Source organism: Leifsonia sp. 466MF, assembly GCF_900100265.1.
Classification (GTDB): Bacteria; Actinomycetota; Actinomycetes; order Actinomycetales; family Microbacteriaceae; genus Leifsonia.
Genome location: NZ_LT629696.1, coordinates 335922 through 791232, shown reverse-complemented (window position 1 = coordinate 791232; position 455311 = coordinate 335922). Strand labels below are relative to the sequence as shown.

Below are 455311 nucleotides of genomic sequence, written 5' to 3'. Positions count from 1 at the left end.
GTGATGAGACCGACCACCCACAGCGCACCATAGTCGCAATCGGTTGCTGGTCCGCAGGCTGCGACGCCCATATCGAGTACTGCGATGGCAGCGGTGAGTACGCCTCCTATGAAGACAGCGAGGACGCTCAGAACGATCGCCATCGCGGCACCCGCGCTGCTCGGGCGCGTTGTCTTCTGCACCTGACCGCTCCTATTCATTCGACGTGATCTTCTGGTAGATGAATCCCCACGCTTCCGCCATCGCGCTCGACTTCCAGTAATTGCGGTGAATCGTCATGCCATTGGGAAACGCGGATTGACAGAATGCGTCGCCTTCAAAACACCATTCGCGCGCAATCGGCTGTTGCGTCCGGGCCGTGTTATTCGAGTTCCCGGCGAGGGCCGTCCACGCGCTGAGCTTGCCAGCATCAGCGGGAAAGAGTCCGGCAGTGGTCCGCGCCTGGTTGGGTGCGTTCCAACTCTGACCCGGCCGAAACGACGGGCTCGCGAGCAAGACGACCGCTTTGATGTGGGCCCTGGCGCCGGGCGACAAGGACACAGTGGTGAAGGCCGGCGGATTGGATCCGGACAACATGTTGCTGATGACGTGCGCCCCCTGTGAGTAGCCGACCAGGAGATTATTCGTGCTCGGGCAGGTAGACGCGAGGTTCTCCACCTCGGCGGCAAGGCGCGCCACACCGACATTGACGCTGTTGATGTAGGTGGTGAATGGAGCCTGGTAGGCCGTCGCCGGGTAGTTCAGAGCCTCGACGTAGATGGGAAGGTTCTTGTCTGATCGGGCATAGTTCGCGATGGAGTCGACTGCGTCGCCGAGGCCTCCTGATGCGTAGGTACGGCCACCATTGGCGCTTCCCGAGCCAGCGGGTTCATCTGTGCCACGCACGCCGATCAACGTCGAGAATGCGCACCTCGAAGCAGGCACTCATGCCGAGGCGGAGGTGGCGGACAGGCTAGCCATGAGACCAGGGCTGGCGATAGCGGCGATGACAATTCGAGTGATCTGAGCAGCTCCGCTCATGGCGTCTCGCTTCCGGATACGAGGCGTCCGTCGTATCGGAACACCTGCTTATCCCTTGAGACGCGAATCCCAGGGTCGCTATGACGCTGAGATTGCTGTTATTGCCGCAGGGCCAGCGTCAACCGGGTCGGGGTCGCGGGCATGAGACGGTGCAACCGGGTCAGGAACCCTGCACCGGGATGGTGAGCTCGATGATCGTGCCGAGGCCCTCGACCGAGCGCACCTCCGCCCGGCCGGACACCGCCTCCACCCGGTCGCGGAGGCCCTCGAGGCCACCGCCCGGCTCGATGCGCGCGCCGCCCTGGCCGTCATCCTTCACGATGACCGTGACCGTCGCGTCCGCTCGCGAGACCATGACGGTGCACGTGCGTGCCCGCGCGTGCTTGGCGGCGTTGGCGAGGGCTTCCGAGACGCAGTAGTAGATGGTCTCCTCGACCACCTCGGGAAGCCGCTCGGCGATGTCGACGCGGACCTCGACGGGCACGTGGCTCCGCAGTCCCAGCTCCTCGATCGCCGAACGGAGGTCGCCGTCCGTCAGCACGGTGGGGTGGATGCCGCGGGCGAGCTCCCGGAGCTCGCGGAGGGCGTCCGCGAGCTGCTCGGAGGCGCGCTGCAGGTCGCCCGCGAGCTCCTCGTCACCGTGCGCCTCGGCCTTGGACGTCGCGATGCGGAGGCTGATGGCCAACGACACGAGTTGCTGCTGGCTGCCGTCGTGCAGGTCGCGTTCCAGCTTCCGGCGGGCGAGGTAGCCCTCCTCGACGATGCGCAAGCGCGACTCCCGCAGCTCCTGGATGGTGCGCTCCAGCCTCCCGCGCAGCCGGTCGTTGTCGACCGAGAGCAGCAGGGCCGAGGAGACGGCGTCGAGCAGGCGGTCATCCTGGCTGAGCGCTACATCGTGCTCGATCAGGGCGATCGGTCCCTGGTCGGAGTCGATCGCGAGCACCGAGCGTCCCGGCCGGTCGGTCAGGCCGGCGTCCGGCACCGGCTTGCCGTCGCTGGTCTGGTAGCTCTGCAGCGGCTCATCCCACCAGAACACGCGCAGGGATCCGTCGTGCAGCATCCGCGCGAGGCTCGACTCCCACAGACCGCGGTCGACCTTGTCGCGCGCGACGATGACGAGGTCCGCCATCCGCGAGCGCAGTCCCCTCGCGTAGAGCACACCGCCGACGAACGCCGGAGGGATGAGCGCGATCGCGACCGGCGGGATGAACTGCAACCAGCCGCTGTCCCAGCCGAACGCGAAGCTCAGCGAGTCCTGCACCGTGCCGTAGCACCAGAGCAGGATGGCGAGCGGCATCACGAAGGCCACCCGGCGGGCGGGGAGGGAGCTGGTGAACCAGCGGGCGATCAGGCGGGCCGCCACGGTCAGCATGAGGGCGAGGCCGACGAACCGCCACGCAAGCCCCAGCCAGTAGTCGGCCGTGTCGCTGGGGAGCACGGCGTACGGGTTCATCACGCAGCCGCACTCGGACGGCTCCGGCGACGAGAACAGCAGGGTGCCGCCGAGACGCACCGCGAAGGCGATCGAGATGGCCAGCAGGATGGCGCGGTCGAAACGCGCGACCAGCCTCCCCGTGGGGTAGCAGAGCACGAGCAGCCCGACCAGCACCGCCCACAAGTCCGTCACGCCCTGCACCCATGGCCACACCCAGCCCCACTGCCGGACCAGCGGGTACCAGGCGCCCGCCGACCAGAAGAAGGCGGCTCCGACCATGAGCCAGCCGGGGATGGGGCTCCGCACGATCCGCCAGGCGATCACCGCGCAGACGACGTAGACGACCGCGACGGAGATGAAGACGATGGCCCAGCCGACGCCGGAGGGACGCGGCCCGTAGTCGCCGGTGATCGCGCTGAGCACCTGGGCCGTGACGTTCGACGCGATGGTGACGGTCACGGCGAGCGCGCGGAGGATCAGCCGGCCCGCGCCCGGTCGTGCCGGGGCGACGCCCACGTCGCCGGTGCGCGCGACCTCCGGATGCGCCGGGAGCGCGGCATCCATGGGGTCAGGCGTCCCGGCCGAGGAAGCGCAGCACCGCGAGCACCCGCCGGTGGCCTTCGGCGGAATCCTCCACGCCCAGCTTCGCCATGATGTGCCCGATGTGGGATTCGACGGTGCGGAGGCTCAGGTGCAGCTCGGTGGCGATGCCCACGTTCGACTTGCCCTCCGCCATCAGCCGTAGAACATCGCGTTCCCGGGAGGAGAGCGACTCGACCGTCGCCTCCGATGACCGTGCGGTGACGAGCAACTGCACGACTTCGGGGTCGACCACCGAGCCGCCGCGTGCCACGGTGCGGACGGCGGTGACCAGGGTGTCGGCGTCGGCGACGCGGTCCTTGAGCAGGTAGCCGGTGCCGCTGCCGGCGCTCATCGCCCGTATCGCGTACGACGCGGTGGTGTACATGGAGAGAAGCAGGATGCCGGCGCGCGAACCGCTCGCACGCAGACGCTCCAGAGCGCGCAGCCCCTCATCGGTGTGGGTGGGCGGCATCTTGATGTCGAGCACGATCGCGTCCACATCCCCGTCGGCCGCGACGGCGCGCAGAAGTTCCTCGGCGGTGTCCACCGAGGCGACGACCTCCATACCGCCCGCGCGCAGGATCTGTCCGATCCCCTCGCGCAGCAGCACTGCATCGTCGGCGACGGCCACTCTGAGCGCGCGAGACTCTACAGTCTGTCCCCCGCTCACGCGCTTACCTTAGCAGGGTGCGGATCGCCTCACCGGTCAGCTCGTCTTTGTTGATGAAACCCTCCGCGCCGCTGTCGGCGACGCGTCTTCCGTAGTCGGTCGCCGACCGGCTCGACGTGAGCACGACGGCGGCGCCCGTCGCCCGCATCGCGGGCACGATGTCGAAGCCGCTGGCGTCGGGCAGACCGACGTCGAGCAGCACGACGTCCGGGGCCAGCCGACGGCTCAGCTCGATGCCGCCGGCGGCGGTCGCACTGTCGCCGACCACCATGAAGCTCTCCAGGCGGAGCAGCTCCGCCGCCTGTTCGCGGAACCGCTCGTGGTCGTCGACGATCACAACGCGGAGGTACATGGCACCATCATCTCCGCACGCACCCCGAGGGTCATCCGTGCCTCCACGCAAACGGAATGAGGTGACCCCCCGGATGTGGGCCATCTGGGCCGGGGCCAGGATGTGAGACAACCTCAACGACCCGAACGTCGAGGTTCCCGCCGCTGGGCGGGACGAAGGTCCACCCGAGGAGATGGCGATGTCCACCGCGACCCGAACCGCCGACCCGACCGGCGCCGCAGCCGTCCGAACGGACGCGGCGACCGGGGCGGGCGCGGTGGACGGCCGTCACTCCGGGCGAGGCCGACGTGGTGAAGACGAGCTGCCCGTCGTCGTGATGGACCTTTCCCGCGCCGCTCACCGCTTCCGCGACCTGCGTGCCGCCTTTCCCTGGGTGGACGTGCACTTCGACGTGAGCGCTCTCGCACATCCGGCTCTGCTCGCCACCATCTCCGCCGAGGGCGCCGGCTTCACCGTGACCCACGACGCCGCCCTCCCTGCGCTGCGCCGCGTGGAAGCAGACCTCGGCCGGGTGCTGCACGCCGCGCCCGGTGCGCGCTGGCTGCAGCGGCGTTCCGCCTGGGAGGCGGGGGTGCGCCGGTTCGTCGTCGACGACCCGGACGATCTCGACACCTTCGTCTCCGCACCCGCCGGTACGACCGTGCTGCTCCGGATCGACCCAGCGATCGCCGTTGCGGTCGCGCGGTACGCAGCGGCTCTCGGCGTCCGTGTCGCCGGCCTCTCCCTCCCCGTCGCTCCTGAGGCATCCGCCTCCGACCTGGTCACGTTGCTGCAGCGCGCCGTGCACGCGAGCGCGGAGGTGTCTGTAGCGACCGGCCACCGTCTCGAGCTGCTCGACCTCGGCGACACGTTCTCCGACGGCACGGCCATCCGTCCGGCGGAGTGGCCGGCGCTCGCCCGCACAATCCGCTCGCTCGTCGCCCCGGCGACCTCCCGCACCACTGTGCTGGCGACGGCCGGCCGCGCGCTCGTCGCCGACTGCATCACCGTCTCCGCCGGCGCGGCGGCACGGTTTGCCGACGGCCCGACGGCGAGCGCCTACATCGACGCGGGCTGCGAGGTGGTCGTGCTCCGCGACGGGATGCGCGACAGCCTGCTGTCCCGCCTGCCCCTTTTCCGCACGGCGCTGGCGCGCGAGGCACCCTCCGTGCGCCGCACCCCGCACGCTCGCGCGGGCGGACACCGCACGCTGCGCCCGTCGCGGGCGCGCTCGACCTGGTCCCCGGCCGGCTGACTCAACCCCTGACCGCCCGGCGACCGGCGGCGGGGATCACGGGAGGTTTCCTGTGGTCCCCGCCGGAATCGCCCGCGAGGTCGAGGCTTGCCCCGACCAGGGCTAGCCGCCCATGTGCCTGAAGACCACTCTCGTGCCGGCCGAGTCCGGGTCGCCGGTGTACAAGGCCAGAACGGTCGAGAACATCGAGTTCTCCGCGTAAATGGACTGGGTGGAGGTTCCGCCGACCGACACGTGGGGATCGCGCGTATCCGGGAAGAACTTCCACTGGGTCACACCGCTCACCGAAGGATGCTCGTATTCAGGCGCCTGAGGGAGGGGCGCACCGGAAATCGTCACGACACCATCCTTCGTGAAATCCAGGGTCGTCGGATGCGGACCATCGCTCACCCAGGTCCCGTACAGATCTCGCTCCGTGAACTCGACCGGACGCTGCAACCAGAACCAGGAACCGACCTCCCACGCGATGAACAGAAACGTGAGACCCAGAATCAACCACAGCAACCAGACGGGATTTCCCCGGCTCGACCCCCTCAATGTCGACATCATGGCAGTCTCACCGTTTCGGTCCACGTAATGTCCTGCCGGATCGTCTGATAGCCACCGAGGACGTCCTGGACGAATTTCATGGATGCGTACGGCCCAAGGTAGTAGGGGCCACCGGGCGCTTTGCTGGTTCCGGGGATACGGGTCGCTGATTCGACGTCGGTGTAGTTCCAGGCGTGAATGGTGACGGTTGCAGTGCCGTCACCATTCACCGTTGTCACGTCGTAGTCGTATGCGAATGACCCCATGAAAGCCTCCGGCAGGTTGCCTTTGCCCCCGAGACTTGTGATCGTCTCCAGGTCGCGCGGGAGATCTTCGCCTTGCGCGTCATAACGCCCCGTGTCGCGATAGTTTCCGTTAAGGATCTGTTCTTGAATGCTCGCCTTGACCTTGGCCACGCTGTCGCTCCGCACGAAGAGCTGCGTGAACGGATCACTCTCATCCCAGGCGAAGGTGCGCGGCCCCTTCCCGCTCACCCACGCCGCGACCATCCTCCACACCGATTCGTTCGCCTGGTCGATCAGGTTGCGGATGGATCCGAGGTCCGCCTCATTCGGCCCCTGCGTTCGACGTGGCGGCCCGCTCGGACTCGGATTGTCGATCGCACGCACTTTGACGTTGATGCCGCCGTCTTCCTCAGTGAGGTACGCGATCGCACTCCGAAAGGCGTCTCGCGCCTCGACGCGGTCCTCGTAGAGCGCCGTGAGACGTTCGAGCGCCTCGGCTTCCTCGACGACGGCTGCCGCTTTGCTCCGGGCCGCGATTTCGATCAGCTCCGCCATGCCCGGAGCATTTTTCGGGCCTTTGATCATCTCTGACGCTGCATTGATGGTCTGCCGTGCCGCTTCGAGTTGGTTCACCCAGACGCGTGCCTGATCCTTCACCGTCTCGTGCGCGTCACGATAGTCCCGGCAGGCGGTGAATGCGCCCCCGATCAGGGAATGCTTGGCAGCGATGTTGCTCTTCAACGCCTCGTGCGTTGCAGCCGCCGCCTCCCCGGCCTTTCCCTTCCAATGCTGCTTCACCGCCCACGCCGAATCGTTGATGACGGTGTGGGCGTTCTCCAGCTGTACCTGATCCCGCAGCAGTTGCTCCATCAGTTCGTCGATGCCCTCCGGGTTGCCGCAGCCCGGGTCCTCTTTTGTGAATTCCGCCATGATCGCTTACCTCACCCGGAAGGGAGCCATTGGATCCCCGGCATTGTTCATATCCGCCGCCGCCCGGCGATCCAGGGCAGCTTGTGCGTTCGCCGCCGCCGTCACGAGCTGATGCAGTGCGTCGACGTCGTCTGCCATCCCCGCGCTCATCGTCGTCCACCAGTCGCTCAGGGCAACCCGCGCGGTATCCACTGTGGGGTCGCCCACCCCGAGCACCGCCGGCAACAACCCGCTCGGCAGCGAACCGCGCACACCGGGGAGCGGCGACGCCCCATGCAGCACCGCATCCAGATCCAGACTGACTTCCATAGAGCACTCCATCCCGTCGCAGTGCAGGACCAGAGCGGTCCCCGCGACATGACGGACCTTAGCGGCCACCGCGCCATGGCCCGCTGATAGCGGTCAATCGCCGTATCCCACGGGGCACCGAGACAGCGGCGGGGACCACGGAGGTCTCCCCGTGGTCCCCGGCGGACGAGCGGCCGCACGCGCGACCGCGACCGCTACACCAGCGAGTCGCGCCAGGCCGCGTGCAGCTGGGCGAACCGGCCGGTGCCCGCGATGAGGTCGTCGGGCGTGCCGTCCTCGACCACGCGGCCGTGCTCCATGACGAGCACCCGGTCGGCGATCGCGACCGTGGACAGGCGGTGCGCGATGATCACGGCCGTGCGATCGGCGAGCAGCGTCTGCAGCGCCTCCTGCACCAGGCGCTCGCTCGGGATGTCGAGCGAGCTCGTCGCCTCGTCCAGGATGAGCACGGCCGGGTCCGCGAGGAACGCCCGCGCGAACGAGATCAGCTGCCGCTGTCCCGCGGAGACGCGGCCGCCGCGCTTGTTCACGTCGGTGTCGTAGCCGTTCGGCAGACCCTCGATGAACTCGTGCGCGCCGACGGCCTCCGCCGCCCGCACGATCTCGTCGCGCGTCGCATCCGGCTTGCCCAGGGCGATGTTGTCGGCGACCGAGCCGCTGAACAGGTAGGCCTCCTGGGTGACCATCACGATCGCCCGGCGCAGATCCTTCGGGTGCAGATCCCGCAGGTCGACGCCGTCCAGCTTCACCGAACCCGCGGTGGGGTCGTAGAAGCGCGAGATCAGCTTCGCCAGCGTCGACTTGCCCGCACCGGTCGAACCGACCAGCGCGACCGTCTGCCCGGCCGGGATGTCGAGCGTGAACTCCGGCAGGATGACGCGGTCCTTCTTGTAGGCGAACGAGACCTCGTCGAAGCTCACATGCCCCTGCGCCGACCACAGGTCGACAGGCTGCACCGGATCCGGAACGCTGGGCTCCTCCTCCAGGACGCCGGAGATCTTCTCCAGCGCCGCGGCGGCCGACTGGTAGGAGTTGTAGAACATCGCCATCTCCTCCATCGGGTCGAAGAAGCGACGCGTGTACAGCAGCACCGCGAGCAGCACGCCGATCGCCAGCTGCCCGTCGGCGACCCGGAAGCCGCCGACCAGCAGCACGACACCGACCGTCACGTTGCCGATCATCACGAGGCCCGGGTCGAAGATCCCGAACAGCTGGATGACGCGGGCGTTCACATCCCGGTACTCCTCGACCAGGCCGCCGAAGTCCTTCTCGTTGCGCTTCTCCTTGCGGAACGCCTTGACCGCGCGGATGCCGGTCATGGTCTCCACGAAGTGCACGATCAGCTTCGCCGACGCGACCCGCGAGATGCGGAACAGCACCTGCGAGCGCTTCTGGAACCACCGCGTCAGCAGGTACAGCGGCACGAGCGACACCAGCAGCACGACACCGCTGATCCAGTCGATCGAGAACAGCGCGATCGCGATGAACAGCATGTACAGGAAGCCCTGGACCAACTGGTTGATGCCCGAGTCGAGCAGCTCCCGGATGGAGTCCAGGTCGCTCGTCTGGCGCGAGATGATCCGGCCGGACGTGTACGACTCGTGGAACTCGAGCGACAGCTTCTGCGTGTGCAGGAACACCCGCTTGCGCAGGTCGAGCAGGATGGCCTGGCTGATCCGCGCGCTCAGCACCGTGTACCAGGCGATGAGCACCGCGCCGATCACACCGGTGATCAGGTAGGCGAGACCGGCGGCCGCCAGCGGGAACCAGTCCTGCTTCAGCAGGGCCGGCAGGCCGTTATCGATGCCGAACGCGATGATCGCGGGGCCCGCCACCTGGGCGGCCGTGCTCACGACGACCACAACGGCCGTCAGCGCCAGCCGCATCCGCAGCGGGTGCAGCAGCGAACCCAGCAGGTGCAGCGAACGGCGCCGCACCTGCCGGCTCTCCTCCTTGCTGAGGTCGTTGCGCTCTTCGCCTTCGACGCCCAGGACGGTCGTGGTGCTCACAGGTTCACCTCCTCGAGGATCTCTTCGTTCTGCTCGTCCTCCAGGCTGGAGATGACGAAGCGGTAGTGCTCGCTGCTGGCGAGCAGGTCGTGGTGGGTGCCCACCGCGGTGACGCGGCCGTCCTCCAGCAGGGCCACCCGGTCGGCGAGCATCACGGTGGACGGGCGGTGCGCGACGATCAGGGCCGTGGTCGAGGCGAGCACCCGGCGCAGCGCGGCCTCGACGAGCGCCTCGGTGTCGACGTCGAGCGCCGACAGCGGGTCGTCGAGCACCAGGATGCTGGGGTTCGCGGCGACGGCGCGCGCGAGCGCGAGCCGCTGTCGCTGACCGCCGGACAGGCTGAGCCCCTCCTCGCCGACCTTCGTCTCGACGCCCTCGGGGAGGTCGTAGACGAAGCCCGCCTGCGCCACCTCGAGGGCCTCGGTGAGCACGCGCTCGGCCTCCGCCGAGGCGGGATCGAGGTCGTCACGGCCGAGCAGGACGTTGTCGCGCACGGACGCCGAGAACAGGGTCGCATCCTCGAACGCCATGGCGATCGCCTTGCGCAGGTCGTAGCGGGTGAGGTCGCGCACATCCACGCCGTCCACCTTCACCGCGCCGCTCGTCACGTCGTACAGCCGTGTCGTCAGGGCGGTCAGGGTCGACTTGCCGGAGCCGGTCAGGCCGACCAGGGCCATCGTCTCCCCCGGGTGGACCGTCAGGCGGATGCCGTCGAGCAGGTCCGGGAAGCGCTCCGGCGAGTCCTGGTACCGGAAGTGCACGTCGTCGAAGACGAGCTCTCCCCGCGGCTCGGCGATGCGCTTGGGCTGGGCGGGGTCGGTGATCGTGTTGACCTCGTCCATCACCTCGAAGTAGCGGTCCGCCGCCGTGCGGGTGTCGAAGGTCATCGACAGCAGGAAGCCGATCGACTCCACGGGGAACCGCAGGACGGTCGCCGTGGCGAAGAACGCGACGAGCTCGCCGACCGACAGCTGGCCCTGCGCCGACAGCCAGACGCCGACGACGAGGCAGATGCCGAACGCGACGTCCGGGACCAGCAGCAGCCAGAGCCAGATGCCGGCGATGGCCTTCGCCTTCTCGATCTCGGTGCCGCGCAGCTCCTCCGCGCGCGACTCGAAGGTCTTCAGCGCGTGCTTGCCGCGCCCGAACGCCTTCAGCACACGGATGCCGTGCACCGACTCCTCGACCGCTGTCGCGAGGTCGCCCGCCTGGTCCTGGCTGCGCCGCGCGATGACCGAGTACTTGTTCTCGAACACGAACCCGTAGATCCACAGCGGGATGGAGCACACCAGGAAGATGAGCCCCAGGACCCAGTTCCACCCGATCAGGATCGCGAACCCGACCACGATCGTGACGACATTGACCACCAGCAGCACGATGCCGAACGACAGCCACCGACGGATCATGCTGAGGTCGCTGACCGCACGCGACAGCAGCTGACCGCTCGGCCAGCGGTCGTGGAACGCGACCGGGAGATCCTGCAGCTGCGCGTACAGCGCGTTGCGCATCTTCGCCTCGACGTGAGTTCCAGGGGTCAGCACGAACCAGCGCCGCAGCGAGATGAACACCGCTTCGGCAGCGCCCAGCCCGACCACGAGCAACGCAGCGGGCCACACGGCCGACGGGTCACCCGTCGACAGCGGGCCGTCGACCAGCCAGCGCAGCACCTGCGGGATGCTCAGCGCGACGAGGCTGGCCAGCAGCGCGGCCACCATGCCCAGGATGATGCGGGGCGCGGCGGACTTGGCGAACGGGAGGATGCGCAGCAGGATGCGCGCGGTGCTCTTCCGCTTCGCGGTGGTCTTCGGAGTCTGAGTGTTCGGAGTCTGGGCGACAGACATGGATGATCCGTTTTCTGTGAGTGTCCGACGTCATGGAGCCGGCGGCGAGCACGCGGAGGAGTCGCCGAAGACACGCCGACGATGGCGGGTCTTGTGGTGGGGATGCGAGGAGCGTCCGCGGACGCTCCCGGTGTCGTGCGCGGCGGCGCGCGGCGAGGGGCGGGGAGCTACCGCCCGGACGGTCGGGCGTCGGCCGCGAGGGCGGCGACGAACCCGGGCACGGTGGTCTTTCGTGCGGTCTCGATCGTCGTCATGGCGTCCTCCCAGCCTCGATGTACACGTCCGTTTTGCCGCGACAAGGCAGCCCTACAGCATATTGCCAGGTTCTCGACGAACGCAAGAGTTTTTCTCACATCCCAGTGGAGGGTCGGCCTGTCGGAGGCGCCGGGTACGGTGGCCGCATGCGCAGAGGGGCCGTTTTCGTGCTGTGCCTGGTGCAGTTCGTCGACGTCCTCGGCGTGACCAGTGCGACCACGGCGATTCCTGCCATCCTGAGCGGTCTGGGCGCGCCGGAATCCGCGGCCGGACCCCTGGCGACGGTCTACGCCATGTTCTTCGGCGGCCTCCTCATCCTGGGCGCGCGGCTGGGCGATCGTTTCGGACATCGACGCATTCTGCTTGTGGGCATCGGTATGTTCGGCGCTGTCTCCGTGTTGGGCGGTACAGCTGCCGTCTGGCATCAGGGAGCCCTGGCCGTGGTCCTCGTCGCCCGGGCGCTGCAGGGTGCCGCGGCCGCGTTGTCCGTCCCTTCGGCGCTGCGGCTGCTGCTCTCGGCGACGCCAGAGACGCCGCGGCGCAGGGGCGCCCTCGCGGCGTGGAGCGCCACAGGAGCGGCGGCCGGCGCATCCGGCTTCCTGGTCGGCGGCCTGCTGGTGCAAGCGTTCGGGTGGCCGGCCGTCTTCTGGGTCAACCTTCCGCTCGCCGTCGCCCTGACGATCGGCACCCTCGCCACGGTGACGGGTGTGCGCGAGCCCACCGAGGAGGAGCCGGTCGATGCCCTGGGCGCCGCGCTGCTCATCCTCACGGTCATGGCCGTCATCGCCGGCGCGGCCTGGATCGAGCAACCCGCGACCCGGGTGATCGGCGTCGCGGCGGTCGGCGCCGGCGTCGTCCTCGCCGTGCTCCTCGGCATCCGGCTGCGCACCGCCCGCGCACCCCTCATCCCCGCAGCCGCCTTCCGATCGCGTCCGCTGCGGCAGGGCACCCTGCTGTCGTTCGTCAACACCGCGACCACCAGCTCGACGGCCGTTCTGGCCACGTTGTTCTTGCAGGAACGGCTCGGAATCGACCCGATCGCCGCCGGACTGACACTGATGGCGCTGAGTGTCGCCGTTATCCTCACATCGACGAGCACGCGCTCGTTGCTGAAACGGCTGAGTGCTTACGCCGTATGCGGGATGGGCATCGCGGCGATCGCCCTCGGCTGCCTGCTGATGGCGCTGACCGTCGGCACGTGGTGGGGCGTCTTCGTCGGCGTGGCGCTGGCAGGCGCAGGGCTGGGCCTGTCGTCGGTCGCCGCGACGACGATCGGCACCACGGTGCCCGACGATCTCGCCGGCAGCGCAAGCGGCATCCTCAACACCGGAGCCCAACTCGGAACCGCACTCGGCACCTCCGCGCTGGTGCTCGTGGCCTCGGTTGCGGGGGTCGGTGCGGGATGGGCGGCCGCGGCCCTCCTCGCTGCGGCGACCGCGGCGTGGTGCGCCCTGCCGGCTCCACTCGGAGCGCGCCGGGAGTCGCTGGAGGGAGTCAGCGGATCCGGATCGACAGGCAGGTGACGCATCCCTCGAGCTTCTCGAACTCGGAGATGTCGACCTGGATGACGGTGTAGCCGAGGTCCTCGACGAGCGCCACCGACTGCGGGGCGGACGACGACATCAGCACGGTGTCGTCCGAGAGCACGACGACCGCGGTGCCGTGGGCCTCCGGCACCGGGAGGAAACGCTCGAAGACGCGTGGTTCGTCCACGATCGGCTCGTAGCCGATGACCGTGCCGTCGGGCAGGGCGGTCACGGCCGTCTTCAGGTGCAGCGCCTTGGTGATCGGGACGGCGACGACGGTGTATCCGAGCGGCGCCACGAGAGCGCGCAGCTGACGGATGCCCTCGGCGTTGGTCCGCCCTCCGCGGCCGACGTAGACCGTCGAGCCGACCTTGAGGACGTCGCCGCCGTCGAGCGTCCCCGGCGCCTCGATGCGCTCGAGGTGCAGCCCCTGCGCACGGAGCGCGGCCTCGGTGCCGACGACCTCCGCACGGCGCGACTCGGCGCCGGGCAGCGTGATCACGGCGGTGTCGCCGAAGACGACGGCGGTGTCCTCCACGAAGACCGAGTCGGCCAGGGTGTCAGCACTCGTGACCTCGACGGTCTGCCACCCGGCCTCGGAGAGAGCTGCGACGTAGGCGTCCCACTGCGCGTCCGCGCGCTCCGCATCCACCGGCTCACGGTCGATGTGGGTCACCAGACCCTCGGCCAGGTTGCCGGCGGGGATGCGGACCAGCGCGACCTTGCGGTCCGTCTCGAACCGGCTGCGGGTGCCCTCGACGACACGGAACAGCCAGCGGCCGAACGTCGGGGTGAGCGCGGTGATGGCGACGGCGTAGAGCAGGTTGATCCCCAGCAGGGTGCCGAGCACCGCGACGATCAGGTCGCCGCTGAACGGCGAGCCGCCCGAGGTCGCGGTCAGGATGGTGCCGACCGCAGGCGCCAGCACAGCGGCCAGCACACCCGCGATCAACGCGGTCCACCACCGGTCGAACGCGCCGACGAAGCCGGCGACCCAGAGCAGGACGAAGGCGATGACGCTGGTCAGCGAGAAGTAGTTGCTGACGGCGACGATCAACGCCCCCGACGGGGTCGACGACCCGGCGAGGCTCCCCACGTAGAACGCGGCGATCATCGCCGCGTGAACGACGAGGACCACCACGAGGGCAGCGACAAGGGATGCGATGAGCCGGCGGCCCCAGGAAGACGTCATGGGTTCCAACCTAGCGGAGCGCTGCTATGCGTTCGCTGGCTCCCGGAGGCGGTCGAGCGCGAGCTCCTCCGCGGCCTGCAGCGTGGTGACACCGCGCTGGTCGGCGCCCTGGAAGATCTCCGCGACCGTGTCGCCGATCCGCTCGACCCTCTCCTGCGTGGCCTCGGCGGTCACGCCGGGCTCGCCGGCCATCGACAGGAAGATCACCCCGCCCGCGTTGACGACGAAGTCCGGCGCCCAGAGGATGCCGCGTGCGGCCAGACGCTCCGCTCCGGAGCGGTGCGCGAGCTGGTTGTTCGCGGGGCCGACAACCGCGGCGACCCGGAGCTCGTCGATCACCCGGTCGGTCAGCACTCCTCCGACACCGGCGGGGACGAAGACATCGCCCTGGACGCGGTGGGCGTCATCCGGCTCCACCCAGGTGGCGCCGAGCGCGTCGGCGAGGGCGCGCTTCGCGGGGTTCACGTCCGTGACGGTCAGCACGGCGCCCTCGCTGGCGAGGCGCATCGCGATGAGCGATCCCACGTGGCCGAGGCCGAGCACGATCACGTGGCGGCCGCTGACATCCCGGCTGCCGAACGCCCGCTCCATGGTGGCCTGCAGACCGGCGTACACACCGGCGGCGGTCGCGTCGCTGGGCTCACCGACGCCGCCCTCCGACGGCGGGAGGCCGCAGACGTGGGCGGTGCGCGACGCGACGACGGACATGTCCTCGGCGCTCGTGCCGACATCCTCCGCGGTCATGTAGCTGCCGCCGAGCGTCTCGACGGCGTCGCCGAGGTCGAGCATGACCTCGTAGCGCTCGGTCGGCGTGAGCACCGTGCCGCGCGGCAGGTAGACGACGGCCTTGCCACCGCCGCGGTGGAGACCTGCCGCGGCGTTCTTGAGGGTCATCCCCTCGGCCAGCCGCAGCGAGTCGGCAACCGCCTCCTGCCAGGAGTCGTACGTCCAGACCCGGCATCCGCCGAGGGCCGGCCCGAGGACGGTGGAGTGGACCGCGATGCTGATGGTGAGGCCGCTCCGCCTCCCCCTTACCACGTGCAGTGTTTCGTGCGGCAGGTCTGCGGGCAGGACGGACATCGGTGTCTCCTCGTGGGATCGCGGTGAAAATGTGTGACGGTCTTGTGGACCGCCGTCCATTCTCCCGCGACCGGGCCCCGGAGGCAACGTCGCCGCGCGTTCTCCTAGTGGAAGAAGTGCCGCTCGCCGGTGAAGTACATGGTGACTCCTGCTGCCTTCGCCGCCGCGATCACATCCTCGTCGCGGATGCTGCCGCCCGGCTGCACGATCGCACGGACGCCCGCGTCGATGAGGATCTGCGGGCCGTCGGCGAACGGGAAGAACGCGTCCGATGCGGCCACGGATCCGGCCGACCGCTCCCCCGCACGGCTGACCGCCAGGGTGCACGAGTCGACGCGGTTGACCTGACCCATCCCGACCCCGACGGATGCGCCGTCGTGGGCAAGCAGGATGGCGTTCGACTTCACGGCGCGGCACGCCTTCCAGGCGAACTCGAGGTCCGCACGGGTCGCCGCGTCGGCCTCCTCGCCGGCGACCAGGGTCCATCCGTCGGAAGAGAACTCGTCGAAGCGGTCGGAGTCCTGCACGAGCACGCCACCCGAGATCTGGCGGAATTCGGTCAGCGCGCGGGCGTACCCCTCGGGCAGCTGCAGGATGCGGAGGTTCTTCTTCGTCTGCAGGAGCTCCAGGGCCTCCGGTTCGTAGCCCGGAGCGATCAGCACCTCGGTGAAGATGCCCTTCACCGTCTCCGCCATGGCGAGGGTGACCGTGCGGTTGGCCGCGATCACGCCGCCGTACGCCGACACCGGGTCGCACTCGTGCGCCTTGCGGTGCGCCTCGGCGATGTCGTCCGCGACGGCGATTCCGCAGGGGTTCGCGTGCTTGATGATGGCGACGGCCGGCTCGCGGAAGTCGTAGGCGCTGCGCAGGGCGGCGTCCGCATCCACGTAGTTGTTGTACGACATCTCCTTGCCGCCGAGCTGGGTCGCTTGGGCGATGCCGGTGCCCTTCGGGTCGGCGTAGAGGGCGGCCGCCTGGTGCGAGTTCTCGCCGTAGCGGAGGGTCTGCTTGAGCTCAGCCCGCGCCTCCCAGCGCTCGGGGAAGTCGTCGGTCGACGGCGCCTCCCCCGCGAACCAGGCGGCGACGGCGCCGTCGTAGGCGGCCGTGTGCGCGAACGCCTTCGATGCGAGCTCCCGGCGCTGGTCGAAGGTCGTGCCACCGGCGGCGACGGCCTCCACGATGCCGTCATAGTCGGAGGGCGACACCACGATCGCCACGTTCGCGTGGTTCTTCGCGGCGGCGCGCACCATGGCCGGGCCGCCGATGTCGATCTGCTCGACGACGTCGTTGCCGACCGCGCCGGATGCCACCGTCTCGACGAACGGGTAGAGGTTGACGACGACGAGCTCGAACGGCTCGATGCCGAGGTCCTTGAGCTGCTCCTCGTGCGACGCCAGCCGGAGGTCGGCGAGGAGTCCCGAGTGGATGGCCGGGTGCAGCGTCTTCACACGCCCGTCGAGCGACTCCGGGAACCCGGTGACGCTGGCGACATCGGTCACTGCGTGACCGGCGTCGCGGATCGTCTGCGCCGTCGAGCCGGTCGAGACGATCTCCACGCCGGCCGCGGCGAGCGCGGACGCGAGGTCGAGCAGTCCGGTCTTGTCGCTGACCGAGATCAGGGCGCGGCGGATCGGGACGAGATCCCGCTCGCGGTACAGGCTGGCGTCGTGACGGGGTCCGCTCATGCTCGGGCAAGCTCCTCGAGGTCGATGTGTCCGTTGGCGATGTCGAGCACGGCGTCGATGAGCAGCCGTCGCTCCACAGGTTTGATGCGCTCGTGGAGGGCGGCCTCGGTGTCGCCCGGCTCCACCTCCACGCGCTCCTGGCTGATGATGGGGCCGGCGTCCACTCCGTTGTCGACGACGATCAGGCTCGCCCCGGTCTGCGTCACGCCGGCGGCGAGAGCGTCGCGGACCGCATGCGCGCCCGGGAACTCGGGCAGGTACGCGGGGTGCGTGTTGATGAGCCGCGGCGACAGCGCCTCGACCACCCGGGGCGGCACCAGGCGCATGAAGCCGGACAGGATGGTCAAGTCGGGCTCCCACTGCCGGATCTGCTCGAGCAGCGCGTCGCCCCACTCCTCCCGGCTCGGATACGACGTGAAGGGCACCGTGAAGGTCGGGATGCCGAAGCGCTCCGCGTGCTCGAAGCCGTCCGCATCGCGGTCGGCGCCGACGGCGACGACGCGGGCGGGGAACTCGGCGTCCTCCGAGGCCTCCAGCAGGGCACGCAGGTTGGAGCCGCCACCGGAGATCAGCACCACGATCGAGAGCACGCCACCAGCCTAGCGGCGTGAGACGACCGGCTCCGTCACCGGCGGCCGCGGCCGGCTGCGGCCAGCCCGATCGCCGCGGCGACGGCGACCTCCGCGGCAGCCAGCGCGCCCACCATCCACGGATTCGGTCCGACGTCGTGCAGGCGCCCCGGGCCGAGGGCGCCGGACGACCACCACGCGAGGAGCCCCAGCTCGATCCCGGCGATCGCACCGATCCCGAGCGCGGTCAGCAGCAGGGCCTGCAGGCCGTCGAGCCCGCGAACCGCCGTCCGCGAGCGGACGAGGACACCGGAGACGAAGCCCGCGAGGATCGGGACGACGACGCCGACCAGCCCGAAGCTCCAGCCACCGGCCGGGATGATGCCGAAGAGCGGCAACCCCGGCAACGGCCCCAGCGCGGTACTGATCGGGCTCACCGACGACCCGGTGCCGAGGGCAAAGCCGGGGCCGACCAGCCACGACGCCATCCACACCACGACGTTCGGGATGACGGCGAGCTGCCCGATGGTCAGGGCCGCTCCCCCGGCGACACCCGTCTGCAGCTGCTCGTAGAGACTGATGATCGTCCCGTAATTGCCGAAGATCAGCAGCGCGACCACCAGAGCGGCTACGCCGATCACGATGGCGGTCGCCGCCGTCCCGGCGCGCAGTGCGGCGCCCGCGCCGGTGCGCAGGGCGCCGGGGATCGGCACGGTCGCGGTCTGCAGAACGGAGAGGACGGCCGGCGCGGCCGTCCTCTCCGACGAGGAGCCGCCGATGTCGCCGTCGAGCGCGCCCGTCGCATCCCGATCCGGCGACGCGGTCGCGGCAGCCGTCTCGGCGGGCGCCCCGCCACGCAGCGCGGCGAAGCCGAATCCGGCGGCGATCCCGACCCCGTAGACGAAGGGCGGCAGGATGACGCCCTGCCAGATGGACGGCTGCGCGACCGGCGAACCCGCGGTCAGGACCACCAGTGTCGAGATGACCGCGAAGGTCGCCAAGGCGGTCAGCGCGCCGACGAGACGCTGATCCGTCTCCGCTGCGCGCATCCCGGTCCGAACGCCCAGTCCAGCGGTCAGAGCGGCGAACCCGAGCAGCGCGATCGTCACCTGGAACGGCACGGCCGCACCCGGCAAGCCGAGCTGCGCGACCGTCTGCGGGTCGAGCGCGATGGTCAGGTTGACGCCGTGACCGACCAGCCAGATGTCCGCGGCGGACCGCCACACCACCGTGAAGTCGGCGCCGAGCTGGTACTGCGCCGCCCAGAGGATCGTGATCGGGACGAGGCAGATCCCGATGCCGATGGCGGCGACGATGAGCGCCTCCAGCGCGGCGAGCAGGGCGACGGTTGTGCGACTCATGACCGAACGGAGCCTACCGGCGCGCACGCGGCGCGGAGGGCCGACACTTCGGCGCTCAGGAGACCGTGACCACCGGCGTCTCGTCGTCGGCCTGCTCCGGCACGGTGATGACCGGCCGCTGCACCAGTTCGAGGATCGCGACGACCAGCGCCGCGAGCACCAGCGTCCAGATGATCAGAGCCGGTGTGAGCGGGCGGACGAACAGCACGACGGCGGCGGCGATCACCGCTACGGCCGCGCGGAGCAGCGTGCGCTGGGCGTACATCCACTCGCCCGCCCGGCCGGTCGTGATGCCATGACGCTCCGCCGACTGGCGTACCCAGGCGACACCGTCGCCGAAGAAACCGCGCAGCCTCCGGGGAACGGCGAACGGACCGGAGAACCACCCGACCACGGCGACAGCGATCGCGAGGACGAGGACGGCGACCGCGGTCGCGATCATCGCGTCCGTCACCGTCGAGAACAGCGTCTGCGCCAATCCCGAGGGCACCAACGACGGAGAGACCGAGGAGACGAAGACGAGCCGGCCGATGCCGATCGCGGCCAGCGTGATGCCCATGGCGAGACCCAGCGCGACTGCAGCCCAGATCAGAGCGAGGGCACGACGGCGGGCGACGACGACACCGAGCGCCAGCAGTCCGATCGCGACCCACGGCAGCCACGCCCCGGCAGCCACCGCCAGGCCGTAGAAGAGCTGCAGCGTCGGGATGGAGGAGTTCTGTGCGACGGTGATGGTCCGATCCACCGAGGGGATCTGCGCCGCGAACGTGACCCCCTGATCCAGCAGGAGCTGTTTCACCCGGTCGATGATCGGGGCGAGCTGGATGCCGACGGAGCCGTCGGACCCCACGGTGACGGCCGCCTTCGGGTCGTTCTGCATCGTCGCGATCAACTGGTCGTGACTCGTCCGGAGCGCCTGCTGCCAGACCTGCGCGAACGCGTCGGAGGCGACGAAGCGCTGGACGGTCGAGCGCAGCAGCGACTCGACGCCCTGCGCAAGCGGGCCCTTCAGCGACTCCAGTGCCTTGGTGGCGACCGGACCGGTGCCCAGGTCGGTGATGCCGTCGATCACCTGAGACGTGAGCTGATCGATGTCCACGTTGTCCTGCACGGCCTTCACGGCCTCGTCGGTCACGAACGCCTGGACGCCCGGGTCGTGCGCGAGTGGCGCATACGTCGCGACGAACGAGTCGGTGTCGGTCAGCTGGACCTTCGCCCAGGACGCGACCACCGCGACGGGCGCGAGGATGGCACCGAGGACGATCAGGACGGTCGCCAGCAGGGTCCAGGCCCAGCTGCGCGGGCGCTTCGTCGGCGGCAACGGTGCGATCGGCACCGTGTCGATCGAGGGGTCGCCGCTCTGCATCCGGAGCGCGGCGTTCTCCTCCTCCAGAGCTGCGATGCGCTGCAGCAGCTCGGTGTTCGTCGGACGAGCCATCAGCGTCTCCTTCCGGCACGGTGCGCTCACTGTAGCGCCGCGGTCGCCGTGTGCGGCAGGGAGTACCTGAACGGGATGATGCAGGCCGGAAACAGAGAAGGCCGGGACCTCCCGGTCCCGGCCTTCGCGGTGGTGCGTCTCGCGATTACAGCGCGGCGTAGACCTCGCGCAGCAGCTCCGCCGTCTCGGACGGCGTCTTGCCGACCTTGACGCCCGCAGCCTCAAGCGCCTCCTTCTTGGCCTGGGCGGTGCCCGCCGAGCCCGACACGATGGCGCCGGCGTGGCCCATGGTCTTGCCCTCGGGAGCCGTGAAGCCCGCGACGTAGCCGACGACCGGCTTGGTCACGTTCGCCTTGATGAAGTCCGCGGCGCGCTCCTCGGCGTCGCCGCCGATCTCGCCGATCATCACGATGGCCTTCGTCTCCGGGTCGGCCTCGAACGCGGCGAGCGCGTCGATGTGCGTGGTGCCGATGACGGGGTCTCCGCCGATGCCGATGGCGGTCGAGAAGCCGAGGTCGCGCAGCTCGTACATCATCTGGTAGGTCAGCGTGCCCGACTTCGAGACGAGGCCGATCGGGCCCTTGCCGGTGATGGTCGCCGGGGTGATCCCCACCAGCGACTCGCCGGGCGTGATGATTCCGGGGCAGTTCGGGCCGATGATCCGGGTCTTGTTTCCCTTCTCCTTGGCGTAGGCCCACGCCTCTGCGGAGTCCTGCACCGGGATGCCCTCGGTGATCACGACGAGCAGCGGGATCTCGGCGTCGATGGCCTCCACCATCGCGTCCTTCGCGAACGCCGGCGGCACGAAGATGATCGACACATCTGCGCCGGTCTTCTCGATGGCCTCGACGACCGTGCCGAACACTGGGAGCTCGACATCGCCGTGGGTGACGGTCGTGCCGGCCTTACGGGCGTTGACACCGCCGACCACCTGGGTGCCGGCCTTCAGCATGAGGGCGGTGTGCTTGGTGCCCTCACCGCCGGTGATGCCCTGGACGATGACCTTGGAGTCCTTGTTGAGGAAGATAGACATTCTCGTTCGTCCTTCGCTTACTTCGCGGCCAGCTCGGCGGCCTTGTCGGCGCCCTCGTCCATGGTGAGTGCGAGGGTGACCAGCGGGTGGTTCGCCTCGGTCAGGATGCGGCGCCCCTCGTCGACGTTGTTGCCGTCGAGGCGCACGACCAGCGGCTTGTTCGCCTCGTCGCCGAGGATCTCCAGAGCCTTCACGATGCCGTTGGCGACCGCGTCGCACGCGGTGATCCCGCCGAAGACGTTCACGAACACGCTCTTCACCTGCGGGTCGTTGAGGATGACGTCGAGACCCGCCGCCATCACCTCGGCGGATGCGCCGCCGCCGATGTCGAGGAAGTTGGCCGGCTTGACGCCCTGGTGCTTCTCGCCGGCGTAGGCGACGACATCCAGGGTCGACATGACGAGTCCGGCGCCGTTGCCGATGATGCCCACCTGGCCGTCGAGCTTGACGTAGTTGAGGTTCGCCGCCTTGGCCTTGGCCTCCAGCGGGTCGGCCGCGTCCTTGTCCTCGAGGGCCTCGTGGTCGGGGTGACGGAAGTCCGCGTTCTCGTCCAGGGAGACCTTGCCGTCGAGCGCGATGACGTCGCCCTCCTCGGTGAGGACGAGCGGGTTCACCTCGACGAGGGTCGCGTCCTCGCCGGTGTAGACCTCGTAGAGCTTCACGAAGACATCGGCGACCTTCTCGACCAGGTCCTCCGGGAATCCGGCGGCCCGTGCGATCTCGACGGCCTTCGCGTGGTCGATGCCGCCGCGCGGGTCGACCTCGACGCGGGCGAGCGCCTCCGGCTTCTCCACGGCGAGCTGCTCGATCTCCATTCCGCCCTCAACGCTGGTCAGCGAGAGGTAGGAGCGGTTGGCGCGGTCGAGGAGCACCGAGAAGTAGAACTCGCGGGCGATGCGGGCGCCGCCGGCGACCATGACACGACGGACGACGTGGCCCTTGATGTCGAGTCCGAGGATGGCCCGGGCGGCTGCCTCCGCCTCATCGGCGTTCTTCGCGACCTTGACACCGCCGGCCTTTCCGCGACCACCGGTCTTGACCTGCGCCTTGACGACGGTCACGCCGCCCAGCTTCTCGGCAGCCGCACGCACCTCCTCGGGGGTGTCGGCGACGATGCCCGGAAGCACCGGGACCCCGTACTTCTCAAACAGGTCTCTGGCCTGGTACTCGTATAGATCCACGGTTATCCAATCCGCTGGTGTTCCGGTGCGCTCGTGGCTGCCGGCTGATTTCTCCTGACGGTCCGGCGCGAGAATAGCTCGACGCCGAGATAAATTCGCCAGGAAGAACTTTAGACCCTTCCCCTGAACGGGCCGAAACCGGCCGAGGTGTTCACAGGTCCTCGGCGAACGCCGTTGTCCACCGATCCGCCGACGGCGGCCCCGCGGAGCCGACGTCGCCGCGACGGTGGAGGCATGACTCATCGACCTTTCACCCTGATCTCCGCTGTGTGCCTCGCGGGGCTTGCCGTCTTCCTCGGCGTCCTCCATGGAGCGCTCACCTCCGCTGCCGGGCCGGCCCGCGCCCTCGTGGGCGACGGCCACGGTCCCGGCTACCAGTCCCCCGACGGCTGGTGGCTGGGCGCCTACCATTTCGACGACGGCGCACTCGGCTTCTGCCTGAATCCCGGCAAGGTGGCACCGGTCGGCCTCCACTACAGCTACGCGGACCCCGCCGGAATGGGCTGGTGGACGCCGGAGCAGTCGGCGATGTTCGCCTACTTCGCCCGCACCTGGGCGGGAAGCAGCGACCGCCTCACCGCAGCCTCAGGGCAGCTGGCGACGTGGATGTACGCCGGGATGTCCGAACCAGAGGCCCGAGAGCACGCGGCACGGGCGGGCGCCGACAGCGACCGCGTCTACGCGCGGGCGGTCGAGATGCTGGCCGAGGCCCGAAGCCGCGCCTCGACGGGGGTGCGCGCCGCCGTGGTCGTCGAACTCGCCGAGACGGGAGCCGGCCGCGTACGCGTCGAGCTGACCGTGGACCGCATCGCCGGCCCGGAGCTGCTCCCCAGCGGCGCTCATCCCGTCTCGGTGGCCCTCACGGGTGCCACCTTCGACGACGGCGGGAGCACCGGCACCATTCGGTCGGGGACCGATGTCGCCATCCGGCCGACCGGAGCGGAGGCCAGCGTCGCCGTGAGCGCCACGGCGAAGACGGGCGAACTCCCTTACGGCAACCGGATCACCGTCGCTCTGCCGACGACGGACGCACAGGCCGTGCTGATCGCGGAACCGTCCACGGCGAATGCGCAGGCCGAGGCGCACGCGACCGGCCCGTCACCGCTGCCGTTCCAGCCGCAGGTGGGTACACGCACGTCCCTGGCCGAGGCGCATCCGGGTGCCGCGATCGCCGACCACCTCACCGTGAGCGTCGCCGAGGGCGATGGCCTGCTTCCGACCTGGGGCGTTCGCGCCAGCGATGACGGTTTCACCGCCATCACAGCGGTCGTCGAGAGCACGCTGCACGGGCCGTTCGCCGAACCGATCTCCCACGCTCCCGCGCCGCCGCCGGACTCGCCCACGGTCTGCACGGTCGAGACGGTGATCGACGGCGTCGGCGAATACACCACGCCGAGTTGCACGCTCCCGGCCGACGGCTACTACGTCTGGACCGAACGTATCGACCCGGCGCGCACCGATCCCGATGCGGGCGGAGCACGGGTGCACCCGTGGACGTCCGGGTTCGGCATCGCCACCGAGATCACCCGGGCGCAGACTCCCGTCGTCCCCGTACCGGACATCGAGCCCGCCCTGACTCAGACGAGATTGGCCGACACGGGCACGGACACGCTGGTGCCGGCACTCTGGGGCTCCGGGACCGGCGTCGCAGGTGTGCTTCTGCTGATCGCCGGGCGACTGCGTAACCGCGGAGTTCGTCGGCCACGAGGGAGACTCGTGGCTCTCGAGGGAGCGGTCCTCGACCCCGAGGCGGTCGCCCGCCCCGGTCGACCGCCGCGCGTCACCGGCCGACGAAACCTGCGGCCGCGGCGCGCCCGCTCCACCTGGGTAGCACCGTGAGCAGCACGCAACCCTCACACTCTCCGGTCACTCGCAGGAGCCGACGACAGGATGTCCGGGTGCGCAGAAACCCCCGCAATCGGCCCGTCGAGGTCGAGGACATCGTCTCCGAGGCGCTGACCTTGGCGGGCGGGGGCCGCGCTCTTCTGTTGCAGATCGCGCATCCCTCGGTCGGCCGCGGCGTCGTCGAGCACAGCGACTTCGCCGAGCGGCTCATGGACCGGTTCGACGGCACGATGCTCTATCTCACGGCGACGATGTTCGGCTCGGAGGCGGAGCTCGCGGCCATGCGGAGGATCGTGAACCGAGCGCATGCGCCCGTCCGCGGGGAGGACTCGGCGGACGGATCGGCCTACAACGCGTTCGATCCGGAGCTCCAGCTCTGGGTGGCCGCCACGCTCTACCAGACGGTGATGGACCTGCACCGGCGGGTCTTCGGCCCGCTCACTCCCGCGCAGGCGGACCGAGCATACGACGAGCTCTCGCGAGCGCTGTCCAACCTGCAGCTCAGCCACGACCGGTGGCCGGCCCGGCGCGCGGACTTCGACGCCTACTGGGACGGGATGATCCTGGCGCTCCGGGTGGACGACGACGTACGAGTGGTCTCACGGCAGATCCTGTACCCGCGTCGGGTGCCGTGGTGGCTCCGCCCGACACTGCCTCTGGTTCGGCTCGTCACGGCCGGCCTTCTGCCCGACGCGGTGCGACGTCAGTTCGGTCTCGCCTGGAACGAGCAGCGCCAGCGCCGGTTCGACCGCGCGATCCGGTGGACGGCGGCGGTCTACCCCCGGCTGCCGCTCCCCCTGCGCCATCTCCCGCGCGAGCGCTACCGGGCGAAGCTCCGACGTGCGGTGCGCAGAGCGCGTCCAGCCGCCGCCGGCGACCGTGCCGCGATGAAGCCGACCGCGCCGCGCTAGGCGGCGAGACCGCGCCGACGCTCGACGACGCGGGCGAGCAGCACCAGCGCGATACCGACGCCCGCACCGAGAACCGTCTCCAGAACGCGGTCGACGACCAGGACGTTCAACGGTGTCGGACTCGCCAGGTGCGAGACCGACAGAGCCAGCGGAGTGATGAACACCAGAGCCGCGCCGTAGTGCCTCGCGACGAGGATCTCGGCGAAGAACTGGCACACCACGATCACGCAGATCACCACGATCGCGGGAGGCGACCAGACCAGGAGCACAGCCGTGACGGCGACACCGACGATCGTGCCCACGATCCGGTGCAGGGAACGCGAGATGGAGTGGGCCGCCCGCGCAGGAGGGATCACGGCCACGACGCTCACCACGGCCCAATAGGCGTGACCCAGTCCGAACGCGAGGGCGACGCCGCCGGCGATCAACACACCGGCGACGTTCTGGGCGACTGTGAGCCAGACCCGAGGATCCCGCACGGCCGCGAGGTCGATGCCGGGCCGCCGACGCAGGTCGGGCACGAACCCGGAGCGCCCCAACGCACTGCGCGAGACGCCCGGGATGCGACGCACGGCCCAACCGGACATCGTCAGCAACCACGCGAACGCCGCCGCCGCTGCGGCGAGGCCGATGCGCGGGAGCGCGTCCGCCGCCGGAGTCGGCACGGCGGCACAGACCAGCAGGGCGAAGACGAAGAACAGCGCCTGCGGCGGCATCATCTGGAAAACCGTGACGAACAGGGTTCCACCGCCGACGACCAGCACCAGTGCGACGGCCACGAGCGCGAGCGGTTCACCGAGCACGGCGAGACCCACGCCGGCGGAGATGCTGAGAAGCAGCGCGAGGGCGGCGACGGTGAGGGTCCGCACCCGCACCCGATACGGCTCGTTCCTTCCATAGAGCGCCGTGAAGGCGCCGAAGGTGGCGTAGGCCGTCAGGTCGAGACGGCCGACCGCGAAGAGGATGAACAACGGCACCGCGACAGCGACAGCCGCCCGCAGACCCACCTCGAGGTTGCGCGGCGCTCCGCCCTTCCGCTCTGCCGGGGCAGCCGCCGTCACAGCTTGTCGATCGGGGCGATCTTGATGAGGAGCTTCTTCGCGCCCACCTTGTCGAACTGGACATGCGCGACGCGCTTGGCGCCCTGCCCGGTCACCTGGGTGACCCGGCCCTCGCCGAAGTCGGCGTGGCGGATGCGGTCGCCGGGCGCCAACTCCAGGTCGCCGTTGTCGCGGACCTTGCCCGTGACGCGGTTCGGCCACTCCGCCTTCGGTCGCTCCTGGCGGAACGTCGACGACGAGAGCGGGTCGTTCCACCCGGTCCCGCCGGAACCGGCGCCCAGACCCGGACGCCGAGCGTTGAGCGCGCGGGACTGCGTGCCGCCGCGGCCGTTCGCCGAACCCGGCGACTGCCGCCAATCGATCAGATCGGCGGGGATCTCTTGCAGATAGCGACTCGGCATAGCGACCGCGGTCTCGCCGAACTGCGCCCGCGTCATCGCCAGCGACAGGAACAGGCGCTTCTTCGCACGCGTGATGCCCACGTAGAACAGGCGACGCTCCTCCGCCGGGCCGCCGGGCTCGTTCGCCGACATCCGGTGCGGGAGGAGGTCCTCCTCGATGCCGGTCAGGAACACGGCGTCGTACTCCAAGCCCTTCGCCGTGTGCAACGTCATCAGCGACACCGAGCCGCTCGAGTCGTCGATCTCATCCGCGGCAGCGACCAGCGATACCTCGGTGAGGAAGTCGACCAGCGTCCCGTCCGGGTTGTTGCGCGCGAACTCGCGTGTCACAGCCACGAGCTCGTCCACGTTCTCGGCGCGCGCCTCATCCTGCGGGTCGCGGCTGTTGCGCAGCACGTCCAGGTAGCCGCTGCCGTCCAGCAGGAAGGTCAGGATGTCTGCGACCGGCGAGACTCCGGCCGGATTCGACGGGTCGATCTTGGCGGCCGCCTCGTCCAGAAGATTCGACAGCTGCAGGATCGCGTTCGTCACCTTCGGGCCGAGACCCAAGGAGCCGGCGTCGCGCATGGCCGCACGGAACGTGAGTCCGTTGTCCTCCGCGTAGCTCGCCAGCTGCGTCTCCGTCGCCGGTCCGATGCCGCGCTTCGGCGTGTTCAGGATGCGGCGGAGCGCCAGCATGTCGCTCGGGTTCGCGACCGTGATCAGATACGCCATGGCGTCCTTGATCTCGGCCCGCTCGTAGAACTTCGTGCCGCCCATCACCTTGTACGGCAACGCCGAACGGATGAAGATCTCCTCCAGCGCACGCGTCTGGGCGTTGGTGCGGTAGAAGACGGCGATGTCTTTGTAGTCCATCCCCGCGCTGTGCAGCTTCTCGATCTCGTCGGCCACGAACTGTGCCTCGTCGTGGCCCGAGTACCCGGTGTAGCCGATGATCTTCTCGCCGTCGCCGACAGCGGTCCACAGCTTCTTGTCCTTGCGGTCGAAGTTGTTGGAGATGACCGCGTTGGCAGCGCTCAGGATGTTCTGCGTCGAGCGGTAGTTCTGCTCCAGCAGCACCACCTTCGCGCCGGGGAAGTCGCGCTCGAACTCGACGATGTTGCGGATGTCTGCGCCACGGAACGCATAGATCGACTGGTCCGAGTCGCCGACCACCGTGAGGGAGGCGCTCGGGATGACGCCCGCAGCATCGCGCAGCGGGCCGACGTTGCGGCCGTGGGCCTCCAGATCGTCGGCGATGTCCGGAGCGACCGGCATGGTGAGCTCGCGGATCAGCGAGTACTGCGCGTGGTTGGTGTCCTGGTACTCGTCGACCAGAATGTGCCGGAACCGGCTCTGGTACAGCGCAGCCACCCGCGGGAAGGCGCGGAAGAGGAACACCGTCTCGGCGATCAGGTCGTCGAAGTCGAAAGCGTTCGCGCGTCGGAGCTCCCGCGTGTACTGGCGGAAGATCTCGAGGAACATGACCTCCTGCGGGTCACTGAGGTTGGCCGAGCGTGCGTGGGTCTCCAGATCGGTCAGCTCGTTCTTGAGCTTCGAGATGCGGTTCGCCGCGCTGCCGACGGTGAATCCGAGAGTGTCGGCGTCGAGCTCCTTGATGATGCGCTTCAGCAGGGCACGAGAGTCCCCCGAGTCGTAAATGGTGAAGCTCGGAGTCTTGCCGATCGTCTCGGCCTCGCGCCGGAGGATGCGCACGCAGGCCGAGTGGAACGTCGAGATCCACATTCCCTGCGCCTTGCCGCCGAGCAGCTGCTCGACGCGCTCGCGCATCTCGTTGGCCGCCTTGTTGGTGAAGGTGATGGCCAGGATCTCGCTCGGCCACGCCTCGCGGCTCTCGATGAGCCCGGCGATGCGCCGGGTCAGGACGCTGGTCTTGCCGGAGCCGGCGCCCGCCACGATCAGCAGCGCCTGGCCGCGATACTCGGCCGCTTCACGCTGCTGCGGGTTGAGGCCCTCGAACAGGCGCTCGCTCGGCCCGCGCCAGTGGCCGGAGCCGCCTGGCCCTCCCGTTCCGCGCGAGCCCCGCCCGCTGCCCGTTCCCGGGCCGGAGCCCGCGGTCGCGTCGACGTCGGTGCCGTCGCCCTGCCACCCGTCCAGGATGATCGGGACGGAGGAAGGGGTGGTCTGCGGGGCGTCGGGAAGGCTCGTCATGTCTGCAGTCGATTTTAGTCGCTGCCACCGTCATTCGGCCGCGAGCGTGGTCAGCGACCGTCGCGCACGGCCACCGCCAGGTCAGGATGGTCGGCGAACACGCCGTCCACTCCCGAGTGCAGCAGGATCGAGAAGTGGCGTCGCCAATCCCCCCAGGCCGCCTCCGCGCCCTCGGTCCGGAACTCGGCGGGGAGCATCCCGTTCTCCGGACGCAGCGTCCAGCAGAACACGGCGAGACCCGCGGAATGCGCGAGATCGACCAGATCGGACGTGACCGCGCCGACGTCCGCCCCGTCGTCCTCCCCGAACAGCGCCATCGACACCGAGCCGGAGGACAGCACCAGCGACGTCTCGACGCTGATTCCGTCGACCCGATCGGCTGCCGACGGGGCCGCCGAGCCCAGCGCGTACAGACCGCGCAGGCTGAGATCGGCGTCGTACCCGGGTGCCGACGATCCGAGGGCGGCGACACGGTCCGCCGGAGCGCCGGAATCCTCCAGCAGATACACGCGGCGACCTCGGAAGCCGCGGTCGTGCAGCTTCACCAGGACGGTGCGCTCGAAGCTCTCGACCACCACCCCGGCTCGATCCGTCCAGCCCGCGTCCGCGAGATCCCGCAACAGCAGTTCGTCCAGCGGGTACCCCGCCGCCTCGAAGTACGTCGCGTGCTTCAGCTCGGCCACGAGACCCGGCGGCCGCCCAGAGCCCTCGCCCGTGCGATCGATCAGCTCGAGCAGGTCACGCAGGCGGAGGATCGGGTAGTGCCCGTCGAAGGTCGAGCTGTGCTGCCGCAGAGCCGGGATGCGCTCCCGCGCCCGCAGCGTCGACAGTTCGTCCCAGGTGAAGTCCTCGGTGAACCAGCCGGTCAGCGCGACCCCGTCGACCTCCTTGGTCGTCCGGCGATCGGCGAACTCCGTGTGGTCCGCGACATCCGTCGTTCCCGAGATCTCGTTCTCATGCCGGAGGACGAGCACTCCGTCCTTCGTCGCCACGATGTCGGGCTCGACGGCGTCGGCACCGAGCTGGAACGCCAGCTCGTACGAGCCCTGCGTGTGCTCCGGCCGATACCCCGGAGCCCCGCGGTGGCCGATGACAACCGGAGCCGTTCGCGCGCGCATGGCCCGATCCTAGCTCGGAGCACGCATGCCACCCCGGGCACCGACATGCCGGGTCGTCGACGCGTGAGGAGTGCCAGAATCGACGGGTGTCCGCCGATCCCAACACGGCCCCCGCGCCCCGCGACCCCGCCCGGCCGGACACCGGCACGCCTGCACGCGGCGGCTGGAGGGAGCCCGCGTCTCTGCTCCCGCTCCGCTGGGGCGCCTACCGCCCCCGCCTGATCGTCGGACTCGCGATGCTCGTCGTCGGAACCGCGTGCGTGCTCGGGACCACGACGTACAGCCTCACGCTCCTCCTCATCGGATCGCTCATGCAGCCGGCCGGCTGGGCCGTGCTCCCGTCGACGATCGGCCGGCGCGTCGCCGTCCCCCTTCCCGTCCTGGGTTTCACCTGGCTCATGCTGGGCGGCTCCGGCTTCGCCTGGTGCTACGCGGTCGTCCTCGCGGCCTGGCTGCTCGTCCGGCTCCGCCCGCTCCCCTCGTTCGCCGTTCTCGTCCTCCCGGTCGCGTGGAGCGTCCTCCTCCCGCTGTTCGTGCACGACTACGAGCACGGCTGGATCACCATCGCCACGAGCACGGCGGTCATCGTCGGGGGCGCGTGGCTCGCGAAATGGATCGCCATCCGATTCGATTCATGGCAATCTGTCAGAACTCTCAGAAAAGAACCCCGTAGATTTGACTGAAGACGACCGTTAACCGGTCCACCCATAGAACGAGGAGCTCATGGCACTCAACAACCCGGCCTTCTCTACGAACCCGGCGTTCTCCACCAACGGTCAGGCGGCGACCGTCTCCGCCGAGAAACTGGAGCAGATGTACCAGTCGCCGTCGGCGACGGCCGTGGACACCGACCGGATGACGGTCGAAGACACCATCACCAAGACGGCGATCTGCTTCGTTCTCCTGCTCGCGGGCGCCGGCGTCGGCTGGTTCGTCCCTGTTCTCGCCATCCCCGCCGCGATCGTCGGCTTCGTGCTGGCGCTCGTCAACATCTTCAAGCGCAAGCCGTCCCCCGGCCTGATCCTCGGATACTCGGCCGCGCAGGGCATCTTCCTCGGCGCCATCTCGATGTTCTTCGAGTCGCAGTGGTCGGGCATCGTCATCCAGGCGGTCATCGCGACGTTCGCCGTCGTGGGCGTGACTCTGGCGCTCTTCGCCTCAGGCAAGATCCGCGCCTCCGCGAAGGCGACGAAGATCTTCCTCATCGCGATGTTCGGCTACCTCGCCTACTCGCTGGTCAACCTGGTCCTGATGTGGACGGGCGTGACCGGCGGAAGCTTCGGCCTGAACAGCGTCGAGCTCGGCAACACCGGCATCAAGCTGGGCCTGATCATCGGCCTCCTGGTCGTCCTGCTCGGCGCCTACTCGCTGGTGCTCGACTTCGATGCGATCAAGCAGGGTGTCGCGAACCGCGCCCCGCGCATCTACGGCTGGTCGGGTGCCTTCGGCATCATGGTCACGGTCATCTGGCTGTACCTCGAGATCCTCCGCATGCTGGCGATCTCGCGCGACTGACACCCACGTTTCACGACGAAGGCCCGGGATGCTGGTTCAGCATCCCGGGCCTTCGTCGTCAGTGCGGGATCACTCCCACTCGATGGTCCCCGGCGGCTTCGACGTGACGTCGAGCACGACCCGGTTCACGCCATCCACCTCGTTGGTGATGCGGTTCGAGATCTTCGCCAGCAGGTCGTACGGCAGGCGGGTCCAGTCGGCCGTCATGGCGTCCTCGCTGGAGACCGGGCGCAGCACGATGGGGTGCCCGTAGGTGCGGCCGTCGCCCTGCACGCCGACCGAGCGCACGTCCGCGAGCAGCACAACGGGGCACTGCCAGATCTCGGCGTCGAGGCCTGCGGCCGTGAGCTCCGCGCGCACGATGGCGTCGGCGTCGCGCAGCAGATCGAGACGCTCCTGGGTGACCTCTCCGACGATGCGGATGCCGAGGCCCGGTCCGGGGAACGGCTGGCGGGAGACGATCTCCTCCGGCAGTCCGAGCTCGCGTCCGATGGCGCGCACCTCGTCCTTGAACAGCGTGCGGAGTGGCTCGACCAGTTCGAACTGGAGGTCCTCGGGCAGGCCGCCGACGTTGTGGTGACTCTTGATGTTGGCCGTGCCCGTGCCGCCGCCCGACTCCACGACGTCCGGGTACAGGGTGCCCTGGACGAGGAAGCGGATGGGGTCGCCCTCGCTGGCCGCCTCGGCGATCAGGTCGGCCTGAGCCTTCTCGAAGACGCGGATGAACTCGCGGCCGATGATCTTGCGCTTCGTCTCCGGGTCGCTGACGCCGGAGAGCGCGTCGAGGAACTGCTTCTGCGCATCGACGGTCACGAGCCGGACGCCCGTCGCCTTGACGTAGTCCTCTTCGACCTGGCGCGCCTCATCCTTGCGGAGAAGGCCGTGGTCGACGAACACGCAGACCAGCTGGTCGCCGACGGCCTCGTGGACCAGCGCAGCGGCGACGGCGGAGTCGACCCCGCCCGAGAGCGCGCAGATCACACGGCCCGAACCGACCTGGGCACGGATTGCCGCCACCTGGTCTGCGATCACGTTGCCGCTGTTCCAGTCGGCCGGGATGCCGGCGGCCCGGTGGAGGAAGTTCTCGAGAACGGCCTGGCCGTAGGTGGAGTGCTTGACCTCGGGATGCCACTGGACGCCATACAGCTTGCGCTCGTCGTTCGCGAAGGCGGCGACGGGCGTTCCGTCGGTCGACGCGAGGACGTCGAACCCTTCTGGCGCGCGGGCGACCGAGTCGCCGTGGCTCATCCAGGCCGTCTGCTCCTCCGGCTGGCCGTCGAGCAGGATGCCGGAGTCGCTGATCCGCACGGCGGTCGAGCCGTACTCGCGCTGGCCGGTCTTCGCGACCTCGCCGCCGAGCGCGGTCGCCATGACCTGGAAGCCGTAGCAGATGCCGAGCACGGGGACGCCGAGGTCGAGGATGGCCTCGTCGAGCCGCGGTGCGCCCTCCTCGTACACCGAGGACGGTCCGCCCGAGAGCACGATCCCGGAGGGGCGCTTGGCAGCGACCTCGGACGCGGTCACCGTGTGCGGGACGATCTCCGAGTACACGTTCGCCTCGCGTACGCGCCGGGCGATCAGCTGCGCGTACTGCGCGCCGAAGTCGACGACCAGGACGGGCCCGGACGGGTTGGCGGAGTCGGCTCCGCCCAGAAGATCGGTGAACGCCGCATCCGTGCTCATCGGGTCAGGGCTCCTTGTCTCGCCGCTAATGTGTCGCCTCCACGAGGTCGGCTGCCTCGGCCTCGCGGCCGGCCAGGTAGGACTTCACCTGCTTGGTGATGCGCGCCTCCACGAAGAACGAGAGGAACGGGACGACGCCGCCGAGGGCGATCATCACGAACTTCGTGAACGGCCAGCGCATCAGGCTCCACAGGCGGAAGTCGGAGATCAGGTACACGACGTACAGCCAGCCGTGTGCGATGAGGATGCCCGTGCTCAGGTCCACCCCGGTCGGAGCGACGGCGGTCTCGACGGGGACGAAGGTCAGCGCGCCGTAGTTGCTGAATGCGAAGAGCTCGTAGCCGAGCCCGTACTTGACGACCATCTCGGCGCACAGGAGCAGCAGCATGATGCCCGTGACGTACGCGAACACCTGGTAGAACCGGAGCGCCCCGCGGATCTTCGGGAAGTCTTCGAGCTTGGGAGCGAGGGGCATGGGCCTATTCTAAAGGCTCGGACTGGGGGTTCTTCCCGGCCATCGCATCCTGCTTCTCACGCTTCTCACGTTCGAGCAGCTGCTCCTCGCGCAGCTCGTCCTCCCGCTGCTTCGCGTCCTTCACGAGGCGGTACCAGAGGAAGACCGCGAACCCGGCGAAGATGATCCACTCGGCCGCGTAGAAGATGTTGAGCCAGTTCAGCTCGGTCTGGGCGATCGGCGGGGGCGAGTAGATCTGGACCAGCCCGGCGGGCGCCCCACGCTCGACGACGTAGGCCGCATAGACGGGCATGCCGTCGACCCCGGTCCACAAGTTGTAGAGGGCGCCGACGCCGAGCGTGCGCATCGCCGTCGGATCCTTCTTGTCGGTCGGCACCTCGGGCTGCTCGTCGGGCAGGATGCGACCGACGATGCGCTGCGGATCCGTGTCCGCCTGCCGCGACAGCCGCTCGACCGCCGCCTGCGCGGACGCCTTGTCGGGAGCCCACCCCCGTGCGACGGCGAGCGCGACCGGACGGCCGTCGCGCTCGAGGTTCACGTGACCGACGACCCACCAGCCGCTGCGTCCCTTGTTGAGCCGGTCGTGAAGCAGCTGGTAGTCCTCGGGCACGAACGTCCCGGTGAACTCGACCAGCTGCCCGACGGCCACATCGCGGAGGGGCGACGACGGACCGGCGACATCCGCGAGCGGGAGCACGGTCTCACTGGGAGCCTCGACGGCCTTTCCCGATTCGACGGCCCGCTCGAGCTGCCACTGACCGAGCCAGGCGAACCCGGCGGCGAGGAGCAGCGCGAACACCAGCGCGCCGATCCACCGCGGGCGCCGCATCATCTGGAAGAGGGTGGTCTCGCCGGCGATCGGCTCGGCCCCCGTGGTCGTCTCGATGGTCAGTCCCGTTCCCGTTCGCCGCTCGTGTCATCCTGCATGGCCCGCTCGACCATCCTGTCGACGGCCCGCTGCGTCTCGTCGACGCTCTCCGTCGCGCGCCGGGCATCGGAGTCGAGGTCTGCGGTCGCGGCCTCGACCAGGGCGATCTCCTCGTCCAGCATCGGCTCGCGCTTCTTCGTCTTCTTCCGTTCCCGTCGGCGTGACGGGCCGGACCGTAGGATCATCGCACCGATCTTCTCGGAGTTCGCTGCGAGGATCGGGCCGATGATCGCCATGATGAGCACATAGAGGCCGGCGAACGGCTGGATGCGCTCGTCCAGTCCTGCGGCGAGCGACAGCGTGGCGAGGATGAGGGCGAACTCTCCACGGTTCTGAAGGATGACCGTGGTGTTGATGCCGGCCTGCACGCCCATCCCGTTGATCCAGGCCACGAACTGGCCGGCCCCGATGTTGAGCACGATCGTCATGACGACGGCGATCCCGACGGGCAGGAGCACGGACGGGAACTTCGCCGGATCGAGCGCGAGGCCGAAGTTGAGGAAGAAGAAGGCGGCGAACACATCCCGGAGCGGGATGGCGATCTGCTCGATCTTGCGGCGGTACTTCGTCGCCCCGAGGACGAGGCCGATGAGGAAGGCGCCGATCGCGTCGGTCACGCCGAGTAGCTCGCCGATGCCGGCGAACAGCACCGCGAACCCGAAGAAGAGGATGGTGAAGAGCTCGTCGTCCTTCGTGCGGAACAGCCGCGAGACGAACCGGCCGCCCCAGCGCGCGATCGTGAACATCACGACGAGGAAGGCGAACGCGATGGCGAGCTTGCCGACCACGGGCCAGAAGTCGGTCTCGCCGCTGAGCACCACGGAGACGATCGCCAGGTAGATGGCGATGAAGATGTCCTCGACGACGGTGACACCGAGGATCATCGGCGTCTCGGTGTTCGCCAGCCGCCGCAGCTCGATGAGCAGTTTGGTGACGATCGCCGACGACGACGTGGCCGTCATGCCGGCGATGATGAGCGCCTCGCGGGTGCCCCATCCGACCATGAACCCGAAGATCAGGCCGACGCCCATGTTGATGACGATGTATGAGCCGCCGGAGACGATCAGCTTGCCGAAGTTGCCGAAGAACTCGTCCTGGTCGAACTCCAGACCCAGGTTGAACAACAGCAGGATGAGCCCGAAGATCGCGATGAGCTCGATGTAGTCGCTCTCGAAGTTGAGCGGGAACCAGCCGGTGTGCGGGCTGGCCAGCAACCCGACCAGCATGTAGATGGGGATCGCGGGGAGACTCACCAACCTGCCGAGGCGCCCGAGCACGTACGCGACGAGCAGGAGGATGCCGAGAACGATGAGGTCTTCGCCGAGATGCATCGTCGATCAGCCTCCGGGCGGAGCGTCGGCGGTGACACGGTGGGCGACCTCGCCGGTCCGGAAGAACGAGAACGCCTTCGCGACCTTCTCCGGCGTGCCGGCGACCACGAGTGTGTCCCCGGGGAACACCTTGAAGTCTGGAGCGGGCGCCGGGTTGGCGGAGTCCCCGCGCACGACCGCGACGACCGTGAGGCCGACGAAGCCGCGGTCGCCGGGCGCGCCGAGCTGCTGACCGGCGATGTAGTCGTCGTAGTCGACGGTGAACCAGTCGATGCTGAGACCGGGGATCTGGTCGAGCGCGGTCAGAGCCTCGGTGATCTGCGTGCCGCCGAGCAGCTCCGCGAGCGTGTGGGCCTCATCCTCGTTGAGCCGGAGCGACACCTTGGTGACGTCGCTGCCGTCTTCGTGGTCCGAGAACGTGATCAGGTCGCTGTGGCCGGACCGGTGCGCGATGACGCCGACTTTGCCGCCATCGTCGGTCACGAAGGTGTGAAGCACCCCGACCCCGGGCAGCTTCACCCGTCGAACGTCTACCATCATCCGTCTCCATCCGCCGGGCCGGCCGGCATAAGGGGGGTATGCATCCAGCCTACCGGAGGCGTGCGAAGGCCCTCCCGGCGAGCGAACTCCGGGAGGGCCTTCTGCGGTGCTTCTCAGCCTGCGCCGCCGCCGCTACCCGTCGGTCCCGGGCGCGTCCTCCGCACCGGCGCCCTCGACGTGCTTCGGCGCCTGGTCGGCGCTCGTCGGGGTGCCGGCCTTCGGTGCGGCGGCCTTCGCAGCTTCGGCGTCGGCCTCCACGATGTCGGGCGCTTCGAGTCGGATGCGGTCTGCGGACTCGTCGTCGGGCTGCAGCTGGCTGGCACGCTCCGCCTCGACCCGGCGCAGGTAGGTGCGCACTTCGCGCTCCTCCCGCTCCGAATCCCAGCCGAGCACCCGCGCCATCAGCGACGCGGCGACCGGGGCGGCGGAGGCGCCGCGGTCCCACGCCTCGATCGAGATGCGGGTGCGGCGGGCGAGCACGTCCTCCAGGTGGAGGGCGCCCTCGTGCGTCGCCGCATAGACGACCTCGGCGCCGACGTAGTCGTCCGCGCCGGGCAGCGGGTCGGCCAGCGACGGGTCCTCGCGGATGAGCGCGAGGATGTCCTCCGCGAACGTGCCGTAGCGGTTCAGCAGGTGCTCGATGCGGGCGACGTGGAGGCCGGACTCCTGGGCGATCCGGTGACGGCGGTTCCACGCGGCCTGGTATCCCTCGGCTCCGACCAGGGCGATGTCCATCGTCGTGGAGGGAGGAGTCCTGCCGTCGATCGCGCTTACGGCGGCATCCACCGCATCCTTCGCCATGACCCGGTACGTCGTCCACTTACCGCCCGCGATCACGACGAGGCCCGGCACCGAGTGGGCGACCAGATGCTCGCGCGACAGCTTGGACGTCTGCTCGGACTCACCGGCGAGGAGCGGCCGGAGGCCCGCGTAGACGCCCTCGACGTCCTCCCGGGTCAATGGGATGTTGAGGATCTCGTTGACGTGCGCGAGCAGGTAGTCGATGTCGGCGGCGGTCGCCGCGGGGTGCGCCTTGTCGAGGTGCCAGTCGGTGTCCGTCGTGCCGATCAGCCAGTGCCGGCCCCACGGGATGACGAAGAGCACGCTCTTCTCGGTGCGCAGCAGCAGGCCCATCTTCGACTGGAAGCGGTCCCGCGGCACCACGAGGTGGATGCCCTTGGATGCGCGCACCTTGAACTGGCCGCGCTCCCCCACCATCGACTGCGTGTCGTCCGTCCACACGCCGGTCGCGTTGACGACCTGCTTGGCGCGGATGTCGAACCGCTCATCGGTCTCGAGGTCGTGGGCGCGCACGCCGACCACCCGCTCGCCGACCTTGATGAAGCCCTCCACCCGCACGCGGGAGGCGACGTGGGCGCCGTAGTGCGCGGCCGTGCGCACGAGGTTGGCGACGTAGCGGGCGTCGTCGACCTGCGCGTCGTAGTACGTGATGCCGCCGATCAGGGCGTCCTTGTTCATCGACGGGATGGCGTTCAGCACCTGCCGCTTGCTGAGGTGCCGGTGGTGCGGAACGCCGGGAGGCCGCCCGCCGCTGTACGAGAAGATGTCGTACAGCATCATGCCGGCGCCGATGTAGAAGCGCTCCCACACCCGCTTGTGCAGCGGGTACAGGAAGCGAACGGGCTTCACGAGGTGCGGAGCGATGCGCTGCAGCAACAGCCCGCGCTCGATGAGCGCCTCGCGGACCAGGCGGAAGTCGAGCTGCTCGAGGTACCGGATGCCGCCGTGGACCAGCTTGGAGGAGCGGCTGGAGGTGCCGGAGGCGAAATCGCGCGCCTCCACCAGCCCGGTGGTCAGACCGCGGGTCGCCGCATCCACCGCGGATCCGGCTCCGACGATGCCGCCGCCGACCACGAGGATGTCGAGCTCCGTGTCTTTGAGCGCCGCGATCGCCGCGGCGCGCTCCGCCGGACCGAGCCGTGACGGGTAGGTCACGGCCGGGTTCGACGCGGGCGTCGCGTGCCTGTCGCCGCCTGGGGCAGATTGGGACTTCACCATCGTTCTCTCCCTCTCCGGCCGCCATCGGCCGGCGCTGCTCTACTGCGTACGATACGGCGCGACGACGACCTCGACGCGCTGGAACTCCTTCAAGTCCGAGTATCCCGTCGTGGCCATGCTCCGGCGCAAGGCTCCCACGAGATTCGCAGAGCCCTCGGCCACCGGAGCCGGCCCGTAGAGGACCTCCTCGAGCGGCGCGACCTGACCGACGGCGACGCGATTGCCGCGCGGCAGCTGCGAGTGGTGCGCCTCGGCGCCCCAGTGCCATCCGCCGCCGGGTGCATCGGTGGCGCGGGCGAGCGTGGTGCCGAGCATGACGGCGTCGGCGCCGCAGGCGATGGCCTTGACGATGTCACCCGAGCTGCCGAGGCCGCCGTCGGCGATGACGTGCACGTAGCGGCCGCCCGACTCGTCCATGTAGTCGCGGCGGGCGCCGGCGACGTCGGCCACGGCGGTCGCCATGGGCGCGTGGATGCCGAGTGTGGATCGCGTGGTCGACGCGGCCCCGCCGCCGAAGCCGACGAGCACTCCGGCAGCGCCGGTTCGCATCAGGTGCAGCGCCGCGGTGTAGGTGGCGGCGCCGCCGACGATGACCGGCACATCCAGCTCGTAGATGAACTTCTTGAGGTTGAGCGGCTCGACGTTCTTCGACACGTGCTCGGCCGAGACCGTGGTCCCGCGGATCACGAACAGGTCGACGCCCGCGTCGACGACCGTCTCGTAGAGCTCCTGCGTGCGCTGCGGTGAGAGCGCGCCCGCGACCGTGACGCCTCCCTCGCGGATCTCGGCGAGGCGACGGGTGACGAGCTCCGGCTTGATCGGCTCGGAGTAGATCTCCTGCATCCGGCTCGTCGCGCGCTCGGCCGGGAGCTCGCGGATCTCGGCGAGCAGGGGCTCCGGGTCTTCGTAGCGGGTCCACAGGCCTTCGAGGTCGAGAACGCCGAGGCCGCCGAGCTGGCCCATCATGATGGCCGTGGTCGGCGAGACCACCGAGTCCATCGGGGCCGCGATGAACGGGATGGAGAACTGGTAGGCGTCGATCGTCCACGAGACCGAGACGTCCTCCGGGTCGCGGGTGCGCCGGCTGGGAACCACGGCGACGTCGTCGAAGGCGTACACACGGCGGGCGCGCTTGGCGCGGCCGATCTCGATCTCCATACTCACGCGCTTCAGTCTAGGCCGCGCGCCTGTTCGGCGTCGGGGGCCTGTGGAAAGGTGGTCTCGTGACCGTCGAAGCCGAACCCCTCAGCCGTCTCCGCCAGCGCACCAGCGAGAAGTGGCGCGCGTACCCCGACGACGTCCTCCCGCTGTTCGTCGCCGAGATGGACTACCCGCTCGCCCCGCCGATCGCCGCGGCCCTGCACGCGGCCGTCGACCGCAGCGACACCGGCTATATCGGGCCGGACGACCGCACTCAGCGGGCGTTCGTCGACTTCGCGCGCGACCGGTGGGGCTGGGAGGTCGACCCCGCGCAGACGCGGACCACCACCGACGTGAGCGTGGTGATCGTCGAGGCCCTGCGGATGCTGATCGAGCCAGGCGATCGCGTGGTCATCACCCCGCCGGTCTATCCGCCGTTCTTCGAGCTGATCCCCGAGGCCGGGGGTGTGGTCGAGGAGGTGCCGCTCCTCGAAGGCGGGACCGACGGCCGCGGATGGGCGCTCGATCTCGCCGGTCTGGAGCGGGCGTTCGCGGGTGGGGCGAAGGCGTTCCTGCTCTGCAACCCGCACAATCCGCTCGGTCTGGTCCACCCGCGCGCCGAGCTGGAGGCGGTCGCCGCGCTGGCGGCCCACCACGGTGTGTTCGTCGTGAGCGACGAGGTGCACGCACCGCTCACGCACACCGACGCGACGTTCACGCCGTTCCTCTCGGTGTCGGAGGAGGCGCGACGGATCGGCGTGGCCGCCCACTCCGCCAGCAAGGCCTGGAACCTGGCCGGCCTGAAGTGCGCACTGTTCGTGACGGCGTCGCCGGAGCAGGCCGAGCGCATCCACGCCCTGCCCATCGAGGTGGAGGTGCGCACCAGCCACTTCGGCCGGATCGCCACCGAAGCGGCCTTCCGGGATGGGCGACCCTGGCTCGACGACGTGCTGCGGGCCATCGAGACCAACCGCGAACTGCTGTCCGTCCTGCTGACCGACCGTCTGCCGCGCGCTCGCTACCGGGAGCCGCTCGCCAGCTACCTGGCCTGGATCGACCTGCGCGCCCTCGGCTGGGGCGACGACCCTGCCACGCGCATCCTCGAGGAGGCCCGCGTCGCCGTCAATCCCGGCATCGAGTTCGGTGCGCCCGGCGCCGGTTTCATCCGCCTCAACCTGGCGTGTTCTCAGGAGGTCCTCACCGACGCGATCGACCGGATCGCCGAGCTCAGCGCGCGCGGCTGACCCGCCGCTCGTCCCACACCGGCTCGTCGGTCTCGTAGACCGCGCCGTCGGAACCGAACACCAGGAACCGGTCGAACCCGCGAGCGAACCAGCGGTCGTGCGTGACCGCGATCACCGTGCCCTCGAAGCCGGCGAGGCCCTCCTCGAGCGCCTCGGCCGAGACCAGGTCGAGGTTGTCGGTCGGCTCGTCGAGCAGCAGCAGCGTCGCACCGGAGAGTTCGAGCAGCAGGATCTGCAGCCGCGCCTGCTGGCCGCCGGACAGCGATTCGAACGTCTGCTCGGCGGCACCGGCGAGACCATACCGATCGAGGACCCGGCTCGCGGCCTCCCGGGGCATCCCGTCGCGGCGTTCGTCTCCGCGGTGCAGGATCTCCAGCAGCGTCCGTCCGACCAGCTCGGGATGCTCGTGAGCCTGCGCGAACAGACCGGGAGCGACGCGGGCGCCGAGTTTGGCGTTGCCCGTGTGCGGGACGGGAGCGCCGGCGTTCTCCGCCGCGGCGAGATGCCCGGCCGACGGGTCCGGATCCGTGCCGCCGGCCGCGAGCAGCCGGAGGAAGTGCGACTTCCCGGACCCGTTCGAGCCGAGCACCGCGACGCGCTCACCGAACCAGACCTCGGCGTCGAACGGCCGCATCAGCCCGGTCAGTTCGAGATCTGTGCATTCGAGCACGCGACGGCCGGTGCGTGCGCCGGTCAAGCGCATCCGGACGTTCTGCTCGCGCGGCACCGCCTGTGGCGGACCGACCGCCTCGAAGCGGGCGAGCCGGGTCTGCGCGGCCTGGTAGGCGTTCGCGAGGTCGCTGTTGTACTTCGCTTTCTCCTTGAAGCGCAGCACCAGCGCCTTCAGCTTCGCGTGCTCCTCATCCCACCGGCGGCGAAGCTCCTCGAGCCGCTCCATGCGCTCGCGCCGGGCGTCGTGGTAGCCGGCGAAACCTCCCCCGTGCGTCCACGTCGTGTTGCCGGCGGCCCCCAGCTCCAGCGTGATGATGCGGTCGGCCGCGTTGGCGAGCAGCTCGCGGTCGTGCGAGACGACCAGCACCGTCTTCTGCGTCGCCCGGAGCTGCTCCTCCAGCCAGCGCTTGGCCGGGACGTCGAGGTAGTTGTCCGGCTCGTCGAGCAGCAGCACCTGTTCCGGACCGCGCAGCAGCGCCTCCAGCACCAACCGCTTCTGCTCTCCGCCCGACAGGGTCCGGACCGCGCGGTATCGGGCACGCTCGAACGGGACGCCGAGCGCGGCGACCGTGCACTGGTCCCAGACGACTTCCTGCTCGTATCCGCCGGCGTCGGCGTACTCGGCAAGCGCGTTCGCATACCGCAGCTGTGTGTCGGTCTCGTCGCGCTCGATGATGGCGTTCTCGGCCGCCTCCAGGGCTTCGGCCGCGGCCTTCACCGCCTTCGGAGCCACTCCCACCAGCAGGTCGTTCACCGTCCGGTCGTCGCGGACGTGTCCGACGAACTGGTCCATCACCGCGAGGCCGCCGTCGTTGACGACGCCGCCCGCGTCGGGCCGGAGTTCACCCCGGATGATGCGCAGCAGGGTCGACTTGCCCGCGCCGTTCGCGCCGATCAGTGCGCCGACGCGCCCATCCCCGACCCGGAACGAGACGTCGTCGAGCAGCGGCCGGCCGTCGGCGAGCGTGTACGAGACGCCGGAGACGTCGATGTGGCTCATGGAGTGATCCTGATCTGGGAGGCGGGCAAAGCCTTCCAGACTAAACGAAACCGCCGCCCGAGGGAACGGGCGGCGGTTTCTCAGGCCTGAAGCTGCGTGTCAGCGACGGTAGTTCGGAGCCTCCACGACCATCTGCACGTCGTGCGGGTGCGACTCCTTGAGCCCCGCCGCGGTGATGCGCACGAACTTGCCGTTCTGCTTGAGCTCCGGGATGGTGCGGGCGCCCACATAGAACATCGACTGCCGCAGACCGCCGACGAGCTGGTAGGCGACGGCGGAGAGCGGGCCGCGGAACGGCACCTGACCCTCGATGCCTTCGGCGATCAGCTGCTCGTCGCTCGGCACATCCGCCTGGAAGTAGCGGTCACGCGAGTAGGAGGTCTTCTTGCCGCGCGTCTGCAGAGCGCCGAGCGACCCCATCCCGCGGTAGTTCTTGAACTGCTTGCCGTTGACGAACACGAGCTCGCCCGGCGACTCGGAGGTGCCGGCCAGCAGCGATCCGAGCATGACGCTGTCCGCACCGGCGACAAGCGCCTTCGCGATGTCGCCCGAGTACTGGAGACCGCCGTCGGCGATGAGCGGGACGTTGGCCTCGCGCGCGGCGAGCGACGCCTCGTAGACCGCGGTGACCTGGGGCACACCCACACCGGCGACGACGCGCGTGGTGCAGATGGAGCCCGGGCCGACACCGACCTTGATGGCGTCGGCACCCGCGTCGATGAGCGCCTGAGCGCCCGAACGGGTGGCGACGTTGCCGCCGATGACGTCGACGTGCGACGCTCGGGGCTCCGCCTTGAGGCGGCGGATGATGTCCAGAACGCCGGCGCTGTCGCCGTTGGCGGTGTCGACGACGATCACGTCGACCCCCGCGTCGACCAGGGTCATCGCGCGCTGCCAGGCGTCGCCGAAGAAGCCGATCGCGGCGCCGACACGGAGCCGGCCCTCGTCGTCCTTCGTGGCGTCGGGGTACTTCTCGCTCTTGTCGAAGTCTTTCACCGTGATGAGGCCGCCGAGCTTGCCGTCGGCGTCCACCAGGGGGAGCTTCTCGATCTTGTGCTCGGCGAAGATGGCGACGGCCGCGTCCGGGTCGATGCCGATCGGAGCCGTGATCAGCGGCTGACGGGTCATGACGTCGCGGACCTTGGTGGTCGACCGCTCGAACGGCGACACGAAACGCATGTCGCGGTTGGTGATGATGCCGACGAGGGTGCCGTCCGGCTCGACGACGGGGAGACCGCTGACGCGGAACTGGCCGCACAGAGCGTCGACCTCTTCGACGGTCGCGTCCGGGGTCGTGGTCACCGGGTTGGTGATCATGCCCGACTCGGACCGCTTGACCTTGTCGACGTGCGCCGCCTGGTCCTCGATCGAGAGGTTGCGGTGGATGATGCCGATGCCGCCCTGGCGCGCCATGGCGACGGCCATGCGCGACTCGGTGACGGTGTCCATCGCGCTCGAGAGCAGCGGAGTCGCCATCGAGATGCGCTTGGTCAAGCGGGTGGACGTGTCCGCCTCACTCGGGATGACGTCGGTATGCCCGGGGAGGAGCATGACGTCGTCGTAGGTCAAACCGATGAAACCGAACGGATCCGCCTGATCCATCTCACCCCTTCAAAGATGCATCCCGTGTGAGGACGCGCGACTGTGGATGCTCAATGGTAACGGCAGAATCTGGACGGATATTCCGGCCGCTTCGCGGTCAGTCCACCGGGGCCAGGTCGAGCTCCGCCGCCCGCTTGCCCTGCCGCGCGGCGACGATCATGTCGATGCTCAGGATGAGCAGCGCGAGCCAGACGATCGCGAAGCCGACCCAGCGCTCCGGCGGCATCGCCTCGTGCAGTACGGCGACGCCGACGATGAACTGGATGAACGGGGCGAAGTACTGGATGAAGCCCATGTAGACGAGCGGGAGGCGACGGGATGCCGCGGCGAAGAACAGCAGCGGGACGGCCGTGATGACACCGGCTCCGACGAGCAGAACGGTGTGCCACACCCCCGCGGTGCCGATGGTGAGCCCGGCGGTGACGGCGACGACGACGAGCTGGATGATGGCCACCGGGGTCAGCCACATCGTCTCGAGGGTGAGGCCGGAGAGCGCATCCACCCGGTTGCCCACCCGCTTCTTGATCAGGCCGTACAGGCCGAACGAGAAGGCGAGGATGAGGGCGATCCACGGCATCGAGCCGTAGCCGACCGCGAGGACGATGACGGCGACGACGCTCACGCCGACGGCGACCCACTGGGCGACGCGCAGCTTCTCGCGCTGGACGACGACGCCGAGGAACACCGTGACGATCGGGTTGATGAAGTAACCGAGGGCCGCCTCGACGACGTGGCCGTTCACCGTCGCCAGCACATACGTCTGCCAGTTGACGTAGATGAGAGCGCCGGCGAGGCCCATCGTGAACAGGACGCGCTTGTCGGTGAGCAGCGCCGTGAACGCGCGCCAGGAACGGGTCACCGTGAGGGCGATGGCGCAGAACCCGAGCGAGAAGATCACGCGCCAGCCGACGATCTCCCAGGCTGAGGCGGGCGCGAGGGCCAGGAAGTAGATCGGGAGGATGCCCCACAGGACGTACGCGGAGACCGCGTAGACGAGTCCGGATGTGCGGTGGGAGCTGAGGTCGTCGGAGGATGCCACTCGTCCGACTCTACCTGCGACCGCAGACACCACGACGGCCCGGATGCTCAGAGCATCCGGGCCGTCGAGAAGAGGGGGTGCGTCAGCGGACGACGACCGCGAGCACGTCGCGAGCCGACAGGACGAGGTAGTCCTCGCCGCCGAACTTCACCTCGGTGCCGCCGTACTTCGAGTAGATGACCTTGTCGCCGACGGCGACATCGAGCGGGATGCGGTTGCCGTTGTCGTCGATGCGACCAGGGCCCACCGCGACGACCTCGCCCTCCTGCGGCTTCTCCTTGGCGGTGTCGGGGATGACCAGACCGGAAGCAGTGGTCTGCTCAGCCTCGACCTGCTTGATGACGATGCGATCCTCGAGCGGCTTGATGGAGACCGACACGTTGACCCCTTTCCTGTGAAGAACAGTGTCTCTACTAAGACTGATTAGCAAACTCGCACTGAGAGTGCTAACACGAGTCTAGGGGGTGCGTTAGCAGTCACGCAACGTGAGTGCCAGACCGGGCGGGGCGGCACGTCCAGGGTAGCGTTGAGCGCATGGAACGCTCCGAGCTGGTCGCCCTCCTGAGCCCGGAGGGACTGCGGCTGCTCGACTCCCTTCCGCCCTACAACAGCGAGCGGGACGTGCTCGCGATCGTCAGCGACCTCCGCAAGCAGGGCCACTCCCCCGCGCTGGTCGCGGCCGTTCTCACGCAGTCGAAACTGCGCCGCAAGGCCGTGGCCAAGTTCGGCGACTTCGCGTCGCAGATGCTCTTCACCGAGGCCGGCCTGGAGCAGGCCACCCGGCTGCCGGTCGCCGCGCGGCATGCCGGACGGTTCCGCGCGGCGGGGATCCGCCGGGTCGCCGACCTCGGCTGCGGGATCGGCGGCGACGCTCTCGCCCTCGCCGCCCTCGAGCTGGACGTCCTGGCGATCGAGGCCGACGAGGTCACCGCGGCCATCGCCTCCTTCAACCTGGCCCCGTTCCCCAGCGCTCGGGTCGAGCAGCGGCGTGCGGAAGACGTCGACCTGCGCGAGATCGACGGCGTCTTCCTCGACCCGGCGCGACGGACCGCCGGGCACACGCAGACGGAGCGCCTCACCGACCCCGACGACTACACGCCGTCGCTCGGCTTCGCGTACGAGCTCGCCACCGGCCGATCGGTCGGCCTGAAGCTCGGTCCGGGATTCGACCGCGACCTCATCCCCTCGACGGCGGAGGCGCAGTGGGTCTCCGCCGACGGACAGGTCGTCGAGCTGGGCCTCTGGTTCGGAGCGCTGGCCCGGCCCGGCATCCACCGCGCCGCACTTGTGATCCGCGGCGATCGGGCGGACGAACTGACCGCCGATGCCGACAGTCCCGACGAGGAGACCGGTCCGCTCGGGGAGTTCCTCTACGAGCCGGATGGCGCGGTCATACGCGCGCGCCTCATCGGCGATCTCGCACGCAGGCTGGGCGGCAGGATGCTCTCGGAGCAGATCGCCTACATCACGACCGACCGGCCCGCTGAGACCCCGTTCGCGGCCGGCTTCCGCGTTCTCGAAACGCTCCCGTACGCCGAGAAGGACCTGAAGAAGGCTCTCCGTCAGCGCGGCATCGGCACCCTCGAGATCAAGAAGCGGGGGGTGGATGTGGACCCCGCCGCATTGCGCCGCCGGCTGGGCCTCAACGGCGACCGCCCGGCGACCCTGATCCTCACCAGGGTCGCCGGGCGGCACACGGCGCTGCTCGCCGAACGGCTCTGAGGCCGTCGGCGAACCGCTTCACAGGGCTCTGATCAGTAGGTGCCCTGGTAGTTCGCGATGCTCGCGAAGATGATCGCCAGGAAGATCCAGTAGATGATCGCGATCGCGATGCTCACGAAGCCGAGGATGATACCGGTGAGCCAGAAGCCCTTGGCTTGCGGCTCCTTGTTGCGGCCGATGAAGCCGAGCACGACCGCCGCGATGCCGAACAGGAAGCCGATGCCCCAGGCGATGTTGAGCACGATGCCGAGGATGCCGCCGACGAGCGACAGGATGCTCAGGATCGGCGACTTGGCGGCGGGCTGCCCGTACGGCTGGGTGTAGCCGGGAGCGGGCTGTCCGTACGCCGGCTGGCCGTACGGCTGCTGGGGCTGGCCCGGCTGCTGGCCGTAGGGCTGCTGGTACTGCTGACCGTACCCCGGGGCCGGCGGCTGCTGACCGTATCCCGGGGCCGGCGGCTGCTGGCCGTATCCCGGAGCCGGCGGCTGCTGCCCGTAGTCCGGAGCCGGCGGCTGCTGACCGTAACCCGGCGCGGGCGGCGGCACGGCCCCCGTGTCGGACGCGGGCGGGGCGGGCGGCGGCGGCGGGACCGATCCGTTCTGCGAGTTCGGGTCCGTCGGTTCGACGGGGGCGTTCGGGTCGGTCATGAGACCCATCTCCTTCGGTGCGGGAAGCTGGTGGTCGGCGCCTCAGCGGAAACGGATTTCCTGAGAGAACGCTGTATCACACCCATCGTGGCAGGGGGTCCGGGAGGGTGTCAACGCACCACTCAGGCGGTGACCTGAATCTCCGTCACCGGGAGCGTGGAGTCCGCCGAGAAGGTGAGCTCGCTCGGGCCGTGGCCCGCCATGATCAGCTGCGCCCCCAGCGCCGCGATCATCGCGCCGTTGTCCGTGCACAGCGAAAGTGCCGGGATGCGCAGCGCGACACCGGCTTCGGCCGCCCGCGCGATGGCGAGCTGGCGCACCCGGGCGTTCGCCACGACACCGCCGCCGAGCAGCAGCCGGGGCACGTCGTGATCGCGGCATGCGGCCAGCGCTTTCGTGATCAGCACGTCCGCCACCGCCTCCCGGAACGACGCAGCGACATCGGCGACCGGCACCTCTTCCCCGGCATCCTGACGCTGCTCGACCCAGCGCGCGACCGCGGTCTTGAGTCCGGAGAAGGAGAAGTCGTACCGGTGCTTCTCCAGGTCCTTCGGCCGGGTCAGCCCCCGCGGGAAGCGGATCGCCTTCGGGTCGCCGTCCGCGGCGACGCGGTCGATCTGCGGGCCGCCGGGATACGGCAGGCCGAGCACGCGGGCGACCTTGTCGAACGCCTCACCGGCTGCGTCGTCGATGGTCTCGCCGAGCAGCTCGACGTCCGAGACGAGGTCGCGGACGAGCAGCAGGGAGGTGTGGCCGCCCGAGACGAGCAGGGCGATCGTCGGCAGCTCGACGGCATGACCCGGGCCGCCCTGCGCGTCGAGCAGATCGGCGCCGACGTGGCCGACGAGGTGGTTGACGGCATACAGCGGCTTGCCGAGGGAGACGGCGAGCGCCTTTGCCGCGCCGACGCCGACCATGAGCGCACCCGAGAGTCCGGGGCCGCTGGTCACAGCGATGGCGTCGACGTCGGCCAGCTCGATCCCCGCGTCCGCTACGGCGGTGCGCAGCGTCGGTTCCAGGGCCTCCAGATGTGCGCGGGCGGCGACCTCCGGGACGACGCCGCCGTAGCGGGCGTGCTCCTCCATCGACGACGCGATCGTGTTGGCGAGCAGCGTCGTGCCGCGGACGATCCCCACACCGGTCTCGTCGCATGACGTCTCGATGCCGAGCACGAGCGGCTCCTTCACGGACGCCGGATCGAGGCGAGTGGATGCTGCACTGGTCATGCGACGGTGGTCTCCGGGCTGGGGACGGCGAGACGCATCACGATCGCATCCACACCGTCCGGCTGGTAGTACTTCGGGCGCACGCCGATCTCTTCGAAACCGAGGTCGCGGTAGAGGGTCTGGGCGCCCTGGTTGTCGGCGCGCACTTCGAGGAACACCTCGCGGGCGCCGCGTTTCCGCGCCTCGGCGATCAGGGCGAGCATGAGCTGACGTCCCAGCCCGCGGCGGCGAGCGTGCGGGGCGACCGCGATGGTCTGGATGTCGCCCTCCCCTCCCCCGCGCGGGGCGAGGAGTCCGGCATATCCGGCGAGGCGGTCGGGCGACTCCGGTGCGAACGCGACGAGGTAGTAGCCGTGCTCGCCGGCGACCTCCGAGCGCATGGATCGCTCCGACCACGCGTCGTTCTCGAAGACGCTGCGCTCCAGCTCCATGATCGCGGGCACGTCGGCGGGCTCGGCGCGGCGCAGCTGGTGCACGGTGCGGGCGGGATCGGTCACGCCGTCACCCGCTTCGGCCCGGCGGACGGCGTCACATCCGGCGAGCGCAGGTAGAGGGCGACGTCGGGGTCCATGGGCAGCCGGTTCGCGTAGCGCAGCTCGGCGATCATGCCGAGCCGCCCGGCGGGTACGACGTCGGCGTCGACTCGCGCGATATCGGGATGCGGCAGCTCGTCCGGGCGGGCGAGGCCCGGCCCGTCGAGGCGGATCGGGAGACCGAACCCGTCGACGCCCGAGTAGGCGGTCCAGTAGCGTTCGCGGCGCCGGGCGTCGGTGACGATCAGCAGCGGACCCTCGTGCCCGGACGCGTAGCGGTCGTAGGCGACGGCGTCATGGCTGACGACGGGGACGAGCGGCTTGCCCGCGCCGATCGCGAACGCCTTCGCCGCGGCGATGCCGACCCGGAGTCCCGTGAACGGGCCCGGCCCCATCCCGGCGACGACGCCCGACAGAGCGCGCACCTCGATGCCGGCCACGGTCAGCGCCTCATCGATCAGAGTGCCGATCACCTCCGCGTGACGCATGGTGTCGGTCTCGATGATCTCCGAGAGCACCCCGCCCTCCCGGTCGACGACGGCGACGCTGGTCCCGGCGGACGTGTCGATGGCGAGCAGCATGCATCCAGCCTAAGCGGGATCGGCGGACGAGGAGCCCGCGAGCGGCACCCAGCGCGGACCGAACCCGGTCAGCGTGACGGTACGCGGTTCGTCCGTCTCGTCGACGGCATCGGCGTCTACGGCCGCGCCCTCCGCCGCTCCGGTCGGCCGCTCGATCGCGACCTCGAGCCACGACTCGGCGACGCCGTCGAGCATCCCGGCGCCCCACTCCACCACCACGACCGAGCGCGCGAAGTCGATGTCGAGGTCGTCGAGCTCCAGCGCGCTCGACAGGCGGTACGCGTCGACGTGGACGAGCGGCGCGCCGCCGGAGAGACTGGGATGCGTCCGGGCGAGCACGAACGTGGGGCTGGTCACCGGGCCGCGCACGTCCAGCGCTTCGCCGATCCCGCGCGTCAGCGTCGTCTTGCCCGCCCCGAGCGGACCGGACAGGATGACGAGGTCGCCCGCTCGGAGGACGCCAGCGAGATCCCGGCCGAGTTCGTGCATCTCGTCCGCCGTTGCGACCCGCCGGACGGCGGGCACCTGCAGCGCGTCCGTCATCGGCCGCCTCCGGTGTAGCTCCGTCTCAGCCGTCCGCCGAGACGCGTGACGATCTCGTAGTTGATGGTGTCGGCGGCCTCGGCCCAGTCGTCCGCCCCCGGCACACCGCTCGCGGGGTCGCCGAACAGGACGACCTCGTCGCCGACCGCCACGTCCAGGTCGCCGACGTCGACCACGAACTGGTCCATGGCGACGCGCCCGCTGATCCGGAACGTGCGGCCGCCGATCGCGACGGGACCGCGGTTGGACGCATGACGCGGGATGCCCTCCGCATAGCCGAGGGGGACGAGGACGAGCGTCGTCTCCTTCTCGGTGCGGTACGTGTAGTCGTAGGAGACGCCTGTGCCCGCGGGCACGCGCCGGACCGCGGCCACCCGCCCGCGCAGCGTCATCGCGGGACGCAGCCCGAGCTCGACGGCCGACTCCCGGCCGAAGGGCGACAGCCCGTACACGGCGATGCCGAGGCGGACGAGGTCGAACCGCGACTCCGGCAGTGAGAGGGCGGCCGCACTGGCTGCGATGTGCCGCAGCTCGGGATCGAGTCCGACGGCGGATGCGCGATCGAGCGCACGTTCGAACGCGGCGATCGCGGCGCGGTCGTCCTCCGGCGACGCGTTGGAGAGGTGCGAGAAGATGCCGCGGACGCGGACGAGCCCGGCGACCTCGAGCTCGCGTGCGCGCGTGACCACCGCATCCCACTCGGACTCCGGGACGCCGTTGCGACTCAGACCGGTCTCGATCTTGAGCTGGACGAAGGCCGGCCGGTCGCCCGTGGCTGCGGCCGCTGCGGCCTCCAGCTGGACGCGGGACGAGATCCCGAGGTCGAGACCGGCGCGGACGGCGTCGGCGAAGTCGTCGTCGGGGTCGTGCAGCCACGCCAGCACGGGCGCGGTGATGCCGGCCTCCCGCAGCGCGAGGCCCTCGGAGATCTCGGCGACTCCGAGCCAGTCCGCCCCGCCGGCCAGCGCTGCACGGGCGCACTCGACGGCGCCGTGGCCGTACGCGTCGGCCTTGACGACCGCCATGACGTGCGGCGTGCCGACGAGCTCGCGCAGGCGTGCGACGTTCGCCGTCACCGCATCCAGGTCGACGACCCGCTCCCGGAACACCGCGGTCACGGCGCGCACTCCGTCACGACGAACGCCGTCGCGACGCCGGCGTCATGCGTCATCGACACGTGGATGCGCACGATGCCACGCTCGCGGACCTGCGCCTCGACGACGTTGTGCAACACGAAACCGGGGTTCCTCTCCTCGTCGGGGACGATCTCCATGTCGTGCCAGCGCACGCCCTCAGAGCCGCCGAGCGCCTTGATCAGCGCCTCTTTCGCGGCGAACCGGGCTGCGAGCGAGTGCACGGGAAGCAGGCGCTCCGCCTCGGTGAACAGCCGGTCGCGCAGCTTCGGCGTGCGGGCGATCGACCGCTCGAAGCGGGCCAGATCGACCACGTCGACCCCGATGCCGGCGATCACGGCGTCACTCGACGGTGACGGACTTGGCCAGGTTGCGCGGCTGGTCGACGTCGAGGCCCTTCGCCGCCGACAGCTCCATGGCGAAGATCTGCAGCGGGACGACCGCGAGAAGCGGCTCGAAGAGGGGCGCGGCCAGCGGGATGCGGATGACCTCGTCGGCGAACGGCAGCACGGCGGCGTCTCCGGCCTCGGCGATCGCGATGACGCGGGCGCCGCGGGCGCGGATCTCCTGGATGTTCGAGACGACCTTCTTGTGCAGCTCGTCCGACCAGCGCGGGCTGGGCACGACGACGAACACCGGCTGACCCGGCTCGATCAGGGCGATCGGTCCGTGCTTCAGCTCACCGGCAGCGAAGCCCTCGGCGTGGATGTACGCGAGCTCCTTGAGCTTGAGCGCACCTTCCAGCGCGATCGGGTAGCCGACGTGACGACCGAGGAACAGCACCGCGCGGGTGTCCGACATCCACTTGGCCAGCTGCGCGATCTCGGCGTGCGACTCGAGCACCGTGGCGATCTTGGCGGGCACCTCCTGCAGCTCCTCGATCGCGTCGCGCTGCTGCGCCGCGCTCAGGGTGCCGCGGACGCGCGCCAGGTGAAGGCCGAACAGGTACAGAGCGGTGATCTGGGCGACGAAGGCCTTGGTCGACGCGACGGCGACCTCCGGGCCGGCGTGCGTGTACAGCGCGGCGTCGGACTCGCGCGGGATGGTCGCGCCCTGCGTGTTGCAGACCGAGATGGCCTTGGCGCCGCCCTCGCGGGCGTACTTGACGGCCATCAGCGTGTCCATCGTCTCGCCCGACTGGCTGATCGAGATGACCAGGGTGCCGTCGGTCAGCACGGGCTCGCGGTAGCGGAACTCGTGGCTCAGCTCGACCGTGACGGGCACGCGGGCCCACTTCTCGATCGCGTAGCTGCCCACCAGGCCCGCGTACGCTGCAGTGCCGCAGGCGATGATCGTGATGCGGTCGATGCCGGCGAAGTACTCGTCGCCGAGCGCGTCGAGCTCGGGGATGTGGACGGCGCCCTCGACGAGGCGGCCGCGGAGGGTGTTGGCCACCGCATCCGGCTCTTCGGCGATCTCCTTCGCCATGAACGACGACCAGCCGCCCTTCTCGGCGGCGGAGGCGTCCCACGCGACCTCGAACGGCTCGACCTCGACGGGCGCGCCGGCGAAGTCGGTGACCGTGACGCTGTCCGGCGTGATGGTGACGATCTGGTCCTGACCGATCGCCATCGCCTTGCGGGTGTGCTCGACGAACGCGGCGACGTCCGAGCCGAGGAAGTTCTCCCCCTCGCCGAGCCCGATGACGAGCGGCGAGTTGCGGCGTGCGCCGACGACGACGTGCGGCTGGTCCTGGTGCATCGCGAGGAGAGTGAAGGCACCCTCCAGGCGTGAGACGACGCTCTGGAACGCCTCGGGCAGGTCGCCCGTCCGGCGGTACTCGCGGCCCAGCAGCACGGCTGCGACCTCGGTGTCGGTCTCGGACTCGAAGGCGAAGCCGTCGGCGAGCAGCTCGTCCTTCAGCGTTGCGAAGTTCTCGATGATGCCGTTGTGGATGACGGCCAGGCGACCATCGTCGCCCAGGTGCGGGTGCGCATTCACGTCGGTCGGGCCGCCGTGCGTCGCCCAGCGGGTGTGACCGATGCCGGTCTGCCCGTTCGGGATGGGGTGCTCCTGCAGGTCTTCGGTCAGCACCGAGAGCTTCCCGGCCTTCTTGGCGGTGCCGAGGGCGCCGTCCGGGCCGATCACGGCGATGCCCGCGGAGTCGTATCCGCGGTACTCCAGGCGCTTCAGGCCGCCGAGAAGCACCTCGAGGCTCTTGTCGGTACCGACGTACCCCACGATTCCACACATGCACCCGAGTCTATCGTGGGCGTAAGTGGGAGCCGGCTCGGAGCGCCCCCTAGAATTGGTGCCCTATGCTTCCGAACGGCGACTCCTCCACCCCCTTCGTCGAGCTGAGCAGGGCCGACTGGGCGGAACTGGCGGAGAACACCAGACTGCCGCTGCAGGAGACGGAGATCGTCCAGCTCCGCGGCCTCGGCGATCCGCTCGACATGCGCGAGGTGTCGGAGGTCTACCTCCCGCTCAGCCGTCTCCTCAATCTGTACGTGGGCGGCGCGAAGCAGCTCCATCGGGTGACGAGCGACTTCCTCGGCGAGCGGGCGGCCAGCACGCCGTTCGTCATCGGCGTCGCGGGCTCGGTCGCCGTCGGCAAGTCGACCATCGCGCGCCTGCTGCGCGAGCTGCTGTCGCGCTGGGACGACACCCCGCGCGTCGAGCTGGTGACCACGGACGGCTTCCTCCTTCCCAACGCCGAACTCGAGCGCCGCGGCCTGATGGAGCGCAAGGGCTTCCCGGAGTCGTACGACCGGCGGGCGCTGTTGCGTTTCGTCACGGCCATCAAGAGCGGCGCCCCGGAGGTCCGGGCCCCCTTCTACTCGCACCTGAGCTACGACATCGTTCCGGATGCGGAGATCGTCGTGCGGCGCCCGGACGTCCTCATCGTCGAGGGCCTCAACGTGCTGCAGCCGGCGGGCGGCGGCAACCGGCTCGCCGTGAGCGACCTGTTCGACTTCAGCGTCTACGTGGATGCGCGCACCCGCGACATCGCGCACTGGTATGAGGAGCGCTTCCTGAAGCTGCAGCGCGGTGCGTTCGCCAATCCGAAGTCGTACTTCCACCGCTATGCGCAGCTGACGGAGGATGAGGCGCGAGCGCGGGCCGCATCCATCTGGACGGCGATCAACGAGCCGAACCTGCTCCAGAACATCCGGCCGACACGCTCGCGCGCCAAGCTGGTGCTGCGGAAGGATGCCGATCACGCGGTGAGCTCCGTCCTGCTGCGCAAGCTCTGATCTGGCTTCTAAACCTCAGGCATGCATAAATGAGGTCGTGGTGCTCTGGCCATGCATGCATACGACCCGTAAGCATGAGGCATGCCAGCACCACGTTCTCGCGCCGCCGAGCTCTTCGGGCAGCGGGTTCGTGAGGCACGCATCGCGCTCGGGATGAGCCAGGAGGACATCGCCAACCTGGCCGACATGCACGTGACGAACTACGGGCGGGTGGAGCGCGGCGAGGCGAACTCCGAGCTGCACACCATCGTCCGTATCGCCACGGCGCTCGACGTCGACCCGGGCACCCTGATGGCGGGACTGTACGGCACCGAGATGCTGCCCGACCGCTCGCGCGCCTACTCCGTGGCGGACTTCCTCGCGGCACGCCGGGCGCACGAGACGCGCTGACGCGCGAGAGTGCTGACGCGCGAGACGCGCTGAACGGCTAGAGAGCCAGCCGCTCCCGCACGACATCCGCGAGCTCGTTCGCCAGACGCTCCGCCGTGACCTGATCCGCGGCCTCGACCATGACGCGGACGAGCGGCTCGGTGCCGGACGGGCGCAGCAGCACGCGCCCGGTGTCGCCGAGTGCACTCTCCGCCGTCTGAACGGCCGTGCGGAGTCCCTCGTCGGTGTGGACCGCGTGGTGGTCGACGTTCTTCACGTTCACCATCACCTGCGGGTACACGGTCATCACGCGGGCGAGCTCCGCCAGTGTCTTGCCCTGGCGTGCCATCTCGCTGAGGAGGTGGAGCCCGGTGAGGATGCCGTCACCCGTCGTCGCGAACTCGCGCATGATGACGTGGCCGGACTGCTCTCCGCCGAGGGAGTAGTCGTGCTCGTTCATCTCCTCGAGCACATACCGGTCGCCGACCGCGGTCTCGACCATCCGGATGCCGTGGTCGCGCATGGCGAGCTTCAGGCCCAGGTTGCTCATCACCGTAGCGACGAGGGTGTCGTCGCGCAGCTTGCCGCGCTCCTTCATGCCGACCGCGAGGATCGCCATGATCTGGTCGCCGTCGACGACGTTGCCGTCGGCGTCGATCGCGAGGCAGCGGTCCGCGTCGCCGTCGTGGGCGATGCCGACGTCGGCGCCGGCCGCGAGCACGGCCTTCGCGAGGTTGTCGAGGTGCGTGGAGCCGACACCGTCGTTGATGTTCATGCCGTCCGGCGCGTCGCCGATGACGGTCACTCGCGCTCCCGCGTCGGTGAACACCTCCGGCGAGATTCCCGCCGCTGCGCCGTGAGCGCAGTCGAGGACGACGTGGATGCCGTCGAGGCGGTGCGGGAGGCTGCCGAGGAGGTGGAGGACGTAGCGGTCCTCCGCGTCGGCGAAGCGTCGGATGCGGCCGACGTCGGCGCCGGTCGGGGTCAGCTTCTCGAGGTCGAGGTGCTGCTCGATGCGGTCCTCGACGACGTCGGGGAGCTTGGTGCCGCCGCGGGCGAAGATCTTGATCCCGTTGTCGGGGGCCGGGTTGTGCGAGGCCGAGACCATCACACCGAAGTCTGCGTCGAAGTCGGCGATGAGGAAGGCCGCTGCCGGCGTGGGGATGACTCCCGCGTCGTACACGTCGATGCCCGAGCTGGCGAGCCCGGCCGCGACGGCGGCGGAGAGGAACTCGCCCGAGACACGGGGGTCGCGGGCGACGATGGCCGTTGGGCGCTTGCCGGCGGCGCGGCGCGCCTCGGCGCTTCGGCCTTGCGTCAGTACAGCAGCAGCTGACTGCGCAAGGCCGAGCGCCAGGTCGGCGGTGAGACTGCCGTTCGCGAGACCGCGAACGCCGTCGGTTCCGAAGAGGCGTGGCATGGACCGAAGCCTAAACGCTGGCGAGCGTTAGCGCTTGGAGAACTGCGACGCCTTGCGGGCCTTCTTGAGACCGGCCTTCTTGCGCTCGGTGACGCGGGCGTCACGGGTGAGGAAGCCGGCCTTCTTCAGGGTCGGGCGGTTGTTGTCGCGGTCGATCTCGTTGAGAGCGCGCGCGATGGCGAGGCGCAGTGCGCCCGCCTGACCCGAGGGGCCACCGCCGGTGATGCGGGCGACCACGTCGTAGGAGCCGATGAGGTCGAGCACCTTGAACGGGTCGTTGATGAGCTGCTGGTGCAGCTTGTTCGGGAAGTAGTCGGCGAACTCACGGCCGTTGACCGTGATGGTGCCGGAACCCGGGACCAGGCGCACGCGCGCGATGGCCTCCTTGCGGCGGCCGACGGCCGCGCCGGGAACGGAGAGGACGGCGCGCGGGGCGGCCGGGGCCTCGGAGGCCGGGGTCTCGGTCGAGTAGGACTCGACGTTCTCGGCCTGGGCCGAGTCGATGCTGTCTGCGATCTTCGCCACGGTGGTGATAATCCTTTGTCTCTTTAAGTCGTGAAGGTCTGCGTCGTCGCGCTTACTGGGCGACCTGGCCGAGCGTGTACGGCTTCGGCTGCTGGGCGGCGTGCGGGTGCTCGCTTCCGGTGTAGACCTTCAGCTTGCGGAGCTGGGCGCGGCCGATGGAGTTCTTCGGCAGCATTCCGCGGACGGCCTTCTCGACGGCGCGCACCGGGTTCTTCTCGAGGAGCTCCGAGTACGTGGTCGCCTTCAGTCCGCCCGGGTAGCCCGAGTGGCGGTAGGCCTTCTTCTGCAGAGCCTTCTGACCGGTCAGCGCGACCTTGTCGGCGTTGACGATGATGACGAAGTCACCGCTGTCCATGTGCGGGGCGAAGGTCGGCTTGTGCTTGCCGCGGAGGAGGGCGGCGGTGTGGCTGGCGAGACGGCCGAGCACGACATCGGTCGCGTCGATGACGACCCAGTCGCGCTGGATCTCGTCTGCCTTCGGGGAATAGGTGCGCGTCACAGTAGTGGCTGCTTTCTGTCTCGAACGGAGGTGTTCGTGAATCCCACTCCGTTGGTGGTTCGCTCGCGATGGCGTCGAACCGGACCGGTGGAGGGCTCACGTTCGTGCGTCCGGCCGCAGGGGCCCGGACACCAAAGGTCAATACTACGGGAGCCGGACACGCCCGGTCAAACCGGGAGGGAGATGCCCGCCTGCTGCTCGGAGACCTCCCACACCCGGGCGGCCTCCGCGGCATCGCGGAGCGGCGGATACGGTGTCTGCTCCGCCGGAGCACCCCCCAGGTGCCCGGGTCCGCTCGGGCCGTACATCCTGCCTCCTTCCGCATGCGGCCCCGTCGCCGCGAGCAGCGCGGGAAGCGCGGCCGTCTCCGGGGTGCCGACCAGGAGGCCGCGGGCGGACAGCCAGCGGATCATGCGGACCGCCCCGGTGTCCGCCGCGCGCCCGTACCCCGGCTGCGCTGCGAGCAGGTTGGTGGGAGCGACCCCGGGATGCGCGAGGTTGCTGCTGATGCCCCATCCGGCCGCCGCGCTCCGCCGATCGAGCTCCAGCCCGAACAGGCCGAGCGCGATCTTCGAGGAACGGTATGCCGCTTGGGCGCGATACGGCCGCTCGGCGCCGAGGTCGTGCCAGTCGATCGCGCCGCTCCTCGCGACGACGCTCACCTGCGATGTGACCCGCGCCCGCGCCTCCTGGAGCAGCGGGAAGAGGGCTCCCACGAGCGCGACGTGGCCGAGGTGGTTGGTGCCCCACTGCAGCTCGAAGCCGTCGACGGTGGTGCGGCGCTCCGGAGGCGTCATCAGCCCGGCGTTGTTGATGAGGATGTGGACCGGCTGCCCGTCCGCTCGCATCCCCTCGCCGAACGCGGCGACCGAGTCGAGCGAGGCCAGGTCGAGGTCACGAAGCACCAGCCGCGCGTCCGGGACGGTGGAGCGGATCCGATCCGCAACTGCAGCTCCCTTGGCTCGGTCGCGCACCGGCATGACGACCTCCGCGCCCGCCTGCGCAAGCCGTGCCGCGATGATCGTCCCCATGCCGTCGCTGGCCCCGGTGACGACGGCCCGTCTGCCGGTGAGCGGGGGGATGTCGATGTCGATCGTGCGTGCCACGGTGTTCTCCTTCGTTCGGTGACTCCACCCTGAACGCTCGGGCCATCCGTAGCCACGGCCCGGCGATCCGTGGTTACGGAGAGCGCCAGGCGGTAGACATGAGGGGTGATCGACCGTATCGGACTCGCCGAATTCCTCCGGACCCGGCGCGACCTGCTCCAGCCGGAGGACGTGGGCCTCCCGCGCGGCAGCCGCCGCCGCACGTCCGGGCTGCGGCGCGAGGAGGTGGCCGCCCTGGCGCACATGTCGGTCGACTACTACGCCCGGCTGGAGCGGGAGCGAGGTCCCCAGCCGTCCGAGCAGATGCTCGCCTCGATCGCTCAGGGGCTGCATCTCTCCCACGCGGAGCGCGATCACCTGTTCCGTCTCGCCGGCCACACCCCGCCCGCGCAGGGCTCGGAGAGCGAGCACGTGAGCCCCGGCCTGCTGCGCGTGCTCGATCGGCTCGACGACACCCCGGCCGAGATCGTGACCGAAGTGGGAGAGACGCTGCGGCAGAGCAGGATGGGCGTGGCCTTGACCGGCGATACGGCGTCGCTCCGCGGGCCGGAGCGCAGCCTGGGAGTGCGATGGTTCACCGACCCGGGTTCGCGCAGCCTGTACGCCCCTCGCGACCACGACTTCCTGAGCCGGATGTTCGCCTCCGGCCTGCGCGAGGTCGTGACAGCGCGCGGTCCCGGCTCGCGGGCGGCCGCTCTGGCGGACTACGTCCTCGACCGCAGTGCCGAGTTCCGGACGCTCTGGGCGGCGCACGAGGTCGGGCTCCGGCCGAAGGAGGTCAAGCATTTCACTCACCCGGAGGTCGGGGAACTCGAACTGCATTGCCAGCAGCTCGTCGACCCGGGTCACGCGCACTCGCTGCTCGTCTACACAGCGATACCCGGCAGCGAGTCCGCGGAGAAGCTGCGCCTGCTGTCGGTGATCGGAGACCAGACCCTCCAGGGCGGGCTGACCCGCACTCAGCCCCAGGGCTGAAACCTCGCCCGATCACGCGCACAATCGGCGGCCTCACCCTAGCGTTGCCCGTATGAGTCCGATCCTGACGCGCAGCCGGTGGCTGTTGGAGCCCGCCCTCGCCGTGACGTTCTTCGTGTTCTGGGCGCTGACGGAAGCGGGCCGCAACCAGCTCCTGCCGTCCGCCCTCCGCGCCACCGTTCCGTTCTGGGCCGCGCTGCTCGTGCTCGCGTGCGCCATCGGGCTCTCCCGGCTCAGTCCTGTCGCGGCCATGGCGACCGGGACCGCGGTGCTCATCGGGCAACTCCTCTTCCCGGCGGGGATCTTCCAGAACGCGGCCATCTACCTCGGTTATGCCGTCATCATCGTCGTCGTGGCCGCCACGGTGCACGGTCGCATGCGGGTCGTCGCCCTCGCCTTCGCCGTCGGGGCGGGAGTGTCCGTTGCGGGCCTCCTGTCCTGGGCCCAGGGGATCGGGCACACCGATGCTGCGATCCGAGTGACATTCTTCGTCGTCTGCGCCGGAGCGGCGGCGTTCGCCTGGGTCATCGGCACCCTCATCGGCGTCTGGATGCGCACGCGGTGGAGCGAGGAGGAGCTCGCGCGCACGACGGCCGAACTCCGCGTCGCGGAGGTCGAGACGATGGTCGCCGGCGAGAGGGAGCGCATCGCCCAGGACGTGCACGACATCATGGCGCACTCCCTGTCGGTCATCCTCGCCCAGGCGGACGGCGCTCGCCTGCTCGTGGACGAGCGCCCCGAATCCGTCGCGCCCTCGCTCGCGACCATTGCAGACACCGCGCGAGCGTCGTTGACCGAGGTCCGGGTGCTGATCGAGACCCTCGTCGGCAGTCCCGACGGACCCGTGCATCCCGGCGTGACCGATCTCGACGACCTGGTGGAGCGGATGTCCGACGCCGGCCTCGTGATCTCCGTCGAGCGGTTCGGCGGCGCCGTGGTACTCAGCGCGGCACAGGAACTCGCCGTCTACCGGATCGTCCAGGAGGGCCTCACCAACGCGCTCAAGCACGCTGGCACCGGTGCACGCGCGCGGCTGGCGTTGGACGAGCGAGAAGACGGCATCGCCCTGTCCCTGGCATCCCGGCCCTCGGTTCCTCGGGATGCCCCTCCGCCCAACCCAGCGGGCCGCGGCCTCATCGGGATGCGCGAGCGCGCCCGGTTCGCCGGAGGCTGGCTCGACGCCGGCGAGGACGAGGACCAGCCGGGCGGGTATCTCGTGACGGCCTACATCCCGGCGACCGGCCGGAATGCGGTGACCGCATGATCCGGGTCGCGATCGCCGACGACCAGCCGCTGTTCTGCACGGGGCTGCAGATGATGATCGAGTCGCAACCCGATCTCGAGTTCGCAGGCAGCGCCCCGGACGGCCTGCAGGCGATGCAACTGGCCCGCTCGGCACGACCGGATGTGCTGCTCATGGACATCCGGATGCCGGTGCTGGATGGCATCGCAGCGACAGAGGGCATCCGGCGGGAAAACGCGGAACCACTCCCCCGCATCGTCGTCCTCACGACCTTCGAACGCGACGAGGCGGTCGCCGCGGCGCTTCGAGCGGGAGCGGACGGCTTCGTGCTGAAAGATGCGACGCCGGAGTTCATCCTGGCGGCGATCCGCACCGTGCACGATGGTCATTCGGTCATCGCACCGAAGGCGACCACGGACCTGTTCCGCACGCTGGCCCGCCGCCGCCCGGAGGCGATCGACGCCCTGTCGGTCCGCGAGAAGGAGGTGTTCCTCCTCGCCGCCCGAGGCCTCAGCAACGGCGAGATCGGCCGGACGGCGTTCATCTCCGAGGCGACCGTCAAGTCGCACGTCCGCAGCATCCTCGCCAAGCTCAGGCTGGCGTCGCGCGTGCAACTGGTGGCGTTCGCCTACGAGAACGGGCTCGTGAGGTGAGCGGCTCTCACAGCTCGCGCATCGCGCGCGTTCGCTCCGCGCGGAGGGCCAGTTCCGCTCCCTCGGGGTAGCCGACCTCCATCAGCGTGAGGCCGCGGGCGGGCATCACCTTGAAGGCGCTGGTGCGCTGCTTCTCGTCGCGCAGCGCCACGAGGTCGCCTGCGTCGAGCTTGCCCTCACCGACCTCGACGCATGCCCCGACCAGCGCACGCACCATGCTGTGGCAGAACGCGTCGGCCGTGAGCTCGGCGACGAGCACGCCGTCGTCGTCGCGACGCCAGCTGAACGCCTGGAGAGTGCGGATGGTCGTGGCGCCTTCACGGGCCTTGCAGTAGCTGGCGAAGTCGTGGAGCCCGAGGAGTCCGTGGGCAGCCATGTCCATCGCATCCACGTCGAGGTCGGCTGACACCCAGGCGGTCCGGTGGCGCTGCAGCGGGTCACGGAGGGCCGCGCGGTCGGCGACGCGGTACTCGTAGCGTCGCCAGAGGGCCGAGAAACGCGCGTCGAACCCGTCGGGCGCGACGGTCGCGAACAGCACGACGACGTCGGACACCGGGCCCAGGATGCCGTTCAGCCGCCGGCCGAGCGCCTCCTCGGCGGATAGCGGCGGACGTTTCCCGTGTGGCTTCCGGAGGACCGCCTCCTGTGCCGGGGACAGATCGACGTGGGCGACCTGCCCGACGGCGTGCACCCCGGCATCCGTTCGACCCGCGACGGTCAGGAGCGGCGGCTCCCCCGCCCGCCGGAAGATCGTCGCGAGGGCGTCCTCCAACGTCCCCTGCACCGTCCGCAGCCCGGGCTGACGTCCCCAGCCGTTGAAGTCCGTGCCCTGGTAGGCGATGTCGAGGCGGTACCGCCGCACCTGATCGGCGGCCACAGGATCAGTAGGCACGCACGAGCCCCGTCTCGGCCTGCGTCGTCACGAACCCCATCCCCGTGTAGAGCCCTAGCGCACCGGTGGGATTCTCGGCGTCGACGTCGAGGACCACCTTGTCCCAGCCGCGCTGAGCGCACGCCTCGAGCACCGCTCGCAGCAGCGACGGCGCGATGCGTCTCCCCCGGTACGGCCGCGTCACGGCGACGGTGGACACGTACGCGCCCGTGAAGCCCTGTCCGGGCCAGTCGTCCTCGTTCACATCCGTGAGCAGGACGCCGGCGACCTCGTCGCCCGCGAGCGCGACGAACGAGAGCTCGGCGACGAACACTCCCGACACCAGTCCGTCGAACTGCTCGTCGCTCAGCGGCTGGCTGCCCCAGTGGTCCCGGAACGCGTCATCGCGCGCCGCATGGACGGCGGCGGCCAGCTCGCTCGTGTACGGGACGATCCGCACATCGATCGTCGGCGCCACCTCGGGGATGGGGTCGCGCAGGTCGCGTTCCATCGTCCGGAAGTACCGGGCCACCTCGAACCCGCCGGCGAGGAGCAGCCGCTCGCGATCCGGCGCGCGCCGGTCGGCGTAACCCACCAGCCAGCCCGGCAGCGCCTTGTCCGACGCGGCCAGCTTCTGCTCGCCCCGGGCACGCTGCCACGCCAGCAGCTCACGTCCGATCCCCTGGCCGCGGAACTCGGGATGCACGCCGCCGTTCATGAACTCACGCACCAGCGTCTCCTGCCGCGGCGGTTCCATCACGATGCCGACGGCGACGACCCGTCCGTCGCCGGTGACGGCCAGCAGCGAGTCGGCTTCCAGGTCGATGAAGCTGTAGCCCAGTTCCTCCTCGACCTCTTCGCGTGTCGTGACGTAGTTGGGGTGGTCCTGGGCGGCGATCGCGCGATACACCTCGTGCACCGCATCCACATCGGCCGCCGTCGCGGGGCGCCACTCGGCGATGAGGGGATGCTGCGGGCGGTAGGTCGGCGGCGCGGCGACCCGCTCGCGGAGCGGGCTCAGAGTGTCGTCGGTCATCCCTTCACCCTAGAGCCTCGCCTCCCGCCCCCGCCCGGCATCCGTGGGTCGCAACACGCCGTTTTGCGGTCGCCATAACGGCGTGTTGCGACCCACAGACGGCGGGAACGACGAAGGCCCCGCATCCGAGGATGCAGGGCCTTCGTGTGGAAAGGGGAGGGCGTTACGCCTTCGCCGCCTCGCTCTCGGCGTCGGTCTCACCGGCGGCGTCGGCGTCGGCGGTCGCGTCCTCGACGACCTCCGCCTCGGCGGCGGCGGTCTCGGTGCTGGTCTCCTCGGCCGGGGTCTCCTCGGTCGCGGTCTCCTCGGCGGGGGTCTCCTCGACCGGCGCAGCCTTGGGGGCGGCGGTGGTCTTGGACGACTTCACCTTCGGGGTGACGGGCTCGAGCACGAGCTCGATCTGCGCCATCGGCGCGTTGTCACCCTTGCGGAAGCCGAGCTTCGTGATGCGGGTGTAGCCGCCCTCACGCTCGGCGACCAGCGGCGCGATCTCGGTGAAGAGCTCGTGCACGACGGACTTGTCGCTGATCACGGCGAGCACGCGACGGCGGGCGTGCAGGTCGCCGCGCTTCGCGAACGTGATCAGGCGCTCGGCCACGGGACGCAGGCGCTTGGCCTTCGTCTCGGTGGTCTTGATGCTCTTGTGCGTGAAGAGCGCAGCGGCCAGGTTGGCGAGCATGAGGCGCTCGTGCGCCGGGCCGCCCCCGAGGCGGGGGCCCTTGGTGGGCTTAGGCATGATCGGTTATCTCCAGTGTTGAAAAGGTCTGATGGCTGAGTCGGGCGACGAGCCTCAGATGGTGGTGGACTCGTCCTCGTCGTAACCGCTGTAGAAGTGGGCGCCGTCGAACCCGGGGACCGAGTCCTTCAGCGACAGACCCATCTCCGTCAGCTTGTCCTTGACCTCATCCACCGACTTCTGACCGAAGTTGCGGATGTTCATGAGCTGCGTCTCCGACAGCGAGACGAGCTCGCTCACGGTGTTGATGCCCTCGCGCTTGAGGCAGTTGTACGAGCGGACCGAGAGGTCGAGGTCCTCGATCGGCATCGACAGCTCGGAGCTGAGGACGGCGTCGACCGGAGCCGGGCCGATCTCGATGCCCTCTGCGGCGCTGTTGAGCTCGCGAGCGAGACCGAACAGCTCGACCAGCGTGCGGCCGGCCGAGGCGATGGCGTCGCGCGGGCTGATCGCGGGCTTGGTCTCGACGTCGACCACGAGGCGGTCGAAGTCGGTGCGCTCACCGGCACGGGTGGCCTCGACGCGGTAGGTGACCTTCAGGACGGGCGAGTAGATCGAGTCGATCGGGATCTGGCCCGCCTCGCTGTACTCGTTGCGGTTCTGCTGGGCCGACACGTAGCCGCGGCCGCGCTCGATGGTCAGCTCGACCTCGAACTTCGCCTTGTCGTTGAGGGTCGCGATGACCAGCTCGGGGTTGTGGATCTCCACACCGGCCGGAGCCGAGATGTCGGCGGCGGTGACCTGACCGGCGCCGGTCTTGCGGAGGTACGCGGTGATGGGCTCGTCGTGCTCGCTGGAGACCACCAGACCCTTGATGTTCAGGATGATCTCGGTCACGTCCTCCTTGACGCCCGGAACGGTGCTGAACTCGTGCAGCACGCCGTCGATGCGGATGCTGGTGACAGCCGCGCCGGGGATGGAGGAGAGGAGGGTGCGGCGCAGGGAGTTGCCGAGGGTGTATCCGAAGCCGGGCTCCAGGGGCTCGATGACGAACCGCGAGCGGAACTCGGAGATGTTCTCTTCGGTGAGCGTAGGACGCTGTGCAATGAGCACTATTGATTCCTTTCGGCTGAATGTCCGCTATATGACATTCGCTTCTACTGGGGTGGGTTTCGTCACGCCGTCAGGCGGCGGCCCGAATGGACCGCCGCCTGCGGCGGACGAGAAGAGAACTCAGACGCGACGGCGCTTGGGCGGGCGGCAACCGTTGTGCGCCTGCGGGGTGACGTCGTTGATCGAGCCGACCTCGAGGCCGGCGGCCTGGAGGGAGCGGATCGCCGTCTCGCGACCCGAACCCGGGCCCTTGACGAAGACGTCGACCTTCTTCATGCCGTGCTCCTGCGCCTGACGCGCGGCCGACTCGGCGGCGAGCTGCGCCGCGAACGGGGTCGACTTGCGGGAGCCCTTGAATCCGACGCCGCCGGACGAGGCCCAGCTGATCACGGCACCGGTGGTGTCGGTGATCGAGACGATCGTGTTGTTGAACGTGCTCTTGATGTGGGCCTGGCCCACAGCAATGTTCTTCTTTTCCTTCTTGCGCGGCTTGCGAGCGGCCGACTTGGGTGCTGCCATTTCTTCTCCTGAATCCTAAGAGCGTGGGGCCGCGGGCCTTAGCGCGCCTTCTTCTTGCCGGCCACGGTGCGCTTCGGACCCTTGCGGGTACGAGCGTTGGTCTTGGTGCGCTGGCCGCGGACCGGGAGGCCCTTACGGTGGCGGATACCCTCGTAGCTGCCGATCTCGACCTTGCGGCGGATGTCGGCGGCGACCTCGCGGCGCAGGTCACCCTCCACCTTGAAGTTGCCCTCGATGTAGTCGCGGAGAGCGACGAGCTGCTCGTCGGTCAGGTCCTTGACGCGGATGTCGCCCGAGATCTCGGTCTCGCGCAGAGTCTGGAGGGCGCGGGTGCGGCCGACTCCATAGATGTAGGTGAGTGCGACCTCGACGCGCTTCTCGCGCGGGATGTCGACGCCTGCTAGACGTGCCATGTGTTGGCTTCTCCTGTGATGAGTGGAGGTCTGCAGCGATCCCGGTGCCCCGGCCTCCTCCGAGGGTGTCCCCCGTGTCCGTCTCCGGACGCGGGTTCTGGCATCGCCTGTTCTTCTATTCGGTTATGACTGCGTTCAGCCCTGGCGCTGCTTGTGGCGCGGGTTCTCGCAGATGACCATGACCCGGCCGTTGCGGCGGATGACCTTGCACTTGTCGCAGATCCTCTTGACCGAGGGGTTGACCTTCATAAGTGTTTCTTACCTTTGTTCGCTGTCCTCGTACCTCACCCGGGGCTACCCGTTGGGTGGGGCCGTTACTTACAGCAGACCTTTACTTGTAGCGGTAGACGATCCGGCCGCGGGTCAGATCGTAAGGGCTCAGCTCCACGATCACGCGGTCCTCGGGGAGGATGCGGATGTAGTGCTGGCGCATCTTGCCGGAGATGTGGGCAAGAACCTTGTGACCGTTCGTCAACTCCACGCGGAACATCGCGTTGGGAAGAGCCTCGATCACGGATCCTTCGATCTCGATGACACCGTCTTTTTTGGCCATAGCCTCACTGTCGCTAAAAGTCGTGGTTTGCTGGTCGTGCGTTGATCGGCGGAAGGCACGTGAGAACGCGCCTAAGACACCAAGGATCTATCTTATGGGAAAGGGCGCGAATCCGCCAATCCGAGTGTATGATCCTCCGCCGCTCTGGGCGAACACCGTGATCCGGGCGCCCATCAGGCGATCGGAACCGGCGTCACACCGAACGGGGCGAGGCCGGCGGCCCCGCCGTCGCTCGCGGTGAGCACCCAGATGCCGTCCGCGTGGACGGCGACGCTGTGCTCCCAGTGGGCGGCCGCCGAGCCGTCCTCCGTCGCGACGGTCCAGCCGTCGTCCTTGACGTAGGTCTCCTGCGATCCGAGCACGACCATCGGCTCGATCGCGACGACGAGCCCAGGGCGCACCTCCGGCCCCTTGGCGCGCACGCGGTAGTTGAACACCGGCGGCTCCTCGTGCATGCGGCGCCCGATGCCGTGGCCGATGTAGTCGGTCAGGATGCCGTAGTCGCCCAGCGCCGAGATGTAGTCCTCGATCGCCTCACCCACGTCGTTGAGGTAGCGGGCGGACGCCAGGGTCGCGATACCGCGCCACAGCGACTGCTCCGTCACCTCTGAGAGGCGGGTGCGCTCGGCCACGAGTTCGGGATGCGCGGGATCGGGCAGCACGAAAGTGCGCGCCGCATCCCCGTTCCAGCCCCCCAGGATCGCGCCGCTGTCGACCGACAGGATGTCGCCGGGCTCGAGAATGCGCTGACCGGGGATCCCGTGCACCACCTCGTCGTTCACCGACGCGCAGATCGTGTGATGGTAGCCGGGCTCCAACTGGAAGTTCGACGAACCGCCCGCATCCACGATCGCGCGCTCGGCGATCGCGTCGAGCTCGAGGGTGGACACGCCGGGAGCGACCGCCGCCGCGACCGCTTCGAGAGACGCGGCCGTCGCGCGCCCGGGCGCGACCATGTCGCGGAGTTGAGCGGGCGTCTTGTAGATCGACCTCTTGAAGACCACTTCTAGGCCACGGACTCGCCGGTGGACGCGCCTGCGCCCGCGACCGGGACGATGCCGCGCTCGGCGAGGGCGGAGGTGATCCGCTCCGCGACCTCGTCCATCGCACCCAGGCCGTCGACCGGCACGAGGAGACCGCGCTCGCGGTACACGTCGATCAGCGGCGAGGTCTCGCGCACGTACACCTGCTGGCGGTGGCGGATGGCCTCTTCCGAGTCGTCCGCTCGACCCTGTTCGTGAGCCCGCTTGGTCAGGCGCTGCACGATCTCGTCCTGGTCGGCCGTCAGCTGGATGACCGCATCCAGCTTCTGCCCCTTGCCGGCGAGGAGCTCGTCGAGGTAGTCGACCTGCGCGAGCGTCCGCGGGTACCCGTCGAGCAGGAAGCCGTTCTTGGCGTCCTCCTCATCGAGCCGGTCCGCGACCAGCTGGTTGGTGAGCGTGTCCGGGACGTAGTCGCCCGCGTCGACGATGGCCTTGACCTGCTTGCCGAGCGGCGTCTCGTTCTTGATGTTGGCCCGGAAGATGTCGCCCGTGGAGATGTCGGGGATCCCGTAGGCGGTGGTGATGCGGGAGGCCTGAGTGCCCTTGCCCGCTCCGGGGGGTCCGACGATCAGCATTCGGGTCAACGCAGAAGCCCTTCGTAATGCCGCTGCTGAAGCTGGGAGTCGATCTGCTTGACCGTCTCCAGCCCGACACCGACGATGATCAGGATGGACGTGCCGCCGAACATGAAGTTCTGGCTTGCGCCGATCAACGCGAAGGCGACCAATGGGATCAGCGCGATGATGCCCAGATAGAAGGATCCGGGCAGGGTCACCCGCGTGAGCACGTAATCGAGGTACTCGGCCGTCGGACGGCCCGCGCGGATGCCGGGGATGAAGCCGCCGTACTTCTTCATGTTGTCCGCGACCTCCTCCGGGTTGAAGGTGATCGCCACGTAGAAGTAGGTGAACCCGACGATCAGGAGGAAGTACAGCAGCATGTACAGCGGGTGGTCGCCCTTGGTCAGGTAGTTCGTGATCCACGTGACCCACGGCGCCGGTGCCTTGCCGGCGGCCGGCTGGTTGAACTGGGCGATGAGCGCCGGCAGGTACAGCAGCGACGACGCGAAGATGACGGGTACGACGCCGGCCATGTTGACCTTGATCGGGATGTACGTGTTGTTGCCGCCGTAGGTCCGTCGCCCGACCATGCGTTTCGCGTATTGCACGGGGATGCGCCGCTGCGACTGCTCGACGAAGACGACGCCCATGACGATGAGCAACCCGATCGCGATCACGACCAGCAGGATCTCGATGCCCTGCGACTGGCCGACCGCCCAGAGGGAGGACGGGAACTGCGCGGCGATCGAGGTGAAGATGAGGAGCGACATGCCGTTGCCGATGCCGCGCTCGGTGACGAGCTCGCCCATCCACATGATGAGGCCCGTGCCGGCGGTCATGGTGACGACCATGAGCATGATCGCGTACCAGGAGTCGTCCGTGATCAGCTGCGTGCATTGGGAGACGGCGGTGGTGCCGAACAGCGCGCCGCTGCGGGCGACGGTGATGAGGGTCGTCGACTGGAGGACGCCCAGCGCGATGGTGAGGTAGCGCGTGTACTGCGTGAGCTTGGCCTGGCCGGCCTGGCCCTCCTTGTAGAGGGTCTCGAAGCGCGGGATGACCACGCGCAGCAGCTGCACGATGATCGACGCGGTGATGTACGGCATGATGCCGAGCGCGAAGATCGAGAGCTTGAGGAGGGCACCGCCGGAGAACAGATTCACCAGCGAATACAGGCCGGAAGTGTCCTGATTAGCGTTCAGACATGTCTGGACGTTGCCGAAATCGACGAATGGCGCAGGGATGAAGGATCCCAGCCGGAACAGGGCGATGATGCCCAGCGTGAAGAAGATCTTCCGGCGAAGATCCGGGGTGCGGAAGATCCGCCCAACGGCGCTAAACAATCCTGCGTCCTGCTTTCCTAAGAGTCAGTCGGGTGGCCGGTTCCCCGGCCACCCGACTCAGCTGCTCTGCGGATGACTACTTGACGGAGCCACCTGCGGCGACGATCTTCTGCTCAGCAGAGCCGGAGACCTTGTCGACCGCAACGTTCAGCTTAACCGCAATGTCCCCGTTGCCGAGAACCTTGACCTTCTCGTTCTTGCGAACGGCACCCTTGGCGACCAGGTCGGCGACGGTGACGTCACCGCCCGACGGGTACAGCTCGGCGAGCTTCTCCAGGTTCACGACCTGGTACTCGACGCGGAACGGGTTCTTGAAGCCGCGCAGCTTCGGCGCACGCATGTGCAGGGGAAGCTGGCCGCCCTGGAAGCCCGGACGCACCTGGTAGCGCGCCTTGGTTCCCTTGGTACCGCGACCGGCCGTCTTACCCTTGGAGCCCTCACCGCGTCCGACGCGGGTCTTCTCCTTCTTGGCGCCGGCGGCGGGGCGGAGGTGGTGCACCTTCAGGACCTGCTCGCGCGGGGCGGCGACGTCCTTCTTGGCGGAGGACTTCGCGGCCGGCTTTGCGGCCACGGTGTCGTCCGTGCTGGAGGCGGCGGCCTTGTCGGCAGCGGCCGGAGCCGACGCCTTCTTGGCCGGAGCCTTCTTCGCGGTGCTGGTCTTCTCGGCGGCCGGCTTGTCAGCGGCAGCCTTCGTGCTCGCGGCCTTGGTCGCGGGCTTCTTGGCGGCCGGCTTCTCAGCGGCCTCTGTGGTGGCCTTCTCTTCAGCCATTAGTCAATCTCCTCGACCTTCACCAGGTGAGCGACGGTGTTGACGTACCCACGGTTCTGCGGGTTGTCCTCGCGGACGACGACGTCACCGATGCGCTTCAGTCCCAGACTGCGCAGCGTGTCGCGCTGGTACTGCTTCTCGCTCACTTTCGACTTGATCTGCGTGATCTTCAGACGCGCAGCCATCAGGCACCTGCCTTCGCGGTCGCGGCGGCCTCGGCCAGCGCTGCCTCGGTGCGAAGCAGGCGCGCCGGGGCGACCTGGTCGTAGTCGAGACCACGGCGAGCTGCGACGGCGCGGGGCTCCTCGAGCTGCTTCAGCGCCTCGACGGTCGCGTGCACGATGTTGATCGTGTTGGACGAACCGAGCGACTTGCTCAGCACGTCGTGGATGCCGGCGCACTCCAGGACGGCGCGCACCGGACCACCGGCGATAACACCGGTACCGGCGGCGGCCGGACGCAGGAGGACGACACCGGCGGCGGCCTCACCCTGCACCGGGTGCGGGATGGTGTTGCCGACGCGCGGGACGCGGAAGAAGTTCTTCTTCGCCTCCTCGACGCCCTTCGAGATCGCCAGCGGCACCTCACGGGCCTTGCCGTAGCCGACGCCCACCAGGCCGTTGCCGTCGCCGACGACCACGAGAGCGGTGAAGCTGAAGCGACGACCACCCTTCACGACCTTCGAGACGCGGTTGATGGTGACGACGCGCTCCAGGAACTGGCTCTTGTCGGCGTCACGGCTGCCACGGTCGCGGTTGGGGTTGCGCTCGCGGCCACCACGGCGCGGCTCGCGCTCGCTCCGGGTGTTGTTGTCGGTGCCCGCAGCGGTCTCCACCGGCTGCGCGCTGTCCGTTACCTGATCGGCCACGGTCTGCTCCTTGTTGTTCTCGTCGCTCACAGGTTCAGTCCACCCTCTCGAGCTCCCTCGGCGACAGCGGCGACGCGGCCCGCGTACTTGCTGCCTCCACGGTCGAACACGACGGCGTCGACACCGGCGCTCTTCGCGCGCTCGGCGACGAGCTCTCCGACCTTGCGGGCCTTGGCGGTCTTGTCACCGTCGAAGGTGCGCAGGTCCGCTTCCATGGTCGACGCGGACGCCAGCGTGTGGCCCTGCGCGTCGTCGACGACCTGCACGAAGACGTGGCGGGCCGAACGGGTCACGACCAGGCGCGGACGGACCGCGGTGCCCTCGATCTTCTTGCGAAGGCGGGTGTGACGGCGGTCGCGAGCGGCCGCCTTGCTCTTTCCTCTGGTACCCAGAGCCATGATTACTTACCAGCCTTTCCGGCCTTGCGACGAACGACCTCGCCGGCGTAGCGCACGCCCTTGCCCTTGTACGGCTCGGGCTTGCGGATCTTGCGGATGTTCGCGGCGACCTCACCGACGGCCTGCTTGTCGATCCCGGCCACGGTCAGGCGGTTGTTGCCCTCGACCGTGAACGTGATGCCAGCCGGCGGCTCGACGGTCACCGGGTGCGAGAAGCCGAGCGCGAACTCGACGGCCGAGCCCTTCTGGACGACGCGGTAACCGGTGCCGACGATCTCCAGGCCCTTGGAGTAGCCCTGGGTGACGCCGATGATCTGGTTGTTGATGAGGGTGCGGGTCAGGCCGTGCAGCGAACGCGAAGCGCGCTCGTCGTCCGGACGGGTAACCAGGACCTGGTTCTCCTCCAGCTTGACCTCGATGGGCTCAGCGACGGTGAGGCTGAGCTCACCCTTCGGGCCCTTGACGGTGACGGCCTGGCCGTCGATCTTCACATCGACCCCGGTCGGGATGTCGATGGGCAGTCTTCCAATACGCGACATGGCGGATTACCACACGTAGGCGAGGACTTCCCCACCCACGCCCTTCTTCTCAGCCTGGCGGTCCGTGAGCAGACCGGAGGAGGTGGACAGGATGGCGACGCCGAGCCCGCCGAGCACCTTGGGGAGCTCCGTGGACTTCGCGTAGACGCGAAGGCCGGGCTTCGACACGCGCTTGATACCGGCGATGGAACGCTCGCGGTTCGGTCCGAACTTGAGCTGCAGGGTCAGCGTCTTGCCGACGCGGGCGTCGGTGACGTCCCAGCCGGAGATGTAGCCCTCCTTGGTGAGGATCTCGGCGATGTGGGCCTTGAGCTTCGAGTGCGGCATCGACACGGTGTCGTGGTGAGCCGAGTTCGCGTTGCGCAGTCTGGTCAGCATGTCTGCGACCGGATCTGTCATGGTCATTTCGGTTTTCCTTACGGTCACCAGGTTTCGTTCAGCCGGTACACGACTGACGACCTGTGGTGGAAGCGGGCCGGCCGGACGGCCGGCCCGCAGGTGGGCCTAGTTGGCCGCGTCGTTGGAACGGAACGGGAAGCCGAGCTGCTTGAGCAGTGCGCGGCCCTCGTCGTCGTTCTTGGCGGTGGTCACCACAGTGATGTCCATGCCGCGGACGCGGTCGATGCGGTCCTGGTTGATCTCGTGGAACATCGACTGCTCCGTGAGACCGAACGTGTAGTTGCCGTTCCCGTCGAACTGCTTGTCGCTGAGGCCGCGGAAGTCGCGGATTCGCGGAAGCGCGAGCGTGAGGAGACGGTCGAGGAACTCCCACATGCGGTCGCCGCGCAGCGTGACGTGCGCGCCGATCGGCTGACCCTCGCGCAGCTTGAACTGCGCGATGGACTTGCGGGCCTTCGTGACCTGGGGCTTCTGACCGGTGATCAGGGTGAGGTCGTTGACCGCACCGTCGATCACCTTGCCGTCACGAGCCGCCTCGCCGACACCCATGTTGACGACGATCTTCACCAGACCGGGCACCTGGTGCACGTTGGTGAAGCCGAAGTCGCCCTGGAGCTGCTGGGAGATCTCGTTCTTGTACTTCTGCTTCAGGCGCGGCTGGATTTTGCCAGCAGCGGTTGCAGTGTCGGTCATTACAGGTCCTTACCAGACTTCTTGGCGTAACGAACGCGGACCGTCTTGGTGACGCCGTCCTTCGTGACACTCTCTTCGCGGAAGCCGACGCGGGTCGGCTTCTTGGTCTCGGGGTCGACCAGCGCCACGTTCGAGACGTGGATCGGGGCCTCGTGGGTCTCGATTCCGCCGGTCTTCGTGCCACGCTGCGTCTGGCCGACGCGCACGTGCTTCGTCACGAAGTTGACGCCCTCGACGATGACACGGTTCTGCTCGACGAGAACCTCGATGACGCGACCCTGCTTGCCACGGTCACCACCGCGGGCCTGCGAACGGCCCGAGATGACCTGGACCAGGTCGCCCTTCTTGATGTTCGCCATGGGTTACAGCACCTCCGGTGCGAGCGAGATGATCTTCATGAACTTCTTGTCGCGGAGCTCGCGGCCGACCGGTCCGAAGATGCGCGTGCCGCGGGGGTCACCGTCGTTCTTCAGGATGACAGCGGCGTTCTCGTCGAACTTGATGTAGGAGCCGTCCGGGCGGCGGGTGTTCTTGCGAACACGCACGACGACCGCCTTGACGACGTCGCCCTTCTTGACGTTCCCACCCGGGATCGCGTCCTTGACCGTGGCGACGATGACATCGCCGAGGCCGGCGTAGCGACGGCTGGAGCCGCCGAGCACGCGGATCGCGAGGAGCTCCTTGGCGCCGGTGTTGTCGGCGACCTTGAGTCGGGATTCCTGCTGGATCACTTGGCCTTCTCCAGAATCTCAACCAGGCGCCAGCGCTTGCTGGCGCTCAGGGGACGGGTCTCGTTGATGAGAACGAGGTCGCCGATGCCGGCGGTGTTGTTCTCGTCGTGCGCCTTCACCTTGGAGGTGCGGCGGATGACCTTGCCGTACAGGGGGTGCTTCACGCGGTCCTCGACCTCGACGACGATGGTCTTGTCCATCTTGTCGCTGACGACGTAACCGCGACGGGCCTTGCGGTACCCGCGGACGAGGGCCTCGTCGGCCGCCGACTCCGCGGCCGCGGCCTTGGTGGTCTCAGCCATTACTTGGCCTCCTCATTCGTGGTGTCGACCTCGGCCTCGGCGGCCGCCGACTCCGCGGCCGCGGCCTTGGTGGTCTCAGCCATTACTTGGCCTCCTCATTCGTGGTGTCGACCTCGGCCTCGGCGGCCGGGGCCGCCTTCTTGGCGCGGGTCTTCTTCTTCTCGGCCGGCGCTGCCTCGGTCGGGGCCGGGGTAGCCCGGATCCCGAGCTCGCGCTCGCGGATCACGGTGTAGATACGAGCGATGTCACGCTTCACGGCGCGCAGGCGGCCGTGGCTCTCGAGCTGGCCGGTGGCAGACTGGAAGCGGAGGTTGAACAGCTCTTCCTTGGCCTTCTTCAGCTCGTCGACGAGACGCTCGTCTTCGAAAGTGTCGAGCTCGCTCGAGGCAAGCTCCTTGGATCCGATCGCCATTACGCGTCGCCCTCCTCGCGCTTGATGATGCGTGCCTTGAGGGGCAGCTTGTGGATTGCACGGGTCATGGCCTCGCGAGCGAGCTGCTCGGAGACTCCGGAGACCTCGAAGAGGACGCGACCCGGCTTGACGTTGGCGACCCACCACTCCGGCGAACCCTTACCGGAACCCATTCGGGTCTCGGCCGGCTTCTTCGTGAGCGGACGGTCGGGGTAGATGTTGATCCACACCTTGCCGCCACGCTTGATGTGACGCGTCATGGCGATACGAGCGGACTCGATCTGACGGTTGGTCACGTAAGCGGGCGTCAGGGCCTGGATGCCGAACTCGCCGAAGGAGACCTTCGTGCCACCGGTCGCCTGGCCGCTACGGCCGGGGTGGTGCTGCTTGCGGTGCTTGACTCTGCGTGGGATCAACATGGTTATGCCTCAACTCCTGCTGCGGCCGGCGCGCCAGCGGTCTCGGGGGCGTTGCCCCGGCCACCGCGACGCGGACGGTCGTTGCGCTCGCGCGACGGCTTCTGGTTGGCCTGCTCGCGAGCCAGTTCCTTGTTCGTGATGTCGCCCTTGTAGATCCACACCTTCACACCGATGCGACCGAAGGTGGTCTTGGCCTCGTAGAAGCCGTAGTCGATGTTGGCGCGGAGCGTGTGCAGCGGCACACGACCCTCGCGGTAGAACTCGGAGCGGCTCATCTCGGCGCCGCCGAGACGGCCGGACACCTGGATGCGGACACCCTTGGCGCCGGCACGCTGCGCGCCCTGCAGACCCTTGCGCATCGCGCGGCGGAAGGCCACGCGGGCGGAGAGCTGCTCGGCGATGCCCTGCGCGACGAGCTGGGCGTCGGCCTCGGGGTTCTTCACCTCGAGGATGTTCAGCTGGATCTGCTTGCCCGTGAGCTTCTCGAGGTCGGCGCGGATGCGCTCGGCCTCGGCGCCACGACGACCGATCACGATGCCCGGGCGGGCGGTGTGGATGTCGACGCGGACGCGGTCACGGGTGCGCTCGATCTCGATGCGGGACACGCCCGCGCGGTCGAGCGACGTCTGAAGCAGACGGCGGATCTTGACGTCCTCGGCGAGGTAGTCGCTGTAACGCTGACCCGGCTTGGTGCTGTCGGAGAACCACCGCGACACGTGGTCGGTGGTGATCCCCAGACGGAAGCCGTACGGATTGACTTTCTGACCCATTACTTGCTCGCCTTCTTGCTGACGGGGGCGGCCTCGGCCTCGTCCGGCGTCGCGAGGACGACCGTGATGTGGCTGGTGCGCTTGTTGATGCGGAAGGCCCGGCCCTGTGCACGCGGCTGGAACCGCTTGAGGGTGGTCCCCTCGTCCACGAAGGCGCGGCTCACGTACAGGTCCTGCTCGTCCAGGTAGGTGTTGCTCTGGTCGGCCTTGACACGCGCGTTGGCGATGGCCGAGGCGACGAGCTTGTAGACAGGCTCGCTCGCGCTCTGGGGGGCGAACTTCAGGATGGCCAGGGCCTCCTGAGCCTGCTTGCCGCGGATCATGTTGACGACGCGGCGGGCCTTCATGGGGGTAACGCGGATGTGTCGCACGCGGGCGATCGACTCCACCATTTCTCTCCTCCTTACGCCACCGCGATCAGCGGCGGCGACCCTTCTTGTCGTCCTTCACGTGTCCACGGAAGGTGCGGGTCGGCGCAAACTCGCCGAGCTTGTGACCGACCATGGTCTCGGTGACGAACACCGGGATGTGCTTGCGACCGTCGTGCACCGCGATGGTGTGACCCAGCATGGCCGGGACGATCATCGAGCGGCGCGACCAGGTCTTGATCACGTTCTTGCTGTTGGCCTCGTTCGCGGCGACCACCTTGCGAAACAGGTGCTCGTCGACGAAGGGGCCCTTCTTGAGACTGCGTGGCATCTTCTCGAACTCCTACTTGCGCTTCTTGCCGGCGTTGCGACGGCGGACGATGAGCTTGTCGCTTTCCTTGTTGGGGTGGCGCGTACGGCCTTCCTTCTGACCCCACGGGCTGACCGGGTGGCGACCACCGGAGGTCTTGCCCTCACCACCACCGTGCGGGTGGTCGATCGGGTTCATCGCGACACCACGCACGGTCGGGCGGACGCCCTTCCAGCGCATGCGGCCGGCCTTGCCCCAGTTGATGTTCGACTGCTCGGCGTTGCCGACCTCGCCGACGGTGGCGCGGCAGCGCGCGTCGACGTTGCGGACCTCACCCGAGGGGAGGCGCAGCTGGGCGTAGGGGCCGTCCTTCGCGACGAGGCGGACCGAGGCACCGGCCGAACGGGCGAGCTTGGCGCCACCGCCCGGCTTCAGCTCGATCGCGTGCACGACGGTACCGGTCGGGATGTTGCGCAGCGGCAGGTTGTTGCCCGGCTTGATGTCCGCGCCGGCACCCGACTCGACGACGTCGCCCTGCTTCAGGCCGGCGGGCGCCAGGATGTAGCGCTTGGTGCCGTCCACGAAGTGCAGCAGCGCGATGCGCGCCGTGCGGTTGGGGTCGTACTCGATGTGGGCGACCTTGGCGTTGACGCCGTCCTTGTCGTTGCGACGGAAGTCGATCACGCGGTACTGGCGCTTGTGGCCACCACCGATGTGACGGGTCGTGATGCGGCCCTGGTTGTTGCGGCCACCGGTCTTCGACAGCGGACGGAGAAGGGACTTCTCCGGCGTCGAGCGGGTGATCTCGGCGAAGTCGGCGACCGAGGAGCCGCGACGACCGGGGGTCGTGGGCTTGTAGTTACGAATTGCCATGTCTGTTTTCCTCTAGTCCTTCGCTCAGCCGACGGCCGTGAAGATGTCGATGGAACCGGACTTCAGCGTGACGATGGCGCGCTTGGTGTCCTTGCGCTTGCCGGTGCCGAAGCGGGTGCGGCGGGTCTTGCCCTGACGGTTCAGGGTGTTCACCGACGCGACCTCGACCTTGAAGATCGACTCGATGGCGAGCTTGATCTCGGTCTTGTTCGAACGCGTGTCGACGAGGAAGGTGTACTTGCCCTCGTCGATCAGGCCGTAGCTCTTCTCAGAGACGACCGGGGCGATGATGACGTCGCGCGGGTCCTTGTTGACGGCCATTACGCGTTCACCTCTTCCTTGTTGCTCTTGGCGGCGATGAAGCCCTCGAGCGCCGCCTGCGAGAAGACGATGTCGTCGCTCACCAGGACGTCGTAGGCGTTCAGCTGGTCGTACGTCAGCACGTGCACGGTCGGCACGTTGCGGACGCTCTTGAAGGCGAGCTCGTCGTCACGCTCGAGCACGACGAGGACGTGCTTCGAGGTCGCGATGCCGCTCAGCAGGTCGACGACGGCCTTGGTGGACGGAGCGTCACCGGTCGTGAAGGCCTGGACGGCGTGGAGGCGGCTGCCGCGGGCGCGGTCCGAGAGGGCACCGAGCAGAGCAGCGGCGATCATCTTCTTCGGGGTGCGCTGAGCGTAGCTGCGCGGCGTCGGTCCGTGGACGATGCCACCACCGGTCATCTGCGGTGCGCGGATGGAACCCTGGCGGGCGCGACCGGTGCCCTTCTGCTTGAACGGCTTGCGGCCGGCGCCGGAGACCTCGCCACGACCCTTGGTCTTGTGCGTGCCCTGGCGCGCCGCGGCGAGCTGGGCGGTGACGACCTGGTGGATCAGCGGGATGTTGGTCTGAACGTCGAACAGGGCGTCGGGAAGCTCGATGGAGCCGGCCTTCTTGCCCTTGAGGTCGACGACGTCAATCGAGGTAGCCATTTACCTTAGGCCCCCTTCACTGCGTTGCGGACGAAAACGATGCGGCCACGAGCGCCGGGAACGGCGCCCTTGACCAGCAGCAGGCCCTTCTCGGCGTCGATGCCCTGCACCTTGAGGTTCAGGACGGTGACGCGCTCGCCACCCATGCGACCGGCCATGCGCATGCCCTTGAAGACACGGCTCGGGGTCGAGGAGGCGCCGATGGAGCCCGGCTTGCGGTGGTTGCGGTGCGCACCGTGCGAAGCGGAGACGCCCTGGAAGTTGTGGCGCTTCATCACACCGGCGAAGCCCTTACCCTTCGAGGTCCCGACGACGTCGACCAGCTGGCCGACCTCGAAGGTTCCGTCGACGGTGAGCTCCTGGCCGGCCGCGTACTCGGCGGCGTCGGCGGTGCGGACCTCGGTGAGGTGACGACGCGGGGTGACGCCCGCCTTGTCGAAGTGGCCGGCGGACGGCTTGTTGACCTTGCGCGGGTCGATCTGGCCGTACGCGATCTGGACGGCGTTGTAGCCGTCGGCCTCGGGGGTGCGGACCTGGGTCACGACGTTCGGCGTGATCTCGATGACGGTCACGGGGATGAGCTTGTTGTTCTCGTCCCAGACCTGGGTCATTCCGAGCTTCTTGCCGAGGAGGCCCTTGGAAGTCTTCGTGTCAGCGTTGGACATGGTGGCACTCCCCCTTAGAGCTTGATCTCGATGTTGACGTCGGCGGGCAGGTCGAGACGCATGAGCGAGTCGACGGCCTTCGGCGTCGGGTCGATGATGTCGATCAGCCGCTTGTGCGTGCGCATCTCGAAGTGCTCGCGGCTGTCCTTGTACTTGTGGGGCGAACGGATGACGACCACCACGTTCTTCTCGGTGGGAAGCGGCACCGGGCCGACGACGGTCGCGCCGGCACGGGTCACCGTGTCGACGATCTTGCGCGCCGAGGTGTCGATGACCTCGTGGTCATACGACTTAAGCCGAATGCGGATCTTCTGTCCCGCCATGTCTGACTCTCTCTCTTGTTATGGCGTCGTACGAGACGGCTCTCTCGAGCCGTTCTTCGCATTGGACGCGGGCGACGTACGCGGTGGAACGCCACTATTCTTCTGTCAACTCGTGATCGAACCTGTCACAGGCACAGAGTTAGCCCCTGGACTCGTGGGTGTTCGAATTGAGCGTGTCCTGCTGCCTGCGGCCTAACCTCACGTCGCCAAAACCGCGAATGAACACGGTGCAACGGGCTATGCACTGCCTGGCAGTGATCCGGTCGAAGCGCGCGTAGACGCGCTCGTTCCGGAATGTTGAACTAGACAAGTTTGCCAGATCGCGGCCCAACCTGCAACCCGGGCGTGTCGCGGCGTCGGCCTGTGGAGAATTCGTTCTCCACAGAGTACGCCTTGGCGACATCCAGAGGCTCCGACCACCGAAGACTCGGTGCATGAGCAACACCCAGCGATCCGCTCGTCCCGGCCTCCTGCGAACGTCTCTCCGCGCCGTGGAACCCGGCCAATTTGCGACACTGCAGCAGATCGACCGCCATCGTTCGATCGATGAAGCCCTCGCGCGGCTTCGACTCTTCGCCGCGCTCCGCCCACGTCCTCCCGTCTTCTCCCATTGGTCGGCGGCGCTCGTTCACGGATTGCCGCTTCTCGGTCCAGCCCCGAGAGAGATCCATATCCTCACTCGCGCGGCCGCGGAGGATACCGAGCGCGGCATCGTGGGCCACCTGCGCGGCGATACCGTGACGACCACCGAGGTTCGCGGTCTCCACGCCACGACTCTGACGCGCACTGTGGCGGACCTCGCGGCGAGCGCGTCGCTCATGGATGCGGTCGTGATGGCAGATTTCGTGCTCGCCCGCTCTGACCGAGCCGGGCGTGAATCGAAGACAACGCGTACGGAGCTCGTCGAGGCCGCGAAGAGTCTACCGTCGGCGGCGGGCGCCCGCCGCGCGCGTGCGGTCGCCGCGTTCGCAGACGGGCGCGCGGAGTCGCCACTGGAGTCGGTGAGCCGGGTCAGCATGGGTCTGGTCGGAGCGCCCGCACCTGACCTCCAGGTGAGCATCGGCGATCTGCTCGGCTTTCGAGCGCGCCTCGACTTCGTCTGGCCGGAACTCGGGCTCGTGGGCGAGGCGGACGGCGCAGTCAAGTACATCCACCCGGCGCTGAAGAACGGAAGAACCACCGCGGAAGTCCTGGGAGCTCAGAGCGAGCGTGAGCGGCTGATTCAATCGATGGGCCTGCGCATCACCCGCTGGGGATGGAAGACGGGGTCGCGACCGGACCGTATGCGCGTTGCACTTGAGGCCGCCGGCGTGCCACTCGCCCCGCGGTGCACGATCCCGGGGATTCGCGGCTAAGCCGACCCGTCGTTCTCGAGCAGGGTCGCGGCGTCGGGAAACCATCCGTAGCCAGAGCGGGCCGCTGTGATGCACCATGTGCTTGCACGCTCGTCACCAGCCGCGATTGCGCAGCGGAAGGAGCAGGGGGATGCGAGATGAAGATGAGGAAGCCCGGTCGGCCCACGCTCAGTCGCGGCCCGATCGCGGCGAGCAGGTGGACTCGTGCACGCTCATCGTGCGGCTGAATTCCGGGATCGAGCTGGAGTACGACCTGGATCCCCGCCGCTTCACCCTGCCGTGACGACATCCAGCGAGCGGACGCCACACATAGCGGAGCGGGGCCGACCCTAGCCGACCCCGCTCGAGTAGCGCCTCGCGCCGCTACTCAACTGATTGTCCACGACCGCTATGCGGCCCCCGAACTTCCGTTACGAGAACCTGTCAGCGATGTGGGCTGGTTTGCGAGGCTGTGGGAATCCATAGGCGCTCCTCTCGTCGAACGGAACCGTCCGGTTGAAACGGTGCGTCCATTCTGCGACTCCATCGCCCTCAGGTAAAGCGATCGGAGCGGATAGCCAGGAACGCGAAAGAGGGCCGGACCCGAAGGCCCGACCCTCTCACGAGTGAAGTCGAAGGACTTACTTGATGATCTTCGTCACCGTACCGGCGCCCACGGTGCGGCCACCCTCACGGATGGCGAAGCCGAGGCCCTCCTCCATGGCGATCGGCTGGATCAGCTCGACCGACATGTCGGTGGTGTCGCCGGGCATGACCATCTCGGTGCCCTCGGGCAGCGAGATGACGCCGGTGACGTCGGTGGTACGGAAGTAGAACTGCGGACGGTAGTTCGTGTAGAAGGGGTTGTGACGGCCACCCTCGTCCTTCGAGAGGATGTAGGCAGTGCCCTCGAAGTTGGTGTGCGGGGTCACAGAACCCGGCTTCGCCACGACCTGGCCGCGCTCCACGTCCTCGCGCTTGGTACCGCGGAGGAGCAGACCACAGTTCTCGCCGGCCCAGGCCTCGTCGAGCTGCTTGTGGAACATCTCGATACCCGTGACCGTGGTCTTCTGCGTCGGGCGGATGCCGACGATCTCGACCTCGGAGTTGATGGCCAGGGTGCCACGCTCGGCGCGGCCCGTGACGACCGTGCCACGACCGGTGATGGTGAAGACGTCCTCGATCGGCATGAGGAACGGCTTGTCCTTGTCACGCACCGGGTCGGGGATGGAGTTGTCGACGGCGTCCATGAGGTCGAGGACCGACTGGACCCACTTCTCGTCGCCCTCGAGAGCCTTGAGGCCCGAGACGCGCACGACGGGGGCGTTGTCGCCATCGAAGTCCTGGCTGGAGAGCAGCTCGCGAACCTCGAGCTCGACGAGCTCCAGGATCTCCTCGTCGTCCACCATGTCGGACTTGTTCAGCGCGACGAGCAGGTAGGGGACGCCGACCTGCTTGGCGAGCAGAACGTGCTCACGGGTCTGAGCCATCGGGCCGTCGGTGGCGGCGACCACGAGGATCGCGCCGTCCATCTGAGCAGCACCGGTGATCATGTTCTTGATGTAGTCGGCGTGACCCGGGGCGTCAACGTGCGCGTAGTGGCGCTTCGGCGTCTCGTACTCGACGTGCGAGATGTTGATCGTGATACCACGCTGACGCTCTTCCGGAGCCGAGTCGATCGACGCGAAGTCGCGCTGAACGTTGGTCGCCGACGGGTACTTGTCAGCAAGCACCTTGGAGATCGCCGCGGTGAGCGTCGTCTTGCCGTGGTCGACGTGACCGATGGTTCCGATGTTGACGTGCGGCTTAGTCCGCTCGAACTTGGCCTTAGCCACTGTGGGTCCTCCTCAGGACTCTCGTGTAGAGGCGCCGGTCGATGGATTTCGACCGGAAGCTCTACGGGATTGGTTTCTTATGTTACGGGATGTTGCCGAAGGCTTGAGACCCGAGGTCACTCGCCCTTGCTCTTCTGGACGATCTCGTCGGCCACAGCCTTCGGGACCTCCGCGTAGCTGTCGAACTGCATCGAGTACACCGCGCGGCCCGAGGTCTTCGACCGCAGGTCACCGATGTAACCGAACATCTCCGACAGCGGGACGTTGGCACGCACCACCTTGACACCGCTGGCGTCCTCCATGGACTGGATCTGCCCGCGACGGGAGTTCAGGTCGCCGATGACGTCGCCCATGTACTCCTCCGGCGTACGCACCTCGACCGCCATGAGCGGCTCGAGGAGCACCGGGTTCGCCTTCCGAGCGGCCTCCTTGTAGGCCATCGAGCCGGCGATCTTGAACGCCATCTCCGAGGAGTCGACGTCGTGCGCTGCACCGTCGAGGAGCGTCGCCTTGACGCCCACCGTCGGGAAGCCGGCGAGAACGCCGACCTGCATCGCGTCCTGGATTCCCGCGTCCACCGAGGGGATGTACTCGCGCGGGACGCGACCGCCGGTGACGGCGTTCACGAACTCGTACGAGGTCTCCGGGGTGACCTCCATGGGCTCCAGGCTGATCTGCACCTTAGCGAACTGACCGGAACCACCGGTCTGCTTCTTGTGGGTGTAGTCGTACTTCTCCACCGTGCGGCGGATGGTCTCGCGGTAGGCCACCTGGGGCTTGCCGACGTTCGCCTCGACGTTGAACTCGCGCTTCATGCGGTCGACGAGGATGTCGAGGTGGAGCTCGCCCATGCCCTTGATGACGGTCTGGCCGGTCTCCTGGTTCTGCTCGGTGCGGAACGTCGGGTCCTCTTCGGCCAGCTTCTGGATCGCGGTGCCCAGCTTCTCCTGGTCGGCCTTGGTCTTCGGCTCGATGGCGACCTCGATCACCGGCTCCGGGAAGGTCATCGACTCGAGCACGACCTGGTTGTCCGGGTCGCTCAGGGTGTCACCGGTGGTGGTGTCCTTGAGGCCGATCACCGCGTAGATGTTGCCGGCGGTGACGAAGTCGACCGGGTTCTCCTTGTTGGCGTGCATCTGGAAGATCTTGCCGATGCGCTCCTTCTTGCCCTTGGTCGAGTTGATGACCTGGGCGCCGGAGTCGATGCGGCCCGAGTAGACGCGCACGTAGGTGAGGCGACCGAAGAACGGGTGCACCGCGACCTTGAAGGCCAGGGCGGAGAACGGCTCGGTGGCGTCGGCGTGGCGCAGGATGACCTGCTCCTCGTCGCGCGGGTTGTGCGCCTCGATGGCGGGCACATCGAGCGGCGACGGGAGGTAGTCGATCACGGCGTCGAGCATCGGCTGCACACCGCGGTTCTTGAACGCCGAACCGCACAGGACCGGGTAGATCTCGTTGTTCACGGTGAGCTTGCGGATGGCCGCCTTGATCTCCGGAACGGTGATCTCCTCGCCGCCGAAGAACTTCTCGAGCAGCACGTCGTCGCTCTCGGCGACGGTCTCGATGAGCTTCGCGCGGTACTCCTCGGCCTTGGCCTGGAGGTCGGCGGGGATCTCCTGGACCTCGTACTTGGCGCCCATGGTGACATCACCCTTGGCGTCGCCGGGCCAGACCAGCGCACGCATCTCGATCAGGTCGACGACGCCGACGAAGTCGGACTCGGAACCGATCGGGAGCTGCATCACCAGCGGCTTGGCGCCGAGGCGCGAGATGATGGTGTCGACGGTGAAGTAGAAGTCGGCGCCGAGCTTGTCCATCTTGTTGACGAAGCAGATGCGCGGGACGACGTACTTGTCGGCCTGACGCCACACGGTCTCCGACTGGGGCTCGACGCCCTCCTTCGCGTCGAACACGGCGACGGCGCCGTCGAGGACGCGGAGCGAACGCTCCACCTCGACGGTGAAGTCCACGTGACCGGGCGTGTCGATGATGTTGATCTGGTTCTTGTTCCAGAAACAGGTCACGGCCGCGGACGTGATGGTGATGCCGCGCTCCTTCTCCTGCTCCATCCAGTCGGTGGTCGAGGCGCCATCGTGCGTCTCGCCGATCTTGTGGTTGACGCCCGTGTAGAACAGGATGCGCTCGGTCGTAGTGGTCTTGCCGGCATCGATGTGGGCCATGATGCCGATGTTGCGGACCTTGTTCAGGTCGGTGAGCACGTCCTGTGCCACAGGGTTCCTCCGAATTGTTGAAAGTGAGGGGTGCCGTCCGGGCGCGGCACTATGAGGTATAACGCCCGGACGGCCAGATTTATTACCGCGGTGCGGTGCTTACCAGCGGTAGTGGGCGAAGGCCTTGTTCGACTCGGCCATCTTGTGCGTGTCCTCGCGACGCTTGACAGCGGCGCCGAGACCGTTGGACGCGTCCAGGATCTCGTTCTGGAGACGCTCGGTCATCGTCTTCTCGCGACGACCCTTGGCGTAGCTGGTGAGCCAGCGGAGCGCGAGCGTGTTCGCGCGGTGCGGCTTGACCTCGACCGGCACCTGGTAGGTCGAGCCACCGACACGGCGGGAGCGGACCTCGAGGGTCGGACGGATGTTGTCGAGAGCCTTCTTCAGCGTGGTGACCGCGTCCTGGCCGGACTTGGTGGCGACACCCTCGAGCGCGTCGTAGACGATGCGCTCGGCGAGGCCCTTCTTGCCGTCGAGGAGGATCTTGTTGACGAGCTGGCTGACGACCGGCGCGCCGTACACGGGGTCGGCGACGACGGGGCGCTTCGGAGCGGGACCCTTGCGAGGCATTACTTCTTCTCCATCTTCGCGCCGTAACGGCTGCGAGCCTGCTTGCGGTTCTTCACGGCCTGGGTGTCCAGGGCGCCACGAACGATCTTGTAGCGGACACCCGGGAGGTCCTTCACACGACCGCCGCGGACGAGCACCATCGAGTGCTCCTGCAGGTTGTGGCCCTCACCGGGGATGTAAGCGGTGACCTCGGTCCCGTTCGACAGCTTCACACGGGCGACCTTGCGGAGCGCCGAGTTCGGCTTCTTGGGGGTGGTGGTGTACACACGCGTGCACACGCCGCGCTGCTGCGGGTTGGCCTTAAGGGCGGGAGCCTTGGTCTTGGTGACCTTCGGCGTCCGGCCCTTACGGACCAACTGCTGAATGGTTGGCACTGAACTTCTCCTTTTATGGACTGCACGGTGACAGTTGTTGCTTCTTCCCCATGAGCCACCCACCGGCTTCGCGCCCGTCATCGGAACGATGGAGGCTGTCGTCGGGTGGAACGGCACTTGGGGGAATCGGACGGCAGAGCCGGCCGATATGCCGTGGGGGCGGGGGTCCCGTGCGGTCTCCCTGCCCATCGGATGAGTACGTGCCAACCCGCTCGCTCCTGGCCCGGAAACCGGGCACGAAGCAAGCGCGCGACAGAGCGCACACCCGATAAATACTATCCGCCGGGGGCCGGTCGGTCAAATGAGCACGGGTGCGGGCGGCCGGTGTCCGCGCAGGGCGAAACCCACTGCGGCACCCGTCAGCCCTGGGTCGTCCCGTCCTCGTACTGGGGCGTGAACACGGGGGCGCCGTCCGGGCCGAACGTCACGGATCCGAAGTACTGGAACGAGAACGGATCCGTCGACGCCGGGCCGGTCGAGCCGTCCGTGGGGCTCGTCACCGTTCCGGAGGCCTCGACGGTCCCCTCGTCGCTCGACACCATCCATCCGCCGTGCGCCCACGAGGAGTCGACCGCGACGAAGGGGCGTTGGTCCAGCTTCCACTGGACGCCGCTCACCGTGTAGCCGTCGTCTGTCGTGTCGTCCACGACGAACGGGCATCCGGCCGGATCGGGAACGGTCGTCGCGAGGCACGCGTCCAGCCACGCGTCGACGGCGGCGCGCGCGGCGGTGTCGCCATCGGACGAGAGCTGGGCCGGGAAGCGGGTGGTCTTCGTCCGGTCGGACGGGCTGGATGCCACGTCCGCATCCCAGATCCGGTAGGCGGCGTTGGGCGACGTGAAGCTCATGGGGTAGCTGCCCGGGAGAGCGCGGAATGTGACGATCGTGCGCAGCGCCTGCTTCACGGGCCTGATGCCGGCGATGGAGTAGGTCATCCCGTCCGGCGCCTGCACCTCGAACGAGACCGTGTCCGGTGCGACCTTCGCCATGCGCCAGAGCGGGACGCCGGGGAGCCCGCCGGTCCGCTCGAACGCGAACGTACGGCGCTGCTCCTGGTCGCCCTGTGTGAGGACGGCCTCAACGGTCGTGCGGCCCGACCGGGTCACCGGGTGGCCGACGGTGAACGACGTGATGCGATGCGTGGCCTTGGCATACGCCGTGTCGGTCAGCAGGATATCCCCGGCCGAGCGGTGGATCCCGGCGATGCGCATCGCCTGCTCCGCCTTGCCGTGCTCGAGCGCGGTCAGGTACCGCGCGACCAGCGTGCGCGGCAGCTCCTGCGCCATGCCGATCGTCCCGACCGACATCACGGCGCCCGCGAGCGTGGCGAGTACCACCGCCGTGGCGCCCAGCCACAGCGCCGTCCGTGTCGACTTCTCCACGCTCAGCCCTGGGACCCGTCGCCCCGCGCCGGCGTGAAGACCGCACCGTCGCCGGTGAAGGTGACCGTGCCCGAGTACGCGAACGGGATGTCGCCGGTCGAGACCTGCCCGGTGGCGCCGTCGGCGAGCCTGGTCACCTTCGCCGTCGCCGTGACCGAGCCGCCGGAGCCGCGGACGTCCCACCCTCCGTCGTGCCAGTCTCCGTACATGTCGACCTCGGGGCGCGTCACCAGCGCCCACCGCAGGTCGCTCAGCCGGACGCCGTTCGCCGTCTCGTCCTTCACCAGGAACGGGCAGTTCGCCGGAGCGGCGTCCTGCGTGGCGAGGCAGGCGTCCAGCCAGTCCTCGACGGCCTTCTTCGCATCCGCGTAGCCCGTTTCGGAGAGCTCGGCGGCGAACTGCGTCGGAGTGACGACGCTGCCGACCGGATGCGAGATGGCGACACCGCTCTTCGCGGAGTAATCGGCGCTCGACGAGCTGACCTTCACCGGGTAGCTGCCGGGGAGGGCGCGCAGCTTCGCAACAGCGTCATCGCTCGACGGCGTGACACCCGCGATGGTGAAGCTCAGGCCGCTGGGCCCCGCGGTCTCGACCTCGACGGTGTCCGGCGTCACGGGTGCCAGCTTCCACAGCGGGAGGAACGGCAGGCCACCCGCGCGCACGACGCGGAAGGAGCGGTGGTACGGGCGATCGCCCTGCTCGACCGTCGCATCCACCGTCGTCACGCCTTTGCGGGTGACCGGGGCCCCGAGCGTGAACGAGGTGATGCGGTCGGTCGCGGTGGCGTAGGCCTTCTGGGTCAACAGGATGTCGCCGGATCGCGGAGTGATCCCGCCCAGCGTCATCGCCTCCCGGGCATGGCCGTGCACGAGGGCGTCGAGATAGCGCGCGACCACGGTGCGCGGCATGCTCTGCGCCGCCGCGACGGTGGTGACGGAGAAGAAGGCGCCGACGGCCGTGCACAGCACGGCAGCGGCGGCGAGGACCCACCAGAACCAGCGGACGCGGACGGTGCGCTTCGCGGGCGCGGCTTCGGACTCGGTGCTCACGTGGACTCCCCCATACCGGCCGGATACCGATCGGCCGACAGTCAGCTTAGGGGCGGGACGCAGAAGAGCGCGGGCACCCGTTCGGGGTACCCGCGCTCCGCTGTCGTGTGGGTTCGGCTCAGCCGCCGATGCCCTTGGCGAGCTCGCTGTCGACGTTCTGCAGGGCGTCGGCCGCCTTGGTGAGGAACTGCGACATCCCGTCGAGTCCGTTCACCGCCTCGGTGGTGCCCTTGGTGAACTGCTCGTACGAGGTGTGGAAGGCGCCGGACGCCTGGTCGGTGACGAAGCCCCCGTTCACGAGCCCGTTCACCAGGTTCTGCAGCTCGTGGAGCTTCGCGGTGATGTCGTCCTTGCCCGCGATGAGGCGGTTGGCGGCATCGGTCATCTCGCCGTACGTGACGTTCATGTTGGCCATGACGGTCCTTATCCCTTCGGTTCGAAAGAGGCCGTACCCCCGGGGCCGACCAGCTACGTCCACCTAACCAGGCCTGCGGAGAGGACGGAATGGGGAGCACTCCCCATCCGTCGGAGTTCACGCTCGCCGGGCCAGCGGGATAGCGTGGCTGCCATGCCGTCGTACAGCCCGATGAAGCCGAACCCGAACTCCGCCGCTGCACGCGGAACCAGGTCGCGTTCGGACCGCTCCTCGACACCGCCGTCGCAGGCCGAGCGCGCGCTCCGCCCTCTCGGATACCTGCTGGTGGCCCTGGTGTGGACGGTGCTCGGGGCGGTCACGGTGGCTCTCCCCGCCGCCCTGCCCTTCGGTCTCTGGAGCACGAACCCCGACTTCAGCTCCCGCGAGTTCGTCACGGGCGGCGACACCGTGATCATCGTGCTGTTCCTCGTGTTCGCCCTCGTCGTGCTCGTCCCGCTTCTCGGGTACGCGTTCGTCGCGCTCGCGCTCGGATCGGTCTCGCTCGCCGTGCTGTCGTGGACGTACGTGGTCCGCAGCCTGCGACCGTCGTATGCGGGCGAGCGGCTGTCGAGCACGGGATGGTCGCGCAACGTCATCGGGCCGGTGACGGTCGGCAAGACGGCACTGTCGCTGCTCCCGGTCCGGATGACGCCCTGGACGGCGTTCTGGACCGAGATCATGTTCCTCGGCTGGCGACCGGGACGCGCTGTGCTGGTCGCCGGCATCCCCTACGGTCTCGCGTCGTTCCTCGTCGCCGGCTGGCTGTTCTGGCCGGTCGGCCCGATCGGCGCGGTCGTCTGGACCGTTGTGACGGCGGCGCTCGTGGTGACCACCGTCATGCTGATCGTCCGCGAGTACCGCCGCCGGGTGAGCGGGCGGAAGGTGAGCGGACGGAAGGTCAGCGGGCGGAGGCCGGCTGCACGAGAGGCGCGCGGAAGCTGATCGAGTCGATCATCGCGTCGAACAACTCCAGGTAGAGCTCCGGAGCCGTCGCCATCGGCGCGTTGATGCGCGCGTGGATGAGACGCGAGCCGTCCGGAACCGCGAACCGGTAGTCGGCCACCAGTTCGGGAGCGGACTGCTCGTCGTAGGTCGTCTGCCGGACCTGCGATCGACGTCGCACCGGCCCGATGGAGAACTCGAACGCGTCGTCGTCCGGGAAGCAGCGCTGCAGGTGCGTGGCGGTGTCGTCGTCCGGTCCGGGTGTCGTCGGCCACTCCTCGCGCGACAGCACGATGGAGGCGGGGAACGGCACCCCCGGGAGGATCTCCATGGAGAGCGCGAGGGCGAAAGCCGAGGTCGCGTCCGCCAGGGCGACCAGGTGCTCCAGCTCGGTCTTCGCCGTGCGCCGGACGCGCGCCAGCCGGTCGGCGCGACCGACCCGCTCGGTCACGAGGCGCGCGATGCGCCGGGAGGCCGCCTCCTCGTCGTGCAGCGGGATCATCACCCACGTGCCCGGGAAGACGATGGTGAGCTCATCGTCGAGTGAGGTCAGACGTGCGTCGGTCATGCGAACTCCCCCAGAGTGACGCGCAGCGAGTCGGCGATGGCCTGCGTGTCAGTGACCATGTCGTCGAAGCCGCCGATGAATCCCGATCGGAACACGGTGTGGAACGCCTGTGCGGACCCGACCGGGAAGATCGCGAAGACCACCCGCTGCTCCAGGAGGGCGTCGCCCGCGTCGTCGTCGGCGAGGGCCGTCAGGTGCGTGAAGCCGACGAGCTCGCCGACCGCGTGGGCCGTGCGCCAGGAGCGGTAGCCGAGGGTCTCGTAGCCGGGGCGGCGTTCGGCCGCATCCGCGTCGGTCGCCGCGAGGTAGCTCTCCGGGCTGTCGTCGACCTCGAGCTGCAGCAGCTCGAAGGTCTGGTAGGCGTTCAAGACGCCCGCCGACGGGATCGGGATGTACACCCGCGCGCGGGTGGCGCCGGTCGGGTCCTCGGCGTGCAGCACCTGCTGCAGGGCGCGGAGCTGGGCCGTCAGGCCGGCCGCCTGCGCACCCGCGTCCAGGGTGGCCGCGAATCGCTCCGGCCAGTCCCCTCGAGGGTCCTCGTTCAGCAGCTCGACGTCGTACCAACCCTCCGGGGCCTCGAACGTGAAGTCGACGATGTCGCGCGGGCGCAGCGTCATACCGGGTCAGCCTCCTCAGCCGTTGTTGCTCTTGTAGGTCGGAACATACTTGTCCGCCTGGCCGAGCGCGAACTTCTGCAGGTCGATGCTGGGGATCTTGGGCAGATCGGTGTGGTTGCCGCCGTCGAACTTGTTGGCGATCTCGTCCACCTTGCCCGGAGCGTTGACCAGCTCGATGCCCTTGTTGATCAGCGCGGTGCCCTGGTGGTACGCGGCGACGACGGTGAGCGGGTTCACCTCGCGGGCGCCGACGTCATGCGAGACGGCCCGCACGACGTTCTGGTCGATGCCGAGCAGCGTCCGCATCGCCTTCGCCTTGTCGGCGCCATCCGTCACCAGGGCCTTGTACGCGGCGCGCTGGCCGGCGGCCGACTCGCCGGCGGCCTGCCAGATCTTGACCGGGTTGACGTCGTTGAGCGGCTTCTCGAAGAGCTTCTTCGTCGCCGACTTCATCAAGCGCTTGCCGATCTGCATCTTGAGCATGGCGTTCGGGCTGGTGCGCACACCGCCGACCAGCCGCGGAGCACGGGCCAGCGCCTTGATGCGCGCGGCCTTTCCGAGGAACGCGAAGATGCGTCCGCCGAAGAGGCTCAGCGCGACGCCGACGGCGGCTCCGATGATGTCGAGGAACGTGCCCTCGCCGTTCGCGAACTTCACGACGGCATCGACCAGCTTGATGATGGATGCGACCAGCGCGATCACGACCAGCACCTGTCCGAGGATCGGAACCCAGGAGAGGAAGATCGCCAGGACCCCGGCGATGTCGCCGATGGTCTCGATGACATCCATCACCTTGTCCCAGAAGCCCGGGTTCTTCAGGCCGTTGTTGTGGTGGTCGACGACGTCGACGATCGCGTCGACCGCCTTCTCGGCCGCGCGGTTCTTCTTGTCGCGGGCGTCGTACCAGGCCTGGTGCGCCGCCTGCAGGGCTGCGTTGGCGTCGCGGGCGGCATCGTCGGCCTTGTCGGCCGACTTGCCCGCGGTCGCGGCGTCCTCCGGCTTCGCCTTCTGCGCGTCGGTGTGGGCGGTCGTCGCCGCCTTGTGCGCCGCATCCGCCGCGCTCTGCTTCTGCTCGATCAGCGCGATGGCCTTGTCGGCGTCGTCCTGCGCCTCGCGCAACTGGGCGGCGTACGTGATCAGCGCGTTCGCCGTCTTCGAGTAGCGGTCCTTGGCCTTGTTGATGTCTTCTGCGGTGTCCTTCGACATCTCCTGCAGCTTCGATACGGCCTGGGACTTGTAGCCGTCGAGGTCGTGGATCTTGTTGAGCTCCTTCACGGAGCGCTGGATCGCCTCGCCGATCGACTCGTAGTGCCGGGCCTTCGCCTCCAGGACGTCGGGGTCGCCGGTCAGCGGCTGGAACTCCTTGTCGCTCACTTGTGGTCCGCACCCTTCTTCTCGTCCAGCGCCTTGGCGAGGTCGCCGTCCACCTTCACGAAGTTGTCCGCCACTGCGGCGATGACCTGCTGCACGTTCTTCACGTTCTCGGTCATCTCCTTGCGCTTCTCGTTCCACTTGTGGGCGAAGTCGCGGACGTGGCTGTGCAGGTCGTCGTGCCCGGTCGCCTCGGCGACGGAGTCGCTGAAGTCGTCGGCGTTCTGGAACTCGCGCACGACGGCGTCGAGGTCATCGCGCAGCTGCACCAGCTCGTCCAGCTTGAGTACGAGATCGGACACTGTTCCTCCCCTTCCGGTGGCGACCGCCGGAGTCCTCCGGTCATCCTGTCTTCAGCAACGTACCGGTGGACCAGCGGGGAAGCGATGGGGAGCGGTCCCCATCCACGTGCGGGCGAGGAGATGGGTATGGTGCTGAAGTGCGACTGAAACTGACTCTCGCCCGCCCGTCCGGCAGCAGCGATGACATCGTCGTCACCGCCGACGCCGCCGCCAGCATCGCCGAGGTCGCCTCGACCGTGGCGCGGATCGATCCGCGGCGCACCGGACCGGTCGCCGCGCCAGGCGCGCTGACGCTCCGCGCCCAGCTTCCCGGACAGGCCGATCCGCTCGTCCTGCCGCCGGACGCCCCGGTCGGGGAGGCGTGGATCGGCAGCGGTGCGACGGTCGCGCTGGCCGACGCCGGCCTCCACTACGTCTCCCCCGAACTCGGCGACGTGCCGGTCGTCGCGACGCTCCGGGTGCTCAGCGGTCCGCAGGAGGGCACGGAGTTCCCGCTGCGCGCCGGGACCACTGTGCTCGGTCGCGACGAGTCGTGCGACATCGTTCTGCAGGATCCCCTCGTCTCGAAGCGTCACGTGCGGTTCGAGGCGGGCGACGGCGTCGAGGTCGTCGACCTGGGCTCGGCGAACGGTGTCGTCGTCGACGGCGGGCTGGTGACCCGGTTCACCGTGCGGCGGTCGGAGACGCTGCTGCTCGGCGACACCGAGGTGGAGCTCGAGGTGAAGTCGGGGTCCGAGCTGCCGGCGGCTCCGCCCACCGCGGGCCCGGTGTTCTTCAACCGGTCGCCGCGCGTCGAGCGGCGATACTCCGGGCAGGTCTTCCAGGCGCCCGAGGTGCCCGGCGAGAAGGACGACCCGCCCTTCCCCCTGCTCGCCATGATCACGCCGCTGCTTCTCGGCGGTGCGATGTTCTTCCTGACGCACAACCCGACCAGCCTGCTCTTCGTGCTGCTGTCGCCGGTGATGCTCGTCGGCAACTACATCAGCGGCCGCACCCGCGGCAAGCGGAAGCTCAAGAAGCAGATCGCGCTGTTCGAGCAGCGGCTCGAGGCGCTCTCCAGCAAGCTGGAGCAGGAGCGCACCACGGAGGTCGAGCTGCGCCAGGCGGAGACGCCGACCACCGCGGACGCCCTCGCCGAGGCGGTCCGCCGCGGTCCGCTGCTCTGGACGCGGCGCCCGGAGCACTGGTCGTTCCTCAACCTGCAGCTGGGCCGGGGCACCATGCGGTCGCGCAACACCGTGCAGGCCGTCGACCGGGGCGAGCTGATCGTCGAGTTCCAGGAGCGCCTCGACACGGTCATCGCCGACAACGCCCTGGTCGAGGACGTCCCGGTGCTCGACAACCTGTACGAGTCCGGGGCGCTCGGCATCGCCGGACCGGCGGACCTCGTCGCGGGATCGGTGAACTCGGTGCTCGTCCAGCTCACCGCCCTGCACTCCCCCTCCGAGCTGGCGGTCGCCGCCCTCGTCTCACCGCGGTGGTCGCGCGAGCTCGGCTGGCTGAAGTGGATGCCGCACACCTCGTCCCCGCACAGCCCGCTGGCCGGCGCTCACCTCGCCGACAGCGCATCCTCGGCCGCCGGCGTGCTGAGCTCGCTCGAGGGCCTCGTCGAGGAACGCCTCGCGGCCGCGAAGGCCGGCCCGCAGCGGCGTGGTGCCATGGAGCAGGAGAGCGCCGCCCTCGAGCGCGGCGCGGAGGTCGGACGCTCGCAGACCAGCAACGGGACGCCATCGCCGGTCCCCGCGGTGATCGTCGTCATCTCCGACGACGTCGCCGTCGACCGCGCCCGCCTCGTGCAGCTCGCCGAGGCGGCGGCCGACGCCGGCGTCTTCCCTGTGTGGATCTCGGACGACGTCGACCGGCTCCCGGCCGTCTGCCGCACGTTCCTTCAGCACACCGACCAGCCGCACCGCGCGCGGGCCGGTTTCGTCCGCATCGGCGAGACGGTGGAGGACGTCGTCACCGAGCCGGTCAGCGCCGCGACCGCGCTCGACTACGCCAAGCGGATGGCCCCCGTCATCGACGCCGGAGCCCTCGTCGCCGACGCCAGCGACCTGCCGCGCTCCGTGTCGCTGGTGACGCTGCTCGGACACGAGCTGGCCGAGTCGTCGAGTGCGGTGGTCGACCGCTGGCGGCAGAACGCCTCCATCCACGACCGCACCGCCGGCGCGAAGCCCACGCGACGCCGCCCCGGCACGCTGCGCGCGACCATCGGGTCGGCCGGCGTCGATGCCATGCACCTCGACCTGCGCACGCAGGGACCCCACGCGCTCGTCGGGGGCACCACCGGCGCCGGCAAGAGCGAGTTCCTGCAGGCGTGGGTGCTCGGGATGGCCGCCGAGTACAGCCCCGACCGCGTCACCTTCCTGTTCGTGGACTACAAGGGCGGGTCCGCGTTCGCCGACTGCGTCAGCCTCCCGCACTGCGTGGGCCTCGTCACCGACCTGAGCCCGCACCTGGTGCGCCGTGCGCTCACCAGCCTCCGCGCCGAGCTGCACTACCGTGAGCACCTGCTCAACCGGAAGAAGGCGAAGGACCTGCTGGAGCTGGAGAAGCGCGGCGATCCGGACAGTCCGCCCGCGCTCGTGCTCGTCATCGACGAGTTCGCCGCGCTGGTCGGCGAGGTGCCGGAGTTCGTCGACGGCGTCGTCGACATCGCCCAGCGCGGACGCTCGCTCGGCATCCACCTCATCATGGCGACGCAGCGGCCGGCGGGTGTCATCAAGGACAACCTCCGCGCCAACACCAACCTCCGCATCGCGCTGCGCATGGCGGACGAGTCCGACAGCCAGGACGTGGTCGGCGTCGCCGACGCCGCACATTTCGACCCGAGCATCCCCGGCCGCGGCATGGCGAAGACCGGGCCGGGCCGTCTCGTGCGGTTCCAGTCGGCCTACGCCGGCGGCTGGACCACCCGCGAGCCCGAGCGGGCGGGCGTCGAGGTCGCCGAGCTCCGCTTCGGCGGCGAGGTGCGCTGGGAGGAGGAGCGGCCCGCCGAGGAGCCGGAGCGCGACCTCGGCCCCACGGACCAGCAGCGGATGGTCGCCGCGATCGTGCGCGCGCAGTCGGCCGCGCACATCCCGGCTCCCCGCCGTCCGTGGCTCGACGAGCTCGCCACCGCCTACGACCTCGGGCTGCTGCGGCAGCGCACCGACGCGGAACTGCTGCTCGGTGTCGCCGACATCCCCGACCGCCAGGAGCAGCGCCCGGTCTACTTCCAGCCCGATGTCGACGGCAACCTTGCCGTCTACGGCACCGGCGGCTCCGGCAAGTCCACGGCGCTCCGCACCCTCGCCTCCGCCGCCGCGATCACTCCGCGCGGCGGCCCGGTGCACGTCTACGGCCTGGACTTCGGCGCGGGAAGCCTGCGGATGCTGGAGAAGCTCCCGCACGTCGGCTCGATCATCCCCGGCGACGACCCGGAGCGCATCATCCGGCTGTTCCGGATGCTGAAGGAGACGCTCGAGGACCGCGGCCCGCGCTTCGCCGAAGCCAACGCGTCCAACATCACCGAGTACCGGTCGCTGACCGGCCGCCAGGAGGAGCCGCGCATCCTGCTTCTCGTCGACGGCTTCCCCAGCTTCCGCGAGGACTTCGAGATCCCGGCCGGGCGGTCGCAGTGGTACGACGTGTTCCGCGACCTGCTGGCCGACGGCCGACGCCTCGGGATGCACGTGGCGCTGACCGGCGACCGTGCCGGCGCCGTCCCCACCGCGATCGGCTCGCTCGTACAGCGCCGCGTGGTGCTGCGGCTGGCGGACGACGGGTACGGGATGCTCGACGTGCCCAGCGATATCCTCTCGCCCGCGTCCCCTCCCGGCCGCGCGATCGTCGACGGCTACGAGACGCAGATCGCCGTGCTTGGCGGTTCGCGCGCCGTCGCGGACCAGTCGGAGGCCGTCCGCCGTCTCGCCGAGGCGATGGAGCGCGCCGGCATCCCGGAGGCGCCCGTGGTCGGCTCGATGCCGAAGGAGCTGGACCCCGCGTCCCTTCCGGACAGCGTCGGCGGACAGCCCGTGCTCGGCATCGGCGACATCGACCTCGGCCCGCTCGGTTTCGAGCCATCAGGGACGCTGCTCGTCGCCGGTCCCCCGGCCAGCGGTCGCACGACCGCGTTGGCGGCGGTGGCGGATGCGGTGGCGCGCTTCGACGCCGAGACGCGGCTGTACTACGTGGGAAGCGCCCGGTCTCCGCTCTCCGGGTCGAGCCTGTGGACGGACCGCGCGCTCACGCAGGCGGACGCCGCCGAGCTCGCGAAGGACCTCGCCGTCGCCATCGCCGACCCGGACACCGAGGGGCGGATCGCGGTGTTCGTCGAGAGCATCGGCGACTTCCTGCAGACGCCCGCCGACTCCCCCATCGTGGAGCTGATCCGCGCCATCCGGCGCAGCGATCACCTGCTCGTCGCGGAGGCGGAGTCGAGCGCGTGGGGCACGTCATGGCCGCTGCTCGGCGAGGTGAAGAACGGCCGGCGCGGGCTGCTGCTGCAGCCGGACTCGGTCGAGGGCGACATCCTGCTGAAGACGCCGCTGCCGCGCCTGAACCGGTCCGAGTTCCCTCCGGGACGCGGTGTGTTCATCCAGAAGGGCGGCTTCACGCGGGTTCAGGTGCCGCTGGTGGATGCGTCCCTCCCGGCGCGCGTCCGTGTCTGACCCGGTCGGGCAGGCCTAGTCCTCGTCGTCGCCCTCCCACGGCCAGCGCGGACGCCCGCGCTGGCGGAAGCGTCCGACGAGCACCAGCTGGTAGAGCAGCGTCACCGCGAACGCCAGGACCGCGATCGTGATGGCGGGCCAGCGCAGGAGCTGGGCGAACGCGAACAGGAAGTAGTGGAACGGGTCGTTCGGGTCGCCTGCCGCACCGGCGATACCGCCCGCCGCGATGAACACGGCATAGCAGGCGACTCCGACGCCGAACGCGACACCGGGCGAGACCCGCTGGCGTTCGGCCGGGACGCGCGTCCCGAGCACGATGAGGAACACGAGCAGCATGACCGCCGACGCCACCACCATGACGGGGCCGACCAGCGGCCCGACGTCCGGGTCGGCGACGACATCGCTGTCGGTCGCGAGGGAGACCAGGCCGAACGCGGCGACGACCAGAGCGAGGTACAGCCCCGTCGCGAAGAAGGCGACGACGGTTGCGTAGACGCGCTCGTCACGCATGGTCGGCTGCGGGCCCTCCCGGTCAGTACCCCTGCTGCGCGTAGGCGGCGACGGCCTGGTTCTGGGCGTCGGCGACCTGCTGCTCGTAGTCGGCCTGCGCCTCGGCGTTGCGCGCCTTCAGCTTGCGGCCGCGGGCGGCGAGCCACGCGCCCGTCCAGATCGACACCTCGCGGGCGATCACGCCGGCGAGCACAGCGAGGGGGCTCACCCAGGCGCTCCGCATGAGGATGGCGAACTCGTCGGAGTTGCGGAGCCAGTACTGGGCATCGATCAGGCCGGCGCCGATGTAGACGAAGTACACGAACACCGCGACGAACAGGCCGCCCAGGATGTAGGCCCACCAGCGCGCGCGGTTCAGGATCTGGATGAGCACGACCATCCCGATGAAGAACGCCACGACGGGCGCCCAACCGCGGATCCCGAACGCGCGACCACCCGTGAAGAACTCGAGGAGCGCCGGGCCGAACTCGTTGCTCGGCGTCAGCAGCGACCCGACGATGAGCACGGCGCCGGCCCACAGGATGGCGAACGCGACGGTGCCGACGAGGGCGATGAGGATGCCGACGCCGCGGTTGCTCTTCTTCTTCGGCGGCTCGGGGCGCGTGAGGTAGATCGGGGCGACCGGCTGCGGGCCGGGGGCGGTGGTCGCGGCCGCGGCCGGTGCGCCCGGCGGGACGCTGCCATACGCGGTCGTTGCGGTGTCGCCCTGACTCAGAGTGGCGGCCTCGGCTGCGACGATCACCGGAGTGGCCGACTCGACAGGTGAGGCGGTGTCGACCGTCGCGTCGCCCGCGGCGGTCGCTCCCGGCTGCGGGCTGTTACGGGCGATGGCGGCCGCGACATCGTCATCGCTCGCGACGACAGGCTCCGGCTCGGCGATCGCGGCGGGACGCTGCGGCTCGGCCGGCGCGGCGGCCACGGGGGCCGCCTCCTGCTCGGCGTCGTCTGCGGGACGGTTAAGGTGACCACGGGCCGAAACGGGATTCGACGGCGGCTCGACGACCTGTGCCCCCGTGTCGGTGGCGGGCTCTGCGGCGGCGGACGCGGCGGGTGCGGTCGCGGGCGTGCCGGCCTGCTCGGCGGCCGCCTGCTCGGACTCCGGCCGTGCGTCGTCCGGCCCCGGCTCGTAGGTCGCGCGCTTCGGCGCGTCCGGCGTGTCGCTCATCCTGGCTCCTCCATCGGCCCGGCGGGCCCGTTGCGCCCACTGTAGCAACGGGGGTGGCCGAGACCGGGGAGGCCGTTCCGTGAGCGCCCTACTTGCTGGCCTTCTTGTCCGCAGACGAGGTCAGCACGTAGATGTAGCCACTGAGCTTGGCGTCGTAGCCCACCCCGGATGCTGCGGTGTCGATCGTTATTCCGTTGACGAGGAAGAGTCGCGTGCCGTTCTGTGCCGCGTTGACGAATCCGAGGACCTGATCTTCCGTGCCACGCACGGTCACCGAGACCGGGATCAAGGTGAAGTTGTCGGCCGTGATGGTCGGCTTCGTCAGCGGCGGAGCGCCGGGGATGTGGACGGGAACCGGCGTGGCCGTCGGAGTCGGGGTCGGGGTCGGAACCGGCGTCGGAGTCGCGGCGCCGGCTGGTTGTCCGGCAGCGGGAGCCGACGGCTTCGGGGAGTCGGGGAGGATATAGGGCTGACCGTCGGTTTGCGTCGTCGCGATGATCGTGACTCCGTTTGCTGTAGCGAAGGTATTCAGCTCATCCGCGAACGATGGCCAGTCTGCCATGGCCGGCACTGCGGCACCCAGCTCGGCCAGCTCTTTCTTGAGCTTCGGGAGATCTTCGCTGTCCTTCCTCATCCTCGCCAGAACGGCTGCCTTGATGGTGTTGCCGCCGTCCACTTGGGAGGTCTCGGCAGACGCAGCCGTCGCTTGGTCGAGCTGCGGCTGAATTCCGACCACCCATCCGAGACCGGCGATGATGACCATCGCGAGAACGGATCCGATGATCCAGAGCCTGGTCTTGTCCATCTCACTGGCCCTTCGTCTCGAACCGCTTCGTGAACAGCGCCTCGCCTACATGGATGGTGATGCTGGAGGTGTAGACGCCGCCGTCGTCTCGGTTGACCGTTCCCGCCGTCGCATCGACGACTCCCCTCACCTGAAGAACAGCACGAAGCCATCCAGGGACATCCGGAAATGTGTTACTCAGCGCGACGACCGTGACCGTGGCGATCCGAGGCCCCTGCAGCGGATCGGTCGATTGCTGGTAGACCGCAATCGGAGACGCCGAGTCGATGGTCACCGACTTCATCCTCAGTCCTGGCGGCTCCGCCGAGCCGACAGCCGCAATGAAGGGCTGCCATGCCACCTCGGTGGATGCGCCTACCTGTTTCGCCGCGACCGCCACATCCACCTGATTCTGGATGTTCCGCACCTCGGTGTACTTCTGCTGCTCGCTCAGTAGTTCGTTGGTCCTCGCTTGCGCGACGAGCAGCTGTCCCTGCGCCACGATGTTCAGACCGAACGCTCCCCCGCTCGCCATCACCACCACCAGGAACACCGCGAGGACGCCCCATGCGAACCCGCGTCGGGTGCGGGCGTTGCGGCGGGCGGAGCGGACCTCGGGGGGCAGGAGGTCGACCCGCGGGTCGCCGCCGACGACCAGGCCCTCCCCTGCTCCGGCCTGGGGCTGACGCAGGGCGGACTTCGGCTTCTTCGAGATCGGCTTCCTCTGACCCGGCGTCTTTGCACCGGATGCCTTCTCCTCCGATTCGGGAGAATCCTGCGGTTCGACCGGGCGACGGATGGTGATGCTCATGCTGCGCTCCCAAGTGCGAGACCCAGCGCCGCGGACAGCGCCGAGCGGTTCTGCCGCAACTGGGCGGCGTCGAGATGCCGGGACAGCGTGACGGAATGGAACGGATCTCCGGGTGAAACGGGGATCCGGGTCATCTCGCCCAGCGCCTCCACCATCCCGGGAAGCTGCGAACCGCCACCGGTCAGCAGAATGCGCTCGACAGGAGTGCTTGGCCGAGTGTTGACGAAATAGCTGATCGTGTTTCGCAGGCTGGTCAGGAGTTCACCGGTCACCCGGTAGACGATCTCCACCGCCTGCTGCTCCTCGAGCGAGGTCACCTGGCGGGCGAGCCCCGTTTCGGCTTTGATGCGCTCGGCCTCTCCTGCGGAGACATCGAGCCCCGAGCGAAGCGCCTGGGTGAGTTCCGCGCCACCGGCGGGGATGATTCGTACGAACTGGGGCACGCCGTCGGTCGCGACGACGACACTCGTCGTGTTGGCGCCGATGTCGACGAGCGCCGCTGTGCCGGCGACTCCCGGTCGCGAGAGCATCGCGCGAGTGAGAGCGAACGGCAACAGATCGACCTCCACGGGAATGAGCCCGGCGAGCTGAGCCGCCTTGACGTTCGCGTCGACCGCCTCTTTCACGGCCGCAATCAGGAGACCGTTGACGACGGGTCCCGCCTCCCCCATGCCCTCGGAAATGGGGTAGAAGTCGAGGAGGGCATCGGCCACGGGCACCGGAAGCATGTCCTGAACCAGGAAGGGGAGGCTCTCCCGGATCCGGGTCTGCGACATGCGTGGAACGGTGAGGTCACGCGCAAGGACCCGCTGGTTGCCCATACCGAGCACGACCTCCTTGCTCTTGAATCCGCCCTGCTGCCAGAGCTGACGGAGTCCGGCCGCAATGGTGTTCGGCTCGAGCACTTCTCCGCGGGCCGCGGCTCCCTCCGGGATCGGGACCGCGTGATGCCGCAGAAGAGTGGGCTTCGGCTTGCCAGGGTCTGCGAGCTCGACGGCACGAATGGTCGTGCTCCCGATGTCGATTCCGACGATGCTGGTGGCCATCCGATCCTCCTTTTCGTGATCGAGTTGTCTAGGTGAGTCCGAGCAGGGCCAGATAGGCACTGCCGATGACCGGACCCGCAAGGATGCCGAGCCACGCTCCGGCGAGCATCCAAGGTCCGAAGGGGATTCCCGTACCGCGGCGAGCGCGCCCGGTGACGAGGAGGACGAGACCGAAGACGCCGCCCAACACGAAGGCAGCAAACGCACCGACGAGGAGGGGAGCCCAGCCGAGGAAGCCGAGGAAGATTCCGAGCACGCCCGCCAGTTTCACGTCACCGAAGCCCATCCCGTCCGGGCGCACCAGCGCGAGCACGAGGTAGAACACGAACAGGCCGGCTCCCCCTATGGCTGCGCGGGCCAGCGCGAACGGGTCTCCGCCGATGATCGCTGCCCCGCCGAGCAAGAGCAGCGCGATCGGGTAGGCCGGAAGAACGATCGAGTTGGGCAGGCGATGTGTGTCCAGATCGATGAGCGCCAGTGCGATGCTGATCGCAACCAGGAAGAGGAACGCCGTCGCGGTCAGCAGACCGGCCGCCAGCACTGCTCCATCCGGGCGCGCAGGCGCGGCCGGTCCCGCCCAGAACCACCAGGCCACGAACGCGAACGCCGCGGCTGTCACCGCCTCCACCGCCGGGTAGCGCACCGAGATCGCGCTGCGGCAGTCGCGACAGCGTCCCCGGAGGACGAGCCAGGACAGCACCGGGATGTTGTCGTATGGCCGGATCTCCGTGCCACAACTCCCGCACGCGCTCGGCGGGGAGACGATCGATCGTCCAGCGGGAACGCGGTAGACGACGACATTCAGGAACGAACCGATGAGCGCCCCGAAGACGGCGACGGCGACAAGCGTGTAGACGAAGAGCGAGATGTTCACGGCAGCGGTGCTCCGTCCGATCCGAAGGCGGTCTTGACCTCGATCTCGGTGTTCACGTCGTACGAAGTCGTCCGCGGCGTCGGGAATTTCGGTGGTGGTGAGTTCAACAACCGTGTGTCGTAGCTGTATCTCTTCAAGAAGCCGCTGCTGCCCGAGCCTTGGCCGACGGGCCCGCGGAACTCCTGGGCGATCGACCCCGTCACGCAGAGGTAGCCGATGAAGATCCCGGCGTCGTAATTGTGCACTTCGAAGCTGTGATTGTTGGAGAGGATGGCCGCGTTGATGGTCCGAGCGCAGTTCGTGCTGCTCGAGGTCGCCTCGAAGGTGAGGTATGCCTTCCGAGAGCTGCAGCTCGAACCGCTGGTCGTCGGGAAAGGCGTGGGGTTCGTGCAGACGATCGGGTTCCAGACCCAGACGGCGCCCGCACCCACCAGGCCGAGGATGTCGTTCGCCGAGTCCTGGTAGACGAGCTTTCCGGTGATCCACGCGAAGTGCTCGGCGTTGATCGTTAGGGCACTGTGCATCGTGCCCTCGACGAAGACGTCGCCTGCGCGGCAGCCGTATGACGCGATCGATGGGACGATCTCGTTCGCGACGGGGTACCCCAGGCCGTTCCCTGCGGCCTTCAGGTCCGCTCCGACACACCCGAAGGAGTTTCCGTTCGGGGACGATGTCGCGGGCCAGTAGTTCGCATTCGCGGTGTCACTCGGCACAGCCTGGACGTACGCGAGGTTGTTGTACAGCTGTGAGGTCGGGCCGATTGCGATGGTCTGTCCTGCAACTCCCGACAAGGTCCCGTCATTCTGGCTGACCGTTTTGGTCGGGTCCCCCGGCGTCCCGCAGAACGCCGGGGTCGTGCCCGCCGTCGCCGCTGCATTGGAGAGCTGCGTCTTCTTCGTCCACGGCGACCTCACTGTCATGTAGGCGGTCGAACCACTGACCGAGAACGTGATCTTGGTCGGCCCCGTGTACAGACATCCGGGGCTCGGGACCTTCGACGGGATGTCCGTGCGCACCTGATCGAGCTGCGCTTGCGGCGGTGGCATGGTGATCTGCGCCGCGTTGACCGGTGCTCCCGCCGAGAAGGTCGGCGTCTGCGCGCCGCCGGAGCAGTTGCTCTGCGTGTAGAGCTTTCCCGAGATCGGGTTCGGGTTGGCAGTGGTCACCTTCTGTTTGAACGTCCCACCGCAGATGTTGAGGGTGTCGTTCGAGTGCACCTGCCCGTCGAAGGTGTCGCCCGCGATGAAGTTGATCAAGCAGCTGGAAGACCGCGTCGCCGCCCAGGCGTAGGCCACTGTGCAATTGACGTTGTTCAGCGTGGGGTCGAGCTCTTCGTAGTCGGTGAAGTAGACGTAGTTCGTGAATCCCGTCTGTTTGATGTTCGCGACGACGCTGCGCGTCACCGTATCCACCCGGCCTGTGGCCCGCAGATGCAGGATGCCATTGCTGGCGTACTTCGAGTTGTCGACCTCGTAGCGGAAGGAGGCGTTAGCGGGAAGGCCGTCGGTGAGCGGAACAGGTGCCCAGACGCCCCCCAATGAGGTTGGTCGTACGTCGAATGCGGGGTTCGCGCGGCTCGTGGGCGGCATCGTGACAGACGCTTGTGAGCCGTTTGCGATTGTGAATTTCGACGCCGGGTTGCCGTATTGCTGGTAGCTGGGGTCATTCGTCAGCCGGCCCTGATAGTCCGCAACACCGGCGAACGCAGCGGACATCGCCGCGTCCCAATCGGCGTCGTGATTGGAGCGGATCAGGCCAGAGACGGAGAACGTCATGGTGAGCGAGATGAGCAGCAGGAGCACGCTGGCGATGCCGACGACCATCGCCAACGCGACGCCACGGTCGCCGGAGGCCCGGACGAGCCGGAGTCGGGTACGGAGTCTGCGCATCGGTCTGTCCTATCCGATGTTCGCCATGCCGATGGTGTTCGTCACGGTGACCGCATTGGCGGCCCCGGTCGGCTGGATGGTGATGGTCACCTGGATGGACGCGATCGCGGCACGCTGGGTGTCGGTCGACAGGTTGGCTGGAAGCAGTTCAGCGCCCGCCTTGTTGAAGTAGCGGAAGACGCTCACACCCTCGGGAATGGAGTTGCACAGGTTGCGCGGAGTCCCGGTGGCGCCGAAGTCCCAGTGGCCGTTGGCACCGGCCGTTGTCGAGGTTGCAGGAGCCTGCGTCTCGCGAAGGATGCCATTGTTGACGTCGAAGGTCACCCGCACGGGGCTTTCCGAACCCGTCAGGTTGACATAGGCGAAGAACTGCACGCTCGAAGCGGACGCCGCGATCACAGCCGGCGCGTTGAGCGGCTGGCCGGGCGTAGGAGCGACGACGGGGTTCGGCGTGGCCGCGCGGATCATCCGGGCGACCTCGTTCATTCCGTTCGACGCCTGCCGAGTGCCACCGTCGATCGACTGGGCAAGGCTCACGCTGTGCGTCCCCGCCACGAACATCCACACGCCGAGCGTCATGATCAGGCCGGTCAGCATGATCGCGATGAGCAGCTCGATGAGCGACAGCCCTGCGTCCTCGGAACGGGACCGCGTCTCGTAGGCGGTCATGGCTGCCTCGGGTCGAGCGTGAAGATGTTCGCGTCGGTGAATGCGGGGCTGCCTGCGGGCAGAGCGATCTTGGATTTGTCGACCAGGGCCGAGCTGGTAAGCGCATCGGTCTTGTTGCTGAGCGCATACAGCTTCCAGGTGCCGTACGGAAGCGCGATCGTCGCGCTTCCGCCCGCCGACTGCGGAAACGCGAGACTCATCCCTGTCGCGCATCCGGGGTCTCCGATGGTCGCCGCGGCCACAGCGCTGACCGCTACGAGCCACTTGCTCGATGTCGTGATCGTGACAAGCGGCATGGCGACTGTTCCCGTGGAACCCGGCGAGACGGAGACGGCTGCCGGACGCTGTCCGACATTGCCCGAGGCATTGGGGTTGACCCACTGCCCGGGATCCACCGACAGACACGCGGGCTGACCTCCACCCGTCGGCACGTACTTTCCGGCGAAGACCGAATAGCCGGAGACGTACGGGAACAGCGGCGTCGTTGCGGTAGTGACCCCAGAAGTCGTCACCGGTGTGACGGTCGGCGAGTACGCGTCGCCCTGCGGGGCGTAGGTCATCGGCAGGGTGGAGGGGAACAGCGTTCCGAGCGGCGCGCCCGGAGCGAGCGTCAGCACGGGCGTGGCGGCTGCGTCGTATTGGACATCGACGACAGACGACTGACCGGCGGTCACGGTGGTCTGCGCCGACGGCGCTTGCACCTGCTTGCTGCTGATTCGACCGTCGCCCGCCTTGCCGACCGTGACGACATAGGTGCCCGGGACGACCTTCAGCACGTAACTGCAGCCATCCGCATCCGTCGGATCCGGGGCCGTGGGGACGGCGGCGGCGGAGTTGGGCGAGACGGTGGTGTCCGGCTTGGCGGCGACCGGGACCCCGCTGAGAGCCGCTCCGGACGCCGTGACGACGTGGACGATGATGGTCCCCGTGGTCGGGTCGTTGATAGGCCCGGCCGGGGCGAGCAGCGTGCTCGCCTGCACAGGGCTGCGGCCTCCCCACGAGACCGAGACGTTCAGCGTCTTGTTCTGCAGGATGCCTCCACCGCTGCCGCAGTCGGATGCGGTGCCCGTGCTGTTGACCCAGCCGACGGACTTGGTGATCGTGTAGGTGGTGCCGTCGATCGTCTGCGTGACGGCGCCACCGGTGACGTCGAACACGTCCGGGGTGCTCCGAGCGATGTCGATCTGCTGCGCCGCCAGATTGGCCGCGACCTCGCCCGCGCGGCTGTTGCGCGTGAGCGTCATCGAAAGGGTCAGCGAGTACGCGACGACGACCGAGATGATCGCGAAGACCATCATCGCGACGAGCACCTCGATGAGGGTGAACCCGCGGTCGCGGGCATCATCATCACGGAGAAGGATCTGAATGCGGTTCACGGATTTCACCTCCCCGGCTCGGGTCCGGGAGTGGATGGTTGGTCAGGGGTGGTTTGAAAGAGCAGAAGCGGGGCGCCGCCGATCGGCAACGCCCCGCTGTCAGACGGTGATCGGGCTTACGAGCACGCGCCGCTTGTGGGGCCGAGAGAGTCGGTTACGTGGAACGTGCCATTGGGGCTCTGAGCCGAGATGCAGAACGTGGTCGCAGTGGAGCCCGACTTGAGCGCCCAGCCGCTCGTCGAGTCGCTGCTGGTGAAGCCGTAGGTGCCGAGGCCGGACACGTCGATGGTCGGAGCAGTCGCCGAGCTGCCCTTGTCGGTGTAGTAGGCGACATACGCGGTCTTGGCGTTGGCCAGATCGGACTTGGTTGCCGAGTCCTTCGCGTTGTTCTGAACCCCGATGTAGATCGGGATGGCGATGGCGGCGAGGATGCCGATGATGATGACCACCACGAGAAGCTCGATCAGGGTGAAGCCCTTCTCGTCCTCCTCGAGCAGCCCCTGGCGGCGAGCGTTCAGCTTGCCCATGAGACGGAAGTACATTGCGGTGTCCAATCGGTCGGGTGGGTGGATGCGGGGAGAGCGGCCAGCGATGTACCGCTACGGAGATGACCATATTTCCCGGCAGATTTGGAGAAATATCCCCCGTCAGAGGGGTTTTCCGGGCTTTTCCTCCCCCAGTACAGGGGCGTTTTCGCCCGGGTGGCCCCCGGCGGAGGGTCAGCCGCCGACGGCCGAGGCGATGCTGAAGATGGGCAGATAGAGGGCGACCACCATGCCACCGATGACGACGCCGAGGAAGGCGATCATCAGCGGTTCGATCATCGCCGTGAGCTGCTCCGTCGTCGCCTCGACTTCCTGCTCGTAGAAGTCAGCGACCTTGTCCAGCATCGTCTCGAGAGAGCCGGCGTCCTCGCCCACGGCCACCATCTGCGTCACCATGGATGGAAAAACCGGCTGCCTGCTCATCGGGCTCGCAATCGACTCGCCCTGCCGAACGCCCTCGCCGACCTCGGTGAGGGCCTTCTGGATGACGTAGTTGCCGCTCGTCTCTCCCACGATCCGGAGAGCCTGAAGGATCGGAACGCCGGCGCTGATCATGTTTGCGAAGTTGCGGCTGAAGCGGGCGATGGCGATGCGTTTCATCAACGATCCGAAGACCGGCATCCGGAGCTTGAACGGGTCGAGTCTCTTCCGGACGGCCTCGTCGTTCTTGTGCTTCGGCCACCAGAAGGCGAACACGATACCGGCCACCGCGAGCACCGGGACGACGAACACCATCGCATGAGAGATCTGCACCAGGATCAACGTGGGCAGCGGAAGCGGCTTGCCGAGTCCCGCGAACATCTTCTCGAAGATCGGGACGACGAAGAGCAGCATGGCCGTCACACCGAGGATCGTCATGCAGAAGACGATCACGGGATAGGTCATCGCCGACTTGATGGCCGACCGGAGTTTGACCTCCTTCTCGAAATTCTCGGCGATCGCCTCGAGGGCGCCATCGAGAAAGCCGCCGGTCTCGCCCGCGCGCACCATGTTGATCATCAGGGGCGGGAACACGTCTGCGTGCCGGCGCATGGCGTCTGAGATGGCGACGCCGCTCTCCACCTGATCGCGCACATCCGAGAGCACGGCGTTGAACTTCTTGTTCGACGTCTGCTCCGCGATGATGTTCAACGTGCGGAGGAGTGAGAGGCCGGACGAGATCATGGTCGCCATCTGGCGACTCATCACGGCGAGTTCTTTGAGTTTCACGCCCGAACCGGCAGAGAGTCGGATCTCCCGATTCAGCCCCGTACCTTCGGCGGCCTCCTGAATCGAGACCGGCGAGAGGCCCATGGTGCGGAGACGGGATGCGACCGCCGCCTCGCTGGTCGCATCCACTCGGCCCTTGACGATCTTTCCCGCCGCGTTCCGGCCTCGGTACGCGTACGGCGTCGTGACCGCCACGTCAGCCCACCGTCCCGGAGTAGCTGTCGCCGAAGTCCGGGCCGCTCGCGGCGATCGCCATCGCCGAGGCCTCGGTCGGCGAGTCGACCCGCTGGATGAGACGAGCGATGCCCTCCTTGTCGTGCGCCTTGTCCACGGCAGCGCGACGCGTGATGACGCCCGCATTCACGAGTTCGGCCAGATGCTGATCCATGGTGCGCATTCCGGACTCGCGGCCGGCCTGCATCATGGAGGCGATCTGGTACGTCTTGCCCTCGCGGATCACGTTCGCGATCGCAGGCGTCATGATGAGGATCTCTGTCGCGACCACCCGCCCCTTACCGCTCGCGCGCTTCAGCAGTGTCTGCGAAACGACGCCCTGCAGGGTACCGGCGAGCTGCGCACGCACCTGATCCTGCTGGTGCGGCGGGAAGACATCGATGACGCGGTCGATCGTCTGCGGCGCATCCTGCGTGTGCAAGGTGGCGAAGACGAGGTGGCCGGTCTCGGCGGCCGTCAGCGCGACCGAGATCGTCTCGAGATCGCGGAGTTCGCCGATGAGGATGACATCGGGGTCCTGCCGGAGCACGTGCTTCAGTGCGTTGTTGAAGCTGTGGGTGTCGTGGCCGACCTCGCGCTGGTTGACGATCGACTTCTTGTGCACGTGCATGAACTCGATCGGATCCTCCACGGTCACGATGTGGTCGGAGCGAGTGCTGTTGACGAGGTCGATCAGCGCGGCCAGAGTCGTCGACTTCCCGGAACCCGTCGGGCCCGTGACGAGGACGAGTCCGCGAGGCAGCTGGGCGAACTGGCCGACCGACTCCGGCACGCCGAGATCGCCGAGTTGCTTGATCTCGGTGGGGATGAGACGGAAGGCGCCACCATACGAACCCCGCTGCTGATAGAGATTGACGCGGAAGCGGGAGTTCGCCGAGATGGTGAACGCGAAGTCGAGTTCGTGCTCCCGTTCGAACTGCTGGAGCTGGCGTTCGGTCAGCAGACTGGTCAGCGCCGTGCGCGTGCGGTCGTGGTTCCACGGCTCAGCACTCGCTGCGGCACGCAGACCGCCGTCCACACGGACCATCGGGGGTGCCCCGACAGTGATGTGGAGGTCCGAAGCGCGCTGGTACACGACCTCATGGAGGGCGGCGACGAGGTCCTTGTCGGCCCTCTCGAGAGCTTCGCGCTCCGGATCTGTGAGGCCCTCGTCAAAGTCGGGGATGAACGGCCGCGAAGCCTTCTCGCGCTCGACCTCGGGGGCGGGCGCGGCGGCGCGTCGACCGGCCGGGATGAGCCGAGTGACCGGCGTGGCCGGTGCGACGGGTGCAGGTGCGGGTGCGGGATCGTCGAGCGACCACACGGGGGTGACCGGCTGGGGCGCGGGCGTCGCGGACGCTGTCGGCTCTGGCTCATGTGCCTCGTAGGCCGCCGGCTCCGGCGCCGAATACGACGCCGGCTCCGTAGTTGCCGCCGGCGTCCAGGTCGGTGGCGGACTCAGCGGCGCACCGGGACCCGGTGTCCACCCTGCGGCGGTCGCGCCTGGCGGGGTCACCGGGATCTCGTAGACCGGCTTGGCCGTCGGCGGCGGGAAGCCGCCCCAGCTGTCGTCGTTCGTCATGTGCCCTCCTAGGCGACCACTCGCAGGATCTCTTCGATGGATGTGAGGCCGAGCTTGACCTTCTCCCAGCCGTCCTCACGCAGGGTGAGCATCCCCTGCTCGCGCGCGGCACGGCCGATCTCGGCGCTCGACGCGCGCTCGACGGCGAGGCGTTCGATGTCCTCGGTCACCGCCATGACCTCGTGCACCGCGATGCGCCCGCGGTAGCCCGTGTTCGAGCAGGCCGGACACCCGACGGGGACGAACATGGTCGGCGGTGCGCCGTCCGACTCGAGCGGGAACCGCATCCGCCGCAGGTCATCCGGTACGTACGACCCCGGCTGCTTGCACCGGTCGCAGAGGCGGCGCGCGAGGCGCTGGGCGACGACGCAGTCCAGCGCGGAGCCGACGAGGAACGGCTCGATGTCCATCTCCGTGAGTCGGGTCACGGCGCTCGGCGCATCGTTCGTGTGCAGGGTCGACAGGACCAGGTGGCCGGTGAGGGACGCCTCAATCGCGATCTGCGCCGTCTCGTGGTCGCGGATCTCGCCCAGCAGCACCACATCCGGGTCCGACCGCAGGATGCTCCGCAGCGCGCTCGCGAAGGTAAGCCCCGCCTTCGGATTCACCTGCACCTGGTTGATGCCCGGCATCCGATACTCGACCGGGTCCTCGACGGTGATCACGTTGATCTCCGGGCGGGCAACGGCGTTGAGCGTCGTATAGAGAGTTGTCGACTTGCCGGAGCCGGTCGGGCCGGTGACCAGGATCATCCCGTACGGCTTCGAATACGAGGCGCGGTAGGTCTCGAAGTTGCGTTCCAGCAGGTTGAGGTCGGTCAGCGTCATGCCGGTGTTCGTGTTGTCCAGGATCCGCATGACGACCTTCTCGCCCCAGACCGTCGGCAAGGTGGCGACCCGGAGGTCGATCTGGCGGCCGCCGTGCACCACCGACATGCGACCGTCCTGCGGCTTGCGGCGCTCGGCGATGTCGATGTCCGACATGATCTTCAACCGCGAGATCACACCGTTCTGGATACTCTTGGGCGCCGACTGCATGGCGTGGAGCACACCGTCGATGCGGTAGCGGACCCGGACATCGTGCTCGGCCGGCTCGATGTGGATGTCGGAAGCGTGGTCCTGGATCGCCTGGCTCACCAACAGATTCACGAAGCGGACGATCGGGGCGTCGTCGTCCGACGACTCGGAGACGGCGGTGTCCTCCGACGGCGCGGTCTCCTCCTCCAGGGTGGAGGTCAGGTCGCTCAGTTCGTCGTCCGCCCGGATGTACCGGTCGATCGCCGCGCGGAGGTCGGCCTCCTCGGCGACGGCGGCCGCGACGTTCAGCCGTGACGCGGCGCGCACGTCGTCGATGGCGAAGACGTTGCCCGGGTCAGCCATGGCGACCACGATCATCCCGTCGGCCGTCCCGATGGGGAGGACCGTATGGCGGCGGCAGATCGCGCCCGGGATGAGAGCGACGGCCGCGCGATCGACGGGATAGTCCGTGAGTTCAACGAACGGAAGACCGGCCTGGGCGGCGCGGGCACGCGCCAGCTGGGCGGAGGAGATGGCGCCGCGCGCCATAAGCTCACGAACGACGGCCTCATCGGCCGTCGGCTCGGTCGCTACGCGGTCGAGGAATTCGATCGGCAGGTGGCCGTGGAGGATGAGGATCTCGGTCATGGACGCCACACGGACCTCCTTCGGGCGCTGCCGACGCGGGTCGGGGGAACGGCAGACCCCACCGCTCAGGGGCGAGAACTCCCTGGTCGGATGGGCGTAGTCACCCTATTCAGCAGGGAGAACAGGACAACAGACCCGCGTGAGGGTGCCACACCGGTGGGGGGCACCCGCTCGCGGGGCGTGCATCCATCGTCACCGGACGCTCTCACCGCACGCCAGAGTGCCGACACCCGATAATGCGGGTGAAGCCGGCGCCCCCTCAGCCCAACTTTCCGCGACGGCTCGCCAGGTACACGAGGATGCCGGCGACGACCGCGCAGCCCATCGTCGTCAGCCAGTACGGGAGGGTCGCGGCGGCGTGGCCGGAGACAGCCTGCGCGATGCCCACGACGAAGCTCACCACGGCGACCACCAGGAGCACGGCTCCGAAGCCGAGCATGGCCCGCCCCGCGGTGTCCGTGTACTGCAAGAGCTGGCGCCACATGCTCCCATTCTCCCAGGTCCGCCCCGCGAGATTTGCGCCAAATCGTCGTTATGGCGGCCGCATAACAGAGATTTGGCGCAAATCTCGCGGCGGCGGGGGCGAACGGGCAGGGAACGACGAAGGCCCCCGGCGCAGTGCGCCGGGGGCCTCGTCGTACGGGTACCTGCTTAGTTGTAGGTGCCCGGGGTGTAGTCGTCCGAGCTGAAGCTGTCGAAGTCGACGAAGCTCAGGTCGCTCTCGCTGAACGCGGAGTCGTCGGCGAAGATGCGGTTGGGGTACCGCTCCGCCTTGGCCTCCTCGGTCGCCTCCACAGAGACGTTCCGGTAGCGCGACAGACCCGTTCCGGCCGGGATGAGCTTACCGATGATGACGTTCTCCTTGAGACCGATCAGCGGGTCGGACTTGCCCTCCATGGCCGCCTGCGTCAGGACGCGGGTGGTCTCCTGGAAGGACGCGGCCGACAGCCACGACTCGGTCGCCAGCGAGGCCTTGGTGATACCCATGACCTCCTGACGGGCGGACGCCGTCTTCTTGCCCTCCTGCAGCGCAGCACGGTTGATCTCGTTGTACCGCGAACGGTCGACGAGCTCACCCGGCAGCAGGTCGGTGTCGCCGTGGTCGACGACGGTGACCTTGCGGAGCATCTGGCGGACGATGACCTCGATGTGCTTGTCGTGGATCGGCACGCCCTGCGAGCGGTAGACGCCCTGCACGCCGCCCACCAGGTGCTTCTGCACCTCGCGGACGCCCTTGACCCGGAGGACCTCCTTCGGGTCGACGGTGCCGACGATCAGCTGCTGGCCGAGCTCGACGTGCTGTCCGTCCTCCACCAGGAGGGTCGAGCGCTTCAGCACCGGGTAGACGTGCGGCTCGTCGCCGTTGTCCGGGGTCAGGATGACCTTACGGGACTTGTCCGTCTCCTCGATGACGATGCGGCCGGCGGCCTCGGCGATCGGGGACGCACCCTTCGGGGTACGAGCCTCGAACAGCTCCTGGACGCGCGGCAGACCCTGGGTGATGTCGTCCGCGGAGGCCGAACCACCGGTGTGGAACGTACGCATGGTGAGCTGCGTTCCGGGCTCGCCGATCGACTGGGCGGCGATGATGCCGACAGCCTCGCCGATGTCCACCAGCTTGCCGGTCGCGAGCGAACGGCCGTAGCAGGCGGCGCAGACGCCGACCGCCGACTCACAGGTCAGCACGGAGCGGACCTTGATGTCGGTGACGCCGGCGGCGACCAGCTTGTCGATGAGCACGTCGCCCACGTCGTCGCCCGCCTTCGCGACCACGGTGCCGTCCGTGCCGACCGCGTCAGCGGCCAGCGTGCGGGCGAACACCGAGTTCTCGACGTTCGGGTCACGGGTGAGGGCGCCGTCCGCACCGACCGTTGCGATCGGCAGGTCGAGACCCTTGGTCGTGCCGCAGTCGTCCTCACGGATGATGACATCCTGCGAGACGTCCACCAGACGACGGGTCAGGTAGCCCGAGTCCGCCGTACGGAGAGCCGTGTCGGCCAGACCCTTACGGGCACCGTGCGTCGCGATGAAGTACTCCGCCACCGACAGCCCCTCGCGGTACGAGGAGATGATCGGACGAGGGATGATCTCACCCTTCGGGTTGTTCACCAGACCACGCATACCGGCGATGTTGCGGACCTGCAGCCAGTTACCACGGGCACCGGACGTCACCATGCGGTTGATGGTGTTGTCCGCCGGGAAGTTGGCGCGCATGGCCTCGGCCACCTCGTTGGTCGCCTCGGTCCAGATCTTCACCAGTTCCTGGCGACGCTCGAGGTCGGTCGTCAGACCCTTCTCGAACTCGGAGGTGATCTTGGCGGCCTTCTTCTCGTAGCCGGCCACGATCTGCGCCTTGTTCGGCGGGGTCAGGATGTCGCTCAGCGACACCGTGACGCCCGAGCGGGTGCCCCAGTAGAAGCCGGCGTCCTTGATCCGGTCGAGCGCCGCGGCGACCTCCACCTTCGGGTACCGCTCCGCGAGAGCGTTCACGATCGACGAGATCGTGCCCTTGTCGGCGACCTCCTCCACGTAGGGGTAGTCCGCCGGGAGCGTCTCGTTGAAGAGAGCGCGGCCCAGGGTCGTCTCCACGATGGCGGTGATCGGAGTGGCACCGGTGTCGGCCGCGTCGGACGGAACGTAGTTGTCCAGACGGATCTTCACCTTGGCGTTGAGGTGCAGCGTGCCCTGGTCCTTCGCGAGGATCGCCTCGGAGACCGAGGAGAACGCGCGACCCTCGCCCACAGCGCCCTCGCGGACGGTGGTGAGGTGGTGCAGACCGATGATCATGTCCTGCGAGGGCAGGGTGACCGGGCGGCCGTCCGAGGGCTTCAGGATGTTGTTCGAGGCGAGCATCAGGATGCGGGCCTCGGCCTGAGCCTCCACCGACAGCGGCAGGTGCACCGCCATCTGGTCGCCGTCGAAGTCCGCGTTGAACGCGGCGCAGACGAGCGGGTGGAGCTGGATGGCCTTGCCCTCGACGAGCTGCGGCTCGAACGCCTGGATGCCCAGACGGTGCAGGGTGGGTGCACGGTTCAGCAGCACGGGGCGCTCGCGGATGATCTCCTCGAGCACGTCCCACACCTGCGGGCGCGAACGCTCCACCATCCGCTTCGCGGCCTTGATGTTCTGAGCGTGGCTCAGGTCGATCAGGCGCTTGATGACGAACGGCTTGAACAGCTCCAGCGCCATCTGCTTGGGCAGACCGCACTGGTGCAGCTTGAGCTGCGGACCCACGATGATGACCGAACGGCCCGAGTAGTCCACGCGCTTACCGAGCAGGTTCTGGCGGAAGCGACCCTGCTTGCCCTTCAGCATGTCGCTGAGGGACTTGAGGGCGCGGTTGCCGGTACCGGTGACGGGACGACCGCGACGGCCGTTGTCGAACAGGGCGTCGACGGCCTCCTGCAGCATGCGCTTCTCGTTGTTCACGATGATCTCGGGAGCACCGAGATCGAGCAGACGACGCAGGCGGTTGTTGCGGTTGATCACCCGGCGGTACAGGTCGTTCAGGTCGCTGGTGGCGAAACGGCCACCGTCGAGCTGGACCATCGGGCGCAGCTCCGGCGGGATCACCGGGACGACGTCGAGGACCATCGCGGCCGGCGAGTTGCCGGTCGCCAGGAACGACGAGACAACGCGCAGTCGCTTGATCGCGCGGATCTTCTTCTGGCCCTTGCCGTTGGCGATCTGCTCGCGGAGCAGCTCGGCCTCGGCGGTCAGGTCGAATGCCTGGAGGCGACGCTTGATCGCCTCGGCGCCCATGTAGGCCTCGAAGTACAGGCCGTAGCGGTCGACGAGCTCGTTGAAGTCCGCGTCCTCGGGCTTGAGGTCGCCGACCTTGAGGGTGCGGAACGACTCCCACACGCGCTCCAGGCGGGCGATGTCCTCGTCGAAGGACTTGCGGATCTGGCCCATCTCCTTCTCCGCCGTGTCCTTGACACGACGCTTCTGGTCGGCCTTCGCGCCTTCCTCCTCGAGCGCGGCGAGGTCGGTCTCGAGGCGCTGCAGACGCTCGGCGACGCGGGCGTCGCGCTGGTCGGACAGCGTCTTGATCTCGAGGCGCAGCTCGTTCTCGAGGCCGGGGAGGTCGGCGTGACGGCCGTCCTCATCCACCTCGATGACCATGTACGCGGCGAAGTAGATGACCTTCTCGAGGTCCTTCGGCGCCATGTCGAGCAGGTAGCCGAGACGGCTGGGCACACCCTTGAAGTACCAGATGTGCGTCACCGGGGCGGCGAGCTCGATGTGGCCCATGCGCTCACGACGGACGGAGGACTTGGTGACCTCCACGCCGCAGCGCTCACAGACGATGCCCTTGAACCGGACGCGCTTGTACTTGCCGCACGAGCACTCCCAGTCGCGGGACGGTCCGAAGATCTGCTCGCCGAAGAGTCCGTCCTTCTCCGGCTTCAGGGTCCGGTAGTTGATGGTCTCCGGCTTCTTGACCTCGCCATAGCTCCAACGACGGATGTCGTCAGCGGTGGCCAGGCCGATACGCAGCTCGTCAAAAGTTGTTGCGTCGAGCAATGTTCCTTCTCTCCTATGGAAGATTCGTCAGTAGGTCTGGCTGCCGCTTAGATCTCGTCGATCGACGACGACTCGAAGCGGGAGGAGATGTTGATGCCGAGCTCCTCCGCGGCGCGGAAGGCCTCGTCGTCAGAGTCGCGCAGGCTGACCGCCTGGCCGTCGGCCGACAGGACCTCCACGTTCAGGCAGAGGGACTGCATCTCCTTGATGAGCACCTTGAAGGACTCCGGGATGCCCGGCTCCTGGATGTTCTCACCCTTGACGATGGCCTCGTACACCTTGACGCGGCCGAGGATGTCATCCGACTTGATGGTCAGGAGCTCCTGCAGCGCGTACGCGGCGCCGTAGGCCTCGAGGGCCCACACCTCCATCTCACCGAAGCGCTGACCACCGAACTGCGCCTTACCACCGAGCGGCTGCTGGGTGATCATCGAGTACGGACCGGTCGAACGGGCGTGGATCTTGTCGTCGACCAGGTGGTGCAGCTTCAGGATGTACATGTAGCCGACCGACACAGGGTCCGGGTACGGCTCGCCGGAGCGGCCGTCGAACAGCTGCGTCTTACCGGAGGAACCGATCAGGCGGTCGCCGTCGCGGGTCGGGAGGGTCGAGTCGAGCAGACCTGCGATCTCCTCCTCCTTCGCGCCGTCGAACACCGGGGTCGCGACCTTCGTGTTCGGCTCGGCCGAGAAGGCGGCCTCGGGGAGCTCAGCGGCCCACTTCGGCTTGCCCTTGATCTCCCAGCCGTTCTTGGCGATCCACCCGAGGTGGATCTCCAGGACCTGACCGAAGTTCATTCGACCGGGGACACCCAGCGGGTTGAGGATGACGTCGACCGGGGTCCCGTCGGCGAGGAACGGCATGTCCTCGACCGGAAGGATCTTGGAGATGACGCCCTTGTTGCCGTGACGGCCGGCGAGCTTGTCGCCCGCGGTGATCTTGCGCTTCTGAGCGATGTAGACCACCACGCGCTGGTTCACGCCGGAGCCGAGCTCGTCGTCGCCGTCCTGCGAGTCGAAGACCTTGACACCGATGACGGTGCCCTCCTCGCCGTGCGGGACCTTGAGGGAGGTGTCGCGCACCTCGCGGCTCTTCTCGTTGAAGATCGCGCGGAGCAGGCGCTCCTCGGCCGACAGCTCGGTCTCGCCCTTCGGCGTGACCTTGCCGACGAGGATGTCGCCGGGGCGCACCTCGGCGCCGATGCGGATGATGCCGCGCTCGTCGAGGTCGGCCAGGAGGTCCGGGCTGACGTTCGGGAGGTCGCGGGTGATCTCCTCCTTGCCGAGCTTGGTGTCGCGGGCGTCGACCTCGTACTCCTCGATGTGGATCGAGGAGAGGGTGTCGTCCTTCACCAGGTTCTGGCTGAGGATGATCGCATCCTCGAAGTTGTGACCCTCCCACGGCATGAACGCGACGAGCAGGTTCTTGCCGAGCGCGAGCTCACCGTTCTCGGTCGCGGGACCGTCGGCGACGACCTCGCCCTGCTCGATGCGGTCGCCCTCGTCCACGATCACGCGGTGGTTGTAGGACGTGCCCTGGTTCGAGCGGTCGAACTTGCGCAGGTAGTAGGTCTGGTACGTGCCGTCGTCCGCCTGGACGGTGACCGCGTCGGCCGAGACCTCGGTGACGACACCGGACTTCTCGGCGGTGATCACGTCACCGGCGTCGATGGCCGCGTAGCCCTCCATACCGGTTCCGACGACCGGGCTCTCCGAGCGGAGCAGCGGCACCGCCTGGCGCTGCATGTTCGCACCCATGAGGGCTCGGTTGGCGTCGTCGTGCTCGAGGAAGGGGATCAGCGACGTACCGACCGACACCATCTGGCGCGGCGAGACGTCCATGTAGCCGATCTCCTCGGCGGGGATCAGGTCGACCTCGCCGCCCTTCTGACGGGCGAGGACGCGCTCCTCCACGAAGTGGCCGTTCGCGTCGAGCGGGGCGTTCGCCTGCGCGACGACGAAGTCGTCCTCTTCGGAGGCCGTGAGGTAGTCGATCTGGTCGGTGACCCGGCCGTCGACGACCTTGCGGTACGGCGTCTCGATGAAGCCGAAGGAGTTGATCCGCGCGAACGACGCGAGCGAGCCGATCAGACCGATGTTCGGGCCTTCCGGCGTCTCGATCGGGCACATGCGGCCGTAGTGCGACGGGTGGACGTCACGGACCTCGACGCCGGCACGCTCACGGCTCAGACCACCGGGGCCGAGCGCGGAGAGGCGACGCTTGTGGGTCAGGCCCGCGAGCGGGTTGTTCTGGTCCATGAACTGCGACAGCTGCGACGTTCCGAAGAACTCCTTGATCGCCGCGACGACGGGTCGCACGTTGATCAGGGTCTGCGGCGTGATCGCCTCGATGTCCTGCGTGGTCATGCGCTCGCGGACGACGCGCTCCATGCGGGAGAGACCGGTGCGGACCTGGTTCTGGATGAGCTCGCCGACGGCGCGGATGCGACGGTTGCCGAAGTGGTCGATGTCGTCGATGTCGAGGCGGATGTCCGTCTCGACGCCGTTGCGGAGACCCTTGATCGTGGTCTGGCCGTCGTGCAGGGCGACCAGGTACTTGATCGTGGCGATGATGTCCTGAACGGTCAGCACCGACTCCGACAGCGGGGCCTCGAGGCCGAGCTTGCGGTTGATCTTGTAACGGCCGACCTTGGCGAGGTCGTAGCGCTTCGGGTTGAAGTAGAAGTTGTCGAGCAGTGCACGCGCGGCCTCGGCGGCGACCTGCTCGCCCGGACGCAGCTTGCGGTAGATGTCCTTGAGCGCCTCCTCCTTGGTGAGGATGGCGTCCTTCTCGAGGGTCAGCTCGATGGACTGGTACCCGGCGAACTCGGAGAGGATCTCCTCGCTGGTGAGGCCGAGGGCCTTCAGGAACACCGTGACCGACTGCTTGCGCTTGCGGTCGATGCGGACACCGACCTGGTCGCGCTTGTCGATCTCGAACTCGAGCCACGCACCGCGGCTCGGGATCACGCGTGCCGAGAAGATGTCCTTGTCGGACGTCTTGTCGGGGGTGGCCTCGAAGTACACGCCCGGGGAGCGGACGAGCTGCGAGACGACGACACGCTCGGTGCCGTTGATGATGAAGGTGCCCTTCTCGGTCATGAGCGGGAAGTCGCCCATGAAGACCGTCTGGGTCTTGATCTCACCGGTGAGGTGGTTCATGAACTCGGCCTCGACGTAGAGCGGGGCAGCGTAGGTCTTGCCCTTCTCCTTGCACTCGTCGATCGAGTACTTCTTCTCCTCGAGGAACGGGTTCGTGAACGAGAGCTGCATGGTCTCGCCGAGGTCCTCGATGGGAGAGATCTCCTCGAAGATCTCCTCGAGGCCCGTGTTGGCGGGAAGATCCTGACGGCCCTGGGCCTCGGCTTCTGCGACGCGAGCCTTCCACGCGTCGTTGCCGACCAGCCAGTCGAAGCTCTCGGTCTGCAGTGCGAGCAGATCGGGAACGGTCAGGGTGTCCGTGATCTTGGCGAAGGAGAGTCGGGATGCGGCTCGTCCGTTCTTGGGTGTCTTGTCGGTGTTGGTTGCGTTGCGCGCAGCAGCCAAGGAAATAACCTCCGGGGCCCCGTCGGGCCAGTTACTGTCGGTCGTGTATCTATCAGGACGAGAACTCCCAGTCACGTCGCGCTGCCGTATCTGACCCGAAAGAACGGGCCCAGGCACACGCGGAGAAAGTCAGAGCCGACCGCAATATGAAGGCAGAAGTTTGACTGGGAGCGCAAAGAACAACTATATGTCAATCGGACGCGCCGTGTCCAGTCTTTTCTTGACCGGAGACACGTCCTGATGTATAACGCGACTCTCGCGGTGCTATTCCCGGGGCTCCCGGCCGGAGATCCGGCCGGATTCAGCGCTGGCGCGGGTGGTACGTCGGCAGGGTGTCGACGGTCGCGATGACAGCCTCTTCACGGGATCGCGGAGCCCAGCCGAGCACGGTGATCGCCTTCTGCGCGGTGGCGCGCCGTGCCGTCCCGGTGTCGGGGAGGGAGTCGCGGACGCGGCGGCTGAACGGGGCGACCGCTCGCAGCATCCACTCGGGCATGAGCTTGGTGCTGACCCGTCGGCCTGCCGCCTCGCCGAGATGACCGCGGATGAGCAGCGCGACCTCCTGCGCCGACATGACCTCGCCGGCGATGGCGAGGAAACGCTGCCCGGCGGCCTCCGGCCGCGTCATGGCGAGGAGGTGGAGTGCGGCGACGTCGCGCACGTCGACGATGCCGAAGTGCACGTCGGGAAGGCGCGGGAGGCGTCCCTCCTTCACCAGGCGCACCAGTTCGACCGACGTCGAGATGTCCGGGCCGAGCACCGGGCCGAGGATGCCGACCGGGTTCACGGTGGCGAGCTCGAGGCCTCCGCCCTCCGCCGCGACGAAGGCCCACGCCGCGCGCTCGGCGATGGTCTTCGACTGCACGTACGGGCTCAGCCGGCGGCCGCTGTCGAGGTCGGTCCAGTCCTCCTCGGTGAAGGGCCGGTCGGTCGGCGGATGCCCGTAGCCGATCGCCGCGAAGGATGAGGTGAGCACGACGCGCTCGACGCCGCCGTCCCGGGCGGCATGCAGCACGCGCAGGGCGCCGTCGCGCGCCGGGACGATCAGGTCGTCCGCGTCCTTCGGCTGGGAGGAGGGGAACGGCGAGGCGACGTGCAGGACGAACCGGCAGCCGGCGACGGCGTCGGCCCATCCGTCGTCGGAGGTCAGGTCGGCGATGGCGAACTCGAGCCGGTCGCCCGGGTCGTCGACACCGCCCGCCGCGAGCTGCTGCCGGACGTCCGCGGCCCGCGCGGGAGTGCGGATCGTGGTGCGCACCCGGTAGCCGGCGTCGAGCAACGCGAGGATGCAGTGCGCGCCGAGGAATCCGGAGCCGCCGGTCACGAGCACCAGGTCGGCCGGCGGGGTGGAGGGCGGCGTTGCCGCGTTCGGGTCGCTCACTCCCCCATCCTTCCCCGGGGGCGTGCCGTTGGGAAGCGGCGCGGGCGACCCGTCAGGAGCGGACGAGCGCGATCGCCTGCGCGCGGTCGCGCACGGCGAGCTTGGCGAAGATCGCGTTGATGTGCGTCTTGACCGTCGCAACGCTGACGAAGAGGGAGCGCGCGATCTCGGCGTTGCTCAGTCCGTCGCCGATCAAGGCGAGCACCTCGGCCTCGCGCCGCGTCAGGGAGGGGAAGCGGGCGAGCAGGGCGCCTGCCGCATCCACCTCGGTGACCGGAGCGGGCGCAGCGCCGGTGAGCGCGCCGATGACGCGCGCTCCGACCTCCGGAGCAAGCGTCGTCTGCCCGCTGGCGACGGCACGCACGGCCGCGGCGAGCTCGGCGCGGCCGGCGTCCTTCGTCAGATAGCCGCGCGCTCCAGCACGCAGCGCACCGACGATCGACTCGTCGTCGGCGTACGTGGTGAGGATGAGCACCGCGGTCTCCGGTGCGACCTCGCGCACGCGGGCGGTCGCCCCCGCGCCGTCGAGCACCGGCATCCGGAGGTCCATGAGCAGGACATCGGGATGCGCGGCCACGGCGAGCGCGACCGCCTCCTCGCCGTCGGCGGCCTCGCCGACCACCTCGATGTCGGGCAGCAGGCCGAGCACGGTGACCAGGCCGTCGCGGATGATCGCCTGATCGTCGGCGACCGCGACCCGGATGCGCGCCTCGCCGGTCACCGCAGCATCGCCTCCGCCGTCAGGACGAACCGGCCGTCGACCGCTGCGGCCTGAACCGAGCCACCGGACGGCAGCGCAGCGAAGCGCTCGCCCATCCCCTCGAGCCCGTAGTGGCCGCCGGATGCGGCGAGCGCCGACACCGGGGATCCGGCCGCGCCGGCGGGGGTCGCCGGGAGCGGATTGGAGACGATGACGCGCACGCGGTCATCCTGCCAGACCAGCTCGGCTGCGACGGGTTCGCCGGGCGCATGCTTTCGGGCGTTGCTCAAGGCCTCCTGAAGGGCGCGCTGCAACGCCTCGGCCTGCTGCGCGGTGAGTTCCGTGCCGGCGCCCGTCACCCGGAGCTCCGCCCGCCCGCCGAGCGAGCGGTGCGCCGCGATCAGGTCGTCCAGGGCCGCCCGGAGCGCGGCGGCCGGCACCGGTTCCGCGCCGGCGGGCTCCGGGTCGCGCAGGGCGGCGACGGCGCGACGGGCCTCACCGAGCCCGTCGGCGGCCAGGCCGCGGGCGGCGACCACCCGCGAGCGGGCGCCGTCGGCGTCGCCGGACTCGAGGAGCGCATCCACCGCATCCAGCTGGATGACGAGCCCGCCGAGGCTGTGCGCCAGGACGTCGTGGAGGTCGCGTGCGATGGCGATGCGCGACGCCTCCTCCTTCATCGCGACCGCGCGCTCGCGGAGGAGAACCGCCTGCTCCTCCGCCACCCGGAACTGCCGCCGGCTGAGACCGGCGAAGACGCCCAGCAGCATCCCGCCCATCATGCCGAGGAGGTTCGGGATGTCGGTCCCGCTGGGGACGGCGCCGACCGCGACCAGGGCGATGCCGACGCCGCCGACGAGCAGTCCGAGCCACAGCGGATCCCGTGGGTCGCCCAGTACGACGAGCACGCCGATCGCGGCGGGGACGACCGTGAGACCGTCCGTGGGCGCCGCGACCAGCGCGCCGACGACAACGACGACCACCGCGCAGGCGAAAGCGGTGCGACGGAGTCCGGCCTTCGCCAGCGCGCTGCGCACCACCCACAGCACCACGGAGATCAGCCCGAGGACGAGCACCCACACCGGGCGATGCTCGGTGTGGGTGCGGATCAGCGCGTAGCCGATGGCCCCGGCGCCCACGGCGGTCAGGGCCAGGGCGAGCCAACTGGGGCGGACGGAGACGTTCACTCGACCATCATGCTGCCCGAGGCCTCCGCGCGCCGCCGGTTCACGCGGCGAGGGCGGCGTGACGGTCGAGGCGCGCCGCGAACACCGCGGTGCGAGCGAGCCGGTTCGCCGCGAAGACCAGCAGGATGATGCCGGTCGCGGCGACCAGGTGCGACCCGGCCTGGGCTGCGAGCACGTCCACCCCGACGCGGACCACGATGACGGCCACCCACAGCACCAGCCCGAACACGCCGGTGCGCGACTCGTAGACGGCCACCTCGGACGGGTTCTTGCCGACGACCGGCTCGGGCAGGCGGCGGAAGTGGGCGATCCCGCCGATCCACGCACCGATGGCGAGGGAGAGCACGACCTCGCCGGCGACCACCGCGATGTCGAGCGGGGTGATGGTCGTCGGCTTCACCTGCTGCACGAGCTGCACCGCGCCGACGACAGCGAGGATGACGGGCATCCGCCACATCTTCGCGACCACCACGGGCCGCCAGGTCAGCTGCCGGTAGCCGACCCATCCGATGAGCAGCAGGATGAGGAGAGCGTTGCCGAGGGTCTGGACGGTCATGATCGCCTTTCGGAAAGAGCGGATGCTGGGCGGAGCCTGCCGGAATCTCCGGCACCACTCCAGCGTCGCGCCCCGCTGTTCCGGGCGGCACCGCCCGCGGGTGGAGGTCGGGTGGAGATCGCGGGTGGAGGTCACGCGTGGAGATCGCGGCGCTTCCGCGCGCATCCACCGCGACTAGGCTGCCGGTGTGTCTCCGAACCCGACCCCCCAGAACCCCTCGGTCGTCCTCTCGGAGAGCGGCTACCTGGCGACCGTTGAGCCCGACCGGTTCGTGCCCGGCGCCTACCAGCTCGTCGTCGACGGCACCCCGCAGTCGCACGTCAACCTCGACGACCCGTCCCAGCTCTTCTTCGAGTACATCCAGCGGATGGGCAACGTCATCGACCTGATCGGCGACCCCGGCCAGCCCATCACGGCCGTGCACCTCGGGGCGGGCGCGCTGACACTCCCCCGGTACATCGCCTACACGCGCCCCGGTTCGCGGCAGCAGGTCGTCGAGCTGGAGAGCCGCCTGGTGGACCTGGTGCGCGAGCAGCTCCCGCTCCCCCGCTATGCGCAGATCCGCATCCGACACGGCGACGCGCGCGAGGTCGTCGGCAAGCTGCCGAACGGCTTGCGCGGCGAGGTCGATCTGCTGGTGGTGGACATCTTCAGCGGGTCGCGCACGCCCGCCCACGTCACGAGCGCCGAGTTCTACCGCTCGGCGGTCTCGCTGCTGAAGCCGGACGGCATCGTGCTCGTGAACGTCGCGGACGGACCGCCGCTCAGCTTCGCCCGCAGCCAGGTGTCGACGCTCGGCTCCGTCGTCGAGAATGTCGCGGCGCTCGCCGAGACCCAGGTGCTGAAGGGCCGCCGCTTCGGGAACGTGGTGCTCGTCGGATCGAACTCGCCGCTCCCCCTGGAGTGGCTGCCGCGCCTGCTGGCGAGCGGGCCGCATCCCGCGAAGGCCGTGGCGGGCGAAGAGCTGCGGACGTTCGCCGCGGGCGCGCCGATCGTGACCGACGCGACCAGCGTGCCGTCCCCGCCTCCCGCGCGCAGCATTTTCCAAAGCGGCACCCGCCGCGACTAGCGCCGCGCCTCGCGGTCAGGCGTGCCGGAAGGACACCGGCTGACCTGGACGCAGCTGGGCGAACGCATCGAGCGAGCCGTCGGCCACCACCGCGATGACCGGGTACCCGCCGGTGACCGGATGGTCGGCGAGCAGCACCGTCGGGCGGCCGTCGGGCGAGACCTGCACGGCGCCGGCGACCATCGGCTCGCTCGGCAGCTCGCGACGGATCGCCCGCTCCAGCAGCGGATCGGGATGCGGCGTCAGGCCCGCCGCGTGCGCGGGCGCCCGCACGGGGTCGAGCCGCGCGCCGATGCGGTCGCTCTCGGCGGCGACGCGCCACTCGACGGAGAAGAAGGACTCCAGCGCCCGGCGGGTGAACCAGTCGGCCCGAGGGCCCGGGTGAGCGCGCACCTCGACGCCCTCGGGTGTCGGGTCGGCAACCGGGACGAAGTCCAGCAGCGGGAGGTCGGAGCCGGAATGCTCGCCGATCGGTACCAGCTCGCCCGCCTGCAGAGGTGCAGGCCCGAGACCGGCCAGAGTGTCGCGGGAGCGTGACCCGAGCACCGGAGTCTCGGCCACCCCGCCGCGCACGGCCAGGTACCATCGCAGTCCGGCCGTCGCGGACCCCATCCGCAGGAGCTGTCCGGGCCGCGCCCGCACAGCCTGGTGCGCATCCACCGGGCGATCGTCGAGGAGCAGCGGGCCGGTCGCTCCGGTCACGGCGAACCAGGTGTCGCGCTCGAAGCGCGCCTCGAACCCGCCGAGGAGCACCTCGAGCCCGGCGTCGCCCTCGTCGTTGCCCAGCAGCCGGTTGCCCAGCCGCAGCGCGGCGCGGTCGAGGGCACCCGACCGGCCGACGCCGAGGGCGGCGAAGCCGGGGCGCCCGAGATCCTGGACGAGCGTGAGGGCACCAGGGCTCACGATGCGCAGGCCGCTCATCGCACCTCCCGGAAGCGCACGACCGCTCCCGGCCGGAGCAGCGCGGGAGGATCGGCCGTCTCATCCCAGAGCGTCGCGTCGGTGCGGCCGATGAGTTGCCAGCCGCCCGGGCTCGACCGTGGATAGACACCGCTGAACGTCCCTGCGAGGCCGACCGACCCCGGCGGCACCGCCGTGCGCGGCGTCGCGCGGCGCGGGACCTCCAGCGCGTCCGCGCCCGCCGGGCCGTCGCTCACGAGGTAGGCGAAGCCGGGCGCGAAGCCGCCGAATGCGACGCGCCACGGGGTTCCGGTGTGGAACGCGACGACCTGCGCCTCGGTCCGCCCGGTGAGCCGGGCGACCTCCGCGAGATCGTCGCCGTCATAGCGGACATCGAGCTCGACGACCCGCTCCTCGACCGCCCCGGCGGGAAGCGGCGCGGTGCGCTCGACCCAGCCGCGGGCTGCGCTGAGCGAGAGGATGCGCGGCTCGACCACGACCGCGATCGTGCGGGCGGCGGGCACCAGCTCCACGACGCCGTCCGGCCGCGAGGCGTCGAGCCCGCGGAACAGCGCGAGCACGGCATCCAGCCCGTCCAGCTCCACGAGCAGGGCGTGGTCGCCGTAGGGCAGGATGCGCGCGGTCACGCGAACGGCTCCACACTCACGCCCGCCCCCGCGAGCGCATCGCGTACGGCCAGCGCCATCGCGACCGCGCCCGGGGTGTCGCCGTGGACGCACAACGAGTCGACTCCGACGGGGATGTCGGTGCCGTCAGCGGCGACGACGCGGCCCTCGGTGACCATGCGCACGGCCCGCGCGGCGATCTCCTCGTCGTCGGAGAGCAGCGCGCCCGGTTCGGTGCGCGGCACCAGCGTGCCGTCGGAGCGGTAGCCCCGGTCGACGAACGCTTCGCGGACGAACCGGACCCCGGCTTCTCCGGCTGCCCGCTCGACGGCGGAGCCGGCCAGTCCGAGCAGGGCGAGCGTCGGGTCGAAGGCGACCACCGCATCCACCACGGCCCGCGCCTGACCCGCGTCGTGCACGATGCGGTTGTAGAGGGCGCCGTGGGGCTTGACGTAGCGAATGGCCGTTCCCGCGACCCGGGCAAGGCCCTCGAGCGCGGCGAGCTGGTACAGCACCTCGTCGCGGAGCTCGCCGGCGGGCATGTCCATCGCGCGCCGCCCGAATCCCGCGAGGTCACGATAGGAGACGTGGGCGCCGACGGTCACGCCGTTCGCGGCGGCCTCGCGGCAGGTCGCGAGCATCGTCGACGGGTCGCCGGCGTGGAACCCGCAGGCCACATTGGCACTGGAGACCACCCGCAGCAGTGCGGCGTCGTCGCCCATCGACCAGGCGCCGAACGACTCCCCCAGGTCGCTGTTGAGGTCGACGGAACGGCTCATGCCCCTATTGTGGCGTGCGCCCCGGGCCCGCGGGCCGCACGGGCACGGTGCGCACGTACCTTCGCACGGTTGCCGCAGCGCTGCATCGAACACCAGCGCCGGGTGCCGCTGCGCGAGGTGTCGAGGTAGACGAGCTCGCAGTCGTCGGCCGAGCACTCGCGGATGCGGCCGTCGACGTCCGGGCCGAAGAGGCGCACCGCATCCCGTGCGATGGTGCCGAGGGCCTGATGCGGACGCGCGTTCGTGCGCCCCGCCTGGCGGCCGCCCCCGGCGAGGACCGGCGGGATGTCGGGAGTCGCCGCGAAGAGGTTGACGATGTCGACGTCGTCGGGCGACAACTCGTCGCCGCGGCTGGCCTGCCGGGCGAGGCGGGCGATCGCGGTCCGGAGGGTGCGGGCGTCGCGGAACTCGCGGTCCCCCGCCGTCTGCGCGACCTCGGGGAACCTCTCGACCAGCCACGCGTTGAGGCCGTGAGCGTCGCGGACGGCGTGCCGGTCGGGGTCGGCGTCGCCGTCGGCCGCGTGCGCGAACTCACCGGTGTAGGCGAAGTCGAGCGCGAGCGACCCGGAGTCGAACCACCAGCGCTGACCGTCGCTCGGTTCCATCCACTGACCGGTGCCTCGGGTGAGAATCGCTTCCGTCGCCATGTAACCAACATAGTCGGTTACCGCAAGCCTCCCGGCGCGGGCGTCGCGTCCACCAGCCTAGCCGCCGGCCGGCCACCGTCCGTGGGTCGCAACACGCCGTTATGGGCGTGCCATAACGGCGCGTTGCGACCCACCGACGGCCGGGCGACGGACCGGAAGCGGCCAGCGGCGCCCTGGCATACTGGGCGGATGACCGCCACCCGCCCGGACCCGACCGCTCCGCTCGAGGGCGTGACCGTCCGCCTGCGCGCCCTCACCCTCGACGACCTGCCGGACCTGTTCGACGCGATCGGGCATCCCGAGGTCTTCGCCGGAGGCTGGGGAGGCGGTCCGGCGGCCTATCGCGACACCTACGAGGAGTGGCGGGAGTTCATCCTCCGCTACCTCGCCTGGGACACCGCGAACGTGACCGCCGTCGTGCTCCGCGACGGCGACCGGTTGGTCGGCACGACCACGCTGGGCGACTTCGACCTGGCCAACCGCTCCGCCCACATCGGCTGGACGGCGTACGCGCCGGAGACCTGGGGCACGCTGGTGAACGCCGAGACCAAGCGGCTGCTGCTCGGGACGGCGTTCCACCACGGCTTCGAGCGAGTCAAACTGCAGGCGGATGTGCTCAATGCGCGGTCGCGCGCCGCCATTCTCCGCCTCGGCGCGCAGTTCGAGGGCGTCCTGCGGCACACCCAGCTGCGCGCGGACGGGACCTGGCGCGACACGGCCGTGTACTCCATCCTCAGCGAGGAATGGCCGAGCGTGCGGGACGGCCTGGACGCTCGCCTCGGCGTCGCGCACTCCTGACGGCGTCGCCGCGAACAGCCGCCGGGACCGCTACTCGGTCGCTGCCGCCGCGGCCGTGCGCCGCTGCGCCGGCGACACCTCGCGGTGCTGCCAGGAGATGAGGTTCGCGGCATCGAAACGGCGGCTGCACGCACCGCAGGCGAGCGCGCGCGCCGGCTTCCGGTAGCGGTAGTGCGTGTGCCCGTTCGGGCAGGTGCCCACCCAAGGCGCCAGGTCGTCGGCGATCGCCCCGCCGTGCAGGCGCTTGCCCTCGTATCCGAGGTCGAGCGCGATGGCGCGCCAGCGCGGCCCGTGCCCGGCGCGGGAGCCGGCGAGCGCGTGGGCCACCTCATGGAGGAGGATCTGGTGGATCTCGTCGTCCTCGTACCGCGCCGCCAGGTACCGCGAGACCGTGATCCGCTTCGACGTGTAGTTGCAGAGGCCAGCGCGCGTCTTGGCGTTGTCGAAACCGAAGCTCCACACGGCCGGGTCGAGGTGCAGGGCGATCAGCGCCTCCGCCCACCGGCGCACACGGTCGAGTTCGGCCATCAGCGACGGTTCCCGTCCGGAGCGCTCCCTACCTCCATGACGTGCATCCTACGCGTGATCGGGGTCGCCCTCGCCGCGCTCCCCACGTGCGGCTCCGCGCTGCGCGTCGAGCGCAGACTGCACGACGGCGACCGCGGTCAGCGCCGCCTGGATCTCAGCCGGCGACGCGCCCAGCTTCTCGCGCAGGAACACGGCCGCGGTCATGTCCGCCAGCGCGTTCTCGTAGTCGCCGGTGTCGAAGTACACCTTGCCCCGGCTCTGGATGGCGAACGCCTCCAACGCCGTCCACTCGCGACCGCGCGCCTCGTCGACGCATCCGGTCAGCTCCACGACGGCCTCATCGGACTTGCCCTGGTACTGCAGGACCTGGGCACGGCGGATGCGCGCTCCGAGCAGCTGCTCGCGGTCGCCGGTGAAGCGCGCCTGACGGACCGCTTCGTTGCCGATCTCGATCGCCTCGTCGAGCCGGCCCAGCAGCCGCAGCAGAACGGTCTTCTCGTTGAGCGCGCTGAGACTGCGCAAGCTGCCCAGCTCCTCCAGACGCTCGCCGGCAGCGCGCAGATCGACGCGTTCGCGCAGGGTGGTCGGATCGTATCCGAGGATGATGCTCAGGGTTCTGCTCCCGATCGGTGGTTCCCCCCAAGACTACCCGCAGGAGCGGCCGCACCCGGGTGAAGGTCAGCCGGGGCGTTTGACCGCCTGCGCGGGAACGAGCGGCGCCTCGACGAGCCGGTCGTCGCCGGAACGGGGCGAACCGCGCCCGTCGGTGTTGTTCGTGAGCAGCCACAAGCGGTCACCGACGGCGACCACGTCGCGCAGCCGGCCGAGCTCGCCCTCGAAGAACGGTGCCGCTGTCACCGGGGCGGCGCCATCGGTCGGCCAGGCGGTCCACAGCCGCTCGCCGCGCAGCGCGGCCAGGAAGATCGTGTCGCCGACGACCGCGAGACCGCTGGGGCTCGCTGCATCCGTCGGCCACTGGTACACCGGGTCCGTGTACTTCGGGTCGCCCCCGACACCCTCGACGGTGGGCCATCCGTAGTTCGAGCCCGGACGGATGATGTTGAGCTCGTCCCAGGTGTTCTGGCCGAACTCGCTCGCCCACATCGTGCCGCGCGAATCCCAGCCGATCCCCTGCGGGTTGCGGTGCCCGTACGACCAGACCGGCGAGCCGGGGAACGGGTTGTCGCCCGGCACCTGTCCCTCCGGCGTGATCCGCAGGATCTTGCCGCCGAGCGAGGCGACATCCTGGGCGTTGCCCGGGTTCGAGGCATCGCCGGCGGTGACGTAGAGCATCCCGTCGGGGCCGAACGCGAGCCGTCCGCCGTCGTGGTTCGACGCCTTCGGGATGCCGGTGAGCACGGGCTCCGGCGCCCCGATCGCGTAGCTGCCCGGCACCCCCGACAGGGGCAGCCGCACGACCCGGTTGTCGTCGGCGGTGGTGAGGTACGCGTAGAGGTACTTCGGTGCGGACTCGGCCTGCACCGCGAGTCCGAGCAGGCCGCTCTCGCCGGCGTGGACGACGCCGGCGACGGTGCCGACCGTGCGGAGTCCGCCCTGCGGCAGCCGCTCCCGGATGGTGCCCGAGTCGCGCTCGCTGATCAGCGCCGACCCGCTCGGCAGCGGGACGACAGACCAGGGCGACTCCAGCCCCGTCTCGAGCACGGTCGTCTGCCCGCTCGGCTGCCAGGGGATCGCGGCGACCGCAGCCGAGGTGCCGGTCGGCCGCGGCGTCGCTGTGGGCGTGCGCGTGACCGTCGGCGTCGGAGGCGGGGTCGAGCATCCCGCGAGAACGAGCACGGCCGCCGTCAGAGCCAGGAGGCTCAGGCGGCGGCCGTGACGGAACATCGCGACTCCCGGTCGTCAGTCGACGACGCGGACGTCCTTCCAGAACGCGACGTAATTGCTGTAGTCCTTGCCCACCCGGTCGAAGGAGCTCGGGTACGGAGTGGGATAGCTCCACGCGCGATCCTGCAGCAGACCGTCATCCGACTTCACGGAGAAGTACTGGCACTCGCCCTTCCACGGACACGTGTAAGGGGTGGCGCTCTCCACGAGGTACTCGGAATTGACGCTCGCCGGAGGGAAGTACCAGTTGCCCTCGATGCGGATGAGGTCCTCCTGCGGGGCCTCGGCGATCACGGTGTCGTTCAGCACGGCTTTCATCGATTAAAACCTCCTGTGCACGGCAACGTACGCCGACGGGCGATCATTCCGCCGGGAGCGCACCGTTCTGCCGGGGAGCTCGGAGCACCGTCACAGCGTCGGACGAGTCGAGCCGTCCGGCGGGGGCGATGTCGGCCGGGCCGGCGCCCGCGGCTGCCCGCTCCTGGCCTGACACGGACGCCGTCAGCAGGTGCGCGACCGCGCCCCGCAAGCCGGTGAACGCCGCGCAGGCCGCCGCAGCCTCCGGCGAGGAGTAGTCGATGCCGACGGAGGCGAGCGCATCCACCAGGGCACCCGCGGCCAGCAGGTCCTCCACGGCGAAGCGGGTCGAGCCGGACGGGGTCGCACCTCCGGCGGCCACGAGGGCGATCATCGCGCGCCGGCCGAGACGGACCTGCTCGGCGAGGATCCAGCGGGCGACGGCGGTGGCGTCGGTCAGTCCGGCGGCCAGCACGGCGCCGTCGCCGGGCAGCTCGGGCGCCGGAGTGTCGGCCAGCGCATCCACCCACACCACCACATCGGCGTCGGCCGCCACGGCGGCGGCGCCGTCGGCCGCCCAGTCGAACCGCACCTGGTACTTGGCCTGGCGGTGCGCGGCCGGGATCTCGGCGGAGATCGTGTCGGAGTCGAGAGGGGTCGGCTGAGTCACCGGGCCATCGTAATGCGGTGGTCGCCGCGCCGCGGCCGTGTTTCGCCCGGTGACGGACGCATCTGCCGGCGGATCAGCTCGAAGTCGTGCCGGGACAGCTCGATGAGCCCGCGGCGCAGCTGGTACCCCCAATCCGGCTTGTCGCGCGTGAAGTCGAGAGCGCCGAGCAGCGGCCGGATGGGCGTCGCCACGGCGTCGTGATCCCACTCGACCCGTCGCCGCCACGGCTTGAAGTCCGACGCCGGACCCTGCATCGCCGGCCCCTGCGTCACCTGGAACACGTCGTCATCGGCCAGGCGGCCCACCGCCGTGAACTGCTTGAGCGGCTCGCCATCCGGATACGTCGCCCGCGGCGAGTAGTACACGAAACCGTCGGCCGGACCCATCCGCTCCAGGGGAGCCCGGGCACCGTGGTTGACCTGGGCGAAGCCGCCGGCGACGCCACGCAGCACGTGATCGAGCTGCACAACGCCCAGCCAGTAACGGATCGCCATGCTCCCGTTGTAGCGCACACCACCGTCACTCGTGTCGAAAGCGCCGCATCCCATTCGACGCATGGATGACTCCAGACGTGTTCGACGAGAGGATGGGACCATGCGTTTCGTGCTGATGGCACAGGCCGAGGAGGGCGACGGCGTCGAGCCCGCCGTGCCGGACCGTGCCGCCCTCGACCGCTACGAGCAGGATCTGGTGCGCGCCGGAGTGCTGCTCGCGGCCGAGGCCCTCGAGCCGACGGGTGGCTGCGCGCGCATCCACTTCGACGGCGAGGACCGCACCCTCGACCGCTCGCCGGGCCCGTCGGCCGCCCGGGTGACCGGACTGTGGATGCTGCAGACCGCCGGCGAGGAGGAGGCGCTCGAGTGGGCCCGACGGCTGCCGCTGACGCACGGCAGCGTCGAGGTGCGCCGGGTGGCGGGCGACGTGGGCCGATGACCGACGAGCGCGAACGACTCGACGAGACCCGCCGCACCGTCGAATCGGTCTGGCGCATCGAGTCCGGACGCCTGATCGCCGGGCTCGCCCGGACCACCGGCGATGTGGGGCTGGCCGAGGAGCTTGCTCAGGATGCGCTCGTCGCCGCCCTCGAGCAGTGGCCGGAGACGGGCATCCCGCGCAATCCCGGGGCGTGGCTGACGACGGTCGCGAAACGTCGCGCGGTCGACGGCTGGCGCCGGCGGGAACGCCTCGACGACCGGTACGCCGCCATCGCGCACGACCTCGAACAGGAGCTCGGCTCGGACGATCCGGCACGCGTCGCGCAGGAACCGATCGGCGACGACCTGCTCCGCCTCGTCTTCGTCGCCTGCCACCCGGTCCTCCCCCAGGCGTCGCGGGTCGCGCTGACCCTGAAGCTGCTCGGCGGCCTCTCGACCGAGGAGATCGCCCGGGCCTTCCTCGTGCCGCCGGCGACCATGGCCCAGCGGATCGTCCGCGCCAAGCGCACCCTGAGCGCTGCGGGGGTGCCGTTCGAGGTACCCGAGCGGGCGGAGTTCCCCGAGCGGCTGGCCTCCGTGCTCGAGGTCGTCTATCTGATCTTCAACGAGGGCTACTCGGCCACGGCCGGCGACGACTGGATGCGGCCGGACCTGTGCCGGGAGGCGCTGCGGCTCGGCCGTGTGCTCGCCGAACTGACACCGAGGGAGCCCGAGGTGCACGGGCTGGTCGCGCTGATGGAGTTCCAGGCGTCGCGGCTCGGAGCCCGCACGGCCGAGGACGGCAGCCCCATCCTGCTGCAGGACCAGGACCGCGCCCGCTGGGACCGCCTCCTCATCGGCCGCGGCGTCGCGGCCCTGGAACGCTCCGACGCCCTGCGCCTCAGCAGGCGGCTGCCCGCCAGCCGCGGGCCGTACGCGCTGCAAGCGGCCATCGCGGCCTGCCACGCCACCGCACCGACGCCGGAGGCGACCGACTGGGAGGAGATCGTGGCGCTGTACGGCGCGCTCGGTGAACTGCACCCGTCCGCCGTGGTCGAGCTCAACCGCGCGGTCGCCCTGTCGATGGCGTACGGACCGGAGGCCGGGCTCGAGGTCGTCGACCGGCTGGCGATCGAGGGGGCACTGGAGTCGTACCACCTGCTCCCGTCGGTGCGCGCCGACCTGCTGCTCCGGCTCGGGCGACGCGACGAGGCCAGGCAGGAGTTCCAGCGCGCCGCCGCGATGACCGGGAACGCCCGCGAACGGGAGCTGCTGCTGGCGCGCGCCGAGGAAGCCTGAGCCCGAAGAAGCCTCAGCCCGAAGAAGACTGAGGAACCGCCCATCCCCTGGCCTCCTCACCGCTATCCGGGGTGAGACTGAGAGCATGCGCGTGCTCCTCAAGCTGACCCTCGACTGCGATCCGGATGCCGCCTGGCGTGCCCTCCAGAGTCCGACGGCGTTCCGCGAGGTGGCCCTGCCGTGGCTCGACTTCCGGTCGGAGGAGCCCGGCGGCTTCCCGACGCGGTGGGGCTCGGAGCACCGCGTCCGTGTGAAAGCGCTCGGTGCGTTCACCGTCGGGACGCAGGCGATCCGGCTCGACACCCTGCGGTCGACCGATCCGCGCGAGCAGGCGACGCGCATCCTGCACGACAGCGGCGGGGGAACCGGCGGGATGCTGTCCGCGATCCCGCGGCTCGACCACCGGATGGCGATCGCCCCCGACCCGGCCGGACCGGACGAGAACGGGCGGCTGCGGACCCTCTACCGCGACCAGCTGATCGTGCGCGCCGGGGCGCTCACGCCGTTCGCCTGGTACGCCTTCTGGCTGTTCTGGCAGTGGCGCGGCGTGCGCCTCCGGCAGCTGGCGCCCACCTGGGCCTACGATCCCGAAGTGCGGACCCCGGCAGACGGAGAGGCCGCAAGCGACACCACGACACCGGAGGACAGATGACGAACGCCGAACCCGCGACAGGCACCGGCGGAACGGAAGACGGGAGCGCGGCAGAGCGGCCGGCCCGTGCGGTCACCGCCGTGCAGACCGCGGACTGGAGACGGCGCGTGTTCGCGTTGTACGCCTCCGTCCGCCGACTCGCCGCCCACGACCCCGCGGAAGCCCACGCGCACTGGACGTCGTGCCGCAACGACCTGTTCTCGTCGCATCCCGCGTCGCCGCTTCTGCCGGAGGACCTGGAGGGCTTCACCGGACTCCCCGTGACCCGGTACGACCCCGACTGGCGGTTCGAGCTGCCCATCCACCCGGCCGCCGAGGCAGTGCGGATGGACGTCGAGACCGGCACCGACGGCGTCGTGCCCTTCGAGCTGCTCGGAACGGTCCGGGTCCCCCTGGCGGGAACGCTTGATGTCTGGCGGCTCTCGTCGTACGGCGGCGGGCTGTTCGTGCCCGTGAAGGATGCGCTGGCGGGGCGGCCCGGCGGAACCTACGGCGGTGGACGCTACCTGATCGACACCATCAAGGGCGCCGACCTCGGGCTCGACACAGACGACGGAGAGGCGTCGCTCGTACTCGACTTCAACTTCGCCTACAACCCGTCGTGCGCGTACGACCCCGCCTGGGCGTGCCCGCTCGCGCAGGCCGGCAACACCCTCCCCGTCGACATCCCCGTCGGCGAGCGCTACGCCGGCGCCTGACCCGCACCCGCTCCCCACCGCCCACCGCCCACCGCCCACCGTCGAGTCCGCACATTTTGCACGTTTTCGCGGGGCCCGCGTGCAGTTTTTGCGGACTCGACGGTGGGGGTCAGCGGGAGACGAGGGTGAGGCGCTGCGTCGGGCGGGTCATCGCGACGTAGAGGGATGCGGCACCGCGCGGCGACTCGGCGGCCAGCGCGTCCGGGTCGGCCAGCACCACGGCGTCGAACTCGAGACCCTTCGCCTCATAGCCGGTCAGCACGGCGATCGGGCGACCGAGGCCGGTCGCGCCCCGGCCCGCGGCGTCGCCGAAGCGCTCCTCCACCGTGGCGGCGACCGCCGGGAGGTCCGACTCGGTCGTGATCACCGCGAGCGTGCCGCCCGCGTCGATGCCACGATCGTGCGCAACGGCGTCGGCGACGGCTGCGGCGAGCGCCGCATCCCCGTCAGCCGCATCCCCGTCGCCCGCCCGGACCCGGCGGATGGGCCAGTCGCCCTCCCGGACGGCGCGCGTCGGCGTGATCGGCAGACCTGCCGAGGATGCGATGCGCTCGGCCTCCCGCGTGATCTGCGCGGGCGTCCGGTAGTTGACCGTCAGCTCCTCCAGCCGCCACGCGTCCTTGAAGATCGGGTCCAGAGCATCCGGCCAGCTCGTCGCACCGGAAGCGGACGCCACCTGGGCGATGTCGCCGACGATGGTGAACGACTTCATCGGGCAGCGGCGCACAAGCACGCGCCACTGCATCGGCGACAGCTCCTGCGCCTCGTCCACCACGACGTGGCCGTAGGTCCAGCTGCGGTCGGCGGCGGCGCGCTCCGCCGTCGTGCCGCGATCGGCCTGCTCGGCGAAGCCGTCGGCAAGCTGCTCGGCGCTGACCAGCCCCTGGACGCCCATGTTGCGGATGGCCGCGCGCGCGTTCTCCAGGTCGCGCTTGCGCTGACGGTCGCGCTCGCGGTCGGCGGGGTCCGGCCGGCCCGGGAAGTCGCCGAGCAGCTCCGCCGCTTCGTCCAGCAGGGGGACGTCCGAGACGGTGAACGGCTCGGTGCGGTCGCGGCGGAGCGCATCCCGTTGCTGCTGCGACCAGCGCGGCGTCAGCTCCGCCAGCCACGCTGGGCGCGCGTAGAGATCCTGCAGCAGCTTCTGCGGGGTCAGCGGCAGCCACGCGGTGTTGAGGAGGACCCGCACGTCGTACGAGGTGCGGAGGTCTTCGCGGAGCACCTTCAGGTCGGCGTCGTCGATGGTCGACCCCGAAGCGCGCAGCTGCGTCGCCAACTGATCGGTGAGCTCCGAGAGCGCGTTCTTGACGAACGTCACCCGCGCGACGTTGTGCGGCTTGCCGGTGCGCTGGGCCTTGGCGATGGCGCGCTGGATGAGGTCCGGCGCGACCACCAGGCGCTCGTTGTCGACGACGATCGTCTGATCCTCGACGGGCGCCTTCTGCCGCGACTTCACGGCCCGTGAGAGCAGGCGGGCCATCTGGGCGGAGCCCTTCAGGATGGCGGCCTCCGGCGCATCCTCGGCGGTCGCCTCGACGCCCGGGAACAGCTCACCGAGCGTCGACATCACCACGCCCGTCTCACCGAGCGACGGCAGCACCGCCTCGATGTAGCGCAGGAACGCCGTGGACGGGCCGACGACCAGGACGCCGGACGTGCTCAGCCGCTGCCGGTTCGCGTACAGCAGATAGGCGGCGCGGTGCAGGGCCACCGCCGTCTTGCCCGTGCCCGGGCCGCCCTGCACGACCAGCGCGCCACGGAGGTCGGAGCGGATGATGCGGTCCTGCTCGGCCTGGATGGTCGCGACGATGTCGTGCATCCGGCCGGTGCGCTGCGCCGTCAGCGCGGCGAGCAGGGCGCCCTCGCCCTGCACCTGCTCCCCGGCGCGGTCGCCGTCGAGCAGCGCCTCGTCGAACACTTCGTCGTCGATGCGCGTGACCTGGCGGCCAGACATGGTCAGGTGCCGCCGGGCGCGGACGCCCATCGGCTCGCTCGCCGTCGCCTGGTAGAAGGCGCCGGCCTGCTGGGCCCGCCAGTCGACGAGGAGGGAGCGCTGGTCATCGTCGCGCAGGCCGACGCGCCCGATGTAGCGGTGGTCGGAGCCGTCGACCGGCTCCTCCAGCAGCAGGCGGCCGAACACGAGACGCGCATCCACATCCCGCAGCTGGGTCAGCTGGTCCTCGTAGAGACGCGCGAAGGCGTCGCGCTCGCTGCGCGCCTGATGGTTGCTCCCGACGCTGTCGCGGCGCACGCGGGCAAGCCGTTCCTCCGTCTCGGCGCGCAGCTCGTCGAGCCGCTGATACAGCCCAGCGACCACGGCGCGCTCGCGTTCGAGCTCCGATTCCAGCACGCCCATGGCCACCTCTCGTTTCCGGGCCGACAGTCTACGACCTCCGGATGCGAGTGCGCTCTCAGCACTCGTACGGCCGGATGCTCTAGGGTGGAGGAAGCGGGCGACGATTCTGCCCGCGGCGTCGTAGAACGCTTCGCGTCGCGCCGGGCCATGTCCCCGCCACGCTTCTCTTCATACGGCGAACGATCGCGCCGCTCGGTGCGCTCGCCATTCACCCCGGTCCGCCACTGCCGACCGGGTCGATGCCTGAAAGGCACATCCTTGACTCTCTCCTTCGCCGAACTCGGCGTACCCGCTCCGCTCGTCGCCGTCCTGACGGCCGACGGCAAGACCACCCCGTTCCCGATCCAGGCCGACACGCTGCCCGACGCCCTCGCGGGCAAGGACGTGCTGGGCCGCGGCAAGACCGGCTCGGGCAAGACCATCGCGTTCGCCCTGCCGCTCGTCGCGCGCCTCGGCACCGTCCTCGCCGGCGGCCGCCCTCGCCCCGGACGCCCGCTGGCCCTCGTGCTCGCACCGACCCGCGAGCTGGCGACCCAGATCGCGACCACCTTCCGTCCGCTCGCCGACGCTTACGGGCTGCGCGTCTCCACCGTCTTCGGCGGCGTCTCGCAGAACAAGCAGGTCGCCGAGCTGAAGGCCGGCGTCGACATCCTCGTCGCCTGCCCCGGACGCCTCGAAGACCTCATGAAGCAGGGATTCGTGAACCTCGACGCCGTCGAGATCACCGTGCTCGACGAGGCCGACCACATGGCCGACCTCGGCTTCCTGCCGGTGGTCACGCGCATCCTCACGGCCACGCCCACCGACGGCCAGCGCCTGCTGTTCTCGGCCACGCTGGACAACGGTGTGGACAAGCTCGTCAAGCGCTTCCTGCACTCCCCCGTCCTGCACTCCGTCGACGACGCGAACAGCCCCGTCGAGGCGATGACCCACCACGTGCTCCAGGTGGAGACGCCGGACGAGAAGAAGGACCTGGTGGAGGCGCTCGCCTCGGGCACCGGTCGCCGCATCCTCTTCACCCGCACCAAGCACCAGGCGAAGAAGCTCGCCAAGCAGCTCACCGCGTCCGGAATCCCGGCCGTCGACCTGCACGGCAACCTCGCCCAGGGCGCCCGCGACCGCAACCTTGCCGCCTTCGGCGAGGGTGACGTGAAGGTGCTCGTCGCCACCGACGTCGCCGCCCGCGGCGTGCACGTCGACAACGTCGAGCTGGTCGTCCACGTCGACCCGCCGGCGGAGCACAAGGCGTACCTCCACCGCTCCGGCCGCACGGCTCGCGCGGGCAGCGCCGGTGACGTCGTCACCGTCATGCTCTCGAACCAGGCAGCCGACGTGAAGACGCTGCTCCGCAAGGCCGCCATCGCAGCGACCCCGCAGCGCGTCACCGCGACCTCGCCGGCCGTCATCACGCTCGTCGGCGATGTCGCGCCCCGCGTCGCCCCGTCGCTCCGCGAGGAGCGCACCGGCGGCGGTGTCTCGCAGGGTGCCAACGCCCAGCGCAAGCGCGCCCGGCGCGCCGGCGGCCAGGGCGGCGGCTCGGCCTCCGGCTCCGGTCGTGGCGGGCAGGCTGCCGGAAACGGCTCCGGCCGTGGTGGCCAGGGCGCAGGCAACGGTTCGGGTCGCGGCGCAGGCTCCGGCCGTGGCGGCCAGGGCGCAGGCAACGGCTCGGGTCGCGGCGCAGGCAACGGCTCCGGCTCGCACGGCTCCACCGCGGGTGGCGGGACCGCCGGCGGCTCGCGCCGTCGCGGCGGCTCGCAGCGTCCCGCGGGCGCCCAGTCGGCCGGCACCTCGCGCTCCGGCGGAGCACCGCGGGCGACCGCGGGCCACGGCGACACCTCGGTGCGTCGCGGCAACGGCTCCCGCCGCGCGCAGGGCTGACGCCCCGCTCCACACTCGCTCAGACGCGGGCGTTCCCACGGAACGCCCGCGTTTGTCGTCTCCACCTCCCCAGGTGCCGGCTAGGCCGCCAGACGCTCCACTCCCGCGATCACACCGTCGATCAGCACGGCGTAGCTGCGGTCGAGGTCGTCAGGCAGGCCGAACCCTCCGCCCAGTTCCAGGGTGATGAACCCGTGAACCGCACTGCGCAGCATCCGGATCGCATCCACCAGTTCGTCGTCGGGCAACCCGAAGCCGCGCATCACCCCGGCGAGGACCGTCAGCGTCTCGTCAGCACGAGCGACGAGCTGCGCATCGGCGGGGTCGGAGCTCGGCGCGACCTGCGTCGCCGCATACCGTCCCGGGTGGCGGTGGGCGAACGCGCGAATGGCGTCCGCCGCGGCACGCACCGCATCCGGTCCGGCCCGGCCGATCGTCGCGGCGGCGAGCACCCGGGTCAGCTCCGCCACCGAGGCCGTCGCGACCAGGCGGCGGAGGTCGTCCAGCGACGACACGTGCTTGTACAGGCTCGGGACGGCGACGCCCGCCCGGCCGGCGACGGCGGCCAGCGTCAGGCGGTCGAAGCCGGCGGTCCCGCCGTCGTCCACGAGGTCGATGGCGACAGTCGCCACCGCCTCGCGGGTCAGTCCGGCCCTAGGCACGCGCGGCCCACGCGGTGTCCGCCGCGCGGCGCGCCGCGAGGAAGTCGAGCGTGCCAGGAACCGTGACGTCCGGACGCTGGGCGTGCGGGTAGTGTCCCGCCTCGGGCACCCGGACGACCTCGGCGCCGATCGACTCCATCCAGGCGCACTCGGCGGCGACGTCGCGGAAATCGGGATCGAGGTCGCCGACGAACGCCAGCATCGGCGCACGGACGTCACCCAGCCGCGGTTCCACCACCGAGTGGGTGAGCTGCAGCGTGAGCCGGCGGAAGCTGCGCAGCCGACCGGGTTCGGAGAGGGAGGCACGGATCGCCGCGACGTGCTCGCCCAGCCACGGCGCGGTGCGGCCGCGGTTGAGCGTCCGGCGGTAGTACCCGGCCCACAGGGCGGCGCCCCACGGCTTGGCGAACATCCCGCGGTACAGCAGGTGCAGCAGGCCCGTGGCGAACCCGCCCATCGCCGGATCGCGGAGGAGCGGACCGTACAGGACGAGACCGGAGACGAGGTCCGGACGCTCTGCCGCAGCCCACGCGGCGGCTGCCGCACCCATCGAGTTGCCGAGGACGACGGCGGGACCGCCCAGTTCCTCGATCAGGGCGATGAGGTCCCGGGCGGTGGCGACGTCGCCGAACTCGGTGAAGGTGGTATCCGAGTCGCCGTGCGCCCGGAGATCCGTCACGGCCACGCGGTACCCGGCGGCGACCAGCGGCGCGACCAGTTCGCTGTAGCTGGAGCGGAGGTCGCCCATGCCCGGCACGGCGACCACGAGAGGGCCAGCGCCCTCGACGGTGAAGCTGACGCGTCCCTGCGGACGCTCCAGGTAGCGCACCTGCGACTCGATGGAAGTATTCATAGCCATAAAGCTAATACCATTAGCTGATTGACGCAAGAGGCACTTCGGGCCGGGACCCGCCGCCGATCAGGCGATGCGGCCGACCGACGCCATGGCCGCCTTCACGAGCGCACCGCGGCCGCCTTCGAGCTCCTCGGACACCGTCAGCGAGACGGCTTCCTCCGGCGTCATCCACGTCAGCTCCAGCGCATCCTGCCGCGGATCGCACGTGCCGGTTACCGGCACGACGTAGGCGAGCGACACGGCGTGCTGTCGCTCGTCGGTGTAGTGCGAGACGCCCGGCATCGGGAAGTACTCGGCCACCTGGAACGGCACCGGGCTCGCCGGCAGCTGCGGGAAGGCCATCGGCCCGAGATCCTTCTCGAGGTGACGGAACAGCGCCTCACGCAGCGTCTCGCCGTACATGACGCGGCCGGAGACGAGCGTGCGGGTGATCTGCCCGACGGCGTTGGCGCGCAGCAGGATGCCGACTTCCGTCACCTGCCCGAGGCCGTCGACCCGCACGGGCACGGCCTCCACATACAGCAGCGGGAGCCTGCGACGGATCTGCTCCAGCTCGATGTCCGACAGCCAGGCCGGACCCGGCTGCGGGCCGTCGCCGGGCAGGGGGTCGGGCGTGGGGTCCGGATCCGGGGTGCGAACGCTCATGCATGAATCCTACGGACGAGATCGGCGACCACCTACGGCAACCAGGACGATCTGTGGATGACGGCACTCCGACGGGGGCTGTGGACGACTCCGCTTCCCAGCGCACAATGGAGGGTGCCGTTTCCCGCTCCCGACCTGCGCATCGACCGTGACGCCGTCCTGTGGTCCGCCTCGGAACGCGACCGCGCCGGGCGACCGCTGCTCATCCTCCTGCACGGGTACGCCTCCGACGAGGCCGACCTGTTCGGCATCGCGGCCTACCTGCCGCTGGAGCCGGTGATCGCGTCGCTGCGCGCACCGATCCCCGAGGGCGCCGGCTTCGCCTGGTTCTCGCGCTTCACGAACGTGCCCGGCGATCCGCTCGCGGGCAACGCGGACGCCGCCGCGCGCGCCGTGCTCGACTGGCTGGACGAGCAGCCGCGCGTGCCCACCGGCCTCCTCGGCTTCTCGCAGGGCGGCGCGATGGCCCTCCAGCTGCTGCGCCTCGCTCCCGAACGTTTCGACTACGCGGTGCAGCTCTCCGGGTTCGTCGTGAAGGGCGATCAGCCGCGGGACGCGGAGCTCGCCGAAGCGCAGGTGCCCGTCTTCTGGGGCCGCGGCACGCTGGACGACGCGATCCCGGCGGCGTCGCTCGACCGGACGTCGGACTGGCTTCCGGAGCACTCCGCACTCGATGCCCGCATCTACGAGGGGATGGGGCACGCCATCTCGCCGCTCGAACTCGGCGACATCTCGTCGTTCATCCGCACGAATCTGCCTCGCTGAGCGTTATCCACAGGTCTTGCCGGAGCCCCTGACAGTGTCGGTGGCCGGGTGCAGGATGGAGGGATGGCCGATGTGCTGGATCGATTCTCCCCCGCGACCCGGGAGTGGTTCCGGGGGGCCTTCGCCGCGCCCACGGCCGCGCAGGAGGGCGCCTGGGAGGCTATCTCGCACGGCAAGCACGCGCTGGTCATCGCGCCGACCGGTTCGGGCAAGACGCTCGCCTCCTTCCTCTGGGCGATCGACCGCCTCGCGAACCACCCGCGTCCCGCCGACGCGAAGCCCGGTACGCGCGTCCTCTACATCTCTCCGCTGAAGGCTTTGGGCGTGGATGTGGAGCGCAACCTGCGCGCGCCGCTCGTCGGCGTGACCCAGACGGCCAAACGATTGGGGGCCGAGCCACCGCACGTCAGCGTCGGGGTGCGTTCGGGCGACACACCGGCCTCGGATCGGCGGGCTCTGCTGAGCAATCCGCCCGACATCCTCATCACGACTCCCGAGTCGCTGTTCCTGATGCTCACCTCGCAGGCGCGTGAGACGCTGACCTCGGTCGAAACGGTCATCGTCGACGAGGTGCACGCGGTGGCCTCGACCAAGCGCGGAGCGCACCTGGCCCTGTCGCTCGAGCGGCTCGACCAGCTGCTGGAGCGTCCGGCGCAGCGCATCGGGCTGTCGGCGACCGTCCGACCGCCGGAAGAAGTCGCGCGGTTCCTCGCAGGGAGCGCACCCGTGGAGGTCGTCGCGCCGCCGGCCGGTAAACGCTTCGATCTGCGCGTGGTGGTCCCGGTCGAGGACATGAGCGAGCTCGGCACCTCCACGTACGCCAGCGAGAACCCGGGTGACGGCTCTCCGCCCCAGGCCGGTTCGATCTGGCCGCACGTGGAAGAGGCGATCGTCGACCGCGTGCTCGAGAACCGCTCCACCATCGTCTTCACCAACTCGCGCCGACTCGCCGAACGCCTGACCGCCCGGCTGAACGAGATCTACGAGGAGAGGATCCTCGGCGGCACGGCCGGCGAGGCGCCCAGCCGCGCGCCTGCGGAACTGATGGGAGGCTCTGGTCAGACCCGCGGGTCGCAGGCCGTCGCCGATGCGGAGGCGCTCGTGCTGGCACGTGCCCACCACGGCTCGGTCAGCAAGGAGCAGCGGGCGCTCATCGAAGACGACCTGAAGTCCGGTCGCCTCCGCTGCGTCGTCGCCACGTCGAGCCTCGAACTCGGCATCGACATGGGAGCCGTCGACCTAGTCGTCCAGGTGGAGGCTCCCCCGTCGGTCGCCAGCGGACTGCAGCGCGTCGGCCGTGCCGGACACCAGGTCGGCGAGATCTCGCGCGGCGTCGTCTTCCCGAAGCACCGCGCCGATCTCATCCACTCGGCCGTCGCCACGGAGCGGATGACCGCCGGGCTGATCGAGTCCCTCTCCGTGCCGGCGAACCCGCTCGACATCCTCGCCCAGCAGACGGTCGCCGCGGCGGCCCTCGAATCGATCGATGCCGACGACTGGTTCGACACCGTCCGGAGGAGCGCTCCGTTCTCGACGCTGCCCCGCAGCGCCTACGACGCGACCCTCGACCTGCTCGCCGGCCGGTATCCGTCGGACGAGTTCGCCGAGCTCCGGCCCCGCATCGTCTGGGACCGCGACACCGGCGCCATCACCGGCCGCCCGGGCGCCCAGCGTCTGGCGGTGACGAGCGGTGGGACCATCCCCGACCGCGGCATGTTCGGCGTCTACATGGTGGGCGAGAAGGCCAGCCGGGTCGGCGAGCTCGACGAGGAGATGGTCTACGAGTCACGGGTGGGCGACGTGTTCGCGCTCGGCTCGACGAGCTGGCGCATCCAGGAAATCACGCACGACCGCGTCCTCGTCACCCCCGCGTTCGGCGAACCCGGCCGTCTGCCGTTCTGGAAGGGCGACGGGATCGGCCGTCCCGCCGAACTGGGCCGCGCGGTCGGCGCCTTCATGCGTGAGGTGAGCACGGCGTCGCCGGCGGATGCGGAACTGCGCTGCGTCGAAGCCGGCCTCGACGCCTGGGCGACGAACAACCTGCTGTCGTTCCTGCGCGAGCAGAAGGAGGCGACCGGGCACGTCCCGACCGACAAGACGCTCGTCGTCGAGCGCTTCCGCGATGAGCTCGGCGACTGGCGAGTGGTGCTGCATTCCCCATTCGGCATGCAGGTGCATTCGCCGTGGGCACTCGCCGTGCAGGCCCGGGTGCGAGAACGGTACGGGGTCGACGCGGGGGCGATGGCGGCCGACGACGGCATCGTCGTCCGCATCCCCGACACGGAGGCGCAGCCGCCCGGTGGCGAACTGTTCGTGTTCGAGCCGCAGGAGCTGGATGAACTGGTGACAGCGGAGGTCGGCGGCTCGGCGCTGTTCGCCTCGCGGTTCCGCGAGTCCGCGGCCCGCGCACTCCTGCTGCCCAAGTACAACCCGGGCAAGCGGTCGCCGCTCTGGCAGCAGCGGCAGAAGGCGGCGCAGCTGCTGGATGTTGCGCGCAAGTACCCCAGCTTCCCGATCATCCTCGAGACCATCCGCGAGGTGCTGCAGGACGTCTACGATCTCACCGCGTTGACGGATGTCGCGAAGCAGATCGAGCAGCGCAGCATCCGGCTGGTCGAGGCGTCGACCGAGACCGCCTCTCCCTTCGCGCGGTCGCTGCTCTTCGGATATGTCGCTGCGTTCATGTACGAGGGCGACAGCCCGCTGGCGGAGCGTCGCGCTGCGGCGCTCTCCCTCGACGCCGGGCTGCTCGCCGAGCTGCTCGGCCGGGCGGAGCTCCGCGAACTGCTCGATCCGACGGTCATCGAGCGCGTCGAGCTCCAACTGCAGCGGCTTGCACCCGAACGCCGAGTACGCGGGGTCGAGGGCGTCGCCGACCTGCTGCGGCTGCTGGGTCCCCTGTCGGTGGAGGAAGTGGCCGAGCGTCTCGAAGCCGAAGGCGAGAGGGCTGCCTCCGCCCGTTCGGCGGAGTCCGACGAGGCCGGCCGGCCCGGCGAGGGCGGCGAACCCGGCGAGGGCGAGCTCGCGGCACCGCACGCAGACCGGGAGACCGCCGCCGGACATCTTGCGACCCTTGTCGACACGCACCGGGCGCTCGCGGTCACCATCGCGGGAGCGGAGCGCTTCGCCGCGATCGAAGACGCGAGTCGCCTCCGCGACGCGCTGGGAGTCCCGCTCCCGATCGGTGTCCCGGTGGCCTTCATCGAACCCGTCGACGACCCGCTCGGCGACCTGGTGAGCCGCTTCGCGCGCACCCACGGGCCGTTCGAGACGGTCGACATCGCGAGCCGGCTCGGTCTCGGCCCGGCGATCGTCCACGACGCCCTCCGACGGCTCGCCCGCGACGGGCGCGTGGTCGAGGGCGAGTTCCGTCCGCACGCGCACGGCACCGAGTGGAGCGACGCCGAGGTCCTCCGGAGGCTGCGTCGCATGTCGCTCGCGGCGCTGCGGCACGAGGTCGAGCCGGTCGACACGGCCACGTTCGGCCGGTTCCTTCCCGAGTGGCAGCACGTCGGCTCCACGCTGCGCGGGGTGGATGCGGTCGCGTCGGTCATCGAGCAGTTGTCCGGTGCGCGCATCCCGGCATCGGCGTGGGAGTCGCTCGTCCTTCCGAGCCGCGTGGCCGACTACAGCCCGGCGATGCTGGACGAGCTGACAGCCACGGGCGAGGTGATCTGGTCGGGTGACGGCAGCCTTCCCGGCGACGACGGCTGGATCAGCCTCCACCTGGCGGATTCCGCTCCGCTCACGCTCGCGCCGCCCTCGGACCACGAGCCGGATGAGCTGCAGCGCGGCATCCTGGATGCGCTCGGCCGCGGAGGCGGGTACTTCTTCCGGCAGTTGTCCGACACGCTCGGGGTCGAGCGCGGATCGGCGATCGACGACTCCGAACTCGTGACGGCGCTGTGGGATCTGGTGTGGGCCGGGTGCATCACCAACGACACCCTGGCGCCATTGCGGACTCTGACCGCGGGCGGGTCCGGGGCGCACAAGCGGCCGCGCCAGCCGACACGAGCGCGCATGTACCGCGGCCGCGTTCCGACGCGAAGCGCGATGGTCACGCGGATGGGACCGCCGACTGCGGCGGGGCGATGGTCACTGCTGCCCGAGCGTGACGTCGATTCCACCGTGCGCGCGCACGGCCAGGCCGAGACGCTGCTCGACCGCTACGGGGTCGTCACCCGCGGATCCGTCATGAACGAGGGGACGCCCGGCGGATTCGCGCTCGCGTACAAGGTGCTCAGCGGATTCGAGGAGACCGGGCGGGCGCGCCGCGGCTACTTCATCGAGACGCTGGGCGGCGCTCAGTTCGCCAACGGTGCGACGGTCGACCGGTTGCGGTCCTACGCGCGCGACCACACGCAGCAGCGCCCGTACGAAGCCGTCGCGTTGGCGGCGACCGACCCCGCGAACCCGTACGGCGCAGCGCTGCCGTGGCCGGCGGTGCCGAGCGAGAGCGGCACGGGCCACCGCCCGGGCCGGAAGGCCGGAGCGCTGGTCGTGCTCGTCGACGGCGAGCTGACGCTCTACGTCGAGCGCGGCGGGAAGAGCCTGCTCTGCTTCGTGGCCGGAGCGGCGGGCACGGCCGCAGCGGCCCCCGCAGCCGCCGGAGGCTCGGGCACCGCCGGGCCCGAGCAACCGACGGAGGAGTCCGGACTCGTGCTGGCCGCGGCGGCCCGCGCCCTCGCGGCGCTCGTCACAACCCGCCGTGTGGACAAGCTCGCGGTGGAGACCGTCAACGGCGGGTTCATCCTGGGCTCGCCCGTCGGCGATGCGTTGTCCGACGCGGGCTTCCTCGCCACTCCGCGCGGATTGCGGCTGCGCGCATGACGGCCGACACGGTCGACACCGGCCTGGAAGCCGCGCATGCCTGAGGGCGACACCGTCTACCAGGCGGCTCAGCGCCTCCACCGTGCCCTCGCGGGTCAGATCCTCACGGAGACCGACTTCCGCGTCCCCGCCTACGCGACCGTCGACCTCTCCGGCGAGCGTATGGACGAGGTCGTCAGCCGCGGCAAGCACCTGCTGATGCACGTGGGTGACCACACCATCCACAGCCACCTCAAGATGGAGGGGTCATGGGAGGTGTACCCGCCCGACGGCCGCTGGCGGCATCCCGGCTACCAGGCGCGGGCAGTGCTTCGCACGGCCGACGCGCAGGCCGTGGGCTTCCAGCTCGGCGTGCTGGAGGTCCTCCCCCGCGACCGGGAGGACGAGGTGGTCGGGCATCTCGGCCCGGACCTCCTCGGCTCTGGCTGGGACGCCGAGGAGGCCGTCCGTCGGATCACGGAGAATCCGGACGTGCCGGTGGCTGTCGCGCTCCTCGACCAGCGCAACCTCGCCGGGCTCGGCAACGTGTACGCAAACGAGCTGTGCTTCCTGCGGGGGATGCTTCCCACCCGACCGGTCCGGGATGCGGACATCCCCGCGGCCATCGACCTCGGTTTCCGGCTCATCACGGCGAACCGCGACCGGCCGCTCCGGGTCACCACGGGCGACACCCGCCGCGGACGCAACACGTGGGTCTACGGCCGCCGCGGCCAGCCCTGCCGCCGCTGCGGCACGCGCATCCAGTCGTCGTCGCTGGGCCGGACGGACCTCGAAGAGCGGGTCACATACTTCTGCCCGGTCTGCCAGACGTAGCAGACCGGGCAGAACCCGGACCGGGCAGAAGCCGGAGAAGGAACGGAGACGAGCGTCAGGCCGCGGCCTCGTCCTCATCCTGCTCGGCTGCGGCACCCGTGCGCACGGTCTCGAGCGCGGCGGACCAGGCCTCGACCTGGTCGAACAGCGGGGTGAGAGCGGCAGTCTGCTGTTCGGTCGGCTTCAGCTGCCAGTTCTCGAAGTCGTGAGCGAGGCTGAGGCCCACGTGCGCGCTGACCGTGGCGACCTGGAGCTGCGACAGCACCAGACGCAGGTGCTCGACGGCGCGAGCGCCACCGAAGACGCCGTAGCTGACGAACCCGGCGGCCTTGTTGTACCACTCGGCCCCGACGTAGTCGATCGCGTTCTTGAGGGCGCCGGAGGTGCTGTGGTTGTACTCGGGGGTGACGAACACGAAGCCGTCGAACTCGGCGATCTTCGCCGCCCACGCCTTGGTGTGCTCACCGGCGTACTGCCCCATGGCGGCCGGCATGGCCTCGTCGAGGTGCGGGAGGTCCCAGTCCTTCAGGTCGACGAGCTCGTACTCGACGCCGGAGCGCTTCGCGGCGTTCTCGTAGACCCAGCGCGCGACGGCCTCGCCGTTGCGCCCTGGACGCGTGCTTCCGATGATGATGGCGATCTTCGTCATGTCAGCCTTTCGTTTTTGATGACGTGTCATCCAACGCGAACCAGCCGCGTTCGCGATTCATTCCCGGCTAGGCTCGCCGCATGTCCGACCAGCGCGAACACCGCAACGACGACATCCATCTGCCCGAGGATGCATCCGAGAATGAACGACGCCAGGCGGGCGACCGGCTGCGCGAGCGGATCTACGTCACCTTCACGGCCCTCGCGATCCTCATGGCGATGAACTCGCACGGAGAGGCGCTCGACTCGCCCACCGTGCTCTGGACGCTGGTCATCTCCGTCATCGGAGTGCTGCTGGCCGGCCTCGTCTCGGACCTCGTGTCGCACATGATCGTGCACAACACCCTCCCGTCGGTGGCCGAGTTCCGGCACATGCTGGCGGTGTCGTCGCGCGCGCTCGGCGTGCTGGTGGTGCCGCTCATCGCCGTGGGGCTGGCGGTGTTCGACGTCATCGAGGACCGTACCGGCCTCACCATCGCGATCGTCGCGCTCATCGCCTCGCTCGCCGTCATCACCCGGATCGCCGTCTCGCGCACCGGACTCTCCGGCTGGCGGCAGCTCGCGGTGCTGGTCGTCGTGGTCGCGCTCGGCGTGCTCGTCGTCTTCCTGGAGGCGCTCGCCCACTGACCCGCGGCGCGTGTCAGGATGGCGTATGGCCACCGTGCGCACCCGTCCCGACCCGAGGAAGCTGTCGGACGACGAGCTGGAGCTGTTCCGCGCCTTCCACCTGATGCGGCGCGGCTTCGACCGGACGCTGGATGCGCAGCTGCAGCAGGACGACGGCATCTCGATCTCCGAGCTCGAGGTGCTGATGGCTCTGGTCCGCTCGCCCGGGCGGCGGCTGCGGGTCCGGGATCTGGTGGATGCGACGGGCTGGGAGAAGAGTCGCGTCTCGCACCAGGTGACCCGCATGGTCGCCCGCGGATTCGTCGAGCGCCAGGAGTGCGAGGAGGACCGCCGCGCGATGTGGATCCACCTCACCGGCGAGGGCCGGCGCGTGGTGGTGCGCGCGCTGCCGAAGCACTCGGCGACCATCCGCCGCATCCTGTTCGACGCCCTGACGCCCGAGCAGCAGGATGCCCTGCTCGGCATCGCACGCACGATGAACGCGGCGATCGACGACGAGGAGTGCGAGCCGCCCGCCGACTGCGACGACTGAGCGTTCTCGCAGGCGACCCGCCGTCCCATCCGGGTCTGGGCTGGGAGGCGCGGGCGGAAAAGCTGGTGATTCCTCGGGAACACCGCGCGAAACCAGGCCGTTCCAAGGCGCCGCCCCCTAGCGTTTCGGTGTGCGACGCCCGAACTTCCCCGCCTCAGATCCCGGTGCGGACGGCAGCGACCAGCAGCTGCCGCCCACCCAGGTGTTCGGACGCGCGCCGTCCGCCGACCCGCGCCGCCCCGTGCGCGCGACGCGTCCGGCCTCCGGCGTGCCCACCGGGAGCGGCGGCGCTGCGAGCGGTGGCACAGCGGGTGGCGCCCCGTTCGACCCGTTCGGGATGGGCGGCGACGCCCCGGGCCTCGGCGGTGACGGCGCCGGGCGCCGCGGTGGCAACGGCCGCGGCAACGGCGGCAGTGGAGGTGGCGGCCGCAACGGAGGCGGCGACAACGGCGACGGAACCGGCGGCGACGACGACGGCACCCCCACTCCGCCCCCGGGCGGCCGCCGGGACAAGGCTCCGCGCAAGCGCCGCCGCACGAAGCGCATCATCGGCTGGACCGCCGCGGCCCTCGCGGTGATCCTCGTCGTGGTGGGCGGGTATGCCGCCTACAGCTACTTCCGGTTCGTCGGCGGCGTCAAGCATGTGGATGTGATCTCCAAGCCCGCGAACGATGTCGACGGCCAGGACCAGAACATCCTGCTGGTCGGCGACGATCATCGGCCCGACGGAGCCTCGCAGGCGGAGCTCGACCAGCTGAGCACCACGGACGACGGCGGCGGGACCAACACGGACACGATGATGATCCTGCACATCCCCGCGAACGGGAAGTCGGCGACGTTGATCTCGCTCCCGCGCGACTCCTGGGTGGAGGTGCCCGGCCACGGCATGAACAAGCTCAACGCGGCCTTCTCCCTGGGCGGCGGCGCGACGGATGCGGCGAGCGGTGCGAAGCTGCTCATCCAGACCGTGCAGAACCTCACCGGCCTCAGCATCGACCATTACGTGCGCGTCTCGCTGCTCGGCTTCTACACGATCGCGCAGGCGCTGGGCCCGGTGCAGGTGTGCCTGAACAACGCGGTCGACGACCCGTACTCCGGCGCTGACTTCCCGGCGGGCGTCTCGACGCTGGACGCGAAGCAGGCGCTGTCCTTCGTGCGTCAGCGCCACGGACTCCCCCGCGGTGATCTCGACCGCGTCGTGCGGCAGCAGTACTTCCTCTCGGTGGAGGCCCACAAGTTCCTGTCGGCCGGCACGCTGCTCAACCCGGGCAAGCTGACCAAGGTGCTGGATGCGGTGAGCGGCTCCCTGGAGACCGATCCCGGCCTGAACTTCCTGCAGCTCGCGGCCCAGCTGCAGGGGCTGACCGGCGGGAAGATCCAGTCGGCGACGATCCCGATCTCCGGGACCCCGACGATCACGGTCGACGGCGACGACATCTCGATCGTCGAGGTCGACACGGCGGCGATGCCGGCGTTCATCCAGAGCCTGATGGGCACCCCGAGCGCCTACGAGAAGGCGACGGCGGCGAAGCCGGCGGACACCTCGGTGACCGTGCTCAACGGCGGCAGCCAGAACGGCGCTGCGACGACCGCCAGCCAGACCCTCGCGGGCGCCGGTTTCAAGACGGGCACTCCGGGCGACGCCGACACCCGCGCGACGACGGTGATCCAGTACCCCTCCGGACAGGAGGCGCAGGCCAAGGCCGTCGCCGCCTACCTGCCGGGCGCGAGCGTGCAGGAGACCTCGTCCGTGAGCACCGTCACGGTCGTCCTCGGCGACGACGGCATCATGCCGACGGCTCCCGCTGCGGGTGGTGGCACCGCTCCCGCCCCGGCCCCGACTCCCGCTCCGACCGGCCCCGCCACGAACTACAGCGACACCGTCTGCATCAACTGATCGCGGACGCCTCCCGACGCAGCCTTCTTTCGGACCGGTCCGGGCCGGAGTTACGGTGACCCCCACGAGCCCAGCCTGACCAGCGCTCGTCCGGGGGGATGCACCATGTTCACGCTTCCGTTCGCTTCCTCGAACAGCGAATCGAATCCAGGAGGGGCGCGGCGGAAGCCTCGCGCGACGACCGTCTGGGCCACCGTGGTGGCGCTGATCGCGGGGATCGCCATCCCCGTCACGGGCGGGACCACCGCGACGGCGGCGCCCGGAAGCCTCGTCTCCGGCGTGGTCTGGGCGGACGTCAACCGGGATGGTGTGCGCCAGAGCACCGAGCCCGTGAAAGCCGGGATCCCCATCCAGCTGTTGACCTCTCCGGGCGGTGTGGTCGTCGCGACGACCACGACCAGCGCGGCCGGGGTGTACCGGTTCCCGGACGTGGCGGACGGCACCTTCGTCGTCCGCGCGGACGCGAGCGCTGCGTTCCACTTCCCCGCGACCGCCTCCGGCGAGAACGACTTCGTCACCACCGGGCCGCCTCCGGTCGGCCAGCCGGAGCGCGGCGTGACGGTGCCACTGACCATCGCCGGGACGACGCAGGCGGTGGGGATCGACGCGGGGATGCAGCCGATCGCCGACCTCAGCGTCGCGCGGCTGCCGGTCGCGGAGGGATGCGACGGGTTCGCCGTCACGGGAACGCCGCCGTTCGACGCGACCGACGCCCCGGGGAAGGACTCGGGCCCGGGCAACTGCATCGTGCGCGTCATGGACACCGTGTCGCAGAACTACTCCGTCGCCCTGACCGGACTCCCGACCGGGGCCTCGGTGCCGAACGTGGTCGCCCAGTTCACCGTCTCCTCGCCCGACGGCGCCAAGCTCGAACTCGTCGGGCCGGGCACGAACGGGCTCCCGGCAGGATGCCTGGGGGCGGCGAACGGCGCCAATCCGCCGTCGTCACGCACCGTCAATGCCGACGGTTCGATCACCGTCATCTGCAACATCGGAAGCCTGTCGTCGAATGTCGCCGCGCTGCAGCTCGCCTACCGCTTCGCGTCGAACACGCCCATCCCGTCACACGCCGGGATCACGATGTCGGCATTCGCGCCCGCGGGCGATGCCGGGACGTCGGCCACCGTCGACGGCCCGCAGGTCGAGGTCACCGGCACGGCGCAGTGGGACCTGGAGAAGATCCCGTACCCGCCGTCCGGCGTCGGCAATGCGGGGCCGGACTTCACCATCCGCACGTACAACGGCGTCGCCGTCTCGGGGTACCTCGTCCGCTACAAGTTCAACGTCGTCGACACCCTTCACGGAGCCGGCGCCAGCGATCTGGTCTGGCCGGCCTCCTTCACCGACGTGATGCCCGAGTTCCCGAACGCGCGGATCACCCAGTGCCGCTCGGCCGAACCCGCGGACAACTCGCTGTCGTCGCCGTGGACGCTGACCTGCCCGCTGGAGGAGGTCCAGGGAACCGACGGCTGGCAGCTGAGCATCCGGCCCAACAGCGGCCGCGGGAGCGACACCGGCGAGGGCCACATGATCATGACGATCTTCGTCCCCCTCGACGACATGAACAGAGCCATCGATCCCTCCTGGCAGCCGGGTCAGCCCAACCCGACCGGCACGTTCGACTTCCAGAACCGCGCTCAGGACACCGACCGCTGGGTGATCAACGGCGGCGCGCCGAACTACGGCCCGGATCACGAACCCGGCTCGAACGGCACCGGCAACAACCTCGTGACGATCGTCAGAAACGCGGCCGCACCCACGTGGGACCTGCAGAAGAGCTTCTTCGGAGGACCGTTCTTCACCACGCAGACGGTCAACGGCGTCCCGGTCAACGGCTACCGGGTCGACTACCTCCTCAACATCGTCGATCTGGCCGGCCCCGACAATGTCGGACCGTGGCTGGACCTGCCCGTGACGTTCAAGGACAGGCTGGTCAGCCATCCCGGCGCACTTCTGACGAGCTGCGATGCTCTGCAGCCCGACCCCAACGCGGCGACCGTCACGTGCGACATGGGTGCCCAGCCGGCGGCCGGGTGGACGATCAGACCGACGCCGAACCAGCGCGGGTTCAACGATCGCCGCATGAACATCGTCGTCCGCTTCTTCATCCCGATGAGCACGCTGCCGGCCGACCCCTGCCAGTCGAACGTCACCCTCGATCTGCGCAACGAGGCGATCGACTCCGACCCGTGGACGGCGGGCGGGGACCTCAACAACGGCACGGGCTTCGAGCCGGGATGGAACGGCACGACCGCGACCGGCAACAACCTCGACGTGCGCAGCGTGCGCCCCTCCGCCGGGGAGTGCGGCTCCCTCACCGGCAACAAGCAGTACATCCGCAACGGCGCCACCTACAACGGTCCGACCTTCGGCGGCGACGTCGTCCAATCGTTCGTCAGCCTCTCGGCGAACAACAACCGGGTGTCGGTGCCCGACCTCAAGCTGTGCGACGTGTTCGATGTCTCGGTGCTGAAGCTCGTCGCGGGCACGCCACGGATGGGGACCTTCCCCTCCGGCACCAACGTGAACCCGGCGAACTACGTCATCGAGTACGCGGTCGGGCCCAATCAGGTGAACACCCAGAATGGCCCGCCGACCGGCGGCCTCTACCCCATCGACGCGTCGTCGATCACGGGTGCGGCGACGGACTGCCGCAACGCGCCCGGTCCGTGGACGACCGACCCGGCGGCGGCCTTCGGCGCGAACTGGCAGGACGCGGTCAACATGGTGCGCATCCGCCCGGTCGACCCGACGCGGGTCGAGACAGGGCCGTTCGCCGCGCACCTGATCTTCGAGCTCGAGACCCGGACCTTCTACAACGGCGGCCCCAACGCCTCGGAGGCGATCCCGTCCGGCGTGCGCGTGACCAATGTCGGTGGTTGGCCGACCGGCGCCACCGGCAACGGGTGGGGCACCGTGTCGCGCCAGATCCCGTTCTCGGGGATGCTGCTCGGCGTCGCCAAGGCGATCGTCCCCACCCAGTACTTCCCAGGCGACACCGCCATCTGGGATCTGACGGCATCGATCAGCCGCACCACGGTCGGGGCGACGCTGCAGAACCTGCGGCTCGTGGATACGATCCCCGCCGATCTGCACTTCGACTCCGTCTGCACGCAGAACCTGCTGCCGCCCGGAGTGACCGTGAGCTACGACCAGCAGACGCGACGCGTCACCTTCGTCGCCGGAGACATCCCGATCGTGACCGCGCCGAGCCAGACCGTCTTCAGCCCCACCCCGGGAGCGACCCGCGGACGTCTGCGGATCTGCACGACGGTCGACAGCCTCGCGCAACCCGGAGACACGCACGTCAACACCGTGCAGGCGCTGGCGGACAACGCGGAGAACGCGCCGACGGCGCAGGCGACGATCCAGATCGTCGGATCGGGCCAGCTCGGCATCACGAAGAGCGTCGACAAGCCGTTCGTGGCGAGCGGCGAGACGTACACCTGGTCGTTGGAGTGGGGGAACACCTCCACGCAGATCGCCTTCCAGCCGCCGGACGTGATCGACGTGCTGCCGTGGAACGGCGACGGCGACCCCGCGTCCGGTTCGGCACGATCGCAGTACGCTTCCGACTACACCGGAACCGCGCGGCTGTCGGGGCCGCTCGCGGCGCCGACCTACCTCCGCGGCGCCACCGGGGCCGTGCCGGGCACCTGGTACTACTCGAGCGCACCTCCCGCCACGCTGATCCACGATCCGCGCGACCCGTCCAATGCGAACCCCGCGGCACCAGGAGGGCTCTGGCAGACAGCGGGCGAGGTCACCGATTTCGGAGCGGTGACCGCCGTCCGGTTCGTCTCCAGCGGGTTCCTCGGTGTGCAGACCCGGGTGCGCGCATCCATCCCCGCGGTGTCGACGAGCACCGACCTCGACAACGTGTACGTGAACCGGGCGATGATCTTCTCGGCCACGTTCGCGAACCAGCCGCTGCTGTCGAACGAGCCCTACGTGCTGATGCCGGGCTTCTCGCTGGGCGACCTGGTCTGGCTCGACAGCAACGGGGACGGGAAGTTCGACGGCGGGGAGCACGGCATCCCCGGCGTCGCCGTGCAGGTGCGGACCGAGAACGGGGATGTCGTCGGCACCGCGACGACGGATGCGAACGGGCGCTGGTCGGTGACGTCCCTCCCGGCCGGCCGGTACGTCGTGCACCTTCCCGCCGCGATGTTCGCGGCGGGCGGTCCGCTGGCCGGGACGGTGGTCCGCACCACCGCATCCAGCCCGGCGCTGACACCGAACGAGGATGCCGACAACAACAACACCGCCTCCCCCGACCCCGCCGCGACAGGGCTGACGAGCACTCCGGTCACGCTGGCGAACCAGTACGCGGCCGGCGCCCTCGTCGGCGGCAACGGCCCCTCCGGTGACGACGTCGCCGGACTCGCCGGGGAGCTCATCCCCGACTCGTTCACCGCGTTCACCGTCGACCTCGCCGTGCTCCCGGCTCCCGGCATCCACATCGAGAAGGCCACCAACACGGAGGACGCCGACGACGCTCCCGGACCGCTCGTCCCGGTCGGCGGCGCCGTGCAGTGGACGTACGTGGTCACGAACTCGGGCGCTGTCGACCTGACCGACGTCACGGTCACGGACGACCAGGTCGCGGCCGCCGACATCGACTGCGACGCCACCGGAGGCAACGTCATCGCGGGGCCGCTCGCACCCGGCGCGTCCTTCACCTGCGTCGCGACCGGGACGGCGACGGCCGGGCAGTACGCCAACACGGGCACCGTCACAGGTCTCGACCCGGCGGCAGTGCGGGTCGACGACGACGATCCGTCGCACTACTTCGGGATCGTCTCCGGCATCGACGTGGTCAAATCGTCGACCACCACCGACGTGGTGCAGGTCGGCCAGCAGATCCCGTACACCTTCCTGGTCACGAACACCGGCAACAGCCCGCTCACCGGCATCACCGTCGAGGATGTGGTCGCCGCGCCGTCGGATCCGGCCGGCCTCTCGGCGGTGGATTGTCCCGCGAACGCCCTCGCCGGCGGGGCCAGCATGACCTGCACGGCGACCTACACCACCACGCAGGCCGACCTCGACAACGGCTCCGTCACGGACACCGCGACCGCCACGGGCACGCCACCCGCCACGCCGGAGGAGCCCAACCCGCCGCGGGTCGCCTCGCCGCCGGTCACCGTAACGCTCCCCGTCACCCACACGAGCTCGATCACCGTGCTGAAGTCCATGGCGCAGCCGAGCACTGTCCCGTTCACGGCGGGCCTGCGCATCCCCTACGACTTCCTGGTGACGAACACCGGAAACACCGTGCTCACGGACATCGTCGTGACCGATGTCCAGGTGGCCCCGGCCGTCCAAGCCGCCCTCTCGCCGGTGGACTGCCCGGCGACCACACTCGCGCCGCAGCAGGACATGACCTGCACCGCCACGTACGAGGTCAGTCAGGCGGACGTCGACAACGGGTCGCTCACCGACACGGCCGTGGCCACCGCCGTCCCCGCGCCGAGACCCGATGCTCCGAACCCGCCGGCGATCGCCTCACCGCCGTCCAGCGTGACCATCACGGCGGACGACCTCCCGGGGATTCGCGTCGAGAAGTCCTCCACGACGACGAGCGTGGTCGGAGCGGGACAACAGATCCCGTACACGTTCCTGGTCACCAACACCGGCAATGTCCCGCTGACCGGGATCACCGTGGACGACCAGGTGGCCGCGCCGTCGTCAGCGGGCGGCCTGTCCCCGATCGACTGCCCCGCCGATCCCCTCCCCGTCGGAGGGCAGCTCACGTGCACCGCGACGTACACCACCACCCAGGCCGACGTGGACAACGGCTCCGTCACGGACACCGCCACCGCCTCCGGCACCCCGCCGACCCCGCCGGGCGGTTCGACGCCGGACCCGATCCGTTCCGCCGCGTCGACCGTCACCATCGCGGCGGCCGACGATCCAGGGCTCAGCGTGGTCAAGACCTCGGACACCGCGGCCGTGACGATGGTGGGTCAGCAGGTCCGCTTCGCGTTCCTGGTGACGAACACCGGGAACGTCACGCTCGCCGACGTCACGGTCTCCGACACCGTCGCTGCGCCGTCCGCCCAGGCGAACCTGTCCGCCGTCGACTGCCCGGCGAGCATCCTGGCGCCCGGCGAGCGGATGACGTGCTCCGCCACCTACACGACCACGGCCTCCGATCTCCTGCTCACCCCGGCGATCTCCGACCGGGCCACCGCGGCAGGGACCGCGCCCGACGGCACGCGCATCGGTTCGCCCGAGGCCGTGCTCACCCTGCCCGTGCGTGCGATCCTGAACCTGCCGGTCGTCAGCGGCTGAGGGCGTCGCGGCCGCTGCGACGCGCGTCAGTCGAACAGGCGGCGGAACACGTTCGTGTCCGCCAGGTCGATCAGCTCGTCTCCCCGACCGTTCATGATCGTCCGCAGCGCGTACAGCGTGAAGCCGCCGACCTGCTTCGCCGTGATCGCCGGCGGGATGCTGAGCTCCTGCCGGGCGGTCACCACATCCACCAGGGCGGGGCCGTCGTGGGCGAACGCCGTCCGCAGGGCGCTCTCCAGCTCATCCGGCTTCTCCACGCGCTGACCGTGCAGGCCCGCGGCCTGGGCGATCTGCGCGAAGTCGGGGTTCTCGAGGCTGGTGCCGAAGTTGACGAACCCGGCGGCCTTCATCTCGACTTCGACGAAGTTGAGCGAGGAGTTGTTGAAGACCACGATCTTCACCGGCAGCTTGTTCTGCCGCAGCGTGAGCAGTTCGCCGAGCAGCATCGCGAGGCCGCCGTCCCCGGCGAGCGCGACCACCTGCCGCCCCGGGAACGCCGTCTGGGCGCCGATCGCCTGCGGCAGCGCGTTCGCCATGCTGCCGTGGGTGAACGAGCCGATCAGCCTCCGGCGCCCGTTCATCCGCAGGTAGCGCGCGGCCCAGACAACCGGCGAGCCGACATCCGGCAGGAACACGGCGTCGTCCGCGGCGAGCTCGCTGATCAGCCGCGCGACGTACTGCGGGTGGATGGGCGTGCGATTGCGGTCGTTGACCGCCAGGTCGTCGAGGCTCTTGCGCGTCTTGGCGTAATGGCTGAGCGAGGAGTCGAGGTGCTTGCGGTCCTTGCGGTCCTTCAGCAGCGGGAGCAGCGCATCCACCGTGTCCTTCACGCTTCCGACGAGGCCCAGGTCGAGCGGGACGCGTCTGCCGAGGTTCTCGCCGCGGATGTCGACCTGCACGATCTTCGCTTTCGAGGGGAAGAACTGCTGGTACGGGAAGTCGGTGCCGAGCATCAGCAGCGCGTCGCACGACTCCATCGCGCGGTAGCCGGAGGAGAACCCGAGGAGGCCGGTCATGCCGACGTCGTACGGGTTGTCGTACTCGACGAACTCCTTGCCCCGCATGGCGTGGACGATCGGCGCCTGCAGCTTCTGGGCGATCGCCAGCAGCTGGTCGTGCCCGCCCTCCGCCCCTGCGCCGGCGAGGATCGTGACCCGCTTCGCGTCGTTGAGGATGTCGGCGGCAGCCTGCAGCTCGGGATCGGTGGGGCGGGTCACGCGCGGCGAGAAGGTGATCGGCGCAGACTTGCGGCGGCCCGCGCTGTCGGCGAGGAAGATCTCGCCGGGCACGACGATCACCGCGACGCCGCGGCGCTCGACGGCGGTGCGCATGGCGATCTCGAGGATGCGGGGCATCTGGTCCGCCTGGCTGACGAGCTCGGTGTAGACGCTCGCCTCGCGGAACAGCTCCTGCGGGTGCGTCTCCTGGAAGTACCCGCTGCCGATCTCGGCGCCCGGGATCTGCGCGGCGATCGCGAGCACGGGGACGCGGCTGCGGTTGGCGTCGTACAGGCCGTTGATGAGGTGCGTGTTGCCCGGGCCGCAGCTTCCGGCGCAGACGGCCAGCTCGCCGGTCAGCGCTGCCTCGGCGGACGCCGCGAACGCCGCCGCCTCCTCGTGCCGCACGTGCTCCCACGTCACACCGTCGTTCCGGCGGATGGCGTCGGTGAAGCCGTTGAGCGAGTCCCCGGGGATGCCGTAGACGCGCGTCACCCCCGCATCCCTCAGAATCTCGACGGCGGTATCGGCGACAGTGGGCACGGCGGTCTCCCCTCGAATCGGATGCGGTGCTTCCGGCCCGCGGCGGGCGGCCCGGCACAGCCAACGCTACGCCGCGCACGTGAATCGCCGCATCCTCCTCAAAGCAACTGTGCGTTAACGTGAGCCCATCATGGTGAAGCAGGAGCGGGCGCAGGTGACGCGCGGGACGATCGTCTCCGGAGCCGCCGCGGTGTTCGGCCGCCGAGGATACGGCCTCGCCTCCATCGCCGACATCGCAGAAGAGTCGGGCGTCACCAAGGGCGCGCTGTACTTCCACTTCCCGTCGAAGGACGAGCTGGCCCGCGCGGTCATCACCGAGCAGCACCGACGCACGATGGCCGCCGCGGCCGAGGTCGTCGAGCAGGGACTTCCGGGGCTGGAGACGATGGTCCGGCTGAGCGCGGTGCTCGCGCACCAGCTGCTGACCGATCCTGTCGTGCAGGCCGGCGTTCGACTCACGACCGACGTGTCGATGTTCGATCCGCCGGTGACCGAGCCGTACGAGGACTGGCTGCGCACGACGGAAGCGCTGTTCCGCCAGGCCGTCGACGAGGGCGACCTGCGCCCGGACCTCGACCCGGGGATGCTGGCGAGCGTTGTCGTCCCGGCGTACACGGGCGTTCAACTGGTGTCGGAGACGGTCGCGCGACGGAAGGACCTGCTCGAGCGGGTCCGCGACCTGTGGACGGTTCTGTTGCCGGGCATCGTGCCCGCCGCCGAATTCGAGCGACTCCGCCGCCTGCCGGACCTCATCCGCTAGCCCCGGTTCGCTGGCCCATCGGGTTGACGCAACACGCCGTCCGGCCGCGGCGGTCGACGGCGTGTTGCGTCAACTCCGCGCTGAAGCCGTACCGACCCGGCCGCAGCGCCCCCAATCCGCTACGGCCGCGCCGGAATACATGCTTATTCTACGGCAGAACCGGACGATCGGTATGGACTCTCGGACGACGCCCAGCGCGGGCCGCGAGAGTGCGTCCCCTAGACTTGGCCGACGGGGAACGCCGGAGACGGCGGAAGCATCATGGGGAGGGGCCGCATGCCGTCTCGGGGCAGCAAACAGAAGAAGCGCGCGACGATGCGGCTCGTCTACATCGACTTCTGGTCGGCACTGAAGATGTCCTTCCTGGTCAGCATCATCGTCGCGGCCATCACGGTCGTCATCGGCCTGCTCATCTGGAGCGCGCTCGAACGATTCGGTCTGGTCGCCGCTGCCAGCAACTTCCTCGAGGACATCGCGGGGGCGCAGGGCGCCAACCTCGTCGCCGGACTGACCTTCCCCAACGTGATGACGTTCACGCTCGTCGTCGCACTGCTTGAGGTGATCGTGGTGTCCGCCCTCGGAGCGATCTTCGCCGCCCTGTTCAACCTCGCCGTCCACGTCGTGGGCGGCTGGAAGGTCACCTTCGGGAGCGACTGAGCTCCAGGCCGCCGACCAGCAGGTCGACGCCGAAGGCGAAGGCCGCCGCGGGGTCGTCCTCGTCGAGCGGCGAGCTGTCGCCGGCGGCCAGAACGCCGAGCGAGTCGTACTGCAGGCGCTGCTGCTCGTGCGAGACGTGGCCGAGCACGAAGTGCAGCAGCGCGGTGGCGGCACGCCGGGAGGTCTCGGCGTCGAAGCCGCCGCGGGCGACCGCACGGCCCAGGCGGTCGACGGTCTCGGGTGAGCCCAGGCCGAGCGCGAGGGTGCTGGAGACGACCTCGGCGCCGTCGCGGTACGCGAGGAGCGCATCGCGCAGGGCGGCCGCCTCCGCGCGCACCGAATCCGCCCAGTCGGCATCGTCTGCGGTCGCGTCGACGGAGGGCCGCGTCGCGACGATGCGGTCGGCGAGCTCGGCCAGCAGCGTCTGCTTGTTCGGGAAGTGCCAGTACAGGGCGCTGGGCTGCACGTCGAGGGATGCCGCCAGCCGTCGCATGGTCAGGTCCGGCAGCCCGAGGTCGTCGAGGATGCGCAGCGCCGCCTCCACCACATCGTCGCGCGAGTGTCGTCGTCCGGTTTCGTTCCCTGCCACGTTCTCACTATAGTGAACACCGTTCAGGTGAACAGTGTTCAGGTTAGGAATCCCGCATGACCCTCACGACCCCCGTCGCCCCCCGCCGCCGCCTTGACGCGACCGACCTCGCCCGCGTCGCCGTCTTCGCCGCCCTCGTGGCGGTGCTCGGCCTGCCGTCCGGCGTCACCGTCTTCGGCTCCGTGCCGATCACGGCTCAGACCCTCGGCGTCATGCTGGCGGGCGCCATCCTCGGCCCGTGGCTCGGCGCGCTGAGCATGGCCGTCCTGCTCGCCCTCGTCGCGGTCGGACTCCCCCTCCTCGCGGGCGGACACGGCGGCATCGGAGCCTTCGTCGGGCCGTCGGCGGGCTACCTCTTCGGCTGGATCGCCGGCGCGTTCGTCATCGGCCTGATCGTGCACGCCGGTCGCCGGGCTCCCGTCTGGTGGCGCACGCTGCTCGGGATGATCGTGGGCGGCATCCTCGTCGTCTACCTGTTCGGTGTGCCGGTACAGAGTCTTGTGACCCGTCTGCCCCTCGATGCCACGGCCCTCATGAGCCTCGTCTTCGTCCCCGGCGATCTGGCCAAGGCGGTCATCGCGACGGCTGTGGTGACGACGCTCGTGCGTGCCTACCCCCGCGCGTTCCGCCGCACCTGGGTCAGCGACCAGCGCGCCGTCGCCGCCGATCCGGCCGCGCCCGCGGAGTCGCGCGTCCCGTGACCGGCGCCACCCCCGCTCCCCTGCCCGCCGCCGTCCCCGCCCTGCGGCTGGACGGCGTGGGCGTGCGCCTCGGACAGGTGGATGCGCTCCGCGACGTCAGCCTGGCGCTCGACGCCCGCACCATCGCGGTGGTCGGCGAGAACGGCTCCGGCAAGTCGACCTTCGCCCGGCTGCTGGCCGGACTCGCCGCTCCCGCGACGGGCGTCACGCGCATCCTGGGCCTCGACCCCGTGCGGCAGGCGACAGAGCTCCGGCGCCGCGTCGCCGTCGTGTTCAGCAACCCCGACGCACAGATCGTGATGCCGACCGTCGCCGAGGACGTCGCGTTCTCCCTCCGGCCTGAGCGCCTCAGCCGCGAGGAACTGCGACGTCGAGTGGATGCGGCACTCGAGCGGTTCGGGCTCTCCGACCTGCGCGAGCGCTCCTCGCACGACCTGTCGGGCGGCCAGAAGCAGTTGCTCGCCCTCGCCGGCGCGTTCGTCCGCGAGCCCGAGCTCGTGGTGGCCGACGAGCCGACGACGTACCTCGACGCTCGCAACGCCCGGCGGGTGTCCGACCACCTGCTCGCCGACGCCGGGCACCGCCTGGTGCTCGTCACCCACGATCTCGCCCTCGCCGAACGCTGCGAGACCGCCGTGCTCTTCGCGGGTGGTCGGGTCGAGGCGGTCGGTCGTCCGGCGGAGGTCATCGCCGAGTACGAGGCGGCGCTGGCGTGCTGAGCCTCTACCGTCCGGGTGACGGCCTCCTGCACCGCCTTCCCGCCGGGCCGAAGCTGCTCCTGCTTCTCGCGGTCGTGCTCGCCGTTTCGCTGCTCCCCTCCACGTGGTGGGCGGCCGCGGTCGCCGCCGGCGCCGCGATCGTCGCGTACGCGGTAGCAGGGCTGCGCGACGGGATGCGCGGGATGCGCGAGCTGGGCCGCCAGGTCGTGGCGCTCCGCTGGCTCATCGTCGTGACCATCGCCGCGCAGCTGATCTTCCTCGGACCGGAGCAGGCGGTGTCGAACACCGCACGCGTGACCGCCGCCGTCGTGCTGGCCGGCCTTCTGGTGCTCACCACGCGCGTCAGCGACCTGCTCGACGCCGTCGAGCGCGGGCTGCGGCCGCTCGACCGCCTGCGGTTCGACTCCGAGCGCGCCGCGGTGCTGCTGACCGTCGCCCTGACGACGGTGCCGGTGCTCGGACGTCTCGCGGGCGAGGTCCATGAGGCGCAGCGCGCCCGAGGCGCGCGGCCGGGCCTCCGCTTCTTCGCGGTGCCCTTCCTCATCCTGTCGCTCAAGCACGCCGACCAGCTCGGCGAGGCGCTGTCCGCGAGGGGCGTGCGGTGAACGGCCGCCCCCGAGTGCTGGGACCCGTCGTCGACGACGAGACCCGCTGCATCCACTACCGCTCGCCGCTCGATGTGATCGCGATCCGGTTCGCGTGCTGCGGCGAGTACTACTCGTGCCACCTGTGCCACGCAGAGACGGCCGACCATCCCGCCCGGCAGTGGCCGGCCGACCGCCGCGACGAGCGCGCGGTGCTGTGCGGGGTCTGCGGTCACGAGCTCACTATCGCCGACTACCTCGCCACCAACGACTGCCCGGAGTGCGGCGCCGCCTTCAACCCGGGCTGCCGGCTGCACACCCACCTCTACTTCGAGAGCTGAAGCCGCCCCGAACGCGCGGACGCCGGACACGCTCTCGCGTGCCCGGCGTCCGTCAGGGTGGTGCTAGAACCAGCCGAACAGGCGGTCCAGCAGGTCGAGCAGCCAGTCGAGGACCGGGATGCCCGTGTGCGGCTTGTCGGCCTTCACCTTGAGGGTGGTCCAGCCGATCACGCTGTTGGACGCGTCCTGCACGGACAGCTTGTGCTGGCCGTTGTCCGCGTCCTTCGGCAGCGCCAGCGTCAGCACGCCGTCCGCCGGGACCTGCACCCATCCACCGCTCAGGTTCTGCGGCTTCGAGTACAGCCAGACCGACACCCACTCGCCGGCGTGCTGCGTGCCGACGCTCACGCGCACGGTGTCACCCGGGCGGTAGGTGTCCTTGTCGACGGTGACCTTGTCCTCGAGCGCCTTCTTGAGCGCCGACTCCTTGGCCGCCTTCGGGTCGGTACCCGGCTTCGGGTTGGTCGGGGCGTCCGCCACGGTGAGCGGGACGCGGACCGTCGTGCCCGAGTCGGGAGCCGTCAGCACCAGCGCGCTGGCGCCGGCCACATCCGCCGGGACGGTGAAGGTGACGGTCGCGTTGCCCGCTGCGTCCACCGGTACGGAGCCGACCGCGGTCGAGCCGTTCCAGGAGAGGTCGAGCTTCGTGTTCGCCGGGCTGCCGAGCGAGGTGAGGTTCAGCTTGGACACCTGGAGGGTGACCTGCTGACCGCGCTGCAGCGTCCCGGTCGGCACGCCGCTGACGCCGACGCCGCGCTTGGCGAAGCTGGGCGACAGCGGGCTGTTCTTCTGGATGTAGCTGATCCACGCGTCGCGGTCGATCAGTCCGGAGTCCTTCGTGTTCGACCCGGCAGCGAAGGCGCGGAAGTTGTCGCCGCCCTGCAGGAGGAACGAGAACGACCCGATGCGGTACGACTTGGCGGGGTCGATGGGCTGGCCGTTCACGATGATGCTCGTGATGCGGTCGCCCTCCGGCCGGGCTGCGTCGTACGTGTAGCTGACGTTCTTCGACAGTCCCAGGTTGAGGAACGGACGGCTCGGAACGGTGCCGTCGGCGTTGCGCTGCCACTGCTGCTCGAGCGCCTGCTTGAACTGCGCCCCGGTGAGGGACGTGGTCCACAGGTTGTTCACGAACGGCAGCACCGCGTTGGCCTGGGCGTAGGTGACCGTCCCGTCGGTGCCGTAGAGGAGCTCCGCCCGCAGACCGCCCGGGTTGACCACGCCGATCTCGGCGCCGCCGAGCTCCTGCGAGGAGAGGCTGGACAGCAGCGAGTCGGCGACCAGGTTGCCGAGGGTCGACTCGCTCGAACGGTCGTCACGCGCTCCGTTGAGGTAGGCGGTGGTGATGTCCTTCGTCACCGAGCCGACCTTCTGATTGCCGATCACGGCCGCGTCGGCGAGCGCCTTGTCGACGATCGTCTTGACGGCGGCGACTCGCGGGTAGGCGGCGACGAGGGCGTCATCGGCGTCCGTGGTGCGGGCGACGTTGCGGGCGGTGTACGAGGTGACCGTCTCGGTCTCCGGGTCCACCGTCAACTTCACCTGGCCGATGTTCTCGCCATAGCTGCCGGTCTGGAGAATCGGGCGGGTCTTGCCATCCACTCCCGGGACCGGGGCGTCCCACGCGTACTGCTTGTGGGTGTGGCCGGTGAAGATCGCCGCGACCTTCGCGCTCGTCTTGGTGACGATGTCGGCGAACGCTCCGCCTGCCGCGACCTCCTGCGCGAGCGTCGCACCCTCCGGCGTGCCGAAGCCGGCGCCCTCGTGGTACTCCGCGACCAGCACGTCGGCCTCGCCATTGGTGGGGTCGCCGTCGGTCAGCTCACCGGCGACGCGGTTGACCGCCTCCACCGGGTCGCCGAAGTCGAGCGACGAGACGCCGGCCGGCGACACCAGGGTCGGGGTCTCCTGCGTGACGGCTCCGATGACGCCGACGGTCAGACCGTCGACGGCGAAGGTGGCGTACTCGGGGAGGGCCGGGGTCTTCGTGCCCTTCTCGTACACGTTGGCGCCGAGGTAGGAGAAGTCGGCCGCATCCTTCACGCGTCCGGTGAGGTCGGCGTAGCCCTTGTCGAACTCGTGGTTGCCCACGGCGCTCGCCTTCAGCTGCAGCGTGTTGAGCACGTCGATCGTCGGGATGTCGCCAGCGGTCGCCGAGGCGAAGAGCGAGGCGCCGATGTTGTCGCCGCTGGAGAGGAAGAGCGAGTTCGCGTCGCCCGCCTCCGCCTTGAGCTTCTCGATCGTTCCCGCGAACTTCACGGTGTTGGCGTCGATCCTGCCGTGGAAGTCGTTGATGTTCAGCAGGTTCAGCGTGACCGGCTTCGGCGTGAGGCCGAGGCCCACGACGATCGGGTCGTGGTCGCTCGACCGGTACGGGTCGGCCGCGTAGAAGTTCGTGACGTTGTAGTTGTAGCGGCTGTACTCCAGCGCCACGGACTCGCCCGAGTTGATGTTCCACACATCCGCGCCGGTGATGGCCGTGTTCGCCGCGGGCGACGCGAGGACGTGGTCGAGCGAGCCGACCGTTCCGCCGAAGGAGTAGGTCGCCTTCGTCGTGCGGGTGCTGACCTGGTCGACGTAGCCGGCGTCGGTGAGGACCTTGATCGGGTCCTCCTTGAGGTACGCGTTGAAGTCGCCGATGAGGAGCACCTTGTCGGTCTTCAGTGCGGTCTTGCGCTCGTTCGCGAACGCGACGAGGGCGTTGGCCTGCTTGACGCGGGAGGCGTTGGATGCGCCCTGGCCGTCTCCCTGGTCGGCGTCCTCACCGGTGCCGGACCCCTTCGACTTGAAGTGGTTCACGATGGCGAGGAACGCGGAGGAGTCCTTCGCTCCGACCTTCTTGAAGGCCTGGGCGAGCGGCTGCCGCGCGTTCGAGAACGCCGGGTCGTCGAGGATCTTCGAGTCGCCGACCGGGGCCGCGTTCGCCTTCTTGTAGATGAACGCGGTGCGGATGACGTCCTCCGTCGCCGGGAGGGTCGCGGGCGACTTCACGTACGCCCAGACCTCGGAGCCGGCGGCGGCGTTCAGGGCGGTGACCAGGCTGGCGAGGGCGGAGTCGCGGTTCTCGCCGAAGCGGGCCGAGTTCTCGATCTCCTCGAGCGACACGACGTCGGCGCTCAGGCCGTTGATCGCCGCGACGATCTTGTCCTGCTGGCGCTTCAGGTTGGTCGCGTCGGCGGCGCCGCGGGCGTCGCATCCACTGTTGACCGTGATGGGGTTGCCGTCGCGGTCGGTGTAGAACGTGCAGCCGCTGAGCTGGTCGCCCGTCGTGGTGAAGTAGTTCAGCACGTTGAACGTCGCGAGCCGCAGGTCGCCACCGACGTTCTCGGGGGCGGCGGTGCGGGTGTTCGCGAACGTGACCGGCTGCACGGCGTCGGCGTTCGCCGGCGTGAGTTCGCTGGTCGGCTGGAACTTCCAGGCGTTGTTGCGGTAGTCGAGCACGACCGGCTTCGTGAACGCGACCGGCTCGCCGACGCGGACCGGGTTGCTCAGCGAGAGGTACGGCAGGGGCTTCGACTTGTTCGCCGCGCTCAGGAAGTTGGTGGATGCGCCGTCGTCGAGCGTGACCGCGCGGGCCGCGTTGTCGGCCACGACCGCGGCGTACTCGGGCGAACCCGGGCGCGCGGCCTCGGTCGGCTGCACCAGCGGCTTGTCACCGGCGGCGAGGCCGATCTCGCCGTACTGGTTGGCGGCGTACACGTCGGTGACGGTGAACGCGCCCTGCGGCGCGAGCAGCATCCCCTCAAGGCTCTCCCGCTGGGCGGCCGTGCCGGGCAGGCCGACCGTCGCCGGCACCGGTGCGGTGACCGTCGACGCGTCGAGCTTCGTCACGCCGGTCGCGGTGATCTCCGTGAGGCCGTTGAACTCGCTGACGGCGCCCGTGACCTTCACGTAGTCGCCCGCGGCGACCGTTCCGGCGAAGGACGAGCCGTAGACGAAGACGGCGTCGGAGGCCGTGTGCGTGGCGAGGTCGACCGCGCCGCCCGTCCCGGGGGTCTGGATGTAGAACCCGTTGAACCCGCCGGTCGCGTACTGCGCCGTCACGACACCGACGGTGGTGACCGTCGTGCCCGCCTTCGGGCTCGTGTCTCCGGTGCCCTGGATCTCCGCGATCGGGACGGTGGCGCCGTCACCCGGCGTACCCGGGTCGCCCGGGTCGCCCGGGTCGCCGGGCGCGCTCGCGGCGTTCTGCGGCGTGATCGTGGCGCTGAGGGTGAAGTCTGCGCTGTTGTCGTCGGTGTCGGCGAAGTTCGTGCGGGCCAGCGACTTGACGTCGGTGTTGCCCGACGGGGCCGTGGCCTTCGCCTTCTCGAACGTGTTGGAGGTGCCGTAGCCGAGGAGGTCGGCGACGTCCGCGTTGCCGGTCACCGAGCCGGTCGGGAGGGTCAGCGCCGAGGCCGTCTTGGCGAGGACCAGGGTGCCGGTGGTGCCGCTCGGGTTGAGGGCGCCGCTCGCGACATCCGGCGTCGGCAAGGTCTGGCCGTTGGTGCCGTTCGACCCGCCGGCGACGAGGTAGTACCCCTTGGCGCCGATGGAGCCGGTCAGCGGCACGACGCCGGTGGCTGCGCTCGTGCCGGTGGCCGGGCGGTACTGGATGCTCCATCCCGCCAGGCTGACGGCGCTGTCCCCTGGGTTGTAGAGCTCGACGAACTTGTTCGTGAAGGCGGCGCCGGCGCTCCCGCCGGACAGATACGCCTCGTTGATGACGACACCGGTGCCGTCGGTGCTGGCGAATGCCGGGGTCGCGACGAGCGAACCGGCGGCGAGGCCGGCCCCCGCGAGCGCGGCGGCGGCGACACGCGCCAGCCTGCCGAATCTGGTTGACATTGTTCTCCTCGGTCGGTGAGGTGTGGGATGAGTCCGCGCCCACCGTAGGGACGGCGTGAAACGGGACTGTTTCTCGTGTGTGAACGTACAGAAAACTCGTTCAGGGGTAGACCGCTCATTTGAGCACCGCACGGGGGAACGCGCCGATACGCCATGATGAGAGGCATGCGGATCGACGAGATCGCCCACTTCCGGGCGCTGGCCGCGGAGGGCCATCCGGCCCTCGCCGCCGAGACCCTCGGGGTGTCCCAGTCGACCCTCACACGCTCGCTCGCACGGCTCGAGCAGGAGATGGGCGTCGAGCTGTTCGACCGCCGCCGCGGCCACCTGGAGCTCAACCAGTACGGCGAGATCCTGCTCGCGCACGCGGTGCGGGCCGAATCGGAGCTCGAGAACGCGCGAGCGCGCATCGAGGCGCTGCGCGACCCGTCGGGCGGCACCGTCTCGGTCGCCTACGTCTCGTCATTCGGCGGGTGGCTCATCCCGAAGGTCATCAGCGAGTACCGAGGGCTGTTCCCCGACATCCGCTTCGTGCTGAGCGGCGGAACCGCCGACACGGTGCTGGATGCGCTGCGCGACGGCGCGGCCGACGTCGCGTTCCTCAGCCCCGACCCGCGCGACCCGGAGATCGAGTGGGAGCCGTTGACCGCCGAACGGCTGGTGCTCGGCGTGCCGGAGGGGCATCCCCTCGCCGGGGCGACGGCCGTCAGCGTTCCGGACCTCGAGCCCTACGACCTGGTGGCCCTGCGCACCGGCTCCGGTCTCCGCCACATCGCGGACGCGTACTTCGCCGCGCACGGGGTCGTGATGAACCCCGTCATCGAGGTCACGGAGCTCTCGACCCTGCGCGGACTGGTGCGCGACGGCGTCGGTGCCGCCCTCATCCCGGACACTCCGGCCGAGCCGGGGATCGTGGCGGTGCCGCTGCGGGACGAAGCGACGCGCATCATCGGCCTGGCGCGCAACCGCACCCGGTCGCAGTCGGCGGCCGCGGCGCAGTTCGCGCGCTTCGTCCGCGAGGAGCTCGACTCGCTCGGGTGAGTCCCCTTTCGCCGCGACGGCGCAGCGGACACGCCGCGTCACACGAGACGCACAGCGCGCACCCATGCGCTTGACTATGCCCGCTCCACCTCACACAACACGTGTCTTGGAAAGGACTCCTCGTGACGTCTCCGCAGTACCCGACCACCTCCGCCGCTCCGACCGGCGAGACCCCGCTCTGGGCGCCGCTCTACGGGGCGACGATCGGACAGGCCATCAAGCGCTTCTTCACGAAGTACGCGGACTTCACCGGACGCGCCAGCCGCAGCGAGTACTGGTGGTGGATCCTGTTCTCGGTCATCGTCGCCATCGTGCTCGAAGTGCTGGCCCTCGGCCTCGGCTTCGCGGGCGCGACCGTGAACGACGACGGCACCTCGACGCCCGGCCCGCTGTTCTGGATCCCCGGGCTGCTGATCGCGGTGTGGTCGCTCGGGACGATCGTCCCCCACCTGGCCCTCATCTGGCGTCGGCTGCACGACGCCGACCTGGCCGGTCCCTTCTTCTTCCTCGGTTTCGTCCCGATCGTCGGCGGCATCACCGTGCTCGTCCTGACGATCCTGCCCTCGAAGCTTGAGGGCGCGCGCTTCGACCGCCCCCGCGCCTAGCGAAGGCAGGGCCGGCTCAGCTGCAACGCTCGTCCAGCAGGAGTGCTCAGCAGGAGTCGGCCCACAGCCGGCGCGGCCGCTCGGGGTCCGTGTCGTCCAGCAGGACGGATGCCACCTCGCGCGGCGCGCCGAGCGGATCCTTCTGCCCGGTGGTCACGAACGACCAGTCCGGGCTCCGCTCCGGGTCGTGCTCGACCCACAGCGAGAAGTTCCAGAACCCGCGGAAATCCGGGTTCAGCAGACCGCGACCGTCGACGACCAGCACCCCGTCGCGCGCGCGGAACGGGGCCACGACGCCCTCGCGGAACGCATCCGCTCCGCTCTCCGCGTCGGCGCCGGCGCGCTCGACCTCCTGGCCCACATCACGCAGCGCCGCCGCGAACGCGTCCGCCACGCGGGCCTCATCCGCGGCCGGGACCCCGGTCACCGCGACGAATCGCGGCCCCCTGGCGTAGTGCTGCAGGAACTCGGCGGCCACACCCGCGTAGAACTCCGCAGCCTCCGTCGCCGTCTTCTCCGTGTCGGTCATCGTCCGCTCCTTCCGACGCATCCACTCGCTCGAACGCTACGCGGGAAGCGGTCATTCCGGGAGCACCGGGAGCTCGCCGGGACGGCGATCAGTCGTCGCGGTCGATCGTTCCGATGCGCGCGCCGGACGAGTCGTAGACCGTCATGACGTTGCCGTCGACCTTCCCGCTCGCGGCCGTCGACATCCACGTGTCCACTCCGTTGCAGACCTTCTGCGTCGCGGCGACGGTGCCGAGATCGATCGTGTTGCCCGAGATCGTGCCGGTCCCCTTCATGGTGTTGCAGCCGTCGGACCCCGAGTACGAGCCGTTCGCGTTGATGATGAGATTCGGTTCCCCGGGGTCGGTGCTCCCCCACTTCCCCGGGACGCCGCCTCCCTGCGGGGTGCACGCCGTGAGGGCGAGACCGAGGGCGAGGATGGCCGTGAGCGCGGCCGAGCGTGTCCTGTTCATGGCCCCGGAGGATACGCGCGGTGCGGACGGGCCGAATAGACAGTGGAGCGCGGCCGCGCGGGCAGGGAGGACTTCGTCGGGCCGCGGGCTCGCCCCGTACTCCGTTTCCCGCTCCGGGCGGCGTGCCACGAGCCGCTCACCTCCTTTTGCTCCCGGGGTCGAGGACTCACGCGCACGCCGAAGCGCACCTGGGGGTTCGCTGCAACCCCTCCACGCGGCGCGCCGGGCGATCTATCCTCGTCGCAACGACAGCGGCGGAGGGAGCGGCTCATGGACGAGGCACCCGAGGACACACTGCGCCCACCGGACGCCGTACCGGAACTACAGGAGGAGCAGGCCGTGGAGATGGTGGCCGTCTCGGCCGAACGCGAGGCGGAGCTGGAGCAGCGGGCCCGCGACTTCATCCGGGAACTGGCCGCCGCCGAACCGGGTTCGGAGGCGTTCACGCGCAAGATCATCGGGTTCTCGCACCTGGGCGAGGCCGAGATGCGCGCATCCAGCGACGCCTCCCGCCAGCTGCTCAGCCGCCCAGCCAGTTCGCTCGCCGCAGCCCGCGGCAAGGCGGTGCGCACCGACCCGCAGTACGGGGTGATCCGGACGCTGCAGGATCTCCGCGCGACCGTCAGCGACTTCGACCCCCAGCACCTGACCGGCCGCAACCGGATGCTCTCCCGGGTGCCGGGCGGACGGAGACTGCGCCAGTACGTCCAGCGGTTCGAGTCGGCGCAGAAGCAGCTCGACGGCATCGTCGCCGCGCTCGATCACGGGCAGGAGTGGCTCGCCCGCGACAACGCCGGGATCGAGAAGGAGCGCGCATCGCTCTGGAAGACGACCGAACGGCTCAACGAGTACGTGGTGCTGACCGCGGCCCTCGACAAGGCGACGGTGGATGCGGCGGCCGACCTGCGCATGACCGACCCGGCGCGCGCGACGCTGCTGGAGAAGGAGGCGCTGTTCCCCATCCGCCAGCGCCGGCAGGATCTCACGACCCAGATCGCGGTCTCGGTGCAGGCGTATCTGGCACTCGACGTCATCAAGAAGAACAACGTCGAGCTGATCAAGGGCGTCGAGCGCGCGAAGACGACGACGGTCTCGGCCCTCCGCACCGCCGTCGTCGTCGCCCAGGCGCTGGAGAACCAGAAGCTGGTCATCGACCAGCTGGGCGCCCTGCACGACAGCACCAACGCGCTCATCGGCCGGACGGGCGAGGTGCTCCGCACGCAGACCGAACAGGTTCAGAAGGAGCAGACCTCGTCGGCGGTCGATGTGGAGGTGCTGCAGCGCGCCTTCGACAACGTGTTCGCGACGATGGACAGCATCGACACCTACCGCACGGAGGCGGTGGCGCGGATGGCGACGACGGTCGACGCACTCGACCAGCAGGTCGCCCGCTCGCGCGAGTATCTGAAGCGATCGCGGCCGATGGAGCAGCCGCGCTAGCCCGGATCGACCGGTCACACTTCCCCTCCCGCGCGCTACCGTTGACGCCATGAGCCACCGCATCTTCGCCATGCCGTTCGCCGACATCTACCCGCTCTATGTGACCAAGGTGGAGCGCAAGGGGCACACCAAGGACGAGGTGGACGAGGTCACCCGCTGGCTCACCGGCTACGACGACGCGGGCATCGAGGCGGCCATCGCCGACCGGGTCGACCTGGAGACGTTCCTCACCACCGCTCCGCACTGGAACCCGAACGCGTCGCTCATCACCGGTGTCATCTGCGGCGTCCGCGTCGAGGAGATCGACGACCCGGTGATGCAGAAGGTGCGGTATCTCGACAAGCTCGTCGACGAGGTGGCGCGCGGCAAGAAGATGTCGTCGATCCTGCGCGGCGAGACGGCGGCATCCCGCAGCTGAGCAGCACGGCGCGCATGGCCATCGGAACACGGCGGTACTAGCCTCGTCGCAGGCGGTCCCATCCGGGGCCCGCGCGAGGGTGGGAGGACATCATGGACGACCTTCACGGCTCAGCGTCCGAGCGGCTGCGGCAGCTCGACGACATCGTCTCCGGCGGCGAGCCGTCGAACGAGTGGCTGACCCGGCACCTGCGCCAGACGCTGAGCGAGCTGGCCGAGGCCGAGCCGGTCGTCGACGCCGAACAGGATCGCCGCGAGGACTACTGAGCGAGGTCAGGCGCGAGCCACGCCCGCGATCTGCGGATTGAACGGCAGGAACGGCGTGTGGAGACGGTAGTGCTCCACCTCGACCTCGGCGAAACCGGCCGACCGGAGCGAGCGCTCGAGATCGCGCTCGCACGAGCATCCTTCGAACGTCCACACCCACGGCCGGCGGAACAGCCGCTGTGAGGCGCGGGTCGGCGTCCCGCTCGGGGCGACCACGTGCTCGACGAACCGGAACGAACCACCGGGGCGCAGGATGCGGCGGATCTCGGCGAGCACCGCATCCGGATCCTGCACGGAGCAGAGCACGAGCGACGAGATGACGGTGTCGACGCTGGCGTCGGGCAGGCCGGTCTGCTCGGCGGTCCGCTCCCGCAGGTCGAGCGCGACTCCCGAACGGAGGGCCGCCGTGCGGAGACCGTCGTGCATGTACCGGTTCGGCTCGATGGCGATCAGCACCGCCCCGGCGGGCAGGTAGGGGAGGTTCGCGCCGACTCCCGGCCCGATCTCCGCGACGTCACCGGCCACCCCGGCGAACACACGTCGCTTGCGCGGATGCAGCGACCGCTCCAGGTACGGTCCCATCAGCCGGAAGAAGGCGGCGTTGAAGCGTCCGCGTCCGGGATGCTGGGCGAACCCCGTCGCCTGTCGGTCACCTGTCGTAGTCGTCCTGCTCATGCCGGTTCCTCCATCGTGGATGCTGACAGGACGACTCTGCCGCGCATGCACTCGCCGATCAGGCGGGGAACTACCCCACTTCGCCGGTCACGCTCGCAGTGACTCCGGCGCTCGCTCCCCCTGCGCGGTCCACCACGCCGCGATCTGCGCGCGCGACCGGAGGCCGAGCCGCAGCCGGATGCGTTCGACATGCCCCTCCGCCGACCGCTCCTCGATCCCGAGCCGCTCGCCGATCTCGCGGTTGGTCCTCCCCTCGCTGACCAGGGCCGCGACCTCCCGCTGCCGCGGCGTCAATGTCCCCGCGGGGGTCCGGATCGCGCGCAGGCCGAGGGACCGCCGGATCGTCGCGGCGAGCGCCGCTGCATCGCCGGCCCAGGGAAGGTGCGACCTCCCGGGGAGGACGACGAACTCGGCGCCCGGGATACCGTGCGCCAACGCCTCCGCCTGCGCAAGCGGAGCCGCCCGGTCGCGTTCCCGGTGAACGACGAGCGTGGGAGTGCGCACCTGCGGCAGCAGCCCGCGCACGTCGATCGCGTAGCTCAGCGCGAGGAGCGACTGCGCCGTGGCGGCATCCGATGCGGCTCGCTGATACCGGCCGAACTCCGTCCGCGCCGCGGCGGACGCATCCGGGGCGAACAGGTCGGTGAGCACGTCGGAGCCCAGGCCCCAGTGCGATCCGACCAGGGCCAGCACGTGCTCGCGCGCGCTCGGCGGTGAGACCTCCGCGCCAGACGCCCAGCCCCCGTAGAGCACGAGCCGCCGGACGGTCTCGGGATGCGCGGCCGCCCAGGCGACGGCGACCAGCGCCCCCAGCGAGACGCCGATGAGGTCGAACGGTTCCGGACCGAGCGGCGCGGCCACCGCCGCGAGCTGCTCGAGCTCGGACGACAGCGACGGAGGCTGCCGGGCCGGCCCCGACATCCCGCATCCGGCCCGGTCGTAGCGGACCAGCCGGCACCCGCGCGCGAGATCCTCGTAGAACGCGCGCTCCTCGGGCAGCCGCCATCCCCGTTCGAGGTGGCTCAGCCAGCCCGAAACGTACACGACCGGCCGGCCAGTGCCGACCGACCCGACGGCGATGTCCGTGCCGTCGGCGGTGGTGACCCGGGTGAGGTGCTGCTCCACGGGATGCGCGCTATCGCGTCCCGCGAGACCGCAGCCTCAGGGCCGAGACGGTGATCATCACGGCTCCGAGCATCGTCGGGTAGGCGCTCCGGGCACCGTAGGCGACGGCGTTGAACGGATTCGCCCAGTCCGAGGGCGACCATCCCAGCCCGGTCAGGGCGAAGGCCACGAGCACGAGGACGACGATGCCCGCCGTTAGTCCGACCACCGGCCAGCGCCATCCGACGGCGACCGCGAGGCCGGCGACCGCCGCCGTCAGCAGCAACGACACCGGATGGATGACGAAGGCTCCCGGGAGGATCGGTGCCGTCACGGCCACGACGACGAGGTAGGAGGCCAGTAGTCCCACCACGACACCGAGCACCAGCGATCCCACGACCCGAAACGCGCGGGGCCGCGTCGGGCTCACCTGAGCTCGTGCGTCTGTTGCGATCATGAATCCCCCTCGGTCCGCCCCGGCACTCCGGCGGCCAGCTCGGCGAAGACCTCCGCCGCGTCCTCGTGGCGTGACAGGCCGGCGCTCTGTCCCATCCACAGGCTGAGCAGTTCGGCGTCGCCGGTCTCGGCCGCCCGGCGGCGGAAGACGCCCGTGAGGATGTTCTGGAGCGGGAACGGGGCGATCGCGCCGCTCTGCTCGATGGTCCGCACCGCGCGGTTCGGCAGCCCGCGCGCCGGCCGGCCGCTCATCGCCCGGGTCAGCACGGTCTCGTGGGCGAGTGCGCTCCGGATGCGGTCACGGTGGACCGGCGGCGCCGCCGACTGCCGCGTGGCCAGGAACGCGGAACCGACCTGCACACCCGACGCTCCGAGGGCGAATGCGGCCGCGACGCCACGGCGGTCCGCGATGCCGCCTGCGGCGATCACAGGGATGCCCACCTCGTCGACGACCTGCGGGATCAGGGCGAGACCGCCCACCAGGCTGTCTGCCGGGTCTGCGAGGAAGGAGGGCCGGTGCCCGGCCGCCTCGGAGCCGGACGCGACCACCGCATCCACCCCGCCGCCCTCGAGTGCCCGCGCCTCGGGGACCGTCGTCGCCGTGCCGATCACGCGGATCCCGCGCCGATGCGCGGCCTCGACCACGTCGACCGGCGGTACCCCGAAGACGAAGCTCAGTGCCGCCGGCCGGGCGTCGAGCGCGGCCGCGAGTTGTGCATCGAAGTCGGGCAGCGGCGCGATCGGCCACTCCGGGACAGCCGCCCCGGCCTGATCGAACAGCGGCCGCAGGGCCGCGATCGCGCGCTCGACATCGTCGCGACCGAAGCCGTCGCCGGCATCCGGCTCGCCGGGAGCCCGGAACGGCAGCCACAGGTTGAGGGCGAACGGACGGGAAGTCCGCAACCGCAGCTCGTCGCCGACGGCCCGGATGCGCTCGGCACTCAGCCCGTAGAGGCCGAACGACCCGAGGCCGCCCGCCTCGCTCACCGCCGCCGTCAGCTCGACGGACGACATCCCCCCGAACGGCCCCAGCACGACAGGGGCCTCGATTCCCAGCAGCTCACGCACTCCCACGGGACTTGTCTACACCCGGAGAGCCGGTCGAGTGGCGGCGTTCGACCGGCCTCCCTCCCCGAGCCCGACCTGGACTTCCCCGCGCGATGAGAGCACGCTTGAACAGACCGATGGTACCGACCGGTAGCGTGGGTGGAATGGACGGCGGCCGCGGATGAACAAGAGAACCACCGATGCGCCTCCGGGCGACGCACCGCAGGCGGAGTACTGGCGCCCCTTCATGGAGGCGCTCCCGGTCGAGGGGACGGCCGTCTCGACCATCGGCGACCTGCTCGGGACGGAGACGGTCTCGGCCAGCGACACCGTGGCCGCCCGTCTCGACGAGCTGCAGTTCGACCTCGGCGAGGGCCCCTGCTGGGACGCCCTGCGGTTGCGCCGTCCTGTGCTCGAACCCGATCTGCGCCGGCGCCCGCAACAGCAGTGGACCTCGTTCACGCCGGCCGCGATCGAGGCGGGGGTCGGCGCCCTGTTCGCCTTCCCGATGCTCGTCGGGCCGCTGCGGATCGGCGCGGTCGACATGTACGCACGCGAACCCGTCGCACTGGATGAAGCGCACACACAGGCGGCCACCAAGCTCGCCGAGGCCGCCGGACGCACGCTGCTGAAGCGCGCCCTCGACACGATGGGCCGCGAGGAACCGGCCGAGGATGCGAACCCGTTCTCCCGCCGCGTCGTGCATCAGGCCACCGGGATGGTGCTCGCACAACTGGATGTCAGCGCTGACGACGCCCGCATGGTCATCCAAGCGCACGCCTACGCGACGGATCGCTCGATGATGGAGGTCTCGCGGGACGTCCTCGACGGTCGCCTCGACTTCTCGGCGCTCGACGGAGGGGACGGTCGATCGCGATGACCCTCACTCGCGAACAAGGAATCCTGCGGGCGTTCGCTCAGCTGGCCGACACGCTCGTGGCCGACTACGACGTCGTCGACCTGCTGCAGAACCTGGTGGACCTCTCCAGCCGCTTCCTCGGCGCCACGGCCTCCGGCGTGATGCTGGCCGACGAGCACGGAGAACTGGATGTGATCGCCTCCACCAGCGAGGCCAGCCGCCTGGTCGAGGTGATGCAGCTGAGCGCCTACGCGGGCCCGTGCATCGAGAGCTTCGAGACCGGCGCCGTCGTCTCGGTCGCCGACATCGAGCAGGTGCCCGACCGCTGGCAGGCCTTCCGCGACCGAGCCCTGGAGCAGGGCTTCGCCGCCATCGACGCCATCCCGCTCCGCCTCCGCGCACAGACGATCGGCACGCTGAACCTGTTCCGCGCCGCCACGGGCGACCTGCCGGAGGACGACCTGGTGGCCGCCCAGGCGTTCGCGGATGTGGCGACCATCGGCATCCTGCACCAGCGCAGCTTGGCCGAGAGCGACGCGATCCGGCAGCAACTGCAGTTCGCGTTGAACAGCAGGATCATCATCGAGCAGGCCAAGGGCGTGGTCGCGCAGACCCGCGCGGTGCCGATCGACCAGGCGTTCACGCTCATCCGCGACTACGCGCGGCGCAATCAGAAGGGCATCTCGCAGGTCGCCTCCGACATCGTGGAGCGCCGGCTGAGGCTCTGACCGGGGCGTCAGACCGACGCGAGGAACGACGAGACCGTGTCGAGGGATCCGGGAACCAGACGGTAGTACGCCCATGTCCCCCGCTTCGACCGGCTGAGGAAGCCTGCGTCGACCAGGATCTTCAGGTGGTGGGAGACCGTGGGCTGCGAGAGTCCGAGCGGTTCCGTCAGGTCGCACACGCAGGCCTCGCCGCCGTCGTGCGCCGCGACCATCGAGATCAACCGGAGTCGAGCCGGATCGGCGAGGGCCTTCATCGCTCGCGCGACCGAGTGCGCGTTCTCCTCGCTCATCACTTCTGTCGTGAGCGGCGCGCAGCAGGCCTGCAGGTCGCGCAGCGGGAGGAGCTCGGTGATCGCCATGCATCGATTCTCGTCGATACATTGACAAACGTCAATGTATGCGTCCATCGTGGTTCATCGACAACCATCGATGAAGAAGGGAGGGCCACCATGGGATGCTGCGACACCGACGAGTGCCAGACGCTACCTGACGGCTCCTGCGCGCCGGATTGTTGCTGACAAGCAGGATGCTGCTGACAAGCCGAGGCCGTCGTCGTCGCGGGTGCGACGGCGACGGCCCCGGGTCAGCGTTCGGGCGGGCTCAGGCGACCCCGGTGAGGGCCTTCCCCTTGAGCGTCTCGAACTCGGCGGGGGTGATCGCGCCGCTGTCGAGCAGGCGCTTGGCCGATTCGATCTCGGCGGACGGCGAGCTGGTGCCCGCCACCGTGCGGATGTGCTCCGTCGCGGCCGCCTGCGCCTCCATCGCCCCGGCCGCGCTGCGCTGGGCCATGCGGCCGCCGCGTGCGATCAGGTAGATGAACGCCGCGAGGAACGGCACGATGACGAGGAACAGCACCCACAGTGCTTTCGCCCATCCGTTGAGCTCGGGGTCGCGGAAGACGTCGATGATCACGCGGATGAAGATCGAAATGCAGACGACGACCAGATAGAACCAGAACGTCCAGACGATGAAATCCCAGAAAGTCATAGCAACTCCTTCTCGTTGGGCGGAGCGGCCAGCACTTCGCGTGGCCTGAAGCTACGACGCCGGGATCATCCGCGGCTAGTAGGCAGAATCGCCGTGTTTCAGGCGGCGACCTCGCGCACGAACGTCAGCAACTGGAACGTCCGGCCGTCCGGGAGTTCGACGATGCCCTCGCGCTCGGCCTCGCGGCGGAAGCCGAGCTTTCGGTAGAGCGCGTGGGCGCCGACCATATCGGGTCCGCTGTTCATCACGACCACGCGCTGACCGCGCTGCGCGGCCTGATCGAGCGCGAACTCCGTGAGCGCGATCCCGATCCCCCGCCCGCGGGCCGCCGGGTGCGTGGCGAGCAGCCGGAAGTACAGCTCGTCCGGCCCGATCCGGCCCTCCTGGTCGTGGCCGGGCCGCAGCAGTGCGATGGTGCCGAGCAGCTGTCCGGTCTCCGGGTCCTCAGCGACGAAGAACTCGAAGTCGTCGAGCAGGGCTTCGGGATGCTTCAGCTCATCGCGGTAGTGCGCAGGAAGGTCGGTGTAGTCGTTGGTGTACGCCGCGTGGGTCAGCTCGCCGATCGCCGCGTACTCGTCGGGCCGGGCCGGCCGGATGGGGATGCTCGTCACTCCCCCAGTATCTCCCGGAGCCGTCGCGCGAAGTCCTGGGTTCGCCCAGGCCGAACGGAACGGTCAGCTGCTCGTCGACTCCGACGCGGCGGCCGCGATCCTCCGCAGCTCGGCGAGCACGGTCCGCACGGGGGTCCGTGCGAGCGCGTCGGGCCGGGCGAGCACATCCACGTGACGGACGAGCGTGGCTCCCTCGACCGGTCGAAGCACCATCCCGTCGACCGCCAGCGATGCGGCGGTGATCCGCGGCATCACCGCGATCGCGGCGCCCGTTCTGACGACCGTCGCCGCGAGGAAGAACTCGTTGATCCGGTGGTCGATCGTCGGCGCTTTCCCGCTCAACGCGCCCAGGTGTTCGAGCACCCCGGCGAGCGGGAAGCCCGGGTGCGTGGAGATCCAGCGCTCGTCGCGCAGCTGCTCCGGCCGGATGGCGGGCAGGGCTGCGAGGGGATGCGCAGCGCTCAGGGCGATGTCGAGGGGCTCGACGAAGAGCGGCGTGACCACGATCCGATCCGGGGGCCACTCGGGCTCGTGCGCGAGCCGATGTGCGACCACCAGGTCGTAGTCGGCGGTGAGACCCGCGAACTCGCTTCGCGCCACGTCGGCATCCGCGAGCGAGATGTGCAGTTCGTCGCCCAGCCGGGCGAGGAGGGGGCCGAAGAGAGTCAACCCCGCACTGTGGAAGGCAGAGATGCGGACGGGTTGCCGGTCGTGCTCCAGATAGGACGCGACCGCATCGCGCGCACGGGCGAGCGCCTCCTCCACGCGCGCGCCGGCGACGGCGAGCGCCTCCCCCGCCTCCGTCAGCACGAGCCGGCGCCCGCTCTTGACCGTCAGCGGCACCGGGATGCCCGCCTGCAGCGCGGCGAGCTGCTGCGAGACGGCCGACGCGCTGACGTGCATGGCGGCGGCGACCGCCGCGACGCTGCCCCGGTCGCCGAGTTCGCGCAGCAGGCGGAGGCGAGCAGGATCCATAAGCACCTCCTAAAGTGAAAGCCAAGACACTGGCCGTTGTTCTTCCGGATTGATCACCCTGACACTAGCGGCATGTCCTTCTTCCGTAGCGAACGCGTCGTCGACCTTCTGCTGCTCGGCGTCGCCGCGGTGTGGGGTGCGAGCTTCCTCGCGGCCAAGGACCTGGCTGCCGATACCGGCGTGCCCGCGGCCGTCGCCCTCCGATTCCTCACGGCGGCCGCCGCGACCGGGATCGTCTGCCTGGTTCGGCGGGAGCGGTTCCCGCGTGGTCGGGGTCTCGTCATCGCCGTAAGCCTGGGGCTCTCACAGGCGGCCATCATCGGGCTCGAGACGTGGGGCGTGCACCTGACGTCGGCCACGAACGCCGGCCTGCTGATCAGCCTCGCACTCGTGATGACTCCGCTGCTCGAAGGCCTCGCCTCCCGTTCGTGGCTCCCTCGTTCGTACTTCGTCGCGGCGACCGCGGCCGTTGTCGGCGTGGCGCTGCTCGTGTCCGATGGCGGTCTGCGCCCCCCGACCGTCGGCGATGGCCTTGTGGTCGCGGCGGCGGTCGTCCGCGCGGTGCATGTCACGGCGAGCGCCCACCTCACTCGCGGACGGCGCGACAGCTCCCTCGGGGTGGTGCTCGTGCAGATGCTCGTCTGCGCCGGGCTGTTCTCCCTGCTGGCGGGACCGGATCTGCCTTCCCGGGCCGTCCGGCTGGACGCAGGCGGATGGGCGGATGTCCTGTTCCTCGGCGTGCTCTGCTCGCTGTTCGCGTTCGCGGTCCAGCTGTGGGCGGTCCGGCGCACGTCCGCATCCCGCGCGAGCATCCTGATGGGCACCGAACCGGTGTGGGCGCTGCTGGTCGGCGTTCTGATCGCGGGCGAGACGATCGGGCCGTTCGGGATGTGCGGTGCCGGGCTCATCGTCGCTGCCGGCTACGCCGGCCAGGCCATCGAGCGCCGGCACCGCAGATCAGGTCTCAACGCGCCGCAGGCGCGCTACGGCGTCAGACGGCGACCTTCCACTGCTGCGGCCAGAGGCCGCTGCAGTCGTAGAGGGCGAGGTCCGTCCCTACGGCGAGGTTTCCCGCCGGAAGATCCAGGCATCGGCCCGATTCCGGGTTGAGGAGCGAGCCGTTGGGCTGGACCGACCACTTCTGCCCTCCGCTCCCGTTGCACTCCCACAGCTGGATCGGCGTGCCGTTCGCCGTCGCCGTGCTCGCGCCGCCCACATCCATGCATTTGCCAAGCGACGTGATCGTCTGGTCCGGCGCGACCGTCCACTGCTGACCGGGGACGCCGTTGCACGTCCACGTCTGGATGGCGCGGCCGTTGACCGAGGTGTTGGTGTCGACATCGACGCACAGGGCGTTGCTCGACGGTCCGGTGATCGGGCCCGTCGGATAGCCGGGAAGGGTGAAGACCTGTGTCCACAGACCGTTGCAGTCGTAGAGCTTGAGGTCCGTGCCGTCGGTCGTGACGCCGGCGGGATCATCCAGGCAACGGCCCGATTGGGGGTTCAGCAAGGCGCCGTTCGCCTGGGGTCGCCATTGCTGGGCACCCGAACCGGCGATGCACTCCCAGAGCTGGACCTTCGTCCCATTCGCCGTGCCGTTGGCATCGACGTCGAGGCACTTGCCGAACGACCGGATCGTGCCGTCTGCGCTCACGGACCACACCTGGCCGGTCGCCGTTCCGCAGGTCCAGAGCTGCGCCGCGTTGCCGTTGACCGCGGTGTTCGTGTCCACGTCGAGGCACTTGCCGCCCGGCGCACCGACCGTCCCGGTCGGCCCGGGCAGATCGCCCCTGCCGAACCGCAGTTCGCACTGGTTGCCCTGACCCAGCCACGTCGCAGCGAAGTACACATAGCTGGTCCCGTCTTCGCGGGGGATGGCGGGCGTCGAGTAACCGGGGCAGGACGGGACGCCCGAGGCGTAGCCTCCGGTCGGATTGACGGTCACCGGGGTGGCGGCTTCGGTCCACGCCCCCGAGCCGAGGGCGGTGTTCGTGAAGAGGACCGTCCCCGACTCGGCGAGGACCGTCTTGTTGCCGGCCGGCCCCGAGACGACGCGCTGGCCGGAGAGGAGGAGCGTCCCGTTCGGTCCGCCGCCCGGCGCCCACGAGATGTACGGGGTGTGCAGGAGCTGACGCCCGTCGGCGGTGCTGACGAGGGTGCCGGCCGAGCCTGCCGGACCCCAGTTCAGCCCGTCCGAGCTGAATTTGATGTAGACCTCGCATGCATGGTCCGCATTGGTCGCGTCGCGGCACAACTCGTACGACATCACGAAGCTGCCGTTCGCGAGTGCCGCGAACGTCTGCATGCCGGGGCGGGCGAGGTTGTCGTTGGGGAAGACCACGTCCTGGGTCTGCGTGGAGCTCCAGGTGAGTCCTCCGTTGGTGGACGTGTAGTGGCCGATGAGCTGGTTGTTGGTCGCCGAGTTCGCGGGGCGTTCGTCGGAGATGAAACAGGCCAGCGTGTTGTTGGCCGTGACCAGGAACGCCGGCTCCCAGATGCCGTGGCCCCAGGAGTTCGCAAGGCCGCTCGTGGAGGTGCAGTCCGACAGGTACTGCCAGGTCTGGCCTTTGTCCGTGCTGCGGAAAACCTCGATCTTCTGGGTGGTGTAATTGCCGACCTGCCACGCCGTGCCTGCGGCGAGGACGTCGCCCTGGTTGAGGCCCGGGATCGTCCGGGGCACCTCGTAGAGGGTCGGCGCCTCGATGTCCCAGCCGGAGGTGTGCGATGAGATCGTGGAGATCTGGCTCCAGCTGCCTCCGCCGTCGGTGCTGCGGTAGATCGGCAACGTGCCCGGTGCGCCATGGCCGCCCTTGGCGAACGTCGCCAGCATCGTCTGGTTCGCCGACCCGTCGAAGTCGAGCCTGGTGGCTCGTGGATAGCCGGCCGTGCCGTTGGGATAGGTGGTCAGGTTGGGCGAGTACAGCACCTGACCGGGAACCGCCGCCGAAGCCGCAGGCGGTCGGGCGAAGGCGTCGAACGAGGTCACAGCCAACAGGGCGGCTGCCACGACGATGAACCCCGCGAGGATGGACCGCTTTCCAGCGAGTCGGACCATGGGAACTCCAATCTGCGCGTCAGCCTCTTTGCCAACGTCGCAAATCAGGGTGTCATTAATTTGCCTACGTTGGCAATAGTGGGATCCCTTCGGTCGTCGACCGCCCCGGTGCTCTCTCGAGGGAGGAGCAGATGGGGCGCGACGATCTCCTCGGCGGGAAGACTTGGATCGTCGATCCTGGCGGCGATCCGCGCGATCGCGTGCTCGGCGATGAAGGGGGTGTCGAGGGAGACGGTGCTGAGCGACGGGCGCGCGTAACGCCCCTCCTCGATGTCGTCGATGCCGATGATGGCGATGTCCTCGGGCACCTGGAGCCCCGCATCGAACACCGCCCGGGCCGCACCCATGGCCAGCAGGTCCGAGTAGCAGAAGATCGCGTCCGGCCGAGGGGTCTCGGACAACAGGGACGATGCGGCCGAGTATCCGTCGGCCCTGCTGTAGTGATCCGCGGCGCGGATGAGAGACGGTTCTGGCTGGAGGCCCGCGCGGACGAGCGCCTTCGTATAGCCCTCCGTCCGCTGTTGCGGCGTCGCGTAGTGCTCTTTCGGCTGCGCGCCGATGGCGGCGATGCGCGTCCGGCCGATGGCGATCAGGTGCTCCGTCGCGTCCGCGGCCGCCTGGACGTTGTCGATGGCGACGTGGTCGAAACGACCGTCGAACGTGTGCTCGCCGAGGAGCACCAGCGGCATGCTCCGCGACGCGTTGACCTCTCTCAGCTCCGGCTCGGTGGCCAGCGGCGCGAACAGCATCCCGTCGAAGAGCATGTTGCGGTCCGTGCCGCGGAGGAGGTCCTGTTCGCGCTCGTGGTCGTGGCCGGTCTGGTCGATCATCACCTGGTAGCCGACGTCCGCGGCGGCCCGGATCACATCCCGGGCGAGGGCGCTGAAGTAGGGCACATCGATCTCGGGCACGACGAGAGCCAGCAGGCCCGTCCGTCCCGTCCGGAGCGTGCGGGCGACCGGGTTGGGGCGGTAACCGAGTTCGTCGATGGCCTGCTGCACCCGTGCGCGCATCTTCGCGCTCACGTGCTCGTACCCGCTGACCACGTTGGATACTGTGCGCACGGACACGCGCGCTCGCTCGGCGACATCGCGCAGCGTTGCCGGCATGGGCTCCCTCCCGCCTTCGGAGATTCCTCATCCTAGCGTTTGCAACCGTTGCAAACATCCTGTAGCGTTTTGCATACGTTGGCAAACGGCTCGCAGCCACCTCGATCCTCCCCGCCGACGACCCCGAAACCGCCCGAGTCCCCACTCGGGCGACCGCACAAAGGAGTGTCATGAAGCTCACAACCCCGAAAGGGCGGAAGGCCGCGACAACGCGCGTCATCGCCCTCGGCGCGGCCGGCCTGATCGCCGTCGGCCTGTCCGGATGCGGGCCCGATATCGGCTCGGGCGACTCCACCGCCTCCAGCACCGTGCTCGCCGCCCCGACGGATGAATCCCCCAAGGGAGAGATCACCATCTGGGACCGTTCGGGCGACCTGTTCAAGGTCTTCGATGCCGCGATCGCCGACTTCAACAAGGTCTACCCGGACATCACGGTCCACCACGAAGCCGTCGACATCGACGCCAAATTGCAGAACACCCTCATCACAGGCACCGACGTGCCCGACGGCGTCTTCCTCGACGACGCCAAGGTCGGCGGATACGCGGACTACCTGTGGAACCTCAAGGACGTGCTCGCGCCGTACTCGAAGGACATCGCGAAGCAGAAGATCGACGTCAACACGGTCAAGGGCGGCATCTACGGCGTCCCGTTCGACCTCGACCCCGGCCTGCTCTTCTACAACGAGAAGGCGCTCACCGCCGCCGGGATCGACCCCTCGTCGATCACCACGTACGACGATCTGGTCGCGGCCGCCAAGAAGTACCAGGCCTACAAGCCCGGCTCGAAGCCCATCCACCTGGAGCAGAGCGCCTTCCTAGGCCAACTGCAGCTCGAGATGTACGCGAGCCAGCTCGGGACGAGCCTCGCCGACGCCGACGGCAAACTCCGCCTCGACTCTCCCGAGTACAAGCAGATCCTCGGCTGGCTTGACCAGGTGCAGAAGGAGGGCCTCGGCACCAGAGCGGAGTACCTCAGCCCCAGCGACATCGGAGCGCTCGACTCCGGCGACGAGGTCTTCTATCCCTGGTCGATCTGGTTCGACTTCGCTCCCCAGCAGCAGCTGACCGCCACCAAGGGCGACTGGCGGGCTATGCCCCTGCCGGCCTGGAAGGACGGCGGCGCGCGGAGCGGCGCCATGGGAGGCTCGTCGTTCGTGCTCCCCAAGGAGGGAAAGAACTCTCAGCTCGCCTGGCTGTTCTACAAGTTCCTGATGTACGACAAGGCGGGATACACGGCGGTCTACGGCCCCAACGACGTCTACCCCGGGGGCCTCAACACCTCGATTCCCGCGTACGAGCCGGCGGCGAACCCGGACAAGCCGCTCTTCGCTCCCATCGAGGCCATGGGGAACCAGGACCTGTGGTCGACCGCTATCGAGGCGGGCAAGGAGATCCCCGGAGGCGCCCCACTGCCGACGTGGTGGGCCGGCGCCGTCGACTACCTGGGCAACAACATCCAGAAGATGCTCGACGGAACGCTCAGCCCGGATCAGGTCATCGAGCAGTCATCGAAAGACATCCAGACCAATCTGATCGACCGGCAGTAGCGATGCCGGGCCGACCCGTCCGCCGAACTGAGGAACACCCGTGACCACGACGACTGCAGCACCGGCCGCGCCTCCGCGCGCCCCTCGGGGGAGCCGGGGTTACTCGATCCGCAGAGCGCTCGCGCCCTACCTGTTCGTCCTGCCGTTCGTGGCCATCTTCCTCGCGTTCAGCGTCTACCCGCTCCTGTTCACGCTGCGTCTCAGCTTCACGAACTGGCACGGTTCCGGCGCGGCGGAATGGGTCGGCCTCGGCAACTACGCCTATCTGCTCGGCAGCAGCGCCTTCTGGTCGTCGCTGGCGAACTCCGGCATCCTCTGGCTGCTGATCGTCCCCGTCCAGCTGGTCGTCTGCACCATCGTGGCCGTGCTGCTCGACAACGCGAAGCTCCGCCTCAGGGGTTTCTACCGGGTCGCGTTCATCGTCCCGTTCGTCACTCCGCTCGTCGCCGTCGCCCAGATCTGGATCGTGCTCTTCGACCAGAACTACGGCGCAGTGAACGGGGTGCTGAACCTCGTCGGGCTTCCCGATGTCGGGTGGCTGGTGACGAGCCAGTGGGCGAAGCCGACCCTGGCGCTGCTCTTCCTCTGGAAGACGAGCGGGTTCATCATCATCATCCTGCTGTCCGGCCTGCAGTCGATCGACTCGAACATCTATGAGGCGGCGGGGATCGACGGCGCAAGCAGGATCCGGCAGCTCTGGAGCATCACGGTGCCCCTTCTGCGACGCACGATCATGTTCGCCGTCGTTCTCCAGACGCTGGCCGTGTTCCAGATGTTCGCCGAACCGTTCGTCGTGACGAAGGGCGGGCCCTACGGTTCGACCACGACCGCCGGGCTCTTCCTCTACAACCACATCACCCGGGCCGACCTCGGCACCGGCGCCGCCAACTCGTTCCTGCTCGTCATCGTCGTGATGGCGCTGTCCCTCGGGTTCGTGCGACTCCTCCGTGCGAAGGACTGAACGTGACAACCACCACTGCCCGGACCACTCCAACCCCGACCGCCGGCACTGCGGCCATGCCCCGGCGGATCCGTCGCCGACCTCTCATCGGTTCGAACGTCTTCCTGATCATCCTCACGGTCGCATTCCTCGCACCCGTGGTCTGGGCGATCCTCTCCGCCTTCAAGCCCGCCGGCGACATCATCCGCGATCCGCTCGGTTTCGACCCGGCGCGGTTCACGCTCGAGAACTTCCGTGGGATGTTCCAGGACGTCCCGATCGCATCCGGATTCGTGAACACGGGAATCGTCCTGCTCGTGAAGGGCGCGATCACGCTGTTCTGCGCTCCGCTCGCCGGGTACGCCTTCGCCAAGTACGACTTCCGGGGCAAGAACCTCCTCTTCGGCACCGTGCTGGTGACGCTGATGCTGCCGACCATCGTGCTGATCATCCCGCTGCTCCTCGAGATGAAAGAGCTCGGCTGGGTGAACACATACCAGGCGCTCATCCTGCCCGGGTCCGTCGACGCCTTCGCGATCTTCTGGATGCGTCAGGTCATCTCGGCCGTGCCCGACGAGCTGCTGGACGCCGCCCGCGTCGACGGCTGCGATGAGTTCGGGATCTTCTGGCGCATCGTCATCCCCGTCATCCGCCCCGGCCTCGCCGGCCTCGCCGTCCTCACGATCATGAACATCTACAACGACTTCGTGTGGCCGGTCGTCGTCGCCAGTTCGAGCAGGATGGCGACCCTCCAAGTCGTCCTCTCCACGCTCGCTCAGAACATCTCGGGGAACAAAGTGGGCGCCGACTACGCGACCGTGACCGGTGAACTCCTCGCCGCGAGCTCCGTGGCGCTCATCCCCTTGCTCATCCTGTTCATCGTGCTCCAGAAGCACTTCATCAACGGCATCCTCGCCGGCAGCGTCAAAGGCTGACCGCATGCGCGCCGAACGAACGAAAGGCACTCCCTTCATGTCCATCCCGAAGCCCGAGTACCCGCGGCCAGACTTCGACCGATCCGAGCACTGGGTCTCCCTCAACGGGGAGTGGGACTTCGAGCCGGCGGGTGGCGAACCGACGACGATCGTCGTCCCGTTCGCCTGGGAGACCAGCGCGTCCGGTGTGCGGCGCACGTGGCTGGAGCGCGCGGTCTACCGACGGACGATCGCCGTGCCCGCCGAGTGGGAGGGCCGTCGCGTCGTCCTGAACTTCGGTGCCGTCCATCACGAAGCCCGCATCCTCGTGGACGGCGTGCTCCTCGGAACGCACACCGGCGGCTACACCTCGTTCGAGTTCGACATCACCGATGTCGTCTCCCCCGGGAGGCACGCGGAGCTGACGGTCGAGGTGGATGCGCCGGCCGACAAGCGCGAGATCCCGCACGGCAAGCAGCGCTCCATCCCTCGGGACGATTACGACGGAGTCTCGTTCACGCCGACCTCGGGGATCTGGCAGTCCGTGTGGCTGGAGGCGCGCGGACGGACCTACGTCGAGCCCGCTGCGCTCCGCGGCGACTCGCTGACGGGGTTCTCCGTCTCGGGCTCGGTGGCGGGGGACGCACCGGCCGGCGTCGCGGTCGTCGCCACTGTCGACGGGCGTGAGACCACCCTGCTGACCGACGGGGACGGACGCTTCGAGGGTTGCATCGATGTCGACGAGCCGCGCGTCTGGAGTCCGGGCGACCCGCACCTGTACGCGGTCGAGTTCCGCATCGGCGAAGGCGTCTCCGGAGATCGGGTCGTGGCCACCGCGGGGTTGAGGCGCATCGAGACCCGTGGAGAGGAGCTCTACCTGAACGGTCGCCGCTTCTACATCCGGGGAGTGCTCGACCAGGGCTACTGGCCGGAGTCCGGCCTCACCGCGCCGAACGACGACGCCCTCGTCCGCGACCTCGAGCTCGCCCGCGATCTCGGCTTCACTCTCGTCCGCAAGCACCTCAAGTTCGAGGAGCCGCGCTGGCTCCACCACGCCGACCGGATGGGGATGCTCGTCTGGGCCGAGCCCGCGTGCCCCAGCCGCTACACCCCCGCATCCGCCCAGGCATTCGAGGACCAGCTCCCCGACCTGGTCCGCCGCGACGGCAATCACCCCTCCATCGTCGTGTGGGGGCTCTACAACGAGGAATGGGGCCTCGACTGGGACATCCCCGGAAGTCCGGAACGCGCTGCGGCCGCCGTGCACGCGTACGACACACTGCGTGCTCTCGACGATTCCCGGCCCATCGTCGAGAACTCCGGATGGGCTCACGTCCGCTCCGACCTCGTCGACTGGCACTACTACGACGAGGACCCGGCCACGTGGGCCGCCAACCTCGCGGCCCTCGCGTCAGGCGCGAAGGACTCCTTCGAAGTCCGGCTGGGACCGGACTTCGTCGTCGACAAGTCCTTCTACGGCTCCGCCGACTTCCCGCGCAGCGGCGTCCCCATCCTGAACAGCGAGTTCGGCGCCGGTTTCACGAGCCTCGAGCGCGCGTGGCACGTGCGCTGGCAGACGCAGGAGATCCGTCGACACGACCGTTTCGCCGGATACGTCTACACCGAGCTGACGGACGTGGAGCATGAGATGGCCGGGCTGCTCGACGCCGAGCGTCGCCAGAAGGACTGGGGCGGGCTGAACCCTTCGGACATCAACGCCGAGACGGTGCTGGTTGTCGACCTCGTCCCCCGGCGCGCGGGCGCGGACATCCCGATCCCGGACGGGCCGCTCAGCGTGGATGTGCGCGCTTCTCATCACGGCGAGGCGACGGTCACCGGTACCGTCTTCGCAGCGTGGGCGGCTCCCGGATCGCCCCGGCCTCCTCACGGTTCCGTGACGGCACCTGCGCAGGGGGAGCTGACCGTCTCGCCGTACGTCGTCTCGGAGGCCGTCACCCTTCGAGTGCCGGCACCCGGCGGCGCGGGGAGACTCCACCTGTGGCTGGAAGCCGCCGGTGGGACGGTCGCGCACACCTTCGTCGATGCGGCCACGGTCGAGGAGCCGAACCGACGTGGAGCCCGCGCGGACTGACACGGCACCGCTCCATCCCGCGCTCGACTCCCATTCGACGCTTGCCGCCGCGCGCCGATCGCGTCTACGGTGGGCGGCGGCCCAGCGCGTTCGGGAGGAATCGATGAAGCTGCTGCTCACGTCCGGCGGTGTCACCAACGCCAGCATCCGCGAGGCGCTGGTCGGGATGCTCGGCAAACCGATCGCCGAGAGCAGGGCCCTCTTCATCCCGACCGCGCAGTGGGGGCAGCCCGCGTGCAGCCCGGAGAGCGTGTGGCGGTCGACCGCGGACGCCTGGGATGGCGGCCCGGGTCTCGTCGGCCTCGGCTGGAAATCTGTCGGCGTACTCGAGTTGACGGCGCTGCCAAGCCTCGCGGAAGACCGATGGACGCCGTGGGTGCGCGAGACGGACGTCCTGCTGGTCGACGGCGGCGAGGCCAGGTACCTCTTCGAGTGGATGCAGCGGTCGGGCCTGGCCGCGCTGCTGCCCGAGCTCACCGACACCGTCTGGGTGGGCGTGAGTGCCGGAAGCATGGTGATGACGCCGCGCGTTGGACGCGAGTTCCTCGACTGGCAGCCGGACGGCCCCGACGACACCCTCGGCGTCGTCGACTTCTCGATCTTCCCCCACCTCGACTACCCCGGCTGGACGGAGAACACGACGGAAGCCGCCCGGCGCTGGGCCGAGCGCATCCCGGGCCGCTCTTACGCGATCGACGACCAGACGGCGATCTCCGTCGTCGACGGACATGTCGAGGTGATCAGCGAGGGGCACTGGGAGCGGTTCGACCGCTGATCGCGGTCACCGGGACCCGGACCGCTGCAGTCCACCGGCCCCTAGGCGACGACAGCCTCGCCCCTGGCCTCCTCCCGGCTGCCGGCCTCCAGGTCAACATCGCCGCACACGTGCACGTGCACGCCCAGCTCGGCGAAGAACGCCGCCTTCGCCCGAAGCGCGCGGTCGGCGTCCTCCGCGTCGGGAGCGTACGCCACCTGGGCATGGTTCGCCTTGTGACGGGCCATGAGCTGGTCGCGGCTGACGCCGTGCAGGACGGCGTGCATGATCGGCCACTGCGGGTCCGTCGCCTCCAGGCGGCGGCGGGTCTCCTCCTCCGGGAGGGCGACGACGTGGCCGCGCCCGATGTCGAGGTGCAGTTCGCCGTCCATGATGAAGACGCGGGACCAGACGATCTCGCCGGGCTTCGACACTCCGCTGAGCGTCCCTCCGCCCAGCGGGAAGAACATCGGGGGCTGACGCATGCTGTAGCTCTTGTCGTAGCCGCCGTTGTGCGAGGCGGGCACGGAGCCCGAGATCTCGAACACCCAGACGAACTCGCCGTCGTACTCCTCACCCCACCGGATGTCGTGCAAGGTCGTGGCCGGATCGAACCCCATCGCCGACCAGATGCGGTTAGTGACGAGCGCGTCGACGGCGACCCCCTCGTCCACCTCGTTGAAATGCGGCAGCGGCGCACCCGGGTACAGCTCGCGGGAGCCATCGCGGCTGAGCACCGGCGGCCGCTCCACGTTGTTGAGTAGACCCTCGGCGAGGTCGCTGGCCGGCACCGTGTCCTTCAGGCCCTGCTGGTACTGGATGCCGACCGCGTCGAGTCCGAAGTCGTCGCTGATCCGCAGAGCGGCGATGTACATCGCGAACTGGCTGAGCACCTGCGCCTCGGTGAGCTCCGTGGCCTCGTCGTCGCCGAAATGGAACGTGAACCCGCGGTCGTCGAGCCAGCCGCGGACGGCGAGCGCCTCTTCTTTCGTCACGCGGTTCATCTCGGCCACCAGGGCACTCTGCGAGAGGCGCTCCTTGTAGATCCCGAGCGGGTTGAGCAGCTCGTCGTCGATGATGGCGTTGTACATGCCCATGCAGCCCTCGTCGAAGACGCCGATGATCGCCTTCTCGTCCGCCAGCTGACGTGCCAGGGCGGTGCCGAGCGCGACCTCGGCGTCCTCCGGATCGAGCGCGGGGAGGTCTCTGACGTGCGACTGGTCGTGCTCCACGTGCCCGGTCTCCAGCCAGGTGCGCAGCCCGTCGCGGGCCCACGTGTCGGAGAAGTCCGGACTCCACAGGGCCGAGTACTCGACACCGGCCTTCGTCATGCTGCCGGTGAGGTTGAGCAGACCGACCAGGCCCGGGAACTCGCCCGACCAGTTCGCCACGACGAGGATCGGACCGCGGTGGGTGCGCAGGCCGGCGAGGACGTGATGGCTGTACTGCCACACCGCGTCGACGACGACGAGCGGGGCCGTCGGAGGGATGTGCTTGAAGACCTCGATGCCTGCCCGCTGGCTGTCGATGAAGCCGTGTCCCTTCTCCGGGTCGAAGGCGTGCCCGCGCTGGACCGACCAGCCGAGCGCCTCCACGGCGGCGGCGAAGTCGCGTTCCAGCTGCTCCTGCGTCGGCCAGCACTTGAGGTTGGCGCTGGGCCGCAGGTCGCCGCTGGCGACGGTGTAGACCGTGCGCGGGCGCGCCTCCGGACGGGCGAGCGGCTGCGGCAGCGAGTAGGTGCTCATGGGCGTGTTCCTCCGATGGGTGATGGTGGTCGGACGGCCGCGGCGAGCTCGAAGGCGTCGCCTGGCCGCAGGTGGATGTCCCGGGCGGTCAGCACGGTGCCCGAGGGATGTTCGAAGCGCAGTTCGTCGAGGTCGAGGAGTCCGCCGTGGGCGATCAGTCGGAGCGTCCCGTCGTCGTATGTCGCCTCCCCCCAGCCGCTGCCGGTCGTCACGATGGTGCGCAGGCGCCCGTCGCGGAAGGCCGCCGCATGAGGACGCAGGGTGAGCGACCGCTCGACGCCGTCGGCCCGGACGCCCGTCAGAGCGAGCAGAACCCCCCAGCTGGCCAGCGAGCGGGCGTAGTGGTTGCCGCACTCCACCTCGTTCCACGGGTTGCGGCGGACGCCGTCGTGGCGCGCCCGGACGGCGCGGACCAGCTCCAGTCCCTCGTCGACCAGGCCCTCGAAGACGAGGTGCGAGGCGACCTGGTACTCGATGCCGGTCCAGACCTCGTCGGAGTAGACGAAGGGGATGCGCGGGCGGCCGCCGCGCGGCCAGGAGCAGAGGACGAGTCCCGCCTCGTCGTCCAGGGCATACGTCCGTTGCACACTGCGGTGGACGCTCAGGTCGCGGCGGAAGTTGTGCCGGTGCACGGCCTCGATCGCGCTCCGCACATGGGCGGCGGGCAGGATGTGGCCGAGCCCGGCGAGGTGCGCAAGGCTCTGACCGAACAGCTGGTCGCTCAGGCAGCCCGTCCCGTACTGGTAGCGCCGCTCGTCGACGTCGTCGAGGCGTTGCTCGTAGTATTCGCCGTTGAACAGCAGCGCGTCCATCCGCTCGGCCCCGCGGGCGGCCGCCTCCCGGTAGAGTCTCGCCGTGTCCCGGTCGCCGAGGTGGTCGGCCATCGCGGCGGCCGCGATGAGCGCGGCGAAGAACATCGAGTTGGCGAGCGAGTTGGGCCCGTAGAACTCGATGTCGTACGTGTTGTGCTGCCGGCTGTCCAGCACGCCGTCGCCGTCGGCGTCCCACTCTGTGAACGCGAACTCGACAGCGCGCCGCGCCGCCGGCCACAGCTCGGAGAGGAAGTCGTCGTCACCGCTGAGGCGCCACTCCCGGTAGAGCCGGACCACGGCACCGAGCTGACCGTCGACCGCCGGGTGGAAGTCCCACGGCTCGTTGCCGAACACGCTGTTGGCGCGGAAGTTCATCCGCCCGTCGTCTCGGGTCTCGTGGAGGAACTCCGTCCGGCGCGCGCTGCGCTCCAGTTCCGGGAAGAGTTGGGCGAGAGTCTGCGCGTAGTTCCAGACATGGGTGCACGTTCCCTCGCAGCTTCCCGAGTGATCGAAGCTGCCCTCCCAGGCGGCGAAGACGCCGCCCTCCAACCGGAAGCAGGTGGTGCTGCGCGCGGCGACCAGCGTCGAGGTGACCGCGTCGACCACCTCCGGGGGCAGCGTGCCGTCGAAGAGCACGTCGTGGAACGCCCGCGTCGCACGCTCGAGGTCGTCGAGGTCGTCGGCCAGGTGCCTGGCCGCGTGCCAGGCGTCCTCGAAGCGGGTCGCATAGTGGTTGCGGACGGTCGTGTCGGCGTTCCCGTCGTCCAGGTGGATGTTGCCCTGCCATGCCCGACGGCGGTTCGGGAAGTGCCAGGCCAACTGGAACTCGAAGTCGCGGGTCTCGCCGGGCGCGAGGGTGTGGACGATCCCCAGGGAGCCGACACGCAGCCGGGTGAACCAGTCGGGGTACGGCGGTTCGTCGAGGCTGAACACCGTCTCCGGCTCCAGCAGCCCGTCCCCGCTGAGATCGTCCCAGAACACCTGCACGCCGTCCTGCCAGAAACCGGACAGCCACTGCGGCTTGGCCGTGACCGATGTGTCGGTCGTGGTCAGCGCGAGCGTCCCGGCGAGCGGGTCGTCCGCCGGGAGCTCGCTCCCGTACCGGAGGCCGCGGATCGTGCCGTCGTCGCCGTAGGCGATCGAGCATTCCGCCGCGTACTCGGGGAAGTGGAAGACGTTCCAGCCGGTGATGCCGACCGGGTTGGCCAGCGATCCGACGATCGTGACGTCGACCGGCCGGTCGCCGGGGTTGGAGACGGTGTACCGGAGGACGGCAGCCGGGATCCCGGATGCGTCGGCGTCCAGCGGGACGAGCGGGGTGAAGGCGGTGAGTCGGACATCCACGGGCAGCTCGTCGTCGTCGAAGTCGACGCGGGCGATCGGGTACTCGCCCCGCATGCGACTGGCCGCGAGTCGCGGGAGCCCCGCGAGGCGCCCCGCGTCGTATCCCTGGTCGCCCTCGTGCGGGCCGGGGGGCCGCGCCTCCAGGATGCGGGTCATCCGGTCGCTGCCCGTGGCGGCGTGGATGGCGAAGAAGGTGAACGGGAGCACGACCCCTTTGTCGGGGTGGTTGGCGAGCTCCCAGTCGCGCAGTTCGCCGCGCGCCCCGAGGGAGACGTTGCCGGTGCCGATGCCGCCGAGCGGGAACGCCGCGACGCGCGCGTCCGCTCCCAGCTCGCGCCACGCGCCGGTCGGCTCCGTGTTCGTCGTCATCGACGCTCCTACTCCCTCACTGAGGCGTGAAATCGGTTTCAAGTATGTCGCGTATGCGGACAGGATGCAAGCGGATAGAGCCCGGAAGTGAAGCGGCTGGGCGTGTGAAATCGATTCAGGCGAACGCGGGCGTGCTCGCCCGACGCTGCACCGCCGCGAGCGCATGCGCCGTATCCGCGGTCCGGACGTACATGCCGCGGTAGAGGGCGTACAGGTCGTCGTAGAGCGCACCGGTGCGCGGATCCGGCACACGGGTCTCCACGATGGGGTTCCACTGCGCGATGTCCGCCGGGCCGACGGCGGCGGCGGCCAGGAAGGCAGCGCCGAGGCTCGCGCCGACCACCAGCGACGGGATGGACTGGCGCCGCCCGGTCACATCACTCACGATCTGCGTCCAGAGCGTGCCCTGGGCTCCGCCGCCGACAGCGACGATGCGGTCGATCCGGCCGCCGGCCGCCTCCATCACCTCGATGTTGTGCCTCACCCCGAAGGCGGTCGCCTCGAGGGCGGCGCGATAGAGGTCGCCGCGCGTATGACTGAGGGTGAGCCCTGCGATGACGCCGCGCGCGTCCGGGTCCGCGATCGGCGTCCGCTCGCCGGCGAAGTAGGGCAGCATGAGCAGGCCGTTCGAACCGGCCGGAGACCGCTCCGCCAGGCCGATGAGCTCGGCGTAGCCGGCCGAGCCGAACAAGTCCCTCATCCAGCCGGTGATCGCTCCGGAGGTCGCCATCCCTCCCGCCAGGTTGTGCGTGCCGGGGAGGGCGCCGACGGTCCCCCACAACGCGGGAGACGTCACGGGCGCCGGCACCGTGTTCACCAGGAACATGGTCGTCCCGTACATCAGCATCAGGTCGCCGTCGTTCTGTGCCCCCACACTGAGCGCCTCGGACCAGGCGTCGATCGTCCCGGCGATGACCGGGACGCCGGCGGGCAGGCCGGTCTCCCGGGCGGCGGCAGGCGTCACGGCTCCGGCGACCTCCCCCGGCCACAGCAGCGGGGGCAGTTCGACCCACGGAGCGACCAGACCGGCCCAGTCTTGCAGCCAATCCTGCGCGGCCGCGTCGTGCATCGGCGCGCACTGGCTGGCCGAGTGGTGGTCGAGGTAGTAGGCGCCGGTGAGGCGGAAGCCGAGCCAGGAGCTGGGCATGAAGAGGCGGCGGCTCCCGGAGGCGATGGCGGGTTCGTTCTCCGCGAGCCAGGCGAGCTTCGGCCCGACGGCCTGGGTGGAGAGTGCGGAGCCGCAGCGCTGCCGGATGTGATCGGCGCCCCCGAGCTCGTCGGTGAGCCGCCCGATCTGCTCGGTGGCCCGCGTGTCGACACCGTAGAGGATGGCGGGGCGCAGCGGCACGCCCTCGGCGTCGGTGACGAGCACGCACGGCCCCATGCCGCTTACGCCCACCGCGCCCACCGCGACGTCCGCCGCGGCCCGAGACGCGAGGAGTTCGCGGACGATGGCGACGAACTCGTCCCACCAGATCCGCGCGTCCATCTCGACGAAGCCGGGAGCCGGCCGCTCGACCGCGTGCTCGCGGGTGGCCGTCGCAAGGACGGCTCCGGTCGCGGAGACCAGGACCCCCTTGCTGCTGGAGGTTCCGATGTCGACGCCGACGGTGGCGGCTCTGCTCATGCGGACAGCGTTGCAGAAATCGATTTCACCGTCAAGGGACGGCGCTGCGGCGCGACGGCGCCGCCGTCCGACGGCGCCGCCGTCCGACGGCGTCAGCTGCCGGTGCCCACCTCGTTGCGCAGCACGATGGTGCGCGACGGCTGGTCGTCGCCGTTGATGCGATCGAGCAGCAGCTTCGCCGCCGTGACGCCGAGGTGGCGCGCGGGCAGGTGGACGACCGTGATCTCCTTCGGAGCGAACCCGGCGTACGGCAGATCGCCGAACACGGCCATCCCGAACGCCGGCGGCACCATCCCGCGCTCGGCGAGGAGCTGCAGGGCGCCGACGCTCATGAGGTTGTTGGTGACGAACACGGCGTCCGGCGGTTCGGGTAGCTCCAGCAGCTCCCGCATGGCGTCGAAGCCGCCGCCGACGCGGTAGTTGGAGTACCGCAGGTACGTCTCGGCGTCCGCCATCCCCTCGGCGGTCACCACCTCTCGCCAGCCGTCCGCGCGTTCCTGGGCGGTCTCGACATCGCTCGGCCCGGTGATGCATGCGATTCGCCGGAAGCCCTGCTGCACCAGCCGGGTCGTCGCCGCGTGACCGCCCGCGCGGTTGTCCACCATCACGGCGTCGATGTCGAAGCCGTGCGGTCCGCGGTCGACGGCGACGACCGGACGACGGCGGTCTAGCAGCTTGCCGAGGTCGCTGTGGTCGCCCGCCGCGGCGATGATGACGCCGGCCATGTTGTCGCTGATCGCGATGTCGAGGTACTTCGTCTCCTTCTCCGGGTCTTCGTCGGTGTTGCAGAGCACCACCGAGTAGCCGGCCTCCTGGGCGACATCCTCGACGCCGCGGGCGAGGGACGTGAAGAACGGGTTCTCGATGTCCGGGATGACGAGCGCGATCACCTCGGAGTGCTGTCGGCGCAGGGTGCGCGCCGTGCGGCTCGGCGTGAACGACAGCTCGGCCGCCGCTTCACGGACGAGCTTCGACTTCTCCGGGGAGACGTTGAGCCCGTTGAAAACCCGTGAAACCGTCGCGGGAGACACGCCCGCCAGGGCCGCCACTTCGTAGATCGTCGGCATCGGCTCTCCGTGTCCTCGTGCGGCGAAGTCGCCGGTTTCCGTACTGTAGCGCGCGCCACGCTCGTGTTGACACTCCCGCTTCCCCGACTCTACAGTGATGAAATCGATTGCACCACATTGCGTTACACAGATCCGCACAACGACGTACAGGAGACCCCGTGACCAACGCCGACCTCAGCTCGATCTCGCGCCTGCGAGCGGTGGAGACCCGCTCGATCAGTCCCGAGAACTTCGACGGCTCCCGCGGGGGCGGCGGGCGTGCGACGGAGGGAACGGGTGCCGCAAGCGCGCGCGATCTCGGCCCCGGCTGGAAGATCTCGCCCAGCGTCGACATCGCGGCCGGTGAGACCTTCGAGCTCGCCTCGATCGCCGGGGCGGGCAAGATCACGCACATCTGGATCACGACGCACGAGGACAACTGGCGGACGCTGCTCTTCCGCGCCTACTGGGACGGCGCGGAGGAGCCCGCGATCGAGGTGCCGTATGGCGACTTCTTCTGCAACGGCTGGGGGGAGTTCGCCCAGGTGAGTTCGCAGGCCATCGCCGCGAATCCGAACGGCGGTTTCAACTCCTACTGGCCGATGCCCTTCCAGGACCGCGCCCGGCTGACCATCGAGAACGTGTCCACCGTCCCGGTGCGGGTGTACTACCAGATCACCTACGAGCTCGGCGGCGACTACGGCTCGGACGGCTACCTCCACGCGCAGTGGCGCCGCAGCAACCCGCTCGAGGACCTCACTCCGCACACCATCGTGGAGGGCGTCGAGGGATCCGGACACTACGTCGGCACGTACATCGCCTGGGGCGTCAACAGCAACGGCTGGTGGGGCGAAGGCGAGATCAAGTTCTACCTCGACGACGACGACCAGTACCCCACCATCTGCGGGACCGGCACCGAGGACTACTTCGGGGGCGCCTGGAACTTCGACATCCCCGGCCAGGGCTACACCGAGTTCACGACCCCGTACCTCGGGATGCCGCAGGTGCTGCGGCCGGACGGCCTCTACCGCAGCCAGCAGCGGTTCGGGATGTATCGCTGGCATCTGCTGGACCCCATCCACTTCGCCGAGCGGCTGCGCGTCGACATCCAGGCCCTCGGCTGGCGGGCCGGCTGGCGCTATCTGCCGCTGCGCGACGACATCGCGTCCACCGCGCTCTTCTACCTCGACCGCCCGACCGCCCGGCGCCCCCGGACGCCCAGCGCCGACGACCTGGAGGTCCACTTGGGCCGGGAGGCCGTCCCGGACCTCGGCGCCCTCCCGCCGCGCGACCCCAGCTGAACCGGCGAACGACGAACGGCCCCTCCCACCTCCGGGAGGGGCCGTTCGTCATGAGTCACAGCTGCAGGGGAACCGCGAGACCTTTGCGCAGGACCAGGTTGCCGAAGGCGCGGAGCTCACCGGTCCGGATGACGGCGAACGCCTCCCCGGCAGCGGCATACAGGTCGTCGCGTTCCAGCAGGCGAAGCGTGCCGGGGGCGAGCCCCGTCGCCGACTCGATGTCGTCGTGCAGCCCGAGCCGGCCGCCCGGAGCCGCGTCAGGTCCGTCGTCGGCCATGCCCTCCGCTGGGCGCGCGGCGTCCAGCGGCAGGACTGTGCAGATCGCCCGGGCGAGGGCGGGCATGTCCGATTCGGCGGCCGTGAGCACCCGGCGCCCGAGTCGCTCGGCCGGGAAGTGCGCGTCGGACACGACGATCGCGTCGCCGTGGCCCATCGCGTCGAGCACGGCCAGCAGCTCCCCCGTCAGCGACGGGTGGATGCCGTTCAGCATCTGGTCCCCTAACTCGCCGTGAGCGAGAAGTCGTCCAACTGGATCCAGATGTCGCCGTGATCCGTCCAGACGCCGCCGTACACGACCACCGCCGTCCTGCTGCCACTCGAGAAGTCGACCGTGAACCGCGTCCACGCACCCACCGACGTGAAATGCGCTTCCGAGATCACCGCTCCGGCGGTGTCGCGCACGCCGAAGAATCCGTTGTCGCTGTTCGAGGACGTCCGCACCCATCCGGTCAGGCGGTAGCCGGTGCCCGCCGTCACGGCCACGGTCTGGTGCACATCCTGCCAGTCGGCGTTGTACCGCGCGAAAGCGTTGTTGTCGCCGGAGTAGCCCCAGTGACCGGTGTCGACTCCGCAGTTGCCGCTGCAGGCCCAGGTGTCGCCCGTTCCGGTCGACGACAGCGCCGACCGCTCGAAGCTCGGGTCGCCGACGAGGTTCGGCTTCACGATCTGGCCAGTGGTGCTCAGCTGCACGCGCATCAGATACACGTTGTATGGGTCCCACTGCGACATGGTGAAGTACAGGGTGCCGTTGCTGCTCCACGGATGGATGAAGCCGCCGTAGAGGCCGGGATAGTCGGCCGAGCTGACCACGATCTGCGGAGAGCTCCACGGACCGGTGACGCTCGAGGCGCTCCGGAGGATGATGTCCTCCCCCTGCAGATACATCATCAGCCATTTGCCGGTGTAGGTGTCGTAGCGGACGGAGAGCTCGGAGACGGGGGCGCTCACGATCGCCGCCGCGGAGCCCTCCGATGCGACCCACGACGAGCCGTTCCAGTACTGGTAGGCCGACTGCGACAGCACGGAAGCCTCCGGCACCCGGGCCACGTAGGCGCTGCCGCCCCGGCCGCTCGGCGTGCCGAAGACGTAGAGGTACCCGCCGTTCCGGGCGAACGCCTGCTGCTGGAACCGGTCGGTGAGCGACGGATTGCTCCACGTGGGCGTCCCGGTCGTGCTCCACGTGGTGCCGTTGTCGTCGGAGTACGCGAGCTGGGCGTAGTTGGTGTCCCACTGCCCGGGGGCGCCCCAGTGCTTCACCGACATGAACGAGAGGTACTGCCGGGACCCTACCGAGATGCCGGCGGTCGGGATCTTCGTCACCTCGCCCGCGGCCTCGTTGTGGATGCCGGGGAGGATCTCACGGGCGCGGCCATCGCTCGCGGTGACCGCCGAGGAGTAGTCCATGCCGTCCGAGAGCGTCGTATCGGTGGATCGCAGGAGGACGTTGCTGCGCCAGTTCGCATCGCCCGCACCGAGCGCTCCGCCGCCCGGGCCGACCCAGGCGTCGCCGAACGTGTCGCCGAACGCCGACAGCACCTGGCCGGAACCGTTGTCCCACATGATCCCCAGGTCGGTCGCCTTGACGTTCCAGCGCCCGTACGTGTCGTTGGGCGAGTCCGGGCCGGTCAGCTTCTCCACCACACTGGCCGGCGTGTGGGCGGTGGTGGCGGCGGCGGGAGCCCCTCCGGCGGTCGCGACCGCCGCGATGGCGACCAGCGCGACGGCGGTGCCGCCGAGCGCTCGCCGTCGGAATCCGAGTTCGTGCGTCATTGCCTTCCTCTCTTCCCCCGGGCCCGATCAGGCCCGCGTCAACAGCGCCCGCAACGTCGCCTGGGCTCCAACGGTGTGGAGGGCGCTCAGGGCGGCCGCATAGTCTGCGGTGAAGCGCTCGTCTTCCGCGAGCTCGCCGAACAGCGTCCGTTCGCGCAGGAAGGCGAGCTCGTCCTCCTCGTACCCGCGGGCGTTCGCCATCACGGAGTCGCGCAGCCGGTCGACCACCTCGAAGCTCTCGCCGTTCTCCCCTGTGCCCTCGGCGTACCGCGCCCAGCTGGCCACGATGGCGGCGGAGAGACGCACCGGACCATCCAACGCGAGCTCCTCCCGGACCACGGGCAGCAGCCATTTCGGGATGCGGTCGGACGACTCGGCGCAGAGCCGGGCGAGGGTGTCGAGCACGTAGGGATTGCCGAACCGCTCCAGCAGGGTGCGCTTGTACGCGTCGAGATCGACACCGGGGACCGGCCTCAGGGTGGGGGTCGCCTCGTCGTCCATGTACCGCATCAGCAGCTCCGCGATCAGCGGATCCTGCGCGGCTTCGTGGGCGTACGTGTACCCGCTCAAGCGGCCGAAGTAGCACATGGCCTGATGGCTGGCGTTCAGCAGGCGGAGCTTCATCAGCTCATAGGGCTCGACGTCGTCCACGAGCTGCACGCCCGCCCGCTCGTAAGGCGGCCGGCCCTGCGGAAAGGCATCCTCGAGCACCCACTGGAAGAACGGCTCCGCGACGACCGGCCACGCGTCGCGGACGCCGAACTCGGCCGCGATCTCCTCACGGTCACGGTCGGTCGTCACCGGCGTGATGCGATCGACCATCGAGTTCGGGAATGCCACCTCGTGCGCGATCCACTCGCCGAGTCCGGGGTACTTCAGGCCGGCGAAGGCGGTGAAGACGCGGCGGGCGATGTGCCCGTTGCCCTGGATGTTGTCGCACGACATGACGGTGAAGGGCGGCACGCCGCGGTCGCGTCTCCGCCGGAGCGCCTCCGTGACGAGGCCGAAGACGGTCCCGGGCGCCGCCCCGGGCAGGAGGTCCGCGGCGATCGGCGCCGGCGTCGGGTCGAACGCGCCGGTCACCTGGTCGATGCTGTAGCCGCCCTCCGTGATCGTCAGCGAGACGATGCGGACGGCGGGGTCGGCCAGCCGCTCGACGGCCGCATCCGGGTCGTCCGGCGCGTAGAGGTACTCCACGATGGAGCCGATCTCCCGCGCCTCGCGGCGGCCGTCCGGGTGTTTGAGCACCAGAGTGTACCGGCCGTCCTGTGCGTGCAGCACATCCCGCATCCGCTGGTCCTGAGGCAGGACCCCGATGCCGCAGATGGCCCAGTCCGTCGCCAGCCCCTCCCGGAGCAGCTCGTCGACCACCATCGCCTGGTGCGCGCGGTGGAATCCTCCGACCCCGAAATGGACGATGCCGACGGTCAGCGCCGACCGGTCGTACCGGGGGCGGTCGACGCCGCTCACTTGATCCCCGAGATGCGCACGCCGTTGACGATGAACCGCTGGAAGATGAGCAGCAGCACGATCGTCGGGAGGGCGGCCAGCGTCGAACCGGCCATCAGCAGACCCCAGTCGTTGCCGCGGTCGGACCGGAAGTTGCCGAGGAACTGCATGATCTGGGTGAGGTTCGGGTCGGTGATGGTGAGGATCGGCCAGACGTAGGCGTTCCAGTACGCCAGGTACGAGGCGATGCCCATGACGACGAACGGGGCGGCCGACTGCGGCAGGAACACGCGGAGGAAGATCTGCCACCGCGAGGCGCCGTCGATCAGTGCCGCCTCCTCCACCGCGACCGGGAAACCGAGGTAGAACTGGCGGATGAAGAACATCTGCGCCGCCGACGCCACCCCCGGGATGATCAGGACGGCCAGCGTATTGAGCATCCCGAGCGAGGACACGACCATGAACGAGGTCAGCAGGATGGCCATCATCGGGATGAACATCGGCATGATGCAGTACACCCACCAGAACCGCTTCCCGCGGAAGTCCAGGCGCGCGAACGCGTACGCAGCGAGGGAGTTCACGACCAGGCTGAGGGCCGTGAAGATGAGTGCACCGACGAAGGTGACCACCATCGCGCGGGAGAACTGCGGGTCCTGCAGGATCTTGACGTAGTTGTCGAACCGCCAGACGTCCGGGAAGAACTGGAACGGCGAGCGCAGCACCTCCGTCTTGCCCTTGAACCCGGCGATCGCCATCCAGGCGAGGGGGAACAGGATGCTCACGCTGATCAGCACGATCAGTACGGCGGACAGCACCCGCTGGGGGACGCTCTTCTTCATTCGTTCTCTCCTGCTATCCGTCGACTGCTTTGTCGGAGTTGATGAGCCTGAACACGACGATCGAGATCGCCCCGAGCACCACGAACAGCAGAAGCGAAGCGGTGAGCGAGAAGCTGGTCGCGTACGGCGTCAGATCGCGGAAGCTGTTGAAGATGAACAGGTTCGGCGTCGTGGTGGCGTCGACCGGACCGCCGCCGGTCATGATCAGGGGGAGGTCGAGCATCTGGATCGCCAGGGTGAACCCCGTGACGATGAGGTACAGGAACACGTTCTTCAACAGCGGGATGGTGATGAACCACGTCCGCTGGAAGAAGTTGGCGCCGTCCAGCTGCGCCGACTCGTAGTAGCTGTCGGGGATGTCCAGCAGACCGGCGAGCAGGATGAGCGTGGTGACGCCGAAGCCGAGCCAGATGCCGGGGATGGCGATGGCCGGCAGCGCGGTGGCCGGATCGTTGAGCCAGGCGACGGGACCGGCGTTGATCAGGCTGAGCAGCCAGTTGGCCACTCCCTGGTCCTGGTAGATGAAGACGAAGAGGACGGACGCGACAACGGTCGAGACCACCGCTGGCAGGTAGACCGTCGTCTTCATGTAGGACGCCGCTTTCTTGCTCAGCGTCTTGATGAAGCTGGCCAGCAACAGAGCGATCACCAGGCCTGTCGGCACGACCAGCAGCGCGTAGTAGAGGCCCACACCGATGGACTTCCAGAACCGCGGGCTGACGAGGACGTACTGGTAGAACTGCAGGCCGACGAACTCCGGGTCCTTGTAGAAGCTGAGCTTGAACGTGCTCAGATACACGGAGTACACGAGCGGCCAGATCACGAAGATGGTGAGCAGGATCACCATGGGCGCGATCATCAGGTACGCGGTCCGGTTGTCGCGGAGGTGCTTGGCCACCGGCGCGGGGGCGTCGCGCCGGCGCAGGAGCCTGCGCCGGGTCGCGGTGCCGTCGACCGCGTCCGCGATGACCTGGGCTTCGGCCGGCGGGGTCTGCACCTCGCCGGCGGGATTGAGAACTGACACGGGGATCCCCTCGGCTGGCCGGTGCCCGGGGACGTGGGGGGACGTCCCCGGGCACCGGGTACTCGTTGCTACTTCTTGGGCGCCGTCCCGGCGAGCGACTGCTTCTGGATGACGTCGTTGATGGCGTCGTCAGCCGTCTTCAGCGAGGTCGGCACGTCGGCGCTTCCCTTCATCGCCGACTCCAGCGCGGTCCCGAACGCCAGGGAGATGTCCCAGGGGTAGCCGGGCTCCTGCTTGCCGTTCGGCACGATCTGATCCGAGATGACCTTCATGAAGGGATCGTTGTGGGCCTCCGGCGTGTCGGCGAGCGCCTCGTCGACCGAGGTGCGGACGGTGTACTTCGAGTAGCCGCTGGTCTTGAAGAAGTCGGCCATGACGGCCGGGTCTCCGGCGAGCAGGTATCCGATGAAGTCCGCCGCCTGCTGCTTGGCCTTCGACTTGCCGTCGACCGTGAGCGTCCATCCGCCGAGCGTCGCCGTCGTCTTGTCGGGCGAGCCGGCCATCGATGGGAACGGCGCGACAGCGGTCTTGGCGACCATGTCGGGGAAGTCGTTCTTCAGCTGCCCGACGGCCCACGAGCCGTCGGCCATCATCGCGACCTCGCCCTGACCGTACGGGGTCGCGTCGGCGTAGCCCACCTTGGGCTGCTGCGGCATCAGACCGCCCTGGTACAGGGCCTTGTAGAAGTCCGCCAGCTTGGCGAAGCAGGGGTCGGTCGCCTCAGCCTTCGACCAGTCGTCGTTGATCGGGAGGTGGCCGCAGGCGCTGTACTGGAGTCCCCAGCTGGACCAGCCGAGGTCGGCGGCCACGGACGCGATCGTCATGCCCTTGGTGTCGCCGGACGTCAGCTTCTTCGCCCACTCGAGCAGTTCGTCCCACGTCTTCGGCGGATTCGCCGGGTCGAGGCCGGCCGCCTGCGCGAGATCGGTCCGGTAGTAGAGCACCGTCGACGGCTCGACCAGCATGGGGTAGGCGTAGTGTTTGCCTCCGACGGTCACGAAGCTCTTGACGTTCTCCTTGATGTCGTCGAACGCCTTGGCCGGGAGCAGCCCGTCGAGGTCGGCGAACTGGCCGTTGGCCACGCCTGCCGCGATGTTGCCGTAGTTGGTGGTGACGACATCCGGAGCCTTGCCCGCGGCCTGCGCCGCCTTGAGCTTCTGCGGCCAGGTGTCGGCGGGGACGACCTGGTAGTCGATCTTGACCTTTTTCTGCGATGCGTTGTACTTGTCGACGTACTTCTTGAACCACGCCTGCTGGTAATCCTCGAACTTCTGCTGCCAGAACGTCACGACGGTCTTGCCGTCCTCGGTCTTCGCGCCTCCTCCTGCGCCGGAACAGCCGGCGAGGACGAGGCCGGCCGCGACGGTCGCGGCGACTGCGAGCAGCAGCCTGCTGTGCCTCTTGTGCATGTGTTGTTCCTCCTCGTGATTCGGCTCGTCGTCGAGCCGGGTGGGCTATCGGCGGACCAGGTCGGCCTTGTACCAATAGACGTTGTACGGGTCCCAGACGGACAGGGCGAAGTAGATCGTCCGGCCGCCGTCGGTCGTGTACTGCGGTGCCAGGTACGGGGCGTACAGCCCCGGGACATCGGTCTGGGACGCCAGGGTGAACTTCTCGCCCCAGGGCCCCCAGGGCGTCGCGCCCTCACGGATGACGGCGCTCTCCGCGCCGCCGTCGGTGTAGCTCATCGTCCAGCGGGAGAGGTACTCGTTCCAGACCACGGAGAGCTCGCCGACCGTGTCGTCCACGATCGTCCTGGCATCCGATTCGTCCGCGCTCCACCGCGGCGTCCCATCCGCTGACGTGCCCGCGAAGTAGCGGTACGCAGACTGATCCTCGACGTGCTTCTCGCTCACCTTCATGAGCTTCACGCCGCCGAACCGGCCGTGGGTGACACCCCAGAAGTAGAGGTCTCCGTCGAGCTCGGACACGCTGACCTGGACGAAGTTGCTGTCGCCGCCCCAGCGCGGGCGGTCGAGCTTGCTCCACGTGCGGCCGCCGTCGGTGGACTTCGCGGAGCCGGCGTAGTTCGTCTCCCATTCGCCGGGGTCCCCCCAATGCTTGACGGACATATACGCCAGGTACATCGCCCCGTTCGCCGCGAAGCCGTAAGTGGGGATCGCGGTCATCTCGATTCCGTCGACCTTCTTGCTGTCGATCAGCTCCTTCGCCCAGCCGATGTCGTCGGCGATGTAGCCGTCGAACCGGATGCCGTCCGTCGGGTCCGTGTCGGTGGTGTAGGCGAGCGCGTTGGAGCGCCACTCGGTGCCGCCCCCGCCGGTCACGCCGTCGTCGCGCTGTCCGAACGTGTCGCCGAAGACGAACCACGTCTTCCCGTCCGCCTGGAACATCGAGCCGAGGTCCTGCCCGGCGATTTCGAAGCGCGCCGTCTTGTTGAGAGAATCGTGCCCGGTCAGTTGGGCGACCTGCTCGACGTTCGTCACCCCGGCGAGCACGAAGGGCTTCCTGTTGGGGTCGAGCCGTGCTGCGGACGCCGACGTGCAGGCCACCAGGGCGGCGGTGGAGAGGAGCGCCGCCGTCGCCAGCACCGCGCCGCGTCGGGTGCGGGTACCGATCGGCTTGCGCAGTGTCACGGTCGTCCTCTCCATCGAGCACCGATTCCGCCCGGAATCGATGGCTAACAGTAGATCGCAAGAAATCGGTTTCGTCAAGAGCGGGTTGAAAACGGCCCATATCGCCACGGATTCCAGTGAATGATTGCAGGAAACCGATTTCATGTTTCCCGTCTTCGCGCTACAGTGTCGTCAACCGCTGCACCCAGAAGGGACTCGACGATGAGCCGCACCGACACGGTGAGCCCCACGCCCCCGGACGACAGGACCGCCATCCCGGCACCGCCGGTCGCCGAGGGCGGCTGGCTCCGTCCGTCCGCTTCAGCCCCCGCCGAGGCCCGGTGGGGGCATCCCGACGGGCTGCAGATCGGCCTGCACCCGCTTCCCGGGCCGCGCGGCCTGCTGCGCGTCTACACGCCCTACCTCGACCATCCACGCGAGAGGCTCCTCAACTTCATCGCGATCGAACCGATCCCCGCGGGCGGGCGCGAGCGCGGTTATTCGGAGCTCGAGCACAGCGACCTGGACGACGCACCGGGCAAGAGGTTCTGGAGCGCGGACGGGATGTCCGATGCCGCCGAACCCGCAGACCCCCTCGCGCCGTCCCGCGGGCTGATCGGTACGGCGGACGGTGTCGAGACGCTCACCGTGCACGTCGTCTCGGAGCGCTTCGCGAACGGCGCAGCCGTGGCCGTGCGGCTGCGGTTCCGCCAGGACCGCCCGCACGAGGTGGGGATCGCGACGCTCGCGCTTCCCGGCTCCGTCCCGCTGCACGCCTGCGTGATCACGGCGACGATGGGCAACTACGCCCGCCTGCGCCGGCTGCACCTGGCCGACGGCGACGTCACGCCCGCGGGGCTGTGGCCCGGCTTCTCGGGGACCGGGTTCACCGAGCACGGCGCGTTCGGGCTCGACCGCCTGCCGAGGAACGCGGCCGGCGAGGTCGAGGTCTCCGCAACCACGGACGAAGCGGACCCCTCCTCGGCCACCTACGGCGACGACGTCGCCGAGCACTGGAAGTACTCCGGCCTCCGGGCGGTGCAGACCTGGATCGCCGCGGATCCCGACCCCGAGGTCCGCGCGCTCGTCAACGCGCGCGCGGCCTACTGGGCGAGCTCCGCAGCCATCCCCAACGGATCCGCTTTCGAGAACGTCGAGCTGGTCGAGCCGTTCCGGCAGGGCCGCGAGTTCCGGTTCCGTGTGGAGCCCGCCCGCTGAGCGTGTCCAGGCCATGTGCTGCTGCGCGGGGACGAGTCACCCGTCGCGCTTGCGGCCGTAGGCCGCGTGGCGTACTGCTACATCGCGCGCCTGCTAAGGAAGATAGGGGAGCCCTGGGCGAACCACGACCGAGACCAGAAACCTGACGCCGCACGAGACGCCTGACCCCCACAAGGGGACCGGATTTGGCGGAAGGCGGCTACTAGATTTGGGCTGCCGATAATTGAAGGGAAAACATGGCCCTGCCTCCCGATGCTTCAGCCAACCAGGAAGTTGAGGCCCCGGAGCCTTCCAATCCACTGGATGGACCGGGCGAGAGCGACGACGCCGAGCAGGCCGATGCCCTCGTAATCCCTGCCGACGAACGAAAGCTTGTCACTCAACCCTACGACCTCGGTGTCCGATCAATCCGCGAGGACATTCGTAGCGGTCGAATCAGCCTCAACATCGCGTACCAACGAAAATACGTGTGGGATAGCGGAAAGGCGTCTCGCCTGATCGAGTCGCTACTCCTAAACGTCCCTATTCCGGTGTGTTATTTCGCCGAAGACGACGAGGGTGTGTACGAGGTCATTGATGGCCTTCAGCGACTCACTACGATCCGGAAGTTCCTCGACGACGAGTTCGCATTGACTGGCGTATCCGTCCTGTCGGAACTCAACGGAGACAAATTCTCGGATCTCGCTCCGAGAGATCAGCGCCGACTCGAGAGTCGCACCATTCGCTGCATCGTAATAACCGCCGACAGCCATCCCGACATCAAGTTCGACGTTTTCGAACGCCTCAATACCGGGGCGGCAAGTCTCACTGCTCAAGAGCTCCGCAACTCCGTTTACCGGGGACCATTCAACGACTCCCTGAAGGAACTTGCCCGAAAGCGGTACTTCACCGACCTTGTTGGCAGCTTCACAAACAAGCGCATGGGCCATGAAGAGCTCGTCCTTCGCTACCTAGCTCTCGTTGATGGCATAGACACATATCGACCGCCGCTACGTCAGCTGCTGAATAGATTCATGAGGGCACGCCGCAAGGAGCCGGTTCTCCCAGAGGAAGCGACTCGTTTTGCCCTCGTCTGTGAGACCGTCGGCGAAGTCTTTGGAGACCGCCCATTTCGCGCACCGGGTTCACAGAACCCCGTGAACAAGGCACTGTTCGATGCCGTGATGGTCTCTGTTGCGTACGCCGATCGAGATGCACTGCTCGAACATCAGCAGGTTGCGCGCACCGCTTTCGACGCGCTCGCCGAGGAAGAGAGATTCCAGCTTGCGATAGGACGCGCGACCGCGGATCGCAGCCGAGTGCTGTATAGGGTGGCAGCACTGAGCGCACGCTTGCAGGAGATCGGAGTACCCACGCGCCTCCCTGCCGCGCTAATTGAGGAGGGCCTCCTTCTTCGTGGCACTTGATGTGTTCAAGGACGGCGCGATAGAGGTCGGGTTGTTGCGCCAAATGGCTGTCGAGGCAGAAAGCCGCGGCTCTATAGAAGAGGCAAACGCACTTTGTCGCGCCGCTGTGGTCCTCCTCGTTAGCCACTTCGAATCATTTCTCAAGACCATTGCCGAGGAGTACGTCGACGCAATAGAAAGCGGTGAGGTCCCCTCGGGTCGTATACCGCGCGGGCTCCGAGAAGCCCATACGTTACCGCGACTTCAAGCTATCGTCACCTCGGGCAATGATGAGCAGCGCTCTGTTCTTCTCAAACGCTTGGGAAACGACGCCGCTCTGTGGAAAGAAGATGCAAAGCCCCCGAAAGGCTCGCTGAACGCGGGCACCTTTTCGAGACTGGTGACGAGTGCCAAAGCGGATGTCATCAATGACGTATTTGTCCGCATGGGTAGCAAATCGAACGTCTGCGACGGAGATATTGAAATGGCGAGCAGCGGGGGCGACGTCATAACTGCCAACATTCAGCTCAGCATCCGTGACGTCATAGCGTGTCGCAATGACATCGCTCATGGCAAAGCCGAGAGAAAGCCCACTCCGGACGATGTGACCCGCTATCTCCAGTTCCTCCAAGCCTTCTCGACTCGCCTACAACGAAAGGCGACGATGTTATCAGTCGAGCTACTCGAGGTTATGTAGTCAGCGCAATTTGCACCGATCCCGGGCCACCAGACACCTTGTCGGACACGTCACCCGTCGCTCTTGCGACCGTTCGCGGCATCCTGTTCCGCCTGCACGGCGCGGTGGATGTTGCCGTGGATGTGGTCGGCGCCGACCAACGCGATCACGCCATCCCGTTCCAGAACGGCCCGCGGGCCCGGCTTCAGACGGGTGATGCGGAGGTCGAGGCCGGCGTCGCGAGCGAGCGTGACGACGTCGGCCATCGTGGCGGCACCCTGCGAGTCGATGAAGTTGATGCCCTCGCAGTCGATCACGACCCCGGTGAGCGCGGGCTCGCTCTGAATGACATCGCGGAGCCTGTCCTCGAGCGCGTCCGCGGTGGCGAAGAAGAGGCCGCCGTCGAACCGGAGCACCGCCACGCTGGGCAGCACTTCGTCCTCGGGGTGCTCATCCACTTCGCGGAACACCTGCGTTCCGCGCTCCCGGCCGAGGATCGGCATCTCCGGATGGGTCGCCACGGCGATCAGCCACACCAGCGAGAGTCCGATGCCGATGACGACGCCCGCGAGCACGCCGAAGACCAGCGTTCCGAGGAGGGCGACGACGGCGATCCAGAAGTCGACCTTCTTCACCCGGAAGAGCCGCCGCATCTCCGGCAGGTCCATCATCCCCATGACCACCGCCTCGATGATCAGCGCACCGAGTACCGCCTTGGGCAGGTTCGAGAACAGCGGCGCCAGGAACAGCAGCGTCAGCAGGACGGTGACCCCGGAGGTGAGGGAGGCCACCCCCGTCTTCGCCCCGGAGCGGTCGTTCAGCGAGCTCGCCGACAGGCTCGTCGAGACAGGCATTCCCCGGAACAGCCCCGCCGTGATGTTCGCCAGCGACTGGGCGACCGACTCCTGGTTGATGTCGATCTGGTAGCGGTGCTTGGCGGCGAACGTGCGCGCGTCCCCCGCCGTCTGCGAGAACCCGATCAGCACGAGAGCGACCGCGGCGACCGCGACGGTGCCGGCGTGCTCCCAGAGCTGCGCCAGGTCCGGAACCTCGGGCGCGGGCAGTCCTCGCGGAACGTCCCCGACCAGCGCGACGCCCTTGGCGCCGAGATCGAGGACAGCCGCTGCCACCAACCCGCCCACCACGAGGACCAATGCCCCGGGGACACGTGGCGCGATCGCCCGCAGCCCGAAGACGACGACCAGCGAGATGACTCCGACGAGGACCGTCGTCCGGTGCGCGTCGCCGAGCGACCCAATCCACGACCACAGCTCCTGGAGGGGATTGGACCCCGTGACCTCGGTTCCGGTCAGCTTCGGCAGCTCCCCGATGACGACGTCGATCGCCGCGCCGAACAGGAACCCGGTGACCACGGCACGCGAGAGGAACTGGGCGATCCAGCCCATCTTGAGCACGGCGAGGAGCAGGAACAGGATGCCCGACGCGAGGGTGATGCCGGCGACGAAGGATGCGACATCCTGCTCTCCCGTGATGCCCGCGGCGAGCACGGCGCTGGCGGCGACGGCAGCCAGCCCGGAACTCGGACCCATCGAGATCTGCCGACTGGTGCCGAAGATCGCGTACACGATCGCTCCGGCGGCGGCGGCGTAGAGCCCGTTCTGCAGCGGGATGCCCGCAATGCCCGCATACCCCAGGTTCTTGGGGACGATGAGCGCGGCGACGGTCACGCCGGCGATCAGATCGCCGCGCAGCCACGAACGCTTGTAGGTGCGAAGCTGGCCGGCGATCGGAACGAGGTTCGAGCCCCGGCCTCGGGTCCTGGGCATACGCACGTCATACCGCAGGCCGCGTATGCGCGGGCAGGGGCCACCTGCCGGGGATGCGGGCCCTCATCGCGGATGGACCAACGCCTGAACCCGACCGCTACCCGAGCAGCGCGCCGAGCTGGCGCCGCACATCATCCCGGATCGCCTCCACGTTGGTGCCGGCGGGACTGGCGGACATCGCGATGAAGAGGATGGCGGAGACGATGTGGGCCAGAGCGGCCGGATCGCCGACACCGCCGCCCGTGCGCGCGATCGTCTCGGCCATCGCCTGCTCGGTCTGCGCGACGATCTCGAGCGCCTTGGCGTGGTGCGGTTCCGTCGGGTCACCGAAGACCATCTCGCGGAGGTAGGTGCGCCCGTTGTCGACCTGTGCGCGGTTGCAGTGGATGATCGGGTCGGCGATGGCGAGCACCGCATCCACCGGATCATCGAGCGCCTGGGCGGCTTCGCGCCCCTCGTCGAGCGCGTCGGCGTAGAGGGCGTTCTGCACCATCAGCAGGAGCTCGCCCTTGGTGCGGGCGTAGAAGAACAGGGTGCCCGCGCCGATGTCCGCGGCCGCGGCCACCTCCTGGGTGGTGACCTCGTCGACGCCGCGCTCGGCGAAGAGGGCGCCGGCCGCCGCGATGATCCGGTCGAGTTTCTCCTGCTTGTTGCGCTCTCGCCGGCCGGGGGCTGCGGGGGTGGCGGTCATCTCATCCCTTCACGGTTCGGCTGGTGATCACCCTAACGCGCCAGCCCACGCCGATCGGTCAGTCCCCTCCAGCGCCCGCGATCGCGGCGACGGTCTTTCCGCGGCCGCCGCCCTTCCCCAGGCGTGCGACCGCCTCCGGGATCTCCTCGAACGGGATGACCCGGTCGACGATCGGACGGAGCGCGCCGGACTCGACCAGCGCGGAGATCTGGCGCAGCTGCTCGCCGCTGGCCGACATCCACAGGAAGGAGTACTCCACGCCGAGCCGTCGGGCGGTGCGGCGCACACTGCTGCTGAGCGCGGCTATGCCCGCGCGCAGGACGGGATTGAGTCCGAGCCGACGTGCGAAAGCCGGATCCGGCGGCCCGGCGATCCCGACGGCGACGCCACCCGGGCGCAGGGTGCGCAGCGACCTCATCAGGTTCTCGCCGCCCACGCTGTCGAGCACCACGTCGTAGCCGCTGAGCTGCCGCTCGAAATCGTCCGCGCGGTAGTCGATCACGGTGTCGGCGCCGAGCGAGCTCACGAACTCGGCGTTCGCCGCACTCGCCGTCGTGGCGACCGTGGCCCCGAGGTGCGTGGCCAGCTGGATCGCGATCGAGCCGACTCCCCCGGCGCCGGCGTGGATGAGGACCTTCTGTCCCGGCTGCACCCGGGCCCGCACAACGAGCGCCTGCCACGCGGTCAGCGCAACCAGGGGAAGGGATGCGGCTTCGTGCATCGTGAGGGCGGCGGGAATGGGAGCGAGATCGTTCTCGTCGGCGGCGATGCGCTGAGCGAAGGTGCCGATCCGCCCGTCCCGCACCCTCCCGTACACCCGGTCGCCTGGCGCGAACGCCCGCACCTCCGGCCCGACCGCGGCGACGGTGCCGGCGACATCGTGCCCGAGGATCGTGGGGAGCTCGAGCGGAACGATCTGCTTGAAGTCGCCCGCGCGGAGCTTCTCGTCGAGCTGATTCAGACCGGCGGCGTGCACGTCGATCAGCACGTCGCGCGGTCCGGGCACCGGCTCCGGCACATCCTCCACGAGGAGGGAGGACGCGTACGAGGGGAGAACGACGGCTTTCATCTCTGCACCTTTCTTGAGTGGACTCAATTTTGAGTGTACTCAAGAATACATCGTGTCGTGCACCCCCTTGCACAGACGAGGACTCGGGGGGAGCATCCAGCGTGTTGATGCACTCGCGTGTGCGATGGGAAAAGGGATGAGTCCCGCTGTGCAGAGCGATCGGGGAGACCCGAGCCCGACTTCGGCGATCACGATGATCAGGGCTGCCTCTGATGATTCCGGACGGCCCTCGACCGCTCCCTCCGAGCCGTGGCCGCTGAGGCCTTGCAGTTGCGGATCATCACCATCCATGGAAGACAAGATCATGAAAGCAGTCGTGTACGAAGGTGCGCGATCGGTCAGTGTCAACGACGTCCCGGATGCTCGCATCGAGCGGCCGACGGACGCCCTCGTCCGAATCACCACGACGAATATCTGCGGTTCCGACCTGCACATGTACGAAGGGAGGACCGACTTCGAGACCGGGCGCTGGTTCGGCCACGAGAACATGGGTCAGGTCATCGAGGTCGGAGACGGCGTCGACAAGGTGAAGGTGGGCGACTACGTCGTGCTCCCCTTCAACGTCGCCTGCGGGCATTGTAAGAACTGCGAGCGCGGACTCACGAATTACTGCCTCACCGCGCAGCCGAAGAAGGAGTGGGCGGGCGCCGCCTACGGCTTCGCCGACATGGGCCCCTGGGCCGGTGGGCAAGCGGAGTTCCTCCGGGTGCCGTGGGCCGACTTCAACTGCCTGCGCCTGGGAGAGGGTGCCGAGGAGAAGCAGACCGACTACGTGATGCTGGCCGACATCTTCCCGACCGGCTACCACGCCACCGAGATGGCCAACGTCAAACCCGGTGATCAGACGGTGATCTACGGAGCCGGTCCGGTGGGATGCATGGCCGCCTACTCCGCGATCCTGAAGGGAGCGAGCAAGGTCATGGTCGTCGACCGTCACCCCGACCGCCTGAGGCTGATCGAGGAGATCGGAGCGATCGCGATCGACGACTCGAAGGTGGACCCGGTCGAGGCCGTCAACGAGATGACGATGGGACTCGGCGCCGACAACGGATGCGAATGCGTCGGATACCAGGCGCACGACGTCGAAGGCCACGAGCACCCGAACATGACCCTGAACCGGCTGGTCAAGTCGGTCCGGTTCACCGGTGACATCGGGGTGGTGGGCGTCTACATCCCCCAGGACCCCGGGGCGTCGGACGATTTCGCGAAACAGGGCGAAGTCGTGTTCGATTTCGGCGAGTTCTGGTTCCGCGGTCAGAAGATGGGCAGCGGTCAGGCCCCGGTGAAGAAGTACAACCGGCGTCTGCGCGACCTCATCGCGTCCGGAAAGGCCACCCCGTCCTGGATCGTCAGCCACGAGCTGTCCCTCGACGAGGCGCCCGACGCCTACGAGCACTTCGACAACCGCGACGACGGCTGGACCAAGGTCGTGCTGCACCCCGTCGGCGCCTGAGATGACCACCCGCCCCAGCAGTCGTCGCGCGTCCTCGACGACCCGCCGGGTGCTCTCCGTCCGCCGCGCGCTCCTGTGCGTCGCGGCGGGCGGGGTGGCCGGCATCCTCGCGGCGGTGCTGCTGACACCGCCCCTCGGTCCGCTGGTGGGGTGGTGCATCGCCGGTCTCACCGCACTCGTGTGGGTGTGGGTGATCTGCTGGCCGCAGGACCCCGAGGGCACCGAACGCGTCGCCCGCGAGGAGTCGATCTCGCACGTGACCGACGACGCGATCGTCACGGCGTGCTTCGCCAGCGTCGCCGCCGTGATCCTGGCCGTCGTGCAATCCCGGGACAGGAACGGGGACGCCGTCTCCGTCGCGCTCGTCATCCTGGGATGCCTCGGCACCATCGTCGCCTGGGCGCTGGTCAACACGGTCTACGCGCTGAAGTACGCACGCATGTACTTCATCGATCATCAGCGAAGCGGGTTCGACCTCACGCAGGAGACGCAGCCCACCTACAGCGACTTCGCCTACTTCGCGTTCACGATCGGGATGTCGTACTCGGCGTCCGTCATCCAGCCGACGGCGACGGACATCCGCCGCAAAGCGCTCGCCCACGCCCTGTTGTCCTATTTCTTCGGAACGGTCCTGATCGCCGTGGCCATCAACCTGGTCACCAGCATCGGCCAATCCGGCGGCTGAGCCGGACGGCGGCTGAGCAGAGTCAGCGCACCGGCCCCGTGCTGTCCCGCACCTTCAGTTCGGGCTGGATCAGCGGGATGGTGGCGGGCGTCTCGCCTCGAAGCGCACCCAGGACACTTTCGACGGCACGACGTCCGACCTCGGTGAAATCCAGCCGGACGGTCGTCAGCGCGGGCTGGAAGTACGCGGACTCGTCCCGGTCGTCGAAACCGACGACGCTCACGTCGCCGGGAACCCTGACTCCCTGGTCGGCGAGCGCCTTGATGACGCCGAGCGCCATCACGTCGTTGATCGCCAGCACCGCAGTGATCGATCTGTCGGCGGCGATCCTCAGCCCGGCCCGGTACCCGGATTCGGCGGACCAATCGTCCGACTCGAACACCTCGGGGACCGTTCGGCCCGCGAGGGCGAGCTCCGTCCGCCACCCGTGCCGACGCGCCTCGGATGCCATCCACCCTGCGGGGCCGCCCACGAAGTGCACGGTCCGGTGTCCGAGATCGAGAAGATGGCGGGTCGCCAGCTGGGCACCCAGCGTCTCGTCGATGGAGATCGTGGCAGGTCCCGCGGGCGACCCCTGCTCGAAGCGCACGACGGGCACGTCGGAGTCGAGTCGCTGCAGGACCTCCGCCGCCGCGGTCATCGGCGCGAGCACGACGATCGCGTCCACGCCGCTGTCGACGAGCGAGTCGAGGCCTGCCCGGATGCTGGCCTGGTCGATCTCCGCGATGCTGACGAGGCTCGTCGAGTAGCCGTTGCGCCGCGCCTCCTCCGCGATACCGAACAGCGCCAGCGCCGGGCCGTGGACGGAGAGCGCATAGCTGAGCACCCCGAGGTTCATCGACCGGCTGGTCGCCAGCGCCCGCGCGGCGGAATTCCGGCGGTAGCGCAGCTGAACCATCGCGGCCTCCACCCGGTCCCGGATGTCGGGAGAGACGTTGCTGTGGCCGTTGACCACCCGCGAGACCGTCTGCTGCGACACTCCGGCGAGGCGGGCCACATCGACCATGCGCGCCGCACGCGGCACGCCGGTTCTCGTCTCCGTCATCCCCCAATTATGGCCGTCACCGGCCGGGGGCCCGCGAGCGCCCGGCCGGTGACGGGTGGAGCCGACGGCTCAGCGGTTGCCGTAGCGCAGCACCGCCGGGTGCTGCTCGTACGGCCACTCCGCTTCGGGGATCATGTACTCCAGCGTCGTGTAGCTGCCGTCCATGGTCGACGCCAGCGACGGCGGCCCCGGGAAGCCGATGACCCTCCACCCGACGCGGTTGTCGTTCCCGCCGTAGACCGGATCGCCGTAGAAGCCCTGCCGGGTGTTCAGCACCAGCAGTGGGAAGAACTCGAGGAAGTCCTCGTTGACCGGCTGGTTGCCGGCCGGCGCTCCCCCGCTGCCCTGACCGTCGGACTCGGTGAAGACGAACCTCGCCGGCTTCTCCTTCCTCGAGATGGTCTCGAGCACGGCATCCTGCTGTTCGTCGTCGAGCTCGATGAACTCGGAGCCGAACTTCTCGGCCGAGATCGCGTCCAGCTCGACGATGCCCTCACGGTAGAACCGCTGGCGGCTCTCGATGCGCTCCTGCCAGGCCTTCTCTTCGAGCCCCTCCATGCGCAGGAACCCCTTGCCGTCAGCGGCGGGGAAGACGAACTGCGTCCCCGCCAGCATCCGGTCGATGAAGCGGACCACGCCCGCCTCCTTCGCCCCCGGGTGGTGGTCCGTCGGAATGATGCGCGCAGTGGCGGCCTCGACAGTCGCCCATTCGTGCTCCGTGAAGAAGAGCGGACCATCCGTGTCTCGCGTCGAGATCGGTACGGTCACCCATTCTGCCTGTCCCATGTTTCGTCGTCTCCTCTGAAGTCGCGTGTCAGTCGGTCCAGCCGTGGCGGTCCACAGCGATGATGCGGTCGGCGCAGCGCCAGGCGTTGGCCATGATCGTCAGCGCGGGGTTGATGCCGGTGGCCGTGGGGAAGAAGCTCGCGTCGAACACGTAGAGGTTGGGGACCTCGTGCGACCGGCACCACTTGTCGACGACCGAGGTCGCCGGGTCGTTGCCCATGCGGGCGGTGCCGAGCTCGTGCGAGGTGTTGCCCGTGATCCGCTCCATGTTGACCGGCACGACCTTGGATGCTCCCGCGGCCTCGAGGATTTCGCCGTTCTTCTTCACCTGCCACTTCTCCTGCGCGAAGTCGTTCGCGTGCGGCGTGTGGGTGATACGGGCGACCGGGAGGCCCCACGCGTCCTTCACCGTCGGATCCAGGTCGACGCGGTTCGACTCGACCGGCAGATCGTGGAGCAGGATGCCGATCTTCATGCTGTAGTTGAACAGGTCGCGGTCGGCGTCCTTCGCGGCCTGGCCCCACGTGGGCCGGCCCGGGAAGCTCCAGTTGACGGGGTGCCCGAGCATCGACGGGAAGATCAGCGACCCGAGGATGTGCCCGCGCGACTCGTCGGTCTCGTAGAAGTCGAACGAGCACAGGTTCATGTAGTGGCCGGACCATCCGTAGAGCGGATCGTGCAGCTCCTTGTCGAACAGGCCAACGGAGAACGAGTACTGGTGGAACGTCGCGTTCTTGCCGACCTGGCCGCTCCCGTTGCCGAGACCGTCGGGGAACAGCGCCGACTTCGACATGAGGAGCAGGCGCGGCGTCTCGATGCCGCCGCCGCAGACGATGACGGCCTTGGCGTTCTGGACGAACTCGTTGCCGTTCTCGTCCTGGTAGCGCACGCCGGTCGCCTTGCCCGTCTTGTCGACGAGGATCTCGCTGACGTAGCAGTCGGAACGCAGGTCGTAGAGGCCCGTGTTGATGGCGTCCGGAATGAAGCTGATGAGCGTCGACGACTTGCCGTTGCCCGGGTCGGGGTACTGCTGCCAGAACCCGTTCTCGCTGAACGGCTTGCGGCCCCGGTACGGCTCGGTCACCATGCCCTGCGGCATCGGGAAGGTGCTGTGCCCCATCTTGTTCATCGCCGTGGCGAACTTGCGGCCGATCTGGCTGAGCGGCGCCGGCTTTGTGGGGTAGTCGCGGCTGCGGCGTCCCTCCCACCGGTTGGCCCCGCCGAGGCCCGAGGTGCCGAACTCCCACTCCACGCGGGTGTAGTACGGCTCGAGGTCGTCGTAGGTGATGGGCCAGTCGACCAGGCTCGCGCCCTCGACGTCGCCGTGGATCGAGCGGAGGCGGAAGTCGTTCTCCGTCATCCGCGGGACCATGCCGCCCCAGTGGGTGGTGCCGCCGCCGACGACCTGCGGGGTCGCCGAGAAGTTGGTGATGACACCTTCCTCGCTGTCGTTCTGGCGGTAGGTGCGGGGCTTGAGCTTCGGGTCCTGCCAGATGAAGTTGCGGTTGAGGAACTTCAGCTCGTCGCCGGATGCGTGCTCGGGCTTCAGCCACGGGCCCCGCTCGAGACCGACGACGCGGAGGCCGGCCTCGGTCAGCACCTTGGCGGCGGTCGCACCGCCGGCGCCGGCGCCGACGATCACGACGTCGACGGGCTCGGGGTTCTTGAGGGTGGTCATTGTCTGTCCTTCCGTGTGAACGTTCTGGTCCGGGATGCTTCGCTCAGGCGAGCACGCCGGCGCGACCCAGTCGCGCGATCGGCAGTAGCGCATCCCAGAGGGCGTCGGGGATCTCGAACTCGGCGAGCTCGACCGTCTGGGCGACCCGCTTGGGCTCGGACATCCCGACGATGGTGGAGGTGACCCGCGGGTCACGGAGCGAGAACTGCAGTGCGGCGGCGGCGAGCGGGACACCGTGCTCGGCGCAGAGGGCCTCCATCCGGCGCACGCGCTCCAGCACCTCGTCGGCGACGGGGGCGTAGCAGTAGGTGGGGACGGCGTCCGGGCCCTTCACGAGCATCCCGCCGCCGAACGGTGCCGCGTTCACGAATGCCACCCCGCGCGCCTGGGCGTCGTCGAGCAGCGGCTCGGCCGACTGGTCGACGAGCGTGAACCGGTTGTGGCTGATGACCGCGTCGAAGGCCTCGGTCGCGAGGTACTGCAGTTCGAGGTCGATCGGTCCGCCGGCGACACCGAGGTAGTCGATGACCCCCTGGTCGCGCAGGGCGATCAGTGCCTCGAGCGGGCCGCCGGGAGCGACGCCCTCCTCGAAGCTGATCTTCTCGGGGTCGTGCAGGTAGACCAGCGGGAGGGTGTCGAGGCCGAGCCGTTCGAGGCTCTCCTCGACCGATCGACGGACGCGGTCGCCGGAGAAGTCGGTGGTCCCCGGAATCGGGTCGACCTTGGTGGCGACGACGACACCCTCCGGGACTCCCCCGCTCTCGCGGATGGCCTGCCCGATTCGCTTCTCGCTCTCGCCGCCGCCGTACTCGTTGGAGGTGTCGATGAAGGTGAACGGTCCCTCGAAGACGCGCCGGATCGTCGCGACCGCCGTCTCGGTGTCCACTTCGTATCCGTACTGGGCGGGGAAGCTGCCGAGGGCGCTGGTTCCGACGCAGACGTCGGAGACGGTGAGGCTGGTGCGCCCGAATTGTTTGGTGGTCATGAGCTTCGCTTTCTCTCTCAAGGGGTGTGGGTGGTTCGTGTTCGTTCAGGAGGGCGGCGCGGTGCTCTGTCGGACGACGAGCGTCGGGTCCACCCGGGGAAGCGGGCCGGCCTGGCCACCCCGCATCAGGTGCAGGATGCGGTCGACCGCCAGGCGCCCGACCTCCTCGAAGTCCAGGCGAACGGTGGTGAGCGCCGGCTGGTAGTACTGCGACTCGGGGACATCGTCGAAGCCGACCACGCTGACGTCCTCCGGCACGCGGAGGCCCGCGTCGGCGAGAGCCTTGACGACGCCGAGCGCCATCTGGTCGTTGGCCACGAAGACCGCTGTGATCTTCGGGTTGCGCGCGATCTCGCACCCCGCGTCATACCCGGAGCGGGTCGACCAGTCGCCGGAGATGACCCGGTTGGTGACGCGCCCCGCCGAGGCAAGGGTGCGCGCCCACCCGCGGATCCGCGCCTCGCTGCCCAGCCATCCGGCCGGACCCGCCACCTGCCAGACCGTCTCGTGGCCGAGGTCGAGGAGGTACTGCGTCGCGAGTTCTGCTCCGGCGACCTCGTCCGTCGCGACGCTCCGCGTCCCCTCCGGGGCGCCGGGTTCGAAGACCACGAGCGGCACGCCCGCATCCAGCCCGGAGATCGCCTCGAGTGCCGCCTGCACGGGTGCCAGGACGACGATCCCGTCGACGGAGTCCTCCACCAGGTGGTCGAGGGCGGCTTTCATGGCGGCCCGGTCCACGTCGCCGAGGGTGACGAGGTTGGTCGCGTAGCCGGCCTTCCTGGCCTCGTCGGCGATGCCGCTCAGGGCGACGGACGGGCCGTACTGGGCCAGGCCGAAGCTGACGATCCCGATGTTCATCGTCCGGCCGTTCGCCAGGGCGCGTGCCGCGGGGTTGCGGCGGTAGCGGAGCTGGCGGATGGCCACCTCCACGCGATCCCGGATCTCCGGGGCCACGTTGGGGCTACCGTTGACCACTCGCGAGACGGTCTGCTGGGAGACCCCGGCGAGACGGGCGACATCGATCATCCTGGCACCGCGAGTCGTCGACGGGTTCTCGTTGCTCGATGGTGCCGACACGTCGTCAGCTCGCAGCCCGGACGGTGCGGCGGCCGAAGTGCTTGCGGAAGAATCCGGAGATCCTCTGCACGCCGCCCGCACTGGACAGGAAGACCGCGACAACGATCACGGCGCCCTTGATGACGAGTTGCGGCTCCGAGGAGATGCCCACCAGGTTCATCACGTTGATGATCGTCGCGAGGACGAACACACCGATGACGGCGCTGATCGGGTCGCCCTTGCCGCCCATCAGGGAGGCGCCGCCGACCACGACGGCCGCGATCGCATCCAGCTCGTACCCGACACCGATGAGGGAGCTCCCCTGTCGCAGCTGGGCAGCGGCGATGAGGCCGGCCAGACCGGCCAACAGCCCGGACATCGTGTACGTGATGATCAGGTTGCGCGCCACCGGGAGACCCGACAGGCGTGCGGCCTCCGGGTTGCCGCCGATCGCGTAGAGCGAGCGGCCGAAGGTGGTGAACTTCGCCACGAGTGCGGCGACGATCATCACGACCAGGAAGATCATGACCGGGTTCTGCAGGCCGAGGCTCGTGCCGCGGGCGAACAGGTCGATGAAGGTCTGGTCCGTGATCTGGATGAGGCTGGTCGACTGGATGATGTAACTGAAGCCTTTGACGGCGCTCATCATGGCGAGCGTCGCGATGAACGGCGGGATGCGCAGCCACACGACGAGCAGGCCGTTGATCAACCCGGCGATCCCGCAGCAGAACAGGGTGAAGGCCACCGAGAGCCCTGTCGCCATCCCGGCCTGCAGGGTCAGCGCGACGATGACGGTGGACATGGCCAGGATGGAGCCGACCGACAGGTCGATGCCGCCGGTGAGGATCACGAAGAACTGGCCGACCGCGAGCACCGCCACGATGGACGCCGCCGCGATCACGTTCTCCGCGTTCCTCAGCGTGAGGAAGTCGCCGGAGACGTAGTAGCCGATCACGATGATCACGACGAGCACCAGCAGGAGGTAGGTCTTCGGCAGGAGGCGCTTGAGGACGCTGCTCCACGCCGAGCGGGAGCGCGTGTCCGAGGACTCGCCGGTGGACTTCACCGGCTCTTGGAGGGTGTTGTTCGACATTGTCTTTCCCGTCATTGGGTTTCTCGTCAGGGGTCTTTTTCTGGATTCGGTGCCGCTCAGGCGAGCAGCTGGAGGATCCGCTGGCCCTGCGGATCGATCTCGTCGTGATCGAACTCGGCCACGACGCGGCCGCGCGCCATCACGAGGACGCGGTCGCACATCATCGCCTCCGAGATCTCGGAGCTCGCGATGATCACGGTTCCGCCCGACCGGGCGAAGTCGCGGATCAGCTCGTACATGTCCTCCTTGGCGCCGACGTCGACACCGCGGGTCGGCTCGTCGCAGATGAGGAGACGGGAGGAGCGCACGAGCCACCGGGCGAGGATGCCCTTCTGCTGCGTCCCGCCGCTCAGGGTCTTCATCGGCTGGTTGACGCCGGAGACCTTCATCCCGAGCTTCGTCACCATGTCCTGCGCCGCGCGCTTCTCGCGCTTGCCGTCGATGACGGAGAGCCGGCTGAACATCGGCATGCTCGCGAGCGTGATGTTGCCGGCGACGCCCATCTCCGGGATGAAGCCCTGGGCCTTGCGGTCCTGCGGCAGTAAGCCGATGCCGCGGCGGATGGCGTCGCGCGGCGAAGCGAAGTCGACCGGCTTGTCGTCCATCAGGAGCGCACCGTCCGTCTTCCTGCGGGCGCCGGCGAGCAGGCTCGCGAGCTCCGACTGGCCCGAGCCGATGAGACCGGCGATGCCGAGCACCTCGCCCTGGTACAGGTCGAAGTCGATGTCCGAGACCCGTTCGTCCTCACCGAGGCCGCGTGCGGACATCAGGACGGTGTCGGTGCGGCCGGCGCCGAGCCGGGGGCTGCGCTCGCCACGCAGGGCGGCGTCGGCGATCGATCCTTCGAGGCTCTTCCCGACCATGGCCGTCACGACATCCGCGGGCTTGGTCTCCGCCGTGCTGAGGTTCGCGGCTGTGACGCCGTCGCGCAGGACGGTGACGGCGTCGCACAGGTTGTAGAGCTCATCCATGCGGTGAGAGATGTACAGGAGGGTGACGCCCTCGGCGGCGAGGCGGCGCAGCACCGTGAACAGGCGCTCGACATCGGGCAGCGGGAGGGTCGAGGTCGGCTCGTCGAGGAGCAGCACCCGCGCATCCTTGTGGAGCGCTTTGGCCAGCTCGACGGCCTGCTGCTCCGCGACGGAGAAGCTCGAGACGGGCTGACGGACATCGAGGTCGAAGCCGACCCGCGCCAGCGCCTCGCGCGCCTTCGCCTGCATCGTGTTCCAGTCGACGACCGCGCCCTTGGTGGGCAGTGTGCCGAGGAAGATGTTCTCCGCCACCGAGAGCGACGGCACCAGGCTCAGCTCCTGGTAGATGGTGTGGATGCCGGCGGCCTGCGCATCCGTCGGCTCCCGGAACCGCATGACCTCGCCGCCGAGGCGGATGGTTCCGCCGTCGGGCGTCTCGGCACCGGAGAGGATCTTGACGAGCGTCGACTTGCCGGCGCCGTTCTGACCCGCCAGGGCGTGGATGCTTCCCCGCTTGACCGAGAAGCTGACCCCCTTGAGGGCCTGGACTCCGAGGTATCCCTTGGTGATGCCCTCGAGCTGGAGCTCGTCCATGTTTCCTCTGCACTTCCTTGTGACGTGTGTTCTTCGAAGACCTGGTCGCTGCGCCCGAACCGATGACATCGGGCGCAGCGACTCCTGGAGGCGCTGCTTCGCGCCTAGTCGTTCGCCCGCACGTAGGTGTCGGCGGGCTTGTAGTACTGCTTGGCGTTCTCCGGCGTGACCACGGTGGTCTTGATGAAGACCTCCTTCTTGGGGCACGCCGACTTGTCGTTGTTGTAGGCGGCGACGGCCATCTTCACCGCGGCGACCCCCTGGTCCCAGGGCTGGTTGGAGGCGGTGGCCTGCAGCGGACCGGTCGGGTTGTCGACCATCTCCTTGACGACGTTCATTCCGCCGTCGTAACCGGCGACGATGACGCCGTCGCCCCAGATGCCTGCCTGCTGGAGACCCTGCTCGATGCCGCCCTCCATCACGTCGCTCATGCTGTAGACGATCTTGAGGTCGGGGTTCGCCGTCGCGACATCGCGGATGGGCGCGAGAGCCTTGTCCGGCTTCCACTCGCCGTACTTCGTCTCGAGCTTCTTCGTCGTGATTCCGGGGTGGTCCTTCATGACCTTCTCGTAACCCTTCATGAACCCGTTGAAGCGCAGATCGCTGAGGACATCGCCCGGGAAGCCGCCGATGCCGACGATCTTGATCTCGCCGGTCTCGCCGAACTTCTCAAGCGCCTTCTTCGCAGCGACCTCGCCGGCAAGGGAGCCGGTGTAGCCCTGGTCCTCGGCGACGTAGCAGTACATGTCCTTGACCAGCGAGGGGTCGAGGTTGGAGTTGACGGTCACCAGGGGGACGTCCGCGTTCTGCAGCGCGGCAACGGACGCGCCGACGCCGATCGGGTCGTTCGGGTTCATGATCACCACGTCGACGTTCTTCGTGATGAGGGTCTGCACGTCGGCGTTCTGGCGGACCGTGTCGCCGTTCGCGTCGAGGAGCTGGATGGTCGCACCCAGCTTCTTCGCCTCGGCCTGGCCGCCCTCGACGAGGGTCTTCCACCAGTCGCTGCCGCTGATGCCGCGCTGGCTCCAGCCGATGACGAGGCCTTTGCCCGTCTTCTTGTCGGTGTCGCTCGCGGCGGCTCCGTCGGTTCCGCCGCGTGCGCATCCGGTGAAGAGGAGCGCTGTGGCCGCGGCGATTCCTGCGACTTTGAGGATGGACCGGGTTCGGGTGCTGATCATTTTTCCACTTCCTTGTGAGGTGATCGGTGCGAGGTAGAGCTGGGGGTGTTCGTGCGCCGGGCGGCGCCACGTGGGGGGCGTGGAGCGGATAGTGCGTCGTGCGGGTGGTGCAGGTGGTGTGGGCGGCAACATCCCGGACCAAGGGGATGGACTTGTCCGGGATGCCGCCGCCGTCGGTCGCTCAGTCGAGCGGGGTGAAGACCCCGCGCTCCTCGAGCAGCTTGATGTTGCGGGCGCGCGTCTCGCGCTCGCGGGCCAGCCAGCCTTCCGACGGAGGAGCGTCGAGGTACTGGTTCTTGGGGTAGATCGGCTTCTCGTAGATCGCCGCGTACTGCTCGGTGCGCAGATCCTTGAAGCCGTTGAACACGCCGTTCGACTGACGGTCGCGTCGCAGGGCGTCGATGTCGATCGTCGTGCTGACGAAGGTGTCGCCGGCGGTCACGCCCGGCGTCTCGGTGATGATCTTGCCGCGCTGGTTGACGATCATCGACCGGCCGCCGAAGAGGTCGTTGATGACGCCGTCCGGACCGAGCTCCGGGCCGAGGTTCGGTGCGACGACGATCGCGTTGTTGAACAGCGCGTGCGCCTTGTTCTGCACCTCCCACATGCCCTGCGAGGTCTGCGGCTCGATCAGGGTGGCGCGGATGATGATCTCGGCGCCGTTCATGGCGAGCCCCCGGGCGATCTCGGGGTACGCGCCCTCGTGGCAGATCACGTAGCCGATGTTGCCGATGTCGGGCGTCTTCGCGACGGGGTAGATGGCGTCCATCACGTTGCCATCACCCTTCTTCTGAATCCACTCGTCCCACAGGTCGTGCGGGTTGGTGGTTCCGAGGGTGCCGCCCTCGAAGCCGTCACTGGTCGCCTTCGCGCGGCGGTAGATGACGTCGCCATTCGGGTCGATCATGAACGCGCAGTTGAAGTAGCGGTCTGGGAAGTCGTCGTCGGCGACGAGGTACAGCTCGCCGGCGATGTAGGTGTTCAGTTCGCGCGCGGCCTTGCCGAGCTCGTCGGTCTCCGGACCGGGGATGGTGCGGGCGAACTTCTTCTCCGCCTCGCGGTTGCCTGCGGTGAATGCCATGTGCATTCCCTGGATCGCCATCTCGGGGATGACGACGAGCTTCACCGGGTAGCCCTCGGTCGCAGCAACGCCGACCGCCGTCTTCATGAACGAGATGATGCGCTTGGTGTTCTTCAGCGCGTCTTCCGGCTCGACGATCGGGATCTGCAGCGGCGAGAGCGCTACGACTGTGTACGGCTCAGTCACGTCCAACTCCTTTGTTGATTGGGGTTCGTGTCGGCCATGTTAGCGCACTATCGGTCGCTGTCAAATGCGACTTTCGCGCCTCTGCGCTCTCCGATTGCACCGGGCGTCCAGTCATGCAGCGCTGGTGTCATGCAGTAAAAATGCAGTTGAGGGGCGCTTTACAGACGGCTCGTTTGAACCGCCATCCACCCCCGAGTCGGACACGCCTCATTCAACGCTTGAAAGTGAGCGCACTCACACGGCCGGTGGATCAGCTGGCAAGGGCAGCGAACGCCATCGCGATCGAGAGCGCTCCGAGAACGACCGCGATGCTCAGAGCGACGCGATGGGCCGCCGCCCAGGTCAGCACCGCCCGCCGAGGAGGTGCGGACGGAACGTCGCTCAGCTCCGCGGCCTTCGGCTCGACGCGCTTGGTCTTCACGAACTCGACGAGTCCGCAGCGTTTGCAGGTCGAGATGTACTGGTGGACGGCGAGTCCGACGCCGTAGTACGGGTTGACGACGATCCGGGTGCGGGCGCCGCAGCGGGAGCACCACCTCGGCCGTCCGCGAAGGTCGGACTCATCCATGGAGCACGACCGTCGCGGTTCGGCGCGCGCCACTTATCCGCACGGGTACCGCCTTCGGGGTCATCGGTCGCCGGGAGGGACCGGGACTGTTTCGAGGACACAGTGGCCCTCCCCACCCGAAGGGGAGGGCCACCGTGCGTCGTCGGGCCGGGGGCGCCGCGACGGTTTTGACGCTATGCGCACGTACGGCGAACCCGATATCCGGCGAACGCGGGCGAGCATCCGATCTGCGCACGCAGCGCGCTCCGACCCTCAGAACCGACACATAGAATCCCGGCATGCGATCGGAGGTGGTGGAGATGTTCGCGACCCGTCGTGTCGCGTCGTCCCGAGGGGTCGAGGAGGCTCGGGAGGCGCTGAGCGACGTCTTCCTGCCCATCGACTTCCCGTCGGCGCGCCCCTCGGATCCGATGGCGATGGAACTCAATGCGCTGCGGGTCGGCCAGGTCACGTGCGGATACATGCGATTCCGGGATGCGGTCCGCATCCAGACGGCGGAGGCGCAGAACTTCCACGTCGACATCCCCACGGTGGGTCGCGCGATGATGCGTGCGGGTCTGGGGACACCGGTCTACGGGACGCAGCAGGCGGCGGGCGTCTTCATGCCCGGTCGACCGGTCGAGCTGGACTGCGACGATCACTTCGCCCAACTCTCCCTGATGTTCCCCCGGGAGTCTCTGCAACTCGAGCTGGCCGCCTTGCTCGGCGAGCAGCTCCCGCGCCCCCTCGAGTTCAGCGCCGAACTCGACCTGGCGACCCCCGGAGGGCAGATGGTGCTCCACTCCCTCCAGCTCATCGACGACGCTTCGCAACGGGATGACGGCGGCCCATTGGCGTATCCACTGGTCACGCAGCGGTTGGAGCAGGTGTTGATGCACAGCCTGCTGTTCTCCCAGCCGCACAACTATTCCTCCACTCTCGCCGGCCCCGCTCCCGCGAGCGGGACGACTCCCGTGTCCCGGGCGGTGGAGGCGATGCGCAGTAGCCCCGCGCATCCCTGGACCGTCGGCGAGCTCGCCGCGGAGGTGTCCGTCAGCGTGCGCAGCCTGCAGGAGGGCTTCCGCCGGTCACTCGACACCACCCCGATGGCGTATCTCCGGCGCCTCCGGCTCCAGCGGGTTCACGACGACCTGGAGTCAGCGGAGCCGGGCAGCACGCGGGTCACGGAGGTCGCGGCCCGCTGGGGGTTCGTCCACCTCGGCAGGTTCGCGGCCGCCTACCAGCGGGAGTTCGGCGAACGCCCTTCCGACACCGTGCGTTCGCAGGGCAGGCGAGCCGGCTGACACTCTCATTGCACTCTCAGTAAAAGAGTGCAAACTTGCACCTCGTGACAGAAAGTGCACTTTCGACCCGCGACCGCCGCAAGGCCGAGACCGCGCGCGGCCTCAAGGATGCCGCGCGTCGACTCACCATCGAGCGCGGCCTCCACGGCTACACGATCGAGGAGCTGTGCGACGAGGTCGGCGTCTCGCGCCGCACCTTCTTCAACTACTTCGCCTCGAAGGAGAACGCCGTGATCGGCGTCCCGGTCGATGCCGACGAGTCCGGCGCCGCCGAGCGGTTCGCCGCATCCGGCGCACGCGGGATCCCGGCCCTGGTCGACGATCTCGTCGCCCTGCACCTCGACCGCTGGTCGTTCGGGGGCATCACCGCGGACGAGGTCGCCCAGCTCATCCAGGCCTTCGAACGCGAGCCGCGTCTGGTCGGCCACCTGCTCGCCGTCGCCGGCGCCGCCGAGCGAGACGACATCGAACTCGTCGAGCGCCGCGAGGGCCTCCCCGCGGGCGACCTCCGCGCCGCCGCCGCGGTGCAGCTCGTCGGCGGTGTGCTCCGCGCCGGCATCGAGGAGTTCTTCCGTCCGGACACGACGGACGATCTCCCCACCATCGTCCGCCGCCGCATCCGCGTGGTGCGCGAACTCTTCGTCTGACCCCTTCTCCCACACCCGAACGGACACCATGACCACGGCCATCGCCCCCGCGCCGATGCTGCTCACCAAGCGCCGCATCTGGATCATCTTCAGCGCCCTCATCGCCGGGATGCTGCTCTCGAGCCTCGATCAGACCATCGTCTCGACCGCCATGCCGACCATCGTCGGCGACCTCGGCGGCGTCTCGCACCAGGTCTGGATCACCACCGCCTACCTGCTCGCCACGACGATCGTGATGCCCGTCTACGGGAAGCTCGGCGACGTGTTCGGCCGGCGGTGGCTGTTCATCATCGCGATCGCCGTCTTCACCGCGGCATCCATCGGCTGCGCATTCGCGGGCGACTTCTGGACCTTCGTGGTGTTCCGCGCGATGCAGGGTCTCGGCGGTGGCGGCCTCATGATCCTGTCGCAGGCGATCATCGCCGACATCGTGCCGGCCAACGAGCGCGGCAAGTACCTCGGACCGCTCGGGGGCATCTTCGGCCTCTCCGCCGTCGGCGGTCCGCTGCTCGGCGGCTTCTTCGTCGATCACCTGACCTGGCAGTGGGCGTTCTACATCAACATCCCGGTCGGCATCGCGGCCCTGGTGATCGCCCTCTTCGCCCTGCGCCTGCCGAACAAGAAGGCGACCCAGCCGGTCGACCTCCTCGGCATCCTGCTCCTCTCGATCGCCACCACCTGCCTGATCTTCTTCACCGACTTCGGCGGCGACAAGGACCACGGCTGGAGCTCGCTGGGCACCTGGGCCTGGGGTGTCGGCCTGCTCGCCGCCGCGGTGCTCTTCGTGGTGGTCGAAGCGCGGGCGAAGGACCCGATCATCCCGCTGTCCCTCTTCCGCAACCCGATCTTCCTGAACGCGACCGCGATCGGCCTCGCCCTCGGGATCGGGATGTTCGCAGCCATCGGCTTCGTCCCCACTTTCCTGCAGATGTCGTCGGGCACGTCCGCCGCGGCTTCCGGTCTCCTGCTGCTGCCGATGATGGTCGGGCTGATCGGCACGTCCATCCTGTCGGGCATCGCGATCACCCGGACGGGGAAGTACAAGCTGTTCCCCATCCTCGGCACGATCCTCACCGGCATCGCGATGGTCTGCATGACGACGCTGTCGGCGTCGACGCCGATCTGGCTGATCTGCGTCTTCCTGTTCGTCTTCGGCGCCGGCCTCGGTCTGATCATGCAGGTCGTCGTGCTCGTCGTACAGAACGCGGTCCCCGCGGCGCAGATCGGGGTGGCGACCTCGACGAACAACTACTTCCGGGAGGTCGGTGCCGCACTCGGCACTGCGGTATTCGGAACCCTGTTCACCACGCGACTGACCGAGAACCTCACCAGCGTCTTCACGAAGGCCGGCGCCTCCCCCGCCGATGCCGCGGGCGCCACCGCGACGCTGAGCCCGGAGGCCCTCAACAAGCTCCCGGACGCACTGCACACCGGCGTGGTGAACGCCTACGCGGACGCCCTGGCACCGGTGTTCTGGTATCTGATCCCGTTCATCGTCGTCGCCTTCCTGCTCGCCCTCTTCCTCAAGCAGATCCCGCTCTCGGACCAGGCCGGCCTCGTCGCGCGGGGCGAAGCGATCGGCGGAGAGGAAGCGGAGCGGCTGGAGGCGGAACAGCGGGCGGCCGCCGAGGGCGCCGCCTCAGGGGCGGCGCCCAGGCCGTAGCTCCTACCGAGGGAAGGGAGCCGGTCAGCCCTGCTCGATGTCCGAGAAGAGTCCGGTGAACGGCGTCCCCGTTGCGACCAGGCGCTGGAAGAACTCGCCCGCGATCGGTGTGGAGACCGCAGCGGACGCGTCCTCGTAGCTGTCGAAGTACAGATCGAGCGTGCGGTGTGCGGGGGTGGGCGTGCCGTCCTCCTTGGGCCAGACCTTTGCGGCCTCCACTCGGAGAAGGCCCGGGAGGCGGCGGGCGAGCGCCTCGACCTCGGTGTAGTCGCGCTCGAACGCGGCTGCGTCGGCGGGGTTGTCGATGATGAGGGTGATCTTGGTGGGCATGGTGTCCTTCTTTCGTTATCGGTCGCTCGTGACGAGCTGTTCGGTGGATCGGTGTGTGCGGTTGCGGGTGTCGCTGCCCGCCGTCTCGAGCAAGCGCAGCCAGAGCTCGCTCATCGTCGGGTAGGCGGGTACGGCGTGCCAGAGCCGCTCGATCGGGACGGCCGCCGCGATGGCGATCGTGGCCGCGTGCAGCAGCTCGGCGGTGTCCGGACCGACGGCGGTGAAGCCGACGATCGTTCCGGAATCCTCGTCGATCAGCATGCTTGCCCGCCCGGTGTATCCGTCCGCGTGGAGAGCGGCACCCGCGACGGCGCCGAGGTCGTACTCGACCGGGCGCACTCGCAGGCCCGCCGCGGTCGCGCTCGCCAAGGTGTGGCCGACGGACGCGATCTCAGGATGTGTGAAGACGACCTGGGGCACCGCATGGCGGTCAGCCGTTGCGGCATGCCGGCCCCACGGAGCGTCGTCGACCTCGGCGCCGAGTGCGCGGGCGACGATCACGTCACCGGTGGCACGGGCCTGGTACTTGCCCTGGTGGGTCAGGAGGGCGCGACCATTGACGTCGCCGGTGGCGTACAACCCTCCGTTCGCGATGGGGATGCCGTCGCCGTCAACCACGCGGAGCGTCTCGTCGACGGAGAGCCAGCTCCCGGGTTCGAGCCCGACGGTCTCCAGGCCGATGTCGCTGGTATTGGGCCGGCGGCCGGTGGCGACCAGCACCTCGTCGGCTCGTACCGTCTCACCGTCACTCAAGCGGATGCGGATCGTTCCGTCGGTCTCCCGGGTGACCTCCGTCGGCTCCGCCCCGAGGAGGAGCCGCACGCCGTCGGCCGAAAAGGAGGCTGCCACCTGGTCGCGGGCGAACGGCTCGACACGGGGAAGGAGGCCGTCGCGGGCGATCAGCGTCACCGCCGTGCCGAGCGAACTATGGGCCGTGGCCATCTCGCTACCGACCACGCCTGCGCCGATGATCGCGAGGCGCTCGGGGAGGCGCTCGGCCGAGACGGCCTCCCGGCTCGTCCAGGGCTTCGACTCGGCGAGTCCGGGGATGGGCGGAAGGGCTGCGCTGGTGCCCGTCGCGACGACCACTGCGTGCTTCGCCACCAGAACCGTGGCGCTCCCGTCGGACGCGGTCACCTCGACGGTGCGCGGACCAAGGAGGCGCCCGTGGCCGCGCACGAGCGCGATGCCGGCACCCTCGAGCCACTCGACCTGACCATCGTCGTGCCAGTGCGACGCGAACCGATCCCGGCGCTGGAGTACCGCGGCCGTGTCGAGCTCCCCCGTGATCGCCGACGCGGCGCCCGGTAGGCTCCGGGCCGCGCGGAGGGCGGCCGCGTCGCGCAGCAGGGCCTTCGTCGGCATGCAGGCCCAGTACGAGCACTCGCCGCCGACCAGCTCCGCCTCCACGATCACGACGGAGAGACCGCCCTGCACCGCGCGGTCGGCGACGTTCTCCCCCACCGGGCCGGCGCCGATGACGATGACGTCGTACTCCGCCCCGCTCATCGGTCGTTCGCCTTGGCGGTCCGGCTGAGGCGGATGGCCGACACCAGGAAGAAGGCGCCGCCCAGCGTCGCGTAGCCGGCTAGGCCCACCAGGGAGGCCGAAGCTCCGGAGGACTGCAGCGCGAAGGCCGCCCCTGCCAGCACCGAGATGCCGCCACTGAGGATCATCGGCCACTGACCTCCGAGAGAGCGCCGCGAGATCCCGACGATGAGCTGCACCACGCCGGCCGTGATCGCCCACAGACCCCAGACCAGCAGCACGGCGGCACGGCCGGACGTCACTGCGAAGGCCAGACCGATGGCCGCGAGGAGGCTCAACCCCATGTTCACGTACAGGAGGGCAGCCGATCGGGTCCCCCGCGAGGCGCGGTGATCGATGACCGCGGCAACAGCGTCGAACACCGGGTAGAGCACGAGGAGCGTGGCGCTCAGCGGCGTGATGGTCGCCGCCGTCACGCCGACGATGATGGCCCAGACGATCGCGAAGCCGAATCGGACGAAGTAGAGGGTGCGCAGGGACGAGGCGATGGCCGCTGGACGCGCCTCGGATGTGGTGGTTGTCATGCCGTTCCGTTCTCTCGTAAGTCGATGTAGAATGACTAGTAACTCTACATGCGTCACCCTAGTCACAAACGAGCGGTGTTCGCAAGCGACCCGGAAAAGAGCCACCTATGATCGAGAACGTGAAGACGTCGATGCGCGAGCTGTTGGTCGGCGCCGCGACGGAGCTGTTCTACGCCGAAGGCCTGCGCGCGGTCAGCGTGGACAAGGTGATCGAACGCGCCGGCACCACCAAGGTGACCTTCTACCGCCACTTCAAGAGCAAGGACGACCTGGTCGTCGCACACCTCGAGCTCCGTGCGCAGCAGGAGCGCGACGGGATCCTGGGGGCGATCGCCGCTGCGGACGGGGACCCCGACCGGGTGTTCCAGCTCATCGCCGCCCAGCTCGGGGAGTTCTCCTGCCTGCAGGGCTTCCGCGGCTGTCCCTTCATCAACGCCGCTGCCGAGTACCCCGACCCGGAGAGCTCCGTCCGCCAGACGGTCGACGCTCACCGCGCGTGGTGCAAAAACACGTTCCGCGAGATCGTCGAGCCCCTCGGGCTCGCGGATCCGCGCGGCGTCGCCGACGATCTCATGCTCATCCGTGACGGCGCGATGGTCGCCGGCTACCTCGACCCGGCCGAGGAGCTCGAGGCGTCCTTCCTGCGGAGCGCGAGGGCGTTGACGCGCTCCCACTGAGCGACGGACGTGCGTCCCGGCGGCCCCTGGAACCTCGGCAGCATCAGTGCCGCGAGCCTCCCGTTGCGAGGTAGTCGTGCACCATCTTCACGACGCTCGCGCCTTCGCCGACCGCCGCGGACATCCGCTTGACCGAGCCGCTGCGCACGTCGCCCACGGCGAAGACGCCCGACACCGAGGTCTCGAAGCGCTGAGTCCGGGAATCGATGGCACCCGACCGCGCTCCGGTGAGGAGGAACCCGCGCTCATCGCGGTCGATGTCGGGACCGAGCCACGCGGTGGCGGGGATCGCCCCGATGAAGACGAACAGGTGCGCCGTGGCCAGTTCTTCGCGTGCGCCGGACCGCCTGTTCTCCACGGTGACGGCTTCGAGACGGTTCCCTCCGGCGGCTTCCACGACTTCGGATTGCAGGTGCACGGTGATCCTCGGGTGATCCTCGACCTGGACGACCAGGTACCGTGACATGTCGTGGCGGAGGTCCGCTCCGCGCACGACGAGGTGGACGCGAGAGGCGCTTCGAGCGAGGAAGACGGCCGCCTGCCCGGCCGAGTTGCCGCCGCCCACCACGACGACCGGATCGGTTCCGCATTCGCGCGCCTCATTGATCGTCGCCGCATAGTAGACGCTCGTGTATTCGAAGCGATCCAGGTTCTTCGCCCCCAGACGGCGATACTCCATCCCGGACGAGACGACGACGGCGCGAGGGGAGATCGTCGTCCCGTCGGAGAACCGGATCGTGAGCGCGCCGCCGGCGGAGTCGAGGCCCCGTGCGTCGGCCGGCGCAAAGACGGTCGCTCCGAATTTCACCGCCTGAAGACGAGCGAGCTCGGCGAGTTCCGCCCCCGATATCCCCGCGGGGAATCCGAGATAGTTCTCGATCCGCGCGGATCGAGCGGCCTGCCCGCCCGTGGCGATGGCATCGGAGAGAACGACCGACAGCCCGTCCGAGGCGGCGTACACCGCCGCGGCCAGACCCGCCGGCCCGGCGCCCACGATGAGCAGGTCGCAGGTCGGCCGGGGTCGGGTGGTTCCGATGCCGAGCGCCTTCGAGACCTCCACGATGGACGGGTTGCGCAGGATCCGCGAGCCGGCGACGATGACGACGGGCAGATCCGCGATGTCGAGGCGAAGCCTCTGCACGATGATCTCCGCCGTCTGGTCGGCGTCCAGGTCGACCAGACGATGCGGTATCCGGTTGAGAGCGGCGAAGTCGAGCAACCGACGCGTCTCCGGCGAGAAACGCGAACCGACGATGCGAAGCCCCGCACCGGACCCGATCGCCATCGACCGCCGGATGAGGTACGCGCGGAGAATGAGGTCGCCGAGCACAGGGTCGCTGGTGACGATCCGGTCCAGCGCCGGAATCGGCACGGCGAGCACCGTGCCGTCCTCGAGTGCGGTGATCGTGGCGAACGAGGGCTGCCCCTCCAGCAGCCCGATGTCGCCGACGAAGCGCCCCGGTCCGTGGACCTCGGCCCGCACATCCTCCCCGTCCAGGGCCACATCGTCGACGATGACCCGCCCCTCGACCACAGCGAAGAACGAGCCGGGCGGCTCACCCGCCCGCGCGAGCACCTGCCCCGCCGAGACATGCTCTCTCACGCCATGCTCGCTCAGCGCCTGCAGCTGGGGCCCGGTGAGCCGGGGGTACGCTCCGAAAGCGTCCGGGGTCTCCTCCTCCGACACGTCGGGATGAGGGCCGCTCACCACACGTAGTCCTCGTCGAGGTAGCACCATCGCCAGCTCTCGCCCGGTTCGAGCGAGCGGACGATCGGATGCGTGTCGTGCAGCGCGTGAGCGCGCGCATGCCTCATCGGCGAGGAGTCGCAGCAGCCGACCTTGCCGCACGTCAGGCACAGCCGGAGATGCACCCAGGGCGTGCCCAGCGCCAGGCAGTCCTCGCACGCTCCCGGTGTTCGCGGAGCCACAGGACGGATGTAGGCGATGTGGGGATCCCGGCGATCGCTCATGGCTCACCTCCTCCCTCGCCGGCGCGGGCACTCTTCCGTGCCCGGCGGCGCTGCGTCATCGCATCGTCGAACCACCGGCGCAGGACGGCGACAGGTGCCGCCCCCGCCTGGCGGGCGATGACCTCCCCGTGATCCAGGATCATGAGGGTCGGCACGGCCTGCACCGAGAAGCGCGACGACAGCCGTGGCGCCCGGTCGACATCCACCTTGACGAGCTTCACCTCGCCTGCCCGTTCGGCGGCGAGCTCCTCGAGCACCGGGCTGACCATCCGGCACGGGCCGCACCACGTCGCCCACATGTCGACGATCACCGGCAGGTCGGCGTCTTCGGCGACGCCTGCGAACGTGTCGTCGAGAGCGTCGGCGATCCACGGGAGCGGCTTGTGGCAGTTCCCGCACCGAGGGCTCCCGCTCGCGACGGCGGGGACGCGGTTCTTGCGCCCGCAGTTCGGGCAGCGGATGACTCTGGTCGCGTCGGCGGTGGTCATACCGCGGCCTCGGCTTCCGCTTCGGACTCCGTCGACGACCCGACAGCGTCGACGACGATGTCACCGTCACGGACGTCGATACGCACCGTCGAGCCGTCCTGGACCGCACCCGAGAGCAGTGCGCGCCCCAAACGCGTCTCGATGTCGTGCGAGATGTATCGGCGCAGCGGTCTGGCGCCGTACAGCGGATCGTAGCCGCGCTCCGCGATCAGGCGTCGCGCCTCCGGCGTGACCTCGAGCGCGATCTGGCGTTCCGCCAGCCGGCGCGACAGGTCGCCCATCAGCAGATCGACGATCGACTCGATCTGGTCCAGGCCGAGCGGCGCGAAGATGACGATGTCGTCGACCCGGTTGAGGAACTCCGGCCGGAAGCGGCCGCGCAACTCCGCGAGCACCAGGTCTTTGACGTCCTGGGGGATGCCGCCCTCGCTGTCCCGGGAGCCCGTCAGCAGGTGCTCGGCCCCGATGTTGGAGGTCATGATCACGATGGTGTTGCGGAAATCGACCGTCCGCCCCTGGCTGTCGGTGATGCGCCCGTCGTCGAGCACCTGCAGCAAGGTGTTGAACACATCCGGATGCGCCTTCTCGATCTCGTCGAAGAGGACGACGCAATACGGCCGGCGACGCACGGCTTCCGTGAGCTGGCCGCCCTCGTCATAGCCGACATATCCCGGAGGGGCGCCCACCAGCCTGCTGACCGTGTGCCGCTCCTGGTACTCGCTCATATCGAGCCGGATCATGGCGGACTCACTGTCGAACAGAGAGCTGGCCAGCGCTTTGGCGAGTTCCGTCTTGCCGACGCCGGTCGGCCCCAGGAAGATGAACGAGCCGATGGGACGCCGGGGGTCGCGGATGCCGGACCGTGCGCGGATGATGGCGTCCGAGACCAGTCTCACGGCCTCCTCCTGGCCGACGACACGCTCATGGAGCACCTCGTCGAGCTTCAGCACCTTCGCGCGCTCCCCCTCCTGGAGCCGAGCGACGGGGATGCCCGTCCAGGCGGCGACGATCTCGGCGATCTCCTCCTCGGTCACCACTTCGCGCAACAGCCGCTGCCGGCCCTGCTTCGCCTGAAGCCGCTGCTCTTCGGCGGAAAGCTGCCGCTCGAGCTCAGCGAGCCGGCCGTAACGTAGCTCGGCCGCGCGGTTGAGGTCGTACCTGCGCTCGGCGTCTTCGGCCTCGCGACGTACCTGCTCCAGTTCGCTGCGAAGCTCCTGTACCTTGCGGATGGCCTGACGCTCCGCCTCCCACTGGGCACGTTTCGCGTTCGCCTCCGCTTGCAGGTCGGCGAGTTCGCGTCGCAGCTCATCCAGGCGGATCCGGCTGGGCGTGTCCTTCTCCTTCTCCAGCGCCGCCTCCTCGATCTCGAGCCGGGTCACGCGCCGGGTGAGCTCATCGAGGTCGGCCGGCATCGAATCGATCTCCGTCCGCAGCCGGGCGCAAGCCTCGTCGACGAGGTCGATGGCCTTGTCGGGCAGGAACCGGTCGGTGATGTACCGGTGCGAGAGAGTCGCTGCGGCGACGAGCGCGTTGTCCTGGATCCGCACTCCGTGGAAGACCTCGAGGCGTTCACGCAGCCCGCGGAGAATCGAGATGGCGTCTTCGACGCTCGGCTCATCGACCAGAACGGTCTGGAACCGTCTTTCGAGAGCGGCATCCTTCTCGATGTGCTGCCGGTACTCGTCCAGGGTGGTCGCGCCGATGAGGTGGAGCTCGCCGCGGGCGAGCATGGGCTTCAGCATGTTTCCCGCGTCCATCGCGCCTTCGGTCGCTCCGGCGCCGACAAGGGTGTGGAGCTCATCGATGAACAGCAGGATACGGCCCTCGGCGGCGACGACCTCGGCCAGGACGGCTTTCATCCGCTCTTCGAACTCGCCACGGTATTTCGCGCCGGCGACGAGTGCCGCGAGATCGAGCTGAAAGACCGTCTTGTCGCGGAGTCCTTCCGGGACGTCGGTGTTGACGATCCGCTGCGCCAGTCCCTCCACGATCGCCGTCTTACCGACACCCGGCTCTCCGATGAGCACCGGGTTGTTCTTCGACTTGCGCGACAGGATCTGGATGACCCGGCGGATCTCGGTGTCCCGTCCGATGACCGGGTCGAGCCGGCCGGCGCGCGCGTCGGCCACCAGGTCTCGGCCGTACTTCTCCAGCGCTTCGTAGGTCTGCTCGGGAGTGGCAGAGTTCACGTGCTGGTTGCCGCGAACGGCGGTCAGCGCGCTGAGGAAGCTCTCACGGGTCACACCATTGCTCTGCAGCAGGCGTGCGGCTGCACTGCCGCTGGGGTCGTCGGCGAGCGCCAGCAGCAGGTGCTCGACCGAGACGTAGGAGTCCTTCAGCCGGTTCGCCTCCCGCTCCGCCCGGTCCAGGGTCGCCGCGAGGGACTTGGAGAGGAACACCTGGCCGGGCGTCGCACCGGGGCCGGTGGTGCTGGGCTTGCGCTCGATCGAACGCTGCACCTCGGTGAGGAGGACGCTCAGGTCGACGCCGGCTGCTTCGAGCAGGCGTGGGATCAGACCGCCTTCCTGCGTGAGCAGCGCGAGCAGGAGATGCTCGTTCTCGGTTTCCGTCTGCCCGTTGCGGCTCGCGATGCTCTGCGCCTCCTGCAGGGCCTCCTGTGACTTCTGGGTGAGCTTGTTCATGTCCATGGCGGAGTCTCCTTTCCGGAGCGGATCACCGATCGCCGTCCCTCGAGCACGTCGATCCGACCGAGGAGATCGACGACGAGGGCGATGGCGGCGTAGTTGAGCGACAGGTCGGCGTGCAGCCGGACGACGCGTCGTACCTGTTCCGGCGCGTCGGGCGCGAACCACAGCCGACCCGACCCGTCGGCTCGGGCGGGGATCAGCCCGAGTTCGTAGAACCGCCTCACCAGGTCGGGATGGACGCCGGCGGCGATCGCAACCATCCCGAGGTCCAGACGGGGTGGGATCACCGGAAGGAACGGGGAACTCATGATGACGACCTCGGATCGAAGGAGGATTCGCGCTTCAACTGCTCGAACAGTTCGCGTTCGCGGTCGTTGATCCGTGGCGGCACCATGATCTTGACCCTCGCGAACAGGTCGCCCGGCTTCCCATTGGGCTGAGGCATGCCTTGGCCCTTCAACCGCAGCCGTCGGCCGCTCGACGAACCGGCCGGAACACGGACGGTGATCGGGCCTCCCGGGGCGCGGGTGGAGACGTTGGCCCCGAGCGCGGCCTCCCAGGGGGAGATCGGCAGGTCCATCTCGATGTTCTTGCCGTCGAGGCGGAGGCGCTTGTCGGATCTGACCCTCACCGTGATGACCAGGTCTCCGGCCCCGCCGTCCTGCCTTCCGGCACGTCCTCCACCGGAGACCCGGATGCGCTGCCCGTCGAGGGTGCCCGGCGGGATCTGGATCTCGAACGTCTGGCGATCGCCGTCCGGCCCGGACAGGATGATCGTCCGCGGGCCGCCGCGGAAGGCCTCGTCGACGCTCAGTTCGAGCTCGGCCTCGGAGTCCATCCCGCGCATCGACCCGAAGACGTCGCCGAACAGGTCGTCCCAGTCAACTGACGCGCCACCCGGGCCGGCTCCCGCCTGCGCGCTCGACCAGCTAAACCCCGATGCCCCCGGCCGGGCCCTGGTGCGGCCTCCGCCGCGTGCACCACCGGCGCCCTGCGAGGCGTACTCGCGCTCCGCCCCCGCGTAGTGGCGGAAGTCCGGTCCGAACCGGTCGTACTGCGCTCGCGACTCGGGGTCGCTGAGCACGTGATACGCCTCGCTGATCTGCTTGAACCTGTCCTCGGCGCCAGGCTGCTTATTGACGTCCGGATGGTACGTTCGCGCCAGCTTGCGGTAGGCCCGCTGGATCTCCTTGGCGTCGGCCGATCGCGGGACGCCGAGGAGCTGGTAGTAGTCGTCGGCCACGGCGTCACTCCCGCGCTGCCGTGACGACCACGCCGGCGGGCCGCAGCAGTCGTTCGGGAGCGCCGAATCCGAGTCGGGTGACGGCCACCACCGTCCGCGGCGGGAGGTCTTCGCTGTCGATGACCGACACGACCTCGTGGATGCGCGGGTCGAACGGCACGTCGACCGCATCGATGCGCGGGTAGCCGAGGCGCTCGAGGGCGACGACCGCCTGTTCGCGGATCGACTCGATGCCTTCGGCGAGCGGATCGCTCACCTGCTTCGCGTAACTGACCGCATCCGACAGCCCGTCCACGACGGGGAGGAAGACGGACGCGGCGCGAGCGCGCTCGGCGTCGCGGGCCACGGTGAGTTCGCGGGCGGCTCGCTTGCGGGTGTTGTCCAGATCCGCGGCCGCGCGGCGCCACCGATCGTCGAGCTCCGCGAGGCGAGCATCCCGTTCGTCCTGAGGCTTCAGGGGCGGACTGTCCGCCTCGTCGGGCCGGCCGGCAGCCGCGAGTTCCGCGTCGCCCTCTGCGCTGCGCGCATCCGAGGTCTCCATCTCCGCGGGGCCCTTCAGTTCCGATCGAAGTCGGCGTCGACGACGTCGTCGTCGCTGTCGTCGGTTTCGGCTGCGCCGCCGGACGAGGACGTTCCCTGGGGTGGTCGGGCGACGGACAGGGCGGCGTCCATCTGCTGCAGTTCGCTCGTCAACTCTCGCGCTTCGGACGCGGGGACCTCGCGCCCGACGGCGTCCCTCGCCTGCCCGATCAGCATCTCGGCGCGCGACCGCTCGTGCGCCGGAACCGCCTCGCCGTGCTCCGCGAGGGCCCGTTCGACCCGGTATGCGGCAGCATCCAACTCATTCCGGGCGTCAATGTCTTCGCGCAACTGCTGATCCTCCGCACGGTGCTCCTCGGCTTCGCGGACCATCCGCTCGATCTCGGCCTGGTCGAGCGTCGTGGTGCCGCTGATCGTGATGCCCTGCTCCGCTCCAGTGTCCTTGTCACGGGCGGTGACGTTGAGGATGCCGTTCGCATCGATGTCGAACGTGACCTCGATCTGGGGCTCGCCACGGGGAGCGGGCCGGATGCCGGTGAGCTGGAACCGACCGAGGACGCGGTTGTCCGCTGCGCGCTCGCGCTCGCCCTGGAGCACCACGATCTCGACCGAGTCCTGGTCGTCTTGGGCGGTGGAGAACACCTCGCTCCGGCGGGCGGGGATCGTGGTGTTGCGTTCGATGATCGTCGTCATCACCCCACCACGCGTTTCGACCCCGAGCGAGAGCGGCGTCACGTCGAGCAGGAGGACGTCGCTGACCTCCCCCTTCAAGACTCCCGCCTGGATGGCCGCGCCGATGGCGACGACCTCGTCCGGGTTCACGGTCATGTTGGGGTCCTTGCCCCCGGTGAGCCGCTTGACCAGGTTCTGCACCGCGGGAATCCTCGTCGAACCGCCGACGAGGATGACTTCGTCGATGTCGTTCTCGGTGACCTTCGCGTCCTCCATCGCCTGACGCACGGGGCCGAGGCAGCGCTCGACCAGATCGGCGGTGATGTTGTCGAACGTGGCGCGCTTGAGCGTGGTCGTCAGATGCTTCGGACCTGCGGCGTCCGCCGTGATGAACGGCAGGCTGACCTGTGTCTGGCTCACCGTGCTGAGTTCGACCTTCGCCTTCTCGGCCGCCTCGAACAGTCGCTGGAGCGCCTGGGGGTCCTGCCGGAGATCGATGCCGTTCTCCTTCTGGAACTCGTCCGCGAGGTAGTCGACGATGCGGCGGTCGAAGTCGTCTCCGCCGAGGTGCGTGTCACCCGCCGTCGACCGCACCTCCACGACGCCGTCCCCGACATCGAGCAGGCTCACGTCGAAGGTGCCGCCGCCGAGGTCGAAGACCAGAACGGTCTCGTGCTCCTTCTTATCCAGCCCGTACGCGAGCGCCGCCGCCGTCGGCTCGTTGATGATGCGGAGCACATCCAGACCGGCGATGCGCCCGGCATCCTTCGTCGCCGTGCGCTGGGCATCGTTGAAGTACGCCGGGACCGTGATGACAGCCTCCGTCACCTTCTCGCCGAGGAACTTCCCGGCATCGTCGGCCAGCTTGCGCAGGACGAGCGCGCTGATCTCCTCCGGCGCATACAGTTTGCCCCGCACGTTGAACCTGGCTTCGCCGTTCGGACCGGCCGCGATGTCGAATCCGACCGCTTTGGCCTCTTCTTGGATCTCGTCGAAGGAGCGCCCGATGAAGCGCTTGGCCGAGGAGATCGTGCCTTTGGGGTTCAGGATCGCCTGCCGCCGGGCGAGCTGCCCGACGAGTCGCTCACCGGTGTCGGTGAACGCGACGACAGACGGAGTCGTACGGGCTCCTTCCGCGTTCGGGATGACTTTCGCCTCGCCTCCCTCCCATACCGCGATCACCGAGTTGGTGGTGCCGAGGTCGATGCCGACTGCTTTGGCCATGGAACGCTCCTTGTTCGTGGTGCCGGCGGGTCACGCGCCCGCGCACGCCGCACCCGATCGCGAGTGTGGGCCGCCGGGTGCCCGTTCTCTTCGGCCCGCGAGGGCGAAAGAAACCCGGGCGACTGCACTGCCGGGTCGAACCGATGAGGGTACCGTTAGGGCCGCGGAGTTCACACCATGAACGCATCCAACGATCCGGACCACCTCGCACACCTCGATCCCGACCCCGAGGTGCGGCCCGGGTTGTACGACATCTTCAGGACGGGCTCCCGGATGTTCGAGCGTCCGTCCACTCGCGAGACGCTTCGCCTCGCCGAGGCGTCGGCGAGAGGCATCGCCGGGTGCACCGTTCCCGCGGTGTTCGTCGCGCCGCAGGGGCATCTCGTCCGATACTCGGGCAAGGAGGACCGCCGGCTCGACCTGCTCGTGGAGGCGCGAGCAGGAGTCAGCGGCGTTCTCACCCCCGCGGACGATGACGCGTGGCGGTATGCGCTCTTCTTCCGCGGGACAGGGAAGGTGAAGGGAGCCTTCGTGCTCCAGGCGACGGCGGAGCCGTCGAGTGCGGAGATGTTCCTCCTCCTCGCGTTGGCGGAGCCGACCGGAGCCGCGTTGGCGGCGGCGGAGCTGATCGCCCGTGAGCGCCGTCAGGCCCGCGAGCTGCGCCGGCTCGGCAAGGCGCAAGTGGCCTTCAACCGCACGATGGCCGCCACGATCGTCCAGTTGAACGCACAGCAGCAGATCCGCGACGCGATCGTCTCGGCCGCGGGGTCGGGGAAGGGCGAGGCGCAGATCGTCGAGACGGTGAGCGACATCACGCAGCGATCGACCGTCTTGCAGGACTCCTTCGGCAACGAACTGGCGCTCGCCGACATCACCGACTCGTCTGACTCCTCCGCGATGTTCGTGAGCGCCGGAAATCTCTCAGCAGGCGGGCGCTCGGACACCGGCTGGCGATCGACGCCGATCCGCTCGCGCGGGGAGACCCTTGGTTTCATGGGCATCTACGACCCGGAGAACAGCCGGAGCGACGACGACCGATTCGCCGTCGAGTACGCGAGTGCGACCATCGCGGTCGAACTCGCTCATCGCCGGAACCTCGCCGAGGTCGAGCTGCGGCTCGGTCGGGACCTGGCGGACGACCTCGTCGCCGGCACCAGGGTCGGGGACGCCCTCGCGCGAGCCGAAGCGCTCCACTACGACCTCGGCGGCTTCCAGCGGGTGGTGCTTGTCGCCTGGGAGACTCCCACGCCCAACGGGGTCGAGGTCAGCGCCGCGGTCCGCTACGCGCTCGCCTCCATGCACGCGCCCGCCCTGATCTCACGGCGGCCGGAGGCGACGCTCGCGGTAGTCGCAGACGGCCACGACCTCTCGAGTCTCTACGAGAGGGTCTCTGCCGCCCTCACCAGCGTGCGGGGCACGATCGGCATCGGCGGACGGTGCGCCGCCCACGACCTCCCTCGCTCGTTCGCCGAGGCGGCTCGCGCCATGCGCATCCGGACGGAATCCCGGCAGCCGCTCGGCCTCTCCAATCACGATGACCTCGGTCTGCTCCGCATTCTCGACACCTCGAACGACGGGGCCAGGCTGGAGCGCTACGTCGACGAATGGCTCGGACCCCTCATCACGCACGATCGGCAGCATCACTCCGACCTCGTCCGCACCCTCGCCGTCTACCTCGACTCCGGTGGCAACTACGATCGGGCCTCGTCGGCCCTCATCATCCACCGGAGCACGCTCCGCTATCGCCTCAGCCGGATCCGCCAAGTGAGCGGCCGTGATATCAACGACCCCGAATCCCGGCTGAATCTGCACATCGCCATCCGCGCACGGACGGCACTGCGCGACAACCTCCGCTGACTCAGCGACCGCGCTCGAGACGGAAGACGCGCGGAGCCTCCCCGGGCCAGACCGAGAAACGCTCACCGAGCTCCACGCGGACCTGGGACCCGTCGAGGTCGCGAACGTCGTCGTGCACGCCGAGCGCCAGCGACGTCCCCTCTACAGGCGAAAGCCCGTCTCTCTGCTCGGGCCCGCGGTGGCAGCGAAGCGTCGTCCGCCGATCGAAGAGGATCGCCCCCTCCTCGATGGCGCCTGTCTCGATGAGGCGGACGCGATCCAGCTCCTCCGTGAAGGCCGCCGGATATCCGCGAACCGCTTCTCCGAGTCCGTCATCGGCCATGAGCAGGACGAAATGCTCGGCCTCTGCTCGAAGGATCTCCACCACCGCGGGCAGCGAGGACGCTGAGGGATCGAGCCGGGTGCCCTCGACAGTCCGGAGCACGGTGACGAGTTGCCGATCTTCGGCCTCCGTGAATGCGCTGGCGATCATTCCGGCCAGCGATTCGATGTGGTCGGGGCTGTCGGAGACAGCGGTATCGACGAAATAGTGACGGGCAACGCGGAAGTTCATACCGAGGATCTGCTCGGACTCGTCGGCAGCTCCCTGCGCCTCCGGCCGATCGGAGAGGGCGTCCGAGAGGCGCTCCCGTTCGTCGAGGACCCGGCGGAGGCCCACGGCGAGCGCCTCGATCCGCGCCGACGACAACGGTTGGCGAGCGAGGCGCTCAGGCTCCCCGGCATCCCATTCGCCGATCTCCTCCTCGAGCCTCTGTTTGAGGTGGCCTTCCTCCGCCCCGGTCGCGTGAGTGGCGTCCGGGATCAAGCGGAGCAGACGCTCGTACTCGGAAGCCGTCTCGTCGTCCGCTGCGTCCGGCAGGGCTCCGGACGCGCCGAGGAGCGCCGACAGCTGAGCGCGATCGAGGAAGCCCGGCAGTCGCGAACCCTCCGTGGAACCCGTCGCCCTGCTCTCCGTCTCCCAGTTGTCCCATCGGCTGAAGGGCGTGCCCCTGTCGATCACATCTCGCGCCGCGAAGATATCGCGCCAGGAGCCGTCGGGAAGCAATGTCGTCTCGAGACCGGGGTCGGCCGGATAGCGGTGGTCCTTCGTGTCGGCGAGGTACCGGAGCCACGCAGATAGGACGAGGAGCCCCGCCCGGACCTCGGTGCGGGCGGAGCCCTCCTCATCCACCGCGAACAGTCGCCGGAGCTCATCCGCCGCGACCGTGGCGTCCTCCGGCCGCTCGGCGTCGAGCGCGAGCTTGACCAGCTCGACCATCGCCCAGACCCCGTGCGACCGCAGGAGATCGGGCTCGTCCGCCGCAGGGGACTTCACCGCGAGATCGCGGATGCGGGTGACGATGCGACGCGGCATCCCGTCGAATTCCGGTCCACCTTGGCGGAGGATGTCGGACCACTGCCTCGTGAAACTGCGGAGGCATTCGTCGACGTACTCGGACGATCCCGTGGCCGGCGCTTCCAGAGCCCGAACCGTCGCCGCGTCTATGAGGACATGGGCCACCTGCGGCGACAGCACGACGTCCTGTTCGACCTCTCGCAGACTCCGGCTGAGCATACTTCCCCGGATCGACGATTCCTTTCGAGACAGCTCGATGTGATCGGATTGCGCCACCCACACTCCTCGAACCACATGTCCGAGAACGTCCAGAGCGCGCTCTGCTGTGGCCAGCGCCCCAGAGCGCAGGTTGGTCCCGATCGCGTCCTTCAGCGTGGCGATCTCGTGTTCGGTCTCCTCATACGGTGTGACCGCGCCCGGTGGCTCCAGCTCGATGCTCGACTGCAGCAGTCGGACGATCCGACCCGCTGTTGCCGCCTCGACGGGCGATGCGGTGATCACCCGGAACGCCGTGTCCCCGAGCCGCGTGCGCTCCCCCGGGTTGACGTCGAGCACGATTCGGGGCGGGACGTACTCCTCAGCATTACTGCGAACGTCCGATCGGCGGTGACGGGCCGGGATGCCGAGCGACGCGATCGCCTGCCGGACGACCTTGGCTCTGATGCCTTTGACAACGCGCCCGGCGTCGGGCACCGGCACCTCGAGCGTCGAGACAGATTCTGGAGATGTGCGCACGATCGAATCCGGTGCCAGGAGTTCGTCCAGCCCCTTCGTCGCGCCCGAATACCGTTGCGCCATCAGGTCGAGGCGATCGGAGAGCGTCTCGACCAGCGACGACCGCACCACCTCATCGAGCCGGGAAGGCTGGCCGAAGAGCCGGGTGAGCCTCGACGTCGACACCAGAAGCAGGACGGCGGTGGCGACGAACCACGCGAACGCGACCACAACGCCTGTCGCGCTGGGCAGCCAAATGGTCTCGAGCGCCATGACGATGTTCGCCGCCAGGCCTACGCCGACGAACCATCCCGCCCCGATATACGCCAGAACCCTTCCTCGAGACGCCCCGATCGCAAGGGGAGCCTCCGCGAAGAGTTGCGCCGCGATCGCCAGCCCCGCGAATCCGACCGACAGGAATGTGGTCTGCACCTGCCAGATCGCCACGTCCGATCCCTCAGTGGGACGAAGGTACTGGCGAACCCACAACGGGTCACCGGCATAGTGCGCGACGCCGATGAGCACGGCAGCGACCAGGACGCCGCCCACCGAGATGATGACCTCGCGCCGCCTGACCTCGGCGGGTGCCGGCGGAGCGCGATGCTTTTCGGACATGACGCGACACTACTCACTCGCCCGAATCCGCGTACGGTGACCGGCAACCACAGAGCAGAACGGATCGACGAGGAGGACATCATGGGCATCGACGACAAGGTCGACGCGAAGGGCGACAAGCTGAAGGGCAAGGTCGACGAGGTCATCGGCAAGGTCACCGACGACGAGTCTCGCGTGGTGAAAGGCAAGATGGAGCAGGCGGAGGGGAGCGTGAAGGACACGGTCGCCGACGTGAAAGCCCACCTGAAGGACAGCGCCGAGAAGTCGGACGACGATCGTCGGGACGACGCGGACACGCTCTAGGGCGGTGATTCGACCCCGCCCGGATCAGCTGGACCGCAGCAGCCGCGCCAGCGCCAGCCCGGCCGCTGAAACCAGCGGAGCCGATGCGATCACCAGCGCGACCGGATTCGGGCGGAACGTCGGTCCGTGGGGCCCGCCGATGTAGGCGCCGATCGGTATCGCGTAGCCGCCTCCACCGCCGCCGCTTCCCTCGCCTCGCATGGCGCTGTTCGGATCGTCACCAGACCCCTCCCCGCCTCCGAAGCCGAAGACGACGATCGCGACGGGGAGGATGTCGTGTCCGTCGAGCGTGGTCTTCTCGCCGTACGCGAGCCGCGCGCCCCAGGAGGGCACGTAGTCAGCCAATCTCTCGATGAGGTTCGTCATGGCTTGACGGTACGCGCGTCGGTTGCTCGCGACCAGAGGTAGTCCCTCCGACGCCGGCGGGGCCCCCATCTCACGCGTCGCGCCCCCGCTTGAACTTCTCAGCCAGTCGCTTGGCCATGCCCGTGGTCTCGTCCTCCACGCGTTGTGCCAGCTGTTGAAGCCTGCGCAGCGAACGGATGGCCGGCGCCTTCCGGTGGCTCGACTCTTCACTCGTCTCCTCCAGCGGCACGACGAACTCCTCGTCGGCCACCGTGACGACGTAGGCGGAGTCGTCCCCGTTCAGGGTGATGGCCACGGGCACAGCCGCCCCTGTGTCCGGGTCGACGGAGACCGCATTGATCGAGATTTCGACGTGCGGTCCGTCGTCCGTCGCGACGATGTCGACTTCGGCGAGCGGGCCCCCCTCGATCGCAAGGACGAAGTCGTCCTGCGCGGGTGTCCTGTCCTCTTCGTCCGTCTCTGTGGCCATGATGATTCCTTCGTTGCGTCGGTTGATATCGCTGCACGCTATGCGGCGCCCTGAGGAGGAACTACGTCCTGTCCGGCCCAAAGACGTGCCGCGACTTCACCTGCGAGGACGGGCAGGCACCCTCGCAGCCGCTTCTGCCCGTCCCGAGGGTCGCTGTCGACAACGCGGCGGTTCGGCTTCGTCATCCCGGGCGTTCCCGGCGACCTCCTACAATCGTTGTAGCGTCGCGTGCCGGTGGCAGTCTGTGCCAGGCATGGAGGCGTCGGACCCAAGGACTGTCGATGATTTCATCACTCCTTTCCCTCTCGCGTGACTGACCGCGAGACGACCAGGCTCATCGTCTGGAGCAGCGAACTACGACGCGTTCACCGGCGCCTCCGCGACGCCGTGCGCGTCACGCAGGAGGCACTCAGCGGTGGCGGCGACGTCGAGCACGTCGGCCGCGACCTGCTCCTGTACTGCCACGGGTTCTGCGCTGCGCTCGACGGCCACCACCGAGGCGAAGACCGGGCCCTCTTCCCGGCGATCGAGGAAGCCCACCCGGATCTGGCTCCCGTGCTTCGCGCGCTCGAACAGGACCACTCGATGATCTCGCATCTCCTGACGGAGCTACGGGCAGCGCTCGACCACGCGGTCTCCACCGATGACCTCGACCGCCACCTGGGCGGCATCGCCGCGATCATGGAAAGCCACTTCCGCTACGAGGAACAGCAACTCCTCACGGTCCTCGAAGGCCTCGAACTGGACGCTGCCGTGACCGACGTGCTCGGCCCATTGTGACCGGCACGAGAAAACCCCCGGATCCCTTGTAAAAACCGGGATCGCGGGGGTCTTCGTGGCGGTACCGGTGGGATTTGAACTCTAGTTCGGGGCGCTCGGACCGCGCGGTTCTGGTACTACTCCCGCGTGAAATCAACGAAGTCGGCCCTTTGTCATCTCATAGAACCGCATACGATCTCGCACGTTTGTAGTCAAAATGTAGTCAAGCGCTCGACTCGCTGATGTTTAAAATACTGTGATGTCTCAGGACATCTCTGACGTTTCTGCATCAGGACATCTCTGACAGTTCGTGTCTCAGGACATCTCTGACAGTCCCTGATTCTTGCGTGGGCCGCGGGGTCCTCGGGGGTTGCCGCTGCCGACGTATTTGGTGCCCGGCGCAGGCCAGGGGTATTCGGCCAGGAGGGTGCCGTGGGCGTCGAAGATCAGCAGCCGGTCGTTCTCTTCGACCCGGTAGGCGATTTGGCCGGCGAGGCTGCGGCTGACTTGGAACTTGGTGCCGCGAGCATAGACGGTCCCGTTGGTTTGGATTCGAGTCATCCACGGGCCGTCGTTCTCCCCGATTGGCGTCGCCGGTTGCGCGGGCGGACGAGGTGGTTCGACCACGGGTGTCGCCGCCCAAGCCAACGCGGGGGTGATCCTTCCGGCCAGCCCCTGGTGCGGGCGCTCGGTGTTAGGGATCAGGTCGAACGCGTCGAACTGGGCCTGCTACTGCTCGAGCGTGGCCGCGAGTGGTTGCTTGTCGAGGAAGCGGAACAGGGTCTGGTGGAAGCGTTCGTTCTTGCCCTGGGTGGTCGGCTTATTGGGTTCCCGGTGATCGGCTCGACCCCGAGCGAGCGCAGATAGGCGACGAGCTGCCCCAGAATCCCGCGCCGGGACGGGTTAAACGCCAACCCGTTGTCCGACAGCAGCCGCTGCGGAACACCATGCGCTTGGATGCCTTTGCTCACCACCGCGATCGCCCCCTCGGAGGTCTCACGCAGGACACGTGGGAGGCGACAGCGAGCCGGGAATGATCGTCGATGAGCTGAGAAATCACGCACTTGCGACCACCAGTGAGGACGTATTCGGTCGCGTCGAGCTGCCAGCACGCGTTCGGCGCCGGATAGTCGAACCGGCGATATGACGCCTGCGGCTTTTTCTTCGGCTCCAACCGGGCGACGCCCTGGTCGCGGAAGATCCGCGTCAACGACGCGATCGAGGGCACTGGCTCCATGCCCAGCGACAGCATCTTCTCGTGAGCTCTGATCGGTCCATCATCCAGACCCGACACCTCCAGCGCCGACCGCACCCCGACCGCCCGCTGCACCGCCTCGTCCGCGACCGTCGACGGGCTGACGCGGTTCGACCCCAGCGGATTCCTAATCGCTGGGCCGCGATGCGTGCCGCGACTGCGGGTGAGCCCACCGTCCACTGGGGCGGTCAGCCGCGGAACCGATCCCGTGAAGCGCGATCATCACCGCTCCGGGCTCACGTCGTCACGGATGGCGCCCTTCGGCGGCCGCGGGGGCCATCTGGTCAGCAACCATCCGCTCGAGTTCGCTCCCGCCCGATGGAGGCCGCCATCAGACGCCTCCCGGGTCGAGAAATGTCGGTAGAACTCCTACCCCACCCGGCATGCGCTGCGAAATCGTCAAACCGCCAACTCGGCGGCGGCTGCTTATCCGCGGTCCCACTGCGCATTGTCTTCCAAAGCTAGGCGTCGTAGCGGAACGACGTGACGACCGCTTCGTTCGCCCCGAGGGCCTCGATTCCGATGATCCGGCCGGTGAAGCCGCCCGCCACCTCGGTCGACACGTAGCGTCCATCAATCGAAGCCAAGGGGTGGAAGCCATCCGCGACGTAGCCGAGCTCGATTCGGTCCGGGCCGCTCCGCTCGCCGTAGTGCGTTTGCGGCAGCACTGTGCGCACGGCGAGTCGGACCTCCGCCGAAACCTCGGCCGACTCTAACTCTTGCTGCAGCGGCCCGATGACTGCGCGCGCGGCCAGGACTCCGCCGACACGCTGCACTCCAACCCAGTGCGCGTCGTCGATTCGTACGACGAGGGCCAAGTCCCCGCGCGCGGCGACGGACGCCTGCCATTCAGCATCGGTCGCGCGCACGCCGACCAGGTGGACGGCCTCGGTCTCTTCCGGCGCACGCCCGGGCTGCAGAGTGAGGCCGGCGGCGTCGAGACCAGCAAACCGGTGCGGGTCGATTCCCGGCGCGATCCATCGCGGCCCCAAAGTCGCACTGTCGAACGTGTCCTCGAACGACGCCTCACGGTCGGCGACCTCGAAGCGGTCCTCACGGACGACCGGCCAGTCATCGATCCAGTCGATCCCGACCAGGAAGGTCTCGCGGCCGTTGACATGCCAGCGCGGGAAGGAGCCGCGCTGACGGACCCCCAGGTGCACCATCGCCCAGGACCCGTCGGCCAGCTGGAACATATCAGCGTGGCCGGTCGCCTGCACCGGATCCGACGTGCTGCGGTGGGTCAGCAACGGTCCAGGATGCTGCTCAAACGGCCCTTCGATCGAACGGCTCCGCGCGACCGACACCACGTGGCCGGTGTGGGTGCCGCCCTCGGCAGTCACGAGATACCACCATTCGCCGCGCCGGATCAGGTGGGGGCCCTCCGGGTGGGCGAGCCCCGTACCCGTTGTCAGGATCCGATGTTCGCTGAGAAGCTCACCGGTCAGTGGGTCGACGCGCACCTGCGCGATCCCATCGGCCAGCGGGTCCTTCCAGGTGAGGAAGCATGCGCCGTCATCGTCCCACGCGAGGTCGGGGTCGATTCCGATGGTCCCCTGGGTATAGACGGGGTCGCTCCACGGCCCGGCCGGATCCGTCGTGTGCACGATGAGGTGGCCTCGCTGAATCTCGTCCAGATTCGTGGTGACCAGCCAGAAAACGCCGTCGTGATGGCGCAGCGTCGGAGCGTATATTCCTCGGCTTGCGCCCTGCTCGCCGCGGGTGACGACAAGTTGAGACGGGCGGTCGAGCACGTTGCCGATCTGCTCCCAGTGGACAAGGTCTGTGCTGTGGTGGATCGGCACGCCGGGGAAGTACTCGAAGCTCGAGGTGGCGAGAAAATAGTCGCCCTCCACACGGCAGATCGTCGGGTCGGGATGGAACCCGGGGAGGATCGGGTTCGCGCTCATGCAGCCAGGACCCAGCTGCTTCTCCGGCTAGAGCCGTGCAACCAGCACGAGTTCTGGATGGCCGTGGGGAGGGGCGCCGAACACCCGAAACGAGTGCACGAGTTGCCGCACGCACAGCTCGGCAGCTCGGTCGCCCGCAACGCCAGCTGGTCGCGGATGGACGTGAAGTCAGTCATTCTTCTGGACCTTTCGTGCATGTCTTGATGGTGCCCGCCGACGAGGGCGCGTTACAGCTGACCCCGAACGATGGGAGATTGTGCGTCCCGACCAGACAGCGCTCACCGGGGAATCCGCTCTGGCTCAGCCGCGGCAACAGAGTCGACCGCGTCGGCCGGACGGTCGAGCGTCACTCGCGGCGCGATGATCGCCACCCCCTGCGGTTCGAGCGTCATCCCCAAGGCGTCGCCACCGGTCAAGAGGTCGGTGCCGTCCTCCCTCACCGTCACCGCGGTCGCACCGTGGTTGATCAGGAAGAGCGCTTCCCCGCGCTGTACCGTCTCCACGAACCCGTGCTCCAGATCGACGACCGGCGTGCGCACCTCGACGCCGCTTTCCGCGATGAGGTGGGCGACCAGCGTCGCCGCATCCTGACGACTGAGTCGGGTCGCCAGGTACCACGCGGCTCCCGCCCCGTGCGCCCGACGGGTGAGCGCCGGCCAGCCACTCAGGTTCCCGCCCTCGAAGACGGCGCGCACGGCGGCGTCCCGAACGTGGACGGACTCGCTCCACTCGGCCCCGGTCACCGCCTCCGCTCCGAAGACGTCGCCGCGCACCCGCACGGTGGGGGCGACTGTCGCCTCCGGCGTCACCGGGATGGCGCCGGGCCGCGCCCATGCTCCGCCCAGCGGCCAGAACTCTTCGACCCACACGCCGAGGGTCGACTGCAGGTCACCAAGGTAGCCGCCGAGCCGCACCCGCAGGTCCTGGTCGACGATGCCGGTCTGGCTGGTGACGAGCACGGTGGACCCGGCGCGCACGGCGGCGTCGATGGCGGCGGACTGGGCATCGGTCATCACGAACAAGCTGGGAACGATGACGATCGGATATCCGCTCAGGTCTTCGTCGCCGCGGGTGAGGTCCACCGTCAGGCCGGCCTCGGTGAGTGCGCCGTGCCAGTGGGCGGCGAGAGCGAGATAGTTCGAGGTCGTGGGAAGCCCCGCCTGTTCGATCGCCCACCGGCTGTCCCAGTCGAAGACCACGGCCGCTTGTGCACGGGTCTTCGTGCCCAGCACCGACCCGAGCGTCGCGAGCTCAGCGCCGAGCTGTTCGACCTCCCGCCAGATGCGCGTGTCCGTTCCCGCATGCGGCAGCATCGCGGAGTGGAACTTCTCGGAGCCGGCCGCAGACTGCCGCCACTGGAAGAACAAGATGCCGTCGGCACCGCGAGCGAGCGCCTGATACGAGAGCGCGCGCATCTGCCCCGGCGCCTTCGGAACGTTGGCCGGCCGCATGTTGACGGCACTGGTGGACTGCTCCATGAGAAGCCACGGCTTGCCTCGGCCGAGCGAACGCATCAGGTCGCGGGCCATCGCAGAGCCGCGGGCCGCGTCCGGATCAGCGGGATCCGGATACAGGTCGTCCGAGACGACGTCGACGTGCGGAGCCCACGCCCAGTAATCAAGGTTGCGGAAGGTGCCCATGAAGTTGGTGGTGACGGGAATGTCCGGCGTGAGTTCGCGCAGGATCGCCTTCTCGTCGAGAAAGCACGCCAGCAGCTCGTCAGAGCTGAAGCGGTCGAAGTCGAGCGACTGCGTCGGGTTCGGGAAGGCGGGCGTGGCACGTGGCGGCAGGATCTGCTCGAACGACCCGTATGTCTGCGACCAGAAGGCCGTCCCCCACGCGGTATTGAGTGCGTCGATGGTCTCGTACTTCGCTTCCAGCCAACGGCGGAAGGCGGCCGCCGACTGATCGCAGTAGCAGCGGGAGACGTGGCAGCCGTACTCGTTGTTGATGTGCCACATGACCACGGCCGGGTGCGCGCCGTAGCGTTCCGCCAGCTTCCGGGTCAGCCGCGCTGCGGCGCGCCGGTAGGCGGGGGAACTCGGGCAGTACCCCTGGCGCGACCCCGGGGAGAGCCGGATGCCGTCGACCGTCACCGGTAACGACTCGGGGTACTCGTGCGAGAGCCACGGCGGCGGTGCGGCGGTGGCCGTGGCGAGGTCCACCTTCACGCCGTTCTCGTGCAGCAGATCCAGTACGTTGTCGAGCCAGCCGAAGTCGAAGCGGCCCTCCTCCGGTTCGAGCAGCGACCAGGCGAAGACGCCGACGGTGACCATAGTGACGCCTGCGCGACGCATCAGGTCGACGTCCTCGTCCCACACCGCCTCCGGCCACTGCTCGGGGTTGTAGTCGCCGCCGAACCAGGGGCTGTTGTTGAAAACGGGACGCATCGGATCGGGCTTCCTTCGACTGTTGGGGGGGTTACTTGATCGCGCCGGCGCTGATGCCGTCCACGATCTGGCGCTGTGCAAAGAGGTAGAAGACGACGACCGGGACGATCGAGATCAGCGTCGCCGCGAGGAGGATCTGCGGCTGCGGGGTCTCGGCGGAGACGAAGCTGGTCAGCCCTCGCTGCACGGGCATCAGGGAGTTGTCGTTGAAGATCACCAAGGCCATCAGGTACTCGTTCCAGACCGCGAACGCCTGGATCACGGCGACCGCGGCGAGACCGGGCTTAGCAAGCGGAAGCATGATCCGGAAGAAGATGCCCAAGGCCGAGGCGCCGTCGAGCGCTGCCGCCTCCTCCAGGTCTTTCGGCTGGGAGGCGAAGAAGCTGCGCATGATGAGCGTCGAGATGGGGATGCCCGTGGTGATCAGGATGAACACGTAGCCCTGTCGGGTGTTGGCCAAGTCGAGAGCCAGCAGCACCTTGTACTGGGCAAGGAACATCGCGGGCGCCGGGATGATCATCACGGCAAGGATCAGAGCGGTGAACACGCCCTTTCCCTTGAAATCGAGCCGCGCGAGGGCGTAGCCGGCCAGGCTCGAAACCAGCAGGATGCCGGCTACCGCACACAGCGTGTAAATGATGCTGTTGGTCATGTACACGCCGAGGTTGCCCTTGACCCACGCCGTAGCGAAGTTCTGCCATTGCGGCACGGCGGGGAGCAGCGCGTCGCCCTTGAGGAGTTCCGGCAGGCTCTGCATCGAGCCGGAGATCATCCAGAGGATGGGGAACAGCGCGCTGAGCGCCGCGGCCACCAGCAGGGCGTAGAGGGCCACGCGTCCCGGCCGCAGCGGCCGGCGGCCCGTGCGCGCCTCAGCCATCGCAGTCTTTTCGCGCGTACCGACGTAGTCGGGCGCATGGGTTGTCGTCGTCATGGTCGTCTTCCTTTCCACTCAGGCGTTCGCGCGGCGCCGCGAGAAGCCGAGCTGGAACAGCGACAGGAGGATGAGGGCGCCGCCGAAGATCACCGACATGGCGGCGGCCGCGCCGTAATTGTTGTAGGTGAAGGCCTGCGTGAAGATCTGGAGGGTGGGCACCATCGTGGTGTACCCAGGTCCCCCGTTGGTGAGCACCTGCACCGTCCCGAAGATCTGCAGTGCCGCCAGCAGCGTCAGGAGGCTGACCACCGTGGTCACCGGCGCGAGTTGCGGCCAGGTGATGTAGCGGAACTTGGCCCAGCCGCGGGCGCCGTCGAGTTCGGCGGCCTCGTAGAGGTACTTCGGGATGTCCTGGAGGCCGGCGAGGAACAGGATGAAACCGAAACCCCAGTGCAACCAGAGGAACACGCCGATGACCGCGAGCATCGCGACGTTGGGGTCGTTCAGCCAGTCGTGCCGGAGGAATCCCAGTCCTACCCAGCCGAGGAGCTTGTTCACGACGCCTGAGCGCGGATCCAGCATGGCCGAGAAGACCATGCCGACCACGACCACCGACAGCACGCTCGGCAGGTAGTAGACGGTGCGGAAGAACGTGCGGCCCTTGCGGACGGCGTTGACGGCAAGCGCCATGACCATGGCGACGCCATTGCCGACGATGAAGCCGACCGCGCCGAAGATGAGGACATTCTTCATCGAGGCCCAGAACGGGGCGCTCTTGAAGGCGGCCTGGTAGTTGAGCAGGCCGACCCAGGGGGTGTCCGGGCTGACGCCGTCCCACGCCTGGAAGCTGAGCACGATCGACTCGACGAACGGCACCAGGGTGAACACGGCGATCAGGGCGATCGCGGGCACCAGGAACAGGTAGCCGGTGAGCGACTTGCGGCCTGCGATGCGGCGCCGCCTGCGCGGCGCTCCGAGGGAGCGCCGCGCAGGTGTGGTGCTGAGGGTGGTGGTCACTGGCTGGCGTCCTGTGCGTTCTGGACGTCGGCGAGCAGGTCCTTGACCGTCATCTGACCGAGAACGAGGCTCTGCACATCGCGGTTGATCGCGTCCGTGACCTGGGCGCTGAACGTGTTCGGGATGACCTGCTGGTTCTTTGCGGCTGCTGCGAAACCGGTCAGCGTGTCCGGGAGCTTCGAGCCGCTCAGGAGCGACGGGCTGGTGGGGATGATGTACGCCTCCTTCGCGAACACCGCCTGCTGCGCCGGCTGGGTGAGCCACTTCACGAAGTCGAGCGATGCCTGCACGTGCTGACCGCGCGGGTTGATGACGGCGCCCTTTCCGGGGACGCCCGGGGAGCGGGGGCTGTACTTGGCGTCAGATGCCTTCGGCAGCGACAGCGAGAAGAACGCGGTGTAGTCCGGAGCCGTCTTGTGGGCCACGGAGACGCCGGGCGATGCGTCGAAGATCGTTCCCACACTGTGCTTGGTGAAGAAGTTGGTCTCCACGGTGGGGTTGTCCGTCGAACCGCCCGGGATTGAACCGCCCTGGATGGCGCCCGCCTTCTTGAGGTCGGCGATCACCTGGAACGCCTTGGCCCATCCGTCGGACGTCCACTTGTAGTCGCCGGCGAAGGTGTCGTTGATCTGCTTGTCCGTCAGCCAGTTCGAGGCCAGGTACTGAACGAACTGGGGCGTGAGGGATGCGGCGACCGAGAAGCCGCCGTTGGGGTTCTTGTTGCTGGCGGCCAGCTGCTTGATGAGGTCGGACACCGTCTTCGGCGGCGTGGACGCCGTGATCCCGGAGTTCGCCGAGTCGGAAATGAGACCGTATGCCTGGTTCTCCCAGTGCACCGTGTAGATGCCCGGCTTCACGCCCAGGTTGTTGCCCTTCGCGAAGGTGGCGAGCTTGATCACCTCGGGGGTGAAGTTCTTGCTCCAGTCGCCCTTCAGGTCCTTGGTCAGGTCGAGCGCCCAGCCGGCCTTGTAGAAGGGGGCCATGGAGACCGGGTTGAACGACGAGTAGATGTCGGGCATCTGCTTGGACTGCGCATCCGCTTGGAGCTTCGGCAGGTAGTCGACCGGGCCCGGCGTGTCGATGGTGACGGTGACGCCGGTGTCCTCGCCGTACTTCTTGGCGAGCTCGTTCAGCACCGCCTCCTGGCCGCGGGACTGGTTGAGGAACGTCAGGTGCACGTTCTTCTCCGCCGTCGCGGAGGGAGTGGCGGCAGGGCTGCTGCCACTGCACCCGGTCAGCAGCAGGGCCGCAGCGGCGACGGTCGCGCCCGCTGCCAGGACCATCCGCCGATTGACTTTGGATCGATTCAACTTGCGTGGAAGCATTCGTCCTCACCTTTGAAAGACGCCGGGGCGATCCGCCCTGGCCATGTGGAATGGGATTGCGAGACTTGAACCCTGAGTCTCTTATAGAGTTCGCATGTGGATGGTATCCAGTGCGACTCGAGGATGTCAATTCTTAGTCGCTGATAGTTTTAAGAAAGTTTGGGCTAGGGTTTCGGCATGACGAATACGGTCGGCGTCCGGGGCCGGCGCGGCAGCTACGCCAAGACGAAGGAACGCCGCCGGGCCATTGCGGAGGCAGCCCTCGAGATCGTTCTCGAGAAGGGGCATACCGCCCTCATCACCGCCGACGTCGCCCAGCGGGCGGGCCTGAGCGAGCCCGGCGTGCTGTACCACTACCCCACCAAGGACGACCTCCTGCTCGCCGCCCTCCGACTCTCCGACGAGTTCGAGTGGTCGACGATGCCGCTCGGCGAGTCCGTTCGACGGGCACCGGCCCGCGCTGCCGAGAGCCTGCGGCGCATCAACGTCGTCCGGCTCCACACGGCGATGTTCGGGGAATCCAGCGACCCGTCTCATCCCGCGCACGAGTACTTCAAGGAGCGCTGGCGCGCCGGTGATGAGCGCATGGAGGAGAGCATCCGACGCCTGCAGGCCGCCGGCCTCATCGATACGGCGATCGACCCCCACCGTGCATCCCGCTGGATCCACACAGCCTGGGAGGGCCTTCAGCTCCAATGGCTCGCCGAGCAGGACTTCGACATCGCAACCGAATTGGAGCTACTGATCGAGCGGATCCTCGGCGTCACGATGGACGAGATCGATCGGGCGACGCAACACCGCGACTGAGGCCTACAGCGTCTCCCCCGCGTCCGCCAGCAGCGTGCTGCCGGTCATGATCAGCGACAGGTCGCTCGCCGCGAACAGCACCACGCGGGCGATGTCGTCCGGCGTGCCGAGGCGACCGATGCGGCTGTGCGTCATGACATCGAGCGGCGGCAGCTCGATGCCGGCCGCAGCCGCCTGCTCCGCCGCAGCCTCGCCCGCCGCCATGTTGCCCTCGGTCGGCACGAAACTCGGGGCGACGCCCAGCACACGTACACCGAGTGGCGCCAGGTCCACGGCCAGCGATTTCGTGAGCCCCCGCGCTGCGTGCTTCGAGCTGACGTACGCGGCCATCCCCGGAAACGCGACCTGGAAACCTGCGGTCGAGATGATGTTGACGATGACTCCGCCTGAGCCGTCGGCGGCCATCCGGCGGGCCGCTTCCCGGGAGCCGAGGAACACGCCGCGCGCGTTCACAGCGAAGACGCGGTCCCACATGTCGTCCGGCATCTCGAGCACAGGTGCATTGGGGAACAGGCCGGCGTTGTTCACCCAGATGTCGAGGCCCCCGAGCTCCGAGACGGCGAGGTCCGCGGCTGCGATGACGGAGGCGGTATCGGAGACATCGGCGCGCGTTCCGATCGCAGTGACGTCGTGGCGCTCGGCGAGGTCGGCAGCGGCCGCGCGGGCGAGTTCTTCGTTGAGATCGACGATCAGGAGGTCGGCCCCGGCCTCGCCAAGGCGGGATGCGATGGCCTTGCCCAGGCCCTGGGCTCCTCCCGTGACGACCGCTCGCCGTCCGTCGAGTGAGATCAGTTCGGAGACAGGGACGCCGGAGACATCGGCGAAGGGATAGGGCACAGGGACCTCCTCAGGGCGGGGGAAACAGGTATTGGCAGACTATGCCATAACCTATCTGCGAGCAATCCGCTAGCGTCGGATCATGGTTGGGAACCGCAGCAGAGGAGGTCGGCCTCCCGTCGCAGACGAAGACGACCTGCGGGCGCGCGCCATCGCCGTCCTCCAGCGGGACGGTTACCGGAGGGTGACCATGTCGCAGATCGCGGCGGAGACCGGCGTGAGCGTCCGGACGCTCCACCGCTACTTCCCCGCCAAGGCCGACATCGTCTGGGGCGGAATCGAAGGGTCCCTCGACGCACTCCGGGCGGGCCTGGAACACGCCGACGACACGCTCCCACCACTGGAAGCCATCACCGCCGTCGTCGCCGCAGTCTTCGACCAGGACGCCGACGAGGTCACCGTCGGCCGCGCCAGGATGCGGCTGATCGCCACCGAGCCCGAGCTGGAGAGTACGCGTCCCGACACGTACCGGGAATGGCGGGCGCAGACAGTCGCCTACTTTGCGCGCCGACTCGACCTGCCTGCGGACGATGTCGTCCCGCAGGCAGCCGGAGCGGCCGTCCTGAGCACGATCATGAGCGCCCTCTCCTGGTGGGCCGTGCAGGACGACTCGGACATCTCACCCGGGGCCGCGGTCACTCGCGCCCTGCACGGCCTCAGCAGCGCTACTCGGACAGATCCTCGATCCGCATGACGGTATCGCCGTAGCGGGCGAAACCGTGGCTCCGCGGCCGGCCGTCGGCGTCCTGCCCGAACAGCAGTCGCGTCCCCTCGTCGAGACCCGACCACGAGGCCCGCAGGCGCATTTCACCGTCGACATCCCCGGTCAGCTCGAGGTCAGCCTCGTAGACCGCGCCGCCCATCATCGACCCGTTCGATCGCTCCGCGCCGTTGAGGACATTGTGCCCGTCGTCGCTGTAGTCCACATAGTGCGAGGTCGCGGACCAGGTGCCGCGGCCATCCGAGGAGCGGTCGAACTCGAGGTAGCCCGAGTGCGCTCCAGCGATGCGCCCGGACGGCACGAACTCGGCGGTACGGCCGAGCAAATGCTCCACACCGCGACCACCGATCGCTGAGGGCGTCGTCGCCGGCGTCGCGACGGCGGGCACCGGTTCCCCTGGCGTGTGGTCGCTCAGCTGTGCGATGCGGATGCGCAGCTCGGGACCGAGATCGCCGTCGCTGCCACGTCGCATCTCCATCCACATCGCATGGCGTCCGTCCGGGTGCCACGACATCGGCGAAACGTAGACCCACGAGTCGTCCGCACTGTTCAGCGGTACACCGACATAGCCGGGATCGGTCTTCGAGCGCTCAATGTCGATCAGCACCGGACCGATATTGCCCGACCGGAAGCGGCGGACGCCGTCCACGGCGTACAGGTACAGCGCCCACGCCATCGGCATGGTCACCAGCGTCGCGTGCGGTCGCGGCACCAACCCGAGGAAGGCCGGGTTCGTACGCACCGACGCCCGGGAGGTCATGACGATGCCGAGCCGTTCGTCGGGAGAGAAGATGGTCGTCTCGTCGTAGCCGGGTGCACGCGTGATCGGCTCGAGAGAATCGGTCAGGAGGTTGTGGACCACAGAGTCGGTGAGCGGGGCGCCGCCGTCCCCGACGGCCGAGATCGCCGTGCCGCCGTTGACGAATTGTTTGACCTCCCCGCCGAGCATCGGTCGCGCCGTGAAGTACCCCTCGCGCTCAGGATCGGGCGAGAGTGCGTCCGTGCTGCTGATGAGGACGGGATCGACGATCGTGTAACGGTCCTCGTCACGGCGCAAACGCCCCAGGGCGACGACGGCGGTCATGTCGGTCCGGAGGATGGTCCACGCGATCCTCTCACCGTCGGGCGAGACGATGATCTCCGACCAGTGGTGCGAGGTGAGCGGGTCCGCAGTGAGGTTCCACGGGTACTCGACCGGGATGAGCTCGACGGTCTCGGCCCGATCGAGATCGGGTGTCGCCTCGAGCACGTGGTCGCCCAGCAGGATGCGGCGGTTGTCCGTGTATGGCATGTGACGGATGCCGTTGGCCGTGCGCTTGCGCTCGACGGGGCCCGCGAAGATCTCGGTGAAGTCGGAGCCGTCGTCGTCCACGACCGCGGCGCGCAGCCAGTCAGCAGGGTCTTCCTCTGTACGGAAGAGCAGGAACACCCGGCCCGAAGGCGTGTAGGTCGCGCTCGGCGCCCGGACATACGCGGGGAGGGGCACCGACGAGATCCGAATTCGGCCGAGCGAATCGTCCACGGCCTCCTGCACCTCCTGGGCGGTGTTCCCGGTGGCGCCGGTCATACGGCGGCTTCCTCTCGGCTGGCGGCAGTCGCCCAATCCCGGACCCGGGCGGCGACGGCGGCGGGAGGCGCGTCGATTGCGAACACACTCCCGTTCTCGTCGGAGGCGAGGGGCTCCAGCGTCTCCAGCTGGGAATCGAGGAGTGCGCTCGGCATGAAGTGGTCGGGGCGCGCCTCCATCCGCTCCCGGATCAGGTCCACCCCACCGCTGAGGTGGGCGAAACGCACGGCGGCGCCCGCCTCCTCCGCGATGGCATCCCGGTACGGGCGACGCAAGGCCGAGCAGGCGACGACGACTCCACGCCCGGCCTGCACCTGATCGCGGATGGTCTGCCCGACGGTGAGCAGCCACGGGCGGCGGTCGTCGTCGGTCAGCGGCGTGCCGCCGGCCATCTTGTCCCGATTAGATTGTGGGTGCAGATCGTCGGCATCCACAAAAGGCACGTGCAGCAGCCGTGCGAGCTCCCGGCCGACCGTGGTCTTGCCGGAACCGGACACCCCCATCACCACAATGGAGGGCGGTGGCGTTGAGGTGATCATGTCAGCGAACCGCCTTCACCTTGGTGAAGATGATGAGTCCGCCGATCAGAGCGAACACGGCCCCGATCAGGTAGAGGGCGGTGTAGTTCTTGTCCGCTCCGACCGCACCGATGGTGATGATCAAGGGCGCGATGAGCGGGGCGATGGCGCTCGGGATCTTCTGTGCGAAGGCGACGACCGCAAGGTACCGGCCGGCCTCGGCACGGCTGGGCAGAACGGCGAAGACGATGGCCTGATCGACGACGCTGAAGGCCGCGATCGCCAGCTGCATGATGACCGAACCGATGATCAAGGGGAGCAGCGAATGCGCGAAAGCCTCAACGCACGCCCCCGCGACGAAGAGCAGCGAACCGATCAGGGTGAAGAGCTTGCGGCGGCCCAGCTTGTCGGAGAGGAACCCGCCCAGCAGAGCACCACCGGCCGCCGCGACCACACCGATGATCCCGATCGCCGCGACCACACCGGCGACCTGGATGACGGGGATATGAAGGCGTTGCGCGTAGAAGAAGGTGCCGAACGTGGTGTTGAAGTAGAGCCCCATGAAGAAGATGAACCGACCGAGCCAGTTCCACCCGAAGTCCGGGTACTTGCGCGGGTTGAAGACGTAGGAGCCGAACAGCGTCTTCACACCGATGGCGTCGTTTCGGACGATAGCCCGTGAGCTCCCCTCGCGCTTGATGAAGACGAACGCCAGGATCAGCACCAGGCCGATGACTGCCGGGAGAACGAAGATCATCAGGGTGGACGACACCACCGCGTAAGCGATGCCGATGCCGAACACCGGCGCGATCTGGGTTGTCACCCCGGTGAGCGCAGAGGCGCGTCCCCGCTGCTCCTCCGGGACACGGTCGGCGAGCATCGTCTGGATTCCCTGACCGGCTGTCGCCCAGCCCAGCAGGCCGACCACCCAGCCGACCCCGACGAGGAAGATGTTGGGGGCGACAGCGATGAACGCGACCGCCACCAGACCCACCAGCCCTCCGACGACGATGAACGGGGTCCGTCTGCCGAACGGAGAGCGCAAGCGGTCGCTCCACACGCCCAGCAATGGGCTGAGGACGAGATAGATCAGCTGAGCCGTGCCCGTGACGTAACCGAGCACCTCCTCGTGACCGGGGGCCAGTTGCGTGACGCGCACCGCCAGGGAGTACGTCAGGGGCACCATCAACGCCAGGCTGGCGCCGAAATTCGCCACCGTGATCCAGAACAGGAAGCTGGCGCTGACCCGCTTCAGGGGCGGTGCGACGAGGTCGGGCCCGTTCACTTCCTGGTTCTGCGGTCCCGCGGCGGGGCCAGCCGTCGTCGGCAGGACGGTGGTCGCTTCGACGCGTACGGCGCGGGAGGATTTGGTGTCGAGATTGCTGTACTTGCGCATTGCGTTGACTCCTTCGTCAAGTGAACAGTGTTCGGGCGGCGCTTACCAGTCATGGACGGTGCCGTCGGCGAGACGGTTGTAGGGCAGATAGGCGCGGATGTAGGGGTACTTCCCGGCCTCGTCGACATCGAGGTCGACCCCGAGTCCCGGCTTCTCGCCGGGGTGCAGGAAGCCGTCGTGCCAGCTGTAGGACTGCTGGAACACAGCGTCGGTCTTCTCACCGTGCTGCATGTACTCCTGGATGCCGAAGTTGTGGATCGCCAGGCCCAGGTGCATGGCCGCGGCCATCCCCACCGGAGAGATGTCGGTCGGGCCGTGCATGCCCGACTTGATCTGATACTGCGAGGCGTAGTCGAGCACCTTCTTCAGGTGCGTGATCCCGCCGGTGTGGGTGACCGCGCTGCGGACGTAGTCGATCAGTTGCTCGCGGATGATCTGCTGGTAATCCCACACCGTGTTGAAGATCTCCCCGATCGCCAGCGGTGTCGTGGTGTGCTGGCGCACCAGTCGCAGTGCCTCTTGATTCTCGGCCGGGGTGCAGTCCTCCAGCCAGAACAGGTCATACGGTTCCAGGGACTTGCCGAGCTGGGCGGCCTGGATCGGCGTCATCCGGTGATGCCCGTCATGCAGCAACGGCACCTCCGGGCCGAACTCGTTGCGGACCGCCTCGAACACCGTGGGCATGTGCCGCAGATACGAGCGGGTGTCCCAGTCCTCCTCGTTCGGCAGCCCACCACGCTGCGCCGGTTCGTGGTCGTACCGCACACCCTGATTGGCCTCGTAGGTGGCATTCGACGCGATGCCGTAGATCGACTTCAGGCCGGGCACCGCCGACTGGATGCGGATCGCCCGATACCCCTTCTCCTGGTGCTCGCGCACACTGTCGAACAGTTCGGGGAGGTCGCGGCCCGACGCGTGACCATACGCCAGCAGGCCCTCGCGGGACGCGCCGCCGAGAAGCTGGTACACCGGCATCCCGGCGGCCTTGCCCTTGATGTCCCACAGCGCCATATCCACCGCGGCGATGGATGCCATCGTCACCGGACCCCGCCGCCAGTAGGCGCTGCGGTAGAGGAACTGCCAGGTGTCCTCGATCCGGGAGGCGTCCCGGCCGATCAGCAACGGGACGACGTGCTCGGCGAGGTAGGCGACGACCGCCTGCTCGCGGCCGTTGAGCGTGGCGTCGCCGAGCCCGGTCAGACCGTCATCGGTGGTGAGCTTCAGCGTCACGAAGTTCCGGTCCGGACTGGTAACGATGACTTCGGCTTTGTCGATGCGCATTGATGGTTCCTTGAAATCGTGCGGGAGTCGGTCAGTCGGTGCTGCCGGGTTTGCGACCGTCGAGGCCGCGCCATCTGCTCTGTAGCGAGAAGGCGGCCCCCTTCGGCTTGCGGTCGCGGGTGAAGACGCCCTTCTTGTTGCCGTCCACCCGATGGATGCCGGGCCCGGTCATGAAGTCGGCGAAGTTCCAGATGTGCTCGCCCACGAATTCGGGGATGCGGTCGAAGACGCGGTGGTAGGCGGCGAGCAGGTCGGTCTGGTACTCCTCCGTCCAGGGCATGTCCCACACCGAGTGGAGGCCCGGCTGAGTGTCGGCGCCGTACTCCGACATCATGATCGGCTTCCCGAACCGCTGCACCCAGCCGCGAAGTTCCTGCTCGAGGACCGTCTCGGCCGTTGCCAGGTCGCCGGTGAAGACGTACCAGCCGTAGTAGCGGTTGATCGACAGCACGTCGAAGAGGTCGCCGATCTTGTCGTTCGCCGGCGTCGCGAACATCACGGCGGCGTAGGTGAGCGGGCGGGTGGGGTCCAGCTCGCGGGCGAGGCTCACCAAGGGCTCGAAGTACTCGCGTGCGCCGTCCTCATTCGAGGCCGGCTCGTTGGCGATGCTCCACATCACGACGCTCGGGTGATTCTTGTCGCGCGCGATCAGCTCGCGGAGGTGCTGCACGTGGACGTTCTTGGTCTCGCCGCCGAAATTCTCCTCGGCGAAGGTCGGTGTCGGCGGGATGCCGGTGAGACCGCCCTGCACGCCGAGGTTGAGTCCGACGGCGGCGGTCTCGTCGACCACCACGATGCCGTGGCGGTCGGCGAAATCGAGCACCTCCTCCGCGTACGGATAGTGGCTGGTCCGGAAGCTGTTCGCACCCGTCCACTCCAGCAGCTGGAAGTCGTGCACGAGGTAGGCGTCGTCGTGGCCCTTGCCGCGGATCGGGGTGTCCTCGTGCTTTCCGAAACCGGTGAAGTAGAACGGCTCTCCGTTGATCAGGAACTCCGTGCCCCGGACCTCGACCGTCCGCACCCCGAACGGCAGCGTGTAGCTGTCGACGAGTTCGTCGCCATCGAGCAGCTCGACCAGAGCGTCGTAGAGGTAGGCAGAGCCCGGCTTCCACAAACGAACGTCCTCGAGGCGGATCGTGCCGGCGGAGCCGGCGCTCACGGCGACCTCAGTACCGCTCTCGTCGAGCACCCGGACGCGGACCGCGACCTCGTCGCCACCGGTGCGGACGCTGTAGTCGACCGTTCCGGCCGTACCGTCGATGCCCGTCACGACGGTGATGTCGTCGACGTATGAGGTGGGGGTGCTGTACAGCTTCACCGAACGGGCGATACCGGCGTAGTTGTAGAAGTCGTGGAAGTAGGTCTGACGCTCGCGGCCATCGGGCCCCACGGTGACAGAGCCCGGCGGGATCGTCAGGTTGGTGAGGCGGTTGTCCACCGCGACGGTGAGCCGGAACTCCCTACCTGCCTCCAACACGTTGGTGAGATCTGCCTCGAACGGCGTGTAGCCGCCGTCGTGCTCGGCGACCAGGAGGTCGTCCACATAGACGGCAGCCGCGTGGGTCACCGACCCGAACCGCAGCACGATCCGCTCCCCGTTCCAGCCACGAGGCACCCGGGCGTCTCGCTGGTACCACACGACCCCGACATGGTCACGGATCGATGAATCCACGAAAAGATCGTTGTAGCTCGCCGGAACCGGCACCTCCAGCGCCGTGTCCAGGCGCGCCTTCCAGGGTTCGGGGCCAGTAGCCGTATCGAGCGCGAAACGCCAGAGGCCGTCGAGGGCGACGACCTCTCGGGTGGGGGTGATTCGGGGGCTGAGCATGGTTCTCCTACGCGGCACTGCGGGGTCAGTGGACCTAGTACAGCAGGTTTTTGGAATTTCGGCAAGCGATTGCCATAATGGCACTGCGAACTCCGCAACTCACGCAATATGGAGGCGATGACGCCGATGACCGAGACGGCACCCAGTGGGCTACGAATCGACGCAGGCGGTGACCAGTTCCCGGTGTCTGCTGATCGCCCCCGGCTCTCCTGGCTGCCGCTGGACGGCGCCGACGGCTACGAGCTCCACGCCACCATCGACGACGTCTCCCTCGAACCGGTCAGCGCAGCGGGCCACCGCCTCAACTCGTGGCCGTGGCGTCCGTTGCAGAGCGGCGAGCGCGTCCGCTGGCGTGTGCGCGTCCCGGGGGGCACGTGGAGTGAGGAGCACGTGTTCGAGGCCGGCCTGCTCGACGCCGACTGGAGCGCCGACTGGATCTCGCCTCCTACACCGTCTGATGTCGTCTTCGGAAAGCGGCCCGGCCACTCCCTCCGCCGAAGCTTCGCCGTCGATCGCCCCCTTCGCCGCGCGCGTCTCTACTCGACCGCGCTCGGCGTCTACGAGGCATTCGTCAACGGGAGCCGGGTCGGCGCGGCCGAGCTCTCGCCCGGCTCCACCTCGTACGACAAGACGGTGTACGCCCAGGCCGCGGATGTGGCACCGTCGCTGAACGTCGGCGAGAACACCCTGGAACTCGTGCTCACCGACGGCTGGTACCAGGGCCAGGTGGGCGCCTTCCACGCACGCGCCGCCTGGACCGACGGGGACGACGTCGCTGCCCGCGCCGAGCTGCACCTGCTCTTCGAGGACGGGACGACCGAGACCGTCCGAACCGACGGATCCTGGACCAGCTGGACCTCACCCATCGTCCGAGCCGGACTCATGGACGGCCAGGCGACCGATCTCACCGTCGAGCCCTCCCAGCTCGGGCCTGTGCGTGTCGGCGCCGTTACGGCGCCCCCGATCAGCTGGTCGCCCGCACCGCCAGTTCGACGCGTCGAAGTACGCCCGCCCGTTTGGCTCACCCGGCTCGACTCGGGCTCCTGGATCGCCGACTTCGGACAGAACGCCTCGGGATGGACGCGCCTGACCGATCTCGGTCCGCGCGGCTCCCGGACCTCGATCGAGCACGGCGAGCACCTCGACTCGTCCGGCGATCTCGACATGTCGCATCTCGACTCGGAGCGCGAAGGCGACGGCCTGGTGGTCCTCGACCAACGCGACGAGGTCGTTTCCGACGGCTCCGATGGGTCGGCATTCGAGCCGCGGCACACCGTCCACGGCTTTCAGTACGCACGCATCCAGCGCGGCGACCTACCCCTGTCGGCTGATGCGATCACGATGCAGGTCGTCAACACAGACCTGGCCCCGGCGGGTTCGTTCCGGTGCAGCGACGACGACCTCAACCGGCTGTACGAGATCGCGAACTGGAGCTTCCGCGGGAACGCCGTGGACATCCCCACCGACTGCCCGCAGCGCGAACGAATCGGCTGGACCGGCGACTACCAGGTCTTCGCCTCCACCGCCGTCCGGCTGTTCGACGTGCACGGCTTCACCCGGAAATGGCTGCAGTCGGTGCGCGACGACCAGCTGGACGACGGCCGCATCGCAAACTTCTCGCCCGACGGTCGCCAGGTCAAGCACCACCCCGACCTGCAGGTCGCTCAGATGACCGGGTCGGCAGGATGGGGCGACGCCATCATCCACGTCCCGTGGATCCTCTACGAGACCTACGGCGACCGCGACGAGCTCGCGGCGAACTGGGATGCGATGACCCGCTGGGTGGAGTGGGCTCTGGACACCGCGCGCACCTGCCGCCATCCGTCGCGCGTGCAGCGTTCCCCCGAACCGCTCCCGCACGAGCAGTATCTGTGGGACGGTTCCTTCCACTGGGGCGAGTGGTGCGAACCGAAGGAGCGCGCGGCGGACGGCTCACTCGTCGACCCGCTGCAAGACAACCCGATGGCCTGGTTCATGGAGGACAAGGGCGAGGTCGGCACCGCCTACCTGTACCGCTCCACCACCACGCTCGCGCGCATCGCAGCGATCCTCGGCCGCGAGGGCGATGCCGCGCGCTACACGGACGAAGCGCAGCACGTGCGCGACGCGTGGCGCACCGAGTTCCTCCCTGCGGACGGTCGCACGGTGAAGGACACGCAGGCGGCGTACGTGCGCGCGCTGAGCTTCGGGCTCATTCCGGACCACCTGCGATCGCGGGCGGCGGATCGCCTCGTCGAGCTCATCCGACGTGCGGGCAATCACCTGGGCACCGGGTTCTTGTCGACCGCGGACCTGCTCCCGGTCCTCGTCGAAACCGGGCACGCCGATGTCGCCTACGAGGTGCTCTTCCAGCGTACCTCCCCCTCCTGGCTCGGGATGCTGGACCGCGGCGCGACGACGATCTGGGAGGACTGGGACGGCGTGGATGAGGACGGTCGCGCCTTCGCCTCGCTCAACCATTACTCGAAGGGCGCCGTGGTGCGCTTCCTCCACACCCACCTCCTGGGTCTCGACCAGGCTCCGGACTCGGTCGCCTGGGAGTCGTTCCTCCTGCGTCCCGTTCCCGGCGGCGGCGTCACCTGGGCCGAGGGCTCGTACCGTACACCGCAGGGAACGATCGAGGCGTCCTGGCGCATCGAAGACGGACGGATCACCGTCTCCGGCGCGGTCCCTCCCGCCACGACCGGAACCATCGTCCTCCCCGACGGCCGCTCGATTCAGGTCGGTCCCGGCCGGTTCACGGTGTCGTCGGCGGCCTGACCGGCACACAGAGAAGAGGGCGCCGGCGGTGGATCCGCCGGCGCCCTCTTCCGTTTCCGTCTGTCAGGCGGCGCGTTCCACCCGCCCGTTCCGGCGCGCCACATCGCCCAGCCAGCCCAAGCTCGGCTTCGGCGTGCGCACGAAGGTCTCGCGGTCCACTTGGATCAAGCCGAACGTCGGCTCCCAGTGGCCCCACTCGTAGTTGTCGAGCAGCGACCAGTGCAGATAACCCTGCACATCCACCCCGTCCGCCATCGCCGCACCGAGATGGTGGAGGGCTTCGTCCGTGTACGCGATACGGCGAGAGTCATCGTGCGTCGCGATGCCGTTCTCAGTGACGACGATCGGCACCCCACCCGTGACCTCGGCTGTGTGCCGCACCGCGATCCCGAGCGCGTCCGGCCGGTAAGCGGTGCCCACCAGCGTGTTGTCGGGATGCTGCGGGTGCGGCTCGATGCCGTCCGCGTTCACCCACTGCGCCGAGTACGACTGCACGCCCACGAAGTCGTCGCCCCGCGAGCCCTCGAGGTAGAGGTCCTCCCAGATGTACTCGAGCTCGCGGCGCTTCTCCCCGCCGCCCGGCCGGGTCTCGAACGCCCGGTTCGCGACCGTCCAGCCGACGTTCGCTCCGGTGCGTTCCCGGACGATGTCACGGACGGCGTGGTGCGCCTCCACGAAGATCCGTCCGATCTCCGGACTGGGAGCCGGCAGGGCCGGGCGCGGCCCGTCCGTGTCGACGGTCGGGCTCTGCCACCCTTCGCCGTTCTCCTGCGCCTGCTGCATCAAGACAGCCATACCGGTCATCATCGCGAGCATGTTGGGCTCGTTCATGGTGGCCACCCATTCCACGCCGTCAAGGATGGTCGTCGCCGTCTCGACGTAAGAGCGGAATCGGTCGATCGCTCCCGGCGCGGTCCAGCCGCCCTGCTCGGCGAACCACCGCGGATTCGTGAAGTGGTGCAAGGTGACGAACGGCGTGATGCCCAGCTCGTTCGCCGTATCGATCATCCGGCGGTAGTGCGCCAGCTCGGCACGCGAGATCAGGCCTGGCTCGGGCTCGATCCGCGCCCACTCGATGCCGAAGCGGTAGCTGTTCAATCCCGCGTCGGCGAGAAGCTGCATGTCTTCGCGGTAGCGGTGATAGCTGTCGCACGCGTCGCCGCTGCGCTCCATGCCCGGGACGCGGCCCTCGTTGGCCCAGAAGTCGCTGTTGAGGTTGTTGCCCTCGATCTGGTGCGGCGCGGTGGAGGCGCCCCAGAGGAAGCCGTCAGGGAAGGTCGTCATCGATTCGTTCCTACTTTCTCGGGTGCCCAGGCGGCCTCGATGGCCGACCGGATGTCGTGGATGGTCTTCACGAATTCCTCGTCCTCCGCGAGTTCGGGAGCGAGCTCACGAACGGTCGAGAGCAGGTCGGCGCTGGCCGCCTCCCGAAGGGTCCATGCGGCGATGGCGGTTGCGGCGCCGACGGCGCTGTGACCTGCTTCCCGCTCCGCCAGGGCAACCGGCACGATGCGGAGCCGCAGTTTGGTGCGGGACCCTTCGGCGATCTGGTCGAGTTGGTGGACGATCCGCGGGTTCGCGAACCGCTCCGCGAGGGCCTGCCGGTACTCGATGGTCTCGACGCTCGGAAGGTTTCGCGCAGCCTCCTCCCACAACTCGTCGACTTGGGCGCGGCAGACCGGGTCCGTAAACGCCTCTGCAACAGTCGCGTGCCCGCGCAACCGGCCGGACGACGCGAGCAGTGTGTGGGCGCCGTTCAGCATCCAGAGTTTCCGCGCCTCCCACGGGGTGATGTCGTCCACGAAGCGGGCGCCAGCGGTCTCCCACTGCGGGCGGCCGGACGGGAAGTCGCCCGCCAGCACCCAGTCGGCGAACGGTTCGGTCACAACGGGCGTCTCATCGAACCAGCCCGTGGCCGTGGCGACCAGCGTCCGGTCGTCCGGACCGAGGCGGGGCGTGATGCGGTCGACCGACGTGGACACGAACGACGTTCCGAGCGGGAGCCAGTCCGCCAGCGTGGGGTCGACTTCCTGCGCCAGCCGGCCGAGGGCGCGACGGATCAGGGGCCCGTTCTCGGGCAGGTTGTCGCAGGGCACGATGGCGATCGGCGGCGCATCCGCCAGCCGGCGATGATGCAGTCCGAGCAGCAGGCGGCCGAGAACCGTTCGCGGTCCTGCCCCGGCGCCCGCCGCACGGAGTTCGTGCGTCTCGAGCATGTCGCGGAGAAGCGCGATATCCGAGTGGACATCGGGATCATCCAGATCCAGTGCACCGGTGGCATCCACCCGGTATCCCGCTTCCGTGATGGTCAGCGTGACGATGGCGACCTGCGGAGACGCGAAGGTGGCGACGAAGCCGGGGACGTCGTCGCCGGCTGACGCTTCCACGATGCTCCCGATGAGCTCGAACCGGTCATCCTCTGGGCCGCGCTCGACCAGCGTGTAGACGCACCCCTGCGCGGCGAGGAGTTCTGCCGCACCCGGCCGTCGCCCCGTGAACGCCGCGATCCCCCACTGGTCGGCGTCCGCGGCGTGCGCGGTGTACCAGGCCTGGTGGGAGCGATGGAAGGCACCGAGCCCGAGGTGCACGATCCGGACCGGTGGAGTTCTCTCGGGGTGCGGTAGCGCGTGGTGCGTGAGACGCGGGGCGGCAGATGCGGCAGTCACAGTTTGAAGACCCTCTTCGGCAACGGTCCGACCAGGTCGTCGGCAATCCTCTCGGCGACCCCCAGGGCGATCCGGCCCTCGGCGACGTAGCGCGCGAGGAAGGCGGCATCCGCGCGCCGTGCCGTGTCGTGACGTGCCGGGATGGAGAGGAAGGCACGGGTGTCGTCGATGAATCCAGAGCCGCGGTAGAACCCCGCGGTCTCCGTCACCGCGGACCGGAACCGGCCGATCGCGTCCGGCGCGTCCAGGAACCACCACGGCGCCCCGATGTACACGCTCCGGTAGAAGGCCGCCAAGGGGGCGAGCTCCCGCGAGTACACCGTCTCATCGACGGCGAAGAGCACCAGATGAAACCCGTCGGCGTTCCCGAACCGCTGCAGGAGCGGCCGGAGGCCACGGACGAAGTCGGTGCGCACCGGGATGTCGTGGCCGGTATCCGGACCGAAGCGCTCGAACGTCTCGGTGTGGTGATTACGCAGAACCCCGGCGTGAACGGTCATCACGAGTCCGTCGTCCACGCTCATGCGGGCCATCTGAAACAGCATGTGGGCCCGGAATGCACGCCTTCCGTCGGCGCCCGCCGTCCCCGCGATGACCTCCGCGAACAGCCGCTGGGCGTCGTCGGGCGGCAGGTCCAGCGCGAGGGGATCCTCGACACCGTGGTCGGCGGACACCGCGCCGTGATCGATGAAGTGGCGACGACGTCCCTCCAGCGCCGCCAGATAGCCGGCGAACGTCGCGGGTTGTCCCGCGACCGCCAGAAGACGGTCGACGTTCTCGGCGAATCCACCCGCGTCAGGGTCAAGGTACTTGTCAGGCCGGAACGTCGGCACGACCCGGAGCCCCGAATCCCGTAGCGCGTCGTGCTGTGCGAGCTCGGCGAACGGGTCGTCCGTCGTGGCGAGCACCTCGATGCCGAATCGTTCGAACAGGGCCCGCGGGGTGAAATCGGACTCCGCGAGACGGCCGGAAATCTGATCATAGATCGCGTCCGCGTTCGCCGGGCTGAGTTCGCGGTCCACCCCCAGCACCGAACTCAGTGCCTCCTCCAGCCAGTAGCCGGAGGCGGTACCGGCGAAGAGGTGCCACTTCTCAGCGAGCAGCCGCCACACCGCCCGCGGGTCGGCGCCGCCAGCGACGCCGAGCTGTTCCAGATCGACACCTCCCGCGTGGAGCAAGCGCGTCACGTAGTGGTCGTATGTGACGAGGAGGTCGGCCGGGTCGCGGAACCGCTGACCCTCCGCCAGCCATTCGACCGGGACGTGACCATGCGGCGAGACGACCGGAGCATTCGCCACGCGCAGATAAAGGTCGCGCGCAATGTCCCGGGTACGCGGATCTGCGGGAAGAAGGCGATCGGGGTCGCGACGTTGCGGCGGGTGCATTGGCCCATTTCACCGCGCTAACGGATTTTTGTCAACCGATTGCCGAATCGGCTCGTACACCACTGCCTGCGCTGACCAAACGGCATCGGGGGGCGCACCGAGGCCTCCAGCGTTACATTTCCGCTAGACTGTGCCAACCGCTTGCCGGAACAATGACGTCGTATCGTAGAGGGAGCCCCGTGAGCGAAACTGAGGCATCGGTGCCGGTCCGCATAAGCGTCCGCAAGCCGCCGGCGACCATCTACGACATCGCAAAGGCCACCGGCGTGAGCCCCTCGACCGTATCCCGCGCGCTGAACAAGCCGGGACGACTCAAGGAAGCCACCGAACGCCGTATCCGCGACGCCGCCGACGAGCTCGGATACCGAATCAATCCGATGGCGCGAGCCCTGCCCACCGGCAAAACCGGGACCCTCGCCCTGCTGGTGTCGGACATCACCAACCCGGTGTATTTCGACGTCGTCCGGGGCGCCGAGCGCGTCGCCACCGCGAACGGTCTGACGCTCGTGTTCGCCGAGTCGCAGGAGTCGCCGGAACTGGAGCTCGCGACGGCCGAGCGACTGCAGACCTCCGTCGATGGACTGTTCCTCGTCGCCTCGCGCCTGACCGACGATCAGATCACCGCCCTGGCCTCCATCAAACCGGTCATCATCGCCAACCGGCTGGTGCCAGGCGTGACCTCGGTGATCCCGGACCCGCGTCCCGGTATCGGTGCCGCCCTCGACCAGCTCCAGGAGTTCGGGCACCGCCGCATCGCCTACCTCTCCGGGCCCGACGCATCCTGGATGAACGACGTGCGATGGCGCACCCTCTTCGCGTACGCCGTCGAGCGCGACATGTCGATCGTGGAGATCGCCTCGACGGCCCCCACCCGGGAGGGCGGAGCAGAGGCGCTTCCTCGTGTGCTCGCCGCCGACGTGAGCGCCGTCATCGCATACAACGACCTCGTGGCGCTGGGCTTACTGCGGGCAGCGCGCGAGCACGGCGTCGAGGTACCGCGCGAGCTCAGCATCATCGGCTTCGACGACATTTTCGGAGCGGACCTTCCCACTCCTGCTCTGAGCACCATCAAGAGCCCTCTGCGTGAACTGGGCGAGGCGGGCACGCACCGACTCCTCGTGGAGATCCAAGAACGCGACGAAGAGCATGCACCGTCGCTGCCCACCCTGTTCATCAGTCGCGAATCGGTGGCGGACCGCCGATAGCGGAGCTCCACTGACGCACTACCTTCGCGCTCAGTGATTGAAACGCCGCCATTGAGATCACCTGGAGTCGCTCTCGCCCTTTGGGTTGCTTCTCTTCAACAAGGACCTTGATGACGTCACGCACCGCAAGTGCGGGGCAATCGATGTCTGGCGAACTCGGGCACAAGAGGCGTGGCAGAACAGCGAAGAGAAGGTGCAATCGTGTGGGCTCGTCAGCTCTTGATGCCCCCGGCGAAGCCCTGGATGAACTTGCGCTGCGCGAAGACGTAGAACACCAGCACAGGGATCATCGACACGATGATCCCCGCGAAGATGACGTTCCACGTCGACACGTTGGCACCGACGAATCCATAGATGACGACGGGAAGTGTGGCGTTCGCTGACCCCGAGAGGAAGATCAACTGCGTGAAGAAGTCGTTCCAGATGATGAGACCCGCGAGGATCGCCACGGTTCCGGTGGCGGGGGCGAGCAGCGGAAAGATGATGCGAAGGAAGGTCTGGAGTCGTGAGGAGCCGTCCATCTGCGCCGCCTCTTCGTATTCACGAGGGAGGGACCGCGCGAATCCGGTGTAGAGGAAGACGACCAGGGGCATGAGAAGTCCGCTGTACAACACGATCAACCCGAAAGGACTCCCGACAAGACCCACCGTGCGCAGGACGACGTAGACCGGCACCATCCCCAATTGAAACGGAAGGATGATGCCGACCAGGAACAGGATGTACAGGGTGTTGCTCAGCCGGCCGGGCAGGCGAGCCATCGTATAGGCCGCGATGGATCCGAAGGCGATGAGCACGATGAGACTGCCTGCCGTCACGATCACGCTGCTGATCAGTCCTCCGGGGATGCTCCCGGTCGCGGAACCCGCCCACGCGTCGCCGAATGCGGACACGCTCGGCGCGCGAGGCAGGGCGATCGCCGACGACAGGAAGGCGTCGGAATTGCCTTTGAACGAAACGTTGAGGAGGAAATAGAACGGGATCATCAGCACCATGGCGACAATGATCGTGACGATCTCCAGTGCGAACCCGCGGCTCCCATAGCGATGCATGGTCAGTCCTCTCGTTGACGCAGCAGGGTGACCTGGAGCACCGCTGCCACGACGATCAAAAGGGTCAGGATCAGCGACAGGGCCGACCCGTAGCCGAACCTCCCGTTGACGAAGGTCTCCTTGTAGACGAGGGTCGCGAGCGTCTGGGTCGAGTTGAATGGGCCGCCCCCGGTCAGCGCCAGCACCTGGTCGAAGATCCGCAGACCCTGAATCAGTGTGAGGGCCGACGCTATGACGACCGTCGGCCGAAGAAGCGGCAGGACGATCCGACGGAATCGGGCCCACGCCGAGGCTCCGTCGACCGCAGCGGCCTCTTCCAGCTCCGCGGGCACTGTGGCCAGACCGGCCAGGTAGATCACCATCGTCAGGCCGATGTTCTGCCACACCACCACGACGACGATGGTCCAGATCGCCGTATGGGGATCGCCGAGCCAGGCCACCGCCCACGAGTCCCGACCTACCGCTCGGAGCACCTCGTTGAGTGGGCCGTTCGGCTGGAAGATGAACTTCCACACGTACGCAACGCCGAGTGGGCTGAGCACGACCGGCAAGAAGATCAGTACGCGAAGGACGTATCGGCTCTTCAACGTGCGATTGAGCGCCAACGCCAGTCCCAGACCGAACACGTTCGTGAGGACGACGAAGCAGACGGCCAGCAGCAGCGTGTTCCAGAGAGCTTGAACTGTCTCGGGAGACCTGAAGGCGCCCGCGAAGTTGTCGAATCCGACGAAATTGAAGGCGCCGAGACCGCTCCAGTCGGTGAACGCGAACACCGACCCCGCTCCGACACCCAAGTACTGGACGCCGATGGTCAGGACGACAGCCGGCGCGGCCCACCACCAGGTCGCCGAACGACGACCGGTGGCCTGCTTCTGCGCGCGCCTACTGCGGCGCACCGCCCGGCCGAGATCGCCAGCCCCGGTCGGGTGTGCGGAGTCGAGTGTGACGCCCTTTGTCTGGCTGGTCATGGCACGAGCCCGAGCATGCAGCATGTCATCCGACGCGCCTTCATCCCCATGCCGCATCCATGGACTGGAGGACTTGCGACACGGTGGTCTGACCGGTCAGCAGACCCTGGACACCGGTGCCGAGCGCGTCGTAGACGGACGCGTTGGGCCACAGCAGGTTGGGCAAGGGTGCGTTGCGCTCGGGGTTGGTTAGGTACGGCTCCAAGCTCGCGTACTGGTCCGGCACGTGCGAACCGTTCAAGACCGTGGTCAGTGAGAGGTTGCCGTTCGCTTTGGCGAACGCGTCCAGGTTCTGTGGCTCCGTCCAGAACTTCAGCAACGCTTTCGCCGCGTCGATGTGCTTGCCGGCCGCGTTGATGGCCAGAGCGTTGGTCGGGGATGCGAAGAGGAAGGTGTCACTCGACTTCACACCGGGTAGGGCTGCGACCGAGATCGTGGCGCTCGGTGCAAGCTGAGCGAGCTGGGAAGCGATTCCCGCCGGCGCGAAGATCGAGAGGATCTTCCCTGACGCGAACACCGGGGTCACCGTCTCCGGGGAACCCCCCTCCGAGCCTGGCTGGAAGCATCCCGAGTCCTTCATCTTCACGAAGGCCTCCAGCGTCGACTTCCACCCCGATGACCCGGCGAACGTCACCTTGCCAGCGGACCGCTTGGCGTTCCAGTCCGGTTGTGCCGCGTAAACGCGGGAAGCGGCGAGTTGCAGAGCGGCCAGGCCGGTGTTGCTGGATTGCGCCCCGGCGAGTCCGAAAAGGGAGGTTCCCCCCGCGGCGGGGACTGCGGTGCACTGCTTCAGAAGCTCGGCGAAGGTGGAAGCCGGTTTGATTCCGGCCGACGTGAACGCAGTCGAGTTGATCACCTCGGAGATCGGCGCGATGTCGACGGGAACAGCGGTGAGAGCAGCACCCTGGTAGTAGAGGTCGTGCGCGCTCTTCGGAACTGTGGCGGTGGCCCAGGATTCCTTCGACAGATCGACGAGCTGCCCGGCTTTGGCGAAGACGCCAAGCGAATTGCCCGACCCCGTGCCCGGCGAACCCCAGACGACGTCGGGTGCGTTTCCGGCCTGGAATTGCGTCCGGACCGTCTGGGAATAGCTGTCGGTGGGGATCTCCTGCAACCGAACGGTGATGCCCTCGTGATTGCTCTTGTTGAACGCGTCGATGATGTCCTGGTAGGCGCTGGTCTTGCCGAAGCGGGTCTCGGTGGCGAGGGTGATCGTGACAGGGCCGGCGGCTTTCGCCGTGCCGGAGGAGCTGCAGCCGGCAAGAGCCAAGGCTGCTACGAGTGGAACGGCGAATGGAAGCAGCCGTCGGCGGCTGATCGGGGTCGGTTTCATGAGGTGGTTCCCTTCTGACGTCGTCGTCATTTCAGTGGTGAGAGCACGGCGGACCGGGGAGTGATCCGGTTCGTTTGGAGCTCCAGACTGTGGAGCTGTCTGACATGCCCTGGATGGAGATCAGCGAGATTCTGGACTCCGAGAAGCTTCATCGTCCGGATGACCTCGTCCCTGAGGATCGAGATCGTCCGGTCGACGCCACGTCGTCCGCCGGCCATGAGTCCGTATAGGTATGCGCGGCCGATCAGGGTGAATCGTGCGCCGAGCGCAACCGCCGCCACGATGTCCCCGCCGGACATGATCCCGGTGTCGACGCCGATTTCGACATCCCGCCCGACTTCGCGTACGACGGCCGGGAGGAGGCTGAGCGGGACCGGTGCACGATCCAGTTGCCGTCCGCCGTGGTTGGACAGGACTATTCCGTCGACTCCGTGGTGGGTCAGCTTCTTGGCGTCCTCGAGGTTCTGCACGCCCTTCACGACCAGCTTTCCCGGCCAGAGGTTTCGCACGGTGTCGAGATCCGCATAGGAGATCGAGGGATCCATCGCGGCGTCGACCAGTTCGCTGACACCGGCACCGATGGAGGTGAGGGACGAGAACTCCAGGGGCGCTGTGGTCAGAAGGTCGAACCACCACCACGGGCGAGGGAGGGCGTTCGCGACCGTCCGCAGCGTCAACCGGGGCGGGATGGAGAATCCGTTTCGCCTGTCGCGCAATCGCGCTCCGGACACCGGTGTGTCCACCGTGAAGTACAGCGTGTCGTACCCGGCTGCCGCTGCCCTGCTCACCAGCCCGTAAGAGATCTCGCGGTCCTTCATCACGTACAGCTGGAACCAGTTCCGCCCCGTCGGATTGGCCTTCGCGACCTCTTCGATGGATGCGGTGCCGAGGGTCGACAGCGTGAAGGGGATGCCCGCCGCCCCGGCAGCGGAGGCGCCGGCGATCTCCCCATCGGTCTGCATCAGACGGGTGAACCCTGTCGGGGCGATCGCGAATGGAAGCTCGGACGGCGCTCCGAGGATCTGCGAGGACGTGTCGACGTCGGAGGGTAGGCCCCGAAGGATCCGAGGCGAGAATTCGATGTCATCGAATCCGCGACGGGCTCTCGCGATCGAGATCTCCCGCTCTGCGGCTCCGTCCGCGTAGTCGAACGCCGCTCGCGGTGTTCTCCGTTGTGCGATCGTACGCAGGTCGCCGATGGTCGAGGCCGAACGGAGACGGCGCTCGGTCCCGTCGAGCGTGGGCCGACGGATGGTGAGCATCTCGGTGAGTTGCGAGATTCTGGGGAGCTGGCGCTTCACGGGTGCACCTCCGTCCGGATCGGTTGAGTGCTGGTTCTCATCGCGCGGCGACAAGAGGCACGTAGAGGGTGGAACCGGCATGGGGGCCGGTGTGGATGGTGTGGCGTCCGGCGTTCCGTGTCGGAAGTTGAGCTGCCGGCAGTCCTGTGACGGTGGGCGACGGAGGAAGCGGCCCTCCTGGCCTGCTCGCGATCTCGAGTACCAGGCGCTGCCCGGGGCGGAGATGGAGCCCGCTCGGCCACAGCCCGATATCGAGGTCGACGGGTTCCCGCGGGGAAAGCGGCTCATCTCGGTCGTGCGCGAGATACGGCGCCAGGAGAGTCGAGCGGCGTGGGTCGAGCGCACGCCGGGAGGCCCGGATCCGGCCAGTCGGTCCGAGGTAGACGTCCGAGGCGGTCAGGCGGCCATCCCGCGCACGGGACGCGACGGCCTCCCGCTGGGCCGGATAGGGCACGTGAAAGCGCACGGTTCCGTCGGCATCGGTGACGTACACGCTGGCGAACAGATCCATATCGTCCCCATCGCTGGTCTCCGCGCGAAGGTGCAGATTGAGCGGCCCCACGAGCATGCACTCAACCTCTACGGGCCACACGAACCGAGCTGCAGCGGCCGGATCCGCGGTGTCGTAACCGACGGTGCCGCTCTCAGCTGGCAGAGCACGGACGAGAGTTCCAGCGTTCGCATCCAGATGGAGCGGGGTCGCCGTAGCGTCGACCGGCGGATAGGCGAGGGCGGGGATGTCGACCAGGTCGCGATCATCGAGTTCGAGGATGGAATACCTCACCCGTGGTGTGGTCTCCCAGTCGTTGGACTCGCCCTTTAGATAGCGGTCGAAGAACCGCCGCAGGTCGGCCAGACGATCCGGATCAGCGATATCCACCCACTCGTGAGTATTGTGAATTCGCAACCATTTCTGCTCGGACCCCAAGCGCTCGTACGCCCGCAGCGTCGATCGGGTGTGGAGCGAATTCGTCCAGCTCGCCACTACGTACGCGGGCACCTCGATCGACTCCAACTCGGGACGCTTATCCGCCCAATACGCGCCCTCGTGCGGGTAGCTGAGCAGGGTACCGGTGACATCTTCGAACCGGCCGTTCCCGTAGAGGTGTCCCACGATGTCGGCGTCGTGGAAGGCGAGATCGGGGATGCCGCCGCGCATCAGAATGTCGCGGAAGACGTCAGTGGCGCCTTCCCATGGAGCGATGGCTGCGAGGTGCGGCGGTCGCTCGGCGGCACCGGCCCACTGCGCCATCGCCAAGTAGGAGTTGCCGGCCATGCCGACTTTCCCGGTGCACCAGGTTTGAGCGGCCGTCCACTCCACGACATCGGCGACGTCGCCGGCTGTCGTGGAGCCGAGGAACCGGAAGTCCCCGCCGGAGTGCCCGGTGCCGCGTGCGTCGACGACCACGAGCGCGTAGCCGTGCTGGCACCACGCCGCCGGGTCGAGCGCTTCGAACGGCTGGAGCCCTGAGAGCTGCTCAGCCGGCACGCCGAAGCGAGTGGCGTTGACGTTCGCGTTCCAGTAGCCGCCGCGCTTGCTGTAGATGGTGTACAGGAGAATCGCGGGTATAGCAGCCGTGCCGGCGCGCCTGTAGACGTCGGCGTAGAGCGTCGTCCCATCCGAAAGCGTGATGGCGACATCGTCGAACACCTCGATGTCCACCGGGAGAGGCCGCGCCCCCTCTGCGTGCACAGAGGCCGCGGGAAGCAGACGGGTCCCCGGCCTGAACTCGGGTATGGGCGGCTCGGAAAGCGAGAGCGGGTTGCCGGGCCTGTAGAGCACGGTCGTCTGCTGTTCGCCTTCAGGTGCTCCAGCATGCTCCGACGGGCTGCGCGCGGTCATTCGCCCACCGCCCCTGCGCGGTGGCGGGTGAGAGTACCCGCGGCATGTTCGGACGCGACGTGCGCGCAGGCCCGGGCGGTCAACGCCATGATGGTGAGGGTCGGACCGACGATGCCGTTGGTGACGTAGCTGCTGGCGTCCGTGACGAACAGGTTGGGCACGTCCCACGCCTGGTTGAACGGGTTGAGGACCGCTGTGGCGGGATCGTCTCCCATTCGTGCGCCTCCGCATTCGTGGATCGCGGCACCGATCGCGAGGCTCTTGGTGAACGAGGCTCGGAAGATGGCGCGGCTGAACGGATCCGCGTCGGGGAAGACCCGTTTCGAGTCGAGGCCCAGTGTGGACCCGGCGAAGTTGACGCGCACACCTGCGTTCTCGGCCATCTCCCGCATCCCGCGAACCTGTTCCCGGAGAAGGGCCCTCTCGTTGTCGGTCAGCGTCACGTGGATCCTAGGGATGGGGACGCCCCAGGCATCGTTGCGGCGACGGTGAATGGTGATGTGGTTCTCGCGGTGGGGAAGCATCTCGCCGAAGCCCATCATTCCGACTGCTCCCGGATGCCCGGGCGGGACAGGAATTCGCCCCAGCACCCCTTGCACCGCGTATCCGCCGACGTAAGGCGAACCGGGTGCGAAGCCGTCCATCATGGGGAGATACAGCCCGCCGGCCGCGGCGTAGTACGCGTCAACGGGCGCTGACGTGTCGTCCTCCCATCCGCGGAAACGAGGCGTGTCACCGAAGAGGAGTGCCGGAGTCTGGTCCATGAAGTAATGGCCGACGAGCCCGGAGGAATTGGCGAGACCGTCCGGGTGGCGTGCGCTGCCCGAGTTGGCCAGAAGCCGCACCGACTCGATGGTGGACGCGCACAGCATCACGATGTCGGCGAAGACTCGATGCGCACGTTTCGTCACCCGGTCGATGAACACAGCGCCATCCGCGAGGCCCGTCCGATCGTCGATCGTGATCTGGCGCACGACAGCATCCGTCCTGGTGGTCAGCCTGCCCGTGCGTCGCGCGGCCAGGATGCCCAGAGGGACGCGCTGAGGGTTCGGTGCGGCATACCGCCACGCGATGCCGCGACGCTCCGGCCATCGTTCTCGGGTCTTCTCCGCGAAATCGCGCTCAGCCTCCGTGAGCGACGACGCCCCGATATACTTCCCGTCGGGGAGGATGGGGACGCCGTCGGTGTTGCCGTACAGCCCGAGGAACTCCTCGACGCGGTCGTACCACGGCTCGACGTCGGCATAGCGGAGGGGCCAACGCTGGGCGCCGCGCTCGCGGCCCGCCCCTCCGTCGAAGTCGTAATCGGAACTGCGAAGGAGCACGCGCCCGTACGAGTGGAGTCGTCCACCGAGTTGTCGCCCACGAACCCAGAGGAAGTCCTGCCCCTTGACCGAGTACGGGTTCTGAAGGTCGTTCACGAGGAACGGGCTGGTCTTCTCGCTGAAGAACGCACGACGCACCTGGATCGGCTGGCGGCGCAGTACTGCTGCCTTGGCGCGTGGGTAGAGACCGATCCCCATGGGCCGCACGGGCTCTGGCGGCAGCGGCGCGAAGTCGGCCTCGCTGATGTCCGGTCCGGCCTCGAGCAGCAGGACCTCGAGGCCGCGTTCGGTGAGCTCTTTCACGGCGATGCTTCCGGCGGCGCCGGAGCCCACGACGATCACGTCGAATCGCTGTGACAGCTGAACGCTCATGCGGCGGCCTTCGTCTCGATCTGCCTGCGCAGGAATCCTTGCACGGTGCGGATCTGATCGAGGGCACTGAGTTCGGTGTCCCAGTGGTGCCCCTCGTATTCGCAGGAGATGAATCCGTCGTAGCCGCCATCGAGCAGGACGGAGACGATCTCCGGGAATCGCACGGCGGAGTCCGTTCCCGACTCGTCGATGCCGTAGAACTTGCCGTGCGCGTGGACGATGTGAGGTAGGAGCGGCACAAGATCCTGGGGGTGGCCGTGACCGAAGTAGACCTCGCTCTCTAGAGCCATGAGGTCGCCGAGGGCGCCCCCGCCCAGGTCCGCCACTTCCTGACGCAGCTGCTCCACCGGAGTGCGTTGCCTCCACCCTCTGAGCACATGGTCGATCACCTGTTCCGGCACGCCCTGGTCGGTGAACCGTTTTACGTAGATCGCCGCCGGCGAGTGGCAGAACGCCCCGCTGTCGGGAGTGAACCCCAGATACGGGGAGTCGATCTTCTGGACCTTCTCGATCGCTGGCTTCAACGCCTCCACCGTCATCGGCGCATGGATCTCCATTCCCATCTTCACGTCGTACTTCTCGGCGTAGGGCAGCAGGTCGTTGATGACCGACTCGGCCACCTGCGTGCGGATGACAGGGAAGCCCAGTCGGGCAGCAGCGCGTATCTGCAACCGCAGGTAGTCGATCTGTTCATCTCTGCTGGCCAGCCGGCCGCGAAAGCGCTCGCGGTCGGCGTATGCGCCGTACGCGCTGGGTTGGAGCCCGTATTGGTCGACGAGTTTGCGGAACGTGTACTCGAATTCCGGGGTGAGTACCGGGAACCCGCGGATCATCTGCGGACCGACGATCTCGACCCCTTGGCCCTCGCCCAGCGAGCCGGCCGCGGCGAAGCAGTCCTGGAGTGAGTAGCGATACGTGTAGTAGTCGACGTTGAAGCTGTAGAGCGTGACTCCGAGTTTGAGGGTCATCAGCTGTCCTTACCGAGGAATTCGACGGTGCGTGAATGTTCGGCCGTCTGCGTGAAGTCGATGGGCCAGTACTCCGGCTCTGCGTAGGGAATCCGGAGTGTCAGCGTGAGAGCGACGCTGTGCATGCCCGGCTGCAGCCCGTCCGGCCTTGTGAAACGGACCGTTGCCCGGTCCAGCACGAACCACTCGACTTCGGCCAACCCACCGAGATCGGCGACCGGGTGTTCGGCGTCTCCGACGCTGATCGTCATGCCCTCGCCATCGACCGTGTCGTCATCGATCGAGATGGCAACAGCCTCCACGCACGAAAGCGGGAGCGACCGGTACCACGGGAGTCGAAGGCCGACGGCCGCCGTGCCGCCCATCGTCGGTCCCACTAGATCCGCCTGATCGGGGAGCATCAGCTCGTCAAACACTGCCGCCACCTACCTGGTCGGCTGAGCATGTCAACATGTGGGCCACCGTGCTCCTCCTCGAGCTCTAAAGATCCGGTCACCTTAGGTGTACCGACGTGATAGTGACTCAAACGCATTGGGAGGGCGTAATCAATGTCTCTTTTGCGCTTTTAAACCGCATTAGTCGGACTAATATCGTCCGCAGCGGTCGTTGATAGGGTCTCCATCGATGAAGAAGGGCAGGTGCTGCATGCCGTCTTTGAGAATCGCCGCTCCAGCCCTGTCGGCGCGGATTGACGAGGACCTTCTGGCGAGTACGCTCGCACGACTGCTCGCGAGCGGCGCCGCCGCATCGAAGCCCGAGTTGGTCCGCACGAGCGGGCTGGCTCGATCCACCGTCGATGCGGGGGTGCGCGAACTCCTGCACCGCGGAGTCGTTCGCACTCAGGGTTATCAGCAATCGGGCGGACGTGGCAGGGCGGCGGCGGTCCTCGAGCTCGACCCGAGCTACGGGTATGTCCTGGTGGCCGATTGCGGCCGCCATTGGTCGAACCTGAAGGTGTTCGACATCCGTCAGCATGCTGTCGCGGAAGCACACATCCAGATCGAGTTCTCCAACGGACCCGATGTCGTGCTCGAAGCGATCGTGGCCGGCTTCCGAGAGATCCTCTCCGATCTTCCCCATCGCGCGGTGATAGCTGTGATCGGACTGCCGGCGCCGGTAGATCATCGGGACGGGTCAATCGTGCGGCCTCCCTTCATGCCGGGCTGGGACCGCTTCCCCGTCATCCAGTACGTCAGCGAAGCGCTCCGTTGCGACGTCATTCTCGAGAACGACGTCAATCTTCGCGCCCTCGGTGAAGCGCGCGCGAGCTCCGAGTTCTCCGGGCCCCTGCTGTACGTCAAGGTCGGTACTGGGATCGGAGTCGGGATCGTCACATCGGATGGAGTTCTGATGCGCGGCGCAGACGGGTCCTCGGGCGAGATCGCGCACCTGAAGGTCACGGGGCACGACGACATCTGTGTCTGCGGGAGCCACGGTTGCCTGGAAACGATCGCTTCCGTGGGTGCACTCACCCGTTCGATGACCGGAGCAGCTCCCGCCACGCCGACGACCCGCGACGAGCGAGACCTCTTCTTGCGCCGGCTGGCCGAAGGGGATCCAGAGGTCAGAGCCAGCGTCCGCCGGGCCGACCAGCATCTCGGGGAGGCGATAGCCAACCTCGTGCATGTCATCAATCCGCACCGGATCGTGCTCGGGGGCTCGCTCGCCGACGCCGACGAGGAACTCCTCGCCACCGTGCGCAGCATCGTCTACCAGCAGGCGCTGCCCATCTCGACGCGGGAGCTCACTCTGGTCAGACCTGCGTTGGGCTTCGATTCCGGTGCCGCCGGCGGGCTGGTCCTGGGCATCGAACGCGTTCTCGCACCCGATCGGCTGATGGTCGCCGACCGTGATGTCGAACGAACGGAGGACCGACCCAGATCTCTCGAGCGCGAAAGATGACAGGCCGAGAGAGTGTTGTGTGCGATACACACCTCAGGCCGTTGCCGCACTCCCTGCCGACCCGAGGGAACCGGCCGGCGACCTTCCCTCCAGCACGTCCAGCAGAGCGGCGTTCCACTCGATCCGGTTCTCGATGAAGGCGACGTGACCGCTGTTCTCGAACCAGGTGAGAGTGGCATTCGGGATGCGGCGAGCGGTCTCCTCTGACCACCGCGGATCCCAGATCTGGTCGTGGCGCCCACTGAAGACCGCGACGGGAAGGTCGATCTCGGGCAGGATCTCTCGAAGGTCGTTGTCGATCAGGGCCTGAAAGCTCGTCAGACCGACGAAGGCCGGAACCTTCCACCCTGTCTGAACGAACCACTGCTCCGTCGCGCTGAGGTCGTCACGATGGAAGTTGCTGCCGTACAGGCCGGCGATCGTCTCGGTGCGCGCCCAACGGACGGCGTCGATAAGAGGTTGCACCTGGTCCGATGGAGTGCCGAACGGAGCGTCGGGTGCTTCCCAGAACCGTGGTCCGCTCCCCGTGAGCACGAGGTGTCGAATGCGGCCGGGATGCTCGTGCGCGTACCTGAGGCCGATGTGTCCGCCCATGGACCAACCCACTAGAGTGACCTCGGTCAAGTCCAGATCGGTGATGAGAGTATGCAGGTCTTCGACGAACATGTCGTAGTTGTAGTCACCCCATGGCTTGTCCGAGGCGCCGTGACCACGCAGGTCGACGGTGATGCAACGGTGGGTGGGCGCGAGGTCGAGGATCTGATAGTCCCAGACATCTCCGGCCCCACCCCAGCCGTGGACGAATACGATCGGGTCTCCTGCTCCCCGATCCTCGTAGGCCATGCGGACGCCGGGGGCGACTTCGATGCTCGGCATGTTCTTACTCCTTATTACTAGCGTGATCGGTTGTGAGGAAATCATTGATCTCAGACGCGACGATCTCCGGGTGCTCAAGATGAAGTGCGTGCCCAGCTCCTTCGACCTCGCGGTAGCGGGAGGAGGGTAGGGTCCAGTGGAGATCCCGGCCATTCTCGACAGGGACCACCCGATCGGCGCTGCCGTGCAGGATGAGCGCGGGAGTGGTGAGCTGGGAGTGGTCGTACCCCGCCTCGAGGAACCGTTCGCAGGCGTCGTACTGCTCCCGCCACACCGTGGGGGGTGTGAGATATCGAAGGCGGGCCGCCAGCAGCTCCTGGTAGGCATCGGCGTGCTGTGCCGGCCATCCCTCTGCGAAGGACACGGGCATGGTGCGTACGGCGTATTCGTCCGCAGGGAGCGTCGACGAGTCCAGCCACAATCGGCGGGTGGCTTCGGGGACGGGCGTCGCGGTCGGGCCGCCCCCGCTCGTGCTCACCAGCACCACGTGAGACACCAGGTCGGGGCGAGCGACGGCGAGCAGCTGCGCGATGTATCCACCCATCGAATGACCGATCACCGGTGTCCGGCCCATCCCCCGCTCTCGCAGCTGCTCCAAGACGGTCGCAGCGTCGGAGGCGAAGCGATCGATCGATATGGGTGCGCTTCCCCGCGACGATCTGCCTGTTCCACGATTGTCGAGCGAGAGGAGGCGCACGGTCGGAGAAAGGCGCAAGCGAAGGGGGTGTCCAGCCCATGAGGCGTAGCCGAGACCGTGCAGCAGGAGAACCGGTCGCCCCGCGACGCCGCCGCCCTCGACATGAAGGACCGCTTCATCCTTGGTGGAGATATCCGGGACCATCGCCACGTGGTTCATCGTCGGCGCCTCATGCGTCGGCAGAGCTCGTCGCGCGGGCCGATGTCTTCCGGGAAGCGAGCACCGCTCCAGCTTTCTCGGACGCGATACCGAACAGCGCGCCGGCCACGAATGCGACCGTCAGCAGGACCAACGGGTAGTCGAACCCGAATGGCGCCGTCAGCTTCGCACCCGCCGTGAAGAACCCGAAGGTGGCCGCGAAACCGAGGAACCCGGCGGGCGTCGCCGCCAACAGGGCGATCCGGCTCGACGCCACGAGGGTCGCGGCGCCCACACCGACGGAGATCGTCAGCACCCAGACGTTGCCTCCGGCTGCCGTGATCGCCACGAGCGCGAGCGCCGCAATGACCATTCCCACGAGATTCATGATCACCGATCTGGCGAGGCCGGCGACGCCGCCTCCCGCTGTGAAGAAGGATGCCCATCCGACGAACAGGACCCAGACGGGGATGGGGACAAGTGTGGCGGTGAGCAGGCAGGCCAGAGCCGCCAGGATCCCGATCACCACGGTCGATGCTGCGCGTGCGGACATGCTTTTCGTTCTCCTTCGAACGTTGGGAAAAATGGGACTGGATCAGAGGTTGGGATCGGCCATGCCGACGTAGGTGGTCTCGAGGTACTCCTCGATGCCCTCCAGGCCCCCCTCCCGGCCCAGCCCGGACTGCTTGACCCCGCCGAAGGGTGCAGCGGGATTCGAGATCACCCCGGAATTGAGCCCGACCATGCCCGTTTCAAGCGCTTCGATCATGCGGAACGCCCGGGCGAGGTCACGGGTGAAGACGTACCCGATCAGCCCGAACGGCGTGTCGTTGGCCAGCCTGACCGCCTGTTCTTCCGTTCGGAAGGTGGCGATCGGGGCGACGGGTCCGAAGATCTCCTCAGCGAACACTCGCGCCTCGGGCGGCACGTCGGTCAAGACGGTGGGTTCATAGAAATAGCCCGGACCGTCCACCGCCTTCCCTCCGACGAGAGCTACGGCTCCCAGGCCGATGGCGTCGTCGACGAGGGCTTCCACTTTCCGCCGGCTGGCCTCGTCGATCAGCGGACCGAGCTGGGTGTCTGGTTCGACGCCGCGGCCGATCTTCATCGCGCTCATGCCGTCGGCCAGGCGTCGGGTGAATTCATCCGCGACGGACTCGTGCACATAGAACCGGTTCGCCGCTGTGCATGCTTCCCCGATGTTTCTGAGTTTGGCGGCGAGCGCACCGGCTACAGCCAAATCGAGGTCGGCGTCTTCGAACACGATGAACGGAGCGTTTCCCCCGAGTTCCATCGACGTCCGTAGGACATTCTGCGCGGCGTCGGCGATCAGTCCGCGTCCCACCTCGGTCGAACCGGTGAAGGAGAGCTTTCGGAGCCGTGGGTCGGCGATGAGCGGGCCTGTGACGGCGCGAGCTGTGCTCGTGGGGATCACATTGAGAACTCCGGCCGGCAAGCCTGCCGTCTCGAGCACTTCGGCCAGGAGGAGGGTCGTGAGAGGTGTGAGCGCGGCCGGCTTCATGACCATCGTGCAGCCGGCCGCGATGGCCGGAGCGATCTTGCGGGTGGCCATTGCCAAGGGGAAGTTCCATGGGGTGATGAGAAGGGACGGGCCGACCGGCTTCTTGAGCACCAGCAGGCGGGATTTGCCGTCGGGGGCCTGGGTGTACCGGCCGCTTACTCTGACGGCTTCCTCTGCGAACCACCGGAGGAACTCCGCACCATAGGCGACCTCACCGCGAGCTTCTGCGAGAGACTTTCCCATCTCGAGCGACATCAGCAACGCGAAGTCTTCGGATCTGGCGGTCACCGCTTCGAAGCCCCGTCGCAGGATCTCGCCTCGTACCCGCGGCGGGGTGGCCGCCCATCCGCTCTGAGCGGCGACGGCGGCGTCGAGGGCCGCAGTGCCGTCCTCGGGGCTGGCATCGGCGACTCGTGCGATGATCTCGCCGGTGGACGGGTCTTCGACGGCAAAGGTGTTCCCGTGTGCGGCCGCACGCCAGCGGCCGCCGATGAGCAGGAGGTCCGGCACGCTTGCCAGGAGGGATTCCTCGCGCGGGTGTGTCATTCTCGGCTGCCTTCCACTGTTGAGCTCGAATCGGGTTCGGGGAACAGGATGATCTGCCGTAACGCGTGACCGTCGGCGAGCTCGTCGAGCGCTTGGTTCACCTGTTCGAGTGTGATCGTGGAAGATACGAGCGCGTCGACGGGAAGCCGTCCTTCGCGCCACAGCTGGGCGTAAGTCGGAATGTCCCGCGAGGGAACGGCGGAGCCGAGGTAGCTTCCGACGATTGTGCGCGCCTCGGCGGTGACACCGAGCGGCTTGACGATCGACTCCGCGGCCGGCGCGGGAAGGCCGACCGTGACCGTTTTCCCTCCCACACCTGTCAGAGCGATAGCTGTTTCGAACGCACGAGGATGCCCGGCCGCTTCGACGACGACAGCGGCTTTGACTCCTCGCTCGATGGCTTCTTGGGGGGTGTACGCAGCGGTGGCACCCAGCTCTCGCGCCCGCTCCAGTTTCTCGGGGACGGCATCGATGCCGATCACCTCCCCGAGACCGAGGGAGACCGCCGTGATGAGGGCGGCCATGCCGACCCCGCCCAAACCGACGACAACGATGGTGTCTCCCTCGTGGGGCTTGCCCGCATTGAGAACCGCCCCTCCCCCGGTCAGCACCGCACATCCCAGGACGGCTGCGATCTGCGGCGGGATGTCGTCGTCGACCGGAACCATGGAGCGCCGATCGATGACAGCGTGGGACGCGAATCCGGACACCCCCAGATGATGGAAGACCTCATCGCCGTCCGCATGCAGGCGGCGCTCACCGGACAGCAGCGTCCCGGCGTTGTTCGCAGCAGAGCCGGGGATGCAGGGCAGCCGCCCTTCCGTGAGGCAATTCGCGCATTCACCGCATCTCGGCAGGAACGCCATGACCACACGCTGCCCCACCTTCAGGTCCTCAACGCCGTCCCCCAGTTCGACGACGCGCCCAGCGGCCTCGTGCCCAAGAAGCATGGGCACCGGTCGCATCCGGTTGCCGTCGACGACGGACAGGTCGGAATGGCAGAGTCCGGCCGCTTCGATCCGGACCAGAACCTCGCCTGGGCCCGGCGGATCGAGTTCCAGCTCTTCCACGGTGAGCGGCTGCGACTGGGAATAGGGACGGCTCAAGCCGATCTGGTGGAGGACAGCGCCTGTGATCTTCATTTCTCCTTCTCCTTCGAAGTGGCGACGGCTTCGGACACCGACTTCGCGATGTCGTCGCCCGCGCGAAGGGGCTTCTCGCGGAAGATCCCTTCGTGCGCGAGGACGGGTCGCCGATCGCCGGCGAGTTCGGGATGGCGTTCTTCGAGCTTTTCCCGTTTGGCGGCCAGATCGTGCCATCGGCGCACTGTCTCCTTGTCGCCGCCGCGGACTGCGTTCCAGCTCTTCGGCATCTGCTCCCGGCTGGGTCCGGTGGACGCCCGCCCGCCGAGCTGGACCCGCGAGGGACGCCTGGCGGTCTCCGCACCGCACGTCGGACAGTTCGGGCTGGCGTCCGCCATCGATCGCACAGCGGCTTCGAAGCGGTGGCTGTTGACGCACTGGTAGTCGTAAAGGATCATCGGTCCATTCCGCTCAGTTGTAGAAGCCGTCGGGGGCATACCGGAGCGTCTTCGCCTGCTCACCGTCGTGACCGAAGATGACCTCAGCGCCGGTGGCATCTGCGATTCCGCGGAGCTTCTCGACCGATTCCAGCCAGCGAAGGTTGTCCCACACGATCGCCGCACCCACCGCGGGTGGCCCGAAGCTGTCGGCCAGGTACACCGCATCCGAGGTGAAGATCTTCGTCCCCTCGTTCTCGAGGTCGACCCTGAGCGACATGGTCCCCCAGGTGTGCCCGGGAGTCTCGATCACGCTCACGCCGGGAACGATCTCCACATCGCCGCTGATCCCTTCAAGAGGGAGGTCGCGGTAGTCGTCGACGATGTGCGCGCCCTGGGAGTAGCCCTCTATTTTCAGGGCTTCGGAGATCTCGGTGTGGTTGGCGACGATACGGGTCTTGCCGTTGTCGAACATCTTCGCGTTGGCCGCATGGTCGAAGTGGAGATGCGAGAGGACGAGGATGTCGATGTCATCGGCGGTGAGCTCGAGCTGTGCGAGCGAACTGTCCAGGTATCCGGGGCCGTTGACGGGTTCACGGACGGGGAAGAAGTCTTGGAAACCTGTCGGCGCCCACCGCTGTTCCCAGTCGCGTGGGACCCCGGTGTCCCACAAGATCCGCCCTTCGGGGTGTTCGATCAGGACTGCATGAGTGGGACAGTCACCCCACACGACGGGGTCATCCTTGTGGAATCGGTCGCGGATCGTTCGGCCCCCTTTGAGGAGAAGCCAGGTCAGGTCTGTCTCCATAACACCGGTGGACAGCACGTGGACGCGCATTTCAGTCACAACAACCTCCGTTGCTTGTTGGTCGGTTCAGGGCCACCGCGACCTGCGGTTGTGCAACCCTCCCGCGTTCGACGAGATATCGCTATGGCCCGATGGCACATTAAGACCGATAATGAATGGCCTACCGTGCCATGCCGACGCTACGATGCTCGGGTGGAACGCCCGAACCAAACCAGCCCGCCCTCGACCGCAGCCGTTCTGCGCGCCATGCGCGAGTCCGCCTCAGACATCGCAAATGTGAGAGACGGCGTTCTCGTCTCTCGGGCGATCGTGCGCCACACGCGCCGACTCCTCGGCACCGACATGGCCTACCTGAGCCTGAATGACCTCGCTGCCGGCGAGACCTACATCCACGTTACCGACGGAGTTCGGACGGAGGCCTACCGGAGCATCCGGATGCCGCTCGGAACGGGTGTGCTGGGTGCGGTCGCCGCCGGAGGTGCCGTGGTGCAGACGGCGGACTACCTCTCCGACTCGGACATGAATCATCTTCCGGACATCGACGAGATCGTCAGAGAGGAGGGTGTGGTCGCCATCATGGGCGCGCCGCTTCGCGTAGGAGGCCGCGTGATCGGCGGGTTGCTCGTGGCCGATCGCACTGCGACCCATTTCCCCCGCGGCGCTGTCGAGGCGTTGGAGCGTATGGCTGAGCTCGGAGCGATCGCGGTAGAGCAATCGAGGTTGGTCGCGGAGAATGCAGCACTGGCAACGCAGGTGAAGAGTGCTGAGGGCCAGGGGGAGGAGCGGTTGAAGCGCGTTGAGAAGGTGCTTCGCCTCGACGATCAGATGGTGCAGAGCTTGGTGGCACCGACCGGGCTGACCGGCGTGGCCGGAACCCTAAGCGAGGCTGTCCACATGGCTGTCGGGATCCATGACGCACGAGGCCGACTGGTCGCAGGACAGCCGCTGCTCCCGCGCCAGGCGTTCGATCATTGGGAGGTTCGGGCCGCTGTCGCAAGCTCCACGCAAAGCGGCCGCTCCGTGGGCGTCCGCTGGGACCGCAGACCGTACGTCGTCGTGTCCGTCACCTCAGGCGACGAGCAGATTGCGACCCTCGTCGCACGAGGCCCGGTGGAGCAGATCGAGGCCCAGCTGCTCGAGCGTGCCGCCACCTTCGTCGGCGCGATCATGCTTTTCGAGCGCAGCCTGATCGATGCGTACAACCGGGCCCAATCGGCCCTCTTCGACGACCTGGTATCGGACCGGTCCGGAGACCGCCATGCGCTCACCGCCGCAGCGCAATCGTATGGGATCACGGCTACCGAACCATCGGCAGTCCTGGCCATCGCCACGAGCCCCTCGGAGCGATATCAGGCCCTGAACACCACGCGTGCTGCGCTCCGGGACCGGCCAGCTGTCGTCTCACTCCACGGCTCGGAGGTCTGTGTCATCCTGGGAAGTCCCGCGGAACCCGACGTCGTGCACGCTCTCTCGAGCGAATTGGTTGCTGCGCTCCGGACCGAGGGGATGTCCCCCTTGATCGGGATCGGTCACGCTGACGGCAGCGAGTTCATCGCGGGCGCTCACCATCAGGCCCACCGGGTGCTCGCCGCCGAAGTCGCTCTGGGCTGGCGCAGCGGATACGCCGACGCCGTCCAGTTGGGACTCGCCGGGCTGCTTCTCAGCGGCACCGACCGTGCGACCGTCGATGCGATGCTGGAGCGAACAATCGGGCCCCTCACCGAATACGACGAAACGCACTCCAGCGAACTCCGCCTCACCGCATGGACGTACTTCGAATGCGGGACTCACCTTGAGTCAACGGCCACCCGCCTCTTCCTCCATCGGAACACCGTGCGCCAGCGGGCCGAACGCATCGACGCCTTGCTCGGTCCGAACTGGCGCCGAGCTCCGTGGAGCGCCGACATCCACCTCGCCTTGAGAGTCTGGCGGCTCAGCGAAGCAGGTCTCGTAAACGAGAATCCTTCCGCGTCAGTCAACACGGCCTAGCGACGTCCCGCTGTCTCGCTTCCACTGCTGCGCAAACGTCACCGCGGCAGCGCGGCGCACACCTCGCTGAACAGTCGCGCATGGATCTCGTTGCCCGCGGCCGAGACGGGATCGGGTGCCGAGGAGAACTTGACGATCACGGTTCCGGTCTGCGGATCCAGCCAGATGTACTGCCCGTGGATGCCGACCGCATAGACGTTCCCGCGCTCGTTGCCTGTGGACCACCATTGATTGCGGTACGAGACCCGTGGGTATTCGCGCTGGATCAGGAGGTTGCGCGCGACGTCGCGGTCTCCCCCAGCCATGGTCTGCCGCACCCACTCCTCGGACACGACGCGCCTGCCTTCGATGGTGCCGCCGCCGAGCATCAGCCAGCCGACACGGGCGAGGTCAGCCGCTGTGCACGAGATTCCGCCGTTGGCGGAGGCGAATCCCGACGGGTCGACGGTGATCGTGGCGTCCTGCGCGCAACGCAGCCGTTCCCAAACGCGCGCCGCCAAAACGACGGGATAGCGTTCACCGGTCACCGCCTCCACCAGCCACGCCAGGGCATCCGTGTCGGCCGAGCAGTACTGGAAGCGCCGGCCGTGCATGCCGTTGGCCTTCAACCCTCGCAGGAACTCGTACGTGTCCGCCGGATCGGTGTCGCGACGAGGACGCCACCCGGCGATGCGGTCCTGAGCCTGCATGTGCGACTCGGGGTTGCGGTAGTCCTCTTCGTACTCGACCGCGACGGTCATGTCGAGCACCTGCTGCACGGTGGCGTCGCCATACGCGGAGCCGTCGAGTTCGGGGACGTACGACGCCATGGTTCGCCTGACGTCGATCAGGCCGTCGTGGACGAGCGTTCCGACGAGGATGCCGCAAATGGACTTCGACACGCTTTGGAGCAGGTGGCGGTCGTCTGGCGCAAAGCCGGGACGGTAGTGCTCAGCAATCGTTCTGCCGTCCCGTTGTACCAGGAAGGCGTCGGTCCAAGATTCCGCGAGCATCGCCCGCAGATCGGCCACATCATCCAGAGCGGTAAGCCTGTCCACCCCGGAGTCTGTACGGGGGCGGTGGCCGATGGTGGCGGTGGGAACCAGCTCGCTCACGTGGGCGAACGCCCACTGGCTGTGCGGCGCATCCTGCCAGCTGTCGAGGTCGAGCTCCTCCGCGACCCCAGGGTAGCGAGGCGGCCGGGTCGTGCTCTGTTCAATCGTGAGGCGGGTCATCGCAGCACTCTCATCTCGTCTTGGGCTGTGGGGGTCGTTGTGCCCGGATTCGGGGGGAGATCCTTCCTATCCAGCTGTGCGATCCCGGGAGCCGCGGGCATGGCGGCCAGCAGGCGGCGGGTGTAGTCGTGGGCCGGTGACGTCAGCACATCCTGAGCTCGCCCCGTCTCCACGAGGGAGCCGGCGCGCATCACGCCGACGTCGTCGCTCATGTACTGCACGACATCGAGGTCGTGGGAGATGAGCAGGTAGCTCAAGTCGCGCTCGCGTTTGAGCCGCTGAAGGAGATTCAGCACCTGCGCCTGCACCGACACGTCCAGCGCACTGGTCGGCTCGTCGAGCACCAACAGGCGCGGGCCCGTTGCGATCGCCCGCGCGACGCCGACGCGCTGGCACTGGCCTCCCGAGAGCTGATGCGGCAGCCGATCGCCGTGCACCGCCGCAAGTCCCACCTCGTCGAGGAGCTCCTCGACCTTGCGCCGGATCTCCGCACGGCTCAGCCGGGTGTGGGTGCGCAGCGGCTCGGCCACGATGTCTCGGATGCGCATGCGCGGATCGAGCGCCATGATGGGGTTCTGGAAGACCATCCCCGTCTGTGCCCGGAGTCGTCGCAACGCGCCCCGGTGGAGCTTCGCGGGATCTTCCCCAGCTATGAGGGATCGACCGGACGTCGGCGCGATGAGGTTGAGGGCGCAGCGGGCGATGGTGCTCTTGCCCGACCCTGACTCGCCGACGAGGCCGAACGTGGTCCCGGTGCGGATCCGGAAGCTCACGTCGTCCACCGCCCGGGTCTCTGACTTGCGTGTGCGGTAGACCTTCACGATGTGCTCGACGACGAGCGCGTCGGCGTCAGTAGTGTCCGTGGTGGTGCTCACAGCTCTCCAACTCTCAGGCATGCCGCCTCGTGCATCGAGGCGACGGGCTCCAGGGCCGGGTCCGTCATGCGGCAGCGGGCTTGCACGGCCGGACAGCGATCGGCGAAGGCGCAGCCCGTGATGCCCAGCAGGTTCGCCGGCACCGATCCGGCGATCGCATCGAGCATCTGACCGGGTCGACGCCGCGACGGCAGCGCGCCGATCAGACCACGGGTGTAAGGATGCGCCGGGTTGCGCAGCACCTCCGCCGCAGGCCCCTGCTCGATCACGCGACCTGCGTACAAGACCGCGACAGAATCGCAGATCTCCTGCACCACACCGAGATTGTGGGTGATCAGCAGCACGCCGAAACCGAAGCGTTCGCGCAGGGACAGCACGAGCTGCAGGATCTGTCGCGCGATCGTCACATCCAGTGCCGTCGTCGGCTCGTCGAGGATCAGCAGGCGCGGTTCGCAGAGAAGCGCCATCGCGATCATCACACGCTGCAGCATTCCACCGGAGAGCTCATGCGGGTGGCTGCCATAGACGCGGCTGGGGTCCGGGAGCCCGACAAGGCCCAGGTAGTCGAGGATCCGCTCCTTTGCCTCGGCCCGGCTCATCCGACGGTGGCGGCGTAGCACCCCTCGCAACTGGTCCCCGAGAGTGAAGACGGGGTTGAACGCCGTGCCCGGGTTCTGGAAGACGATCGAGACGACATCGCCGCGTGCCGCGGACGGGGCGGAGAAGTCCTGCTCGGTGCCATCGAGCACGATCCGCCCGGACGGGCGCGCGCCCTCAGGCAGCATGCCGAGCACAGCCAGTCCGGTCAGGCTCTTACCGCAGCCGGTCTCGCCGACGACACCCAGGATCTCCCCCGGCGCGATCGAGAAGGTGACACCGCGGACCGGACGGTTGGTGATCCGGCCTCGCTCTGCGAACGCGACCTCCAGGTCCTCCACGAGAAGCAGGTCGGTCATCGCTTCGCTGATCGTTCCACTCATCGCTTCACCTGCCGAGGGTCGAAAAGGTCGCGCAGCGCATCGCCGATCAGATTGAAGCCCAGGACCGTGGCAAAGATCGCGAGGCCGGGGAACGTAGAGATCCACCAGTACGTGAAGATCTGCCCGCGCCCTTCGGCCACCATGAGGCCCCAGTCCGGAGATGGCGGCTGCGCGCCGAGGCCGAGAAAGGCCAGCGACCCGGCGGCGAGCACGACGGCGCCGATGTCGACGGTCGCCTGAACCAGCACCGGTGTCATGCAGTTGCGCAGGATATGGACGCTGACGAGGCGCCAGGCCGGGACACCGATTGCTCGCGCGGCTTCTACGAACGGACGATCGCGAAGGGAGCGTGCCTCCGCCCGTACGAGTCGGGCATACCAGGGCCACCAGGCGATGGCGAGCGCGAGGCCGGCGTTGAACAGGCTGGGGCCGAGGATGGCGACGGTCACCATCGCAAGCAGCAGCGGCGGGAATGCCTGGAACACCTCGGTGACGCGCATCAGAACGTCGTCAAGCCAGCCCCCGCGGTAGCCGGCGATGGCGCCGAGAGGGATGCCGATCACCGCGGCGATGAACACGACCACGAGCGAGATGACGAGTGCGGGTCGCGCGCCCATGATGATACGGCTGAGCACATCGCGGCCGAGCTGATCCGTGCCGAGGACGTGAGTGACGCTGGGGGCGAGGTTGCGGGTGGCGACACTGGTCTCGCCGAGACCCTGGGCCGGAAAGGGCGCTATCCACTGGCCGAACACAGCCAAGATGATCACGAGAAGGACGATAGCGAGGCCGGCCGCAGCAAGCCAGTCGGTGCGGAGCACCCGGATCAAGCGGCTCAGCCCGGTATCACGTGCGGAGAAGGCGGCCGGGCGGAGTGCCGCCGTGGCGCTGGTCATGGTCGGGGTAACAGTCATGACGCCCTCACTCTCGGGTCGAGTCGGGCTTGCACGAGATCCACGGCGAGGTTGGCAACGAGGTACCCGAACGCGCCAAGCAAGGTGATCGCCATGATCGACGGATAGTCGACAGACAGCATCGCGGTGCTGGCGAACTGCCCGATTCCGGGCCAGTTGAAGACCACCTCGACGAAGAACGTAGCGGTCAGCGCGTACGCCGCAGCGAGCCCGATGATCGTCATCGACGGCGGCAAGGCGTTCTTCAAAGCCAGCCGCCAGCGCACCATGAATGAGCGCACACCGTACGCGTTGGCCGTGAACACGTAGTCCTGACCGAGGACCTCGAGCATCGATGCGCGTGTCATCCGTGCGATGAGGCCGAGAGGGTAGGCGGCGAGAGTCAGCGCCGGCAGGATGAGGTGCGTCATCCCGTCGCCCCAGGCCACGAAGTTGCCCGTGACGAGACTGTCGAAGAGAGGGAAGCCAGTGACGTTCGCGATCGGGTGCAGGTACTGCGTTTGAGTCGAGAAAGCGCCGGTCGCCGGGAGGTGCAGCTGGCCCACGAAGAGGACCTGGAGCAGCAGTCCGAGCCAGAAGGCCGGCATCGAGACACCGCCGATGGAGAGGATGCGGATGGCGCCGTCGGCGATTCCGCCGGGGCGCTTGGAGGCGATCACGCCGAGCACGATGCCGAAGACCGTTGCGAAGAGCATGGCGGCGAACAGCAGCTCGAGGGTGGCCGGCAGCCGCGTCGCGAGCTCCAGGAGCACGGGGCGCTTGGTCGAGAGCGAGTCGCCCCAGTTCCCGGTGATGAGGCCCCAGAGGTAGTCCAGGTATTGGATGGGCAGGGGGCGGTCGAAGCCGAGGCGGATGCGGATGCGGGCGAGCTCCGCGGGCGGAGCCTTGGGGCCGGCGTAGACGACAGCCGGGTCGGACGGGATGACGCGGGAGAGGATGAATACCACAAGCGTGATCACGAGGAGCACGAGCAGCGCAGATCCGACTCGGCGGGCGATGAGCCGTGTCATGGGAGCACCTCCTTCAAGGGGTAGGCCACGCTGGGGCGGGACGTGCCCGCCCCGGCGTTTCGTTTTGATTAGACGGCCGGCGCAATCGGCGCGAAGAAGGTCGTGAAGGGGTAGTTCTCGTTGAACTTCTGGAACTTCAGGTCCTTGGGCATGATGGTGACCGATTGTGCGTCGAACAGGAACAAGCCAGGTGCCTGTTCGACGAGCAGGTCCATGGCCTTCTCGTACGTCGCCTGGGCCGCGGCGCGGTCGCTTCCGGTGAGGGTGCCGGCTTTGTCGATCAGCGCGTCGTACTCGGCGTTCTTCCAGTAGCTGAGGTTGAAGAACGGCTTCTCCGACGAGTGGAACAGGGAGTTCAGGTTGTCGGACCCGGCGTCACTGTATGTGGGCCAGTAGTTGACGACGAAGATGTCCTGGGCGTTCGCCGGGTCCGCTTTCGCTTTCTCCCACTGCTGGTTGAACAGCTCAGCGGTGACGTTCAGGGTGACGCCGATCTTGGCGAAGGCATCCTTGATGAGCGGCACGAAACGTGTCTCGGCAGGGTTCTCCGACGCGTACGTCAGGTTCAGGGTCAGCCCGTTGGCGTGCCCGGATTCGGCGAGGAGCGACTTCGCCTTCTCGAGGTCCTGCTTGTACTGCGGGACCTTTTCGCTGTACGGGAAGATACCCTTCGGTACGGGCCCGTGCGACTGGGTACCGTAGCCCTGCACGCCGACATCGATGAGGTCCTTGTACGGCACCGCGTAGCTGAGCGCCTGTCGAACCTTCGGATCGTTCAGCGGGGCACGGAGCGTGTTGAAGTAGGCCAGGTAGTTGAATGGCGAGTTCGCCGCGCGCACTTCTCCACCCATCTGCTTTGCGACGGAGTCGACGTTCTCCAGCGGAATGGTTGTGGCGAAGTCCACTTCCTTCGCCGTGAGCATTTGCTGGGCAGTCACAGCGTCCGGGGTGATCGAGATGTCCACGATCTTGTAGTGCGGGGCGTTCTTCGTGTTCCAGTACTTGTTGTAGGCCTGGAGCACGACTTTCTTGCCCGGTTCGTAGTCCTTCAGCGTGAACGGACCGGTGCCCGCCTCGATGCCCTTCTCGAAGTACTTGTCGTTCGAGGCGGATGCCTTGAGAGCCTTGGGCGCAACGATCCAAGCGCCGTATGTGGAGGCCGCCACCAGGTCCATGGGTGCCGAGTACTTCAGCTTCATGACAACGGTCGAGGCGTCCGTTGCCGTGACGGAATCCAGCGGGGCCCAGATGAAGGCGGCTCCGGCTCGCTTGCGGGCGGCCTCGATGCTCCCCACGACCGCGTCCGCGTCGACCTTCTCGCCATCGTGGAAGGTGACGCCTTTCCGGATGTGGAAGGTCCAGGTCAGGCCATCCGCGCTGGTCTCCCACTTCTCGGCGATGGCAGGCGTGAATGCCTTCGCTGAGCCCTCTGGGTTCTTCCAGAGCAGAGGCTCGTAGAGGTTTCCCATGTAGAGAGCCTCCGTCGAGAAGGATGCAACGGGGTCCCACGTGGTGACGGCAGCGGAAGCCGCGACGGTGAGCACACCGCCGTCAGCACTGGTGCCGCTCGATGAGGGAGAGCAACCCGAGAGGGCTGCGAGACTGAGCGCGGCCGCGATGCCCAGGGCAGCGATTCTGGCGCGTTTGTTTCGGGTGACGTCCATGTGCACCTCACTGTGAAGACGTTCCGCCGGGTGCGGAGTAGGGACAGTGTATGGACACGGAAGCGAGACTCGCCAATACTTGATTATCACTTGATCGATGCTTCGGAGGTATTGATGGACCTACGCCTGCTTCGTTATTTCGTGGCGGTGTGCGAGTTCGGCACGGTGCACGCCGCTGCGGACGAGTTGCGTGTGGCGCAGCCTTCGCTGAGCCGACAGATCCGGGGGCTGGAACGCGATCTCGGCTTCACATTGTTCGAGCGGGTGCCGCGCGGGGTGATCCTCACGGCGGCCGGCCAGGCGTTCCTTCCGATCGCGCGCGATCTTCTGGCTCACGCCGCCCGCGCATCCTCCACGGCGAAGGCGATCGCCGCCGGAAGCGGAGCGGGCCTCACTGTCGCATCGGCTACCACGACGGTGACAGACATCATCGCGCCGTTCATTGTCTCCCAAGGCGCGCGAGGCGCCATCCAGAATGTCGTGGAGTCGCTGCCTCAGGACGTATACGACGTACTCGCCGGAGGAGACGCGGATTTCGCGGTCGGCACTCGAGTGCCACCAGCAGAGTTCCGCTCAGAGGTCGTTGGGTACGCCTACCTCTGGGCACAGATGCACCCGGAGCATCCACTCGCGGACATGCCGAACGTGCCGCTCGAACTGCTCGTCCAGGAGCCGCTCATCGTGATGAGCCGCGCGCACGGTGTGCGTCAGATGTTCGACAACGCGGTCACGAGCGCCGGATTGTCGTACACGCCGGCCATTGAGACGACCTCGCTCTCCCTCGCCCTCGCCCTCGCAGCGGCCGGCCGCGGTGTCTGCATCCTGTCGGACGATTCCCGCTACGGATTGCACACCGCCCCGATCCGCACTGCCGACGGTGATCTCGCCATCACTCTCTACGGCGTCTGGGATGACAAGCACTACGCCGGCGCCCGCATCCAGCACTGCCTCTCCGACCTCGGCGCCTTCGTCGCCGAGCTCTATCCGCAGAGCCGGCACTGACTCTGATGCCGCGAAAGCATCGACGAGAGAGAGTACAGGTCTTGGACGCGCATCCCCTCCACCGCCCATGCTGAGGCCCACACATCGATCGAGGAGGATCACATGCGTGTGCGTCAACTTGTCGCCGGCCTGGCGGCGATCGTCATCGGGTCAAGTCTTGTGATCGCGACAGGCGCGACAGCAGCGGAAGCGCGGGGGTTCGGTGACCTGCGCGGGAACGGCGCCGTCTCCCGCACGGTGCTCACAGCGGCGCAACTGCAGAGTGGTGACGCCGCGGGGACGGTCGCAAGCAGCGCATTCGGGCTGCCGGCTGGTGCGGCGAACCCCCGGAACTCCTTCGAGGGCACACTGACCGTCTCGCACGCGGGAGAGGTCGGTGGCTTCAGCGCGATCAGGGATCCCTATGATTACTCGTCGATCGCCGCCGTGAAGCATCTTCCCGACTTCTCCGCCGCCCTCGTGCAAAAGGGAAGCTACCTGATTCCGGCTGAGCGCGGAGTGCGGATCACCGGGAACGACGCATGGAACATCGCCCTCGGCGTCGGCCGGGCCTGGCAGGAGAACGGCGACGGCAGACTGACCCGGGCCGCCCTCCCGTTCTCCCTCATCGAGCGCAACGCGAACTGCGTGCACAACGGGCTGATCACCTTCCTTTTCTCACGCAACCAGACCTCCCTCCTGCGGTACCAGATCACGAGCGAGACCTGCGAGTATTTCCAGTTCGACATGTGGGGGCAACTGCCCGCCACTGTCACCCAGGGGAAGGTCGCGAACGCGCAGCGAATCCGCGCCGGGTTCGCCGCCGAGCTCGCTGCGCGCATCCCCACGCGACCCATCGCGCAGCTCGCGACGGACTACCCTGCCGTGGGGATCGACACCTCGGCATTCGGCGCAGGCATCACCCTATCGGCGCGCACGACGCTCGGTTTCGTCTACGGCGGCGTGAACTACGTCGGCGACTGCCCGACCAGGCAAGGCCCGCACCCGTTCTGCAGCGAGGTCCTGATGCCCTCCTACTCCACAGCCAAGACTGCGTTCGGCACTCTGGCGCTACTGCGGCTGGCCCAGAAGTACGGACCGTCGGTCGCAGACGAGTTGATCACCGCGCTGATTCCACAGGCGGCGGGAATGCCCGCGTGGAAGGGTGTCACGATCCGGGATGCGGTCGACATGGCGACCGGAAACTACACCTCCGCCGGCTACGAAGTCGATGAGGGCGGAAGCACCATGAGCGCATTCTTCGCCGCCGAGAGCGAGACGCAGAAAACCGCGACAGCGCTGTCCTACCCCCGCTCGGCCACGCCAGGAACAACGTGGGTCTACCACACGTCCGACTCATACCTCGCCGTGCAGGCCATGAACGCCCTGCTTCGCCAGCACGAGGGTCCCCGTGCCGACATCTTCAGCATGCTGTGCAACGAAGTACTGATCCCGGCCGGCGTCGGCCCGGACTCCCTCACCACCTTGCGCACAGACAACTCGCCGACGGGAGCACCGTTCGGCGGGTACGGAATGTTCTGGACCCAGGATTCGATCGCGAAAGTCGCCAGGCTCATGGGCCCACAGCACGGGGCCGTCCATGGCGTTCAGCTGCTCCACCCCGGGCTCCTTGATGCGGCGCTGCAGCGCAACCCCGCCGATCGCGGGCTGCCGGTAACCGGGAGCACTGTCCTGCGGTACAACGCTGGCGTCTGGGCGAAGGACTACAGCTCCGTGAACGACCCCGCCTTCACGACGCCGTTCACCGTCCCGTTCATGTCGGGCTTCGGCGGTATCACGGTAGCAATGATGCCGAACGGCTCAACGTACTACGTCTTCAGCGACAACGATGAGTTCGTGTGGGCCTCCGCGGTCTCTCAATCTGCGAAGCTCGCCCCGATGACGGGAGGCGGCACCGCGACCCCCAGCCCACCCGCTTCAGGACACCACTGACGAGCGCATCCGATACCTCGGAGGCATTGCGGCGACGCACTTCGAATCTTTGACGGGCATCAACCGACGGTCGATACTGAGGAGCACCCATCGATCGAGGAGGATCCCATGCGTGCCCGCTACTGTGTCGCCGGAGGCGCGAAATGAGTCAGCGCGAGGGCCACCTCGAGAAGCGACTCGGGCTGCCATCGGTTGTCGCATTCGGCCTGGCCTACATGGCACCGAGCCTGGTGATGGTGATCTTCGGTGTCATCGCCGTCGCCAGCGCCGGAACCGCCCCGACCGCCTTCCTGATCGCCACGTTGGCCATGCTTTTGACGGCCATCAGCTACTCCAAACTCTCCAAGCATTACCCGGTGTCCGGCTCCGCCTACTTCTACGCACGCCGGCTCCTGAACTCCCCCATCGGATTCCTGGTCGGCTGGAGCATCCTGCTGGACTATCTTTTCCTGCCGATGGTGGCCTGGCTGGTGCAATCGGTCTACCTCAACGCCCAGTTCCCGGAGATCCCGGTGTGGGCATGGATGCTCATCAACGCCGGTCTCACCACCGCCATCAACATCATCGGACTCGTCCTCAGCGACCGCGTCAATATGGTGCTCACTGCGTTCTCCGTCTTCCTGGTGCTGCTGTTTGTGGCGTACTGTCTGGTCTTTCTGGTGCACCATCCCGCTCACGACTACATCACCCCCGTCTGGAACAGCCAGACCAGCCTCGGCGGAGTGACCGCGGCCGCCGCGATCGCCGCATACTCATACCTGGGATTCGACGCGGTCACAACGTTGTCGGAAGAGACCAAGGACGCATCCAAAACGATCCCCCGCGCCGTCATCCTGGTGATCGTGATCGGAGGGCTGCTGTTCGTCAGCGTCGCCTACGTCATGCAGCTGGTCCACCCCGGCTTCAACTTTGGCGGACCGGGCGACGAGCAAGTGGGCGGCTACATCCTTTCCACGAAGGTCGGCGGGCAGACCTTCGCCGACTGGACCAACCTGGCCGGCGTCGTCGCCGGGTTCGCGTCGGGACTCGCCGTGCAGCTCAGCTCCAGCAGACTGCTCTACTTCATGGGACGCGACGGCGTGCTGTCCAAACGACTGTTCGGCTGGGTCAGCCCCGTCACCAAGACACCGATTTGGGCGATCGCGTTCACGGGACTGATGTGCGTCGTCGGCATGTTCCTGACCACCGACATCGCCTACTCCTTCATCAACTTCGGCGCCTTCACCGGTTTCACCGTCGTGAACATCTGCGTGATCGCGTTCTACGTCCGCAAACGAAAGACCACACCGCTCGGCGTTGTCGGGTACGTGATCCTCCCCGCCGTGGGCGCCTGCGTCACCCTTTACATGCTCACCCGACTGAGCCCGACCGCACTGATCATCGGGTCCACCTGGCTGGCCGCAGGTTTCCTATGGCTCCTCTGGCTCACCCGCGGGTTCCGGCGCCCCACGCCCGCGATGTCGGTCGATGAGGCAGGCGGCGAGATCGAGGACATCCGCACGCGGCCCGTCAGAGCCGTCGAATTGGAGTAGCGAGGACTCAGGCCCTCACGGGTACATGCCACGAAGACGGTGTGCTTCGGCGACCCGCTCGACGGCGAGCGCGGTCGCGGCTTCGCGCAAGGTCAGCCGGCGCTTATCGGAATAGTCGAGGACATTGCGCCAGGTCGAGAGCATCCGCGAACGCAGCCGGGATTCGACTTCTTCCACTCCCCACCAGTAGGCCTGGTTGGCCTGTACCCACTCGAAGTAGGAGACGATCACCCCGCCGGAGTTGGCGAGAATGTCGGGGACGACCAACTGGTCGTTGGCGAGGAAGATCCGGTCCGCGGCCGTGGTGGTCGGCCCATTCGCTCCTTCGACGATGACGCGGGCGGTGATCCGTGGTGCGTTCTCGGCGGTGAGCACACCTTCGACTGCGGCAGGGATCAAGAGGTCGACGTGCAGTTCGAGCGCGGCGGCGGCGTCGATCGGCTCGGAACCGGCGAAGCCGACCACGGATCCGGTGGCGTCCACATGTGCGCCGAGGCGGTCCGGATCGATCCCGCCTGCGTTGTAGATGGCACCGTATTGGTCGGCTATCGCCACCACCCGCGCCCCCGCTTCGGTCAGGAACCGGGTTGCGTCGCGGCCGACCTTGCCGAAGCCTTGCACGACGGTAGTGGCACCGATGCAGGAGATACCGCGGTGCTGGAGGGCGGCGAGGGCCACGTGCGCCACACCGCGAGAGGTCGCGCTGGCACGGCCCAGGGAGCCGCCGAGGGCCAGCGGCTTGCCCGTCACCACGCCGGGAACCGTGTATCCGGTGGCGACGGAGTAGGTGTCCATGATCCAGGCCATGGTCTTCTCCGACGTCCCGATATCGGGAGCCGGGATGTCGCGTTCCGGACCGATTATGGGGAGGATCTCGCTGGTGTAGCGCCGCGTGACGCGTTCGAGTTCGGCCTCGGAGTGGGCGCGCGGGTCGATGGTGATGCCGCCTTTTGCTCCGCCATACGGGATGTCGACGAGCGCGCACTTCCAGGTCATCCACATCGCGAGGGCGCGGACCTCATCGAGGGTGACATCGGGGCTGTAGCGAAGTCCGCCTTTCGCCGGCCCTCGTGAGAGGTTGTGCTGCACCCGGTGACCGGTGAAGACCCGGATGCTGCCGTCGTCGGTTCGCAGCGGAACTGACACGGTCATCTCGCGACGAGGCGTAGCCAACATGTCTCGAATACCGGAGTCGTACCCCAGACTGGCAATCGCGGCATCCAACTGGGAGGTTGCGTCAGCGAGCGGGTTGGCAGTGGTCCGTCGTGCGGTCTCCATCGAGAGCATCGCGGGTCCTCCTCAGGGGTCGGTTGCGTCTCACGGTAGGGTCGGGACACGCTCGACCGATTAGACACGTCGTCGACCCGGTACGCCCGAAACGTACATGGCGTCTAGCGGATGGTTGGGCCGAGTGGCGGCCCCTGCCTGGGCGAACACCCCGCCTCTACGACGAAACGGCGGCTGATGATCAGCCGCCGTTTCAGACTCCTCACCGCCCGTGCGACCTCACGTATACCAGGTGGGCTCAGGGATCTGGTGGAGGAGGACGTACTCGCCCACTTCACGCTTCTTGTATGCGATCGGATCGTGCAGGCTGTGCGTGCGAAGGTTGCGCCAGAAGATGTCCAACCCGACGGAACTCGCCGAGGCCCGGGCGCCGGCGAGCTCGTAAATCTTGGTGGCCACCTCCAGGCCATCGTCGACGATCCGCAGCTTCCCAGCTGCGATGCGCACCGCGACCTCACCACGGCGCCGCTCCGACAGGCCTTCTCGCGGCGCGTGCAGCAGGTCACTGATCTCCGCGCCCGCAACATCGAGCAGCGCCTCGTCGGCCCAGAGCTTCGACTGCAGCTCCCCGTACCCTTCGAGCAAGTACCACTCCTCGCCGGCCCGCTGTTTGTTATCGCCTCCATACGGCCACGGGCGGGTGGTGGAGCGCGTGTACGAGGAAGCGGCTTCTAGCGCTCCCTGCGCGATACCGAGGTAGAAGTTGGCGAAGACCAGCTGGATCGTGGGGACGTTGAGGGTGTTGTAGACCAGCGGCTGGAACTCCCCCTCGACGAACCCGGCCGCGGCCGTCCAGGGCACTCGCACATCCCTGATCTCCACGGACCCGGATTCGGTGAGCCGCTGTCCCAGGCTGTCCCAGTCGCCGGCGAAGACGATGCCCTCCTGTGCCGTTGGGACGATGGCGAAGATGTGCGTTTCCGTGCCTTCGAGGACCCCTTCGAGCACCGTGAGGTCCGAGATCTGACCGCCGGTCGAGAACGACTTCCGTCCCGAGTAGACGAGTTCATCGCCGTCTTCGCGGATGGTGAGGTCAGAGTCCCGGGGATTGACCGCACCGCCGAAGACGAAGTTGTTCGTCGTGTAGAGCTCCTCGACGGCGGCGATCTGCTCCTCGGTGGCGACCAGGCGTGCGGCCCAGGCCCAGAGATAGTGGTAGCCGAGCACCTGGCCGATCGAACCGTCGCCGCGGGCTACAGCTCTGATGACCTTGTACGCGGTGTCCCAGTTCTCCCCGGCGCCACCGTGCTCACGGGGGCCGAGGAGGGTGACGAGCCCGGACTCCTTGAGGAGCTGCACCTCCGTGTAGGGGGTGGCATTGGCGCGGTCGCGCTCAAGGGCGTCGACAGACAGGATGTCAGCGACTTCCTGTGCCCTACGGATCCATCCCGCGCTGTCGTGAGGGCGTCCTTCGTCCCGCCAGCGTGGGGCCGGAGCTTCTATCGCCGGATTCGTGATCGTCATGGCCTTGCCTTTCGGTCGCGCCATCGCCTGACCGTCGGAGCCCGTCGCTCCCAGGACAAGCAACCCCGTTGGGCGACTTGTCCTTGTATCAGGTGGCTGAGCGCTGACTATCCCGGCGCCCGGCACCTTCGGTCGAGCGAGCGCTGCGGAATGTGACCTCCGAATGGAAGGCCGGCAGTCGGAATCGCTCGGGCGCGCACGTCCATTGGGCGCCGTCGCCGTCGCCCAATCACCCCAGAACGGTATTCAAGAGATGCAACCGCGCGTCGGCCACCGCCCCGATAAGCACAGCGTCCGTGCCCAGCGGAGACGCCTCGATTCTGACTTCGAAGGGCACGATCGCGCGGACAGCCGAGCGGACACCCTCGATCAACCCGGGAGACGCCGCACGCGCCCCGCCAAGTACGACCAGTTCAGGGTCCAGAATCGCGTGAACGCTGAGGATCGTGCGCGCAAGCAGGGGAATGAGCTCGGCGTTGCTCCGCACGTCGGCGTTTGCTACGGCAACTTCCAGCGCACCGCGCTCATGCACTTCCGGGTCGTGTAAGTCCGCACCGATTGGCAGGTACGCGATCTCGCCGGCGAATCCGCGTGCGCCGCGCAGAATGTGCCCATCGCTGACGATACCCATACCGACCCCGGCCGCGAGGTAGACCGCCGCATAGTTCTTCGACGGGAACGCCGCCCCGCGCCACCCTTCCCCCAGGGCGGCAAGGTTGGCATCGTTCTCGATGGCGATCTCGACTTCGTCTCCCAGTTGCAGCCGACGAGTCAGTTGCAGCCCTTCCAGCGAGGGAACCGTCGGGGAAAGCGCGATGGCTGCGCCTGAATCGGTCAACGAGCCAGGCACCGCAAGCGTCAGCGTCTTGACGTCTTCCGCCCGGGAGCCAGCTCGGGTGTGCACCTCGGAGAACACGTTGCGCACCACATCGACGAGGTCGTTCCGGTCGGTCGGCGTAGGAAGCGCGACGGGTTCGATGCTGCGATTCCCGGTGATGTCAGTAAGCGCGCCACGCACGAACGACGCACCAATCTCAATCCCCAGCGCGAGACCAATTCCGTCCGAGAAGTGGAAGGTCTGACGTTCTCGGCCTTCGATGAGTTCGGTCGCGGTCCTGAGGTGACCCTGCTCGGCCAGGTTCTCCAGAAGGGCTCCGGCGGTCGGTTTTGAAAGGCCGGTTGACGCTGCAATCGCCGCTCTGCTCGAAGGTCCCGAATCGTAGATGGCGCGAAGCACCGCGCGTTCGTTGTGTCGACGCACAATTTCGTGGCGCCCCTGATGCCCCAGTTTGATTGCTTCGTCGCTCACCTCACAATCTTCCCGCATTCCGATCACGTTAATAGTATTGACTTGCTCCGTTCGATGATGCACACTCTCAGATACTCGATAGGACGGAGGCGCACGTGCGCGAAATGAACACGATCTTCGGGCGAGGACTCATCGGAGAGCTCCCCAAGATCGCAAACGGACCCCTGGTGGTCGTCTCCATGCCGGATCTCACGCACCTCTACCGTGACGTCGCCGGATTCGAGGGGGCGATGGAGCTGTCGGCCGGTCTCGACCGCACGCACCTGGAGGAGCTCGTCGGCCGCGTCCGGGACGCCGGGACCATCATCGGTATCGGCGGAGGACAGGCGATTGACACGGCCAAATACCTGGCCTGGCGTAGCGGCAAGCCGCTGTTCCAGGTGCCGACGGCGTTGAGCGTCAACGCACCGTGGGGCCACCGAAGTGCGGTGCGCACAGGGGGCATCGTCTCGTACGTGGGCTGGGCTGTGCCCGAGGCGATCTTCGTCGATTTCGACCTGATTCGGTCGGCGCCAGCCCTTCTGTCCCGCTCCGGCGCCGCGGACGTGCTGTGCTACCACACGGCGCTCTGGGACTGGAAGTTCGCTGCCTCGGAAGGCACGGTCGAGGCCCAGTGGCCCTATGACGAGCGGCTGGCTGCGGCATCACGCGAGGCCTATGAGCGCATCGTTGACAATGCCCAGGCGATCCACGATCTCACCGACGACGGCATCCGGCACCTGGTCGTCTCGCTCAGCTACGGCGGGAGCGCGTTTGCGAACGCCGGATGGAATCCTCGTCACATCGAGGGCGCCGATCACTTCCTCTTCTACGCACTCGAGTACGTCACCGGGAAATCCTTCCTGCACGGTCAGGCTGTCGGCCTCGGCATCTTGATCGCGAGCGCCCTGCAGGACAACGAACCGGACAGGATCCGAGGTGTTCTCGACACCCTCGAGGTGCCCTATCGTCCCGCTGACATGGGTGTGACCTGGGAAGACGTGGACCGCGCATTCGACGCCGTACCCGAAGTCATCCAGCGCAGTGGACTCTGGTACACGGTCCTCTCGGCTCGCGAGCTCACGCCGGGATTCCGCAACGCCATTCGTACGTGGATCCAGTCAGAGCCGGGAACACCGTGGTCCCGCGATGTCTGAGGTCAATCCGGTAGACCACACCGAGTGCGTTCTCGCGATCGACTTCGGCGGGACCAAGATCGATGTCGCCGTCGCGACACCCGCGGGCGTCCTGTTGCGCCGTGAGCGACACACGATCGATCACTCGGCGTCGGCGCAAGCGATCGTGGAGGACGCCTTCGCCCGCGCACTGCACCTGGCCGACTGGGCAACGCAGGAGTTCGGAGCAGCGGTTTCGGCAGCAGCCATCGCAAGCCCGGGCATCGTCCAGGAGCAGGGCATCGACCTCGCCCCGAACGTCGGCGGTTGGACGTCATTGCGTCTTCCTGAAACCGCCCGGCGCACACTTCAGCTTCCCTTCGTCATCGGAAACGATGTGAACTTCGCCACTCAGGCCGAGCTCACCTCGGGGGCACTTCGGGGAGTCCAGAACGGCGTATACCTCGGTCTCGGAACCGGAATCGGCGCCGGCCTCGTCGTCGGCGGCCGCCTCGTGAGAGGGCAGAACGGGATCGCAGGCGAGATCGGCTACATCCGGACCAGGTCAGGGTCGATCCTGGAGGACCAGATCGGCGGCAGAGCGATCGAAGCGTCCGCGGCGGCCGTAGCGGGCCGAGGAGTTCGAGCGAGCGACGTCTTCGAATCCGCAACAGGTCCCCTCGCCGCGGTGGCGGTGAGAGCGGTCGACGCGCTGACCGAGGTGATCGAGAACATCGTCTGGATGCTTGACCCAGAGCGAATCGTCGTCGGCGGCGGGGTCAGCTCAGCCCCATCGTTGATTCACGACCTGAAGCTCACGTTGTCCGGCCACCCCTACCCCGTGGACATCCGCGCTGGAGAATTCGTCCACGACGCGGTCGTGCGCGGGTTGGCCATCGCGGCAGGCGAGCTCGCCCTCCGAAAGGAACCATCATGGAGCTGATTGTCGCGGACGACCCCTCGGCTGTCGGGCGCATGGCAGCCGACGAAATCGCAAAGCACATGTCCGGGCGGCGGGAGTTCCGGCTCGGGGTCGCCACCGGATCCTCACCTCTGGCCACCTATGTCAGCCTCGCCGAGAACCACCGCACGCTCTTCGACAGTGTTGACATCAATGCTTTCGCCCTTGACGAGTACATCGGGCTCCCGCAGGGTTCTCCCGCGACCTATCGTCAGACCCTCCTTCAGACCCTCGCCCGTCCGCTCGGGCTTCCCGACGGAGCGCTGCACACACCGGATGCCTGGGCGCCTGACCCACACGCGGCAGCCCGGCGCTACGACGAGCTGGTGAGAGACGCAGCAGTGGATCTGCAGCTCTTAGGGATCGGAGTAAACGGGCACATCGGTTTCAACGAACCCTTCAGCAGCCTGTCCAGCCGAACCCACGTCGCTGAGCTGACCGAACAGACCCGCCGTGACAATAGCCGATTCTTCCCCTCGCTGTCCGAGGTCCCCACCCACTGCATCACCCAAGGCGTCGGCACGATTCTGAACGCCGCCACCCTGCTGCTGGTCGCCCATGGCGCCGCGAAAGCTGATGCTCTCGCAGACGCCATACTCGGCCCAGTGACCTGGGCGTGCCCCGCCTCCGCCCTGCAACTCCACCCCGACGTGGTCATCATCGCGGACATCCAGGCGGCAATGAAGCTCATCAATGCCGGCCCTGCCGCCACCCCGCGGCAGCCTGCACGCGCCTGACCGAATCCCTCCCGCCCCACCCCCAACCATTCACGCAAAGGAGCACCAGAATGTCATCATCCGAGAACCCGACCCTCGTCGACGGCGAGGAAACGACCCAGTTCGGATACAAATCGGAACTGCGAAGAACGCTCGGCTTCTTCTCCACGTTCGCCGTGTCGTTCTCACTCATGTCGATCACCACCGGCCTGTTCGCCAATTACGGCTTCGGCCTCAACGCTGCGGGGCCGGTCTTCGTCTGGACCTGGCCCATCGTCGGCCTAGGCAACGTGCTCATCGCCCTGACACTGGCCCACCTCGCGACCCGCGTTCCGCTCGCCGGTTACGCCTACCAATGGTCCGCCCGCATGGTCAGCCTCGGGTATGGCTGGTTCCCCGGATGGCTGGCGTTGGTCGGCTGGCTCACCGGGACCGCCGGGGTCGCCTATGCGTTCGCGTCCTACTTCTGCCCGTTCGTAGGAATGGGCTCGAGCACCGGGACAATCGTCGCCGTCACTATCGTCACCCTCGTTGCCTGGGCGGTCATCCACCTTGTCGGGCTGCGGTTCGCCAGCGCCCTGAACAACTTCTCCGTCGTCGCGGAAATCGTCGGCACCCTCCTGGTGGGGCTGGCCCTGTTCGTATGGGTCTTCCTCAACGGCGGCACACACGTAGACCTCTTCAGCAACACCGGCGCCGCGACAGCCGGCTTGGGCGGGTTCGCACTGTCCTCGCTGACGGCCGCATACACACTGACCGGATTCGAAGGCGCCGCGGATCTCGCCGAAGAAAGCGGAAAACCGACAAAATCCGTTCCGAAGGCGATCGTGAACTCCGTCTTGATCTCCGCCATCGGAGGATTCGTCGTCCTACTCGGCTTCACGTTGGCCATCCCGAACGTCCAAGAGATCCAGGCATCGCCGACGCCGCTGCTGGCGATCGTCGAAGCGCATTTCGGGAACGTGGTGTCCTCGCTCTTCATGGTCCTGGTGTTCATCGCCATCTTCGCCTGCGGGCTCATCAACCTCGCAGCCGTCTCTCGTCTTGGCTGGTCCATGGCTCGCGATTCCGTGCTGCCAGGCTCCAAGCACCTGGTGAAGGTGAGCACCATCAACCGGGTGCCGTACGTGGCGATCATCGCAGCCACCGTCATCTCCATCCTGTTCACCCTCGGCGCACAAATCGAAGCCATCATCACCAGCGTGTCCTCGGTCGCCGTCTACACCTCCTACGCGCTGATCATCATCGCGGGCATGTGGAATAGGACCGGCATCGTGCAGCCCGCCGACGGCTTCAGCCTCGGCCGCTGGTTCAAGCCGATCGGCGTGCTGGCGATCCTCTGGATCATCGTGATGGATTTGGCGCTCACCCTGCCTGCTCAGAACAACGTCGCCGGATACTCCGGACTGGTCGTTCTCGCACTCGGCGTCCTGTGGTACTTCATCCGCATCCGGCCCCTGGCGCGAACCCGGGCACAACTCGATCGACCCTGAGGTTCCTCAGAAGAGAGCGGTCAAGCCATGACTGCACCGGCCCCCGGAGCGGGGCCGGTGCAGCGTCTTCCGAGTGGCTGTCGCGCCACGGGATGCCCGCCCGGAAGTCTTAACCGCTAAGCGTCCAGCTCGTCGGCTGAAACCGTGACGGCCCCGGGCCGACGCGACGCCGACCGTGACCGGGCGGACAGTTCGGCGGACAAGGTGCGCAACTGCGACACCGAAAAGCTGCGCTGCGATGCGAGGAAGGTCGCTCCGACCACGCCGGCATCGCGGCCCAATCGCGAAGTCACGACCGTGGGGGCAACACGCCAGGTGAACAGCTCCGCCAGTTTGGTCCGTACCGGGTCAAGAAGCCTCGATCCGGCAAGAGATAGACCTCCGCCCAACACCACGAGCTCCGGATCGGTGAGAGCAATCGTCGTGTGCAGCCCCCGGCTGAGAGCATCGACCGCCTCTCCCCAGATGGCGGCGGCGAGAGGTTCGACCTCGATGCGCTCGACCAAGGTCTTCACGCTGATGGTCTCGCCGCCCCTGGCCACATATCTGCGACGGATCGAAGCCGTCCCGGCGTATGCCTCCACGCATCCGTGCTGTCCGCAGGTGCAGAGCTCACCTGCCGGATACACGATCGTGTGTCCGATCTCGCCGCTCGCGCCGGTCCGACCAGTGATGAGGGTGCCCCGGTCGTACATCGCTGCTGCAATGCCGGTACCGAGAGGGATGAACGCGATCGATGTCGCCGCAGAGATCCCCCGGACGGCAATTTCGGCTAGCGCGGCCGTGCGAGCGTCGTGCTCGAGAAAGACCGGTATGCCATGGCGGCGCCGCAAGATCGCGACCAGCGGCAGGCGGTCCCAGTCGAGGTTCGCCGCAAATCGCACTTCCCCTTCAACAGGGTCGACGATGCCGGGGGTACAGACACCGACGGCAGCGACGGTCCGCCCGGATGCTGTGAGCCGGGAGTGCAGGTCATCGATCGTGGCGCTCAAGGTCTTCAGTGCGCTGCCGTCGACTCGGAAGGTCGCCGACCGCGTTGAGGTGATCAGATGACCACCGGAGTCAGCAGCAATCGCTTTGATCGTCGTGCCGCCGACATCCACGCCGATATAGGCGGCGTCCGCGCTCACCGTGCTCCGCCGGTCTCGGACTCTCCGACCAGCTGGTCTACCCGATGCGGGTGAAGCACCGAATCCAGGGCGAGGCGCAGCCCGCCCATGCTTGCCAGGCCCGTGTCGATCCGTGCGGAACGAACATCCAGGTCCTCCGTGACCAGGGGAAGGCACGTGCGGAAGAGTTCGGCCCGCAACGCGGCCACGAGTGGTCCACTGTTCGACATCGTCCCGCCGAGGACAACATCGTGCGGGTTGAAGAAGTTCACGAAAGCCGAGAGGGCGGCGCCGATCTCGCGCCCAGCCTCCCGCAGGACCTCCACTACCTGGGGATCGCCGTCGGCGCCCAGCTGCACGAGTTCGGCCGTGTCGGCGATGGTGCGCCCACTCTGTCGAAGCCGCGCAACGAGAGCGCCACCACTGGCCACGGACTCCAGGCAGTTCGGCACGCTGCACGAACAGGGGATCGATGCTTCCCCAGAGGCCCGTGTGTGCGAGATCTCTCCGGCGGCACCGTTGAAGCCACGGTGGACGACGCCTGCGCTGATGATGCCGCTACCGATTCGTGTTCCCAACTTCACCGCCAGCACATGGGCTTCGTGCAGATCACCGCCAGCAGGGCACTCTGCGATGGCATAAAGGTTCGCATCGTTCTCCACGTGCACGGGGACGCTGGTGTGCAGTGCGAACCAGTCGGCCAGGCGGACCTGGTTCCACGACGGCATGAATGCCGGGGACACGATACGGCCATCGGGTTGGGAGACGGGGGCCGGGATACCGACGGCGAGCCCGCGGAGGGTCGACATCTCACGCCCTACCGATACCGCCATCGCCTCGATCTCGCTCCACAACCGGTCGACGGTGATCCCAGGGTCGGCGTCGATCAGCTCGGAGGAGCGCTGCTCGTCAGAGAGCACATTGCCGGCGAGATCAGCGATGGCCACCCGAACGTGGCTGGCGCCGATGTCCACGGCGGCAACGATCCCGGAGCGCCCATCCACCTTCAGGTGACGCGCCTTGCGGCCACCGTGTGCGCCGGTACCCGTCTCGGTCAGCACGCCCAGGCGCAGCAGGTCGTTCACTCGGAGACCCACCGTGGAAGGCGCCAGTCCGGTGATTCGTGCCAGGTCAGATCGTGATCTGGCATGACCCGAGCGAACCAGCTGCAGCAGATTTCCAGGGGTGCCCAGCGCCGGCGTCGTCGACGGGAGCGGAGAAAGAGTCGTCATGGTTTCTACTCTATCGTTCGACGATCGAAAATATCTACGCGAAAATCGTATTGTTATTGTCGGAGTTCATAGAGTAACGTACGACGAATCAAGTAAACCTGCCCGCACCGCAGCCGCTGTAGCAGGACCGCGGCTGGCGATCACAGAAACAGGAATGTCATGGACGCCATCAACCCGAGAGTGCTCATTGTGGGCGCCGGCCTTCGCGGGCGAATCTTCGCCGATGTCATTGCCGGCGATCCCGAGTCCGAACTTGTCGGATTCGTCGATCCGGCCTTTCCGGCAGGGTGGGTAGCGATCGGAGAGCGCCAGTTCCCCGTGTGGCCCAACCTGGTGACAGCTTTCGCCCAGGTCAGCCCGAACGCCGCGATCATCGCGACGCCCGATTTCCTTCACGCGGACGCCGTGGTCGCGCTCGCCAACCGAGGCGTGGCGATCATGCTGGAGAAGCCGGTCGCCACCTCGGTGGAGGACACCCAGCGCATCAGTGAAGCCGTCGAGACTGCCGGCGTGTACTGCATGGTTGCATTCGAGAACCGCTGGAACACGCCCTTCGTGAAGGTGCGCCGGGCGATCGAATCCGGATCGTCCGGGCGTCCGGTCTTCCAAACGGCGAACCTCAGCAACACCTATTTCGTCCCCACCCGCATGTTGGCCTGGGCGGGCAAAAGCTCACCGCTCTGGTTCCTGATGCCGCACACGGTCGACCTCGTCCAGTGGCTCGCCGGCTCGGACATCGTTCGCGTCTTCGCATTGGGAAGCCGAGGTGTCCTCGCCAGCCGAGGCGTGGACACCTGGGATGTCGTGCATGCCCTGGCCGTTCACCAAGACGGCTCCACGTCTTCGCTGACCTCTGCGTGGGTGCTTCCCGAAGGCCACCCGGCGCCAGTCGACTTCACATACGAGTACGTAGGGACCGAAGCGTCCTCTCTCGTGGACGTGGGACGCAGCGGCGTCCAATTCTTCACCGACCGGCACACCACAGACGGTGTGCTCGACGGTGTATTCGACGGAATCAACAGTGCCGCCCCTGCGTGGATGGCGCGTCGTTTCCTCTCCGATCTGAAGCGGGGCCACGAGCCCGAGACCCCGCTCGCGACTGGAGTGCAAGTGAACAAGGTGCTGTTCGCAATCGAGCGATCGCTCTCGTCTGGCAACAGCGAAGTCGTCCAGTAACACTCACCCGAACACCGAGAGGAATCCCCCACCATGCGACGAATTTCAAAGATTCTCGCCGTCACCGCAGCAAGCGCGCTCATCCTGACAGGTTGTAGCACGACCGGAGGAACCGGCGGAGACTCACAGTCCGCCAGTTCCGAGGTCAAGGCCTGGGCGGCGAAGATCAAAGAGAAGTACAACGGCGACACCATCACCATCGCCGCGCAGACCCACCCGAGCACCCAGGCTATGCAGAAGATGACCGACGAGTTCACCAAGCTCACCGGTGTCAATGTCCGATGGGACATCGTCGACCAGAACAGCCTGCAGCAGAAGATCGAGCTCGACTACCAGAGCAACAACGCAGCCTACGACGCCGTGATGGTCGACGGCTTCTGGATGTCCTCGTTCGCCAAGGAGGGCATCGTGCAGGATGTCACCGATCGCCTTGCGAAGACCGACGACAAGTTCTTCGACTACAACGACATCGTCCCCGCCTACAGCAAGGGCCTGCAGGAGGTGAACGGAAAGTCCTACGGCGTTCAGATCGCAGGAGAATCGCGATTCATCGGGTACCGCACAGACATCTTCAAGAAGTACGACAAGACTCCTCCGAAGACGATGGCGGAATACCTCAAGGACGCCCAGTTCTTTGCCGGCAAGGAGCCGGGCCTGTACGGCACGTCGATGCGTGGACAGAAGGGCATCCAGTTCGCCTCGGGTCTGCTCACGATCATGTACCAGTTCAGCACCGGATTCTGGGACCCCAAGACCGGAGCCGACCAGATCGCCTCGGATGACAACGTCACCGCTTTGCAGTACTACATCGACCTGCTCAAGACCGCTCCGAAGGATGTCAGCAGCTACACCAACGAAGAAGCTCTCTCGGCCTTCTCCTCCGGTCACACGGCGATGTGGTTCGACGCAACCGCGATCGCGCCCTCGATTCTGGATCCCGACGCCTCCACGGTCGCAGACAAGGTGGCCTTCGTACCACCGCCCACCGGTCCGCGTGGGCAGTACGGCGCATTGGCCGGTTGGGGCCTGAGCCTGGCCGCGCACGCCAAGAACGCGGACGCCGCCTGGGCGTTCATCGAGTACATGACGTCCAAGGCGACCTCGAAGACGTACGTCTCCGACGGCGGCGTTCCGACGCGCACCAGCACGATGAGCAACCCTCAGACGGCAGCTCAGAAGCTGTACTACCCGGCCATGCTCAAGGCGCTCGACGCCTCAAACAACCTGGCTAAGGAAGGCATCAGCTGGCTGCCCAAGGTCGAGAACCTCGACTCCAAGCTGACCACGATCGGCAACTACGGATCGGAAGCCCTCGCTGGGGAGCTCACTGCCAAGGAAGCTCTCGAGAAGGCAAGCGCCGATATCAAGGCCGCCGGCTAGCTCACACTCCAGGAAGGGCGGTTCCCCCGGCCGCCCTTCCTGGTCCCACCAAAGGACCCTGACGTGACTGCAACAACTGACAGCGCACCGAAGCAATTCACCCACGAACTCACCCGGCGAACAACTCGCACCGGCCGTCTCTACATCGCCCCCGCCCTGATCGTCGTCTTGGCCGTCGGAGTACTGCCCGGCCTGTTCCTCTACGGCGTCAGCCTTTTCGACTACAACCGCGGAACACCACTATCCAGTGCGAAGTTCGTCGGCTTCGACAACTACACTCGGCTGCTCTCCGGCTCCGACGGCAACTTCTGGCCCGCCGTCGGTGTCACCATCGCGTTCCTGCTCACCTCCACAGCCACCACCGTCGTTCTCGGAACGATCTTCGCTCTTCTCCTGGATCGCATCCTCGTCGGTCGCAGGCTGTTCACCACCCTGTTCCTCGTCCCTCTGGTGATGGCTCCGGTCATGGCAGGGCTCTTGTGGCGCCTGATGTTCAACGACCTCAATGGAGCACTCAACGCGTTCCTGCGTCCCCTAGGACTCGATCAGGCGTGGCTCGGATCCCCGCCGCTGGCGTTCCTCTCCGTCCTCGCCGTCGAGACCTGGCAGTGGACACCGTTCGTCGCGCTCATCATGTTCGCCGGCATCCGGTCGCTCGACTACCGCCCGAAAGAGGCAGCACAGATCGATGGGGCGAACGCCTGGCAGGTATTCCGCCACATCACCTTCCCGATGCTCCAGCCGATCTTCGGCCTGGTGGTCGCACTGCGCCTGATCGACTCCGTCAAAGTCTTCGACACCGCGTACGCCCTCACCCAGGGCGGCCCCGGCAAGGCGACGGAGACGCTCGGGCTGATGATCTTCCACTACGGCCTCTACACCTCCGGATGGATCGGGAGAGCGTCGGCCATCGCCGTACTTCTCCTGATCCTGGTCATACTCGTCTCCCAATTCGTCACCAGGTACCTCAAGCGAGCAGAAGGGCTGCAAGGATGACCACCCTCACCGAAACCGCTCCCCCACAAACGTCGCCACAGACCCAGCCCGCCCCTCGAGTGCGCCGCAAACGGCGTTGGTCGGCAGCCCTGATCTACGCGGTCGTCATCATCTGGTCACTGATCTCCCTCTTCCCCGCCCTGTTCGCCGTCTCCTCCTCGTTCAAGCTGAAGAGGGACGTGCTCCAGCCCCTGAACTTCATCTTCACCCCGACGCTGAACAACTACACCGACCTGTTCGTCGAGAACCACATGGGCGGCTACATCCAGAACAGCATCGTCGTCACCATCGGCTCGGTGATTCCGTCCCTGTTCCTGGCCCTCATGGCCGCCTACGGACTGACCCGGTTCGGCCTGAGGAAGGAACGCTCCGTCGCGCTGAACATCCTGTCGTTCCGGATGATCCCTGCGATCGCCGTGGTCATCCCCTTCTTCCTGATCACCCAGTTCATCCACCTTCTGGACACCCCGTGGATCCTCATCATCGCCACGCTCACCATGAACGTCCCGCTCGCGGTGTGGATGCTTCGCGGGTTCATGCGCGATATCCCGGTCGAGATTGACGAAGCGGCGCAGTTGGATGGCGCGTCCCGGTGGCGCATCCTGTGGACCGTCCACTTCCGGCTTCTCGGTCCGGGCATCGTCTCGACCGCCCTGCTCCTCGTCATCCAGACCTGGAATGAGTTCGCGTTCGCTCAGTTCCTGACGTCGGTGAATGCCCGCACCTACCCCACGACGGTGAACTTCTTCATCTCCATCGCCGGCACGGACTTCGGGCAGATGGCCGCCGCGATCACCGTCGGCACCATCCCCGTCCTGATCCTGGCCGCCCTGTTCCAGCGTCGTCTGGTCTCTGGCCTGTCCTACGGCGCCGTCTGATCCAGCACCGGTCAACCGTCACGGTTGTGCCCGGATCTCCCACATCGAAGGGAACACCTGTGACCGAAGTCATCGTGGTGAGCAATCAATACGTCGCGGGAACGCTTGCCGCGGAGGTGCTGCACGAACTCATCAGGCGCAGACCGAATGCGGTCCTCGGCCTGGCAACCGGATCCACACCCCGGCCGGTCTACCAGGCTCTCGCCGCCAGCGTGAAGGCGGCCCGCCTGGACGTCTCCCGGATCCGCGGGTTCGCGCTGGACGAATACGTCGGGCTGCAGACCGGCCACCCGGAAAGCTACCGAGCGGTCATCGATCGCGAAGTGATCGGACCCCTGGGGCTGAATCCGTCGCTCGTTCAGGTCCCGGACGGCTCGGCAGATCGAATCGAGCATTCCGGCGCACGTTACGAAGAAGCCATCACGACCGCAGGGGGCATCGACGCGCAGATTCTCGGGGTCGGAACCGACGGTCACATCGGGTTCAACGAGCCGGGCTCCTCCCTCGCGTCACGCACCCGGGTGAAGACCCTCACCGCCCAGACCCGAGCCGACAACGCGCGCTTCTTCGCATCACTCGAAGAGGTACCCACTCACTGCATCACTCAAGGCCTTGGCACCATCCTGAAAGCCCGACGGCTCCTTCTGCTCGCTTTCGGCGCGAGCAAGGCAGAAGCGATCGCTGGCGCCGTCGAAGGTCCGGTCACGTCGCGCCTTCCGGCGTCGACGATCCAGCTGCACGAGCATGCCACAGTGATCGTCGACGAGGCGGCCGCGTCGCGGCTGGAGAACCTCGAGTACTACCGGTATGCCTACGCGAACAAGCCGCGGTGGCAGGTTCTTTGAGGTCATTGTGGTGGGAACGGTCCCGGGATCGTTCCCACGCTTTCACCTCGATGTGGCCGTCTGTTTGTGCGCTGTTCACCGGATCTGGCGAGCGTTAGAGCACCCACACTTCGACCGAAAGGCCACCATGTCCTCCCGACTCCGCACCATCGCCGCCGTCATCGGCATCACAGCCGTCCTCGCCGTCGCCCTGACAGGATGCTCATCCGGACCAGCAACAGGGGCCTCGTCCGCTGACGCGACTCCGACCTCGGTGCGTGGCCAGACGATCGTCGTCTACTCGCCCCAGGGATCCGACGCGCGCGGGGAGTACATGGTCAAGCGAGCCAAGGACGATCTCGGGATCACCGTGACGTTCGTCTCGGGCGGCGGCGGGGATCTGACGAACCGCCTTCTCGCGGAGAAGAACAACACCCAGGCCGACGTCGTCCTGGGCCTCGGTGAGGCTCAGCTCACCCAGGTGGCGAACGCTGGAATCCTTCAGCCCTACACGCCCTCCTGGACCGATGACGTTCCCAAGAATCTCCGTGGGTCGGACAAGGACTTCACCCTCGCCACCCAGACGCCGATCGTGATCGCCTACAACACGGCCAAGATGTCAGCGGCAGACGCACCGAAAAGCTGGGAAGACCTCGCGAAACCCGAGTACAAGAACAAGTTCGTGTTCCCTTCCATCACCGGCCAGACCGGACAAGCGGCGGCTGTCGGCATCCTCTGGCGATACACCGACCACGCGACCGGCACGGTGTCCCAGAAGGGATGGGATGTGCTGAGCAAGATCGAGGCCAACTCCTTCGCGGTCTCCGCTGGTCAGAAGTTCGACTGGAACTGGGTCACATCCGGCGCGCAGCCGATCGTGGTCAGCTGGCTCGGCGGAATCCAGACCGGCGCATCCGACAACAAGCTCGAACTCGCGACGGTGAACACGAAGGGCGGATCGCCCTACGTGCAGACCGGTGCCGGCCTGGTAAAGGGCAGCTCGCACGCCGCAGCGGCGAAAGCCTTCATCGACTGGTTCGGGTCGACGAACTTCCAAGTCGATTTCGTGAACGCGACCAACAACGACACGCCGGTCAACTCGGCAGCGGTCAAGGAGCTCGGTGACAAGGCGGCCGCCTTGCACAGCATCGACAAGCAGGACATCGACTGGTCGGTCGTGACTAAGCACCTCAGCGACTGGCTTCAGAAGATCCAGCTCTCCAGCGGTAGCTGATGGGTTCCCCCCACCCCGGCGGTGTAACCGTCGACGACCTGACCGTACGTTATGGCGACCGGGATGCGCTCAGCGGAATGTCGTTCCAGGTCGAGCGCGGCGAGTTCATGACCTTTCTCGGCCCCTCCGGCTGCGGCAAGTCCACTCTGTTGCGCACCATCGCCGGCCTCGTCGATGCGACGTCGGGCAGCATCACCATCAACGGGGAGGAGGTGACAGCGTTGCCCCCCGAGGACCGCCACCTGGGATTCGTGTTCCAAAGCTATGCACTGTTCCCCCACCTCAACGTTGCTCAGAACGTTGCGTACGGTCTGCGAGCGCAACGCCTCCCCCGCCGGGAGATCCCCGAGCGGGTCGGCGAAGCGCTGGCGATCACGGGTCTGGAAGACCTGCGGGAGGCAACCCCTGCCCGACTCTCGGGCGGTCAGCAGCAACGTGTCGCCATCGCACGCGTTCTCGCGACTCGTCCCAGCGTCCTGCTGATGGACGAACCGCTGTCGAACCTCGACGCTGTGCTGCGCGTTCGACTCCGCGACGAGATCCGTGCACTGCACGACCGGATCGGGATCACCACCCTGTATGTCACCCACGACCAGGAAGAAGCTCTCAGCATGTCCGACAGGATCGCCGTGATGAATCACGGCCGATTCTCCCAAGTGGCGGCGCCGGAGACGCTGTATAGCGATCCGGCGGACGCCTACACCTGCGAGTTCATCGGCGAGTCCACCAAACTCGATTTACACATGGCCGCGGTGTTCGGGATCACGCCGACGGCAGGCGTCAACCTCTATGTCCGTCCGGAACACGTGCACCTCGGCTCTCCCGCGGACCAGGCGGCAGGCGAGGTCTACAGCGCCGTCGGGCAGATCCGGCAGCGCACCTATCTCGGGGCGTCGAGCCGAATGATCGTTCGCGTCGGCGGCGGCGATATCGTCGCGCGGCCCGGCGGCCAGGCGGCCGCGCGCTGGGCCACCGGGGACCCCGTGCGCTGCACCGTACGAAAGGAGGACCTGCTGTGGCTCTCCTAACAGCCAGACCCGCGCGACCCATCCTGGTCTCCCGGGTAGGGCGCATCGCCGGAGTAGTCGGCCTCGTCGCCATCATCGCCTGGTTCCTGGTGACGTTCCTGTACTGGCCCAACCTCTCCATCATCCACTCTGCCCTTTTCCCGCCCACCGGATCCTTCTTCGACACCATCCACGCACTTGCGGCGTCGGAACAGGTCCAGTCCGCGCTGACGAACACCATCATCGTCGCCGTCGTGTCGGTCGTTACGGTGAACATCGTCGGCATCGCGCAGGCATTCCTACTTGAAGCATTCCACCTCCGCGCCAAGGCCTTCTTCGCTATCGCCTTCGCCGTCCCCCTGGTGTTCGGGTCCGTGTCCGCTGTGACAGGGTATGCGGCGGTCTACGGTTCGAACGGGCTGCTTACACACGCCATGCTCAGCGTCTTTCCCGGGATTCCACCGAACTGGTTCTCCGGCATACTCGCGGTGATCCTCGTTCACACCTTCACGATGACCGGATACCACTTCCTCTTCCTCCGTCCTGCCATTCGAAGGGTCGACTTCTCTCTCGTCGAAGCCGCTCGGTCCTTGGGAGTGCGACCGATACGTGCCCTCGCCTCCGTGGTGCTGCCGGTCCTCCGGCCGACTCTTCTCGCTGCGGTGCTGATGGTCTTCATCGCAGCTGTCGGGTCATTCGCCGCCCCGAACATCCTCGGCGGCGGGCATTTCACCATGATCGGGCCGCTGATCCAAGCGTTGACCGCATTCGGCCGTCCCGACATGTCGGCGGTGCTCGGGCTCGGACTCGGAATCCTGACAGCGGCGCTCCTGGTCCTGGTGCTTCGGACGGAGCGCCGGGCGGCTTTGTTCGCCGGTGCGAAATCAGCGAAGCCCTTCCAGCCGCTACGCATTCACCGCAGTGGTGCGCGGGTCGCCCTGTACGGAGCCGCCAGCATCCTCGCCGTCATCAACCTGGCGCCGCTGGTGACGACGCTGCTGATGTCGCTGTCCAGTCCCGCGGCCATCCGGAACGGCAGCATCGGTGCTCCCACCTTGGAGAACTACATCCACGTCTTCACCTCCTCCGCACAGCTCGGGCCGTTGCTGAACTCGCTCCTGCTGTGTGCGATCGCCATCCCGGCCGCGCTGGTCCTCGGCGTCGCCGTCACCCATCTGACCCACCGCAAGCGCGGGCTCATTCCGGCAGCGTTGCAGGCGAGCCTGCTGCTGCCCTATTTCCTGCCCGGCGTGCTGTTGGCCCTGGGGTTCCTCATCGCATTCGGGGCGAGTAGCGCCCTCGTCGGCGGTCAAGTGCTGGTCGGTGGATTCTGGATCCTGCCCCTGGCCTACACGGTCGCCCTGTTGCCGACCGTCTTTCGCTTCGTCCGAGCGGACTACGCCAGCATGGATCCGGCACTCGACGAGGCGGCCCGCTCCCTGGGCGCGACCGGACTTCGACGATTCCGGACCATCATGCTCCCGTTGCTCATCCCGGTTCTGCTACAGGTGGCTGCCCTCGGCTTCAACTCGACCTTCGACGAGTACACGATCTCCGTCCTGCTCTACAACATCAACAGCACGCCGTTCGGTGTTGCTCTGGGAACTCTCGCCGCGACCCAGGATCCGAGCACCGTCGGAATATCGACCGCCTATGTGGTCATCAGCACCCTCATCGCGCTGACGATGGTCATCGTGGCCGACCGCATGTCGCAACGCGCATCGCGCCTCATCGGCGGATCGGCGGGTGCATGATGACCGCGTACCTGAGCGCGCGTGACGTGCTGAGCACCGGCACCGACCTGCAATCGGTCGCAGCCGGAGGGACCATCCCGTCGTGCGTGATCGAGGCCTTCACCGTCGGCAAGGACCCGACACGGCGCAGCGAAGACATGCTGGTCCTCTCCAGCAATCACCTCGCCGTGATCGATGGGATGTCTAGCCCGCTGTCTACGACGTCCGCCCAAGCATCCGGTAGAGGGTTCGCCGCAGTGGCGGCCGAAACGATTCTGCGCCTCCCAGCTGATGCATCCGCGGTGGAGGCGATCACCGCCGTGACCGCCGCACAACGACACCTGCACCCCGAACATGCCGGCCCAGCAGGTGCCGTCGCAGCGATCGTCTCGTTGCGACGTCGGGAGGTCTGGCGGGTCGGGGATGTTCACCTCGGGATCGACTCGGCCCACCTGCCCGGAGAGAAAGACGTCGACACTGCACTCGCCTGGTACCGAGCTGCGGTGAACGCAGCGCACCTGGCGAACGGCGCATCACTCGACCATGTGCAGACGGACGATCCGGGGCTGCGAGCCGCGGACGAGCTCCTTCGGCTGCAACCGGCACTCGCGAACCGCGATGTCCCCTTCGGGTACGGGGTGCTGAACGGTACCGAGGTTCCGGAGCGCTTCATCGAAGTGCGTCCACTCGCCGACGCAACACACGTGGTCCTCGCCACCGACGGCTACCTCGCCGCCAGCGCGACGCTGCACGAGGCCGAATCCGAACTCTCAGAAGCGATCGCTGCGGACCCGGCCGCCATCACCACACTCCGTGGCTTCGGTAAGGCCGTCGGTGGCACCCGCGTCGCTCCCGACGATCGCACCTACCTTCGCATCAACTTCCACGAGGGAGACCGCGCATGAGCATTCGCACCCTGACCTGGAACGTGCTCTATCGCGATCGCAGGGAACGAGCAGCCATCCTGGCCGACTATGTGACCCGGATCAAACCCGACGTAGTGATGCTGCAAGAGACCAGCCCGGCCGACGCAGCGGCACTCGCGCACAGCACCGGGCTCCGCCTCGCGGCGGTCCCCGATGTCCTGTCCGATGCGGACACCAGCGTCCCCGCGCTTCTGACCCGTGCCGCTTTCCGCGCACCCTCGGTCATCGAACTGCCGCACCCCCAACGGCGCCACTACTACGGCGTGACCGCGACGGTCCACCACGACGGAGCCCATGTGCAGGCCGCGTCCGCGCACCTTCGACACACCTGGCAGGCGGGACGCATGGGGTGCGACGACGACTATCGAGCGGCCGCTCGAGGGGTGGCGATGCCCGCCGACGCAGATACCGAATTCGCCGAGAGCGTCAATCACCGCCTCGACCAGCTCGCATGCCTCCTTACGGCACTCGACGAGGCGCAGACCGGCACCGACGCACGGCTCCTCGCCGGCGACATGAACTTCGTTCCCGACGGCCGCGAATACAACGCGATTGTCGGAGCCGGTTGGACCGACGCCTGGCGCGCTGCCCCCCGGTTGGGATCGGGTGCGACCATCCTCGACACCAACCCCCTGGTCCTCGACAACCCGCGACCGTATCGGGGTTACGCGACGTCACTGATGCCGGGAAGCACGAGCAGGCTGGACTACACGCTCGACTTCCACTTCTCCCGCGGATCGGTATCCGCGGGACGCGCGTGGGTGGTCGGTGAACCAGAGAACGTCGACACGGGCGCCTGGCCGAGCGACCACCTCGGCATCGTGGTGGACTATCACCTGTGAAACCCGATTCAGAAGCGGCGCGGCGACCCTCTCTCATCGACGTCGCCACCGCAGCCGGCGTCTCGCGATCCGCGGCGAGTAGAGCGCTTCTCGGCCAAGTGGGCGTCACCACCGCCGTGCGCGACGCCGTGGCCAAGGCAGCTGCCGACCTCGGCTACGTCAAGGACATTCGAGCGCACGCGCTGAAGGCGACATCCACGAGCACGATCGGCATCGTCGTCCGTACCGTGCGGCTCGATTTCTACGCCGAGTTGATCGCAGCAATGCAAGATCGGTTGGAAGCCCTCGGCTACAGCACGGCCTTGACGGCCGCGTCCGACGGCGATCACCATGCGACGGGGGCGTTCGGTCGCATTCTCGGTCTCCGACCGGACGCGATCATCGTCGCGTCCGGTCGAATCCCCTCGCGCAGTATCGAGGCTGTCGGTGCGCAAGTGCCGGTTACGGCCATCGGCCCAACGTCCACCTCGAAATTGGTCGGGTCTGTCGCAGACGACGGATCGGGCACAGACGCCCTCGCGCAGCTCATCACCGACGCCGGTCATCGAAAGATCGGGGTGGTCATGTACTCGCGGGCCCGCTCCACAACCCTGAGCCGTCGATCTCGGCTGCTGTGGGAGGCGCTCGAACGGCGGGGCCTCGAGCCCTTCCCCGTCAAGGCAAGCAGCCGAGCCGACGGCGTCGACCCGGAGGGTCTCCGGGAATCGCTGAACCGGATCACAGCATTGATGTGCCCCAACGATCCGACGCTCATCGCCGCGTGGAACCTGCTCGACAGCTGGGGGGTTCAGGTTCCGGACGACCTTGCCCTGACTGGGTACGACGGGCTCGGGCAAGTAGCCACACCCGTCTTCGGCCTCACCACCTGGCGACAGGATGTGGCGGCCATGGCTGAGGCTGCGACACGGCAGACTCTTGATCGAATCGCGGCGCCGAACACGAAACCGCAGCACGTTCTTGTGCAGGGTTCGCTGCTCCGCGGGAGAACTGTCTAACCGGGGCGCAGCGACTATCGACCGTCCGATCGGCGGCCCGGGTAGACAACCTGCTGCACGAACGGAAGAACAGTTCTATCAAGCTCTTCCTGCTGGCGTGCCGCTACGTCGCCCAGACGAGTTCGACACGAGTCGGATCGAGGACGCGGGCTCCCCTTGGACGCGGTTGGACGACAGCAGACGTGAGCACCGTCCGGGCGATCTCTCGTCGACGAGCCAGTGGGAGCTGTTGCCACGCAGACATGTGTGCGGCGCCCTCGCTCGCCCAGCCATCGAACAAGCGGATACCGGCGACCCGGTCAAGCCGTTTCACCGCCCTGGCATGGCGAGCAGCCGCGGCCTTCCGGGCTTCCAGGAATTCGGCGCGGGTAAGCTCCCCCGCGCCGAGCATCGCAGCTAGCTGAAGCATCGCCTGTTGCGCGCGAACGACTTCGCCCAGCTGCTCCGGGTGCTGACCCGGTTCTGCCCGGGCAACCAGAACAGGCCCGATTTCGGGCGATTCCAGCCGCAGCACAATGGCCGGGGCTATGAACTCCTCGAGCATCGAGGCATTGATGGAGAGTTGGCCACATCCGCTGGATCCTGGTGTTCTCGTGCAGGTGTAGCGGCGCACGCCCCGCGGCGACGTCGTGACCAGCGTATTACCGCAGCGACCGCACCGCAGCAGGCCGCTAAGCAGGTACAGGTGCGGCGGCCGCCGCTCAATGTGCCTAGACGCGAACGTGTCGAGCACCGTCTCGTGCTGCTCGGGGGTGATTATCCCGGGCCACACCGCGGGCCCCACGGTTTTCCCATGATGGTCACGCAATCCGGCGATGCGTCCACTGATCAGGATCGGGCGAAGGGTGCGGACACTCCATGAGTCCGCCACCCCGGATGTCGGGACCGCCTTCTCGTTCATCCAGCGGGTCAGCGAGTTCAGTGACTCCCCGTCCAGGTAGCGGGAGACGACCTCGCGGATGATGGCTGCTTCGGCATCACGAATGGTGATCCGGTCGGATTCGTATCCGAACGGTCGATTGGCCCCGCCGTTGGGTTTGCCCATTTGTGCGTTTTGCAGCATCTTGCGACGGATTCGCGCTGACTTCCTTCCGGACTCTGCCGCCGCCATGGCACTGGTGATCCGGGCAATCAGCAGCCCGTTGTCGTTTCCCAGCCCAACATCCCCGGTAACCGTGGTGACATCCACGCCGGCAACGGTGCATACGTCGATGAAGTGCTCTAATTCGACCGGGCGTCTGGTGAGCCGGTCCAAGTGATACACCAGAACCGCGTCGATCCGTCGCTCGACAATATCTCCGACCATTCGCTCGTAGGCGAGCCGCGGTTTCCCCGAGTAGGCAGAAACATCGTTGTCTACGTACTCGCCGGCGATCACCCAGTCCCGGTCTTTGGCTAACCGGCGGCAGTCCTCGAGTTGGCGTTGCACGCCCAACCCTTCCCCCGTTTGGTCGGAGGAGATCCGCGCGTATATCGCTGCGGCAGTCATCTTCTTCATGGCCGCACAGTAAGCGACGGCCCTCCGCGGAACATCGGTCCCTGCGAGCACCACAACTCCCGCCCGCAAGCCGGACCCGCGGCACACATCTTGTCTATCGCGGGCGACGCGCCTGGTCGTAGAGTCCAGCCACCCCGACCGAGGCAGCTGATGCGTGAAATAGTCGTCATCCTGGTCTCCCCAGACCCGGACGGCGAAGCAGAGATCGTCACTCTTCAATCGCCGGACACCTTTGACGTGCCGCCGATTGTGATCCGCCGACCCATCGACGCCCCCGACGGTGAAATCTTGGAAATCTGGGAGCGGTGCAGCATCGCCGACGGTCACACGGCGATGTACCGGCTGGCCCGCATCGAGGCACGACGCTGCTGACCGCGGTGCGAAATGGGGCATTCCCATAGGGAGCTTCGTGGGTGCACCATGTGCCCACCGCTGGAATCAGGCGGCGGGAAAAGGGGGACGTGATGGCCGATGAAGTGGATTACCTCCACCCACCCCACCCGCCACGGATGAGGGAGCACATCGGCCTAATCCGGTGGGTGCATGAGTCCGATGGCGTCTGGGTGAGCGAAACCGTCACCGGACAGTTCGCCGGCGGCAATTCACACCGATGGGTGCTGCGGCTCTACTCCGGTGAAGAACTCGAATACGACCTCGGCTGCTGGTCAGTGTTCCAACCACACCCATGAGGAGCCGGACGGGCGATCGCGGACGCGACTGCCAATACGATCCGTCGCAAATCGCTGCCAGGGTCACCGCCGCCGACTCAGCTAGGACACTGCCTGAAGGGCTTCCGTCGGCGAGACATTCAAGCCAACCCTCCTCTCACATCCCGGGGACCGGCTCCCGGCTGAGGGATCACACCGTCACCGACTCCTGCCTGCTGCGTCCCGTGCGCGGATCAAGGCCGGCCTGCCAGCGGGAGCGCTGCTCTTGCGGAGTAATGATCGTGCCATCCGGTGCCGTGGCCGGGGTGAGGAAGTTCGGCATACCCAACGCCAACGCGCAGCCGTCGACCGCCTGCCGCAACTCGTCGTAATACCCCAACGGCCACCGGTCACTGCGCTTGAGCACCCAATGATCAACCCGGTACACCATCAGCGTCTCGTGAGTGTCCGAACGGGTCGCGGGGCCGTACTCGATCTGGAAGTGGATCCGGTTCGCCGCATCGTTCACAACCAGCCACACCCGCTCCCCCACCTGCAACACCTTCACGTTCCCGACCTCCTGCAACATTCGAACATATCTTCGAATTGTGGTGCAATGGGGTGACGCTAAGCAGTTTGGAGCTCCTGGTCATGAGCATCGCGCCCGCCGCCGACATCATCCACGTCTGGACCGAACACGGGACACCAACCCGCCTCTTCTGGGCCGGGAACCGATACCGGGTCGTGGGAGCTGAACAGATCCGCACCGCGCCGGCTCAGGACGCGCCCTGGCGCACCTGGCCGAGCAACTGCCGGGTTGGTCAGTGATCGGTCGCGCGGAGCAGGACCCTGCGGATGTGCGCATGATCCGGGCGCAGCGCCAGGGGGCAGGCTGGGTCCTGATCGACGTCGACCCGGCCTGAGCCGTGGGTACGAACAAGCGCTACGACGTCTACTCGAAACCGTTGTCGGAGCTCGCTGAAGCGGCCGAGCGACAGCCGCGACCGATCAGCATCCCGGAGGATGTGGTGCGGGCCAGCGGTCGACGCCGGGACGAACCGCAACCCGTGCCGGTGATGGTTCACGTGCCGGTCCAGGTGGCCTACACCGATGTGCAACTGGTCGACGGTGAAGCACTGGCCTGGACAACCGGCGGCCTGGTGTTGATCCGCTACGTTCCCGAAGGGACCCGGTCCCCCATCTATGTGTGGGTCGCCGGGAACCTCGTTCACCGCAAGTAGCATCCCAACCTCAGAGGAGCCGCGAGCGGCGCTCTGCTTGCCCGGGTTGTCCGCCTGCCTGGCCAGCTGATCGTAGGTCGCTGCGGCGGCTGCGTTCCGGGCTTTCGCGGCATATCCTCGCTGCGCTGCGGTATTCCACGGACCCGGCACTGCACCGCCTCCGCTTCCCTCTCGATCCTCTTGCCAGACAGGCGAACCAAACCAGTTGATCGAAAGAAGCAACACCATGAACGACACCACCGTCACCGGAACCATCCAGCACCTGGACCCGCACACCCTCCTGCTGGAAGAGAACGTGCGACCCACCGCACCCATCACCCCCGCCTTCGTGCAATCCATCCGCGAGAACGGGGTCCTCACCCCCGTCCTCGCCCACCACAACCCCGACGGGACCATCACCGTCCGGGCCGGGCAACGCCGAGTCTTCGCCGCCCGTGAAGCGCAACTCGCCACCATCCCCGTCTACCTGGTCGAGGCCGACGACATGCCACGGAGCGGATCGTGCAACAAATGGTGGAGAACGACCAGCGTGAACCGCTCACCGATGGGGACCGGGCCGCCGGGTTCCAGCAGCTCGCGTTCGAAGGTCTCACGATCACCGCCATCGCCCGCCGCACCGGCAGCAAAACCCGAGAGGTCAAAACTGCCCTCGCCGTCACCGAAAACTCGGCAGCCGCGACCGCGCTCCACGAGCACCCGCTCACCCTGGACCAGGCCGCCGTGCTCATCGAATTCGACACCGACGAACACACCCGTGCCGAGCTGATCCAGGTCGCGACCACCGACCCGGCGCAGTTCCTGCACGCGGCCCAGCGGGCACGCGACGAAAAGATCCGCGCACAAGCCAAAGCGGACGCCGAAGCCGACCTAGCCGCGCGCGGATACGAAATCCTCGACACCGACCCCGGCTACTACGACACCCAATACACCCGGATCAGCGAACTCCTCACCGCCGAGAACGACCGCGTAACCGTCGAACACATCGAGAACATCGCAGGGCGTGCGGCACATGTTCGCGTGTACGCCGACGGCGACCCCACCATCACTTACTTCCTCCACGACGCCAAGGCCGCAGGATTCCACACGTACAGCAACAGCGGGTCCGACAGCGGACCAATGACGGAGGAGCAGAAGGCGGAACGTCGCACCCTGATCGCCAACAACAAGGCCTGGGCCTCCGCCGAAGTCGTCCGCCGCGACTGGCTCACCACCCTCATCGCCCGCAAAACACTCCCCAAAGACACGGGACTGGTGATCGCACGCGGTCTCACCGTGCACCGGCAGGCGATCAGCACCGCCACCCGGGAAGGCAACGAACTCGCCCACCAGCTACTCGGCGTTGAACCCTCCGGATACTTCGAAGCCGACAAGCTCGCCGCCCTCCTCGAGCACAACCCGGGCAAGGCACAACACGTCGCGCTGGCCATCGTCCTCGGGGCGTGCGAAAGCGTCACCAGCAAACAAACCTGGCGCACCCCGTCCCCGACCGACGCCGCCTACTTCACCCAACTCGCCGCCTGGGGCTACACACTCAGCGACGTCGAACGCATCATCACCGGCACCGACACCGACGACCCGACGGGAGCGGACAACGCGCACCCACACCAGGAGGTCGCCGACGGCGGCGAAGACTGAAACCCGAGTTGTGGGTCCCGCCATGGAGGGCCGGACCCACAACTGCGTCTCGGCGCCGGTCAGTCGAGCCCGCGCAGGGGGGCGCAGGCCGTCGGCGCTGCGGTCACCGCGCCGCCGGCCCGGCGAACCCGATCCAACGCCAGGAACGGAACGCACGCCGTCTCAGCGGTCAGAGCCGCCAGGTGTCCGATGAGGGTGTGTGGGTCGGCGGCGATCGCCCACCCATCCACCGCATACCGGCTGACCGTGTCCACGCATTCCTTCTTCTCCTCCGGTGTCGGGCTGGTGGAGCCGACCACCCCGATCAGTCCCCGTTGCAGTTCTGGGCCCATGTGTGTGGTGTCGATGATGAATACCCGCATGATCGTTCACTCCCCTGCTCGATCGTTTTGTTTGCCTTTCCGGCGGAGAGATCGATTGCGAGTGGGAGCGGCGTGAGTGTCGGGATCGTGGAATACCGGACTGGAGCGAAGCGGAGGGAGGATATGCCGCGAAAGCCCGGCACGGTAAGCCGCGGGAACGAGCTACGATCGCCCCGCGGAAAGACACACAAACCCACAAAGAACAGCGCCGCCGCAGGCGGCTCCACTGGTTCCAGTCGGCGGACGCCTGCAGCGGTTGCAGCTGATCTCCGACGCCCCCGACCCGCGTATCTGCCACGAGATCAGCTGGCCCAGCCGTCGAAGCAAAACGTTGCCGACCACCGGTCCTGTCGTATCGGATCCGGTGCAAGCTGCGGCGGGCCGCGAGAGACACCTGGTCGGACCTTCGGTGGTTGATCGTAGGTCGCTTCGCCGGACTCCGTGCCGCGAGGGGTCAGCCCCTTGACGCCTAGCTCGGCGTCATTTGACCTGGTCCCTGATGTGAGTCTGTCGCTACAAAGTGGGCGACCTCGACGGGCTCCGCACCGGCGCGTACAGCATTGGCTACATCAACGGATTTGCTCAAATAGAGATCCAGGTGCCGAAACCCCCACCGACCGAGGTCTGACTCGAGCCAACGATGGTTCCGGCGTCGGAAATGGAGTACACGGTGATAAGTCCACTGGGTGTCTGCAACGAGGCAGGCGAAGCGGCAACACCTCCGCCGTTGGTTCCGATCGCGGTCCAGCCGCTCGCCTGGCCCGAGGTCAAGGTGGTTCCGTAGATACGGCTATCAGCACCATGCGCATACACCACAGCCTGGCCTGACTGTAGAACGGTTGCAGATGGTGCGCCTTGGTTCGCCCCTGGCCCTGGCGTTCCTAGAGACTCCCAAGTCGGGAAGGCTCCGCCCACGGATTGTTGAGAGACGCGCGCGATCGTGTTGCTCGTGGTCAAGGCAAAGAGGGAGATGAGACCGTTCTGATACGTCGCCGTCGGCTCGGACGCGATGCCCCCGCCAGCTGCTCCCATCACCGACCAGTTTCCAAAAGCTCCTCCCGCGGCTGATTGTCCGGCTCCATAGACGTATCCATCCGTTCCGCTTGCGTAGACCACAATCGCGCCACCTGGTGTTTGGATCGCTGCGGGTCGGCCGTAAAGGGTTGACGACGGACCGCCGATCGCTGTCCAGGTTCCGAACGACCCGCCAACGGACGTCTGGCAGATTCCGGACAAGCCTCCCGCTCCGGTAGTGACATAGATTGCGATTGTGCCGTTTCGCAGTACCAGTGCAGCGGGGTCGCCAGCCACACCTCCAGACGAGCCGAGGAGCACCCAAGGCCCAAACGACCCACCTACCGTTGCCTGCGAGCAGCCAACAATTGTCCCCGTAGATGTACGAGCGTAAGCCGCGATGGCGCCGCTTGGGAGTTGAACGATGGCTGGCCGTCCCACCAGATTTCCAGGAGTTGAACCTATCGGTGTCCAGGTCGAGAAGGAACCGCCGACCGACTGCTGGTTAGTACCCCACAGGTTCCCGTCCCGCCTGATGGAATAGAGCGCTATGACCCCGCTGCTGAGAACGAGCGCGGTCGGGGCGAGGTATTGCTGAATCGAGGACCCACCCGTCACGGGCGAGGAACCGATCAGCGGGTACGAAGGCCGCGAGTACACGACCGGGTACGTCCACGGTGCCATCCGGTGTTTGACATAGGACAGATTGAAGTTGTCGCTGCCCGTGTTTCCTTCGACTGTCTGTGGTGTGCCATCGGCATTGACCGCCACCACCACTCCCACATGGCCGTACGTGTAGCGAATGATGTCGCCCTGCTGAGGGCTTGAAACCGGTGGAAATTGCTGCCACAAGTCGGTAACAGTTGGATGCATCCCGGCTCCACCGACACGTACTAGCCACGAGGCAAGCCAGGCACACCAATCCGACGGCCCCCAGGAATTCCACGGAGCGTCCCCGCTCAAGGGCCCGGACCTCAGTGAGGCGAAATTCATGCCAACGAGAGATAGCGCGAGGTTTGACATATCCGCAGCAGATTGCGGCGCCACCGAAGCAGCAGTCGCTCGCTGTGCGTCGAGAGCTGGCACCCCTAGGGCGAACAAACCGGCAAGTCCTGATGCGCCCAACACGAGCGAGCGTCGAGACAAGCCACCCGGATGAGAAAGGTCTGATCCGGTTGCCGAAAGTTCTGTCAAGGTTCTCCCCCGTCTGCGTCAAGGGTGAACTTACATGGGCGAGGCCCATTACAAGATCCCAGACACGCCCACGCAACCTGTCCAAGGTATTGCCAACGACTCTGGGCGCCAGGGATGGAGGAAGGAGGATGGAAACGGAAGGAAAGCGCGAGACGGAAGGGGGCAACGAAGATGAGGCGCGAACGACAAGTAGGCAGCGAACATATATGGGTGCACGATAAGGAGGCAACCGAAAAGGCCAATGCACGTAGGCACTTAAGTGGAACGGCCCGTGCCGGCCCTGTTGAAAGGGGTCGCACGTCAACCTGGCTGCCGAGATCTGAGCGGCGCCCAGCGTCGAGTGATCCGTGTTCCGGGCCATGATCCAGGTGAACGACGACGTCTACTTGCGGCGTTCGCATGTCGTCACCAGAGACGACGGCCACATTCGTGTCCTCACGAGCCATAGGTCGAGGTCGCCGCACGCGCCGCTGCCTTTGAGGTTTGAGGGCCTTTCCGTCGCCCGATCGTAGCTCGCTCCCGGTGCTCCGTGCCGGGCTTTCGCGGCGTATCCTCACTCCGCTCCGCCCCCCCGCCGGTACTCCACCGACCCAGCACTGCACACCTCCCACTCGCTCTCGATCACCCGCCGGAAAGGCGCTCAAAAACGATCGACCATAAGGAGCGAGTGGGATGCGGGTATTCATCATCGACACCAGCAACATGGCACCAGAACTGCAACGCGGGCTCATCGGGGTGGCGGGATCCGCGAACCCGACCGCGGCCGAGAAAAAGGAGTGCGTGGAGACCACCAGCCGCTACGTGACCGACGGATGGGCCATCGCCGCCGACCCGCACACGCCGATTGGATGGCTCGCCGCACTCACCGCTGAGACGGCGTGCGTCCCGTTCGTAAACCTCACCCCACTCGCTCCGGAAGAGCGATCGCCGCATACCGCAAACCACTAACCCATCGAGCTACGCCGCCGGGTCATTGATGCGTCAGCATCGCCGGCCGGAAAACACATCTCCCACGAATTCCGGATTTGCGCGTCAAAACCGGCTCGGGAACACAACGTGTAGGTATGAGGGCATTCGTTCCCGGGACTGCACCGCATCGCAGCTCCGGCCTGTCGTCGCTGCCGAACCGGATTTGGCGCGTCCCGGCCGAAGCGGTAGTGAGCGACGTGCCGGAAAGACGTCGGTGCGCGCTCAAAGCGCGCCAAGACACCTCCCGAACCGGAAGTACTAAGTGAGGGCGAAAAGTCTGAGCTCCGGTAGAAGCCGGACCACGACCAGACGAGAAGGGAGGTGAGGGAGGTGCGAGGTGGCGCAGCCAGGTGGAAGCGGGGACAGCAGTCCCACGGGGTCAAGCAAGCGGTCAACTACGCCTTCAGCGGCAGCTGTGACGCCACCCTCACCGCGAAGACCCCCGATGGTGTCATCGCCGCCGCCGGCTACGCCGACGCCGTCATGACCCGGTACATCGTCGAGAACGGTGCCATCCGCGACGACCTCCTCTCCCGCGACCGGCTCAAAGCCTGGGTCGACGGCCTCGACCCGCTCACCGGTGAGCGGCGCGGCCGCGACCTCGAGTCCCCAGTCGCCGATCTGATCTTGGATGCGACGATCAACGCACCGAAGTCGTTCTCGATCGCGGCCATGCTCGACCCTGACCTCGCCGCCGCGTACGAGGACCTCCAAGACCGGCTCCGAGACCGGATCATCAAGCTGTGGCAGTCAGAGCTCAACGCGCGCCGCGGCAAGGGCGGCGCCATCCGGGAGAACCTGGTCCGGATCGAGGTCGTCGAGCTCCGCCACGAGCGTTCCCGCTCGCTGGACCCGCACAAGCACCGCCACCTGTGGCTGAACGTCAAAGTCCAAGGCGAAGACGGCAAGTGGTCGAACATCGACACCCGCGTCGCATTGCGGTTCCAGAACGTGATCAACGCCGAAGGCGACCTCGCCTCCCGCACCGACCCGGCCTGGATCGGTGCTCTTACGGCGAAAGGCTTCACTCTCAACGAGGACGGCGAGATCGCCCAGTTGCAGCACCTCGTGCGGCCGCTGTCGAAGCGTTCCGCGCAGATCGAAGCCAACAGGATCGCCCGGATCGCTTGGTGGAGGCAACAGCATCCCGGGGAGGAGCCCTCCCACGATGTGTTCAGTCAGATCGACCACTGGGCGTGGGCTGTCGGCCGGCCCAACAAGCCCGGCGACCTGGACGAAGACGGCTGGGCCACGCTCGTCCGTGAAGAACTCTTTGCCGCCGACCCCACACTCGGCGTGCGACGTTCTCCTGCGCGACTATCTAGCGTCGCCGTCCAGGATCTCGACCTCGAGTTGCTGGCAGCCAAGGCCGTCGTCGACGCTGACGCCCGGTCGACCGGCAGCGGTGGTCGTTTCAGCTTGATGGACGTTCGGGCCGGTGCGCTCCGCGCGATCGCCGCGACTGGCGTTGTCGCCGACCGAGAGGAACTCGCCAAGCTCGCCGACGAACTCGTGGCTCACTCAAACACGGTGACCCTGATTTCCGAACTGGACGCCCCGAAGCACGTCAAGCACCTCATGGCGACCTCGACCGCAACCCTTAAGGCAACTCTCGCACACCACGTCGACGCGCTGTCCGCGCCAGGGAAGATGCTAGGTAAGGACGAGGTCGTCGCAATCAGCAATGCACTCGACCCAAGTCGGACCCTGGACAACGAACAGCTCTTGGGCGCTGCTGCTCTCGGTGGCACCTCGCGCAACGTGGTCGTCTCCGGGCCGGCCGGTACAGGAAAGACCACAATGCTCAAGGTCGCGGGAGCTGCGCTTCAGCGACGCGGCCACAAGATGATCATTGTCGCCCCTACCAAGAAGGCGTCGTCCGTTGCGGGACGCGAGACGATGAGTGCCTCGTCCTCGCTCCACCAATTTCTTCACGAGTTCGGGTGGCGTTGGGCTGCCGACGCGTCCGGTGCAACTGTTTGGTCGCGCCTCTCGATCGGCGAGATCGACCCGATCTCAGGCGGCATCTATCGCGGCCCGCGTATCAGTATTAGCCCCGGCGACCGCATAGTCGTGGATGAGGCAGGAATGCTGGACCTCGAGGCCGGATCAGCCCTTGTCGACGTCATCGCCCGCACCGGCGCAGGAGTCGCCCTTATCGGTGATGAACTCCAAGCTTTGCCAGTCGGTCACTCAGGTGCGATGGCTCTGTTCTGGCGTCGCTCCGCCGATCGTGTGCAACTCAGAACTACCCATCGCTTCAAAGATCCCGCGTGGGCAGACCTCACGCTGCGAGTTCGCGACCCGCAGGATCAGCAAGCTATGCAGGATGTCGCTGACGCGCTCATCCGAACTGACCACGTTGTGATGACGGATAACGATGTCTCAGCGCGAGACGCAATGGTCAATGGTTGGTTCGAGGCCATGCAACGTCGAGAGACCATCTCTCTTGTGACTGCGACACACGCTGAGGCACAAGAAATCAGCGAGGCGATCCAAGCCCGGCGGATCGAGGCAGGATCGATTTCGACCACCCGCACGCTATATGGGCAGGCTGGCCAGGCGATCTTCGCTGGTGATGTGGTGCAGACGCGGCGCAATGACAGTACTGCCGACGTCGAGAATCGTCAGAACTGGATCGTGAAGACAATTGGCAAAGACCATGTGATTCTTGCCGCGAGCACGGACTCGACCGACCTGAGAAAGGTCAGCTTGGCTTACGCCGAAGCGCACATTCACCTCGCGTACGCGACAACTGTCTATGGGGTGCAAGGGGAAACGACAGACCGCTCCCTGGTTGGACCGGGAGTCGACGCGGCCGGCCTCTATGTCGGGCTCACGCGCGGAAAAGTGAACAACGTCGCAGTACTTGTGGCTCCGACCCAAAACTCCGCCCGAACTCAACTAGTCGAGTCGATGCAACGCCGAACGGTGGAAGAGACAATGGAGAAGTCGCGCGCAGCAGCGCGGAGCGAACTCCGGAGAGCTGCCCAGTCGGCCTCCGGCCCGATCGCCGGAGCGCCGGCTCCTCAGAACGCGTCAGTGGGCCTCAATTGAACCAACTGAGAGTCCTACTCGCTCAAACCATTCGCGCTCAATGCGCGCCCGAGCAAGTTGACTCCATCGAGAGTTCCACCCTTCGGATCGAAACCGAAGACTGCGACCCCGAGTTCATCGGCCCTCTCGCGAGCGTCCGGGAGTACACCGTGTCTGACGAAGATCAGCGCCGGGCGGCCGTCAGCTGCGGACACAGTCGCCGCTCGGTTCACTCGTTCGATGTCGAGATTGCCGGGCTGGTTCTCAACCCAGGCAAGGAACTTCGCACCGTAGAGGTCGCACGCCTGAACCGCTGCTCCAGAGGCCACAACGGTATCCGCAGCGCCGAGGTAGATCATCCACTCGCGGCACAGTTCGATTGCTTCATCGTCCGAAGCACCCCAAGGCTTCGGCTCCGGAGGTTGCCGTTCCACCGGACCAGTCTGCCCGAGACTGCCGTCATCGCCACTTGTGGTCCATCTCCGGAAGGCGGGATGTCGGCGCTCGCGCGTAGCCTGACGCAATCCAATGGTCGCGGCTCAAAGCCTCGATCGGCGATCGGAGCTGAGGTATGGGGAGCATTCACGCATACGAAACGGCCGGCGGCAAGCGCTACCGCGTCCAGTACAGAACACCGGAGCGCGACCTCACCGGCAAGCGCGGCTTCCGAACAAAGCGAGACGCCGAGCTCTTCCTGGCTTCCATCGAAGTCGCGAAGGCTCGTGGCGAGTTCCTTGATGCTCGCGCCTCACGGTCCACAATCAGCGCCCTCGGTGCCGAGTGGCTGGCCAACCAGCACCATCTAAAGCCCTCATCACTCAGGCCGGTCGAGATCGCCTGGCGGCTGCACGTCGAGCCCAAATGGGGAAGTCGGCCAGTGGGCGAGATACGTCACTCCGAGGTACAAAACTGGGTGACAGCTTTCAGTAAGGGTGACGGCAAACCACGCTCTGCGACAACCGTCCTCCGCGCCTACGGCGTCCTCGCGGGAATCCTCGATACCGCCGTAATGGACCGCCGGATTCCCTCGAACCCAGCGCGCGGCGTCAACCTACCTCGAAAACTCAAGGGGAAGCACAAGTACCTCAGCCACGCGCAAGTCGATCTCCTCGCAGATAGCGCGAAGAAGCACCGGACCATGGTCCTGTTCCTCGGCTATACCGGCCTGCGATGGGGCGAAGCGACCGCCCTGCATGTGAGCGATGTGGATCTGAATCGCCGACGTGTCGACGTACACGAGAACGCAGTAGAGGTCTCGGGCACGATTCATGTCGGCACACCGAAAACGGGCGAAGCCCGCAGCGTCCCGTTTCCGCCGTTCCTCGCTCCGCTCCTAGAAGCACTCACCGAGAACAAGACCTCATCGCAATTGGTCTTCGGCGACGGGGACAGCTACCTGCACCAACCAGACCGTCGCCGGGGTTGGTATGTCTCTGCGATCACACGATCACAGGCGCTCGACAAGAACTTCCCACGTGTCACGATCCATGACCTACGGCACACGGCCGCGAGCTTGGCGATCAGCGCCGGGGCCAACGTCAAGGCTGTGCAGCGGATGCTTGGGCATTCATCTGCGGCAATGACCTTGGACACGTACGCAGATCTCTTCGACGACGACCTGGATGCTGTTGCCCTAGCCCTTGATGCAGCTCGGGCGACGGCTACAGATGTAGTCAAAATGTAGTCAAACGCCCGATCCCGGGAACGCGAAAACCCCCGGATTCCTTGTAAACACTAGGATCGCGGGGGCTTGCACGTGGCGGTACCGGTGGGATTTGAACCCACGGTGGGCTTTCACCCACACAACTTTTCGAGAGTTGCACCTTCGGCCGCTCGGACACGGTACCGCGGACTATCGTACGCGATTCCCGCGGTCGTCTCCAATCGGGCGGAGTGGGCATCGCGGGGTCGGCGGTCCGGGGTACTGTTCCGTCCATGAAAGCTCTCCGTCGCATCCTCGCGGCCGCGGCCGGACTGGTGGCCGGGGCCGTTCTCACCGCCGTCGGGTGGCAGCGTGTCCAGGCGAAGCGTGCGGCCGTCGCCGAGGGGCGGGTGCGGCTCAACGAGATGCTGCCCATCCACTCGAAGTGGTGGCGGGATGCCGCGAAAGACCCGGGCGAGCTGCTCTACGTGGCCATCGGCGACAGTGCCGCCCAGGGGATCGGCGCCTCCGCCCCCAAGAACAGTTACGTCGGTGTGATCGCCGACCACCTGCGTGCCGTCACGGGTCGGTCCGTGCGGATCGTCAACCTCTCGGTCTCCGGCGCGACGGTCGCCCTGGCCGTTGCCGACCAGCTGCCGCGCTTCGCGAGCCTCGAGCCCGACATCGTCACGGTGTCGATCGGCGCCAACGACATCGCGGCATTCGATCCGGATCGCTTCCGCGAGGGGATGCGCGCAGTGTTCGCCGGGCTGCCGCCGCACGCGATCGTGGCCGACCTGCCCTACTTCTACCTGCCATGGAACGAACGGCTCGTCGCCGAGGGCAACCGCATCCTGCGCGAGGAGGCCACCGCCCGAGGACTCACGGTGGTTCCCCTCCACACGACCATGCGTCGCCAGGGGTTGCGTGGAGCGTTCACCCAGTTCGCCGAAGATCTCTTCCATCCCAACGACCACGGCTACCGCGTGTGGGCGTCCGCGTTCCTCCCGGCGGTCACCGCCCGCGCCCGCGAGTTGTACCCGCGCCACGGCGAGACCGAGCAGCAGGAAGCCCTCAGCGCCTGACCCTCGGCACGCCGCCGCCCGGCACGCCGCAGCTCAGTGCGTCACGTGTGCGGGGGCGACGTGCGAGAGGATGCGTCCCCACGTCGGGACGATGGCCAGATGCCCGGCGCCCGGCACCATCTCCATCCGCGCATCCGGCAGCGACCGCTGGTACCAGGCCGCATGCGCGTGTCCGGTCAGCGCATCCGCCTGGCCGGCGATCACGAGCGTCTTCGCGGCGACGTCCGCGAGGTCGAAGCCCCAGGGACGGGCGGTGTAGCTCAGGATGTCGCCGGCGACGCCGCGCGGACCCTGGCGGTACGCGTCGATCAGCATCCGGCCCAGTCGGTCGCGGACTCCCGGGCGCGCCAGCGCCTGCTCGTCCACGGCGCCGATGCCGAGCGCGTCCAGCGGCACCTCCGCCGGCTCGGCGGCCGTTGCGACGGCGTCGGCCTGCGGCTGGAGCATGGTGGACAGGCGGCTCATCGCCTCGTCGGGCGTGAGTGTGGCGAGCTGGTCGGACATCTGCTGCAGCTTCGGGTCGATCCAGGGAACTGCCTCATTCGGAGCGGGCGTCCCGACGATCGCGACCCGGTCGACGAGCTGGGGATGACGCGCCGCGAACGCGAGCGCGACCCGCCCGCCGGCCGACCAGCCCACCACGCCGACCGTGCGGGGGCGGGTGACGCCGATAACCGACTCGGCGACGACGACGGAGCGCACGTACTCGGCGATGTCGTCGGCCGCCTGCACGATGCTGGGCCAGCTCCCGAAGGGCCACGGATCGCTCGATCCGTAGCCCGGCCTGTCGAGCGCGACGATGTGCGCGCGGCGCTCGGCCGAGGCATCCGGGTCCGGATCGAACACGGACGACCCCGGGGCGGGGTGGCAGAAGATCACGAGCCGCTCGGCGTCGGAGTCGCCGAAGCCGGTCAGCCCGAGCACGCGGCCGGAGCGGAGGGAGAACGTACGATCAGCCATGCGGCCCATTGTGCACGCCAGCACCGACACGCAGAAGGGGCGATGGACGGTCGGCTCACGTCGACGGATGTGCTCACACCCGCCCCGACCTCCGACTTGTCCACGGCCTCCGCGATCCTCCCTCCGATGACGGTGGCTCACCGTAGTGTTGACCCCGATCGAGGAGGTGCCGTGCCGAAGGCGTCTGTCAACTACCGCTGCTCCGACTGCGGGTGGACCACAGCCAAGTGGGTGGGCCGCTGCCCGGAGTGCCAGGCGTGGGGCACAATGGCCGAGACGGCCCAGGCGACCGGGGTACTCCGCGCCGTGAAGCCGGTGACCATCGCCGCCGGCCGCGAAGCGCGGGCGATCACCGACATCGCACCCGTCGACGGCGCGAACCGCCGGCCGAGTGGCATCGGGGAGTTCGATCGCGTGCTCGGCGGCGGCATCGTCCCCGGGGCGGCCATCCTGCTCAGCGGCGAGCCCGGCGTCGGCAAGTCCACCCTGCTGCTCGAGGTCGCCTCCCGCGCCGCGCGAGCCCGCAACCGCGTGCTGTACGTAAGCGCCGAGGAGTCGGTGAGCCAGGTGCGGATGCGCGCCGAGCGCACCGGAGCCGTCCACGACGAGCTCTACCTCGCGTCCGAGACCGATCTGTCCACGATCGTGGCGCAGATCGACGCAGTCGACCCGACACTCGTGATCGTCGACTCGGTCCAGACCGTGTCCAGCAGCTCGGCTGATGGCATCGCGGGTGGGCCCAGCCAGGTGCGCGAGGTCGCCAGCGCGCTGATCCGCATCGCGAAAGAACGCGATCTCCCCATCCTCATCGTCGGTCACGTGACGAAAGACGGCTCCATCGCCGGTCCGCGCCTGCTCGAGCACCTGGTAGATGTGGTCTGCCAGTTCGAGGGCGACCGCCAGACCGCACTCCGCTTCATCCGCGCGCTCAAGAACCGCTTCGGGCCTACCGACGAGGTCGGCTGCTTCGAGATGGCCGGCGACGGCATCGCGGAGGTCACCGATCCCAGCGGCCTCTTCCTCAGCCGGAACACGACCCCGGTCTCCGGCACCTGCGTCACCGTCGCGATGGAAGGGCGCAGACCGCTCCCCGTCGAGGTCCAGGCGCTCGTCGTCGGCACCACGGCGCCCAACCCGCGCCGGGTCACCAACGGGGTGGATGCGTCCCGCGTCGCCATGCTCCTGGCCGTCCTCGAGCGCCGCGCCGGCATCCGGCTGGGCGACAAAGACGTCTACGTGTCCACGGTCGGAGGGGTCCGCCTGACCGAGCCGGGCGCCGACCTGGCCATCGCGCTCGCCATCGCCTCGGCGGCGACCGAACGCGCGATCCCCCACACGCTCGCAGCCTTCGGCGAGATCAGCCTGGCCGGCGAGATCCGACCGGTCGTGAGCGGCAAACAGCGCACGGCCGAGGCCGCACGCCTCGGCTTCACGACGCGCGTGGACGACCGCAGCGCCACCGTCCGCGAGGCGCTCCGCCTCGCGTTCATGGCCGCCAGCACCGATCGGGAGCGCGAACTCGACGCCGCGTTCTGACCGCCGGTCGAAAACACGCGCCGCCGAACGACGTCCTGGTGACGACATCCGTCATACGGAAGGAACGACCATGCCGCAGTACGCCATCCTCATCTACTCCGACCCGACCGCCGAGCACGACGCCGCCGAACTCGCCGAGCACGACGCCCACTCCGCCGACCTCATCCAGTCCGGTGCGCTCACGGCTGCCTACGCCCTCGCCCCGCACACGGCGGCACGCGCCGTCCGAGGCGACGGCATCACCGACGGCCCCTACACTGAGAGCAAAGAGCTGATCGCCGGCATCGGCATCATCGACGCTCCCGACCTCGACGCCGCACTCGCCATCGCCCGCCGCAACCCGGCCACGCGACACGGATCAGGCGTCGAAGTGCGCGAGATCGAAGGCTCCTACGTGCGCGGGGCCGACTCCACCGACTGAACGCCCCGACCTACTGCAGGATGAACTGCTTGGTCTCCGAGCTCTTGACGCCCGAGACGGTCGTCTCCAGGTGGTACGAGGCTCCGCCGGCAGGCACCTGCTCGCGGTTCGCCTGACAGGTCGACGGGTCAGAACGCGTGCGATCCCAGGTGATCGGCGCCTTCGATGAGATCGTCTTCGCCGGCTCCAGCAGCACCTCCGCATCCACCTTGTCGGTCTGGCAGTCCGTCGACTTCCAGTACACCTCCGAGCCGCTGGTGATCGTGAACACCTGCTGCGCCGTGCCGGCGTCGATCGTGCACGCCTTCGAACCCGTGTTGGTCAGCGCGACCGACAACTGCGGGAGCTCGCCCGCGGCATAGACGTCCTTGTCGGTCACGGCCTCCACCTTCACGTCGCCCGGCTTGCACGGCTGGCCGTCGGCCGTCGCACTGGAGGTCGGGATGCTCGTCGCCACCGCGGCCGGAGTCCCGGTGCTCCCCGGCGCGGGCTTCTTGTCCGCGGGCTCCCCGTTGGACGCGCCCGGGCGAACGAGGATCAGGACGATGATGACGACGACGGCGATCACGCCGAGGAGGACGATGAGCCTGCGGCGCCAGTAGACGCCGCTGGGCTGGGGGCCGACCGGGTTCTTGAACGTCGACATGCCCGCACTATAGCCAGGGCGCGACGGCGCGACGGGCAGGCGCGCCCGAGGTTCCGTGAGCGTTCAGCGAGCCCCGCCGACGCCGGATGCGGCGGCTCAGAGCCGCTTCAGCATCCGCGTGTTGCCGAGGGTGTTCGGCTTCACCCGGGCCAGGTCCAGGAACTCGGCGACGCCCTCGTCGTTGGAGCGCACCAGCTCGGCGTACAACTGCGGGTCGACCGTCGACTCCCCCATGTCCTCGAACCCATTGCGCCCGAAGAAGTCGACCTCGAACGTCAGGCAGAACAGCCGGTCGAGGCCCAGCTCGCGCGCATCCGACTCCAGCCGCCTGAGCAGCGCCCTGCCGACGCCGCGGCCGAGCCATTCGTCGGCGACCGCGAGAGTGCGCACCTCCCCGAGGTCGCTCCACATCACGTGCAGTGCACCACAGCCGATCAGGCGGCCGTCGGCGTCTTCCGCCACCCGGAACTCCTGCACCGACTCGTAGAACGTGACGGTCTCCTTGCCGAGAAGGATGCGTCGCTGCACCAACGGTTCCACCAGTTCCTGGATGCGCTTGACGTCGCCCGTCCGCGCCCGCCGGATGCTGAACCCTGGCCCGTTCTCACCGCTCACCGTTCCACCCTACCGAGCCCCGAGATGTCACACGGGCAGAGACGCCACAAGGGCCGGCCTCCGAAGAGGCCGGCCCTTGTCGTGGGTCACGCAGTCGCGACGACGATCACTCGTTCGCTGCGAGGTCCGGGGTCGCCGGGCCGGTGCCGATCGCGGCGGTGGCGTTGATGCCGGCCCCGATGGGCTCCTTGCGGGCGGTCGTCGTGAAGACGAACTCCCCGTCGGCGAAGTCGACGTGGACGTGGTCGCCCGCGTTCAGCTCGCCGTGCAGGATCCGCTCGCTCAGCCGGTCCTCGATCTCGTGCTGCACCGCGCGGCGGAGCGGACGGGCGCCGAGCGTCGGGTCGAACCCGACCTCGATCAGCCGCTCCTTCGCCGGGACGGTCAGCTCGATGGTCATGTCGCGGTCGAGCAGACGGGTCGACAGCCGCTTGATGAACAGGTCGACGATCTGCAGGAGCTCGCTCTTGTCCAGCTGCGGGAAGACGATGATCTCGTCGACACGGTTCAGGAACTCGGGCTTGAAGTTCTTCTTCAGCTCCTCGTAGACCTTCCCGCGCATCCGGTCGTAGCCGGTCTGCGGGTCGCCCTCGATCTGGAACCCGACGGGGCCGCCGGAGATGTCCTTCGTGCCGAGGTTCGTGGTCATGATGATGACGGTGTTCTTGAAGTCGACCACGCGTCCCTGGCCATCCGTCAGACGTCCCTCCTCCAGGATCTGGAGGAGTGAGTTGAAGATGTCCGGGTGCGCCTTCTCGATCTCGTCGAACAGCACGACGCTGAACGGCTTGCGACGGACCTTCTCGGTGAGCTGGCCGCCCTCCTCGAAGCCGACGAACCCGGGAGGGGCACCGAACAGACGGGAGACGGTGTGCTTCTCGCCGTACTCCGACATGTCGAGGGAGATCATGGCCGACTCGTCGTCGAACAGGAACTCGGCGAGCGCCTTCGCCAGCTCGGTCTTACCGACACCGGTGGGACCGGCGAAGATGAACGAGCCGGACGGACGCTTCGGGTCCTTGAGGCCGGCGCGGGTGCGGCGGATCGTCTTCGAGAGGGCCGCGATGGCCTCCTCCTGGCCGATGACGCGCTCGTGCAGCGCCTTCTCCATGTAGACGAGCCGGGCCGACTCCTCCTCGGTGAGCTTGAACACCGGGATGCCGGTCGCCTGGGCCAGCACCTCGGCGATGAGACCCTCGTCGACCTCGGCCGTGGTCTTGACCTCGCCCGAACGCCACTGCTTCTCGAGGCGCAGCCGCTCGCCGAGGAGGTTCTTCTCCTCGTCGCGGAGGCTGGCGGCCTTCTCGAAGTCCTGGTCCTCGATCGCGCCCTCCTTCTGGGAGCGGACGGCGGCGATCTTGTCGTCGAACTCGCGCAGCTCCGGCGGCGCCGAGAGGATCGAGAGACGCAGGCGGGCGCCGGCCTCGTCGATCAGGTCGATGGCCTTGTCCGGGAGGAAGCGGTCCTGGATGTAGCGGTCGGCGAGGTTCGCCGCGGCCACGATCGCGCCGTCGGTGATGGACACCTTGTGGTGCGCCTCGTAGCGGTCGCGCAGACCCTTCAGGATGTTGATCGCGTGGGGCAGCGACGGCTCGGCCACCTGGATGGGCTGGAAGCGGCGCTCGAGCGCGGCATCCTTCTCGAAGTGCTTGCGATACTCGTCGAGCGTGGTCGCGCCGATGGTCTGCAGCTCGCCGCGGGCCAGCAGCGGCTTGAGGATGCTGGCAGCGTCGATCGCGCCCTCCGCGGCACCTGCGCCGACGAGGGTGTGGATCTCGTCGATGAAGGTGATGATGTCGCCGCGGGTGCGGATCTCCTTCGTGACCTTCTTCAGGCGCTCCTCGAAGTCACCGCGGTAGCGGGAACCGGCGATGAGCGAGCCGAGGTCGAGCGTGTAGAGCTGCTTGTCCTTCAGCGTCTCCGGCACGTCGCCGCGGACGATGGCCTGCGCGAGACCCTCGACGACGGCGGTCTTGCCGACGCCGGGCTCACCGATCAGCACCGGGTTGTTCTTCGAGCGGCGCGACAGGATCTGCATCACACGCTCGATCTCCTTCTCGCGCCCGATCACCGGGTCGAGCTTGTTGTCGCGCGCGGCCTGAGTGAGGTTGCGGCCGAACTGGTCGAGGATCTGGCTACCGGCCTGCGCGGTGTTCTGATCGTTGCCCCCGACCTGGACCTGCTCCTTGCCCTGGTAGCCGGAGAGGAGCTGGATGACCTGCTGACGCACTCGGTTGAGGTCGGCGCCGAGCTTCACGAGGACCTGGGCGGCGACGCCCTCGCCCTCGCGGATCAGGCCGAGCAGGATGTGCTCCGTGCCGATGTAGTTGTGGCCGAGCTGCAGCGCCTCGCGGAGGCTGAGCTCCAGCACCTTCTTGGCGCGCGGCGTGAACGGGATGTGCCCGGTCGGCTGCTGCTGGCCCTGGCCGATGATGTCCTGGACCTGCTCGCGGACCGCGTCCAGCGAGATGCCGAGCGACTCGAGCGCCTTGGCGGCGACGCCCTCACCCTCGTGGATCAGGCCGAGCAGGATGTGCTCCGTCCCGATGTAGTTGTGGTTCAGCATCTTGGCCTCTTCCTGGGCCAAGACGACGACACGGCGGGCGCGGTCGGTGAATCTCTCGAACATGTCTACTCCTCGTACGACACCGTTGCAGGTTCGGCGTCGATACAAAGAGAGTAACCACCGCTCGCCCTGTCCCGTGGCCCTGTTCGCCGTGGGCGTGACGTGCCGTCGGCGACCGAGCGGATTGCGGCCGATCAGCCCCGATCGGCGGGCAGCGTGAGCGTCGAGTCGGGCAGGACGACACTCACCTCGCCGCTTTTCGCAATGCGGTCGGGCGTGGTGAAGACCGTGGTGTGGGGCACGAAGTCGTGGGTGCAGACCCCGCCGGGGGCGGGCGCGAGGGTGGCAGTGATCGAGTCGTTCGCGGTGGCGGACACGGTGGCGACCTTCGGTGGGCAGGTCGAGCTCCCGTAGAGGACGATCGCGAACCGCTCGCCGCCGTCGAGCCAGGCGGCCCAGGATGCTCCGCCCGCGCTGCTCGCCGGCGCGTCGACCCCCTTCGGCTCGCCCGCGTAGTCGTCGACCGGTTTGCCCGGCGCTGTGCTGCATCCGGCGAGCGCGGCGACCACCAGGATCGCCGCGACGGCGGGGAGGAGTCTGGTCGTGGTCCGGGGCACGTGACCATTCTAGGAACCCGGGCTCCGGCTGTCCTGCCCGACGCCTAGGATGCCGCTATGAGCAACTTGGAGCGCGATCCGGCCGAGCTCGTCGCGACGTCGGCCGTGCTCACGGACGCCGGCGTGGAGATCCTCGAACCGCGGGATGTTCCGCTCGGCGGCCCGCGCGCGATGACCGTCCGCCGGACCCTCCCGCAGCGTCGCCGTTCGCTGATCGGCGGCTGGTGCTTCATCGACCACTACGGTCCCGACGATGTCTCGGCGACCGGCGGGATGCGCGTCCCGCCGCATCCGCACACGGGGCTGCAGACGGTCAGCTGGCTCTTCGAGGGCGAGATCGACCATCGCGACAGCGTGGGCAGTCACGCTCTCGTCCGACCGGGAGAGCTCAATCTGATGACCGCAGGTCGCGGGATCAGCCATTCGGAGGTGTCCACGCCGGGGACGCGGCGACTGCACGGCGTCCAGCTCTGGGTGGCCCTGCCGAACGCCTCGCGCGATGTCGAACCGTTCTTCGAGCACCACACTCCCGTGGCGGGCAGCATCGGCGCGGCCTCCGTGCGGACCTTCGTCGGATCGCTCGCCGGAAGCGGCACGTCCGCGACGGTGTTCTCGCCGCTGGTCGGCGCCGAGATCGTCATGCCGGCCGACACAACGATCGAGGTCCCCCTCGAGGAGGGATTCGAGCACGGCGTGCTCGTCGATGCCGGCGACGTCACCATCGACGGCACACCCGTTCCTGTCTCTCATCTGGCCTACCTGAATCCCGGCCGCACGAGCCTTTCGGTGAGCTCGGGAGCAGACGCCCGGATCGTGCTCCTCGGCGGAGAGCCGCTGGGCGAGCAGATCGTGATGTGGTGGAACTTCATCGGCCGGAGCCATGAGGACGTGGTCGTCTACCGGGCGCAGTGGCAGGGCGAGGTCATCGCCGGAGCCGATCCTCACGGACGTTTCGGGACCGTCGAGGGCTACGACGGAACGCCGTTGCCTGCGCCGGAATTACCGACGGTCCGCCTGCGGCCGCGCGGCTGACTCATATCCGTCCACATCTCCGCGACCGCGGCACTTCTCCACAATTCGAGCTCCCTCGGCCCCTCCCGGCCTCTGGCACGTCAGGATGGTCTCACTGCATGCAAATCCGTTGCATCTGCATGCACCCCACCCTAAACTGAACCCATGGGAGTCACCGTGCAAGTGCGAGATCTGGATCCGGCCGTCAACGATCGCCTGAAGGCGGCAGCAGCAGCAAAAGGGCTGTCCTACTCGGAGTACCTCCGCAGACAACTCACCCGCATCGCCGAGAGGCTGCGCATCGAGGAGCGTTGGGCGGAGGTGACGGTCGAGCAGCGTGCGCTGGCGCAGCGTCAGCCTCCGAGCGCCAGCGGTCGACGACCGTTGAACATCACCACGGAGGAGATCGTCCAGGGCATCCGCGACGACCGGGGAAGCCGATGATCGCGGCGGTGATGGACTGCAGCGCTCTCGTCGCACTGCTCTCGCGCGAGGGACTCGCCGCGTTCGAAGAGAACGACGAGCTGGCCGAGTGCATCCTGGTGGCGCCCCACCTGATCGACCCGGAGTTCGTGAGCGCGATGCGCAAGCACGCCCTCCGGCGCCCGGACGACGCTCAGCTCGCCGAGCAGGTGATCATCGACTTCTTCCGACTCGAGATCATGCGTGTGGAGCACGAGCCGCTCTGGCCCGACGCCTGGCGCTGGCGAGAGAACCTGAGCGCCTACGACGCCGTGTACGTCGCGCTCGCCCGTCTCATGGAGCTGCCCCTCGTGACGGCGGACGACCGCCTCGCCGCGGCGGCCGAGCGGTGGTGCGAGGTCAGGCGATTGAGCGAGCTTCAGCCGGCCTGACCGTCGCGCACACGGCTCCGCAGGTCCGGCGGGTCACTGCAGTGCGGAGGTCAGCCGGGCCAGGTTGTCCAAAACTGTAGAGCGGAGCGGCTGCTTCATCCACTCGTCCAGCGTGAGCTCACGGCTGTCCTGGCGATAGCCGTCCTCGACCTTCCGCATCTCATCTACGAACGAACGCCCGCGCACCATGAGGGAGACCTCCATGTTGAGCTGGAAGGAACGCATGTCCATGTTGCTCGAACCGATGACGGCGACGTCGTCGTCGATGGTGAAGTGCTTCGCATGAAGGATGTAGGGCGCCTTGTACATCCAGATCCGGACTCCCGCGCGCAGGAGCGCCTCATAGTAGGAGCGCTGAGCGTGATAGACGAGGGCCTGGTCACCGATCTCGGAGACGAACAGGTCGACGCGGATCCCGCGCTGCACGGCGGAGGTGACGGCCATGAGCATCGACTCGTCCGGCACGAAGTACGGGGACGTGATGACGATGCGTTCCTGGGCGTAGTACAGGAGTGCGAGGAAGAGGCGGAGGTTGTTCTCACCGGCGAACCCCGGTCCGGAGGGCACCACCTGGGCGTCGAGCTCGTTGGCCTCGATCTCGTCGGTGATGGGCTCGGTCTCGCGGCGGAGCAGCTCGTCCGTCTCGCTGTACCAGTCGGTGATGAAGATGGCGTTGAGACCGGCGACGATGGGTCCCTCGAGCCGGACGATGAGTTCCTTCCACTTGAGCCCGCGCCGGATGTTCGACTTCTTGTTGTAGCTCCGGTCGATGACGTTCTGGGAACCCATGAACGCCACGCGACCGTCGACCACGAGCAGCTTGCGGTGGTTCCGGAGGTCGGGGCGCTGATACTTCCCCTTGAAGGGCTGGACCGGGAGCATGAGCTGCCACCGGGCGCCCATCGCCGTGAGTCTCTCGAGAGTGCGCTTGTAGTCGGGCGTCCGCAGCGAGGCGATGTGGTCGAGGAGCACGCGTACGGTCACGCCGCGCTCCACAGCGGCCTCCAGGGCATCGAAGAACGGGGCGGTCGTCTTGTCGAGCGTCAAGATGTAGAACTCGACGTGGACGTATCGCTTCGCCTTGCCGATCTCCTCGGCCATCGCGTCGAGCGACCCCTGGTAGTCGCCGTTGAGTGTCGCCCGGTTGCCGCCGACGAGTGGCATGGCCCCGAGCTTGCGGTTCAGCTCGACGACCCCTTCGAGCCACGGCGGCCACGGGTGGTCACGGCGCACCCGCTCGATGCCCTCGGTGCTGTCGATGATGAAGCGGTTGATCTCGTCCTGCTTCTGGCGGCGGCTCTTGGGCAGCTTGTAACTGCCGATCAGGAGGAAGAAGAGGATGCCGATGTAGGGGATTAGGAAGATCGCGAGCAACCACGCGGTGGCCGACGTCGGCTTGCGGTTGCGCGGGACGATGATGATGGCGAGGACGCGGATGACGAAGTCGATCAGAAGTGCCAGGACGATGAAGAACGAGACCCAGAACCCCGTCTCCATGCACGCATCCCTCGGTCGATCCCAGAAAGACGCCCATGCGTCCCCAGACATACCGTAGCGGGAACGCGAACGTCGAGCGGCGAGGCCCTCCGCACGCGGGCGGCGAAGGTCACGCGGCCGACGGCGTTGGGTGGGAAGGAGTCAGGCCTTGGGGGCGAGGCCGCGGCGAGCGCGCTCCTCGGCTTCCAAGCGCGAGTAGGCCTTCCGCTCGTTGCGGTCGGCGCGCACGATCGCGCGCATGATCGCCCAGAACAGCAGACCGACCAGGACGGTCGGCGCGAGGGCCCAGACGATACCGCTGATGACGTCGTTCATAGCGCCTCCATCGTACCGCCGGGTCCTGGGAGCCTACTTGACCAGCGGGAAGAGGATCGTCTCGCGGATGCCCAGGCCGGTGAGGGCCATCAGCAGGCGGTCGATGCCCATGCCCATGCCACCCGTCGGCGGCATGCCGAACTCGAGAGCCCGGAGGAACTCCTCGTCGAGACGCATCGCCTCGTTGTCGCCCGCGGCTGCCAGCTTCGCCTGCTCGACGAAGCGCTCCCGCTGCACGACCGGGTCGACGAGCTCGGAGTAGCCGGTAGCGAGTTCGAAGCCCCGCGTGTACAGATCCCACTTCTCGACGACGCCATCCCGCGAGCGGTGCGCACGCACCAGAGGGCTGGTGTCGACGGGGAAGTCCATGACGAAGGTCGGACGCACGAGGTCGGTCTTGACGTAGTGCTCCCACAGCTCCTCGACGTACTTGCCCGGCAGCGGGTGCTCGATCTCGATCCCGGCGAGAGCGGCGAGCTCACGGAGGCGCTCGATGGGAGTCTCCGGCGTGATCTCCTCGCCGATCGCGTCCGAGAGGCTGTCGTACATGCGGATGCGGTCCCACTGGCCGCCGAGGTCGTACTCGGTGCCGTCGGCCCACGTGACGACGTGCGATCCGGAGACCGCGACGGCGGCATCCTGGATGAGCGTCTGGGTGAGGTCGGCGATCGAGTTGTAGTCGCCGTAGGCCTGGTAGGCCTCCAGCATGGCGAACTCCGGGGAGTGCGTCGAGTCCGCGCCCTCATTGCGGAAGTTGCGGTTGATCTCGAACACGTGGTCGATGCCGCCGACCACAGCGCGCTTCAGGTAGAGCTCCGGCGCGATGCGGAGGTACAGCTCCGTGTCGAAGGCGTTCGAGTGCGTGACGAACGGGCGAGCGGACGCGCCACCGTGGATGACCTGCAGCATCGGCGTCTCGACCTCTACGAAGCCGCGGTCCGCGAACGTGCGGCGCAGGCTCGCGACGGCCGCCGCGCGATCGAGGACAGTCTTCCGCGCCTGGTCGCGCGCGATCAGGTCCAGGTAGCGGGCGCGGACGCGGGTCTCCTCGCTCAGCTCGCTGTGCAGATTCGGCAGGGGAAGCAGCGCCTTGGCGGCGATCCGCCACTCGCGCGCCATGACCGAGAGCTCGCCGCGGCGGCTCGAGACGACCTCGCCGGAGACGAACACGTGGTCGCCGAGGTCGACGAGCTCCTTCCACGCGCCCAGCGACTCCTCGCCCACCTCGGCGAGCGACACCATCACCTGGATGCGCGAGCCATCGCCGGCCTGCAGCACCGCGAAGCACAGCTTGCCGGTGTTGCGCAGGTGCACGACCCGGCCGGCGATGCCGACGATCTCGCCCGAGCCCTCGTCCGGCTGCAGGTGATCCCACTTCGCGCGGACGGCCGGGATGGTCGTGGTGACCGGAACCTGCACCGGGTACGCGCCGCCGCCGGGGCCCTCCGCCTCGGCAAGCAGACGGTCGCGCTTGCCGAGCCGGACCGCCTTCTGCTCGCTGATCTCGTCTTCGCCGAGCTGGTCGTCGCCGAGGTCGGCCGCGGTGGTCTGCGCGTCGGTCATCGCTGTCTTTCCGTTCGAGAGGGAGGGCGGTGGTGCGGTGGTCACGTCGTGAGGCGCTGGTTGTCGATCAGCCGGGTCGTTCCGACGCGAGCGGCGATCAGCATCAGGGCGGGACCGTGGTGGTCAGGCGACGCTTCGCGGAAGGTATCCGGGTCGACGATCGCGAGATAGTCAAGCTTAACGGCTGGGTCCGCCTCGACGTGCGCGCGAGCGGCTCCAAGGGCGGCCTCCACGCCGTCGCGAGCAGCCTCCGAGCCGGCGGACAGGGCGCGGGACAGGGTGACCGCGGCGAGGCGCTGGTCCTCATCCAGGTAGCGGTTGCGGCTGGAAAGGGCGAGGCCGTCCGACTCGCGGACGGTGTCCACGACGGCGATCGAGACCGGCAGGTTGAGGTCATCGACCATGCGGCCGATGACATGCACCTGCTGGGCGTCCTTCTGACCGAAGACGGCGACGTCCGGCTGCACGATGTTGAAGAGCTTGCTGACGACGGTCAGGACACCGTCGAAGTGTCCGGGGCGGGAGGCTCCCTCGAACAACGTTCCGGACTCCCCCGCCGTCACCCGGGTCTCCGAAGGGCCGTTCGGATACATCTCCGAGGCGGAGGGAGCAAACACAACGTCGGCGAGGCCCTCGAGGGCGGTGACGTCCGCGTCCAGCGTGCGAGGGTAGCGATCCAAGTCCTCTCCGGGGCCGAACTGCAGCGGGTTCACGAAGATCGACACCACGACGAAACCCCCGAGGTCGCGCGCCTGCGACACCAGGCGGAGGTGACCCTCGTGGAGCGCCCCCATGGTCGGCACGAGCACCACGCGGCCGGTGGGCGCGTCCGCCGGGCCGTCCTGGCGCGCGACACGGCGCGCGTCCGCGACTCGGGCCCGCAGCTCGGCGATGGTGGTGATGATCTCTGGCATGCGCATCCCTTCGGCCGGCTCGAAACCGGCCGGAACCAGGCTACTCGCCGCGCAGGAACCAGCCGCGCCCGTCGTCACCGGGATCGCCCTCGGGGCCGGTACCTCCCGCGACACCGCCTGCCGCGTCGTCCTGCAGAGCGCCGATCACGTCGAGGTCCAGCCGCGTCGGAGCACCGGCGCGGGTGAGCGCGTTGTCTACCGCGGAGCGGATGAGCGAACTGAGGAAGGAGCCGGGCTTCTCGACACCGATGCTCCGCAGCAGGCCCGTCGACTGCTCCACGATCGACCGGGAGAACGCCGTCGCCGTCGCGATCGCCTCGGCGTAAGCCGGCCGGTCCGCCTCATCGACGACCACCGGCTCGCCGCCCATCTCCACCACCAGCGCCTGCGCGATAGGAAGGACCGCGGCCGGAGCCGTCACGGCGAAGTAGCTCTCGCCGAGCCGGGCGAGGTCCAGACTCGTGCCGGTGAACTCCAGCGCCGGGTGGACGGCCAGCGGGATGGCGCCAGCCGCCGCTGCGGGCTGCAGCACGTCGATTCCGAACCCGGGGGCGGTGTGCAGCACGATCTGGCCGGGCTGCCACGTTCCCGTCGCTGCGAGACCCGCGACCAGGCTCGGGAGCTCGGCCGCGGGAACGGCCAGGATCACCAGCTCGCTGCGCTCCACCACGGTCGGGATGTCGAGCACCGGAACTCCGGGCAGCATCGCCTCCGCGCGCTCCCGGCTCTGCTCCGACACGGCCGAGACCCCGACGATCGCGTGTCCCGCGCCGGCCAGGGCGAGTCCGAGCACCGGGCCGACGCGACCGGCGCCGATGATGCCCAGCCCCAGCCGGCCGGAACGCTGCGAAGGCGGACGGGCGGACGGCAACATCAGTGCTCCTTCTCGGTATGGTTCGTGGCCTGCCCCCACCGGTGGCTCCGGTCCGCGGCCGCCGCGGCGACGGCCCGCGTCGAGACCTCCTCGAACAGCCGGACACCGTTCGGTGCGTCGATCGCCGCCAGCCGCGGGTGGACCGGGCCGGACACGGTGTGGAACCGCGCCTCGGCCAGCCCGAGGGCCGCATCCAGAGGACCCTGCTGGAGCTCCAGGCTCTGCAGACGCGCGAGCGGCACGATCGCGAGACTCCGCCAGACGAACCCGCGGCGCAGCAGGATCGCGTCATCGACCACGCGGTATCCGGTGCGCTGCCAGGAGAACGGACGGATCCACACCGCCCGACGCGGACTGCCGACGAACGCGTCCCGCCCGGCCGACGTCATCCCGGATTCGATCAGCTCCCGGTGCCCGTCCGTTGCGAAGCCCGGCAGCACCAGCGACAGCACACGGAAGACGTCAGCCGCGTCGCCGACAGGAAGCATCGTCGTGTTCGGCTGTCCAGCCGCGCCCTTCTCGCGCGAATGGCCCGCGGTGTCGATCCGGATCTGCCACCAGCCGAACGGACGCCACAGCAGCGGCTGCAGCACCTCCACGGCATGGATGCGCCCGGGCGGCAGCGTCTCGTTGCTCGTGCTCAGCAGACCGAAGCCGACACGCACTCCGTCCGGGGTCCCGGCGATCGAGTACCGCAACGACTTCGTGAAGCGGTTGATGTAGAAGCTGGCGGACCCGATCAGACCGGGCAGCACGACGATGAGGAGCCACAGCTCGCCGCTCGACGCACCCCAGATCAGGAAGGCGATCACGACCAGCACGAACACCGTGAAGCCGCTCAGCAGGAGCGAGCCCAGCAGCCGCAGCGGCGGGATCTTGACGACCGACTCCGGCGGCGCGGCGTTCGGATCCAGCTCGGGCGCGAGGAACTCATTCACGCGACGGCCGACGAGGTCCCCGACTGCGGCCGCACGGGAAGGAGCACCTCCGCCCGTCGCCGCGCCTGCCGGTGTATCCGAGCCGCTCTCGTCGACGGCAACCGCGGCCGCACCGCCCGCCGCTGCCGCCTCGGCCTCCGCCGCCTCCGCAGCTTCCGCCGCCCGCACGCCCGAGGCCAGCCGCAGCACGTCTGCTCGCAGGCCGTCCGCCAGCGACGAGCCCAGGTAGGCCAGCTGCACGTTCGCATCGTGTCCGGCGACCGACACATCCAGCTTGGCCGCTCCGAAGATGCGCGCCAGCACCGGCCGCACGACGTTGATGCCCTGAATGCGGTCGAGCCGCGCCTTGCGCTGCGTGCGGAACAGGATGCCGCTGCGCACTTCGACCGCATCGCCTGTGATCCGGAAGCTGTGCATGCGCCACGAGAGGTAGAAGGCCCCGAAGCAGAGCAGCAGCACGACCGCCACCCCGAGCAGAGCCCAGCCCTCCCACCCGTGGTTGTAGATCGCGTCCAGCGGGTCTCCGCCGTACTCGGGCGCGCCGACGAAGAAGCCGATCAGGCGCTCACGCAGGTTCGAGAGAACGAATCCGAACAGGGCGATGAACACGATGCCGCCGCGAAGCAGGGGCGTCGCGGGATGCAGCCGGTGCCACTCGCCGTCGGTGTACCGCTCAGCGGCGCGCTCCGCACGCGTCAGAGGGCGGCCGACGGGCGGACCCGCCGGCGCGCCGCCATCCGGGGCGCTCACAGTCCCGCCCGTCTGCTCTCCGCCAGCTCGACGAGCCGGTCGCGAAGCTCGGCGGCCTCCGGCTCCGGGAGGCCAGGGACCATCACACCGGTGGATGCGGCGGCCGTGACGAACTTGAGGTCGGCCAGTCCGAGCATCCGGCTGACCGGTCCCCTGTTGATGTCGATCAGCTGCATGCGCCCGTACGGAACCGACACGAAGCGCTGGAACATGATGCCGCGGCGGAACAGCAGGTCGTCGTCGCGCAGCCGGTACCCGATCGAGCGGGCGCGGCGCGGCGCGATGATCAGCGCGATCACCGAGATGACGACCACGACGACGAGCGCCACCCAGCCGAACGGCCAGCCGCCCACCAGCCACAGGAACAGCGACGCCGCCGCGAGCACGAGCCCGGTGATCACCGTGCTCGCGATGACGACGAGGACGTACTTGGGCGAGACGCGGCGCCACTCGCCGACGTTGAGGTCAATCCGATCGGGCATTCACGGTCTCCGTGCGGTCGTCGTCGTCGCCCGGGGGCAGGGTGCAGAACAGCTCGGCGACGAGACCGGCGACGAGCAGGATCACCGCTCCGGCCGTCGTGAGCGCGGTAAGCAGGATGGCGTTGCCGCCCGGCAGGACGTCGCGGCTGAGCAGGTAGGCGCCGATCCCGATGCCGATGCCCGTGAGCAGCGCACCGCTCAGCCCGCACGCTTTGGCGAGCACGACGATCCGGGTGGCCTGGAACGGGTCGATGCGGCGAACGCTCCGCCCGCGCACGGCACGGCGGATCGGCAGGGCGAACGCGATGACGATGATCGCCACCGCCACCAGTGTGATCGGCAGCGTCAGCGGCGGGATGAACACGGGCTGGCCCATGCCGGCGGCGGCCAGCTCGGCGAGGAAGCCGACGACGAGCCCGGCGACGCCGAGGCCGATCAGCGAGCTCGGACGGGTGCGCTTCACGAGCGGCCCTCCCAGAGACGGACGGGATCGGTGGCGCGAGCGGCGAGCTCGGCGACCGATCCGAAGCCGGTAAGCCGGGCATCCGGGTCGACGTCGAGCCACGGCACGAGGACGAAGGCACGCTCGTGTGCCCGCGGATGCGGCAGCACGATGCGCGGGTCGTCGTCGGACACCATCCCGTCGTAGTCGACGATGTCGATATCGATGGTGCGGTCGCCCCAATGCTCCTCGCGGACGCGGCCCAGCCGGTCCTCGACGCTGTTGACGACGCCGAGCAGCGCGAGCGGATCGAGCAGGGTGCGGACGAGCGCCACCGCGTTGAGGTAGGCGGGCGCCTCCGCGTCGATCCCGTCGGGCTTCAGCGCGGGCGTCTCGTACAGCCGCGAGACCGACTGCACATCGACCCCGGCCTCCTCGCGCAGCGCATCAACGGCCGCATGGATGGTGCCGGCGCGGTCGCCGAGGTTGCTCCCGAACGCGAGCACGGCCGGAACGCCGACCCGCATGCGGACCGGCTTCCCCAGCGGCGCGGCGTTCATGCGCGCCCCCGCGTGATGCGCACGGCGACATCCCCGAACGGCACGCTGATCGGCGCCTGCGGCTTGTGGACGGTCACCTCGACGACATCCACCGGCTCGTGCGCCAGCACGGTCGTGGCGACCCGCTCGGCGACGGTCTCGATGAGATCGACGGGGTCCCGCTCGACGGCCGCCACCACTTCTTCGGCGAGCTCGCCGTAGTGGACGGTCGATGCGAGGTCGTCACCGGCCGCCGCGACCGAGAGGTCGAGCCAGGCCGTGACGTCGACGACGAAGTCCTGCCCGTCGGCGCGCTCGAAGTCGAACACTCCGTGGTTGGCGCGGACGCGCAGACCGGTCAGGATGATCGAGTCGGCGGGCCGCGGCTGGATGCTACTCATCGCGTCCAGCTTGCCATGCCCGCACCACGTCGAGGGCGATCCGCGTCGACGGAACATCGTGGACACGGACGGCCCACGCGCCCGCCTGCGCGGCCAGCGCCGAGATGACGGCCGTCGGGGCGTCGCGCGCCTCCGCCGGCGCCCCCTCCGGCAGCAACGCCCCCAGGAACCGTTTGCGGGATGCACCGATCAGCACCGGGTACCCCAGCGTCTCGATCTCGTGCAGCCCGGCGAGGACCTGCCAGTTGTGCCGTGCGTTCTTCGAGAAGCCGAGGCCGGGGTCGAGGATGAGCTTGGCCGGGTCGATGCCGCGCCGCACCAGGTCGGTGACGCGCGCGGAGAGCTCCGCCCGGACCTCCGCCACCGTGTGCTCGTAGACGGCCCGCGAGTCGGCCGCGTCGAGCCGGCCGCGCCAATGCATCGCGACGTACTGGGCGCCCGTCTCGAGCACGACGTCCGGCATCCGCTCGTCGGCGAGGCCGCCCGAGACGTCGTTGATGATCGCCGCGCCCGCCTCGACCGCGGCCCGTGCGGTGGACGCGTTGAGGGTGTCGACGCTGACCGTCACCCCGCGGGAGGCCAGCTCGCGGATCACGGGGACGACGCGGGCCTGCTCGTCGACCGGGTCGACGCTCGCGGCGCCGGGCCGGGTCGACTCGCCGCCGACGTCGACCATGTCGGCGCCCTGGGCGACCAGGTCGAGGCCGTGCGCGATGGCGGCGTCGGGCTCCAGCCAGAGCCCGCCGTCGCTGAACGAGTCCGGCGTCACGTTGAGGACGCCCATGATGAGGGTCACTTGACGCCGCGTCCGATCAACGCGATGAGCTCGGCCCGCACCACGGGGTCGGTGTACGCCCCACGGGCGGCGACGGTCACGGTCGTGCTGCCTGACTGCCGGGCGCCACGGGTCGTGACGCAGGAGTGCGCTGCATCGAGCACGACGAGCACACCGCGTGCGGCAGCGCCCTGCTCGATCGTGTCGGCGATCTGCTCTGTCAGGCGCTCCTGGATCTGCGGACGCGACGCGAGCGTCTCGATCGCGCGCGGGATGCGTCCCAGCCCGATGACGCTGTCTCCCGGCAGGTACGCGACGTGGGCGACGCCGAGGAAGGGCAGCAGGTGGTGCTCGCAGACGGAGCGGAACTCGATGTCGCGCAGCAACACGGTATCGGCCTGGTGGCCCTGTTCGAGCGGCACCGGCTCACCCAACTCGGCAGCGGCATCCCGGCCGATCCCCGCGAAGAACTCGGCGTACGAGTCCGCAACACGCGACGGCGTGCTCTCGAGGCCCGGACGCGACGGATCCTCGCCGATGGCGGCGAGGATCTCGGCGACGGCCGCTTCGATGCGCGGACGATCGATGCCGCTCATGCGCGCGACGGCCCTAGGCGGTCGCCGGGCGCGGCTTGATCGCGGGCGAACGCTTCGGCTTCGTCGCCGGCGGCTCGGAGTCGACGCCGCCGTCCACCGCGCCCGCGTCGATCGGGGCCTTGGGGAACGGGATGGGCGGGACGTCCGAGATCGGGCGCTTGTCGCTGGAGAGCCACTGCGGGCGCTCGGGCAGCTTCTTCACGTCGGCGAAGATCTCGGCGATCTGGTTGTGGTCGAGGGTCTCGTGTTCGAGGAGCGCGGCGGCCAGGCGGTCGAGGACCGCGCGGTTGTCGTTGAGCACCTCCCACGCCTCGTCGTGCGCCTTCTCGATGAGGGCGCGCACCTCGGCGTCGACACGCTCGGCGATCCGCTCGGAGTAGTCGCGCTGGTGGCCCATGTCGCGGCCGAGGAACATCTCGCCGTTCGCCTGGCCCAGCTTGACCGATCCGATGTCAGCGCTCATGCCGTACTCGGTGACCATCTTGCGGGCGATGGAGGTCGCCTTCTCGATGTCGTTCGAGGCTCCAGTGGTCGGGTCGTGGAACACGATCTCCTCGGCGACGCGGCCGCCCATGGCGTACGCGAGCTGGTCGAGGAGCTCGTTGCGGGTGACCGAGTACTTGTCCTCCAGCGGGAGCACCATCGTGTAGCCGAGGGCGCGGCCGCGCGGCAGGATGGTGATCTTCGTCACGGGGTCGGTGTGGCGCATCGCCGCGGCGGCGAGCGCGTGTCCGCCCTCGTGGTACGCCGTGATGAGCTTCTCTTGGTCTTTCATGACCCGGGTGCGCTTCTGCGGACCGGCGATGACGCGATCCACGGCCTCGTCGAGCGCGCGGTTGTCGATCAGCTGCGCGTTCGAGCGTGCGGTGAGCAGCGCGGCCTCGTTGAGGACATTGGCCAGGTCGGCGCCGGTGAAGCCCGGCGTCTTGCGGGCGAGCACCTCGAGGTCGACCGACGCCGCCAGGGGCTTGCCGCGACCGTGGACCTCGAGGATCTTCTTCCGGCCGAGCATGTCGGGCGCATCCACGCCGATCTGGCGGTCGAAGCGGCCCGGACGCAGGAGTGCGGGGTCGAGGATGTCGGGACGGTTGGTCGCCGCGATCAGGATGACGTTGGTCTTCGGGTCGAAGCCGTCCATCTCCACCAGGAGCTGGTTCAGCGTCTGCTCGCGCTCGTCGTGCCCACCGCCGAGGCCGGCGCCGCGGTGGCGGCCGACCGCGTCGATCTCGTCGATGAAGATGATGGCGGGCGAGTTCTCCTTCGCCTGCTGGAACAGGTCGCGGACACGGCTGGCGCCGACACCGACGAACATCTCGACGAAGTCCGAACCGGAGATCGAGTAGAAGGGCACACCGGCCTCACCCGCGACGGCGCGGGCGAGCAGGGTCTTGCCCGTACCGGGAGGGCCGTACAGCAGCACGCCCTTCGGAATGCGGGCGCCGACGGCCTGGAACTTGGCCGGCTCCTTCAGGAAGTCCTTGATCTCCTGCAGCTCTTCGATGGCCTCGTCCGACCCGGCGACGTCGTCGAAGGTGACCTTCGGCGTCTCCTTGGTCACGAGCTTCGCCCGCGACTTGCCGAACTGCATGACCTTGTTCCCGCCGCCCTGCATGCCGGAGATCATGATCCAGAAGAACACGCCGATGAGGAGAGCCGGGATGAGGAAGCCGAGGATGTTGACGAACCAGTTCGGCTGCGGGACCTCGTCGTCGTAGCCCTTGGGGAGGTTCGCGTCGTCGACCGCTTTCACGACGTCGGCGCCGCGGGGGGTGACGTAGTAGAACTGCACCTGGTTGCCCAGGTTGCCGTCCGGCTCCTTGAGCGTCAGGTCGACACGGTTCTCACCGTCGACGATCTTCGCGCTCGACACCTTGTCCTGGGAGAGGTACTCCAGGCCTTTCTGCGTCGACACGCTCTTGAAGCCCGACATCGTGATCAGGCTCGAGCCGATCCAGACGATGATGATCGCCAGCACGACGTACAGGATCGGGCCGCGGAAGATCTTCTTGACGTTCATGGTGCGACCACAGTACCGCCTGGGCGCTGTGGGTCGGCTGCGTGTTCGCTCTGGGCGGTCTGCGCGCGGGCCGCTGGCGTCAGCTGTAGACGGCGGGCGCCAGGATGCCGACACCGCGCAGGGTGCGGTAGCGCTCGTCGTAGTCGAGGCCGTAGCCGACCACGAACTGGTTCGGGATGTCGAATCCGACGTACTTGACGTCGATCTCGACACGCGCCGCCTCCGGCTTGCGCAGCAGCGTGAAGATCTCGATGGACTCGGGCCCGCGGCTGCGCAGGTTCGACAGCAGCCACGAGAGCGTGAGGCCCGAGTCGATGATGTCCTCGACGATCAGGACGGTCTTGCCGCTCAGGTCGGTGTCGAGGTCTTTGAGGATGCGCACGACGCCGCTGGACTGCGTGCCGCTGCCGTAGGAGCTGACGGCCATCCAGTCCATCGTCACGGGCATGCGGAGCTCACGGGACAGGTCGGCCATCACCATGACCGCGCCCTTCAGGACGCCGATCAGCAGGACGTCCTTGCCGGCGTAGTCCCGCTCCACCTCCCGTGCCAGCTCGGCGATGCGGGAGCGGATCTGCTCCTCGGTGATCAGAATCTCGGTCAGGTCGTTCTGAACGTCCGTGAGTTCCATGGGGGAGGCGCTGTCCTTACGTGGTGGGGTGAAACGTGAGCAGCCCGTTCTGCCTGACCACTCTAACGCCTGGCAGGTCGACCGGCCCCTGCCCGTGCCAGTCGGTGATGAGGGCCGCGACCGCCAGGGTGTGAGCACGTGTGAGGGACACCCCGAACTCCGCGGAGACGACCAGCCGGATGATCCGCTGGCGGAGCGCCGCCGGGTCCACCGCCAGCCCGCGGACGTCGAGCGCGACCGCGCCGTCGGCGGTCTGGCTGACCAGCTCGAGCGCCCACTCCAGCGCCAGGCCGTCGAGCGCCTCGTCGTCCTCGCGCAGCTGCTCGGCGGTCCGCGCCAGGGCTTCGGCCACACCCGGGCCGAGCTCCCGCTCCATCACCGGGAGGACCTCCGCGCGTACGCGCACGCGCGTGTAGGAGGGGTCGTCGTTGTGCGGGTCGTCCCAGGGCTCCAGGCGGCTGTCGGCGCAGAACGCACGCGTCTCACTGCGGCGGAGACCGAGGAACGGGCGCAGCAGGCGGCCAGTGTCGGGCAGCATCCCCTGCAGGCTCGACGGACCAGAACCGCGCGCGAGACCGAGCAGGACCGTCTCGGCCTGGTCGTCGAGAGTGTGGGCGAGCAGGATGCGCTCAGCGCCGGTCGCGGCCATCGCCCGGTCGAACGCGGCGTGGCGGGCAGCGCGTGCCGCCCCCTCCGGGCCGCCCTCCCGCTCCACGGCGACCCGTTCGACCAGCACCGGCTCGAGGCCGAGCGCGGTCGCCTGCTCTGCTGCCCGCGCGGCCACCGCATCCGAACCCGGCTGGAGGCCGTGGTCGACGATCACGGCGCCGGCGCGGAAGCCGTTCCTCGGCGCCTCGAAGGCGGTCGCGGCGGCGAGCGCGAGCGAGTCCGCTCCCCCGCTCAGACCCACGAGCACGAGGGCTCCCGATCGCAGGGGCGCCGGCCGCTCGGGGCCGTGGTCGTCGTGCTGATCGACCTCCGGCAGGGCCCCAGCCGCGGCGAGCGCGGCGCGGACGGCGCGGCGCGCGTCGGCGATCGGCGGGGTCAGGCGCGGGCGGCGCTGCGGGTCGGGCGAGGCCTGCCCGGCCTCCGATCCGTCGAGGTGCATCCAGTAACGTTAGTGCAGGTTTTGCCGAGAGCTAAGGAGTACGGAATGGCCGAATACGACGTCGTCATCGAGATCCCGAAGGGGAGCCGCAACAAGTACGAGGTGGATCACGAGACGGGTCGCGTGTACCTCGACCGCGTGCTGTTCACCAGCTTCGTCTACCCGACCGACTACGGCTTCTTCGAGAACACGCTGGGCGACGACGGCGACCCGCTTGACGCCCTGGTGCTGCTCGAGTACCCGCTGTTCCCGGGGGTCGGCGTGAAGGTCCGCCCGGTGGGCGTCCTCAACATGAGCGACGAAGCAGGCGGCGACGCGAAGGTCATCGCGGTGCCGTACAAGGACCCGCGCTGGCAGCACATCCAGGACGTCGACGACATCCCGGAGCAGACCCGCAAGGAGATCGAGCACTTCTTCGCCCGCTACAAGGACCTCGAGCCGGGCAAGTTCGTGAACATCGACGGCTGGGGCGACGCCGCGGAGGCCGACGGCCTCATCCAGAAGGCCATCGCGAAGCTCGCCGCCGAGGGCCACTGACCCTCAGCGAATCCATCAGCTCCGGAGTTTTTCGGTCGTTTCCACGGAAAAAGGCCGAAAAACTCCGGAGCTGTTTGCTTGGGTCGGACGGTGGGGGCTAGGCGCTGGGACGGGCCACGAGGCGCCAGGGGGAACCCCAGACGGACTGGACCTTGACGACGTCGCCCTCGGTCGGAGCGGCGATCATCATGCCGCCGCCGATGTAGATGCCGACGTGGTAGAAGTCGCCGGGACCGTCGCCCCAGAAGATCAGGTCGCCCGCCTGCTTGGCGCTGTACGAGACCAGCTGGCCCCTATCGGCGGCCGTGTAGTACTGGTTGTTCACGGAGTGGGAGCCGATGTAGACGCCGGCGTAGGCATACGCCTTCATCGTCAGCCCGGAGCAGTCGTATCCGGTGGGGCCTTCGCCGCCGAAGATGTAGGGCTTGCCGAGCTGGGCGCTGGCGTATGCGATCGCGGTGTCGACGACGTTGCCGTTCGGTGCCGCAGGGGCCGCTCCCCCACCGCCGCCCGCCGGCGCTGCACCACCCGATGAGGGCTGGTTCGCTGCCGCCGCGGCCGCTGCCGCCGCGGCAGCAGCCCGCCGAGCGGCCTCCTGCTGAGCCTTGATCTGCTCGCCCTGCAGGTACGCGGCCTCGGTCTGCGCCGAGGTGTTCTTGAGCGTCGCGAGCTGGGCGACGAGCTCGGTCGACTTCTGCTGCTGGGTGGCGAGGGCCGCCTGCGCCTTGGCCTGCGCATCCTGAGCCGCAGCCAGAGCCTTGTCGGCTTCGTCGGCCAGCGACTCGCGCTCCGTCTTGGCCGACTTCGCCTGAGCGGTCAGCGCGTCGGCGGTGTTCTTGTCCTTCGTCGCCTGCTCGTAGACGGCCTTCGACTGCTCGGTGAGCTTGCTCATCGTCCCGAGCTGGAACAGGAGCTTGTCGGCGGCGTCGCCGGATCCGCCGCCCTTGAGCATGAGGTCCGTGGTGACGTCGCCGCCGCCGGACTTCGCCAGGTGCGACGCCAGAAGGCCGGCGCGCATCTTGGAGGTCTTGGCCTTCTCGGCCGCGGCTCCCGCCTGCTTCTCCAGGTCGGCGGCGTTGGCGGTCGCCGCGTCGAGGGCGTCCTTGGCCTGGAAGTAGGCCTCCGCCGCCTTCTCCGAGGCGATGCGGGCCGCATCCACACTCGACTGGAGGTTGCCGATCAGCGACGTGATGTTGTCGATCATCGCCTGTTGGTTGGCCACGTTGTTCTTCGCCTGCTGGACGTCGTTCCACGACGGGTAGTCGACCGCCTGCGCTGGGGCGACGATGCCGATGGATGCCGTGACCGCACCCATGACCCCCGCGCCGATGGCGAGGCCGGGGCGGACGCGGCTGCTCTTCTCGTTCTCGTTAGCCAAGGGGTGCCTGCCGATCTCTCATGAACGGGATCCCATCGATCTTCTCGCCGCCGACGCGGACCTCGTAGTGGAGGTGGCAGCCGGTGGAGGCACCGGTGGTGCCGACGCGGGCGATGGGCTGGCCGGCGCCGACCTGCTGGCCGATGCCGACGAGGATGCCGCCGTTGCGGATGTGGGCGTAGCCCGTCTGGATGCCCCCGCCGTTGTCGATGAGGACGAAGTTGCCGTACGAGCCGTTCGGTCCGGCGTAGACGACGGTGCCGTCGTGAGCCGCGTAGATGGGCGCGTTGCAGGAGGCGCCGATGTCGATGCCCAGGTGGTAGGTGCTGCCGACCCCGCCCGGCGAAGGGCGTGCGCCGAAGCCGTCGGTGATCGGGCCGGCGGCGGGCACGGCCCAGCCCTGCGGTCCGACGTAGCCGCCCGGGAGGCCACCCGAGCCGCGGGCCGCAGCAGCAGCGGCGGCCGCCGCGACACCGGCTTCGTAGCCGGCGACGGTCTTGGCGGTCGCATCCTTCAGCGCCGCGAGTTGCGCCTGCATGACGACGATCTGCTTCTGCTGCTCGGCGAGCTTGTCCTGCGCCGCCTTCGCCGCCTCGATCGCTGCCTGCATCGCCGCCTCGGCGACGACGCGGAGGCGCTCGCGGTCGGCCTTGGCGACGACCGCCTGGTCGGACAGCGACTTCGCCGTGTTCTGCGCGGCCTTGGCGTCGGCGTAGACCTTGTTGGACTGCTCCACCAGCTTCGACATGCTGCCGAGGTCGGAGAGGAGCTGCTCCGGGCTCTTGGAGGTCGCGTTGTTGCCGGAGAGGAACAGGTTGGCGGTCAGATTCCGGCCACCGGTGCGGTAGAGCTGGGCGGCGAGCTTGCCAGCCTGGGCGCTCGCGTCATCCGCCTTCTTCTGACTGGCAGCGGCCTGCGACTCGAGGTCGAGGGCCTTCATGGCCGCCTGATCGAAGTTCGCCTGGGCGACCTCGAGCTCCTCGCCGCGCTTCACCGCGGCCGCCTGAGTGTCGGCCACCTCCTGCTTGAGCTGGGCGATGAGGCCGTTGATGCGATTGACCTGCGCGGAAGCGGCGGACTCGTTGGCCTTCGCGGCCTGGACGTCCTGCCAGCTGGGGTAGTTGTCCGCGTACGCCGGGGCGGAGACGGCGCCGACCGAGGCCACCACGCCGACGATCAGGGCCGCGATCGCTCGCGTCGCGCGGGCACCGATGACCGCCCGGCGGCGTGAACCGCGGGTGGTCGGGGGAACCGTTCGGCTGGTCGTTTCGCGTCTCATGGTGTTTCTCGGCCCGCTCACTTCTGCGTCGACGTCCGTCACGCGAGTCACACGCGCCCCACTGTCAACATGCGTCACTCTATCAACATGGCGATTTTCCGGCCCGGTCGGAGGCCGGAACGATGGGGGTCGGCGTGCGTCCGCACGAGCGGCCGGGGGGACCGCCTGGGTCGCAGACTATGTCGCGGCTCCGCCCCATCCCCGGATTTCGGAGTGGCGTTGCGCGAACCGGCAACGGGCCGCCGGGCGCCGACCCGCCCGGGATCCGAACCCGATTCGCATTCTCTGTCGCACTTCCGTATGCTTATGCGTCGGTGGTCATCGGAAAGCGGAAGCAATTCGAGACAATCCGGCCCCATCGTTTAGCGGCCTAGGACGCCGCCCTTTCACGGCGGTAGCACGGGTTCGAATCCCGTTGGGGTCACGCCGAACGGTGTCCACTAGTATTAATCAGCACCAGATAACTCAAAAAGCAACACACTAAGGCCCTGTAGCGCAGTTGGTTAGCGTGCCGCCCTGTCACGGCGGAGGTCGCGGGTTCAAGTCCCGTCAGGGTCGCCACGGCGACAAGCCCTTCCACTAGGAAGGGCTTCCGTCTAGGTGGATGCGCGAGCATCCCCTGGCTCTGTAGCTCAGTTGGTAGAGCGTTCGACTGAAAATCGAAAGGTCACCGGATCGATGCCGGTCGGAGCCACCAGAGAAAACCCCCGGATCCTTGAGGATGCCGGGGTTTTTCACTAGATAAGACGGAGTCGCGTCCGCCACCGCATCACGCGCGTGCGTCGTCGGTTACCGTGCCAGGTCGCCCGCATAGTCGGCCAGGTTGGCGAAAGCCGGCTGGCTTCTCTCGTCCTCCACCGCTGCCGCTCCCACCGCGCACGCTATCCCCAGGGCGTGTTCCGGGTCGACACCGGCGGTCAACGAGAGCGCAAGGGCAGCGCAGAAGGCATCACCGGCCCCGACCGTATTCACGGGCTCGGCGCGCACGGCCGGTACGCGAACCACCAGTGAGCCGTTCTCGTAGAGCGCGGCGCCGTCTCCGCCGTAGGTGACGGCCACGCGTTGCGCGTCGGCCAGCTCAGGCATGAGCGCGAATTCGGACTCGTTGACGATGAACAGATCTGCGCGACGGACCAGCTCAGCGGGAAGCGCCTGCGCAGGAGCCGCATTGACCACCAAGAAGGCAGCGGTCGAACGTGCCAGTTCGCACACCAGCCCGGTGTCGACCTCGAGCTGGGTCAGGACGACCTCGTCGTCCGCGATACGGAGACCGTTGAGAGACACCTCACTGTTCGCCCCCGGGCAGACGACGATCTGGTTCTCCCCGTGCCGATCGACAGCGATCAGCGCCGTGCCCGTCGGCTCGTCGACGATGCGTATGGCGGACACATCGACCCCGGCAGTTCGCAGCTCGTGCAGCATCCACCGCCCGTCCGCGTCATCCCCGACGGCACCGACCATCCGGACGCGCGCGCCGAGGCGGCTTGCCGCGGCAGCCTGGTTCGCCCCTTTACCTCCTGCGTCTCGATGCAGGGCAGCGTTCCCGACGGTCTCCCCCGGGGTCGGGAGGCGGTCGGCGATGGCGGTGAGGTCGACGTTGATACTGCCGACGACGACAACATCACGGAGGTCGTGCACAGAGGTGGCCTTTCGTCCTGCACGCCACGGGGGCGCTGGATTGGATGTTAGTGAGTATCCCGCCTCCCCCTGTCTCGAGCCACGTCGCTTCGGCCGGAGACCGTAGGTGGCGAGTAGCCAGGCCCACCCGATCGGGTCCATGATGCCGGGGTGACGAGGCGGGATGAACCGATCGGTCGCGGGTCATGAATCCGGCGGCTCGCCGCGTGCAGCGCGTCTACCTGACCTTGATGCTCGGCAACACGTTGGCGGCGTCATTCATCTGGGGGATCAACACCCTCTTCCTGCTCGACGCCGGGCTCTCGAACTTCGAGGCGTTCGCCGCGAACGCGTTCTTCACCGCCGGGATGGTGATCTTCGAGATCCCGACGGGCGTCGTCGCCGACACGGTCGGGCGCAAGGCGTCCTATCTGCTGGGCACGATCACGCTGTCGGTGACCACCGGTCTGTACTGGATGCTGTGGCTCTGGCACGCGCCGTTCGTCTGGTGGGCGATCGTGTCGGCGCTGCTCGGTCTCGGCTTCACGTTCTTCTCGGGCGCGGTGGACGCCTGGCTCGTCGACGCCCTGGCGTTCGCCAAGTACACCGGGAGCCTGGAGGCCGTGTTCGGCCGCGGCCTGGTCGTCACGGGGATCTCGATGTTCGCCGGGTCGGTTCTCGGCGGGATCATCGCCCAGGCGACGAATCTCGGCGTGCCGTTCCTGCTGCGAGCCGGCGTGCTGGTCGTCATGCTGGTGTTCGCCGCCATCGTGATGAAAGACCTCGGCTTCACACCCGACCACTCGATGGGCCCGGTCGCGGCAACCAGGAACGTGCTGAAGCAGTCGATCGATCACGGGCTGCGCAAACGGTCGGTGCGCTGGGTGATCCTGTCCGCGCCGTTCGCCTCCGGCGTCGGCATCTACGCCTTCTACGCGCTGCAGCCGTATCTGCTGGAACTCTACGGCGACAAGACCGCGTACTCGATCGCCGGGCTCGCCGCCGCCATCCTGTCGCTTGCGCAGGTCGCGGGCGGGGTGCTCGCCCCGCGCATCCGCCGTCTGTTCGCGAAGCGCACGACGACAGTCATCGGGGCATCTCTGACGAGCATCCTGATCCTCGTGGCGCTGGGGGTGACCAGCCTCTTCTGGCTCGCCGTCGCCCTGCTGGTGATCTGGGGTTTCGTGTTCGCGGTGGCCGGCCCGGTTCGCCAGGCCTATCTGAACGACATGATCCCCTCGAAGCAGCGCGCGACCGTGCTGTCGTTCGACTCGCTGTTCGGCAGCCTCGGCGGGGTGTTCATCCAACCGGCGCTCGGACGCGCGGCCGACCTCTGGGGCTACGGCACGTCGCTCGTCATCGGCGGAGTGGTCGAGCTGATCGGAATCCCGTTCCTGTTCGCCAGCCGGCGCCAGAACGACCCGGCGGACACCAAGACGGTTCAGACGGACCCGGAACCGGTCGAGCCGGGGACTGCGGCACCCGATCCTGGCGCCTCCGGCCCGCGGCCATCCTGAGCTCTGCGTGCGGCCAGCTCGCGATCCTGCTTCTCGTCCGCTCCCGCGATGACCCAGTACACGACGGCGAGCGCGAGGATGCCGATGACGGGCGTCAGGAAGGTCGCGAACGGCACGCCGAGCGGCGCGTGCCCGACCGCGAACACCGACACATCCCAGAGCCCGTGCAACAGCATGGCCCAGATCAGGGATCCGGTCACCCGCCGCACGATGTAGAACGCCGTCCCGGAGGCGAAGGCGAGACCGACCTGCGCCAGCGTCCCGCCGAGCGGGGCTCCGAGCGCCGCGTTGGCGAGGTGCATCACGCCGAACAGGACGCTGGACAGGAACCAGGCCCACCCCTCGCGCAGCCGCGAGCGGAACGCTGTGAGCACGAGGCCGCGTGTCATCAGCTCCTCGTTGAAGCCCACCAGGACACCGAGTGCGACGAGAGCGAAGAGGAAGGAGGCGTCGAACTTCGACCAGTCCGTCGTGACGATGTTCACCACCGCCACGACCGCCATCAGGATCGGGACGAAGATGGGCCAGACGTGACGAGAGCGTTTGCGCTCGAACAGCGCTGGCCGCCACCAGCCGAGCAGCGACGTGGTGACCGCGAGCAAGAGCGCAGCGACGGCCAGGTCGACGACCGCGCCCCTCCAGGTCTCCCCGGCGGAGGCACCGATCCTGGTGTAGGGCACACCCATCAGAGCGCTGACGACGAAGACCACCACGACGTAGCCGGCCCAGATCAGGAACCCCATCCACAGCCGAGGCTGGATTCGCATGCGTTCTTACCTTTCCCCAGGGGATGAGAACAGCCGAAAGTGGTGCGAAGAGCCCCGCGCGGATCCGGATGTCCGGCCCGGGTGTTAGACATCTTTCTTGGCTAGCAATCGCCTGTCAACGCCATCGTCGGGATTGCTGCGGGTCTTGTCGGCCCGGGGAAGTGACTGGGCTTCGTCAGGGAGACGGCGTCGGAGTCGCGCTCGGAGCCTGTTGCGCCTGCTGCGCCTGCGCGAGCGCCTTGTCGAAGGCGCTGATCGTTGCGGCATCCACCGTTCCGGTCGCCTCGACTCCGAGCTTCGTCTGGAACGCCTGCAGGGACTCCGTCAGCGCGGGAGTCCAGACGCCGTCGACCGGGCCGCTCCAGAAGCCTGCGAGCTTCAGCGTCTGCTGGAGGGCGGCGGTGCTGGCCGTGTTCGTCTGCGCGGCGGCGCCACCGAGGGCGAGGAGCGTGGCATCCAGCGCTGCGGCAGTCGCCTTGTCGACCGTTCCTGTCACCGGCAGGCCGCTCACGGTCTGGAGCTCTTCGACGGCCGCGACGGTCTGCGGACCGTATACGCCGTCGATCGCGCCCGAGTAGTAGCCGGCGGCGGCGAGACTCTGCTGCAGTTCGGTCACGTAGCGGCTGACGGCCGCGGAGGCCTCCTGGGCCTGAGCGTCGGGAATGCAGCCGGCCTGCGAGAACAGCTGCAGCCAGGAGAACTCGAGAGCGACCGCCGCACTGTTGAACTGCTCCGAAGCGGCCACGAGGGTGGTCTGGTCCGTGATGGCGGACTGAGCGGCGGCGAACTCCGCGTCAGCCTGCTTCACACGATCGACGGTCGCGCTGGGGACGAGCGGGGTCGCTGTCGGCTGCGGAGTCGCATCGCCCTCCGGGGTGCCGGAGGACTCCCCTCGCGCCTGGTCGAGGGCGGTTCGGGCGGCGACGAGCTCCTGTTCGGCCGTCGCGAGTTCCTGGTGAGCCTCGACGGCCGCTTCCGCGCCATCGAACGCGGAGGATCTGGGCTTGGCCAGATCGGAGCCCGCATCCTTCACGTCGCCCACAGTCGGAGCGGTCTGCGTGAGGATGTCGCCGTACCGGTCGAGAGCTTCGATGTACGTCTTACTCGCCTGGCAGAACTCCTGCGAAGCCGCATCCGCCGCCGCCCGTGCTTCCTTCACCGCCTTCTCTTTCGCGGTGACCTGCGCCTGAGCACGATCGACAGGGCTCACTTCGCCCGAACATCCCGAAAACGCGAACGCCGCGACGGCGACGAGCGCACCCACCGCCACTCGCACCTGCAGGGGACGCCGGTCGCTGTGCTGCCTCGGCTCGTTCACCATCGCGCGATCCTCTGCTCCCTGTTCGCGGCGGCCCGTCCACGTTGGCGAGGCCGGCCAGCCACACGGTAGCTGCGGCCGAGGACGCGTGGATATACAGCGGGCTGGAGAGGCGATCCTGGTTCGAGTCACGGGCCGATCGTGATTGCTAGCATCATCGCGACGAAGGAGTTGCCCATGTACACGTCGACCTTCATCTTCGAGGCGAAGCCCTACGACGACGACTTCCACCGGCTGAACGACGAGATCGCGGAGCGCGCCCGCGCCATCCCCGGCTTCCTCGGCGAGGAGGCGTGGAGCAACGAGGAGACCGGCCTGCACGCGGAGGTCTACTACTGGGAGACGCGCGAGGCCCTGCAGCAGCTCATCGGCATGGACACGCACCGCGAGGCCAAGCGGCTGCACGACCGGTGGATCGGCGCCTACCGCATCGTCATCGCCGAGGTCGTCGGCACCTACGGTCAGCCCGGGCTGGGTCTGGAGCACGTGCCGGCTGCGAGTACTGACGCAGCGTGAGGGGACGCCGGCCGCTCACGTCCCGGATCACACCTGCGCCGGCGCGCCGCCGGTGACGACGGGCACCCGCACACCCCGGGGCACCCGCGCCGCACGCAGCGCGGCCAGGATCGTCGCGAGATCGACGGCCTCCTGCAGCAAGGCACCGACGATCGCCGGGATGACGCCGAAGGCCGCGATCAGCATCAACACAACGGAGGCGGCGATGCCGAGCCAGATGCTCTGCAGCGCGATGCGGACGGTTCGACGCGAGATGGCGAGCGCATCCACGACGCCGCCGATGTCGTCGACCAGCAGGACGACGTCCGCCGACTCGCTCGCCGCGGTCGCCCCCTTCGCACCCATGGCGACGCCGACGTCCGCGCGGGCGAGCACAGGGGCGTCGTTCACCCCGTCGCCCACCATCACGACCGGGCGCTCGGTGATCTCGGCGACCCTGCGCACCTTGTCCGCGGGCAGGCACTCGGCGCGATACCGGCTGATCCCCAGCGCCGCAGCGGTGTGGGCGGCGGTCTCCTCCGCGTCGCCGGTCAACAGTTCGATGTCCGTGACACCGAGCTCTCGCAGTCCACGCAGAGTGGCCGACGCATTCGGTCGCGGCGGATCGGCTTCGAGGAGGACCCCGGCGTAGGCGTCGTCGATCGTGACATAGACGGCCAGCTCGCCCGGGCCGATCTCCGCACGCGGAGTGTCCGGTGCGAAGGAGCGCGCGAAGGCGAGCTTCCCCACCGCCACTCGGCGCCCGTCCACCTCGGCCAGGACACCGTTGGTGGCGTGCTCCTCGGCCGACGCGACCTCCCGCAGGGCGATCGAGCGCTGCTCGGCCGCCTGGACCACGGACGCCGCGAGCACGTGGGAGGAGTACTGCTCCGCACTCGCGGTCAGGGCGAGCAGCTCGGTCGCATCGACGCCGGGCGCCGGACGCACCTCGCGGAGCACCGGGCGGCCCGTCGTCAGCGTCCCCGTCTTGTCGAACACCACCGTGCGGGCGCGCGCCAGGGTCTCGAACACCGACCCGGTGCGGACCAGGATGCCGGAGTGCGCCGCCCGGCTCATCCCGCCGATGAACGCGACCGGGGCCGCGATGAGGAGCGGACACGGCGTCGCGAGGACGAGCACCTCTGCGAACCGCACCGGGTCGCCGCTGACCGCCCAGGCGACCCCCGCCAGGAGCAGCGAGAACACCGTGAACGGGACGGCGAACCGGTCGGCGAGGCGGACCACGCGCGGTCTGCTCCCGGCCGCCTGCGCGACGAGCGCCACGATCTGCTGGTACTGACTGTCCGAAGCGACGGCCGTCGCGCGCAGCCGTACGGCCTCGGCTCCGTTGATGCTGCCGCTGAGGATGTCGTCGCCCGGCGAGCGGTCGACGGGAAGGCTCTCGCCGGTGAGCGACGAGAGGTCGAACGCGGCGGCATCGAGCAGCACCCCATCCACCGGCACCACCTCGGCCGGGCGGACCAGCAGGATGTCACCGACGCGCACATCCCCGACCGGCACGTCCTCTATGCGGTCGCCCGCGAAGCGGTGCGCCGACCGCGGCTCCCGCCGCAGCAGCGCATCCAACTCGTGCCTCGCCCGCCGGTTCGCGTAGTCCTCGAGCGCCTCGCCCCCGCTGAGCATGAGGACGACGACGAGCGCAGCCGCCACCTCCCCCACGGCCACCGTCGCGACGATCGCGACGACCGCAAGGAGGTCGACGCCCAACCCGCCGGAAGCCAGGGTTCGAAGCATCCGGACGGTGTAACCCACGGCGACCGCGATGGCGTACAGGCCGGCGGTCCACTGCGCGGCGGCCACCGCCCCTGCCAGGAACAGCGCGAGCGAGACGACGCCGACCAGGAGCGTGAGCGTGATCACGCGGTAGCGGAGCGCGGCCCGGATCAGCCTCCTGCTGCCGGGCCGAGGCTCAGCGATGCTCATTCCCGCGCGATCGCCGCAGCGGAGTCGTCTGCGGGCGACTCGACCGGGAGTCCGGAGTCGTAGACGAAGACGAGCCGCGCCGGCACCTGGCCGGAGAGCACCTCCGCGACCGCCTCGTTGACATCGGCGATGTCGCGGCGGGCCGCGACTACGCGCGTGCGCCCCGCGGCGTGGAGGGCGAACACCTCGACCAGATCCTGCCGGGTCCCGACGATGGAACCGATGACCGAGATGCCCTTGAGCACAGTGTCGAAGACCGGGATGGTCAGGGTGCCGTCGGCCGGGAGGGAGACAAGCACCAGGCGGCCGCCGCGGTTGAGCGACTGGAAGGCTTGGTCGAACACGCGGGGCGCGACCGCGAGCACGATGGCGACGTCCACGCCGCCGAGGTGCCGGATGACCTCCACCGGGTCGACTTCGGCCGCGTTGACGGCGTGGTCGGCGCCCAACTGGACTGCCAGATCCAGCTTCTCCTCTGTGACGTCCACGGCGAAGACCTGGGCGCCGACCAGGCGCGCGTACTGCACGGCGAGGTGACCGAGACCGCCGATGCCGAAGACGGCGACGCGCTCCCCCGGAACCACCCGCGCGGCCTTCACGGCGGCATAGGTCGTGACGCCCGCACAGGTGAGCGGGGCGGCATCCAGCGGGGACACATCGTCCGGCACCGGCACAGCGAACCGCGCCTCGGCGACGGCGTACTCGGCGTACCCGCCGTCGACGGAGTAACCGGTGTTGTGCTGTGCCTCGCACAGGTTCTCGCGGCCATCGATGCAGTAGCGGCACTCGCCGCACGCGTAGCCGAGCCACGGGAGCGCGACCCGCTGCCCCACCTCGCGGGTGGTGACGCCGTCGCCGAGGCGCTCCACGATCCCGACGCCCTCGTGGCCCGGGACGAACGGCAGAGCGGGCTTGACCGGCCAGTCGCCGTCGATGGCGTGGATGTCGGTGTGACACAGTCCGCACGCCTCCAGGCGCACCAGGATTTGGCCGGGGCCGGGGGTGGGGATCGGACGGTCTTCGAGGGTGAGCAACTCGCGGTACTGGCTCACGACGGCTGCGCGCATGGGCGGCTCCTTTCGGTATGCCGCCAGTGTGCTGCGCCCCCACCACCGGGCGTCGGGCCGAAGGTCCCGCGATGCCGCCATGGGCCTTTGGACCCTGAACGCCCGGCTCGGTCGCGCTCATCCTGGGGAGGAGAGTTCGGAGGAGTCATGAAACGCTGGATCCGCATCGTCCTGACCGTCCTGACGGCCGCCGTCGGCCTGAGTGCCGTCGCCGGGGGTCTCGCCCTCATCATCGGCGGGGCGACCACGACGACGGGAGCGGGAGCAGTACCCGACCGCGCCTACCTCGGCGGGAGCCCGTTCACCTCGTACGTGGCGCCGGGCGTCATCCTCGCGGTCATCGTGGGAGGCACGCACCTGCTCGCCTCCGTGATGGTCGGCCGGCAATCCGACGCCGGCGCGTTCGCGGCCGCGGTGGCAGCGTTCGGGCTGCTCATCTGGATCTTCGTGCAGATGATGTTCATCCCGTTCAGCCCGCTGCAGGCGATCTACTTCGCCGCCGGTCTCGCCGAGCTGGGCCTCGTCCTCCTCGGCCTCGGCCTGTTCGGGCGGCGCCGCCCGGTCACCTCGTGAGCGCGTCCCTGCGGTTCCTGGGCGCCACCGACACGGTCACCGGCTCCCGGTATCTCATCGAGCACGACGGCAGGCGCGTCCTCATAGACTGCGGGCTGTTCCAGGGCTACAAGCATCTGCGGGAGCGCAACTGGCGGCCGTTCCCCGTCGAACCGGCGAGTGTGGATGCGGTCGTGGTCACGCACGCGCACCTGGACCACACGGGCTACCTTCCCGCGCTGGTGCGGGACGGCTTCCGGGGTCGCATCCACTCGACGATGGGGACGGCGGAGCTGAGCCGGCTCATCCTCCCGGACAGCGGGCGGCTGCTCCAGGAGCAGGCGGCGTACGCCGACCGGCACCACACCTCCCGGCACACCCCGCCGCGCGCGCTCTACACCGAGCAGGACGCCCTGGCCGCGCTGGAGCGGTTCGACCCGCACCCGTTCGCGCAGTCCTTCACGCTCGACGGGATGACGATCCGGTTCGTGCCCGCCGGGCACATCCTCGGCGCCGCCCAGGTGCTGGTGACCACCGACGCCGGGCGCCTGCACTTCACCGGCGACCTCGGGCGCGTGGACGATCCGCTGATGCGGCCGCCTGCACCGCTGGAGGAGACGGATGTGCTCGTCTCCGAGTCGACGTACGGCGACCGCATCCACTCGCGGGTGGACGCGGAGGACGCGCTCGGCCGGATCGTCACGGACGTCTGCCGCGGTGGCGGGGTCGTGCTGCTGCCGGCGTTCGCCGTGGGCCGCGCCGAGACCCTGCTGCTGCACCTGAGCCGCCTGCGCGCCCACGGCCGCATCCCCGAGGTGCCGATCTTCCTGAACAGCCCGATGGCGGTCGACGCCTCCGAGATCTACGCGCGCCACCCCGAGGAGCACCGGATCCCCCGCGACGAGTTCGCCGCTATGTACCGTCTGGCGACCCTCGTGCGCACGGTGGACGACTCGAAGCTCCTCAATCTGCGCGGTGGGCCCGCGATCATCATCTCCGCCAGCGGGATGCTCGAGGGCGGCCGCATCCTCCACCACGTCGAGGCGTACGGCGGCGATCCGCGCAACGCCATCGTGCTGACCGGCTTCCAGGCCGGGGGAACCCGCGGCGCGGCCCTGCAGCGCGGTGAGCGCACGCTCCGCATCCACGGGCGCGACATCCCGATCCGGGCGCGCGTGCACACGCTCGACATGCTCTCGGCCCACGCCGACGCCCAGCAGATCGTCGAGTGGATGTCGTCTGCGCCGACCGCGCCCGCCGCGGTGTACCTGACCCACGGCGAGCCGGATGCCGCCGATCAGCTGCGCCTCCGCCTCCGACGCTCGCTCGGCTGGGAGGCCCGCGTTCCCGAGTTCGGGGAGACCGTCAGCGCGACTGCGGCGACCGCGCCGTGAACCGCGCCGCCCGCCGGGCGACCCGGTGGCGGTACGCGCGGGCCCGCACCGGCGCCTCCGGCGAACGGGACAGGCGCGCGTAGTACCAGACCTTCGCCAGCTCGACCAGGACGAGGTAGGCGACGACCATCCCGGCCAGCGCCAGCACGAACACCGCCGGCAACGGGGTGAAGCCGAGCACTCCGGCGAGTGGCGAGTACGGCAGCCAGGTGCCGATCGCAACGACCGCCAGCACCGAGAGCACGAGCGGACGCGACGGCCGGCTGCGCAGGAACGGGACGCGCCGCGTGCGCACGGCGAACACGATCAGGGTCTGCGTCGCGATCGACTCGATGAACCAGCCGGACCGGAACTCCGGCGGGGCCGCGTTCAGGGCGAACAGCATCAGCGCGAAAGTGGCGAAGTCGAACAGCGAGCTGATCGGCCCGAACAGCAGCATGAAGCGACGGATCGCGGGGATGTCCCAGTGCGCCGGCGCACGCAGCTGCTCGGCATCCACGTGGTCGGTCGGGATGGCGAGCTGGCTGGAGTCGTAGAGCAGGTTGTTCAGAAGGATCTGCCCGGGCAGCATCGGCAGGAACGGCAGCGCGATGGACGCGACGGAGGCGCTGAACATGTTGCCGAAGTTGCTGGAGGTGCCCATGAGCACGTACTTGATCGTGTTCGCGAAGATGCGGCGGCCCTCGGTCACCCCGTCGGCGAGGACGTCGAGGTCTTTCTCCAGGAGGAGCACGTCCGCAGCGTCCTTCGCGACGTCGACCGCCGAGTCGACGGAGATGCCCACGTCGGCGCGGTGCAGGGCGAGCGCGTCGTTGACCCCATCCCCGAGGAACCCGACGGCGCGGCCCTTGCGGCGGAGGGCGAGCACGATCCGCGCCTTCTGCTCGGGCGACACGCGCGCGAAGATCGTGGTCGCGCGGGCCGCGTCGATCAGGGCACGGTCGTCGAGCGCATCCACTTCGTCGCCGGTGAGTGTGCCGCGCCGAACCATGCCGAGCCGGTCGCAGACCCGCTCGGCCACGGTCGCGCTGTCGCCGGTAGCGATCTTCACCTCGACCCCCAGCGCGGTCAGGCGCGCGAGGGAGGCCGCGGCATCGGGACGCACGGCGTCCGCGAACACCAGGAAGCCGCCGACCGCGAGGCCGTGCTCCGCAGAGTCGTCGAGCCCGGTCAGCCCGGGGGCCGGGCGGGAGGCGACGACCACGACGCGCGCCCCTGTCGCGTAGAGCTCCGCGAGCTCCGCTGCCACGGCGTCCCCCGATCCGGTGCACAACGGGAGCACCGACTCCGGCGCACCCTTCACGACGACGATCGGATCGGAGCCCGCCGCGGCGACCAGGGTCGTGCACCGGCGGCGCTCGTGGTCGAACGGGCGCACGGCGAGGCGACGGTACGCGCCGACCGGCGCATCCGCCGCTCCGGGAGCGTCGAGCAGTGCCGCGTCGAGCGGGGTCAGGCCGACGGCGTCCGCCCCCGCCGCCCGGTTCGCGAGCGGATCGGCGTCGACCGCGAGCAGGGCGAGAAGGAGGAGCTCGTCCGCCGAGACGCCGTCGACCGGCACGGCCCGGTCGAAGGCGATCCTCCCGGTCGTCAGCGTTCCCGTCTTGTCGGTGACGAGGAGGTCGAGGTCGCCGAGATCCTCGATGCACACCATCCGCTTCACCAGCACACGACGTCGAGCGAGGGCGCGCGACCCGGCCGCCAGGCTGGTGCTCACCACGGCGGGAAGCAGCTGCGGGGTGATCCCGACAGCGATGGCGAGCGAGAACAGCAGGGACTCGATGATCGGCCGGCCGAGGAGCAGCGCCGCGATGAAGATCACCGACGAGAGGATGAGCGCGACGGCGAGCAGGAACATCGAGAACCGGCCGAGCCCGCGCTGGAACTCGGTCTGCGGATTCTGGACGCCCAGGCCGACCGCGATCCGGCCAAACTCGGTCTCCCCCGCCGTCGCGACGACCACGCCGACACCGCTGCCCGCGTGCACGATCGTCCCCATCAGGGCGGACGACGAGAGGTCGCCGATGCCCGCCCCGCGAGCGACGGGTTCGACGGACTTCGCGACCGAGGCCGCCTCCCCCGTGACGATGCTCTCGTCGCATTCGAGTCCGGTCGCCTCGATCAGCCGCAGATCGGCGGGTACGACCGTCCCGACCGACAGCACGACGACGTCGCCGCGGACAAGCTCGGTCACATCCACGGAGCTGCGGACGCCGCCGCGCACGGCGACGACCGCATGACGCAGCCGGTCGTGCAGGGCGTCGGCGGCCCGCTCAGCGCGGAACTCGTTCACGAAACCCAGGCCGATGCTGATCAGCAGGATGACGGCGATGATCGCCGCTTCCGCCCGCTCCCCGACCACAGCGGACACCGCAGCCGTGGCGAAGAGGAGAAGCAGGATGGGGCTGCGCACCTGACGCCAGAGCACCAGCCACGGGCGGGCACGGTGGCCGCGCACCGCGTTCGGGCCGAAGCGCTCCAGGCGCGCGGCCGCCTCGGCGTCGCTCAGCCCGGTGGCGGAGGATTCGACCGCCGCCAGCACCGCCTCGACGGACTCAGCGGCGCTCTCGCGCACAGTGCTCAGGGCCGGCGGCTCGGAGACCGTCGCTGCCGGGTGGCTCACCGGCGTCCGGCTTTCTCCGCGCCGGCGTGCGCACGACGCACGACGACGACGGGGGTACGGACGTTGAGCAGGATGTCGTGGCCGACCGAGCCCAGCATCAGCCGCTGCATCCCGTGCCGGTCGTGCGTGCCGATGACCAGCATGCGCGCCCCGTCGGCCTCGGCGACGAGCCCGCGCGACGGCGCCGTGTCGAGGACGTCGGTGAAGACGGTGACTCCGGGATGCCGTTCCTTGGCGAGGGCGGCGGCCTCCGCGGCGACGCGCTCGCGGCGGTCTCCGAGAGAGATCTCCGGGACGAGGCCGGCCAGCAGGGGGTTTGCGACGTATCCCGCGCAGGCGACCGTCAGCGGCTCGCCGAGCGTCTCCGCCTCGGCCGCCGCGAACTCCACGGCGGACTCCGTCTGCAGCTCGCCGTCCACCCCGACGACGACTCCGCTCCCGGTCTCGACCCAGCCATGGGGGACGGCGGCGACCGGGCACTCCGCCACGGCCGCCACCCGGACGGCGAGCGATCCGGCGAAGGCCCTGCGGCGGTCCGCCTCGGCCGGGGTGCCGATCACGAGCAGGTCCGCATCCCGCGAGACCGCAGCGAGCTCCGGACCGATGTGGCCGTAGCAGTAGCGCGTGCTCACCTCGATGTCGGCGCCCTCCGGAGCGGACGTGGCGGCAGCCCCGGCGGCGACCGGCCGACGCTGCAGCACCTCGCGTGCGTGGTGCAGGGCGATCTGCTTCTCGGCATCCAGCAGTGACGTGACCGCCAGGACGAGCAGTCGGCTCGGTTCTTCGGTGTTGTCGCCCCAGGCGCGCTCGATCACGTGGACCAGTTCGAGACGGGCTCCGTCGCGCGCGGCCCGCGCAGCCGCCCAGTCGAGGGCGGCCCGGTGATCCGGCTCCCCGTCGACAGCGACCATGATCGTGTAGGACATCGCGACCTCTTTCCCTGGATCCCGGATTCCTTCCGGATGACGACACTTCCGACGATGCCCGCAGCGCACCGGTCGCCGTAGAGCCGAAGGTCCCGCCCTCCCACGTGACTTTCGGCCCTGCTCGCCCGCGCATGCCGGCGGGACACTGCGGGTATGAACCAGACACCTCCCGTCGCCCGGGCGACCATCATCTACGAGTCCATGTTCGGCAGCACCCACGCGGTGGCCGACGCGATCGCCGACGGGCTGCGCTCTGCGGCGACCGTCACCGTCCTCCCCGTGAAGGATGCGCCGGAGTCGTTCCCCGACGTCGACCTGGTCGTCATCGGGGCGCCCACCCACGCCCACGGCCTGAGCAGACCGGCCACCCGCACGGAGGCGGGCGCCTGGGCAGACGATCCCGGGCGTCAGCTGACCCTCGAACCGGACGCCGAGGGGATCGGCGTACGCGAGTGGCTGGACAGCCTCGCAGAGGCTCCCGCACGGTTCGCGGCGTTCGGCACCCGCGCCGACATGACGGAGCTCTTCACCGGGTCGGCCGCACACAGCATCGAGAAGCGGCTCCAGAAGCTCGGATCACGGCGTTTCGTGGAACGGCAGAGCTTCCTCGTCGACAAGGACAGTGTGCTCGAGCCGGGTCAGCTGGAGCTCGCCCGCGACTGGGGGCGGACGCTGGCGACCGAGCTCCAGGCCCCGGCGCTCCGCTGAGTGCGACGCAACCGGGAACACGGAACCCCTGCGGCCGTTCGGGTCGGCCGCAGGGGTTCCGCGCATCGCGGTGGCTGCGCGTCCGTACCGCCGGGCGTCAGTGCCGGCCGGCTCCCTCGGCCCCGTGGATGACGAGCACCGGGCAATCGGCGTGCTCCACGCACGAGCGCGAGACGGAACCGAGGAGCAGCCCGGTGAAGCCGCCCAGGCCGCGGCTGCCGACGATCAGCATCTCCGCGTCCTCGGACTCGGCGATCAGCTGCCGCGCGGCCGAACCGTTGCGGATCACCTTCGAGTACCAGGATGGCGGCGTCTGCCCGAAGACCTCCTCCGCCGCCTGGTCGGCGATCGAGTGCGCGTCCGCCTCCGGCGACCACCCGTCCATCACGTACCCGGGCCACGACTGGGGGAACTCCCACACCGTCACTCCGGCCAACGTGCATCCGAGCCGCTCGGCCATCCGCGCCCCGCGGCGCAGCGCCGAGAGCGAGGACGCCGACCCGTCGACCCCGACGACGATGCGACCACCGGGGCGGATGAAATCCTCCGACTCCGTGGCGACGGATTCGTTCCGATCGGACATGTGCGCGTTCCCTTCCGTGTTCGTCACCAGCGCTCGGGCTCCGCCGAACGGCGGAATCGCCGACCGCTCAGTGCGGTGATGTCGATGTGGATGTACCGGTACTTGAGCGTGGGCACCCACGGCTGCAGGGGCGCACGGTCGGCCTCGTCGATCTCGGCCTGGTGCTCGAGTTGCCGGGCAGGGCCGTGGGCGACGACGCTCCACGCCTCCTCGTCCGTGTAGCCGTCGGTCTCGAACGCGACGGCACTGTGCACGGTGAGTTCGAGGAGCTTGGTGCCCGGCGCGGTGCGGATGAGGATGCTGTCCCCGTCCGAGTAGTAGTTGACGGGGAAGATGTCGACCTCCCCTCCGACCGCTGTGGCGAGACGTCCGAGCACGCCCTGCTTCAGCAGCTCGCGGCACTCGGCCCTGTCCAGTTCCTGGACGGGTTCATCGGACGACATGGGCTTCCCCTTCCGGTTCCGGCGCCGTCGAGACCGCCGGCGGAGCGTGGACGACGATGGTGGGCGACGACACGTTGAGCAGGACGTCGTAGGCGACCGACCCGAGCCCTCCGGGCTGAGCCTGCTCCCGCCGGGAGTCGCCGACGACGAGCACCTCGGCGCTGCGGGCGATGTCGTTGAGGGCGGCGCCGGGCGGCCGCCGCACCACCCGGCTGCGGATCGTGATGCCCGGCTGACGACGGCGGATGCGCTCGACGGCCCCCGCGAGAAGGGTGCGCGCCTCGTCGTCATGGTGGGTGATCACCTCGGCTTCCGCATCCCGTCGATCGGCACCGGCGGAGGGCCCGGAGGACCGCACCGCGGTCAGCTCGCAGTTGTGGTCGCAGGCCAGGTCCGCTGCCACGTCGAGCGCGGCGGTGCCGGCCGCGCTGTCATCGACGCCCACCACGACGCCACGACGCAGGCGAGACTCGGTGTCGGGGACGATCGCGACAGGGCCGACCGCCAGGTTCGCCAGCTGCAGGCTGCGGGAGCCGAACGCCCGGCCGTAGTGGAAACCGGTCTTGTGCGTGCCGACGACCAGCATCGTCTCCGCATCGCCGAGGGAGGCGAGGACGGCCATCGGGCTGCCCCTCCGCAACTCGGCCCTCAGGCCGGCGGTCCCCTGCAGCGATCGCGCGTACGCGACCTCGTCGTCGAGCAGCCGGCGAGCGCCGGCGTCGACCTCGTCGATGAGTTCGGCGCCGACGGCCCCCCATTCGTCGTCGGCGACGTGCGCCAGAGTGACCTCGGCGCCATCCTGCCGGGCGTGGCCGATGGCCCAGCGGATCGCCGCTCTCGACGGCAATGAACCGTCGACGCCGACGATGTATCTGCGGATCTCCATTCGGGTACCTCCGCTTCCACTGTCGCGCGCCGGGTACCGCCGCCATGGGTCCTTGGTCCCGCGGGATGTACCTGTCTCGGCGTGCTGGCTAGAATCGCCCGGGAGGCGCCCGGCCGGGCGCGCCGCGCCTCGATGCCGCGAAGGGCGGGTGAAAGACATGTCGGGCGACGACCCCATCACCTTTCCCGACGCCCCTCGCGGGGAACTCGACAACGCGCTGGCGCAGCTCGTGGATCAGGCGGGCAAGGTGCTGCAGACGCAGGGGCGGCTGCGTGCTCTCGTCCGCGCGAACCGGGCCGTCGTGTCCCACCTCGAGCTGCCGGTGGTGCTGCGGACGATCGCGGAGGCGGCCGTCGATCTCGTCGGCGCCCGCTACGGCGCGCTCGGCGTCATCGCCGAGGGCGGTGGGCTCGAGCAGTTCATCCATGTCGGGATGGCGCCGGAGGACGTCCACCGCATCGGCCACCTCCCGGAAGGCCACGGGCTGCTGGGCGCCCTGATCGACGACCCGCGACCCATCCGGCTCGGCTCCATCGCCGGCGACTCCCGCTCGGCCGGCTTCCCCGCGGGTCACCCACCGATGACGGCCTTCCTCGGTGTCCCGATCACCGTGCGCGACACCGTCTACGGCAACCTGTACCTCACCGACCCGGAATCCGGCGAGTTCACCGAGGACGACGAGCAGCTCGTCAAGGCGCTGGCGGCGAACGCCGGCTTCGCGATCGACAACGCGCGCCTGTACGCGGAATCCCGCTCGCGTCAGGCGTGGGCGGCGGCGACAGCGGAACTGACGGCGTCGATCCTGGGCGGTGAGACCGCGGACGCGTTCGGCGAGTTGGTGGATCGTTCGGGCACCCTGCTCGGCGCACGCGCGTCGTTCGTGCTGCAGCAGGAAGACGGCTCCCTCCCCCGGATCAGCGCGGCAGACGACGCCGACCAGCTCCTCGCCCAGGTCGTGGCGGGTGCGGAGCAGGTGCGGAGCGCCCTGGAGGGCATGCAGCCCACGCGTCTCGGAGGTCTCGCCGGCGCCGATTCCGACGGTGTTCCGGATGCGGGCCCGGTGCTGGTGGCGCCCTTCGCGCTCCTGGACGGCCGGACGGCGGCGCTGGTCGCCGTGCGGGAGGGCGGCGCCGCCGGATTCAGTGCGTTCGACCTCGAACGCGCCACCGCCTTCGCCCGCCAAGCGGGGTTGGCGATCGAGCTGGCCGCCGGCCGCGCGGACCGTCAACGGGCCCTGCTGCTCGAAGAACGGGCACGCATCGCGCGCGACCTCCACGACCACGTCATCCAGCAGCTGTTCGGCGCCGGGATCGAATTGCAGAGCGTCGAGTCGCTGCTCGGTCCCGGAGCCGTCGCCGACCGGATCGAGGGAGCCGTGACCTCCATCGACCAGGCCATCGCCGAGATCCGGACCGCGATCTTCGCGCTCTCGCACAACCAGGGTTCGACGGGGAGCCTCCGTCATCGGCTGCTCGACATCGTCCACGAGGTGGGCGGGGGGCTCCCTGTGCCGGCCACCGTCTCCTTCAGCGGGCCGGTGGATGTCGTGTCCGAGCCGCAGCTGGCCGACGACCTCGCCGCGTTCGTCCGCGAAGGGCTGACGAATGTGGTGCGTCACGCGAGCGCCCGGACCGCGTCGGTCGCCGTGACGGCCTCGGCGGATGAGATCACGGCGATCGTCGCCGATGACGGCACCGGGCTGGGCGACACGACCAGGCGGAGCGGCCTCGGCAATCTCGCCGAACGAGCTCGCCTGCGGGGCGGTGAGTTCGACATCGACTCGAACGATCGCGGAACGCGTCTGCGGCTCCGCCTCCCCGTCTCGGAGGAAGCCCTATGACGTCTCAGCCGATCCGCGTCTTCCTCGCCGACGACCACGAGATCGTGCGCCGTGGGCTCGCGGCGCTCATCGACGCCCAGGACGACCTGGAGGTGGTCGGCGAGGCGGCGACGGCCGCGCAGGCGCGCTCGCGCATCCTCGCCGTCCGGCCCGATGTCGCGGTGCTCGACGTGCGGCTCCCCGACGGGAGCGGCATCGACGTCTGCCGACGGGTCAAGCAGGAGGACCCCGGCATCCGCTGCCTCATGCTCACGGCGTACGACGACGAGGACGCCCTGCGCGCCGCGCTGATCGCCGGAGCCGACGGATACGTCATCAAGGACATCCGCGGCAGCTCGCTGCTCGACGACATCCGCGCGGCCGCCCGGGGCAAGAAGCTCATCGACCCGCGGATCGCCTCCCGCGTGGCCTCCCAGCTGCGGGAGCCGGCCGACGACCCGCGCTTCGCGTCCCTCGGCCTCCGCGAGCGCCAGGTGCTCGCGCTCATCGCCGACGGGTTCACCAACCGGCAGATCGGCGAACGGCTGGGCCTGGCGGAGAAGACGGTGAAGAACTACGTCAGCTCCCTGCTGGCGAAACTGGGGCTCGAACGGCGGACGCAGGCCGCCGTCCTGCAGCTCGAGCACCGCCACTCCGGGCACTGACCGGCCGTCGACCTCGCCGACGGGTCCCGGTCGCCGATCAGTGCCGGGCGCGCGCCTCCCCCGTCGGCGGACGGACGACGAGCACCGGGCAGGGCGCCTGGGTCGCGCAATAGAGGCTCACCGATCCGAGGAACGGCGAGGCGAGTCCGCTCAGGCCCCGGCTGCCGACGACGAGCATCGCAGCATCACGAGCCGCCTCCACGAGCACGCTGCCCGGGTGACCGGACTCGGCACGCAGCCGGACCCAGTCCGGGATCGTCTGCCCGAACTCCGCCGCCACCAGTTCCTGCAGCGTCGAGTACGCCACCACCTTCGGCGACTGCTCGGGAGCGGGGAAGTAGGCGTCGTACATGGAGGTGGAATGCTGCCAGGCCATGACGACGTCGAGCCCGGTGTCGAGCGCCCGGGCGAGCGTCGCCGCCTCGTGGAGGGCGCGTCGTGACTCGTCCGATCCGTCCACGCCGCAGACGATGGGCGGCGAAACGGTCTTGCCTGTCTGCATGATGCTCCTTCGTTGCTGTCGCCGATTCAGATCAGGTCGTCGGTGCCGGGCACAACGTACGTGTACTCGACGGGTGTGACGATGACCGGGCACGGCAAATTCAGCAGCACGTCGTGGCTGACGGACCCGAGCATCGCGGCCGCGACCGCCCCGCGGCCGCGGGTGCCGACGACCAGAAGCGCCGCATCCCGCGCCTGCTCGATCAGGGCGGCGGCCGGGTTCTGCCGCACCAGGACGGGGTGGATCCGAGCTGCGTGGGCGATCGGGACATCGGCGACGGCGTCGGGGACGACGCGCGACTCCGCGGCGGCGAACTCCGGATCGACCTCCCGGCCCTCGTCGAGCGCGCGCTCGAACGACTCGGGCACATCCCAGGCGTGGACCGCCACGACCTCGGCGTCCAGCCAGCTCGCCTCGGCGACCGCCAGGGCGAGCGCCGAGCGGGCGAACGGCGACCGGTCGACGCCGACCACCACGGCGTTCCGGGCCGGTGAGCCGGAAGCTCCGGAGTCCGGGATGACCGCCACAGCGCACTCCGCCTTCGCGGCCAGCCGAAGAGGCAGCGAGCCGATCCTCGCGCCGGTCCCGTCCGTGCGGCGGTCGGTGCCGACGACGAGGAGCGCGGCATCGCGCGCCGCGCGGATCAGCGCCCCGGACGGCGGTCCGTCCACCCAGCGGGCGCGCACCGGCACGCCTGGTGCGCGGGCGGTCGCGTGGGACTCCGCCTCCCGGAGCCCGGCTTCGACGGTCTGCGACAGATCGGTGTGCGGCCCGAAGACGGCGGCGCCGAGACGCGTGTCGAGCGCGGTGACGATCTCGAGCGCACCGCCGCGTCGCTCGATCCGATCCAGCGCCCAGTCCAGCGCGCGCCAGGATGCTGCCGTGCCGTCGAATCCGACGACGGTCCTGCCGTCGTTCATCGGCGGTTCTCCGCACGACCGGTGAGCGTGTGCAGACGGAGCCGGAAGACCGCGGCGGCAGCGTTCGGGCGGCCGAGATCCGCGTGCGCCTCCTCCATGCGCGGGATGTCGAGAGTACGGACCATCCCCACCTGCGCTCCCGGATGATCGCTCGCCCCACCCGCGGCCGCCGGGCGCAGCCGGTCGAGGAGCACGTCCAAGCCCTCGCGGGCATCGGCGCCCAGCAACTGCTCGAAGGTGCCCCAGGCGATGACGCTGCGCCACTCGTCCACGCTGACCACGTCATCCACCTCGAAACAGACCTCGGGGTGGCTCCTCAGAGCGTCGAGCTTCTTGCCCTGGGCACTGTGGGCGTAGATGTCGCCGTCGCGGTACGCGTACGAGATCGGCACCACGTATGGCGCGTCGCCGTCCATCAGGCCCAGGCGGCCGACCAGTTGATTCGCCAGCAGATCGTCGATCTCATCGCGGCTCAGTTCGACAGGCATCGGTGCTCCTCACATCGTTGATGCTCCGAGCCTCCCGCGGACGGAGGTCCACGCGCCAGGACCTTCGACCCTTCTCGCGCGCCGGAGAAACGACTTGAGTCGGCACATGAAGACCACGCAGCAGAACACGGCATGGATGCACGGCCGCGACCTCCCGCCCGCACGCGCAGCGGCATTCGGCGCGATCGTAGCGTGGAGCCTCGCCTGGAAGGGCGTGTCGCTCTGGCGCGCCGCCCGCAACCAGAGCAAACCCTGGTTCGTCACCCTCCTCCTCACCAACACCCTCGGCGTCCTGGACGCGGTGTACCTGTTCGGGGTCGACCGTCGGCACCGCGTCGAGGACCGCGTGGAGCAGGCGATCCTGACCGCCACCGGCGAGCCGCCGCAGGGCGGCCACACCCAAGAGACGTGACGCGAGGGAAGGCCCTGACATGAACGTTCGATCGCACACGGGCAGACTCGTCACCGCGACGGTCATAGCCGGGTTCCTGATGCTCGGCCTCGGCGGCGCTGCCGCGTACCCGGCGGCTACGGGCGCCGACGCCGGACCGCACTTCTACACCGGCACGGCCGTCGACGTCTCCGGCCCCGTCGACGGTGACGTGTACGCCGCCGGGCAGACCGTGAGCATCAGCGGCGACATCACCGGGGACGTCATCGCCGCGGCGCAGACGATCACGATCAGCGGCACCGTCGACGGAAGCGTCCGGCTGGCTGCCCAGGATGTCACCATCTCCGGCGATGTCGCACGCAGCGCCACGATCTTCGCCTCCAGCCTCGTCGTCGCCGACGGCGGATCCGTCCGCAAGGACATCGTCGCGGGTGCGGGCTCCATCGTCATCGCGGGGGACGTCGGCAGAGACCTGCAGGCGAGCGTCACGAAACTGACCATCGACGGAACCGTCGGCGGGGATGTGACCTACACCAGCGACAGGACGGCCGAGATCGCCAGCGGAGCAGTCGGCGGCACGGTGCAGCACGTTCAGCCCCAACGGTCGCCGGCGGTCGAGATGTCGCCGTGGGCTGTGGTCATCGGCTGGCTGCTCGGCCTCCTCTATGCGCTCGTCGCCCTCAGCCTCATCACGGTGGCAGCGGCACTTCTCATCCCGCGCTGGCTGGACAGGGTGACCGACCAGCTCTTCCCCTCCCCCTGGCGTGCCCTTCTCGTGGGATTCGTGGCGGCGATCGTCGTTCCCTTCGCGCTGCTCTTCCTGCTCGTGACCATCGTGGGCGCACCGCTCGCGCTGGCGGGGATCCTCGTCTGGACCGTGCTCACGCTTGCGACGTTCCTGTTCAGCGCCCACTATCTCGGGCGGCTCGTGCTCCGAGGCAGGCACCACCCGGTTCTCACGTCGTTCCTCGGCGGTCTGATCCTCATCGTCGGTCTGCAGATCCCGTGGCTCAACATCCTGGTCTGGGTCGGGATGGTGTCCTTCGGGCTGGGCGCACAGCTCCTCGAGTTCCGTCGGCAGCGTCCCTGGGACTCGACCACACGGTCAGGCGCCGAGCAGCACCAAGAGGTGGTAGACCACGTAGGCCGGCCAGACGATCGCCTGCAGCAGCCCTAGGACGACGCCCCAGAACGAGCCGTCGGACACCGAGATGAAATAGATCGCCGCGCCGATGTACGCGAGCAGGAAGAAGAACCCCCACGGCCCGTCCCGCACGATCGTCCTCGCGTTCGTCCCGTCAGCCATGTCGCTCTCCCGCCTGCGTCGTCGTGACCACATCCTCAGGGGCGAGCGGGGGCTCGGGAAGGGTCTTTCGACCTCCGGCGCCTGATACGCCCATGCGGTCGCCGGAAACCGTGGGTGTCCGCCGACACACGCGCAGGGCTAGCATGCGGCCACCGGGAGCGCGGGAGGTGCAGCCATGGCGGGACGCTGGGGTGCGGTGACGGTGCTGGGGGCGGCGCAGTTCGTCATGGTGCTCGACAGCACGGTCATGAACGTGTCCATCTCGACGGTCGTTGCGGACCTCGACACGACCATCGCCGCCATGCAGACGGCGATCACCTTCTACACGCTGACGATGGCGGCGTTCATGCTCCTCGGAGCGAAGCTCGGTGATGTCTGGGGCCGCAAGCGTGCACTCATCATCGGATCCATCGTGTACGCCATCGGGTCGCTGACGACAGCGCTCAGCCCGAACATCGTCGTGCTGTTCGTCGGCTGGTCGATCGTCGAAGGGCTCGGCGCCGTGCTGGTCATCCCGGCGATCGCGGCGCTGATCGCCGACAACTACCAGGGGCACGCCCGGGTCACCGCCTTCGCCGTGATCGGGGCGTCGTCGGGGGCGGCCGTCGCCGCGGGTCCGCTCATCGGCGGCTTCCTGACCACCTACGCGAGCTGGCGGTACGTCTTCGCCGGCGAGGTCGTCATCATGGCCGTCGTCCTGCTGTTCAGCTTCCTCGTCGGCGATCACGGGACGCGATCGCGCATCCGCATCGACATCCTCTCCGTCCTGCTCTCCGCCGCCGGTCTGGTGCTCATCGTCTACGCCCTGCTGCAGACCAAGAGCTGGGGCTGGATCCTCGCCGGGGCGGGAGCGCCGTACACGCTGCTCGGGCTGTCGCCGGTGCCGTATCTTGTGGCGGCGGGCTGCGTCCTGCTGTGGCTGTTCTTCGTACGGCAGCGCCGGCTCGTGGCCAGCGGCCGGCCCCCGCTGCTCGATGTGTCGCTGCTGCGGATCTCGCAGCTGCGCGCGGGCGTCGGCAGTCTCGCGATCCAGTACACCGTCACGGCCGGGCTCTTCTTCATCGTTCCGATCTACCTGCAGCTGACCCTGGGGCTGGATGCGCTCGAGACCGGGATCCGCGTGTTCCCGCTCTCGATCTCCCTCGTCCTCTTCTCGGTCCTCGGCACGATGTTCTCGAAACGGTTCTCGCCGCGCCTGATCGCGCGCATCGGCCAACTGACGCTTGTGGTGGCCAGCCTCATCCTGCTCGGCTCGGTGGATGTGGAGCTCAACAACTGGCTCTTCGCCACCGGGATGTTCATCGCCGGGGCCGCGCTCGGCCTGTTGGCCTCCCAGCTCGGCAACGTGACGATGTCGGCGGTCGGTCCCACCCAGCTGAGCGAGGCCGGCGGCATCCAGGGCGTCTTCCAGAACCTGGGCTCGTCGCTCGGCACAGCGCTGATCGGCTCGGTCATGATCGCGTCGCTCTCGAGCGTATTCGCAGGGGCAGTGGCCGAGAGCACGCTGCCCGACGACGTCAAGAGCACGGTACAGGAGCGCACTCAGGAGGGCATCACCCCGGTCGCCGTCGCGGACGTGCCGAAGATCGCGTCGGACGCCGGGCTCGGCGACGACGACGCGAAAGCCCTGGCCGGGCTGTACGAGACGTCGCAGCTGCGGTCGCTCGAACTGTCGTTCGCGGCGCTCGCCCTGGTGTCCTGCGGCGCGCTGTTCTTCTCGCGCAACCTGCCCCGCGAGATCGTCGGCGGATCGGCAGAGCCCACGCCGTCGAGGCCCGAACGGCGGTCGGCGCGCCGCACCTGAGGCGCAGCGCACCGCCGTTCTATGGCAGGACGATGTGGAAGTCGGGGTCCCCGGGCTGCAACACGGCCGTCAGCTGCTGCAGCACCACGGCATCCCCCTCCAGCGACAAGCTCGACGGCGTCGGATTCCCGCCCAGCAGCGCCAGGAAGTCCGGCTTGGTGATCGTCAGACGCAGCGGCACGTCGCCCGGCGCCCGGCGTTCGACATGGATGAGCACGCCGTTCGTCAGCGTCAGGTGGAAGGTGCGGCCGAGGTCACTGAAGACGACCTCCAGCGACAGGTCCAGATCCCACGCACGCGGCCCGTCGACGGTGACGGCGATCGAGTCGAAGATCTGCGCCGGCGTCAGCTCGGCGAGCACGGCCGGGGCGTTCGCGGCGGTCGGAGTTCCGAAGTTGCCCTCCCGCAGTTCGGTCGCTCCTGAGAGGAAGAAGTTGCGCCAGGTGGCGTTCTCCGAGCCGTAGGCGAGCTGCTCCAGGGCGTCGGCATAGAGGGACTTCGCCGCCGTGCTGTCCGGATCGGCGAACACGGCGTGGTCGAGCAGGGTGGCCGCCCAGCGGAAGTCGCCATCGTCGTAGGCCGCCTGTGCCAGCTCGACGACGCGGTCGACGCCGCCGAGCGCCGCCACGTACCGCTCGGCGAGCGCCTGTGGTGGATGCGGCCAGAGCCGCGCCGGATTGCCGTCGAACCAGCCGAGGTAGCGCTGCGCGATCGCCTTGACGTTGTGCGAAACGGACCCGTAGTAGCCTCGCGTGCTCCACTCCCGCTCCAGGGCCGGCGGCAGCGTCAGCTCCTCCGCGATCTCCGTGCCGGTCAGCCCCCTGTTCAGCAGCCGCAACGTCTGGTCGTGCAGGTACCCGTACAGATCGCGCTGGACGCGCAGGAAGGCGACCAGCTCCTCCCGCCCCCAGGTGGGCCAGTGGTGGGAGGTGAAGAGCACGTCGGCGCGGTCGCCGTAGCGTTCGATCGCCTCGGTGAGGTACTCCGACCACACGTGGGGGTCGCGCACGAGGGCACCGCGGAGGGTCAGCAGGTTGTGGAGGTTGTGGGTCGCGTTCTCGGCCATGCACAGCGCGTTGTAGCGCGGGATGAAGAAGTGCATCTCCGCCGGAGCCTCGGTGTTCGGGGCCAGCTGGAACTCGAACTCCACCCCGTCGAAGGTGAGCTTCTCGCCGGTCTCGGCGACGTCGATCGTCGGCACGAGCAGGGTCGTCTCACCCGTCGACAGGGTCAGGCCGAGGCCCGCCCCCACCTGACCGGAGGGGCCGCGGTCGAGCGCGGCGCCGTACATGTAGCCGGCCCTCCGCGCCATCGCCGTTCCCGCGTAGACGTTCTCCGAGATGGAGTGCTCGATGAACCCGGCCGGGGCGACGATCTCGACGCGGCCGTCATCCACCTCCTCCGCGCTGACGATGCCGAGCACGCCGCCGAAGTGGTCCAGGTGGCTGTGCGTGAAGATCACCGCGACGATCGGGCGGTCGCCGCGGTGCCGCCGGTAGAGTCCGAGCGCGGCGGCTCCGGTCTCCTTCGTGAGAAGCGGATCGACGACGATGACGCCGGAGTCCCCCTCGATGAACGACATCACCGACAGGTCCAGCCCGCGCACCTGGTAGAGGCCCTCCGTCACCTCGAACAGCCCGTTCTTCAGCACGAGCTTCCCCTGGCGCCAGAGGCTCGGGTGAACCGTGAGCGGCGCATCCCCCTCCAAGAAGCCGAAGGTGGAGGTGTCCCAGACGACCGCGCCGGACGCGTCGCGGATGGCCGGGTCGTCCAAGGTGCCGAGGAACCCGCGCTCGGCCGCCGCGAAGTCCGCGTCGTCGGAGAACGGGAGCGCTGCGCTCGCTGCCCGGTGGGCCTCTCGGATGGACGGAGCCGGATCGTTCTGCTGCATGCTGCATCCCCTCGTCGCGGTGGTGTCGGGCAGATCATCCACCGCCGCACAGGTCCGCGGCTAGACGCGACCGCTGGTGCGCAGCGACTACGCGGGCGGCGCGCCGGGCTCGACGATCGCGCGCTCCAGCCGGCGGACGACCTCCAGGTAGTCGGCGGTCCAGATGATGCGGACGGCCGTCGCGGCCCCGGCGGTCGAATGGTCGAGCTCGCCGAGCACCGCGGAGGCGAGGGAGCGGTCGGCGGCGGGATCCGGGGGCGCCGGCGTCGGCAGATCAGCGCGGGCGGTGAGGGCGGAGGCCAGGGCGCGGTACCACTCCTCCAGGCGGTCGACCTGCCCGTCGAGGGTCGTGTGTGCGGCGGCCGCGCTGGGAGCGGCCGCCACGTCGGACGCCTGACCGCGCCACAATTCCAGGATCGCGTCGGCGGCGAGCCGGATGCCGGCGACGCCGGTGACGGTCGCCGACACCTCCGCGAGCGGGCGCTGCTTGGCACCGCGCTCCGTCAGGTAGGTGCGGAAGGCATCGTCCAGCCGACGGGATGCCGCAGCGGCGCGCAGGGACTGTTGGCGCGGCTCGGCGCCGCGCGGTGTCGCCGGGTCGCAGCGCGCCAGCCCGAACTCGACGGCGGCACGGAGGTAGTCGATGCCGGCCAGGTACGCATCCCCGACGGCCGTGCGCAGCGACGCGGAGGCGCCGCGCGGCCAGAACAGTGCGCCGACGACGAGGCTGACGGCACAGCCGAGGGCGATGTCCTCGATCCGGATGAGACCGACCGTCCATCCCGTCGGCGCGATGACGTTGAACAGCAGGACGAGGACGACCGTGAACGCGGCCTGACCTGCGGCGAACGAGATCGCCGCGGGCGCGACGCCCGCGACGAGGATGGCCACGGGGAGCACCAGCCAGAGCGCGACGGGGTTGTCACCGATGACGAAGAGGGCGGCCGCACCGATGATGACGCCGACGACCGTGCCGAGCACGCCGCGCAGCGCGGTCTGCCCGGTATTCAGGGCGCTGGAGCGCAGCACGGACATCGTTCCGAGCACCACCCAGAACGAGTGCTGCACGCCCGTCGCTTTGGCGAGCAGCACGGCCAGGCCGAGCCCGATCGCACCGCGGATGCTGTTGCGCAGCCACACCGAGTTCCAGCCGACGAACCCGGTCGCCCGCTCCGTCGCGGCGGCCAGCGGACCGTTCAGATCACCGGGCTGGCGACCCAGCATCCGCTGCCACCAGGTGCGCCGCTCCGCCCGTGCCGTCAGGGCGATGTTGCCCGCCACGGTCTCGACGGCGTAGGCGAGCTCCTGCGCGCGGAACCCGGGGTCGAGGGCGGCGACGAACCGTTCGGCCTGCTCGTCGGAGGCGGCGGTCCGCCCCACCGGCGAGACGGCGAGCGTCGTCTGCTCCACGGCCGCCCGCTCGACCGCGAGACGGTCGAGTGCCGACTCCAGTGCTGCGGGATCCGCGGCATGCTGGGCGAGGACGAGGGCGCCCTCTTCGAGCACGTCGGCTGCGGCCGCCCCCAGTCGCGCTGCCGCCGCCGTCGCCGAGCGCGGGCCGACAGCATCCACCTCGTCTCGTGGCGCCGCACGGTGGCGGACCATCTGGCCGATCACCGCATTCAGCCAGTTCAGCTCGTCGACCAGCCGGACGACGGTCCGCGCCGGCGCGCTCAGCCCGGTCGGGCGGTACGGGGTGGCCAGGAAGACGCTCTGCAGTGTGCTGACCGCGGCCTCTCCCGCCGCAGCGGTCCGCTCGCGCAGGGAGGAGATCTCGGCGGCATCCCCCATCGCGGGGAGTTCGGCCCGGATGCGGGCGGCGAGCGCGCGGGACGCCTCGACGGCGGGGAGGCGCAGCGGCTCGCGTGCGGGCGCCGGCCAGAGAAGGGTGATCGCGACGAGGCCGACGGCCGCGGCGATGGCCCAGCCGAGCAGCCGCGGGCCGATGTCGGCCACCGTCCCCGGCAGGGTGACGGGCAGCACGAAGGAGAGGAGAAGGGAGGTGCCGGCCGACGCGATGACGGAGCTCACCGAACCGGCGAACAGCACGACGAGGGCGACCACGGCCATCGCGAGCGCGGACAGCCAGATCGGCGAGGAGGCGAGCGTTCCCAGGCAGACGAGCACCGCTCCCGTGACGGCGAGCGCTGCGTGCGCCTGCACCCGCTCGCGCAGCGGGCCGCCGAAGTCGACGAAGAGCAGCATGGCGAACGCGCCGAACGCGCCGAACAGCGCGACCTCGGGGTTGCCGATGACCCGGCTGCCGAGCAGGAACAGCAGGGGCACCGCGATGGCCGCGCGCGCCGCGCGACGCAGCGCGCTGAAGCCCGGATCGTGGTGTCGGAGCCAGGACGTCACCCGCACGCGGTCTCCTCCCTCGGCCACACCCTACTCGGCACCTCGCTCCGCCGCCCACCCCCCTCCCCCCACCGTCGAGTCCGCAAACTTTGCACGCGCCGCGCCGGGCGAGCGTGCAAAGTTTGCGGACTCGACGGTGGGGGTGTGTGCGCGCGGGGTGGTGTGGTAGAAAGGCAACCAGGAGGTTGCTTATTATGGTGGATGTGGAGCGCAGCATCGTGGTGCGGGCGACGCAGGAGCGCGTGTGGGCGGCCATCGTCGACTCCAGGGAGTTCGGGGCGTGGTTCGGCGCGGAGTTCGACGGGCCGTTCGAGGTCGGCCGGACGACGACCGGACGGATCGTCCCGCCGACAGTCGACGCCGAGGTCGCCGCCGCACAGGAGCCGCACCGCGGATCCCCGATCACGGCCGAGGTCATCGCCATCGAGCCGCAGACGCGGTTCGCCTTCCGCTGGCGGCCGGCGCCGGGCTCCGACGTGCTGACGACCGTCGAGTTCCGCCTGGCGACCGAGGGCGACGGCGTCCGCGTCACCATCACGGAGGACGGATTCGGGGCACTGCCCGAGGACGTCCGCGATCAGACGCGCGAGAGCAACGACGGCGGCTGGGAGGCGCAGACCCGGCTGCTCAGTACGTATCTGGAACGCCCGTGATCGCGACGCTCGACGCCGCCGCGCCGGTGTTCGCCGCGCTCGGCGACCCCACCCGGCTGGGGCTGGTGCTCACCCTCGGCGAGACGGGCCCGAGGACGGCGGCGCGGCTCGCGGCCGAACGCCCGGTGACACGGCAGGCGGTCGAGAAGCACCTCGCGGTGCTGGACGCTGCAGGCCTGGTGCACAGCGAGCGCCGCGGACGGGAACGGCTCTGGCGGGTCGACCCGGTCGCGCTCGCGTCGGCCGGCGAGTTGCTGCAGCAGGCATCGGCGCGGTGGGATGCGGCGCTGGAGCGGCTGCGCATCCACGTCGAGGGATGACCCCGGCGGATCACTTGCGGTCGAGCACGCCGATCTGCGTCCCGGCCTCGTCGTAGACGTTCAGGGTGTCGCCGTCGGAGCGCGCGCTCGCAGCCTTCGACAACCACGGATCCACGTCGGCGCACGCCATCTTCGTCGCGGCCAGCGCGCCGAAGGTGATCGATCCCTTCGATTCGGTCCAGGTGCCGGTCAGCGAGTTGCAGCCGTCGTTGCCGCTGAGCTGGCCGCCGTCCTTCAGGTCGAGACTGGTGCCGGCCGGATGATCGGAGGTCCAGGTTCCGGTGTAGTCGGAGGCGCTCGACGGGGCGCAGCCGGCCAGAGCGGCGAGCGCCAGCAGGAGCGCCGAGGCGCCCGCGATGGCACGTCCGGTGGCGGGGCGAAGTCGGTGCGCTGGATTCACGGCGCCAGTATGAGCGCGGCCGGTGCGGGTCGGCTAGGCAGTATCGCCCGGACGTCAGGAGGCGAGGGCGACCTGACGGAAGCGGATGACGGACGAGTCGGATCCGTGGTCGGCGCGGTCGTAGGCGGCGCGGATGGGGTTCACCGTTCGCCCGTTCGGGAGCACCACTGCAAGCCCGGCGTCCTCCGGCACTCCGCGCCGCGGCGCAGCGCTGCTCCATCGGCCGCCGTCGGTCCGCACCAGGATCTCGCCGATCAGGCAGCCCAGGCTCTGCAGGGTGAACTCGTCGCCGACGAAGCCGTCGTCGGTGCGCAGGTCGGTGAACAGCCGCTCCACGTAGACCAGGTCCTCCGGGACGTACGTGACGGTGTGGCCGTAGATGTCACGGATGCCGCCCGCCATCGCGCCCGCGAGCAACGAGCCGACGGCGGGGTCTGGCCGCCGCCGGCGCGTCGCTTCACGAGGGAACCGGAACATGCCGCCCACGGTAGACCTCCCTCCGCCGTGTTGCGCGCCCCAATACGAGTGGCCCGTATTCGCGGGGCGCAGCGCGGCACCGCGGCGGTGGTCAGGATGCGGTGGGCGCCTCGGGCGCTTCGGCGCCGCCCCGTGCGCGCAAGAAGCCCCAGAGCACGAGCGCACCCGCCACCACCGTGAGCGCCAGCCCCGCGACCGTGACGGCCTCGCGGAACTCCGCCGTCTGCTGCGCCGTCCATCCCGCCGTCGCGATGCTTCCCGCGAAGAGTCCCGCGAGCACCGTCCCCGCGACGGCGAGCCCCACACCCGAGGCGACTTCGGACGCGGTGTCGGTGAGTGCCGCGCCGATGGTGGTCCGGCTCTCGGGGAGGCCGCGGAGGACGTTGGTGCCTGCGACCACGCCGACGACCCGGATGCCCGCCGCGACCAGCACGAGGGCCACGGCGATCCAGCCGTATCCGAGGCGGCCGAGAACGGCGTACACGGCGAGGCCCGCGACGACGGCGCTCGCGCTCATCCAGGCCGCCCGCTCCATCCCCACCCGGCGTACGAACGGGGTGATGACCACCCCTCCCGCGAGCAGGACGACGACCTGCGGCAGCATCCCGAGCGCCGCGAGCGCGGGAGGCCACCCCCAGTCGAGCTGCAGCTGCAGCGTGACGAGGTATCCCAGCCCCGCCGTGGCGATCGCGGCAGCGGCCTTGAACGCCAGACCGCTGGAGACGAGGGGATGCGCGATCAGCGGCAGCTCGAGGAGCGGATGGCGGGCGGTCCGCTGCCGCACGACGAAGAAGACCCCTGCGGCGACGGCCGCGGCCGTCACCAGCCAGGGCATCCAGGCCTCGATTCCCTGATCCACGAACAGCGTCGGGGCGATCAGCGCGAGCACGATGGCGGCGGTGCCCAGCGCCGCACCCACCAGGTCGATGGGGTCCCGATGCAGCCCAGCGGGGTCGTCGGCGGGGATGCCGAGCCGTACGCCCACGATCGCCAGCGCCGCGATGGGGACGTTCACCAGCAGGAGCACCTGCCAGGGGGCGATGGCGAGCACGAAGCCGCCGGCCGTCGGTCCGATCGCGAGTCCGACGAGCCCGACCGTCGAGATGACGGTCATCGCCTTGACGCGCAGGTCGTCCGCCGCGAACAGCCGGAACGCGAGCGCCATCGAGCCGGGTGTCGTCATCGCGGCGGCGATTCCCATGCCGACGCGCACGGCGATCAGCTCTTCCGTCGTCGAGACGAACGCGGTCGCGAGACTGGCGAGGCCGAGCAGGACGAGGCCGATGAGCATGACCCGACGGCGGCCGTACCGGTCGGCGATGGCGCCGAAGGCGAGCATGGAGCCGCCGAACACGACCGCGTACGCGCCTGTCACCCACTGGAGGCCGGCGGTCGAGGCGTTGAGATCGCGGCCGATGGTGGGCAGCGCGACGTTGAGGATCGAGTTGTCGAGCATCTCGAAGAGGAACACGGCGGAGAGGCCGGTGAGAGCCATCCACGCATCGCGGAGGGAGCGCGGAGCGTGGCGGCCGAGACGGACGGGCGGCTCGGGGACAATGGGAGCGGTCTGCTCAGAGGACATGTCACTAGGTTATGCGACTAAACTTAGTGACACAAGATAACCGTGGAAGGACGACGCCCGCATGCCCAGAACCAGCGAACGCGGCGGCCCGCAGACGCGTGCCCGCATCGCCGGAATCGCCTCCGGGCTCTTCGCCGAACGCGGCTTCGACGCCGTGACCGTGGCCGACGTCGCCCGCGAGGCCGGCGTGTCCAGCGTGACCGTGTTCAAGCACTTCCCCCGCAAGGAGGACCTCTACCTCGACCGCTCGGCCGACGCCGAAGACCTCCTGCGCATCGCGGTCCGGGACCGCGCGGACGGCACCGGCGTGCTGGCCTCGTTGAGGGAGGCGACACTGCGGCTGCTCGACGAGCGTCATCCCCTCTCCGGCCTCGACGCCCGCTCCGTTCCGTTCTTCCGCACCGTCGGCGGCTCCCCCGCCCTGGTCGCTCGCGCCCGCGAGCTCGCCGACGAATTGCAGCAGGGGCTCGCAACCGAACTCGAGGCGGATCCCGCTTTCGACGGCGACGCAGCCCTGTTCGCCGCGATGTTCGTCGGAGGCTATGCGGCGCTCCTCGTGGATGCGGCTCGGCGGCTGATCGCGGGCGAACCGGCCGACGACGTCGCCGCGGCCCAGCAGGCGCGGGTAGGCGCGCTGTTCGATGTCCTCGCGCGCGGATTCGGCGCCGACGCCTGAGGCCGAAGAGCGAGCGGCCCAGCGCTATGCTGACCCGCGGGGAACGGCCCGACGGGCCCGAAGGGGGAGACGGATGTACCGACGACAGCGGGGATGTGCGGCGATAGCCGTGACGATCGCAACCGCACTCGGGATCGCGACAGCGCTCGCCGGATGCGCCGATCTCGACCAGCGGTCCGTCGCTGCCACCTCGATCGCTCCACCGACGCCGAGCCCGACCCGAAGCGCACCGGCGGTTACGTACGACCTCGACGTGCACCGCACGTTCCTGCTCAGCGACGGCAGCACCGCGCCCGGCTGCGTGCAGGTCGCGGTCGAGCGCGACGAGGCGACCGCGGACGCTCAGACGGACGAGCGCATCGCGGCGGCCCGGAAACTCCTGCTCTCCACGAACTGGGAGGCAGAGCCCGTCTCGCTGGACGAGCTGGGAGCCGAGGAGCGTCAGGTCGAGAAGGACCGCGGCGAGAGCGAAGCCGAGATGCTCTCGGGCGTGCTGTCGGACCATATCTCGAAAGCACTCCAGGACGCGGGCCTGATGGGCGGCGGCATTTCGCTCCGCGGCCACGTCGGATGCTGACCGCGAGCGGGACGCGCCCGATGCGGTCATCGCGCTAGCCAGCTCCATCCACTGCGATAGTAAAGTTTGCTCTGGCTGCGCTGGGCGGCCGCGACTCGGACTGGGGATGAGGAGGCGCCGGTGGCCAAACGGACGCGCGCGACAGCGACCACCAGCACGCTGGCCCGCGTCAACCAGACGGCCATCATCGAGGCCCTCCGCGAATCCGGCGCGCTGTCCCGGCAGCAGCTCGGCGCCAAGACGGGCCTGAGCCCGGCGACCATCAACCGGCTGACGGCATCCCTCATCGAGGACGGGCTCGTCGTCGCCGCCGGCCAGGAGCCGTCGACCGGCGGCCGGCCGTCCGTGCTCCTGCGGTACGCCGGCAGTTCCCGGCTCGTCGCCGCGATCCAGCTCCGTGCCGAGACGGTGACCGGCATCCTCGTGGACTTCGACGGCAAGATCGTGTTCCGGCGCTCGGTTCCGCTCGGCGCGCGGCAGGCGGGCGACCCGGCGGGGGCCGACGCGGAATCGCCCGAACGCGCGACCGACCAGGAGCGCCAGCTGCGCAAGGTGTTCCGGCTGTTCGACGACCTGATCGCGACGGCCGACTCGATGGGCACGCCCTGCCTCGCCGTCGGGATCGCCGTGCCGGGAGTCGTGCAACAGCCGGATGGCGTCGTCGGCACGATGCCGGAGTTCGGCTGGACGGGCGTTCCGTTCGGCACGCTCCTCCGACAGAGGACGAACCTGCCGGTCGTGGTGGAGAACGATGCGAACGCGCTGGCCTTCGGCGAACTCCACACCGGTGCGGGTCGCGGCCTTTCGAGCCTGGTCGCGCTGTTCCTCGAGAACGGCCTCGGCGCCGGGATCGTGGCGAACGGCGAACTGCACCGCGGCGCCCGCGCGGAGGCGGGCGAGATCGGCTACCTGCTGATGGAACGGTCCTCGCTCGGGCGTTCGTACGACGCGCGCGGCGACCTGGAGGATCGCATCGGATCGCTCGCGCTCACCCAGCGGGCGCGCGAGCGCGGCATCCCCATCCCGGACGGCGGGTCGCTGACGGCCGAGGACGTGTTCGAGCTGGCCCGCGACGGCAACGCCGACGCGCAGGAGCTCGCGGACGAGATCCTCGACATGGTGGCCATCGCGGTGGCGGCCCTCGTGATCGTGCTCGACCCGGAGCTCGTGGTGGTGGGGAGCAGTTTCGTCGGCAGCTCCGACACGGTCATCCCGGGCATCCAGGAGCGGCTGCGCGGCCGCATCATCCGGGTTCCGCGCATCGAGCCGGCCACCCACCGAGAGGATGCGGTGCTGCTGGGAGCGGCCGAGCTCGCCGCCGCCGAGGTCAACGGCTTCGCCTACCTCGCCTTCTGACTCTCCGCCCTCCCCGCCGCCGAGATTTGCGCCAAATCTCGGTTATGCCGCCCTCATAACCACGATTTGCGCCAAATCTCGAACCTGACCTGGGCACGCGGGGGGTGCGGGTATTGACGGGGGCGCGCAGCGTCGCTTAGGTTTGGCGTCAACTTCTTCTCACTCCGATAGGAAAGAAGAAGTGATCCCTACAGCGACGCAGAGGAGCAGACGTGATCGTCGGAATCGACATCGGCGGCACCAAGACGCACGTGTGCGTCGAGGACGACGCCGGCGCCGTGCTCCTCGACCGGTCGGTGCAGACCGCCGACTGGCAGCACGGCGGCGACCTCCACTCGGAGCAGAACGTGCGTGGACTCCTCGCGCTCCTCGACGATGTTCCCGGCGCCGCCTCCGCTCCCCTGGTGGTCGGCGCGCACGGGCTCGACAGCGAGGGCCAGACCCTGGCCTTCTCCGAGACGCTCGCCGCGCTCCACGACGGCCCGGCTCTCGCGGTCAACGACGTCGAGCTGGTCGGACCCGCCGCCGGATACGACGAGGCCATCGCCGTCATCGCGGGCACCGGCAGCAAGGTCGTCGGCCGCCGAGCCGACGGGACGCTGGTGAGCGCGGGAGGCTACGGCTACATCCTCAACGACCCGGGCAGTGCGCCCGCGCTGGTGCGCGACGCCGTCCGCTCCCTGTTCGAGGCCGTCGACGAGGGCGAGCCGCGCGACGCCCTGGCCGACGCGCTCTACGCACACTTCGGCGTGGAGGAGATCGTCGGCCTCTCCAACGCGCTGACCGTCCACCCGCGCGTCACCGTCTGGGGTGCGGCCGCTCCCCTCGTCTTCGCCGCGGCCGACGCCGGCAGCATCCGTGCGGCGCGCGTCATCGACGCGGCCGCCGACGAGCTCGCCCGCAGCGTCGAGCTGGTCCACCGCCGCGGCGCCGCCGGCACCGATGTCGTCTGCGCGGGCGGCGTTGTCAGCCATCAGCCCCGGCTCTTCGACGCCCTCGGCGAGCGCCTGCGCGCCCGCGGGCTCACCCACTCCATCCACCTGCTGGATGTCCCTCCGGTGCGCGGCGCGCTCGCGCTCGCCCGGCGGCTCACGGAGGCGGCCCCCGTCGCCCCCTTGGCACCACCCACACCATCACGGAGGAAGTCATGAGAATCACATCCACCGGGCGTCACCGCACGCTCGCGGGCCTCGCGCTCGCGGCGACGGCGGCGCTCGCCCTGAGCGCGTGCAGCGTGACGGGCGCTGGGACCTCGTCGGGAGGCGAAGGCGACGGCACCGGCACGATCAACGCGCTGTTCATGAAGCAGGCCGGCTACTCGGAGTCCGACGTCAACGCGATGATCACATCCTTCGAGGCGAAGAACCCGAAGATCACGGTGAAGCCGACCTTCGTCGCCTACGAGGCGCTCCATGACAAGATCGTCACCTCTGCGCCCGCCGGCACCTACGACGTCGTGCACCTGGACGTGATCTGGCCGGCCGAGTTCGCCTCCAAGAAAATCATCACCGACGTCACGAAGCGGTTCCCCGACTCGTGGAAGAGCGACATGCTCGGCGGCGCGCTCTCCAGCGCCGAGTACAAGGGCAAGTACTACGGCGTCCCGTGGGGTCCGTCGACCAAGCTGTTCTTCTACAACAAGGACATGCTCGCGAAGGTCGGCGCCACCGCGGACGACGTGAAGACGTGGGACGGCGTCCTCGCCGTGGCGAAGAAGCTGAAGGATGCGGGCGTCGTCCAGTACCCGATCGCCTGGAGCTGGTCGCAGGCCGAGGCGCTCGTCTGCGACTACGCCGAACTGCTCGGCGCCTACGGCGGCCAGTTCACCGACTCCACCGGCAAGCTCTCCATCAACAAGGGCGCGGGCGTGCAGGCGCTCGAGTTCATGAAGAAGTCGCTGGATGAGGGGCTCACCGACCCGGCGTCGACCACGTTCCTCGAGGACGACACCGACAAGTCCATGGCCGCGGGCAAGACCGCCATGGAACTCAACTGGGAGTCCACCTTCCGCGACCAGAACGACCCGTCGATCTCGAAGGTCGTCGGCCAGATCGCCGTCACCCCGCCGCCCGCGGGCCCGAACGGCGACAACCCGGGCGTGAACGGCTCCATGGCGCTTGCGATCGGTGCGAAGTCGAAGCACCAGCTCGCCGCGTGGAAGTTCATCGAGTACATGACCAGCGAGGCCGTGCAGGACAAATACGTCAAGAGCTCGATGACGAACTGGAAGTCGAGCTACACCAAGCCGGACATCACCAAGACCAACCCGGAGGTCTTCGCGGCCGCCGGAAAGGCCTACGACTCGATGATCCTGCGCCCGCCGGTGCCGAACTACAACACCGTCTCCCAGGCGATCCAGGTCGAGCTGCAGAACGCACTGCTCGGTAAGAAGTCGCCGCAGCAGGCCCTCGACGACGCGGTGAAGTCCGCGAACGAGACCCTCGGATGAGCGGCGTGTCGGTCGCCGGAGTCGAGACGGAACGGCGCGCGCCCACCACGCGCGGGCGCCGCGACCGCCGCAGGCGCGACAACCAGGGGCGGCTCGCCTTCTGGTTGCTGCTGCCGGCCGCGGTCGCGGTGTTCGGGGTGATCGTCTACCCGATCCTCCGCACGCTCCTCATCTCGTTCTTCGAGGTGAACTCGGCCCTGGCGACCGACACCCCGTTCGTCGGTCTGCAGAACTACATCGACGTCCTCACCGCTCCCGGCTTCTGGGCGGCGATGGGGCGGACGCTGTACTTCACCCTCGTCTCCACGGCGCTGGAGCTCGTCCTCGGACTCATCGTCGCCGGCCTCCTCAACGCCAAGCTGCGGGCGCGGTGGCTCTTTCGGGCCGTGGTGATCATCCCCTGGGCGATCCCCACCATCGTCAACGCGGCGATGTGGAAGGGCATCTTCAACGCGCAGTACGGCGCGCTCAATGCGGCCCTCACGCAGCTGGGGATCATCGACCAGTACCAGGCCTGGCTCGGCGACCCGACGCTCGCCCTCAACATGGTGATCGTCGCGGACGTCTGGAAGACGACCCCGCTGGTGGCGTTCTTCCTGCTCGCCGGACTGACGTCCATCCCGAACGAGCTGTACGAGGCGGCGAAGATGGACCGCGCCAGCTGGCCGCGCATCTTCCGCACGATCGTGCTCCCGATGCTCGTGCCCTCCATCTCGATCGTGCTGGTGCTGCGCACGGTGGAGGCGTTCAAGGTCTTCGACATCATCTACGCGATGACGCGCGGCGGCCCGGTGAACGGTACGCAGACCGTCGCCTACTACGCCTACACGACGGCGTTCTCGGACCAGAACTTCGGCGTCGGAGCGGCGCTCTCGTACATCATCGTGCTGGTCATCCTGGTGCTGACCTTCGTCTACCTGCGCATGCTGCGCCGATCCGAGATGAGCCTGCTGTGAAACGCGCGACCCGCAACTCGATCCTCATCCACCTGGCCGCACTGGTCGTCGCCGTGGTGATCCTGCTGCCCTTCGGGTGGATGGTGATCGCCAGCGTCACGCCGCAGCGCATCCTCATCTCCACCCCACTGCAGTGGATCCCGGACACGCTCGACTGGAGCCGGTACGAGCTGATCTTCCGCGGCGGCGCCGAGAGCGTCGGCGCGACCTTCCGGGCGGCGCTGGCGAACACGACGATCGTCGCCGTCGGCACGGTCGCCGTGTCGATGATCGTCGGGATCCTGGGCGCGTACGCGTTCGCCCGGCTGCGGTTCCGCTTCCGGCAGGCGGTGCTCATCCTCTTCCTTGCGACGTACATGCTGCCGCAGATCGCGCTGCTGATCCCGCTGTACCTCATCCTGAACTCGCTCGGGCTGCTGGACTCGGTGATCGGGCTGATCATCGTGGACTGCTCGCTGGTGGTGCCTTTCGTGCTCTGGATCCTCAGCAACTACTTCCTGACCATCCCGGAGGAGCTGGAGGAGGCGGCGCGCATCGACGGCGCCTCCCGGTTGGGCGCCCTGTTCCGTGTGGTGCTTCCGGCCGCCCGACCGGGGATCTTCGCGGCCATCATGTTCGCGTTCCTGCTGGCCTGGGACGAGTTCATGTATGCGCTGATCTTCACCTCGTCGAACGCGGCGAAGACCCTGCCGGTGGCCATCAGCGAGTTCGCCGGCCGCTACACGACCGACTTCGGGCTGGTCGCGGCGGGCGGCATCCTCGCGGCGTTGCCGCCCATCGTCGTCGCCCTCATCTTCCAGCGGTACGTCGTCAGCGGCATGGCCGCCGGCGCCGTCAAGGGCTGAACCGCCTCGCCACCCCAGCGACCCGATCCCTCCGACCACCGACAGAAGGACTTCCATGGAACCTACAGCCTCGTTCGTCGACGCCATGCGCGCTCAGCCCGAGAACCTCGCCCGCGCGCGGGAGACCGTCCTGCGCGACCTCGCGAGCGCCGGCCTCCCCCGCTGGGAGGCGGGCGACAGCGTCGCCGTCGTCGCCATGGGCGCGTCGCTCAACTCGTCTCACGCGCTCGTCGCCGCCCTCGCGGGCGCCGGGCACCCGGCGGGCGGCGTCGTCGCCTCCGACCTCGCCGACGGGCTCGCCGTGGTGCGCGCCGACCACAACATCGTCGTCTCCGAGTCTGGCCGCAGCCCCGAGCCCCTGGCGGCCGCCCGTAAACTCGCCGCCGGGACGCGGATCGGCATCAGCAACTTCCCCGATCAGCCAATCAGAGACGAGGTGGATGCGGTTCTCGGCCTGGGCGGGTTCCCCGACTCGCCGGTGTACACCAGCGGCTTCACGGCGACCATCCTGGCCTACGCCCTGCTCCTCGACCATGTCGGGGTGCGCGAGGGCGCGGCCGAGGCTGAGCGCATCCCGGGCCGGGTCGCCGACGTGCTGCGTGACTACGCCGAGGCGGCCGAGACGGTCGGGCGCGTGCTCGCCGGGGCGAAGACGATCGACGTCGTGGGGCGCGGCGCATCGCTGACCGCCGCCGCCGAGCTGTCGCTGATGGTCCGCGAGGGGCTCCGCACGCCGAGCGCCGCCTTCGAGACGTTCCAGTACCTGCACGGGCCGATGGAGGTGCTGTCGGACGACGACGCCCTCGTGATCTTCGGCGACGGCCGGGAGGTGAGCATCCCATCGTCGGTTCTCGATGCCGGGGTGCCCGTCGTGCTGGTGACGGCGGCCGATCCCGCGACGATCCCGGCCGCCGGGCACGCGAACCTCACGGTCATTCCGCTGCCCGCGGGCCTCGGGTTGTTCGAGCGCGCGATCGTCGAGACGGTGATCGCTCAGCTGGCGATCGCGGCCGCGATCGAGCACAAGCCGTACCCGCTGGAGGAGTTCCTGTACCACCAGGACGACACCAAGCTGCCGGTGCGGTGACGGCCGATCCTCGCGAGTCTTGCCACGAACCGGGCCGCGCCGCAAGGCCCGCCCGGCGACGTTGACGAGACGCCCGGACCGGAGTCAGATGAAGGCATGATAGCTCTCATCATTATTCTGCTGGTGATCTGGGCGGTGCTCGCCATCCTCGGGTTCGCCATCAAGGGCCTCCTCTGGCTGGCGATCCTCGGACTGGTGTTCTTCGTCATCACCGCGATCGTCGGGTGGCTCAGACGAGGTGCGAGCCGGACCTGATCCCGTCTCCCGACCGCGAAGCGGCGGCCGCGCCCTCCGGCGCGGCCGCCGCTTCCGTTTGTGTGGCGCGCGGGCCGGGTCAGGGCTGTTCTTCGTCGAGGAGGGCGTCGTTCTGGAGGGTGTCGGCGGTCTCGTCGTCGGCGGGGAGGTCGTTCTCGCCGTCCAGTGCGCCGCCGGCAGGTGCCCGGCCTGCCGCCGTGGGCTGGTCGTGCACGGGGGTGTCGGTGGGCGCCGGAGCGCCCTGCGGCTGGCCGGGGGCGGTCGCGTCGTCGGTCGCGTCGGCGGTCGCGTCATCGCTGGGGGTCAGTTCATCGGTCATGCCTCCAGCCAGCGCCGCGCCCATCCCGGGCGACAAGGGGTTGACACTCTCCCGATCGAGCAGCGCGGCCGATGGATGCGATCTGCACGGGATGTTGGACAGCGACGGTCCACGTCCGCGAATCTGGATGCATGGCCTACGTTGCGAACCCCTCCCGCTATGACGACATGATCTACCGCCGCACCGGGCGCAGCGGACTCGACCTGCCCGCCCTGTCGCTCGGGCTGTGGCACAACTTCGGCGACGACCGCCCCTTCGAGACCCAGCGCGCCATCGTCCGCCGCGCCTTCGATCTGGGCATCACCCACTTCGACCTGGCCAACAACTACGGCCCGCCCTACGGCGCGGCCGAGATCAACTTCGGCCGCATCCTCTCGGAGGACCTCCGGCCGTACCGCGACGAGATCGTGGTGTCGAGCAAGGCCGGGTGGGACATGTGGCCCGGCCCGTACGGCCAGGGCGGCGGCAGCCGCAAGTACATGCTGGCGAGCCTCGACCAGTCGCTGCAGCGTCTCGCCCTCGACTACGTCGACATCTTCTACTCGCACCGGCCCGACCCGTCCACGCCGCTGGAGGAGACGATGCAGGCGCTGGACACCGCCGTCCGGTCGGGCAAGGCCCTCTACGTCGGCATCTCGTCGTACGGACCGGAGGAGACCCGCCGCGCCGCCGAGATCCTGCGCGACCTCGGCACTCCCCTGCTCATCCATCAGCCGTCGTACTCGATGCTGAACCGCTGGATCGAGACCGAGGGACTGCTCGACACCGTCGGCGAGCTGGGTGTCGGCGTCATCGGCTTCACCGCACTGGCACAGGGCATGCTGACGGGCAAGTACCTGAACGGCATCCCCGAGGGTTCGCGGGCGAGCGCGGGCACCTCCTTCGACTCCGACTGGCTCACCGACGACGCCATCGCTCGCCTGCGCGCGCTCAACGGGATCGCGGAGCGGCGCGGGCAGACCCTGGCGCAGCTGGCGCTCGCCTGGGCTCTGCGCGACGACCGCGTGACCTCGCTGGTGATCGGTGCCAGCAGCGTCGACCAGCTGGAGCAGAACGTCGCGGCCCTGGGCAACCTGGAGTTCTCGCCGGAGGAGCTTGCGGAGATCGACGAGCACGCCACCGACGCCGGCGTCGACCTGTGGGCGGGGGCGCGCCGCGGGGAGGTGTGATGCATTAATTGCGGCCATCCATGAGCGGCGAAATTTCGCCTGAGATATCGTGACAAGGAACACGAGTCACTCATGGAAGGCGGCAGAATGCTTGCCGTACACGCCCGCACGAGATCGCGCGCACGGCTGCCGCGCGCTCTCGGACTTGCTGTCGCCGTCACGGTGGCGTTGACGTCATGTTCGCCGTTCGGCTCCGTTGCGATGAAGGCCACGACCGCGACGAACCTCGCGAATCAGAAGAAGGCGGCGCTCAGTTTGTTGAGCTACCGACCCGACGTCGAGGAAATCAGGTTCACCCAGCCAGGCAGCGTCGGTGGAGGTGGCTCGTGGGCAGCCAATGCTGTCGTCACAATCGACGACGTCGATTACGACGAGATTCTGGGACTCGAGCGGGCTGGAGGTAATCCGCTACCGCGCCCGATGCCCGGAATCGTGCCAACGCGCTCAACGGTCGTCTACAGCGACGGCACATCGGAGGCGCTTCGATGACCTTCGATATCCCCTGGATGAGCCGACTCTTCCGAGGCACCATTCTGCGCATCGCGTGGGCGCTCAAACCGGTGATGACGTCGATTGCTCTTACCGCTACGGCACTTATTCTCCTGACGTCGTGCTCGTTAGGAGGCGCCGAACCTGAGCAGGGCAACCGTGCGAACCAAAGGAAGGCCGCCCAGGCGCTGCTCGCCACTCAACCGGGGGTGGCTTTCACACAGGACGGTGCGATCGACGGCGGCGGTTCGTGGGCGGTCAACGCGGTCGTGACGATCGACGGCCTGGAATGCCAAGAAATCCTCGGGCTCGAGAAGTGGTCGTACGGCGGCGAACCAATGCCGACGGTGAAGCGATCAGGGACGTCGGCCGTCGTTGCCATCACAAGTAGCGACGGAAGCGCGGAGGTACTGCGGTGACCGCCGATGAAGGCACGAGCGAAGTGCTGACATACGACAAAGGAGCGGGGTCCGGTGACTCAGCTACGAAGACAAGCGCCTTTCGAGAAGGTGCGACCTTGAGCATTCATGTCCGACGGAAGAATCCACCTCGAAACGGTCAACGCCGGCGCCTACTCACGAGCGTGAGTGTGGCCGTAGCAGTCGTTTTCGCATTGACGTCGTGCTCGTTATTTGGAGGAAGTGCAATAAACCAGCAGGCTTCGACCGCGACGAACCTTGCGAATCAGAAGAAGGCAGCGCTCCTGTTCATCAGTGGCCGACCCGAAACGGAACGCATCAGGTACACCCAAGAGGGCGGCTTCAACGGAGCGGGTTCCTGGTCGGCATACGCAACCGTCACAATCTCGGGCATAGATTACCGAGAGCATCTGGGACTGACTCTGGTGGGAGGGGATCCGCTGCCACCCCCGGACCCGGAGTCGACGCCCTCGCCGGTCCCCATCACCTACAGCGACGGCTCTTCGGAGGTCTTGGGATGACGACGCCGGAAGAGTCAGCTGCCATCGCGGACGCGGCAAACAACGCGGATCTCCTCTGGACCAACCCGCCATTCGCTTCAGGGCAAACGAGTACCAAGAGTCGACGCTCGCGCCTGTTGTTGAGCGTGAGTGTGGCCGTAGCAGTCGTCTTCGCATTGACGTCGTGCTCGATATTTGGAGGAAGTGCAGTGAACCAACAGGCTTCGACCGCGACGAACCTTGCGAATCAGAAGAAGGCAGCGCTCCTGTTTATAAGTGGCCGACCCGAAACGGAACGCATCAGGTACACCCAAGAAGGCAGCTACAGCGGCTCTGGATACTGGTCGGCCTATGCGACCGTCACCATTGCGGGCAAGGAATACGGAGAGCACCTCGGACTACAGGTTGTCGGAGGAGAACGGCTCCCCCCTCCAGACCCCCATGCGACGCACTCTCCGGTCCCCATCACCTATAGCGACGGCTCGTCGGAGATCCTGGGATGACGACGACGGAAGAGTCGGCTGCCATCGCGGACGCGGCATACAAGGCGGATCCTCTGTGGACCAACCCACCATATGGCACAGGTGAACGCTTCAACCCGCCGGCGAAACCTGGGCACGAATTCGAGGTTGTTCCGCCGCCACCCGCGAACGACCCGGTCACAGGGTTCCAAGCGATGACCGTGGTGCGGGTGGTGAATGACGAGCCGGACTACTCGCAGGTGTTCATCTCGTATGCCGGGACCAACCCGGGTCACCACGCGGACATCGGCGCTGACGGACAGCTGGTCATCGGCGGTCAGATCGCGGCGGGCACGCAGGCCGCTCAGGCGCTCGAATACGCCGAGAAGGTGAAGGCGAAGATACGCAAGGGCCACCCCGAGGCCACCTTCGAGACCGTCGGGCATTCGCTCGGCGGGTACCTGGCGATGTATGTGGCAGCCGAGTTGCATCTGCCGGCCACGGCGTTCAACGGCCCTGATCCGTGGACTGCTCTGTCCCCGCAGGCCAGGAAGTGGCTGCTCCAGAAGATCGCGGAGGGCGAGAACCCCCTGCGGAACTTCGTCAATGAGTGGGACCTGGTCGGCAACTCCTTCGAGAGTGGCACGGGCGCTGCGATCTTCGTCGCGGGGAGAAAGGGGCTCGGGTTCCTCGACTACCACAACATCTCCACCGGATTCCGCTTCGACGACAAGACCGGCGACGTGCTCGGCGCCGGTGTCTCGGGGCGAAGCCTCGTCGAGATCAGCGAGAACGCACTGCTGGTGTTACCCGAAGACCTCCGTCACCCCCTGGCGCTGGCCATGGCGGGGACGATGAACTCACTTCGAGACCCTCGAGTCGCGGCCGTGGCCGGCATGGCGGTCTCCGGAGTGATGGTGCTCGTCGACACGCTCGCCGCCACAGCCCTCGCCTCCGAGTTCATCCACATGCAGGCTCCGCTCAACAACATCAAAGCGCTGAACCTCGGCCTCGCCGCTCAGATGGAGGTCGGTCTGCGCGAGGCGAAGGACGCCGTGGCGATGATCCCGTTCCTCCGAGAGAGCGACATCGAGAACTGTGTCGCCACCCACCGGCTGCAGGTGCAGAACAACATCGACGAGCACGCCGTCAACACCGCGAACCAGCGAGTGGACGACCACCTCAGCCTGCTGGGCCAACTGGCGGCCGGCATCGGGTCTGCCGTCGAGAACGCCTACGCACAAGACGCCCAGTGGGCACGGAGCTACTTCGGGCACTAAGCCCGGAAAGGAAGACGTGATGCACCAAACGGATTGGAACAGCGCCGATCTCGCCGGCGCGAACCTCGGCGACCTGATCGAAGGGCTGGCGAGCGGCATCCAGGACGTCGTGGAAGGCATCCAGGGCGGCATCGACGCGCTCGTCAACGATGCCGCGGTGCGACTGCTGAACGCGGTCCTGCCGCTCATGGTCCACGGGAGGTACACGGCCATCCGGGCTGCCGGCTGGGTCGGGGTCGAAGCGAGCACGGTGGAGCTCACCGGGCGCGCCGCGGGCGTGACGGTCAGCAACGCCGTGCTGGCCGGACTCGTCGCCAAGAAGGTCGAAGAAGGTGTCGGCCGGATCACCTCCGAGCTCGACTACGCCCACGGAGTGAACAGCATCGCATGACCGACCACAGGACGCTCGGCGAGCTCGAGCAGGCACACGACGACGCGATCCGCACGGCCCGCGAGCGGGTACAACAGGCCGAGGACTACGTGACGAACTACCGCATGCAGATGAACCGCATGCAGGAAGACTTCTACAACCTCGCCACCCAGCAGGGCGTCGTCCACGATCCGGGGTTCCGTGAGGAGTTCCAACGGGTCTCCGACGGATTCGAAGAGAACGTGCGCGAAGCGGCGCGCGTGATCGCCGGCTTCGAAGAAGAACTCGACGAGTTGTCGGCACAGCACACCCGCGAACGCGAAGACTTCCTTCAGAACCGGCGGGACGACGTCGACAATCGCTATCGCTGAGCAGAGCGATTACCACCGCATCCCACCCCCGTCATCCCCTGCCCGCCCGCGCCCGGAGGGCCTACCGTCGACCGCGAGCACGCTGGATGTGCTGGCGGCGCCCCCGAGGCGTCCGACGTTTCCCGGCGTGTGTGGGGCGGACCCCGGGCGCCCGGCGTGAGCTGCTGGAACGCCCGGGGTCCGGTACTGCACGTATCCGGGGGGCAGGCTATGAGTTTCCGAAGTGCTCGCCCGGGGTTCGCCCAGCGTTGTCTGCTTGTCTGGGCGGGGTACTCGTCCGGCGATTAGATGCTGTAGATATGACCGTCCTCGTCGAACCGGATCTCCGCGCCGGCCTGCCGCTGCGCGCGGTCCGGCCGTGGACGATCGCGGTCGCCGCAGGGCTCGTCGCGACCATCCTGTGCGCCGCGTTCAGCTGGGTGCCGTCGCTGTGGGGCGACGAGGCGGCCACGCTGCTCTCGGCGAAGCGCCCGCTCGGGAGCCTGTTCGGGATGCTGCTGCACGTGGATGCGGTGCACGGCGTCTACTACCTCTTCATGCACGGCTGGATCCGGTTGGCCGGCGAGAGCGCGTTCGCCGTGCGGTTGCCGAGCGCGCTCGCGGTCGGCGCCGCGGTCGCTGCGGTGACGCTGCTCGCCGGGCGCCGGGGCGGAGCGCGGGCCGCGGTGGTCGCCGGCGTCGTCGCCTGCGTGCTCCCGCGGCTCACCTACGCCGGCGAAGAGGCGCGCTCGTACGCGTTCACGGCCGCGGCGGCCGCCTGGCTCACCCTGCTGCTGGTGTGGCTGGTCGACGGCGGCGGTCGACGGCTCGCCCCCGGCGCCCGACGACTCGCGTGGCTGCTGTACGCGGTCGGAACGGCGGCCGCGGCGTACCTCTTCCTCTATTCGGTGACACTCCTCGTGGCGCACGCCGCCATCCTGCTGTTCGCCCGCGCACCGCGGGACACGCTACGGAGGTGGGCCGTCTCCGCCGGCGCCGCCCTGCTCTCCGTCGCACCGCTGGCGGTCGTCGCCTACCTCGAGCGCGGGCAGATCGCCTACCTCAGCGGCGCGCCGGAAGAGGCATCCACCTGGTACTTCTTCCTCTGGTTCGGAATGCCATGGGTGGCGGTGGCCGCGTGGCCGCTCATCGGGCTCGCCCTGTGGCCCGCCTGGCGCGCGTGGCGGCTGCGCACCTCCGGCGCCGCGCTCCCGCTCCCGCCCGGACCCCGCGCTGTGTCGACCCGGCTCGTCGGCGCGACCTGGCTCTTCCTGCCGACCGGCGCAATGCTGCTCGTGAACCTGGCGTTCCCGATGTACACCGGGCGCTACTCCACCTTCGCCGCACCCGCGGCCGCGCTCCTGGTGGCCGAGGGAATCTTCGTGCTCGGCCGGACGCTCGGGCGGGATGCGCGGCGGACGGTGGCGATGACGGCCAGCGCCACGATCGCGTTCGCGGTGCTGTGCGCGCCGGTCTACGCCCTCCAGCGCGGGCCGTACGCCAAGAACGACAGCGACTGGGCGGAGGTCAGTGCGGCGATGGCCGCGAACGCGGGGCCGGGCGACGCCGTCGTGTTCGACGAGTCGGCCAAGCCGTCCCAGCGCCCCCGCCTGGCGATGCGCACCTACCCGGACGGCTTCCGCGGCCTCAAGGATGTGACGCTCCACGTGCCGTACGACCGCAACACCTGGTGGGCGGACCGCGCCTACTCGGTGGACCAGGCGGCGAAGCGCGGCCGGTTCGACGGCGTCGAACGGGTGTGGCTGATCGAGGTGGACGTCGAAGGCGTCGAAGACACGTGGGGGCTGGGCGAGCTGGAGTCGCTCGGCTTCGCAGAGACCGGACGCCGGATCGAGACGCACCGGAGCGCGATCATCGAGCTGACCCGGTAGCGCCCGCTCCGCCGTCCTCCTCCGCGGCAGCGCGAACGCGCGCGTGCCACTCCTCCCAGAACAGCCTCCACCCGGCGGCATCCGCGGCGTCCGAAGGCGCGGCCCGGGGCACGGAGCGGGAGTACACCGCCTCCACCTGCCCCACGAACGCGAGGACCGCCTCACGCCAGCGCGAACGGGTCAGTGCGGCCGTGCGGCCCTCGCGGGCGAGGGTGACCGTCTCGCCGTCCGTCGTCACCGACACGTCCACACCGGAGGGGCAGCCGAGGACGACGCAGCGGCCGGCGCTCTCGAACACGGTGTGTCCACAGCAGGGGAAGAGGAAGTTCCCGTCGGTGAGAGCATCTCCGGCACGGTGATCATCGCCGAGGGTGCGCAGCAGATACAGCCCCGCGGCCGACAGCGTGAACTCGCCATCGGACGGGTCCACGAGCGTCTGGTCCCCGACCGTCAACGACACCGTGCCGTGGGCGCACTGGTCGGAGCCGTCGTCCGGCCGGCCCGGGAGCCAGCCCGCCTCCACCGCCCGCAGTTCCCCCATCGCCCGCATCTCCTCCATCGACCTAGGCCGCGTCGACCGGCTGGATGAGCTGCGGCCCGTCGTCGGACGTCTTGAACGGCGCGACCTGGTCGAAGTGCAGCGTCTCCGCCTCGGCGACCCCCGCACGGACCGCTTCGTCGACGAGCGCCTGGTCGCCGACGATCGACGGGTCGATCCAGTGCTGCCACATCTCCTCGGGGAGGATGACGGGGTTGCGGTCGTGGATGTCGGCGAGCGTCTGCACGGCGTCCGACGTCAAGATCGTGGCCGTCAGCACCCAGCGGTCGGGGTCGTCGTCGGCCTTGCTGTGGTCGCGCCACCAGGAGTACAGCCCGGCGAAGCCCATCAGGCGGCCTTCCGGGTAGCGGATGAAGAACGGAGTCTTGCTGCCCTTCGGCCCCTGCCACTCGTAGTAGCCGCGCGCCAGGACGATCGCGCGGTGCGACTGCACCGGCTTCTTCCATGTCGACTTCTCGGCGATCTCCTCCGCCCGGGCGTTGAAGGTCGGGAACTTGAGCTTCAGGGTGTCGGACCAGGAGGGCACGAGCGACCAGTGGGCGCGCTCGAACCGCAACTCCCGGGTCTTCGGGGAGTCGATGAGGACGGGGATGTCGTCGGTCGGCGCGATGTTGTAGTCGGCCTCCCAGTTCGCCGTCCACTCCTCGGGCCGGCGACCGGTCGCCTCCACGAATTCCGTGATCTCGGCGTTGACCTTGTCGTCCATCGCGAACCTGCCGCACATGCCGCCAGCTTAGGCGCGACGACCGACATGTGACCCGAAAGGATGTTCGCCGACCGAAGTTGAGGAATTTTCACCCCCAAAAGCGGGTGACGCGAAGCTGAGAAAACGATGTATTCTCACTTTTGTGGATAGGTGAGGAACAGTCACTTAACGGTACCCGAACTCCGATCGTCCACACCACCCGAAGATGCACCAACCCGACCCGCAGGTGACAAACGTGTACCCGATTTCGCCACGCCGAGCGCTTCCCGCACTCAACCCCATCCGAACGGGGAGCGCTCGGCGCGCGCGATTCCACGACCGTCACCCCCTGAGCGGAGTCGGCGGCGGTGAAGCCGTTCGAGACCACGGTTTCCCCCCAGCCGCCGTCGGCTCCCCGGTGGGCCGTCTCGTGGAGGTCCTGGCATGACTGTCATCCGCCCGCGCCTCCACGCGCCGGTCGCCCCCAGCGCGCTGCGCGGACTGAGCTCCGAGCGCAACTGGGCCCGCCTCTACCGCTACCGTCTGCTCGCCACCGACACGGCCATCATCCTGGTCGCCACGATCGGCGCGGTCTTCGTGCGCTTCGGCTTCGACGACGCGGCGGCGCCGACGTCGGTGTTCCACATCGACTACCTCTACCTGTCGCTGATGATCGCCGCGACCTGGCTCTTCACGCTCTCCGTCTACCACACGCGCGACGCGCGGGTCGTCGGGCTCGGCGTCGCCGAATACCGCCGCGTCGTCTCCGCGACCGCGACGACCTTCGGCCTGCTGGCCATCCTCTTCCTCGTCGCCAAGGTCGACATCGCGCGCGGCTACTTCATCGTCGCGCTGCCAGCCGGCCTCGCCGGCGTCCTGTTCTCGCGCTGGCTGTGGCGCCACTGGCTCATCCGCCAGCGCATCTTCGACCACTACCTCTCGCGTGCGCTCGTGGTCGGGCGCTTCGACGACGTCGACTACGTCGTCCGCCAGATCCACCAGAAGTCGGGAGCGGCCTACAACGTCGTGGGTGCCGCTCTCGACACAGGAAAGCGCAAGGGGGCGAAGAAGGACGCCGAGATGCGGCGCCGGATCGCCGGCCCCGAGCGTGAGGTACCGATCGTCTCCGACCTGTCGGGGGTCGCCGACGCTGCGGCGCGGCTGGGCGCGGACACGGTGATCGTGGCCGGCCGCGCCCTCAGTGGCGGGGACTTCGTCCGCAAGCTGGCGTGGAAGCTGGAGGGCACGGCGACCGAGCTGGTGCTCGCCTCGCCGCTCACCGATGTCGCGGGTCCGCGCATCCACTTCCGTCCTGTCGAGGGCCTTCCGCTCATCCACGTGGAGATCCCGCAGTTCGAGGGCGGCAAGCACGTGCTGAAGCGCGCCTTCGACTTCTTCGCCTCCGGCCTCGCACTGCTGCTGCTCTCGCCGCTCTTCCTGGCGATCGCCCTGCTGGTGAAGCTCGACGACAACGGGCCGGTCATCTTCGCGCAGGAGCGCGTCGGCCGCAACGGCGAGCGCTTCAAGATGTTCAAGTTCCGCTCCATGGTCGTCGACGCCGAGGCCCGCCTCGCCGCCCTGCAGGAGAAGAACGACGGCCAGGGACTGCTCTTCAAGATGAAGAACGACCCCCGCGTGACCCGCGTCGGCCACTACCTGCGCAAGTTCTCTCTCGACGAGCTTCCGCAGCTGGTCAACGTGTTCCTCGGCGACATGAGCCTGGTGGGCCCGCGCCCGCCGCTGCCCGCCGAAGTCGAGGGCTACGAGAACCACGTCCACCGCCGCCTCTACATCAAGCCGGGACTCACCGGGATGTGGCAGGTGAACGGTCGATCCGATCTCTCCTGGGAGGAGAGCGTCCGCCTGGACCTCTACTACGTGGAGAACTGGTCGCTGACCGGCGACCTCGTCATCATGTGGCGCACCGTGAAGGTGCTGACACATCCCGTGGGGGCGTACTGATGCGCCCCCGCACCCAACCTCCTCGCTCCCTCCCCCGACCGAAAGACACCGAGGTTGTCATGAGCACAACACAACGCCCACGCTCTCGCTCACTGGGCATCCTGACCGCCGTCCTCACGGCGATCGGCCTGGTCTTCGGCGGACTCGCCATCGCGCAGCCCGCCGCAGCGGACACGGCCCCACCCGACCCGACGAACCCGGCGACGCCGATCACCGTCAGCGACGACGTGCTCCCGACGCCGCAGATCAACGGCGTCGCATGGGCGCAGACGGTCGTCGGCAACACGGTCTACGTCGCGGGCAAGTTCACCTCCGCCCGTCCGGCAGGGTCGCCGGCCGGGACGAACGAGGTTCCCCGCAACAACCTCCTCGCGTACGACATCACGACGGGCGCGCTCCTCCCCTTCGCGCCGAACCTGAACGCGCAGGCGCTGGGCATCACCGCATCGCCTGACGGCAGCCGGATCTACGTGGTGGGCGACTTCACCTCGATCGACGGCAAGGGCTACTACCGCCTGGCCGCGTTCTCCACCGCGACGAACACGATCATCAGCGCGTTCAAGCCGATCATGGAGTCGCAGACGCGCGCTGTCGCCGCATCCAACACGGTGGTCTACACCGGCGGCGACGCATCCACCATCAACGGCGTCGCCCGTGCGTACGTCGGAGCGGTGAGCGCCACCGACGGATCCACCCTCAACTGGCAGGCCAACGCGGACGCCCCGGTGGATGCGCTGACGCTGACCAAGGACGGCTCCAAGCTGATCGTCGGCGGCCGCTTCCAGAACATCGGCGGCGTCGCCAACTACGGCCTCGCCGCGGTGGACGCCAGCACCGCCGCCATCCTCCCGTTCGCTGCGAACCAGACGGTGCGCAACGCGGGAACCCAGGCGAGCATCACCGCCCTCTACGCGACCAGTGACCGGATCTACGGCTCCGGTTACGTCTTCGGCCAGGGCGGCAACCTCGAGGGCAGCTTCTCGGCCGACCCGAACACCGGGTCGATCAACTGGGTCGAGGACTGCCACGGCGACACGTACTCGATCTACCCGCAGGGCGACAACGGTCCGCTCTACGTCGCCGGCCACCCGCACTACTGCGGCAACATCGGCGGCTTCCCGCAGACCAGCCCGCAGTGGACGTTCTACAACTCGATCGCGTTCAGCAAGGCCGCGACCGGGACGATCACCGCTGACCCGTACGGCTACTACAACTGGGCCGGCACGCCGTCCCCGTCGCTGCTCGACTGGTTCCCGAAGTGGACCGTCGGCACCTTCACCGGTCAGAGCCAGGCCACCTGGAGCGTCTCGGGCAACAGCAAGTACGTCGTCTACGGCGGCGAGTTCCCGACCGTGAACGGCATCGCGCAGCAGGGCCTCGCCCGCTTCGCCGTCCCGTCGTCCGCACCGAACAAGGTCGGCCCGCAGGGCATCCCGCTCACGCCGACGGCAGCTTCGTTCAACGCAGGCGAGGTGCGCGTCAGCTTCGCCGCCACCTACGACATGGACAACGGCTACCTGACGTACAAGGTCTACCGTGACGCGGGCACCACGCCCGTCTACCAGACGACCGTCCGCTCGAACTTCTACACGCGGCCGATGATCGGATTCACCGACAAGGGCCTCACGCCCGGCAGTCACCCGATCTACCACGTGAAGGTCTACGACCCGTTCAACAACACCACATCGCGTGACACCAACGCGATCACGGTCGCGGCCACCAACAGCGGCGGACCCTACGCCGACTCGGTGACGCAGGCGGGCGCCTCCGCCTACTGGCCGCTGGATGAGGCGAGCGGCACCACCGCGTTCGACCACATCGGCTTCAACGACCTGCAGGAGACCGCGATCACCCAGGGCGCCGCTGGACCGATCTCCGGAGTCACGGCGAGCACGTTCAACGGCAGCACCAGCCTGGCCGTGACGCCCACCGCGATCACCGGACCGGACACGTTCACCGTCTCGGCCTGGTTCAACACCACGTCCACCAGCGGCGGCAAGATCATCGGGTTCGGCAACGCCAACACGGGCACCTCCGGCAGCTACGACCGTCACGTCTACATGGACAACAGCGGGCGCATCTACTTCGGTGTCTACCCGGGATCGGTCCAGACGCTGAACAGTGCCGCCGGCCTCAACGACGGGCAGTGGCACCAGGTGACCGCCTCCCTCGGCGCCAACGGCATGCGGCTGTACATCGACGGCAAGCTGGCCGGCTCCCGCACCGACGTGACCAGCGGCCAGGGCTACACCGGCTACTGGCGAGTCGGCGGAGACAACATCGGCGGTTGGCCCGGCCAGCCGGCGAGCAACTTCTTCGCCGGCAGCATCGGGCAGGTCGCGATCTACCCGACCGTGCTGGACCGCACCACCGTGGTGAACCAGTACGTCGCCTCCGGACGCCCGTCGCCCCTGGCGCCGGCCCCGGCCGACGCCTACGGCGCCGCGGTGTACAACGGCAACCCCGACATCTTCTGGCGTCTCGACGAGACCAGCGGATCGACGGCCAACAGCGCCGACGCGTACACGAACAACGGCACGTACTCCGGCACGGCCACCACGAAGAACCAGACCGGCGTCCTCCCGGGCACCGCGGACAAGGCGGTGAAGTTCAACACCAATATCAACGGTTCGAACGGCGGCATCGTCACCAGCAACCAGCAGTTCGCGAACCCCACCACCTACACCGAGGAGATCTGGTTCAAGACCAGCACCACCAAGGGCGGCAAGCTGATCGGCTTCGGCGACGCCAAGACCGGTCTGTCGGGCAACTACGACCGTCACGTCTACATGCAGAACGACGGACGGATCGTGTTCGGCACCTGGACCGGGCAGGCGAACACCATCACCTCGCCCAATCCGCTGAACAACAACCAGTGGCACCAGGCGGTCGCCTCGCAGGGCGCCGACGGCATGAAGCTGTACGTCGACGGCCAGCTCGTCGGCACCAACCCGGCGACCGGAGCGCAGGCCTACAACGGCTACTGGCGCATCGGCGGCGACAACACCTGGGGCTCCGCCGGCCCGTACTTCAACGGAACGCTCGATGAGGCCGCGGTGTACTCCACGGTCCTGTCGGCTCAGGATGTGGCCAACCACTACAGCCTGGCCACGACCGGCACCCTGCCGAACCAGACCCCGGTGGCCTCGTTCACCCAGAGCACCTCGGTGCTGACGGTGAATGTGGATGCGTCGGCGTCGTCCGACCCGGACGGCACCATCGCCTCCTACGCCTGGGACTTCGGTGACGGCTCGACCGGCACGGGAGCGACCGCGTCGCACACCTACAGCGGCACCGGCGTCTACGCCGTGACCCTCACGGTGACCGACAACCAGGGCGCGACCAACGCGACGACGCAGAACGTCGGCGTCACCGCACCGCCGCCGAACCAGCCCCCGGTGGCCGCATTCACCTCGAACGCGACCTTCCTGGACGCCTCGTTCGACGCATCCGGCTCGTCCGACCCGGACGGCACCATCGCCTCCTACGCCTGGGACTTCGGAGACGGAGCGACGGGGACCGGCGCGACCGCGACCCACAGCTACGCCGCCGCGGGCACGTTCACGGTGAAGCTGACGGTGACGGACGACAAGGGAACGCCGACGAGCGTCCAGCACGACATCACCGTGCAGGCTCCGCCGCCGAACCAGCCGCCCGCGGCCGCGTTCACCTCGTCGGTGACCAACCTGTCGGCAGCGTTCGACGGCTCGGGCTCGACCGACGCGGATGGCACCATCGCCTCCTACGCCTGGGACTTCGGTGACGGAGCGACGGCGACCGGAGCGACCACCACCCACGCCTACGCAACGGCCGGCACGTTCACCGTGACCCTGACGGTGACGGACGACAAGGGAGCGACCAACCAGGTCCAGCACCAGGTCACCACCACCGTCCCGCCGAACCAGCTGCCGACCGCCTCCTTCACGGCGACGGCCAGCAACCTGCAGGTGTCGGTGAACGGCAGCGCATCGGCCGACCCGGACGGCACCATCGCCTCGTACGCCTGGGCGTACGGTGACGGGGCCACCGGGACCGGAGCCACCGACAGCCACACCTACGCGGCGGCCGGCACCTACACGATCACGCTGACGGTGACGGACAACCGCGGAGGGACAGCCACGGCCACCAAGACCGTGACGGCCACCGCGCCGGCGCCCAACGCGATCGCTCAGGACGGCTTCGAGCGGACGACGGCCAACGGATGGGGCACCGCCGACATCGGCGGGGCGTGGACGCTCTCGGGCGGCGCGACCAGCTTCAACACCACCAACGGCCTCGGCCAGCAGGTGGCGGCGGCCGGGTCCACCAAGACGGCCCTGCTCAACGCGGTCACCTCGACCCGGTCGGATGTCACGGTCACCATCTCCGCAGACAAGGCGGCGACCGGCGGCGGCATCTACTACTCGGCGATCGGCCGCATGGTCGGATCGACGGACTACGAGGGCCGCGTCTGGGTGAAGGCGGGAGGCGCCGTGCAGCTCCAGCTGCTGCAGGGCTCCACCACCCTCCAGGCCGCGAACATCACCGGGCTGACCGCTCTCGCGGGTGACCAGCTCAAGGTGCGGGTCCAGGTGTTCGGCACCTCGCCGACCACCATCCGCGCCAAGGTGTGGGCCGCAGGCGGCACCGAGCCCGCGAACTGGATGCTCAGCACCACCGACACGACCGCCGCCCTCCAGGTGGCCGGTACGACCGGGCTGCGCACCTACATCTCGGGCACCGCGACCGACATCCCCGTCACCACCCGGTTCGACAACTTCGCGGTGGTTCCGGTCCCGTGAGCGCAGCGAGCAGAGCTCGCCGCACCATCCTCGTGGCGCACCCCGGTTCGGAGCTTTACGGCTCCGACCGGGTGCTCCTCGAGTCCGTGAGCGGGCTGGTCGACGACGGCTGGGACGTGGTGGTGGCGGTCCCCGGTGACGGCCCTCTCGTCTCCGAACTGCGGCGGAGGGGCGCACGGGTGGAGCTGTGCGCGTCGCCCGTCCTCCGCAAGAGCGTCCTGCGGCCGCGGGGCTTCCTCCGCTTCGCCGCGACGACGGCCCGAGGCATCCGGTCCGGCTCCGCGCTGCTGCGCCGTGAGCGGCCGGCGGCCGTGTACGTGAACACGGTCACCATCCCGCTGTGGATCGGGCTCGCCCGACTGGCCCGTGTGCCGGTCGTCGCGCACGTCCACGAGGGCGAGGCCACCGCATCCCGCCTGGTGAAGCGCGTCCTCTCGGCGCCGCTGCTGCTGGCGGGGAGCGTCATCGCCAACAGCCGCTTCAGCGTCGGCGTGCTCGAGAGCGCCTTCCCGGCTCTCGGGCGCCGCACCCACATCGTCTACAACGCCGTGCCGGGTCCGGAGACCCGCAGCCCGGCCCGCCCGGAGCTCGACGGCGACCTCCGGGTCACCTACATCGGGCGTCTCTCGCCCCGCAAGGGCGTCGACGTCGCCATCGACGCGATCGCCGAGCTCGACGCCCGCGGGATCCCCGCCCGCCTCGACCTCGTCGGCGCCGTCTTCCCCGGCTACGAGTGGTACGAGCGCGACCTGCGCGACAAGGTGGAGGCCAAGCGCCTCCAGTCGCGCGTCTCCTTCCGCGGCTTTCAGCCGTCCGTCTGGGACTTCCTGAGCACGGGTGACGTCGTCCTCGTGCCGTCGGTCGCCGACGAGCCGTTCGGCAACACGGCGGTCGAGGGCATCCTCAGCGGACGTCCGGTGATCGCCAGCGCGACCAGCGGGCTCCTGGAGGCGACCGACGGTTACCGCACCACGGTCACCGTCGAGCCGGGCGACGCGACGTCGCTGGCCGACGCGCTCGAGCGCACCATCGCCGAGTGGGAGGCGTCGGCGCCGCTCCTCGACGACGACGCCGAGACCGCACGGCGCAAGCACAGCCCGGAGTCGTACCGCCGGCGCATCGCGGAGCTCGTCCGGGCCGTCGCCCGCCACTGATCACGCGTCGCGCCGATCAGGCGTAGCGCCGATCAGGCGTAGCGCCGATCAGGCGTAGCGCCGATCAGGCGTAGCGCCGATCAGGCGTAGCGCCGATCAGGCACTCGGCCTATCAGGCGCTCGGCCGATCAGCCGCGACCGGCAGGGAGCGCATCCGGCTCCGGCTGCGGCACACGCGTCGGCCGGCCGAGCACGAGCGGCCTGCTGGCATCCGGCGCGAGCTGCGTGGTGGCCGCCAGGCCCGCGACGAACCAGACGAAGATCGAGTACTGCGTGATCAGCGCGACCGTCGCGAACGCGGGGATCTGCGCCACGAGGGCGATCGTCGCCGGCGACGCCTTCCCCCGCAGGACGAGCAGGATGCCGAAGGCGAGTGCGACGGCGATCGCGATCAGCACGATGATCCCGTTCGTCAGCCCGGTCAGGATGAGCTGGCTGTCGATCGAGCGGAAGTTGCCGAAGTAGAGGGAGCCGGCCGAGTTCTTCTGCGCCGAGCCCGCGACGCCCACGAGGTTCATCGTCCCGAACAGGGAGACGAGGTCACCGCGGTAGTCCGCGCTGTCGGACGCCTCGGCACCGGCGTCGTCGAACACGGCCGAGACCAGCGGGAACACCACGGCGGAGGCCACGACCACGATCGTGGTGATGGCGATGCGCGCGCGACGCGAGATCGCATCCCGCATGAAGAGCACCGAGAGGGCGACGCCGAGCAGCGCGCAGATCATGCCGATCCGGCTGAACGTGTACACGGTCGCGACGAGCATCGTCAGCACCATCAGGCCACGGACCCAGAGGCGGAACGGAGCGGCCAGGGTGATCGGGACGGCCATCGCGAGGCTCGCTCCCAGCGCGATGCTGTGCCCGAAGGCGCCCTCCGCCCGCGGCACGCCGCCGCGCTCCTGGATGGTGCCCCAGATCGAGTACAGCGAGTTGCCGGACTTGATCAGCACGAACGGGTTCCAGTGCGTCAGCCCCTCGATGATGGCGAGGACCGCGACGATCGTGAAGCAGACGGCGATGGCGCCGTGGACCCAGGCCGGGTCGACGCGCAGCGGGGCGACGCGGCCCACGATGTAGCCTGCGACGAAGTAGGTGACCACGATGATCGCGGCGCCGAGGGCGATTCCCGCATTCCCGGCGAGGATGGAGGCGAGCGCCGCCACGACCACGAGCGTCATCAGCGCATCCATCCAGCTCAGCCGGAAGCGGCGGACGGGGAGAAGAGCGGCGACCACCAGCAGGGCGGCCGCGGTCGCGGGCGGCAGGTAGTAGTTGCCGTTGAAGCCGATGCCGAACCCGAGCCAGATCGGCACGAAGCACAGCACGACGATCCAGGTGGCGACCGCCAGGCGCGGCGCGCGGCGCAGCACGAGGAAGCCGAGCACGGCGACACCCAGCGCGACGGCCAGCAGGAGCAGCCGGTCGACGAGCGCGCCGCTGAGGAAGCTCATGGGTCAGGAGGCGCTGTGACTGCGCGCCGCGTCCGAGGGGGAATCGGGCGCGGCGGCGTTCTCGGCCGGCGCGCTCTCCGCCGCCTTGCCCTTCGCGGGGCGCTTCGCCGCGCTTCCGGCCTCCGCCGTGTCGGCAGACTCCGGTGCAGCTCCGCCACGACGACCCGGCAGGCCGAGACGGCGCGGCGGCTGCTCCGCCATGTAGTACGCGTTGCGCTCCTTGCCCGCCGCGACGCGGTTCAGCACGATGCCGAGCACGGCCGCACCCGACTTCTGCAGGGAGTCGACGGTCTGCGCGAGTTGCTGCTTGCGCACCCGCGTGCGGTCGACGACCACGAGGGCGCCGTCCACCTGGCGGGCGAGGATGGATGCGTCGGCGACCGATCCGAGGGGCGCGGTGTCGATGACGATCACGTCGTAGCGGGCGCGGAGGCGCTCCAGCAGGTCGCTCATGGCCCGCGACGAGAGCAGCTCACTCGGGTTCGGCGGGATGGGACCGGCGGCGAGCACATCCAGGTCGCCCGCGCCCCAGCGTTGCACCACGTCCTCGAAGTCGGCGCGGCCGGCGAGAACGGACGTCAGTCCGGCGTTGCCCGACAGGGAGGTGTACCCGGCGATGGCGGGACGACGCAGGTCGGCGTCGATCAGCAGGACGCGCTGGCCCGTCTCGGAGAGCGCGAGCGCCAGGTTGGACGAGATCAGCGACTTGCCCTCGGACGGGATCGACGACGTGATCACGAAAGATCGGGTCGGCGAGCCGAGCGTGACGAACTCGAGGTTCGAGCGCAGCTGCCGATAGGCCTCCGCCGCGTTGGAGAGCGGCGCCGAGACGAGCACGGGGACGCCGTCCTTGTTCCGTTCGCGCTGGATCGACCCGACGAGGGGCGCCTTCGCGACCTCCGTCGCGGTCTCGGCGTTGTGGACGCCCGTGTCGAAGGTGGCGCGCAGCACCACGATGAGAGCGCCGGCGATGAGCCCGAGCAGCAGGCCGGAGAGCACGTTCAGCCGCGTGTTCGGCGACGACGCGAACTTCGGGACGGCCGCGTGCTCGATCACGCGGACGGAGACCGTCGCCGCGCCCTGCGCCGTCTTCGGCGCGATCTGCTCGACCGTGCTCGACAGGCTGGCCGCCACCGCGTTCGCGATGTCCGCCGCCTGGCGCGGGCTCGTGTCGGTCACCGACAGCTCGAGGATGACCGTGTTCTGCGGTGTGCTCACCGAGATCGAGTCGGCGAGCTGGCTCGGCGTGATGGAGAGGTCGAGCTGGTCGACGACCGGCGTGAGCACGACGGGCGACTCGGCCAGCTGGGCGAACGACAGCATCTGGTTCTGCGTGTACGTGGACCCCTGGCTCAGGTCGTTCGCGGACCCGCCGAAGTTGAGCGAGAAGTACAGTCCGGAGGTCGCGGTGTAGCTCTTGACCGCCAGTTGCGACAGGCCGAAGCCCAGCAGCGCTCCCGCGATCGTCGCGATGACGACGACGTACCAGAATCGCCGGAACGCCTGCGCGTACTGCTTGGAGCTCATCGATTCTCCCCCTCGGTCACCCGGTCCTCCGCCGCCCTCACTGGAACACCACGAGCTGGGCGCCCGCCTGGTCGCTCAGGGTCACGGTGACCGCTTTGTCGTCGTCCGCCGGCACCGTGAAGACGTACACCGCCGTCGCGGATGCTCCGGGCTGGAGGGATCCGGTGAAGGGCTTGGCGGCGGAGTCGCCGGCGACCGGTGCTGCGGGCGTCGCACTCGAACCGTAGTAGGCGTTGACGGTCGCCGTCGAGAGGGGGAATGCGCCGCCCGTCCCGTTGGTCAGGCGCAGGGTCACCTTCACGGCCGGCCCGCTGACCTCGCCGGGGCGGGTGGCGGTCGCCGTGTAGGACTCGACGAAGACGACGTTCGCGGTCAGACCGGACGGGGTCTTCACATCCTGCTTGACCTCGGCGGTCTGGGCGACGACGCCGCCGAAGCGCGCATCCATCTCGCCCTTCTTCGCCGGGGAGGCCGTCGCCGGCGACCCCTTCGGTGCGTCGGACGGCGTGGAGGTGGACGGCGCGGAGTCCGCGCTGTCCGTTGGCCGCGGCAGCTGCGTCGCCGCCGGCTTGAGCGCGTCCGGCACCGGTCCGCCCGCGGGCCGCGAGAACGAGTACACGGAGGCGATCACGATCGCGGCCACGATGGCGAGGCCGCCGACAGCGGCGAGCGCGACCATCCCGATGCGCTTGCGCGTCCAGCGGCCCTTCTGCTCCGGCGTGTGGTCGTCCGGCGTCTGGTTCTCCGGGGTCTGGTCGTCCGGCGTGGTCAGCGGGGTGGTGTTGTCGTCCGACGTCATGGCCGGCCTCCTTCGGAACGGAGCTCGCGGAACCAGGTGACGGCTGCGGCGAACAGGAAGAGCGTCGTCGCGAGGACGATGAGGGTGTAGAGCACGAGGAAGCCGGGAACCCAGCCGAGCAGGACGAACGAGAGGCAGAGCACCCCGTAGTCCATGGGGAGGACGAGCACTGCGCGCATCCAGGACGGACGGCCGGGCGCATCGGCGGCCAGGGAGACCCGGCCGTGCTGGCGCCGCAGCTGCTCGGTGAGGATCATCCCGAAGAAGAGGACGGAGGAGATCACCGCGGAGAACAGGGGGACGAGGAGCCAGGCGACCGGGACCGCGTCGTGCAGGTAGAGCCCGAGGCCGAGCGCCAGTGGCATGCTGACCACCTTCGTGGCGTCGACCATGTGGTCGAGCCACTCGCCCGCGGGGCTGCTGCGCCCGGTCAGCCGGGAGAGCTGGCCGTCCGCGCTGTCGAAGGCGTAGCCGATGAGGAGCATGAGCGCGACGCCGATGCCCAGCAGCCAGGACGGCGGGAACACGACGAGCAGGATGAGGGCGGCGAACGTCCACGCGGCGCTGATCGCGGTGACGCCGTTCGGGGTGAGGCCGGCGCGGTACGCCCAGGCCGTCAGGTACCGGCCGAGCCGGCGGTTGACGAACCGGGAGTAGGCGGGAGCGCTGCGGGCGGCCGGCTTCTGCGCGGCGGCGAGCCGGCGGAGGACGGAGCCGTAGGTCTCGCGGGTCGTCGAGCCGTCGAGCGTTCCGCCGGTCACGACTCCACCGCCTCGCCGGTGAGGCGCGGGGCGGACCCGACGCGCTGGACGGTGAGCGGCCGCCTCGCGCGCACCTGCACGCGGTCGGCGAGGTCGCGGCAGAGGAGTTCGTACTTGTCGGCCACGTCGTCCCAGTCGTATCCGGCGGCGCGGGCGCGGGTGGCCGCTCGGCGTCCGGGGTGCCCATCGGGGTCGCCCTCCGCCGCCTCGACGACGCGGGCGACATCCCCCTCGGTGGTGAAGTACGCGCCGCTGTCGCCGAGCACCTCGCGGTTGAAGACGACATCGTAGGCGAGCGTCGGGGCTCCGGCGCCGATCGCGCGGAGCAGCGACGGGTTCGTCCCGCCGACCGAGTGGCCGTGCAGGTAGCTGAAGGCGTTGGCGTAGAGCTGGTCGAGGAGGCGCTGGTCCCAGACCCCGCCGAGGAACCGCACGCGGTCGTCCGCGAGCTCGTGGACCCGGGCCGTGTAGGCATCCGCGTAGGGGGCGGATCCGACGACGATCAGCGGGAGCCGGGCGCCGCTGCGGCGATACCCGTCGACGATGGTGTGGACGTGGTTCTCCGGCTCGAAGCGGGCCACCAGCAGGTGGTATCCCTGCGGCTCCAGTCCGAGGCCCGCCAGCAGGTCGGACTCGTCGGCCACGCGGGGAGCGCCGTAGGCGATCAGCCGGGTCGGCGTGTGGAACTCGTCGCGGTAGTAGTCCGCGATGCCCTGCGCGTCGGCGATGAGCCCGTCGGACCAGCGGACGGCCGCGGATTCGGCGAGGCGGTAGTAGCGGCGGCCCGTCCCCTTCCACTTGTCGCGCTTCCACTCGAGGCCGTCGACATGGGTGGCGACCGGGATGCGCGCGGCGCGGATCAGCGGGAGGTATGGCGAGTTGGCCGCGTTGAAGACCAAGGCGACGTCCGTGCGGTGGCGGAGAAGGTGGGCGACCGAGAGGCCGGTGTGGCTCAGCGTCTCGAGCGAGCGGCGGTGCATCGCGCCTTTGTGGACAAGCTCCATCCCGCGGTACTCGGCGGGGCGCTCTCCGTCGGCCGGGCGGCAGTAGACGACGACGCGGTGACCGCGCTCCGCCAGCCGGGAGCCGACCTCCTCGACGGCGGTCTCGAAGCCGCCGTACCGGGCGGGCACACCGCGTGTGCCGACCATGGCGATGCTGAGCGGTTCCCCTGATCGCCTCGCCTTGCTCTGCATCGGCTTCTCTCGTTCTCGTCGGTCGGTACGGAGAAACCCGACGACGGAAGCGTCGACCGTGACGGGCGGGCGAGAATCCGCGTATCTCGGTCTTCGGTGTGCACCAGGGTCGGGTCTCTGTTGCTCTCACAGTCTATGACGAGAAATCCTCAATTGTTGCTCCCCTGTTCGGGGGACTTTCACCCGGAGCGTGTACCCCGGGAGGCCCGCAGACCGTCGCGCACGCCGCGGAACGCCGCCGCGAGCGGGGCCGCCGACCGCAGGAACTGGCGCCGCCCGCCCTGCAGCAGCACCTCGTAGGCGATCGGGATGCTGGCCCGCCGCCACCGCTTCACCGACGCCCCGTCGAGATTGCGTGCCGCGAAGACCAGCCGGTTCCGGATGTTGAAGTAGTAGTACGTCGTGGACTTCGCCTCGCCGCTCGTCGCGTGGCCGTCGCCCTGCGTCCCGCCCTCGGCGTGCACCGCCGTCGCAGCCTCCACGACCTCCACGCGGCCTCCCGCGCGTCGCGCGCGGTACGACAGCTCGACGTCCTCCCAATACAAGAAGTAGCCGTCGCCGAACCCGCCGATCCGGGTCCACAGCTCGGCGGTCACCAGCAGGCACGCGCCGCTCAGCCACTGCTCGGCGTCGTGGACGCCGAGGCGCTCGCGGTTGCGGGTCGCGGTGATCCGCCCGTCGCCGAGGTGCAGGTCGGAGCCGTCGAACCACACCGACCCGTCCGGCCGGAGCACGCGCGGCGCGAGCAGGACGAGCGGGTCGTCACCGGCCGCGCCGAGCAGAGCCGAGACGTCCGCCGGCTCGATCGTCGCATCCGGGTTCAGGAGCAGCAGGTGGGCGGCACCGGCGGCGATGGCGCGCTCCGCTGCCGCGTTCATCCCGAGCCCGAAGCCCAGGTTCTCCGCCGGCTCGAGCAGGTCCCATCCCTCCGCCGCGGAGAGCCGGCGCATGGCCGCGCGCTCCGCGTCGGAGGTGCGGTTGTCGACGACGAACGTGCGCGCGCCCTCCAGCCGACGGGTCAGCGGGGCGAGGTTCTCGGCGAGCAGTCCGGAGGAGCCGTAGCCGACGACGATCACGGCCAACCCCTCGAACGCCATCCTGCTCCCCTCCTGCCGGCCGCCCCCGTCCGGGCGCTGGCGTGAAGCCTATACCTGTGTGAGCATGGTGACTCCGCCACCCGATGCGAGGACCAGAACTCGATGACCGACCAGCGCCTGCCCGTGACGATCGCCGTTCCGACGTTCCATCGGCCCGAGGAACTGCGCGTGCTGCTGCCCCTGCTGAAGGCGCAGGCCGACGATCTGGATGCCGCGGGCACCACGACCACGGGCGTCCTGGTGGTCGATAACGACCCCGGTGCGAGCGGACGCACGGCGGCCGAGGAGGCCGGTGTCCGGTACGTCGTCGAGCCGCAGCCCGGCATCGCGGCCGCGCGCAACCGCGCCCTCGACGAGAGCACAGGGTCGCGGCTGCTCGCCTTCATCGACGACGACGAGCACCCCCACGCCGGCTGGTTGCGCGAGCTCGTCCGGGTGTGGCGCATCTCGGAGCCGGCTCTGGTCTCCGGCCGGGTCGTCGCGGAGTTCGAGCGACCGCCGGGACGGTGGATCGAGGAGGGCCGGTTCTTCGTGCGGCGCTCCCTGCCGACGGGCACGCCGCTCCACGTCGCCGCGGCCGGCAACCTCCTGCTCGACCTCGACCAGGTGCGCGAGAGCGGCGTGCGGTTCGCGCTCGACCTCGGCCTGAGCGGCGGGGAGGACACCCTGTTCAGCCGTCAGCTCGCCCACGCCGGCTACCGGATGGTGTGGTGCAACGAGTCGGTGATCACCGACCTGGTGCCGTCGGCGCGGATCAGCCGCCGCTGGGTGCTCCGACGGGCGTGGAGTCACGGCAACTCGACCGCTGTCGTCAGCGTGCGCCTGGCGAGCGGCGCGACCGGTCGCGCCGTCGCGCGGGTCCGCGCTGCGGTCGGCGGGGCTGCGCGTGTCGTACTCGGCGTGGCCAGGACGGCACTCGGCCTGCTCCTCCGCTCCCCCGGCCACCAGGCGCGCGGATCCCGCGCCGCCTACCGCGGTGCCGGGATGGTGTGGGCGGCGTTCGGCGGCGTCTACCAGGAGTACGCGCGGACGACGCAGGGCACTCCACTGTGAGCGTCCGCGACCGGGCGATCACCCTCGTCCGCCGCGCCGGCGCTCCGGTGGGGTCCGTCATGCGCGTCCGCACCGAGGAGCCGGTGGTCGTCGCGACGTTCGACGACGGCCCGTCGTTCCGCACCTCCACGGTGCTGTCCGCCCTCGCCGACGCGGGGGCCACGGCGACCTTCTTCGTGCTGCTGAGCCGCACCCGTCGCGATCCGGGCCTGCTCGACGACATCCTCGGCGGCGGCCACGAGCTCGCCCTGCACGGCCCCGACCACCGCCGCCTCACCACGCTGCCGCCCGACGCACTGGCCGGACGGATGCGCGACGCGCGCGCCGAGCTGGAGGACCTCGCCGGGCGCCCGATCCACTGGTTCCGGCCGCCGTACGGCGCGCAGAGTCTGCGCTCCTGGCGTGCCGTGAAGGCCGCGGGCATGGAGCCGGTGCTCTGGGGACCGACGCTGGCGGACTGGCGCGACGCCCCGCACGACGAGCGGCTCCGTCTGGCCCTGTCTGCAGAACGCGGCGCCATCATCCTCGGCCACGACGGGCACGCGGATGCGGTCGACGGCGTCGACGACGGGCCCGCCCCCACGGTCGACCACGCCACGCTGCTCCCCGAGGTCGTGGCCGGCTACGCGGCGCGCGGACTGCGACTCACCTCGCTCGGCGCAGCGGCCGCGAACGGCCGCCTGGTGCGAGAGGCTCGGTTCAGGAGCTGACCGTCTGCTCCCGGCTGCGGCGCCGACTCCGGCCGCCGCGCACGAGGTCGATCGCCCGGAGGTACGCGGTCGCGTGCTGCGGCCCCGCGTCCGCCCACGAACGCGCGCTCAGGTCGGGCCGGCCCTCGACGCCGCGGGCGTGCTCGGCGGCGTCGCGGATCACCTCCGGCGTGAGCTCGGCGTACCGGCTCACCCACGCGGGTCCGACCTCCTCGGCGAGCGCCGCCGTCGTCTCGTTGTCGGGCACGAGCACCGGACGATCGAGTGACAGCGCGGTGAGCACCCCTCCCGAGTTGTGCATGTCGCGATAGGGCAGCACGATCAGCTCGCTGCGTCCGACCAGGTCCGCCAGCTCGGAGTCCTGCAGGAAGCTCAGTTGCACCCGGACACGCTCGTCGCGGTCGGCGAGCGCGCGGATCGTCTCGGCGAGCTCCTCGGTGGACGGCTTGCCCGCGACGGTCAGCCGCAGGTCGTCTCCAGTGACCCGGGCGAAGACCTCCAGCAGCTGCTCGACCCCCTTGTAGCGGCGGATGAGCCCGAAGTAGCCCAGCCGACCGTGCTCGCGCGCCGGACGCGGATAGCGGCCGAACCACTCCCGGTAGTCGCCGTGCAGGATCGTCTCGTAGGCCGTGCCGTCCGGGAACGGTGTGGTGGGATTGAGCCGGATGCGCAGCGTCGTCCGCCGGTCGAACCAGCGGAGGATGGCGCGCTCGCGCCGGGAGATTCCGTCCGGCAGGTGCAGGTTGTGGACCGTCCGCACGATCGGCGTCCGCGTCACGCGGAGCTTGAGGATGAGCACGACGGTGAGCGCCTGGCGGACGAGCGCCTTCATCCGGCTCTGCCCTGAGACGAGGATCTCGGGCCAGTGCGCGTGGAACACGTCGTACCGGCCGAGCAGCGCGCGCCGCCACGAGAACGTGCGCACCTCGAGACCCGGCGTCGACGTGAGCGCGTCGCGCAGCATCACGATGTAGGGGTTGGTGGTGGGCCGCGGATCCGGGAAGGACTGCTGGACGACGATTCGCTCGGGCTCGGTCATGGTGCGATCCACCCTAGGGGCCGTTCCGCGGTCAGAGCCAGCGCCGACCCCCAAGACTGGGTGCATTTTTGAGAATATCTCGTTATTTTGCCTCCGCCTGTCTAGACTCGCTGAGCAGAGGCCCGACACCCGACTCGAGGGCCCCGACCAGACCCCGGAGCTGCCCGTGGCCAGCGAAGCGCCAACTCTTCACCACCAGCACGTCCGCCTGTACGACCAGGTGCGCAGCGTGCATCTCGAGCGCGCCCACGAACTCGACCCGGCGGCGATCGTGTACCGAGTGAAGCGCTACGACTTCGATCCTGAGCTCGCCTCCGGTATCGAGCTCGCGCAGGCCGGCAGCCTCGCGGCGGCACGGATGGCCCTCCGCAGCAGGATCACCCGGGTCGAGGTCGACGAGCCGCTCTACCTCGATTCCCTCCCCCGGACCGCCGCCGTGCTCGCCGCACTCGGAATCAAGCGCCTGTTCGGTGCACCACGCGCCGAAGTCGCCACCTACGCGATCGAGAACCTCGACCCCTTCGCCGCCCGCCCGCCTCGCCTCCGCAGCCGCCTGCGCCGCGCCGTCGAGCGGATGCTGAGCGCCTACGTCTGGCACCGTCTCGACACCGTCGTCTACGGGACGCCCGGCGCCCGCGACCTCTACGGCGAGACCTTCGCCCGCCGCCCCCGCCGCCAGCTGACGGTCGAAGCGCTCCCGAGCCCGTGCCGCTGCGACGCCGAGCGGACGGTCCAGCGCGACCCCGACGGCGTCGTCTTCCTCGGCGCCTTCTCTCCGCGCAAGGGCTTCGGCGACGTGCTCGCCGCCTGGCCGGCCATCCGCTCCCGGCGCCCGCTGGCGACGCTGACGCTGATCGGGTCGGGCGGGATGCTCGACGAGGCACGGGCCGCGGCCGACGCCGACCCCTCGATCCGGCTCCTCGTCGATCCGCCGAGGGACGTCATCCACACCGAACTGCTCCGCGCGCACGTCCTCGTGCTGCCGTCACGCCGGGTCGGCGACTGGCGTGAGCAGATCGGCCTTCCGCTGGTGGAAGCCCTCGCGCACGGTTGCGAGGTCGTCACCACGTCGGAGACCGGCATCGCCGAGTTCCTCATCGACGCCGGCCACATCGTCCTCCCGGGGGACGCCGACGCCGCGCGCATCGCCGACGGGGTGGATGCGGCGCTCGCCCGCCACCGCACGGCCGCCGACATCCGCTCCGCCCTTCCCGCCGTCGACGGCCGCATCGCCGCCGGTCGCGCCCTGTTCGAAGAGCAGGTGCCGGCATGACGACCGTGAAGCCGCAGCGCACCGGGATGGTGCGCGCTGTCGGGTCGACGGCGGTCATCAAAGTCGTCGTGATGGGCATCTCCGGGCTCATCGGCATCGTCAACAGCCGGCTCATCATCCAGAACTTCGGCACCGACGCCTACGCCCAGTACGGCCTGCTCGCGGCGCTTCCCGCCCTGCTGCCGTTCGCGGACCTCGGGATCGCGGCCGTCGTCATCAACGCGGTGGCCGGCTCCGACAAACCGGCGTCCGACCGTCTGGTCCGCAGCACGATCGTGACGGCCTTCCGCATCCTGCTGTGCTCCGCCGCCGCCATCGTCGGCGTGGGCCTCGTGATCTCGCTGCTCGGCTGGTGGCCGGCCATCCTCGGCGGTGCGCTGCTGCCGGACGGCGGGAGTCTCGCCGCGTTCCTGTGCCTCGGCACGTTCGCGCTGGTACTGCCGCTCACGGTCGGTTCGCGCGTGCTCGTCGGGCTCGGCCGCACCAGCACCCAGACCGCCAGCCAGGCCGTCGTCGCCCCGGCGATGTTCCTCGGGCTCGCGACCCTGGTGGCCCTGTCGGCTCCGGCGGGCAGCTTCCTCGCGGTTCTCTCGTACATCGCCAACGGCCTCGCATCGCTGATCTGCCTCCTGGTCGCAGCGCGGCTCATCCGTCCGCAGATCGGGAAGGCCCTCCGCGAGGTGCCGTTCCCCCGGCGCTACCCGGGCGTTCCTGCCATGGGCGTCGCGTGGCCGATGCTCGTGCAGATGGTCGCCCTCCCGATCGCCATGCAGACGGACCGCCTCCTGCTCAGCCACCTGACCACCGGCACCGAACTCGCGCAGTACAACCTCGCCTCCCAGCTGTTCGGCCTGGTCGTGCAGACCATCGCCGCCGCGGGCGTCGCACTCTGGCCGATCTATGCGCGGGCCCGGTCGGAGTCGCGCATCGAGTCGCCGATGAAGCCGACGATGTGGTTCCTCGCCGGCGGCCTCGGACTGGGACTCCTGCTCGCCGCGCTCTCGCCGCTGCTCACCCACTTCATCGCGGGCGACAGGTTCACCCTCGACCCGTGGCTGGTCGGCGGGTTCGTGGTCTTCGTCGCCCTGCAGGCCGCCAAATACCCGGCGGGCATGTACATGACCGACAAGCGCGGCCTCACCTTCCAGGTCTGGCCGATCGTCGCCAGCGTGCCCCTGAACCTCGTGCTCTCCTGGTGGCTGATCGGCGTCATCGGTGCCGGCGGACCGATCATCGGCTCCGCGATCAGCGTCCTGGTCTGCCAGGTGCTGCCCAACCTCTGGTACGTCACACACGACCTCGGCCGCCGTCGGGCGGAAGTGCCCGACGACGGCCGAGAGGACGTGCTCTAGAGGAACCCGCGCTGCGGGCGCCCCGCTGTTACCAGGCGCCGACGTGGACGGTGCCGGCCGGCTTCCCGATCAGCGACGCGATGTCGCCGGGGAGGGCCGTGGCCGCGCCGACCACCGACGCGATCAGCTGCGAGGGCGCGAGCGACGGTGCGTTCTCCGCGATCGTGCTGTGCGCCTCCTGCCCGGTCGCCGACGTGAATGCCGAGAACGTGGAGTACACGGCCGGGTCACCGGCGCCGCGGGACCAGATCACCGCCCACGACGGGGACGAAGCCGAGGCCCTGCGATACAGGTTGTAATCGCTGCTGATCTGCATCCGCTCGGCGGACAGCTGGTGCGAGTAGTCCTCGACGCACAGCAGGCAGTTGCCCGTCCCGCCGGAGATGACGTTGTTCCGGATGGTGACCGGCCCGGTGATCCAGGTCATGGTCGGGTCCGGGAACGCCTGGCGCGGGTCGTGACCGGCGTCCGACGCGTTGTTGCCCCGACGCGAGTCCTGCGTGATGTCGAGGTTGCGCGCGTTGTCGCTGAGCGTGTTGTTCCACACCTTGGCCGAGCTGATGTTGTTCAGCTTGATGCCGGCCGAGGTGTTCCGCGACGCGACGTTGTCCACCAGGGTCGCGGTCGACGAGATCTCCAGCGAGATGCCGTTGCCCGCGTTGCCGATGGCGTCGTTGTGCGCGATCGTCATGCCGTAGACCGACTCGTCGAGCCACAGCCCGGCCGCCTGGTTGCGCAGGAACGCGCTGTCACGGATGTCGATGATCCGCGATCGCGTGATCTTCACGCCTCCCGAGACCGGCGAGGTGTTGAAGTGCTCGGCGTTGTTGTCCGCGGCCAGCACGCCGTCGAGCGTCAGGTGGTCGGAGTAGTTCGCGTGGACACCGAGGAGGCCGTTCCGGGCCGCCGTGACGGAGCGCAGGGTGTTGCCGTCGCCGCCCAGCGAGACACCGGTGGTGGCGTTGTCGGTGAAGGAGACGTTCTCGAAGAGCGCTCCGCCCTTCCACGCGGTGACCGCACCCATGTCGGGGACCGAAGGCGCGTAGCGGCGCACCCCGACGCCCTTCAGGACGAAGCCGGCGGACTGGACGCTGATCGCCTTCTGCAGGTCGCTCGCGCGCACCTCCTGGCTGCCCGGGTTGGTTCCGAGCACGAGCGTCTTGCCCGCGGTGTCGTAGTAGAAGGTGCCCGGGCGGACCTGCGACCGGCTCGCGACCTGCTGCTGGGCGGCATTGCCGATCCAGACCTGGTCGGGGTGCGCGGCCATCGGGTACGACGGGTTCAGCCACTGCCAGCCCGGCGTGGAGCCGTCGCCGGCGCCGCGCGTGTAGGTGGGGCTGGAGTCGAAGACGTGGTTCCAGCCTCCGGCGACCCAGGTGGTGCCGCTCTGCGTCCAGCCCTTCACGACGGAGCTGCCGTCGAGGTAGGCGGCCTCCTTCGGGTACGACTGGATGGTCAGCTTCTTCGTCGCGGGCACGGTCAGCGACTCGTGGTAGCTGCCGGCTCGCAGGACGATCGTCGCGCCGTTCCCGGCGACGTCGATGGCGTGCTGCACAGTGCGGAACGGGCTGGATGCCGTCCCCGCTCCGGTGTCGGAGCCGTTCGGGGCCACGAGCAGGGCGCCGGCGGGAACCGCGTACGCGGTGCTGCCGATGGCGGCCGCGCCCGTCGGGAAGCGGGTGCCGGACGTGTCGATCGACGGGTCGCCGGTCGGAGCGGGCTGCGGCGGCGTCGGCGGGGTGACCGGCGGCGCGGGGTCGACCGGTGCGGTCGGCTCGCTCGGCTGGGGTGTCGGCGTCTGCGTCGGGGTCGGCGTCTGCGTCGGAGTGGTGGTCGGCGTCGGAGTCGGCGTCGGGGTCTCCTCCACCGGCTTCAGCGTCGACGCCGCGAGCGTGTCGAACGCGACAGGCTGAGCGGCGGTCGAGCCGGAGACGTACGACCAGGCGGCGAGGCTGCCCGCGGAGGTCAGTCGCTTCGCGCTGGAGTCGTCGGCGACGGACTGCCAGTCCGGCTTCGCCTGGCCCTCAGGCCAGGCGCGAGCCTGCAGGTGGACGGGGTTCGACCCGGTCGCCTGGAACTCGAGGTGCACCGATGCCCCGGCCTTGAGGCCGGTCGCGACCCGGATCTCCTTGCCGACCGTCGTCTGGTCGGCCGTGGAGCCGTTGATGCGGAGGATCGTGAGGGTGAGGGCGCCTGTGGCGTTCACCCGGATGTTGGCCTGATAGTACGAGCCGGCGGCGACGCGGGTCTGCACACCGGCGAAGATGCCGTTACCCCCGGAGGGGATGCGCGGGACGTCGATCGTCGCCGACGTCGTGACGTCACCGGCGGTGACCGACGGCAGGGTCGCCGTGAGCGACGAGCCGGGACGCGGCAGTGTCATGCTGCCGGCGTCGCCGGTCGCCGAGAAGGGCGTCGTGCCGGTGGTCCGGTAGGCGCCGCCGACCGGCGCGCTGCCCCATCCACCCGCTGTGACGCGAGAGAAGTCGTCGGAGACCAGCTGGCTGCCGACGACGTAGTTGGAGGGTGCAGCCGACGCCGTGATCGCCGGCAGGCCGAAGACGGCGATACCGGCGGTGGCGACCGTCGCCACAGCGGTGACGACGATGTTGCGGGTGAAGATGCGGGGAGCGGGGGACTTTTGGGTGTTGGTGAGGCGGTGTCTGGCCTTGCGGACCATGGACTGTCTTCCAATACTGATAGTTCGCGAACAGAAAAACACAGAGGTGAGACCAGGCCTTCTGCGCGGAGCTGACAAGAAGCTAGCACGTGCCCCTGCGAGTCCGCGAACCAAAACCGTTAAATCTATCGCGCGTCCCTGTCGACACGCTATGGCGATACACCCCCCCTTTCGGGTGGCCCAGCCAGGCGCTTCGCAGCCGTCGGCCCCTTCCCGGGCGTTTCCGGAAGAATGGCTGCATGCCCGGCTCCGACACCTTCCGCATCCTCACCGTCTGCACGGGGAACATCTGCCGCTCCCCCGCGATGGAGTTCCTGCTGGCTCAGGCGCTCGAGTCCGATCCGCGCTTCCACGTGCACTCCGCTGGGACGCACGCGGAGCGCGGCTGGCCGGTGAACCCGCCCATGGACCGCCTGCTGGAGGACCGCGGGATCGACGTCTCCGAGTTCGTCGCCCGGCAGGCGGATCGACAGCTGCTCGCCGGTTCCGACCTGGTGCTCACCGCGACGCAGCAACATCTCGCCTGGGTGACCGAGCACGAGCCGCGGATCGTGCGCCGCGCCTTCACCCTGACGGAGTTCGCCGACGCGATCGTCGGGGCGCCAGAGGGCTCGGACCTGCGCGAGCTCGTCGCGTGGGCGGCGGCACACCGTCCGGCGCTCCGCATCCGCTCGCTCGGCGCTCCCACCCGCCGGGGATACGACGAGGGCGACATCCTCGATCCGTACGGCCGGGGTGAGGCCGCGTATCAGGCGGCACTCGGCCAGATCGAGCCGCTGGTACAGCGCATCGCACCTGCGCTCCTGGAGGCCGCACAGACCGCCTGACACCCGCACAGGGCACATTCAGCGCACCCCGAGATCACTTGGTGACAAATCCTCACTAATCCGCCAGAATAGGTGAGGAAATCTCAAACCAAGGGGGGAAGCCCGTGACCCGACGCGTCGGCTACGCCGCAGGGGCGTTCGATCTGTTCCACATCGGACACCTGAACATCCTGAAACACGCCAAGAGCCAGTGCGACTACCTGATCGCGGGCGTCGTCTCCGACGAGATGCTGGAGCTCACCAAGGGCATCACCCCGGTCATCCCCCTCGCCGAGCGGCTGGAGATCGTCCAGAGCATCGACTACGTCGACGAGGCGGTCGCCGAGACCGTCCCCGACAAGCTCGACACCTGGCGCGAACTGCGGTTCGACGTGTTCTTCAAGGGCGACGACTGGCGCGGCACCGAGAAGGGGATGCGGCTCGAGCGCGAGTTCGCGGCCGTCGGCGTCGAGGTCGTGTACTTCCCGTACACGATGACCACGTCATCCACCCAGCTGCGGAAGGCGCTCGCGGTCCTAGCCGGCTGAGTCCCCGTCCTCGTCGGCGAAGCGGTCGGTCGCCTCGATCAGCGCATCCAGGATGCCCGGCTCGTCGAACGCGTGCCCGGCATCCGGGATCACCCGCAGGTCCGCCTCCGGGAGCGCACGATGCAGGTCCCACGCGGTCATCGGCGGCGTGCACACGTCGTAGCGGCCCTGCACGATCACGGTGGGGATCCCGGCGAGCTTCTCCGCATCCCGGATCAGCTGGCCCTCCTCGAACCAACCGCCGTTGACGAAGAAGTGGTTCTCGATGCGCGCGAACGCGACGGCATGCGTCGGCTCGGTGAACGCCTCGACGAGCTCCGGCCGCGGCAGCAGGGTGATCGTGGACGACTCCCAGCGCGACCACGCGACGGCGGCGGGCAGGTGCACGGCCGGGTCCGTGTCGAACAGCAGGCGGTTGTACGCACGCATCAGACGTGACCGCTCGCCCTCGGGGACGGGCTCCAGGAACCCCTCCCAGAGATCCGGGAACAGCGCGGACGCGCCGCCCTCGTAGAACCAGTCCAGCTCGTGCGCGCGCAGCGTGAAGATGCCGCGCAGCACGAGCTCGGTGACCCGCTCGGGATGCGTCTCCGCGTACGCCAGCGCCAGGGTGCTGCCCCACGAACCGCCGAACACCTGCCAACGGTCGACGCCGAGGTGCTCGCGCAGACGCTCGATGTCGTCCACCAGGTGCCAGGTCGTGTTGACGCTGAGGTCGGCCTCCGGCTCGCTGGCATGCGGGAGGCTGCGGCCGCACATTCGCTGATCGAACAGCACGATGCGGTAGCGCTCCGGATCGAACAGCCGTCGGTGGGCCGGCGTCGTGCCGCCGCCCGGGCCGCCGTGCAGGAACACGACCGGTTTCCCCTCGGGATTGCCGCTGACCTCCCAGTACAGCTGCTGGCCGTCGCCGACGTCCAGCATTCCGCTGTCGTACGGCTCGATCTCGGGGTACAGGCTCCGCATGGCTTGAGGGTAGCGGTTCAGAGCCGCGACGCCGGGACGGAGAACGTGTCGCACGCCGCCGCGCCCTGCCGGAAACCGGTGGTGAACCAGCGCTGCCGCTGCTCGGCCGAGCCGTGGGTCCATCCCTCCGGGTCGACGCGCCCGGTCGAGGCCTGCTGGATGCGGTCGTCGCCCACGGCTGCAGCGGCGCTCAGGGCGTCGGCGATCTGCTCGTCCGTGATCGGCTCCAGGAACGGCCGACCGCTCGGGTCGTCGGTGGTGGATGCGGCGCCCGCCCAGCTGCCCGCGAAGCAGTCGGCCTGCAGCTCGGTGCGGACGCTGTCCGACGCCGGACCGGTCTGCCTGCTGCTGTGCTGCTCCATGATGCCGCCGATGTTCTGGATGTGGTGCCCCCACTCGTGCGCCACCACGTACATCTCGGCCAACGGCCCGCCGCTCGCGCCGAAGCGCGAGCGCAGCTCGTCGAAGAAGCCGGTGTCGACGTACAGCGTGCGGTCGGGCGGGCAGTAGAACGGGCCGACCGCGCTCGTCGCCGAGCCGCATCCCGTGCCCGTCTGGCCCTCGAACAGGATGAACTCGGGCGACGAGTACGTGGCGCCCAGCTCCGGAAGCTCGCTCGACCAGTACGCCTCGAGCGACGCCGCTGCCCCCTTCATGCGGCAGTCGACGCTGGCGTTCGCCTCGGCGCCCGTCGAGCAGTCGACCGCCTGGTCGCCCGTGCCGATCTGCTGGGTGCTGCCGCCCGCATCCCCGCCGACGATCCCGGTCAGGTCGACGCCGAACAGCTGCGAGACCAGCAGGATGACCACCGCTCCGAGGCCGACACCCCCCGCCGCGATCCCGGCGGTGCGCCCACGTCGGCGCACCCGGCCACCACTGATGTCGGCATTCGGATCGAACGTCATGCCGCACACGGTACGCCGCGATCGGCGACTCCCGGGCGCGTCGGCCGCGGTCTAGGCTCGGCAGCGTGAGCGCATCCACACCCCCAGTGAACGTGACCGTGACCGGGGCGGGCGGGCAGATCGGCTACGCGCTGCTGTTCCGCATCGCCTCCGGGCAGCTCCTCGGGCGGGAGACGCCCGTGCACCTGCGGCTGCTCGAGATCCCCGCGGGGTTGCGGGCCGCCGAGGGGACCGCCCTCGAACTGGAGGACGGCGCTTACCCGCTGCTGCGCGGCATCGACGTGACCGATGACGCGCGCGCGGCCTTCGACGGCGTGAACGTCGCGCTGCTCGTCGGCGCGCGCCCGCGGGGGCCGGGGATGGAGCGCAGCGACCTGCTCGAAGCCAACGGCGCCATCTTCGGCCCGCAGGGCGAGGCGATCAACGCCGGGGCGGCGGACGATGTTCGCGTGCTCGTCGTAGGCAACCCGGCCAACACCAACGCGCTCATCGCGAGCGCGCATGCTCCCGATGTGCCGGCGGAGCGCTTCACCGCGATGACGCGGCTCGATCACAACCGTGCCGTCGCGCAACTCGCGCGGCACCTGCACGTGCCCGTCCGCTCGATCGACGGCGTCATCGTGTGGGGCAACCACTCGGCCAGCCAGTACCCGGACGTCACGCACGCGACCGTCGACGGGCGGCCGGCCACCGAGCTCGTCGACGAGCGCTGGCTCACCGACGAGTACATCCCCCGGGTCGCCAAGCGCGGCGCCGAGATCATCGACGTGCGCGGTTCGTCGTCGGCGGCGTCGGCCGCGAGCGCGGCGATCGACCACATCCACGACTGGGTCAACGGCACCGGAGACCGCTGGACCAGCGCTGCCATCGTCTCCGACGGCTCCTACGGGGTGCCCGAGGGGCTGGTGTCGTCCTTCCCGGTGCGGTCGGTCGACGGCGAGTGGCGGATCGTGCCCGGCCTCGCGATCGACGCGTTCTCGCGCGAGCGGATCGACGCCTCCGTCGCCGAGCTCGTCGCCGAGCGCGACGCCGTCACCGCCCTCGGCCTCCTCTGACCCCGGTCTCGCCGCCCCATCTGCGAGATTTGCGCCAAATCGCGGTTATGACGGGCTCATACCGGAGATTTGGCGCAAATCTCGAGAGGGGTCAGCGCTTCTTCTGGGACTTCTCGGGGGTGGGGAGGGTGCCCGCGGCGCGACGCTCGGCGTAGTAGGCGCGAGCCTCCGCCTGACGCTCCGCCTCGGCGCCGGACGCGATCTTCGCGCGCACCAGTTCCGGGCCGTAGCCGAACGCATCCACCAGGTCGACGGCATGCGGACGGATGCGCGTGAGCAGCCGGTCGATGTACGCCGAGACCGCCTGCGCCCGCTGGGGCGAGAGGCGTCCGTTCATCAGGTACCAGGAGAGGTGCTTCTCGATCAGACCGAAGCCGAACAGGTCGCGCAGCCAGGTGAGCACCTGCTTCGTGCCCGCGTCGGGAGCCTGCTCCAGCGCATCCGTGAACGCCTCCCACTGCAGCAGCTCGCCGTGTGCGCGAGCCGCCTCGATGAGCTCGTTCTGCTGCGAGTTGAACAGCTCGGCCGCGGCCTTCTTGCCCAGCTTGGATGCGGGGCGCAGCCGCCCGGCGATCTGCGCGATCATGGTCTCCACGCGACCGGTCAGCAGCTCGCGCTGGGTGGCCGGCTCCTGCAGCCAGTTGACCGACCGCGCCGTCGAGCCGAAGTCGCGGACCGTCTGGGCGACCGTCCGCAGACCCGAGCCGTGGTAGGCCTTCCCCGCGGCCTGCGTGACGACGTAGCGGGCGAGCGCTCCCGCATCCGCCTTCGCGAACTTGCGGCTGTAGTCGGTGAGCAGACGCTTCGCGACGAGTTGCAGCAGGACGTTGTTGTCGCCCTCGAAGGTCACCCAGATGTCGAGGTCCTGGCGGAGCGAGGTCAGCCGGTTCTCGGTCAGGAAGCCGGAGCCGCCGCACGCCTCGCGCGCCTCCTGCAGGGTGTCGAGCGCGTGCCACGTGCTCAGCGGCTTGAGCGCCGCCGCCATCGTCTCGAGGTCTTGCCGATCGGTGTCGGAGTCGGCCTTCCCGCTGAAGACGTCGTCGAACTTGTGCAGGAAGACCTCGTGGGCGAAGCTCGCCGCGTACGTGGTGGCGAGCAGCGGGAGCAGACGGCGCTGGTGCCGCTGGTAGTCGAGCAGCACCTCCTCGTCGGTGTCGCTCCCCGCGGTGAACTGGCGGCGCTGGTCGGCGTACGTCAACGCGATCTTCAGGCCGATCTTGGCGCCGATCGTCGCGGACCCGTCGAGCGACACGCGTCCCTGCACCAGCGTTCCGAGCATGGTGAAGAAGCGGCGGCCGGGGCTCTGGATGGGCGAGGTGTACGTGCCGTCCTCGGCCACATCCCCGTACTTGTTGAGCAGGTCGGTGCGCGGGATGCGGACGCCGCTGAAGTGCAGGCGGCCGTTGTCGATACCGTTCAATCCGCCCTTCTGGCCGTCGTCCTCGCCGCCGATGCCCGGGAGGAAGTCGCCGTTCGCGTCGCGGATCGGCACGTAGAAGGCGTGGACGCCGTGGTTCACGTTCTTCGTGATCAGCTGAGCGAACACGACCGCCGCCGTCGCATCCACCGCCGCGTTGCCCAGGTAGTCCTTCCAGGCGCCGCGGAACGGGGTGTCGATGACGAACTCCTGCGTCTCCGGGTCGTACGTCGCCGTGGTCGCGATGCTGGCGACGTCGGAGCCGTGGCCGGTCTCGGTCATCGCGAAGGCGCCGGGAACCTCCAGCGACATGATCGCCGGCAGGTACTTCTGGTGGTGCGACTCGGTGCCGAGGTGCAGGACGGCCGCGCCGAACAGCCCCCACTGCACGCCGGACTTGATCTGGAGAGACGGGTCGGCCGCGACGAGCTCCTCGAACGCGGCGATGTTGCCGCCGTTGTCCTCGCTGCCGCCGAGCGACTTCGGGAAGGCGCGGTGCACCTGTCCGTTCTCGACCAGGAGCTTCAGCTGACCGAACACGCGCGTGCGGTGGTCGGCGACCGAGAGGCCTTCCTGCTTCTGCATCTCCGGGCGCTTGGCCAGCTCACGCGACGCCAGACGGGCCTCCGCCCAGTCGCCCAGCAGCTGACGGCCGAGCGCTTCGACATCGACGCGCGGCGTGACGCCGGGTGCGGTGGCCGGAGCGGGCGCCTTCGCGGCGGCGGGCGTGGCGGGGGATGCGGGGGTCGCGCTGGGGACGCGTTCGGCAGTGTCGACCATGACCTCTCCTAACGAAAATCGTGGATTCCGCCACGCTACGACCGGTCGAGCGCAACCGGAAAACGACCGTGCGCCGCCTACAAACCGCGTGTCCGACGCCCCTCCGCCCGATTGTGGAAACCTCCAAATCGGACCCCCTGGGGCGTGACACCCCGCACAAGGGGCCGGGAGCGCGAAACCGCCGCCCCGGGCAACCGGGGCGGCGTCTTCTGAGAGCTCGCGGGTCAGGCCGCGCGACGCGGGGTGCGCGGCGTGCGCACGGAGCGCAGGTCGCGCTGCTGCGGACGCGGCGACCGGAGCGGCGTGGTGAGCGCCGCCCGCGCGGCGGCCGCACCCTTCAGCTCGATGACGGAACCGGCCGCCACTTGGGTGTCGCGCTCGATGCGCGCACCGTTGCCGACCATCGCGTTCTCGCCGAGCTTCGCTCCGCTGCCGATCTTCACTCCGCTGCCGACGATGCAGCCCGCGCCGATGTGGACGTTGGCGCCCACGAAGGTGCGGTCGCCCACCGTCGCGCCCTTGTCGATCCAGCTGCCGGCTCCGACGTACGCCTCCATGCCGACGCGCGCGTCGGCCTCCACGTAGGCGGTCGGCTCGATGTAGGCCGACTCGGCCACCCGCGCGGACGGCGAGACCAGGCCTCGGCCGTTCACGTGACGCTTGTACTTGATGACGGCGCCGGTCTCGTCCTCGAGCTCTTCGATCATTCGTGCCATCTACTACTTCCTCCTCCGAGATCGCCGCAGTAATCGTTCAATGTCATAACGCAGGCGGGCAGGAAAAGATTCCCTGATGGCCGCCCGGAACGACGGACGATACCCCGCCTTTCACCGGCCGCAAAGGGGTCGGTCAGGCGGAGGCGACGACGGCGAGGAGGGCCTCGCCGTAGGCCTCGCGCTTCTTGGCTCCGATGCCGGTGATCCCGTCGAGGTCGGAGAGGGAGGCCGGGCGCGCGGACGCGACAGCGCGCAGCGTGGCGTCGCCGAAGACGATGTACGCGGGGACGCCCTGCTCGCGGGCCTGGCCGGCGCGCCAGCTGCGGAGCGCCTCGAACAGCGGCTGGTCGGCGGCGGCGAGGTCGGCGGACGCCGTGCTGCGGGATGCGCGCGGCGCGCGCTCGGGACGGTCCGGCTCCCGGCGTAGCACCACCGGGCGCGTGCCGGCAAGCACCTCGGCGCTCGCCGGCGTGATGGTGAGCACGCCGTACTCGCCCTCGGGCTTGAGCATCTCCTTGGCGATCAGCTGGCGGATCACACCGCGCCACTGACTCTCGGACAGATCGTCGCCGATCGCCCACGTCGACAGGCGGTCGTGCCCGTACTGCTCCACGCGCGGCGTGCGCTTGCCGCGGAGGATGTCGATCAGGTGCCCGGCGCCGAAACGCTGGTTGCGCTCGCGCTGCAGGCGCACGACGGTCGAGAGCAGCTTCTGCGCCGGCACCGTGCCGTCCCAGCTCTCCGGCGGCGTCAGGCAGGTGTCGCAGTTGCCGCACGGGCCGGACGGTTGCCCGAAGTAGCCGAGAAGGTCGATGCGGCGGCACTGGACGGTCTCGCAGAGGGCGAGCATTGCATCCAGGTGCTGCGTCATCCTCCTCCGGTGCGCGAGGTCGCCCGGGGAGTCGTCGATCATGCGGCGCTGCTGCACGACGTCTTGCAGGCCGTAGGCGAGCCACGCCGTCGAGGGGAGGCCGTCGCGCCCGGCACGACCGGTCTCCTGGTAGTAGCCCTCGACCGACTTGGGCAGGTCGATGTGGGCGACGAACCTCACATCCGGCTTGTCGATCCCCATGCCGAAGGCGATGGTGGCGACGACGATCACGCCCTCTTCGCGCAAGAACCGCGATTGCGTCTGCGCGCGACGGGACGCCTCGAGCCCGGCGTGATACGGCAGCGCCGTGAGCCCGTGCGACGACAGGAACTCCGCCGTCTTCTCGACGGACGCCCGCGACAGGGCGTAGACGATGCCCGCGTCGCCGGGGTGCTCGCTGGTGATGAAGTCGAGCAGCTGCTTGCGTGGCTCGACCTTCGGCACGATGCGGTACTGGATGTTGGGCCGGTCGAAGTCGGAGACGAAGTGCTCAGCGCCCTCCAGCTTCAGGCGGGACGTGAGCTCTTTGTGCGTCGCCTCCGTCGCCGTCGCGGTCAGGGCGATGCGCGGGACGTCCGGCCAGCGGTCGGCGAGCTCGGAGAGCGCGAGGTAGTCCGGGCGGAAGTCGTGCCCCCACTGGGACACGCAGTGAGCCTCGTCGATGGCGAACAGCGCGATGCTGCCGCGCTCGAGGAACCGCTTCGTCGACTCCGACGACAGCCGCTCCGGCGCGACGTACAGCACGTCGAGCTCGCCCGACAGGTACGCGCGCTCGACCGCGGATCGCGCCGCAGCATCCTGCGTCGAGTTGAGAAAGGCCGCGCGCACGCCGACCGCGGTGAGCGCATCCACCTGGTCCTGCATCAGGGCGATGAGCGGGGAGACGACCACGCCGGTGCCCTCGCGCAGCAGCGACGGGATCTGATAGCAGAGGCTCTTGCCGCCACCGGTCGGCATCAGGACGACGGCGTCGCCGCCCGCGGCCACGCGCTCGATGATCGCCTGCTGCTGCCCGCGGAACTCCTCGTACCCGAACACCGTGCGCAAGGCCTCGCCGGCGGACGCGAACCGCGGCGGCGTCGAGCGGACGACGGGTGCGGTGCGCACAGCAACACCCGAGGCGGCGCCACCCCCGGCAGGCTCCTCCCCCGGCCACGGTGCACCCGTGTACGGGTCGCCGAACTCGGGCATCGGCGGCTCCTCGTCGAGGGGAGGGGCATCCCTGTCGTCGGGGATCCAGCCGTCGGTGAAGCTCATCCCTCGATCGTATCCGGGGCCGCCGACGATCGGCCGGGCTGTGCCGATCTGTGGAGAACTTCCGCATCCACGGGCCGGCCTCCGGTACCATCGCGGACATGCGGCGGCTCATCGTGACCGAGTTCATGACGCTCGACGGAGTGGTCGAGGCTCCCGGCGGCGAGCCCACCCACCGCCATTCGGGATGGACGATCCCGTTCAGCTCCGACGACCTCCGCGCGTTCAAGCTGCAGGAGGTGCTGGAGGCCGAATCCCTGCTCCTCGGCCGGCGCACGTACGAGCAGTTCGCGGAGGCGTGGCCCCCGCGCGACGGCGAGTTCGCCGACAAGATGAACGGCATGCCCAAAGCCGTCGCCACCTCGCGGCCGGCCGAGCTGGCCTGGAACGCGACCGCCCTCGAGGCGCCCGTCCGCGCATCCGTCCAGTCGCTGAAGGACGGCGACGGCGGCCCTCTGCTCGTCGCCGGCAGCGCATCCCTCGTCCGCTCCCTGCTCGTCTGGGGGCTCGTCGACGAGCTGCGGCTGCTCGTCTATCCGGTGATGGTGGGCGGCGGCATCCGGATCTTCCCCGACGACCGCGAGAAGTGGACGTTCGAGCTCACCGAGCTGCGTCGGTTCGAGTCCGGGGCGGTCCTCCACACGTACCGGCTGGCCGGGAGCTGATGCCGGCCGCAGTCCTCGGGCTGCTGAGCGCTGTCGTCTACGGTTCCGCCGACTTCCTCGGCGGCGTGGCCGCCCGGCGCATCGGCCCGGTGCGCACGACCGCCGTCGGCGCCGTCAGCGGCCTCCTGCTGCTCCTGCTCGCCCTGCCGTTCGTCGGCGGGGAGTGGTCGGCGGCCGCTCTCGGCTGGGGCGCCCTGTCCGGATTGGCGGGCTCGGTCGCCGTCGGCCTGCTGTATGCGTGCCTCGCGATCGGGCCGATGAGCATCCTGTCGCCCCTGACCGCCCTGATGTCGGCCATCGTGCCGATGGCGTGGGGGCTCCTCGGCGGCGACCGATTCGGGGCCATCGGCTATGTCGCGATCGGGATGGCGCTGGTCGCGGTGGTCCTCGTCGGCTTCGTCCCGGAGAAGGGCGCCGTGAGGCCGACCGCCCGCGCCCTGCTGATGGCGGTCGGGGCCGGCGCGATGATCGGCGTGTTCCTCATCCTGCTCGACCAGACGCCCGAGGATTCGGGGGTCGTGCCGCTGATCGCCAACCGCGCGGTGAACGGAGCCGTGATGTGGACGCTCGTCGGAGTCCTCGTGCTCCGCGCGCGACGCCGCGTGGACGGGCATCCGCCTCACCTCGAACCGCGCGGAACCGGCATCGCCGCGGCGGGAGGCGCGCTCGATGTCTCGGCCAACGTCCTCATCCTGCTCGGTCTGAGGCTCGGCGACCTGACCACCATGTCAGTGCTGGTGGCGCTCTACCCGGCGGGCACCATCCTGCTGGCCGCCATCGTGCTGCGCGAGCGGGTCGCGCCCGTCCAGTGGGTGGGCCTCGTGCTGGCCGTCGCCGCCGCAGCGCTCCTCTCCCTCACCTGACCCGCCCCTCGACCAGGGCCCGAGGTGCACGTCGTTGCGGCCGCGGCCGGCGTGTCGCGCGCATCTACGTGCACCTCGCGGGAGGTCAGGACGCGGGAGGCGTGGGCGGCGTGACCTGCGCGGCGCGTTCGAGGGCGGGGAGGGCGGCGCGGATGGCGTCCACCTGCTCGGGCGTGAGTTCGGCGAGGATGTCGGCAGCGGCGCGGGCGCGGTCCGACCGCGCTTCGAGCAGCAGCGCCGTTCCCGCGTCGGTGCCGGAGACGAACAGGGAGCGGCGGTCCTGCGGGTCGGGCGTGCGCTCCACCAGGCCGCGCGCTTCGAGCTCCGCGACGATGCGCGTGATCGTGGGCGCCGCCGCCACCTCGATGGCGGCGAGCTCGCTCGGGCGCAGCGGTCCGTTGCGGACGATGGTCGACAGGGCGGAGAGCTGCCCGTGGCTGAGCCCTCCGGTGGATGAGCGGATGCGGCGATTCAGCCGCCCAGCGGCCAGGGCCAGGCGGCCGGGGACATCGTCGTCGCGTCCGGCCGTCGGCCGCTCGTCAGCTTCATGCGCGGTGGGCACCGACTTCCTCGCCTTCCTCGGTGGCCTGCCGCTGGGGTGCGACGGCCTCCTCATGAACATACTTGGCTCCGCCCAGGAACGAGGCGACGGCGCCGATGACGCTCATGACGGCGGCAGCGATGAAGACGACCACCAGACCATCGTGGAAGGGTCCGGAGATCAACTGCGGGAAGAACTCCTTGCCCGTCAGGGTGGCGCCGTCGACGTGCGGCGCGGTGAGTATCCCGGTCGGACCGAGCAGGCTCTGGATGGGGTTGTAGCCGAGGAAGGCGGCGAACAGACTGCCTACGGGCGGGGTGTTTCCGACCTGCGCCGCGATGTGCGAGGGAACGCCGTGCGAGGTCAGCCCGTTGGTGAGGGCCGACGGCAGCGCGACCGACAGCCCCGCGATCATCAGCGAGAAGAAGATGCCGATCGACAGCGAGCTTCCGGCATTGAGCGCGACTCCGGCCATCCCGGATGCGGCGCCGCGTTCGTTCGCCGGCACGCTGTTCATGATCGCCGTGCGGTTGGGGGACGAGAACAGGCCGGAGCCGATGCCGTTGAGACCGGTGAGCACCGCGAACTGCCAGTACTCGAAGTTCACGGGGATGAGCAGCAGACCGACGAAGGTCGCCGCCACCAGCAGCAGGCCGACCGTCGCGAAGGCGCGCGACCCGAACCGGTCGGAGAGCGCACCGGAGATCGGTCCGGCGATGAGGAAGCCGATCGTGATCGGGAGCATGTAGATGCCCGCCCAGAGCGGCGTCGACTCGTAGCTGTAGCCGTGCAGCGGAAGCCAGATGCCCTGCAGCCAGATGATCAGCATGAACTGCAGCCCGCCGCGACCGATGGCGGCGAGGAACCCGGCGAAGATGCCCGAAGAGAACGCCCGGATGCGGAACAGCCGCATGTCGAACATCGGCGCGGGCACCTTGAGCTCGACGACGACGAACAGCGCGAGCAGCACGATGCCGCCGATGATCGATCCGAGCACCCACGGGTTGCCCCATCCCTGGCTGGAGTCGCCGTAGGGCTGGATGCCGTAGGTGATGCCGGTGAGGAGGGCGATGAGCCCGATGCCGAAGGTGGCGTTGCCGAGCCAGTCGATGCGGCCGGGGTTCTTCTGTCCGACCTCGTGCAGCGACTTGATGGACCAGATGGTGCCGATCACGCCGAACGGCACCGAGACGAAGAAGACCGCACGCCAGTCGATCTCGGCGAGCACGCCGCCGAGGATGAGGCCGATGAAGCTTCCGGCGATGGCCGCGACCTGGTTGAGGCCGAGGGCGAAGCCGCGTTTGTTGGCCGGGAAGGCGTCGGTGAGGATCGCGGTCGAGTTGGCGAACAGCATCGCGCCGCCGACGCCCTGGACGAACCGCCAGACGATCAGCCACATCGCGCCAGGGCCCCCGCTGAACGGGTCGAGGCACAGTGCGATGGCGGCGAGCGTGAAGATCACGAACCCGAGGTTGTAGATGCGCACGCGCCCGAACTGGTCGCCCATCCGCCCGAACATGACGACGAGCACGGCGGTGACGAGCATGTAGCCCATCAGCATCCACAGCAGGTAGGAGACGTTGCCCGGCTCCAGCGGGTTGAGCTTGACGCCGGTGAAGATGGCGGGCAGCGAGATGATGACGATCGACGAGTTGATCGTCGCCATGAGCATGCCGAGGGTGGTGTTCGAGAGTGCCACCCAGCGGTAGTGCGGGTGGTCTTTGGTGAAGATGCCGGTGCGGGCCACGGGTGTCCTTGTCAGAGTGCGCGCGAGTACGTGGGAGTTCGGTTGTTTATATGCGTCAACTATATAACTGGCGTCTCGCGGGCGTGCCGTTCGCTTGGGCGTCGACAGTTCGCGAATTAGTCAGGACAGCACCAACTTGAGTCGGCACTCAACCCGTCCCATGGAGATTTCCGCGTCGGTTGACATTCCCGTCATCGACCCCGAGCGACTGCAGAGACATTGCCCTGCGAACTGAGATCTCGAGCATCGGTGGAGAGGCACAGCATGGTCCGAACTGGAGCGCTTGAGGTACCACCACCGGGCATATTTGCGGACGGGTCTTACGGGAATCGCCCTGCTCTTCGAAGTACGCGATCCGGCGCGTTAGGGTGAGGCCGGCGCGGGTGTCCCGTTTGTCGACCCGCCAACGGACAGTGGCCGGGGAGCACACTCGTATTCTGAACGGATGCGTCTTCGCACTGTTGCAACGGTCCTCGGAGGGCTGGTCTGCGTCGCTCTCGTCTTCGGAGAAGCCACACATTGGCGAGCAAGCCGAAGGAGGCTCGGCAACGGCAAAAGTGAGGGACGCGCGGAGGCCATCGTCGTTCTCGGCTATAAGAACGCCGGCACTCGCGCCAACTACATGAACCGGTACAGGGTGCGCGCCGGGCTCCGTTCAATGGACCCAGAGGCCCAGGCGAGCACACTGGTCCTGTGTGGCGGGCCAGTCGGCGGCCAGACCCCCGAGGCAGTACTCATGGAGAGCTACGCGAGAGATGCTCTCGGATACGCCGGCGCGATCCGTCTCGATGTCACCAGTCGGTCGACCTGGGAGAACATCCAAAATGCAATTCCTCTGATCGAGGACGCCGAATCGATCAAAGTCGTCTCGAACTCCTTGCATGCCGAGAAGGGTCGCGCCTACCTGTGGAGGCTCCGCCCTGACCTCGCCGATCGCCTTGCTCCCGGCGACGATTACCGAGTCGGGGAGATCACGTTCGTCAAGCCACTTGCGGCCTTCATCGGCCTGAGAAACCTGATCACGCTTTGCGGCAAATGAGTTGGTAGGGAGGCGGATCAGTTAGCGTGCGCCTCGCGGGTGCAGAAGGGCGAGGACCTTCGCATCGCTGTCGAGGATTTCAACGACCGCGACGGAGCTCGCAGTTTCGCGGTCGCCCTCCGTCGCAGTCACTGATGGGCCAAGGGTCAGGTGCGGGCGGTATCCGTCTCGCCAGTACGCCGGCTCTTCGGGAACGAAACCCGGGAGAGATTCGAGCTTACCCGTAAGTCGTATGTGCACGCTGACCGCCCGTTCCGACTCCACGAGACGGACTCGCACCTCGTGGTTCGG

424 protein-coding genes, 4 tRNA genes and 1 pseudogene (2 of these 429 only partly in view) are annotated in these 455311 nt (G+C 68.7%); 147 read left to right on the top strand and 282 right to left on the bottom strand.

The features are described from left to right. From BLR91_RS03745 to BLR91_RS03725, 5 genes are all read right to left on the bottom strand, one after another. Positions 1-182: the 5' portion of a hypothetical protein gene (locus BLR91_RS03745; RefSeq protein WP_089921675.1), read on the bottom strand. The gene continues 157 nt to the left of window position 1, outside the view; only the first 182 of its 339 coding nucleotides appear in the window; it begins with the start codon at positions 180-182; the stop codon falls past the left edge of the window. A gap of 10 nt (positions 183-192) precedes the next feature. After that, positions 193-885 (bottom strand): cutinase family protein, encoded by a 693-nt coding sequence (locus BLR91_RS03740; protein WP_157694669.1) that lies wholly within the window; start codon positions 883-885, stop codon positions 193-195. A gap of 295 nt (positions 886-1180) precedes the next feature. After that, positions 1181-3019, bottom strand: coding sequence for a sensor histidine kinase (locus tag BLR91_RS03735; protein WP_089876992.1), 1839 nt, complete (start codon positions 3017-3019; stop codon positions 1181-1183). 4 nt (positions 3020-3023) lie between these two features. Continuing rightward, positions 3024-3668: a LuxR C-terminal-related transcriptional regulator gene (locus BLR91_RS03730; RefSeq protein ID WP_018191888.1), complete on the bottom strand. Its 645-nt coding sequence runs from the start codon at positions 3666-3668 to the stop codon at positions 3024-3026. A 43-nt stretch (positions 3669-3711) separates the two neighbouring features. Further along, on the bottom strand, positions 3712-4059 hold the full coding sequence (locus BLR91_RS03725; RefSeq protein WP_018191889.1) for a response regulator: 348 nt from the start codon (positions 4057-4059) through the stop codon (positions 3712-3714). A gap of 178 nt (positions 4060-4237) precedes the next feature. On the opposite strand from BLR91_RS03725, the gene BLR91_RS03720 reads away from it, so the two are divergent. Beyond that, entirely contained in the window at positions 4238-5293 is a 1056-nt protein-coding gene (locus tag BLR91_RS03720; RefSeq protein ID WP_089876994.1) for a hypothetical protein, read from the top strand. 102 nt (positions 5294-5395) lie between these two features. Here BLR91_RS03720 and BLR91_RS03715 read toward each other — a convergent pair whose 3' ends face one another. The 5 genes from BLR91_RS03715 to BLR91_RS03695 all read right to left on the bottom strand — a co-directional run bounded on the left by BLR91_RS03715 (position 5396) and on the right by BLR91_RS03695 (position 11155). Further along, complete coding sequence (locus BLR91_RS03715; RefSeq protein ID WP_089876996.1) at positions 5396-5842, bottom strand: hypothetical protein; 447 nt, start codon at positions 5840-5842, stop codon at positions 5396-5398. Next, on the bottom strand, positions 5839-6996 hold the full coding sequence (locus BLR91_RS03710; protein ID WP_089876998.1) for a hypothetical protein: 1158 nt from the start codon (positions 6994-6996) through the stop codon (positions 5839-5841). Before BLR91_RS03710 ends, BLR91_RS03715 begins: the two co-directional genes overlap by 4 nt. A 6-nt stretch (positions 6997-7002) precedes the next feature. Next, positions 7003-7305, bottom strand: coding sequence for a hypothetical protein (locus BLR91_RS03705; RefSeq protein ID WP_089877000.1), 303 nt, complete (start codon positions 7303-7305; stop codon positions 7003-7005). A 194-nt stretch (positions 7306-7499) separates the two neighbouring features. After that, the gene (locus BLR91_RS03700; protein ID WP_089877002.1) at positions 7500-9314 is read right to left on the bottom strand and encodes an ABC transporter ATP-binding protein; all 1815 of its coding nucleotides are present in this window, start codon (positions 9312-9314) and stop codon (positions 7500-7502) included. Beyond that, a complete protein-coding gene (locus tag BLR91_RS03695; protein ID WP_089877004.1) occupies positions 9311-11155 on the bottom strand; it encodes an ABC transporter ATP-binding protein in 1845 nt (614 codons plus the stop codon). Before BLR91_RS03695 ends, BLR91_RS03700 begins: the two co-directional genes overlap by 4 nt. A 401-nt stretch (positions 11156-11556) precedes the next feature. On the opposite strand from BLR91_RS03695, the gene BLR91_RS03690 reads away from it, so the two are divergent. Continuing rightward, the gene (locus BLR91_RS03690) at positions 11557-12933 is read left to right on the top strand and encodes an MFS transporter (protein WP_089877006.1); all 1377 of its coding nucleotides are present in this window, start codon (positions 11557-11559) and stop codon (positions 12931-12933) included. On the opposite strand, the gene ddaH is transcribed toward BLR91_RS03690, so the two are convergent. The 8 genes from ddaH to sucC all read right to left on the bottom strand — a co-directional run bounded on the left by ddaH (position 12905) and on the right by sucC (position 22475). Continuing rightward, on the bottom strand, positions 12905-14128 hold the full coding sequence (gene ddaH, locus BLR91_RS03685) for a dimethylargininase (RefSeq protein WP_089877007.1): 1224 nt from the start codon (positions 14126-14128) through the stop codon (positions 12905-12907). The two genes, BLR91_RS03690 and ddaH, sit on opposite strands and share 29 nt — an antisense overlap. Positions 14129-14152: 24 nt before the next feature. Further along, complete coding sequence (locus tag BLR91_RS03680; RefSeq protein WP_089877009.1) at positions 14153-15208, bottom strand: Glu/Leu/Phe/Val dehydrogenase family protein; 1056 nt, start codon at positions 15206-15208, stop codon at positions 14153-14155. A gap of 104 nt (positions 15209-15312) precedes the next feature. After that, on the bottom strand, positions 15313-16893 hold the full coding sequence (gene purH, locus BLR91_RS03675) for a bifunctional phosphoribosylaminoimidazolecarboxamide formyltransferase/IMP cyclohydrolase (RefSeq protein ID WP_089877011.1): 1581 nt from the start codon (positions 16891-16893) through the stop codon (positions 15313-15315). Beyond that, positions 16890-17483 (bottom strand): phosphoribosylglycinamide formyltransferase, encoded by a 594-nt coding sequence (purN, locus tag BLR91_RS03670; protein ID WP_018191897.1) that lies wholly within the window; start codon positions 17481-17483, stop codon positions 16890-16892. The genes purH and purN overlap by 4 nt, the downstream gene beginning before the upstream one ends. A 35-nt stretch (positions 17484-17518) precedes the next feature. Then, a complete protein-coding gene (locus tag BLR91_RS03665; RefSeq protein WP_089877013.1) occupies positions 17519-18823 on the bottom strand; it encodes a cell division protein PerM in 1305 nt (434 codons plus the stop codon). 55 nt (positions 18824-18878) lie between these two features. Then, on the bottom strand, positions 18879-20261 hold the full coding sequence (locus tag BLR91_RS03660; protein ID WP_089877015.1) for a hypothetical protein: 1383 nt from the start codon (positions 20259-20261) through the stop codon (positions 18879-18881). Positions 20262-20406: 145 nt separating this feature from the next. After that, a complete protein-coding gene (gene sucD, locus BLR91_RS03655; protein ID WP_018191900.1) occupies positions 20407-21294 on the bottom strand; it encodes a succinate--CoA ligase subunit alpha in 888 nt (295 codons plus the stop codon). Between the two features lie 17 nt (positions 21295-21311). After that, positions 21312-22475 (bottom strand): ADP-forming succinate--CoA ligase subunit beta, encoded by a 1164-nt coding sequence (gene sucC / locus BLR91_RS03650; RefSeq protein WP_089877017.1) that lies wholly within the window; start codon positions 22473-22475, stop codon positions 21312-21314. 234 nt (positions 22476-22709) lie between these two features. Between sucC and BLR91_RS03645 the strand changes: the two genes are divergently transcribed. Both BLR91_RS03645 and BLR91_RS03640 read left to right on the top strand, forming a co-directional pair. Beyond that, positions 22710-24314, top strand: a complete 1605-nt coding sequence (locus tag BLR91_RS03645; RefSeq protein ID WP_089877019.1) for a hypothetical protein — start codon at positions 22710-22712, stop codon at positions 24312-24314. 59 nt (positions 24315-24373) lie between these two features. Beyond that, positions 24374-25231: an oxygenase MpaB family protein gene (locus tag BLR91_RS03640; RefSeq protein ID WP_089877021.1), complete on the top strand. Its 858-nt coding sequence runs from the start codon at positions 24374-24376 to the stop codon at positions 25229-25231. Here BLR91_RS03640 and BLR91_RS03635 read toward each other — a convergent pair. From BLR91_RS03635 to BLR91_RS03625, 3 genes are read right to left on the bottom strand one after another with little or no spacing between them, the layout of a single operon-like run. Further along, positions 25228-26292 carry an FUSC family protein gene (locus tag BLR91_RS03635; RefSeq protein ID WP_089877023.1) on the bottom strand — a complete coding sequence of 355 codons (1065 nt, stop codon included), beginning with the start codon at positions 26290-26292 and terminating at the stop codon, positions 25228-25230. The two genes, BLR91_RS03640 and BLR91_RS03635, sit on opposite strands and share 4 nt — an antisense overlap. Further along, on the bottom strand, positions 26289-28844 hold the full coding sequence (locus BLR91_RS03630) for an ATP-dependent helicase (RefSeq protein WP_089877025.1): 2556 nt from the start codon (positions 28842-28844) through the stop codon (positions 26289-26291). The genes BLR91_RS03635 and BLR91_RS03630 overlap by 4 nt, the downstream gene beginning before the upstream one ends. A gap of 50 nt (positions 28845-28894) precedes the next feature. Further along, the gene (locus BLR91_RS03625; protein WP_089877028.1) at positions 28895-29962 is read right to left on the bottom strand and encodes a glycerophosphodiester phosphodiesterase family protein; all 1068 of its coding nucleotides are present in this window, start codon (positions 29960-29962) and stop codon (positions 28895-28897) included. Positions 29963-30048: 86 nt separating this feature from the next. Between BLR91_RS03625 and BLR91_RS03620 the strand changes: the two genes are divergently transcribed. Next, the gene (locus tag BLR91_RS03620; protein WP_089877030.1) at positions 30049-30645 is read left to right on the top strand and encodes a hypothetical protein; all 597 of its coding nucleotides are present in this window, start codon (positions 30049-30051) and stop codon (positions 30643-30645) included. Between the two features lie 40 nt (positions 30646-30685). Next, positions 30686-31477: a Bax inhibitor-1/YccA family protein gene (locus BLR91_RS03615; RefSeq protein WP_018191909.1), complete on the top strand. Its 792-nt coding sequence runs from the start codon at positions 30686-30688 to the stop codon at positions 31475-31477. A 69-nt stretch (positions 31478-31546) separates the two neighbouring features. Here the strand turns inward: BLR91_RS03615 and guaA are convergent, their stop codons facing one another. The 7 genes from guaA to BLR91_RS03580 all read right to left on the bottom strand — a co-directional run bounded on the left by guaA (position 31547) and on the right by BLR91_RS03580 (position 39611). After that, the gene (gene guaA, locus BLR91_RS03610; protein WP_018191910.1) at positions 31547-33160 is read right to left on the bottom strand and encodes a glutamine-hydrolyzing GMP synthase; all 1614 of its coding nucleotides are present in this window, start codon (positions 33158-33160) and stop codon (positions 31547-31549) included. 25 nt (positions 33161-33185) lie between these two features. Continuing rightward, a complete protein-coding gene (locus BLR91_RS03605; RefSeq protein WP_018191911.1) occupies positions 33186-33635 on the bottom strand; it encodes a DUF3817 domain-containing protein in 450 nt (149 codons plus the stop codon). 4 nt (positions 33636-33639) lie between these two features. Next, positions 33640-34467 (bottom strand): SURF1 family protein, encoded by an 828-nt coding sequence (locus BLR91_RS03600; RefSeq protein WP_018191912.1) that lies wholly within the window; start codon positions 34465-34467, stop codon positions 33640-33642. A gap of 56 nt (positions 34468-34523) precedes the next feature. After that, a complete protein-coding gene (locus tag BLR91_RS03595) occupies positions 34524-35894 on the bottom strand; it encodes a cation:proton antiporter (protein ID WP_089877033.1) in 1371 nt (456 codons plus the stop codon). A gap of 6 nt (positions 35895-35900) precedes the next feature. Then, the gene (locus BLR91_RS03590; RefSeq protein WP_231374462.1) at positions 35901-36434 is read right to left on the bottom strand and encodes a cation:proton antiporter regulatory subunit; all 534 of its coding nucleotides are present in this window, start codon (positions 36432-36434) and stop codon (positions 35901-35903) included. Positions 36435-36566: 132 nt separating this feature from the next. After that, entirely contained in the window at positions 36567-38453 is a 1887-nt protein-coding gene (locus BLR91_RS03585) for a glycerol-3-phosphate dehydrogenase/oxidase (protein WP_442911245.1), read from the bottom strand. A gap of 39 nt (positions 38454-38492) precedes the next feature. Further along, positions 38493-39611: a GuaB3 family IMP dehydrogenase-related protein gene (locus BLR91_RS03580; RefSeq protein WP_018191916.1), complete on the bottom strand. Its 1119-nt coding sequence runs from the start codon at positions 39609-39611 to the stop codon at positions 38493-38495. Positions 39612-39676: 65 nt separating this feature from the next. Between BLR91_RS03580 and BLR91_RS03575 the strand changes: the two genes are divergently transcribed. After that, positions 39677-40837, top strand: coding sequence for a MalY/PatB family protein (locus tag BLR91_RS03575; RefSeq protein ID WP_089877037.1), 1161 nt, complete (start codon positions 39677-39679; stop codon positions 40835-40837). On the opposite strand, the gene BLR91_RS03570 is transcribed toward BLR91_RS03575, so the two are convergent. The 4 genes from BLR91_RS03570 to groES all read right to left on the bottom strand — a co-directional run bounded on the left by BLR91_RS03570 (position 40821) and on the right by groES (position 45529). After that, positions 40821-42509, bottom strand: a complete 1689-nt coding sequence (locus BLR91_RS03570) for an ABC-F family ATP-binding cassette domain-containing protein (RefSeq protein ID WP_089877039.1) — start codon at positions 42507-42509, stop codon at positions 40821-40823. The two genes, BLR91_RS03575 and BLR91_RS03570, sit on opposite strands and share 17 nt — an antisense overlap. Before the next feature lie 99 nt (positions 42510-42608). Further along, positions 42609-44111: an IMP dehydrogenase gene (gene guaB / locus BLR91_RS03565; RefSeq protein WP_018191919.1), complete on the bottom strand. Its 1503-nt coding sequence runs from the start codon at positions 44109-44111 to the stop codon at positions 42609-42611. Between the two features lie 97 nt (positions 44112-44208). Next, complete coding sequence (rarD, locus tag BLR91_RS03560) at positions 44209-45150, bottom strand: EamA family transporter RarD (protein WP_089877041.1); 942 nt, start codon at positions 45148-45150, stop codon at positions 44209-44211. A gap of 82 nt (positions 45151-45232) precedes the next feature. After that, a complete protein-coding gene (gene groES / locus BLR91_RS03555; RefSeq protein WP_018191921.1) occupies positions 45233-45529 on the bottom strand; it encodes a co-chaperone GroES in 297 nt (98 codons plus the stop codon). Between the two features lie 155 nt (positions 45530-45684). Here groES and BLR91_RS03550 point away from each other — a divergent pair, with 155 nt between their 5' ends. Further along, entirely contained in the window at positions 45685-46872 is a 1188-nt protein-coding gene (locus BLR91_RS03550) for a class I SAM-dependent methyltransferase (RefSeq protein WP_089877043.1), read from the top strand. A 32-nt stretch (positions 46873-46904) separates the two neighbouring features. Here the strand turns inward: BLR91_RS03550 and BLR91_RS03545 are convergent, their stop codons facing one another. The 8 genes from BLR91_RS03545 to glmS form a co-directional block, all read right to left on the bottom strand. Continuing rightward, positions 46905-47519, bottom strand: coding sequence for a DUF4190 domain-containing protein (locus tag BLR91_RS03545; protein ID WP_020076959.1), 615 nt, complete (start codon positions 47517-47519; stop codon positions 46905-46907). A gap of 122 nt (positions 47520-47641) precedes the next feature. Further along, positions 47642-48745, bottom strand: coding sequence for a tRNA (adenosine(37)-N6)-threonylcarbamoyltransferase complex transferase subunit TsaD (tsaD, locus tag BLR91_RS03540; protein WP_089877045.1), 1104 nt, complete (start codon positions 48743-48745; stop codon positions 47642-47644). Beyond that, the gene (rimI, locus tag BLR91_RS03535; protein ID WP_089877046.1) at positions 48742-49242 is read right to left on the bottom strand and encodes a ribosomal protein S18-alanine N-acetyltransferase; all 501 of its coding nucleotides are present in this window, start codon (positions 49240-49242) and stop codon (positions 48742-48744) included. The genes tsaD and rimI overlap by 4 nt, the downstream gene beginning before the upstream one ends. Continuing rightward, positions 49239-49859, bottom strand: a complete 621-nt coding sequence (tsaB, locus tag BLR91_RS03530; protein WP_089877049.1) for a tRNA (adenosine(37)-N6)-threonylcarbamoyltransferase complex dimerization subunit type 1 TsaB — start codon at positions 49857-49859, stop codon at positions 49239-49241. Before tsaB ends, rimI begins: the two co-directional genes overlap by 4 nt. A 9-nt stretch (positions 49860-49868) precedes the next feature. Then, positions 49869-50402, bottom strand: a complete 534-nt coding sequence (tsaE, locus tag BLR91_RS03525; RefSeq protein ID WP_089877052.1) for a tRNA (adenosine(37)-N6)-threonylcarbamoyltransferase complex ATPase subunit type 1 TsaE — start codon at positions 50400-50402, stop codon at positions 49869-49871. Continuing rightward, positions 50399-51529 (bottom strand): alanine racemase, encoded by a 1131-nt coding sequence (gene alr, locus BLR91_RS03520; protein ID WP_089877054.1) that lies wholly within the window; start codon positions 51527-51529, stop codon positions 50399-50401. The genes tsaE and alr overlap by 4 nt, the downstream gene beginning before the upstream one ends. After that, positions 51517-51873 (bottom strand): holo-ACP synthase, encoded by a 357-nt coding sequence (locus tag BLR91_RS03515; RefSeq protein ID WP_018191929.1) that lies wholly within the window; start codon positions 51871-51873, stop codon positions 51517-51519. Before BLR91_RS03515 ends, alr begins: the two co-directional genes overlap by 13 nt. Before the next feature lie 4 nt (positions 51874-51877). Continuing rightward, entirely contained in the window at positions 51878-53728 is a 1851-nt protein-coding gene (gene glmS, locus BLR91_RS03510; protein WP_029042974.1) for a glutamine--fructose-6-phosphate transaminase (isomerizing), read from the bottom strand. Between the two features lie 65 nt (positions 53729-53793). Between glmS and coaA the strand changes: the two genes are divergently transcribed. Both coaA and BLR91_RS03500 read left to right on the top strand, forming a co-directional pair. Beyond that, positions 53794-54732, top strand: a complete 939-nt coding sequence (gene coaA / locus BLR91_RS03505; RefSeq protein ID WP_020076953.1) for a type I pantothenate kinase — start codon at positions 53794-53796, stop codon at positions 54730-54732. An 81-nt stretch (positions 54733-54813) separates the two neighbouring features. Next, positions 54814-55122: a helix-turn-helix domain-containing protein gene (locus BLR91_RS03500; protein ID WP_029042973.1), complete on the top strand. Its 309-nt coding sequence runs from the start codon at positions 54814-54816 to the stop codon at positions 55120-55122. A gap of 37 nt (positions 55123-55159) precedes the next feature. Here BLR91_RS03500 and glmM read toward each other — a convergent pair whose 3' ends face one another. The 4 genes from glmM to BLR91_RS03480 form a co-directional block, all read right to left on the bottom strand. Then, entirely contained in the window at positions 55160-56521 is a 1362-nt protein-coding gene (gene glmM, locus BLR91_RS03495) for a phosphoglucosamine mutase (protein ID WP_018191933.1), read from the bottom strand. Between the two features lie 27 nt (positions 56522-56548). Then, positions 56549-57046: a 30S ribosomal protein S9 gene (rpsI, locus tag BLR91_RS03490; protein WP_018191934.1), complete on the bottom strand. Its 498-nt coding sequence runs from the start codon at positions 57044-57046 to the stop codon at positions 56549-56551. Between the two features lie 52 nt (positions 57047-57098). After that, positions 57099-57545, bottom strand: coding sequence for a 50S ribosomal protein L13 (rplM, locus tag BLR91_RS03485; protein WP_018191935.1), 447 nt, complete (start codon positions 57543-57545; stop codon positions 57099-57101). A gap of 167 nt (positions 57546-57712) precedes the next feature. Beyond that, complete coding sequence (locus tag BLR91_RS03480) at positions 57713-58651, bottom strand: SDR family oxidoreductase (protein WP_089877056.1); 939 nt, start codon at positions 58649-58651, stop codon at positions 57713-57715. Between the two features lie 105 nt (positions 58652-58756). On the opposite strand from BLR91_RS03480, the gene BLR91_RS03475 reads away from it, so the two are divergent. The 3 genes from BLR91_RS03475 to BLR91_RS03465 are packed head-to-tail and all read left to right on the top strand — an operon-like array spanning position 58757 to position 61522. Further along, positions 58757-59626: a helix-turn-helix transcriptional regulator gene (locus tag BLR91_RS03475; RefSeq protein WP_089877058.1), complete on the top strand. Its 870-nt coding sequence runs from the start codon at positions 58757-58759 to the stop codon at positions 59624-59626. Between the two features lie 52 nt (positions 59627-59678). Further along, complete coding sequence (locus tag BLR91_RS03470) at positions 59679-60890, top strand: sensor histidine kinase (RefSeq protein ID WP_089877060.1); 1212 nt, start codon at positions 59679-59681, stop codon at positions 60888-60890. Next, positions 60887-61522: a response regulator transcription factor gene (locus BLR91_RS03465; protein ID WP_089877062.1), complete on the top strand. Its 636-nt coding sequence runs from the start codon at positions 60887-60889 to the stop codon at positions 61520-61522. The genes BLR91_RS03470 and BLR91_RS03465 overlap by 4 nt, the downstream gene beginning before the upstream one ends. A gap of 7 nt (positions 61523-61529) precedes the next feature. Here the strand turns inward: BLR91_RS03465 and truA are convergent, their stop codons facing one another. The 31 genes from truA to rpsJ form a co-directional block, all read right to left on the bottom strand. After that, a complete protein-coding gene (gene truA / locus BLR91_RS03460) occupies positions 61530-62399 on the bottom strand; it encodes a tRNA pseudouridine(38-40) synthase TruA (RefSeq protein ID WP_089877064.1) in 870 nt (289 codons plus the stop codon). A gap of 4 nt (positions 62400-62403) precedes the next feature. Next, positions 62404-63429, bottom strand: a complete 1026-nt coding sequence (locus tag BLR91_RS03455) for a GNAT family N-acetyltransferase (RefSeq protein ID WP_089877066.1) — start codon at positions 63427-63429, stop codon at positions 62404-62406. A 163-nt stretch (positions 63430-63592) separates the two neighbouring features. Continuing rightward, the gene (rplQ, locus tag BLR91_RS03450) at positions 63593-64165 is read right to left on the bottom strand and encodes a 50S ribosomal protein L17 (protein ID WP_089877068.1); all 573 of its coding nucleotides are present in this window, start codon (positions 64163-64165) and stop codon (positions 63593-63595) included. A gap of 54 nt (positions 64166-64219) precedes the next feature. Then, entirely contained in the window at positions 64220-65218 is a 999-nt protein-coding gene (locus BLR91_RS03445) for a DNA-directed RNA polymerase subunit alpha (RefSeq protein ID WP_018191943.1), read from the bottom strand. Positions 65219-65338: 120 nt separating this feature from the next. Next, entirely contained in the window at positions 65339-65737 is a 399-nt protein-coding gene (gene rpsK / locus BLR91_RS03440) for a 30S ribosomal protein S11 (protein ID WP_018191944.1), read from the bottom strand. Between the two features lie 38 nt (positions 65738-65775). Beyond that, complete coding sequence (gene rpsM / locus BLR91_RS03435) at positions 65776-66150, bottom strand: 30S ribosomal protein S13 (protein ID WP_018191945.1); 375 nt, start codon at positions 66148-66150, stop codon at positions 65776-65778. Positions 66151-66285: 135 nt separating this feature from the next. Further along, entirely contained in the window at positions 66286-66399 is a 114-nt protein-coding gene (gene rpmJ, locus BLR91_RS03430; RefSeq protein WP_018191946.1) for a 50S ribosomal protein L36, read from the bottom strand. Between the two features lie 82 nt (positions 66400-66481). Then, positions 66482-66703, bottom strand: coding sequence for a translation initiation factor IF-1 (gene infA, locus BLR91_RS03425; protein ID WP_011186713.1), 222 nt, complete (start codon positions 66701-66703; stop codon positions 66482-66484). 173 nt (positions 66704-66876) lie between these two features. Continuing rightward, the gene (map, locus tag BLR91_RS03420; protein ID WP_089877070.1) at positions 66877-67707 is read right to left on the bottom strand and encodes a type I methionyl aminopeptidase; all 831 of its coding nucleotides are present in this window, start codon (positions 67705-67707) and stop codon (positions 66877-66879) included. A gap of 2 nt (positions 67708-67709) precedes the next feature. After that, on the bottom strand, positions 67710-68330 hold the full coding sequence (locus BLR91_RS03415; protein ID WP_029042970.1) for an adenylate kinase: 621 nt from the start codon (positions 68328-68330) through the stop codon (positions 67710-67712). Then, positions 68327-69649 (bottom strand): preprotein translocase subunit SecY, encoded by a 1323-nt coding sequence (secY, locus tag BLR91_RS03410; protein WP_018191949.1) that lies wholly within the window; start codon positions 69647-69649, stop codon positions 68327-68329. The genes BLR91_RS03415 and secY overlap by 4 nt, the downstream gene beginning before the upstream one ends. A 76-nt stretch (positions 69650-69725) precedes the next feature. Beyond that, on the bottom strand, positions 69726-70418 hold the full coding sequence (gene rplO, locus BLR91_RS20300; RefSeq protein WP_089877072.1) for a 50S ribosomal protein L15: 693 nt from the start codon (positions 70416-70418) through the stop codon (positions 69726-69728). Beyond that, the gene (gene rpmD, locus BLR91_RS03400; RefSeq protein ID WP_018191951.1) at positions 70418-70603 is read right to left on the bottom strand and encodes a 50S ribosomal protein L30; all 186 of its coding nucleotides are present in this window, start codon (positions 70601-70603) and stop codon (positions 70418-70420) included. Before rpmD ends, rplO begins: the two co-directional genes overlap by 1 nt. Then, the gene (rpsE, locus tag BLR91_RS03395; protein WP_018191952.1) at positions 70603-71316 is read right to left on the bottom strand and encodes a 30S ribosomal protein S5; all 714 of its coding nucleotides are present in this window, start codon (positions 71314-71316) and stop codon (positions 70603-70605) included. Before rpsE ends, rpmD begins: the two co-directional genes overlap by 1 nt. Next, positions 71313-71684, bottom strand: coding sequence for a 50S ribosomal protein L18 (gene rplR, locus BLR91_RS03390; RefSeq protein WP_018191953.1), 372 nt, complete (start codon positions 71682-71684; stop codon positions 71313-71315). Before rplR ends, rpsE begins: the two co-directional genes overlap by 4 nt. A 2-nt stretch (positions 71685-71686) precedes the next feature. Then, positions 71687-72223 (bottom strand): 50S ribosomal protein L6, encoded by a 537-nt coding sequence (rplF, locus tag BLR91_RS03385; protein ID WP_018191954.1) that lies wholly within the window; start codon positions 72221-72223, stop codon positions 71687-71689. A 6-nt stretch (positions 72224-72229) separates the two neighbouring features. Then, positions 72230-72628 (bottom strand): 30S ribosomal protein S8, encoded by a 399-nt coding sequence (gene rpsH, locus BLR91_RS03380; protein ID WP_018191955.1) that lies wholly within the window; start codon positions 72626-72628, stop codon positions 72230-72232. 99 nt (positions 72629-72727) lie between these two features. Then, positions 72728-73315: a 50S ribosomal protein L5 gene (gene rplE, locus BLR91_RS03375; RefSeq protein ID WP_018191956.1), complete on the bottom strand. Its 588-nt coding sequence runs from the start codon at positions 73313-73315 to the stop codon at positions 72728-72730. Beyond that, positions 73315-73674 carry a 50S ribosomal protein L24 gene (rplX, locus tag BLR91_RS03370; RefSeq protein ID WP_018191957.1) on the bottom strand — a complete coding sequence of 120 codons (360 nt, stop codon included), beginning with the start codon at positions 73672-73674 and terminating at the stop codon, positions 73315-73317. The genes rplE and rplX overlap by 1 nt, the downstream gene beginning before the upstream one ends. 3 nt (positions 73675-73677) lie before the next feature. Then, positions 73678-74046, bottom strand: a complete 369-nt coding sequence (rplN, locus tag BLR91_RS03365) for a 50S ribosomal protein L14 (protein WP_018191958.1) — start codon at positions 74044-74046, stop codon at positions 73678-73680. Then, positions 74043-74348 (bottom strand): 30S ribosomal protein S17, encoded by a 306-nt coding sequence (gene rpsQ, locus BLR91_RS03360; protein WP_018191959.1) that lies wholly within the window; start codon positions 74346-74348, stop codon positions 74043-74045. The genes rplN and rpsQ overlap by 4 nt, the downstream gene beginning before the upstream one ends. 82 nt (positions 74349-74430) lie before the next feature. Next, a complete protein-coding gene (gene rpmC, locus BLR91_RS03355; protein WP_018191960.1) occupies positions 74431-74760 on the bottom strand; it encodes a 50S ribosomal protein L29 in 330 nt (109 codons plus the stop codon). After that, on the bottom strand, positions 74760-75179 hold the full coding sequence (rplP, locus tag BLR91_RS03350; RefSeq protein ID WP_018191961.1) for a 50S ribosomal protein L16: 420 nt from the start codon (positions 75177-75179) through the stop codon (positions 74760-74762). Before rplP ends, rpmC begins: the two co-directional genes overlap by 1 nt. Before the next feature lie 2 nt (positions 75180-75181). Next, positions 75182-75949 carry a 30S ribosomal protein S3 gene (gene rpsC / locus BLR91_RS03345; RefSeq protein ID WP_020076940.1) on the bottom strand — a complete coding sequence of 256 codons (768 nt, stop codon included), beginning with the start codon at positions 75947-75949 and terminating at the stop codon, positions 75182-75184. Then, on the bottom strand, positions 75949-76341 hold the full coding sequence (gene rplV / locus BLR91_RS03340; RefSeq protein ID WP_018191963.1) for a 50S ribosomal protein L22: 393 nt from the start codon (positions 76339-76341) through the stop codon (positions 75949-75951). Before rplV ends, rpsC begins: the two co-directional genes overlap by 1 nt. Positions 76342-76366: 25 nt before the next feature. Then, entirely contained in the window at positions 76367-76648 is a 282-nt protein-coding gene (gene rpsS / locus BLR91_RS03335) for a 30S ribosomal protein S19 (RefSeq protein WP_018191964.1), read from the bottom strand. A gap of 12 nt (positions 76649-76660) precedes the next feature. Next, positions 76661-77500, bottom strand: coding sequence for a 50S ribosomal protein L2 (gene rplB / locus BLR91_RS03330; RefSeq protein ID WP_018191965.1), 840 nt, complete (start codon positions 77498-77500; stop codon positions 76661-76663). A gap of 24 nt (positions 77501-77524) precedes the next feature. Next, positions 77525-77821, bottom strand: a complete 297-nt coding sequence (gene rplW / locus BLR91_RS03325) for a 50S ribosomal protein L23 (RefSeq protein WP_018191966.1) — start codon at positions 77819-77821, stop codon at positions 77525-77527. Continuing rightward, positions 77821-78471, bottom strand: coding sequence for a 50S ribosomal protein L4 (gene rplD / locus BLR91_RS03320; RefSeq protein WP_018191967.1), 651 nt, complete (start codon positions 78469-78471; stop codon positions 77821-77823). The genes rplW and rplD overlap by 1 nt, the downstream gene beginning before the upstream one ends. Before the next feature lie 5 nt (positions 78472-78476). After that, a complete protein-coding gene (rplC, locus tag BLR91_RS03315) occupies positions 78477-79136 on the bottom strand; it encodes a 50S ribosomal protein L3 (protein WP_020076939.1) in 660 nt (219 codons plus the stop codon). 14 nt (positions 79137-79150) lie between these two features. After that, positions 79151-79459, bottom strand: coding sequence for a 30S ribosomal protein S10 (rpsJ, locus tag BLR91_RS03310; protein ID WP_018191969.1), 309 nt, complete (start codon positions 79457-79459; stop codon positions 79151-79153). Between the two features lie 434 nt (positions 79460-79893). Here rpsJ and BLR91_RS03305 point away from each other — a divergent pair, with 434 nt between their 5' ends. Together BLR91_RS03305 and BLR91_RS20130 are read left to right on the top strand one after the other, a co-directional pair. Beyond that, on the top strand, positions 79894-80814 hold the full coding sequence (locus tag BLR91_RS03305; protein WP_157694671.1) for a hypothetical protein: 921 nt from the start codon (positions 79894-79896) through the stop codon (positions 80812-80814). A 130-nt stretch (positions 80815-80944) separates the two neighbouring features. Next, entirely contained in the window at positions 80945-81097 is a 153-nt protein-coding gene (locus tag BLR91_RS20130; protein ID WP_018191970.1) for a hypothetical protein, read from the top strand. Positions 81098-81434: 337 nt separating this feature from the next. On the opposite strand, the gene tuf is transcribed toward BLR91_RS20130, so the two are convergent. The 7 genes from tuf to BLR91_RS03270 form a co-directional block, all read right to left on the bottom strand. After that, positions 81435-82628 carry an elongation factor Tu gene (gene tuf, locus BLR91_RS03300; protein ID WP_018191971.1) on the bottom strand — a complete coding sequence of 398 codons (1194 nt, stop codon included), beginning with the start codon at positions 82626-82628 and terminating at the stop codon, positions 81435-81437. A gap of 116 nt (positions 82629-82744) precedes the next feature. Continuing rightward, positions 82745-84859 (bottom strand): elongation factor G, encoded by a 2115-nt coding sequence (gene fusA / locus BLR91_RS03295; RefSeq protein WP_018191972.1) that lies wholly within the window; start codon positions 84857-84859, stop codon positions 82745-82747. A 99-nt stretch (positions 84860-84958) separates the two neighbouring features. After that, positions 84959-85429 (bottom strand): 30S ribosomal protein S7, encoded by a 471-nt coding sequence (rpsG, locus tag BLR91_RS03290; RefSeq protein ID WP_018191973.1) that lies wholly within the window; start codon positions 85427-85429, stop codon positions 84959-84961. Beyond that, positions 85429-85803: a 30S ribosomal protein S12 gene (gene rpsL, locus BLR91_RS03285; protein ID WP_011186743.1), complete on the bottom strand. Its 375-nt coding sequence runs from the start codon at positions 85801-85803 to the stop codon at positions 85429-85431. Before rpsL ends, rpsG begins: the two co-directional genes overlap by 1 nt. Positions 85804-86162: 359 nt before the next feature. Beyond that, a complete protein-coding gene (locus BLR91_RS03280; RefSeq protein WP_089877076.1) occupies positions 86163-87185 on the bottom strand; it encodes a hypothetical protein in 1023 nt (340 codons plus the stop codon). A 2-nt stretch (positions 87186-87187) separates the two neighbouring features. Further along, entirely contained in the window at positions 87188-88234 is a 1047-nt protein-coding gene (locus BLR91_RS03275; RefSeq protein ID WP_089877079.1) for a hypothetical protein, read from the bottom strand. A gap of 118 nt (positions 88235-88352) precedes the next feature. Continuing rightward, positions 88353-88649, bottom strand: a complete 297-nt coding sequence (locus BLR91_RS03270) for a WXG100 family type VII secretion target (protein WP_018191976.1) — start codon at positions 88647-88649, stop codon at positions 88353-88355. A 153-nt stretch (positions 88650-88802) separates the two neighbouring features. Here BLR91_RS03270 and BLR91_RS03265 point away from each other — a divergent pair, with 153 nt between their 5' ends. Next, positions 88803-89591: a hypothetical protein gene (locus tag BLR91_RS03265; RefSeq protein WP_089877082.1), complete on the top strand. Its 789-nt coding sequence runs from the start codon at positions 88803-88805 to the stop codon at positions 89589-89591. Here BLR91_RS03265 and BLR91_RS03260 read toward each other — a convergent pair. From BLR91_RS03260 to BLR91_RS03245, 4 genes are read right to left on the bottom strand one after another with little or no spacing between them, the layout of a single operon-like run. Continuing rightward, positions 89548-90159 (bottom strand): hypothetical protein, encoded by a 612-nt coding sequence (locus tag BLR91_RS03260; RefSeq protein WP_089877085.1) that lies wholly within the window; start codon positions 90157-90159, stop codon positions 89548-89550. The two genes, BLR91_RS03265 and BLR91_RS03260, sit on opposite strands and share 44 nt — an antisense overlap. After that, a complete protein-coding gene (locus BLR91_RS03255) occupies positions 90156-90776 on the bottom strand; it encodes a hypothetical protein (protein WP_089877087.1) in 621 nt (206 codons plus the stop codon). Before BLR91_RS03255 ends, BLR91_RS03260 begins: the two co-directional genes overlap by 4 nt. Positions 90777-90791: 15 nt before the next feature. Further along, on the bottom strand, positions 90792-92150 hold the full coding sequence (locus tag BLR91_RS03250) for a putative T7SS-secreted protein (RefSeq protein ID WP_020487544.1): 1359 nt from the start codon (positions 92148-92150) through the stop codon (positions 90792-90794). After that, a complete protein-coding gene (locus BLR91_RS03245; RefSeq protein WP_018191980.1) occupies positions 92147-92449 on the bottom strand; it encodes a hypothetical protein in 303 nt (100 codons plus the stop codon). Before BLR91_RS03245 ends, BLR91_RS03250 begins: the two co-directional genes overlap by 4 nt. Before the next feature lie 137 nt (positions 92450-92586). Between BLR91_RS03245 and BLR91_RS03240 the strand changes: the two genes are divergently transcribed. Continuing rightward, the gene (locus BLR91_RS03240; protein ID WP_089877089.1) at positions 92587-97101 is read left to right on the top strand and encodes an FtsK/SpoIIIE domain-containing protein; all 4515 of its coding nucleotides are present in this window, start codon (positions 92587-92589) and stop codon (positions 97099-97101) included. Positions 97102-97116: 15 nt separating this feature from the next. On the opposite strand, the gene BLR91_RS03235 is transcribed toward BLR91_RS03240, so the two are convergent. The 20 genes from BLR91_RS03235 to BLR91_RS03135 all read right to left on the bottom strand — a co-directional run bounded on the left by BLR91_RS03235 (position 97117) and on the right by BLR91_RS03135 (position 123331). After that, entirely contained in the window at positions 97117-97611 is a 495-nt protein-coding gene (locus BLR91_RS03235) for a DUF6121 family protein (protein ID WP_089877091.1), read from the bottom strand. A gap of 22 nt (positions 97612-97633) precedes the next feature. Beyond that, positions 97634-98776: a hypothetical protein gene (locus BLR91_RS03230; protein WP_089877093.1), complete on the bottom strand. Its 1143-nt coding sequence runs from the start codon at positions 98774-98776 to the stop codon at positions 97634-97636. Positions 98777-98864: 88 nt separating this feature from the next. Next, complete coding sequence (locus BLR91_RS03225) at positions 98865-99581, bottom strand: hypothetical protein (protein WP_089877095.1); 717 nt, start codon at positions 99579-99581, stop codon at positions 98865-98867. A 1-nt stretch (position 99582) separates the two neighbouring features. Continuing rightward, entirely contained in the window at positions 99583-100371 is a 789-nt protein-coding gene (locus BLR91_RS03220; protein WP_089877098.1) for a hypothetical protein, read from the bottom strand. Further along, positions 100368-101477, bottom strand: coding sequence for a type IV pilus assembly protein PilM (pilM, locus tag BLR91_RS03215; protein WP_231918810.1), 1110 nt, complete (start codon positions 101475-101477; stop codon positions 100368-100370). The genes BLR91_RS03220 and pilM overlap by 4 nt, the downstream gene beginning before the upstream one ends. Continuing rightward, the gene (locus BLR91_RS03210; RefSeq protein ID WP_231918809.1) at positions 101446-102291 is read right to left on the bottom strand and encodes a prepilin peptidase; all 846 of its coding nucleotides are present in this window, start codon (positions 102289-102291) and stop codon (positions 101446-101448) included. The genes pilM and BLR91_RS03210 overlap by 32 nt, the downstream gene beginning before the upstream one ends. Next, positions 102288-104066 (bottom strand): hypothetical protein, encoded by a 1779-nt coding sequence (locus BLR91_RS20125; RefSeq protein ID WP_157694982.1) that lies wholly within the window; start codon positions 104064-104066, stop codon positions 102288-102290. Before BLR91_RS20125 ends, BLR91_RS03210 begins: the two co-directional genes overlap by 4 nt. Positions 104067-104189: 123 nt before the next feature. Next, entirely contained in the window at positions 104190-104849 is a 660-nt protein-coding gene (locus BLR91_RS03195) for a PulJ/GspJ family protein (protein ID WP_089877108.1), read from the bottom strand. Beyond that, positions 104846-106225 carry a prepilin-type N-terminal cleavage/methylation domain-containing protein gene (locus tag BLR91_RS20120; protein ID WP_172823182.1) on the bottom strand — a complete coding sequence of 460 codons (1380 nt, stop codon included), beginning with the start codon at positions 106223-106225 and terminating at the stop codon, positions 104846-104848. Before BLR91_RS20120 ends, BLR91_RS03195 begins: the two co-directional genes overlap by 4 nt. Before the next feature lie 116 nt (positions 106226-106341). Further along, on the bottom strand, positions 106342-106767 hold the full coding sequence (locus BLR91_RS20395; protein ID WP_269457353.1) for a type II secretion system protein: 426 nt from the start codon (positions 106765-106767) through the stop codon (positions 106342-106344). A gap of 177 nt (positions 106768-106944) precedes the next feature. After that, entirely contained in the window at positions 106945-108174 is a 1230-nt protein-coding gene (locus BLR91_RS03180; RefSeq protein ID WP_157694673.1) for a type II secretion system F family protein, read from the bottom strand. 1 nt (position 108175) lies between these two features. Next, positions 108176-109774: a type IV pilus twitching motility protein PilT gene (locus BLR91_RS03175; RefSeq protein WP_269457352.1), complete on the bottom strand. Its 1599-nt coding sequence runs from the start codon at positions 109772-109774 to the stop codon at positions 108176-108178. 8 nt (positions 109775-109782) lie between these two features. After that, entirely contained in the window at positions 109783-111447 is a 1665-nt protein-coding gene (locus BLR91_RS03170; RefSeq protein WP_089877113.1) for a GspE/PulE family protein, read from the bottom strand. A gap of 250 nt (positions 111448-111697) precedes the next feature. After that, positions 111698-111922 carry a hypothetical protein gene (locus BLR91_RS03165; protein WP_018191994.1) on the bottom strand — a complete coding sequence of 75 codons (225 nt, stop codon included), beginning with the start codon at positions 111920-111922 and terminating at the stop codon, positions 111698-111700. A gap of 167 nt (positions 111923-112089) precedes the next feature. Continuing rightward, entirely contained in the window at positions 112090-115965 is a 3876-nt protein-coding gene (gene rpoC, locus BLR91_RS03160) for a DNA-directed RNA polymerase subunit beta' (RefSeq protein ID WP_018191995.1), read from the bottom strand. Between the two features lie 47 nt (positions 115966-116012). Further along, positions 116013-119510 carry a DNA-directed RNA polymerase subunit beta gene (gene rpoB / locus BLR91_RS03155; RefSeq protein WP_018191996.1) on the bottom strand — a complete coding sequence of 1166 codons (3498 nt, stop codon included), beginning with the start codon at positions 119508-119510 and terminating at the stop codon, positions 116013-116015. A gap of 301 nt (positions 119511-119811) precedes the next feature. Further along, complete coding sequence (locus BLR91_RS03150) at positions 119812-120891, bottom strand: SDR family oxidoreductase (protein WP_089877115.1); 1080 nt, start codon at positions 120889-120891, stop codon at positions 119812-119814. 52 nt (positions 120892-120943) lie between these two features. Beyond that, on the bottom strand, positions 120944-121612 hold the full coding sequence (locus BLR91_RS03145) for a response regulator (protein ID WP_089877117.1): 669 nt from the start codon (positions 121610-121612) through the stop codon (positions 120944-120946). Beyond that, entirely contained in the window at positions 121609-122775 is a 1167-nt protein-coding gene (locus BLR91_RS03140) for a sensor histidine kinase (protein WP_089877120.1), read from the bottom strand. The genes BLR91_RS03145 and BLR91_RS03140 overlap by 4 nt, the downstream gene beginning before the upstream one ends. A gap of 40 nt (positions 122776-122815) precedes the next feature. Continuing rightward, entirely contained in the window at positions 122816-123331 is a 516-nt protein-coding gene (locus tag BLR91_RS03135; RefSeq protein WP_089877123.1) for a hypothetical protein, read from the bottom strand. 187 nt (positions 123332-123518) lie between these two features. Here BLR91_RS03135 and BLR91_RS03130 point away from each other — a divergent pair, with 187 nt between their 5' ends. Continuing rightward, positions 123519-124400: a spermidine synthase gene (locus tag BLR91_RS03130; RefSeq protein WP_018192001.1), complete on the top strand. Its 882-nt coding sequence runs from the start codon at positions 123519-123521 to the stop codon at positions 124398-124400. A gap of 15 nt (positions 124401-124415) precedes the next feature. Here BLR91_RS03130 and BLR91_RS03125 read toward each other — a convergent pair whose 3' ends face one another. From BLR91_RS03125 to BLR91_RS03110, 4 genes are read right to left on the bottom strand one after another with little or no spacing between them, the layout of a single operon-like run. After that, positions 124416-125321 carry a biotin-dependent carboxyltransferase family protein gene (locus BLR91_RS03125; RefSeq protein ID WP_089877125.1) on the bottom strand — a complete coding sequence of 302 codons (906 nt, stop codon included), beginning with the start codon at positions 125319-125321 and terminating at the stop codon, positions 124416-124418. After that, positions 125318-125947, bottom strand: coding sequence for a 5-oxoprolinase subunit B family protein (locus BLR91_RS03120; RefSeq protein WP_089877127.1), 630 nt, complete (start codon positions 125945-125947; stop codon positions 125318-125320). Before BLR91_RS03120 ends, BLR91_RS03125 begins: the two co-directional genes overlap by 4 nt. After that, entirely contained in the window at positions 125944-126705 is a 762-nt protein-coding gene (locus BLR91_RS03115; protein WP_089877130.1) for a LamB/YcsF family protein, read from the bottom strand. Before BLR91_RS03115 ends, BLR91_RS03120 begins: the two co-directional genes overlap by 4 nt. Beyond that, entirely contained in the window at positions 126702-127352 is a 651-nt protein-coding gene (locus BLR91_RS03110) for a CGNR zinc finger domain-containing protein (protein WP_231918808.1), read from the bottom strand. Before BLR91_RS03110 ends, BLR91_RS03115 begins: the two co-directional genes overlap by 4 nt. Before the next feature lie 189 nt (positions 127353-127541). Between BLR91_RS03110 and BLR91_RS03105 the strand changes: the two genes are divergently transcribed. Further along, complete coding sequence (locus BLR91_RS03105) at positions 127542-128150, top strand: GNAT family N-acetyltransferase (RefSeq protein ID WP_089877136.1); 609 nt, start codon at positions 127542-127544, stop codon at positions 128148-128150. Between the two features lie 30 nt (positions 128151-128180). Here the strand turns inward: BLR91_RS03105 and BLR91_RS03100 are convergent, their stop codons facing one another. From BLR91_RS03100 to BLR91_RS03075, 6 genes are all read right to left on the bottom strand, one after another. After that, entirely contained in the window at positions 128181-128678 is a 498-nt protein-coding gene (locus tag BLR91_RS03100) for a SprT-like domain-containing protein (RefSeq protein WP_018192007.1), read from the bottom strand. Positions 128679-128726: 48 nt separating this feature from the next. Next, the gene (locus BLR91_RS03095; protein WP_018192008.1) at positions 128727-129200 is read right to left on the bottom strand and encodes a hypothetical protein; all 474 of its coding nucleotides are present in this window, start codon (positions 129198-129200) and stop codon (positions 128727-128729) included. Between the two features lie 156 nt (positions 129201-129356). Then, complete coding sequence (locus tag BLR91_RS03090; protein ID WP_089877138.1) at positions 129357-130523, bottom strand: PQQ-dependent sugar dehydrogenase; 1167 nt, start codon at positions 130521-130523, stop codon at positions 129357-129359. Positions 130524-130538: 15 nt separating this feature from the next. Further along, positions 130539-130841 carry a DUF427 domain-containing protein gene (locus BLR91_RS03085; RefSeq protein WP_018192010.1) on the bottom strand — a complete coding sequence of 101 codons (303 nt, stop codon included), beginning with the start codon at positions 130839-130841 and terminating at the stop codon, positions 130539-130541. Between the two features lie 43 nt (positions 130842-130884). Further along, positions 130885-131490: a 2-phosphosulfolactate phosphatase gene (locus BLR91_RS03080; RefSeq protein ID WP_089877140.1), complete on the bottom strand. Its 606-nt coding sequence runs from the start codon at positions 131488-131490 to the stop codon at positions 130885-130887. Next, on the bottom strand, positions 131487-131984 hold the full coding sequence (locus tag BLR91_RS03075; protein ID WP_231374464.1) for an EVE domain-containing protein: 498 nt from the start codon (positions 131982-131984) through the stop codon (positions 131487-131489). The genes BLR91_RS03080 and BLR91_RS03075 overlap by 4 nt, the downstream gene beginning before the upstream one ends. 100 nt (positions 131985-132084) lie before the next feature. Here BLR91_RS03075 and BLR91_RS03070 point away from each other — a divergent pair, with 100 nt between their 5' ends. The 4 genes from BLR91_RS03070 (at position 132085) to BLR91_RS03055 (ending at position 135053) form a co-directional block, all read left to right on the top strand. Then, positions 132085-132423, top strand: coding sequence for a YciI family protein (locus tag BLR91_RS03070; RefSeq protein ID WP_089877142.1), 339 nt, complete (start codon positions 132085-132087; stop codon positions 132421-132423). Then, a complete protein-coding gene (locus BLR91_RS03065; RefSeq protein ID WP_089877144.1) occupies positions 132420-133703 on the top strand; it encodes an RNA polymerase sigma factor in 1284 nt (427 codons plus the stop codon). The genes BLR91_RS03070 and BLR91_RS03065 overlap by 4 nt, the downstream gene beginning before the upstream one ends. A gap of 85 nt (positions 133704-133788) precedes the next feature. Continuing rightward, on the top strand, positions 133789-134355 hold the full coding sequence (locus BLR91_RS03060; protein WP_018192015.1) for a hypothetical protein: 567 nt from the start codon (positions 133789-133791) through the stop codon (positions 134353-134355). Then, positions 134352-135053, top strand: coding sequence for a DUF1684 domain-containing protein (locus tag BLR91_RS03055; protein WP_231918807.1), 702 nt, complete (start codon positions 134352-134354; stop codon positions 135051-135053). Before BLR91_RS03060 ends, BLR91_RS03055 begins: the two co-directional genes overlap by 4 nt. A gap of 109 nt (positions 135054-135162) precedes the next feature. On the opposite strand, the gene BLR91_RS03050 is transcribed toward BLR91_RS03055, so the two are convergent. After that, positions 135163-137406: a HelD family protein gene (locus BLR91_RS03050; RefSeq protein WP_089877147.1), complete on the bottom strand. Its 2244-nt coding sequence runs from the start codon at positions 137404-137406 to the stop codon at positions 135163-135165. Positions 137407-137664: 258 nt separating this feature from the next. Between BLR91_RS03050 and BLR91_RS03045 the strand changes: the two genes are divergently transcribed. After that, positions 137665-139284: a DEAD/DEAH box helicase gene (locus BLR91_RS03045; RefSeq protein WP_089877148.1), complete on the top strand. Its 1620-nt coding sequence runs from the start codon at positions 137665-137667 to the stop codon at positions 139282-139284. 80 nt (positions 139285-139364) lie between these two features. On the opposite strand, the gene BLR91_RS03040 is transcribed toward BLR91_RS03045, so the two are convergent. The 3 genes from BLR91_RS03040 to BLR91_RS03030 form a co-directional block, all read right to left on the bottom strand. Next, complete coding sequence (locus BLR91_RS03040) at positions 139365-139946, bottom strand: TetR-like C-terminal domain-containing protein (RefSeq protein WP_269457351.1); 582 nt, start codon at positions 139944-139946, stop codon at positions 139365-139367. Next, the gene (locus BLR91_RS03035; protein ID WP_089877150.1) at positions 139939-140799 is read right to left on the bottom strand and encodes an alpha/beta fold hydrolase; all 861 of its coding nucleotides are present in this window, start codon (positions 140797-140799) and stop codon (positions 139939-139941) included. Before BLR91_RS03035 ends, BLR91_RS03040 begins: the two co-directional genes overlap by 8 nt. Positions 140800-140865: 66 nt before the next feature. Further along, entirely contained in the window at positions 140866-141447 is a 582-nt protein-coding gene (locus BLR91_RS03030) for an NUDIX hydrolase family protein (RefSeq protein WP_089877152.1), read from the bottom strand. Between the two features lie 114 nt (positions 141448-141561). Between BLR91_RS03030 and BLR91_RS03025 the strand changes: the two genes are divergently transcribed. The 3 genes from BLR91_RS03025 (at position 141562) to BLR91_RS03015 (ending at position 147855) form a co-directional block, all read left to right on the top strand. Next, positions 141562-142212, top strand: coding sequence for an alpha/beta hydrolase (locus BLR91_RS03025; RefSeq protein ID WP_089877154.1), 651 nt, complete (start codon positions 141562-141564; stop codon positions 142210-142212). Positions 142213-142275: 63 nt separating this feature from the next. Then, positions 142276-147042 (top strand): Lhr family ATP-dependent helicase, encoded by a 4767-nt coding sequence (locus BLR91_RS03020; protein ID WP_089877157.1) that lies wholly within the window; start codon positions 142276-142278, stop codon positions 147040-147042. A 36-nt stretch (positions 147043-147078) separates the two neighbouring features. Then, entirely contained in the window at positions 147079-147855 is a 777-nt protein-coding gene (locus BLR91_RS03015) for a DNA-formamidopyrimidine glycosylase family protein (protein WP_089877159.1), read from the top strand. Between the two features lie 55 nt (positions 147856-147910). Here BLR91_RS03015 and BLR91_RS03010 read toward each other — a convergent pair whose 3' ends face one another. Further along, a complete protein-coding gene (locus tag BLR91_RS03010) occupies positions 147911-148504 on the bottom strand; it encodes an NADPH-dependent FMN reductase (protein ID WP_089877161.1) in 594 nt (197 codons plus the stop codon). 80 nt (positions 148505-148584) lie between these two features. On the opposite strand from BLR91_RS03010, the gene BLR91_RS03005 reads away from it, so the two are divergent. From BLR91_RS03005 to BLR91_RS02990, 4 genes are all read left to right on the top strand, one after another. Then, a complete protein-coding gene (locus BLR91_RS03005; RefSeq protein ID WP_089877163.1) occupies positions 148585-149130 on the top strand; it encodes a hypothetical protein in 546 nt (181 codons plus the stop codon). 25 nt (positions 149131-149155) lie between these two features. Continuing rightward, complete coding sequence (locus BLR91_RS03000; protein ID WP_018192027.1) at positions 149156-149662, top strand: MarR family winged helix-turn-helix transcriptional regulator; 507 nt, start codon at positions 149156-149158, stop codon at positions 149660-149662. A gap of 130 nt (positions 149663-149792) precedes the next feature. Further along, complete coding sequence (locus tag BLR91_RS02995) at positions 149793-151559, top strand: LCP family protein (protein WP_089877165.1); 1767 nt, start codon at positions 149793-149795, stop codon at positions 151557-151559. Between the two features lie 195 nt (positions 151560-151754). Further along, positions 151755-157856, top strand: a complete 6102-nt coding sequence (locus BLR91_RS02990) for a DUF7507 domain-containing protein (RefSeq protein WP_231918806.1) — start codon at positions 151755-151757, stop codon at positions 157854-157856. Between the two features lie 26 nt (positions 157857-157882). Here BLR91_RS02990 and poxB read toward each other — a convergent pair whose 3' ends face one another. Further along, positions 157883-159616, bottom strand: coding sequence for a ubiquinone-dependent pyruvate dehydrogenase (gene poxB, locus BLR91_RS02985; protein WP_026307278.1), 1734 nt, complete (start codon positions 159614-159616; stop codon positions 157883-157885). 130 nt (positions 159617-159746) lie between these two features. Between poxB and BLR91_RS02980 the strand changes: the two genes are divergently transcribed. Both BLR91_RS02980 and BLR91_RS02975 read left to right on the top strand, forming a co-directional pair. After that, positions 159747-160376, top strand: a complete 630-nt coding sequence (locus tag BLR91_RS02980) for a ScbR family autoregulator-binding transcription factor (RefSeq protein WP_089877170.1) — start codon at positions 159747-159749, stop codon at positions 160374-160376. A gap of 276 nt (positions 160377-160652) precedes the next feature. Beyond that, positions 160653-161033 carry a DUF3566 domain-containing protein gene (locus tag BLR91_RS02975; RefSeq protein WP_018192033.1) on the top strand — a complete coding sequence of 127 codons (381 nt, stop codon included), beginning with the start codon at positions 160653-160655 and terminating at the stop codon, positions 161031-161033. Here the strand turns inward: BLR91_RS02975 and BLR91_RS02970 are convergent. Further along, positions 161014-161577 (bottom strand): TetR/AcrR family transcriptional regulator C-terminal domain-containing protein, encoded by a 564-nt coding sequence (locus BLR91_RS02970; RefSeq protein ID WP_020076894.1) that lies wholly within the window; start codon positions 161575-161577, stop codon positions 161014-161016. The genes BLR91_RS02975 and BLR91_RS02970 overlap by 20 nt on opposite strands. A 101-nt stretch (positions 161578-161678) precedes the next feature. Between BLR91_RS02970 and BLR91_RS02965 the strand changes: the two genes are divergently transcribed. From BLR91_RS02965 to BLR91_RS02950, 4 genes are read left to right on the top strand one after another with little or no spacing between them, the layout of a single operon-like run. Then, a complete protein-coding gene (locus BLR91_RS02965) occupies positions 161679-162323 on the top strand; it encodes a biotin transporter BioY (RefSeq protein ID WP_089877172.1) in 645 nt (214 codons plus the stop codon). Continuing rightward, positions 162320-163042, top strand: a complete 723-nt coding sequence (locus tag BLR91_RS02960; protein ID WP_089877175.1) for an energy-coupling factor ABC transporter ATP-binding protein — start codon at positions 162320-162322, stop codon at positions 163040-163042. Before BLR91_RS02965 ends, BLR91_RS02960 begins: the two co-directional genes overlap by 4 nt. Continuing rightward, positions 163036-163647, top strand: a complete 612-nt coding sequence (locus tag BLR91_RS02955; RefSeq protein ID WP_089877178.1) for an energy-coupling factor transporter transmembrane component T — start codon at positions 163036-163038, stop codon at positions 163645-163647. The genes BLR91_RS02960 and BLR91_RS02955 overlap by 7 nt, the downstream gene beginning before the upstream one ends. Continuing rightward, on the top strand, positions 163644-163967 hold the full coding sequence (locus tag BLR91_RS02950; protein ID WP_089877181.1) for a CHY zinc finger protein: 324 nt from the start codon (positions 163644-163646) through the stop codon (positions 163965-163967). Before BLR91_RS02955 ends, BLR91_RS02950 begins: the two co-directional genes overlap by 4 nt. 63 nt (positions 163968-164030) lie before the next feature. On the opposite strand, the gene BLR91_RS02945 is transcribed toward BLR91_RS02950, so the two are convergent. Next, positions 164031-168794, bottom strand: coding sequence for an ExeM/NucH family extracellular endonuclease (locus tag BLR91_RS02945; protein ID WP_089877183.1), 4764 nt, complete (start codon positions 168792-168794; stop codon positions 164031-164033). Positions 168795-168959: 165 nt separating this feature from the next. Here BLR91_RS02945 and BLR91_RS02940 point away from each other — a divergent pair, with 165 nt between their 5' ends. Both BLR91_RS02940 and BLR91_RS02935 read left to right on the top strand, forming a co-directional pair. Then, a complete protein-coding gene (locus BLR91_RS02940; RefSeq protein ID WP_089877185.1) occupies positions 168960-169835 on the top strand; it encodes a LysR family transcriptional regulator in 876 nt (291 codons plus the stop codon). A gap of 122 nt (positions 169836-169957) precedes the next feature. Then, on the top strand, positions 169958-170440 hold the full coding sequence (locus tag BLR91_RS02935; protein WP_089877188.1) for a DUF805 domain-containing protein: 483 nt from the start codon (positions 169958-169960) through the stop codon (positions 170438-170440). A 46-nt stretch (positions 170441-170486) separates the two neighbouring features. Here the strand turns inward: BLR91_RS02935 and BLR91_RS02930 are convergent, their stop codons facing one another. Both BLR91_RS02930 and BLR91_RS02925 read right to left on the bottom strand, forming a co-directional pair. Next, positions 170487-170969: a hypothetical protein gene (locus BLR91_RS02930; protein WP_089877190.1), complete on the bottom strand. Its 483-nt coding sequence runs from the start codon at positions 170967-170969 to the stop codon at positions 170487-170489. Positions 170970-171057: 88 nt separating this feature from the next. Next, positions 171058-171420: an META domain-containing protein gene (locus BLR91_RS02925; RefSeq protein WP_020076880.1), complete on the bottom strand. Its 363-nt coding sequence runs from the start codon at positions 171418-171420 to the stop codon at positions 171058-171060. A gap of 270 nt (positions 171421-171690) precedes the next feature. On the opposite strand from BLR91_RS02925, the gene BLR91_RS02920 reads away from it, so the two are divergent. The 3 genes from BLR91_RS02920 (at position 171691) to BLR91_RS20110 (ending at position 173544) form a co-directional block, all read left to right on the top strand. After that, positions 171691-172860 carry a toxic anion resistance protein gene (locus tag BLR91_RS02920; protein WP_089877192.1) on the top strand — a complete coding sequence of 390 codons (1170 nt, stop codon included), beginning with the start codon at positions 171691-171693 and terminating at the stop codon, positions 172858-172860. Positions 172861-172909: 49 nt separating this feature from the next. After that, complete coding sequence (locus BLR91_RS02915) at positions 172910-173278, top strand: DUF2200 domain-containing protein (RefSeq protein WP_018192050.1); 369 nt, start codon at positions 172910-172912, stop codon at positions 173276-173278. A gap of 92 nt (positions 173279-173370) precedes the next feature. Next, positions 173371-173544: a hypothetical protein gene (locus BLR91_RS20110; protein ID WP_020076878.1), complete on the top strand. Its 174-nt coding sequence runs from the start codon at positions 173371-173373 to the stop codon at positions 173542-173544. A 6-nt stretch (positions 173545-173550) separates the two neighbouring features. Here BLR91_RS20110 and BLR91_RS02910 read toward each other — a convergent pair whose 3' ends face one another. The 4 genes from BLR91_RS02910 to BLR91_RS02895 form a co-directional block, all read right to left on the bottom strand. Beyond that, the gene (locus BLR91_RS02910) at positions 173551-174219 is read right to left on the bottom strand and encodes a class I SAM-dependent methyltransferase (RefSeq protein WP_089877194.1); all 669 of its coding nucleotides are present in this window, start codon (positions 174217-174219) and stop codon (positions 173551-173553) included. 87 nt (positions 174220-174306) lie between these two features. Further along, positions 174307-175344, bottom strand: a complete 1038-nt coding sequence (locus BLR91_RS02905) for an alpha/beta fold hydrolase (RefSeq protein WP_089877197.1) — start codon at positions 175342-175344, stop codon at positions 174307-174309. 10 nt (positions 175345-175354) lie between these two features. Continuing rightward, positions 175355-175780 carry a hypothetical protein gene (locus tag BLR91_RS02900; RefSeq protein WP_231918805.1) on the bottom strand — a complete coding sequence of 142 codons (426 nt, stop codon included), beginning with the start codon at positions 175778-175780 and terminating at the stop codon, positions 175355-175357. Then, positions 175777-176847: an NAD(P)H-dependent flavin oxidoreductase gene (locus tag BLR91_RS02895; RefSeq protein WP_089877202.1), complete on the bottom strand. Its 1071-nt coding sequence runs from the start codon at positions 176845-176847 to the stop codon at positions 175777-175779. The genes BLR91_RS02900 and BLR91_RS02895 overlap by 4 nt, the downstream gene beginning before the upstream one ends. Before the next feature lie 160 nt (positions 176848-177007). Here BLR91_RS02895 and BLR91_RS02890 point away from each other — a divergent pair, with 160 nt between their 5' ends. Together BLR91_RS02890 and BLR91_RS02885 are read left to right on the top strand one after the other, a co-directional pair. Next, on the top strand, positions 177008-177706 hold the full coding sequence (locus BLR91_RS02890; protein WP_089877205.1) for a GAF and ANTAR domain-containing protein: 699 nt from the start codon (positions 177008-177010) through the stop codon (positions 177704-177706). Beyond that, positions 177703-178413, top strand: coding sequence for a GAF and ANTAR domain-containing protein (locus BLR91_RS02885; protein WP_089877207.1), 711 nt, complete (start codon positions 177703-177705; stop codon positions 178411-178413). Before BLR91_RS02890 ends, BLR91_RS02885 begins: the two co-directional genes overlap by 4 nt. 8 nt (positions 178414-178421) lie before the next feature. Here the strand turns inward: BLR91_RS02885 and BLR91_RS02880 are convergent, their stop codons facing one another. The 4 genes from BLR91_RS02880 to BLR91_RS02865 all read right to left on the bottom strand — a co-directional run bounded on the left by BLR91_RS02880 (position 178422) and on the right by BLR91_RS02865 (position 180986). Beyond that, positions 178422-178772, bottom strand: coding sequence for an ArsR/SmtB family transcription factor (locus BLR91_RS02880; RefSeq protein WP_020076872.1), 351 nt, complete (start codon positions 178770-178772; stop codon positions 178422-178424). Positions 178773-179013: 241 nt separating this feature from the next. Next, complete coding sequence (locus BLR91_RS02875) at positions 179014-179400, bottom strand: SHOCT domain-containing protein (protein ID WP_018192059.1); 387 nt, start codon at positions 179398-179400, stop codon at positions 179014-179016. A 98-nt stretch (positions 179401-179498) separates the two neighbouring features. Further along, positions 179499-180011, bottom strand: coding sequence for a GNAT family N-acetyltransferase (locus tag BLR91_RS02870; RefSeq protein ID WP_089877209.1), 513 nt, complete (start codon positions 180009-180011; stop codon positions 179499-179501). A 63-nt stretch (positions 180012-180074) separates the two neighbouring features. Next, a complete protein-coding gene (locus BLR91_RS02865) occupies positions 180075-180986 on the bottom strand; it encodes a LysR family transcriptional regulator (protein WP_089877211.1) in 912 nt (303 codons plus the stop codon). Positions 180987-181058: 72 nt separating this feature from the next. Between BLR91_RS02865 and BLR91_RS02860 the strand changes: the two genes are divergently transcribed. After that, positions 181059-182096 carry a DMT family transporter gene (locus BLR91_RS02860; RefSeq protein WP_157694674.1) on the top strand — a complete coding sequence of 346 codons (1038 nt, stop codon included), beginning with the start codon at positions 181059-181061 and terminating at the stop codon, positions 182094-182096. Here the strand turns inward: BLR91_RS02860 and BLR91_RS02855 are convergent. Both BLR91_RS02855 and BLR91_RS02850 read right to left on the bottom strand, forming a co-directional pair. Beyond that, entirely contained in the window at positions 181978-184041 is a 2064-nt protein-coding gene (locus tag BLR91_RS02855; RefSeq protein WP_089877214.1) for a ricin-type beta-trefoil lectin domain protein, read from the bottom strand. The genes BLR91_RS02860 and BLR91_RS02855 overlap by 119 nt on opposite strands. Before the next feature lie 44 nt (positions 184042-184085). Then, positions 184086-185150 carry a LacI family DNA-binding transcriptional regulator gene (locus BLR91_RS02850; protein ID WP_089877216.1) on the bottom strand — a complete coding sequence of 355 codons (1065 nt, stop codon included), beginning with the start codon at positions 185148-185150 and terminating at the stop codon, positions 184086-184088. A 170-nt stretch (positions 185151-185320) separates the two neighbouring features. On the opposite strand from BLR91_RS02850, the gene BLR91_RS02845 reads away from it, so the two are divergent. The 5 genes from BLR91_RS02845 to BLR91_RS02825 all read left to right on the top strand — a co-directional run bounded on the left by BLR91_RS02845 (position 185321) and on the right by BLR91_RS02825 (position 191418). After that, the gene (locus BLR91_RS02845; protein ID WP_089877219.1) at positions 185321-186697 is read left to right on the top strand and encodes an ABC transporter substrate-binding protein; all 1377 of its coding nucleotides are present in this window, start codon (positions 185321-185323) and stop codon (positions 186695-186697) included. Positions 186698-186737: 40 nt separating this feature from the next. Beyond that, positions 186738-187658 carry a carbohydrate ABC transporter permease gene (locus tag BLR91_RS02840; RefSeq protein WP_089877221.1) on the top strand — a complete coding sequence of 307 codons (921 nt, stop codon included), beginning with the start codon at positions 186738-186740 and terminating at the stop codon, positions 187656-187658. A gap of 2 nt (positions 187659-187660) precedes the next feature. Then, positions 187661-188572 carry a carbohydrate ABC transporter permease gene (locus BLR91_RS02835; protein WP_231918804.1) on the top strand — a complete coding sequence of 304 codons (912 nt, stop codon included), beginning with the start codon at positions 187661-187663 and terminating at the stop codon, positions 188570-188572. A 4-nt stretch (positions 188573-188576) separates the two neighbouring features. Then, complete coding sequence (locus BLR91_RS02830) at positions 188577-190643, top strand: glycoside hydrolase family 2 protein (RefSeq protein ID WP_197674309.1); 2067 nt, start codon at positions 188577-188579, stop codon at positions 190641-190643. Between the two features lie 103 nt (positions 190644-190746). Beyond that, complete coding sequence (locus BLR91_RS02825; RefSeq protein WP_089877227.1) at positions 190747-191418, top strand: Type 1 glutamine amidotransferase-like domain-containing protein; 672 nt, start codon at positions 190747-190749, stop codon at positions 191416-191418. 41 nt (positions 191419-191459) lie between these two features. On the opposite strand, the gene BLR91_RS02820 is transcribed toward BLR91_RS02825, so the two are convergent. The 4 genes from BLR91_RS02820 to BLR91_RS02805 all read right to left on the bottom strand — a co-directional run bounded on the left by BLR91_RS02820 (position 191460) and on the right by BLR91_RS02805 (position 198361). Continuing rightward, a complete protein-coding gene (locus tag BLR91_RS02820) occupies positions 191460-193142 on the bottom strand; it encodes a fucose isomerase (protein WP_089877228.1) in 1683 nt (560 codons plus the stop codon). Continuing rightward, positions 193139-195667, bottom strand: a complete 2529-nt coding sequence (locus BLR91_RS02815) for a GH116 family glycosyl-hydrolase (RefSeq protein WP_089877230.1) — start codon at positions 195665-195667, stop codon at positions 193139-193141. The genes BLR91_RS02820 and BLR91_RS02815 overlap by 4 nt, the downstream gene beginning before the upstream one ends. Positions 195668-195782: 115 nt before the next feature. Further along, the gene (locus BLR91_RS02810) at positions 195783-197294 is read right to left on the bottom strand and encodes an FGGY-family carbohydrate kinase (protein WP_089877233.1); all 1512 of its coding nucleotides are present in this window, start codon (positions 197292-197294) and stop codon (positions 195783-195785) included. A gap of 92 nt (positions 197295-197386) precedes the next feature. After that, complete coding sequence (locus BLR91_RS02805; protein ID WP_089877235.1) at positions 197387-198361, bottom strand: LacI family DNA-binding transcriptional regulator; 975 nt, start codon at positions 198359-198361, stop codon at positions 197387-197389. A 158-nt stretch (positions 198362-198519) separates the two neighbouring features. Here BLR91_RS02805 and BLR91_RS02800 point away from each other — a divergent pair, with 158 nt between their 5' ends. Continuing rightward, on the top strand, positions 198520-199641 hold the full coding sequence (locus BLR91_RS02800) for a glycoside hydrolase family 172 protein (protein WP_089877237.1): 1122 nt from the start codon (positions 198520-198522) through the stop codon (positions 199639-199641). 55 nt (positions 199642-199696) lie between these two features. Here the strand turns inward: BLR91_RS02800 and BLR91_RS02795 are convergent, their stop codons facing one another. The 7 genes from BLR91_RS02795 to BLR91_RS02765 form a co-directional block, all read right to left on the bottom strand. After that, positions 199697-200131 (bottom strand): RbsD/FucU family protein, encoded by a 435-nt coding sequence (locus tag BLR91_RS02795; protein ID WP_089877239.1) that lies wholly within the window; start codon positions 200129-200131, stop codon positions 199697-199699. Between the two features lie 8 nt (positions 200132-200139). Beyond that, positions 200140-201690, bottom strand: a complete 1551-nt coding sequence (locus BLR91_RS02790) for a DUF4185 domain-containing protein (RefSeq protein ID WP_089877242.1) — start codon at positions 201688-201690, stop codon at positions 200140-200142. A gap of 27 nt (positions 201691-201717) precedes the next feature. Further along, the gene (locus BLR91_RS02785) at positions 201718-203160 is read right to left on the bottom strand and encodes a mannitol dehydrogenase family protein (RefSeq protein WP_089877245.1); all 1443 of its coding nucleotides are present in this window, start codon (positions 203158-203160) and stop codon (positions 201718-201720) included. Next, positions 203157-203978 carry a carbohydrate ABC transporter permease gene (locus tag BLR91_RS02780; RefSeq protein ID WP_089877247.1) on the bottom strand — a complete coding sequence of 274 codons (822 nt, stop codon included), beginning with the start codon at positions 203976-203978 and terminating at the stop codon, positions 203157-203159. The genes BLR91_RS02785 and BLR91_RS02780 overlap by 4 nt, the downstream gene beginning before the upstream one ends. 13 nt (positions 203979-203991) lie before the next feature. After that, positions 203992-205002, bottom strand: a complete 1011-nt coding sequence (locus BLR91_RS02775; protein WP_089877249.1) for a carbohydrate ABC transporter permease — start codon at positions 205000-205002, stop codon at positions 203992-203994. Positions 205003-205070: 68 nt separating this feature from the next. Next, positions 205071-206411, bottom strand: coding sequence for an extracellular solute-binding protein (locus BLR91_RS02770; RefSeq protein WP_089877252.1), 1341 nt, complete (start codon positions 206409-206411; stop codon positions 205071-205073). A gap of 45 nt (positions 206412-206456) precedes the next feature. Next, positions 206457-207596, bottom strand: coding sequence for a DUF4185 domain-containing protein (locus tag BLR91_RS02765; RefSeq protein ID WP_231918803.1), 1140 nt, complete (start codon positions 207594-207596; stop codon positions 206457-206459). A gap of 201 nt (positions 207597-207797) precedes the next feature. Between BLR91_RS02765 and BLR91_RS02760 the strand changes: the two genes are divergently transcribed. The 3 genes from BLR91_RS02760 to BLR91_RS19935 all read left to right on the top strand — a co-directional run bounded on the left by BLR91_RS02760 (position 207798) and on the right by BLR91_RS19935 (position 210875). Continuing rightward, positions 207798-208793 carry a hypothetical protein gene (locus tag BLR91_RS02760; RefSeq protein WP_089877256.1) on the top strand — a complete coding sequence of 332 codons (996 nt, stop codon included), beginning with the start codon at positions 207798-207800 and terminating at the stop codon, positions 208791-208793. 236 nt (positions 208794-209029) lie between these two features. After that, complete coding sequence (locus BLR91_RS02755) at positions 209030-210199, top strand: DUF262 domain-containing protein (protein WP_089877258.1); 1170 nt, start codon at positions 209030-209032, stop codon at positions 210197-210199. After that, the gene (locus BLR91_RS19935) at positions 210189-210875 is read left to right on the top strand and encodes an MAE_28990/MAE_18760 family HEPN-like nuclease (RefSeq protein ID WP_157694675.1); all 687 of its coding nucleotides are present in this window, start codon (positions 210189-210191) and stop codon (positions 210873-210875) included. The genes BLR91_RS02755 and BLR91_RS19935 overlap by 11 nt, the downstream gene beginning before the upstream one ends. A gap of 50 nt (positions 210876-210925) precedes the next feature. On the opposite strand, the gene BLR91_RS02745 is transcribed toward BLR91_RS19935, so the two are convergent. From BLR91_RS02745 to BLR91_RS02735, 3 genes are all read right to left on the bottom strand, one after another. Further along, positions 210926-212641 carry a SulP family inorganic anion transporter gene (locus tag BLR91_RS02745; protein ID WP_089877262.1) on the bottom strand — a complete coding sequence of 572 codons (1716 nt, stop codon included), beginning with the start codon at positions 212639-212641 and terminating at the stop codon, positions 210926-210928. Between the two features lie 97 nt (positions 212642-212738). Beyond that, complete coding sequence (locus BLR91_RS02740) at positions 212739-213332, bottom strand: TetR/AcrR family transcriptional regulator (protein WP_089877264.1); 594 nt, start codon at positions 213330-213332, stop codon at positions 212739-212741. A gap of 58 nt (positions 213333-213390) precedes the next feature. Next, the gene (locus BLR91_RS02735) at positions 213391-214401 is read right to left on the bottom strand and encodes an NADP-dependent oxidoreductase (protein WP_089877267.1); all 1011 of its coding nucleotides are present in this window, start codon (positions 214399-214401) and stop codon (positions 213391-213393) included. A 289-nt stretch (positions 214402-214690) separates the two neighbouring features. Between BLR91_RS02735 and BLR91_RS02730 the strand changes: the two genes are divergently transcribed. Continuing rightward, positions 214691-215854, top strand: a complete 1164-nt coding sequence (locus BLR91_RS02730) for a glutathione-independent formaldehyde dehydrogenase (protein ID WP_231918802.1) — start codon at positions 214691-214693, stop codon at positions 215852-215854. Position 215855: 1 nt separating this feature from the next. After that, positions 215856-216539, top strand: a complete 684-nt coding sequence (locus BLR91_RS02725; RefSeq protein ID WP_089877269.1) for a DUF1345 domain-containing protein — start codon at positions 215856-215858, stop codon at positions 216537-216539. Between the two features lie 22 nt (positions 216540-216561). Here the strand turns inward: BLR91_RS02725 and BLR91_RS02720 are convergent, their stop codons facing one another. The 10 genes from BLR91_RS02720 to BLR91_RS02675 form a co-directional block, all read right to left on the bottom strand. Further along, the gene (locus tag BLR91_RS02720) at positions 216562-217545 is read right to left on the bottom strand and encodes a LacI family DNA-binding transcriptional regulator (protein ID WP_089877271.1); all 984 of its coding nucleotides are present in this window, start codon (positions 217543-217545) and stop codon (positions 216562-216564) included. A 108-nt stretch (positions 217546-217653) separates the two neighbouring features. Then, positions 217654-218370, bottom strand: a complete 717-nt coding sequence (locus BLR91_RS02715) for a gluconate 2-dehydrogenase subunit 3 family protein (protein ID WP_089877273.1) — start codon at positions 218368-218370, stop codon at positions 217654-217656. 28 nt (positions 218371-218398) lie between these two features. Further along, on the bottom strand, positions 218399-220048 hold the full coding sequence (locus BLR91_RS02710; protein ID WP_089877275.1) for a GMC family oxidoreductase: 1650 nt from the start codon (positions 220046-220048) through the stop codon (positions 218399-218401). Positions 220049-220091: 43 nt separating this feature from the next. Further along, entirely contained in the window at positions 220092-221033 is a 942-nt protein-coding gene (locus BLR91_RS02705) for an aldo/keto reductase (protein ID WP_089877277.1), read from the bottom strand. Between the two features lie 45 nt (positions 221034-221078). After that, on the bottom strand, positions 221079-222059 hold the full coding sequence (locus tag BLR91_RS02700; RefSeq protein ID WP_018192080.1) for a LacI family DNA-binding transcriptional regulator: 981 nt from the start codon (positions 222057-222059) through the stop codon (positions 221079-221081). A 55-nt stretch (positions 222060-222114) separates the two neighbouring features. Beyond that, on the bottom strand, positions 222115-223197 hold the full coding sequence (locus BLR91_RS02695; protein ID WP_231371250.1) for an ABC transporter permease: 1083 nt from the start codon (positions 223195-223197) through the stop codon (positions 222115-222117). Positions 223198-223238: 41 nt separating this feature from the next. Then, positions 223239-224747, bottom strand: coding sequence for a sugar ABC transporter ATP-binding protein (locus tag BLR91_RS02690; protein WP_020076852.1), 1509 nt, complete (start codon positions 224745-224747; stop codon positions 223239-223241). 104 nt (positions 224748-224851) lie between these two features. Then, the gene (locus tag BLR91_RS02685; protein WP_018192083.1) at positions 224852-225928 is read right to left on the bottom strand and encodes a sugar ABC transporter substrate-binding protein; all 1077 of its coding nucleotides are present in this window, start codon (positions 225926-225928) and stop codon (positions 224852-224854) included. A 181-nt stretch (positions 225929-226109) separates the two neighbouring features. Continuing rightward, positions 226110-227195: a nitrilase-related carbon-nitrogen hydrolase gene (locus BLR91_RS02680; RefSeq protein ID WP_018192084.1), complete on the bottom strand. Its 1086-nt coding sequence runs from the start codon at positions 227193-227195 to the stop codon at positions 226110-226112. 250 nt (positions 227196-227445) lie between these two features. Further along, positions 227446-227763 (bottom strand): hypothetical protein, encoded by a 318-nt coding sequence (locus BLR91_RS02675; protein ID WP_089877279.1) that lies wholly within the window; start codon positions 227761-227763, stop codon positions 227446-227448. Positions 227764-228041: 278 nt separating this feature from the next. On the opposite strand from BLR91_RS02675, the gene BLR91_RS02670 reads away from it, so the two are divergent. Genes BLR91_RS02670 through BLR91_RS02660 form a run of 3 tightly spaced genes read left to right on the top strand, consistent with a single transcriptional unit; the run spans position 228042 to position 231356 of the window. Further along, positions 228042-229046, top strand: a complete 1005-nt coding sequence (locus tag BLR91_RS02670) for an AraC family transcriptional regulator (RefSeq protein WP_089877281.1) — start codon at positions 228042-228044, stop codon at positions 229044-229046. Positions 229047-229090: 44 nt separating this feature from the next. Next, complete coding sequence (locus BLR91_RS02665; protein ID WP_089881591.1) at positions 229091-229693, top strand: TetR/AcrR family transcriptional regulator; 603 nt, start codon at positions 229091-229093, stop codon at positions 229691-229693. A gap of 28 nt (positions 229694-229721) precedes the next feature. After that, positions 229722-231356: an MDR family MFS transporter gene (locus tag BLR91_RS02660; RefSeq protein ID WP_089877283.1), complete on the top strand. Its 1635-nt coding sequence runs from the start codon at positions 229722-229724 to the stop codon at positions 231354-231356. 24 nt (positions 231357-231380) lie between these two features. Here BLR91_RS02660 and BLR91_RS02655 read toward each other — a convergent pair whose 3' ends face one another. From BLR91_RS02655 to BLR91_RS02645, 3 genes are read right to left on the bottom strand one after another with little or no spacing between them, the layout of a single operon-like run. Beyond that, a complete protein-coding gene (locus BLR91_RS02655; protein ID WP_018192089.1) occupies positions 231381-231686 on the bottom strand; it encodes an EthD family reductase in 306 nt (101 codons plus the stop codon). 15 nt (positions 231687-231701) lie between these two features. Beyond that, a complete protein-coding gene (locus BLR91_RS02650) occupies positions 231702-233195 on the bottom strand; it encodes a dihydrolipoyl dehydrogenase family protein (RefSeq protein WP_089877285.1) in 1494 nt (497 codons plus the stop codon). Further along, positions 233192-233758 (bottom strand): hypothetical protein, encoded by a 567-nt coding sequence (locus BLR91_RS02645; protein WP_089877287.1) that lies wholly within the window; start codon positions 233756-233758, stop codon positions 233192-233194. Before BLR91_RS02645 ends, BLR91_RS02650 begins: the two co-directional genes overlap by 4 nt. A 107-nt stretch (positions 233759-233865) precedes the next feature. Between BLR91_RS02645 and BLR91_RS02640 the strand changes: the two genes are divergently transcribed. Further along, positions 233866-234435, top strand: coding sequence for a TetR/AcrR family transcriptional regulator (locus BLR91_RS02640; RefSeq protein ID WP_089877288.1), 570 nt, complete (start codon positions 233866-233868; stop codon positions 234433-234435). Between the two features lie 43 nt (positions 234436-234478). Here BLR91_RS02640 and BLR91_RS02635 read toward each other — a convergent pair whose 3' ends face one another. The 8 genes from BLR91_RS02635 to dnaK are packed head-to-tail and all read right to left on the bottom strand — an operon-like array spanning position 234479 to position 243221. After that, the gene (locus BLR91_RS02635; RefSeq protein ID WP_089877290.1) at positions 234479-236146 is read right to left on the bottom strand and encodes an FAD-dependent oxidoreductase; all 1668 of its coding nucleotides are present in this window, start codon (positions 236144-236146) and stop codon (positions 234479-234481) included. Then, positions 236140-236406: a UBP-type zinc finger domain-containing protein gene (locus BLR91_RS02630; RefSeq protein WP_089877293.1), complete on the bottom strand. Its 267-nt coding sequence runs from the start codon at positions 236404-236406 to the stop codon at positions 236140-236142. The genes BLR91_RS02635 and BLR91_RS02630 overlap by 7 nt, the downstream gene beginning before the upstream one ends. Continuing rightward, the gene (gene trxA / locus BLR91_RS02625; RefSeq protein ID WP_089877295.1) at positions 236403-236894 is read right to left on the bottom strand and encodes a thioredoxin; all 492 of its coding nucleotides are present in this window, start codon (positions 236892-236894) and stop codon (positions 236403-236405) included. Before trxA ends, BLR91_RS02630 begins: the two co-directional genes overlap by 4 nt. Further along, positions 236891-239542, bottom strand: a complete 2652-nt coding sequence (gene clpB / locus BLR91_RS02620) for an ATP-dependent chaperone ClpB (RefSeq protein ID WP_089877296.1) — start codon at positions 239540-239542, stop codon at positions 236891-236893. The genes trxA and clpB overlap by 4 nt, the downstream gene beginning before the upstream one ends. Next, entirely contained in the window at positions 239533-239850 is a 318-nt protein-coding gene (locus BLR91_RS02615) for a chaperone modulator CbpM (RefSeq protein ID WP_089877298.1), read from the bottom strand. The genes clpB and BLR91_RS02615 overlap by 10 nt, the downstream gene beginning before the upstream one ends. After that, positions 239847-240785, bottom strand: coding sequence for a DnaJ C-terminal domain-containing protein (locus BLR91_RS02610; RefSeq protein ID WP_089877300.1), 939 nt, complete (start codon positions 240783-240785; stop codon positions 239847-239849). Before BLR91_RS02610 ends, BLR91_RS02615 begins: the two co-directional genes overlap by 4 nt. Before the next feature lie 4 nt (positions 240786-240789). Further along, positions 240790-241326 carry a nucleotide exchange factor GrpE gene (locus BLR91_RS02605; RefSeq protein WP_089877303.1) on the bottom strand — a complete coding sequence of 179 codons (537 nt, stop codon included), beginning with the start codon at positions 241324-241326 and terminating at the stop codon, positions 240790-240792. A gap of 14 nt (positions 241327-241340) precedes the next feature. Further along, a complete protein-coding gene (gene dnaK / locus BLR91_RS02600; RefSeq protein ID WP_089877305.1) occupies positions 241341-243221 on the bottom strand; it encodes a molecular chaperone DnaK in 1881 nt (626 codons plus the stop codon). A 177-nt stretch (positions 243222-243398) separates the two neighbouring features. Between dnaK and BLR91_RS02595 the strand changes: the two genes are divergently transcribed. After that, positions 243399-245078, top strand: a complete 1680-nt coding sequence (locus tag BLR91_RS02595) for a PucR family transcriptional regulator (protein WP_089877307.1) — start codon at positions 243399-243401, stop codon at positions 245076-245078. Between the two features lies 1 nt (position 245079). On the opposite strand, the gene BLR91_RS02590 is transcribed toward BLR91_RS02595, so the two are convergent. Further along, positions 245080-247743, bottom strand: coding sequence for a hypothetical protein (locus tag BLR91_RS02590; protein WP_089877309.1), 2664 nt, complete (start codon positions 247741-247743; stop codon positions 245080-245082). Positions 247744-247824: 81 nt separating this feature from the next. Here BLR91_RS02590 and BLR91_RS02585 point away from each other — a divergent pair, with 81 nt between their 5' ends. After that, positions 247825-248046, top strand: a complete 222-nt coding sequence (locus BLR91_RS02585; protein ID WP_089881594.1) for a CsbD family protein — start codon at positions 247825-247827, stop codon at positions 248044-248046. Between the two features lie 24 nt (positions 248047-248070). On the opposite strand, the gene BLR91_RS02580 is transcribed toward BLR91_RS02585, so the two are convergent. Then, a complete protein-coding gene (locus tag BLR91_RS02580; protein ID WP_018192103.1) occupies positions 248071-248412 on the bottom strand; it encodes a hypothetical protein in 342 nt (113 codons plus the stop codon). Positions 248413-248482: 70 nt separating this feature from the next. Beyond that, positions 248483-248881 carry a hypothetical protein gene (locus tag BLR91_RS02575; RefSeq protein WP_089877311.1) on the bottom strand — a complete coding sequence of 133 codons (399 nt, stop codon included), beginning with the start codon at positions 248879-248881 and terminating at the stop codon, positions 248483-248485. Positions 248882-249190: 309 nt separating this feature from the next. Between BLR91_RS02575 and BLR91_RS02570 the strand changes: the two genes are divergently transcribed. Then, positions 249191-249661, top strand: a complete 471-nt coding sequence (locus tag BLR91_RS02570) for a hemerythrin domain-containing protein (protein WP_089877313.1) — start codon at positions 249191-249193, stop codon at positions 249659-249661. Between the two features lie 294 nt (positions 249662-249955). Here BLR91_RS02570 and BLR91_RS20450 read toward each other — a convergent pair whose 3' ends face one another. The 7 genes from BLR91_RS20450 to BLR91_RS02540 all read right to left on the bottom strand — a co-directional run bounded on the left by BLR91_RS20450 (position 249956) and on the right by BLR91_RS02540 (position 258369). Beyond that, positions 249956-250201 (bottom strand): hypothetical protein, encoded by a 246-nt coding sequence (locus BLR91_RS20450; protein WP_157694676.1) that lies wholly within the window; start codon positions 250199-250201, stop codon positions 249956-249958. Positions 250202-250607: 406 nt separating this feature from the next. Continuing rightward, positions 250608-250970: a hypothetical protein gene (locus BLR91_RS20445; RefSeq protein ID WP_157694677.1), complete on the bottom strand. Its 363-nt coding sequence runs from the start codon at positions 250968-250970 to the stop codon at positions 250608-250610. 386 nt (positions 250971-251356) lie between these two features. After that, entirely contained in the window at positions 251357-252805 is a 1449-nt protein-coding gene (locus BLR91_RS02560) for a glycoside hydrolase family 43 protein (protein WP_089877315.1), read from the bottom strand. A gap of 278 nt (positions 252806-253083) precedes the next feature. Further along, entirely contained in the window at positions 253084-255195 is a 2112-nt protein-coding gene (locus BLR91_RS02555; protein ID WP_089877317.1) for a beta-galactosidase, read from the bottom strand. A gap of 31 nt (positions 255196-255226) precedes the next feature. After that, entirely contained in the window at positions 255227-256126 is a 900-nt protein-coding gene (locus BLR91_RS02550) for a carbohydrate ABC transporter permease (protein ID WP_089877319.1), read from the bottom strand. 18 nt (positions 256127-256144) lie between these two features. Then, complete coding sequence (locus BLR91_RS02545) at positions 256145-257086, bottom strand: carbohydrate ABC transporter permease (protein ID WP_089877321.1); 942 nt, start codon at positions 257084-257086, stop codon at positions 256145-256147. Continuing rightward, positions 257083-258369 carry an ABC transporter substrate-binding protein gene (locus BLR91_RS02540; protein ID WP_157694678.1) on the bottom strand — a complete coding sequence of 429 codons (1287 nt, stop codon included), beginning with the start codon at positions 258367-258369 and terminating at the stop codon, positions 257083-257085. Before BLR91_RS02540 ends, BLR91_RS02545 begins: the two co-directional genes overlap by 4 nt. Positions 258370-258588: 219 nt before the next feature. Here BLR91_RS02540 and BLR91_RS02535 point away from each other — a divergent pair, with 219 nt between their 5' ends. Continuing rightward, positions 258589-259218, top strand: a complete 630-nt coding sequence (locus BLR91_RS02535) for a TetR/AcrR family transcriptional regulator (RefSeq protein WP_089877324.1) — start codon at positions 258589-258591, stop codon at positions 259216-259218. Positions 259219-259221: 3 nt separating this feature from the next. Here the strand turns inward: BLR91_RS02535 and BLR91_RS02530 are convergent, their stop codons facing one another. Further along, positions 259222-260055 carry an SDR family NAD(P)-dependent oxidoreductase gene (locus tag BLR91_RS02530; protein ID WP_089877326.1) on the bottom strand — a complete coding sequence of 278 codons (834 nt, stop codon included), beginning with the start codon at positions 260053-260055 and terminating at the stop codon, positions 259222-259224. An 82-nt stretch (positions 260056-260137) separates the two neighbouring features. On the opposite strand from BLR91_RS02530, the gene BLR91_RS02525 reads away from it, so the two are divergent. Beyond that, positions 260138-260749 (top strand): acyl-CoA-like ligand-binding transcription factor, encoded by a 612-nt coding sequence (locus BLR91_RS02525; protein WP_089877329.1) that lies wholly within the window; start codon positions 260138-260140, stop codon positions 260747-260749. On the opposite strand, the gene BLR91_RS02520 is transcribed toward BLR91_RS02525, so the two are convergent. From BLR91_RS02520 to uidA, 5 genes are read right to left on the bottom strand one after another with little or no spacing between them, the layout of a single operon-like run. Next, positions 260721-262343, bottom strand: coding sequence for a hypothetical protein (locus BLR91_RS02520; protein ID WP_089877331.1), 1623 nt, complete (start codon positions 262341-262343; stop codon positions 260721-260723). The two genes, BLR91_RS02525 and BLR91_RS02520, sit on opposite strands and share 29 nt — an antisense overlap. Further along, positions 262340-262882, bottom strand: a complete 543-nt coding sequence (locus BLR91_RS02515; RefSeq protein ID WP_089877333.1) for a gluconokinase — start codon at positions 262880-262882, stop codon at positions 262340-262342. The genes BLR91_RS02520 and BLR91_RS02515 overlap by 4 nt, the downstream gene beginning before the upstream one ends. A 1-nt stretch (position 262883) precedes the next feature. Next, positions 262884-264257, bottom strand: a complete 1374-nt coding sequence (locus tag BLR91_RS02510) for an MFS transporter (protein ID WP_089877335.1) — start codon at positions 264255-264257, stop codon at positions 262884-262886. Between the two features lie 42 nt (positions 264258-264299). Beyond that, positions 264300-265538 carry a D-mannonate dehydratase ManD gene (gene manD / locus BLR91_RS02505; protein ID WP_089877337.1) on the bottom strand — a complete coding sequence of 413 codons (1239 nt, stop codon included), beginning with the start codon at positions 265536-265538 and terminating at the stop codon, positions 264300-264302. Between the two features lie 31 nt (positions 265539-265569). After that, on the bottom strand, positions 265570-267366 hold the full coding sequence (gene uidA / locus BLR91_RS02500) for a beta-glucuronidase (RefSeq protein WP_089877339.1): 1797 nt from the start codon (positions 267364-267366) through the stop codon (positions 265570-265572). 108 nt (positions 267367-267474) lie between these two features. Between uidA and BLR91_RS02495 the strand changes: the two genes are divergently transcribed. Further along, complete coding sequence (locus BLR91_RS02495) at positions 267475-270126, top strand: family 78 glycoside hydrolase catalytic domain (RefSeq protein ID WP_442911334.1); 2652 nt, start codon at positions 267475-267477, stop codon at positions 270124-270126. A 63-nt stretch (positions 270127-270189) separates the two neighbouring features. Here the strand turns inward: BLR91_RS02495 and BLR91_RS02490 are convergent, their stop codons facing one another. From BLR91_RS02490 to uxaC, 3 genes are read right to left on the bottom strand one after another with little or no spacing between them, the layout of a single operon-like run. After that, the gene (locus tag BLR91_RS02490; protein WP_089877343.1) at positions 270190-271410 is read right to left on the bottom strand and encodes a glycoside hydrolase family 1 protein; all 1221 of its coding nucleotides are present in this window, start codon (positions 271408-271410) and stop codon (positions 270190-270192) included. Further along, complete coding sequence (locus BLR91_RS02485; protein WP_089877346.1) at positions 271407-272792, bottom strand: mannitol dehydrogenase family protein; 1386 nt, start codon at positions 272790-272792, stop codon at positions 271407-271409. The genes BLR91_RS02490 and BLR91_RS02485 overlap by 4 nt, the downstream gene beginning before the upstream one ends. Then, positions 272789-274177 (bottom strand): glucuronate isomerase, encoded by a 1389-nt coding sequence (gene uxaC, locus BLR91_RS02480; protein ID WP_089877349.1) that lies wholly within the window; start codon positions 274175-274177, stop codon positions 272789-272791. The genes BLR91_RS02485 and uxaC overlap by 4 nt, the downstream gene beginning before the upstream one ends. A gap of 179 nt (positions 274178-274356) precedes the next feature. Here uxaC and BLR91_RS02475 point away from each other — a divergent pair, with 179 nt between their 5' ends. Then, entirely contained in the window at positions 274357-275382 is a 1026-nt protein-coding gene (locus BLR91_RS02475) for a LacI family DNA-binding transcriptional regulator (protein WP_172823181.1), read from the top strand. Between the two features lie 212 nt (positions 275383-275594). On the opposite strand, the gene BLR91_RS02470 is transcribed toward BLR91_RS02475, so the two are convergent. The 8 genes from BLR91_RS02470 to BLR91_RS02435 form a co-directional block, all read right to left on the bottom strand. Further along, entirely contained in the window at positions 275595-276431 is an 837-nt protein-coding gene (locus BLR91_RS02470) for a carbohydrate ABC transporter permease (protein WP_089877358.1), read from the bottom strand. 2 nt (positions 276432-276433) lie between these two features. Then, positions 276434-277399: a carbohydrate ABC transporter permease gene (locus BLR91_RS02465; RefSeq protein WP_089881597.1), complete on the bottom strand. Its 966-nt coding sequence runs from the start codon at positions 277397-277399 to the stop codon at positions 276434-276436. A 40-nt stretch (positions 277400-277439) separates the two neighbouring features. Beyond that, a complete protein-coding gene (locus BLR91_RS02460) occupies positions 277440-278732 on the bottom strand; it encodes an ABC transporter substrate-binding protein (protein ID WP_157694680.1) in 1293 nt (430 codons plus the stop codon). A gap of 26 nt (positions 278733-278758) precedes the next feature. Beyond that, complete coding sequence (locus tag BLR91_RS02455) at positions 278759-279994, bottom strand: alpha-hydroxy acid oxidase (RefSeq protein ID WP_231919014.1); 1236 nt, start codon at positions 279992-279994, stop codon at positions 278759-278761. A 76-nt stretch (positions 279995-280070) separates the two neighbouring features. Beyond that, a complete protein-coding gene (locus BLR91_RS02450) occupies positions 280071-281876 on the bottom strand; it encodes a CocE/NonD family hydrolase (RefSeq protein ID WP_089877369.1) in 1806 nt (601 codons plus the stop codon). Next, positions 281873-283573, bottom strand: a complete 1701-nt coding sequence (locus tag BLR91_RS02445) for a GMC oxidoreductase (RefSeq protein WP_089877373.1) — start codon at positions 283571-283573, stop codon at positions 281873-281875. Before BLR91_RS02445 ends, BLR91_RS02450 begins: the two co-directional genes overlap by 4 nt. Next, complete coding sequence (locus BLR91_RS02440; protein WP_089877376.1) at positions 283570-284541, bottom strand: sugar phosphate isomerase/epimerase family protein; 972 nt, start codon at positions 284539-284541, stop codon at positions 283570-283572. Before BLR91_RS02440 ends, BLR91_RS02445 begins: the two co-directional genes overlap by 4 nt. Further along, the gene (locus tag BLR91_RS02435; RefSeq protein WP_089877379.1) at positions 284541-284957 is read right to left on the bottom strand and encodes a C-glycoside deglycosidase beta subunit domain-containing protein; all 417 of its coding nucleotides are present in this window, start codon (positions 284955-284957) and stop codon (positions 284541-284543) included. Before BLR91_RS02435 ends, BLR91_RS02440 begins: the two co-directional genes overlap by 1 nt. A 208-nt stretch (positions 284958-285165) precedes the next feature. Between BLR91_RS02435 and BLR91_RS02430 the strand changes: the two genes are divergently transcribed. Then, on the top strand, positions 285166-286443 hold the full coding sequence (locus BLR91_RS02430) for an ROK family protein (RefSeq protein ID WP_089877382.1): 1278 nt from the start codon (positions 285166-285168) through the stop codon (positions 286441-286443). A 33-nt stretch (positions 286444-286476) separates the two neighbouring features. Here BLR91_RS02430 and BLR91_RS02425 read toward each other — a convergent pair whose 3' ends face one another. The 7 genes from BLR91_RS02425 to BLR91_RS02395 form a co-directional block, all read right to left on the bottom strand. Next, entirely contained in the window at positions 286477-287319 is an 843-nt protein-coding gene (locus BLR91_RS02425) for an alpha/beta fold hydrolase (RefSeq protein ID WP_157694681.1), read from the bottom strand. 4 nt (positions 287320-287323) lie between these two features. Then, the gene (locus tag BLR91_RS02420) at positions 287324-288175 is read right to left on the bottom strand and encodes an alpha/beta fold hydrolase (RefSeq protein WP_089877388.1); all 852 of its coding nucleotides are present in this window, start codon (positions 288173-288175) and stop codon (positions 287324-287326) included. 10 nt (positions 288176-288185) lie between these two features. After that, the gene (locus BLR91_RS02415) at positions 288186-288707 is read right to left on the bottom strand and encodes a DUF1097 domain-containing protein (protein ID WP_089877391.1); all 522 of its coding nucleotides are present in this window, start codon (positions 288705-288707) and stop codon (positions 288186-288188) included. Between the two features lie 42 nt (positions 288708-288749). Further along, positions 288750-290222: an NAD-dependent succinate-semialdehyde dehydrogenase gene (locus tag BLR91_RS02410; protein ID WP_089877395.1), complete on the bottom strand. Its 1473-nt coding sequence runs from the start codon at positions 290220-290222 to the stop codon at positions 288750-288752. Further along, positions 290219-291364, bottom strand: coding sequence for an alcohol dehydrogenase catalytic domain-containing protein (locus BLR91_RS02405; protein WP_089877398.1), 1146 nt, complete (start codon positions 291362-291364; stop codon positions 290219-290221). The genes BLR91_RS02410 and BLR91_RS02405 overlap by 4 nt, the downstream gene beginning before the upstream one ends. After that, a complete protein-coding gene (locus BLR91_RS20290) occupies positions 291361-291594 on the bottom strand; it encodes a hypothetical protein (RefSeq protein WP_231918799.1) in 234 nt (77 codons plus the stop codon). Before BLR91_RS20290 ends, BLR91_RS02405 begins: the two co-directional genes overlap by 4 nt. A gap of 181 nt (positions 291595-291775) precedes the next feature. Beyond that, positions 291776-292567 (bottom strand): N-acyl homoserine lactonase family protein, encoded by a 792-nt coding sequence (locus tag BLR91_RS02395; protein ID WP_231918798.1) that lies wholly within the window; start codon positions 292565-292567, stop codon positions 291776-291778. Positions 292568-292741: 174 nt separating this feature from the next. Between BLR91_RS02395 and BLR91_RS02390 the strand changes: the two genes are divergently transcribed. Then, positions 292742-294538 (top strand): helix-turn-helix domain-containing protein, encoded by a 1797-nt coding sequence (locus tag BLR91_RS02390; RefSeq protein WP_172823180.1) that lies wholly within the window; start codon positions 292742-292744, stop codon positions 294536-294538. Between the two features lie 38 nt (positions 294539-294576). Here BLR91_RS02390 and BLR91_RS02385 read toward each other — a convergent pair whose 3' ends face one another. From BLR91_RS02385 to BLR91_RS02360, 6 genes are all read right to left on the bottom strand, one after another. After that, positions 294577-295752: a serine hydrolase domain-containing protein gene (locus BLR91_RS02385; protein WP_089877409.1), complete on the bottom strand. Its 1176-nt coding sequence runs from the start codon at positions 295750-295752 to the stop codon at positions 294577-294579. Beyond that, positions 295749-296627: an ATP-binding cassette domain-containing protein gene (locus BLR91_RS02380; RefSeq protein WP_197674308.1), complete on the bottom strand. Its 879-nt coding sequence runs from the start codon at positions 296625-296627 to the stop codon at positions 295749-295751. The genes BLR91_RS02385 and BLR91_RS02380 overlap by 4 nt, the downstream gene beginning before the upstream one ends. Further along, positions 296624-297583 (bottom strand): ABC transporter ATP-binding protein, encoded by a 960-nt coding sequence (locus BLR91_RS02375; RefSeq protein ID WP_197674307.1) that lies wholly within the window; start codon positions 297581-297583, stop codon positions 296624-296626. Before BLR91_RS02375 ends, BLR91_RS02380 begins: the two co-directional genes overlap by 4 nt. 20 nt (positions 297584-297603) lie before the next feature. Then, a complete protein-coding gene (locus BLR91_RS02370) occupies positions 297604-298503 on the bottom strand; it encodes an ABC transporter permease (RefSeq protein WP_089877417.1) in 900 nt (299 codons plus the stop codon). Between the two features lie 14 nt (positions 298504-298517). After that, the gene (locus BLR91_RS02365) at positions 298518-299531 is read right to left on the bottom strand and encodes an ABC transporter permease (protein ID WP_089877421.1); all 1014 of its coding nucleotides are present in this window, start codon (positions 299529-299531) and stop codon (positions 298518-298520) included. Positions 299532-299599: 68 nt separating this feature from the next. Next, positions 299600-301195 carry an ABC transporter substrate-binding protein gene (locus tag BLR91_RS02360; protein WP_089877424.1) on the bottom strand — a complete coding sequence of 532 codons (1596 nt, stop codon included), beginning with the start codon at positions 301193-301195 and terminating at the stop codon, positions 299600-299602. Between the two features lie 12 nt (positions 301196-301207). Here BLR91_RS02360 and BLR91_RS02355 point away from each other — a divergent pair, with 12 nt between their 5' ends. The 3 genes from BLR91_RS02355 (at position 301208) to BLR91_RS02345 (ending at position 305661) form a co-directional block, all read left to right on the top strand. Further along, positions 301208-302197, top strand: coding sequence for a LysR family transcriptional regulator (locus BLR91_RS02355; protein WP_157694682.1), 990 nt, complete (start codon positions 301208-301210; stop codon positions 302195-302197). A 102-nt stretch (positions 302198-302299) separates the two neighbouring features. Further along, entirely contained in the window at positions 302300-304129 is a 1830-nt protein-coding gene (locus tag BLR91_RS02350) for a hypothetical protein (protein ID WP_089877431.1), read from the top strand. A 143-nt stretch (positions 304130-304272) separates the two neighbouring features. Beyond that, positions 304273-305661, top strand: a complete 1389-nt coding sequence (locus BLR91_RS02345; protein ID WP_197674306.1) for an APC family permease — start codon at positions 304273-304275, stop codon at positions 305659-305661. Between the two features lie 15 nt (positions 305662-305676). Here the strand turns inward: BLR91_RS02345 and BLR91_RS02340 are convergent, their stop codons facing one another. The 3 genes from BLR91_RS02340 to BLR91_RS02330 all read right to left on the bottom strand — a co-directional run bounded on the left by BLR91_RS02340 (position 305677) and on the right by BLR91_RS02330 (position 309721). Beyond that, positions 305677-306948, bottom strand: coding sequence for a Glu/Leu/Phe/Val family dehydrogenase (locus tag BLR91_RS02340; RefSeq protein ID WP_089877434.1), 1272 nt, complete (start codon positions 306946-306948; stop codon positions 305677-305679). Positions 306949-307167: 219 nt separating this feature from the next. Next, positions 307168-308412: an acyl-CoA dehydrogenase family protein gene (locus BLR91_RS02335; RefSeq protein ID WP_089877437.1), complete on the bottom strand. Its 1245-nt coding sequence runs from the start codon at positions 308410-308412 to the stop codon at positions 307168-307170. 229 nt (positions 308413-308641) lie between these two features. Beyond that, complete coding sequence (locus tag BLR91_RS02330) at positions 308642-309721, bottom strand: ROK family transcriptional regulator (protein ID WP_157694683.1); 1080 nt, start codon at positions 309719-309721, stop codon at positions 308642-308644. Between the two features lie 104 nt (positions 309722-309825). On the opposite strand from BLR91_RS02330, the gene BLR91_RS02325 reads away from it, so the two are divergent. Genes BLR91_RS02325 through BLR91_RS02310 form a run of 4 tightly spaced genes read left to right on the top strand, consistent with a single transcriptional unit; the run spans position 309826 to position 313985 of the window. Next, entirely contained in the window at positions 309826-310857 is a 1032-nt protein-coding gene (locus BLR91_RS02325; RefSeq protein WP_089877443.1) for an iron-containing alcohol dehydrogenase, read from the top strand. Further along, on the top strand, positions 310850-311758 hold the full coding sequence (locus tag BLR91_RS02320) for an ROK family protein (protein ID WP_089877446.1): 909 nt from the start codon (positions 310850-310852) through the stop codon (positions 311756-311758). Before BLR91_RS02325 ends, BLR91_RS02320 begins: the two co-directional genes overlap by 8 nt. Further along, on the top strand, positions 311749-312513 hold the full coding sequence (locus BLR91_RS02315) for a glucosamine-6-phosphate deaminase (protein ID WP_089877449.1): 765 nt from the start codon (positions 311749-311751) through the stop codon (positions 312511-312513). Before BLR91_RS02320 ends, BLR91_RS02315 begins: the two co-directional genes overlap by 10 nt. Before the next feature lie 50 nt (positions 312514-312563). Next, positions 312564-313985 (top strand): amino acid permease, encoded by a 1422-nt coding sequence (locus BLR91_RS02310; RefSeq protein ID WP_089877454.1) that lies wholly within the window; start codon positions 312564-312566, stop codon positions 313983-313985. Positions 313986-314101: 116 nt separating this feature from the next. Here BLR91_RS02310 and BLR91_RS02305 read toward each other — a convergent pair whose 3' ends face one another. Together BLR91_RS02305 and BLR91_RS02300 are read right to left on the bottom strand one after the other, a co-directional pair. Further along, positions 314102-315115, bottom strand: coding sequence for an ROK family protein (locus BLR91_RS02305; RefSeq protein WP_157694684.1), 1014 nt, complete (start codon positions 315113-315115; stop codon positions 314102-314104). After that, positions 315112-316326, bottom strand: a complete 1215-nt coding sequence (locus tag BLR91_RS02300) for an ROK family transcriptional regulator (RefSeq protein WP_089877460.1) — start codon at positions 316324-316326, stop codon at positions 315112-315114. The genes BLR91_RS02305 and BLR91_RS02300 overlap by 4 nt, the downstream gene beginning before the upstream one ends. A 159-nt stretch (positions 316327-316485) precedes the next feature. Here BLR91_RS02300 and BLR91_RS02295 point away from each other — a divergent pair, with 159 nt between their 5' ends. The 11 genes from BLR91_RS02295 (at position 316486) to BLR91_RS02245 (ending at position 328317) form a co-directional block, all read left to right on the top strand. After that, positions 316486-317502 carry a Gfo/Idh/MocA family protein gene (locus BLR91_RS02295; RefSeq protein WP_089877462.1) on the top strand — a complete coding sequence of 339 codons (1017 nt, stop codon included), beginning with the start codon at positions 316486-316488 and terminating at the stop codon, positions 317500-317502. Positions 317503-317535: 33 nt separating this feature from the next. Next, the gene (locus BLR91_RS02290; RefSeq protein WP_089877466.1) at positions 317536-318882 is read left to right on the top strand and encodes an ABC transporter substrate-binding protein; all 1347 of its coding nucleotides are present in this window, start codon (positions 317536-317538) and stop codon (positions 318880-318882) included. A 63-nt stretch (positions 318883-318945) separates the two neighbouring features. Continuing rightward, on the top strand, positions 318946-319878 hold the full coding sequence (locus BLR91_RS02285) for a carbohydrate ABC transporter permease (RefSeq protein WP_157694685.1): 933 nt from the start codon (positions 318946-318948) through the stop codon (positions 319876-319878). Further along, positions 319875-320756, top strand: coding sequence for a carbohydrate ABC transporter permease (locus tag BLR91_RS02280; protein WP_157694686.1), 882 nt, complete (start codon positions 319875-319877; stop codon positions 320754-320756). Before BLR91_RS02285 ends, BLR91_RS02280 begins: the two co-directional genes overlap by 4 nt. 59 nt (positions 320757-320815) lie before the next feature. After that, positions 320816-321601: a glucosamine-6-phosphate deaminase gene (nagB, locus tag BLR91_RS02275; protein WP_089877474.1), complete on the top strand. Its 786-nt coding sequence runs from the start codon at positions 320816-320818 to the stop codon at positions 321599-321601. A gap of 127 nt (positions 321602-321728) precedes the next feature. Next, entirely contained in the window at positions 321729-322814 is a 1086-nt protein-coding gene (locus BLR91_RS02270; protein WP_157694687.1) for an extracellular solute-binding protein, read from the top strand. Beyond that, positions 322814-323842: an ABC transporter ATP-binding protein gene (locus tag BLR91_RS02265; protein ID WP_089877482.1), complete on the top strand. Its 1029-nt coding sequence runs from the start codon at positions 322814-322816 to the stop codon at positions 323840-323842. Before BLR91_RS02270 ends, BLR91_RS02265 begins: the two co-directional genes overlap by 1 nt. After that, positions 323830-325575 (top strand): ABC transporter permease, encoded by a 1746-nt coding sequence (locus tag BLR91_RS02260; RefSeq protein WP_231918797.1) that lies wholly within the window; start codon positions 323830-323832, stop codon positions 325573-325575. Before BLR91_RS02265 ends, BLR91_RS02260 begins: the two co-directional genes overlap by 13 nt. Then, complete coding sequence (locus tag BLR91_RS02255) at positions 325572-326459, top strand: hypothetical protein (protein ID WP_089877486.1); 888 nt, start codon at positions 325572-325574, stop codon at positions 326457-326459. Before BLR91_RS02260 ends, BLR91_RS02255 begins: the two co-directional genes overlap by 4 nt. Continuing rightward, positions 326456-327322: an endonuclease/exonuclease/phosphatase family protein gene (locus BLR91_RS02250; protein ID WP_089877489.1), complete on the top strand. Its 867-nt coding sequence runs from the start codon at positions 326456-326458 to the stop codon at positions 327320-327322. Before BLR91_RS02255 ends, BLR91_RS02250 begins: the two co-directional genes overlap by 4 nt. Next, positions 327319-328317, top strand: a complete 999-nt coding sequence (locus tag BLR91_RS02245; protein WP_089877492.1) for a LacI family DNA-binding transcriptional regulator — start codon at positions 327319-327321, stop codon at positions 328315-328317. The genes BLR91_RS02250 and BLR91_RS02245 overlap by 4 nt, the downstream gene beginning before the upstream one ends. A gap of 103 nt (positions 328318-328420) precedes the next feature. On the opposite strand, the gene BLR91_RS02240 is transcribed toward BLR91_RS02245, so the two are convergent. After that, on the bottom strand, positions 328421-329815 hold the full coding sequence (locus BLR91_RS02240; protein WP_089877496.1) for a recombinase family protein: 1395 nt from the start codon (positions 329813-329815) through the stop codon (positions 328421-328423). 150 nt (positions 329816-329965) lie between these two features. On the opposite strand from BLR91_RS02240, the gene BLR91_RS02235 reads away from it, so the two are divergent. Beyond that, positions 329966-330187, top strand: a complete 222-nt coding sequence (locus BLR91_RS02235; RefSeq protein ID WP_089877499.1) for a hypothetical protein — start codon at positions 329966-329968, stop codon at positions 330185-330187. A 92-nt stretch (positions 330188-330279) separates the two neighbouring features. Further along, positions 330280-330504 carry a hypothetical protein gene (locus tag BLR91_RS02230; protein WP_089877502.1) on the top strand — a complete coding sequence of 75 codons (225 nt, stop codon included), beginning with the start codon at positions 330280-330282 and terminating at the stop codon, positions 330502-330504. Positions 330505-330673: 169 nt separating this feature from the next. Here BLR91_RS02230 and BLR91_RS02225 read toward each other — a convergent pair whose 3' ends face one another. Continuing rightward, on the bottom strand, positions 330674-331051 hold the full coding sequence (locus BLR91_RS02225; protein ID WP_089877505.1) for a hypothetical protein: 378 nt from the start codon (positions 331049-331051) through the stop codon (positions 330674-330676). Positions 331052-331113: 62 nt separating this feature from the next. On the opposite strand from BLR91_RS02225, the gene BLR91_RS19920 reads away from it, so the two are divergent. The 4 genes and pseudogenes from BLR91_RS19920 (at position 331114) to BLR91_RS02210 (ending at position 333338) form a co-directional block, all read left to right on the top strand. Next, the gene (locus tag BLR91_RS19920; protein ID WP_157694689.1) at positions 331114-331290 is read left to right on the top strand and encodes a hypothetical protein; all 177 of its coding nucleotides are present in this window, start codon (positions 331114-331116) and stop codon (positions 331288-331290) included. Positions 331291-331388: 98 nt separating this feature from the next. Then, positions 331389-331703 carry a hypothetical protein gene (locus tag BLR91_RS02220; RefSeq protein WP_089877508.1) on the top strand — a complete coding sequence of 105 codons (315 nt, stop codon included), beginning with the start codon at positions 331389-331391 and terminating at the stop codon, positions 331701-331703. A 226-nt stretch (positions 331704-331929) separates the two neighbouring features. Beyond that, positions 331930-332175, top strand: a pseudogene (locus BLR91_RS20440) (ParB/Srx family N-terminal domain-containing protein); the annotation flags it as partial. Between the two features lie 38 nt (positions 332176-332213). Then, positions 332214-333338, top strand: coding sequence for a chromosome partitioning protein (locus tag BLR91_RS02210; RefSeq protein ID WP_231918796.1), 1125 nt, complete (start codon positions 332214-332216; stop codon positions 333336-333338). A gap of 59 nt (positions 333339-333397) precedes the next feature. Here BLR91_RS02210 and BLR91_RS02205 read toward each other — a convergent pair whose 3' ends face one another. Beyond that, a complete protein-coding gene (locus tag BLR91_RS02205) occupies positions 333398-333700 on the bottom strand; it encodes a hypothetical protein (RefSeq protein WP_089877518.1) in 303 nt (100 codons plus the stop codon). 582 nt (positions 333701-334282) lie between these two features. Then, the gene (locus BLR91_RS20435) at positions 334283-335707 is read right to left on the bottom strand and encodes a CHAP domain-containing protein (RefSeq protein WP_442911338.1); all 1425 of its coding nucleotides are present in this window, start codon (positions 335705-335707) and stop codon (positions 334283-334285) included. A gap of 873 nt (positions 335708-336580) precedes the next feature. Between BLR91_RS20435 and BLR91_RS02195 the strand changes: the two genes are divergently transcribed. Then, positions 336581-336856, top strand: a complete 276-nt coding sequence (locus tag BLR91_RS02195) for a hypothetical protein (RefSeq protein WP_089877524.1) — start codon at positions 336581-336583, stop codon at positions 336854-336856. Positions 336857-337198: 342 nt separating this feature from the next. Beyond that, complete coding sequence (locus BLR91_RS02190) at positions 337199-339934, top strand: AAA family ATPase (protein ID WP_231918795.1); 2736 nt, start codon at positions 337199-337201, stop codon at positions 339932-339934. 14 nt (positions 339935-339948) lie between these two features. On the opposite strand, the gene BLR91_RS19915 is transcribed toward BLR91_RS02190, so the two are convergent. Then, positions 339949-340347, bottom strand: coding sequence for a hypothetical protein (locus tag BLR91_RS19915; RefSeq protein WP_157694690.1), 399 nt, complete (start codon positions 340345-340347; stop codon positions 339949-339951). A gap of 137 nt (positions 340348-340484) precedes the next feature. On the opposite strand from BLR91_RS19915, the gene BLR91_RS02185 reads away from it, so the two are divergent. Continuing rightward, positions 340485-341597 (top strand): tyrosine-type recombinase/integrase, encoded by a 1113-nt coding sequence (locus BLR91_RS02185; RefSeq protein ID WP_089877527.1) that lies wholly within the window; start codon positions 340485-340487, stop codon positions 341595-341597. Positions 341598-341670: 73 nt separating this feature from the next. On the opposite strand, the gene BLR91_RS02180 is transcribed toward BLR91_RS02185, so the two are convergent. Continuing rightward, positions 341671-341760 (bottom strand) — tRNA-Ser (locus tag BLR91_RS02180). An 88-nt stretch (positions 341761-341848) separates the two neighbouring features. On the opposite strand from BLR91_RS02180, the gene BLR91_RS02175 reads away from it, so the two are divergent. After that, positions 341849-342640: an SGNH/GDSL hydrolase family protein gene (locus BLR91_RS02175; protein ID WP_089877530.1), complete on the top strand. Its 792-nt coding sequence runs from the start codon at positions 341849-341851 to the stop codon at positions 342638-342640. A 33-nt stretch (positions 342641-342673) separates the two neighbouring features. On the opposite strand, the gene BLR91_RS02170 is transcribed toward BLR91_RS02175, so the two are convergent. Next, positions 342674-343600 (bottom strand): alpha/beta fold hydrolase, encoded by a 927-nt coding sequence (locus BLR91_RS02170; protein ID WP_089881611.1) that lies wholly within the window; start codon positions 343598-343600, stop codon positions 342674-342676. A 171-nt stretch (positions 343601-343771) separates the two neighbouring features. Here BLR91_RS02170 and radA point away from each other — a divergent pair, with 171 nt between their 5' ends. Further along, positions 343772-345136, top strand: a complete 1365-nt coding sequence (gene radA, locus BLR91_RS02165) for a DNA repair protein RadA (protein ID WP_089877532.1) — start codon at positions 343772-343774, stop codon at positions 345134-345136. Positions 345137-345206: 70 nt separating this feature from the next. Continuing rightward, positions 345207-345557 carry a YciI family protein gene (locus BLR91_RS02160; protein WP_089877535.1) on the top strand — a complete coding sequence of 117 codons (351 nt, stop codon included), beginning with the start codon at positions 345207-345209 and terminating at the stop codon, positions 345555-345557. Positions 345558-345567: 10 nt separating this feature from the next. Here BLR91_RS02160 and BLR91_RS02155 read toward each other — a convergent pair whose 3' ends face one another. The 4 genes from BLR91_RS02155 to BLR91_RS02140 all read right to left on the bottom strand — a co-directional run bounded on the left by BLR91_RS02155 (position 345568) and on the right by BLR91_RS02140 (position 350001). Beyond that, on the bottom strand, positions 345568-346203 hold the full coding sequence (locus BLR91_RS02155) for a hypothetical protein (protein ID WP_089877538.1): 636 nt from the start codon (positions 346201-346203) through the stop codon (positions 345568-345570). A 96-nt stretch (positions 346204-346299) separates the two neighbouring features. Continuing rightward, positions 346300-346818: an amino-acid N-acetyltransferase gene (locus BLR91_RS02150; protein ID WP_018192112.1), complete on the bottom strand. Its 519-nt coding sequence runs from the start codon at positions 346816-346818 to the stop codon at positions 346300-346302. A 106-nt stretch (positions 346819-346924) separates the two neighbouring features. Next, the gene (locus BLR91_RS02145; RefSeq protein WP_018192113.1) at positions 346925-349447 is read right to left on the bottom strand and encodes an ATP-dependent Clp protease ATP-binding subunit; all 2523 of its coding nucleotides are present in this window, start codon (positions 349445-349447) and stop codon (positions 346925-346927) included. Positions 349448-349578: 131 nt separating this feature from the next. Continuing rightward, a complete protein-coding gene (locus BLR91_RS02140; protein ID WP_018192114.1) occupies positions 349579-350001 on the bottom strand; it encodes a hypothetical protein in 423 nt (140 codons plus the stop codon). A gap of 57 nt (positions 350002-350058) precedes the next feature. Here BLR91_RS02140 and BLR91_RS02135 point away from each other — a divergent pair, with 57 nt between their 5' ends. The 3 genes from BLR91_RS02135 (at position 350059) to BLR91_RS02125 (ending at position 351866) form a co-directional block, all read left to right on the top strand. Next, a complete protein-coding gene (locus tag BLR91_RS02135; RefSeq protein WP_089877540.1) occupies positions 350059-351033 on the top strand; it encodes a pirin family protein in 975 nt (324 codons plus the stop codon). 144 nt (positions 351034-351177) lie between these two features. After that, positions 351178-351456, top strand: a complete 279-nt coding sequence (locus BLR91_RS02130) for a FitA-like ribbon-helix-helix domain-containing protein (RefSeq protein WP_089877543.1) — start codon at positions 351178-351180, stop codon at positions 351454-351456. Between the two features lie 11 nt (positions 351457-351467). After that, on the top strand, positions 351468-351866 hold the full coding sequence (locus BLR91_RS02125) for a type II toxin-antitoxin system VapC family toxin (RefSeq protein ID WP_231919013.1): 399 nt from the start codon (positions 351468-351470) through the stop codon (positions 351864-351866). Positions 351867-351899: 33 nt separating this feature from the next. Here BLR91_RS02125 and cls read toward each other — a convergent pair whose 3' ends face one another. The 15 genes from cls to tilS form a co-directional block, all read right to left on the bottom strand. After that, complete coding sequence (gene cls, locus BLR91_RS02120) at positions 351900-353363, bottom strand: cardiolipin synthase (RefSeq protein ID WP_089877549.1); 1464 nt, start codon at positions 353361-353363, stop codon at positions 351900-351902. Positions 353364-353504: 141 nt separating this feature from the next. Next, the gene (locus BLR91_RS20105) at positions 353505-353678 is read right to left on the bottom strand and encodes a hypothetical protein (protein WP_018192119.1); all 174 of its coding nucleotides are present in this window, start codon (positions 353676-353678) and stop codon (positions 353505-353507) included. A 33-nt stretch (positions 353679-353711) separates the two neighbouring features. After that, positions 353712-355241, bottom strand: coding sequence for a lysine--tRNA ligase (gene lysS, locus BLR91_RS02115; protein WP_089877552.1), 1530 nt, complete (start codon positions 355239-355241; stop codon positions 353712-353714). A gap of 41 nt (positions 355242-355282) precedes the next feature. Then, positions 355283-356161 (bottom strand): pantoate--beta-alanine ligase, encoded by an 879-nt coding sequence (gene panC / locus BLR91_RS02110; RefSeq protein WP_089877555.1) that lies wholly within the window; start codon positions 356159-356161, stop codon positions 355283-355285. A gap of 34 nt (positions 356162-356195) precedes the next feature. Then, positions 356196-357029, bottom strand: coding sequence for a Rossmann-like and DUF2520 domain-containing protein (locus BLR91_RS02105; RefSeq protein ID WP_089877558.1), 834 nt, complete (start codon positions 357027-357029; stop codon positions 356196-356198). Then, positions 357029-358717 carry a PH domain-containing protein gene (locus tag BLR91_RS02100; RefSeq protein ID WP_089877562.1) on the bottom strand — a complete coding sequence of 563 codons (1689 nt, stop codon included), beginning with the start codon at positions 358715-358717 and terminating at the stop codon, positions 357029-357031. Before BLR91_RS02100 ends, BLR91_RS02105 begins: the two co-directional genes overlap by 1 nt. After that, on the bottom strand, positions 358714-359199 hold the full coding sequence (locus BLR91_RS02095) for a PH domain-containing protein (RefSeq protein ID WP_018192124.1): 486 nt from the start codon (positions 359197-359199) through the stop codon (positions 358714-358716). Before BLR91_RS02095 ends, BLR91_RS02100 begins: the two co-directional genes overlap by 4 nt. Next, positions 359183-359662, bottom strand: a complete 480-nt coding sequence (locus tag BLR91_RS02090; protein WP_089877565.1) for a DUF3180 domain-containing protein — start codon at positions 359660-359662, stop codon at positions 359183-359185. Before BLR91_RS02090 ends, BLR91_RS02095 begins: the two co-directional genes overlap by 17 nt. Beyond that, positions 359659-360201 (bottom strand): 2-amino-4-hydroxy-6-hydroxymethyldihydropteridine diphosphokinase, encoded by a 543-nt coding sequence (gene folK / locus BLR91_RS02085; protein ID WP_089877569.1) that lies wholly within the window; start codon positions 360199-360201, stop codon positions 359659-359661. The genes BLR91_RS02090 and folK overlap by 4 nt, the downstream gene beginning before the upstream one ends. Continuing rightward, the gene (folB, locus tag BLR91_RS02080; RefSeq protein ID WP_089877572.1) at positions 360198-360581 is read right to left on the bottom strand and encodes a dihydroneopterin aldolase; all 384 of its coding nucleotides are present in this window, start codon (positions 360579-360581) and stop codon (positions 360198-360200) included. The genes folK and folB overlap by 4 nt, the downstream gene beginning before the upstream one ends. Next, positions 360574-361377: a dihydropteroate synthase gene (folP, locus tag BLR91_RS02075; RefSeq protein WP_018192128.1), complete on the bottom strand. Its 804-nt coding sequence runs from the start codon at positions 361375-361377 to the stop codon at positions 360574-360576. The genes folB and folP overlap by 8 nt, the downstream gene beginning before the upstream one ends. Next, positions 361374-361952: a GTP cyclohydrolase I gene (folE, locus tag BLR91_RS02070; protein ID WP_089877577.1), complete on the bottom strand. Its 579-nt coding sequence runs from the start codon at positions 361950-361952 to the stop codon at positions 361374-361376. The genes folP and folE overlap by 4 nt, the downstream gene beginning before the upstream one ends. Before the next feature lie 13 nt (positions 361953-361965). Continuing rightward, the gene (gene ftsH, locus BLR91_RS02065; RefSeq protein WP_020076813.1) at positions 361966-363969 is read right to left on the bottom strand and encodes an ATP-dependent zinc metalloprotease FtsH; all 2004 of its coding nucleotides are present in this window, start codon (positions 363967-363969) and stop codon (positions 361966-361968) included. 79 nt (positions 363970-364048) lie between these two features. Continuing rightward, the gene (gene hpt, locus BLR91_RS02060) at positions 364049-364600 is read right to left on the bottom strand and encodes a hypoxanthine phosphoribosyltransferase (protein ID WP_018192131.1); all 552 of its coding nucleotides are present in this window, start codon (positions 364598-364600) and stop codon (positions 364049-364051) included. A 16-nt stretch (positions 364601-364616) separates the two neighbouring features. Continuing rightward, positions 364617-365708 carry a tRNA lysidine(34) synthetase TilS gene (tilS, locus tag BLR91_RS02055; RefSeq protein WP_089877580.1) on the bottom strand — a complete coding sequence of 364 codons (1092 nt, stop codon included), beginning with the start codon at positions 365706-365708 and terminating at the stop codon, positions 364617-364619. A gap of 45 nt (positions 365709-365753) precedes the next feature. On the opposite strand from tilS, the gene BLR91_RS02050 reads away from it, so the two are divergent. Further along, positions 365754-366245 (top strand): inorganic diphosphatase, encoded by a 492-nt coding sequence (locus BLR91_RS02050; protein WP_018192133.1) that lies wholly within the window; start codon positions 365754-365756, stop codon positions 366243-366245. A gap of 97 nt (positions 366246-366342) precedes the next feature. Here the strand turns inward: BLR91_RS02050 and BLR91_RS02045 are convergent, their stop codons facing one another. Together BLR91_RS02045 and BLR91_RS02040 are read right to left on the bottom strand one after the other, a co-directional pair. Then, entirely contained in the window at positions 366343-367623 is a 1281-nt protein-coding gene (locus BLR91_RS02045) for a C40 family peptidase (RefSeq protein WP_089877584.1), read from the bottom strand. After that, on the bottom strand, positions 367616-368902 hold the full coding sequence (locus tag BLR91_RS02040; RefSeq protein WP_018192135.1) for a peptidoglycan DD-metalloendopeptidase family protein: 1287 nt from the start codon (positions 368900-368902) through the stop codon (positions 367616-367618). The genes BLR91_RS02045 and BLR91_RS02040 overlap by 8 nt, the downstream gene beginning before the upstream one ends. A gap of 351 nt (positions 368903-369253) precedes the next feature. Here BLR91_RS02040 and BLR91_RS02035 point away from each other — a divergent pair. The 3 genes from BLR91_RS02035 (at position 369254) to BLR91_RS02025 (ending at position 369599) form a co-directional block, all read left to right on the top strand. After that, positions 369254-369326: transfer RNA gene (locus BLR91_RS02035), tRNA-Glu, on the top strand. Between the two features lie 60 nt (positions 369327-369386). Next, positions 369387-369463 (top strand) — tRNA-Asp (locus BLR91_RS02030). 60 nt (positions 369464-369523) lie between these two features. Beyond that, a tRNA-Phe gene (locus BLR91_RS02025) sits at positions 369524-369599 on the top strand. A 92-nt stretch (positions 369600-369691) separates the two neighbouring features. Here the strand turns inward: BLR91_RS02025 and BLR91_RS02020 are convergent. Continuing rightward, positions 369692-370540, bottom strand: coding sequence for a ribokinase (locus BLR91_RS02020; protein ID WP_089877587.1), 849 nt, complete (start codon positions 370538-370540; stop codon positions 369692-369694). A gap of 185 nt (positions 370541-370725) precedes the next feature. On the opposite strand from BLR91_RS02020, the gene BLR91_RS02015 reads away from it, so the two are divergent. Beyond that, a complete protein-coding gene (locus BLR91_RS02015) occupies positions 370726-372036 on the top strand; it encodes an MFS transporter (RefSeq protein WP_089877590.1) in 1311 nt (436 codons plus the stop codon). Here BLR91_RS02015 and BLR91_RS02010 read toward each other — a convergent pair. Beyond that, entirely contained in the window at positions 371961-372803 is an 843-nt protein-coding gene (locus BLR91_RS02010) for a CPBP family intramembrane glutamic endopeptidase (RefSeq protein ID WP_231918794.1), read from the bottom strand. The two genes, BLR91_RS02015 and BLR91_RS02010, sit on opposite strands and share 76 nt — an antisense overlap. A 175-nt stretch (positions 372804-372978) precedes the next feature. Continuing rightward, the gene (locus BLR91_RS02005) at positions 372979-374124 is read right to left on the bottom strand and encodes a peptidoglycan-binding domain-containing protein (RefSeq protein WP_089877596.1); all 1146 of its coding nucleotides are present in this window, start codon (positions 374122-374124) and stop codon (positions 372979-372981) included. A gap of 174 nt (positions 374125-374298) precedes the next feature. On the opposite strand from BLR91_RS02005, the gene BLR91_RS02000 reads away from it, so the two are divergent. After that, positions 374299-374637 carry an antibiotic biosynthesis monooxygenase family protein gene (locus BLR91_RS02000; protein WP_089877600.1) on the top strand — a complete coding sequence of 113 codons (339 nt, stop codon included), beginning with the start codon at positions 374299-374301 and terminating at the stop codon, positions 374635-374637. A gap of 27 nt (positions 374638-374664) precedes the next feature. On the opposite strand, the gene BLR91_RS01995 is transcribed toward BLR91_RS02000, so the two are convergent. Both BLR91_RS01995 and BLR91_RS01990 read right to left on the bottom strand, forming a co-directional pair. Next, a complete protein-coding gene (locus BLR91_RS01995) occupies positions 374665-376560 on the bottom strand; it encodes a heavy metal translocating P-type ATPase (protein WP_089877604.1) in 1896 nt (631 codons plus the stop codon). Beyond that, positions 376557-377627, bottom strand: coding sequence for an alcohol dehydrogenase catalytic domain-containing protein (locus BLR91_RS01990; protein WP_089877607.1), 1071 nt, complete (start codon positions 377625-377627; stop codon positions 376557-376559). The genes BLR91_RS01995 and BLR91_RS01990 overlap by 4 nt, the downstream gene beginning before the upstream one ends. Before the next feature lie 147 nt (positions 377628-377774). Between BLR91_RS01990 and BLR91_RS01985 the strand changes: the two genes are divergently transcribed. Both BLR91_RS01985 and BLR91_RS01980 read left to right on the top strand, forming a co-directional pair. Beyond that, the gene (locus tag BLR91_RS01985; protein WP_089877610.1) at positions 377775-378200 is read left to right on the top strand and encodes a hypothetical protein; all 426 of its coding nucleotides are present in this window, start codon (positions 377775-377777) and stop codon (positions 378198-378200) included. Next, positions 378197-379573 (top strand): MBL fold metallo-hydrolase RNA specificity domain-containing protein, encoded by a 1377-nt coding sequence (locus BLR91_RS01980; RefSeq protein WP_089877613.1) that lies wholly within the window; start codon positions 378197-378199, stop codon positions 379571-379573. Before BLR91_RS01985 ends, BLR91_RS01980 begins: the two co-directional genes overlap by 4 nt. Here the strand turns inward: BLR91_RS01980 and mgtA are convergent. Together mgtA and BLR91_RS01970 are read right to left on the bottom strand one after the other, a co-directional pair. After that, positions 379545-382196 carry a magnesium-translocating P-type ATPase gene (mgtA, locus tag BLR91_RS01975; protein WP_089877616.1) on the bottom strand — a complete coding sequence of 884 codons (2652 nt, stop codon included), beginning with the start codon at positions 382194-382196 and terminating at the stop codon, positions 379545-379547. The genes BLR91_RS01980 and mgtA overlap by 29 nt on opposite strands. Continuing rightward, positions 382193-383122: a universal stress protein gene (locus BLR91_RS01970; protein ID WP_089877619.1), complete on the bottom strand. Its 930-nt coding sequence runs from the start codon at positions 383120-383122 to the stop codon at positions 382193-382195. The genes mgtA and BLR91_RS01970 overlap by 4 nt, the downstream gene beginning before the upstream one ends. A gap of 153 nt (positions 383123-383275) precedes the next feature. Here BLR91_RS01970 and BLR91_RS01965 point away from each other — a divergent pair, with 153 nt between their 5' ends. Then, positions 383276-383830, top strand: coding sequence for a flavodoxin family protein (locus tag BLR91_RS01965; RefSeq protein ID WP_089877622.1), 555 nt, complete (start codon positions 383276-383278; stop codon positions 383828-383830). A 97-nt stretch (positions 383831-383927) separates the two neighbouring features. Here BLR91_RS01965 and BLR91_RS01960 read toward each other — a convergent pair whose 3' ends face one another. From BLR91_RS01960 to BLR91_RS01950, 3 genes are read right to left on the bottom strand one after another with little or no spacing between them, the layout of a single operon-like run. Continuing rightward, on the bottom strand, positions 383928-384413 hold the full coding sequence (locus BLR91_RS01960) for a universal stress protein (RefSeq protein ID WP_331710728.1): 486 nt from the start codon (positions 384411-384413) through the stop codon (positions 383928-383930). 23 nt (positions 384414-384436) lie between these two features. Continuing rightward, positions 384437-384856: a pyridoxamine 5'-phosphate oxidase family protein gene (locus tag BLR91_RS01955; protein WP_089877627.1), complete on the bottom strand. Its 420-nt coding sequence runs from the start codon at positions 384854-384856 to the stop codon at positions 384437-384439. Then, positions 384843-385742 (bottom strand): universal stress protein, encoded by a 900-nt coding sequence (locus tag BLR91_RS01950; RefSeq protein ID WP_089877630.1) that lies wholly within the window; start codon positions 385740-385742, stop codon positions 384843-384845. Before BLR91_RS01950 ends, BLR91_RS01955 begins: the two co-directional genes overlap by 14 nt. A gap of 157 nt (positions 385743-385899) precedes the next feature. Between BLR91_RS01950 and BLR91_RS01945 the strand changes: the two genes are divergently transcribed. Both BLR91_RS01945 and BLR91_RS01940 read left to right on the top strand, forming a co-directional pair. After that, positions 385900-387582, top strand: a complete 1683-nt coding sequence (locus tag BLR91_RS01945; RefSeq protein ID WP_089877632.1) for a GAF domain-containing sensor histidine kinase — start codon at positions 385900-385902, stop codon at positions 387580-387582. Further along, on the top strand, positions 387579-388226 hold the full coding sequence (locus BLR91_RS01940) for a response regulator (protein ID WP_018192150.1): 648 nt from the start codon (positions 387579-387581) through the stop codon (positions 388224-388226). Before BLR91_RS01945 ends, BLR91_RS01940 begins: the two co-directional genes overlap by 4 nt. Before the next feature lie 37 nt (positions 388227-388263). Here the strand turns inward: BLR91_RS01940 and BLR91_RS01935 are convergent, their stop codons facing one another. Genes BLR91_RS01935 through BLR91_RS01925 form a run of 3 tightly spaced genes read right to left on the bottom strand, consistent with a single transcriptional unit; the run spans position 388264 to position 390136 of the window. Next, complete coding sequence (locus tag BLR91_RS01935; protein ID WP_089877635.1) at positions 388264-388728, bottom strand: universal stress protein; 465 nt, start codon at positions 388726-388728, stop codon at positions 388264-388266. Positions 388729-388754: 26 nt separating this feature from the next. Beyond that, positions 388755-389648 carry a universal stress protein gene (locus BLR91_RS01930; protein WP_089877637.1) on the bottom strand — a complete coding sequence of 298 codons (894 nt, stop codon included), beginning with the start codon at positions 389646-389648 and terminating at the stop codon, positions 388755-388757. Next, positions 389645-390136, bottom strand: a complete 492-nt coding sequence (locus BLR91_RS01925; protein WP_089877639.1) for a pyridoxamine 5'-phosphate oxidase family protein — start codon at positions 390134-390136, stop codon at positions 389645-389647. Before BLR91_RS01925 ends, BLR91_RS01930 begins: the two co-directional genes overlap by 4 nt. A gap of 106 nt (positions 390137-390242) precedes the next feature. Here BLR91_RS01925 and BLR91_RS01920 point away from each other — a divergent pair, with 106 nt between their 5' ends. After that, positions 390243-390548 carry a DUF5652 family protein gene (locus tag BLR91_RS01920; RefSeq protein ID WP_018192154.1) on the top strand — a complete coding sequence of 102 codons (306 nt, stop codon included), beginning with the start codon at positions 390243-390245 and terminating at the stop codon, positions 390546-390548. A gap of 19 nt (positions 390549-390567) precedes the next feature. Continuing rightward, a complete protein-coding gene (locus tag BLR91_RS01915; protein WP_231918793.1) occupies positions 390568-391704 on the top strand; it encodes a polymer-forming cytoskeletal protein in 1137 nt (378 codons plus the stop codon). On the opposite strand, the gene BLR91_RS01910 is transcribed toward BLR91_RS01915, so the two are convergent. Continuing rightward, positions 391633-391833: a hypothetical protein gene (locus BLR91_RS01910; protein ID WP_089877642.1), complete on the bottom strand. Its 201-nt coding sequence runs from the start codon at positions 391831-391833 to the stop codon at positions 391633-391635. The genes BLR91_RS01915 and BLR91_RS01910 overlap by 72 nt on opposite strands. Positions 391834-392008: 175 nt before the next feature. Between BLR91_RS01910 and BLR91_RS01905 the strand changes: the two genes are divergently transcribed. Then, on the top strand, positions 392009-393637 hold the full coding sequence (locus BLR91_RS01905; protein WP_089877645.1) for an MFS transporter: 1629 nt from the start codon (positions 392009-392011) through the stop codon (positions 393635-393637). 19 nt (positions 393638-393656) lie between these two features. Here BLR91_RS01905 and BLR91_RS01900 read toward each other — a convergent pair whose 3' ends face one another. Together BLR91_RS01900 and BLR91_RS01895 are read right to left on the bottom strand one after the other, a co-directional pair. After that, entirely contained in the window at positions 393657-395528 is a 1872-nt protein-coding gene (locus BLR91_RS01900) for an alkyl/aryl-sulfatase (protein WP_089877648.1), read from the bottom strand. An 87-nt stretch (positions 395529-395615) separates the two neighbouring features. Then, positions 395616-397886 (bottom strand): FUSC family protein, encoded by a 2271-nt coding sequence (locus tag BLR91_RS01895; RefSeq protein ID WP_231918792.1) that lies wholly within the window; start codon positions 397884-397886, stop codon positions 395616-395618. A 194-nt stretch (positions 397887-398080) separates the two neighbouring features. Between BLR91_RS01895 and BLR91_RS01890 the strand changes: the two genes are divergently transcribed. Both BLR91_RS01890 and BLR91_RS01885 read left to right on the top strand, forming a co-directional pair. Continuing rightward, positions 398081-398539: an SRPBCC domain-containing protein gene (locus BLR91_RS01890; protein ID WP_089877654.1), complete on the top strand. Its 459-nt coding sequence runs from the start codon at positions 398081-398083 to the stop codon at positions 398537-398539. Then, positions 398536-398859, top strand: a complete 324-nt coding sequence (locus BLR91_RS01885) for an ArsR/SmtB family transcription factor (protein ID WP_089877659.1) — start codon at positions 398536-398538, stop codon at positions 398857-398859. The genes BLR91_RS01890 and BLR91_RS01885 overlap by 4 nt, the downstream gene beginning before the upstream one ends. A 10-nt stretch (positions 398860-398869) precedes the next feature. On the opposite strand, the gene BLR91_RS01880 is transcribed toward BLR91_RS01885, so the two are convergent. The 3 genes from BLR91_RS01880 to BLR91_RS01870 form a co-directional block, all read right to left on the bottom strand. Continuing rightward, on the bottom strand, positions 398870-399259 hold the full coding sequence (locus BLR91_RS01880) for an META domain-containing protein (RefSeq protein ID WP_089877664.1): 390 nt from the start codon (positions 399257-399259) through the stop codon (positions 398870-398872). 54 nt (positions 399260-399313) lie between these two features. After that, positions 399314-399736 carry a hypothetical protein gene (locus BLR91_RS01875; RefSeq protein WP_231371245.1) on the bottom strand — a complete coding sequence of 141 codons (423 nt, stop codon included), beginning with the start codon at positions 399734-399736 and terminating at the stop codon, positions 399314-399316. 91 nt (positions 399737-399827) lie between these two features. Beyond that, a complete protein-coding gene (locus BLR91_RS01870) occupies positions 399828-401318 on the bottom strand; it encodes an MFS transporter (protein WP_442911247.1) in 1491 nt (496 codons plus the stop codon). A gap of 61 nt (positions 401319-401379) precedes the next feature. Between BLR91_RS01870 and BLR91_RS01865 the strand changes: the two genes are divergently transcribed. The 9 genes from BLR91_RS01865 (at position 401380) to BLR91_RS20390 (ending at position 409519) form a co-directional block, all read left to right on the top strand. Next, complete coding sequence (locus BLR91_RS01865) at positions 401380-401994, top strand: TetR/AcrR family transcriptional regulator (RefSeq protein WP_089877672.1); 615 nt, start codon at positions 401380-401382, stop codon at positions 401992-401994. A gap of 109 nt (positions 401995-402103) precedes the next feature. Continuing rightward, the gene (locus BLR91_RS01860) at positions 402104-402571 is read left to right on the top strand and encodes a hypothetical protein (RefSeq protein ID WP_089877675.1); all 468 of its coding nucleotides are present in this window, start codon (positions 402104-402106) and stop codon (positions 402569-402571) included. A gap of 120 nt (positions 402572-402691) precedes the next feature. Next, positions 402692-403927, top strand: coding sequence for an ROK family transcriptional regulator (locus BLR91_RS01855; RefSeq protein WP_020076768.1), 1236 nt, complete (start codon positions 402692-402694; stop codon positions 403925-403927). A gap of 212 nt (positions 403928-404139) precedes the next feature. Further along, positions 404140-405078 (top strand): N-acetylglucosamine kinase, encoded by a 939-nt coding sequence (locus BLR91_RS01850; protein WP_089877678.1) that lies wholly within the window; start codon positions 404140-404142, stop codon positions 405076-405078. Then, the gene (locus tag BLR91_RS01845) at positions 405075-406376 is read left to right on the top strand and encodes an extracellular solute-binding protein (protein WP_089877680.1); all 1302 of its coding nucleotides are present in this window, start codon (positions 405075-405077) and stop codon (positions 406374-406376) included. Before BLR91_RS01850 ends, BLR91_RS01845 begins: the two co-directional genes overlap by 4 nt. Further along, on the top strand, positions 406373-407332 hold the full coding sequence (locus BLR91_RS01840) for a carbohydrate ABC transporter permease (RefSeq protein ID WP_018192172.1): 960 nt from the start codon (positions 406373-406375) through the stop codon (positions 407330-407332). Before BLR91_RS01845 ends, BLR91_RS01840 begins: the two co-directional genes overlap by 4 nt. Beyond that, complete coding sequence (locus tag BLR91_RS01835; RefSeq protein WP_018192173.1) at positions 407329-408177, top strand: carbohydrate ABC transporter permease; 849 nt, start codon at positions 407329-407331, stop codon at positions 408175-408177. The genes BLR91_RS01840 and BLR91_RS01835 overlap by 4 nt, the downstream gene beginning before the upstream one ends. A gap of 55 nt (positions 408178-408232) precedes the next feature. After that, positions 408233-409264 carry an SIS domain-containing protein gene (locus BLR91_RS01830; protein WP_089877684.1) on the top strand — a complete coding sequence of 344 codons (1032 nt, stop codon included), beginning with the start codon at positions 408233-408235 and terminating at the stop codon, positions 409262-409264. Positions 409265-409387: 123 nt separating this feature from the next. Continuing rightward, positions 409388-409519 carry a hypothetical protein gene (locus BLR91_RS20390; protein WP_018192175.1) on the top strand — a complete coding sequence of 44 codons (132 nt, stop codon included), beginning with the start codon at positions 409388-409390 and terminating at the stop codon, positions 409517-409519. A gap of 79 nt (positions 409520-409598) precedes the next feature. On the opposite strand, the gene BLR91_RS01825 is transcribed toward BLR91_RS20390, so the two are convergent. After that, complete coding sequence (locus BLR91_RS01825) at positions 409599-409838, bottom strand: hypothetical protein (RefSeq protein ID WP_231918791.1); 240 nt, start codon at positions 409836-409838, stop codon at positions 409599-409601. Positions 409839-409969: 131 nt separating this feature from the next. On the opposite strand from BLR91_RS01825, the gene mgrA reads away from it, so the two are divergent. The 7 genes from mgrA to BLR91_RS01780 all read left to right on the top strand — a co-directional run bounded on the left by mgrA (position 409970) and on the right by BLR91_RS01780 (position 416768). Next, positions 409970-411007 (top strand): L-glyceraldehyde 3-phosphate reductase, encoded by a 1038-nt coding sequence (gene mgrA, locus BLR91_RS01820; RefSeq protein WP_089877694.1) that lies wholly within the window; start codon positions 409970-409972, stop codon positions 411005-411007. 201 nt (positions 411008-411208) lie between these two features. Next, positions 411209-411496 (top strand): hypothetical protein, encoded by a 288-nt coding sequence (locus BLR91_RS01815; protein WP_089881614.1) that lies wholly within the window; start codon positions 411209-411211, stop codon positions 411494-411496. Next, a complete protein-coding gene (locus tag BLR91_RS01810; protein ID WP_089877699.1) occupies positions 411493-411915 on the top strand; it encodes a hypothetical protein in 423 nt (140 codons plus the stop codon). Before BLR91_RS01815 ends, BLR91_RS01810 begins: the two co-directional genes overlap by 4 nt. A 1176-nt stretch (positions 411916-413091) precedes the next feature. After that, entirely contained in the window at positions 413092-414156 is a 1065-nt protein-coding gene (locus tag BLR91_RS01795; protein ID WP_089877706.1) for a hypothetical protein, read from the top strand. A gap of 19 nt (positions 414157-414175) precedes the next feature. Further along, positions 414176-414547: a hypothetical protein gene (locus BLR91_RS01790; protein ID WP_089877709.1), complete on the top strand. Its 372-nt coding sequence runs from the start codon at positions 414176-414178 to the stop codon at positions 414545-414547. Beyond that, positions 414544-414897 carry a hypothetical protein gene (locus tag BLR91_RS01785; RefSeq protein ID WP_089877712.1) on the top strand — a complete coding sequence of 118 codons (354 nt, stop codon included), beginning with the start codon at positions 414544-414546 and terminating at the stop codon, positions 414895-414897. Before BLR91_RS01790 ends, BLR91_RS01785 begins: the two co-directional genes overlap by 4 nt. A gap of 299 nt (positions 414898-415196) precedes the next feature. After that, positions 415197-416768, top strand: a complete 1572-nt coding sequence (locus tag BLR91_RS01780) for a glycosyltransferase family 39 protein (protein ID WP_089877715.1) — start codon at positions 415197-415199, stop codon at positions 416766-416768. Here BLR91_RS01780 and BLR91_RS01775 read toward each other — a convergent pair. Further along, positions 416749-417309, bottom strand: a complete 561-nt coding sequence (locus BLR91_RS01775) for a hypothetical protein (RefSeq protein ID WP_089881619.1) — start codon at positions 417307-417309, stop codon at positions 416749-416751. The genes BLR91_RS01780 and BLR91_RS01775 overlap by 20 nt on opposite strands. 22 nt (positions 417310-417331) lie before the next feature. Then, positions 417332-418051, bottom strand: a complete 720-nt coding sequence (locus BLR91_RS01770; protein WP_081626621.1) for an SOS response-associated peptidase — start codon at positions 418049-418051, stop codon at positions 417332-417334. 405 nt (positions 418052-418456) lie between these two features. Here BLR91_RS01770 and BLR91_RS01765 point away from each other — a divergent pair, with 405 nt between their 5' ends. From BLR91_RS01765 to BLR91_RS01755, 3 genes are read left to right on the top strand one after another with little or no spacing between them, the layout of a single operon-like run. Then, positions 418457-419974 (top strand): sugar transferase, encoded by a 1518-nt coding sequence (locus tag BLR91_RS01765; protein WP_089877719.1) that lies wholly within the window; start codon positions 418457-418459, stop codon positions 419972-419974. Between the two features lie 59 nt (positions 419975-420033). Continuing rightward, positions 420034-424755 (top strand): PKD domain-containing protein, encoded by a 4722-nt coding sequence (locus BLR91_RS01760; protein WP_089877721.1) that lies wholly within the window; start codon positions 420034-420036, stop codon positions 424753-424755. Then, a complete protein-coding gene (locus BLR91_RS01755) occupies positions 424752-425909 on the top strand; it encodes a glycosyltransferase (protein WP_089877724.1) in 1158 nt (385 codons plus the stop codon). Before BLR91_RS01760 ends, BLR91_RS01755 begins: the two co-directional genes overlap by 4 nt. A gap of 128 nt (positions 425910-426037) precedes the next feature. Here the strand turns inward: BLR91_RS01755 and BLR91_RS01750 are convergent, their stop codons facing one another. The 6 genes from BLR91_RS01750 to BLR91_RS01725 all read right to left on the bottom strand — a co-directional run bounded on the left by BLR91_RS01750 (position 426038) and on the right by BLR91_RS01725 (position 432740). Then, complete coding sequence (locus BLR91_RS01750; RefSeq protein ID WP_089877729.1) at positions 426038-427360, bottom strand: hypothetical protein; 1323 nt, start codon at positions 427358-427360, stop codon at positions 426038-426040. 3 nt (positions 427361-427363) lie between these two features. Beyond that, entirely contained in the window at positions 427364-428887 is a 1524-nt protein-coding gene (locus BLR91_RS01745; protein WP_089877733.1) for a polysaccharide biosynthesis tyrosine autokinase, read from the bottom strand. 37 nt (positions 428888-428924) lie between these two features. Then, positions 428925-429686: a hypothetical protein gene (locus tag BLR91_RS01740; protein WP_089877736.1), complete on the bottom strand. Its 762-nt coding sequence runs from the start codon at positions 429684-429686 to the stop codon at positions 428925-428927. Beyond that, positions 429683-430447 carry a CDP-alcohol phosphatidyltransferase family protein gene (locus BLR91_RS01735; RefSeq protein ID WP_089877740.1) on the bottom strand — a complete coding sequence of 255 codons (765 nt, stop codon included), beginning with the start codon at positions 430445-430447 and terminating at the stop codon, positions 429683-429685. Before BLR91_RS01735 ends, BLR91_RS01740 begins: the two co-directional genes overlap by 4 nt. Continuing rightward, positions 430444-431643, bottom strand: a complete 1200-nt coding sequence (locus BLR91_RS01730) for a DUF1972 domain-containing protein (protein WP_089877743.1) — start codon at positions 431641-431643, stop codon at positions 430444-430446. The genes BLR91_RS01735 and BLR91_RS01730 overlap by 4 nt, the downstream gene beginning before the upstream one ends. A 179-nt stretch (positions 431644-431822) precedes the next feature. After that, entirely contained in the window at positions 431823-432740 is a 918-nt protein-coding gene (locus BLR91_RS01725; RefSeq protein WP_089877746.1) for a glycosyltransferase, read from the bottom strand. 102 nt (positions 432741-432842) lie between these two features. Here BLR91_RS01725 and BLR91_RS01720 point away from each other — a divergent pair, with 102 nt between their 5' ends. After that, entirely contained in the window at positions 432843-433793 is a 951-nt protein-coding gene (locus BLR91_RS01720) for a glycosyltransferase family 2 protein (protein ID WP_089877748.1), read from the top strand. After that, a complete protein-coding gene (locus BLR91_RS01715; protein WP_089877751.1) occupies positions 433790-434503 on the top strand; it encodes a polysaccharide deacetylase family protein in 714 nt (237 codons plus the stop codon). Before BLR91_RS01720 ends, BLR91_RS01715 begins: the two co-directional genes overlap by 4 nt. On the opposite strand, the gene BLR91_RS01710 is transcribed toward BLR91_RS01715, so the two are convergent. Beyond that, entirely contained in the window at positions 434493-435542 is a 1050-nt protein-coding gene (locus BLR91_RS01710) for a glycosyltransferase (protein WP_089877754.1), read from the bottom strand. The genes BLR91_RS01715 and BLR91_RS01710 overlap by 11 nt on opposite strands. A gap of 166 nt (positions 435543-435708) precedes the next feature. Here BLR91_RS01710 and BLR91_RS01705 point away from each other — a divergent pair, with 166 nt between their 5' ends. Continuing rightward, positions 435709-436815 (top strand): glycosyltransferase family 4 protein, encoded by a 1107-nt coding sequence (locus tag BLR91_RS01705; RefSeq protein ID WP_231918790.1) that lies wholly within the window; start codon positions 435709-435711, stop codon positions 436813-436815. After that, positions 436812-438167, top strand: coding sequence for a lipopolysaccharide biosynthesis protein (locus BLR91_RS01700; protein WP_089877762.1), 1356 nt, complete (start codon positions 436812-436814; stop codon positions 438165-438167). Before BLR91_RS01705 ends, BLR91_RS01700 begins: the two co-directional genes overlap by 4 nt. A gap of 28 nt (positions 438168-438195) precedes the next feature. Here the strand turns inward: BLR91_RS01700 and BLR91_RS01695 are convergent, their stop codons facing one another. Further along, on the bottom strand, positions 438196-440847 hold the full coding sequence (locus BLR91_RS01695) for a right-handed parallel beta-helix repeat-containing protein (RefSeq protein ID WP_089877765.1): 2652 nt from the start codon (positions 440845-440847) through the stop codon (positions 438196-438198). Positions 440848-441086: 239 nt separating this feature from the next. Here BLR91_RS01695 and BLR91_RS01690 point away from each other — a divergent pair, with 239 nt between their 5' ends. After that, complete coding sequence (locus tag BLR91_RS01690; RefSeq protein ID WP_089877768.1) at positions 441087-441674, top strand: arsenate reductase/protein-tyrosine-phosphatase family protein; 588 nt, start codon at positions 441087-441089, stop codon at positions 441672-441674. A gap of 104 nt (positions 441675-441778) precedes the next feature. Beyond that, complete coding sequence (locus tag BLR91_RS01685) at positions 441779-442201, top strand: adenylyltransferase/cytidyltransferase family protein (RefSeq protein WP_018192205.1); 423 nt, start codon at positions 441779-441781, stop codon at positions 442199-442201. On the opposite strand, the gene pip is transcribed toward BLR91_RS01685, so the two are convergent. Both pip and ypfJ read right to left on the bottom strand, forming a co-directional pair. Then, on the bottom strand, positions 442190-443167 hold the full coding sequence (pip, locus tag BLR91_RS01680) for a prolyl aminopeptidase (RefSeq protein ID WP_089877771.1): 978 nt from the start codon (positions 443165-443167) through the stop codon (positions 442190-442192). The two genes, BLR91_RS01685 and pip, sit on opposite strands and share 12 nt — an antisense overlap. Positions 443168-443184: 17 nt before the next feature. Further along, positions 443185-444072 carry a KPN_02809 family neutral zinc metallopeptidase gene (gene ypfJ / locus BLR91_RS01675; RefSeq protein WP_089877775.1) on the bottom strand — a complete coding sequence of 296 codons (888 nt, stop codon included), beginning with the start codon at positions 444070-444072 and terminating at the stop codon, positions 443185-443187. Between the two features lie 65 nt (positions 444073-444137). On the opposite strand from ypfJ, the gene BLR91_RS01670 reads away from it, so the two are divergent. After that, complete coding sequence (locus BLR91_RS01670) at positions 444138-445127, top strand: malate dehydrogenase (RefSeq protein ID WP_172823179.1); 990 nt, start codon at positions 444138-444140, stop codon at positions 445125-445127. Positions 445128-445218: 91 nt separating this feature from the next. Here the strand turns inward: BLR91_RS01670 and BLR91_RS01665 are convergent, their stop codons facing one another. The 3 genes from BLR91_RS01665 to recQ all read right to left on the bottom strand — a co-directional run bounded on the left by BLR91_RS01665 (position 445219) and on the right by recQ (position 450168). Beyond that, positions 445219-447324 carry an acyl-CoA dehydrogenase family protein gene (locus BLR91_RS01665; RefSeq protein WP_089877783.1) on the bottom strand — a complete coding sequence of 702 codons (2106 nt, stop codon included), beginning with the start codon at positions 447322-447324 and terminating at the stop codon, positions 445219-445221. Positions 447325-447548: 224 nt separating this feature from the next. Further along, entirely contained in the window at positions 447549-448040 is a 492-nt protein-coding gene (locus BLR91_RS01660; RefSeq protein WP_231371239.1) for a DapH/DapD/GlmU-related protein, read from the bottom strand. Between the two features lie 133 nt (positions 448041-448173). Beyond that, positions 448174-450168 (bottom strand): DNA helicase RecQ, encoded by a 1995-nt coding sequence (recQ, locus tag BLR91_RS01655; protein WP_089877786.1) that lies wholly within the window; start codon positions 450166-450168, stop codon positions 448174-448176. Between the two features lie 98 nt (positions 450169-450266). On the opposite strand from recQ, the gene BLR91_RS01650 reads away from it, so the two are divergent. Both BLR91_RS01650 and BLR91_RS01645 read left to right on the top strand, forming a co-directional pair. Then, complete coding sequence (locus BLR91_RS01650) at positions 450267-450830, top strand: dihydrofolate reductase family protein (RefSeq protein WP_231918789.1); 564 nt, start codon at positions 450267-450269, stop codon at positions 450828-450830. Beyond that, positions 450830-451693 (top strand): EamA family transporter, encoded by an 864-nt coding sequence (locus BLR91_RS01645; protein WP_089877793.1) that lies wholly within the window; start codon positions 450830-450832, stop codon positions 451691-451693. The genes BLR91_RS01650 and BLR91_RS01645 overlap by 1 nt, the downstream gene beginning before the upstream one ends. A gap of 85 nt (positions 451694-451778) precedes the next feature. Here the strand turns inward: BLR91_RS01645 and BLR91_RS01640 are convergent, their stop codons facing one another. Together BLR91_RS01640 and BLR91_RS01635 are read right to left on the bottom strand one after the other, a co-directional pair. After that, on the bottom strand, positions 451779-452255 hold the full coding sequence (locus BLR91_RS01640; protein ID WP_089877797.1) for a MarR family winged helix-turn-helix transcriptional regulator: 477 nt from the start codon (positions 452253-452255) through the stop codon (positions 451779-451781). Continuing rightward, positions 452239-453981 carry an MFS transporter gene (locus BLR91_RS01635; protein ID WP_089877800.1) on the bottom strand — a complete coding sequence of 581 codons (1743 nt, stop codon included), beginning with the start codon at positions 453979-453981 and terminating at the stop codon, positions 452239-452241. The genes BLR91_RS01640 and BLR91_RS01635 overlap by 17 nt, the downstream gene beginning before the upstream one ends. 445 nt (positions 453982-454426) lie before the next feature. Between BLR91_RS01635 and BLR91_RS01630 the strand changes: the two genes are divergently transcribed. Next, positions 454427-455020 (top strand): YdcF family protein, encoded by a 594-nt coding sequence (locus BLR91_RS01630; RefSeq protein ID WP_089877803.1) that lies wholly within the window; start codon positions 454427-454429, stop codon positions 455018-455020. Positions 455021-455041: 21 nt separating this feature from the next. On the opposite strand, the gene BLR91_RS01625 is transcribed toward BLR91_RS01630, so the two are convergent. After that, positions 455042-455311, bottom strand: partial view of a 2'-5' RNA ligase family protein gene (locus tag BLR91_RS01625; protein WP_089877806.1) — the 3' portion only. Its footprint extends 204 nt past the window's final position; the window shows 270 of its 474 coding nt (coding positions 205-474); the start codon falls outside the window, past its right edge; its stop codon occupies positions 455042-455044.

Coding starts and splice junctions, on each gene's coding strand:
- BLR91_RS03735 (WP_089876992.1), bottom strand. CDS start 3,019: ATGGATGCCGCGCTCCCGGCGCATCCGGAGGTCGCGCGCACCGGCGAC.
- BLR91_RS03725 (WP_018191889.1), bottom strand. CDS start 4,059: ATGTACCTCCGCGTTGTGATCGTCGACGACCACGAGCGGTTCCGCGAA.
- BLR91_RS03720 (WP_089876994.1), top strand. CDS start 4,238: ATGTCCACCGCGACCCGAACCGCCGACCCGACCGGCGCCGCAGCCGTC.
- BLR91_RS03715 (WP_089876996.1), bottom strand. CDS start 5,842: ATGATGTCGACATTGAGGGGGTCGAGCCGGGGAAATCCCGTCTGGTTG.
- BLR91_RS03710 (WP_089876998.1), bottom strand. CDS start 6,996: ATGGCGGAATTCACAAAAGAGGACCCGGGCTGCGGCAACCCGGAGGGC.
- BLR91_RS03705 (WP_089877000.1), bottom strand. CDS start 7,305: ATGGAAGTCAGTCTGGATCTGGATGCGGTGCTGCATGGGGCGTCGCCG.
- BLR91_RS03695 (WP_089877004.1), bottom strand. CDS start 11,155: ATGTCTGTCGCCCAGACTCCGAACACTCAGACTCCGAAGACCACCGCG.
- BLR91_RS03690 (WP_089877006.1), top strand. CDS start 11,557: ATGCGCAGAGGGGCCGTTTTCGTGCTGTGCCTGGTGCAGTTCGTCGAC.
- ddaH (WP_089877007.1), bottom strand. CDS start 14,128: ATGACGTCTTCCTGGGGCCGCCGGCTCATCGCATCCCTTGTCGCTGCC.
- BLR91_RS03680 (WP_089877009.1), bottom strand. CDS start 15,208: ATGTCCGTCCTGCCCGCAGACCTGCCGCACGAAACACTGCACGTGGTA.
- purH (WP_089877011.1), bottom strand. CDS start 16,893: ATGAGCGGACCCCGTCACGACGCCAGCCTGTACCGCGAGCGGGATCTC.
- BLR91_RS03665 (WP_089877013.1), bottom strand. CDS start 18,823: ATGAGTCGCACAACCGTCGCCCTGCTCGCCGCGCTGGAGGCGCTCATC.
- BLR91_RS03660 (WP_089877015.1), bottom strand. CDS start 20,261: ATGGCTCGTCCGACGAACACCGAGCTGCTGCAGCGCATCGCAGCTCTG.
- sucD (WP_018191900.1), bottom strand. CDS start 21,294: ATGTCTATCTTCCTCAACAAGGACTCCAAGGTCATCGTCCAGGGCATC.
- BLR91_RS03645 (WP_089877019.1), top strand. CDS start 22,710: ATGACTCATCGACCTTTCACCCTGATCTCCGCTGTGTGCCTCGCGGGG.
- BLR91_RS03630 (WP_089877025.1), bottom strand. CDS start 28,844: ATGACGAGCCTTCCCGACGCCCCGCAGACCACCCCTTCCTCCGTCCCG.
- BLR91_RS03625 (WP_089877028.1), bottom strand. CDS start 29,962: ATGCGCGCGCGAACGGCTCCGGTTGTCATCGGCCACCGCGGGGCTCCG.
- BLR91_RS03615 (WP_018191909.1), top strand. CDS start 30,686: ATGGCACTCAACAACCCGGCCTTCTCTACGAACCCGGCGTTCTCCACC.
- guaA (WP_018191910.1), bottom strand. CDS start 33,160: ATGAGCACGGATGCGGCGTTCACCGATCTTCTGGGCGGAGCCGACTCC.
- BLR91_RS03605 (WP_018191911.1), bottom strand. CDS start 33,635: ATGCCCCTCGCTCCCAAGCTCGAAGACTTCCCGAAGATCCGCGGGGCG.
- BLR91_RS03600 (WP_018191912.1), bottom strand. CDS start 34,467: ATGATGCGGCGCCCGCGGTGGATCGGCGCGCTGGTGTTCGCGCTGCTC.
- BLR91_RS03595 (WP_089877033.1), bottom strand. CDS start 35,894: ATGCATCTCGGCGAAGACCTCATCGTTCTCGGCATCCTCCTGCTCGTC.
- BLR91_RS03590 (WP_231374462.1), bottom strand. CDS start 36,434: ATGATGGTAGACGTTCGACGGGTGAAGCTGCCCGGGGTCGGGGTGCTT.
- BLR91_RS03585 (WP_442911245.1), bottom strand. CDS start 38,453: ATGGTGAAGTCCCAATCTGCCCCAGGCGGCGACAGGCACGCGACGCCC.
- BLR91_RS03580 (WP_018191916.1), bottom strand. CDS start 39,611: ATGGAGATCGAGATCGGCCGCGCCAAGCGCGCCCGCCGTGTGTACGCC.
- BLR91_RS03570 (WP_089877039.1), bottom strand. CDS start 42,509: ATGAGCCACATCGACGTCTCCGGCGTCTCGTACACGCTCGCCGACGGC.
- guaB (WP_018191919.1), bottom strand. CDS start 44,111: ATGGATCAGGCGGATCCGTTCGGTTTCATCGGTTTGACCTACGACGAC.
- BLR91_RS03550 (WP_089877043.1), top strand. CDS start 45,685: ATGGAACGCTCCGAGCTGGTCGCCCTCCTGAGCCCGGAGGGACTGCGG.
- BLR91_RS03545 (WP_020076959.1), bottom strand. CDS start 47,519: ATGACCGACCCGAACGCCCCCGTCGAACCGACGGACCCGAACTCGCAG.
- tsaD (WP_089877045.1), bottom strand. CDS start 48,745: ATGACCAGTGCAGCATCCACTCGCCTCGATCCGGCGTCCGTGAAGGAG.
- tsaB (WP_089877049.1), bottom strand. CDS start 49,859: ATGCTGCTCGCCATCGACACGTCCGCCGGGACCAGCGTCGCCGTCGTC.
- tsaE (WP_089877052.1), bottom strand. CDS start 50,402: ATGACGGACGCGCTGCAGGTGCCCGCCGTCCGGCGGGTCGCAACGGCG.
- glmS (WP_029042974.1), bottom strand. CDS start 53,728: ATGTGTGGAATCGTGGGGTACGTCGGTACCGACAAGAGCCTCGAGGTG.
- coaA (WP_020076953.1), top strand. CDS start 53,794: ATGCTTCCGAACGGCGACTCCTCCACCCCCTTCGTCGAGCTGAGCAGG.
- BLR91_RS03500 (WP_029042973.1), top strand. CDS start 54,814: ATGCCAGCACCACGTTCTCGCGCCGCCGAGCTCTTCGGGCAGCGGGTT.
- glmM (WP_018191933.1), bottom strand. CDS start 56,521: ATGCCACGCCTCTTCGGAACCGACGGCGTTCGCGGTCTCGCGAACGGC.
- BLR91_RS03470 (WP_089877060.1), top strand. CDS start 59,679: ATGAGTCCGATCCTGACGCGCAGCCGGTGGCTGTTGGAGCCCGCCCTC.
- BLR91_RS03465 (WP_089877062.1), top strand. CDS start 60,887: ATGATCCGGGTCGCGATCGCCGACGACCAGCCGCTGTTCTGCACGGGG.
- BLR91_RS03455 (WP_089877066.1), bottom strand. CDS start 63,429: ATGACCGACGACACTCTGAGCCCGCTCCGCGAGCGGGTCGCCGCGCCG.
- rplQ (WP_089877068.1), bottom strand. CDS start 64,165: ATGCCTAAGCCCACCAAGGGCCCCCGCCTCGGGGGCGGCCCGGCGCAC.
- rpsK (WP_018191944.1), bottom strand. CDS start 65,737: ATGGCAGCACCCAAGTCGGCCGCTCGCAAGCCGCGCAAGAAGGAAAAG.
- rpsM (WP_018191945.1), bottom strand. CDS start 66,150: ATGGCACGTCTAGCAGGCGTCGACATCCCGCGCGAGAAGCGCGTCGAG.
- rpmJ (WP_018191946.1), bottom strand. CDS start 66,399: ATGAAGGTCAACCCCTCGGTCAAGAGGATCTGCGACAAGTGCAAGGTC.
- infA (WP_011186713.1), bottom strand. CDS start 66,703: ATGGCCAAAAAAGACGGTGTCATCGAGATCGAAGGATCCGTGATCGAG.
- rplO (WP_089877072.1), bottom strand. CDS start 70,418: ATGGCTGAAGAGAAGGCCACCACAGAGGCCGCTGAGAAGCCGGCCGCC.
- rpmD (WP_018191951.1), bottom strand. CDS start 70,603: ATGGCTGCGCGTCTGAAGATCACGCAGATCAAGTCGAAAGTGAGCGAG.
- rplR (WP_018191953.1), bottom strand. CDS start 71,684: ATGGCTCTGGGTACCAGAGGAAAGAGCAAGGCGGCCGCTCGCGACCGC.
- rplF (WP_018191954.1), bottom strand. CDS start 72,223: ATGTCGCGTATTGGAAGACTGCCCATCGACATCCCGACCGGGGTCGAT.
- rpsH (WP_018191955.1), bottom strand. CDS start 72,628: ATGACCATGACAGATCCGGTCGCAGACATGCTGACCAGACTGCGCAAC.
- rplE (WP_018191956.1), bottom strand. CDS start 73,315: ATGACCGACACTGCAACCGCTGCTGGCAAAATCCAGCCGCGCCTGAAG.
- rplX (WP_018191957.1), bottom strand. CDS start 73,674: ATGGCGAACATCAAGAAGGGCGACCTGGTCCAGGTCATCTCGGGCCGT.
- rpsQ (WP_018191959.1), bottom strand. CDS start 74,348: ATGGCTGAGACCACCAAGGCCGCGGCCGCGGAGTCGGCGGCCGACGAG.
- rpmC (WP_018191960.1), bottom strand. CDS start 74,760: ATGGCGATCGGATCCAAGGAGCTTGCCTCGAGCGAGCTCGACACTTTC.
- rplP (WP_018191961.1), bottom strand. CDS start 75,179: ATGTTGATCCCACGCAGAGTCAAGCACCGCAAGCAGCACCACCCCGGC.
- rpsC (WP_020076940.1), bottom strand. CDS start 75,949: ATGGGTCAGAAAGTCAATCCGTACGGCTTCCGTCTGGGGATCACCACC.
- rplV (WP_018191963.1), bottom strand. CDS start 76,341: ATGGTGGAGTCGATCGCCCGCGTGCGACACATCCGCGTTACCCCCATG.
- rpsS (WP_018191964.1), bottom strand. CDS start 76,648: ATGCCACGCAGTCTCAAGAAGGGCCCCTTCGTCGACGAGCACCTGTTT.
- rplB (WP_018191965.1), bottom strand. CDS start 77,500: ATGGCAATTCGTAACTACAAGCCCACGACCCCCGGTCGTCGCGGCTCC.
- rplW (WP_018191966.1), bottom strand. CDS start 77,821: ATGGCCGTCAACAAGGACCCGCGCGACGTCATCATCGCCCCGGTCGTC.
- rplD (WP_018191967.1), bottom strand. CDS start 78,471: ATGGCTACCTCGATTGACGTCGTCGACCTCAAGGGCAAGAAGGCCGGC.
- rplC (WP_020076939.1), bottom strand. CDS start 79,136: ATGTCCAACGCTGACACGAAGACTTCCAAGGGCCTCCTCGGCAAGAAG.
- rpsJ (WP_018191969.1), bottom strand. CDS start 79,459: ATGGCGGGACAGAAGATCCGCATTCGGCTTAAGTCGTATGACCACGAG.
- BLR91_RS03305 (WP_157694671.1), top strand. CDS start 79,894: ATGAGCAACACCCAGCGATCCGCTCGTCCCGGCCTCCTGCGAACGTCT.
- BLR91_RS20130 (WP_018191970.1), top strand. CDS start 80,945: ATGCGAGATGAAGATGAGGAAGCCCGGTCGGCCCACGCTCAGTCGCGG.
- rpsG (WP_018191973.1), bottom strand. CDS start 85,429: ATGCCTCGCAAGGGTCCCGCTCCGAAGCGCCCCGTCGTCGCCGACCCC.
- BLR91_RS03270 (WP_018191976.1), bottom strand. CDS start 88,649: ATGGCCAACATGAACGTCACGTACGGCGAGATGACCGATGCCGCCAAC.
- BLR91_RS03265 (WP_089877082.1), top strand. CDS start 88,803: ATGCCGTCGTACAGCCCGATGAAGCCGAACCCGAACTCCGCCGCTGCA.
- BLR91_RS03260 (WP_089877085.1), bottom strand. CDS start 90,159: ATGACCGACGCACGTCTGACCTCACTCGACGATGAGCTCACCATCGTC.
- BLR91_RS03255 (WP_089877087.1), bottom strand. CDS start 90,776: ATGACGCTGCGCCCGCGCGACATCGTCGACTTCACGTTCGAGGCCCCG.
- BLR91_RS03235 (WP_089877091.1), bottom strand. CDS start 97,611: ATGCGTGACGAGCGCGTCTACGCAACCGTCGTCGCCTTCTTCGCGACG.
- BLR91_RS03230 (WP_089877093.1), bottom strand. CDS start 98,776: ATGAGCGACACGCCGGACGCGCCGAAGCGCGCGACCTACGAGCCGGGG.
- BLR91_RS03225 (WP_089877095.1), bottom strand. CDS start 99,581: ATGGACAAGACCAGGCTCTGGATCATCGGATCCGTTCTCGCGATGGTC.
- BLR91_RS03220 (WP_089877098.1), bottom strand. CDS start 100,371: ATGAGCATCACCATCCGTCGCCCGGTCGAACCGCAGGATTCTCCCGAA.
- BLR91_RS20125 (WP_157694982.1), bottom strand. CDS start 104,066: ATGACGTTCTCCGTCTCTGGCCTGATCCGCTCCAATCACGACGCCGAT.
- BLR91_RS03195 (WP_089877108.1), bottom strand. CDS start 104,849: ATGACCGCCTACGAGACGCGGTCCCGTTCCGAGGACGCAGGGCTGTCG.
- BLR91_RS20395 (WP_269457353.1), bottom strand. CDS start 106,767: ATGTACTTCCGTCTCATGGGCAAGCTGAACGCTCGCCGCCAGGGGCTG.
- BLR91_RS03175 (WP_269457352.1), bottom strand. CDS start 109,774: ATGACGAACGACGACAGCTGGGGCGGCTTCCCGCCGCCGACGGCCAAG.
- BLR91_RS03165 (WP_018191994.1), bottom strand. CDS start 111,922: ATGTGGCGCCAGCTCTTGCAGTACACGGACACCGCGGGGCGGGCCATG.
- BLR91_RS03135 (WP_089877123.1), bottom strand. CDS start 123,331: ATGACCGTCCAGACCCTCGGCAACGCTCTCCTCATCCTGCTGCTCATC.
- BLR91_RS03125 (WP_089877125.1), bottom strand. CDS start 125,321: ATGAGCGGCCTGCGCATCGTGAGCCCTGGTGCCCTCACGCTCGTCCAG.
- BLR91_RS03115 (WP_089877130.1), bottom strand. CDS start 126,705: ATGAGCCGTTCCGTCGACCTCAACAGCGACCTGGGGGAGTCGTTCGGC.
- BLR91_RS03110 (WP_231918808.1), bottom strand. CDS start 127,352: ATGGCGACGGAAGCGATTCTCACCCGAGGCACCGGTCAGTGGATGGAA.
- BLR91_RS03105 (WP_089877136.1), top strand. CDS start 127,542: ATGACCGCCACCCGCCCGGACCCGACCGCTCCGCTCGAGGGCGTGACC.
- BLR91_RS03100 (WP_018192007.1), bottom strand. CDS start 128,678: ATGGCCGAACTCGACCGTGTGCGCCGGTGGGCGGAGGCGCTGATCGCC.
- BLR91_RS03090 (WP_089877138.1), bottom strand. CDS start 130,523: ATGTTCCGTCACGGCCGCCGCCTGAGCCTCCTGGCTCTGACGGCGGCC.
- BLR91_RS03085 (WP_018192010.1), bottom strand. CDS start 130,841: ATGAAAGCCGTGCTGAACGACACCGTGATCGCCGAGGCCCCGCAGGAG.
- BLR91_RS03075 (WP_231374464.1), bottom strand. CDS start 131,984: ATGGCGATCCGTTACTGGCTGGGCGTTGTGCAGCTCGATCACGTGCTG.
- BLR91_RS03070 (WP_089877142.1), top strand. CDS start 132,085: ATGCGTTTCGTGCTGATGGCACAGGCCGAGGAGGGCGACGGCGTCGAG.
- BLR91_RS03065 (WP_089877144.1), top strand. CDS start 132,420: ATGACCGACGAGCGCGAACGACTCGACGAGACCCGCCGCACCGTCGAA.
- BLR91_RS03060 (WP_018192015.1), top strand. CDS start 133,789: ATGCGCGTGCTCCTCAAGCTGACCCTCGACTGCGATCCGGATGCCGCC.
- BLR91_RS03055 (WP_231918807.1), top strand. CDS start 134,352: ATGACGAACGCCGAACCCGCGACAGGCACCGGCGGAACGGAAGACGGG.
- BLR91_RS03050 (WP_089877147.1), bottom strand. CDS start 137,406: ATGGGCGTGCTGGAATCGGAGCTCGAACGCGAGCGCGCCGTGGTCGCT.
- BLR91_RS03035 (WP_089877150.1), bottom strand. CDS start 140,799: ATGAATACTTCCATCGAGTCGCAGGTGCGCTACCTGGAGCGTCCGCAG.
- BLR91_RS03030 (WP_089877152.1), bottom strand. CDS start 141,447: ATGAGCGTTCGCACCCCGGATCCGGACCCCACGCCCGACCCCCTGCCC.
- BLR91_RS03020 (WP_089877157.1), top strand. CDS start 142,276: ATGGCCGATGTGCTGGATCGATTCTCCCCCGCGACCCGGGAGTGGTTC.
- BLR91_RS03015 (WP_089877159.1), top strand. CDS start 147,079: ATGCCTGAGGGCGACACCGTCTACCAGGCGGCTCAGCGCCTCCACCGT.
- BLR91_RS03010 (WP_089877161.1), bottom strand. CDS start 148,504: ATGACGAAGATCGCCATCATCATCGGAAGCACGCGTCCAGGGCGCAAC.
- BLR91_RS03005 (WP_089877163.1), top strand. CDS start 148,585: ATGTCCGACCAGCGCGAACACCGCAACGACGACATCCATCTGCCCGAG.
- BLR91_RS03000 (WP_018192027.1), top strand. CDS start 149,156: ATGGCCACCGTGCGCACCCGTCCCGACCCGAGGAAGCTGTCGGACGAC.
- BLR91_RS02980 (WP_089877170.1), top strand. CDS start 159,747: ATGGTGAAGCAGGAGCGGGCGCAGGTGACGCGCGGGACGATCGTCTCC.
- BLR91_RS02975 (WP_018192033.1), top strand. CDS start 160,653: ATGCCGTCTCGGGGCAGCAAACAGAAGAAGCGCGCGACGATGCGGCTC.
- BLR91_RS02965 (WP_089877172.1), top strand. CDS start 161,679: ATGACCCTCACGACCCCCGTCGCCCCCCGCCGCCGCCTTGACGCGACC.
- BLR91_RS02945 (WP_089877183.1), bottom strand. CDS start 168,794: ATGTCAACCAGATTCGGCAGGCTGGCGCGTGTCGCCGCCGCCGCGCTC.
- BLR91_RS02940 (WP_089877185.1), top strand. CDS start 168,960: ATGCGGATCGACGAGATCGCCCACTTCCGGGCGCTGGCCGCGGAGGGC.
- BLR91_RS02930 (WP_089877190.1), bottom strand. CDS start 170,969: ATGACCGACACGGAGAAGACGGCGACGGAGGCTGCGGAGTTCTACGCG.
- BLR91_RS02925 (WP_020076880.1), bottom strand. CDS start 171,420: ATGAACAGGACACGCTCGGCCGCGCTCACGGCCATCCTCGCCCTCGGT.
- BLR91_RS02920 (WP_089877192.1), top strand. CDS start 171,691: ATGGACGAGGCACCCGAGGACACACTGCGCCCACCGGACGCCGTACCG.
- BLR91_RS02915 (WP_018192050.1), top strand. CDS start 172,910: ATGAGCCACCGCATCTTCGCCATGCCGTTCGCCGACATCTACCCGCTC.
- BLR91_RS20110 (WP_020076878.1), top strand. CDS start 173,371: ATGGACGACCTTCACGGCTCAGCGTCCGAGCGGCTGCGGCAGCTCGAC.
- BLR91_RS02910 (WP_089877194.1), bottom strand. CDS start 174,219: ATGAGCAGGACGACTACGACAGGTGACCGACAGGCGACGGGGTTCGCC.
- BLR91_RS02900 (WP_231918805.1), bottom strand. CDS start 175,780: ATGATCGCAACAGACGCACGAGCTCAGGTGAGCCCGACGCGGCCCCGC.
- BLR91_RS02890 (WP_089877205.1), top strand. CDS start 177,008: ATGAACAAGAGAACCACCGATGCGCCTCCGGGCGACGCACCGCAGGCG.
- BLR91_RS02885 (WP_089877207.1), top strand. CDS start 177,703: ATGACCCTCACTCGCGAACAAGGAATCCTGCGGGCGTTCGCTCAGCTG.
- BLR91_RS02880 (WP_020076872.1), bottom strand. CDS start 178,772: ATGGCGATCACCGAGCTCCTCCCGCTGCGCGACCTGCAGGCCTGCTGC.
- BLR91_RS02875 (WP_018192059.1), bottom strand. CDS start 179,400: ATGACTTTCTGGGATTTCATCGTCTGGACGTTCTGGTTCTATCTGGTC.
- BLR91_RS02865 (WP_089877211.1), bottom strand. CDS start 180,986: ATGGATCCTGCTCGCCTCCGCCTGCTGCGCGAACTCGGCGACCGGGGC.
- BLR91_RS02860 (WP_157694674.1), top strand. CDS start 181,059: ATGTCCTTCTTCCGTAGCGAACGCGTCGTCGACCTTCTGCTGCTCGGC.
- BLR91_RS02855 (WP_089877214.1), bottom strand. CDS start 184,041: ATGGTCCGACTCGCTGGAAAGCGGTCCATCCTCGCGGGGTTCATCGTC.
- BLR91_RS02850 (WP_089877216.1), bottom strand. CDS start 185,150: ATGCCGGCAACGCTGCGCGATGTCGCCGAGCGAGCGCGCGTGTCCGTG.
- BLR91_RS02845 (WP_089877219.1), top strand. CDS start 185,321: ATGAAGCTCACAACCCCGAAAGGGCGGAAGGCCGCGACAACGCGCGTC.
- BLR91_RS02830 (WP_197674309.1), top strand. CDS start 188,577: ATGCGCGCCGAACGAACGAAAGGCACTCCCTTCATGTCCATCCCGAAG.
- BLR91_RS02825 (WP_089877227.1), top strand. CDS start 190,747: ATGAAGCTGCTGCTCACGTCCGGCGGTGTCACCAACGCCAGCATCCGC.
- BLR91_RS02820 (WP_089877228.1), bottom strand. CDS start 193,142: ATGAGCACCTACTCGCTGCCGCAGCCGCTCGCCCGTCCGGAGGCGCGC.
- BLR91_RS02815 (WP_089877230.1), bottom strand. CDS start 195,667: ATGACGACGAACACGGAGCCGACCGGCGCGTGGCGCGAGCTGGGAGCG.
- BLR91_RS02810 (WP_089877233.1), bottom strand. CDS start 197,294: ATGAGCAGAGCCGCCACCGTCGGCGTCGACATCGGAACCTCCAGCAGC.
- BLR91_RS02805 (WP_089877235.1), bottom strand. CDS start 198,361: ATGCCGACGATCTACGAAGTGGCGGCCCTGGCGGGCGTGTCTCCCGCG.
- BLR91_RS02795 (WP_089877239.1), bottom strand. CDS start 200,131: ATGCTGAACGGCATCCACCCGTCGCTGACGGGGGAGCTGCTGGCCGTG.
- BLR91_RS02790 (WP_089877242.1), bottom strand. CDS start 201,690: ATGACGCACGAACTCGGATTCCGACGGCGAGCGCTCGGCGGCACCGCC.
- BLR91_RS02780 (WP_089877247.1), bottom strand. CDS start 203,978: ATGAAGAAGAGCGTCCCCCAGCGGGTGCTGTCCGCCGTACTGATCGTG.
- BLR91_RS02770 (WP_089877252.1), bottom strand. CDS start 206,411: ATGCACAAGAGGCACAGCAGGCTGCTGCTCGCAGTCGCCGCGACCGTC.
- BLR91_RS02760 (WP_089877256.1), top strand. CDS start 207,798: ATGAGCCGCACCGACACGGTGAGCCCCACGCCCCCGGACGACAGGACC.
- BLR91_RS02755 (WP_089877258.1), top strand. CDS start 209,030: ATGGCCCTGCCTCCCGATGCTTCAGCCAACCAGGAAGTTGAGGCCCCG.
- BLR91_RS02745 (WP_089877262.1), bottom strand. CDS start 212,641: ATGCCCAGGACCCGAGGCCGGGGCTCGAACCTCGTTCCGATCGCCGGC.
- BLR91_RS02740 (WP_089877264.1), bottom strand. CDS start 213,332: ATGACCGCCACCCCCGCAGCCCCCGGCCGGCGAGAGCGCAACAAGCAG.
- BLR91_RS02735 (WP_089877267.1), bottom strand. CDS start 214,401: ATGAAAGCCGTCGTTCTCCCCTCGTACGCGTCCTCCCTCCTCGTGGAG.
- BLR91_RS02730 (WP_231918802.1), top strand. CDS start 214,691: ATGGAAGACAAGATCATGAAAGCAGTCGTGTACGAAGGTGCGCGATCG.
- BLR91_RS02725 (WP_089877269.1), top strand. CDS start 215,856: ATGACCACCCGCCCCAGCAGTCGTCGCGCGTCCTCGACGACCCGCCGG.
- BLR91_RS02720 (WP_089877271.1), bottom strand. CDS start 217,545: ATGGTCGATGTGGCCCGCCTCGCCGGAGTGTCGCAGCAGACGGTCTCG.
- BLR91_RS02715 (WP_089877273.1), bottom strand. CDS start 218,370: ATGGGACAGGCAGAATGGGTGACCGTACCGATCTCGACGCGAGACACG.
- BLR91_RS02710 (WP_089877275.1), bottom strand. CDS start 220,048: ATGACCACCCTCAAGAACCCCGAGCCCGTCGACGTCGTGATCGTCGGC.
- BLR91_RS02705 (WP_089877277.1), bottom strand. CDS start 221,033: ATGACCACCAAACAATTCGGGCGCACCAGCCTCACCGTCTCCGACGTC.
- BLR91_RS02700 (WP_018192080.1), bottom strand. CDS start 222,059: ATGATCGATGTCGCCCGTCTCGCCGGGGTCTCCCAGCAGACCGTCTCG.
- BLR91_RS02695 (WP_231371250.1), bottom strand. CDS start 223,197: ATGACGGGAAAGACAATGTCGAACAACACCCTCCAAGAGCCGGTGAAG.
- BLR91_RS02690 (WP_020076852.1), bottom strand. CDS start 224,747: ATGGACGAGCTCCAGCTCGAGGGCATCACCAAGGGATACCTCGGAGTC.
- BLR91_RS02685 (WP_018192083.1), bottom strand. CDS start 225,928: ATGATCAGCACCCGAACCCGGTCCATCCTCAAAGTCGCAGGAATCGCC.
- BLR91_RS02675 (WP_089877279.1), bottom strand. CDS start 227,763: ATGGATGAGTCCGACCTTCGCGGACGGCCGAGGTGGTGCTCCCGCTGC.
- BLR91_RS02670 (WP_089877281.1), top strand. CDS start 228,042: ATGCGATCGGAGGTGGTGGAGATGTTCGCGACCCGTCGTGTCGCGTCG.
- BLR91_RS02660 (WP_089877283.1), top strand. CDS start 229,722: ATGACCACGGCCATCGCCCCCGCGCCGATGCTGCTCACCAAGCGCCGC.
- BLR91_RS02655 (WP_018192089.1), bottom strand. CDS start 231,686: ATGCCCACCAAGATCACCCTCATCATCGACAACCCCGCCGACGCAGCC.
- BLR91_RS02650 (WP_089877285.1), bottom strand. CDS start 233,195: ATGAGCGGGGCGGAGTACGACGTCATCGTCATCGGCGCCGGCCCGGTG.
- BLR91_RS02645 (WP_089877287.1), bottom strand. CDS start 233,758: ATGACAACCACCACATCCGAGGCGCGTCCAGCGGCCATCGCCTCGTCC.
- BLR91_RS02640 (WP_089877288.1), top strand. CDS start 233,866: ATGATCGAGAACGTGAAGACGTCGATGCGCGAGCTGTTGGTCGGCGCC.
- BLR91_RS02630 (WP_089877293.1), bottom strand. CDS start 236,406: ATGAGCGATCGCCGGGATCCCCACATCGCCTACATCCGTCCTGTGGCT.
- trxA (WP_089877295.1), bottom strand. CDS start 236,894: ATGACCACCGCCGACGCGACCAGAGTCATCCGCTGCCCGAACTGCGGG.
- clpB (WP_089877296.1), bottom strand. CDS start 239,542: ATGGACATGAACAAGCTCACCCAGAAGTCACAGGAGGCCCTGCAGGAG.
- BLR91_RS02615 (WP_089877298.1), bottom strand. CDS start 239,850: ATGAGTTCCCCGTTCCTTCCGGTGATCCCACCCCGTCTGGACCTCGGG.
- BLR91_RS02605 (WP_089877303.1), bottom strand. CDS start 241,326: ATGGAGACCTCGGATGCGCGCAGCGCAGAGGGCGACGCGGAACTCGCG.
- dnaK (WP_089877305.1), bottom strand. CDS start 243,221: ATGGCCAAAGCAGTCGGCATCGACCTCGGCACCACCAACTCGGTGATC.
- BLR91_RS02595 (WP_089877307.1), top strand. CDS start 243,399: ATGAACGCATCCAACGATCCGGACCACCTCGCACACCTCGATCCCGAC.
- BLR91_RS02590 (WP_089877309.1), bottom strand. CDS start 247,743: ATGTCCGAAAAGCATCGCGCTCCGCCGGCACCCGCCGAGGTCAGGCGG.
- BLR91_RS02585 (WP_089881594.1), top strand. CDS start 247,825: ATGGGCATCGACGACAAGGTCGACGCGAAGGGCGACAAGCTGAAGGGC.
- BLR91_RS02580 (WP_018192103.1), bottom strand. CDS start 248,412: ATGACGAACCTCATCGAGAGATTGGCTGACTACGTGCCCTCCTGGGGC.
- BLR91_RS02575 (WP_089877311.1), bottom strand. CDS start 248,881: ATGGCCACAGAGACGGACGAAGAGGACAGGACACCCGCGCAGGACGAC.
- BLR91_RS20450 (WP_157694676.1), bottom strand. CDS start 250,201: ATGACTCGAATCCAAACCAACGGGACCGTCTATGCTCGCGGCACCAAG.
- BLR91_RS02560 (WP_089877315.1), bottom strand. CDS start 252,805: ATGAGCGCGAACCCGATCCTCCCCGGGTTCCATCCCGACCCGACGATC.
- BLR91_RS02555 (WP_089877317.1), bottom strand. CDS start 255,195: ATGCGTCCCGTTTTCAACAACAGCCCCTGGTTCGGCGGCGACTACAAC.
- BLR91_RS02550 (WP_089877319.1), bottom strand. CDS start 256,126: ATGACGACGACAACCCATGCGCCCGACTACGTCGGTACGCGCGAAAAG.
- BLR91_RS02540 (WP_157694678.1), bottom strand. CDS start 258,369: ATGGTCCTGGCAGCGGGCGCGACCGTCGCCGCTGCGGCCCTGCTGCTG.
- BLR91_RS02535 (WP_089877324.1), top strand. CDS start 258,589: ATGACGAATACGGTCGGCGTCCGGGGCCGGCGCGGCAGCTACGCCAAG.
- BLR91_RS02525 (WP_089877329.1), top strand. CDS start 260,138: ATGGTTGGGAACCGCAGCAGAGGAGGTCGGCCTCCCGTCGCAGACGAA.
- BLR91_RS02520 (WP_089877331.1), bottom strand. CDS start 262,343: ATGACCGGCGCCACCGGGAACACCGCCCAGGAGGTGCAGGAGGCCGTG.
- BLR91_RS02515 (WP_089877333.1), bottom strand. CDS start 262,882: ATGATCACCTCAACGCCACCGCCCTCCATTGTGGTGATGGGGGTGTCC.
- BLR91_RS02510 (WP_089877335.1), bottom strand. CDS start 264,257: ATGCGCAAGTACAGCAATCTCGACACCAAATCCTCCCGCGCCGTACGC.
- manD (WP_089877337.1), bottom strand. CDS start 265,538: ATGCGCATCGACAAAGCCGAAGTCATCGTTACCAGTCCGGACCGGAAC.
- uidA (WP_089877339.1), bottom strand. CDS start 267,366: ATGCTCAGCCCCCGAATCACCCCCACCCGAGAGGTCGTCGCCCTCGAC.
- BLR91_RS02495 (WP_442911334.1), top strand. CDS start 267,475: ATGGAGGCGATGACGCCGATGACCGAGACGGCACCCAGTGGGCTACGA.
- BLR91_RS02490 (WP_089877343.1), bottom strand. CDS start 271,410: ATGACGACCTTCCCTGACGGCTTCCTCTGGGGCGCCTCCACCGCGCCG.
- uxaC (WP_089877349.1), bottom strand. CDS start 274,177: ATGCACCCGCCGCAACGTCGCGACCCCGATCGCCTTCTTCCCGCAGAT.
- BLR91_RS02470 (WP_089877358.1), bottom strand. CDS start 276,431: ATGCATCGCTATGGGAGCCGCGGGTTCGCACTGGAGATCGTCACGATC.
- BLR91_RS02465 (WP_089881597.1), bottom strand. CDS start 277,399: ATGACCAGCCAGACAAAGGGCGTCACACTCGACTCCGCACACCCGACC.
- BLR91_RS02460 (WP_157694680.1), bottom strand. CDS start 278,732: ATGAAACCGACCCCGATCAGCCGCCGACGGCTGCTTCCATTCGCCGTT.
- BLR91_RS02455 (WP_231919014.1), bottom strand. CDS start 279,994: ATGCTCACCATCCGTCGGCCCACGCTCGACGGGACCGAGCGCCGTCTC.
- BLR91_RS02450 (WP_089877369.1), bottom strand. CDS start 281,876: ATGACCGCGCGCAGCCCGTCGGAGCATGCTGGAGCACCTGAAGGCGAA.
- BLR91_RS02445 (WP_089877373.1), bottom strand. CDS start 283,573: ATGAGCGTTCAGCTGTCACAGCGATTCGACGTGATCGTCGTGGGCTCC.
- BLR91_RS02440 (WP_089877376.1), bottom strand. CDS start 284,541: ATGACCCTCAAACTCGGAGTCACGCTCTACAGCTTCAACGTCGACTAC.
- BLR91_RS02430 (WP_089877382.1), top strand. CDS start 285,166: ATGAAGAAGGGCAGGTGCTGCATGCCGTCTTTGAGAATCGCCGCTCCA.
- BLR91_RS02425 (WP_157694681.1), bottom strand. CDS start 287,319: ATGCCGAGCATCGAAGTCGCCCCCGGCGTCCGCATGGCCTACGAGGAT.
- BLR91_RS02420 (WP_089877388.1), bottom strand. CDS start 288,175: ATGAACCACGTGGCGATGGTCCCGGATATCTCCACCAAGGATGAAGCG.
- BLR91_RS02415 (WP_089877391.1), bottom strand. CDS start 288,707: ATGTCCGCACGCGCAGCATCGACCGTGGTGATCGGGATCCTGGCGGCT.
- BLR91_RS02410 (WP_089877395.1), bottom strand. CDS start 290,222: ATGACACACCCGCGCGAGGAATCCCTCCTGGCAAGCGTGCCGGACCTC.
- BLR91_RS02405 (WP_089877398.1), bottom strand. CDS start 291,364: ATGAAGATCACAGGCGCTGTCCTCCACCAGATCGGCTTGAGCCGTCCC.
- BLR91_RS20290 (WP_231918799.1), bottom strand. CDS start 291,594: ATGCCGAAGAGCTGGAACGCAGTCCGCGGCGGCGACAAGGAGACAGTG.
- BLR91_RS02385 (WP_089877409.1), bottom strand. CDS start 295,752: ATGACCCGCCTCACGATTGAACAGAGCACGACCCGGCCGCCTCGCTAC.
- BLR91_RS02375 (WP_197674307.1), bottom strand. CDS start 297,583: ATGACCGACCTGCTTCTCGTGGAGGACCTGGAGGTCGCGTTCGCAGAG.
- BLR91_RS02370 (WP_089877417.1), bottom strand. CDS start 298,503: ATGACCAGCGCCACGGCGGCACTCCGCCCGGCCGCCTTCTCCGCACGT.
- BLR91_RS02365 (WP_089877421.1), bottom strand. CDS start 299,531: ATGACACGGCTCATCGCCCGCCGAGTCGGATCTGCGCTGCTCGTGCTC.
- BLR91_RS02360 (WP_089877424.1), bottom strand. CDS start 301,195: ATGGACGTCACCCGAAACAAACGCGCCAGAATCGCTGCCCTGGGCATC.
- BLR91_RS02350 (WP_089877431.1), top strand. CDS start 302,300: ATGCGTGTGCGTCAACTTGTCGCCGGCCTGGCGGCGATCGTCATCGGG.
- BLR91_RS02345 (WP_197674306.1), top strand. CDS start 304,273: ATGAGTCAGCGCGAGGGCCACCTCGAGAAGCGACTCGGGCTGCCATCG.
- BLR91_RS02340 (WP_089877434.1), bottom strand. CDS start 306,948: ATGCTCTCGATGGAGACCGCACGACGGACCACTGCCAACCCGCTCGCT.
- BLR91_RS02335 (WP_089877437.1), bottom strand. CDS start 308,412: ATGACGATCACGAATCCGGCGATAGAAGCTCCGGCCCCACGCTGGCGG.
- BLR91_RS02325 (WP_089877443.1), top strand. CDS start 309,826: ATGAACACGATCTTCGGGCGAGGACTCATCGGAGAGCTCCCCAAGATC.
- BLR91_RS02320 (WP_089877446.1), top strand. CDS start 310,850: ATGTCTGAGGTCAATCCGGTAGACCACACCGAGTGCGTTCTCGCGATC.
- BLR91_RS02315 (WP_089877449.1), top strand. CDS start 311,749: ATGGAGCTGATTGTCGCGGACGACCCCTCGGCTGTCGGGCGCATGGCA.
- BLR91_RS02310 (WP_089877454.1), top strand. CDS start 312,564: ATGTCATCATCCGAGAACCCGACCCTCGTCGACGGCGAGGAAACGACC.
- BLR91_RS02300 (WP_089877460.1), bottom strand. CDS start 316,326: ATGACGACTCTTTCTCCGCTCCCGTCGACGACGCCGGCGCTGGGCACC.
- BLR91_RS02295 (WP_089877462.1), top strand. CDS start 316,486: ATGGACGCCATCAACCCGAGAGTGCTCATTGTGGGCGCCGGCCTTCGC.
- BLR91_RS02290 (WP_089877466.1), top strand. CDS start 317,536: ATGCGACGAATTTCAAAGATTCTCGCCGTCACCGCAGCAAGCGCGCTC.
- BLR91_RS02280 (WP_157694686.1), top strand. CDS start 319,875: ATGACCACCCTCACCGAAACCGCTCCCCCACAAACGTCGCCACAGACC.
- BLR91_RS02270 (WP_157694687.1), top strand. CDS start 321,729: ATGTCCTCCCGACTCCGCACCATCGCCGCCGTCATCGGCATCACAGCC.
- BLR91_RS02265 (WP_089877482.1), top strand. CDS start 322,814: ATGGGTTCCCCCCACCCCGGCGGTGTAACCGTCGACGACCTGACCGTA.
- BLR91_RS02255 (WP_089877486.1), top strand. CDS start 325,572: ATGATGACCGCGTACCTGAGCGCGCGTGACGTGCTGAGCACCGGCACC.
- BLR91_RS02250 (WP_089877489.1), top strand. CDS start 326,456: ATGAGCATTCGCACCCTGACCTGGAACGTGCTCTATCGCGATCGCAGG.
- BLR91_RS02240 (WP_089877496.1), bottom strand. CDS start 329,815: ATGAAGAAGATGACTGCCGCAGCGATATACGCGCGGATCTCCTCCGAC.
- BLR91_RS02235 (WP_089877499.1), top strand. CDS start 329,966: ATGCGTGAAATAGTCGTCATCCTGGTCTCCCCAGACCCGGACGGCGAA.
- BLR91_RS02230 (WP_089877502.1), top strand. CDS start 330,280: ATGGCCGATGAAGTGGATTACCTCCACCCACCCCACCCGCCACGGATG.
- BLR91_RS02225 (WP_089877505.1), bottom strand. CDS start 331,051: ATGTTGCAGGAGGTCGGGAACGTGAAGGTGTTGCAGGTGGGGGAGCGG.
- BLR91_RS19920 (WP_157694689.1), top strand. CDS start 331,114: ATGAGCATCGCGCCCGCCGCCGACATCATCCACGTCTGGACCGAACAC.
- BLR91_RS02210 (WP_231918796.1), top strand. CDS start 332,214: ATGGTGGAGAACGACCAGCGTGAACCGCTCACCGATGGGGACCGGGCC.
- BLR91_RS02205 (WP_089877518.1), bottom strand. CDS start 333,700: ATGCGGGTATTCATCATCGACACCACACACATGGGCCCAGAACTGCAA.
- BLR91_RS20435 (WP_442911338.1), bottom strand. CDS start 335,707: ATGAATTTCGCCTCACTGAGGTCCGGGCCCTTGAGCGGGGACGCTCCG.
- BLR91_RS02195 (WP_089877524.1), top strand. CDS start 336,581: ATGCGGGTATTCATCATCGACACCAGCAACATGGCACCAGAACTGCAA.
- BLR91_RS02185 (WP_089877527.1), top strand. CDS start 340,485: ATGGGGAGCATTCACGCATACGAAACGGCCGGCGGCAAGCGCTACCGC.
- BLR91_RS02175 (WP_089877530.1), top strand. CDS start 341,849: ATGAAAGCTCTCCGTCGCATCCTCGCGGCCGCGGCCGGACTGGTGGCC.
- BLR91_RS02170 (WP_089881611.1), bottom strand. CDS start 343,600: ATGGCTGATCGTACGTTCTCCCTCCGCTCCGGCCGCGTGCTCGGGCTG.
- BLR91_RS02160 (WP_089877535.1), top strand. CDS start 345,207: ATGCCGCAGTACGCCATCCTCATCTACTCCGACCCGACCGCCGAGCAC.
- BLR91_RS02155 (WP_089877538.1), bottom strand. CDS start 346,203: ATGTCGACGTTCAAGAACCCGGTCGGCCCCCAGCCCAGCGGCGTCTAC.
- BLR91_RS02145 (WP_018192113.1), bottom strand. CDS start 349,447: ATGTTCGAGAGATTCACCGACCGCGCCCGCCGTGTCGTCGTCTTGGCC.
- BLR91_RS02135 (WP_089877540.1), top strand. CDS start 350,059: ATGAGCAACTTGGAGCGCGATCCGGCCGAGCTCGTCGCGACGTCGGCC.
- BLR91_RS02130 (WP_089877543.1), top strand. CDS start 351,178: ATGGGAGTCACCGTGCAAGTGCGAGATCTGGATCCGGCCGTCAACGAT.
- BLR91_RS02125 (WP_231919013.1), top strand. CDS start 351,468: ATGGACTGCAGCGCTCTCGTCGCACTGCTCTCGCGCGAGGGACTCGCC.
- cls (WP_089877549.1), bottom strand. CDS start 353,363: ATGGAGACGGGGTTCTGGGTCTCGTTCTTCATCGTCCTGGCACTTCTG.
- BLR91_RS20105 (WP_018192119.1), bottom strand. CDS start 353,678: ATGAACGACGTCATCAGCGGTATCGTCTGGGCCCTCGCGCCGACCGTC.
- lysS (WP_089877552.1), bottom strand. CDS start 355,241: ATGACCGACGCGCAGACCACCGCGGCCGACCTCGGCGACGACCAGCTC.
- panC (WP_089877555.1), bottom strand. CDS start 356,161: ATGCGCATGCCAGAGATCATCACCACCATCGCCGAGCTGCGGGCCCGA.
- BLR91_RS02105 (WP_089877558.1), bottom strand. CDS start 357,029: ATGTTGCCGTCCGCCCGTCCGCCTTCGCAGCGTTCCGGCCGGCTGGGG.
- BLR91_RS02095 (WP_018192124.1), bottom strand. CDS start 359,199: ATGCCCGATCGGATTGACCTCAACGTCGGCGAGTGGCGCCGCGTCTCG.
- folK (WP_089877569.1), bottom strand. CDS start 360,201: ATGAACGCCGCGCCGCTGGGGAAGCCGGTCCGCATGCGGGTCGGCGTT.
- folB (WP_089877572.1), bottom strand. CDS start 360,581: ATGAGTAGCATCCAGCCGCGGCCCGCCGACTCGATCATCCTGACCGGT.
- folE (WP_089877577.1), bottom strand. CDS start 361,952: ATGAGCGGCATCGATCGTCCGCGCATCGAAGCGGCCGTCGCCGAGATC.
- ftsH (WP_020076813.1), bottom strand. CDS start 363,969: ATGAACGTCAAGAAGATCTTCCGCGGCCCGATCCTGTACGTCGTGCTG.
- hpt (WP_018192131.1), bottom strand. CDS start 364,600: ATGGAACTCACGGACGTTCAGAACGACCTGACCGAGATTCTGATCACC.
- tilS (WP_089877580.1), bottom strand. CDS start 365,708: ATGCACCTCGACGGATCGGAGGCCGGGCAGGCCTCGCCCGACCCGCAG.
- BLR91_RS02050 (WP_018192133.1), top strand. CDS start 365,754: ATGGCCGAATACGACGTCGTCATCGAGATCCCGAAGGGGAGCCGCAAC.
- BLR91_RS02040 (WP_018192135.1), bottom strand. CDS start 368,902: ATGAGACGCGAAACGACCAGCCGAACGGTTCCCCCGACCACCCGCGGT.
- BLR91_RS02015 (WP_089877590.1), top strand. CDS start 370,726: ATGAATCCGGCGGCTCGCCGCGTGCAGCGCGTCTACCTGACCTTGATG.
- BLR91_RS02010 (WP_231918794.1), bottom strand. CDS start 372,803: ATGCGAATCCAGCCTCGGCTGTGGATGGGGTTCCTGATCTGGGCCGGC.
- BLR91_RS02005 (WP_089877596.1), bottom strand. CDS start 374,124: ATGGTGAACGAGCCGAGGCAGCACAGCGACCGGCGTCCCCTGCAGGTG.
- BLR91_RS02000 (WP_089877600.1), top strand. CDS start 374,299: ATGTACACGTCGACCTTCATCTTCGAGGCGAAGCCCTACGACGACGAC.
- BLR91_RS01995 (WP_089877604.1), bottom strand. CDS start 376,560: ATGAGCATCGCTGAGCCTCGGCCCGGCAGCAGGAGGCTGATCCGGGCC.
- BLR91_RS01990 (WP_089877607.1), bottom strand. CDS start 377,627: ATGCGCGCAGCCGTCGTGAGCCAGTACCGCGAGTTGCTCACCCTCGAA.
- BLR91_RS01985 (WP_089877610.1), top strand. CDS start 377,775: ATGAAACGCTGGATCCGCATCGTCCTGACCGTCCTGACGGCCGCCGTC.
- BLR91_RS01970 (WP_089877619.1), bottom strand. CDS start 383,122: ATGTCCTACACGATCATGGTCGCTGTCGACGGGGAGCCGGATCACCGG.
- BLR91_RS01965 (WP_089877622.1), top strand. CDS start 383,276: ATGAACCAGACACCTCCCGTCGCCCGGGCGACCATCATCTACGAGTCC.
- BLR91_RS01960 (WP_331710728.1), bottom strand. CDS start 384,413: ATGTCCGATCGGAACGAATCCGTCGCCACGGAGTCGGAGGATTTCATC.
- BLR91_RS01955 (WP_089877627.1), bottom strand. CDS start 384,856: ATGTCGTCCGATGAACCCGTCCAGGAACTGGACAGGGCCGAGTGCCGC.
- BLR91_RS01950 (WP_089877630.1), bottom strand. CDS start 385,742: ATGGAGATCCGCAGATACATCGTCGGCGTCGACGGTTCATTGCCGTCG.
- BLR91_RS01945 (WP_089877632.1), top strand. CDS start 385,900: ATGTCGGGCGACGACCCCATCACCTTTCCCGACGCCCCTCGCGGGGAA.
- BLR91_RS01940 (WP_018192150.1), top strand. CDS start 387,579: ATGACGTCTCAGCCGATCCGCGTCTTCCTCGCCGACGACCACGAGATC.
- BLR91_RS01935 (WP_089877635.1), bottom strand. CDS start 388,728: ATGCAGACAGGCAAGACCGTTTCGCCGCCCATCGTCTGCGGCGTGGAC.
- BLR91_RS01930 (WP_089877637.1), bottom strand. CDS start 389,648: ATGAACGACGGCAGGACCGTCGTCGGATTCGACGGCACGGCAGCATCC.
- BLR91_RS01925 (WP_089877639.1), bottom strand. CDS start 390,136: ATGCCTGTCGAACTGAGCCGCGATGAGATCGACGATCTGCTGGCGAAT.
- BLR91_RS01920 (WP_018192154.1), top strand. CDS start 390,243: ATGAAGACCACGCAGCAGAACACGGCATGGATGCACGGCCGCGACCTC.
- BLR91_RS01915 (WP_231918793.1), top strand. CDS start 390,568: ATGAACGTTCGATCGCACACGGGCAGACTCGTCACCGCGACGGTCATA.
- BLR91_RS01910 (WP_089877642.1), bottom strand. CDS start 391,833: ATGGCTGACGGGACGAACGCGAGGACGATCGTGCGGGACGGGCCGTGG.
- BLR91_RS01905 (WP_089877645.1), top strand. CDS start 392,009: ATGGCGGGACGCTGGGGTGCGGTGACGGTGCTGGGGGCGGCGCAGTTC.
- BLR91_RS01900 (WP_089877648.1), bottom strand. CDS start 395,528: ATGCAGCAGAACGATCCGGCTCCGTCCATCCGAGAGGCCCACCGGGCA.
- BLR91_RS01890 (WP_089877654.1), top strand. CDS start 398,081: ATGGTGGATGTGGAGCGCAGCATCGTGGTGCGGGCGACGCAGGAGCGC.
- BLR91_RS01875 (WP_231371245.1), bottom strand. CDS start 399,736: ATGTTCCGGTTCCCTCGTGAAGCGACGCGCCGGCGGCGGCCAGACCCC.
- BLR91_RS01870 (WP_442911247.1), bottom strand. CDS start 401,318: ATGTCCTCTGAGCAGACCGCTCCCATTGTCCCCGAGCCGCCCGTCCGT.
- BLR91_RS01865 (WP_089877672.1), top strand. CDS start 401,380: ATGCCCAGAACCAGCGAACGCGGCGGCCCGCAGACGCGTGCCCGCATC.
- BLR91_RS01845 (WP_089877680.1), top strand. CDS start 405,075: ATGAGAATCACATCCACCGGGCGTCACCGCACGCTCGCGGGCCTCGCG.
- BLR91_RS01840 (WP_018192172.1), top strand. CDS start 406,373: ATGAGCGGCGTGTCGGTCGCCGGAGTCGAGACGGAACGGCGCGCGCCC.
- BLR91_RS01830 (WP_089877684.1), top strand. CDS start 408,233: ATGGAACCTACAGCCTCGTTCGTCGACGCCATGCGCGCTCAGCCCGAG.
- BLR91_RS01825 (WP_231918791.1), bottom strand. CDS start 409,838: ATGACCGATGAACTGACCCCCAGCGATGACGCGACCGCCGACGCGACC.
- mgrA (WP_089877694.1), top strand. CDS start 409,970: ATGGCCTACGTTGCGAACCCCTCCCGCTATGACGACATGATCTACCGC.
- BLR91_RS01815 (WP_089881614.1), top strand. CDS start 411,209: ATGAAGGCCACGACCGCGACGAACCTCGCGAATCAGAAGAAGGCGGCG.
- BLR91_RS01810 (WP_089877699.1), top strand. CDS start 411,493: ATGACCTTCGATATCCCCTGGATGAGCCGACTCTTCCGAGGCACCATT.
- BLR91_RS01795 (WP_089877706.1), top strand. CDS start 413,092: ATGACCGTGGTGCGGGTGGTGAATGACGAGCCGGACTACTCGCAGGTG.
- BLR91_RS01790 (WP_089877709.1), top strand. CDS start 414,176: ATGCACCAAACGGATTGGAACAGCGCCGATCTCGCCGGCGCGAACCTC.
- BLR91_RS01785 (WP_089877712.1), top strand. CDS start 414,544: ATGACCGACCACAGGACGCTCGGCGAGCTCGAGCAGGCACACGACGAC.
- BLR91_RS01780 (WP_089877715.1), top strand. CDS start 415,197: ATGACCGTCCTCGTCGAACCGGATCTCCGCGCCGGCCTGCCGCTGCGC.
- BLR91_RS01775 (WP_089881619.1), bottom strand. CDS start 417,309: ATGGGGGAACTGCGGGCGGTGGAGGCGGGCTGGCTCCCGGGCCGGCCG.
- BLR91_RS01770 (WP_081626621.1), bottom strand. CDS start 418,051: ATGTGCGGCAGGTTCGCGATGGACGACAAGGTCAACGCCGAGATCACG.
- BLR91_RS01765 (WP_089877719.1), top strand. CDS start 418,457: ATGACTGTCATCCGCCCGCGCCTCCACGCGCCGGTCGCCCCCAGCGCG.
- BLR91_RS01760 (WP_089877721.1), top strand. CDS start 420,034: ATGAGCACAACACAACGCCCACGCTCTCGCTCACTGGGCATCCTGACC.
- BLR91_RS01750 (WP_089877729.1), bottom strand. CDS start 427,360: ATGAGCTTCCTCAGCGGCGCGCTCGTCGACCGGCTGCTCCTGCTGGCC.
- BLR91_RS01745 (WP_089877733.1), bottom strand. CDS start 428,887: ATGAGCTCCAAGCAGTACGCGCAGGCGTTCCGGCGATTCTGGTACGTC.
- BLR91_RS01740 (WP_089877736.1), bottom strand. CDS start 429,686: ATGACGTCGGACGACAACACCACCCCGCTGACCACGCCGGACGACCAG.
- BLR91_RS01730 (WP_089877743.1), bottom strand. CDS start 431,643: ATGCAGAGCAAGGCGAGGCGATCAGGGGAACCGCTCAGCATCGCCATG.
- BLR91_RS01725 (WP_089877746.1), bottom strand. CDS start 432,740: ATGGCGTTCGAGGGGTTGGCCGTGATCGTCGTCGGCTACGGCTCCTCC.
- BLR91_RS01720 (WP_089877748.1), top strand. CDS start 432,843: ATGACCGACCAGCGCCTGCCCGTGACGATCGCCGTTCCGACGTTCCAT.
- BLR91_RS01710 (WP_089877754.1), bottom strand. CDS start 435,542: ATGACCGAGCCCGAGCGAATCGTCGTCCAGCAGTCCTTCCCGGATCCG.
- BLR91_RS01700 (WP_089877762.1), top strand. CDS start 436,812: ATGACGACCGTGAAGCCGCAGCGCACCGGGATGGTGCGCGCTGTCGGG.
- BLR91_RS01695 (WP_089877765.1), bottom strand. CDS start 440,847: ATGGTCCGCAAGGCCAGACACCGCCTCACCAACACCCAAAAGTCCCCC.
- BLR91_RS01690 (WP_089877768.1), top strand. CDS start 441,087: ATGCCCGGCTCCGACACCTTCCGCATCCTCACCGTCTGCACGGGGAAC.
- pip (WP_089877771.1), bottom strand. CDS start 443,167: ATGCGGAGCCTGTACCCCGAGATCGAGCCGTACGACAGCGGAATGCTG.
- ypfJ (WP_089877775.1), bottom strand. CDS start 444,072: ATGACGTTCGATCCGAATGCCGACATCAGTGGTGGCCGGGTGCGCCGA.
- BLR91_RS01665 (WP_089877783.1), bottom strand. CDS start 447,324: ATGGTCGACACTGCCGAACGCGTCCCCAGCGCGACCCCCGCATCCCCC.
- BLR91_RS01660 (WP_231371239.1), bottom strand. CDS start 448,040: ATGGCACGAATGATCGAAGAGCTCGAGGACGAGACCGGCGCCGTCATC.
- recQ (WP_089877786.1), bottom strand. CDS start 450,168: ATGAGCTTCACCGACGGCTGGATCCCCGACGACAGGGATGCCCCTCCC.
- BLR91_RS01650 (WP_231918789.1), top strand. CDS start 450,267: ATGCGGCGGCTCATCGTGACCGAGTTCATGACGCTCGACGGAGTGGTC.
- BLR91_RS01645 (WP_089877793.1), top strand. CDS start 450,830: ATGCCGGCCGCAGTCCTCGGGCTGCTGAGCGCTGTCGTCTACGGTTCC.
- BLR91_RS01630 (WP_089877803.1), top strand. CDS start 454,427: ATGCGTCTTCGCACTGTTGCAACGGTCCTCGGAGGGCTGGTCTGCGTC.